Source organism: Undibacterium sp. Ji42W (genome assembly GCF_049340405.1).
In the GTDB taxonomy this organism is placed as follows: Bacteria; Pseudomonadota; Gammaproteobacteria; order Burkholderiales; family Burkholderiaceae_D; genus Undibacterium.
The window spans coordinates 56,994-397,556 of record NZ_JBMPOV010000007.1; the positions used below are offsets into that span (position 1 = coordinate 56,994).

General features: G+C 51.3%; 325 protein-coding genes, 4 pseudogenes and 1 riboswitch. Of the genes and pseudogenes, 182 read left to right on the forward strand and 147 right to left on the reverse strand.

What is annotated here, in order from left to right:
- Positions 1-160 precede the first annotated feature (160 nt).
- From ACO0LG_RS16170 to ACO0LG_RS16190, 5 genes are all read right to left on the reverse strand, one after another.
- On the reverse strand, positions 161-1,636 hold the full coding sequence (locus tag ACO0LG_RS16170) for a PAS domain-containing sensor histidine kinase (RefSeq protein WP_423028124.1): 1,476 nt from the start codon (positions 1,634-1,636) through the stop codon (positions 161-163).
- 4 nt (positions 1,637-1,640) lie between these two features.
- On the reverse strand, positions 1,641-3,896 hold the full coding sequence (locus tag ACO0LG_RS16175) for a PAS domain-containing sensor histidine kinase (protein WP_423028126.1): 2,256 nt from the start codon (positions 3,894-3,896) through the stop codon (positions 1,641-1,643).
- On the reverse strand, positions 3,865-5,649 hold the full coding sequence (locus tag ACO0LG_RS16180; protein ID WP_423028128.1) for a putative bifunctional diguanylate cyclase/phosphodiesterase: 1,785 nt from the start codon (positions 5,647-5,649) through the stop codon (positions 3,865-3,867). Before ACO0LG_RS16180 ends, ACO0LG_RS16175 begins: the two co-directional genes overlap by 32 nt.
- A 9-nt stretch (positions 5,650-5,658) precedes the next feature.
- A complete protein-coding gene (locus ACO0LG_RS16185) occupies positions 5,659-6,096 on the reverse strand; it encodes a response regulator (protein WP_423028130.1) in 438 nt (145 codons plus the stop codon).
- 470 nt (positions 6,097-6,566) lie between these two features.
- Complete coding sequence (locus tag ACO0LG_RS16190) at positions 6,567-7,367, reverse strand: M24 family metallopeptidase (protein WP_423028132.1); 801 nt, start codon at positions 7,365-7,367, stop codon at positions 6,567-6,569.
- A gap of 521 nt (positions 7,368-7,888) precedes the next feature.
- Between ACO0LG_RS16190 and ACO0LG_RS16195 the strand changes: the two genes are divergently transcribed.
- The 9 genes from ACO0LG_RS16195 (at position 7,889) to ACO0LG_RS16235 (ending at position 16,949) form a co-directional block, all read left to right on the forward strand.
- Entirely contained in the window at positions 7,889-8,746 is an 858-nt protein-coding gene (locus ACO0LG_RS16195; protein WP_423028134.1) for an STAS domain-containing protein, read from the forward strand.
- A gap of 10 nt (positions 8,747-8,756) precedes the next feature.
- On the forward strand, positions 8,757-9,113 hold the full coding sequence (locus ACO0LG_RS16200) for an STAS domain-containing protein (protein ID WP_423020917.1): 357 nt from the start codon (positions 8,757-8,759) through the stop codon (positions 9,111-9,113).
- Positions 9,113-9,586 carry an ATP-binding protein gene (locus ACO0LG_RS16205; protein ID WP_423028136.1) on the forward strand — a complete coding sequence of 158 codons (474 nt, stop codon included), beginning with the start codon at positions 9,113-9,115 and terminating at the stop codon, positions 9,584-9,586. Before ACO0LG_RS16200 ends, ACO0LG_RS16205 begins: the two co-directional genes overlap by 1 nt.
- Complete coding sequence (locus tag ACO0LG_RS16210; RefSeq protein WP_423028138.1) at positions 9,574-10,596, forward strand: SpoIIE family protein phosphatase; 1,023 nt, start codon at positions 9,574-9,576, stop codon at positions 10,594-10,596. Before ACO0LG_RS16205 ends, ACO0LG_RS16210 begins: the two co-directional genes overlap by 13 nt.
- Before the next feature lie 51 nt (positions 10,597-10,647).
- On the forward strand, positions 10,648-12,018 hold the full coding sequence (locus ACO0LG_RS16215) for a sensor histidine kinase (protein ID WP_423028140.1): 1,371 nt from the start codon (positions 10,648-10,650) through the stop codon (positions 12,016-12,018).
- 33 nt (positions 12,019-12,051) lie between these two features.
- Positions 12,052-13,953, forward strand: coding sequence for a response regulator (locus tag ACO0LG_RS16220; RefSeq protein ID WP_423028142.1), 1,902 nt, complete (start codon positions 12,052-12,054; stop codon positions 13,951-13,953).
- 465 nt (positions 13,954-14,418) lie between these two features.
- On the forward strand, positions 14,419-14,955 hold the full coding sequence (locus ACO0LG_RS16225) for a hypothetical protein (protein WP_423028144.1): 537 nt from the start codon (positions 14,419-14,421) through the stop codon (positions 14,953-14,955).
- A 277-nt stretch (positions 14,956-15,232) separates the two neighbouring features.
- Positions 15,233-15,706 carry a hemerythrin domain-containing protein gene (locus tag ACO0LG_RS16230; protein WP_423028146.1) on the forward strand — a complete coding sequence of 158 codons (474 nt, stop codon included), beginning with the start codon at positions 15,233-15,235 and terminating at the stop codon, positions 15,704-15,706.
- A 79-nt stretch (positions 15,707-15,785) separates the two neighbouring features.
- Positions 15,786-16,949, forward strand: coding sequence for a zinc-dependent alcohol dehydrogenase (locus ACO0LG_RS16235; protein ID WP_423028148.1), 1,164 nt, complete (start codon positions 15,786-15,788; stop codon positions 16,947-16,949).
- A 336-nt stretch (positions 16,950-17,285) separates the two neighbouring features.
- Here ACO0LG_RS16235 and ACO0LG_RS16240 read toward each other — a convergent pair whose 3' ends face one another.
- Both ACO0LG_RS16240 and ACO0LG_RS16245 read right to left on the reverse strand, forming a co-directional pair.
- A complete protein-coding gene (locus tag ACO0LG_RS16240; protein ID WP_423028150.1) occupies positions 17,286-17,975 on the reverse strand; it encodes an RNA polymerase sigma factor in 690 nt (229 codons plus the stop codon).
- A 254-nt stretch (positions 17,976-18,229) separates the two neighbouring features.
- Positions 18,230-18,727 (reverse strand): Csu type fimbrial protein, encoded by a 498-nt coding sequence (locus tag ACO0LG_RS16245; RefSeq protein WP_423028152.1) that lies wholly within the window; start codon positions 18,725-18,727, stop codon positions 18,230-18,232.
- A 605-nt stretch (positions 18,728-19,332) separates the two neighbouring features.
- On the opposite strand from ACO0LG_RS16245, the gene ACO0LG_RS16250 reads away from it, so the two are divergent.
- Complete coding sequence (locus tag ACO0LG_RS16250; protein ID WP_423028154.1) at positions 19,333-19,773, forward strand: group I truncated hemoglobin; 441 nt, start codon at positions 19,333-19,335, stop codon at positions 19,771-19,773.
- A gap of 227 nt (positions 19,774-20,000) precedes the next feature.
- On the opposite strand, the gene ACO0LG_RS16255 is transcribed toward ACO0LG_RS16250, so the two are convergent.
- The 3 genes from ACO0LG_RS16255 to ACO0LG_RS16265 all read right to left on the reverse strand — a co-directional run bounded on the left by ACO0LG_RS16255 (position 20,001) and on the right by ACO0LG_RS16265 (position 24,644).
- Positions 20,001-21,128, reverse strand: coding sequence for a sensor histidine kinase (locus ACO0LG_RS16255; protein ID WP_423028156.1), 1,128 nt, complete (start codon positions 21,126-21,128; stop codon positions 20,001-20,003).
- Between the two features lie 486 nt (positions 21,129-21,614).
- Positions 21,615-23,126, reverse strand: coding sequence for a hybrid sensor histidine kinase/response regulator (locus ACO0LG_RS16260; protein WP_423028158.1), 1,512 nt, complete (start codon positions 23,124-23,126; stop codon positions 21,615-21,617).
- A gap of 42 nt (positions 23,127-23,168) precedes the next feature.
- Positions 23,169-24,644, reverse strand: a complete 1,476-nt coding sequence (locus tag ACO0LG_RS16265; protein WP_423028160.1) for an ATPase domain-containing protein — start codon at positions 24,642-24,644, stop codon at positions 23,169-23,171.
- Between the two features lie 669 nt (positions 24,645-25,313).
- Here ACO0LG_RS16265 and trhA point away from each other — a divergent pair.
- On the forward strand, positions 25,314-25,931 hold the full coding sequence (trhA, locus tag ACO0LG_RS16270; protein ID WP_423028162.1) for a PAQR family membrane homeostasis protein TrhA: 618 nt from the start codon (positions 25,314-25,316) through the stop codon (positions 25,929-25,931).
- Between the two features lie 332 nt (positions 25,932-26,263).
- Here the strand turns inward: trhA and ACO0LG_RS16275 are convergent, their stop codons facing one another.
- Together ACO0LG_RS16275 and ACO0LG_RS16280 are read right to left on the reverse strand one after the other, a co-directional pair.
- Positions 26,264-27,253, reverse strand: a complete 990-nt coding sequence (locus tag ACO0LG_RS16275; protein WP_423028164.1) for an alpha/beta fold hydrolase — start codon at positions 27,251-27,253, stop codon at positions 26,264-26,266.
- Positions 27,254-27,381: 128 nt separating this feature from the next.
- Complete coding sequence (locus ACO0LG_RS16280; protein WP_423028166.1) at positions 27,382-28,593, reverse strand: C39 family peptidase; 1,212 nt, start codon at positions 28,591-28,593, stop codon at positions 27,382-27,384.
- Between the two features lie 282 nt (positions 28,594-28,875).
- Here ACO0LG_RS16280 and ACO0LG_RS16285 point away from each other — a divergent pair, with 282 nt between their 5' ends.
- Positions 28,876-31,542: a tetratricopeptide repeat protein gene (locus tag ACO0LG_RS16285; protein ID WP_423028168.1), complete on the forward strand. Its 2,667-nt coding sequence runs from the start codon at positions 28,876-28,878 to the stop codon at positions 31,540-31,542.
- Positions 31,543-31,563: 21 nt separating this feature from the next.
- On the opposite strand, the gene ACO0LG_RS16290 is transcribed toward ACO0LG_RS16285, so the two are convergent.
- The 10 genes from ACO0LG_RS16290 to ACO0LG_RS16335 form a co-directional block, all read right to left on the reverse strand.
- Positions 31,564-32,661, reverse strand: coding sequence for a class I SAM-dependent methyltransferase (locus ACO0LG_RS16290; RefSeq protein WP_423028170.1), 1,098 nt, complete (start codon positions 32,659-32,661; stop codon positions 31,564-31,566).
- A gap of 27 nt (positions 32,662-32,688) precedes the next feature.
- Positions 32,689-33,180 carry a GNAT family N-acetyltransferase gene (locus ACO0LG_RS16295; protein WP_423028172.1) on the reverse strand — a complete coding sequence of 164 codons (492 nt, stop codon included), beginning with the start codon at positions 33,178-33,180 and terminating at the stop codon, positions 32,689-32,691.
- A 31-nt stretch (positions 33,181-33,211) separates the two neighbouring features.
- Complete coding sequence (locus tag ACO0LG_RS16300; protein ID WP_423028174.1) at positions 33,212-34,171, reverse strand: hypothetical protein; 960 nt, start codon at positions 34,169-34,171, stop codon at positions 33,212-33,214.
- A gap of 11 nt (positions 34,172-34,182) precedes the next feature.
- Positions 34,183-34,962 carry a class I SAM-dependent methyltransferase gene (locus ACO0LG_RS16305; protein WP_423028176.1) on the reverse strand — a complete coding sequence of 260 codons (780 nt, stop codon included), beginning with the start codon at positions 34,960-34,962 and terminating at the stop codon, positions 34,183-34,185.
- A 68-nt stretch (positions 34,963-35,030) separates the two neighbouring features.
- Entirely contained in the window at positions 35,031-35,984 is a 954-nt protein-coding gene (locus ACO0LG_RS16310; RefSeq protein WP_423028178.1) for a hypothetical protein, read from the reverse strand.
- A gap of 47 nt (positions 35,985-36,031) precedes the next feature.
- On the reverse strand, positions 36,032-36,787 hold the full coding sequence (locus ACO0LG_RS16315) for a WbqC family protein (protein WP_423028180.1): 756 nt from the start codon (positions 36,785-36,787) through the stop codon (positions 36,032-36,034).
- A complete protein-coding gene (locus tag ACO0LG_RS16320) occupies positions 36,787-37,908 on the reverse strand; it encodes a DegT/DnrJ/EryC1/StrS family aminotransferase (protein ID WP_423028182.1) in 1,122 nt (373 codons plus the stop codon). The genes ACO0LG_RS16315 and ACO0LG_RS16320 overlap by 1 nt, the downstream gene beginning before the upstream one ends.
- Before the next feature lie 500 nt (positions 37,909-38,408).
- Positions 38,409-38,567, reverse strand: a complete 159-nt coding sequence (locus ACO0LG_RS16325; RefSeq protein ID WP_423028184.1) for a hypothetical protein — start codon at positions 38,565-38,567, stop codon at positions 38,409-38,411.
- Positions 38,568-38,621: 54 nt separating this feature from the next.
- Positions 38,622-39,026, reverse strand: coding sequence for a hypothetical protein (locus ACO0LG_RS16330; RefSeq protein WP_423028186.1), 405 nt, complete (start codon positions 39,024-39,026; stop codon positions 38,622-38,624).
- Positions 39,027-39,219: 193 nt separating this feature from the next.
- Entirely contained in the window at positions 39,220-39,681 is a 462-nt protein-coding gene (locus ACO0LG_RS16335) for a cupin domain-containing protein (RefSeq protein WP_423028188.1), read from the reverse strand.
- Between the two features lie 304 nt (positions 39,682-39,985).
- Between ACO0LG_RS16335 and ACO0LG_RS16340 the strand changes: the two genes are divergently transcribed.
- From ACO0LG_RS16340 to ACO0LG_RS16350, 3 genes are all read left to right on the forward strand, one after another.
- The gene (locus tag ACO0LG_RS16340) at positions 39,986-40,354 is read left to right on the forward strand and encodes a hypothetical protein (protein WP_423028190.1); all 369 of its coding nucleotides are present in this window, start codon (positions 39,986-39,988) and stop codon (positions 40,352-40,354) included.
- A gap of 153 nt (positions 40,355-40,507) precedes the next feature.
- The gene (locus ACO0LG_RS16345) at positions 40,508-41,212 is read left to right on the forward strand and encodes a hypothetical protein (RefSeq protein WP_423028192.1); all 705 of its coding nucleotides are present in this window, start codon (positions 40,508-40,510) and stop codon (positions 41,210-41,212) included.
- Between the two features lie 263 nt (positions 41,213-41,475).
- Positions 41,476-42,636, forward strand: coding sequence for an ABC transporter substrate-binding protein (locus tag ACO0LG_RS16350; protein ID WP_423028194.1), 1,161 nt, complete (start codon positions 41,476-41,478; stop codon positions 42,634-42,636).
- 46 nt (positions 42,637-42,682) lie between these two features.
- On the opposite strand, the gene ACO0LG_RS16355 is transcribed toward ACO0LG_RS16350, so the two are convergent.
- From ACO0LG_RS16355 to ACO0LG_RS16375, 5 genes are all read right to left on the reverse strand, one after another.
- Entirely contained in the window at positions 42,683-43,594 is a 912-nt protein-coding gene (locus ACO0LG_RS16355; RefSeq protein ID WP_423028196.1) for a LysR family transcriptional regulator, read from the reverse strand.
- Between the two features lie 66 nt (positions 43,595-43,660).
- Positions 43,661-44,113, reverse strand: a complete 453-nt coding sequence (locus ACO0LG_RS16360; RefSeq protein ID WP_423028198.1) for a cache domain-containing protein — start codon at positions 44,111-44,113, stop codon at positions 43,661-43,663.
- Between the two features lie 103 nt (positions 44,114-44,216).
- On the reverse strand, positions 44,217-45,230 hold the full coding sequence (locus tag ACO0LG_RS16365) for a porin (protein ID WP_423028200.1): 1,014 nt from the start codon (positions 45,228-45,230) through the stop codon (positions 44,217-44,219).
- 56 nt (positions 45,231-45,286) lie between these two features.
- Positions 45,287-46,306: a succinylglutamate desuccinylase gene (locus ACO0LG_RS16370; protein WP_423028202.1), complete on the reverse strand. Its 1,020-nt coding sequence runs from the start codon at positions 46,304-46,306 to the stop codon at positions 45,287-45,289.
- Between the two features lie 86 nt (positions 46,307-46,392).
- Complete coding sequence (locus ACO0LG_RS16375) at positions 46,393-47,706, reverse strand: MFS transporter (protein ID WP_423028204.1); 1,314 nt, start codon at positions 47,704-47,706, stop codon at positions 46,393-46,395.
- Positions 47,707-48,217: 511 nt separating this feature from the next.
- Between ACO0LG_RS16375 and ACO0LG_RS16380 the strand changes: the two genes are divergently transcribed.
- A complete protein-coding gene (locus ACO0LG_RS16380) occupies positions 48,218-48,817 on the forward strand; it encodes a phosphatase PAP2 family protein (RefSeq protein ID WP_423028206.1) in 600 nt (199 codons plus the stop codon).
- Positions 48,818-48,828: 11 nt separating this feature from the next.
- Here ACO0LG_RS16380 and ACO0LG_RS16385 read toward each other — a convergent pair whose 3' ends face one another.
- The gene (locus tag ACO0LG_RS16385) at positions 48,829-49,083 is read right to left on the reverse strand and encodes a hypothetical protein (RefSeq protein ID WP_423028208.1); all 255 of its coding nucleotides are present in this window, start codon (positions 49,081-49,083) and stop codon (positions 48,829-48,831) included.
- Between the two features lie 304 nt (positions 49,084-49,387).
- Entirely contained in the window at positions 49,388-49,831 is a 444-nt protein-coding gene (locus ACO0LG_RS16390) for a hotdog fold domain-containing protein (RefSeq protein ID WP_423028210.1), read from the reverse strand.
- Between the two features lie 194 nt (positions 49,832-50,025).
- Here ACO0LG_RS16390 and ACO0LG_RS16395 point away from each other — a divergent pair, with 194 nt between their 5' ends.
- Together ACO0LG_RS16395 and ACO0LG_RS16400 are read left to right on the forward strand one after the other, a co-directional pair.
- On the forward strand, positions 50,026-50,652 hold the full coding sequence (locus tag ACO0LG_RS16395; protein WP_423028212.1) for a TetR/AcrR family transcriptional regulator: 627 nt from the start codon (positions 50,026-50,028) through the stop codon (positions 50,650-50,652).
- A 201-nt stretch (positions 50,653-50,853) separates the two neighbouring features.
- Positions 50,854-51,099 (forward strand): hypothetical protein, encoded by a 246-nt coding sequence (locus ACO0LG_RS16400; protein WP_423028214.1) that lies wholly within the window; start codon positions 50,854-50,856, stop codon positions 51,097-51,099.
- 176 nt (positions 51,100-51,275) lie between these two features.
- Here the strand turns inward: ACO0LG_RS16400 and ACO0LG_RS16405 are convergent, their stop codons facing one another.
- Positions 51,276-52,079: a polysaccharide deacetylase family protein gene (locus tag ACO0LG_RS16405; protein WP_423028216.1), complete on the reverse strand. Its 804-nt coding sequence runs from the start codon at positions 52,077-52,079 to the stop codon at positions 51,276-51,278.
- Between the two features lie 513 nt (positions 52,080-52,592).
- On the opposite strand from ACO0LG_RS16405, the gene ACO0LG_RS16410 reads away from it, so the two are divergent.
- Positions 52,593-52,922, forward strand: coding sequence for a hypothetical protein (locus ACO0LG_RS16410; RefSeq protein ID WP_423028218.1), 330 nt, complete (start codon positions 52,593-52,595; stop codon positions 52,920-52,922).
- Positions 52,923-52,976: 54 nt separating this feature from the next.
- Here the strand turns inward: ACO0LG_RS16410 and ACO0LG_RS16415 are convergent, their stop codons facing one another.
- From ACO0LG_RS16415 to ACO0LG_RS16440, 6 genes are all read right to left on the reverse strand, one after another.
- A complete protein-coding gene (locus ACO0LG_RS16415) occupies positions 52,977-54,425 on the reverse strand; it encodes a hypothetical protein (protein ID WP_423028219.1) in 1,449 nt (482 codons plus the stop codon).
- Between the two features lie 129 nt (positions 54,426-54,554).
- Entirely contained in the window at positions 54,555-54,914 is a 360-nt protein-coding gene (locus ACO0LG_RS16420; protein WP_423028221.1) for a hypothetical protein, read from the reverse strand.
- Between the two features lie 295 nt (positions 54,915-55,209).
- On the reverse strand, positions 55,210-55,836 hold the full coding sequence (rsgA, locus tag ACO0LG_RS16425; protein ID WP_423028223.1) for a ribosome small subunit-dependent GTPase A: 627 nt from the start codon (positions 55,834-55,836) through the stop codon (positions 55,210-55,212).
- A complete protein-coding gene (locus ACO0LG_RS16430; protein ID WP_423028225.1) occupies positions 55,805-56,290 on the reverse strand; it encodes a hypothetical protein in 486 nt (161 codons plus the stop codon). The genes rsgA and ACO0LG_RS16430 overlap by 32 nt, the downstream gene beginning before the upstream one ends.
- A gap of 424 nt (positions 56,291-56,714) precedes the next feature.
- Entirely contained in the window at positions 56,715-58,895 is a 2,181-nt protein-coding gene (locus ACO0LG_RS16435; protein WP_423028227.1) for a DUF4214 domain-containing protein, read from the reverse strand.
- Between the two features lie 245 nt (positions 58,896-59,140).
- Complete coding sequence (locus tag ACO0LG_RS16440; RefSeq protein WP_423028229.1) at positions 59,141-59,905, reverse strand: SDR family oxidoreductase; 765 nt, start codon at positions 59,903-59,905, stop codon at positions 59,141-59,143.
- A gap of 389 nt (positions 59,906-60,294) precedes the next feature.
- On the opposite strand from ACO0LG_RS16440, the gene ACO0LG_RS16445 reads away from it, so the two are divergent.
- Positions 60,295-61,095 carry a hypothetical protein gene (locus tag ACO0LG_RS16445; protein ID WP_423028231.1) on the forward strand — a complete coding sequence of 267 codons (801 nt, stop codon included), beginning with the start codon at positions 60,295-60,297 and terminating at the stop codon, positions 61,093-61,095.
- A gap of 352 nt (positions 61,096-61,447) precedes the next feature.
- Here ACO0LG_RS16445 and eutC read toward each other — a convergent pair whose 3' ends face one another.
- From eutC to ACO0LG_RS16490, 9 genes are all read right to left on the reverse strand, one after another.
- Positions 61,448-62,248 carry an ethanolamine ammonia-lyase subunit EutC gene (gene eutC / locus ACO0LG_RS16450; RefSeq protein WP_423028233.1) on the reverse strand — a complete coding sequence of 267 codons (801 nt, stop codon included), beginning with the start codon at positions 62,246-62,248 and terminating at the stop codon, positions 61,448-61,450.
- Positions 62,245-63,654, reverse strand: coding sequence for an ethanolamine ammonia-lyase subunit EutB (locus tag ACO0LG_RS16455; RefSeq protein WP_423028235.1), 1,410 nt, complete (start codon positions 63,652-63,654; stop codon positions 62,245-62,247). Before ACO0LG_RS16455 ends, eutC begins: the two co-directional genes overlap by 4 nt.
- Before the next feature lie 2 nt (positions 63,655-63,656).
- On the reverse strand, positions 63,657-65,072 hold the full coding sequence (gene eat / locus ACO0LG_RS16460; protein ID WP_423028237.1) for an ethanolamine permease: 1,416 nt from the start codon (positions 65,070-65,072) through the stop codon (positions 63,657-63,659).
- Between the two features lie 246 nt (positions 65,073-65,318).
- On the reverse strand, positions 65,319-65,531 hold the full coding sequence (locus tag ACO0LG_RS16465; protein ID WP_423028238.1) for a hypothetical protein: 213 nt from the start codon (positions 65,529-65,531) through the stop codon (positions 65,319-65,321).
- Entirely contained in the window at positions 65,521-66,132 is a 612-nt protein-coding gene (locus ACO0LG_RS16470) for an RNA polymerase sigma factor (RefSeq protein WP_423028240.1), read from the reverse strand. The genes ACO0LG_RS16465 and ACO0LG_RS16470 overlap by 11 nt, the downstream gene beginning before the upstream one ends.
- Positions 66,133-66,293: 161 nt before the next feature.
- A complete protein-coding gene (locus ACO0LG_RS16475) occupies positions 66,294-66,503 on the reverse strand; it encodes a YgaP family membrane protein (RefSeq protein ID WP_423028242.1) in 210 nt (69 codons plus the stop codon).
- Between the two features lie 374 nt (positions 66,504-66,877).
- Positions 66,878-67,219, reverse strand: a complete 342-nt coding sequence (locus ACO0LG_RS16480; RefSeq protein ID WP_423028244.1) for a low molecular weight protein tyrosine phosphatase family protein — start codon at positions 67,217-67,219, stop codon at positions 66,878-66,880.
- 17 nt (positions 67,220-67,236) lie between these two features.
- A complete protein-coding gene (locus tag ACO0LG_RS16485) occupies positions 67,237-67,569 on the reverse strand; it encodes a DMT family transporter (RefSeq protein ID WP_423028246.1) in 333 nt (110 codons plus the stop codon).
- Between the two features lie 280 nt (positions 67,570-67,849).
- A complete protein-coding gene (locus ACO0LG_RS16490; RefSeq protein WP_423028248.1) occupies positions 67,850-68,602 on the reverse strand; it encodes an SIMPL domain-containing protein in 753 nt (250 codons plus the stop codon).
- Positions 68,603-69,162: 560 nt separating this feature from the next.
- Here ACO0LG_RS16490 and ACO0LG_RS16495 point away from each other — a divergent pair.
- Both ACO0LG_RS16495 and ACO0LG_RS16500 read left to right on the forward strand, forming a co-directional pair.
- Positions 69,163-69,495, forward strand: coding sequence for a hypothetical protein (locus tag ACO0LG_RS16495; protein WP_423028250.1), 333 nt, complete (start codon positions 69,163-69,165; stop codon positions 69,493-69,495).
- A 127-nt stretch (positions 69,496-69,622) separates the two neighbouring features.
- Positions 69,623-69,985: a DUF1801 domain-containing protein gene (locus tag ACO0LG_RS16500; RefSeq protein WP_423028252.1), complete on the forward strand. Its 363-nt coding sequence runs from the start codon at positions 69,623-69,625 to the stop codon at positions 69,983-69,985.
- A gap of 299 nt (positions 69,986-70,284) precedes the next feature.
- Here the strand turns inward: ACO0LG_RS16500 and ACO0LG_RS16505 are convergent, their stop codons facing one another.
- Positions 70,285-70,851 (reverse strand): GNAT family N-acetyltransferase, encoded by a 567-nt coding sequence (locus ACO0LG_RS16505; RefSeq protein ID WP_423028254.1) that lies wholly within the window; start codon positions 70,849-70,851, stop codon positions 70,285-70,287.
- Positions 70,852-70,960: 109 nt separating this feature from the next.
- On the opposite strand from ACO0LG_RS16505, the gene ACO0LG_RS16510 reads away from it, so the two are divergent.
- Positions 70,961-71,359, forward strand: a complete 399-nt coding sequence (locus tag ACO0LG_RS16510; protein ID WP_423028256.1) for a GFA family protein — start codon at positions 70,961-70,963, stop codon at positions 71,357-71,359.
- Positions 71,360-71,424: 65 nt separating this feature from the next.
- Here the strand turns inward: ACO0LG_RS16510 and ACO0LG_RS16515 are convergent, their stop codons facing one another.
- Together ACO0LG_RS16515 and ACO0LG_RS16520 are read right to left on the reverse strand one after the other, a co-directional pair.
- On the reverse strand, positions 71,425-72,099 hold the full coding sequence (locus tag ACO0LG_RS16515) for a GNAT family N-acetyltransferase (RefSeq protein WP_423028258.1): 675 nt from the start codon (positions 72,097-72,099) through the stop codon (positions 71,425-71,427).
- Positions 72,100-72,500: 401 nt separating this feature from the next.
- Positions 72,501-72,929 carry a MarR family winged helix-turn-helix transcriptional regulator gene (locus ACO0LG_RS16520; RefSeq protein ID WP_423028260.1) on the reverse strand — a complete coding sequence of 143 codons (429 nt, stop codon included), beginning with the start codon at positions 72,927-72,929 and terminating at the stop codon, positions 72,501-72,503.
- Between the two features lie 136 nt (positions 72,930-73,065).
- Between ACO0LG_RS16520 and ACO0LG_RS16525 the strand changes: the two genes are divergently transcribed.
- Positions 73,066-73,869, forward strand: coding sequence for an alpha/beta fold hydrolase (locus ACO0LG_RS16525; RefSeq protein ID WP_423028262.1), 804 nt, complete (start codon positions 73,066-73,068; stop codon positions 73,867-73,869).
- A 17-nt stretch (positions 73,870-73,886) separates the two neighbouring features.
- On the opposite strand, the gene ACO0LG_RS16530 is transcribed toward ACO0LG_RS16525, so the two are convergent.
- Entirely contained in the window at positions 73,887-75,020 is a 1,134-nt protein-coding gene (locus ACO0LG_RS16530) for a serine hydrolase domain-containing protein (protein WP_423028264.1), read from the reverse strand.
- 292 nt (positions 75,021-75,312) lie between these two features.
- On the opposite strand from ACO0LG_RS16530, the gene ACO0LG_RS16535 reads away from it, so the two are divergent.
- From ACO0LG_RS16535 to ACO0LG_RS16545, 3 genes and pseudogenes are all read left to right on the forward strand, one after another.
- The gene (locus tag ACO0LG_RS16535; protein ID WP_423028266.1) at positions 75,313-76,644 is read left to right on the forward strand and encodes a hypothetical protein; all 1,332 of its coding nucleotides are present in this window, start codon (positions 75,313-75,315) and stop codon (positions 76,642-76,644) included.
- A gap of 557 nt (positions 76,645-77,201) precedes the next feature.
- Positions 77,202-78,377: pseudogene (locus ACO0LG_RS16540) on the forward strand (oligopeptidase B); the annotation flags it as partial.
- 108 nt (positions 78,378-78,485) lie between these two features.
- Entirely contained in the window at positions 78,486-79,229 is a 744-nt protein-coding gene (locus ACO0LG_RS16545) for a prolyl oligopeptidase family serine peptidase (RefSeq protein ID WP_423028741.1), read from the forward strand.
- A gap of 159 nt (positions 79,230-79,388) precedes the next feature.
- Here ACO0LG_RS16545 and ACO0LG_RS16550 read toward each other — a convergent pair whose 3' ends face one another.
- The 7 genes from ACO0LG_RS16550 to ACO0LG_RS16580 all read right to left on the reverse strand — a co-directional run bounded on the left by ACO0LG_RS16550 (position 79,389) and on the right by ACO0LG_RS16580 (position 84,211).
- Entirely contained in the window at positions 79,389-79,943 is a 555-nt protein-coding gene (locus ACO0LG_RS16550) for a hypothetical protein (RefSeq protein ID WP_423028268.1), read from the reverse strand.
- 131 nt (positions 79,944-80,074) lie between these two features.
- Complete coding sequence (locus tag ACO0LG_RS16555; RefSeq protein WP_423028270.1) at positions 80,075-81,151, reverse strand: SMP-30/gluconolactonase/LRE family protein; 1,077 nt, start codon at positions 81,149-81,151, stop codon at positions 80,075-80,077.
- Positions 81,152-81,292: 141 nt separating this feature from the next.
- Positions 81,293-81,961, reverse strand: a complete 669-nt coding sequence (locus ACO0LG_RS16560; RefSeq protein ID WP_423028272.1) for an O-methyltransferase — start codon at positions 81,959-81,961, stop codon at positions 81,293-81,295.
- Positions 81,962-82,009: 48 nt separating this feature from the next.
- On the reverse strand, positions 82,010-82,564 hold the full coding sequence (locus ACO0LG_RS16565) for a hypothetical protein (RefSeq protein WP_423028274.1): 555 nt from the start codon (positions 82,562-82,564) through the stop codon (positions 82,010-82,012).
- Positions 82,527-82,997 (reverse strand): YbaK/prolyl-tRNA synthetase associated domain-containing protein, encoded by a 471-nt coding sequence (locus ACO0LG_RS16570; protein ID WP_423028276.1) that lies wholly within the window; start codon positions 82,995-82,997, stop codon positions 82,527-82,529. The genes ACO0LG_RS16565 and ACO0LG_RS16570 overlap by 38 nt, the downstream gene beginning before the upstream one ends.
- Before the next feature lie 54 nt (positions 82,998-83,051).
- Positions 83,052-83,498 (reverse strand): hypothetical protein, encoded by a 447-nt coding sequence (locus ACO0LG_RS16575; RefSeq protein WP_423028278.1) that lies wholly within the window; start codon positions 83,496-83,498, stop codon positions 83,052-83,054.
- Between the two features lie 35 nt (positions 83,499-83,533).
- Complete coding sequence (locus tag ACO0LG_RS16580; RefSeq protein WP_423028280.1) at positions 83,534-84,211, reverse strand: response regulator; 678 nt, start codon at positions 84,209-84,211, stop codon at positions 83,534-83,536.
- Positions 84,212-84,397: 186 nt separating this feature from the next.
- Between ACO0LG_RS16580 and ACO0LG_RS16585 the strand changes: the two genes are divergently transcribed.
- From ACO0LG_RS16585 to ACO0LG_RS16670, 18 genes are all read left to right on the forward strand, one after another.
- On the forward strand, positions 84,398-85,309 hold the full coding sequence (locus tag ACO0LG_RS16585) for a sensor histidine kinase (RefSeq protein ID WP_423028282.1): 912 nt from the start codon (positions 84,398-84,400) through the stop codon (positions 85,307-85,309).
- Positions 85,310-85,601: 292 nt separating this feature from the next.
- Complete coding sequence (locus ACO0LG_RS16590; RefSeq protein ID WP_423028743.1) at positions 85,602-86,426, forward strand: alpha/beta fold hydrolase; 825 nt, start codon at positions 85,602-85,604, stop codon at positions 86,424-86,426.
- Positions 86,427-86,475: 49 nt separating this feature from the next.
- Positions 86,476-86,868 (forward strand): hypothetical protein, encoded by a 393-nt coding sequence (locus ACO0LG_RS16595; protein ID WP_423028283.1) that lies wholly within the window; start codon positions 86,476-86,478, stop codon positions 86,866-86,868.
- A gap of 56 nt (positions 86,869-86,924) precedes the next feature.
- The gene (locus ACO0LG_RS16600) at positions 86,925-87,398 is read left to right on the forward strand and encodes a hypothetical protein (RefSeq protein ID WP_423028285.1); all 474 of its coding nucleotides are present in this window, start codon (positions 86,925-86,927) and stop codon (positions 87,396-87,398) included.
- A 42-nt stretch (positions 87,399-87,440) separates the two neighbouring features.
- The gene (locus tag ACO0LG_RS16605; protein WP_423028287.1) at positions 87,441-88,094 is read left to right on the forward strand and encodes a hydrolase; all 654 of its coding nucleotides are present in this window, start codon (positions 87,441-87,443) and stop codon (positions 88,092-88,094) included.
- A 70-nt stretch (positions 88,095-88,164) separates the two neighbouring features.
- Positions 88,165-90,015 (forward strand): amidohydrolase, encoded by a 1,851-nt coding sequence (locus ACO0LG_RS16610; RefSeq protein WP_423028289.1) that lies wholly within the window; start codon positions 88,165-88,167, stop codon positions 90,013-90,015.
- 10 nt (positions 90,016-90,025) lie between these two features.
- Positions 90,026-90,253 carry a DUF1427 family protein gene (locus ACO0LG_RS16615; RefSeq protein WP_423028291.1) on the forward strand — a complete coding sequence of 76 codons (228 nt, stop codon included), beginning with the start codon at positions 90,026-90,028 and terminating at the stop codon, positions 90,251-90,253.
- A gap of 1 nt (position 90,254) precedes the next feature.
- A complete protein-coding gene (locus ACO0LG_RS16620) occupies positions 90,255-90,407 on the forward strand; it encodes a DUF1427 family protein (RefSeq protein WP_162060251.1) in 153 nt (50 codons plus the stop codon).
- 10 nt (positions 90,408-90,417) lie between these two features.
- Complete coding sequence (locus tag ACO0LG_RS16625; RefSeq protein WP_423028293.1) at positions 90,418-90,834, forward strand: DoxX family protein; 417 nt, start codon at positions 90,418-90,420, stop codon at positions 90,832-90,834.
- The gene (locus ACO0LG_RS16630; RefSeq protein WP_423028295.1) at positions 90,831-91,487 is read left to right on the forward strand and encodes a YoaK family protein; all 657 of its coding nucleotides are present in this window, start codon (positions 90,831-90,833) and stop codon (positions 91,485-91,487) included. The genes ACO0LG_RS16625 and ACO0LG_RS16630 overlap by 4 nt, the downstream gene beginning before the upstream one ends.
- 342 nt (positions 91,488-91,829) lie before the next feature.
- Positions 91,830-97,190, forward strand: a complete 5,361-nt coding sequence (locus tag ACO0LG_RS16635; RefSeq protein ID WP_423028297.1) for a hypothetical protein — start codon at positions 91,830-91,832, stop codon at positions 97,188-97,190.
- Positions 97,190-99,115: a YncE family protein gene (locus ACO0LG_RS16640; RefSeq protein ID WP_423028299.1), complete on the forward strand. Its 1,926-nt coding sequence runs from the start codon at positions 97,190-97,192 to the stop codon at positions 99,113-99,115. Before ACO0LG_RS16635 ends, ACO0LG_RS16640 begins: the two co-directional genes overlap by 1 nt.
- A gap of 20 nt (positions 99,116-99,135) precedes the next feature.
- On the forward strand, positions 99,136-100,197 hold the full coding sequence (locus ACO0LG_RS16645) for an SCO family protein (RefSeq protein ID WP_423028301.1): 1,062 nt from the start codon (positions 99,136-99,138) through the stop codon (positions 100,195-100,197).
- Entirely contained in the window at positions 100,194-101,486 is a 1,293-nt protein-coding gene (locus ACO0LG_RS16650) for a c-type cytochrome (protein WP_423028303.1), read from the forward strand. Before ACO0LG_RS16645 ends, ACO0LG_RS16650 begins: the two co-directional genes overlap by 4 nt.
- 184 nt (positions 101,487-101,670) lie before the next feature.
- Positions 101,671-102,288: a hypothetical protein gene (locus ACO0LG_RS16655; protein WP_423028305.1), complete on the forward strand. Its 618-nt coding sequence runs from the start codon at positions 101,671-101,673 to the stop codon at positions 102,286-102,288.
- An 80-nt stretch (positions 102,289-102,368) separates the two neighbouring features.
- Positions 102,369-105,464, forward strand: a complete 3,096-nt coding sequence (locus ACO0LG_RS16660; RefSeq protein WP_423028307.1) for a sensor histidine kinase — start codon at positions 102,369-102,371, stop codon at positions 105,462-105,464.
- Between the two features lie 75 nt (positions 105,465-105,539).
- Positions 105,540-105,833 (forward strand): transposase, encoded by a 294-nt coding sequence (locus tag ACO0LG_RS16665; RefSeq protein WP_423028309.1) that lies wholly within the window; start codon positions 105,540-105,542, stop codon positions 105,831-105,833.
- A 47-nt stretch (positions 105,834-105,880) separates the two neighbouring features.
- Complete coding sequence (locus tag ACO0LG_RS16670; RefSeq protein WP_423028311.1) at positions 105,881-106,021, forward strand: hypothetical protein; 141 nt, start codon at positions 105,881-105,883, stop codon at positions 106,019-106,021.
- A gap of 99 nt (positions 106,022-106,120) precedes the next feature.
- On the opposite strand, the gene ACO0LG_RS16675 is transcribed toward ACO0LG_RS16670, so the two are convergent.
- From ACO0LG_RS16675 to ACO0LG_RS16695, 5 genes are all read right to left on the reverse strand, one after another.
- The gene (locus ACO0LG_RS16675; RefSeq protein ID WP_423028312.1) at positions 106,121-106,492 is read right to left on the reverse strand and encodes a VOC family protein; all 372 of its coding nucleotides are present in this window, start codon (positions 106,490-106,492) and stop codon (positions 106,121-106,123) included.
- Positions 106,493-106,681: 189 nt separating this feature from the next.
- Positions 106,682-107,113 (reverse strand): hypothetical protein, encoded by a 432-nt coding sequence (locus tag ACO0LG_RS16680; protein ID WP_423028314.1) that lies wholly within the window; start codon positions 107,111-107,113, stop codon positions 106,682-106,684.
- A gap of 26 nt (positions 107,114-107,139) precedes the next feature.
- Complete coding sequence (locus ACO0LG_RS16685; protein WP_423028316.1) at positions 107,140-108,672, reverse strand: ankyrin repeat domain-containing protein; 1,533 nt, start codon at positions 108,670-108,672, stop codon at positions 107,140-107,142.
- A gap of 136 nt (positions 108,673-108,808) precedes the next feature.
- A complete protein-coding gene (locus ACO0LG_RS16690; protein ID WP_423028318.1) occupies positions 108,809-109,252 on the reverse strand; it encodes an SMI1/KNR4 family protein in 444 nt (147 codons plus the stop codon).
- Positions 109,253-109,292: 40 nt separating this feature from the next.
- Positions 109,293-110,192, reverse strand: coding sequence for a LysR substrate-binding domain-containing protein (locus ACO0LG_RS16695; RefSeq protein WP_423028320.1), 900 nt, complete (start codon positions 110,190-110,192; stop codon positions 109,293-109,295).
- A gap of 129 nt (positions 110,193-110,321) precedes the next feature.
- Here ACO0LG_RS16695 and ACO0LG_RS16700 point away from each other — a divergent pair, with 129 nt between their 5' ends.
- The 3 genes from ACO0LG_RS16700 to ACO0LG_RS16710 all read left to right on the forward strand — a co-directional run bounded on the left by ACO0LG_RS16700 (position 110,322) and on the right by ACO0LG_RS16710 (position 111,885).
- The gene (locus ACO0LG_RS16700; protein ID WP_423028322.1) at positions 110,322-110,720 is read left to right on the forward strand and encodes a carboxymuconolactone decarboxylase family protein; all 399 of its coding nucleotides are present in this window, start codon (positions 110,322-110,324) and stop codon (positions 110,718-110,720) included.
- On the forward strand, positions 110,711-111,115 hold the full coding sequence (locus tag ACO0LG_RS16705) for a tautomerase family protein (protein ID WP_423028324.1): 405 nt from the start codon (positions 110,711-110,713) through the stop codon (positions 111,113-111,115). Before ACO0LG_RS16700 ends, ACO0LG_RS16705 begins: the two co-directional genes overlap by 10 nt.
- Positions 111,116-111,306: 191 nt before the next feature.
- On the forward strand, positions 111,307-111,885 hold the full coding sequence (locus tag ACO0LG_RS16710; RefSeq protein WP_423028326.1) for a DUF4865 family protein: 579 nt from the start codon (positions 111,307-111,309) through the stop codon (positions 111,883-111,885).
- Between the two features lie 137 nt (positions 111,886-112,022).
- Here the strand turns inward: ACO0LG_RS16710 and ACO0LG_RS16715 are convergent, their stop codons facing one another.
- Positions 112,023-115,541, reverse strand: coding sequence for a tetratricopeptide repeat protein (locus ACO0LG_RS16715; RefSeq protein ID WP_423028328.1), 3,519 nt, complete (start codon positions 115,539-115,541; stop codon positions 112,023-112,025).
- A gap of 704 nt (positions 115,542-116,245) precedes the next feature.
- Between ACO0LG_RS16715 and ACO0LG_RS16720 the strand changes: the two genes are divergently transcribed.
- The 7 genes from ACO0LG_RS16720 to ACO0LG_RS16750 all read left to right on the forward strand — a co-directional run bounded on the left by ACO0LG_RS16720 (position 116,246) and on the right by ACO0LG_RS16750 (position 121,388).
- Positions 116,246-117,091: a YdaU family protein gene (locus ACO0LG_RS16720; protein ID WP_423028330.1), complete on the forward strand. Its 846-nt coding sequence runs from the start codon at positions 116,246-116,248 to the stop codon at positions 117,089-117,091.
- 86 nt (positions 117,092-117,177) lie between these two features.
- Positions 117,178-117,840 (forward strand): hypothetical protein, encoded by a 663-nt coding sequence (locus ACO0LG_RS16725; protein ID WP_423028332.1) that lies wholly within the window; start codon positions 117,178-117,180, stop codon positions 117,838-117,840.
- A gap of 46 nt (positions 117,841-117,886) precedes the next feature.
- The gene (locus ACO0LG_RS16730; protein ID WP_423028333.1) at positions 117,887-118,402 is read left to right on the forward strand and encodes a hypothetical protein; all 516 of its coding nucleotides are present in this window, start codon (positions 117,887-117,889) and stop codon (positions 118,400-118,402) included.
- The gene (locus ACO0LG_RS16735; protein WP_423028335.1) at positions 118,402-119,226 is read left to right on the forward strand and encodes a hypothetical protein; all 825 of its coding nucleotides are present in this window, start codon (positions 118,402-118,404) and stop codon (positions 119,224-119,226) included. The genes ACO0LG_RS16730 and ACO0LG_RS16735 overlap by 1 nt, the downstream gene beginning before the upstream one ends.
- Before the next feature lie 39 nt (positions 119,227-119,265).
- Positions 119,266-119,502: a hypothetical protein gene (locus tag ACO0LG_RS16740; protein ID WP_423028337.1), complete on the forward strand. Its 237-nt coding sequence runs from the start codon at positions 119,266-119,268 to the stop codon at positions 119,500-119,502.
- A 127-nt stretch (positions 119,503-119,629) separates the two neighbouring features.
- Entirely contained in the window at positions 119,630-119,968 is a 339-nt protein-coding gene (locus ACO0LG_RS16745) for a hypothetical protein (RefSeq protein ID WP_423028339.1), read from the forward strand.
- 280 nt (positions 119,969-120,248) lie between these two features.
- Positions 120,249-121,388 (forward strand): hypothetical protein, encoded by a 1,140-nt coding sequence (locus ACO0LG_RS16750; protein WP_423028341.1) that lies wholly within the window; start codon positions 120,249-120,251, stop codon positions 121,386-121,388.
- A gap of 116 nt (positions 121,389-121,504) precedes the next feature.
- Here ACO0LG_RS16750 and ACO0LG_RS16755 read toward each other — a convergent pair whose 3' ends face one another.
- A complete protein-coding gene (locus ACO0LG_RS16755) occupies positions 121,505-121,957 on the reverse strand; it encodes a hypothetical protein (RefSeq protein WP_423028343.1) in 453 nt (150 codons plus the stop codon).
- 100 nt (positions 121,958-122,057) lie between these two features.
- Positions 122,058-122,435: a hypothetical protein gene (locus tag ACO0LG_RS16760; RefSeq protein WP_423028345.1), complete on the reverse strand. Its 378-nt coding sequence runs from the start codon at positions 122,433-122,435 to the stop codon at positions 122,058-122,060.
- 709 nt (positions 122,436-123,144) lie between these two features.
- Here ACO0LG_RS16760 and ACO0LG_RS16765 point away from each other — a divergent pair.
- The gene (locus ACO0LG_RS16765; RefSeq protein WP_423028347.1) at positions 123,145-123,822 is read left to right on the forward strand and encodes an SOS response-associated peptidase; all 678 of its coding nucleotides are present in this window, start codon (positions 123,145-123,147) and stop codon (positions 123,820-123,822) included.
- On the forward strand, positions 123,815-124,399 hold the full coding sequence (locus tag ACO0LG_RS16770; protein ID WP_423028349.1) for a hypothetical protein: 585 nt from the start codon (positions 123,815-123,817) through the stop codon (positions 124,397-124,399). The genes ACO0LG_RS16765 and ACO0LG_RS16770 overlap by 8 nt, the downstream gene beginning before the upstream one ends.
- A 126-nt stretch (positions 124,400-124,525) precedes the next feature.
- Here the strand turns inward: ACO0LG_RS16770 and ACO0LG_RS16775 are convergent, their stop codons facing one another.
- The gene (locus ACO0LG_RS16775; protein WP_423028351.1) at positions 124,526-124,984 is read right to left on the reverse strand and encodes a GNAT family N-acetyltransferase; all 459 of its coding nucleotides are present in this window, start codon (positions 124,982-124,984) and stop codon (positions 124,526-124,528) included.
- 4 nt (positions 124,985-124,988) lie between these two features.
- Positions 124,989-125,474, reverse strand: coding sequence for an arsinothricin resistance N-acetyltransferase ArsN1 family B (locus ACO0LG_RS16780; protein ID WP_423028745.1), 486 nt, complete (start codon positions 125,472-125,474; stop codon positions 124,989-124,991).
- Between the two features lie 403 nt (positions 125,475-125,877).
- On the opposite strand from ACO0LG_RS16780, the gene ACO0LG_RS16785 reads away from it, so the two are divergent.
- Genes ACO0LG_RS16785 through ACO0LG_RS16795 form a run of 3 tightly spaced genes read left to right on the forward strand, consistent with a single transcriptional unit; the run spans position 125,878 to position 127,398 of the window.
- Positions 125,878-126,207, forward strand: a complete 330-nt coding sequence (locus ACO0LG_RS16785; protein WP_423028353.1) for an ArsR/SmtB family transcription factor — start codon at positions 125,878-125,880, stop codon at positions 126,205-126,207.
- A 43-nt stretch (positions 126,208-126,250) separates the two neighbouring features.
- Entirely contained in the window at positions 126,251-126,730 is a 480-nt protein-coding gene (locus ACO0LG_RS16790) for an arsenate reductase ArsC (RefSeq protein ID WP_423028747.1), read from the forward strand.
- Complete coding sequence (locus ACO0LG_RS16795) at positions 126,727-127,398, forward strand: aquaporin (RefSeq protein WP_423028355.1); 672 nt, start codon at positions 126,727-126,729, stop codon at positions 127,396-127,398. The genes ACO0LG_RS16790 and ACO0LG_RS16795 overlap by 4 nt, the downstream gene beginning before the upstream one ends.
- Positions 127,399-127,434: 36 nt before the next feature.
- Here ACO0LG_RS16795 and ACO0LG_RS16800 read toward each other — a convergent pair whose 3' ends face one another.
- Positions 127,435-128,337: a LysR family transcriptional regulator gene (locus tag ACO0LG_RS16800; protein ID WP_423028357.1), complete on the reverse strand. Its 903-nt coding sequence runs from the start codon at positions 128,335-128,337 to the stop codon at positions 127,435-127,437.
- Between the two features lie 301 nt (positions 128,338-128,638).
- Between ACO0LG_RS16800 and ACO0LG_RS16805 the strand changes: the two genes are divergently transcribed.
- Positions 128,639-129,874: an MFS transporter gene (locus ACO0LG_RS16805; protein ID WP_423028359.1), complete on the forward strand. Its 1,236-nt coding sequence runs from the start codon at positions 128,639-128,641 to the stop codon at positions 129,872-129,874.
- Positions 129,875-129,963: 89 nt separating this feature from the next.
- Here the strand turns inward: ACO0LG_RS16805 and ACO0LG_RS16810 are convergent, their stop codons facing one another.
- Complete coding sequence (locus tag ACO0LG_RS16810; RefSeq protein WP_423028361.1) at positions 129,964-130,665, reverse strand: L-2-amino-thiazoline-4-carboxylic acid hydrolase; 702 nt, start codon at positions 130,663-130,665, stop codon at positions 129,964-129,966.
- Positions 130,666-130,926: 261 nt separating this feature from the next.
- Here ACO0LG_RS16810 and ACO0LG_RS16815 point away from each other — a divergent pair, with 261 nt between their 5' ends.
- Positions 130,927-131,574 carry an NAD(P)H-binding protein gene (locus ACO0LG_RS16815; protein WP_423028363.1) on the forward strand — a complete coding sequence of 216 codons (648 nt, stop codon included), beginning with the start codon at positions 130,927-130,929 and terminating at the stop codon, positions 131,572-131,574.
- An 87-nt stretch (positions 131,575-131,661) separates the two neighbouring features.
- Here the strand turns inward: ACO0LG_RS16815 and ACO0LG_RS16820 are convergent, their stop codons facing one another.
- Positions 131,662-131,859, reverse strand: coding sequence for a hypothetical protein (locus ACO0LG_RS16820; protein ID WP_423028364.1), 198 nt, complete (start codon positions 131,857-131,859; stop codon positions 131,662-131,664).
- A 108-nt stretch (positions 131,860-131,967) separates the two neighbouring features.
- Here ACO0LG_RS16820 and ACO0LG_RS16825 point away from each other — a divergent pair, with 108 nt between their 5' ends.
- The 3 genes from ACO0LG_RS16825 to ACO0LG_RS16835 all read left to right on the forward strand — a co-directional run bounded on the left by ACO0LG_RS16825 (position 131,968) and on the right by ACO0LG_RS16835 (position 133,403).
- Positions 131,968-132,201, forward strand: a complete 234-nt coding sequence (locus ACO0LG_RS16825) for a hypothetical protein (RefSeq protein ID WP_423028366.1) — start codon at positions 131,968-131,970, stop codon at positions 132,199-132,201.
- Between the two features lie 25 nt (positions 132,202-132,226).
- Positions 132,227-132,799, forward strand: a complete 573-nt coding sequence (locus ACO0LG_RS16830; RefSeq protein WP_423028368.1) for a DUF6882 domain-containing protein — start codon at positions 132,227-132,229, stop codon at positions 132,797-132,799.
- Between the two features lie 64 nt (positions 132,800-132,863).
- Positions 132,864-133,403 carry a hypothetical protein gene (locus ACO0LG_RS16835; RefSeq protein ID WP_423028370.1) on the forward strand — a complete coding sequence of 180 codons (540 nt, stop codon included), beginning with the start codon at positions 132,864-132,866 and terminating at the stop codon, positions 133,401-133,403.
- A 61-nt stretch (positions 133,404-133,464) separates the two neighbouring features.
- Here ACO0LG_RS16835 and ACO0LG_RS16840 read toward each other — a convergent pair whose 3' ends face one another.
- A complete protein-coding gene (locus ACO0LG_RS16840) occupies positions 133,465-134,397 on the reverse strand; it encodes a LysR substrate-binding domain-containing protein (RefSeq protein ID WP_423028372.1) in 933 nt (310 codons plus the stop codon).
- Positions 134,398-134,503: 106 nt separating this feature from the next.
- Here ACO0LG_RS16840 and ACO0LG_RS16845 point away from each other — a divergent pair, with 106 nt between their 5' ends.
- Genes ACO0LG_RS16845 through ACO0LG_RS16855 form a run of 3 tightly spaced genes read left to right on the forward strand, consistent with a single transcriptional unit; the run spans position 134,504 to position 135,937 of the window.
- A complete protein-coding gene (locus tag ACO0LG_RS16845; RefSeq protein ID WP_423028374.1) occupies positions 134,504-135,136 on the forward strand; it encodes a chromate transporter in 633 nt (210 codons plus the stop codon).
- Positions 135,129-135,662, forward strand: a complete 534-nt coding sequence (locus tag ACO0LG_RS16850; protein WP_423028376.1) for a chromate transporter — start codon at positions 135,129-135,131, stop codon at positions 135,660-135,662. The genes ACO0LG_RS16845 and ACO0LG_RS16850 overlap by 8 nt, the downstream gene beginning before the upstream one ends.
- Positions 135,663-135,685: 23 nt before the next feature.
- Positions 135,686-135,937, forward strand: a complete 252-nt coding sequence (locus ACO0LG_RS16855) for a hypothetical protein (protein WP_423028378.1) — start codon at positions 135,686-135,688, stop codon at positions 135,935-135,937.
- Positions 135,938-136,119: 182 nt separating this feature from the next.
- Here the strand turns inward: ACO0LG_RS16855 and ACO0LG_RS16860 are convergent, their stop codons facing one another.
- Together ACO0LG_RS16860 and ACO0LG_RS16865 are read right to left on the reverse strand one after the other, a co-directional pair.
- Complete coding sequence (locus ACO0LG_RS16860; RefSeq protein WP_423028380.1) at positions 136,120-136,251, reverse strand: hypothetical protein; 132 nt, start codon at positions 136,249-136,251, stop codon at positions 136,120-136,122.
- A 365-nt stretch (positions 136,252-136,616) separates the two neighbouring features.
- Positions 136,617-137,054, reverse strand: a complete 438-nt coding sequence (locus tag ACO0LG_RS16865) for a DMP19 family protein (protein WP_423028382.1) — start codon at positions 137,052-137,054, stop codon at positions 136,617-136,619.
- Between the two features lie 68 nt (positions 137,055-137,122).
- Between ACO0LG_RS16865 and ACO0LG_RS16870 the strand changes: the two genes are divergently transcribed.
- Entirely contained in the window at positions 137,123-138,019 is an 897-nt protein-coding gene (locus ACO0LG_RS16870) for an alpha/beta fold hydrolase (protein WP_423028384.1), read from the forward strand.
- A 61-nt stretch (positions 138,020-138,080) separates the two neighbouring features.
- Here the strand turns inward: ACO0LG_RS16870 and ACO0LG_RS16875 are convergent, their stop codons facing one another.
- Positions 138,081-138,725, reverse strand: a complete 645-nt coding sequence (locus ACO0LG_RS16875; RefSeq protein ID WP_423028386.1) for a class I SAM-dependent methyltransferase — start codon at positions 138,723-138,725, stop codon at positions 138,081-138,083.
- A gap of 210 nt (positions 138,726-138,935) precedes the next feature.
- Here ACO0LG_RS16875 and ACO0LG_RS16880 point away from each other — a divergent pair, with 210 nt between their 5' ends.
- The 6 genes from ACO0LG_RS16880 to ACO0LG_RS16905 all read left to right on the forward strand — a co-directional run bounded on the left by ACO0LG_RS16880 (position 138,936) and on the right by ACO0LG_RS16905 (position 148,811).
- The gene (locus tag ACO0LG_RS16880; RefSeq protein ID WP_423028388.1) at positions 138,936-140,054 is read left to right on the forward strand and encodes a DUF4214 domain-containing protein; all 1,119 of its coding nucleotides are present in this window, start codon (positions 138,936-138,938) and stop codon (positions 140,052-140,054) included.
- Between the two features lie 535 nt (positions 140,055-140,589).
- Positions 140,590-142,083, forward strand: a complete 1,494-nt coding sequence (locus tag ACO0LG_RS16885) for a DUF4214 domain-containing protein (RefSeq protein ID WP_423028389.1) — start codon at positions 140,590-140,592, stop codon at positions 142,081-142,083.
- A gap of 427 nt (positions 142,084-142,510) precedes the next feature.
- Positions 142,511-143,854 (forward strand): DUF4214 domain-containing protein, encoded by a 1,344-nt coding sequence (locus ACO0LG_RS16890; RefSeq protein ID WP_423028391.1) that lies wholly within the window; start codon positions 142,511-142,513, stop codon positions 143,852-143,854.
- 197 nt (positions 143,855-144,051) lie between these two features.
- A complete protein-coding gene (locus ACO0LG_RS16895; RefSeq protein ID WP_423028393.1) occupies positions 144,052-145,908 on the forward strand; it encodes a DUF4214 domain-containing protein in 1,857 nt (618 codons plus the stop codon).
- Positions 145,909-146,199: 291 nt separating this feature from the next.
- Positions 146,200-148,167, forward strand: a complete 1,968-nt coding sequence (locus tag ACO0LG_RS16900) for an ankyrin repeat domain-containing protein (RefSeq protein ID WP_423028395.1) — start codon at positions 146,200-146,202, stop codon at positions 148,165-148,167.
- Positions 148,164-148,811, forward strand: a complete 648-nt coding sequence (locus tag ACO0LG_RS16905) for a hypothetical protein (RefSeq protein WP_423028397.1) — start codon at positions 148,164-148,166, stop codon at positions 148,809-148,811. Before ACO0LG_RS16900 ends, ACO0LG_RS16905 begins: the two co-directional genes overlap by 4 nt.
- A gap of 310 nt (positions 148,812-149,121) precedes the next feature.
- On the opposite strand, the gene ACO0LG_RS16910 is transcribed toward ACO0LG_RS16905, so the two are convergent.
- Together ACO0LG_RS16910 and ACO0LG_RS16915 are read right to left on the reverse strand one after the other, a co-directional pair.
- Complete coding sequence (locus ACO0LG_RS16910; RefSeq protein WP_423028749.1) at positions 149,122-149,265, reverse strand: cyclic-phosphate processing receiver domain-containing protein; 144 nt, start codon at positions 149,263-149,265, stop codon at positions 149,122-149,124.
- Positions 149,266-149,279: 14 nt separating this feature from the next.
- Positions 149,280-149,507, reverse strand: coding sequence for a hypothetical protein (locus tag ACO0LG_RS16915; RefSeq protein WP_423028399.1), 228 nt, complete (start codon positions 149,505-149,507; stop codon positions 149,280-149,282).
- A 349-nt stretch (positions 149,508-149,856) separates the two neighbouring features.
- On the opposite strand from ACO0LG_RS16915, the gene ACO0LG_RS16920 reads away from it, so the two are divergent.
- The 9 genes and pseudogenes from ACO0LG_RS16920 to ACO0LG_RS16960 all read left to right on the forward strand — a co-directional run bounded on the left by ACO0LG_RS16920 (position 149,857) and on the right by ACO0LG_RS16960 (position 163,634).
- Positions 149,857-150,603 (forward strand): hypothetical protein, encoded by a 747-nt coding sequence (locus tag ACO0LG_RS16920; protein ID WP_423028401.1) that lies wholly within the window; start codon positions 149,857-149,859, stop codon positions 150,601-150,603.
- An 84-nt stretch (positions 150,604-150,687) separates the two neighbouring features.
- Entirely contained in the window at positions 150,688-152,523 is a 1,836-nt protein-coding gene (locus ACO0LG_RS16925; RefSeq protein WP_423028403.1) for a Wzy polymerase domain-containing protein, read from the forward strand.
- A 107-nt stretch (positions 152,524-152,630) separates the two neighbouring features.
- Complete coding sequence (locus ACO0LG_RS16930) at positions 152,631-154,181, forward strand: type I restriction-modification system subunit M (RefSeq protein ID WP_423028405.1); 1,551 nt, start codon at positions 152,631-152,633, stop codon at positions 154,179-154,181.
- Entirely contained in the window at positions 154,171-155,418 is a 1,248-nt protein-coding gene (locus ACO0LG_RS16935; protein WP_423028407.1) for a restriction endonuclease subunit S, read from the forward strand. Before ACO0LG_RS16930 ends, ACO0LG_RS16935 begins: the two co-directional genes overlap by 11 nt.
- Positions 155,419-155,505: 87 nt before the next feature.
- Complete coding sequence (locus ACO0LG_RS16940) at positions 155,506-156,603, forward strand: Fic family protein (protein WP_423028409.1); 1,098 nt, start codon at positions 155,506-155,508, stop codon at positions 156,601-156,603.
- Positions 156,600-158,729, forward strand: a pseudogene (locus ACO0LG_RS16945) (type I restriction endonuclease subunit R); the annotation flags it as partial. The gene ACO0LG_RS16940 and the pseudogene ACO0LG_RS16945, both read left to right, overlap by 4 nt.
- 66 nt (positions 158,730-158,795) lie before the next feature.
- Positions 158,796-159,767, forward strand: a pseudogene (locus ACO0LG_RS16950) (DUF3387 domain-containing protein); the annotation flags it as partial.
- 58 nt (positions 159,768-159,825) lie between these two features.
- Complete coding sequence (locus ACO0LG_RS16955) at positions 159,826-161,319, forward strand: hypothetical protein (protein ID WP_423028411.1); 1,494 nt, start codon at positions 159,826-159,828, stop codon at positions 161,317-161,319.
- A 398-nt stretch (positions 161,320-161,717) separates the two neighbouring features.
- The gene (locus ACO0LG_RS16960; RefSeq protein WP_423028413.1) at positions 161,718-163,634 is read left to right on the forward strand and encodes a glycoside hydrolase family 16 protein; all 1,917 of its coding nucleotides are present in this window, start codon (positions 161,718-161,720) and stop codon (positions 163,632-163,634) included.
- 1,300 nt (positions 163,635-164,934) lie between these two features.
- Here the strand turns inward: ACO0LG_RS16960 and ACO0LG_RS16965 are convergent.
- Both ACO0LG_RS16965 and ACO0LG_RS16970 read right to left on the reverse strand, forming a co-directional pair.
- Positions 164,935-165,486 carry an endonuclease V gene (locus ACO0LG_RS16965; RefSeq protein WP_423028415.1) on the reverse strand — a complete coding sequence of 184 codons (552 nt, stop codon included), beginning with the start codon at positions 165,484-165,486 and terminating at the stop codon, positions 164,935-164,937.
- Positions 165,483-165,689: a cyclic pyranopterin monophosphate synthase MoaC gene (locus ACO0LG_RS16970; protein ID WP_423028751.1), complete on the reverse strand. Its 207-nt coding sequence runs from the start codon at positions 165,687-165,689 to the stop codon at positions 165,483-165,485. The genes ACO0LG_RS16965 and ACO0LG_RS16970 overlap by 4 nt, the downstream gene beginning before the upstream one ends.
- 473 nt (positions 165,690-166,162) lie before the next feature.
- On the opposite strand from ACO0LG_RS16970, the gene ACO0LG_RS16975 reads away from it, so the two are divergent.
- The 4 genes from ACO0LG_RS16975 (at position 166,163) to ACO0LG_RS16990 (ending at position 172,943) form a co-directional block, all read left to right on the forward strand.
- Positions 166,163-169,618: a DEAD/DEAH box helicase gene (locus ACO0LG_RS16975; RefSeq protein WP_423028417.1), complete on the forward strand. Its 3,456-nt coding sequence runs from the start codon at positions 166,163-166,165 to the stop codon at positions 169,616-169,618.
- Between the two features lie 697 nt (positions 169,619-170,315).
- Entirely contained in the window at positions 170,316-170,549 is a 234-nt protein-coding gene (locus ACO0LG_RS16980; protein ID WP_423028419.1) for a hypothetical protein, read from the forward strand.
- Between the two features lie 206 nt (positions 170,550-170,755).
- A complete protein-coding gene (locus tag ACO0LG_RS16985) occupies positions 170,756-172,042 on the forward strand; it encodes an AAA family ATPase (RefSeq protein WP_423028421.1) in 1,287 nt (428 codons plus the stop codon).
- Positions 172,035-172,943 (forward strand): DUF4435 domain-containing protein, encoded by a 909-nt coding sequence (locus tag ACO0LG_RS16990; protein WP_423028423.1) that lies wholly within the window; start codon positions 172,035-172,037, stop codon positions 172,941-172,943. Before ACO0LG_RS16985 ends, ACO0LG_RS16990 begins: the two co-directional genes overlap by 8 nt.
- A gap of 475 nt (positions 172,944-173,418) precedes the next feature.
- On the opposite strand, the gene ACO0LG_RS16995 is transcribed toward ACO0LG_RS16990, so the two are convergent.
- The 5 genes from ACO0LG_RS16995 to ACO0LG_RS17015 all read right to left on the reverse strand — a co-directional run bounded on the left by ACO0LG_RS16995 (position 173,419) and on the right by ACO0LG_RS17015 (position 177,295).
- A complete protein-coding gene (locus ACO0LG_RS16995; RefSeq protein ID WP_423028425.1) occupies positions 173,419-174,318 on the reverse strand; it encodes a hydrolase or metal-binding protein in 900 nt (299 codons plus the stop codon).
- Positions 174,319-174,414: 96 nt separating this feature from the next.
- The gene (locus tag ACO0LG_RS17000; RefSeq protein ID WP_423028427.1) at positions 174,415-175,419 is read right to left on the reverse strand and encodes a YqaJ viral recombinase family protein; all 1,005 of its coding nucleotides are present in this window, start codon (positions 175,417-175,419) and stop codon (positions 174,415-174,417) included.
- Positions 175,420-175,536: 117 nt separating this feature from the next.
- A complete protein-coding gene (locus tag ACO0LG_RS17005; protein WP_423028429.1) occupies positions 175,537-176,496 on the reverse strand; it encodes a DUF932 domain-containing protein in 960 nt (319 codons plus the stop codon).
- Positions 176,497-176,638: 142 nt separating this feature from the next.
- Complete coding sequence (locus ACO0LG_RS17010) at positions 176,639-176,785, reverse strand: hypothetical protein (RefSeq protein WP_423028431.1); 147 nt, start codon at positions 176,783-176,785, stop codon at positions 176,639-176,641.
- 81 nt (positions 176,786-176,866) lie between these two features.
- Complete coding sequence (locus tag ACO0LG_RS17015; RefSeq protein WP_423028433.1) at positions 176,867-177,295, reverse strand: transcriptional regulator; 429 nt, start codon at positions 177,293-177,295, stop codon at positions 176,867-176,869.
- Between the two features lie 114 nt (positions 177,296-177,409).
- On the opposite strand from ACO0LG_RS17015, the gene ACO0LG_RS17020 reads away from it, so the two are divergent.
- Both ACO0LG_RS17020 and ACO0LG_RS17025 read left to right on the forward strand, forming a co-directional pair.
- Positions 177,410-177,922, forward strand: coding sequence for a hypothetical protein (locus ACO0LG_RS17020; protein ID WP_423028435.1), 513 nt, complete (start codon positions 177,410-177,412; stop codon positions 177,920-177,922).
- A gap of 72 nt (positions 177,923-177,994) precedes the next feature.
- Positions 177,995-178,480: a hypothetical protein gene (locus tag ACO0LG_RS17025; RefSeq protein WP_423028437.1), complete on the forward strand. Its 486-nt coding sequence runs from the start codon at positions 177,995-177,997 to the stop codon at positions 178,478-178,480.
- A 143-nt stretch (positions 178,481-178,623) separates the two neighbouring features.
- On the opposite strand, the gene ACO0LG_RS17030 is transcribed toward ACO0LG_RS17025, so the two are convergent.
- Positions 178,624-178,869 (reverse strand): hypothetical protein, encoded by a 246-nt coding sequence (locus ACO0LG_RS17030; RefSeq protein WP_423028439.1) that lies wholly within the window; start codon positions 178,867-178,869, stop codon positions 178,624-178,626.
- A 337-nt stretch (positions 178,870-179,206) separates the two neighbouring features.
- Here ACO0LG_RS17030 and ACO0LG_RS17035 point away from each other — a divergent pair, with 337 nt between their 5' ends.
- Positions 179,207-179,407 (forward strand): hypothetical protein, encoded by a 201-nt coding sequence (locus ACO0LG_RS17035; RefSeq protein ID WP_423028441.1) that lies wholly within the window; start codon positions 179,207-179,209, stop codon positions 179,405-179,407.
- Entirely contained in the window at positions 179,407-179,697 is a 291-nt protein-coding gene (locus ACO0LG_RS17040; RefSeq protein ID WP_423028443.1) for a hypothetical protein, read from the forward strand. Before ACO0LG_RS17035 ends, ACO0LG_RS17040 begins: the two co-directional genes overlap by 1 nt.
- Positions 179,698-179,765: 68 nt before the next feature.
- On the opposite strand, the gene ACO0LG_RS17045 is transcribed toward ACO0LG_RS17040, so the two are convergent.
- From ACO0LG_RS17045 to moaC, 3 genes are all read right to left on the reverse strand, one after another.
- Positions 179,766-181,007 (reverse strand): hypothetical protein, encoded by a 1,242-nt coding sequence (locus ACO0LG_RS17045; RefSeq protein WP_423028445.1) that lies wholly within the window; start codon positions 181,005-181,007, stop codon positions 179,766-179,768.
- 148 nt (positions 181,008-181,155) lie between these two features.
- Positions 181,156-182,139 carry a site-specific integrase gene (locus ACO0LG_RS17050; protein WP_423028447.1) on the reverse strand — a complete coding sequence of 328 codons (984 nt, stop codon included), beginning with the start codon at positions 182,137-182,139 and terminating at the stop codon, positions 181,156-181,158.
- Positions 182,140-182,276: 137 nt separating this feature from the next.
- On the reverse strand, positions 182,277-182,804 hold the full coding sequence (moaC, locus tag ACO0LG_RS17055; protein WP_423028449.1) for a cyclic pyranopterin monophosphate synthase MoaC: 528 nt from the start codon (positions 182,802-182,804) through the stop codon (positions 182,277-182,279).
- A gap of 84 nt (positions 182,805-182,888) precedes the next feature.
- Here moaC and ACO0LG_RS17060 point away from each other — a divergent pair, with 84 nt between their 5' ends.
- The 8 genes from ACO0LG_RS17060 to ACO0LG_RS17095 all read left to right on the forward strand — a co-directional run bounded on the left by ACO0LG_RS17060 (position 182,889) and on the right by ACO0LG_RS17095 (position 192,530).
- On the forward strand, positions 182,889-184,460 hold the full coding sequence (locus tag ACO0LG_RS17060; RefSeq protein ID WP_423028451.1) for a M48 family metallopeptidase: 1,572 nt from the start codon (positions 182,889-182,891) through the stop codon (positions 184,458-184,460).
- Between the two features lie 53 nt (positions 184,461-184,513).
- A complete protein-coding gene (locus ACO0LG_RS17065) occupies positions 184,514-185,200 on the forward strand; it encodes a hypothetical protein (RefSeq protein WP_423028453.1) in 687 nt (228 codons plus the stop codon).
- Between the two features lie 371 nt (positions 185,201-185,571).
- A complete protein-coding gene (locus ACO0LG_RS17070) occupies positions 185,572-188,238 on the forward strand; it encodes a hypothetical protein (RefSeq protein WP_423028455.1) in 2,667 nt (888 codons plus the stop codon).
- Positions 188,239-188,341: 103 nt separating this feature from the next.
- On the forward strand, positions 188,342-188,812 hold the full coding sequence (locus tag ACO0LG_RS17075; protein ID WP_423028457.1) for a DUF6794 domain-containing protein: 471 nt from the start codon (positions 188,342-188,344) through the stop codon (positions 188,810-188,812).
- A gap of 123 nt (positions 188,813-188,935) precedes the next feature.
- Positions 188,936-189,145: a hypothetical protein gene (locus ACO0LG_RS17080; RefSeq protein WP_423028459.1), complete on the forward strand. Its 210-nt coding sequence runs from the start codon at positions 188,936-188,938 to the stop codon at positions 189,143-189,145.
- Between the two features lie 132 nt (positions 189,146-189,277).
- Positions 189,278-189,598 (forward strand): hypothetical protein, encoded by a 321-nt coding sequence (locus tag ACO0LG_RS17085; RefSeq protein ID WP_423028461.1) that lies wholly within the window; start codon positions 189,278-189,280, stop codon positions 189,596-189,598.
- A 204-nt stretch (positions 189,599-189,802) separates the two neighbouring features.
- Positions 189,803-191,560 (forward strand): patatin-like phospholipase family protein, encoded by a 1,758-nt coding sequence (locus tag ACO0LG_RS17090; protein ID WP_423028463.1) that lies wholly within the window; start codon positions 189,803-189,805, stop codon positions 191,558-191,560.
- Between the two features lie 133 nt (positions 191,561-191,693).
- A complete protein-coding gene (locus ACO0LG_RS17095; protein ID WP_423028464.1) occupies positions 191,694-192,530 on the forward strand; it encodes a hypothetical protein in 837 nt (278 codons plus the stop codon).
- A gap of 14 nt (positions 192,531-192,544) precedes the next feature.
- On the opposite strand, the gene ACO0LG_RS17100 is transcribed toward ACO0LG_RS17095, so the two are convergent.
- From ACO0LG_RS17100 to ACO0LG_RS17115, 4 genes are read right to left on the reverse strand one after another with little or no spacing between them, the layout of a single operon-like run.
- Positions 192,545-193,159 (reverse strand): DUF2946 family protein, encoded by a 615-nt coding sequence (locus tag ACO0LG_RS17100; RefSeq protein ID WP_423028466.1) that lies wholly within the window; start codon positions 193,157-193,159, stop codon positions 192,545-192,547.
- Positions 193,159-194,115: a YheT family hydrolase gene (locus tag ACO0LG_RS17105; protein WP_423028468.1), complete on the reverse strand. Its 957-nt coding sequence runs from the start codon at positions 194,113-194,115 to the stop codon at positions 193,159-193,161. The genes ACO0LG_RS17100 and ACO0LG_RS17105 overlap by 1 nt, the downstream gene beginning before the upstream one ends.
- Before the next feature lie 10 nt (positions 194,116-194,125).
- Positions 194,126-194,557, reverse strand: a complete 432-nt coding sequence (locus tag ACO0LG_RS17110) for a YybH family protein (protein ID WP_423028470.1) — start codon at positions 194,555-194,557, stop codon at positions 194,126-194,128.
- A 15-nt stretch (positions 194,558-194,572) separates the two neighbouring features.
- Positions 194,573-194,782 (reverse strand): zinc-finger domain-containing protein, encoded by a 210-nt coding sequence (locus tag ACO0LG_RS17115; protein ID WP_423028472.1) that lies wholly within the window; start codon positions 194,780-194,782, stop codon positions 194,573-194,575.
- Between the two features lie 519 nt (positions 194,783-195,301).
- On the opposite strand from ACO0LG_RS17115, the gene ACO0LG_RS17120 reads away from it, so the two are divergent.
- The 16 genes from ACO0LG_RS17120 to ACO0LG_RS17195 all read left to right on the forward strand — a co-directional run bounded on the left by ACO0LG_RS17120 (position 195,302) and on the right by ACO0LG_RS17195 (position 210,279).
- The gene (locus ACO0LG_RS17120) at positions 195,302-196,039 is read left to right on the forward strand and encodes an AzlC family ABC transporter permease (protein ID WP_423028474.1); all 738 of its coding nucleotides are present in this window, start codon (positions 195,302-195,304) and stop codon (positions 196,037-196,039) included.
- Positions 196,036-196,359 (forward strand): AzlD domain-containing protein, encoded by a 324-nt coding sequence (locus ACO0LG_RS17125; protein ID WP_423028476.1) that lies wholly within the window; start codon positions 196,036-196,038, stop codon positions 196,357-196,359. Before ACO0LG_RS17120 ends, ACO0LG_RS17125 begins: the two co-directional genes overlap by 4 nt.
- 523 nt (positions 196,360-196,882) lie before the next feature.
- On the forward strand, positions 196,883-198,076 hold the full coding sequence (locus ACO0LG_RS17130) for a phosphoglycerate kinase (protein ID WP_423028478.1): 1,194 nt from the start codon (positions 196,883-196,885) through the stop codon (positions 198,074-198,076).
- 196 nt (positions 198,077-198,272) lie between these two features.
- Entirely contained in the window at positions 198,273-199,706 is a 1,434-nt protein-coding gene (gene pyk / locus ACO0LG_RS17135) for a pyruvate kinase (protein ID WP_423028480.1), read from the forward strand.
- A 27-nt stretch (positions 199,707-199,733) separates the two neighbouring features.
- Positions 199,734-200,798, forward strand: a complete 1,065-nt coding sequence (gene fba, locus ACO0LG_RS17140; RefSeq protein WP_423028482.1) for a class II fructose-bisphosphate aldolase — start codon at positions 199,734-199,736, stop codon at positions 200,796-200,798.
- 261 nt (positions 200,799-201,059) lie between these two features.
- Positions 201,060-201,956, forward strand: a complete 897-nt coding sequence (locus ACO0LG_RS17145; protein WP_423028484.1) for a phosphoribosylaminoimidazolesuccinocarboxamide synthase — start codon at positions 201,060-201,062, stop codon at positions 201,954-201,956.
- 2 nt (positions 201,957-201,958) lie between these two features.
- Positions 201,959-202,456, forward strand: a complete 498-nt coding sequence (purE, locus tag ACO0LG_RS17150) for a 5-(carboxyamino)imidazole ribonucleotide mutase (protein ID WP_423028486.1) — start codon at positions 201,959-201,961, stop codon at positions 202,454-202,456.
- 282 nt (positions 202,457-202,738) lie between these two features.
- Positions 202,739-203,959 carry a 5-(carboxyamino)imidazole ribonucleotide synthase gene (locus ACO0LG_RS17155; RefSeq protein ID WP_423028488.1) on the forward strand — a complete coding sequence of 407 codons (1,221 nt, stop codon included), beginning with the start codon at positions 202,739-202,741 and terminating at the stop codon, positions 203,957-203,959.
- On the forward strand, positions 203,956-204,990 hold the full coding sequence (locus ACO0LG_RS17160; RefSeq protein WP_423028490.1) for an L-threonylcarbamoyladenylate synthase: 1,035 nt from the start codon (positions 203,956-203,958) through the stop codon (positions 204,988-204,990). The genes ACO0LG_RS17155 and ACO0LG_RS17160 overlap by 4 nt, the downstream gene beginning before the upstream one ends.
- A gap of 75 nt (positions 204,991-205,065) precedes the next feature.
- Positions 205,066-205,554 carry a hypothetical protein gene (locus ACO0LG_RS17165; protein WP_423028492.1) on the forward strand — a complete coding sequence of 163 codons (489 nt, stop codon included), beginning with the start codon at positions 205,066-205,068 and terminating at the stop codon, positions 205,552-205,554.
- Between the two features lie 296 nt (positions 205,555-205,850).
- Positions 205,851-206,324: a hypothetical protein gene (locus tag ACO0LG_RS17170; RefSeq protein ID WP_423028494.1), complete on the forward strand. Its 474-nt coding sequence runs from the start codon at positions 205,851-205,853 to the stop codon at positions 206,322-206,324.
- Positions 206,325-206,415: 91 nt separating this feature from the next.
- Positions 206,416-206,904: a rod shape-determining protein gene (locus ACO0LG_RS17175; RefSeq protein WP_423028496.1), complete on the forward strand. Its 489-nt coding sequence runs from the start codon at positions 206,416-206,418 to the stop codon at positions 206,902-206,904.
- 301 nt (positions 206,905-207,205) lie between these two features.
- Positions 207,206-207,349, forward strand: a complete 144-nt coding sequence (locus ACO0LG_RS17180) for a hypothetical protein (RefSeq protein WP_423028498.1) — start codon at positions 207,206-207,208, stop codon at positions 207,347-207,349.
- Positions 207,350-207,425: 76 nt separating this feature from the next.
- Positions 207,426-207,713 (forward strand): barstar family protein, encoded by a 288-nt coding sequence (locus ACO0LG_RS17185; RefSeq protein ID WP_423028500.1) that lies wholly within the window; start codon positions 207,426-207,428, stop codon positions 207,711-207,713.
- 178 nt (positions 207,714-207,891) lie between these two features.
- The gene (locus tag ACO0LG_RS17190) at positions 207,892-208,197 is read left to right on the forward strand and encodes a hypothetical protein (RefSeq protein WP_423028502.1); all 306 of its coding nucleotides are present in this window, start codon (positions 207,892-207,894) and stop codon (positions 208,195-208,197) included.
- A gap of 294 nt (positions 208,198-208,491) precedes the next feature.
- Entirely contained in the window at positions 208,492-210,279 is a 1,788-nt protein-coding gene (locus tag ACO0LG_RS17195; RefSeq protein ID WP_423028504.1) for an RICIN domain-containing protein, read from the forward strand.
- 99 nt (positions 210,280-210,378) lie between these two features.
- Here ACO0LG_RS17195 and ACO0LG_RS17200 read toward each other — a convergent pair whose 3' ends face one another.
- Complete coding sequence (locus ACO0LG_RS17200; protein WP_423028506.1) at positions 210,379-211,017, reverse strand: hypothetical protein; 639 nt, start codon at positions 211,015-211,017, stop codon at positions 210,379-210,381.
- A 376-nt stretch (positions 211,018-211,393) separates the two neighbouring features.
- On the opposite strand from ACO0LG_RS17200, the gene ACO0LG_RS17205 reads away from it, so the two are divergent.
- Positions 211,394-212,320 (forward strand): hypothetical protein, encoded by a 927-nt coding sequence (locus tag ACO0LG_RS17205; RefSeq protein WP_423028508.1) that lies wholly within the window; start codon positions 211,394-211,396, stop codon positions 212,318-212,320.
- A 240-nt stretch (positions 212,321-212,560) separates the two neighbouring features.
- The gene (locus ACO0LG_RS17210; RefSeq protein ID WP_423028510.1) at positions 212,561-213,421 is read left to right on the forward strand and encodes a C13 family peptidase; all 861 of its coding nucleotides are present in this window, start codon (positions 212,561-212,563) and stop codon (positions 213,419-213,421) included.
- A 93-nt stretch (positions 213,422-213,514) separates the two neighbouring features.
- Here the strand turns inward: ACO0LG_RS17210 and ACO0LG_RS17215 are convergent, their stop codons facing one another.
- Positions 213,515-214,366, reverse strand: coding sequence for a rhodanese-like domain-containing protein (locus ACO0LG_RS17215; RefSeq protein ID WP_423028512.1), 852 nt, complete (start codon positions 214,364-214,366; stop codon positions 213,515-213,517).
- Positions 214,367-214,767: 401 nt separating this feature from the next.
- Here ACO0LG_RS17215 and ACO0LG_RS17220 point away from each other — a divergent pair, with 401 nt between their 5' ends.
- On the forward strand, positions 214,768-218,175 hold the full coding sequence (locus ACO0LG_RS17220; protein WP_423028514.1) for a TIM-barrel domain-containing protein: 3,408 nt from the start codon (positions 214,768-214,770) through the stop codon (positions 218,173-218,175).
- 650 nt (positions 218,176-218,825) lie between these two features.
- Positions 218,826-220,256, forward strand: a complete 1,431-nt coding sequence (locus tag ACO0LG_RS17225; RefSeq protein ID WP_423028516.1) for a hypothetical protein — start codon at positions 218,826-218,828, stop codon at positions 220,254-220,256.
- 389 nt (positions 220,257-220,645) lie between these two features.
- Here the strand turns inward: ACO0LG_RS17225 and ACO0LG_RS17230 are convergent, their stop codons facing one another.
- Entirely contained in the window at positions 220,646-221,323 is a 678-nt protein-coding gene (locus tag ACO0LG_RS17230) for a hypothetical protein (protein ID WP_423028518.1), read from the reverse strand.
- A 412-nt stretch (positions 221,324-221,735) separates the two neighbouring features.
- On the reverse strand, positions 221,736-222,131 hold the full coding sequence (locus ACO0LG_RS17235; protein ID WP_423028520.1) for a hypothetical protein: 396 nt from the start codon (positions 222,129-222,131) through the stop codon (positions 221,736-221,738).
- A gap of 275 nt (positions 222,132-222,406) precedes the next feature.
- Here ACO0LG_RS17235 and ACO0LG_RS17240 point away from each other — a divergent pair, with 275 nt between their 5' ends.
- Positions 222,407-222,970: a hypothetical protein gene (locus tag ACO0LG_RS17240; protein WP_423028522.1), complete on the forward strand. Its 564-nt coding sequence runs from the start codon at positions 222,407-222,409 to the stop codon at positions 222,968-222,970.
- Positions 222,971-223,322: 352 nt separating this feature from the next.
- On the opposite strand, the gene ACO0LG_RS17245 is transcribed toward ACO0LG_RS17240, so the two are convergent.
- Together ACO0LG_RS17245 and ACO0LG_RS17250 are read right to left on the reverse strand one after the other, a co-directional pair.
- Positions 223,323-225,488 (reverse strand): metallophosphoesterase, encoded by a 2,166-nt coding sequence (locus tag ACO0LG_RS17245; protein ID WP_423028524.1) that lies wholly within the window; start codon positions 225,486-225,488, stop codon positions 223,323-223,325.
- A 431-nt stretch (positions 225,489-225,919) separates the two neighbouring features.
- Positions 225,920-227,383, reverse strand: coding sequence for an MFS transporter (locus ACO0LG_RS17250; RefSeq protein ID WP_423028526.1), 1,464 nt, complete (start codon positions 227,381-227,383; stop codon positions 225,920-225,922).
- 138 nt (positions 227,384-227,521) lie between these two features.
- Here ACO0LG_RS17250 and ACO0LG_RS17255 point away from each other — a divergent pair, with 138 nt between their 5' ends.
- The 3 genes from ACO0LG_RS17255 to ACO0LG_RS17265 all read left to right on the forward strand — a co-directional run bounded on the left by ACO0LG_RS17255 (position 227,522) and on the right by ACO0LG_RS17265 (position 230,179).
- The gene (locus tag ACO0LG_RS17255; RefSeq protein WP_423028528.1) at positions 227,522-228,463 is read left to right on the forward strand and encodes a LysR family transcriptional regulator; all 942 of its coding nucleotides are present in this window, start codon (positions 227,522-227,524) and stop codon (positions 228,461-228,463) included.
- 320 nt (positions 228,464-228,783) lie between these two features.
- Positions 228,784-229,368 carry a hypothetical protein gene (locus ACO0LG_RS17260; RefSeq protein ID WP_423028530.1) on the forward strand — a complete coding sequence of 195 codons (585 nt, stop codon included), beginning with the start codon at positions 228,784-228,786 and terminating at the stop codon, positions 229,366-229,368.
- A gap of 1 nt (position 229,369) precedes the next feature.
- On the forward strand, positions 229,370-230,179 hold the full coding sequence (locus ACO0LG_RS17265) for a transglycosylase SLT domain-containing protein (protein ID WP_423028532.1): 810 nt from the start codon (positions 229,370-229,372) through the stop codon (positions 230,177-230,179).
- Positions 230,180-230,251: 72 nt separating this feature from the next.
- Here ACO0LG_RS17265 and ACO0LG_RS17270 read toward each other — a convergent pair whose 3' ends face one another.
- Positions 230,252-231,235, reverse strand: a complete 984-nt coding sequence (locus ACO0LG_RS17270) for a hypothetical protein (RefSeq protein WP_423028534.1) — start codon at positions 231,233-231,235, stop codon at positions 230,252-230,254.
- Positions 231,236-231,437: 202 nt separating this feature from the next.
- On the opposite strand from ACO0LG_RS17270, the gene ACO0LG_RS17275 reads away from it, so the two are divergent.
- The 6 genes from ACO0LG_RS17275 to ACO0LG_RS17300 all read left to right on the forward strand — a co-directional run bounded on the left by ACO0LG_RS17275 (position 231,438) and on the right by ACO0LG_RS17300 (position 234,137).
- A complete protein-coding gene (locus ACO0LG_RS17275) occupies positions 231,438-231,581 on the forward strand; it encodes a hypothetical protein (RefSeq protein WP_423028536.1) in 144 nt (47 codons plus the stop codon).
- A gap of 194 nt (positions 231,582-231,775) precedes the next feature.
- Entirely contained in the window at positions 231,776-232,093 is a 318-nt protein-coding gene (locus ACO0LG_RS17280) for an ArsR/SmtB family transcription factor (RefSeq protein ID WP_423028538.1), read from the forward strand.
- Positions 232,094-232,095: 2 nt separating this feature from the next.
- Complete coding sequence (locus ACO0LG_RS17285; protein ID WP_423028540.1) at positions 232,096-232,539, forward strand: SRPBCC domain-containing protein; 444 nt, start codon at positions 232,096-232,098, stop codon at positions 232,537-232,539.
- Between the two features lie 122 nt (positions 232,540-232,661).
- Positions 232,662-233,150 (forward strand): hypothetical protein, encoded by a 489-nt coding sequence (locus tag ACO0LG_RS17290; protein ID WP_423028542.1) that lies wholly within the window; start codon positions 232,662-232,664, stop codon positions 233,148-233,150.
- Positions 233,151-233,233: 83 nt separating this feature from the next.
- Positions 233,234-233,644, forward strand: a complete 411-nt coding sequence (locus ACO0LG_RS17295; protein WP_423028544.1) for a DUF4259 domain-containing protein — start codon at positions 233,234-233,236, stop codon at positions 233,642-233,644.
- A gap of 4 nt (positions 233,645-233,648) precedes the next feature.
- Positions 233,649-234,137, forward strand: coding sequence for a hypothetical protein (locus ACO0LG_RS17300; protein ID WP_423028546.1), 489 nt, complete (start codon positions 233,649-233,651; stop codon positions 234,135-234,137).
- A gap of 198 nt (positions 234,138-234,335) precedes the next feature.
- Here the strand turns inward: ACO0LG_RS17300 and ACO0LG_RS17305 are convergent, their stop codons facing one another.
- The 3 genes from ACO0LG_RS17305 to ACO0LG_RS17315 form a co-directional block, all read right to left on the reverse strand.
- Complete coding sequence (locus ACO0LG_RS17305) at positions 234,336-234,974, reverse strand: alanyl-tRNA editing protein (protein WP_423028548.1); 639 nt, start codon at positions 234,972-234,974, stop codon at positions 234,336-234,338.
- A complete protein-coding gene (locus ACO0LG_RS17310; protein WP_423028550.1) occupies positions 234,971-236,059 on the reverse strand; it encodes a threonine aldolase family protein in 1,089 nt (362 codons plus the stop codon). The genes ACO0LG_RS17305 and ACO0LG_RS17310 overlap by 4 nt, the downstream gene beginning before the upstream one ends.
- A gap of 338 nt (positions 236,060-236,397) precedes the next feature.
- The gene (locus ACO0LG_RS17315) at positions 236,398-237,207 is read right to left on the reverse strand and encodes an AraC family transcriptional regulator (RefSeq protein ID WP_423028552.1); all 810 of its coding nucleotides are present in this window, start codon (positions 237,205-237,207) and stop codon (positions 236,398-236,400) included.
- Positions 237,208-237,528: 321 nt separating this feature from the next.
- On the opposite strand from ACO0LG_RS17315, the gene ACO0LG_RS17320 reads away from it, so the two are divergent.
- Both ACO0LG_RS17320 and ACO0LG_RS17325 read left to right on the forward strand, forming a co-directional pair.
- Positions 237,529-238,197 (forward strand): hypothetical protein, encoded by a 669-nt coding sequence (locus ACO0LG_RS17320; protein WP_423028554.1) that lies wholly within the window; start codon positions 237,529-237,531, stop codon positions 238,195-238,197.
- Positions 238,187-238,477 (forward strand): hypothetical protein, encoded by a 291-nt coding sequence (locus ACO0LG_RS17325; RefSeq protein WP_423028556.1) that lies wholly within the window; start codon positions 238,187-238,189, stop codon positions 238,475-238,477. The genes ACO0LG_RS17320 and ACO0LG_RS17325 overlap by 11 nt, the downstream gene beginning before the upstream one ends.
- Before the next feature lie 88 nt (positions 238,478-238,565).
- On the opposite strand, the gene ACO0LG_RS17330 is transcribed toward ACO0LG_RS17325, so the two are convergent.
- From ACO0LG_RS17330 to ACO0LG_RS17345, 4 genes are all read right to left on the reverse strand, one after another.
- Entirely contained in the window at positions 238,566-238,931 is a 366-nt protein-coding gene (locus ACO0LG_RS17330) for a DUF4124 domain-containing protein (protein ID WP_423028558.1), read from the reverse strand.
- Positions 238,932-239,047: 116 nt separating this feature from the next.
- The gene (locus tag ACO0LG_RS17335) at positions 239,048-240,088 is read right to left on the reverse strand and encodes a hypothetical protein (protein WP_423028560.1); all 1,041 of its coding nucleotides are present in this window, start codon (positions 240,086-240,088) and stop codon (positions 239,048-239,050) included.
- 70 nt (positions 240,089-240,158) lie between these two features.
- Positions 240,159-240,422, reverse strand: coding sequence for a SemiSWEET transporter (locus ACO0LG_RS17340; protein WP_423028562.1), 264 nt, complete (start codon positions 240,420-240,422; stop codon positions 240,159-240,161).
- An 8-nt stretch (positions 240,423-240,430) separates the two neighbouring features.
- Positions 240,431-240,940: a flavin reductase family protein gene (locus ACO0LG_RS17345; protein WP_162042452.1), complete on the reverse strand. Its 510-nt coding sequence runs from the start codon at positions 240,938-240,940 to the stop codon at positions 240,431-240,433.
- A gap of 196 nt (positions 240,941-241,136) precedes the next feature.
- On the opposite strand from ACO0LG_RS17345, the gene ACO0LG_RS17350 reads away from it, so the two are divergent.
- The 4 genes from ACO0LG_RS17350 to ybeY all read left to right on the forward strand — a co-directional run bounded on the left by ACO0LG_RS17350 (position 241,137) and on the right by ybeY (position 244,511).
- On the forward strand, positions 241,137-241,526 hold the full coding sequence (locus ACO0LG_RS17350; RefSeq protein ID WP_423028564.1) for a hypothetical protein: 390 nt from the start codon (positions 241,137-241,139) through the stop codon (positions 241,524-241,526).
- Between the two features lie 81 nt (positions 241,527-241,607).
- On the forward strand, positions 241,608-242,948 hold the full coding sequence (gene miaB, locus ACO0LG_RS17355; RefSeq protein ID WP_423028566.1) for a tRNA (N6-isopentenyl adenosine(37)-C2)-methylthiotransferase MiaB: 1,341 nt from the start codon (positions 241,608-241,610) through the stop codon (positions 242,946-242,948).
- Complete coding sequence (locus ACO0LG_RS17360) at positions 242,945-244,057, forward strand: PhoH family protein (protein ID WP_423028753.1); 1,113 nt, start codon at positions 242,945-242,947, stop codon at positions 244,055-244,057. The genes miaB and ACO0LG_RS17360 overlap by 4 nt, the downstream gene beginning before the upstream one ends.
- Positions 244,041-244,511 (forward strand): rRNA maturation RNase YbeY, encoded by a 471-nt coding sequence (ybeY, locus tag ACO0LG_RS17365; RefSeq protein ID WP_423028568.1) that lies wholly within the window; start codon positions 244,041-244,043, stop codon positions 244,509-244,511. The genes ACO0LG_RS17360 and ybeY overlap by 17 nt, the downstream gene beginning before the upstream one ends.
- Positions 244,512-244,808: 297 nt before the next feature.
- On the opposite strand, the gene ACO0LG_RS17370 is transcribed toward ybeY, so the two are convergent.
- Complete coding sequence (locus ACO0LG_RS17370) at positions 244,809-245,561, reverse strand: tetratricopeptide repeat protein (RefSeq protein WP_423028570.1); 753 nt, start codon at positions 245,559-245,561, stop codon at positions 244,809-244,811.
- A 440-nt stretch (positions 245,562-246,001) separates the two neighbouring features.
- Between ACO0LG_RS17370 and ACO0LG_RS17375 the strand changes: the two genes are divergently transcribed.
- The gene (locus ACO0LG_RS17375; protein WP_423028572.1) at positions 246,002-246,898 is read left to right on the forward strand and encodes an ion channel; all 897 of its coding nucleotides are present in this window, start codon (positions 246,002-246,004) and stop codon (positions 246,896-246,898) included.
- Between the two features lies 1 nt (position 246,899).
- On the opposite strand, the gene ACO0LG_RS17380 is transcribed toward ACO0LG_RS17375, so the two are convergent.
- The 5 genes from ACO0LG_RS17380 to ACO0LG_RS17400 all read right to left on the reverse strand — a co-directional run bounded on the left by ACO0LG_RS17380 (position 246,900) and on the right by ACO0LG_RS17400 (position 253,162).
- The gene (locus ACO0LG_RS17380; RefSeq protein WP_422953991.1) at positions 246,900-247,256 is read right to left on the reverse strand and encodes a DUF1304 domain-containing protein; all 357 of its coding nucleotides are present in this window, start codon (positions 247,254-247,256) and stop codon (positions 246,900-246,902) included.
- Between the two features lie 111 nt (positions 247,257-247,367).
- Positions 247,368-248,438, reverse strand: coding sequence for an NAD(P)/FAD-dependent oxidoreductase (locus ACO0LG_RS17385; RefSeq protein ID WP_423028574.1), 1,071 nt, complete (start codon positions 248,436-248,438; stop codon positions 247,368-247,370).
- Positions 248,435-250,141, reverse strand: coding sequence for a ferritin-like domain-containing protein (locus ACO0LG_RS17390; protein ID WP_423028576.1), 1,707 nt, complete (start codon positions 250,139-250,141; stop codon positions 248,435-248,437). Before ACO0LG_RS17390 ends, ACO0LG_RS17385 begins: the two co-directional genes overlap by 4 nt.
- 10 nt (positions 250,142-250,151) lie before the next feature.
- On the reverse strand, positions 250,152-251,495 hold the full coding sequence (locus tag ACO0LG_RS17395; RefSeq protein WP_423028578.1) for a radical SAM protein: 1,344 nt from the start codon (positions 251,493-251,495) through the stop codon (positions 250,152-250,154).
- Positions 251,492-253,162: a hypothetical protein gene (locus tag ACO0LG_RS17400; protein WP_423028580.1), complete on the reverse strand. Its 1,671-nt coding sequence runs from the start codon at positions 253,160-253,162 to the stop codon at positions 251,492-251,494. The genes ACO0LG_RS17395 and ACO0LG_RS17400 overlap by 4 nt, the downstream gene beginning before the upstream one ends.
- A 486-nt stretch (positions 253,163-253,648) precedes the next feature.
- Here ACO0LG_RS17400 and ACO0LG_RS17405 point away from each other — a divergent pair, with 486 nt between their 5' ends.
- The 4 genes from ACO0LG_RS17405 to ACO0LG_RS17420 all read left to right on the forward strand — a co-directional run bounded on the left by ACO0LG_RS17405 (position 253,649) and on the right by ACO0LG_RS17420 (position 257,583).
- Positions 253,649-254,527: an HlyC/CorC family transporter gene (locus tag ACO0LG_RS17405; RefSeq protein WP_423028582.1), complete on the forward strand. Its 879-nt coding sequence runs from the start codon at positions 253,649-253,651 to the stop codon at positions 254,525-254,527.
- Between the two features lie 16 nt (positions 254,528-254,543).
- Positions 254,544-256,094, forward strand: coding sequence for an apolipoprotein N-acyltransferase (lnt, locus tag ACO0LG_RS17410; protein WP_423028584.1), 1,551 nt, complete (start codon positions 254,544-254,546; stop codon positions 256,092-256,094).
- 161 nt (positions 256,095-256,255) lie between these two features.
- On the forward strand, positions 256,256-256,996 hold the full coding sequence (locus ACO0LG_RS17415; protein WP_423028586.1) for an alpha/beta hydrolase: 741 nt from the start codon (positions 256,256-256,258) through the stop codon (positions 256,994-256,996).
- Between the two features lie 41 nt (positions 256,997-257,037).
- Positions 257,038-257,583, forward strand: coding sequence for a hypothetical protein (locus ACO0LG_RS17420; protein WP_423028588.1), 546 nt, complete (start codon positions 257,038-257,040; stop codon positions 257,581-257,583).
- 225 nt (positions 257,584-257,808) lie between these two features.
- Here the strand turns inward: ACO0LG_RS17420 and ACO0LG_RS17425 are convergent, their stop codons facing one another.
- The 6 genes from ACO0LG_RS17425 to ACO0LG_RS17450 all read right to left on the reverse strand — a co-directional run bounded on the left by ACO0LG_RS17425 (position 257,809) and on the right by ACO0LG_RS17450 (position 262,193).
- Entirely contained in the window at positions 257,809-258,426 is a 618-nt protein-coding gene (locus ACO0LG_RS17425; protein ID WP_423028590.1) for a hypothetical protein, read from the reverse strand.
- Positions 258,427-258,670: 244 nt separating this feature from the next.
- Complete coding sequence (locus tag ACO0LG_RS17430; RefSeq protein ID WP_423028592.1) at positions 258,671-259,048, reverse strand: hypothetical protein; 378 nt, start codon at positions 259,046-259,048, stop codon at positions 258,671-258,673.
- A 106-nt stretch (positions 259,049-259,154) separates the two neighbouring features.
- Positions 259,155-260,471: an amidohydrolase family protein gene (locus ACO0LG_RS17435; protein ID WP_423028594.1), complete on the reverse strand. Its 1,317-nt coding sequence runs from the start codon at positions 260,469-260,471 to the stop codon at positions 259,155-259,157.
- 105 nt (positions 260,472-260,576) lie between these two features.
- Complete coding sequence (locus ACO0LG_RS17440) at positions 260,577-260,906, reverse strand: DHCW motif cupin fold protein (protein WP_423028595.1); 330 nt, start codon at positions 260,904-260,906, stop codon at positions 260,577-260,579.
- Between the two features lie 24 nt (positions 260,907-260,930).
- Entirely contained in the window at positions 260,931-261,572 is a 642-nt protein-coding gene (locus ACO0LG_RS17445; RefSeq protein ID WP_423028597.1) for a Vat family streptogramin A O-acetyltransferase, read from the reverse strand.
- Between the two features lie 27 nt (positions 261,573-261,599).
- A complete protein-coding gene (locus ACO0LG_RS17450; protein WP_423028599.1) occupies positions 261,600-262,193 on the reverse strand; it encodes a hypothetical protein in 594 nt (197 codons plus the stop codon).
- Between the two features lie 359 nt (positions 262,194-262,552).
- Here ACO0LG_RS17450 and ACO0LG_RS17455 point away from each other — a divergent pair, with 359 nt between their 5' ends.
- A complete protein-coding gene (locus ACO0LG_RS17455) occupies positions 262,553-264,301 on the forward strand; it encodes a DUF4214 domain-containing protein (protein ID WP_423028601.1) in 1,749 nt (582 codons plus the stop codon).
- A 57-nt stretch (positions 264,302-264,358) separates the two neighbouring features.
- Here ACO0LG_RS17455 and ACO0LG_RS17460 read toward each other — a convergent pair whose 3' ends face one another.
- On the reverse strand, positions 264,359-264,940 hold the full coding sequence (locus ACO0LG_RS17460; protein ID WP_423028603.1) for an RDD family protein: 582 nt from the start codon (positions 264,938-264,940) through the stop codon (positions 264,359-264,361).
- 152 nt (positions 264,941-265,092) lie between these two features.
- Positions 265,093-265,290, reverse strand: a complete 198-nt coding sequence (locus tag ACO0LG_RS17465; protein ID WP_423028605.1) for a hypothetical protein — start codon at positions 265,288-265,290, stop codon at positions 265,093-265,095.
- Between the two features lie 305 nt (positions 265,291-265,595).
- Here ACO0LG_RS17465 and ACO0LG_RS17470 point away from each other — a divergent pair, with 305 nt between their 5' ends.
- Positions 265,596-267,557 (forward strand): methyl-accepting chemotaxis protein, encoded by a 1,962-nt coding sequence (locus tag ACO0LG_RS17470; RefSeq protein WP_423028607.1) that lies wholly within the window; start codon positions 265,596-265,598, stop codon positions 267,555-267,557.
- 104 nt (positions 267,558-267,661) lie between these two features.
- On the opposite strand, the gene ACO0LG_RS17475 is transcribed toward ACO0LG_RS17470, so the two are convergent.
- Positions 267,662-268,468 (reverse strand): alpha/beta fold hydrolase, encoded by an 807-nt coding sequence (locus ACO0LG_RS17475; RefSeq protein WP_423028609.1) that lies wholly within the window; start codon positions 268,466-268,468, stop codon positions 267,662-267,664.
- 460 nt (positions 268,469-268,928) lie between these two features.
- Here ACO0LG_RS17475 and ACO0LG_RS17480 point away from each other — a divergent pair, with 460 nt between their 5' ends.
- Positions 268,929-269,237 (forward strand): hypothetical protein, encoded by a 309-nt coding sequence (locus ACO0LG_RS17480; RefSeq protein WP_423028611.1) that lies wholly within the window; start codon positions 268,929-268,931, stop codon positions 269,235-269,237.
- Here the strand turns inward: ACO0LG_RS17480 and ACO0LG_RS17485 are convergent.
- The 3 genes from ACO0LG_RS17485 to ACO0LG_RS17495 are packed head-to-tail and all read right to left on the reverse strand — an operon-like array spanning position 269,221 to position 270,726.
- Positions 269,221-269,709 carry a hypothetical protein gene (locus ACO0LG_RS17485; RefSeq protein ID WP_423028613.1) on the reverse strand — a complete coding sequence of 163 codons (489 nt, stop codon included), beginning with the start codon at positions 269,707-269,709 and terminating at the stop codon, positions 269,221-269,223. The two genes, ACO0LG_RS17480 and ACO0LG_RS17485, sit on opposite strands and share 17 nt — an antisense overlap.
- A gap of 47 nt (positions 269,710-269,756) precedes the next feature.
- Positions 269,757-270,140 (reverse strand): lysozyme inhibitor LprI family protein, encoded by a 384-nt coding sequence (locus tag ACO0LG_RS17490; protein WP_423028615.1) that lies wholly within the window; start codon positions 270,138-270,140, stop codon positions 269,757-269,759.
- A gap of 34 nt (positions 270,141-270,174) precedes the next feature.
- Positions 270,175-270,726 (reverse strand): O-acetyl-ADP-ribose deacetylase, encoded by a 552-nt coding sequence (locus tag ACO0LG_RS17495; protein WP_423028617.1) that lies wholly within the window; start codon positions 270,724-270,726, stop codon positions 270,175-270,177.
- 296 nt (positions 270,727-271,022) lie between these two features.
- Between ACO0LG_RS17495 and ACO0LG_RS17500 the strand changes: the two genes are divergently transcribed.
- Together ACO0LG_RS17500 and ACO0LG_RS17505 are read left to right on the forward strand one after the other, a co-directional pair.
- The gene (locus tag ACO0LG_RS17500) at positions 271,023-272,630 is read left to right on the forward strand and encodes a methyl-accepting chemotaxis protein (RefSeq protein WP_423028619.1); all 1,608 of its coding nucleotides are present in this window, start codon (positions 271,023-271,025) and stop codon (positions 272,628-272,630) included.
- Complete coding sequence (locus ACO0LG_RS17505; protein ID WP_423028621.1) at positions 272,627-273,427, forward strand: substrate-binding periplasmic protein; 801 nt, start codon at positions 272,627-272,629, stop codon at positions 273,425-273,427. Before ACO0LG_RS17500 ends, ACO0LG_RS17505 begins: the two co-directional genes overlap by 4 nt.
- Before the next feature lie 33 nt (positions 273,428-273,460).
- On the opposite strand, the gene ACO0LG_RS17510 is transcribed toward ACO0LG_RS17505, so the two are convergent.
- The 3 genes from ACO0LG_RS17510 to ACO0LG_RS17520 all read right to left on the reverse strand — a co-directional run bounded on the left by ACO0LG_RS17510 (position 273,461) and on the right by ACO0LG_RS17520 (position 275,738).
- Complete coding sequence (locus tag ACO0LG_RS17510; protein ID WP_423028623.1) at positions 273,461-273,967, reverse strand: HAD family hydrolase; 507 nt, start codon at positions 273,965-273,967, stop codon at positions 273,461-273,463.
- A 231-nt stretch (positions 273,968-274,198) separates the two neighbouring features.
- The gene (locus ACO0LG_RS17515; RefSeq protein WP_423028625.1) at positions 274,199-275,341 is read right to left on the reverse strand and encodes an NADH:flavin oxidoreductase; all 1,143 of its coding nucleotides are present in this window, start codon (positions 275,339-275,341) and stop codon (positions 274,199-274,201) included.
- A 1-nt stretch (position 275,342) separates the two neighbouring features.
- Positions 275,343-275,738, reverse strand: a complete 396-nt coding sequence (locus ACO0LG_RS17520; protein ID WP_423028627.1) for a RidA family protein — start codon at positions 275,736-275,738, stop codon at positions 275,343-275,345.
- 161 nt (positions 275,739-275,899) lie between these two features.
- Here ACO0LG_RS17520 and ACO0LG_RS17525 point away from each other — a divergent pair, with 161 nt between their 5' ends.
- The gene (locus ACO0LG_RS17525; RefSeq protein ID WP_423028629.1) at positions 275,900-276,811 is read left to right on the forward strand and encodes a LysR substrate-binding domain-containing protein; all 912 of its coding nucleotides are present in this window, start codon (positions 275,900-275,902) and stop codon (positions 276,809-276,811) included.
- Between the two features lie 312 nt (positions 276,812-277,123).
- Here ACO0LG_RS17525 and ACO0LG_RS17530 read toward each other — a convergent pair whose 3' ends face one another.
- Positions 277,124-277,432: a hypothetical protein gene (locus ACO0LG_RS17530; protein ID WP_423028631.1), complete on the reverse strand. Its 309-nt coding sequence runs from the start codon at positions 277,430-277,432 to the stop codon at positions 277,124-277,126.
- Between the two features lie 367 nt (positions 277,433-277,799).
- On the opposite strand from ACO0LG_RS17530, the gene ACO0LG_RS17535 reads away from it, so the two are divergent.
- Complete coding sequence (locus ACO0LG_RS17535) at positions 277,800-279,299, forward strand: DUF4214 domain-containing protein (protein WP_423028633.1); 1,500 nt, start codon at positions 277,800-277,802, stop codon at positions 279,297-279,299.
- A gap of 75 nt (positions 279,300-279,374) precedes the next feature.
- On the opposite strand, the gene ACO0LG_RS17540 is transcribed toward ACO0LG_RS17535, so the two are convergent.
- Together ACO0LG_RS17540 and ACO0LG_RS17545 are read right to left on the reverse strand one after the other, a co-directional pair.
- Positions 279,375-279,599: a DUF6434 domain-containing protein gene (locus ACO0LG_RS17540; protein WP_423028635.1), complete on the reverse strand. Its 225-nt coding sequence runs from the start codon at positions 279,597-279,599 to the stop codon at positions 279,375-279,377.
- Positions 279,600-279,622: 23 nt separating this feature from the next.
- Entirely contained in the window at positions 279,623-280,402 is a 780-nt protein-coding gene (locus ACO0LG_RS17545) for a metallophosphoesterase (RefSeq protein ID WP_423028637.1), read from the reverse strand.
- 82 nt (positions 280,403-280,484) lie between these two features.
- Between ACO0LG_RS17545 and ACO0LG_RS17550 the strand changes: the two genes are divergently transcribed.
- The 3 genes from ACO0LG_RS17550 to ACO0LG_RS17560 all read left to right on the forward strand — a co-directional run bounded on the left by ACO0LG_RS17550 (position 280,485) and on the right by ACO0LG_RS17560 (position 285,170).
- On the forward strand, positions 280,485-281,426 hold the full coding sequence (locus ACO0LG_RS17550) for a hypothetical protein (protein WP_423028639.1): 942 nt from the start codon (positions 280,485-280,487) through the stop codon (positions 281,424-281,426).
- Complete coding sequence (locus ACO0LG_RS17555) at positions 281,419-282,297, forward strand: hypothetical protein (protein WP_423028641.1); 879 nt, start codon at positions 281,419-281,421, stop codon at positions 282,295-282,297. The genes ACO0LG_RS17550 and ACO0LG_RS17555 overlap by 8 nt, the downstream gene beginning before the upstream one ends.
- Positions 282,298-282,440: 143 nt before the next feature.
- Positions 282,441-285,170 carry a diguanylate cyclase domain-containing protein gene (locus ACO0LG_RS17560; RefSeq protein ID WP_423028643.1) on the forward strand — a complete coding sequence of 910 codons (2,730 nt, stop codon included), beginning with the start codon at positions 282,441-282,443 and terminating at the stop codon, positions 285,168-285,170.
- A gap of 80 nt (positions 285,171-285,250) precedes the next feature.
- Here the strand turns inward: ACO0LG_RS17560 and mmsB are convergent, their stop codons facing one another.
- From mmsB to ACO0LG_RS17585, 5 genes are all read right to left on the reverse strand, one after another.
- Positions 285,251-286,150 (reverse strand): 3-hydroxyisobutyrate dehydrogenase, encoded by a 900-nt coding sequence (mmsB, locus tag ACO0LG_RS17565; protein WP_423028645.1) that lies wholly within the window; start codon positions 286,148-286,150, stop codon positions 285,251-285,253.
- A gap of 201 nt (positions 286,151-286,351) precedes the next feature.
- A complete protein-coding gene (locus ACO0LG_RS17570; RefSeq protein WP_423028647.1) occupies positions 286,352-287,551 on the reverse strand; it encodes an enoyl-CoA hydratase/isomerase family protein in 1,200 nt (399 codons plus the stop codon).
- The gene (locus ACO0LG_RS17575; protein ID WP_423028649.1) at positions 287,548-288,348 is read right to left on the reverse strand and encodes an enoyl-CoA hydratase; all 801 of its coding nucleotides are present in this window, start codon (positions 288,346-288,348) and stop codon (positions 287,548-287,550) included. The genes ACO0LG_RS17570 and ACO0LG_RS17575 overlap by 4 nt, the downstream gene beginning before the upstream one ends.
- Positions 288,345-289,505, reverse strand: coding sequence for an acyl-CoA dehydrogenase family protein (locus ACO0LG_RS17580; protein ID WP_423028651.1), 1,161 nt, complete (start codon positions 289,503-289,505; stop codon positions 288,345-288,347). Before ACO0LG_RS17580 ends, ACO0LG_RS17575 begins: the two co-directional genes overlap by 4 nt.
- Before the next feature lie 246 nt (positions 289,506-289,751).
- On the reverse strand, positions 289,752-291,263 hold the full coding sequence (locus ACO0LG_RS17585) for a CoA-acylating methylmalonate-semialdehyde dehydrogenase (RefSeq protein WP_423028653.1): 1,512 nt from the start codon (positions 291,261-291,263) through the stop codon (positions 289,752-289,754).
- A 47-nt stretch (positions 291,264-291,310) separates the two neighbouring features.
- Between ACO0LG_RS17585 and ACO0LG_RS17590 the strand changes: the two genes are divergently transcribed.
- From ACO0LG_RS17590 to ACO0LG_RS17600, 3 genes are all read left to right on the forward strand, one after another.
- Positions 291,311-291,445, forward strand: coding sequence for a hypothetical protein (locus ACO0LG_RS17590; protein WP_423028655.1), 135 nt, complete (start codon positions 291,311-291,313; stop codon positions 291,443-291,445).
- Positions 291,446-291,548: 103 nt separating this feature from the next.
- Positions 291,549-291,731: riboswitch (cobalamin riboswitch) on the reverse strand.
- Positions 291,732-292,051: 320 nt separating this feature from the next.
- Positions 292,052-292,297, forward strand: coding sequence for a hypothetical protein (locus ACO0LG_RS17595; RefSeq protein WP_423028657.1), 246 nt, complete (start codon positions 292,052-292,054; stop codon positions 292,295-292,297).
- A 350-nt stretch (positions 292,298-292,647) separates the two neighbouring features.
- Entirely contained in the window at positions 292,648-293,505 is an 858-nt protein-coding gene (locus tag ACO0LG_RS17600; RefSeq protein WP_423028659.1) for a hypothetical protein, read from the forward strand.
- A 68-nt stretch (positions 293,506-293,573) separates the two neighbouring features.
- On the opposite strand, the gene metE is transcribed toward ACO0LG_RS17600, so the two are convergent.
- Complete coding sequence (metE, locus tag ACO0LG_RS17605) at positions 293,574-295,871, reverse strand: 5-methyltetrahydropteroyltriglutamate--homocysteine S-methyltransferase (protein WP_423028661.1); 2,298 nt, start codon at positions 295,869-295,871, stop codon at positions 293,574-293,576.
- A 90-nt stretch (positions 295,872-295,961) separates the two neighbouring features.
- Here metE and ACO0LG_RS17610 point away from each other — a divergent pair, with 90 nt between their 5' ends.
- Complete coding sequence (locus ACO0LG_RS17610; RefSeq protein WP_423028755.1) at positions 295,962-296,885, forward strand: LysR substrate-binding domain-containing protein; 924 nt, start codon at positions 295,962-295,964, stop codon at positions 296,883-296,885.
- A 144-nt stretch (positions 296,886-297,029) separates the two neighbouring features.
- Here the strand turns inward: ACO0LG_RS17610 and ACO0LG_RS17615 are convergent, their stop codons facing one another.
- Genes ACO0LG_RS17615 through ACO0LG_RS17650 form a run of 8 tightly spaced genes read right to left on the reverse strand, consistent with a single transcriptional unit; the run spans position 297,030 to position 305,680 of the window.
- A complete protein-coding gene (locus ACO0LG_RS17615) occupies positions 297,030-298,253 on the reverse strand; it encodes a DUF2325 domain-containing protein (RefSeq protein WP_423028663.1) in 1,224 nt (407 codons plus the stop codon).
- A gap of 60 nt (positions 298,254-298,313) precedes the next feature.
- Positions 298,314-298,586, reverse strand: coding sequence for a hypothetical protein (locus tag ACO0LG_RS17620; RefSeq protein ID WP_186956450.1), 273 nt, complete (start codon positions 298,584-298,586; stop codon positions 298,314-298,316).
- Between the two features lie 31 nt (positions 298,587-298,617).
- A complete protein-coding gene (locus ACO0LG_RS17625) occupies positions 298,618-299,478 on the reverse strand; it encodes a ChaN family lipoprotein (RefSeq protein ID WP_423028665.1) in 861 nt (286 codons plus the stop codon).
- A complete protein-coding gene (locus tag ACO0LG_RS17630) occupies positions 299,471-300,316 on the reverse strand; it encodes an ATP-binding cassette domain-containing protein (RefSeq protein ID WP_423028667.1) in 846 nt (281 codons plus the stop codon). The genes ACO0LG_RS17625 and ACO0LG_RS17630 overlap by 8 nt, the downstream gene beginning before the upstream one ends.
- A 23-nt stretch (positions 300,317-300,339) precedes the next feature.
- Positions 300,340-301,437 carry a FecCD family ABC transporter permease gene (locus ACO0LG_RS17635; RefSeq protein ID WP_423028669.1) on the reverse strand — a complete coding sequence of 366 codons (1,098 nt, stop codon included), beginning with the start codon at positions 301,435-301,437 and terminating at the stop codon, positions 300,340-300,342.
- Positions 301,434-302,369, reverse strand: a complete 936-nt coding sequence (locus tag ACO0LG_RS17640; RefSeq protein WP_423028672.1) for a heme/hemin ABC transporter substrate-binding protein — start codon at positions 302,367-302,369, stop codon at positions 301,434-301,436. Before ACO0LG_RS17640 ends, ACO0LG_RS17635 begins: the two co-directional genes overlap by 4 nt.
- On the reverse strand, positions 302,357-303,469 hold the full coding sequence (locus ACO0LG_RS17645) for a hemin-degrading factor (RefSeq protein ID WP_423028674.1): 1,113 nt from the start codon (positions 303,467-303,469) through the stop codon (positions 302,357-302,359). The genes ACO0LG_RS17640 and ACO0LG_RS17645 overlap by 13 nt, the downstream gene beginning before the upstream one ends.
- A gap of 12 nt (positions 303,470-303,481) precedes the next feature.
- A complete protein-coding gene (locus ACO0LG_RS17650) occupies positions 303,482-305,680 on the reverse strand; it encodes a TonB-dependent hemoglobin/transferrin/lactoferrin family receptor (protein WP_423028675.1) in 2,199 nt (732 codons plus the stop codon).
- A 372-nt stretch (positions 305,681-306,052) separates the two neighbouring features.
- Here ACO0LG_RS17650 and ACO0LG_RS17655 point away from each other — a divergent pair, with 372 nt between their 5' ends.
- Positions 306,053-306,250: a hypothetical protein gene (locus ACO0LG_RS17655; protein WP_423028677.1), complete on the forward strand. Its 198-nt coding sequence runs from the start codon at positions 306,053-306,055 to the stop codon at positions 306,248-306,250.
- A 404-nt stretch (positions 306,251-306,654) separates the two neighbouring features.
- Positions 306,655-306,822: pseudogene (locus ACO0LG_RS17660) on the forward strand (helix-turn-helix domain-containing protein); the annotation flags it as partial.
- On the opposite strand, the gene ACO0LG_RS17665 reads toward ACO0LG_RS17660, so the two are convergent.
- Entirely contained in the window at positions 306,813-310,331 is a 3,519-nt protein-coding gene (locus ACO0LG_RS17665; RefSeq protein WP_423028679.1) for a CHASE domain-containing protein, read from the reverse strand. The pseudogene ACO0LG_RS17660 and the gene ACO0LG_RS17665 sit on opposite strands and share 10 nt — an antisense overlap.
- Before the next feature lie 1,142 nt (positions 310,332-311,473).
- On the opposite strand from ACO0LG_RS17665, the gene ACO0LG_RS17670 reads away from it, so the two are divergent.
- The 25 genes from ACO0LG_RS17670 to trmB all read left to right on the forward strand — a co-directional run bounded on the left by ACO0LG_RS17670 (position 311,474) and on the right by trmB (position 331,523).
- Complete coding sequence (locus ACO0LG_RS17670) at positions 311,474-311,794, forward strand: hypothetical protein (protein WP_423028681.1); 321 nt, start codon at positions 311,474-311,476, stop codon at positions 311,792-311,794.
- Entirely contained in the window at positions 311,784-313,031 is a 1,248-nt protein-coding gene (locus tag ACO0LG_RS17675; protein WP_423028683.1) for a PBSX family phage terminase large subunit, read from the forward strand. Before ACO0LG_RS17670 ends, ACO0LG_RS17675 begins: the two co-directional genes overlap by 11 nt.
- Before the next feature lie 8 nt (positions 313,032-313,039).
- Complete coding sequence (locus ACO0LG_RS17680; protein ID WP_423028685.1) at positions 313,040-315,385, forward strand: portal protein; 2,346 nt, start codon at positions 313,040-313,042, stop codon at positions 315,383-315,385.
- Positions 315,372-315,653 carry a hypothetical protein gene (locus tag ACO0LG_RS17685; RefSeq protein WP_423028687.1) on the forward strand — a complete coding sequence of 94 codons (282 nt, stop codon included), beginning with the start codon at positions 315,372-315,374 and terminating at the stop codon, positions 315,651-315,653. Before ACO0LG_RS17680 ends, ACO0LG_RS17685 begins: the two co-directional genes overlap by 14 nt.
- Before the next feature lie 5 nt (positions 315,654-315,658).
- A complete protein-coding gene (locus tag ACO0LG_RS17690; protein ID WP_423028689.1) occupies positions 315,659-315,811 on the forward strand; it encodes a hypothetical protein in 153 nt (50 codons plus the stop codon).
- Positions 315,812-315,925: 114 nt separating this feature from the next.
- Entirely contained in the window at positions 315,926-316,906 is a 981-nt protein-coding gene (locus ACO0LG_RS17695) for a hypothetical protein (protein WP_423028691.1), read from the forward strand.
- Positions 316,907-316,930: 24 nt separating this feature from the next.
- Complete coding sequence (locus ACO0LG_RS17700; protein WP_423028693.1) at positions 316,931-317,854, forward strand: DUF5309 domain-containing protein; 924 nt, start codon at positions 316,931-316,933, stop codon at positions 317,852-317,854.
- Positions 317,855-317,969: 115 nt separating this feature from the next.
- On the forward strand, positions 317,970-318,275 hold the full coding sequence (locus tag ACO0LG_RS17705) for a hypothetical protein (protein ID WP_423028695.1): 306 nt from the start codon (positions 317,970-317,972) through the stop codon (positions 318,273-318,275).
- A complete protein-coding gene (locus ACO0LG_RS17710) occupies positions 318,275-318,559 on the forward strand; it encodes a hypothetical protein (protein WP_423028697.1) in 285 nt (94 codons plus the stop codon). Before ACO0LG_RS17705 ends, ACO0LG_RS17710 begins: the two co-directional genes overlap by 1 nt.
- Complete coding sequence (locus ACO0LG_RS17715) at positions 318,556-319,164, forward strand: phage adaptor protein (protein ID WP_423028699.1); 609 nt, start codon at positions 318,556-318,558, stop codon at positions 319,162-319,164. Before ACO0LG_RS17710 ends, ACO0LG_RS17715 begins: the two co-directional genes overlap by 4 nt.
- Positions 319,164-319,943 carry a hypothetical protein gene (locus ACO0LG_RS17720; RefSeq protein WP_423028701.1) on the forward strand — a complete coding sequence of 260 codons (780 nt, stop codon included), beginning with the start codon at positions 319,164-319,166 and terminating at the stop codon, positions 319,941-319,943. The genes ACO0LG_RS17715 and ACO0LG_RS17720 overlap by 1 nt, the downstream gene beginning before the upstream one ends.
- Positions 319,944-319,952: 9 nt before the next feature.
- Complete coding sequence (locus ACO0LG_RS17725; protein WP_423028703.1) at positions 319,953-320,372, forward strand: hypothetical protein; 420 nt, start codon at positions 319,953-319,955, stop codon at positions 320,370-320,372.
- Positions 320,373-320,374: 2 nt separating this feature from the next.
- Positions 320,375-321,226 (forward strand): glycine-rich domain-containing protein, encoded by an 852-nt coding sequence (locus ACO0LG_RS17730; protein WP_423028705.1) that lies wholly within the window; start codon positions 320,375-320,377, stop codon positions 321,224-321,226.
- Between the two features lie 148 nt (positions 321,227-321,374).
- A complete protein-coding gene (locus ACO0LG_RS17735) occupies positions 321,375-322,733 on the forward strand; it encodes a hypothetical protein (protein ID WP_423028707.1) in 1,359 nt (452 codons plus the stop codon).
- Entirely contained in the window at positions 322,720-324,270 is a 1,551-nt protein-coding gene (locus ACO0LG_RS17740; protein ID WP_423028709.1) for a hypothetical protein, read from the forward strand. The genes ACO0LG_RS17735 and ACO0LG_RS17740 overlap by 14 nt, the downstream gene beginning before the upstream one ends.
- Before the next feature lie 62 nt (positions 324,271-324,332).
- Positions 324,333-324,542, forward strand: a complete 210-nt coding sequence (locus ACO0LG_RS17745; RefSeq protein WP_423028711.1) for a hypothetical protein — start codon at positions 324,333-324,335, stop codon at positions 324,540-324,542.
- Between the two features lie 3 nt (positions 324,543-324,545).
- Positions 324,546-324,974: a hypothetical protein gene (locus tag ACO0LG_RS17750; protein ID WP_423028713.1), complete on the forward strand. Its 429-nt coding sequence runs from the start codon at positions 324,546-324,548 to the stop codon at positions 324,972-324,974.
- 2 nt (positions 324,975-324,976) lie between these two features.
- Positions 324,977-326,464, forward strand: a complete 1,488-nt coding sequence (locus ACO0LG_RS17755; protein ID WP_423028715.1) for a hypothetical protein — start codon at positions 324,977-324,979, stop codon at positions 326,462-326,464.
- A gap of 293 nt (positions 326,465-326,757) precedes the next feature.
- The gene (locus ACO0LG_RS17760; protein WP_423028717.1) at positions 326,758-327,039 is read left to right on the forward strand and encodes a hypothetical protein; all 282 of its coding nucleotides are present in this window, start codon (positions 326,758-326,760) and stop codon (positions 327,037-327,039) included.
- Complete coding sequence (locus ACO0LG_RS17765) at positions 327,026-327,508, forward strand: glycoside hydrolase family 108 protein (protein WP_423028719.1); 483 nt, start codon at positions 327,026-327,028, stop codon at positions 327,506-327,508. Before ACO0LG_RS17760 ends, ACO0LG_RS17765 begins: the two co-directional genes overlap by 14 nt.
- Positions 327,501-327,923, forward strand: coding sequence for a hypothetical protein (locus ACO0LG_RS17770; protein ID WP_423028721.1), 423 nt, complete (start codon positions 327,501-327,503; stop codon positions 327,921-327,923). The genes ACO0LG_RS17765 and ACO0LG_RS17770 overlap by 8 nt, the downstream gene beginning before the upstream one ends.
- 74 nt (positions 327,924-327,997) lie before the next feature.
- A complete protein-coding gene (locus ACO0LG_RS17775; RefSeq protein WP_423028723.1) occupies positions 327,998-328,243 on the forward strand; it encodes a hypothetical protein in 246 nt (81 codons plus the stop codon).
- Positions 328,244-328,391: 148 nt separating this feature from the next.
- Positions 328,392-329,393 (forward strand): hypothetical protein, encoded by a 1,002-nt coding sequence (locus ACO0LG_RS17780; protein ID WP_423028725.1) that lies wholly within the window; start codon positions 328,392-328,394, stop codon positions 329,391-329,393.
- Positions 329,394-329,419: 26 nt separating this feature from the next.
- Complete coding sequence (locus ACO0LG_RS17785; protein WP_423028727.1) at positions 329,420-329,854, forward strand: hypothetical protein; 435 nt, start codon at positions 329,420-329,422, stop codon at positions 329,852-329,854.
- Positions 329,855-330,806: 952 nt separating this feature from the next.
- Positions 330,807-331,523 (forward strand): tRNA (guanosine(46)-N7)-methyltransferase TrmB, encoded by a 717-nt coding sequence (gene trmB, locus ACO0LG_RS17790; protein ID WP_423028729.1) that lies wholly within the window; start codon positions 330,807-330,809, stop codon positions 331,521-331,523.
- Positions 331,524-331,547: 24 nt separating this feature from the next.
- On the opposite strand, the gene ACO0LG_RS17795 is transcribed toward trmB, so the two are convergent.
- From ACO0LG_RS17795 to ACO0LG_RS17810, 4 genes are all read right to left on the reverse strand, one after another.
- Positions 331,548-335,399 (reverse strand): EAL domain-containing protein, encoded by a 3,852-nt coding sequence (locus ACO0LG_RS17795; RefSeq protein ID WP_423028731.1) that lies wholly within the window; start codon positions 335,397-335,399, stop codon positions 331,548-331,550.
- Positions 335,400-335,719: 320 nt separating this feature from the next.
- The gene (locus ACO0LG_RS17800) at positions 335,720-338,227 is read right to left on the reverse strand and encodes a DEAD/DEAH box helicase (protein WP_423028733.1); all 2,508 of its coding nucleotides are present in this window, start codon (positions 338,225-338,227) and stop codon (positions 335,720-335,722) included.
- Positions 338,214-339,005 carry a fumarylacetoacetate hydrolase family protein gene (locus ACO0LG_RS17805; RefSeq protein ID WP_423028735.1) on the reverse strand — a complete coding sequence of 264 codons (792 nt, stop codon included), beginning with the start codon at positions 339,003-339,005 and terminating at the stop codon, positions 338,214-338,216. The genes ACO0LG_RS17800 and ACO0LG_RS17805 overlap by 14 nt, the downstream gene beginning before the upstream one ends.
- A 33-nt stretch (positions 339,006-339,038) precedes the next feature.
- Positions 339,039-340,088, reverse strand: coding sequence for a MerR family transcriptional regulator (locus tag ACO0LG_RS17810; RefSeq protein ID WP_423028737.1), 1,050 nt, complete (start codon positions 340,086-340,088; stop codon positions 339,039-339,041).
- Between the last annotated feature and the right edge of the window lie 475 nt (positions 340,089-340,563).

Below are 340,563 nucleotides of genomic sequence, written 5' to 3' on the forward strand. Positions count from 1 at the left end.
TCTGGATATCTTTCAATCGTCATTCCTGCTCAGGCAGGAATCCGTCGTATTTGTACTCCACGGATTTGAAATGCGATAAAAAATTTCAGACAGGTATCCTGGCCTAACCTTCTTGCAGTCTGCTATTCGCGGCTAAAGCCACTGCTACGTGAGACACCGTCTACCCCACCACCCGTGGCCAGCTAAACCTGAACACCGCCCCACTCGGCGCATTGGCAGTGAGGCTGATGCTGCCGCCCAGTGATTCTATGGTTTTCTTGATGACGGCCAGGCCCATGCCGCTGCCTTCTACCTCATCGCGTGGGCGCAGGGTCTGGAACATGGCGAATACGCGGTCGCGGTGTTCGGGGGCGATGCCGGGGCCGTCGTCGGCGACTTCGAAGAGGTAGGCTTGGTCAACAGGGGCTGGCAAGGCGCGTACGGTGATGTGGCCGCTGGCCTTGTCGTGATGTTTGATGGCGTTGTTGATGAGGTTGCGCAATACCAGTTCGAGGGCCACCTTGTGTGTGAAATCTTTCGGGAAAGTGCCCTGCAATTCGAGGGAAAACGAGGGGTTGTTGCAGCATAGTTCAAACACGTCGCGCGCCATCTCGGCAAAGTCTATGCATTCTATGCCGCCGCCAAGGTTGTCGGCGCGGAAGTAGAGCAGCAGGTCGTCGAGCAGTTTTTCCATGCGGCTGATGCGCACGCGCATGAGGTGCAGGTGTTCCTGGGTTTCTTCATTGATCTGGCCTGCCAGGTCTTCGGTGATCCAGGTGGCGAGTTGATTGACACCGCGCAGCGGGGCTTTCAGGTCATGCGAGGCGACATAGGCAAAGTCCTTGAGTTCCTGGTTGCGGCGCGAGAGTTCATCGGTGAAGCGCTGGCGTTCTGACATATCGACGATGGCTGACAATACCTTCATGCCATCTGCTGTCTCGATGGGGCTGAGGCCTACTTCCACCGGGAATTCTGTACCATCCTTGTGCAAGGCGTATAGTTCGCGGCCCTTGGCCATGACAGGTTCATCTGGATGGGCGAAATAAGCTGCACGCCATTCCGGATGTTGCTCTCGATATCGCTCAGGCACCAGCATGTCGAGGGTATTGCCTATGAGTTCTGCGCGTGTGTAGCCAAACATCTGTTCACAGCGCTCATTGATCAGCTCTATCTGGCCCTGGCTGTTAACGAGTATCATGGCATTTGGCGCAGCATTGACGACCTGGCGAAAATGCCTCTCACTCTGTGACAGTCGTGCCGCCATTTTGTAGCCACTGCTAAAGTCGCGTGCGCTCAGTGACAGGCCAAAGATATTGCCGCTGGCGTCACGTATGGAGGAGATGGTCAGTGATACAGGTATCTCACTGCCATCAGCACGCCTGCCCATGGTTTCAAACTGGCCTATGGCATTATTTTTTTGCAGCAGTTGGCCCAGCGTTTGATGGTCGGGCAATTGCCCGTCCGGGAACAATACTGCAAAGGGGCACCCCAGGATTGCAGCATGCGCATGCCCGAACAAGAGACTTGCGGCGTGGTTCCAGCTGATGATGTGACCGTTCAGGTCGCTACCTATGATGGCATCCTCCGATGAATTGACGATGGCGGCCAGCAAGGCCGCCGGGTCAGTGCATGTTTCTGTTTTGTGGGAAAGCGACATCATCTTATAAGGCCTCCGCTGTATTGCGTGGCCAGGTGAAGTTGAACACGGCGCCACGCGGTTGGTTGGCGCTGAGTTTGATATGACCGCCCAGTGACTCTATGGTCTTCTTGATGATGGCCAGGCCCATGCCGCTGCCTTCAACCTCATCGCGCGGGCGCAAGGTCTGGAACATGGCGAATACGCGTTCACTGTGCTCAGCGGAAATGCCGGGGCCGTCATCGCAGACCGCAAATTCCAGCCATTGTTCATTGGGGATGGCCTTTACGACGATGCAGCCTTTTTTTGTATCGTGATGTTTGACGGTATTGCTGATGAGATTGCGGAACACCAGTTCCAGCGGCACCTTGTGGGTATGGCAGCGCGGGAATTCGCCGTGCAGTTCCAGCCTGAAAGACTGGTCCGGGCAACACAGATCAAACACATCACGTACCAGCTCGGCAAAGTCGATGTGCTCCACCGAGCCGCCAAGCTGCCCGGCGCGGAAGTAGAGCAATAAATCGTCCAGCAGTCTCTCCATGCGTTTGATGCGCATGCGCATGAGGCGCAGGTGTTCATTGGTTTCATCATTAATCTTGCCGGCCAGGTCTTCGGTCAGCCAGGTGGCCAGTTGATCGACACCGCGCAAGGGGGACTTGAGGTCATGCGAGGCGACATAGGCAAAATTATTCAATTCCTGGTTGCGTCGCGACAGCTCATCGGTAAAGCGCTTGCGCTCCGAGATATCAACAATTGCTGACAGTACTTTGAGACCATCGGCAGTCTGTATAGGGTTGAGGCCTATCTCTATCTGGAATTCGCTACCATCCTTGCGCAGGCCAAACAGGTCGCGCCCACTACCCATGGCGCGGGTGCTGGGGCTGGCAAAATAATGGGCACGCAAATCCGGGTGCTGGCTGCGGAAGCGGGCTGGTATCAGCATCTCCATAGGCTGGCCCAGCAATTCTGTGCGCGGGTAACCAAACAGATGTTCGGTCTGGGCATTGACCATCTCTATCTTGCCATGGCCATCTATCATGACCATGGCGTTAGGCGCGGCTTCCACAACGAGGCGGAAGCGTTCTTCCAGACGCTTGCGCTCACTGATATCGACGATGGCCGACAAGACTTTCATGCCCTCGGCAGTTTCTATCGGGTTCAGGCCTATCTCTACCGGGAACTCGGTACCATCCTTGCGCAAACCAAACAGGTCGCGGCCCGTGCCCATGCTGCGGCTGCTGGGCTGAGAGAAAAAATGACTGCGCAGGCCGGGGTGATGCTGGCGAAAACGTTCAGGTATCAGCACTTCCATAGGCTGGCCCAGCAGCTCTTCACGCTCGTAACCAAAGATGGTTTCGGTCTGGGCATTGACCATTTCTATTTTGCCCTGGCTGTCTATCATGACCATGGCATTCGGTGCGGCTTCCACCACGAGACGGAAACGTTCTTCCTGGCGCTTGCGCTCGGTGATATCGACAATCGCTGACAAGACCTTGATGCCATCGGCAGTTTCTATCGGGTTCAGGCCTATCTCTACCGGGAACTCGGTGCCATCCTTGCGCAGGCCATACAGCTCGCGCCCACGCCCCATGACGCGGCTGATGGGGTTGGCAAAGTAACCGGTGCGCAGGCTAGGGTGGTGACGCTGGAAGCGCGAGGGGATCAGGATTTCCAGGGGTTTGCCCAGCAGCTCGGTGCGGGTGTAGCCAAAGATGGCCTCGGTCTGCGAATTCACCATTTCTATGAGGCCGCGGCGGTCTATCATGACCATGGCATTTGGCGCTGCATCCACCACCTGGCGGAAGTGCCGCTCGCTTTGCGTCAGGCGGGCAGCGATGCGGTAACCTACGCTAAAGTCACGCGCAATCAACGACAGGCCGATGATATTGTCACCCTCATCACGCATGGCAGAGATGGTCAGCGCTACTGGCAACTCGGTACCATCCTGGCAGCGCCGCATGGTTTCAAAATGGCCTATCGAAGCGCCTTGCTGCATGAGCTTGATCAGCGAGAGGTGGTCCGGCAATTGCCCGGCAGGGAAAAGACTGGCAAAAGGGCGCTGGTAGATTGCGGTCGCGGTATAACCAAACAGGATTTCAGCCGCATGGTTCCAGCTCAGTATATTGCCGCTGAGGTCGCTGCTGATGATGGCATCGTCTGATGAGTTGACAATGGCAGCCAGCAAGGCATGCTGCTCATTGACATAATCTGGCTGCTTTACTGGCTGTGGCTGTTGAGGGCTGGCCGACTCATTTTTTTGACTGTGGTCCAATTGGCTCATGGCGGAAACTTCCGGTCAGGTAGCGATCTTCAAATTCACTTGAGGGAATAGGGCGTGAATACATAAAGCCCTGCAAAAGTTCACAACCTCGTTCGGCGCAGAATGCAGCTTGTTGCTCAGTTTCTATACCCTCTGCCACCAGAGACAATTCCATGGTCTGGGCAAAGGCAATCATGGCAGCCAGCAGGCGTTCTTGCGACTCACCCTTGCCAACACCAGCGACAAAACTCTGGTCTATCTTCAACACATGGATGGGGAAGAGTTTCAAATGTCCGAAGGATGAATAACCGGTACCAAAATCATCCAGCGAAAGCTTGACCCCACGCCCGACCAGCTTGTGCAGGATGGCGGCCACATGCACGGGGTCACGGATCAGCGCATTCTCGGTGATTTCCAGCTCCAGGTAACGCGGGTCAAGGCCGCTGGTCAGCAGGGCTTCATCAACGGTGTAGATGAGATTATCACCCTGCAATTGTATAGCCGAGACATTCACCGCCATCGTCAGGTCCTGAGCATGCAGGAAAGGGAGTGAGCGCCACTCCTGCAACTGGGCGCAGGCCGTGCGCATGACCCACTGGTCGATATCGAACATCAGGCCCAGTTCTTCTGCCATCGGCAAAAAGATGCCCGGTGTCAGCACACCCTCTACCGGATGGTGCCAGCGCAGCAGGGCTTCCATGCCGCCTATGCTGCCATCAAAGGGGTTGATCTTCGCCTGGTAATACACCTGCAATTGTTCATTGCGCAAGGCATGGCGCAGGTCGCGCTCAAGGTACATGCGGTGGCGCACGGACTGGTGCAACTGGTCAGAATAAAAATGGCTCTGGTTACGGCCTTCCTGCTTGGCGCGGTACATCGCGATGTCAGCACATTTCATGAGTTCAGTCGCATCATTCGCGCAGGAGCCAAATACGGCGATGCCTATGCTCATCGTCACATCCCATTCCATGCCATCGAGCACGATGGGTTTCTTGAACGCTTCAACAATGCGGGTCGCCAGCAGGATGGCCTGATCGACCCTGTCCATATCCTGCACCAGCACCACAAATTCATCGCCACCGAGGCGCGCCAGCAAATCACTGCCGCGCGTGGTGGTGCCAAGGCGGCGCGCCACCTTGATGAGTAACTGGTCACCTATCGCATGACCATAGGTATCATTCACATTCTTGAAGCGGTCAAGATCAAGCAGCAGCACCGCCATCTTGCCATGCAGGTTCTCGCGCTTGGCGCGGCTGACAGCAAAGGCCAGCGCCCGCTCAAAATCATAACGGTTGGCGAGACCGGTCAGGGCATCATGCTCGGCCAGTTCGCGCAACTGGTTATAGCTGCGGCTGAGCTCAGATTCCAGCTTGTGGCGGTGGCGTGCCTGGTGCACCGCGCGCATCAGGCGGCGCGCATTGACTTCTTCTTTCAGTAAAAAGTCTTGTGCACCGGCTTCGATAGCTTGCTCTGCGAGGCTCACATCTTCCTGGTGCGTCAGCATGATGATGGCGGTGTGGTGGGTCTTGTCGAGGCGCAGGCTCTTTAATACCTCGATGCCATCACGGTCAGGCAGGCGGTAATCCAGCAGGATGACATCGAACAGGGTTTCCTTGGCCTTGAGCAGGCCATCGAGGGCATTATTGGCTTCGACGATGTTGACGCTGACCGATACCTGCTTCAACGCACGGATGACATTGCGCCTGTCGATTTCATCATCATCGATGATGAGAATATCGAGGGTAGAGGTTTGCGGTGGCGCGGTCAGCATCATGATTACACCTCAGGCAACAGGCAGTTCAACGACTCGCCAATAGTGGTCGAGCATTTCTGTCACACGCATGAAACCATCACCAACATGCTGTTTGACAATATAACCAGCCACATGTTTGGAGTAAGCCATGAGCTTGTCCTGGTCATCCTGTGAAGTGGTCAATACAAATACAACCGCAGACGATAAATTCTTGTCCTGCCGCAGTTCTGCCAGAAACTCCTGCCCATTCATGCGCGGCATATTAATGTCCAGCAAAATCAGGTAAGGACGAGGCAAACCTTCAGGCGAACGCAAAATCTCCAGTGCCTCTACCCCATCATGCGCCCGTACGATAGGGTTGGCGATCTTGAGTTTTTTCAGTGCGCGCTCTATACCCAGCACATCGACATCGTCATCATCGACAACGAGGATAGTCACTGGCCTGGTCTGCGGAATGCTGTCATTCATGTGACACCTTTCGCCTGCGCACAATAATTAATAATACTCCAAGGCAACTTTGTTGCAGCATGTAATTTGTAACGGCCTTTTACAATTGCCCCATGAATTACAAGTCTGCTCTCTCACCCGCCCATTGTCATACTGGCTCTGCTTAGCCATCCATGCGGCATAGACATGGCATTGACCTATATATGCATGCTAGTGCAAATACATCATGCTTACCAAATTTACATTTATATTATGCAATTGTCTATATCGCTGCAATATTGATATGACTAATTTGCATTGTTTTACGCTTTTGTGGTTTAGACAGGATTTGTCATCAAGGAATACTGCGCCGCCTGCATGCCTTTGTATGTAGGCGAATGGCTCGTCAAGCAGCGATGTGGGCGCAGGCAAATTGCAGAAAGGTGTGATGTTTTCTGCTTTACATTTTTGTATGCCTGGTCACTTAAGTCACTTAGATCGCTCAGTCACACTTAAGAGTGACTAAGCAAAGGATAAGATGCTGTCAGTACTTGCGGCACGTCCTCGGTGATCAGCAGCATATGGCTGTAGCAGGCAGATGGATAGTAGTTGCGTTCAATCACCGGCCAATGATCTGTCAATTGCCTGGCACTGGGCTTGGCAGGGTGGGCCAGCACCACCAGGTGCAGCATGCAGCCCGCACTCAAGACATGTTCAGACTCGAACATGCCACGGCGCGGCAAAACCTGCGGCAGCATATGCGCCTGCTCGCCCATGATATGACCAGCAAATAGCTCCGAGATAAACAAGCCAGTCTTGCTGCACGTCTGCTGCAAATGACCGCCTATCGCAGAGACCAGAACCCCAGGCCGGCACATCGATATGCTCTCCTGCAAAATCGCATGACTTGGCCCCAGCAAGTCACCAGCAATGGCCGTGCCTGCGCCTATCTGCACAGTCCAGTTCTGCATGCTGAACGCCCGCTGCTGATGGTGCAGACCAAACGCCAGCTTCACCACATCGCCATCCTTGAGCAGCTTATCGCTACGCGGCACTCCATTCATAATTTCCTGGTTCACACTAATGCTGATAGCAGCCGGAAAACCATTCATCAAAGGCAGCGAGCTATGCACCTCATGCTCCCGCGCGAGCTCGTCTGCCAGCACCGCCACGTCAGCCGTACTGACACCCGCCTGCAAGCGATCGATCAGCCTCGGAAAAATCTGGTTTTGCACAGACGCCAGCGTAGCAATCTGCTGATTGGTTTCAACAGTATTGGCAGGAACAGGCTTGGGTTTTCTGAGCAGGGACATGGCGTGCAGGAAAAATTGTGAGGGATGGCTTACCTTAGCAGAAATGGCATTTTCTGAAAACGATGTCCGACCAGTAGCACTATCACATATAGTCAATACCAGATCGTCGGGCGCATGATAATGCGCCGCATGTGGATATTATCCACAACGGCATTGATGAAGAATTGGGCGCTCGCGCAATCTAATTTGCACGAGCAGTGACCGAACGAATGTATTACTTGAGAATATTTTTACGAGAAATTCAAGGAGCTAAGGTCACAGCAAACAGCGCTTACCGATGAAAGTTTGAGCATGATGAAATTCATCCGCCTGTCATCAGGATATATTGGCATATCCGTAATCAATCATGGCGAGTTGAGTTTTTGCGAAACAAGAAAACCTACATCGCAGTCTCATTAAGATTTGTGCCTCAACTACAATTTTAGTGATATTCTGAGAGTTTCTTATTTATCATGACGGGCTGATGTGCCATGTCATGGACTTTTACCAAAGTTTTGAACCGGGACACTCTGAGGGCAATGATGACTACCAACGAAAACGCAAACCGCATTAGCGATCTGATCAAGCAAAATGAGGCAGCAATTCAATCCGACTGGCTGGCAAATTTGCAAAAGCAGGCCATTCGCACTGACGCCAAGACCATCGATCAGTTGCGTCGTCATTCCACACAGTTGCTGGCTTTGTTGCCAAAAGCGACCTTGAATGGTGGTGTTGATGATATTGATGGCGGTGCCTGGGATGAAGTGCGCAATATGCTGGCAGAAATCTCTGTTGAGCGAGCCAAACAGGGTTCTACGCCCAGTGATACAGCGACCTTTGTGTTTTCTCTCAAGCAGTCTTTATTTCCGGTATTGCGCGACAATCTTGTTGCTGACCCGCTGGCACTCTCAGATGCCTTGTGGCGTGTCAGTAGCCTGCTGGACAAGCTGGGTCTGTTCACGATAGAAATATTCCAGAAGACCCGCGACCAGATCATTGTAAGGCAACAGCAAGAGTTGCTGGAATTATCCACGCCAGTGGTCAAATTGTGGCAAGACGTGCTGGCCCTGCCACTGATAGGTACGCTGGACAGTGCCCGCACGCAAGTGGTCATGGAAAGCCTGTTGCAAAAAATCGTCGATACCGGCGCAGCAATCGCCATCATCGATATTACGGGCGTACCAACCGTAGATACCCTGGTGGCGCAACATTTGATGAAAACCATTGCTGCTGCACGCCTGATGGGTGCTGATTGCATTATCAGTGGCATACGCCCACAAATCGCACAGACTATCGTGCATCTGGGTGTCAATCTTGAAGATGTGGTTACCAAAGCGACGCTGGCTGATGCCTTTGTCGTCGCGCTCGCCCGTGTGGGCGCCTCTGTCGTACGCGCATAGTGAGAATCTGATGGAACGTATACCCATTCTTCGCATTGGTAACCTGCTGTTGGTCACCATACAGGTAGACATGCACGACAGGCTGGCGATGACACTGCAAGACGACCTGACTGAGCGTATCGTCAGCGATGGGGCCAAAGGTGTCCTGATCGATATCTCTGCGCTTGACCTGGTCGATTCATTCATCGGCAGGATGATCAGTAACACCGCTGCGATGGCGCGCGTGCTGGATGCCCAGACCGTGCTGGTAGGCATGCAGCCTGCGGTAGCGATTACCCTGGTAGAGCTAGGCCTGAACCTGCCCGGTGTGAAAACAGCCCTGAACGTTGAAAAGGGCATGGTTCTGTTAGGGAAGAGCTTTCAGTGATGAATAGTTTCGCTCAATCTGAAACAACTATTCAAAACCAGTCACCCTTATTAAGTGAAAAAGACACGCATGTCGTCAACAGCCAACGTCTGCCATTGTTTAGCGATGAGCATGTGGTTGGTGTGCGCAAGCTGGTCAGGGAATATTCGATAGAGATCAAATTGAGCCTGGTAGACCAGACCAAGGTGGTGACTGCGGCGAGTGAACTTGCCCGCAATACCATCAAGTATGGTGGTGGTGGCATCGTCATATGCATGAAATTGCATGATGGTGTGCGTGATGGGGTGAGGCTGGTATTTGGTGACGATGGGCCGGGGATCGTAGATTTGTCCCTTGCCCTTACGGACGGCTATACAACAGGAGGCGGTTTGGGTTTGGGACTAAGTGGTGCAAAGCGCCTGGTAGATGATTTTGAGATTGATACGCGTGTAGGAGAAGGCACGGCTGTGTCAATTACTAAATGGAAAAAATAACGCACTCTTTAGTGCCACATGAGTGGACCAGCATCCAGCATGCCAGCGATATCGCTGCAGCCCGCCGTAGCGGCCAGCGCCTGGCAGGAGATATTAAATTAAATGATGTGAAATGCGGCGAACTGGCCATCATCATTACCGAGCTTGCCACCAATATGCTCAAGCACGCAAATGGTGGGCGGCTGCTATTAACGCAAATTCATGCCGATAACAATGTCGGCATAGAAGCCTTGGCGATGGATGAAGGCCCAGGCATCAGCAACTTGGCAAATGCATTGCGCGATGGCGTTTCGAGTGCCGGAACAGCTGGCACGGGATTGGGTGCCATACGCAGGCTAACGACGGAATTCGATGCTTATACACCGCCAGGCAATGGATCGATTTTCTTTTGCCGCATATGGCGCGATGCCGTGTCCGTTGATTTGCCGCAGTTTGGCGCTGTCTGCGTGCCCTTGGCGAGTGAGACTGAATGTGGTGACGGATGGGCCTTGTCTTTCCAGCGCCGCCTGATTACTTTGATGATGGCAGATGGCCTTGGTCATGGGCCAGAAGCTGCTAAAGCCGCCAAAGAAGCCATTGACACAGTCGCACAGCAACCAGGCAGACGTGTTACTGACCAGATCAATGCCTGTCATCTGGCATTGCGTCCCACCCGTGGTGCGGCACTGGCAGTGGCCGTACTTGACCCCGTAGCACAAGAACTGGTCTTTGCCGGTGTTGGTAATATCAGTGCCTGTATCGTCAATGATGATCAGTCCAAACAACTGGTGTCCCACAATGGCATTGTTGGTCATAATGTGCGCAAGGTGCAGGAATTTACTATCCCCTGCCCGGCATACACACTGATCATCATGCATTCTGACGGCGTCAACACCCAGTGGGATCTTGATAAGCACCCCGGCTTGGCTCATTGTCACCCCGCCATCATTGCAGCACTGCTGCTCAGGGACTTTTCAAGGGGGCGGGATGACGCGACTGTTTTGGTGCTGCGCACACCGGCAATAGCATGATTAATAATTCATTGAGCTCATTGAGCTCAATAAGCACGATGAAATAGCACGATGACACAGACCCGCATACTCCAGGTTGGTATTGATACAGAGCAGGATGTCGTGCTGGTGCGCCAGCGTGCCCGGCAAATATCTGCCTCTCTTAAATTCAGCGCGCAAGACCAGGTCCGTATTGCGACAGCGGTCTCAGAAGTGGCACGTTGCGCTATCAGCAATTCTTCTGGTGGCAGAGCGGTGTTTTCTATTAGTGAAAGTGGTAAGACGCAGCAACTGAATGTGGCCTTGCGCATGTGGGAGGGGAGGGGGAGGCAGGCGCAAATTCAAGGGTTGCCGTCAGATTCATTTTCCCAGGTTGAGCAGTTTGACCACGCTATTATCACGGCTCATCGCCTGATGGACGAGTGTACCGTTGAAAAAGGCAAGGACCATGAAGTCATTGTCACTTTGTTGAAGTCAATGTCGACGCAGCAGCGGGTGGATACGTCAGGCTTGAACAGGATAAGCGAGCATCTGGCCAACACGCCAGTGCAAAATACTTATTCTGAAATGCAGCTGCAAAACCAGGAGCTGGTTGCCACCCTGGCAGAATTGCGCGCCCGCCAGGATGACTTAGTGGAATTGACACATGAGCTGGAAGATACCAATCGTGGCGTCGTAGCGCTGTATGCCGAGATTGAAGAAAAAGCAGAACGGCTGAGACGGGCCGACGAAATGAAGTCACGATTTTTGTCGAACACCAGCCATGAATTGCGCACGCCGCTAAGCTCTATCCGCGCTTTGGCTGCCATGCTGCTGGACCGCATGGACGGTGAACTGACAGAAGAGCAGGAACGACAGGTAGGTTTTATCGCCAAAGCCGCCAATGATTTGTCTGATCTCGTCAATGACCTGCTGGACCTGGCTAAAATTGAGGCTGGCAAGGTTGAGATGCAAATTGCCCCAGTTGATGTCAGTCATCTGTTTAGTGGCTTGAAAGGGGTCTTGCGCCCGCTCGCGCAAAGCCCTGAGGTTGAACTGAATTTCGTGCTGCCTGCCACTACGCAGATACTGATGTCGGATGAAGGAAAAATATCGCAAGTGTTGCGTAATTTCATTTCCAACGCCTTAAAATTTACTGAAGCAGGCAGTATTACCATCTCGCTGGCAGAAGCTGATGAGGCTACTGTGAAGTTTTTGGTAGAAGATACCGGCATAGGCATAAGCCAGGAAAACCTGCCTCTGATTTTTGAAGAATTCAGCCAGATTGAGCATCAACTGCAGCGTCGGGTAAAAGGCACAGGCCTGGGATTACCTTTGTGCCTTAAATTAGCCAAACTCCTGGGTGGAGCAGTAGATGTGACATCCGAGGTAGGTAAGGGGTCAGCGTTTTATCTGAGCATCCCCCGCCAGTACCAGGGTTCGCTTACCCAGACTGACTCATGATCAATTTTTGGCTATAGCAGAAAGTTTACTGCCATGAAAAACAATACCATCACGATCTTGAACGTTGACGACAACGATGGCGCACGTTATTTCAAGACGCGTATTTTAAAAAATGCCGGATTTGATGTTGTCGAGGCAGCCAACGGTACTGATGCACTGACACTGGTCAGCAAGGTAATGCCCGCCCTGGTATTACTCGACGTAAAACTGCCCGACATCAATGGCATCGAAGTATGCAGGCGCATCAAGGAAGAACTGCGTACCGCCAGTATTCTGGTGTTGCAGACTTCGGCCGCATTGACTGGCCGTGACGATAAAATTCGCGGGCTTGATGGTGGTGCCGACAATTATTTGGCAGCGCCTATTGAAGCTGACGAACTGATTTGCAACGTCAATGCCTTGCTGCGTCTCAGGCAGACTCAGGCAGATTTGCGTAATAGCGATGAACGCTTCCGCCAGCTTACCGACAATATCGATGATGTTTTCTGGATGTTTTCATTGGACAATTCAGAATTGCTGTATGTGAGCCAGGGCTATGAATCTTTCTGGGGGAGGCCAAATTTCGACTTGCAAGAAAACTCCAAAGACTGGATGAACAGCATCCATCCAGAAGACCGGGTCGAGGCTTTGGCAAGGTGGGACGGCTTATGGCATGGGCAAGCCTATGAATACGAGTACAGGCTGATCCAGCCAAAAGGAAGTATACGCTGGGTACGTGACCGCGCATTTCTGGTACCCGACTCAGATGATGTTCCTTATCGGATTGCCCGTATCACCAGCGACATATCTGTACGTAAGGAGATGGAAGGCTTGCTCCACAAGGCCGATGCCAATAAAAACAACTTCCTGGCGACGCTGGCGCATGAACTTCGCAATCCCTTAAGCCCTATCCGCAATGCCGTGTTGTTGATGTCGCAAACGGATGATCATGCAAAGCAGGAGAGTGCCCGTCACATCATTTCGCGTCAACTCGATCACTTGACCCATCTGGTCGATGACTTGCTGGACGTTGCGCGTATCTCTGAAGGTAAGTTAACCCTGAGAATGCAGGAAGTGGAGCTCAATGCCGTGCTGTCTGCCGCAGTGGAAACCATCACCCCGGCAATGGCAAAGCGCCAGCATACTTTTGTATTCCATCCCCCCACCCAGCCTATCTGGTTAAGTGGCGATCCGACCAGGTTGGCCCAGGCTGTAGGCAACCTGCTGCATAACGCTGCCAAATTCACCAATATCGGCGGGTTAATAGAACTGGCGGTGACGCTGTCTGACAAGCAGGTCAGTATCAGCGTACGCGATAACGGCATAGGGATTACCACCTATAATTTGCCGCGTATTTTTTCCATGTTTGCACAAGGTGAACATGCGCCGGACAGTTTGCATGAAGGGCTGGGTATCGGTCTTTCGCTGGTATCCAATCTGATCTGGATGCATGGTGGCAATCTGACTGCTGACAGTGCGGGCACCAACCAGGGCTCAGTCTTTACCATACACTTGCCTTTGCTGGAGAAGATATGTGAAGCCGGTGAGCAGGTAAGTCTTGCGGGTGAAGCGGTGGTACTGGAGAGTGCTTCAACTGAACATGCGCGCATACTGCTGGTGGACGATAATATCGATTCTGTCGAAATAATGGGTGCCTTGCTGGAAGCTCTTGGACATACCGTTTATACAGCGACCAATGCGCAGACCGCGATCAAGCTGGCGCTTGAACATTTGCCAGAAGTGATCGTTCTTGATATCGGTCTTCCTGACACTGATGGCTATGAACTGGCGCGCATCCTGAGAGCCAAACCTGAATTTGCAACTACCCGCCTGGTCGCCCATACCGGTTATGGTTCACCGCAAGACCGTCTCAAAACAAGCCAGGCGGGCTTTGATTATCACCTGGTGAAGCCGGCGGATTTTGACGCACTGAATGAAGCAGTACGCTTACACTGACAGGTATTCTCAGTTAGTGTAAGGGCAGATAAGCTGTCTGGGTTCAACGCTGTTTGCGGTATGTTGATATCGCAGGCGGCGATGACAGCGTTAGTTTATTTTGCAAGAGCTTCCTGAAAATCTTTTTCTCCTGTTTGCACGGTTCCCTATTTCTGCAAGCATGCATGTTTTTTCCTCCCCGTCACTGAAATGAACACTCTTGTTAATTGTCCGGTGTTCGTTAGCGCATCCCACCTGAACTTGTCACACCTAAATGATATCGAGGCTGTCACCAAGTGCATATCTTCATGACTAAAAATTACATTCTTGGCATGTACGCCTACGCTCTGCAAGCGCATCTACTGACTGTGCCCGTTTGTAACGCCATCTAAGATGACATCACTGGTTAAACAAACCAGCAATCAATACCTGCGCAATATGTGCGAAGGCTTTACCCATAAGCCGTGTCATTCATGGAGAAATACAATGTCAACAAATTCTACAAGCAAAGATGAAGGCTCTTCTGGCTCTTCAAAATCGTCTGACTCAATAAGAACTCAGGGCGGCACGCATGAACAGCATGTGAAAGCGGGACAGCAAAGTCATAAAAATGACGATAAAGATTCTGGTGACAGCAAATCTGCCAATAAGGCTGATAACAAATCCGGCAGTGCTTCTTCCGGTAGCGATTCAACATCCGCTTCATCCTCAGGCGCAAAATCAGATGCCTCGTCTAATTCAAAGACTGACGGTAAATCAGATTCTTCATCTGGTTCAAAATCAACCTCGTCCAACGGTGCCCATACGGGCACGCAAGGCGGTACACATGAGCAGCATGTAAAAGCTGGCCAGCAAAGTCACAAGAATGATGATAAAGGTGATGGCAGCAACTCAGATAGTAAGTCTGCCCGCTCTTCTGATCATGGTGATTCAAAACCTGGTTCTTCATCTAAGTCTCACCCGGGTTCTGGTTCAACAGCAGACTCTGGCTCGAAATCAGACAACAGTTCTAAAAGCCGTTAATTGGCCGCAGAATTTTTGGTAACAAAAAGTGATAGCGAAGGGCACCTGAACATGGTGCCTTTTTTTATGAATAGTCGATTTGTAGTTCAATCAAGCATGGTTAATATCAACAGGGCGCATAGAAAATCCCTCCTACATGACGCAGCGTCACCACCTACGCTTACTCATCAGCTTTACTGACTGTCATAAACAGGTTCACCGCCTATTCTCTTGTCTGGTCGCAATCAAATTACACGGCCATTTTAACCATACAGCCATCGCCCAACAGGAGAAAGCCATGTCAACACCCGCCCACCAGGACGCCATCAGTTTATTGGAAGCAGATCATCGTGAGGCTGAAGATTTATTCGCTCAGTATGAAAAAGCAAAAGACGCCGAAAAAACAGAAGAAAAATTTGAGATCGCGCGCAAGGTTTGCGCTGCCTTATTGATCCATATGCAGGTTGAAGAAACCATCTTTTATCCTGCCGCACGCGCTGCCCTGGATGAAGAGGGTGATGATCTGCTCAATGAAGCAGAAGTCGAACATAACGGTGCCAAAGACCTCATCAAGCAATTGGGTGAAACAAAGCCTGACGACCCGATGTTTGATGCCAAGGTCAAAGTGCTCAGCGAGCAGATTGAACACCATGTGGATGAAGAAGAAAACGAACTTTTCCCTAAACTCAAAAAAACCGATCTTGATCTCGATAGCCTCGGTGATGAAATGGCGCAGGCCAAAGAAGATCTGAAAGAACAACTAGGCGCTTGAGTTTTGTTGAACTGTAGTTGATTTTGAAGAGCTGCATCACCGTGCAGCTTTCTTTTTGTTATATCCACCGGAGATACCCATGAAAGCATTGAGTTACCACGGCAGCCATCACGTTCAAGTAGATACGGTTCCTGATCCAGTCTTGCAAGAAAGCGATGACCTTATTCTGCGTGTCACTGCCACTGCGATCTGCGGTTCTGACCTGCATCTGTATCGCGGCAAAGTACCGCAGTTGAAACATGGCGATATTTTGGGCCATGAGTTCATGGGCATTGTTGAAGAAACCGGCTCCGGTGTACAAAACATCAAAAAGGGTGACCGCGTTGTGATCCCTTTCGTCATCGCTTGCGGCAGTTGCTTCTTTTGCGCACAACAGCAATTTTCTGCGTGCGAAACGACCAATACAGGTGAAGGTGGACTCTTGAACAGCAAGCACATCAAGCCACCAGCGGCACTGTTTGGTTTTAGCCATATGTATGGTGGTATCCCTGGAGGACAGGCAGAATTCGTGCGTGTGCCTAAAGCCAATGTTGGCCCGCTAGTTGTTCCGTCATCGCTGGCTGACGAACAAGTCTTGTTCCTCAGCGATATTTTGCCGACTGGTTACCAGGCAGTATTGAATGCCGAAGTAAAACCAGGTTCTACGCTGGCCATTTTTGGTGCAGGCCCAGTCGGCCTGATGGCCGCAGCTTGCGCACGAATGAAAGGCGCATCAAAAATATACATGATAGACCACCACGCATACCGCTTGGAATTTGCCAGGGAAACCTATGGCATTGTGCCCATCAATTTTGATGATACTGATGCTGCCGAATTTATTATCAGTGATACGCAGGGTCGTGGTGTCGATGCCGTGATTGATGCTGTCGGTTTTGAAGCGAAAGGCAGCGCACTCGACACCGTACTGACGGGTTTGAAGATTGAATCCAGCAGCGGCAGTGCCTTGCGCCAGTGTATTGCTGCCGTGCGTCGGGGTGGTGTCGTCAGTGTCCCTGGTGTGTATAGCGGTTTTATCCATGGCTTCTTGTTTGGCGATGCCTTTGACAAGGGATTGACAATACGCATGGGCCAGACCCATGTACAAAAACTGATGCCAGAATTGTTGGGATTGATTGAAGAAGGCAAACTGCGGCCAGACGCCATCATTACGCACAGAATGAAATTAAGCGAAGCAGCAGAAGCTTACAAAATCTTCGATAAAAAAGAACAGGATTGCCGCAAGGTCGTGCTGACACCTGACTAATGTTCAAGAGATAGCAAAGTTTTTGTTGCGAAAGCTTTGAAGCTAGAGTGTTGGAGCAGAAGGTGATGCTTGCTTGTATATTGTTACAGTGCCCCTGCGTTGATGATTTTTGCTCAGCATCGTAGTCAGCTGCATCGTGATCACGCAGCTCCATATCCGTCGGCTCCACTCCAAAACTCTCGAATGTTCATATGTCTCAATTCCAAGCAGCCATCAATTCTTACCCATGAGCTGCTAAATTAAATTTGAATGACACAGTCTCTAACTGACGGGCTGCTGGCAGCGAATTATCTGCCAAACATCTTGATTCATATCTTCCTCTATTTAGCAATCTTGCTAGTCTTTGAAGTCATCAGTGCGTTGACTCGCTGTTACTGACTGACGTACAAGTCTTAGGCCGCCTACAAATTCACATGCGTCTTTACGCGGGCTTAGTTCGGCAAGCACGTTACCATTTGCCAACACGCGCATTTTTGCAAGGCCTCTACGGATTGCAGTTTTTACAGTGCCGATAGGACGGTCGAGCCGTGCAGCAACTTCATATTGCGTCAGGTCAGCAAAATAACTAAGAGAAATGGTTTGACGTTGCAGACTATCAAGTAAAGTTAGGCATTGCGCCAGGGTACGACTGTCGCTCAAGGCCTGAAGCCCACTATCCAGCGATGTGCTGTCTGCATAAGTTGGCGCAAATGTATTGTCGCTGATGTCATAGTTAATTTCGAGGATTGACCTGGTTTGTTTGCGATAGAGGTCGTAGGCTTTGTTACGCATGATTGTTGATAGCCAGGCCATGGGTGTGGACATATTGCAGCGGTAACTACTAGCATGCACCCAAATGGCGATAAAACCTTCTTGTACCACTTCTTCCGCCAGTTCACGACGGCGGATGATGTTCAACACTATTGCAAGCATATTGAAATAGATAGCGTCATGTAATTGCCGAAAAGAGACTTGATCGTTTTCTGCAATCTGAGATATCCAGACTTCAAGTTGTATCTGACAGGCTTCTTCATCATGTTTGCGCATGGGCAGCTTTCGACGTTGTCGAATCTTCGGAAGGCGTTGCTGCAAATAATTTTATGACGGGCAATTTGTCGTACAGGTACAGATTGAGATTTTCTCGCAGATTAAGGCACATCATTTTGTAAATGCGCTAAGCCTTACAATGTGCGTGCCTTGAAAGATACGCCGCCATTTGCAATGAATGCGCTTTAAAACCTTTCAAATAAGCATTAAATCAGATTTTTCTAAACTCAATCATTGCATCAATGAAAAAGTGGTCAATAAGTCAACGTAACGGTCACAGTATCGCTATACACACCAGCGGTCACACTTTGTCCGGCAGGCACCCTGCCATACACAGAAATGGATTGGGCTGCGCCAGTACCTGTACCAATAGAGGTATCGGTACCCACAGTGTTGCCCCAAACAGTGCTGCGGCCAGAATCCTTATAAAGGGAATAATTCAGGGTGCCGCTGACAGAGCCGGTCATTTTGCGGACTGCCATCGTTGCGCCCGAACCGCCGCCGGCATCCAACCCAACGTTATAAGATGTGCCATTGGTACAAGTCACGCTGACGGCAGCGCTATTGTCGATCTGGCTGCTGGCATAAGTGCCAAAAGCCAGGGAGGCACCCGTCACAGAACAAGCCGACAGGACGGTGGCAGACACTGACAGGCTGCCCGTAGAGGTCGCTGCAAAGCTGGTGGCAGAAACGCACAGGCAGATAGCAGCGAATAATGTTGTGATCAGACGATGACGGTTTACGTTGGGCATGATGTTTTCCTCAGACTACATTATCGAATTCGGGTTCTGTTGCAGGTCGGTTTTTCATATTTCTGGAGGACCGCGCTTTGATAGAACTTTATGCCAAACCAATTTTCTGCGGTATCAGGGTATGCCTGAGTTTTGCCTTATATCACTAAGGGTTTTCCTGATATAGATAAAATAATTATTGTCCTTTTAAAACCTATTGAGACCCCCTTCAGCCGAAAAGTAGTGTTTTAAGTTGATTGTTTTTTTTACCAAAAACTTTTTCACTTGCCAGTTTCAGTGGTTGTAAAGTGGCTGTGGTCATTGAGTTTGGATATCGGCGCACTACGGAATTGGCCGTTATTTTTAATAAGAGTAGGTGGTAGTGAACATGAGAATGTTGGTACCCAGCATGATGATTTTGATTTGCAAAAAAAGTTGTTATTTATTTAAATTTATATTAAATTAACAACAATTAACTGTCTTTTATGTTTTCCCCGGCTAACTTGAACCTTTCGGCACACCTTCTTGAGAAATCGCAATTCCTTCAGCATTGGTCTTCGTATGAGAAATACAACGGCTGTTGAATTGAAATTAAGAATCGAGGTGTTTTGATAAAAGGAACTGGTATGAACATGATCCACACATGCAAGTCGATTGTGCTTGCCACTATCTTGGCTTCGGGCTTGCAAACAGCAATTGCCCAGGCAGAGGAAGATACTCTCTACAAAAGTCTGGGTGGCAAGTCAGGAGTTAACAGAATTGTTAATGAATTTATAGCAATTATCGTTGCAGATCCTCGTATCGATAATTTCTTTAAAACGACTGATACAGAGCGTCTTTCTGCATTACTGATAGACCAATTTTGTCAATTGAGCGGTGGGCCATGTGTATATCAAGGTCGTGATATGGATAGTGCACACGAAGGGTTGAAAATTAGGTCTTCTGACTTCTATGCAGTCACCGAGGATCTACAAATCGCCATGGAGAACTGTCAGATACCATCTTATACGGCGAACAAATTGATCGCTAAGTTGGCATCAATGAAAAGGGTCATTGTAAAAAAATAGTTTTAAGAAAGGCTCATGGAAATGCTGCGCATTATTTTTGGCAACGATTCTTTTTCAGCCTGAGTGCACCGGTCTTAAGTGCGTACTAGAGCCTGGCTTTTTTTTGCACGTCCTTTGGCACGGCGATGGCGCATCCTTAGTTTGCCTCAATTTCGGCACGGCCGGCTACCAGCCCGGACCGGTGGCGGCCCACGAAGATGACTGCCGCGTGTGCTCTATCCATACCTTCAAGATTGTGGAACAAATGGACGGCAGTCCACAGGAATATCTATAAGAAAAGTTGTCCCCAGTTCTTCAGAGCTATCAACCAGAACACTTCCGCCATGACTTTCTGCGACGGTTTTTACGAAATGCAGTCCAATACCCCAACTGGGTGTGGTAGTAACATTATCTTCACGACGTAAATAATCAAAAATATTGTTGTGCATGTCTTTTGGAATGGGGTTGCCCATATTGTGGACGCTCAGCATTAATCTACCGTGTGCCTGATGGACTCTGGTACTGACTGTTTTATTGTCACCATATTTGATCGCATTGTTAATCAGGTTTTCCAAAGCTCTGCGTAATGAGTCCTTGCACCAATATCCAATGACTGCTTCATTCGTTTCACATCCAATATTACAATCAAAATTTTGATAATATTGGTCACATACTTCGCTAGCTAATTCACTGAGGTCGAATTGTGAGAGATCAAGCGTTAAACTGGTGTTGCCTTGTAGCGTAAGCGCGTCCACCAATTCACCCATCATGGCACCTAAGCGCTTGGCGTTAGAGGCGATTTTAGAGGAAAATTTCTTAGCTACTTCCATGTCAGTAGTCATACTGATCAGTTGAGCACCATTGGCGATGACTGCCAGGGGCGTGCGCATATCGTGCGAAAGAGCAGCTGCCAATTTACCGCGCAATATCTCGTGACTGGCTGTGAAAGCCCGAATCGCTTCGCGTGTGGCAGTGTTAATAGACTGATCGATAATTGTCCAGTGGTGTTCAGTGAGATCAACGCGTCCTTTCGTAACGATAGCAATTATCTCCCTGAAAATCTGGTATTCGTGAATTACCTGATCGGGACCATACAAGGTCATGCGTGCTCGTTCACCACCATGAACGGAAGCAGCATTGTTATTGCTGGTCGCATCTTTGCGAGGGTAGTCTGGACTTAAAGCTTCAGCAATATTGTCGTAGAACGCCGGAAGTGTATTGATTAATACTGGCCCAAGCAAGCTGCTGGCACCTGGCACCCGCGCTCTGATTTCCTGTTCCCAACGCGCCATCACTGCTTCGCGAATGGAGATAAATTGCAAGGAAATCGAGGAAAGGTCACCCGCTGCCGAGCTTTGATCTGTTGCCAATTTCATGCCTACTCCACAAAGAGCCGATTCAATAACAAAACTTTAAAGCAGATTCAGTTGCTATGAGCCGCTCCAATTGGGGAATCTGATGTAAATCAGGTAAACAGCTATGGCGTAGCCTTGCATTCTACCACTACCTGCCAGTAGCGCGATCACAGCATATTTTATCCATAAACACGTCAGTTCAATTGGTCAAGCAATGGGAAGTTTTTCAGTCATCAATATGCGCTCAAGAACTGTACATTGCATATAAAAGTGATTGCTCTTTGCGTGCCCCTGTCTACATCTTGCTTGCAGTACAAGCATAGCACTATGTCTAGCGAGGCGGAAATTATCACATTGGGAAGGCGGCACACGGCGCATCTGCAAGGCGACTAACACGGTGAAACAAGAAGAGCTCTCACTGCTTGCAAAGTAGAAGCAGCTACCTCTTTCTATGTTTTTACTGAGTGCTGCACGACTATCTGTATAGTGGGAGTTCTTAGGTTCCAATTAACTCAGTTGCGCTAACAGGCGCATTAACGCATCCATGTCAACAGGCTTTACCATATGGTGATCAAAGCCAGCTTCTGATGACCGCTGCCGGTCTATATCTTGGCCATATCCCGTGATTGCCACAAGCATCGTGTCTGCCATTGTAGGTAATCGACGCAGATTCTTGGCTAACTGTGTACCATCCATATCGGGCAAACCAATGTCCAGCAGGCAGGCATCTAAAGACGCTGTTTTTGCTACATCCAGGGCTGCTTTGCCACTATGCACTATTTTTACGCTACACCCAGCAAGTTCCAAATACATGCCCAGCATGGATGCCGCGTCTTCATTGTCATCCACGACAAGCACATTAATATTTCCCGTGGCCGGTTTCAGCTTTATGGCAGGTTCGTTCTCAATCGTTGGTACCGGATAAAATCGAGGAAGTGTTATAGTAAACTTACTGCCAAGGCCTAAGCCATCACTATTGGCTGTCACGGTACCACCGTGAAGTTGAACTAAATTCTGTACTAATGCCAGTCCTATTCCCAATCCGCCTTGCGTCCGGTCTGAAGATCGCTCTGCTTGCGCAAACATATCAAAAATACAATTTATAGTCTTTGGTTCAATCCCAATACCGTTATCGCGAATAATAAAGACAATCGAATCGGCGTCACTGTTCATACTCAGCGTAATCTCCCCGCCCTCCAGCGTGTATTTGGCCGCATTATTCAGCACGTTCGACAAGATCTGAATTAGCCGTTTAGGATCGCCTCTTATGTAAACAGGGTCGGAAGTTGTTTGCAGTGTAAGGTGGTGATGACGGGCTTCCAGCAATGGTCGCACTTGCTCTATCGCATTCGTGGCGATATGCCTTGCATCAAGGACCTCTTCCTTGAGTGTGACCAGGCCACGCGATACTCTGGACACATCCAAAAGATCATCGATTAATCCGGTCATGTGTTTCACTTGGCGAGAAATGATGTCGCTCGTGCGCTTGATTCTTTCTGGCGCTAAATTCGGGAAATTCAATAAATCGGAGGCGGCACTGATAGGGGCAAGTGGATTGCGCAGTTCATGCGCAAGCATCGCCAAAAATTCATCCTTGCGACGATCCACTTCACGCATCGCATATTGGCGCTGTCTCCCACGAAAGGCCGACATTGCAGCACTGATCAGCGTCACCCCTTGAAGTGGGCGTTCTAACAAAGTGATATTACCTAATTGAAAAAAATTAGATGCATGTCGAGATTCTACTTCCCTCTTAGTTAAAATTAAGATCGGAAAATCTGACCACGCTGGTTGGCTACTCAAAAATTGATTTAAAAATTTGAGAAGATATGCACTAAGCGCTTCGTCTGCGACGATCAAAGCTGCGGCACCCACGCGCAGCTCTGTTAGTACTTCTAGATCGCTTCTGCAAATAAAGGTGTCCATCTTGATGCGCTGAATCAATTGGTCTACCAGGCGTGCATCCTTTCCAATTGGTGCAAAAATTAATATTCTGCTTTCCACGGTGGCTTTTTCCATTGCGAAATTAAAATTGATACAAAGACAGCCTGCCTCAGAAGATCACGCTTCTTCTTTGTTTAATAAAATAGGTACACCAGTAAGTATTCCCTGGAAGCTGTCAAGAACCGGACCTACTTCGATACCAGATTTCGTAATGTTAAACCGACGTAAAGTGGTTTCATGTGCGCTACCTCGCTTTTTGAACACAGAGATGGCTTTAGCTATAGCTCCTCGCACCTCGAAATATCGCAAAATTAAGACATTGTCTGCCATGTAGCTAACATCAATGCCGGTTGTCATCGCGCCGACAATGCCTTGTTGCACCCCGATCAAAAAAGTTGCTACACCACGTTGTCCCAAATATCTGAGTACCTCGTGCAAATGCGTGGTTAAAAAACCTGCTTCAGGCATGGCATTCAGATAGCCATTAAGGCTGTCAATAACAATAATCTTCGCCCCGTTATCGGCCGCACTGCACACCGCGTGCGTGAATTCACCAGGACTCATTTCGGCGGGATCAATTTGATGAACCTCCAACAACCCTGCTTCATATGACGGACGCAGATCCATACCTATACCGACGCATCGGTTTAGCAGTGTATTGAACGATTCCTCGAATAAGAATATGGAGGCCCGCTGTCCAGCATCAGTAACGGATTTTACAAATTGTATCGCTAAAGTCGATTTTCCCGTCCCAGGAGGGCCAGAGATTAACGTACTCGACCCTTCTTCGATACCCCCTCCTAACAAGGAGTCGAACTCAGAAATTCCACTAGGAAACTGGGCGCGTCGTGCAAGTTCACGACTTTCAGCAGCGATGATTCGGGGATAAACTACGATCCCTCCAGTGATAATCGTATAGTCGTGTGGCCCGCGCCTGAATGCGACACCACGATACTTGATGACTCGAACGAGACGTCTTTCTGCGCCATACTCAGAGTCTGTCTGCTGTAAAGTAATCACGCCATGAGCGATACTGCGGACTTGTTGATCGCCCCGTACGGCTGTCTTGTCGTCCAGGAGAAGGGCTGTACATGCGCGCTTAGCAAAATATTGCTTGAGCGCTAGAACATGGCGACGATAGCGCAACGCGCTCCCCGACAGTAGTTGCAACTCTGATAGCGAATCCAGAACGATACGACTGGGATTTAACTTCTCGACCATTTCAAGAATTAAGAGATTTGTTTCTCCCAACTCAACTTCGGACGGGTGAAGAACAGTATATTGCTCACTTGGATCAAGGAGGCTTTCTTCCGGAATGACTTCATGGACATGCACACCTTCCATTGACAAACCGTGCGCATCTGCTACTGCTCGCAGTTCTACCTCATTTTCTGCCAAAGTAACATACAAAACCGTCTCACCGCGCTTCACCCCTTCGATTAGGAATTGAAGGGCTATCGTGGTCTTGCCTGAACCTGGATCACCTTCAAGCAAATATAAACGTTCTTTGGTCAACCCTCCGCCAAGAACATTGTCTAGTCCCGGGATTCCGATTGATACAAAAGCATTTGTCAAAGAATTCTGTGCAGTCATATCAACCTTCGTTTATGCGCCTAGTACAACATGCCTTGCCTCACGCGTGTTGCATGGGTTAAAGGAGAATCTACTATTATACAAGCAAGATCTTCCATAGCGCATAAACGCCTCTGCCACTCATTATTCGATCTGAAGCTGAGAAGCGGCGGTTGAAGGTGAGTTGGACCAGTTCACAATCCAGCAAACGAAAAAATGGAATGAGCGCACGTTAGACACGGTAATGGCTCATAGGTCCGGGATATCCTTCCGTTGTATAGCAGGATCATGCTTGGTCTTCAGCGATTTGCCAGGCTGCTGCGGCAGTAAACGATTAACCACAGTCACAGGGTTCGATTAATAGCGTTCATGTGCCCAGCCTGCGGGCGTCACTGCATGTCAGCGTGTTTTAATCGACCGACTGTTTCAGCTTTATCTAACCAGATGGAACGAAAAGTATCTTCAATATACCTTGTAAAATGTTATCCAGCGGCCACTTACCGATAAAAGGGAGCGAGTACTCAGTGACAGTATTGATCCATTAAATGGCGCCACTCGATTGGAAAGAACTGAAATTTGATAGGTTGCGTAACCGTGGTGGTCTTCGCCAGTACGTGTGCAACGCGCCCACGCAAAATACAATATCTGGGCCGTAGCTTTCAATAGTGAGAATTTTGTAGGGGAATACGCATGTATTATGGAGAGCGCTTTAACAGCATTACCCACGCGGTGGGTGCTGCACTGGCGGCAGTGGGCGGCGTATCGCTGATTACGATAGCAGCTCGCGGTGGTGACTATTGGAAGATTGTTAGTTTTAGCATTTACGCTGCCACGCTATTTGCCCTGTATTTTACATCTGCGCTGTATCACAGCTCCCAAGGGCCCGCCAAAGATGTATTGCGTCGGCTCGACCATTGCGCGATCTACTTGCTAATTGCTGGTACCTATACGCCATTCACACTGGTCAGCCTCAAGGGGACTTGGGGTTGGTCGCTGTTCGGCGTGGTGTGGGGGCTTGCTGTTGCTGGTGTCCTGCAAGAGTTGTGGTACGCCAAAGGAGCACGGTTAATGTCATTGCTGATCTACGTGGTGATGGGCTGGGTTGGCGTGATCGCTGCTAAGCCGCTCATCAATGCGCTCACCATAGACGGCTTCTGGTGGCTGGCAGCAGGCGGTGCACTTTACACTGGCGGCATCGCGTTTTATGCCACAGATCACAAATGGCGTCACGGACACGGGGTGTGGCACCTCTTCGTACTTGGCGGAAGCATGTGCCATTTTGGTGCTGTATTGCTGTATGTGGCTTAACCGAGGAACAAGCAGAGCGATGTGACGACTACAGCAGTGCCAATTGCTGATTTAGCATCGACAGAATGATTTCCAACTGGAGTTCTTCTGATTTAACTAATCAGCCAATAAGCTTTATTGAATGCCTTCAGCGATAGCTTATTGGCCCGCCACTCCAATCACGCTCTTGGCACGCATGTAGTCTTTTTCCAGGCTCGCACGATTTCAGCGTTTTTACCCTCATTGTTGACGAATAAGTGAAGAAAATAAAACCACTATGAATCTTGGTGGCCTTTGTCAGATCAGATCGAGGCGAGTACCGTCATGCATAGCCCCGCCTGTTGCGCAAGTTTTTATGGCGTAGTTGCCATCGCAGGCAAGGTGCTGATGATGGTCTGCTGAAATTTTTCTGCTTCGTCTTTATGAATCTGATGTCCGGAATGTTCAAATAAAAACAGCGCTTTCTTTGGTGCCTTCAATTGTGCGAAATAGTCTTTGGTAATTTGGGCAGATGTTTGTATATCGTTTTTCCCTACCAAAAAATACACCGGGCAATCGACTTCTTTCAAGGTCTTTGGTAAATCCATGCTCATGACGGCGTTCCATACAGGCGACCAGGTTTTTGACCATAGCAAGAAGCCATTCTTGAAGTCAGTGCTAGAGGCGAATTCTTTGCCTTCTTTGTAGAGCAGCCATTTTCTCAGGTAGAACAGGTCTTCGTCGATTTTAAATGGGATGTTGACGCTGGCCAGTTCCTGGCTGGCGGGCGCATTGTCCTTGAAATGGATCTTCAAGGCAGCCAGCAATTCTTTTTCACTTGCAAGCTGGCTGATGACGGGATTTACCGCAAAATAAGCATGCAATAACTCAGGGTGATTTTTGACGATGTAAAAGCCCAGGACATTGCCCCAGGAGCTGCCGAGTAAATATATTTTTTTCTGTTTTAATTCTTTTCTGATGAATTGTATGACTTCATAGGTATCCTTTTCCATGAGCTCAACCGTGGGTTGTACAGGTGAAGGATTGAGTTTGAGCGTTTTCCCGGCATCTCTCTGGTCCCATTGGACTATCGTAAACCTGTCTTTCAAAATAGTCGTGAAAGCAGCCGCATTGTTCATCATCGAGCTTCCGGGGCCGCCCGATAAAAATAACAGGACGGGTTTGTTGGCATCATCCGTCTTTATTTCTACAAACTGTTTTATTCCACCTATTTCCGGGCTCCGCATTTTGTCGATTTTTATGGGCATGGTTTGGGGCTGGGTCTGGTTCATGTCTTGCGCTATGCATGCAGAGAATGGGATCATGACGGCAAATAGTAAGACCCGCAGTTTTTTATTTATCATCGGTTAGTAGTCAGCTTAATTGATTTTGATTTGGAGTCGTAGCGGGGAACAGTGTCCCCGCATCTGTGCAGTTGATTCATGCAGTCATGACTGCATATATATCCAGAGTCCGGCTTCAAGGTATTTCTTCACCGCGCCGACGCAGGCACCGCGCGGAAGGCTGCAGTCTGGTTGGACATGATTTTTACTGGGGGCAGCACATAGGTGGAATCGGTGGCGGTGAAGCTAAAGGTTTGCGTGGCTGCGGCAGCATTGGCGTTGAAAGATGAATTGGGGATGGCTGCCAGTGAACTGTATTGATAGACATTGTATTTAATGCCAGTGCTCAGGCCATATACGGTGGCGGTCAGGGTCAGTGGGGCTGCCATGGGCGGAGTATTTGCGCCTTTGCTCATGGCCGGGTTTTCATAATTCAAGTCGGTTGCCAGCCGCACTGGCACCGTTTCTCTATTTATATCGATGACACCGGTAATGGCAACGGCTGCGTTAGGGTTGCTGCCGTTGCTATGCAGGGCTAGCGAGTATGGTGGTGCAGCCGGGGCATTGGCCTGGGTGCGTGTCATCTGGAATTTGTCGAAGGCATACTGGAACAAATAGGCAGCTGCCACTGGCGGAGCAGTAAACTGGTTGGGGTAGCTGGCATTGTTGGTGCCGTCGTTATCGCTGAACTGCAAAATATCGTCGGCGTAATAAGTCTGGTTCAATCCAGGTACCAGTGGGTGGCTGGAGGCGATGCCATTCACCGGGACGAGATGGTCATAGCTGGAAAAACCAGCCGCAGGGTTGCCGCCAGGCTGGTACTGATTCACATAGATACCCATGATGACCGGATAACCAGCCAGCACATGACCCTTGATCCATGCCAGGTACTGGTTGGTCGTAGTAGTGCTGGATTGCCCATTCCACTCAACTGCATTGAGGTGCATATTGGCTGCTGCGGTCAAATCATTGACCGAGACGAGCAACTGGCTATTGACATCGTTTTGACTTAAACCCGGTGTTGCGGCAGCGCGCGCTGTGTATTGCGATACATACTGACCGTAATACAAACCGGCGCTGATGAAAGCGGTTTCGCCGCAATAGCCGTAGTTGGCATTCCACTGATGACGTGGTGGAATCGCCAGTGACATCGCATAGCTGCCGCCAGTGGGTGGTGGCGGTGAATCTGTCGGAACCGGCCCTGGCAAGATAACGGGTACCAGGCTGGTACTGACCTGGGTTTGGCTGCTGGTGTCAGGTGCAGTGCTGGCACTGCCGCTGGTACCTGAGCCGCCACCGCATCCTGCCAATATCACTGCCAACAGACTCAATGCGTATGCACTGGCTATTTTCTTGTTCATGAAGTCTCCGTATGGGGCGTGAACTTGTCGTTCACTTTTTTGCTGGGATTGCCAGTGCTTGCAAGCAATTGCGTAGTGGCAATTATGCAATAATTTTGGTGTTGGGTGACAAATACTTCGATGCACAAGAAATCTGGAGAGAGTAATCCAGGCCGTTTCATGCTGCGGGCTTTAGAATCAGACGTAGCGATGTTATCCTGCGTTAATATGTGTGTTTTGCCACTCAGGCTGCCGCATTGCCTGAGAAATCGTGGCAAACGTTACTGAGCAAAGGATTTTTGCATGTTTTCTTGGTTTAAAAAGCGCCTGGGTTCAGGCAATGAGGCTGTTGCCCAGCCAGCGATACAGGCTGTACCGGCTGCGGCTGATAGGGCAACTGAGAGTCGTGGCAGCGCTCAACCCATTGCAGGGAAACCGGAAGGCAAGGGCAGTTTGCTGGAGCAGGGTAATCAGTTGTTTGCTGCTGGTAAACTCGACGAGGCAGAGGATTACTGCCAGCAGGCGCTTGCGCTTAATCCACAAGATGCGCAGGTACACAACAAGCTGGGCGATATTGCCTATGAGCGCGGACAACTGGCGGTGGCTGAAGCGGCTTATCGCCGCGCTCTGGAAATGGCGCCTGCCTTTAGCGACGCCGCGATCAATCTGGGTCTGACCCTTGATGGGCAAGGTCGCAGTGCAGAGGCCGAAGCCACTTACCAGCAATTGATCGCGCGTGAACCTGGTAATGCGGTGGCGCATTTCAACCTGGCCGCCAATCTGACGGTGCAAAACCGTTTGCCAGAGGCAGAGGCCAGTTATCGCCTGGCCATACAGATCAACCCGGCTTTTTCTTTTGCGCATTTCAACCTGGGGACTTTATTACAGGGGCAGAACAGACTGGCTGAGGCTGAGCCATGTTTCCGGCGCGTGCTGGAAATCAATCCCGACTCCATGAATACCTATGCCAATCTGGGCGGCCTATTGCTGACGCAGTCACGTCATGCCGAGGCTGAAGCATTGCTGAAACAAGCCAGCACTGCAGTCCCGGTATCTCCTCAATTATTGTGGATGTTGAGTAATGCGCTGCTGGCACAGGCCAAGGGCGTCGAAGCTGAAATCTGGTTGTGGCGCTTACTGGAAGTGCAGCCCACCCATGCAGAAGCGCGGGCCATTTTACTTGATACGCTCGGCGCGCAAAACCGCCTGGTGCAGGCCGACAGCCACTACCAGCGCCTGATTGCCAGTGTGAAGGATGATGCCAACTGGCATTTCCAGCTCGGAGAGAAGCAGACCCAGCTAAGGCATATGTCAGAAGCAGTGGCCTGCTACCAGGCAGCGATCAAAATCAAACCTGATTTTGTCGAGGCGTACTTTAATCTCGGTGGCATACAGATAGGACAAGGGTTGGTGGCTAGTGCCGAGCGCAGCTTCACGGCTGTGCTTGCGATCAACCCGCAGCATGCCTATGCGCATATCAATATCGCCCTGTTGCTGATGGGCCAGCATAAGCCTGAAGAAGCAGAAGTGAGCTGCCGCAATGCCATCCAGCATGCGCCGCAGGCAGGTGATTTTTATTGCATACTGGCGTCCATCCTCAAATTCCAGGGCGAGATGACGGATGCAGAACAGGCGCTTAAACAGGCACTGGAGATTGATCCCAGCCTGATCGACCAGCGCATAGAGCTGGCCAGCTGGAAATTATTCAACATGCTTGAAAATCAGGCGGCTGATCCGCAAGCCCTGTTTGCCGAACACTGCCGCATAGGCGATATCTATGAGGCTGGTTTGCGCGATGCATGGCCCAGACATCAAAACCATCGTGACCCGCAAAAGCAATTGAGGGTAGGCTTTGTCTCGGCAGATTTATGCAATCATGCGGTGGCATCTTTCATAGAACCTGTGCTTGAACACCTGGCCAATGCCAGTGATATCGCGGTATTCATTTACTATAATAATAGCGTGGATGACGAGATCACTTACCGCATCCGCTCCCGCTTCAGGCACTGGCGCAAGGTGGCTGAGTTGTCTGACGCAGATCTGGTGACGCAAATCATGCAGGATGGTATTGATATCCTCATTGATCTCTCCAGCCATACCAGCATGCACAGATTGCAGGCTTTTGCGCACAAGCCAGCACCCATACAGGCGAGCTGGATGGGTTACCCAGGCACTACTGGCTTTCGCTCTGTCGATTACTTCCTGTCTGACCGATTTATCCTGCCACCGGGTGAGTTTGAATCGCAGTTTGTCGAAAAGATAGTCCGTCTTCCAGCCAATGCGCCATTCAAATCAACGGTGAACCCGCCTGATCTGGTGGCTTTGCCTGCGCTGGCGAAAGGCTATGTTACCTTTGGCAGTTTTAACCGTGTCGGCAAGATTAATGCTAACGCCGTCGCGGTCTGGGCCAAGGTTTTACAGTCTGTACCCAACTCACGCATGCTGCTGGGTTCCATGCCTGCCGACGGTGAGCACCCGGCTATCCGTAGCTGGTTTGATCATGCCGGTATCAGTGCTGATCGTCTGGTTTTTGAGCCGCATTGTGACTTGCGCAAATACCTGATGCTGCATCAGCAGGTGGATATCTGCCTCGACACTTTCCCGTATTCAGGCGGCACCACCACCATGTATGCGGTCTGGATGGGCGTGCCCACCGTGACCCTGCATGGCCAGACCATACCCAGCCGCACTAGTACATCCATCATGGGGCATCTGGGCCTGGATAATTATATCGCTGGTGATGCCGATGAATTCGTGCGCAAGGCAGTGGCTGCGGCCACTGATCTGGCCAGCCTGGCCAGCCTGCGCATGAGCATGCGTACACGCATACAGCAATCAGTACCGGGCCGCCCCGAACTGATCGCCTGCGGCTTGCAGCGTGCCTTGCGCATCATGTGGCAAAACTGGTGTCAGGGTTTGCCTGCGCAGTCATTTGAGGTGCTTGAAAAGGATTTGAACGACGCGCAGTAATACATTGCGCGTCGCTGGTGTTCATGGGTGCTGCACTTTTTTCTGGATGAACAGTGCTCCACCCATGAAAAACGCCGTAGCTATTTCTGCCTGATGGCTGGTGAGATAAGCATCGGCAGCGCGGCGCGGTCCATCGCCAAAAGGCCATGAGTAATCGTCGATGACTATCCAGCCACCAGGTGCCACCAGCGGGCACCAGGCCGCCACATCAGCCCTGGCGCTGTCTTCGCTGTGGTTGCCATCGATATGCAGCAAGGCGATCTGGCCGCTGTAGCTCGTGTTGCCAAACACGGTGTTATTGACACTGTCGTGGCTGGCATAATAACTGGCACCATCAAGTGATGGCATGCGCAGGTAATTGAGCCTGCCGTGGCTGTAAGGCAGCAGGTTGACCAGGAATACGCCAAAGGCTTCTTCTGCGCTGAAATGGGTGAAGGCTGCTTCAACCAGGCTGTCGGCACCTTCTGAGACGATGCCGGTTTCTGACCATGGGTCTATGCACAGCACATTGCCCAGATCATAGCTTTGCGCCAGATGGCCGAGGATGAACGCAGACTTACCCCACCAGCTACCAATTTCAACGACATCACCAGTCGGGCAACTGCGGGCAATTTCATACAGGGCGCGCAGTTTTTCATGGTCGCACATGCCAGGAATATCCTGCACATGCCGGTACAGGGCGGCAATGCTCAACAAGGGCAGATCAGGTTTGACTGTTGTTTGCGCTGCTACGGCTATCGGTTGCTCAAGCACAGCTCTCGCCCATTGCGTCGCAACGCGAAAAGCATCCAGCTCGGCATTGGCGGGTGTGGTATTCAATAAACTGACCGCGGGAGCCAGGGCAGGCAGCAAACGGTTCAGGTAATCCCAGACTACCGCATGCGGTGTATAGATGTTGGTAATGCCTTGCTCTTGTATTGCAGTTAATAAGCTTTGGTCAAAATCGGCATGATTCACAAAGGGCAGTTGCAGCCAGTCGCTGTCACCATAGGCCTGACGTGCCGGGTCCAGTACCAGGGAAGAGGCACCGATCAGCCTGCCATCATCGTTTTTGCGGGACTGCATGAAGGCAACAGCCTGCGGCATGCCGGCAGGGAAAATCAGTATGGTTTTATTCATGATGGGCAAGGGAGAGTGGGGCAGGTTTCATGAGAAAATATGGCGCATCACCATATTGTCTGCTGTATTCATATTCGCTTTTGCATGCTGCACAAAGCCGATTTTTTCATACAGCGCAATGGCGGTGGGATTGTTGGTGTTGACTTCAAGTTCCACCTGCATGCAGCCACAGTGCTTAGCATAGTGCAGCGCCTGTTTCAACAAGGCCCGCGCGATGCCCTGCTGCTGCCAGGTGGGCAATACGCTGACATTGGTGATGAAGGCGCGGCCATGCTGGGTGTCTTTACAACCATCGTTGGAATCATCGTTACAATACATGGCGACCAGACCCGCCAGCTCATGTTCGGCGCTGGCGCTGGCTTCAAACCGCTGTGCACGGCTAATGATTTTGCTGGCGTAGTCGTCTATGTTCAAGCGGCTGCTCAACGATGGCACGAAGGCAGCATCACATTGCCGCAGATGTGCCGCTATCGCCTGGTGGCTGGCCTGGTTGTGCGAAAACTGGATGGCGGGATTCATTTGGAGGAATTTGTGGGGCTTATCGTGGGGCTTATTTTTCCAGCACTGCTGCACCAAAACCGTAACGTCCAAATTCACTGCCGTTATACAGCAGGTAAGTGCGGCCATCGCTATTGAATGCATGCGGGTAGCACTGCATGTCGGCATCCCATTCACCTGGCGTGCCTTCCAGCCGGGCTTGCAGATCATCCCTGGTCCAGTTCAGCAAGTCATCTGACCAGGCATGGCCTATGCGGTAGCCGCGCTCTGCATTGGTTCTGAAGTCATAGGCGTGGCGGTAGCAAAAAAACATATGGTAACGTCCATCAATGTCTACGACTGTCGGCAGAGCCTGGCATTCATGTTCGCCTATCTGGTCAGCAATGATCTGGCGCGCTTCTTCTTTTTCCCAGTGTATGCCATCGGCGGATGTGGCATGGCCTATCTTGTAGATGCGGTCCGGTACAGCATCTGCTGCAAACTGTGTCCAGCCTGTGCCAAAGATATACCACATGTGAAAAGTATTGCCGATGACTTTGACAAAGCCATCACCCACCAGACAGGGCTCATGCAGCGATGCTGACAATACCGGGCCTGGGCCCATGCGCTGAAAAGTCAGGCCATCATCATCGCTGGTTGCCAGCCCAACCGCCGTTTCCACAGACACTGATACACGTCTGCTCCAACCACAGGTATAGCCATAGATACGGCCCTCGTGGCGCAGCACATTCATGGGGAAAATACCATGCTCATCAAAACTACCCAAGTCACCCAGCGGTATCACGGTTTGCTGTGATACCCGCAAGGTGGTTTTTAATTCCTTGTCCATATCGACAAAGGCAATATGGCTCAGGTATTTGCCGGTTTTTTGTTCGAGTGCGCGGGTAGAAAAATAAATACGGATGAAATCATCAAACACCAGCGCCTGTGGTGACTGGGCAAATGCCACGCAGTCATTCGGCAACTGGTGCTGGGTAGGGTCAAATATCTTGCCCAGTTTTTTCCATCTCATGATGCTGCTCTTCATTCAGCGCCAGCCGTGGTTTTCTTGCGCACGACGGCATACACGTCTGCACACATGTCGGGATATTCATTGCCCAGGCTGAACAGACCTTCGAGTTGTGGTTCACCGAGTATGCCGGAATCGATCATTTTATCCATCTGGAAATCGGCCAGGTATTTGAAGAAAATACCGCCTTGCGCGACGATTTCAAAACCGGCAGTTTCCAGTTCACGATTCAGCGTGACGCGGTCATACACGCGGCGGTGGCCGCCACGCAAATCATTTGGTGTCAGTTCATACAGGCTGTCGAGCAGGCCCATGTGCCTGGCGAGTTGGCGTGACAAGGCACGCGCGTTCGGTACGGCGACAAACAACAGACCATCTTTGCTCAGTGACTTGTGCACCATCTTCAAGACTTCCTGCACATCCAGTAAATGCTCAAGCACATGGGAAGCGATGACGGCATCATATTGATAGGGGGCGTCATAATGCTCAAACAGTGAGCAAAAATAATTCGCGTTCGGCAGATTGCGTGACTTGGTCCTGTTCAAGAATTCTTGTGAAGCATCGACAATATCCAGCGTATCCACCAGCGGGCTCAACAGCTCGGACATATAGCCGATCTCGCAACCCAGCTCCAGCGCCTTGCCGCGCTTCATGAATTGTTTGAAGACACGGATCTCGAGTTCACGCATCAGCCTTTGCTGGCTGGAGTCGTCCGAGGTGATGTAGTTGGCCGCATAGGCTTCCAGCAAGCCTTTTTCTTTGTCGAGCAGAGGATTCACTGTCATCTTATTCATCTCATTTATCTCATTAATTCAGTTGCCCTTGCTAAACATCATCAGCAAGACGCAGGGATTTTATCAATTCAGGTTTCCAGCCTGGCCAGACCAAAACCATGCCTGCCCATCTGGTTACCCAGATAGAGCAGATAAACTGCGCCATCAACGGCAAATACATGGGGGAAGGATACCATTTCTGAATCCCAGCCTTCTTCAGAAATCTCCAGCCCCGCCTTGTCATCATCGCGTACCCAGTTGAACAAATCATCAGAACTGGCATAGCCCATGCGGTAACCGCCTTCCTTGCCATGGTAATTGGTACTGGCACGGTAGCTGAAGAGCATGTGGTATCTGCCGCCATATTCAAACACATCAGGGCAGGCCTGGCATTCATTCTCGCCTATCCTGCATTCGACCAGGTTGCGGCCATGCTTGACCCAGTTAATACCGTCATCCGAGGTCGCCATTCTGATCTGATATACGGGCTCTGCGCGGCTGGGTGTCTGCAACCAGCGTTGCCCTGCACTATAGAACAGATACCAGCGGCCATTGAAGCGACGGATTCTTGGTACGGTCAAAAAAAATGGTTCATCCAGTGTACAGGGCAAGACCGGGCCGGGGCCAAGCCGGGCAAAGCTGTCGCCACCGTCATGGCTGATGGCGGCACCGATATTGATCGTAAATGGCACAGACTCGCAACGCGAATAACCGACATAATAGGCCAGTACGTCTTCATCCTTACGTATCACTGAAGTGAAGTACGCCCCAAATTCATCAAAGCTACCAGGGCCACCCAGGGGTAGCAAAGGCGCTTCGCATACACTGATCAGCTGGCTGGGGTCATCCCGCCTGAAGTCGGCATAGGCCGACAGGCTGACATAATTGCCCTGGCTATCCGCCGGCGGGCGGCAGGCAAAATACACCCTGATTCTGTCTTCCAAGATCAGGGTGCTGGGTGCTTGTGCAAAGGCCGATATCCATGGCCGGTCTTTGATGAGTGCCGGATCAAATATCTTGCCCAATTTTTTCCATTTGAACATGGATGCTTCCTTCATGCTGTCATATAGGCATTTTACGCGAAGCGGGCTCAAATCAAGTCAAAACCATGGTCCAGAGTGCTTTGTATGGCTTCAGGCGGGTTGAACATTATCACATCAATGATTGATAACCAGGGTACAAAGCCTGCACCAGCCTGTGCATATTCAAACGGTTTCGAGCGTATGAATTTCAGTTCCAGCCCATGCTGGCTGAACTCTTGCGGCTCGTACAAGTCCATCCCACCTATCGCATTGACATAGGTATGCGCACCAACAGCCTGACACAGGGCCATGACTTTATGCTTGCCCTTAAGCTCATGGGCGATGGGGATGGTCGATGAGACCCTGAACTCAGTTGCGATACCCAGATGCGCGCAAGTCTTGCGCAAGGCATGCTCCAGAAAGCGGAACAGGTTCTTTTCATCATGCAGCAACACCGCCTCCAGCAAAGGCAGGGTTTGTGGAAAGTAAGGCGCACGGCGATAAGCGCCGCTGAGCTGCTGCAAGAGTTTGCGCGGGTTGAAGTCGGCGGCCAGTTCACGTTCAACAATATCCAGCTTATCCGAATCACTTTTTAGCGGCAGCGAAAACATGCAGTCCTGGCCGTTTTGCAAAAAGCGGTTACGGTTGATCCAGCCTTTTTTGGTGTATTTGATATTGTCGTACACGATGAACAAATCCACCGCATTGATAAGCTGGAAGTAGCCTATGTAGGGGAAAAAATAAGGCTGCATGATGGCGACCTTGAGGCCAGGCCCTGAGCCGATATTGGGGCCGGCATCTGCAACAGTATGAGCCGCTTCCATTATTGGCTGGCGATGTGCTCAACGATCATGCTGACCTGCGCATCGCTGAGCTCAGGATAAATCGGCAGGCATAACACCTGCTGTGCCGCCACACGGGCGACAGGCAGATTATCTTTCTGTGCCGATGGCAAGCCACGATACATGGGGAAGTCAGAAATCAGCGGGTAAAAATAGCGTCGCACCATGATCTTTTGCGCCCGCAATGATTCATACAGTGCATCGCGGCTGACGGGATAAGCCTCGTTGACGAGGATAGGGAAGTAGGCACAGTTCGCCACCGCATTGCCGCCACCCTGCACGCAACTCACACCTTTCACATCCTTGAGCAATTCACGGTAGAGCGCATCAATCTCACGGCGTCGCGCCAGCGCCTGGTCTATGTGCTTTAATTGCAGCAAGCCTAGTGCAGCATTGAATTCGCTCATCTTGCCATTGATACCCGGTGCAGTGACCGTGGTTTCATCGACAAAACCAAAGTTCTTCAAATGGTCTATATGGTTCTTGGTCTTGGCGTCAGGGCAGATAATCGCACCACCCTCAAAGGTATTGAATACCTTGGTTGCATGAAAACTCAGCACTGACAGATCACCATGACGCATGATGCTCGCGCCTCTGTCCTTGACCGCAAATGCATGGGCCGCATCGTAGATGATCTTCAGATTGTAACGGTCGGCAATCGACTGTATCGCCTCGACATCACAAGGGTGCCCATAGCAATGCACAGGCATGATGGCCGTTGTCTGCGGTGTGATAGCTGCTTCTATGCGCGATGGATCAAGATTGAGGGTATGCGGGTCTATATCTGCAAACACCGGCTTGATACCATTCCATAGCAGCGAATGCGCGGTTGCCACAAATGAATAGGGGGTAGTGATCACTTCGCCGGTAATGCGCAGCGCCTGCAAGGAAGTCACCAGCGCCAGGGTGCCATTGGTGAACAGGGCCAGATGCTCGACACCCAGGTATTCGCACAGCGCAGCCTCCAGTTGTTGATGGAAAGGCCCGCCATTGGTCAGTATCTTGTTATCCCAAATTTGCTCCAGATAAGGAATAAATTCCTCAAGCGGCGGCAAATGAGGTTGCGTCACGTAAATGGGCTTTTTATCGGGTGAATTTTCCATAAAGCCTTGGCAGTGGCAGGTGCATCATCAGAGGTGATGGCTTAAGGTGGGTATTGTATATTGTCTATTTGCAAGGATAGCACAAACAGTCTTGGTTTTAAGGGGAAGCAAGTGTACCTGCGACGTTGATAGGGCAAGCTTCTGGTAGGAGAATTAGCTATTTATTATGATTGAAGTACGCTAAGTCAAATAAGTAATTGTTCAGGTACCGTTTTTTTTTGCCGAGAATTCAAAAACGGCAGCAGCATGATCAAATGTGGTACCTAATTTTTCGGTAAATACATCCGCAGCACTCAGAAAAGGCAGGCCAGTTCCAGAAGGGCCAACCTAAAGGAACTGTGCAAGTTCGCATCCTGCCAATTTAATGATGCGTCGTTCATGGTAACGTCGACCAAACAATGCTCAAACATCCCCGTAACCTGCATTTTATAGAGTCTGCCATCGTAAAAGTAGGTATAGACTTCAGACATTGCAGAGTCAAGTCGTGGGACGGATGCTCTTTAGAGATAAGAATTGGTGACGTGGTCTATCACCCACTCGTGTTTTGTCATGGTCTCCACATACGTTCTGGCAAGTTCATGTAAATGGTTGCTTGCCTTGATGTCAGACCTGATACTGGCTGCATCCTGTTCTGTAATTGCTGCCTTTACATAATTCATGTTATTTCTCTTGCCGATAAATAGGCTGCAACTGGCTGACACTAAGGCTGAACATCAATTCTTTTCATCATACCGATGACGTCGCAGATATTGTATGAATCCCGGTAGCAGAATGATGAGCAGCAGTATGGATTCACCTGCCGATGCATAGTGCAGTGATTTGCGATCATTCCACGTATAGCTGGCAATCACGAGTACGACTGCCATCAGACTAAAGACGGCGGCATACTTTGCGAAAAAGCCAGGTTTTCTGAATTTACCTTTGCTGACCAGCACCAGGCTCGCCACCAGGCTGATGGCCGCAACCGGGAGTGAAAACAGCACGATAAGCAATCCCAGAAAACCGCTCCAGTCGTCCGCCATGGCAAGGCTGGGCAGGCAGCATGCCAGACCAAATAACACGATTGCTGGCATTGACTTGCGTGGGGTAACTCTGGTTTCAACATCGCATGAAGGCATGGTAGATTTCATTTAAAGTGAGGCGGCAGGTATCAATATAAATAGGTAAATACAGCAGTAGGGTGCGCCGTGCGCACCGTTCAAGTGTCAACTTAACTTGATCACGGAATCGATTTTGGCAAAAAAAACGGTGCGCATGGCGCAACCTACCAATTTTGACACGCTGCTATCAACGAACTACTGTCAGCAACCATCAATCCACAAACACCGTATCCGTCTTGCCCTGAGGCGGGATCTTGATGGCGATGGCTTTGACCGGGCCGTTGCTGACGATGCTGCCAGCATGGGCTGTGCCTTTGGGGATGACGATCAGGCTGCCGGGTTTGAAATCTCTGCGCTCTTTGCCGAGCCACATGCTGCCGCTGCCTTCGATGATGTACTGGATTTCGTCAGTCTGAGGGTGGATGTGCTTGGCAACATTGCCGGATTGTATGCCGACCGTGGCATTGTCCGTGACAACCAGGGCGCGAGCATTCAACTCTGGGTTGCCGGTCTTGGGCAAGTCATCATGTTTGATCGCCAGCAAATCTATGATGCTGGCAGACAGGCCAGGCGCATCGGCGTGGGCGTCGCTGACCGCATGTTGCAACAGGGGTGACGCAACCAGGCCAGCGAAAAAAGCCATTGCAATGGCAGACGTTTTGTTGATGCGCATGATGTCTCCAGATTGTTAATGTCGTGACAATAAGCAGGCGATAAGGGGCAGTTCAGAATGTAAAGTGTGCAATACAATGCTCTGCCGGGCAAGCAATTTTCGTTGTCATGACGGTATTGCCGCGTGTTTGGAGCAATGTCTGTGGTTTCATTTGCTTACCAGCGCAGCCTGCTTGTAATGGTCTGCTACAAATCATTACAAAACCCGGTCAACAGGGTCTTTACGATGGCCGTTATCGACACTACATAACAAGCATGCATTGTGCTTGTCCGCCACATGGTGCGGAATTGATCTGGAGAATAAAATGAAAAAAATTGTACTTGGCCTGACGGTCATTGCTGCCGCTGCCGCGATGACTGGCTGCGTGGTTGCGCCACGCCCTTACTATCATGCGCAACCCCAGCCTGTATATACGCAGCCCGCCTATGCGCCTGGGGTTGTCGTGGTGGAAACTGCACCGCCTGCGCCGTATGCTGAAGTAATTGGTGTCGCACCTAATCCCGACTATGTGTGGATAGGCGGTGCCTGGTTCTGGGAAGGTGGCCGCCATGTCTGGCATCGTGGTTACTGGTCGGCACCGCGCTCTGGTCATTACTGGGTCGGGCATCATTGGGAACAGGTAGGCAATTCCTGGCATTTCAGAGAAGGCTACTGGGCACCGCACCGCCGCTGATCCACGCCTCTCTGTCATTGTGTAAAGCCAATAAACCCATGGCGCCGACTATTGCGCCATGGCTGGTGCTTGTGCTTTAATCCTGCTGACAAAATCTGCATGTCAGCATGCATGTCACCATATTACTTAGCACATTCACTGCACCTGGATTCCATGCCATCCTTCAATATCAATCGCCGCCGCCGCACACTGCTGCTTGGCTCTACGCTGCTCTTGCTGGTCACGACCCCAACTACTGCATCCAGCACTTACCAAAAGCGGCAAATCGATGGCTGGACTCTGATGTTCGACCAAGGTTGGCAGGCGGCAGATGCGGCATCCAGATCTGCCTTTGCCAGCGTCTTGACTGATCAATTGAACAAACTCAGGAAATTGCCTGCCCATGCGCAGAGCAGTTTACGTAGCGTCAGCATCTATGTATCCAGCGGCACTTACCGCGCCTTTGGTGCGCAACATCATCCATCAGCACAGTGGCTGCGTGAGCATGCTTATCCTGTTGAATTTGCTGGCAATATAGAAATCTGTCACTGGAAAGAATTTACGACCATGGTGCGCAGCCAGCCCTATGCACTGTTACATGAAATGGCGCATGCCTACCACTTCCAGCATCCTGAACTGGATGCGTTTATCCTGGGCGCGTATGAAAAGGCCAAAGCCGCCGGACTTTACCGTCAGGTCACGCGTGACCACGGGCCAGAGCTGCAAGAAGCTTATGCCATGAGCAACCACCGCGAATACTTTGCGGAGCTCAGTGAAGCTTACTTTGGCGAGAATGATTTCTACCCCTACCAAAACGCAGACCTAAAACAATATGATGCGCCTGGCTATGCGATGCTGGAAAGAGTCTGGAGAATCTGAGTCGTTTTAGCGCCATAAAGTCAGGGTAACTGCAGTTATCCATGTCCATTCCTAATCAGCAAAAGTGTGTGCCGAATCAGCATGGGCATGCCCTAGTTGCCCCATATACTTTCCAGTAGCCAGAAGCAGCAATGATCTGGCAGGTAAAGAATGCTCTGGCCTGATGTGCAGCGAATTCTGTTTTTATTTCCAGACGGGGCATGCAGAAATCAGAGAAGCTTATTGCTGGTTCTTGCCATGCCATGACATTGCCGGAGTTTGCCGTGCGATCAAGATTCATACTCACGAAAGTCGTGCTGGCTTGCTCTCTACTATGCATCACGAATATTGCAGCACTGGCTGATAATCTGCCAGCAGCAGATATTGTCCTTGGTCAGTCGGCTCCTTTAACTGGCAGTTTCAGTGAACTGGGCAAGGCTTACCGTGACGGTGCTCTGCTGTATTTCGACAAGATAAACCGCCAGGGGGGTATCAACGGACATGCGATCAAACTGCTGACCTTTGATGATGCCTATGTGCCGAAACAGGCAGAAGACAATACCCGCAAACTGATCGCGCAATATCATGTGCTGGCGCTGTTTGGGCACATGTTTACCAATACAGTCAAACTGTCTTTGCCCATCGCCACAGCTGCGCAGGTGCCGTATATAGCACCGTATGCAGGCAATGATGAATTGTATGCGACGACCAACCCGTATCTGTTTATGACGCGTGCGAGTTTTTCTGCCGAGCTCGATACCCTGATAAGACAGTTTTCTGTCATGGGTTTGAAGCGGGTGGCCTTGATACGTTATGACAGTTCGTCTGGTGCTGCGTTGGAAAAGGAACTGGCGGGCAAGGTGCAGGCACTGCAACTGACGCCGTTGGTCAGCACGGTCATCAGCTTGCAATCGGGCGATTTTTCCAAAAACCTGGGTGTGCTGGCAAAGGCACGCCCGGATGCGGTCGTGCTGGGCGTGTCGGGAAAAGATGCGGTCCAGTTCATCCAGCAATTCAACAAGGCGGCGCTGGTCAAACCCATACAGTATTTTGCCCGCAGCCTCATCGCCGGGCACCAGCTGGTGGCCGAGCTGGGTGAAGAAAGCCGTGGCCTGGTCTTGTCGCAGGTCGTGCCGTCGCCCTTCAATGGCAAGACCCAGATTGCCCGCGAATACCAGGCCACGCTCAACACCACGGCCACGCCTGCATTGAAGACCACGCCCAGCCATATTGCGCTGGAGGGTTTTATTGCGGCCAAGGTCATGGCAGAAGCGCTGAAACGGACCAGCAACAAGCTGACGCGGCCTGCTCTGCTCAAGGCACTGGAATCAATGCATGACTGGAATGGCGGTGATTTTCCCATCAATTTCTCTGCTGGCAAACACAATGGCTCCAGTTTTGTGACTGTCACCGTGATTGGTGCGGGCGGACATTTTATTGAATGAAGTGCTGCGAGGAGCAATGTAGCGCAAGGCAGGCTCACAGCCGCGCTTATGCAAGCAAACCAGAATCAGACAACAGGCCTTTCCAGATTTTTTCTACGATGGGATTGGTGCTGCTACGCAAGCGGCACAGGCAAATATCGAAGCTGACACGCATGCTGGCGTCGCCAACGATCATTAAATTGCCTTGCTTCCAGTCATCCAGTATCAGGCGCTGGGGCAACCATGCAAGACCGGTACCGCGCTTGGCCATTTCCAATATCGATTCATAAGAGTCGGCCTGGAACACGGTTTGCAGGGCAAGCTTGCGCGACAATTCCGACAGGTGCCTGGCCAGCACGCCGCGCAAAGTGAGCGAGGTTGAATATGCCAGCCAGGGAGTTGGAGAATTTCCTGAAACAGAGATGCGGAATTTGGGTCGCCCCTGTGCATCTGGTGCGCAGACAGGTACCAGCACTTCGCGTTCCAGCGCCATGGTTTCAAATTGTCGCGGGTCCAGCAGCAGGCGTGTGGCCGGGCTGGAATAGCTGACCACCAGATCAACATCGCCGGCAGATAAATGCTTGATGGCTTCTTGCGCGCCGCTGGTGGTGATAGAGGCAGAAAATGGCCCATAACGCCGGTTCACCGATTCATACCAGTCAGGGAAAAAAGTATTGGCCAGCGTGCGGCCGGTGGCTATTCTGAGGGTGTCGTCCTGGCGGTAAGCGGTATCCTGCACCTGTGCCCTGGTGGCGTTCAGCACATCCAGCGTGTGGATGGCGGCATCGAGAAAAAGCAGGCCTGCCGGCGTCAGCGATACCGGTTGCTGGCGTTCTACCAGGCTGGCACCGACCCATTCTTCCAGCGCGCGTATGCGCCGCCCAAATGCAGGGTGGGTCACAAAACGGTTTTCAGCCGCCCGCGAAAAACTGCGCGTGCGCGCCAGCTCGACAAAATCTTCCAGCCATGTCAGTTGCATGTTGATGCCCCCTGGGTAGCAATCCGTTATGGCATGTTGATGGTGAACCCATTTAGCTTACTTAGCTTACTTGCCTTTGTAGATCCCCGCTTCCAATATCATATCGCCGCTGCGTACGAAATAGGTTGCTTTCTTTTCCAACTCCTTGGTTTCAGGATTATTGTAGCGATAATCCACCCAGCCCTTGCCCTTGCTTTTGGCGATATCGATGATTTCTTTTCTATAGAATTTGCCGTCTGCATCCGCAAAGACCACCATGTTCTTGCCCACGACTCGCGGGTTCATGGGATGCGCGATGGTGGTGCCATCCATGGCGCGCAGGGCAAGATAGACATTGCCTTTGATGAAAGCCGGGTTTTTGCTATTGACTTCCTTAATCAGGGCATCTTTGCCGTGCGCATCGATGTACGCCAGGCCTTTGTTAACAATGGCGATGGCATCTTCTGGTGCATCTGCTGCAATAGCAGGGATGAAGCAAACCATTAGCAAGGATAAGGTGAGTAATTTTAGCGTTTTCATGATCATATTCCTTGGAAATTTTATCGGACAGGGGGAGGGCTGGAACGCCAGGGATAACAGGAACACCAGGGCAGACTCATATCACTCTGCCCGGCAGGAATATTCAAAAGTAGTGACGGATGCCCATATTCAAAACCTTGTCCGTCGCGCCACCGATCAGCACCTTGTATTTGGCCGCACCGTCATTGCGGATCTGCCCATAACTGGTGTACAGCGCCGTGCGTTTTGACAAGTCATGGATATAGCCTATCGCCACTTGCGTTGCGTCCGCATTCGCCACCGCCTTGTCGGTCTTGCGGATGTAGGAAAACACCACAGTACCCGCTTCGCCCGCCTTAGCACGCACGCCCAGCAGCAAGTCGCGTTGATCAAGCGGGCTCGCGGTGCCCAGTATCACGCCTTTTTCCCAACCATAGGCGGCATACAGAGTAGCCCAGTCGATTTGCACATTGCCGCCCACCAGGGTCATTTTGGTGGCATTGGTGTCAGTTGCGTTCCTGATGTTCTGGTGCGTGATGACGACATCTACAGGCCCGGCCTGGTAACCGGCAAAGCCAGCAAGGGTGCGGTTGGCGCTGTTGTTGCCCGCCACTTCACCGGCGCCATATTGCAATTCACCACGCAGGCCATTGGCGGCGTAACTATAGGTCAGCAGGTTGTCGGTACGGCTGCCGTTAAAGCTGATCAGGCGCGAAGAATCACCCGCCATGCCGATGCGAAAAGGATCAAACGTCGCATTGTTGGCATACACAGGATTCACCTGGCGGCCCATGCGCACTGCACCAAACGCACCGGTGAGACCAACAAAGACCTGGCGGTTGAACAGCCTGGCCGCGTCTGACTGCGCACCGGTATCGACATTGAAGCCGCTTTCGAGCAGGAAGATGGCGTTCAGGCCATTGCCCAGGTCTTCTGTCCCTTTAAAACCAAGGCGGCTGCTGTTGAGGATGCCGCTGTCCATGCGGGTAACGGTGGTGCTGCCATTGTTTTCATAGACGATGCCAGCGTCAACGACGCCATACACGGTGACATTCGATTGTGCCTGCGCCAGGCCCGTAGTTGCCATGACTGACATGGCAGACAGTAAAGTGGCGATGCTCAAGAGTGGGGTTTTCATGATAAGTCCTTGCAAGGTTTTAATGGAAGAAGCGGGTAAATCAATCAGGTAAAAAATCAGGCATGTTCATCGCTGTCTGCATGGCTATACGCTATGTGCTTTGCCAGCCGCATGACGGTGACATTTGGCCCCAGATGTCGCAATGAAGGCTGGATGATGACGCAATCGTCATATGGCGTGACGATGTCGGTGCCATTGTCTGTGGCTATCGTGGTGCCGGCGGTTTTGATCAGTTCCAGCCCACGAAAATCGCGGCTGAATGCAAAGTCCATGGTCTTGGCGACGACCGGTTGCGTGACTTGCAAAAAACGCTGTGTAACCGGGTAAGCCAGTTTCAAAAAATGCGACAGACTCATGATGTCCGTGACACCGGTGGCTGCCAGAAAACGGCTGGCCGTGTCCAGCGCCACATCGCGGCTGCGTGCAGAAAAATGCTGGCCTGTTTCTACCAGCAAGGCATTCTTGGGGCTGTTGACATCGCCAAAGCCGCCATAGTCACGCATGCGCTTGCCGTTCGGGTGACCTGCATCCGCAATCACATTGGTCGGCACGCCAATTTGCGCGGCAAAGCGCAAGCCTTTGTCCAGCGGACCGCTCATCATCAGCGGTGGAGATTCTTCATGCATGGAATGGATGTCGAGCAGGTAGTCGACGCTGTCGATGAAGGGGCGCAGCGCGCGGGCGCGGCGCAATTCTGCACTGTCATCCTTGCCGCCCTTGCCATCGAGCCTGGCTGCTGACCAGACACGGTTCATGTCTTCATCAATGTAGCGGGTCGCATCGGGCTTGTTGATGTCAAACTTCAGGTAGGCATCGACATTGGCAAAGCCCAGCGTGATGCGACCCTGTAAAGGCTTGGGTCGCATCTGCAACAGGGCATCAACAGCAATCGCGCCGCTGACTTCATTGCCATGTGTGAGCGCCATCACCATCACATGCGGGCCAGCGATGCCGCTGTCAAAAGTGTGGATGTAATCAACGCCGGTATTGCTTTTCTGCCATCTGGAAATGTCAGGGAAATCGACCTCGATAGGATAAACAGGTAATCCGGCACGAATCTGATCCAGGGTTTTCATGTAAATAATTCCAAAAAAAGACAAAGAGTGACCCAGCCTGCCATGCAGGAGAGCGGTAAATTTGGGGGAGTTAGTAAGAGGGAGTGTTAGCTTTGCGGCCTGCGCTTCATGCGACGACCAAGCGCCAGCACGGCGATGACGCTAATGGCCGATGTCGCCATGACATAAAAACTGGGGGCCATCTTGTTGTCGGTGGCAGAGATCATCCAGGTCACCAGCAGTGGCGCAAAACCGCCAAAGATGGTGACAGAGAAGTTATAGCTCAAGGCCAGACCAGTACCGCGTGATGCGGTCGGGAAGATGTCCGACAGCATTGCCGGTATCGGGCCCAGACAGGCAGCGATCAATAAGCCGACCAGAAACTGCGCGGCGATCAGCGTCGTGACTGTTGGCCAGGTATTCAATATCAAAAACAGCGGATAAGACGTCAGGCCGATCAGCATCAGGGCAATTGACAACACCCGGAAGCGGCCAAAGCGGTCAGACATCGCACCAAAGATAGGGGCAGTAATCATCAGCACCACACCAGTGATCATCGCGCCTAAAAATGAAGACGTGGCGGGTATGTGCAATTGCTTCAAGGCGTAAGTGGGCATGTACAGCTTGTGCACATAGTTGAATGCCGTCGCACCCGACACCACGCCTATGCCCAGCAGCAGGTTGGTGGTTTCATGCAGCAGCACGGTGCGCAGGGGTGAGCGTTCTACCTTGACAGCTTTTACTTTTTTGAACTCTGGCGTTTCGTCAATCTGGTTGCGTATATACAGCCCCACTGGCCCGACCAATAAGCCAAAGGCAAAGGCCAGACGCCAGCCCCAGTCACTCAACTGCGCATCCGTCAGCGTGTAACTGAGCAGCGCACTGACGCCGGCAGCCAGCACCGTCGCCAGCCCTTGGGTAGATAACTGCCAGCTGGCGAAAAAGCCACGGCGTTTGCCATCCGCATGTTCCACCATATAGGCCGTGGCAGCACCAAATTCACCGCCGGTAGAAAACCCCTGCAACATGCGCGCCACGATAATGATGATGGGCGAGGCGATGCCTATCTGTGCATAGGTTGGTGCAAAGGCGATCATGCCTGTGCCTATCATCATGATGGTGATCGACAGGGTCAGCGAAGGCTTGCGGCCGGCACGGTCAGCATACGACCCCAACATGATGGCACCCAGCGGGCGCATGACAAATGAAATACCAAAGGTACCGACGCTGAGCAACAAAGATGTGGTTTCACTGTCTGCCGGAAAAAACAGTTTGCCGATGATGATGGCGAAATAGCCATAGATCAGCAGGTCATAGAATTCCAGCGCATTGCCAATGCTGGCGGCGCAGATTTCTTTCCACGGCTGGCGCGGTGCGGTGATGTTGGGTTCAACAGCAAGGGATTGCAGTTGTGCTGACATAGACAGACTCCAGTATTTTTATCAGGTTTCATCAGTATGGGGGATACCGCGAAACACATTTAATAAAGTCAAAAAAACTTGCTGGCTTATACATCCTGCATCGTAACAAGCAAATTTCTCTGGGCTTGACCGAGTATAGTTTTGCGCCAAATTCGCCTCTGTGCCGTTTCAGCACCACATCGTGCTTTCTTGTGCAATGCAGGATTTTTCATCAGTGTGAAGCAATGTAAAAACTGCTTAGTGACCCCCTAAGATCTAGAGTGAAAAAATGCCTTTGTAAAATCTGGGTGAAGAGATTTGTCCCTAAAAATCTGATCAACTTCACGTTGTATAAGTGATGACAAAATTAGCGAGGAATTGTGGTTTTTCATCCAAAGAAAAAATCTCGTTTTAGCCGCAACATAGTCTGCACTTTATTTCTTGCCTAATTATTCACATAGACTCCCCCACGTACTCCCCGCTTAATAATGTCATATACAATTCATGCATAAACCCGTATTGGAGGCAACTGATGAACGCACTGGAAGTATTGAACCGTAGCCTGTTTTTGCAATTGAATGCCGGTGTACAGACTGGCGCTGGTGTGATCAGCACCGCAACGTTTATAGCCGATGTGTTGATTTACCTGATTCCGCTGGCACTTGTAGTTGTCTGGTTATGGCAGCCTGAGCGCCGTCAACTGGCACTCAGGGCTTGTCTGGTCTGTTGTATTGCTCTTGGCATAGGCCAGTTGCTGGCTTTGTTCTGGCCGCATCCCCGTCCCTTCATGATAGGTCTGGGACACACCTGGATACCTCACGCGGCCGATGCCTCTTTCCCCAGCGAGCATGGCATTGTCTTTGCCAGCATGGCTTGCAGCCTGTTGCTAACGGGTGAGCTGGCCCTGGGTGTACTGACTGCTATCATGGGTATTGCTGTGGCATGGTCAAGAATCTTCCTGGGCGTGCATTTTCCGCTGGATATGCTGGGTGCACTTGGGGTATCGCTGTTGGCCTATTTGTTGCTGTCGCCCGTGTGGACAAGATGGGCGAGCCCGTTCATGCAGGCGGCGGAAAAACTTTACCGCTATCTGCTCGCCCGGCCTATTGCCAAAGGATGGATCAGGGCGTAGTCCCGTCTTGATCAGCGATTGAAATAGACCACAGATGCAACAGCAACACCTATCCAGAACAAAAGACCAATAAAAATGGTCAGATTGGTGCTCAAGATCAGGCCTTTGCTGTCGCGCCAGTAATAGGATTTCCCAGCCGGTGTTTCGCCCTTGAAACCTTCACCGCGCATCATGCCCAAAGTCAGGGCAGGAATCAGCACGCGACCTGTGCCATAAAGGATCACTTGAAACAGGATTTCGAAAAAGAATCCCAGTATGAAGTCCATGAGGAATGTCCAATAGAGGGAGTATGGCCAAACACAGGTCAAAGAGATCGTCTTGTGCAGATGACGTATCATAAGCCAGTTTAACAGAGTAAGCCTGAATGCCGGATACTGATGCGTGCATATGCTGTTATTAGCATAGCTGTACAGCTAATAGTGTGCAACATCCGCGGCACTCAATTTTCCTTCGACATTGACAAGCCATGCGGGCCCTACATCATGGCAATGATGTGTGGCTCCGGCGTTGTACAGGAGAGTCACGCGTGAGGCACGGCGGTTCGGGGGAAGCTCACTTCCCCCGCTCTGCTTACGCCGTCAGCTTCACATTCATGGTAATGCGCGCGGTGAATACCTTGACGCCGTCGACATCGATCACATCCACGGCAACGATCTTGTCGCCTGCGGTGCTCCAGTCCAGGTTGCTGCCATCTGCCACGGCGGTGACATCTGTCTTTGCCTTTGCCAGGTATTCCACTGTCATGCCTTTTGGTATCCAGCGTGCGCCTGCGGGAATGGATACATCCGTCATCGTGCCCGCCACCAGCTCAGCAGCATTGCACAAGGCGATGGCATGGATGGTGCCCAAGTGGTTGGTGATCTCAAGGCGGAAGGGAACGCTGGCGGATGCATAGCCGGGGCACAACTCAGTCAGCGTGGGATGGATGGTGCTGAAGTAAGGGGCCATCTGGCACACCATTTTGCTGAACTGCTCTGGGCCGCTTGACTTGAATATCTCTAATGCCTGACTCATTTTTGTCCCCTGACGTGAATATGAAAAATCTAAAAATAGAATAATATTCTGAAATAGAACTAAATTCTGTTTAAGAATACTATTCTAGAACATTTTTCTGTGTCAAGTGGTTTACTCGCGGGCGAGCTGCGGTATCATCGGCATCAAATGGTCACGTTGATTGGCCTTCATACTCATTTTCAGGCAGCATAGACTTGGCAACTGCAGACGTACTTGAACGCAATTACCCCGGCAGGCGCGCGCAGTTAAAGCGCGATATCCTGCTGGGTGCACTCGCCTGTTTTAATGAACACGGCCTGGACCTGACCACGATAGAAATCATCAAGCAGCATTGCGACACCAGTGTCGGCAATATCTATCATCACTTTGGCAGCAAAGAAGGCCTGGTGGCCGCACTGTTCTTTAGCGCACTTGAAGACCAGGCGCGTCTGCTGGCAGACTATCTGGGCAAGGCCCAGACCCCGCAAGAAGGCGTGGCTGCCATCGTGTGCGCCTACGTCGATTGGGTGACTGAGCAGCCAGAGTTGGCGCGCTTCCAGTACCAGGCACGCGCAGCGGTTGCCAAGGGGCCGCAGGCCGATGAACTGGCAAGTCGTAACCGCACTCGCAATAAAAACATGCACGTCTGGTGGGTCGCACCCGGCAGGCGTGATTTGATCAAGCACATACCAGATGATTTGCTGCCATCGCTATTGATAGGCCAGGCAGAAAACTATTGCCGCGCCTGGTTGTCTGGCCGGGTAAATACTTCACCCAAAAAATACCGTGAGCACCTGACGCAGGCGGCGTGGAATTCTTTGACGCCCTTGGCCTCTAATTGACTTGAAGAGAAGGCGTTTGACATCTTCTTTATTTGCTTTGGTTTTGGTATGTGCTGTATGTATACCAATTGTGTATTGCAAACACGGGCACAGGCGTCGTGCGAAATCTAGTGCAGTCCAGGTAGTTTGACGCCCTGCATGCGTGCGATCACGCAAGCTAATCGCACCTACGCACTATCGGTTTTAGGGAGTTCGATAGCGATGGAAATCAAAGAAGAAGTTCATCGCGACAGGTATTGTATGGTCATCTTCGATATTGGTCCTTCATTTGAGCGAGTGTTTTTTGAGATTCGGCAAATGACTGGAAAAAGTTTCAAGAAAGTCGCGGAACTGCTGAAACAGCCACGCCCAATAGTGGAAGTTGCCACGAAGCGAGAGCTTATGCGTCGATCAATGCCTTTGACGAAAGCAGGGGCGAAAGTCGTGTTTGAGCTTGCACCTGAATAGCCTGCGTAAAAACGATCAGCGTCGTAGGGTGCGTTGTAACGCACCATTTATTTAGCAATCTCTAAAGCGGAAAAGTTGGGCGATGTCCGTTTTACTTTGCGTAAAATCGGTGCGTTGAAACGCACCCTACAAAAACCTCTGATTCTCTGCCTCAGAAGACGAAGGCTGAAACCAACTCAATTCGCCAAAGCCAGACTGCGCTTCGTGTTCTGCTGTTTTTGCAAATCCACTCTCTGCAACTCCACCTGATCCAGCCGCACAAACACAAAGCCTTGTTTCAATGTCTCTTCCAGCGCTACTGCCAAACCTTCCGCAGAATCAGAGGCTGGCTTGTTCATGTGGGCGATGATGACATCACCAGCCTGCAGGCGTTTGAATTGTTTGATGATGGCGTGCTTGCGCAGGGTCGCGCCCTGGTCGGCGTTCAGGGAGAAACCAGCGATCTTGTAACCCATACGTTTGATTTCATCCATGGCTTGCGGGTCATATTTTGCGCTGGCACCGCGGTACCATTGAGGGGTGGTGCCCATGGCGCTGGTGATAGCTTTGGCACCTTCGGTGACTTCACGCTGCAGGCTGGCGATGTCGGGTTCACCTGCCATCCCATAGACTTTTTTGCCTGGGCCTATGATGGCGGGGATGTGTTTTTCGCCGTGGTCTTCAACATCAAACAAATCAAGATTGGTCTTGATGATGGCAACGCCTTGCGGGTTCTTGTCCAGCCATTTCTTGGTTACAAAAATGGTGGCGGGGATGCGCTTGCGTATCAGAAAATCGAGCAACTCAGCATCAAACTTGCCCGAACAGGCGTCTAGTGTCAGCGCTATTTTCTTGCCAGTGAAGGCAGGCGTAGCGATGCGGGTATGCACTTCGACAGGCATGGCTTGCAATGCTGGCGTCACCAGGGCGGTGCTGAGCAAGCTTGCCAGCAACGGAAGTTGGGGTAAATAGTAAGATAAATTAGCGCGGCAAAATTTCATGTCAAATAAGCTTAATTATTCTATAAGCCGCGAGTATAAGCAGTTACAGTGTGGATGCAGCTTTAATTACATTTGGTAAAACCCGGTGGAAATGAAAGTGTGTGTGTGCCAGCGTACAGACTTGCGTGCCTGAGGTATTTAGAATGTCTTTACGTTGCAAAGAACTGCATCACCTGGCAGATAGCCAGGGAGCAGTAATCAGCACGGCTTACATAACATGTCATCCTGGGATATAGATTCACTTTACAGATAGTAAGGGCGTTTATTCCGGCTAGGGTGACTTTAAAAGAACCTGCCACTGGCAGGTTTTTTTTCGTTCTGCATTCTTGCCTACATTCTTGCCTACATTCGTGCCTGCATTGATGCCAGTATACATGAAGACAGATAAGTAACGGCTTCCAGGCGGTTCAGCAGACATGCAAAGAACCTGGCTTTGCATTGCCTGTTTGACAAAGCAATTGATATGTCTTAGGGTAGTGCTTCTTTATTTCTTTGTGATGACGTGATCAAAAAATGAAATCCACATTTGTCTTGCTCAGTATGCTGGCAGCCTTGTCGGCAAATATTCCCGCCGTTGCAGCACCCGATACTAATAGCAGTAGCGTCAAGGTAGACGGTGATACCAAAGTCTCGACCATCGATGGCGTGGCAGGCATTGCCAATGAAAGCGGCAATATCCTTGAACTCAAGAATGGTGAACTCAGCCTCAATGGTACCGTTGTCTATAAAAAGAAGGGCGTGTTGAAAGTGCGGCTGGTGCATAAGGATGCGACATTCAGCCTGACTGTCGATGGAAAGAACGTGCCGCTGCCAAACATTAAACCTGCACCTGCATTGACTTGACAGCAGGTCAGCGCTGGCGGGCAGCAGGCAACTGATGGGCCTTTGTTACTGCTCTTACCTTGGCATGCCAGGGCAAGTCTCAGGCACCTTGCGCCTTTTAAAAAATGTGACGAGCGCCTGATTCTCGGCGCGGATGGCACGTACATACAGTTGATCGCCATTGTTGTCGTCACTGTCGTCGCCCTTGTTACTGGCCTCTGGGCAGATAAAATCGCGCAACTGCTGATCGTCAAGGCGGTCAAGCACGCCCAATACTGCAGGTGATGTTTGGGCATATACGTCGATGAGGCCCTGGCCGCCGCGGTTAAGCTCGCGTATATTGCTGCTGCTCTTGATCAGGTAGGCCAGCAATCCAGCACCGCCATCCCTGGCTGCTGACAGGCCGCCTTTAAGCGGCAGCCTCTCTGCCAGTGATGCTGCTTCCTTGCTATTCATTTCACGCAGGTGTGGCTGTATGCGTTTCTGGACTGCTTCGTTGTACGCTATTGGCCCCGCATCGGCATAGCCAAATCTTTGCAGGGTCCAGATTTGCTGCGGCGACAGCATGCTATCATTCTCAGGGATGGCGTAGGGGTCAACACCGGCATCCAAAGCAAACAGGATGACATCGACCTTGCCGCTTTCCATGGCGATAGTCAACAGCGAGCGGTCATTCGCGACGACTTTCATATCGACACCATGCGCCTGCAAATAGCGCAAAACAGTCAACAGGCGATCTGTGTCTTTGGTGTCTATGTTGCCTGTCGTGTCTGTGACTTGCCCGTCGTTCAGAATATCCCACCACGCTGGCGCAACTTTAGCTGCATCAGGGACATAAGCATATTTAGGTGAAGTGCAGGCGAGTGACAGCTTTTGCTCGACAAATACATCCAGCAAAATGGTATTCATGCTCTGCAAGACCAGGGGCAGGTAAGTGCAGTAGGTGCGCCCATCCTTGTCATTGCTCACTGCATCCTGCAACAGGATGCGCAATGCCTGTGCATCGGCTTGCGGCAGCACACATTCAGTCAAGGCGCGTAACTTGTTTTCTATTTGATGGCGGCCTGAGGCCAGTTCTGATTGCAGCAAGGCATGATTACCCTCACAAGCATTGATGCGCAAAAAATTATGCTGCCAGGCGTCTTCTTCTACACTGGCGATGTGTGCCGCATCCTGCTCTTGCTGGTAATGCTTGATTTCATGCGCAACATAACCCATGCCCATGCTGCCCGCCATGCACAGCGGGAAAACCAGCACAGGCGTCACCAGCATGGCGAGCAAACGCGGCAATAAACTGATCTTTAATTTGACCAGCACCACGACCATGGCAATCAGGCTGACCACCGCACTGCCAATGGCGGCATAGATCAGCTCCTCGAGATTGGATGTGGGTGAAAAAGCAAAGGCCGGGCTGGTAAACCAGAAACAGAATAGTGCGAAAAACAGGCGGGTCAGTTTTACAATGCCAGGCATGCCATGTACAGGATGCAAGTGAGAGGGGACGTGATCTTTTTTACTGGTCAAGGTAATGTCTGCTTTTTTTCTGAACTAATGTCAACAACTGATGCCATCAACAACCCAGGCGGATTGTTGATGGCTATAGTGACTATAGCACGATGCAGGCTGCACCTTAAAAAAGCCGTATCGCTCCCGTCAGGCAGTAAAGCTATGGATAAGCTCAATCTCGCCAACAATATTGGCATTCATGAGATCGACATCTTCTGCCGGTATCCACCACTCGGTATGTATGGCACCACCCACGGTCTGGACAGGGTAATTGTCCATGAAACTCTTGCTGACTTCAAAGCGTGTGACATAGCCAGCACCGCTTGCCGGCACATTCCATTCTTTGGCAATCTGTATCGCATACTCTGCATTTGTCACCGGGTAAAAGATAGGTTGCTCAGGCAGACGGGGCGGCCATTTCTTGTTACCGCTGTCGCGCACCAGTGCCAGCTCTTCAGGGCCGGTAGGGCGGTAGAGTGTGACGGTGGTGATGTTGTGTGTGGACATGATGCGCTCGATTTGGGTTGTAAGGTCCATACTATAAATTACTTATATTTAAATTGCAACTAACTTGGTTGTGGATTTTATTTAAGATGCGATCCCGGGATGGCAAAGCCATTCAAGCGTTGCAGACCGCATTCCACAATTTACCGGATGTGCGGGCTGCGGTACGCCGCTGGAGTGCCATTCCAGTGGCCCCCATCTTGCGTCATAACATGTTCATCACTCTTGTATGATGGACAGAACGTATCCAAAACGCATCCACACCGCATTCCAAACACATCTCAGGCCTATCCCAAAATTAGCCCCGCTTCATCCTGTTCTTCTCCTTCACTGAGCGCATCAAGACCTTCCATCTTGATCTTGCTGCTATCCGTTCCAGCGGGGTTTGCTGGTGGCGGCGGGTTTCGCGTTGCAGTTTCTGGAAGTTACTGAGCCTGTCTGCATCGACGCTATCGCGCACGGCGCAGCCGGGTTCGCTCTGGTGGCTGCAGTCACGGAACTGGCATGCTGCGGCGAGTGCATCAATGTCGGCAAAGCTGGCACTGAGTTCCTGCTCGTCGAGATTGAGTTGCAGGGTGCGTAGGCCGGGGGTGTCGATGATGCAGGCACCGCCGGGGCACAGGTGCAGCGAGCGCGCGGTGGTGGTGTGCTGGCCGCGGCCATCGCTGGTGCGCACCGCACCGGTATCTTGCGCGCTGCTTGCCAGGGTATTGGTCAGCGTCGATTTGCCCGCGCCGGATGAACCGAGCAAGATCAGAGTCTGGCCTGCCGCCATCCATGGTGCCAGCAAGTCTGCTGTCGTGCTGCTCTGGCCGTTGACGGCAAGCACAGGCACACTGGCAGACAGGCGTTGTTCCACCTCGGCCAGGCGTGCCTGCGCATCTTCGTGCACATCAGCCTTGGTCAGCACAATGACGGGAGCCACCCCGGCAGCCCTGCACCAGTGCCAGGTAACGTTCCAGCCTGCGCAGCTTGAAATCGCTGTCCAGGCCCATGACGAGCAGGGCGGTATCGACGTTGCTGGCCAGGGCTTGCAGGCGGCCTTCATTATTACGGCGCGCCAGATGCGTGAATGGCGGCATGCTGGCGATGAACCTGTAGCCAGCGCCGATATCGCCACTATTGCTCAGCAGGCCCCAGTCGCCAACGGCCAGGTTGCTGTCATCTGCCGCCAGCTCATGCAAGAGACGTGGCAAGGCGCGCACCTGCATGCTCTGGCTGCCATTGTGGACGACCAGGCTGTCGCGGTGTACTTCGGTAATACGTGCCATTTGCAAACTGGCATCGTCGTCATTTTCTGCTGCGAGTGCGTGCAGTTGGTTGGCGATAGCCGGTGTCAGGCCGATCAGGCGCAGGGATGCGAAATCAACATTGATCATGATAAGTGTGTCTGTCCATATTCATGGGCGTGCATCGTTTTGGATACACTAAACCATCCTGCAGGCAAGGCAAATGCGACAAATGGCCGGGACGTGCAGGAACGAAAAAAGAAAATGGAAGTCGGCGCGCGATCAGACGCGCATCAGCACACTAGCGATGAATTTTTGAGACGCCAGAAGACGATGTAGGCAGCGATGTGGACAGATCAGGCAGCCGACAAGAGGGCAATATCCGTGGTTCTCATGATGTTGTCTCCTGTGGTGGTTGATGGAAGCTGTAGTGTGCCAGTAGTGGGCCGGGGCGTCAAGGGGAAGTGATTGGACAGGATTCTGGAAACAGAAGGCAGGGAGAGTCATGTACCTGCATAGAAAATCACACCTTAATCACATCATAATCACACTCCAAACTTACTTCAGTCATACTTTACAACGCATAGTCGAGAATATCCGCGGCAGTAAATTGGCTCGCACCAACCAGCTTGACGATGATATCTGTGCGATCGACTGTGTTGGCCGTTGCTGACGTGTGTTGGTACAGGTAGGTACCAGCAGCCTCTCCATTACCAACGGTAATCAGATATGCCTGTCCTGCAGTTGCCGACAGCGACTGTCCCGCTCCCGCTGCACTGCTGGCAATATTGCTGGCAAGGCTGGAAAAGTCAGAATTGCCTATACTGATTTTACTTAGCGATGTCGCTTTCGTGCCTGTTGAAAACCGGTCGCTGCCAGCTACATTGAAATTGCTGATAGTGCACAGTGCAGTCTTGATGGTTTCCATCGTAGAGAACTTGATTTCCAGAATGTCGTTCCCGCCACCGGTTTGTGCAAGTTTGATGTTACTGGGGGTGTTACTGCCGGTCATGTAGTTGAATTTCCCAGTCTTGCCTTCGGCTTCTATCACATTTACCAATCCACCGTTACCAAATATCCATATGCTAGAGCCCGGCTGAATCATATTGACTGTGTTTGAACTATGCGATGAGTTGGCGCTGAAACTCAAGGTACCAGTACTGGCATGATTGATGGTGACTGCACCTGTTCCCATGACTTCGTAAAAGCCGACAAGATTGCTGCCAGCCGTAGTCAGGCTGATGTCGCCGGATGTACCCATTTCATAGAAAAAGGCGTTGGCCTTGTTGCCCGCACCCGTGATATCAAAACTACCGGCACCCGCGAATTTGATCGTGCCACCTGCACCATTGCTCATGTCAAGTTTGGTAGGAGCGGCGCTGTAGATCGAGTGATCCTCGGAATTGGTATCCTTGACCGTCAGCGTACTGCCCTTATCATACAGATCAATGCTGGAGAATTGGCTGTTCTCGACCGTAAATTTACTATTGCCTGACAGTGTCAGCCCATATGCCTTGACGCCACTGATACTCACGTTTTGCCCACCCTTGGCAGCGATAGTGACATTTTTACTGCTAGACAGGCTGATGGAGAGATCGCGCGAAGGCGTAATGTCCAGGTAAGTGTCATCGGTTCCGCGCAGGATGATTTTGTTGAGGCCTGTCATATTGACACGATCCAGTGTGAAGCCATTGCCATCTGCAAGATCCAGTACATGCTCACCTGTGCCAGTATTGCTGAAATTGAAGCTCGCGCCCTTGAGGTTGGCAATGCTGCTTTTGACGACAGAGCTAGCCTGCGCACTGGCCTGCTTCACAATCTGGTTGATGCCGCCCAGGGTGACCGTGGAAGTGCCACTCTGATTGTTCAGGTTCACAGTCTGGCCTGAGAGGTTGCCAAGCACGATATTGTCACCGCCGCTGATGCGATTGGCATTGATCGTCGTGAAGCTGCTCAGGAAAGCGTTGCCCGCATTGCTGGTATCTGCACCAGCTTGCAGGTTCAAGGTCTGCACGCCTGTTACAACCGCACTGCTGTGCGAGACTGGCGTAAAAAAGCTGTTGACGTTGAGCGCCACTGCCGCGCCGTTACCTGTCAGTTTGGTATTCGATGCCAGCAACTGGCTATCGTCTGCGGTGAAATAAAAATCCCCAGACTTGCTACCAATATTGTTCTGACCCGCCAGCACAGGTACCAGCACCGCGCCAGTCAGTTTGTCATTGCCATAAGCGGCACTGGCCGTTAATTTTTCCGTCATGCTGCCCAGGTTGTTGATGGCATCAATACCGCTGGGAATATCTATCACTGGGGCCAGCCAGCTCTTGGCCGTGTTGAATGCCGCGCCACCCAGGTTATAAGCGTAATCTGCCAGGGGATCAGCGACCAGTTTTTTGGTAAATGCAATTGCCGCCGCATTTTTGGACTGTACCGCCATCTGGTCTGCACCTGTGGCACCATTCAAAATCGCAATCGCTGCCGCACCGATGCTGATCTTGCCGGATTTGATCTGGCCACTCCAGTAAGTCAGACCATCAGCGTCAGCCTTATGGTTGAACAGATTGTTGTACAGGGCATTGATGGTTTGTTCTGCCGTGAACCCGGCAAAGGCAGTGGCATATTCTTTTTGTTCAGAAAAGCTTTGCGCAATTTGCAAGATACTCAGGTTCGCATCCTTCCAGTAAGCCAGCCCCGCCTTGTCGGCAGGACGGTTGAAATAAGCGATGTACAAATTCTGGATCTCGACTTCGGTAGCCATGTAAAAACCTTGTTGCTAAGCGGGAGTGGGGGCAATGCCTTGCCATAAGAGTCAGCATCATCGCAAAAAAACAGGAACTTGTATATATGCAAATGCAAGCAAGGTAAGTGGGATGAGTAGGAGGCACCGCGCGCACCGTTGCAGGTGTAAGCAAAGATAAAATGGTGTGCGCGGTGCACCCTACCTGTGGAATGTTAGCAGATGAGTTTTAGCACACGAATTTCAGAATGTTTAAGCTTCCAGACTCAAGTTCTGTTCACCGACACCCCGCCATCCACCAGCATCGCCGTTCCCGTCATGAATGAAGATGCATTTGAGGCCAGGAAAAGTGCTGCCTGCGCAATTTCTTCCGGCTGTGCCAGACGCTTTAGCGCATGCAGGCTGGCGACCTGGGCCATGGCCTCAGCAGTGTGGTTCATCTGGTGCGCCATCGGCGTTTCTGTACCGCCTGGCAAAATCGCATTGACGCGTATGCCTTGCGCACCAAATTCGGTTGCCAGTACCTGCGTCAAGCCATTCAACCCCGCCTTGCTGGCGGCATAGGCGACAACACCGGGAAAGCCAACCGTATGGCCGACAAAGGTGGATGTAAAAATCAGGCTGCCACCACCACGCTTGAGCATGGCAGGGATTTGATATTTCGCGCCAAAGAATGCGCTATTCAAATTGGTGTCCAGCGTATCTTGCCAGCCTGCGGCAGACACTTGTGGCGTCGCCCCCATTTCACCCATTGTCCCCGCATTGTTGAAAGCAATGTCCAGGCCACCAAATTCACTGATGGCAACATCAACCAGGGTTTGTGCATACGCTTCTTGCCTCACATCACCGGCGATGCCAGCCGCACGGCCACCTGCTTGCCGTATTTGCGCCACCAGGCTATCAAGCTCGGTCTGCCGCCGCGCACCGGCAATGACTGTTGCACCTTCGCTTGCGAACAGCAACGCTGCTGCGCGGCCTATGCCAGAACTGGCACCGGTGATGATGGCGACTTTATTGCTGAGAGCTTTCATGTTTTCCTCTTCATGGTGTTGTGGTGTTGTGGTGTTGGGGTATTGAATAAGAGACGGCAGTATTGATGTTGCGGCGATTACCGTCTCGCCAGAATCGGACGAGGGATTTTTAAAAAGACGATAGGTGTGTCAAGGAAATTGATGATCTGATCGCTCCTCTTCATGTAGGACTACGCCGACCTGATTTTGAGAAAACCGCCATTTAATTTGCTGTGCGGGATTGTTATCCTTCTCTTATTCGCGATGCGCAAAAAAAATAAAAGTGCGCGCACAATTTTTGAAAAACAATTGATCATCAGGGGCACTCCATGGCTGGATTTACACTAGAATTTATTCCACAATTCAAACAATTTAACTTAAGCAGGCAGCTTGCAAGACCTGCCAGCACCATGCTACTCATGAGTTGCATGGCAGCAGCCGCATTAACAGTATCTACGGCATCTGCGGCAGAGACAACGGTATCGCCTGCACTTGACCGTGCCAGTGTGTCGTTCGGCGCTATCAATGCCGATACCAGCTTTCAACTAGGCGTCAACACCACCTCTGGCCGGTATGAAACCCCATCTTATGATGGCGAAAGAGTAACCATACCCAGGATCAAGGCAGACTTTTTGCTGGGCCACAGCCAGGGCATTTCTTTTGATTATTATCGCTACGATAAATCTTATTCCTCCAGCCTCAACGGCAGCACGACCCTGAATGGGCAGCCGCTGAGTGGCACTGCGGCATTAGCGGCGGATGCGCGGCTGGAGATAGGCCAGGTGGCTTACCGTTGGTGGATGGGGCAGGGAGCTGATGTGGTGGGCTTGGGGCTGGGGGCCGCCTATTACCGGGCGACTGTGGGCGGCACCGTGACTGGCGCGGTAGGTGGTATAAGCAATAGTGGCGCAGATAGTTTTGAGCGCAGCACCTTCGCACCCTTGCTGGAGCTGGGCTGGCGTCATGCGTTCACACCAGCTACGCGCATGTTCGTCGAGGCTTCTGGTGTGAAGAAAAACGGTGGCAGCATCAATGGCCATATCTATACGGCGACGATAGGTGCAGAGTGGTTCCCGGTCGAGAATATCGGTATCGTGGCAGACTATGGCATATCCAGAATCAGCCTTACGCGTGACATTGGTCGTGATGACAGTGCACAATTGAACCTGCGCCTGAATGGGCCGTCGCTGTACGTCAAAGCAAGGTTTTAACAAAGCCTGGGTTTGTTAGTGTTGTGAGAGGTATAGCGCAATCCTGCTTTCACATGTGCAAAAGCAATGAGCGTATCCGGTCGCTTGAGTGTAGCAGGGTGCGTTGTAACGCACCCTGCTACACTCAAGCGTGGCCGTGCCCTAGGGTGCGCATCGCAATGCACCGTATGTATGCGTGGTCCACGGCCGTGTCAATTATCCGTGGGTGCGTAAATTACATGCGGCGTATTACAATCCGCCCTACGTCGCGGCAATTGCAATGGATGTTAAACAACGGGTAGGGTGCGCCGTGCGCACCGCTGTATTGTTACGTCAGTATTATATATGCGCGAAGCGGTGCGCATGGTACATCCTACTTTTCCAGCAAGAAATTCGACACGGCCTGGTTGCCAACCTGAACAGGTGCGTCTGTTTCATCCTTCAGTGCCACTCCGGTTAGTCCTCTCTTACGTGCTTCTGTCAGCAAATAATGCAGCTTGTAAGCGGCGGTATCGTAACTGAGGCCATCGGGCCGTATGTTGGAGATGCAATTGCGTGCAGCGTCAGTCAAACCTGGTTGCGGTGCCCAGCTCAGGTAGGCTCCCATGCTGTCGGGTGAACTTAAACCGGGGCGCTCGCCGATGAGCACCAGTACAGCGCTTGCATTCAGCAGCTCGCCTGTTTCATCTCCTATCGCAACTCTGGCCTGGGTGGCGATGACGATGGGTGTCAGGCTCCAGTTGTCCGGCGTGAGTCGGGCCTGCAAACTTGCTAGTAAGGGTAGGGCATTTTGCGCAACCGCAGGCGCAGATAAACCATCAGCAATGACGATGGCGAGATTGCTGGCTGGGGAGGACAATTGCCCCAGATGCTGCCGTGCCTCTTCATTCAGTCTGCGGCCAAGGTCTGGCCGTTGCAAATAGGTATTGCGGTCATGCGCTGCGCTGTTGACATGCAGGCTCGCATATCCAGCAGCTTGCAAAGCCTGCGCTAGTACTTCGATATCCAGCGCCTGATGCACGGCATCACGAGCCTGTGCATGGGCAAGCTGGAAAGCCAGTTGCGCACCCGTGGGTACGCTGACACCGGCGCGGCCCAGGGCAATGCGGGCCTGGGTGAACTTGCGCAAGGCTTGCCATGGGTTGGCATGGACAGGGGGCTTGGCTGCGCTCATGTCAGTCTTCTCAGCGCAGGTGCAAAACCCTGTGGCAAGGCATCATGTAATTGCAATTGCTCATCGTGCTGATCATCGTGTCTGTATATCTCCATTTGCTTCAACCAGGCTTCAAATTCAGGTGCTGCCTGCAGGCCCAGCACACGCCGCAAATACAGGGCATCATGAAAAGACGTGCTCTGGTAATTGAGCATGATATCGTCCGAACCTGGCACACCCATGATGAAATTGCAGCCTGCGGTGGCGAGTGAAGTCAGCAGGATGTCCATGTCATCCTGGTCAGCCTCGGCATGGTTGGTGTAGCAGACATCGCAACCCATGGGCAGGCCCAGCAGCTTGGCGCAGAAATGGTCTTCGAGGCCAGCGCGTATGATTTGCTTGCCATCGTAAAGATATTCAGGGCCGATAAAACCGACCACAGAATTCACCAGCAAAGGCTGGAATTTGCGCGCCACGGCATAGGCACGCGCCTCACAGGTTTGCTGGTCCATGCCATGATGTGCGTTCGCTGACAAGGCACTGCCCTGGCCTGTTTCAAAGTACATGACATTCTGGCCCACCGTGCCGCGCCCCAGTGACAGGGCGGCACTGCGTGCTTCTGCGAGTAATGCCAGGTTGATGCCAAAGCTGCTATTGGCCGCCTCGGTGCCTGCTATCGACTGGAACACCAGATCGACCGGTGCACCTCGCTCTATCGCCGCCATGGTATTGGTCACATGCGTGAGCACGCAAGACTGGGTCGGTATCGCATACTGTTCTATGATGGCGTCCAGCATATGCAGCAGCTTGATGACTTGCGGCACATTGTCGCTGGCGGGATTGATGCCTATCACGGCATCACCACTACCGTACAAGAGACCATCAAGTATGCTGGCAGCGATGCCTGTCGTATCGTCAGTAGGGTGGTTAGGTTGCAGGCGTGTTGCGATGCGGTTTTCCAGCCCCAGGGTATTGCGAAATGCCGTGACGACGCGGCACTTCTTTGCCACTAAAATCAAATCCTGCACGCGCATGAGCTTGCTAACGGCGGCCGCCATTTCTGGCGTGATGCCTGGTGCCAGTGCAGTCAGCGTTGCAGTATCTGCCGCATCTGACAACAACCAGTTACGAAAATCTCCCACGCTTAAATGACTGATCGTGGTAAAGGCAGTCGCATCATGTTCATCAATGATGAGCCGGGTGACTTCATCACTTTCATAAGGCACCAGTACATCATTGAGAAATGTTTTTAACGGTAGGTCTGCCAGGCACATTTGCGCCACCACGCGCTCTTCTGCCGTGCTTGCGGCTACACCCGCCAGCAAGTCGCCAGAGCGCAAGGGCGTGGCTTTGGCCAGCAAGTCTTTAAGGTCGCGGAACTGGTAAGTGCGCGTGCCGGCGATGTGGCTAAATTGTGCTGCCTTCATGATCATCTTGCTGCGGTTTCCGTCGTCAAGGGATTGCTGTCTTCTTCATTTTGCATGGGCGAACGCTTGCTCGCCGTCATTGTATGATAGACATAAGCCACTGCCATGAACAGACAAAAAATCCCGAAGATCAACAGATTATAATAAATCATGGTGACCATGCAGATGCAGGCGCTGATCAGCGCAAACGCTGGTGAATAAGGATAGAACGGTGCGCGGAATGGCCGCACGGTATCTGGTTCGCTACGGCGCAGTTTGAACAGGGCCAGCATGCTGACGATATACATCAACAGCGCGCCAAACACGCTCATCGTGAGTATATTCGCCGTCAGGCTTTGACCACCTATCTTGATCAGTTCATCGCTATAAATTGCAGCGATTCCAATGGCACCACCTGCCAGAATGGCGCGATGCGGCGTCTTGAAGCGTGGGTGGATTTTGGCAAAAAAATGCGGCAGGTAATTCTCACGCGCCAGTGCAAATATCTGGCGTGAATAACCAAGTATGATGCCGTGAAAAGAAGCGATCAAACCGAACAGACCCAGCCACACCAGCATGTGCAGCCAGTTGCTGTTATTGCCGACTACCAGCTTCATCGCCTGCGGCAGCGGGTCGTTGATATTCGACAGCTTGGTCCAGTCGCCCACGCCGCCAGCAAACACCATGACGCCTATCGCCAGCACCACCAGGGTGATGATGCCGCCTATGTAGGCGATGGGTATCGAACGTTGCGGGTTGCGCGATTCCTCTGCCGCCATCGCCACGCCCTCTATCGCCAAAAAGAACCAGATCGCAAATGGGATAGCCGCAAACATGCCGGGCAACGAGGCTGTGCTGAAATGATCCTGCCCGGCCCAGCCACCCTTGGTGAAATTGGACATGCTAAACCCTGGCGATACCACACCCATGAACACCAGCAATTCAAAGATCGCTAGCAAGGTGACAGCCAGCTCAAAATTGGCGGCGATTTGTATGCCTATGATATTCAGCGCCATGAAGACGATATACGCCCCCACCGCCGCCGTCTTGGGATTGATTTCTGGAAATTGCACATTCAGATAAGCACCTATCGCCAACGCAATGGCGGGCGGCGCAAACACAAATTCGATGAGGGTAGCCGCACCGGCAAAAAAACCACCGAGAGGCCCAAACGCCCGCCTGCTATATGCAAACGGCCCACCCGCATGCGGTATGGCCGTGGTCAGTTCAGTAAAACTGAAGATAAAGCTGGTGTACATCGTCGCTATGAACAGCGCCGTGACCGTAAAACCCAAAGTGCCTGCAGAAGCCCAGCCATAACTCCAGCCAAAATATTCACCCGAGATGACCAGCCCCACCGCAATACCCCACAATTGCAGGCTGCCCAGCGTAGGTTTCAACTGCGCAGTCGTGCCTGAGCTTGCCTGATCGGATGTCATGGATAGCCTCACTGTGGGGTAGGAGTGAGTCAAGTATCCATGATTCAGGGAGTTATCACAAGTGCCAGAATTGGGTTGGAGGGGAAGCTCTAGAGGCGGGCGTAAACGCGTAGGTTGGGCCGGGCCTCGCTAGGCTACGCTACGCTTCACCAGCACAACACTGGGCTTTTGATATACGTATACGTTATTTACGCGCCGAGTGTTGGGCTGGTAAAGCGTAGCCCAACCTACGAGGGGCGGCCCAACCTACGATAATTTTTTCTTCCGCCTCTCATACAAAGTCTCAATCAAACCCATCATCCAGCACATGGGGCAGCCGCGCATCAGCAAAAATGCAGCTATGAGTGCCAGGCCTGACCAGATCATGCCCAGAGGTTCAAGCAAGAAAGCGGCGATCACCAGGGCCAGCGCACCAAGACCGCGCAGCAAATGCACTGTCACAGACGAGCTACAAAACATGATCGCCTCCATCGCGTTCAGCCACTCCGGTAACCCCGGCGGCTTCGGCAACCTCGGGTGCACCATCCTTGAGCCAGTAACCGCTTTTGAGTAATTGCTCACGCACCTGTGCACGGGCGCGGTGCAGGCGGCTTTTGACAGCTTCAAGGCTCAGGCCTAACTGGACAGCGACTTCGCGGGCGGTCAGTTCATGCACGTCACGCAATATCAGCACTTCGCGGTAAGGAGGTGACAGCCTTTCCATCGCGCGTACCAGGTCCATGCGCAAGTCAGTCGGCACCATGTTGGCCATGGGCATGTCGTGTTCATTGAGCTCATCCAGGGCTTCGTGGTATTTCTTGATGCGGAACAGGCGGTAACACTCACGTTCAACGATGCGGAACATCCAGGTGGCAAAGGTCGCCGCACAGCGTAACGCGCCTACCTTGCGGTACAGCGACCACAAGGCCATTTGCACCGCGTCTTCAGCATCCTCGGCATTTGAGCAAGTGCGGCGGGCAAAGCGCTTGAGGTCGGGCTGGCAGACTTCCAGCAATGCGGCAATGGCTTTGCCATCACCTTGCCGGGCGGCTTCCAGTAATTGAGGGCGGGACAGGCTCATCTCAGTTATCCAGGTATTTGCGCCCTGGCGGACTGTAACAGTAGGAGATAGAAGTGAAAGACGCTTGCCCGGCGATCAGGACAAGGCGCAAAGCACAGTGATAGCAAGCTATCACGAGCATTTGCAACACAGTCATGGTCGTCGCGCAAGTGGAAGGCACTCTATTTCCTACTGTTGTAGTTAGCCAGTATGGCACAGGCAGGACAAAAGCCGACAAAAGCGGTCATGAGCATGGTGACAGCGCTGGCGATGACTGCCCAGTTCAGCATGCCGCCAACTTGACCACTGTATGCCAGCCAGAACAGCAAAAGGCCGCCGATGATGCGTAGGGCACGTTCCCAGACTGGCAGGTTTGTGTTGAAATGAAACATGATGTCCTCCTTGTTGGTCTTGACAATGACAAAGAGCATGCGTTCCTGCAAAAGGATTCGGCCTATTCAAAAATAATTGAAAATAATTGAAATAGGGCTTACGCAAAATTGGTCTTGACAGTTTTTGCGTCGGCCATGCATCGGATAGCAATGAGCATAATGAGCATAATGAGCATAATGAGCGCAATTCATACAATGCACCTCAAGCCGTCATTCCCGCGTGCTTTTAGCGGGAATCCATCGTTGATCAACCTCTTGCGTAATAATACAGATGGGGCCGATCAGACATGGATACCCGCCTGCGCGGGTATGACGAATCAGGAAGTACGGTAAGCTGCAAGCTTTGGGTCGGGGAGCGTAAATCCTATAAAAAATCAGTTCAAATCCAGAATATCGCCTATAGCTTGTTGTAATTGTTCTACCAGCTCTGCATCCATATACTTGTATTCATCCGGAATGTCGAGCACATGCACAGGCTTGTGACCGATGAGGTTGCGGTAGCTGGCCATCAGGCGTGACTTGTGTTTTTCTTCCATGACAAAGATGACTTCCGCCCACTCTATGTCAGCGGCAGAGACTGGGTGGCGGGCGTTAGGGCTGGTGCCGCCAGAGCGGGCGCGTACCATGGGGTGTTTGCGCCAAACCTGTTCGGCAGTTGGGCTGCGCCACTGGTTGCGGCTGCAGACGAAGAGGGCATTGATGGGGGTATTGGACATGATTGCGTGCTTCAATATTAATGTTGGGCAGAACTGGAAAACACATTCATCACAATAACGCCAGCAATGATCAGTGCCATTCCTATGAAAGCTGGCATATCCAGCTTTTGCCCGAACATGAACCAACCTGCAGCGGTAATCAGCACGATGCCTATGCCCGACCAGACAGCGTAAGCAATGCCTACCGGGATGACTTTCAGCGTCAGCGACAAGAAGTAGAATGCCAGCGCATATCCCGCTACGACAAGTACCGAAGGCGCAAGCCGCGAGAAACCTTCGCTGGACTTGAGGGCGGATGTGGCGATGGTTTCTGAAACAATGGCGATAGCCAGGAATAGCCAGTTCTTCATGATAGGTGTCCTTGGTGAGAGGGCATTATGCATGTTGATTGTTGGGCTGAACAGTCTTGTCAGATCACCGGATGTCTGCGCAAATCAGGTTTTTCAACTATGTCGCATACACGGAATTTGACAACAAAGACGGTGCGCACGGCGCACCCTGCCGATTGCTGTAACCCTTACGGTGCGCCGGGCGCACCATGTCCCGACATTCGAGATGCTAGTAATTAATCAGGAAAGACGATGCCTTACAACGCACCCTGCACATTATCATATCCGGTATGATTTTTGATCAACGCTCTATCCCATATTCTATCGTCACTACCACCCGCGCCACCTTGTCTATCGTGGTCTTGTCATAGGTACCGCCGTATTCTTCCGAGCTGGTTTCCGTGCCAACTGGCAGGATATAAAACGCCCCTTGCGAGGCAGAGCGCATACTGCCTACTTTGACTGAGCCATATCTGGCAAATTCGGAGGCGCGCTTGTTGGCGTTTTCGGTGGCCGCACCTATCAGTGACATCTTGATGTCTTCAAGCTTTGACACCAGGTATTGTGGCGCACTGTGGAATACTGGCTGGCCGTCAGCTTCAAGTTGCAGGGCTGCGCGGCTGACGTTCGTTACCTTGGTCAAGTCCTTGGATGTCACCAGTATGCTTTGCGTGGCCTTGTAGCCGCGCTGTACCTGGCGGCTGCGGCCTTCTGGCAATTCTTCAACGACCATGTTGGCTTCCACCGCTTCTTCTGATTCTTTCAGTGCAGTTTTTTCAAAGCCTTGCTTGCCCAGAAATTCATCAAGCACAGGGCGTGATTTGCGCAACTTGGCCAATGCTTCCGCAAAGCTGGGCGCAACTACCGTCACCCCTATGCGCCACTCGGCATAATCAGCTTGCACGGGTTTTTCTGCCAAACCCTTGACCGAGATACTCTGCTTGCCCGCACCTATGTGCCTGGTCTGCATGCCAAAAATAAAAGCCGCAGCCGACATGCCCAAGGCCAGCAAGACGCCGAGTATGATCAGGGCGCGGGATAAGTCTTTGTTCATTCAAATCTCCTGAGGACGGTGAAGCAGCGGGGCAAGGTATGCCATGCAAAAAACCCGGGTTTGCGTTCGCTGGTAAAATCCGGTGTTGCATCAGCCCATACTGCAATAAAGCTTTTACTTTCCCTATACACTTTGCACTTTGTTGCAAAATATAATAAATGCCCAAAGTAACGGGCAGGCTGGCATATACCGAAACTGAAGCGCAAGCACACACCAGACAGTGAAAAATTATACAAACACATGTTTGCCTTGCGCTAACTGCTGTACAGGGCTATCTCACTTGCCGACCTGGCCTGGTTTATTTCTGCGTATTCAAAAGGCTTGATCGATACCTCAAGGTGGCAATGGCGATTGACATTCAAGCATGCAACAATCAGTATTACATAACACTTAAGCTGCTTACACTGGTCGTGAAGATGTGGGGTAAGTAAAGTGTTGTCGCCATGGAGATACATAGGCAAACTACCAGCGGTACAAAACTGAATTTTGATTTTAATGTGCTTTCACTTTCCGTGATGACCAACACTTTACGCCATCTTATAAATGCCGGCCTGATAGCAATGCTCATATGCAGCGCTATTGCCCGGGCATCTGGCGGCACCGGGGAATACGCCCTTGATTGGCCGGTAAGCGGCGAATTGCTGGCCTATCATTCCAGCGGCTGCGCAGATGCCTGCTGGGTCGCCGAGGTGCGCAAAAAATCCACCCGCCAGGTCAGGGCGCGTTTGCGGTGTGATGGTGATCAACTGTATTTTTCAATTGCAGGCAAGAGCAGGGAGCAGCTATTGCCTGAGGGCTGTGCAAGCTACAATGATAGTAATGAAAAACCCAGGCTTATTTCTGACAAGCTGATGACGCTGCTGCGGGGCCAGTCTGGAAAAACTAAAAAATGAAGGAAGATGTCGTCAAGACAGTCCTGCACGCTGCAATTTTTTGTAGGGTGCGCCGTGCGCACCGTTTGCACCACGTACACCAATTGCAGCAATCATGACACTGCGCATGAAAAAAGGAGCAGACCCCATGAGTACAGAAAGAATCAACAAACTGCTGCAAGACATACGCATGCTTAATGAAGAAAATTATGCACTGGTGCAAAGCTTGCGGAAAATGATCTTGCAACTCGATGAAGGCGTGAGTGAAGACGTCAAATACGGCGGCTTGCTGTTTTCTGCGGCGAGGTCATTTTGCGGTGTTTTTTCTTATAAACACCATGTGACCCTGGAATTTGGCATGGGTGCGTCCCTGCCTGATAAATACAAGAAATTCGAGGGAGAGGGCAAGTATCGTCGCCATATCAAACTGACTTCTGAACTGGATATCAGCGACAAACATGTGCATCACTATTTGCTAATTGCCCTGAAGGCGGCGAGTGAGCATCCGTGAGTTGCACCGTGATGTTCGTAAAAGGATAAGCGTAGAGCGCTTTGCAATGTGCCGCATGTGTGCGTGGTGTACGGCGCAGATATTTCCCGCGGGATGTGATCGTCTCTTATCGCATCAATAGATGCGCAGACAATCGGCCATCCATGCGGTGGGTTGCAACGCACCGAGTCTGCGTGATGCACGGCACAGATATTTCTCCTGGCATGTGGTGATCTTATACGGTGCTTTACGCCGATGATTTGAGCATCCCGGTAATTTTGTATGGAGCAGTTGAGCAGATTTGAAACGCACCAGGTATTCTAGGATGCCTCACCCCGCTTTACCCAATCACTATGCAGCAAGCCATAAATCGCCGAATCCGACACCACGTCGTCGATGATCCAGCGTTCGCGCAGATAGCCTTCGCGGATGAAGCCCAGTCTTTCGAGCGAACGGGCAGAGTTGATATTGTCCGGGTGGATGTCGGCGTCGATGCGGTTGAGGTGTAATTCATTGAAGCCGTAATTGAGCAGGGTCACCAGCGCTTCATTCATGTAGCCCTGGCCCCAGTAAGTTTCGTCCATGTCGTAGCCGATCTCGGCGCGGCGGCAGCCTTGATCAAAATGGAACAGGATGCAACTACCCAGAAAGACCTTGTCTGTCTTGCGTATTAAGGCCAGGCGCAGCAGGTCTCCCCTGATCATGGCGGCCTGATCGCGCTCTACCATGCCAGTGGCCTGGGTAAGTTCTGTCCATGGTGCGGTGGTCATGTAGCGCATGACCTTGGCTTTGGAGCGCATGCGCAGGATAGCGGCGGCATCGTCTATGCACAGGGCGCGCAGCTGCAGGCGGGGGCTGTCTAAAGTGACCTGGTTAAAGGCTGGCATGATAAGAGTCTCCATGGTGGATAGCAGACAGATTATAACCGTGTACTAATGAACTGCACTTCAATAAAGTCTGTGTACAATAACAGGCCACCTACACAAATAAAACATCATGAAAACCTATCACGGCAGTTGCCATTGCAAGGCCATACGTTTTGAAGCGGACATCGATCTGGCCGATGGCAGCATGCGTTGTAATTGCAGTTTTTGCCTGAAGATACGTTGCTGGGCAACAGTAGTAAAACCTGAATCTTTTCGGCTGCTGGCAGGTGAATCTGAACTCAGTGAATATCAATTTGGCGCAAAGAACGAGCAACATTTTTTTTGCAAGCAGTGCGGCGTGCGTCCGTTTGGCATTGCCCATTCACCCCGGCGTGGCAAATTCTATGGCGTCAGCGTGAGCTGTCTTGATGATGCCAGCATTGCAGAACTGGCGGCGGCACCGATAAGCTATGTCGATGGCATCAACGATAACTGGGATACGCCGCCAGTAGTGGTCAGTTATCTTTAAGGCTTTGCATTGCGCGCCTGCATGTCATGTGCAGGCAAAGCCTTAAGTCCATTCTTATGCCCAATTTATTCCAACAGCACAGCCGCCGTCATTTCAGAAGCCAGCGTCCAGCCCATGGCGGTGTAGAGCGCACGGCCTTCATCGGTCGCCACCAGAATACCGGTTGATGCCGCTTTGCTGCACGCATGGTTGACCAGGCTTTGCATGATGGCAAAGGCCAGGCCACGGCGGCGGTGCGCGGGTTCGGTGACGATCTGGTCAAACACGGCGTATTGCTTGTAGATGGCCATGCGGCCGGTAGCGGCATGGTGGCCTTCGTTGCTGCAGGCGCGGGCGGTGACGGCATCGCCATCTTCAATGAGACTGATGTGATAAGCCGCAGGCATGGTGACCGCCGTCGGGGCGATGGACTTGCTCATCAAATATTCAAGTGGTTTGACCTTCCAGCGCGGGGGCAGGATACCAGCGACGCTGCTGTGCGGTGCGCACACCTTGAGCCAGGTGTCTGGCGTATCGAGCTCCTGCGCGAGTTTTTGTATGGCACTCAGGACATGCCCCTGCAAGACATAGCGCTCCAGATGACCGGGCAGACCCACCTGTATGCGGTAGCCAAAGTCAGCCAGCGGGATGGGGGCATCAGTGCCACGCGAAATCGTCCAGCCATGCGCCCAGGCACCGAGCAACTGGTCTGTATTGGAGACGTCTTTTGCTGCACCAACGGTAGGGATAAGGTTTTGCATAGTAGTCTCTGCTGGTATCAAGATAATGATATATCCAAAAAAGCAACTTTACTGCATTATGTTGCTTTTAAGTAAATATATCAACTATTTATCAAATAGTTAATTGAAATTGCTGATGAGCACGCTATTTTATTTGCCCCTTTTATCACTTTGCATGACCTTGTCTGGCTGCGGCAGGGTGCTTTGTCATAGGGAAAAGCTGATTTTTTCCTGTTCTGGGCATGTTCTCGCGGCATATAGCGGGGGCGGGCATGGTAGCAGCGGATGTGTTGCAAATATGCAATCATTATCATCAACCATCTGCTGGTTTTGATGCGCTTTTTGCCTGATCTGATACAGGCTGGTGGATGTTTTGCGGCTTGCTGTATCGCACTGCCGTTTTGCGATGAACTCGTTGCAAATTACTCCAGACCGGTATCTTCCGCCTCAACCAGCTTGTTCAACAGCTTTAGCAATTGTTTTTGCTCTGTCGCACTGAGTACGGCAAACTTGTCCGTCAGCACCTGCATGGCGATCTTGTTGGCGGTGGCGAGCATGCGTTCACCTTGTTCGTTGAGGTAGTGTTCTATCCGTCGTCCTTCGCCGGGCCGGCGCTCTATCAGACTCTGGGCGACGAGACGGTTGGCCAGGGTGCCAAAGGCCTGGTCAGTCTGGAAGGTGGCAAGGGCCAGGTCATGCGATGATGCGCCTGGCATGCGGCCTATGGCGCGCAGGGCATCCCATTGTGCCAGTGTGCTGCCTGCCGCAACGAGGGCAGTTTCGAGTGCGCGGTGTTGTCGGTATTGGGCTTGCTTGACGGCACGGCCCAGGTGTTGGAGGTGATTTAGCATGCGGCCAGTCTAGCATAAATGTAAATATACTGATATAAATCAATTTATATAATCATGTTTATATAAATATGTTTATAAATGTGTTTATAATTAAGTCGCTTCATACGATCATCATTTTGCTTTCGGAGTATTCACCATGTCATACGCACCAGAAACCCATATTGCAGAGCTGAGCTCCGGCCTTTCGATTACTTATGCACAGGCAGGCCAGGGGCGGCCAGTATTGATCTTGCACGGCGGCGGTGGCACCGTCACGGTGGCTGGCATAGCCCGTCATGTATCTGCAAGTGCACTGAGCATCCTGCCCACCCACCCGGGCTGGAATGGCACTGCCCGCCCAGACGATATACAGACTGTCGCTGATGTCGCCAAGGCCTATCTGGCCCTGCTGGATAAGCTGGACCTGCGCAACGTCGTCATCATCGGTTCATCGATAGGTGGCTGGATCGCGTCAGAAATGGCTTTGCATGATGCGGCTGATGGCGGCAAGCAGCGCATTGATCGTCTGGTGCTGCTGAATGCCGTCGGCATTCATGTTGATGGCGAGCCTATTGCTGATCCCTTTTTGCTTGGCCCGCGCGGCCTGGCTGAGCATGCCTTTCATGATCCTGACAAATTCTTTATTGACCCTGCCAGCCTGCCTGTGGAACAACAAGCCATGCAGCGTGCCAACATGGCGACCATGCGTGTAATTGCCGGTGCGCCCTTCATGCATGACCCGCATTTGCGCGCCCGCCTGCAGCAAATCAACATTCCGGCACTGGTGGTGTGGGGTCAGAGCGACAGGGTAGTCACCACTGCCTATGGACAAGCGTTTGCCGCTACCTTTGCCTACAGCCGCTTTGCCCCGGTGCCGTTGGCGGGCCACTTGCCACATCTGGAGCAGCCTGCAAAAACTTTTGCCATCATTGATGAGTTCATTGCGGCTGGCGATGCATAAGCTCCATCAGTGCATGGTCAGCAGATGCTAAGGGCCTGACATAAAAAACCAGGCTTCAGCCCCAGCATGGGGAACTGGAAAAGCTCAAGCTGGCCGGGGATGACATTTGCCGTCAATGCCTGCGCCAGCTTCAGGCCTTGGTCGCTGCCGGTTAACAATATCATGGCGTCGCCCGTTGCCGGGGCGACAATCACAAAGGCGCGGTAGCCATAGTTGTTACCCCAGTGCCAGAGCAGGCGCGCGCGGTCTGCTGTGCTGGTATGCCCCACACCCCAGCCCAGACCCCATTCCGTGTTGCTGCGCTGGTCTGCCATGACGGGGTGGTCGAATATTTGCTTTTGCAGATCAGTATCTTTTAATACCGCCTGCACAAAACGCGCATAGTCGCCAATGCTGGTGTGCAGACTGGCCGCAGCGACCGCTTTGCGCGCCGGGCGCAAGGGCAGTGGTTTGCCTTGCAGGCTGCCAGCGACGAGCTGGTTCTGCCATTCTTTAGGTGGTTCATAACTGCTGTGCTGCATGCCCAGTGGCGCAAATACGGCTTGTTGCATCCAGGCCTGCAATCCCATGCCGGTGATGGATTCAATAGCCGCCTGCAACAACAGATAGCCTTCGCCAGAATATTGCCATCGTGTGCCCGGTTCTGATTCAAATGCCAGCTTGCCGCTTGCCCAGTTGGGTAAGCCTGCCGTGTGCTGCAAGACCATGCGCGCCGTGACTTTTTGCAGGCGAGGGTCAGTGAATGGCTCACGCGGGCTGTTCACTTCTCCCGGTTTTGTCAGATGCTGGTAACCCTGCGGCAGGTATTGCATCAGCGGCTCATCCAGCGCCAGCTTGCCCTGCGCAGCCAGCTTCAGCACCGCATAGGCAAACAGCGGTTTGGAAAGGGATGCTGCCTGAAAAATGCTGCTGGCGTCAGGCATCACAGCATCTTCACAGCCCTTGGCAAACAGCGGCTCTTGTATCTGTTGATTGTGGATATACACCAGCGCTGCCGTGCAGACCTGGTGTTTGCTGGCGAGGTGCTGCAATTGCTGGCTTTGTGCGAACGGGGTTGCAACTGCATTGCCTGCCATGTCAGCAGCCTTGCCAGTCATAGCAAGCAAGAAACCGGCAGCAGCTAAAAAGACGCCTGGGTGTTTACTGAGCATGGAGGTAAAAAAGCATAGTGTTAAAAAGGAATAGAGGGTAAAAAAGAATAGGGGTGACAAAATTATACGACACCAAATATTTTATGCGTTTTTCATGGCAAAACAACACAAAAAACATTTCTTGATGTTGATAAAATTGTTATTATTGATAATAAATAAACCACCTTATTAATCTGCACTTTAATCTGCACTTGAATTGGCTTGATTATGGCAGATGGACATACTCGCCTGTTGTCGCTACAAAATACGCATTCCCGTTTTTCCCATATAGCGCTACATTCAGGAGAGCAGCATGGCAGAACTCACGCCAGTTTTTTTGCACAGTATAGACAAGCCGGTACGCTATTATTACGATACCAATGTAGCCAGTTACCCTGGCTGGTCTGAAGGCGAGATTTTCTTCCAAGCATATAAAGACCAGGCACCGGGCACCGTCCCGATCTACAGCCATTTTGCCAAAGACCCCGACCGGTTTTATTACGATACCCATAAAGAAAACAATGCAGGCTGGAGTGAAGGCACGGTCGCGTTTTACGCCTATACCAGCGAGCAGAAAGGCACGGTCGCCATTTATCGCCACAACGCCCCCGACCCCGACCGCTATTATTACGACACCAGCAAGGAAAACCACTCAGGCTGGAGCGAAGGTGCCATTGCCTTTTATGCCTACCCGCAAGGCTGGATGTCTGTCATCGACGACGAAGCCCTGCTATCCATGGTCAGCCTGCCAGGCACGCATGAATCGATGTCACGCTTTGGTTATGGCTGCGAATGCCAGCAATGGACACTGGCAGAACAATTGCGGCAAGGCCTGCGCGTGTTTGACATACGCCTGCGCTATTTGCCAGTTGCCAATAACGAAGTCAATTTCTCTATCCATCATGCCAGCTATTACCAGGAAGCCTTTTTTGATGCCAATACTCCCCACGACCAGGGAACCAAGTATTTTGTGCTCGACGATTGTCTGCAATTTTTAAAAGACAACCCTACAGAATGCGTGGTGTTATTGATCAAGCAGGAAAAAGATGCACAGGTACGTTCAGTCTTCTACGACGCCTTCTGGAAAATCATCAACAAGCGCAGTGGCTACAACGGCAAGACACTCGACCAATTATTCTACAAGGACCACACCGTTCCCACATTGAAAGATGCCAGGGGCAAGATCATCTTTGCCTTTGTCGATGGCGATGATGGTGCCAACTACCAACTATCAGCACCAGACCGCGGCCTGTACTGGGGCAATATCGATTACCAGGTTGACTGGCGGCACGTACAGTCAGGTCAGCAACCCGGCCTGGATGTAGAAAACCACTGGAAAGATATGAAGGACACCAAGTGGGACAAAATAGAAAAACACCTGGGCAAAGCGCTAAGTAGCGGCACCGCGTCTGTGATCTGGTTCGTCACTTATACCTCGGCCAGTCGCGTGCCTGATCTGGGCTATTTTCCTGGCGACTATGCCGCCTACCTGTTACCCAAGGTGCGGGACGATATCTATACCAATTTCATCACCCAGCCCCATGACCCCTGGGGCGCCTACTTCGGCACCGTGCTCATGGATTTTCCTGCCAGAGACATCATTAGCCTCATGGTGCGGGCGGCGATGAGTTATCAGTACGCTTGATCTTTGTAGGCTGCTATAGGCTGAAGCTCGTTCTGTAGGGTGCGCCGTGCGCACCATCTTTGCAATCCGCATAGACATAAATGCGGTGCGCGTGGCGCACCCTACGGGTTTTTATCCGCAGGCAAAAGGCGAACCGTTCACAACTCATGTTGCAAAAAAATTGCACTGAGACTTTAATGCATGGGCGTCTTGCTCTACGCACTCATGCAAATATCTTTGAGGTACACCCCTCTGTGCCCACTCTGTGTCCCAGTGCCTCTGTGTTGAGAGGTCATGAAGTTTTCAGGGATCATCTCATACAGACGGCGTACGACAATGCGCCTTGCGTCACTGTCCGCAGTTGATACTGCTGATTCTCACTTAAAATCATGTCATAATGAAAATACTTCCATTGCGTTCCCGCTGAACCAATGCGTATTTTTCTGCTCTCCACACAAACTGATTTGAACAGGTTTTGACATGCTGCGTCTGTTGTTATTGTTGGCGATTTTCCTTATTCATCCGTTGCCATTGGCAGCGCAAGATATTGATAGTGCGCCCATCGCCAAAAGACAGGCCAGCAAAAAAACCACCACGGCCAGGCCTACATCGATCACTATCACTGGCTCAGCAATAAACAAGACCCCCGGGTCGTGGCTTACCTGCAGCAAGAAAATGCCTATGCAGAAAAACAGATGCAGCCCTTGCAGCCTCTGGCAACGCGCCTGTTTGAAGCCAGCAAGGCCAGGGTCAAAGAAGTCGATATGAATCTGCCACAGCGCCATGGACAGTTTTATTACTACAAACGTATCGAGGCCGGACAGCAGCATCCCTTGCTGTGCCGCCGCGCTGCACAAGTGGTGGATGGTGTCATGAAATGGGATGAAGCGGCCGCAGAAGAAATCTTGCTTGATCTTAACCAACTAGCACGTCAGCATCGCTATGTGGCCCTTGGTGAATTCCAGGTCAGCCCTGACGGCAGCAAACTGGCCTATACACTGGATTTTTCTGGTGACCTCAGATTTGAGCTGTTTGTCAAAGACCTTGGCAGCGGCCAGCTCTTGCCTGACAGGGCGAAACGGGTGTCTTCACTCGCCTGGGCGGCAGATAATCAAACCCTGTTCTATGTCAGTGGCGATGCGGTGACCCTGCGCCCGGACCGCCTTTACCGCCAGCGACTCGGTGGCAAACCTGTGCTGCAATACCATGAAGCTGCGCAGGAATTCAATCTTGCCGTTTATCCCGCCAGTGATGAAAAGCTGATTTTCCTCGACGCTTCATCCTATGACAGCAATGAAACCCGGATGCTGCCCGCTGCCACGCCGCAAGTACCCTGGCAGATGATACAGACCAGGAAAAAAGGCTTGCGCTACAGCGTTGCCCATCGTGAAGGCAGGCTGTATATCACCACCAATCTGGACGCCATCAATTTTCGCATCGTCACCGCCAGCGTGACCCAGCCATCGGCACGGTACTGGAAAAATTTTACTGACTATGACCCTGATGTCCTGACCGAGAAACTGGATGTCTATCGTGATTTTATGGTCGTTACCGAAAAAAAACAGGCGGCCACGCGCATGCGGATTTATCACTTTGCCCAACAGCGCTGGCAAACGCTGGACTTTGATGAGGCAGTCTATTTTGTCGCTGGCATGGATGGCGATGGCTACGAGTCGTCTTCTTATCGCATTTCATATCAATCACCACTGACACCACCCGTGATCTATGGAGTTGATGTTGCCAGCGGCCAGCGCAAGGTATTAAAGCGCTATGAAATACTTGGCAACTATGATCCACAACACTATGAAAGCAAGCGCCTGTGGGCCACTGCCCAGGACGGTGCACAAATCCCTTTGTGGGCCGTGTATAAAAAAGGGATAGCCTTTGATGGCAGTGCGCCATTGCTGCTGTATGGCTATGGTGCCTATGGTGAAGCTTCAGACGCCCAGTTTGATGTAGGCCGCATCAATCTGCTGGATCGTGGCGTCATCTATGTAGAAGCTGGCATCCGTGGTGGTAATGATCTCGGTGAGCAATGGCGTGTTGATGGCATGCTCATGAAAAAGAAAAACAGCTTCAGCGACTTTATCGCAGCCTCTGAATATCTGATTGCACAAGGCTGGACCAGCTCTGGCAAACTCATCATCCATGGTGCCAGCGCCGGTGGTTTGCTGATCGGTGCAGTTCTCAACGAGCGCCCGCACTTATTTCACGCCGCCGTGCTTGAGGTACCTTTCGTCGATAGCCTCAACACCATGATGAACCCCAAACTGCCACTGACTACGGGCGAATACCTGGAATGGGGCAACCCCAACAACAAGACCGTGTATGACTACCTGCGCAGCTACGCGCCGTATGACAATCTACGGCAACAAGCCTATCCCGCCATGCTGGTACTGGCGGGCCTCAACGACAGCCCGGTACATTATTGGGAACCCGCCAAATACGTCGCCAGACTGCGCACCCTCAAAACCGACCAACGCCAGCTGTTATTCAAAACCAATATGCACGCAGGCCACTCAGGTGCATCAGGCCGCTACGACAGCCTGCGCGAACACGCATTTCAACAGGCATGGATGCTGGGGCAGTGGGGACTGGTGGATTAATTTGGGTGAGATTTTTGATTGTAGTATTCACCAAAATTTCAATCAGTAGGGTGCGTTGTAACGCACCGCTCTTATTGCCATTTCTTCGATCTCTTGCGCTATGGGATATGGTGCTGGGCATGTGGTGCGTCAAGACGCACCCTACTGGCTGGCTATTTTTTACTCTTCAACCCTGATGTCTTGGCCTGTTTCCAATGACAAAAGAGAGATATGTCCCATGACATCCAGTGAGATGACGTCGTTCTCTTTGCTGTAGTGCCAGGGTGGCTCTACGAAGCGAGTCCATTTTCTTTTGCCATCCAAGGTCCATGCGGAAAGCTCAAGCTCTGCAATCATTAAAACAGTATCACCGTATCTTGACCAGTACCAAAACCCGGCTTCTGCACTTTCTTTGCTGATGAGCTCAATCGGTGCCATTGAATAGGTATAGGCATCCTCGCCAATGCCGATAAAGACGGTGGCAGTCTCCGGGATGATCAGGACACCAGGGTGGCACCCGTGCAAGGGGCCTGGGAAGTACCAAGCTTCAAATAACAAATCTGCGCCATGCCCACAATCTGTCACGCCGATGGCGATGTAGGCTTGAACGTCCTTATCACGGTCGCTCTCAATGCGCTTGTGAACAACGAAATCCCCTCTGGCAAGTTTGTGAGAAATTTCGTTCGGGTCAGTGGTGATGCTAACGGTGTATTTGCCGACAGTGGAATAAAACATGGACGTTCAATACAAGAGAGTGAATGAATAGTAAGGTCGCAGGAGGATAGCGTCGACGCAATCAGATTTGATCGCCAATGAATTTTCTTTATCAGGATCATGATGCTGAACGCAACCTGTTTGCATATCTCTTACTTCCCCATCCACCCCAAACCCTTGCCACTGACATTATGAATATACAGCCGGTTCGCAGTTTCTGTCACGCCAGTGACGGTCGGTGAATTGCCGCTGGGGTCTTGCAGGTCGTTGATGACTTTGCCGTCTTCAGTAAAGGCAATGACGTGGCCATAGGCTGGTGGCATTTTCCAGAACAGGCGTGGGATGCGCAGCGCCATGCTGCGCAGGTAGGGGCGTTGTGCGGTTTGGTCGAGGAAGTTGCGTTGGCCTGCCAGGCCCAGCCATAACTTGTCGTCTTTGCCGCGCATGAGATTGTCCGGGTACCCTGGCAGGTTATCGAACAGGATTATTGCTTGTGGCGAGGGTTTGGCCAGGTCCAGTTGCTGGGCTGCACTCGCGATCTTCCATACTCTGAACTTGCCACTCTCGGCAACAAGCAGGCTGCTTTCATCACCGCTGAGGGCAATGCCATTGGCGAAACTCAGACCCTGGGCGATGACGCGCGCAGATTTTTTGACCGGATCATATTCCAGCACCCGGCCGGTCGATGACTGTTCAAAAATATCCAGCATGGCGGCTTCGTTGGTGCTGCCCCATTGCCTGGGTGTGAAGTGGGTTGATGAATCTGTCAGATAAATCTTGCCTGTCCTGGCGACGACCACAGCATCCGGGAAATGTAATGGCCCACCTTCGGCGATACCCAGCAAGACAGTGACATTACCGTCGGCAGCGATGGACAATAGACCCTTCCAGGCATCTGCCACGATAAGCTGGTCGTCCGCATCAAAGGCCATGCCCAGTGGCCTGCCGCCAGTAGTGCACAACACTTCCTGCGCGCTGCCATCTGGCTGGATGCGTAAAATCTTGCCGCTTTCTACCCCGGTGTAGAGTTTGCCATCTCGCCCTATCAACACATGCTCAGGCCCCACTTCGCCATGCAGGTCTATCATATGCAAGTCTTGCAGCCTGGTATTGACTGCATGCACCCCAGTGTAGCCCTGGCTGACAGGAGCTTGCCAGGCGACAGGTGTGATGGGAACAGGCTTCAGGCCCATATAGGCAGCAAAGGCGAGGATGAGTGGGATTGACATTGCGAAGATGCGTTTCATGGAAGATGATGTTGATAGCGTGCTGTAGGGTGCGCCATGCGCACCGCTTTTATCTTTACGTAAATTGCTAAAACGGTGCGCATGGCGCACCCTACAAACGATCGGGCAATGGCCAAGCGATGGTTAAGCAATCACCAGCGCCATCGAGAAGCCATCATAGCCTTTGCTGCCCACAGTCTGCAAAGCAGTGGCAGACAACCTTGGATTGTTCGCCATCAAATCAAAAAAACTTCGCACGCCCTGTACATTGGCGTCTGTGCTGGCAGGATCAGCCACCGCACCATTGCGCACGACATTATCACCGATGATGAGGGTGCCGGGGCGCGAGAGTTTGATCGACCAGTCGAGATAATGCGGGTTGTTCGGTTTGTCGGCATCGATAAAGATCAGGTCAAACGGGTGTATGCCTTCTGCCTCCAGCTGCGGCAGGGTGTCGAGTGCCTTGCCCACGCGTATATCCACCTTGTGCGAGAGGCCAGCACGTTCTATATTCTTTTGCGCAATCGCCGCATTGTGCGGGTTGAATTCAAGCGATACGACGCGCCCGTCTTCTGGCAGGGCCCGCGCCAGCCATATCGTGCTGTAGCCACCGAGCGTGCCAAATTCCAGTACCGTTTTTGCGCCTTGCAGTTTGGCCAGCAAGTGCAGGAACTTGCCCTGATTCGGTGCAACATGATGTTGCGGCAAATCGCCCGCATCGCTATCTTGTAGCGCTGCACTCAGCACTGCGTCGGCCGGGATCAGGCGTTCACAGAAATAATCATCAACTGCGGTCCAGGTGGTTTGTTGCATGGGGTGTCCTTGAGGAGAGTGGAAAATTTAAAAACTTGAAAATGATGTTCAGTCGTGTTGATAAAGCCATTGCTTTTTCTCAAAATCATAATTCCAGCCCAAAAAAGGCGCAAAGCTAGTTGCGTAGAATAAAAATGGCCCATTTTTTTCATTCATGTAAAAAAGCATGTGGAATGGCTTTCCTTGAGTCGCCAGTGCTGGAATGTCGTTCAGGCTGAGAGGCAGTTTCCCATGTAGTTTGTAATATTGCTCCAGTTCACCGACGATGTGATCTGCATACACCCTGGCTTCGTCATCTTTGTATTGATGTAAAACGGTAATGGTCGTAAAGGCCAACACGATCATGACAACACAGAGGATATATTTATTACGCAGTTCGCCCGTACGCCAGTTGAAGACACATTTGATGAAGGCGTATAGCACGCCAGGTAAAGCAAGCAAATATATGACAAAGCCAAAGTAATCCTGACAGCAAAACCAGGTGATCCCAGCCCATATCGCGATGAGGTAAACGTGGCGCTTGATCAGTAAAAAAAAAGATGCAAACCAGGAAAGCTGCATCGCATCAAGCCGCACAAATATCATGCAGTAGGGGCTTGGCAATGCGCAGATAATCTTCCGTATTCAAGATGATGGAGGTATCCAGTCGACCCGCGTTGAAAGCGATTTCGGCGTATCGTGCGACCAGTGAAGGATCAAGCACCAGCGCGATGTCATCAGAAAACACAAAAGGCGGTATCGCGCCGATGACGCAGCCGGTTTTTTCCATCGCAGCTTCTGGTGCAGCGAAGTTGGTCTTTTTCACTTGCACGGCAGTCGCCAGCTTTTTGAAATCGATCTTCTGGTCACCCGGCAAAATCGCCAATATCAGTTTCGGCACCTCATCCTTGCTCTGGCATAGCATGGCCTTGGCACCCTGGCCGACTTCTGTACCGCGTATGGCAGCGACTTTTTCTGACTGGCCTTCGGCTGGATGTTCCACTACGCGAAAGCGGGCGTTATTGGTTTGCAGCAGATTTTTTAGTTGATCGAACATATAGGCCTTGATGTGCTTGTTACCAGATCACTGTTGACTGATTTATGCGAGAGACTATATACGTTGAAGCGCTATGTTGGCAATGTTGGTCATACGCATGTCAATGCAGTCGGTGTTGCGGACAGCCGTAACAGGTCGCACGCAAGTTTCTGCCACATCATTTTCATACCAGACTGACAGTGCAATCGACAAACAAAAACTGACGACAATGAAAAGAAATGCGCGCCACAGGCCACGCCATTTGCTGACACCCGGCCAGGTGGCGAAGATGGCAGCACCCGAGAGCATCACCAGCCATTGATAGCCTGCTGAAAACAAACCAAGGTCGTCAGATTCTATGGTCCCGCCAACGCCGGGGTTTTGCGCGCAACCTGCCTGGTGCAATAAGTCGATGGCGCGCAGCAGGAAGTAGAGCATCAGGCAAAAGAATAGCGCCAGCCTGATCCAGGAGAACAGGTGTTTTTGTTGGGGATTTTTTTGAGCTTCAGCGGTGTTTGTCATCTGATCAGGCTAGTTTTTCTTATCCGATCGTCGTCTCAGGATTTCATCGCCTGATGTTGAACTTGCTGCTGACAATTCAAGTCAATGATACCGCGTTGCAGGGCCAGCACGGCGGCGTGGGTGCGGTCGTTAGCGGTCAGTTTTGCCAGGATATTTTTGACATGGGCCTTGACAGTGTCTTCCGAAATGGTCAGGGAGAGGGCGATACGCTTGTTGGATTTGCCGTCGGCCACCAGTTTAAGCACTTCTACCTCGCGTTTACTCAGGGCATCGCCGCTAGTGGGCGAGATCAGTTCCATGGCAATGTCGTTGGGGATGCAGCGACGACCACTATGCACCTGGCGCACGGTGTCGAGCAAATCCTTGCGTAACATGCTCTTGAGCAGGTAACCGGCAGCGCCAGCCTTGACGGCGCGCAGGGCGCGTACATCGCCTTCATAGGTGGTGAGGATAATGATCCTGGCTTGTGGGAATTCCTGCCGTATGGCGATGGTGGCATCGATGCCATTCATGTCCGGCATCTGGATATCCATGAGGGTAATGTCAGGGCGCAAGGCGCGGTAACTGGCCAGTGCTTCGTTGCCATTGGTGGCTTCACCAGCCAGGCGCATGTCTGGCTGGCTGTCGATGACGCTGGCGATACCCTGACGAAACAGGGGATGATCATCCACTGACAAGATAGTGATTGCTGTGGCCGATTCGCAATGTTCCATGATTCCTGTTTGCAAAATGGACCTGGGAGCGGGCTTCCACTGGCTGGTAAAGCTTCGCATCCGCAGTAGTTGTTAAAAAGTGCAATATAGCATTGTTTAGTAAAACTGGTATTAGCTGCCCTTGATCAATCGTCAGAGCAAACGCACTAATTGATCGTTATGGCTGTCAATTACCCTGAAGAGTAATTGCGGGTTTGCACCGGTGGCATGATATTGCTGACTTACCTCACACAAAACCAGGACAGCATGTTGATCGCAGCCTATCCGGTTTTTAGCATGCCTGATGCGGCGCATTTCTATCAGGCGATGTTGTCCTGGCAATCGACTCTGGTTTTGCTGGTGCTGAGTCTATGCATCTACTTTCTCTGTCAGGCGGGCATGTCGCGCGCTGCGGTCTTGAGTCGCGAGCGGTCGCGGGACAGCACCGGGCTTGAGGAAATGCACGATACCCTGATACAGGGCGTGCAAGGCTTGATGCTGAGCCTGCAAGCCACCGCCAGCCAATTGCCAGCCCAGGGACAAGGGCGCGCGCAAATCGAAACCCTGCTAGACAATGCAGACGGTTTGCTGGCGCAAGGACGGCAAGCGATGCAGGATGAGCAAGATGCCGCCGCGCCGGGCGGCGATCTTGAGCAGGCGCTGGCTGAATTGGCATGCATCCTTGCGGAAAAGAGCCAGACTTCATTTTGCCTGAGCATCAACGGACATGGCGTGCCCTTCACATTGGCCGCGCGTAATGTCACCTACCAACTGGCGCGTACGGCGATGATCAATGCTGCTGTTCATGCCCGCGCAAAAAGGGTGGAGGTCGAACTCTGCTATGCCCTTGGGATGTTTGGACTGCGCATTCGTGATGATGGCAAGGGCTATGCAAAACCTGGCTCAGCCTCAGGCGGCAAGCATGGGTATCCATGTTTGCAGCAAATACTGGCGCAGGTCTGCACACTACAAACCAGGCTGGACATCTGGAGCGCGCCAGGTTCAGGCACCGAATTGTCATTGACACTAAGTCACCCAGCATTGTCCAGCCAACAGTTTAAAAGATTCAGCATCGCCAGAGCATCGCGCTTCCTGCAAACGCAATTGTACCGGCAGTAGCGTCTCGTTGTATCCAAAAACTACCCGAAATGATGAGTGGCTTATCCCGCTTTAGAGCGATGTGCAATTTTCGCAAAACCCCTACACTGGGTCGCATCTTACTTTATTGATGCAATTGGAGAAATTCATGGAAACCAAAGACGACAGCGTGGCTGTTGACTATCAGCGGCGCAAGGTCTTGCTGGGCGGCGTTGCTACTGTTGGTGCCGTCAGCTTGTCTGGCCTGTCTTTTGGGGCAATGGCAATGTCCTCTACATCCGCAACACCGGCTCATTTCAACGGAGAGAAAAAAATGGCTTACTTCAAAACCAAAGATGGTACCGATATCTATTACAAGGACTGGGGCTCAGGTCAGCCCGTCGTTTTTTGCCATGGCTGGCCACTGAATTCTGATAGCTGGGAATCGCAAATGATCTTCCTGGCATCGCAAGGCTTTCGCTGTATCGCCCACGACCGCCGTGGCCATGGCCGCTCCAGCCAGCCTTGGGATGGCAATGATATGGATCACTATGCCGATGACCTGGCGCAACTGATTGAATTGCTGGACTTGAAAAACGTCGTCCTGTTCGGTTTCTCCACGGGTGGTGGCGAAGTGGCACGTTATATTGGCCGCCATGGCACCAAGCGTCTGGCCAAGGCTGGCCTGATCTCGGCCGTGCCACCATTGATGTTGAAGACGGATACCAATCCAGGTGGCTTGCCGATGTCCGTGTTTGATGGCTTGCGTGCCGGTTCACTGGCTAACCGTGCGCAACTGTATCTGGATGTGGCAGGTGGGCCTTTCTACGGGTTCAATCGTCCTGGTGCCAAAGTATCGCAAGGCCTGGTGTACTCATGGTGGGCGCAGGGTATGCAGGGCGGGCACAAGAATACCTATGATTCCATCAAGGCATTCTCGGAAACTGACTTCAGGGAAGACCTCAAGAAATTCGATATTCCTACCCTGGTCGTGCATGGTGATGACGACCAGATCGTGCCTATCGATGCGGCTGGCCGCGCATCTGCCAAGCTGGTCAAGAATTCCAAACTGTTGGTCTATGCAGGTGCACCACATGGCTTGACAGATACCCACAAGGAGCAGTTCAACAAGGACATGCTGAGCTTTATCAAGGCTTAGTCAAGGCTTAGTCAAGGCTCAAGCTCAGCTACGTCTGCCAAGGCCAGCGATGCAAAGACTCTATTCCATGTTCCCGGCTGGCCGCGCCGGGGCAGGTTTGCTGATACTACGCATCGTGGTGGCCTTGCAATTGCCTGCTGCCAGCGCCTGTTGTGGGGTGACGACACTGGCCTGGTGGGTGGACAAGCTAGTAGTGGGACTGGTGGTTTTGCTTTGCATCGGCATATTGACACCGCTGCTCGCCCTGCTGTGCGTGGTGGAAGCTGGCATATGCTTGTTGAGTCAGGATATGCAAGGCATGCAGTGGCAATTTGTGTTGCCGGTGATTGCCATCGTCATGGCAAATGCAATAGCACTGGCTTTGCTGGGACCAGGTGCCTATTCACTGGATGCAAAATTTTTCGGACGGCGTCTGATTGTCCTGAGCGATACCAGACCATGAGTTTCATGAATTTTCGCGACATCTGCAATAAGCACTATTAAAGAAAAGGCAAGACCATGTTGGGACTGACTACACTGGGTATTTTTCATACCGCCATCAGTCTGGTGGCCGTGATTGCCGGCCTGCACGCCTTCTGGCGCTGGCAAGCCATAGACACTCGCAAGACTGGTGGTAAAGTCTATCTGGTGACGACAGTGGTTTCCTGCCTGACTGGTCTGGGCATATTTGCCCACGGTGGTTTTGGCAAACCGCATGCACTAGCGCTGATCACGCTGGCGGTATTGGCCGTGGCAGTGCTGGCACAAACCAGGTCGGTGTTTGGCCGCTTTTCGCGCCGGGTAGAGGTCGTCAGCTATTCACTGAGTTTCTTTTTCCACCTGATACCCGGCATTACCGAGACCAGCACCCGCCTGCCGCTGGGCCATCCCTTGCTCGACAGCCCCGAGGCATCAGCGCTAAAAGCCTTGTTCGGTTTTCTATTCATTGTTTTCCTGGCTGGCGCCATCTGGCAAGCCAGGCGCACGAAGTAAACGTAGTCGCTCATTCATCCTCATTTTCAGAAAGAACACATCATGCCTATCGCCAAAGCAGAACCGGGTAAAGCCCTGTTGAACCCAATTAACCATACCCTGATCATGATCGATCACCAACCGCAAATGGCCTTTGCAACAAAGTCCATCGACCTGGTGGCACTGCGCAATAACGCGGCCATGGTCGCCAAGGCCGCTAAGGAATTTGCGGTTGCCACCATCCTGACCACGGTTGCCGAAAAATCTTTTTCCGGCCCTATCTTTGAAGAAATTAAAAACGTTTTCCCGGATGAAAAAATTGTTGACCGCACCAGCATGAACACCTGGGAAGACAGCCGCATTGCCGAGCTCGTCAATGCCAAGGGCAAGGACAGGATCGTGTTGGCAGGCCTGTGGACATCCGTCTGCATCGTCGGCCCGGCTATCTCGGCGCTGGAACAGGGATTTGAGGTGTATGTGATTGCGGACGCCTGTGGTGACGTTTCCGCAGAAGCCCACCAGCACGCCATGGAACGCATGATACAAATGGGTGCCCGCCCGATGACATCGCTGCAATACCTGCTTGAATTACAGCGTGACTGGGCGCGTGGCGAGACTTACAATCAAACCGTGGCGACAGCTGTTACCCACGGCGGCGGCTATGGCCTGGGCCTGATCTATGCGAAGAGCATGTTCAATGCCAGTGAAGCGCATTAAGATTAGTTCTTTATGATCCGGTGGCTAAAAAACCAGCGGATCAATGATGATTTTCCAAGAGGTAACCACGATGTACGCAGACCTGATATTACACAACGGCCAGTTCCACACGGTAGACCGCAGCCAGCCACTCGCTGGTGCAGTCGCCATCAAGGATGGCAAGTTCCTGGCGGTGGGTGATACTGAGAGCGTGATGCGCTTCAATGGCGACAGCACCAAGCTCATCGACCTGCAAAAACGCTGCGTCATCCCTGGTCTGAATGATTCCCACATCCATTTGATACGCGGTGGCCTCAACTACAATCTTGAATTGCGCTGGGAAGGCGTGCCATCGCTGGCAGATGCCCTGGGTATGTTGAAAGAGCAGGCGCTACGCACGCCGCAGCCACAATGGGTGAGGGTAGTGGGTGGGTGGACCGAGTTCCAGTTCGCAGAAAAGCGCATGCCTACGCTGGATGAAATCAATGCCGCTGCACCAGATACGCCAGTCTTTATCCTGCACCTGTACGACAGGGCGCTGCTCAACCGTGCCGCCTTGCGCGCAGTCGGTTATACCAAGGACACCCCCAATCCGCCGGGTGGTGAAATCCAGCGCGATGCCGCTGGCAACCCTACCGGCATGCTCATCGCCAAACCGAATGCGATGATACTGTACGCCACCCTGGCCAAAGGCCCCAAGCTGCCGCTGGACTTGCAAGTCAATTCTACCCGCCAGTTCATGCGCGAGCTGAATCGTTTGGGTTTGACCAGTGCGATTGATGCCGGTGGTGGCTTCCAGAATTATCCTGAGGACTACGCCATCATCGACCAGCTTGCCAAAGAACAGCAGTTGACCATACGCATAGCGTACAACCTGTTCACTCAGAACAAGGGGCAAGAGCTGCAAGACTTTGAGCGCTGGACTGACATGGTCAAACCCGGCGATGGCAGCGATTTTTACCGCCACAATGGCGCAGGTGAAATGCTGGTGTTTTCTGCTGCCGACTTTGAAGATTTCCTGGAACCACGCCCCGACCTGGCCGCAGGCATGGAAGATGAACTCGAAAAAGTCGTGCGCCATCTCGTCAGCCAGCGCTGGCCTTTCCGTTTGCATGCGACTTATGATGAATCCATCAGCCGCATGCTCGACGTGTTTGAAAAGGTCAACCGTGACATCCCCTTCGATGGCCTGCACTGGATGTTTGACCATGCCGAAACAATTACAGAACGCAATATAGAACGCGTGCGCGCACTTGGCGGCGGCATCGCCATCCAGCACAGGATGGCTTTCCAGGGTGAATATTTTGTAGAACGTTATGGCGCAGACGCTGCCCGCGCTACCCCACCTGTTGCCAAGATGCTAGAGATGGGCGTGCCCGTCGGCGCAGGCACTGACGCTACCCGCGTCGCCAGCTATAACCCCTGGACGGCGCTGTACTGGCTGGTCTCTGGCCGCACCGTTGGCGGCTTGCGCCTGTCCAGCGTCAATGCACAATTATCACGCGATGCCGCCTTGGAATTATGGACGCTTGGCAGCAGCTGGTTCTCGAATGAACAGGGAAAAAAAGGCCAGATCAAGGAAGGCCAACTGGCCGACCTGGCCGTGCTGTCTGCCGATTATTTCAGCGTGGCAGAAGAGAGTATCAAACACATAGAAGCGGTACTCACCATCGTCAATGGCAAGATCGTGTATGGCGCGGCAGAATTTGGCCCCTTGTCACCACCTGCGATACCGGTGTTGCCGGACTGGTCGCCCGTCACCAAAGTCAGCGGACATTATCGTGCAGTGGCAGGGGCGCAAAAAACGGCATTGCCACATCAATGTCGTGGCGCTTGTGGCGTGCATATGCACAGTCATGATGTGGCGCGTGGTGCGAATGTACCCGTCTCTGATTTTTCAGGTTTCTGGGGTGTACTGGGTTGTAGTTGTTTTGCTTTTTAAGGAATAAGCGATGCGCTATTCAAAAATTTTGCTGGGACTGGTCATCTCCTTTTTCACTGGTGCGGGCTGTAACTTGCTGCATATCCCCGTGCCTTCACCGCCGGTATTGAGTGGGGCTTTTTTGGTGTTTACCATGAGCCTGGGTTACTGGCTGGTGGACCGTTACACCCAGGCGCAGGAAGCAAAACACAAGGCCTTGTGTGGTGGTCATGCACTCGACGACAAGAAGGGGACTTGAGATGGATATCGCCATAGGAGCATTACTGGGCCTGGCCATTGGTGGCTTGTGCCGCTGGCTGGATATCCCTTCACCTGCGCCGCCTACACCCATAGGTGCTTTGCTGGTCGTCGCCATGACGGTGGGCTATCTCGCTGCTGGCCAGTTCGCCTGAAAGGCATGACATGAGTATGATGAATTTCTTCCAGCGTCTGTCGATGCCGGCCAAACCTGACCTGGGCTTGCTCTTCCTCAGGCTGACGGGTGCCTTCATGCTGCTGTATGTGCATGGCTTGCCCAAGCTCATGCATTACAGCACTGAGCTGGCACATATCGATGACCCTATGCATCTGGGTCGCGGCCTGACGCTGTGGCTGGCGCTGCTGGCAGAAATCGTCTGCCCGCTATTGATTGCAGCAGGCTTCTTGACAAGGCTGGCTTGCCTGCCCATCATCTTCTTGTTGCTGGTGTCGATGCTGGCAGTGCACCCGGACTGGAGCATCGCTGAAGGCCAGTTTGGCTGGCTGTTGTCGATTATCTTCAGCACCATTGCCCTGGCCGGGCCGGGCGCGTATTCACTGAGCAAGGGCAAAGCTGCATGACCAGCAAACACACATTGGGCATCGCCCTGGGTTTTACCGCAGGCTATGTTGATACAGTAGGCTTCGTCGCCCTGTTTGGTCTGTTCACCGCCCATGTGACGGGCAACTTTGTGCTCATAGGAAGTGAGCTGGCTCACCCCAGCCATGGCGTGCTGATCAAGTTCCTCGCTTTCCCCGCGTTTATCCTCGCAGTGGCCTTGGCGCGCATCGTCGCCGTCAAACTTGAGGCCAGCGGCAAATCTGCTGCGCGTGCGCTGACAGGTATGCAGTTGCTGTTCTTGCTGGTGTTCATGTTGCTGGGCTGGTTATCCACGCCCGTGCAAAGCACCGATGCAGTCTTGCCACTTGTCGCAGGCATCGCCGGTGCCGCCGCCATGGGTATCCAAAATGCCGCCAGCCGTTTGGTATGGACGGAGCTGGCACCTACCACCGTGATGACAGGCAACGTCACCCAGATAGTGATTGACCTTGTGGATATTCTCAGGGGCAGTGCAGTCACCGGTACCAAGGCCCGTCTGTGGAAATTCTTGTGGCCAGTGCTGGCCTTTGGCGTGGGTGCAGTGGGCGGGGCGTTTGCGTATAGGTATGCTGGTTTTTTTGCGCTGGGTTTGCCGGTGGTGATTTTGTGTTTGGTCTTTGGGCTTGCTGAGTGAGGCTGACGCATTGTAGGTTGGGCCGGGGCTCGCTAGGCTCCGTTTTATCAGCCCAGCACTGGGACCAAGCAAACGTATAGGTTATTTAAACGACGAGTGTTGGGCTGATACACCGTAGCCCAACCTGCATTTCTCCACGTACACGCACCCCAGCCTGTATTAAAAACACAACGCCATTCCCATCCTCACTAAAATATTTTCCCTGATTGTTAAAAACTCAAGAATCAGGAGTATAGTGATCTCGATATTGTAAAAAATACATTTAAAAATATAAACAGTCAGCAACTCTGCCTGGTTGAGCCTAGCTTGATCGCACCCCCAATTTCTTGAAATGGAACAGAGATGAAAATCCTTTCTATGATAGCCAGTAGCCTCGCTCCCATGCTATTTTTGCTCGCTGCTCAGGATCAGGCGCAAGCCCAGGCAGCGCCGGATAATTTAGCTGCTGCGCGATGTGAACGCGTTATTACTGCGGATGTGGTGGCGATAGACCAGGCCATGATGATTAACCGCCTGGGCACCTCGCAACCGGGTGGCATGGTGTATGCACTGCGGGGGGATGTGGTTGCCGTCAGCGGCAGCACGCCAGGGCCGGGCAATGCGCAATTGCGGCCAGGCAAACGCCCGCGGCCTATGGTTTTGCGGGCGAATGTGGGTGATTGCCTGATAGTGAATTTCCAGAACTGGCTCAAGCCGGTTAATCTCAATCCCAACCCGGCGACAAAAAATGCCTCGGTCCATGTCGCTGGCATGGAGCTGGTGTCATCCATCAGGGATGATGGCAGCTTTGTTGGCAATAACGCAGTTTCGCCCTCAGGCAATGACAGCGGCATTATCGCTCCCGGCAGGGCCATGACCTATCGCTTGTATGCCGCACAAGAAGGCAGCTTTTTGCTGTATAGCCTGGCAGGACAAGAGCAGCTGACGTATGGGCTGTTTGGTTCAGTCAATGTGCAGGCACGCGGATCGGAATGGTATCGCAGCCAGGTCACGCAAGCCGAGATGCAGCAGGCATCAGGCGTCGGCCCGACTGGCTATCCAGTGATCAATTATGATGCGCTGATACCTGGCAGTAGCAAGCCAGTGCTGAAGATGCTCGATGCCAGAAATAATATCGTCCATAGCGACCTCACAGCCGTTATCACGGGGCCGAATCATGGCCCGTTCACATTTAGCGGTACACGCAATCCGTCTTATCCCAATCCAGAATCACCTTATCGCGAAGTGACGGTGATGTACCACGAGTCGTTCACGCTGGTGCAGGCATTCCCGCAAATGAATAATCAAAATGATCCGTTGAACGGGGTCTTGAGTGGTGCCAGTGATGCGTTTTCCATCAACTACGGTTCCGCAGGCATTTCTGCTGAAATCCTGGCCAACCGGCTCAAGGTCGGGCCGACTGCTGATTGTCCTGAATGTAAGTTTGAAGAATTTTTCCTGAGTTCCTGGGCGGGTGGTGACCCGGCCATGGTGGTTGATAATCCCGCCAACCTGACCTGCTCGCCCCAGCCTTGCACCCCGCCCAAGGCTACCAAGGCCTTTTACCCGGATGATCCATCGAATGTGTATCACACTTACCAGGGGGACCGTGCCCGCTTCCGTGTCTTGCATGCGGGGCAGGGCATCTTCCATGTGCATCATCATCATGCACACCAATGGCTATATTCACCGGACAGTGATACCAGCAGTTATCTCGACAGCCAGACCATAGGTCCAGGTTCATCCTATACCATGGACCTGGTGTATGAGGGCAGCGGCAACCGCAACCTGACCCCGGGTGACTCTATCTTTCATTGCCATTTCTATCCGCATTTTGCCAGCGGCATGTGGGCCTTGTTCCGCGTGCATGATGTGCTGGAACTGGGTACGCCGCTTGGCACTGATGGCAAACCCAGGGTCGGTTCACGAGCGTTGCCTGATGCCGAGATTCTGGCGGGCACACCCATTCCTGGTGTCGTGCCCTTGCCAACCCGTGCCATGGCACCATTGCCAGCGCCAGTGCATATCGACAAAGGGCAGGTCAAAGTGACTGGCGCGGGCAACCCCGGTTATCCCTTCTTTGTGCCGGGTGTCGCCGGGCACCGTGCGCCGCATCCACCAAATGATTTTGCGGTCGAGAATGGTGTTGCACTGAATGGTGGATTGCCACGCCATCTGATTACCGGCGGCACGATTTCTGTCGATAAAGTCACGCCAACTGACTTTACCAAAGAAATGAGCCGCATCAATGCCATCGAGTTGCCAGAGCAGGGCACGCCTACAGAACAGGCGGCAATGTCCATGCATGAACAAAAATCCGTTGCCACCAGGTTGCCAGATGGCAGCCCCGCGCAGTTTTCCATGAATGGCTTGCAGCGTGCGCCCGGCGCACCGTTTGCCAATCCTGCCAGAGGTGCCACCGTCACGCCGCCAGTGCGCATTTACAAGGGTGCTGCCATGCAGACTGATGTGGTGCTCAATAAAAAAGGCTGGCACTTCCCGCAGCAACGCATACTGGCTTTGTGGCAGGATGTGAAACCGATATTGAACGGTGACAAACCACCAGAACCCTTGTTTTTCCGCGCCAATAGCAATGATGTGGTTGAATACTGGCATACCAATCTGGTGCCCAGTTATTATGAACTGGATGATTTCCAGGTGCGCACACCGACCGACATCATCGGCCAGCACATCCACCTCGTGAAGTTTGATGTGCTCGCCTCTGACGGTGCAGCCAATGGCTTCAACTATGAAGATGGCACCTTCAGCCCGGACGAAGTACGCGCCCGCATCAATGGCATCAACCAGGCTGGTGGTATTGCCGCGAATGGCAGGCAAGTCAGGCTGGCCCCCAAAGCCATTGCCACCTTTGGCAATGGCCCTACACCCGGCAGCATGCAGTGGGTGGGTGCGCAGGCCACAGTGCAGCGCTGGTGGGTTGACCCGGTAATGGACAAACAAAAAGCCGACCGTACTTTGCTAACCGTTTTCACCCACGACCATTTTGGGCCGTCCACCCATCAAATGGTGGGCCTGTATGCCGGGCTGGTGGTCGAGCCCACAGACTCGCGCTGGACTTCGACGGATGGTCGTCTCTTGTTTGGTAGCCGCAATGATGGTGGCCCCACCAGCTATGCCGCCAATATCGTGCCACGCCAGGGCAAGGCCTATCGTGAATTTGCGCTTGCGGTGGCAGACTCACAATTTGCCTACCTGCCAGCCAGCCGCACCAGCTTTGATTGCTATCCAGGCCAAGATCCCCTGTATAGCGGTTGTAAGCGCAGTGTGAATGGGACTTACACTGGCTGGGCTGACCCGCTTAACGGCATCAACTGCAATGGCTGTTTGCCCGTGGCGATCAGCAACCCAGTCAACCCACCGATTCCACCCACCACTACACCAAGTATCATAGGTGGTTTTGGTGTCGGTGTATCGGTACTCAATTACCGTAACGAGTCGCTGGCCTTGCGGGTCGCATCAAGCAATGGTGCAGTCAATTCAGGCACTGACCTCGCGCGTGCTTATTCATCCACCTTGCGCAATGATGCACAACTGAACGTGCAGCCCGTAGGTGGCGCTAACATCAATCCGCGTTGCGTCAAAACAGCCACGAATAATTGCTTTACCTTTCCAAGGCAGCCAGTCAGTGCACAGATGGGTGGCACCGATCCTTTTACGCCGATATTGCATGTCTATGAAAATGACCCCGTGCAATTGCGCGTCATTGATGGTGCACTGGTGGGTAATCATACCGTCACCGTGAATGGCAATAAATGGCTGTTCGAGCCCTTCAACACCAACTCGGGCTACCGCAACAGCCAGACCATGAGCTTGTCCGAGCATTTTGAAACCCTGTTCACCATCCCGCAAACTGGCAAGGCGCAGTCTCTGGATTATCTGGTCAACGCCAGCAATGCCTATGATGGCAATGTCAGTGGTGCCTGGAGCCTGATGCGCAGTTATAACAACCAGGTGTCGTGGCTCTCACCTTTGCCTGGCAATTCCAGCATCAGGCCGGTTGCCACCACCATGCCCAACCTGCCCACCGATTGCACCGCGCGCGGCCCTTGCGTGCGACAGTTCAAGGTATCGGCCACCACCATACAACAACTGCTGGGTGCCAATAACCCCCTGCTATACAACAGCCGCGGTGCCAAACTGACGAATGGCAAGTTCTCAAACCAAACCCTGAACGACCCCAATGCCATCGTGTATGTGCAAGACCAGGACCTGAACCCGAATGGCACCCTGAAAGCCGGGCTCAATATTGAGCCACTGGCTCTACGTGCTGCCGCTGGCGACGTCATCCGGTTGCAGTTGACCAATCGTGTCAATGCCAGGGCCGCGGTATTTACCACGCCTGAGTCTGCGGCACGGCCAACGCTGGGCTTTACTGATGCCTATGCCAACATCAATCTGCTGCCGTCCACCCAGGCAGGCTTGCACCCCCAATTGCTCGCGATGGATGTCAGCAATGCAGATGGCATGAACGTCGGCCTCAATCCCGTACAAACCGTGGCTGCCTGCAACCCTGCACCTTGCACCGGCACGCCGCCATCCATCATCTACACCTGGTATGCCGGCACCCTGCAAAACGACAACGGCATCACCCGCGCCACACCGATAGAATTTGGTGCACTCAACCTGTCACCGGCCGACCCGCTGATGCAGGCTTACCATGGCCTGTTTGGCGGCATGATCATCGAGCCGCTGGGCGCGAAATGGCAAGACGATCCAGGCACACATGTTTCCAGCACGGTGTCGCCTGCGGTGGGCAAGACTTTCCGTGATTTTGCGGTCTTCATGCAAACTGATATCGCCATGCAATATCAGGGCAAATCACTGTATAGCCTTAATTCGCCCTTGATGGCGGTCAACTATCGTACCGAGCCTTTCTTTTATCGCTATGGTACCCAGGTCAATCCTCATCTTCCCGCCATCGACACCACGGCTGAAGTTTCAAATACACAGGTCAATGGTGATCCGCAAACACCGGTCTTCCGCGCCAATGCAGGCACGCCAGTACGCTTCCGCCTCTTTGGGCCAATGGGGCTGGCGGATAACCAGAATGTGTTTGAGCTGACCGGGCATCAATGGCAGTTTGAACCCTATGCCGATAACTCTGCGAGGATAGGCAGTAATCCCGCATCCTTATCGACGGGTACGCAGTCAGGCTATGGCACAACATCACATTTTGATGTGGTCGTCGATCAGGCTGGTGGTGCATTCGCGGTACCGGGCGATTACCTGTACCGCAGTTGGCCTGCTGGTCAATATAGCACCGGTGGCTGGGGCGTGTTCCGCGTCAGCCCTGCTGTAGCTGGTGCAACTGCAAAAGCAGTAACGACAGTGCAGGAAGTGTTTGCCGATGTGGTCGTCATAGACAAGGCCGTGTCCATTGAGGGTATTTTGGAATTGACAGGCAGTGTCACCGTGCGCCCTGGTAGTGTGCAATGGGAGCAGGCTAATTCTGTGACCATCGTGGCGGACGGTAAAGAACTGGGCAAGGCCGCAGTTGACCAGACAGGCCGCTGGCAATTCAAGGTCAACGCTAATGCAGTAGCGCCGACCCTGCTGGAAGTGCGTTCTTCTTTTGGTGGCCTGGCACAGCACAGACCGGCAGCAGCTACCCTGACAGCGAGCAATAATGCGATAGAGACTGGAGACAAACAGGCCGTACCACCTGCAATACCGCTGCAAAAATTTGAACGACGGAAGCGTTGATGGCGTACGCGATACTTGACAAACCTGCCTGTGCACGCAATCGCTGGCATCAAGCCCTGTCAGGGCTGATGTTGGCGGCTGCGCTGGCAGCTATTTCTGTAAGCAGTGCCATTGCAGCATCGATACCAGAAATTGTCGCCACAGCAAATCAGATAGTCAAGGATGGTATTTCCTTACAACTGGACATGTCACAGTCCATGCAAGAAGGCGCAGAAGCACGCTTCAGCCTGAGCCTGCGCGATGCGGCCAGCGCCAGGCCCATCCGCAATGCACGGCCTATCGCCTGGGTAGATAGACTAGATGAACCAACCCGGGCACAAGAAAGCAGTGAGCAGGCTTGCCGCCGCAAGGTCGCCACCTTTATCGGTGGCGATTTGCTGCATGCGCCATCATTGAGTTTGAACGCTTATGATGTGCTGGCCCTGAATGAAGATAATTCCATCTCCGTCATCAATCCACAAACCGGCTTTGGTGGTTCCAAACTGCTGACCATGGTGATACTGCATGGGGTAGGGCAAGACTGGTTGCTGACGCCTGAGCAAAATCTCTGGGTTAGCCAGCCGCAAGTGCATGAAGTCGCGCTGGTGGATACCCGCAACTGGCAAGTCAACACCCATGTATCCGTTCCCGGTCATCCCGGACAGATGGCCTTGCGCCCCGGCGCGCAGCAAGTATGGGTATTGACTGACGATGGCGTGACAGTTTTATCTGCATCCACTGGTCAACTGCTGGCAAACATCAAGACAGGACAAGGCAGGCACACCATCGTCTTCAGTGACGATGGCAAGCGCGCATTTGTCAGCAATGGCGCAGACAACAGCATCAGCCTGATCGATGCAGGCAGCCTCAAAAAAATCGCAGAGCTTACTGGTGGCCTCAATCCTGTCGCCATGGCATGGTCATACAAGGCACAGCTGCTATATGTCGCGCATGAAGGTGATGGCCAGATTATCGCCTTTGATGAGGCAGGAAAACAGGCAGCAAGCATCAAGGCTTTGCCAGGTATTTCCACCATCCGTTTTGGACCTGATGGCCGCTATGGCTTTATCCTCAACCAGCAAAAAAACAAACTTGATTTGCTTGATGCTGCCACCAACCAGATCGTGCAAAGTGCTGAGATCACACATGGGCCAGACCAGGTCACGTTTTCTGACCGCATGGCCTACATCCGCCGCCGCCACAGTGAAATCATGCAACTGGTGCCGCTCGATGCAATAGCGCATAACATACAGGCCGGGCAGCCACTGGCATTGGCATCTGTCAGCAATGGACAAAAAGCCTTGGACCAGGGCCGCAGCGCAGGCAGTCTGGCAGATACGACCATCATGGTACCAAATGGTGCCGCCGCCTTGCTGGCCAACCCCGCTGACCGTACCATCTATTACTACCAGGAGGGCATGAGCGCACCCGCAGGTAGTTTCCGCAATTACGGCCACGAGCCGCGCGCCGTGTTGGTACTTGACCACAGCCTGCAAGAACACCAGCCTGGCTTGTACCAGGCCAGTGCCCGCTTGCCCATGGCGGGTAATTACCAGGTAGTGTTTTATCTTGACTCACCCAAGATGTTGCATTGTTTTCCGATCACAGTGCAGGCTGACCCAGCCAAGCCACCTGCAACACGCTATGCCGTGACACTGACTGGCACTGCGTCCAGCTTGAGCAAAGGTGAAAACCAGAACCTGCAATTCGTCATCCGCGATGCAGTCAGTGGTCAGCCAAAGACCGGCATTCATGACTTGCAGGTTTTGCTGTTTAATACAACAGGCAATCAACAACTTCAACTGGATGCACAGGAACAAAAAAACGGTGACTATGGCATCAGCTTTGCGCCATCCGTCAGTGGACATTACTATGTCTACTTCCAGGCAGCATCGCTGGGCATGAGCTGGAACCAGTCGGCAAGACTGGTGTTGACGGTGAAGTAAAGACTTACTGTGGGATTAATATGAAGCAAGTGATTAAAGACGTATCCGGTTTAATGAACAAAGTACTGGCACTTATGGTGTGCTGCATATTGCTTGTGGCAATGCCATCTGCACAGGCAGCCATGCGTGTAATACCAGAAGCGCAATTGATCAACCAGGATGGTAAGAACGTCGCCTTCTACCGTGAGCTGGTACAGGGCAAGACCGCCGTCGTCAATTTCATTTTCACTTCCTGCACCATGATCTGCCCCACCCAGACTGCCACCTTGCGCCAGGTGCAGCGTGAGCTGGGCACGCGGGTAGGTCGCGACGTGGTTTTTATTTCCATCAGTATAGATCCGAACACTGACAACCCCCCACGCCTCAAAGCCTTTGCGCAGCAGTTTGAAACTGGCCCCGGCTGGCAATTTTTGACGGGTAATAAAGCCGTCGTCGATAAATTATTGCGATCCCTTCATGCTGGTGTTGGCGATATCAGCAATCATAGTGGCCTGGTCCTTGTCATCAATGAAAAAAAACAGGTCTGGCAACAACTTGCCAGCATGCCCGAGGCCAAGCTTATCCAGAGTACTGTCGAACAAGTGGCCGGGCCTGACCCCGCCATGCAGGCAGCCAATGGCCGCTACTTTCCCAATTTGCCCTTGCAAACGCAAGATGGCAAGACCGTGCATTTTTTTGATGACGTGATGAAAGACAAAGTCGTACTCATCAATTTCATCTTCACCACCTGCCCCGGCATCTGTTCACCCATGACGGCCAACCTGGCCAGGGTACAACCCCTGCTGGACCCGCGCGTGCAAATGGTCAGCATTACGGTTGACCCTGACACTGATACCCCCAAGGTCTTGAAAGACTTTGCCAGTAAATTCAAGGTCCGCCCAGGCTGGTTATTTTTGACTGGCAGTACAGAAAACATCAGCGCTGTTGCAAAAAAACTCGGTGGCAGTGGCGAAGATAAAGATGCCCACAGCGGCATTTTATTGGCAGGCAATGTACAGACCGGCGATTGGAAAAAAATCCATGCGACAGCAAGGCCAGAAGATATTGCCCTGGCCGTAGGAAAGCTCTTGCCTGCACGATGATGGCAAGTTTGTGGACTGCACTGTTTGTTTTTCTCTGGCTGCTCTTCGCTGACGTTGCCAGCGCTGCTGATGACCAAGCCTGGCAACGCGGCCAAACCATCTACCACAAAGGCTGGAACGGCCAGGCCGCCTGCGTGCGCTGCCATGGCAACCAGGGGCAGGGCCGCGAAGAGGGCGGCTTGCGAGCCCCGCCCATCGCAGGCAAACCAGATCGCCAGTACCTGCAACGCGCCCTGCTTGACGGTGTGGGCAGCAATGGTCAGGCTCTGCATCCCCTTATGCCACGCTATCACATGGATGCCTCAAGCGTCGATGATTTGCTCGCTTACCTGAGTGTCATCGGCAGAGATACGCCAGGTCTCACTGACACCGTGCTGCGCGTAGGCGTTTCTGTACCTGCCAACGCCTACGGTGCAGCCATACAGGCAGGCTTGATCAAGGCTTTTGATCAGCAAGTATACGGTCGCAAGCTGGAACTGCTGCTCAATCCGTCGGCAGACCAGGTGTTTGTCGAAGTCGCCAGTTTGCAAACTCGCCAATCCACCACTGAGGCCAAGGTTTTGCCAGACATTGGACAGCTACCGTTACCAGGCGTTGCCAATTTTTCTGACACGCTTGCACCAGTCAGTTTCCAACTCTTGCCCACAATACGCGAGCAAGCCAGCGCTTTGCTGACCCAGGCTGCATTAGATGCGCGCGGCGCTGCTCCCAACAATAGAGCAACACAACAGCTGACCCTGATCTATGACCTCGGCAATGATCCCGCCTTGCATGCATTGCTCAAAGTGTTGCGACAACAAGCGCGGGACAATCACCAGTCACTGCGCGAACAAGTGTGGTCAGCCAAAGTGCGCAAGCCGGGCGAAGCAGTGATTTATCTTGGCAGCTCCGCCAACTTGCGAGAAGTACTTGCAGCCACTGGTGATGGCCTGTTATATGCCAGCGCCATCCACATCGGCGAGGCAAGCCTGCAACTGCCACCCGCACAAGCAGCCCGCCTGCGCTTGTTATTACCCTGGCACACCAGCAGCCCAGTGTTTGACCTGCCCGCCGCCTACAGTGACGCCGCCTATGCAGCAGGCATGGTACTCATCGAAGCACTCAAACGCAGTGGCCGCCAGCTAGGCCGCCCAGAACTGCTGCAACAACTGAGCCAGCTCAGAGATTTTACTGTTTCAGGATTTGGGGAAATAAGTTTTCGCCCCGATCAACACTACGGCAGTCACGGTGGGCAATTACTCGTTGTCGATGCTGCACATGGCGTATTCACGGTTTTCCGTACCTGGTAGCTGGTAGATGTTTGCGCCGCTAAATTTATGCCGCCGAAAATACCGACAATTAATCATTGATAAGCCTTCATTGTGTGAGTAGCACGAAGAAAACCCTGGGCGGAACTGTTTTTTCAACGGCGAGGTCAAAGAAGTCGTTTCCATTTTGAATACACCATTGATGCAAGCCCGCCAGCATATGCTGATGAATGAACGACGTTTGCAATCCCTCGTCTCCTTCATCATCGCCACATTGATCACTGCTTTGTTTTTATTCCAGCTCGTCAGACCCTGGTATAAAAAACCTGCGCCTGCCACCGCCTATATTGGTCTGGACTTGTCATCCCTGATCGTGAGCATTCCCAAATCTATAGTCAAAGACGACAAACCCGTCAGCAGTGCGACTACTGCCACCAAAAAATCTGAGCGGCAAGTAAGGCCAGCAAGCACTGCGCCGCAGCGCACTCAACAAATAATTGGGCAGCCAACACCACAAGTAGAACTGCAAGATGCCGCTAAAGACTTCCCTGTTGGACAGAAATCCGACGCCCCAGCCACGCTCAATATAGGCAGGGATGCCGTTGCAAAAGCCTACGCCGACAGCCAGAGCGATATGCAAAAAATGCCTGGACATGCTGGTAAAACGCTGGAAACGGCAGAGGTCAGCAAGAATAAAAAATTCGGCCGCGCAGTCAGCCAGGCCAAAATAGAAGATTGCATTAAACCCAATCCTGATGGCATTACCATAGGGATAACCAATTTCAAAGGGTATTTTGCTGCTGCGGCATTAGCCTATAATGCCGTGACGGGGCAATGCAAGTAAAACGTATTTCTTATCCTGTGCTGTAAACTTGGTTAGACTGTAGTCCATAGACCGTTTATTTACCGCCCAGGATCACCCAAGTGTTTTTTATCAAATGGCAGACCTTGCTTAAAACCGGCATGGCTGCGCTCATGTTCAGTTCCCTTTTTATTGCTCATATTCCATTCGCAGCGACTGTGGCTGGTTATTCTGACGTCACCAGCGCCATCAGTACTCAGCCCAGCCGACTGTTGGCGGACTACACCCACACCGCCTGGAATGGCCTCAACGGCGCGCCCAATGATGTACTCAAGTTCGCCCAGACCACCGATGGCTGGTTGTGGATCGCCACGCCCACTGGCTTATTCCGTTTTGATGGCGTCCGTTTTGAACGCATGGACAAAGTCCAGGGCCAGCCACTGCAATCCAGCAATGTGCTGGGTTTGCTCGGCTCGCCTGACGGCAGCCTGTGGGTAGGCTACCGCTTTGGTGGCATCAGCGTGTTCAAGAACAATACCGTGCGCACCTATACCGAGGCAGACGGCCTGCCCGGCGGCACAATCATGAGCATGACCATGGGGCCGGACGGCAGTATCTGGGCCGCTACCCGCGAAGGGTTGGCTGTATTGCTGCCAGCAGCACAGCGTTTCAGCCGCGTTGGCACTGAGATGGGCTTGCCGCAATTCATGGCAAGGCAAATCCTGTTTGACAAAGCCGGTGTGCAATGGGTATCGGTCAAAGGCGGCGTCTATTTTCGCCAGCCGGGTGAAACCCGCTATACCCAGGCCTGGCCAAAGCTCGATTTAATGGCCATGGCAGAAAGCCCAGACGGCACGCTCTGGGCATCTGACGGTGCGTATAAATTTTACCGCATGAGTACTAGCGAACCCGCAGGCAAGCCCGTGCCCAAGCCTGAGATAGAAGGCAATGGCATGTTCTTTGACCGCCAAGGCGTCATGTGGATTTTGCGCACCCACGCCCTCGAACGCCGCCGCGCTCCCTATACGGCAGACAATGGCTCAGACCAACTCCTGACCAAAGAGAACGGCATGAGCGGCCCCCTGCCGCAAACTTTTTTCCAGGACAGGGAAGGCAATATCTGGATAGGCACGTCCCATGGGCTAGACCGCCTGCGTCGCAACCGCCTGTACATCTTGCCGGTGGCGCTGCCGTTTGATCATCCCTCCATGGTCAGTGCAGGAAATGGTGAAGTCATCACCGCAGATTTTGTCGGGCCAGTACGCCGCTTCAAGAGCAACGGCGACCATCAGCAAGAACTGGATACGCATTTCAGCATGAGCTATCGTGCTGACGATGGCACGCTTTGGTTGGGTAACGATAACGCACTGTGGCGGCGCGATGCCAACAAGTTTGCCATCTTCCCCATGCCGCGCGATGTCACTGGCAACCAGGTGCAGGCCATGGTCATCGACCAGCAACAACAAAAATGGGTTTCCGTCTCGCGCAAAGGCCTGTTCAGTTTAGACGAGGGCAAATGGCAATTGCAAAGTGGCCTCAATGGCTTGCCCACTGAGACAGTAATGAGCCTGACCAAAGACGCCTCTGGCCGCATCTGGGCAGGTTATCTGAATAACTGCATCGCCCTTATTGACGGCAAACGCGTCCAGCTATTTGGCAAAGAACAAGGTCTGGAACTTGGTAATGTGCTGGCTCTGCAAGCAGATGGCGAACGTCTCTGGGCAAGTGGCGAATTTGGCCTGGCTCTCTACGATAGCAAGCGTGACGTTCAACATTTTGTACCAGTCAGAATCACTGGACAACTAGCTTTAAGAGGCATTTCAGGCATAGTCCGCACAGCCGCTGGTGATCTCTGGCTGCATGGAGCAGATGGCATTACCCACATCCCTGCCAGCGAAGTTGAGCAGCTATTGCGTGACTCTACACATATCGCAAACTATGAGCGTTTCAATGCACTTGATGGCTTGCTGGGTAGCCCATCGCAACTGCGCCAGCTGCCGACTCTGATCGCCGCCAGTGATGGCAAACTGTGGTTTTCTACTGCCAGCGAAATCGCCACCATAGACCCGCAAAATATCCCCCGCAATGCCCTGCAACCGTCAGTGCAAATTAGCGCCATCCACGCCGGTGGCAAAGATTATGCCGCGCAAGCATCACTGCAATTACCAAAAGAAAACCGCGATATCCAGATCAGTTTTACCGCACTCAGCCTCAGCATGCCAGAACGCATCAGCTTTCGCTATCAACTGCAAGGCTATGACAAAAGCTGGCAAGACCCACACGGACGACGCGAAGCCTTCTACACCAATCTTCCACCCGGCAATTATCGCTTCATGGTCAAGGCCGCCAATGAAGATGGTGTATGGAATGAGCAAGGCACGGCCATGCAAATCGGCATCACCCCCGTCTTCACAGAAACACCCTGGTTCATCGCCCTGTTAATCGCACTGGCCGCCGCATGCCTGTATGTCATCTACCTGCTGCGCATACGCTACCTGACCGCCCACATGCAAGACCTCATGCATGAGAGACTGGCAGAACGCGCCCGCATTGCCCGTGGTCTGCACGACACCCTGCTGCAAAGCGTGCAAGGCCTCATCATGTATTTTGACAGCCAGGCCCGCCGCCTGCCCAGCGACTCTGAAGAACGTGCCAGGCTAGAACAGACCCTGGACCTGGCCGACCAGCTCATGGTCGAAGGCCGCGAGCACATCATGGACCTGCGCAGCGAATCCGTGCCCGAAGAACTGGAAGAAGCCCTGCAACAATACGGTAGCATCCTGCTCAACGAGCGCTTCACCCTCACCCTACGCGGTAAGCCTCGCTGGCTGTGTGAAGCCATCCGCAATGAAATCCACGCCATCGCCCGCGAAGCCCTGCTCAACGCCGCCAGACATTCCAATGCCAGCAAGGTGACGCTTGAACTGGAATACCATCGCGACCACTTCACCCTGCGCATCGCCGACAACGGCCAAGGCCTGCCTGCCGCCATCGCCGACGCAGGCCAGCGCGAAGGCCACTGGGGCCTGGTCGGCATGAAAGAACGCGCCGAGGCCATGGGCGCAAGCTACCTCATGAAAACAGTAGAGGGTGAAGGTACGGCGATACAGGTCAGGCTGCCAGCGAATTTGGCATACACCATGCCAGTGGGGGCGGGGTTTGATGGTTGGACGGGGTTGTGGGTGGGGAGAGTGAGGAGCTTGTTTGGTAGGGCTTAGTTTGGAACTGAGCTTCCCCTGAAATTTAGTCTTCCATAGATGGCGTAAAATAACCTTACTTTGGAAGCACAAGAAATGAAGAAGATACCAAAACAGGCTTATACCGTCGAATACAAGGAACTCGCTATCAAACGGGTAGCAGAAGGGGATTCCATCCCGGCAACAGCCAAGGCACTTGGACTAAGTGATCAGACTTTACACAACTGGGTGAAGGAGGCTGCTTCTGGCAAACTTAACGGTGTTGGCAGCAGAGTAGTGACTGCGGAAGAAATGGAATTATCTCAACTGCGCACTGAAGTTGCTCGTCTAAAACGGGAGCACGACATCATAAAAAAGGCAGCGGCGTACTTCGCGAAGGATGTTCTGTAAAGTACGCCTGAATTAAGGCGCAGGGTAAGTCGTTTGCGCTATCCGACATGTGTGAGACTCTGGAAGTCAGCATCAGTGGTTATCGTGCGTGGAAGCGTGGCGGCATACCAGACCGTAAGCGTTTGACAGACAATCAGATGCTGGCGTTGATACGCGCCATTCTATCGAATCAATGTCATTGCATGTGAGACAAACCGGTGCGCATGGCGCTCCCTACCGAGTGCGGCCATGTGTGAGGTGCGCCGTGCGCACCGTTGGGAAATACGTGAAAACAAGGGTATTGCGCATCAGGTTTTCGGTGGTTCCCACAACTCTACCCGGTTACCCTCCGGGTCCATGACCCATCCAAACTTGCCATATTCTGAATCATCTACCTTGGCATCGACATCGCAGCCTTCTGCACGCAAAGCGGCAAGCAAGGCATGTAAATCATCGACGCGGTAATTGATCATGAAAGGCTGGGTACTTGGTGCGAAGTAAGTGGAATCGGCGGGGAATAATGACCAGGCGGTTTTTTCTGTCGTGCTGCCATTGACCTCGAATACTGCGCCACCCCAGGGGCTGAGTTCAAAGCCGAGATGATCCCGGTACCAGGCGCTTAATGCTTGCGGGTCTTTTGCCTTGAAAAACACACCACCTATGCCAACAACACGTTTCATATTGCCTCCTGAGGATGCCTATTGAAATAGAATTGAATGAATTAAACTTCCTTCCCCCAAAGATACTACATGAGCATCTAATCCTGCGCAAATCGGGCCACAAGAGATCGGTATAAAATGTACGATGGGACTTGCATGGAAAGGGATTCATGGTTATCGACCCAGCCAAAGCGTTTGATTAAACGGACGCTAGTAGTCTGGTATGTCAACTATGCGCTCAATGCAATTTTTTTCGGATATAAAATCTTTCCAATGCAAAATTGCAGCCATATATTTATCTAAACTTATCAGGCCCGTATAGATTTCTTCATCTGTTTTTTTACATTGAATAAAGAAAGTAACTCCAGTCGATTCGATATGTGCTTTGCGTATTTCATATTTGTCGGAAAGAATTTTTGATGCTAATTTTTCTTTTTTGATCAAATTAATAATGCTAATTGCGTTATCACAATCACTAATATTTTGAATGACATTGGTGATATGTATGGCAAACAAACCTCTTGGGTCCCAATACCCGTTGGAAGTGGGGTTTTCTAATTGAGCACTGGCATAGGGCTGGAGTTCTTCCATCAGTTCGTCGTTCTCATCCCATGCTTTTGCGCGTACAAAATGGAGTTTCACGATATTGTCTCGTTCGGCAGTCCCTATCACTGAAACTTGATCGTAAAACTGGCCGGGCGGAAGTAGTCTGCGCCCATGCCTGATCTGGGTACGGTGCCTATCATCATGGCTAGTTCCTTGCCTTTGTACTGTGCCAGGGGGACTGGGTTACGGTCGTTGATAAATTCGGTGATGTTGTAGCTGTATTCATTTCCGTTAGTGCCTTTTGTGCGTTGCGTACCGGTCTTTTCATCGGCTTTCTCGGCATAGCTCAGTTCTTTCGTTGCACCGTCGAATAGCCACTTGCCTCGTTCCTGAGCAATTTTTCCGCAGGACAGGTATTTGCTGTCGTCGGCTGACGCGCCAACCTTGAAAGGGCTGAGGGTGTCAGTCCTGAAGTGGATGTCTTTGGCATGTTCAAACAGGCTTTTGTCCTCGGCGCAAATCAACCTGAATGAATGCTCAGGATTGATATGCATGATAATCTTGAATGGTGTTGTTTTGAGCTTGATGACAGCATTGTCGGTGAGCTTGGTCCTCTGGCCGTTTTGCTCTATCCAGGCTGACCATGTGTATTTGCCTGACTTTTCCAGCGCCTGGTCTATTTTTGTTTGCAACCAACTGGTAAAGGCGGGGTTGTCTGCAGGTGCGTATTGCAGCAAGGCTTTTTCAATGTCACCGCCAAATATGACTTCTTTCTGGGGCAAGAGCGGGTTTGCACCTCTGTACAGCAAAAGATCAACAATGTCTTTATTGGCTAACAATGCAGCGACGGTCAGGGGGCGATAGACATCATTGCCACCGTTGGGATTGGCTCCCGCATCGAGTAGTTTTTTGATGATGGCGATATCCAGTGTTTGAATGGCGCTGTTCAAGGGGCACAGCGGCGTGCATACGTCTGCACGGGCACCGTTCTTGAGCAGCGTTTCGATCATTTCTGCTTCTTTGAAAATGGCGGCCCTGCGCAAAAGGGTAGAACCATTTGCCAGTTTGATGTTGATGTTACTACTGTTGACTATGCCAGCTTTTAACGCTGCATTCAAAGCTGCCGTGTCGTGGATACGGCTTAGTTCGCGCCGGGTAGTCAGGGCGCTGTCGGTTTTTAACATGTTCAAGTCGGGCAGGGCAGTCATCGCATACTGGTCAAGCCATTTTTGCGGGTTGATGTTTTTGGGGAAATCGCTGGGCCTGGTTGATACCCTGTATACCATGACCCATGTCTTGCTGGCTGGATCAAGCACAGGCCTGCTGATGGTAGCGTTGGGCTGGTTGTTGACGGTGTCTTTCAGGTAAAGCGGAACAGCAGGCAAAGGCAAGCGGAAACTTTGTTTGTTGATGGCTTTGTTACCAACGCAATCATAGGGATATTTGTCACAGGCAAGCGCTGCCGCTTCATGATCAAAACGCAGCAAGTCGTAGTCAAATTCAGTGCCATTGACATACGAAACGGCTTCTGCCCATAGCAGTTTTTTATCGTCCAGCGTGTAGGTGGCGGGCAACTGTGCCTCGCTGGCTGCAGCCAGCAAAAGGCCGGAGGCAAGTATCAAGGCAGAGACTGGGCGCAGTTTGAGAGTGGGCATGGGCAGATGGAAAAAGATGTAGAACGTACATCATATCTGAATTTGAAAATGGGATTTATCAATTTATCAATTGATTGATTTCTGGCTTTACCTGAATCGACAAACTGCACGTCCATAATCAAGAGATATTGAAAACTCATTCTTCATAAAAATGTGGATTTCGCAAAAGTGTGGCTACTAAATCTTCTGCATTGTTCGCAACCGGATTAATGTCACCATTATCTCTATAGATGAATTCTGGATTGGCAGAATTTGGTCGAAACACTAAAAATCTGAATGATCCACAGTCAAAAAAAGGAACATCCCCAGGCAAAAATTGTTCTGGTGGCCCAAACTCGGAAATACCCTTATACAGATCAACGATATCCAAAGGATGGATAAATAAATTTCTGATGTCAGGCCGATTATCTTCTGCAAGCCAGCCATAACCGACTGCTTGGTAAAATTTCCTTAAGCTACATGGCAATAGAAACCCGAGTTCCATTTCTGCCTGATCTAATTTATTACTATCGACGGGAGTAAACCGCCGAGTGCCAACTTTCAATCCAATGTAGCTTTGCAAGCTATTTAATATGCCCATTCAACGCCCTTTCAATACCTAATCTTGATTTTGCCAGCCATCACGCCGCCCTGAGCTGCTGCCCCATTTCTTCCTCCATCAGCGTCTCCACCATAATCGCACGCAAACGCTGCACGGCCATGTCCGGTTCAGCCTCAAGTCGGTGCAGGCTCAGGCCCAGCGTGGGTAGGGCGGGCAGGGCAGGGCTGTCGATAATACGCAAGTGTTTGGGCAGACCCGCGGCAGTGCGCACTGTCACGCCCAGGCCTGCGGCAACGGCGGCCCAGATGCCGGACAGGCTGGGGCTGGTGAAGGACAGGCGCCAGGGGATGTTGGCATGGTCAAGTGCTCTGGTGGCGCAACTGCGCATGAGACAGGGGGCTTCAAAGGCGACCAACGGCAGGGGTTCATCGCCGGGATAGCTGGCATGCAATTGCGGGTCTGCCGCGCCTATCCAGTGCATGGCAAAGTTACGCAGGTGTTCGCTGTGCGGGGTGCTGATGCCACCATCCCAGGTCAGCGCCAGATCGAGTTGGCCGCCAGTGATGAGGTCGAGCAGGGTGGCATTGCGGGCGATTTTGGCTTCTATCCTGACCCTCGGGTGGGCGCGGGCAAAGCGGCCCAGCACGTCGGTGAGTATGCGTTCGCCAAAGTCTTCAGGTATGCCCAGCCTGATCCAGCCTTCGAGATCAACGCCACGCACGGCAGCAGCAGCTTCGTCATTAAGTTCCAGCAGGCGGCGGCCATAGGCCAGCAGGGTTTCGCCCACAGCCGTGGGCAGCATGCCACGGCCAGATTTGCGCAGGATGGGGCTGCCGACCTGGTCTTCGAGTTTCTTGAGCTGGGCGCTGACCGCAGAGGTAGAGCGACCCAGCCTGTCTGCCGCCTTGGCAAAGCTGCCCAGCTCTATGCCAGTCACAAAGGTGCGCATGACATCAAGGTCAAAGGTGATCTTGCTCACTGGCTTGCTCCTTTTGTTTATTTTTTGTCCATCCCGATTTTTGGAATGATGGGTTTGAAATTATCTGATTTTATGGATGAAGATAGTCGGGTATCTTGTACTTGTCAATCACTCTTATGGAGTTCTCACATGCCAGCCAGCACCGCACTCAATATCAAATCGAATACCACGCCCAGCACCATCGCCCGCGAACTCATGGGTGACATCGCCCCCAAGTTTGCCGAGCTGACCGACACTGTTTTATTCGATGACATCTGGCAAAGGCCGGGCCTGGCCGCGCGTGAACGCAGCCTGATCACAGTTGCCACCCTGATCGCGCTGAATCGCAGCGAGCAATTGCCCTTTCACATGCAGCGCGCGTTGGACAACGGCATCACCCATGCAGAGCTGGTCGAGGTCATCACCCACCTGGCGTTTTATGCGGGTTGGCCAACGGCGGCATCGGCTGTCACCGCGCTGCGCCAATTGTCTGCTAATTGTCTGCCAATTAAACCACAGCAAAATCAAAGGAGTAAATCATGCCCATGAGCCGTGTATCCCTGTTAAAGGGTAAATCACCTGAATACCTGCAAGCGGTGTCGGATGCTTTGCATCAGGCACTGGTGGAAGCATATGAAGTGCCACTCAAGGACCGCTTCCAGGTCATCCATCAGCATGAAGTGAATGAACTGGTGTTTGACCGTGATTATCTCAGTCACCAGAACAAGCCAAGGTCGGATGATTTTGTGTTGATACAGATCACCGCTGGCCGCCAGCGCAGTGCTGCGACCAAGGCGACGTTTTACGGCAGGCTGGTGGAGTTGCTGGGAGTGTCGCCAGGTATCCGCGCTGAGGATGTGCTGGTCATTATCAATACTACCGCAGCGGAGGACTGGTCGTTTAGTGGCGGTGTGATGTATGACGGGGTGGCGCGGTATGAGTGAGGTAGTGCAATTGCGTAGGTTGGGCTACGGGGTATCAGCCCAACACTCGGCGCTTGAATAAAGTATACATTTTATTAAAGGCCCAGTGTTGGGCTGGTAAAGCGTAGCCCAACCTACAATCCGTCGCCTACAACAATTGCCAGCTACAAGAAAAATTTCCCCATCAACTCAAATAAAAAAGGACACCCAACATGATCGCCATGCAATACAACTTCACCCTCCCTGCCGACTACGACATGGACATCGTGCGTCAGCGCATTGCCAGCAAGGGGCATATGCTGGATAACTTCCCTGGCCTGGCTTTCAAGGCCTATCTGCATGCGAGCAAAGGCCAGGAACCCACGGCATCCAGCCATAATGCCTATGCGCCTTTTTACCTCTGGCATGACAATGAAGGTTTGAATAATTTCATCTGCGGCGATGGCTTCAAGGCGGTGTCGCAAGCTTTTGGCTGGCCTGCGGTCAGGCAGTGGTCGGTGTGGCATAGTTATGTGGATGCGCAGGTGCGCAGCGCGACATTTGCTACGCGCGAGATCAGTCAGATTGCGGCTTACACAGATCTTGGCGCTTTGCGCGAGCTTGAAACTGCCGCCGTAAAAAACATCAGCCAGCAAGCCGGTGCGCTGGCAATGCTGGTGGCTTTTGATCCGAATGCATGGACAGAGGTGCGCTTTACTTTATGGCGTGATGCATCTGCCGCGCAAGCTGCAGGTTTGCCTGATCATGTGCAGGCCTATGAAGTGGGGCATGTGTCGGCTCCAGGGCGCTGATGATGTGGGCCCTCATACGTCACTAATGAGTTTCAGCAGCAAGGCCCGGCATGGTTGCATGGTTGGTCAGGCCTTTGTCAGGCCAGCACACCCAGGCAGGCGTGCTATGAACCTGATTTTGGTACGAAGTAAAATCCCTATAAGCCCTTGGTATTTTTGATAAAGAGCTTGATTATATCGACGCGGGCCTGGGTTTTAGGTGGCAGCGACCCTGTGCGCTCAACAAGCTGTGTGATTTCTGCATAGACTTGCCTGACTTTGGGCAAATCCTTGTTGAGCATATGAATGCTGGAGAGCAGGGCAAGATCGTCGATCAGGTCTTGCTGCCCAGGTTCAGTGTCATTCTTTGCCAATTGCCTGCGGACAGCCAGCGCTGCATTGATATGGTCCTGTGCATCTTTGAGACGCTTTTCGGTAAACTCGACGGTCGCCAGGCTGTGGAGTATTTTGGCCAGTTCAGCTTGCAGGGCAGGACTTAACTGCTTTTGCTCTTGCAGCAGGGTGCTGGCTTCACTGAAAGCTTTGATTGCGCCTGAGGCTCTGTTATCTGCCTCGTTGAGCAAACCCAGGCCATACAGGGCCATCGCAAATTCATTGACAGTGTCGCTGCGTTGTGCGTAATCCAGTCGATAGATACTGATTGCTTCATTCAAAAAAATACGGCCCTGTATCAGGTCTTTGCCGATGATATTGAACGTGCCCAGTCTGGCAAGCACCCATGCTAGTTTGCGCTTTTCAGTAGCCGGGTTTTTGTCAATTTGCTGGCGGGAAAGTGCGAGTATTTCTGCATACATCTTGCGGGCATCATCGATGTGAAATTCTTTCAGATTGAGCTCACCCAGTTGTGACTGCGTAAAGATCAGTTCATCCGTCAATTCTGGTTTTTGCTGGACCAGTTTGCGATAATTGGCGATAGCGTCTTCCAACAGAGGTCGCGCCAGGACCGTCTTTCTCTGATTGTTGAAGGCCATGGCCAGCCTGACTTGTACCGACGCAAGATCATGCAGGTAAAGCGGTTCTCTGGCAGCAAGCGGGCGGTAAATAGCCAGGGCTTCAGTGTATATTGCTTCGGCCAGTGGTGGCTTGTTGTTCAGATTCAGGTAGCCAAACTGGCTCAAGACGCTGGCAAGCTTTTTCGCATACCGCTGCGCTGAGGCTGCATCCTTAGCCGAGAGCTTGCGGTAATTGGCTGCCGCTTCTTCCAGCGCCGGGTAAGCTTCTGTATTGCGTTTTTGCGTCAGGTCTATCTCTGCCATGTTGACCAGCAAGCTGGTCAGTGGTGGCAAATAAGTGTCACTATCTTTCTTGAGCAGTTTGCGGTAAAGGGCCAGGGCTTCGCCATAGGCGGTATAGGCTTTTTGGGTTTGCTTGTTGACGAGCGCAGCATCGCCGAGGTTTAAATAGCTGACTGCAAGATTGTGCGTCAGCTCAGGATATTTTTCTACCTGCGCGCCATACATACTGATGGCTTCTTCAAGCGCCTGCTGTGCCTCTTGATTTTTACGTTCATTGTAATAAATCAAACCGAGCGACAATTGCGTATCTGCCAGTCTCCTTTGATAATACGCTGGTGTTTTGACAGCAAGTTTGCGCCATTGAACGACGGCTTCTTCATAAATCACGCGCGCCTTATCGCTTTGCCCTGTCTGCTTGTAGATCTCTGCGAGCTCATTGAGTGTTGCTGCAAAGTTGGGCCTTGCCTGGTCGGCATAGCTGGCTGGTACCAGGCGATAGGTAGTGACGGCTTCTTCGTAGGTTGTTTGCGCTTGTGCCTGCTTTTTTTCTAAAAGGTTCAGGTCGCCCAGGTTTTTGAGCGTGTCGCCATAGGCATACAGGGTATGGGCGCTCTTCTGGCTTTCTGCACGGTAGATGGCGATGGCCTCATCAAGCGCCAGCCGCGCTTCGGTAAATTTTTTGTCATTCTTGTAGCTGATACCAAGATTGGAAATACTCAGGGCAAGTTCAGGCTTGAACCTGGGTTCTTTTCCTATCGCAATACGGTAAAAATTGACGGATTCCTGATATGCCTGTCTTGCCTCTGCATATTTGTCTTCGTTGACATGCAGTACTCCCAGATAAAAATAGGCGCTCGCCAGCCTGGGTGTATAGGTACTAGCATCTTTCTGGATTAACTGCCGGTAGTTGGCGACGACCTCACCGTAGGCAGCAATTGCCTTGTCAGACAGCCGCATTTGCCGGTACAAGTCACCCAGACTGATGAGCGCAGTTGTCAAGGCAGGCAAGGCAGGCAAGGCCTGTGCTGGCTCTGTCGCCAGCTCTTGCTTATAAACGCTGACGGCTTCTTCATAAGCCGCCTGTGCCAGCGCCAGCTTGCTCTCTTTCTTGTTGAGTTCAGCGTAGCTCTCCAGTGTCACGGCATAGCCATGCAGGGACGCCGGATTGTTTTTTATATCCTCCTTATAAAGGGCAATGGATTCATCAAAAGCCTGGCGCGCTTCAGGGTTTTTATTATCAAGTTTATCGATGAGTGCAATATTACTCAGGGCTAAGGCAAGCCCGGCATTGAACCTGGTTTCTTTTAATGCCGCAAGGCGGTAAAAACTGACGGATTCTTCATAAGTTTTTTTTGCTTCTGCATATTTTCTATCATTATGCAGGACAAAGCCCAGATTAAGCAGCGCATTGGCCAGCTTGGGTGTGTAGGTCAGCGCATCTATCTGGCTTAGCTGGCGATAATTGGCGATAGCCTCAGTAAATGTACTGATTGCTTGCGCTTGAAAATTATTCTGCTTGTAAATGTGCGCCAGTTCTATGAGGGCCGCTGCAAACGATGGACGGGCCTCGTCAGCGTAACTGGCAGGGATTTGCCTATAGATATTGGCTGCTTCTTCGTAGGATGCTTGCGCCTGGGCCCGTTTGTTTTCGATGGCATTCAAATCCCCCAGGCTTCTGACGGAGTTGGCATGGACATACTGGGTATGGGCGCTTTTTTGCTTTTCAGCCTGGTAGATGGCAATGGCTTCATCAAAAGTTGCTCGTGCTGCAGCGTATTTGTTGTCGGCTTTATTCGTGATGCCAAGATTGGACAGACTGAGGGCCAATTCCGGTTTGAATTTTTCTTCTTTTACTACCGCAAGACGGTAAGACGCAATTGATTCTTCAAACATCTGTCTTGCTTCAGGAAAGTTTTTCTCCTGATACTGAACCACGCCTGCATGAAAAAATGCGCTGGCCAGTCTTGGCGTGTAGGTATAGGCATCTTTCTGTATCAGCTCGCGATAGTCGGCGATGACCTCGTTATAGGCAGCCAGCGCTTGCGGGCGCAAAGTCTGTTCTTTGTAATCATCTGCCAGGTTATGCAGGACAGAAGTCAATTGTGGCAAGTAAGCATCATGGTTTTTTTCTACCTGCAGGCGGCTGACGGCAACTGCTTTTTCAAAATGAACCCTGGTCTGTGGCCAGTTTTTTTCTGCCTGATACAGCAACGCCAGATTATTGAGCAGCATATACAGGTGTGCCTGGTAGGTTTCTGCTTTGCCGGCCTCTACCTTGTTACAGAGCTCCAGCGCCTCTTCATAGGCTGAATGCGCTTCCTGATAGCGGTTTTCCTTATGATAAATAGCGCCCTGCCGGGTAATGGCCGTGATCAGCTGGGGCAGGTATTTGTCAGGGTTCTCTGCTGCCTGTTTGCGCAAGTTATTGGCCTCTGTTTCAGTGGCTGATAACTGCTTTTTTAGCTGAGGGCTGGTTACAGTCGCCTGTTTCTCGGTAGAAGCCAGAGCGCTTGGACTATATATGGCAGGCAGCGTCAGGGCCAGGCAGAAAAGGGGGTGAAATTTAACCGGCATTATATTGTGGATGAGGATAAAGGAAGCAGCTTGTATTGTACTGGGGTGACGGCAAAAAAGCTTGGTTACTGGCATCGCGCCATGTTTCCCCCTGGGTTTTCTGTCGACCTTTTCTGCGTTGTAGACTGACTTAAGAAAAATTTGGAGGATGTGCACAGTTTGTGTAATATGCATCTTTGCGGGGAAAGTGTATCTTCAGTTTATCTTTCTGCAGGCTGGTGTCAATACCCGGTTTTCTGAACAGCATTTTTACACAGCGTTTTTACATAGCATCACTGCGTGCAATCACGGCACGCATTCAAACTACGCATTACACGACGTTTTAACCTATCTCGCAACGCGCCGGACCGTACATCAACTCGCGTTGCTTTTCAGTTTACACATAGACTATTTTCCGCACGGGTTGTCCTGACCTGTGCATCACTATTTTTATTAATGAGGTTTTCATTGAATATCCTGATTCAAGTGTACAGTCACGCCCGGTCATTTGCGGGGCAGGCCATTTATCCTGCATTTCGCAATCACAATACCAGTGCTAGAGGGGGGTGTGTATGAATTTTTATCCCTTCCACCTGGGCGATTATGCGTCCCACACCCGTCACCTGAGCTTGCTGGAAGACCTGTCTTACCGCCGCATGCTGGACCTGTACTACACAACTGAAGCCGCCTTGCCAGCCGACCCTGAAAAAGTCGCACGCTTGATAGGCATGCGCGAATATATGCGTGAAGTGACTGATGTCTTGTCTGATTTCTTTGTGATTTCGGATGCAGGTCATACCCATAGCCGTTGTGAAGAAGAGCTGGCCTTATACTGGGCCAAAGCCGATCGTGCCAAGTCTGCCAACAAGGCACGCTGGGGTGGTGCCAGAGCAAACTTGGCGTCAGAGACAGATGAAGAGTTTGAGCAAAACAGCAAGGGGAGACCCGCTCATGCAAAGCTTGCGCCTCTGAAATCAGAAACAAGATCAGAGGCGACATTGCAAACTGCACAGATCGCAACCAATAACCATGAACCAGTAACGAGGAACGATAAACCAGTACACAATCTACCAATAAAAAAAATGAAACCAAAATCAAAATCAAAAGCTGCGGCTACGCCGCAGCAGTGCGAAGAATATTTTGAATTTGCCTGGGAAGATTATCCAAAGACCTCTGCATGCAATAAAAACGCCGCTTACCAGGCCTGGAATACCCGTCTTGCAGAAGGAGCCTGCCCCATCCACATGTTTCAGGGAGCCAGTTGTTATCGCTCTTTTGTTCAAGATAAGCAGGTGGAGTTGGATGCCGTGATGCATGTCAGCCTGTTCTTTAGTCCTGAACAACATTATCTGAGAGACTGGGAGGCGCGTCCCTTATGGAAACATGACGAAACTTATTTTGATGAAGAAGAATACTGACAGGTAAGTGCATCAGTGTAAGCACAAGGTGCAGTCAGAAAAACAGACACAGAAATCGCCGTGCCACCACCATAATCAAGGATGACATGATAAGAAGCACCTATACAGGCAGGGATGGCTTGCCCTATTTTTTTCCAGTTCTGGATGACGGTCTGGAAAATGAGCAAGCTGATTTTTTAGAATTACCAGGTGGTGACAGCAGCTCACAAGCTGGCATGGCTGCACTAGAGACAGCCGGACGTTCTGATGAGGCGCAGGCAGCTTCTTTGCCGCAGCAGGGCGCGCTGACACTGGCAGGCGGCATGAGTGACACTGATGATTCCTTGCTGTTGCGTACTCGACAGCAGGCAGATTTGCCCTTCAATAGCTGGCAACGCGGTGAAATGCGAGATGACGATCAAGGGCCAGCATCATGGGGCGAGTACGGTGTGCAGCCTATGGGGCCTGCCATGTATACCAATGAAGAGGGCCTGGCCAAGGCAGCAGGATACACAGGCGTGCTGGCCGATGCACTGCAAAAGCATAAGCGACTGGACATGCCGCCACCAGGACTGAGTCGTGCTCAGGAAGCTATCTGGGTGCAACGCCAGATGATAAAAAATGACTTTGGCCTGGACGAGACCCAATTCCCTAACGCAGACTATGCAGACTTTGCCAAAACGGGTAGCCCATATTATTCAAGATTAGCACCAGAGAATTTAAGAAAACTGCAGTGGTATGTTTCTCAGCATATAGCATATAGCCAATAGCCCTGAGCCTCCGCCAGACACCCTGCGTGAATGGAGTGGCCCACAGTTGCGCAATTTGCAAAACCTGAAAGTTGCTGATAATGTGCTCACTGGCAGCGCCGCAGTAGCATGTCGGGGTACTGTGCCTGATTGTGATCTGGCGATCAGGCAGGCGAATTTGCTGAACGGAAAAGAAGGTAATTATGGTATGAACATCGATTTCCATCTCGCAAAAAAAGAGGAACCTGTTGCTTTTACGATGGACATCATGGATGACGCTGCTTTTCAAAAAATAGCGGGTAAAGATACTGGTGGTGATTATTTAAATGGTGTACTGAGGCTACCACGAAATCACGACTATATAACGACCAAACATGAAGTTTTGCATGCCATGGGGCGTGGTCATGAAAAATTCAAGAACCTTGATCTTTCAAACAGACCAGGCATCATGTCATATGCATCGGATTTTATCCGCTCACCGGGGCCAGGCGAGAAAGACTACAAGATACTGGTCGATAATTATCGCAATTATCCAGCCAGGCAAGAAGAACCCCGCAGTATCTGGGATTTTTGGAGGAAATAATGGCCGTACCCATCACCTTGCATGAAGCGCCCGTCCATTTTTGTGACGTTGCTCCAGTAGATCAAGTCTTGAGCGCCAGGCTGATGGCGCAATCGAGCTTCAAACTGGACAATGGCATGACGCTGGTACGCTGTTTTTCCAGACGGGAAGCATTTGTGGTGAACAAGCCAGTGATAGCAAACACTGCAAAAACTGACAATACTGCAAACGGCAAAGCTTGCCTGTTTGATGAGGTGAGCATCGCATGGGAAAACCATGCATGGCATTTCCGTGACAGCAAAACCAGGAAATTTGCCGCACGCAGCAACGGCAAAGGACAGTGTCCGTTAGTAGATTATCGCGAGCAATTTTATCCAGGCCAGCAATGGACAGAAGTCTCTCCAGAAATACCTCTCGACACTGCCATGCAGATCAAGAATATGGCAGAACTGAGCGGGCTTGCGATGTTGCGCAAGGCGGGTTTTACATGGGGAGCTTATCGCGACATTCTGGAAGACAAGTCCAGGCTGCATGCGCTGGTGGTGGAAGATGGCGAGATGAAAGAGTGCCTGCCTGAACTTGATACGGCTGCCATGGACAGGGCAGCCGTGGCGACGTCCGTGATAGACAAGGCTGTCACTGCCAGTGCCAGCACTGCCAGGCTCACTCATTGTTACCGGGCAGTTCTGAGCAGGCGTCAGGAATGGATGACGTTTGGCAAATACCAGGATGGGAGCATACGTTTTACCGGCAAAAAAACCGGTGCTTTCTGTGAGTATCCCATCATTGCTATTCCCCCTGCGCCCCCTATGTCGCCTGTCCCTCCTGTTCTGCCAGAATCTTAAGCGGCGCTTGATTGTTTTTTATCATTGCTGGAGTAGATGATGTTACCCATCATCGTTTATGAAGTCCCCAATTTTTCTTCTGACATCGCAGCGGTTGAGCAAGTGCTGAGCGCCAGCGTCATGGCGCAATCGAGCCGCAAGCTGGACAATGGCAAGACGCTGGTGCGCTGTCTTTCCAAGCCAGAGGCGTTTGTGGGGTATGCGATAGAGGCGGTGTATGTGCCTTTTGACCCGCCATTATTGCCGTTTTGCGTCCGCGTCCAGGCACTTCGTTAGGTGAATCTGCGGCCCATATCAGCATTCCTAAAAGCAAGCAAAAAGTCAGAATGATGCAGACCGCTCTCACCCTATGTCCTGCTTTAATTTTTAAAGTAATTTATGATCGAAAACCCAAAGGCTAACGATGAGTGTAACAGCAACGGTGCAGATGCCGCTGAATGATCAAGAGCGATTATTCAATGTTCCTGTTTGTACCGAGTCATGGTTTCGTGAAGTGATTTTTCCGATTGCAAAAGCCCACAATTTGTCACTGATAGATGACTGGGGTATCTTTGTCGGTATTAAGCATAACAACATAGATTTGTTCGTTGACGAATTGAATGCGCTTTGTGATTGCATTGAACAATTGGATAATCTATCGGCTCAAGCAAAGCAACATACTCTCCAAAGATTGAACATCTTGTCAGTTGAGACGGCGAGAATGTTAAAGACAAGAAGTGATATCGTTGTCCTCATTGGATAAGCGGGCGAGGTCAGCCTGCAATCCCGGTAGAACCTGCGCGATGACCACTCCCTACATGTCCGTTTTCCACTTGCATCTCCCCACTTCGATTGATATCGTCTCATCCATGCGCTGATGCCATGAATGGTTTTTCCGGCATCAGGCAGACCCGCTTGCGCATAGCTGCAAGCTTTTATCAACGGTGGATAAAACAGGGGTGTGCAGGCGCCCACCAGATTGTGCTGTCTCTGCAGATGCACAATGCCGCTCCGGCCAATGGGCCGGACTTACACCAGACTTCATGAAAAAATCAAATCTTAAAAAATATCTTGGCGGTTTTAGCGCGCTGCTGGCCATGAGTGGTTCCTGCTTCGCTGCAGGCTGGCAATTGACTGATCTTGGTGCTTTTGAATCGGGTACCAGTGGCGGTTATGCTTTGACGGCAGATGGCCGGGTTGGTGGTGCATCTGCGCGGGCAAATGGCTTACCTTATCCCTTCCTGAGCCAGAATGGTCAGCTTGTCCCCGTAGGTAATACCACAGGGGTAGTGCAGGTTGTCAACCAGAATGGCCAGGCAGCAGGCGTAGTGACCAGCACAGACGGTTTGCGTATCGAGTTTGGCTACTTTACTGCCAACCGCACCATACCGCTGGGCGGCTTTGGCGGCACGTATGTGGCTGTCAACGGCATCAATAACAATGGTCAGGTCGTGGGTTACGGCGTCTTTCCTAATTATGATGAACATGCCTTTGTCGCGACTGCTGCCGGTATGCTTGATCTGGGCACACTGGGTGGGCGTTTCAGCCGGGCAGTAGGCATCAATAACGCCGGTGCTATTGTGGCCAGCGCCAGCAATACAAAGGGGCAAACGCGTTGTGCCCTGTCTTATGGCGGCGGCCTGGTTGAGATAGGCTCGTTGTCAGTGAAGGGAAGTTGTTTGCCAGCAGCAATTAACTCTTCTGGCATGGTCGTCGGTAGCGCATATAATGGTCAGGAGTACCATGCATTTTTATATGATGGCCGCCAGTTTTACGACCTTGGCACTTTGGGTGGCAATAGCAGTTCGGCTGAAGGCATTAATGACCTGGGCCAGATCGCAGGTACGGGCAGAGTCGCCAATGGTGATTATCGCGCCTTTTTATATTCTGCAGGCAGCATGCTCAATTTGGGTATGCCCGCAGGTGCCGCAGGTAATAGTTATGCGCGCGCCATCAATAACAAGGGGCAGGTGATCGGTTATTACACGCTCAATCGTGATCCCAATAAAGTAAGCCGGGCCTTCTTGTACAGCAATGGCTTGATTGCCGACGTCAGTGGCCTCGCAAGCGGCCTCTCCGACATCGACTACACCACCCTGCGCATCAACGACGCAGGCCAGCTGGCAGGCACAGGCAAGATCAATGGCGTGCAACGGGCATTTTTGTTGACGCCGCTGCCTTGAGTGGGGTCGTGGAGGGCGACAGGGAATGAATAAATTTTCTGATAGTAGATAGTTGCCAGTTTGCGTGCATGCGATTGAATTTCGGCCGCATCTACGCAAATCGCTGACGTTGATGCTTACCGGGAAAAAAATTGAGGAGGCGTGCTGTAATTAATGCGATCAAATGGCATAGGGAATGTAGAAAAATAATCTCTATGACGCTCGGGCAAGACAAGTTTACCTTCCTCTACAATGAAGCCTAAATCTCCTCGATCTTCTTTGGCCAGATAGTACCCACCGATATCGTCGTATAAATTGGAACACTGTTCCAAGGCGTAGATCATGCGAACATCATTCCATGACTTTTCGCAATGAAAAGAGATTGCCGTATTCCATCGCCCATCATCATCAGGATTTTCTGATTTCCACCAAGCTTGCCTGATCTTGACTTCTATGGGGCCAAAGGCAGCAAGACATATAATGCCTTGTGCATCAGATTCATCATTCCAGACAACGTCACCAAAGTGAGTCCAAATGCGCTCTAAAGGTAGCTTAGCAGAAATATGCAATTCGAGAATTGTATTAAGCATTTTTGTCAAATTAATTTAGTAACGAAAAACTGATACTTTAAGACCACAACCCCATACCACAACACTATTTGGCATGAGGAAAATGGCTTTACGTCATCGTTCAGGTATTAAAAGAGCGGGCGACAAAATCCCTATTGATGAAATTATGGGGAAACCAGTCATAGTAATTTCGGTCGGCTTCGTTAAGGAAAAAACCTACATCGCCAAGCCAAAAAACAATGGGCGAGTCATCGCGAGATACAAGATAATATCCTCCAAATTTTAGATAAAGGTCTTTGCATAATTGCATGACGAGTATTTCACGAGAGCGTACCCAGAATTTTTGGCAATCAAATGCGATTTTTAGGTTAAATGGCTGGTTATTGCTCATATTGCTTGATTCCCAGTGTGGCTCACCAAATCTCAGCATGATTTGCCCGACAGCCGCATTTGCACATTCATCCGAAAAGTAACCTACCGGCGCAGACTTGACGTGCAAGATATCTTCAATGTCAGAGATTTTACGTCTGCTGCTATATGAAGGTTTACTTCTTGAGGTGAGGACATCTTTTCTTTCAGATAAAAAAACGAGATTCAGGCTTGCCTTTGTGAAGCAAAGAATAAGGGATGTTGCAAGGCACCAGCCGTGATTATAAAACTAGATGCGGACAAGGTAGAAATCAGTTCCCGAGAATGCACTCTATGCAACCTATGCGTGTTGCACGAATACGCGTGTCTATTCACGCTGCGTGGATCAAAAATTATTTGCCATCATCGACTTCATCTTCATCTTCATTTTGATCTTCATCCACATCCTCATCTGCATCAAAACCATCAAATTCAAACAATGCAGGGGCGGCCATTGGCTTCTTCAGTTGCTTTCTGTAGTTGTCAGCTGACCTCAGGCAAGATTGTCTTTACCCATCACAAATGGCATGTTGAGAATTTCCGTGAATGCCACTGCGGAGGAAGCCAAGTTGATTGCCGTTATTTTGAAACATGGTGCCTTGGAAAATGCAGCAACTTCAGTGACCACAAAAAAGGGTCGCTGAGTGATTGGTGCATTCTGCTTTGGCATTAATCTGCAATCATCGGCCGCGGTTTTCACAAACTTGCAAGCTGTGAGAAAATGCGCACAAACCTTCAGGCAGCGACATCAACCACCAATCTCTATGTGCATCAATTTCACCTCAACGCCCCAAGAACGCATGGCATACTTCAAAGCCAATATCAAGGGCATAGGCCCATGGAGCGCAGAGGTCTGGCAAGACTACCACGCCCCCATCGTCGTGCATGATGCCGGGGGCAATCGCCAGGCCTTGCTGGGCGCGTACAGCATGATACCCAAGTCCAGAATGCAGCCCGGTGTCAAGCGATTCTCCACCATGAATGCCAGGGCAGAGACGCTGGGATCGTTGCGCAGTTATGCGCCATCCTGGCACAGCGGTAAGCTCTGCCTGGTGCCCATGCAACACTTTTTTGAGCCCAATTATGAGAGCGGCGAAGCAGAACGCTGGCGCATAGGCCTCATTGAAGAACCTGACTTTGCCGTAGCGGGCCTGTACAAGGAATGGCCACAGGAAGATGGCAGCGTCAGCTATTCCTTCACCCAGATCACCATCAATGCCGACGAGCACCCGCTGATGAAGCGCTTCCACAAACCCGGCGAAGAAAAACGCTCGCTCGTCATCGTGCCGCCAGAAGATTTTGATGACTGGCTATCCTGCCGCGACCCCGAATTCGCCCGCGCCTTCTTGCGGCCTTACCCCGCTGATCGCATGTTTGCCGACTTTGCGCCCAAGCCTGTAGTCGAGAAGGTAGCGAAGATCATCAAGCCCAAGAAGCCGCAGATTATTGTGCCGACTAATCTGGATTTGTTTGATTGATGCCAAAACCATGATGATTTGCGAAATGTGCGGGAAGTATTCGCCATCTGATTCCATCGTCTGTATAGCGTGCGCTTGTCCACTTTCTGCGAGTGAAGATTTATTGACGCATTGCGAAGATATCTCAGTAAATATCGTCAAGCTTGAGCCGCATTTGCAGGTGGGTTTAAATGATTTTTTGTGCGCGGCCAATTTCGGTGGTGTCAGAATTGGCATGAGCAAGACGGAAGTTTTGGCGCTGGCAGGGCCACCCGCAGTGTTCGGCGACGGGACTTGTCTTGAAGATGCTGCGTGCTGGATCAATGGAATTTGCACATTCTGGTTTTCTGAAGCAACACTGGAGCGGATAGGTATATATTTCACGCTCGACTATGCTTCCAATAATGCAATCCAGTACGATAGTGTTTTTCTGCGCCATCGTTGTCAATATAGGGAACTGACGCAATATATGGAAAGAGAAAAAATTCTATTTAACCACGATATCAAAAAACGCACGATCATCAGTCATGGTGGAGTGTATATTTATTATCGCAATGATGGTGAAATCAGTAGCATGGTATTTCCCGCTGTCAGATAGTGGATAGACTTAGGTCGTGACACTCCAAACTATTGAGTGCGTCAAACAAATTCCATCCGGGTGTCACAAATGCATCCACCCGTAACTCAAACTTACGTCCATGATCTTGAAGTGTGGGCGACTGTTTCAAAGTCCGGATTTTTTTGACTTATATATCATCTCCGTCAGATAAGAAACAAAGCCCAGGTCCTGGTACAGTGGCTGGCCTTCTTCTGATGCACTGAGATTGAAGGTGTTCAGGCCTTGCTCCTTGCCCAATTGAAGCACGCCTGCGACTAGTGCCCTGGCAATGCCCAGCCTGCGCCAGTCTGGTGCGGTATAGACATTGACTATCCTGCCGCGACGCGCTTGTGTATCGCCGCGTATTGGTCCCCAATCCAGTATGGACAGGCCTGCACCAGCGACCACTGTGTCTCCGGCCTGGGCCAGCAAGCCCAGGTAATTGCCGGCAGCCAGTGCGCCTGCCAGCCAGTTTGCATAAGCATCCAGGTCTTCTTGCCGTTCGTCTTCTCGGTGGAAGCGGTGGCGGGTGATGATGGTGATATCTGATGGTGTCGCCGGGCGTATGGTCCAGTTCGTCTTCATGTGTTCACCCCAGCCGCAGCTCCCAATATCCGACATCCACCCATTGTTCAAACTTGCGCCCCACGTCCTTGAAGTGGGCGACCTTCTCGAAACCCAGGCTTTCATGCAGGGCGACGCTGGCGGCGTTGGGTTGGGCGATGCCGCCTATGACGACGTGGATGCCGCGCTGGCGCAACTCGGCTATCAGGGTTTGATACAGGCGCTTGCCTATGCCCTTGCCTGCATGGCTGGCGGCGACATAGACCGTGCTTTCTACTGAAAACCGGTAGGCGCTGCGGGCCCGCCATGGGGTTGCATAGGCATAGCCGATGACTACGCCATCCTGTTCTGCTACATACCATGGCAGGCTGGCGCTGACGTCCTTGATGCGCTGGGCCATCTCCTGTTCTGTGACCGGGTTTTCTTCAAAGCTGATGGTGGTCGTGGCGATGTAGTGGTTGTAAATGTTGATGATGGCGGCGGCGTCTGCGGTGGTGGCTGTTCGTATCATGGTGCTGGCGGTGTATGGGGTTGGCATCAATGCCCTGTGGGATGGACTTTAACTGTGAAAAGCGGAGGCTGCAAGCTAAGCATGATCTTGGGTTTCTGTGCTTGTGTGTTCGCGGTTGAAGTCGCTTGATGATTTTGAGCTAAGCTTGGTTTTCTCTGTAGGAGCGGCTTTAGCCGCGAATAGCGGGAGCTACAATTTCTTCATCACCCGTGGGTCTGCTTGGCGCATTGTTCGCGGCTAAAGCCCCTCCTGCGAGTGGTGGCACCGCATGCCTGTAGTAGTAAGATTGGCAAGGGAGCAGCGGAGGCGGTATTTGCTCTTGCAAATTCTGCTTTACTTCAATTCTATATTTCAATTATTATTGAAATATAGAATTGATGATAAAACTTTTAGCACACACACCATGGAAACCAAACAAGCCCTGCTGGCCTTGGCGGCTCTTGCACAAGAGTCGCGTCTTGCGGTATTTCGCTTGCTGGTACAGACCGGCCCTCTGGGCATGGCCGCCAGCAAGATTGCTGAGGAGCTGGGCATTGCGGCGTCTTCGCTATCCTTTCATTTGAAGGAGTTGTCGCATGCAGATCTAGTGCAGTCGCGCCAGGCAGGGCGTTTTGTCATCTACTCGGCTAATATCACAACGATGAACCAGATGCTGGGCTTTTTGACTGAGAACTGCTGTGGCGGGAATCCGTGCACGCCGGTGTTGGTGCCGCAATGTGCTACCAGTGATTAAACAGCAGCAGTCTTGAATGCAAACCACCCTGGCAGGCCAACCCATGAACGTTTTATTTCTATGCACCGGCAATTCCTGCCGTTCCATCCTGGCTGAAGCCACCTTTAATCACCTGGCCCCAGCGGGTTGGTGCGCCATGAGTGCAGGTAGCAAACCAACGGGTGAAGCGCACCCGCGTTCGCTGGCATTGCTTGCGCGGGAAGGCATTTCGATCGCGGGCTACGCCAGCAAATCATGGGACCATCTGCCAGCCACACCGGACATCGTCATCACCGTCTGCGCCAGTGCCGCGGGTGAAACCTGTCCGGCCTATCTGGGGCCAGTCCTGCGTACCCACTGGGGTGTGGCAGACCCTGCCCATGCAACCGGGACAGATGAAGAAATCGACGCTGCCTTCATGACTGCCTACCGCATCCTACGCACCCGTATTGAGACCATGCTGGCACTGCCACTTGATACGCTGGCGCAGGACAGGCAAAGGTTCAAGACCGCGCTGGACCAGATAGGTGAGATCACTCCATGAGCATGGCAAGACGTTTGGTGGCAGAAGGCCTGGGCACCGCATTGCTGCTGGCCGTAGTAGTGGGGTCGGGCATCATGGCAGAACGGCTGGCGGACGGCAATAGTGCGGTTGCGCTGTTGGCCAATGCCATTGCCACAGGCGCGGGTCTGATCGCATTGATATTGATGTTTGGCCCGGTCTCGGGCGCACACTTCAACCCTGTCGTGACATTGTCTGAGGCTTATCAGAAAAACCTGCCAGCCAGAGATGTGCTGCCGTATATCCTGCTGCAAGTGCTGGGTGCATTTGCCGGGGTAGCAGCGGCGCATGCCATGTTTGACCTGCCGCTGTTCTTTGCCTCGGCACATGCACGCACTGGCATGGCACAGTGGTGGAGTGAGTTTGTCGCCAGCTTTGGCCTGATCGCAGTCATCATCAGCACCAGCCGCAGCCGCCCGGCGGTAACACCATTTGCGGTGGCAGCCTATATCACGGCGGCATACTGGTTCACCTCTTCAACCTCATTTGCCAATCCCGCAGTGACGCTGGCGCGGGCGGCGAGTAATAGCTTTGCAGGCATAAGGCCTGTCGATGCACCGGGTTTTATCATTGCGCAATTGCTGGGTGCGGCTGTGGCGACGCTGGTGTTTTGCTGGTTGTATCCCGCTCGCGCGGTTGCGCAGCAATAGGCTGGCGTCTCGATTTTCACCGAGACCGTTCGCTACTCACACCAGCCCGCCAGCCAGCTTCACAAAAGCTTCCACCAGCGGCGACACCTCGCCTTTGCGCTGCGCCAGTAGTAGCGAGGTAGTTGCCCCCGCATCAGCAATAGGCCGGTAGCAGATGCCATCAAAATGGATAGTGTAAAACGAACCTGGCAAGATGGAGATGCCGCAGCCTGCCGCCACCAGGCCGATGATGGTCGAGGCGTCATTCGCTTCTTGTGCGATTTTGGGGGCAAAGCCTGCGGCATGGCAGAGCCGCAAGATGTGCGGGTAAATGCCGGTGCCTGCACTGGGTGGATACATGATGAAGGGTTCTTGTGCCAGGTCTTTCATCGGCACTTTTTTCTTTTTTGCCAGCACATGCGTGCTCGGCAGCACTGCCACCAGCGGGTCTTCACGCAGCTTGCGAAAGCGTAATGGTGACGATACCCCGCGTGCCAGTTCACCGCCTTCTGGCGGGCGTATGAAGCCCACGTCAAGGTGATGCTGGCTCAGTGCTTCGAGCTGCTTGTTGGTCGCCATCTCGCGCAAAGTCAGGGTCACATCCGGGTATTGCTCGCGGTAGCTGTTGATGAGGGTGGCAAACAGCGGTGTGAATGGTGTCGAAAAAGTAAAGCCTATTCGCAACTCACCTGTCTCGCCACGCTGCGCACGGCGGGCGTTTTCGCTGGCCTGCTCGGACAGCGCCAGGATATGCCGTGCATCCTGCAAGAACAGCTTGCCCGCTTCCGTCAGACGTACCCAGCGTTTGCTACGCTCAAACAACTGCGCACCGACATCGGCTTCGAGCATTTGTATCGCATGACTTAAAGGTGGCTGGCCTATGTGCAGACGCTCCGCCGCACGGGTGAAGTGCAATTCTTCGGCGACGGCGATGAAGTATTTGAGGTGGCGGAGTTCCATGGTTTTATGGTTAAGGAAATTTCTTGTGAAAGGGATTTTCGTAGGGCTTGCAAATCCGTATACGTTTTAGTTGCGTAGGTTGGGCTACGCTTTACCAGCCCAACACTGGGCCTCAACAAACGTACACGCTATTCAGGTGCCGAGTGTTGGGCTGATACCCCGTAGCCCAACCTACGAGGAGCGATCTCTATTCGTTATCCAATCATCTAAAAAATGTATTACTAATGCTTTAAATATATATTGGACGCTATAAAAGCGCAACTATAAGATGGCTACTCCCTGATCGTCCAGCCACACCATCATGACCGTCGACAGCACCACCCCGTCGCAGCAAATAAGCCCGCCAGCCCGCATCGTCGCAGGCACGCCAGCATTCCGGCATATCACCCGCGCCATGATCTTTGGTGGCTTTTCTACCTTTTCACTGTTGTACAGCATGCAACCACTGATGCCTTCGTTGGCCGTTCAATTTGCACTTACACCGGCGCAAAGCAGCTGGGTCTTGTCTATATCGACTTTATCGCTGGCGTTTTCATTACTGATTTCCAGCGCCATCAGTGAACGCATAGGCCGCAAGCCCATGATGGTGGCAGCGCTGGCACTGGCGGCGATTGCCACGGTGTTGTGCGCGCTGACGCAGGACTTTAGCCAATTGTTGCTCTTGCGCGGCCTGCTGGGCTTTGCCCTTGGTGGCATGCCCGCAGTGGCAGTGGCGTATATGGGCGAAGAGATCGAGGCCGCAGCCATGGGCACGGCAGTGGGGCTGTATATCGCAGGCAGTGCCATGGGGGGCATGATAGGGCGCTTGCTGTCGGCCCTGTTGAGTGATCATTTTGGCTGGCGCACGGCGATGGCCGCGATTGGCATTGCTGGCATCTATGCTGCCTGGGAATTCTGGCGTAGTCTGCCGCACGCGCGCAACTTCAAACCGGCAGCGCGGGTCTGGGGCAGCCTGCACCAGGGCTTGCGCCTGCATTTGTCTGATGGTGGCCTGTGCATGCTGTTTTGCCTGGCCTTCATGCTGACAGGCTGTTTTGTCAGTGTGTATAACTACATAGGTTACCGCCTGCAGGGCACACCGTTTGGTTTTAGTCAGAGCACCGCAGGCACGATTGCCTTGCTGTATGTGCTGGGCATGGGCAGCTCGGTCTGGGTAGGGCGGCTGGTAGACCGCATAGGCCGCCGTGGTGTGCTGTGGATAGTCCTGCTAGTGATGATGGCGGGTTTGCTGCTGAGCCTGTCGAACTCGCTGTACATCATGATCCCTGGCGTGGCCCTGTTCACCTTTGGTTTCTTTGCCTCACATTCAGTCGCCAGCAGTTGGGTCGCGCGCCGTGCGCAGGCTTACAAGGCGGTCGCCTCTGCAATCTACCTGTGTTTTTATTACCTCGGTTCCAGTCTCATTGGTTCTTTCACGGGCGTGGTGTGGGCCAGCCACGGCTGGGCGGGCGTAGTCATGCTGCTGGGTGGCATACTCAGCGTGGGTTTGGCGATTACTCTGCGGCTGAGGACTCTGGTACCTGTGGTGGCTGTCTGAGGTAGGGTGCGTCTTGACGCACCACATCTCTCTCTAACATTGCCGGGTTGGTGCGTCAAGACGCACCCTGCCAGTGAGCTGTAATTGTCTCAGCCAACTGTCAGCTTTGAAAACCTGAAATCACAGTGGCTCGCACCGCCAGCCAGGGTTTGCGTTCTTTCGAGGCGTATCCCCCGCGCTGCATAGGCAACAAAATCCAGCCCGCAAATATTCGGCAAGATTTCTTTATCGCCATGGCAGGCCGCGAATTTGCAAAAGCCGCAGGCCTTGTAGTTGATGCCAAATTCAAACTTGTCACCCGGGCCTGGCTCGACAAACTCATACACAAAATCTTGCGGAAACTCTTGCTGATGGCTTGCTGTCGCACTTTGTGCAGCCTGCTCACGCAGTAAAGCCTGATTCTCTGCCGACATGAACTGATTGCCTGACGTGAGGCGTTCTGCTTCTGGCAAGCTCAGCAATTCTGCCTTGTAGGTTTCGCGCTCGATGTCGCCAATGACAGACAGCGCCACGCCATGTCGCCGCAGCACCCGGCTGATGGCAATAAAACCCAGCAGGCGCATGAAAAAATCGCTCATGCGGCTTGCTGCTCCACCGACATAGGGCATCTGGGTGAGCACGATGTCGAACTCGCCCATCACCTCTTGTCTGATCGCATCAATGTCCGGCAATTGCGCTTGCTCGCGCAACATCGTTTCTGCAAGCGCAAGGCGTTGGCGCATCGCTGCCTCCATTGCGCCACGATGCGACTCGTAATATGGGTGGATGATGGGATGAGTGATCTCAGCCATTGGATACCTTTCTCAGGCAACTGAAGTCTTACAAAAATGCCCGTCTGCTGATGCTGATACGGTGCCAATAGCGTGCCAATATTGTGCCGGTAGCGTGTATACACTACTAAGGCAGTACACCAGCAAATCCGGTAGTATTGCGTTTGATAATCCATGCGCGAGCCTGGTCTGGCTTTAATTAGCATAGCAGCATTCAAGCAGCTTTGACAAAAGCTGGGCATGAAATTAATTCACTGAGCATTTCACTAAGGAGTATCAGGCATGGTAAAGCGCACTGTCATTATCGCAGGGGCCAGCGGCATGGTAGGGAGGGAAATTCTTGCTGGCCTGCTGGCGGACGATCGCGTGGCAGAAGTGCATAGCCTTGGCCGCAAACCGCCCACGGTGCAGCATCCCAAGCTGCGTGCATATATCGTCGATTTCGCCAGCCTGCGTTTGCCGGTGTTACCACAGGCCGACGAAGTGTATCTGGCGCTGGGTACGACCATCAAGGTCGCCGGTAGCCAGGAGGCTTTTCGTGCCATAGACTACGATGCTAACCTGGCGGTTGCCAGGGCGGCGCAGGCAGCGGGCGTCAAGAAACTGGGCCTGGTCAGCGCGATGGGGGCAGATGCGAATTCCAGCGTCTTTTATAATCGCGTCAAAGGTGAACTCGAAGACGCGCTGGAAAAAATGGCGTTTGATGGCCTCGTCATCGCTCGCCCATCCCTGCTGGTTGGCGACAGGAAAGTGCTAGGCCAGTCTGAGCGGCGTGGCGAAAAAATCGGCCTGGCCGTTAGCAAGCTAATCGGCTTTTTGATACCCGCCAACTACCAGCCTATCGAAGCTACAGCGGTTGCCAGGGCTTTGCTGAAGACTGCCCCGCAGGCGCAAGGGAAAACTATCTTGCTTTCTGGCGCTATGCATTGAGTTAGATGGGACTGTATCAAACACAGCCTGTCTATCTGCACCCAGGTCTGAGCGGTCTTGCCATCCTTGACCCTGTCAGTCAAGGATTTATGGTAAACGCAAGTCACGCCCGATGATCTTGATTTGCTCACGCAACTGCTTCATCTGGACTGTCTGTCCCTGGCTAATCTTGATGACATTGCCGGTTTTGATGCGGTATAGCTTATCCCTAAACTGAACGCACTGACTTTGCTGAACAATGTCTGGCTTGATGGCATTAGCTTCAATGGAGCGCAGGCTGCACATTTGCGCAAGCGCCTAGCGCGGGTGAACATCACGGCGTAATGTTGAATGCCAGTTGTCTTTGATAGTTTCCGTGATACATTGAAGTATTAAAATAACATCAGGATAGTCATGCATAATCTTGGCGTTTGCACGCTGTTATCTGGAATGGCCATCGCTTTTCTTGCCCAGCTTTACCCTAGCTTGATGCTGTTTAAGTTTGATGCAGGCAAGGCTTTTGTAGCCTTGTTCATTCCGGGTTATGTTTTTTTACTGGCGAAGCGGCATGGCCTGTTTGGCGATTTTCTCAAATTTTATATTCTGGGCCTGGTCTTATTGGTGATTGGCGGTGTCATACTCAGTTAATGTATTTTGATCGGGAGGGAGAACGATGGGGTGTGGCCGTAAATCATCTGCAAGCGCATACAGCACGCCCGGCCCCACTTTGATATTCCTGCTCGGTCTTGTGTTAATGCTGTTGACTGGCAACGGCCAAGCACGCCAGCAAGGCTGGGAGCAAATTCTGAGTGCCAGCGCCGAGTATTCAACAGCCACCCAAAAAGCGCTTGATGACGATTATCAGATGTCCAGCTATGGACACTGGGACCTTGATCAGTTAACAGGTGAGCTGACATTTTCAGACGGGGGTGTGCAGAAGCGCAGTGCCAGAATCCAGTTTGTCGGTTCTTATTCTGATCGCAGCAAGACCTGGCTATGGAGCTGGGGTAATTCCACCATCACCCCAGCCCTGTACAAACGCATGGACGTACTCAGGAGCCTGGGTGCAAAATACCAGTTCAACAAGCTGACGCAACGCAGCTGGGCTGCGCAATTGTCTGATGGATGGGAAATGGCGAGCGTGGCCAATTACTTGCTCAAGACCAAGGGTATTTACCGCGTGCCGTTTGAGACGGGCTTTGTGTTTTTGCTTATTACTGATATCAGGAAAGTGCAGCCTGAATAAACGCTGTCTGCATGATACAGTCTGGTTTCTATATTAAATTTGTATGATTGCGAGTATTTGATTCATGCGTGCGCTTAATTTTTTGATGGCAGTGGCGTTTGTGCTGGCGGGTTTGCCAGGATTGTTTTTCAGCTTGTATCTTACCCTGGTGCCGAGTGAACAACACAAAGCCTTGAATGGAAGTTATGAAACTGAAATTGCTGATGCCAAAGAGTACGTACAGCGCTTTCGAGAGCAACATGCGCACATGCCGACTGCTCAAGACTTTGATGACTGGGCACATGTCAGGCCAGACCTGCAAGGCATAGGCTTTTCTTATAAGACAGCGCCGTTTTCCGATGAATTGATCAGCGAATTTGGCAAGCCACCTGTAGATGCTTATGTTTTTGAGTTTTTTCGTGGCGGTTCCCCTGTCTATTATCCATCCTGGTCAAGCAAGGGTAATTCTGTGTATATCGCTGACGAGACATGGTGGTCATATGGCAGTCGCTGGGCAGATCTGGCCCACGCGTCAGTCTGGTGGCTGCTGCCATTTTTTCTGGCGGGACTTTGCATGATGGGATACCAGGATGAAACTGAAGCTGTCTTGAAAAAATCAACCTGACGATGCACCCTGCATGCCTGTGACCATGCCACACTCCCTCGCTCCCTCGCTCCCTCGCTCCCTATTTGATCACCCGGCTATCCCTGATCATGTCATATAACAGCTGCGCTGCCGGTGACAGGCGGGCGGCCTTGCGGGCCACCAGCACCAGGGTTCGGGAAATCACAGGGTCTTGCAGCCTGATCACGCGCAGGCGTGGGTAGTTGGCTTTTTGCATGGCGAGATTGGGTACGATGGCGGCAGCAATACCTGCATCGACCAACCCCAGGGCGGTGGAATTGCGCTGCACTTCATAATGTATCTGCAAGCTTAAACCTGCTTGCCCATCTTGCGCACCCCGGCCACCATGCATATTCTCGGCCCCCAGGTAACCATCCAGCAGGGCGCGGTTGCCGCTCGCCTGCCCTGCAAAAATTAAAGGGTAGGGCTGCAATTGTGACCAGGACAGGCTCTTGCGTCTGGCCAGTGCATGATCATCACGGCAGACCAGCACAAAGCGGTCTTCCAGCAAAGGCGTGCTGGTCAGTTCGGGATGGTTGGGGCCAGCCAGGTTGATGCCAAATTCTGCCTCGCGCCGCAACACGGCCTCCGCCACACCGACCGATGCATGGTCGAGTATCTTGATGCGGTTGTCAGGGAATAGCGCTGAATATTCACGGATGATTTGCGGCAGGTAGCGCACCCCCGCTGTCGGTATGCAGGCGATCGACACATCACCGCGCAACGCCTTGCCGGTTTCGCGTATCCCAGTCAGAGCGGCTGACAGCTCTTGCAACAAACGTCTGGCTTGCGGCAAAAAGTCGTGCCCCGTTCTGGTCAGGGCGATGGAGCGGGTGGTTCTTTCGAGCAAGCTCACGCCCAAAAAAATCTCCAGATTGCGCAGCCTTTGCGTTACCGCTGTCTGCGTGACAAACAGCACATCAGCCGCCTTGTTAAAACTGCCATGATCGGCAATGGCCACAAACGCCTGTACACCGAGAATATCGATTTTCATAAGAAAAATGAATCAATCGTCTAAATAAATTCATTGTACTTTTAATTGCCTGAGTAGGAAGATGTTCTTGCAGTAAATATTTCTTACCGTTTCTGATGAGTGCCCCATGTTAAATCCACCATTGCCAGGCTTGGCTGTTAATGACACTGCCAGCATCACTTCCTGGCGCCTGTTCCTGGTGTTTTCAAAAATAGCGATGACAGGCTTTGGCGGCGTCATGCCCTTTGCTTACCGGGCGCTCGTCGAGCAATACCGCTGGCTCAGTGCAGAAGAATTTGGCCGCTACCTGGCCCTGAGCCAGGTCTTGCCCGGCCCCACCATCTGCAATGTGGCCTTGATGATAGGCAAGCGTTATGCCGGTATCATGGGTGCACTGGCCGCCATGGCAGGTTTGATCATCGCCCCTTTTTTGCTGGTGATAGCGCTTGGTGTTGCCTACCAGCGCTTTGGCAAGCTGGCCGTGGTGCAGGACGCCTTGACAGGCATGACAGCCGTGGCGGCGGGCCTGGTGTTATCAACAGCGATCAAGATGGCAATGTCCCTGTTTGGAAAAAATGCGCAGAGTGCAGGGCCAGACAAAAGCAGCTTGTTCAATAGCCGCACCAGCTTGCAGGCGGTGTTGATGGCGCTGGCCTTTGCCGGGCTGGCTCTGCTCAAGTTTCGCCTGATGATCGTTTTCGTGTTGCTGGCCTTGCCAGGCAGCGTGGCCGCTTATTTTCTGAAAGACAAGAATGAATGACGAATCCCCCATGCTGGACCTGTGCCTGCATCTGTCGATACTGTCGATGATGGCAGTTGGTGGCGGACTGGTCATGATGGCACCAGACATCAGCCATTTTGTCGTCACAGAAAAACACTGGGTCACCAGCGCCCAGTTCGCCTCTGCCTATGCCATCGCCCAGGCGGCACCCGGCCCCAATCTTTTGTTCATCTCTTTGGTAGGCTGGCTCATCGCTGGCTGGACAGGCGCGATACTGACAACACTCGCAGTGATCATCCCTTCGACAATATTGACGTTATCTGTCATCAGCCTGAATACCTCCAACTATAACCAGCGCCTGACCGCCGCCGTACGCGACACCTTCGCCCCCATTTCAATAGGCTTCTTGCTGGCCACCGCCTGCCTGTTCACACAACTCGACACCGCAAGCTGGCGCACGGGCGTCATTACCGTGCTGACAGCCCTCATCGTCGTGCGCAGCAAACTGAACCCGGTCATCCTGATCGCCGCCGGAGCTGCCGCAGGCATATTGCACCTTATCTAAGCTCAGCTCAGGAAGGACTCATCATGCCCGATACCCACACCAGCCTGACCCTTCAAATGCTGGAATGGATACAGCAGCGACCACATACTTATGCAGAAGTATTGGATGCATGGCATAGCACTTGCCCGCGACTATGCATCTGGGAAGATGCCTGTGCAGATGGATTGATCAGTTGCGAAAGCGGCATGAATGGGCTGGTGGCATTGTCGCAAAAGGACCGGGACATGCTGATCTCTGCAGCCAGAGAGATAGATGTGGCGAATAGGTGCGATTAGCGGAGCGTAATCGTATGCATGCCAGCTATCGGTTCAAATTTTTTTGGCTTGCTTTTTCTAGAAAAATTCATATTAAACGGGTCGTTTTTCATTGGATAAAGGCTTGGCGATTAAATGCTTTTTTGGTGCTGTCAGGTTCGGCGTGCGTAAGATTACGCTACGCTAATCATATCTACAGCAGCTTATTCATCAAAGTCATCTGCATCAGGATCGCCTGGCAAATTCTTCGCGCACAAGGCAAGAAATTCCACATAGTTTTTTGCGACTACTGAAACAGAATTGCTTTCCCAATTGACAGAGATAATCTTCCCCATTTCTCCTCCAACTTCAGGATCGAAATCAAAACAAGTGTTGGACCAGTCCGTTGCGTGAAATGGGATCCAGTCATCTGACCACAAATTACTTTTTTACGCTACCTGAAGTATTGAGTGGGCTATCGTCTCCATAGCCATTGCGGATATTGGCGTCGATCAAATCCTTGGCGATGTCTCTCATTTCATGCAGGGTGCTTAAGACTGACTTTGCGTCAAACAGGCATCCGTCACAAAATGAGGGACATAGAGTTTATGACGGAAACGACATGGTATGCTCAGAATTGAGCAACGCTATTCTTTTTTCCTGGGTATGAGTGTCTTGACTACAGTTCTCAGGTCACAGAGTCCCTGCACATACTGCGCATTCACACCGGCAAGCCACTCGCCAGAAAAGCATGGGCCTCGCTCTGGAAATCCACTTTCTTGCCAAGATAGGCAATGCTAAGCAGATGCAGCGCGTCTTTGAGCGTGTTGGCATCGGTATAGTTGCTGGCTAAAAATCGCTGATAGTCCGCTTTATTTTCCAGACACAGGCGGATGGCCTGTACATAAAAATCATGGGCGATGTGGGCATTGGCGGCGATCAGCATGTCTTCAATCTGCGCCAGTAAGTGCCCGTTCATATTGTAGAGAAACTGCGCAAAGCCGCCCTGGCGCACATCATAGTCAAAGCGCGCTGCCAGCAAGTGAGGTAGTTGCGGTGCATGGGTGGCGACAAGCTCTTTCCAGTCAGCATTGTTGGTCGTTGCCAGCCAGAGAGTGAGCTGGGTGTTGATGGTAGATTGCAGGGTGTTTTCTTGCACGGTTGAACTCTTGTGAAAGTCGCATTAGATTGTAGTATGCTAGCAGAATATCAACAGAAAGATTTTATATGAAACTCCGTCGTCACTTGCTTAACACCATCCTGGCATTCAGTTGTGCCGCATTGAGCCCTGTTGCTGCCTGGGCCGCCGCTTTCAGTTCTGACCGTATCAGTGTCAAGGTAGAAGGCGAGGGCAGTGATGTGATCCTGGTGCCTGGCCTGAGTTCTTCACCACGGGTGTGGGCTGAGATGGTCAAGGCGGTACCTGGCTATCGTTATCATCTGGTGCAGGTGTCTGGCTTTGCTGGTCAGCCTGCAGGCGGTAATACTGAAGGCGCTGTGGCAGCACCAGTGGCGGAAGAAATCGCCCGTTATATTGCCCAGCTTGTGCCGCATGGTTTGCAAAAACCGGTGCTGATCGGTCATTCTATGGGCGGCTCTATCGGCATGATGGTGGCGGCACGGCATCCACAGGCCATCAGCAAACTGATGATCGTCGATATGTTCCCTTTCCTGGGTGCGATGTTCGGCGCTCCCGGCACGACTGCGCAAAGCATTAAACCCATGGCAGATGATATGCTGGCGAAAATGCGTGCAGCCACACCTGAAGGCCGTGCGCAAAGAACCACGGCAACCATCAACAGCATGATCAATAACACCGCCATGCGCCCAGGTGCGCTGGACGATGCGCTAAAGAGTGATCCGGATGTCTCAGCCCGTGCTTATCATGAATTGATCACGACTGACCTGATGCCTGAGTTGAAAAACATCACTGTGCCGACGACGGTTTTGTATATCTTGCCAAATGGGGTGCCATTGACGCCAGAGCAAATGGATGGTTTTTACAAAATGGCCTACGCGAGCGTGAAAGATATCCAGCTCAAGCGTATTCCATCGAGCGCCCACTTCATCATGTGGGACCAGCCTGAGCAGTTCCAGGCAGAGGTTAAAGCGTTCTTGAAATAAATTGCAGTTGCGTTAACCTGGCAATTGCGGGGGCTAACGCGATGCAATGATCAGGCAGTTTTCAGGCAGTTTTCAGGCGGGCAAGGATAAATAAATCCATGCTCGCTATTCTGCTTTGCGCGGGCCCGGGTTTGCGTTTCATATCGATGATGTCAAAGCCATGCAGGCCCAATGCACTGCGCAAGTGTTGCTCGTCATGATAGTGGAGATAGACCTGGTCACCTGCGCCGGAAGTCTGCCAGCCTGATCGGGATTCTTCTGCTTCCATGGCGCTGAGATAGAGTAAGCCACCAGGGTTGAGTATGCTGACGGCATCAGCGATAAGATTGGCAGCTTCAGCCCGTGACAAATAGGGCAGGCCAAAGGCGCAGACCAGCGCATCAAAATTTTTACCCTGGCCACCGACATCACGGCAATCCATGACGGCGAAGTGCGCCGTAGGATTATTGGCGCGCGCCAGCTCCACCATTTGTGGTGCCAGATCGGTGGCTACGATCTGCAAATCAGGCAGGCGCGCCAGCAGGGCACGCGTCACATTGCCTGGCCCGCATGCCAGTTCCAGCACGCGCGCATTACGGGAAACCAAATGCTTGCAAAACAGCGCATAGGTATCATCGTAATCTGCCAGTTCCATGTACTTGTCCTGGTAGCGCTGTGCGAGTTTATTGAAAGTGGCGACAGTGACTTCTGTCGGGTTCTTATCCATGTTTAAACTTTTTTGACATTCATGTCATCCGATAATGCTGTTATTGCGTTAAAGCTGCAAGAGGTAAGCGCAGGTGTCATGAGTTTTACCTCTTTGCTTTGCAGGACGAGAGGAGTAATTTGCCGCGCGGCATGTCAATCGCAGGCTTGCTTCTTTCTCTGCTTAATATGCTGCATGGATTTTTTAGAGTAACAGTTTTAGGAGTGAAATATGGCATACGTCTATGGTGATAATAGTGTGTACGATGAGAGAACCAAGGGTTACGATTCCAGTTCCCTGAGCCCCAATTTCCAGGTCAATCTGGGCCAGGTGTCGTTTGGCAAGTTGTCAGCAACGGATTTGACTGACTGGTACCAGCTTAACCTGGATGGCCCCGGTACTTATACCCTGGTGGTCTCTACCGATGTCGTCAATAATTATAGCGCCACCAATGACTGGCGCGAAACCTATAGCGGCATTGAAGTCAAGATCACCGACAGTGCAGGCAACCCGCTGGCTGGTCTTGATACCAGCTATGCCAGCCTGACCACCGACGGCAGCATCGTATTCAATTACACAGGCGGCTTTTCGCACGGCGATTTTTTTGTGCGTATCAGTAACCTGTCGTACACTGCTACCGACTACATCCTTGGTTTGAATCTGGCTGTGCCGGGCAAGAATATCTATGGCACCAACGGCAATGACTATTTGCAAGGTACAGTGGGTGATGACAATATCTCAGCAGGTGCTGGCAATGACACCATCATCAGCAGTGCTGGTAATGATGTGATTGACGGTGGCAGCGGCCTCGACTTTTTGGTGTTGGCGGGCAAGCTCGGTGACTATGCCATCAACGGCACGACCACCAGTTTTACCGTTAAAGATATGGTAGGCAAAGATGGCACAGATTCAGTGTCACAGGTAGAGCGCCTGATCTTTACTGACGCTGCACTGGCCTTTGATATCAACGGCGCAGCAGGCCAGGCTTATCGCCTTTACCAGGCAGCCTTTGGTCGCAAGCCTGACATGGCAGGGTTGGGATACTGGATAGACAGGATGGATCACGGCGTCAGTCTGACGCAGGTTGCCGCAGGATTTTTTCAGTCACCAGAATTCCAGAATCTGTATGGCAGCTTCCCCAGCACGACAACGCTGATCAATAATTTTTACCAGAACGTGCTGCACCGCGCACCCGATCAGGCTGGGTTTGATTACTGGTCCAACCAGCTCAACAAGGGCATGATTTCACCCGCAGGCGCGCTCGCCAGTTTTTGCGAAAGCGCAGAAAATCAGGCGCAGGTGATAGGGCAGATACAGAACGGTGTGGTCTATACCGAATGGCTGGGATGAGCCGGGTAACAAGCATGTAAGACATCTTGTTGTTGATGAAGTGAGTATCAAACGTAAAGCCAGTGCTGTGAGATCAGCACTGGCTTTATGTTTTTATACGTCTTGCTTACTGGGCGCGTATATCTGATCAGTATGAATTTATTGCATCCGGCACCCGCTTGACAGGGGTGGAAGTGCTGCGCAATGAAGTTTCTGGCAATAATTAAATGTAATGCAATATCGTATGGTAATGCTGCGGACATATGAATCCACGTTGGCAGACTCATGAAACGCGCGTACAGGGTGTCTTTTTTTTCGTTCCCGCAATTTTTGCATGAGCCAGTTTTTCTTGGGCGCAACTTGGTATAGCTGAGTTACAACTCAGGTACATATGATGTACAACTTAACTACAATTTAGGCGTAACTTAAATGCAATAGTGATGCTCGCAGCACACATGAAGTTGGCGAGCGCAGGCAGGTCACTGATTTTAAGATGCGTTTGCACGTTGGACTTCAATCCGCCCTTTAATTGAAGCCTTTAATGAAGGTCAGCAAAATGGCTAACGTAGATAATCTTGATACCCTCGGTGTACGTCACGCATCCGGTCTGAATATCATCCAGGCAGCCGTCGATACCACGCCGCCCGTTCTGAATTCTCTCATCATCCCGGCCAGCATCAACCTGGCAAATGGCAATGCGCCGCTATTCATCAGGGCCGGCGCGACCGATGTGGGTTCGGGTGTTGCCAGCATCATGATAGAGCTCGATAATTTCATCGCCTATGATGTCAAGATCCATGGGGGTACCCTGAGTGCCCTTGTGATTGATGGGCAGGATGATAGCTGGTCAGACGGACTGTCCAGCCAGACCTATACCATCGCCAGCAACAACAAACCCGGCGACTATCATGTACTGCGTGTGCAGGTGATGGACAATGCGGGCAATAGCACTACCTATGAAGCCGCGCAACTCAAGGCCATGGGCGTGAACACCACCATCAGCGTGCTGGCGACAGCAGATACTGCGCCGCCCACCGTGCTCTCATTTACCCCGGCAGCCACAGGCAATGTGGTGCAGATGAATGGTGACCTGGTATTCACATTCAGTGAGACGATACAGGCGGGCAGCGGAAAAATTATTCTCAAGGATGGTGCAGGCAATGTTGCCACCAGCATTGATGCAGCTGGCCCTGGCATCAGCATTGCAGGCAACACCCTGAGCATACATCCCGGCGCGGCGCTGGCGTTTGACACCAACTACACCATCAGCCTGCCTGCTGGCAGTATCAAGGACCTGGCTGGCAATAGCTACGCGGGTACCAGTGCCTCCAGTGCGTATTCATTCTGGACTGTATCCAACCCGGCCCTGGTAGGGCTGACCATCTACGGCACTGATGGCGATGATGTACTGATGGGCAGCAATCTCAACGACAATATCTGGGCTGGTGCGGGGAATGATCGCATCATTGCCAGCCTCGGCAATGACAGCATTGTTGGTGACAGCGGGCTCGATACCCTGGTCTTGTCCGGCAAAATGGCTAACTACACAGTATCGGGCACGCCTGCCTACTTCATCCTCAAAGATAATACCGGTACTGATGGCACCGATTCAGTCGGCCTGGTCGAGCGCCTGCAATTCACCGACGTGACACTGGCCTTTGATCTCAACGGTGTAGCTGGCCAGGCTTATCGCCTGTACCAGGCCGCGTTTGGCCACAAACCTGACCAGGCAGGCCTGGGATACTGGATACAGGCCATGGATAAAGGCGCCAGCCTCAATGCTGTCGCGGCGGCCTTTGTGCAGTCAGCAGAATTCCAGCAACTGTATGGCGCCAACCCCAGCACCACGACCCTGGTCAACAACTTTTATCAAAACGTCCTGCACCGCGCACCAGACCAGGCAGGTTTTGATTACTGGTCCAGCCAGATTAACCTGGGTTTGGTTACACCTGCTGCCGCACTCGCGAGTTTTTGTGAAAGCGCAGAAAACCAGGCACAGGTCTTGGGGCAGATACAGCAGGGCATTGTGTATACGATGTGGGTGGGTTGATGTGATGAAAGTAGATGAAATCAGATAAGATGTGGGGCGGCATGAATTGCACCGCCCTCATTTCAACTTTTTCTGGCGACATACCTGCTCCTCTTTTTATCTGACTTTGCCAATACAAAGCTGAAAAAAACTGGCTGACTTTTGTTCAGCCACTTTGCTGGCAGCCCGTGCTTTGCACCCTGTATGCAAGCATTTCTTTTCCTTATCCCCCTCTTCATCTGTGATACCGCAGCCCTCCGTTGCAGGTGTCCTATTAAAATTTCCGCTCGCTTTCAAATTGTTGAGTAAGAAATATCTCAGTTCACCTCGAATGTAAAATTTGAAATAGAATATTACATTCACTTACATCTGTTCTTGCGGAAAGTAATAGTAATAAAACCTGGGCTACATATGCCTTTTCCAATTCTTCGCTCTGAAAGACTGTGGCATGGCCTATCTCGTTGGTGTTGATTCCTTCACAGATGAAAAAACTTATGGTTTTGATTCAAGTGGTGTGAACCAGATTTTCAGGGTGCAGCTGGGGAGGAATTCTTTCGGCAAACTGTCTTCTTTTGATATAACGGATTGGTATGAACTTGATCTGGATGGACCAGGCAGTTTTAATCTGATTGTATCGACCGATAGTAGCAATAACTATCTTTTCAATACCTGGACCAGCTCCAGTTTTGGTGTGAAGATAGAAATCACTGACCGCAATGGTCATGCGTTGTCTGGCACCCAGTCTGGTATCGCCATATCCAACGTGGATGGCAACATCAACTTTAGCTATACCGGCTCTTACAGCCATGGCGATTTTTATGTCAAAGTGAGCAACCTGGGTTTTAGCAATGCAGATTATGTGCTGAATTTAAGTACACGTACTACCTTGCTGGATGTCACACCACCAACGGTATTGTCTTTCATGCCCACACAGTCCGGCATGGCGGTACCAATCAACAGCGACATCATCCTTGGCTTTAGCGAAGCCATACAACGTGGCATTGGCACTATTGTGCTCAAGGATGCAGCGGGCAATATCGTTGCGAATGATGATGCTTCATCCAGTTCCAACCTGAGTATCTCAGGCAGCACCCTGATACTACATCCGAGTGCCGCACTGTCATACGGCACGACTTATAGTGTCAGCATAAGTGGCGGCAGTATCAAGGACCTGGCGGGTAACAGCCATGCGGGCACCACTGGCTATTCTTTTTCGACGGTTGCAAACCCTGCCACAGTTGGCGCCAATATCAATGGTACTGCTGGCAATGATTATTTAGTCGGCACCAGCGGCAACGATAATATTTCTGCCGGTGCAGGTAACGACACTATCATAGGCGGTGCTGGCAATGCCAATATTGCTGGCGGTAGTGGTCTCGATACCTTGGTACTTTCAGGAAAAGGCGCAAACTATACGCTGACTGGCTCGGTAGGTAATTTTATTGTCAAAGACAATATCGGCAATGATGGCACTGATAATGTGACTCAAGTTGAGCGCCTGCATTTTGCCGATGTCGCGCTTGCCTTTGATATTGATGGTGTCGCCGGGCAGGCATACCGCATTTATCAAGCCGCATTTGGCCGCCAGCCTGATTTGGCTGGACTGGGTTACTGGATCAAGGACATGGACAAGGGCTCTAGCCTGACCACAGTGGCTGCTGGTTTTTTCCAGTCAGCAGAATTCAAGCAACTGTATGGTAGCAATCCCAGCACCAATACCCTGATCACCAACTTTTATCAAAATGTTTTGCACCGCGCTCCGGATCAGGCAGGCTTTGATTACTGGAATTAGCAATTGAGCCAGGGCTTGATTACGCCCGCCGGTGCACTTGCCAGTTTTTGCGAAAGTGCAGAAAACCAGGCGCAAGTCATAGGGCAAATTCAAAAAGGGATAGCCTACGTGGTGAGGTCTTCTTGAGCATTTTTTTATTTTTTGTGATGGCTTGAATTAACGTGCCATCGCATTTTTTCTTCAAAAAGGGAAGTTTTATGTCTTATGTCTACGGCCTGAATTCAAATGCTGATGAAAGAACCATCACCATCGATTCATTCAACCGCACCAGCGTCTTCAAGCTCGGCAATGGCACGCGTTCGTTTGGCAAATTGTCTGCCTCGGACACGACAGACTGGTATCAAATGGATCTTGATGGCCCTGGCATTTATTCTATCGTGGTGTCCAATGATGCATTGAATAATTACCGTGGCAATACCTGGGCTTCCACCTACTCCGGCGTCAAGATAGAAATTACCGATAGCGCAGGCAATGTACTGTCGAATCTGACGCCCGCTATTGCCCAGACCTACAATGATGACGGTATCAAGTTCATCTATTCTGGTGGCTACAACCACGGCGGCTTTTTTGTCAAGGTCACCAATCTTGGCAGTACCAATGCTGACTATGTCATTGGCCTCAGTAATGCAGTCGTCAAGAATGATGTTACACCGCCAGTGTTGAACTCCTTGAACATCCCCTCTGTCATCAACGTGGTCAAGGGTGACGTGAGCATCGATATGAAAGCTGTCGCGACTGACTATGAGTCCGGCATACGCTATGTGTCCATCATCACCGACCCACCATTGACACATGATATAAAAACCGATGGCGGTACTTATGCTGGTATCGTACTCGGTGGTTTCAAGGATCCCTGGGTTGATGGCACGACTTACCAGACATTGATCATTGCGGGTAATAATCCCAACGGCTATTACAATGTCTCGCGGGTAGAAGTGGCTGACATGGCGGGCAATGTCACCGTCTACAACGTCGCCCAGTTACAAAAAATGGGCATCAACACCTCCATTCGCGTAGTAGGGCAGGGCGATACGACCGCACCAACAGCAGTGTCGTTCACACCCACGCAATCGGGCAAGTCTGTGCCCATCAATAGCGATATCGTCGTTAATTTTAGCGAAGAAATCGCCCGCGGGACAGGCCACATACTGCTCAAAGATGGCGCAGGCAATACCGTGGCTGACTTTGATTCGGCATTCAGCACCAACCTGACACTGTCCGGCAATAGCCTGACGATACATCCGAGTACTCCGCTGTCGTATGACACCACATACAGCCTCAGCATCCCCGGTGGCAGCATCAAAGATCTGGCCGGCTATAACTATGCGGGCACCAGTAGCTATACATTTTCTACCATCGGCAGTTTTGTTGCGCCTGGGCTGATCATCAACGGCACCGCAGGGCCAGATTACCTGACTGGCACGAGCAGTAGCGACACCATCTCTGGTGGCGCAGGTAATGACACTATCGTCGGTGGTGGCGGCAATGACAGCATCTCTGGCGGTAGTGGGCTTGATACGCTGCTGTTGTCCGGCAAGCTCGCCAACTATACCAGCACAGGCACGCTCAACAACCTGGTGTTGAAAGACAATGTCGGCAACGATGGCATCCTCAGCATCAACCAGGTAGAGCGCCTGCAATTCAGCGACGCTGCCGTGGCCTTTGATACTGACGGTGTCGCTGGCCAGGCCTACCGCATCTACCAGGCCGCATTTGGCCGCAAGCCTGACCTGGCCGGTTTGGGTTACTGGATCAAGGACATGGACAAAGGCTCCAGCCTGACCACGGTAGCCGCCGGTTTTTTCCAGTCAGCAGAATTCCAGCAACTGTATGGCAGCAACCCCAGCACCAACACCCTGATCACCAATTTCTACCAAAACGTCCTGCACCGCGCACCGGACCAGGCAGGGTTTGATTATTGGTCTAACCAGTTCAGCAAAGGCCTCATCACCCCCGCTGCGGCACTCGCCAGCTTTTGTGAAAGCACAGAAAACCAGGCGCAGGTTATAGGACAGATACAGAATGGTATTATTTATACGGTGTGGACGGGGTAGAGAGTCTTGCTGGCATGCCTGGTCACTGATCAGGCATGTTCTCGTTCAGGCAATGGCGACAGTCTTGACTTGTGTAGAAGTTGTTGACAGAAGAATATGTGGGGCAGGATATTGTGGCAAGAAAAATGGGGCAATAATCCTGCCTATTTTTTTATCACAAGCCTCCTATTAAATCAGGCGACTATGACATCTGGATGACATGCCATGTGATCCTGTATGCCTGTTGCAAGTAACCATCAGTATTGCATCGCAGATATTGCAGTGCGCAAAGCGGTTTGCTACATTGCATGCATGACAAAAACAAAAAGAATAAGTAGTAAATTAGGTGCCAGTTTGTTTGCTTTGGTGTTTTTAGTGGGTTTTGGTGTGGGTGGCTGGTACGGTGGGGTTTTGCCCATGGCCCAGCAACTGCAAGGTTGGTGGCGAGCCGGTAACATGGTCGTCGTGCAGGCCAAAATCGACAAGCTCGAACTGCGTGAAATTCGCTCTGAAGATGGCCCGACTTACTTAGTCGATGCTGAATTTGTCTACCAGTTTGACGGCAAGACTTATCGCAGCAAACGTATCAGCGTAGGCGGTGACACCAGTGATGGTTACAACGGCTACAATCGCAGTACCCATGCCAGCCTGCTGCAAGCCCGCAGCAATGATCAAAGCGTCACCCTCTGGATAGACCCGCAAGACCCTGCCTTTGCCGCGTATGACAGGCAATTGCACATCAATCGCCTGATTTTCCTCATCCCTTTTGCTACCTTGTTTCCGGCTGTCAGCCTGGGTGCCTTGTGGGCGCTGTGGGCGATCTGGTTCAGGCCTGATGAAGATGAAACGGCGGGGGCGTTCAGGGGGAGCGGGCAGCAAGCGTTTTCTGGTTCATCAGGCAAATTGGAACTACAGGCAGACCGCAGCGGTGCCGCTGCCCTGACCGTGTTTGCCGTGATCTGGAACCTGATCTGCATACCGGTAGCCTTGACGGTGTATATGCAAAAAAATGCGGGTGGCGTGGTGATCGCCTTTGTCACCATGTTTCCTGTGGCCGGCGTGGGTTTGTTGTGGGCAGCGTTACGTATGCGCTTCTTGCGCAAGCGGGTTGGTGATCCGGTGTTGAGTCTCGCACAGCAGCCCTATGCCGGTATTGAAAACTTGCCACTGCGCCTGCGCTTTGAGCCGGCTCTGGGACAGCGCATGCACATTGCGAGATCGCATTATCCGCTCAAGGCGGAAGTGCTGTGCGAGCATGTAGACAGTCGTGGTGACGATAGCACGACGAAAACCTTGTGGTCACAAGAGTTGGGCACAAAACAAGCCATGCATGGTGTGCAAAGCATAGACTTCAACATCAGCCTGCCTGCTGACATGCCTGCCAGCGGCACGCAAGGGCACAAAGATGTCGAGGTTATCTGGAAGCTCAAACTCAAAGTGCTGGATGCTGAGCTGATCTTCAAGTTGCCGGTGCGTCAGGGGGGGGGCGGGCCAGTCAATGCCAGTGATGTGCTTGCCCGGCAATATCCCCGTGAACGCATCACTCTCTTTGGCTTGCCGGGAGAACCAGGCGACACCAGCAAGCAAACCCGTAGCTGGTTCTGGGCTTATGGCATCTTCTTTATCCTGATTGCGATTGCAGTGTTTTTTATTTTCAGCAGTGCAGGTGATAGCCGCAGCCGCAGGGGTAGTACAAATAATGACCACGCAGAAGTACAAGCCGAAACCCTGGCACAACTGCAAGCCAGACTCGGTGCTGGTGGTGATATCAACGGCAGGGATGCAAGTGGGAGCAGCCTGCTCATGCAGGCGGCCGATGACAATGACATTGCCAAGGTGCGCTACCTGCTGCAAAAAGGCGCGCAAGTCGATCTGGTGACACCACGGGATGCCGATGGCAATGGTGAAAGCAGCGCCCTGTTTGCCGCCATCGCGAATGATGGCGTAGAGATAGTGCAACTGCTGGCCAATGCTGGTGCTGACCTGCGCCGCCCAAGTAACAAGGTATGGACGCCAGCCCACTACGCTGCCTACAAAGGCGCCCTGAAAAGCCTGCTCTACCTGCATGAACGCGGGGTCGCCATGAACCAGGCTTTCGACGGAGGGCGTGGTTCTACACCCCTGATGATTGCCGCCCAATACAATCAACTGGGCGTGATCAGTTTCCTGCAACTGGCAGGCGCAGACCGCAGCAAGAAAGACTTGTATGGTGAAGACGCCTGCGGCTATGCACGGTACTTTAAACAGGCACAGGCAGCCACGGCACTGGGGTGCCCATGAGCGCATTCTCAGCAGTCGCCAACCATAGCAGACAGGGCCAAACCGGTAAATACATACACGCTGAAAACGTAGATCACAAGATTGTCGCTGCCTCAATTGTCTTGCTGATTGTCAGTGCCGCTTTTGCCTGGCTAACCCACAGAGCATGTGGCAGTAGCTGCGGTACGGGAGAGTATCTGCTGATATTTTCTCCGGCGGTGGGGATCATGCTGCTGGTTTATGCATGCATGCGGATTTATTTGCGCAAGCGTCTGGGTGACCTGCTATTGCAATTGCCGCAGCCCTTGCATCCGGGTTGCAGCGATGTGCCCGCGACTTTGTATTTCATTGCAGGACTGGGGCAGGGCATGCGTCGTACGGTTGAGGCTTACCCTTTGGCATTGGAAGTCGTCTGCACCCACGAAGACCGTAGTGGTGAGAACTCGAGTACAAATATCTTGTGGTCGAAAAAGTTCAAGGACAGATATATCGCACACGGCACAGGCGTAGTGGATTTCACGCTCCGCCTGCCCGCAGACCTGCCAGTCAGTGGCAACCTGGGGCGCTCGGAGATCAAGATTATCTGGAAACTGCAGGTCAGGGTGCTGGGGGCCAAGGTGAGCTTTATCTTGCCAGTGAGGCCAGTGCAAGCTGCCAACCTTTAGGCCCTTTGCAGATGTCGATAGATACTCGGTATGCCCGCTTCCATTTTTTGCCGGACAGAAGAATTGACCGAATGCACGCGTATTTCCTGCCGCGGTATAACGCCCACCGTCAAGACGGCCTCTTCTATCCATAACACCACGTCGCAGCCTGTGCCGTGTTCGTCGTTGCTAGAGGACTATCGCAGTTAAAACAGAAGTGAAAGACCCTTGCCCGGCGATTAGGGCAAGGCGCAAAGCAGAGCGATAGTGGGGCTATCGCAAGCATTTGCAACGCAGCCCTGGTCGGTGCGCAAATGGAAGGCACTTTGTTTTAGCTGCTGCAGTTCACTGTATCATGATCGAGGCTCAGGTAAATGACCTCACCTGTTTTCAGCAAGGCGATTGTATCTCCCGGCCAGTAAGTACGAGTCCAGCCATTCGGGGTCACTCTCTCATCGTCGAGAGAAACTTTTATGTGTTCTCAGGTTCTCATTGTTGGAAAGTGTCATTCAGCATATTCAGCATATTCAGCATATTCAGCGTATATAGACTGGTATTGGTCTTCTGCATGTAATAGCACTGCATTTCTTCCTGTTCTTTATGGATGCCTTCTAACTGTTGATGCTGATTGAATTGCGTCACGGTGGCCTCGTCGTGGAAGGTCAATTGATCGCCTTGCAGGCTTCCTTTCTTTTTGTCGGCCGGCAGCATAAGCATATTTTAAGCTTCCTACATGGAATTATTTCAAACTGCCAGTTTGGCATAAGAGAGAAAGCCTGGACTAGATTGCCCATGATTGGATGTGGAAAAATTGTTTTAATGTTAATATTTATCGTGTGCCGACACCTCTTTCCCGCTTTTAACCGTCTGGCAGGCCCCGCCAGTCTTGATCAAGCGGAAAAAGCTCATTAGAATATACGTGCTTTTCTTTGATTTTGACCGATACCAGGTCCGTGATGTCAACTCCATGGAAATGCTTTGGTATTCAATCTGAGACCAAGATACCCTGATGTGACAGAACCTGACCCGGCTCTCCGGGATTTTTTTACGATTCATGTCAACTACTATGAAAACATCTATATCTCGCTATCGTGCCAGTGGCACGCATTTTTTCCTGAGCTGCATGGTTGGTCTTGGCCTGCTCATGATGTGTTGGTATATGTGGTACCCCACGCCCATGCTGAGGGCAATCGGCGGTTATGAAATCTTCTTTCTCATTGTTGGTATCGACGTGGTGCTGGGGCCAGCACTGACGTTGGTGGTGTTCAAACCGGGCAAGAAATGGCTGTTACTTGATCTGGCAGTCATTGCTGTTGTGCAGGTTTCTGCCTTTTTGTACGGTGTCAGCACCTTGCTGGAAGCACGCCCTGCCTACATCGCTGCGCTGGGTAAAGAATTCCAGGTAGTGCAGGCGTCCGAGATTACCGATGGTTCGCTGGCAAAAGGCAAGACAACTTTGCCAATATGGGGTCCTAAACTGGTCGGTACCAAAGAGCCGACTGATCCTGCCGATATCAGCAATGTCAACGCCATGCTGTCTTTTGGCGGTAACAAAGGCCATTTGACGCAGTTGCATATCCCTTATGCCGACATGAAGGACGAAATCCTTAAAAACGCCGAGGACTTTACGATACTGGAAAAAAACAATGAAGACAAAAAGGCAGATATACAGTCATGGCTAAAATCGAATGACTGCGATGAAAAAACCTGCAAATACCAACCCATCAAGATAAGAGCATCGGTTTTCCCTGCCGTGCTTGATGCAAAAACAGCGGCCTACAAAGGCATCATGCCACTCGCTCTCAAAATGTAGTTAACATGTGATTCTTACCCGGCCTGGCATGACTCATCGATACACAATGAGCCATGCCAGGCCAATTCTTGAAATGTATCCCGAATGACATCCGCAAAGGAAGGCAAGCTGGCATTGGTCATTTTTGCGTTGGCAATTTTTTTCAGCTACGCACATCCTTATCATATCCATCCGTACAGAACTTTTTATCACGACCTGATCATCTGCCTTGGTCTGCTTGGCGCCATGGCAATTTTCGTCATTCGCCCGTGGTCGGTATCTCTATCTCTACCTAAATCAACGTCCGCATCAGCATCTGCATCTGCATCCACGACAGCAGTGCGCCTGCGGTTTCCGGCTTTGCTCGCCTTGCCTTGCGGGATCATCCTGCTGATCCTATTGCAAGTGGCGCTGGGCATGATAACGCCAGTCAGCTTTGTTGTGCTGCCCATCCTGTATCTGCTGTTGTTTGCACTGTCCATGGTGTTTGGCAGCAGCCTCGCGCTTGAGCAAGTCAGACTGGATATGGCGGTGACAGCGATCTCGCTGGCCAGCCTGCTGGCGGCATCCTTGTCGCTGGTGTTCCAGCATATCCAGATACTCGGGCTGGATGCAACGCCGTTCGTCATGTATATCGCCAAAGACCCGCATATCGCCATGCGTCCTTACGCCAACGTGGCGCAACCCAACCAACTGGCCCTGTTGTATTTTTTTGCACTGGCAGGGCTCTGGCATTTTTACCGCACGCATAGATTTTCTGGCTTCAGCTCAGCAGCTATCGCCGCGCTCTTGCTCTGGGGGGCCGTGCTGACGCAATCGCGCATAGGCTGGATACTGGTGCCACTGTTTTTTGCCTATACCGCAGGCAAGCTGGGTGCCAGCAAACGCAAGGGTACACCCGTCATCATCGCCATGCTGGCTCTGGTCATCCTGTATGCCGTGCTGACCTTTTGCCTGCCGCAAATCAGCCAGGCCATCGGGTTTTCTGGCGGCTCTGTGGCCGACCATGTGGGTGGCCGCTCCGAGCGTACCGGCCTGTGGCAAACCGCCTGGCAACTCGCAGCACAACACCCCTGGCTGGGTGTAGGCTGGTTTGGCTTTGGCCCTGGCCAGGTCAGCGTCGGGGCAGACTTTACATCCAGCACCTATGCCGAGCATGCCCATAACCTGCCGCTGAACCTGGCTGCCGAACTGGGCTGGCCAGCCACCATCCTCATCATGAGCGGCTTGTGCTGGTGGTTTTACCAGACCTGCATCAGATCGAAAAAAGGCGCTGGTAAAATCGCTGAAAAAAACACGGCAAAAAACACGACAGAAAGCGCCGCATGGCAGTTATGTAGCCTCAGCCTGTTTGCCGTAGGCGTGCACAGCATGGTCGAGTTCCCGCTCTGGTATGCCTTTGTGCTGATACCTGTCGGCGTCCTCATGGGCATGGTCCATCAATTACGCTGGCCTGGTGGAGGTACCGTGATCAGGCCCGGCATCGTGCTGGCTGGGCTTGCCATCGGCTGCATACTGATGGCGGCCGTTACTCTTGACTATCAACGCGTCGTCACCGGCTTCAAGTCCATACGAGACACGAGCGCAGGTTTTGAATCGAAAGAAAAATTCCTGCAAAAACCTGCATTCACCCTATTCCCGCAGTTCTTTGAATACTTCAAACTGACCCGCATCAAACCGCGCGAAGGCATGTCAACAGAAGAGATCAACTACATAGAAACCTGGGCCCCGCGCTTCGGCTTTGTCCACATCCTCAACATCGAGGCCGAGGTTTATGCACTCAATGGCCAGCCAAAAAAAGCCGCCCGTTCCATGCTCACCCTGCAACGCCTGCACCCCATCCCTTATCCGGAATACTATGATTACTGGAAAGCCAAAGGCGCAGAAGACCCGCGTTACCAGGCAGTGTTTGAGACCATGCCAGCGCGGGATGCGCCTTAGATAACAGCCTGGATTTTGCTATTTTCAACGCCCGTCACTATCGATTTAGTCCATAATATGTCGGGCATTATTAAATGATGCGAAAAATGCAATAATTGGGCAATGTAATGATAGAAGATATAAGAAAAACCCTGTGGGCCACGGCAGACAAACTGCGTGCCAACATGGATGCGGCTGAGTACAAGCATCTGGTGCTTGGCTTGATTTTTGTGAAATATATTTCTGATACCTTCCAAAGTCGCCGCGAAGAACTCACGTTGCGCTTTGCCGATGAAAATGACGATTACTACCTGCCAGATGCCGATGCAGCACTGCTGGCAGAAGAACTCGAAGACCGAGACTACTATAAAGAAGTCAATGTATTCTGGGTGCCAGAAGCCGCCCGCTGGGAAAACCTGCGCGCCAGCGCCAAGCAAGCCGACATAGGCAAACGCATCGATGATGCACTGTCGCTGATAGAAGCAGAAAATCCCAAACTCAAAGGCATACTCGATAAACGCTATGGCCGCGCACAACTGCCCGATGGCAAACTGGGCGAACTGGTTGACCTGATCTCAAAAATCGGTTTTGGTGTCGATGCCAGCACCGCCCGCGATGTATTGGGGCAGGTCTACGAATATTTCCTCGGCATGTTCGCCAGTGCAGAGGGCAAGCGCGGCGGGCAGTTTTACACGCCCGCCAGCATCGTCAAAACCCTGGTCGCCGTGTTGGCACCACACCACGGCAAGGTGTATGACCCTTGTTGCGGGTCCGGCGGCATGTTCGTGCAGTCAGAACGTTTTATCGAAGCCCATGGCGGCAAGATTGGTGATGTCAGCATCTACGGGCAAGAAGCCAATCCCACCACCTGGCGTCTGGCAGCCATGAACCTGGCCATCCGCGGCATAGACTTTAATCTTGGCCGTGAGCCTGACGACACCTTCGTTAAAAACCAGCACAAAGACTTGCGCGCAGATTTCATCTTGGCTAACCCGCCATTCAATATCAGCGACTGGTGGCACGGTAGTCTCGAAGGTGACCCGCGCTGGGTTTATGGCACACCGCCACAAGGCAATGCCAACTACGCCTGGTTGCAGCACATGCTTTACCACCTCAAGCCAAATGGCCGCGCCGGTATCGTACTGGCAAATGGCAGTATGAGTTCCAGCCAAAACAGCGAAGGCGAAATCCGCCGTGCCATGGTGGAGGCTGATGTGGTTGAAGTCATGATTGCGCTGCCTGGGCAATTGTTTTTCAATACGCAGATACCGGCTTGTTTGTGGTTTTTGACCAAGCAAAAGAATAAGCGCAAAGGTGAAGTGCTATTCATTGATGCGCGTAAGCTGGGCAGCATGATTAGCCGTGTGCAGACTGAGTTTACGGATGAGGTGATTGACCGTATTGCAGGGACTGTAGCAGCATGGCGTGGCACTGGGGAAGATGCATATGCAGACATTGCAGGTTATTGCCGTAGCGTGTCGCAGGCTGAAATTGCCGAGCATGGCCATGTGCTTACTCCAGGCCGTTATGTAGGGGCTATAGAAGTTGAGGAGGATAAAGAAGTTTTTGCAGAAAAAATGCAAAAACTTACAGAAAAGCTGGGTGAGCAGATGACAAAGGGTAAGCAATTGGACGCTTTAATCCGCCTGAAATTAGGAGGGTTAGGTTATGAGTTCTGAGTGGCCGTTTGTAATGGTCGAAGATGTTTGTGAACTAATCGTTGATTGTGTTAATAAAACTGCCCCGATAGTTACGGAAGTTACACCTTACCGGATGATTCGAACTACCAATGTTCGAAACGGAAGAATTGATTTAAGTGGTTGCAAATTTGTTAAACAAGAAACGTATAAGACTTGGACTCGTCGCGCGCAGCTTAACTACGGTGATGTGGTTTTAACTCGGGAAGCGCCAATTGGTGAAGTTGGTATGGTCACCGAAGCAGAAGGTGTTTTTTTAGGGCAAAGATTGATGCAATACCGAGTGAATCCTCAGTCTCTGGATGCTCGGTTTTTGCTTTACTCATTTTTATCACCAAGCCTTCAACAGCAGTTCGGAAGCCATGAAGGTTCGGGATCGGTCGTTAGTCATATTCGGGTTGGAGATTGCTTTAAGTTTAAGTTGAAATTACCTCCGCTAGAAGTGCAGCAGGGGATTGCAACTATGCTCGGGGCTATAGATGATCGCATTGCCCTTTTGCGAGAAACTAATTGCACGCTTGAAGCTATTGCGCAGGTATTGTTCAAATCTTGGTTTGTCGACTTCGATCCAGTCCACGCAAAACAGCAGGGTGAATTGCCAATTGATTTGGAGAAGACGACCGCAGCTCTTTTCCCTAATAGTTTTGAAATATCTGAAATGGGTTTGATTCCAACGGGATGGAAAATTGAGCGCATAGATAATTTGTTAGAACTGGCGTATGGCAAGGCGCTTAAAGCAAGCGAGAGAATTAATGGACAAGTTCCTGTCTATGGCTCAGGTGGCGTCACTGGCTATCATAATGAAGCTCTGGTAGATGGCCCCTCAATCATTATTGGCAGGAAGGGGACTGTCGGGAGTTTATATTGGGAAGATCGTCCTTTTTTCCCAATAGATACAGTATTCTTTGTCAAAAGTAAGCTGCCGTTAACTTACTGTTATTATTTATTGAAAACGCTTGGCTTAAGTGAAATGAACACGGATGCTGCGGTCCCTGGCCTTAATCGAAACAACGTCTATCGTTTGCTGGTCCGTTGCCCAAGCCCGGAACTACTTACAGAGTTCGATAATATAGTGTCTGGCTTGCGTCATCGAATTTTCCTCAATATGGTACAAATTCAGACTCTCACAGCACTCCGCGACACTCTTCTCCCCCGCTTGATCTCAGGCCAATTACGCCTGCCAGACCTGGGATCCATTGCCGAGCTAAAAGCAGCATAAAGCGTATTTGCAAATGGATTAACATAAAAAATCTCGATTTCTATACAGGTCGGGGTTAATATGTATAGAAATTCTATATTTCTATACATGACAACCCGAAGGGCAGACCTGATGATCGGCATTTCTCCGCTAGAGCAATTGGATGTCAGGCGTTTTGATACACCTGCCATACTTAAAAAGCTGGCGAGCAGTAGCCGTCAACTGGCGGAATTGAAGGGGGTTGCCGCATCCATTCCCAATCAGGGCATACTCATCAATACCCTGGGTTTGCAAGAAGCCAAGGACAGTTCGGAAATTGAAAACATCGTCACTACCCATGACGAGTTATTCAAGGACGATGTCTTGCCAGAGGCCGTCGCCAACCCAGCAGCAAAAGAAGTTAACCGCTATCGCCAGGCACTGCGCCTGGGCTTTGAGCTGGTGCGCGATACTGGCCTGATCACGGCCAACCATATTATTCAGGTACAGGCTGAGTTGGAACGCAACAATGCTGGCTTCCGCAAATTGCCCGGCACCGCATTAAAAAACAATAGCGGCGAGACGGTCTATACTCCACCGCAAGATCCGGCTGAGATCGTCAGTTTGATGCGCGGTCTGGAGCATTTTATTAATGATGGCGAAGGCTATGCCGTTGACCCTTTGATCAAGATGGCGCTCATCCATCACCAGTTTGAAAGCATACATCCATTTTATGACGGCAATGGCCGTACAGGTCGTATTTTGAACGTGCTATATCTGGTCAAAGAAGGCTTGCTGGATGTGCCCGTGTTGTATTTGTCCAGCCATATCGTGCGTTCCAAGACGGATTATTACAGGCTGCTACAAACCGTGCGTGATGAAGATGCCTGGGAAGAATGGGTACTGTATATGCTGGAGGCAGTGGAGCTGACTGCTGGCAAGACCATCGCTACCATCCACGCCATCAAGGCGGCTTTGTTTGACTATAAGCACCGCATACGTGCCGGGTTTAAGTTTTATAGTCAGGACTTGATCAATAATCTGTTCAATCATCCCTATACCAAGATTGAATTCTTGCAGCAAGATCTTAAAATCTCGCGCCTGACTGCAACCAAATATATAGAGGCCCTGGCGGATGCCGGTTTTGTGCAAAAGCATAAGATAGGGCGCAGCAATTATTATGTGAATATTGCCTTGAACGAGATTTTACTGGGCACGCAACGATGACCGAAGACCAACTGGAAATTGAAGCGCTGTCCTGGCTGGTAGAGGCTGGTTATCAATGTGTGAGTGGCTATGCCATTGCGCCAGACGGAGATGCGCCGGAACGTAGTGATTATCGCCAGCCTTTGCTGATAGAGCGCTTGCGTACTGCTATTCAGCGTCTTAATCCGGCAATGCCACTGAGTGCACATGACGACGCACTTAAACAAGTCATGGATTTGGGTACGCCTGCCTTGTTCTCAGCCAATCGTCATTTTCATCACATGCTGGTGAATGGCGTACCAGTGGAGTATCAAAAAGATGGCGAAACCCGTGGTGACGTTGCTCGATTGATAGACTTCGCTGATGTACAGGCTAATGAATGGCTGGCGGTTAATCAATATACGCTGAAGGGCCCCAAGCATACCCGTCGCCCGGACATTATCCTGTTTGTGAATGGCTTGCCCTTGGTCTTGCTGGAGTTGAAGAACCCTGCTGATGAAAACGCTGATATCTGGAAAGCGTTTGAGCAAATCCAGACTTATAAAGAACAGATTCCTGATGTTTTTCAGTATAACGAAGTGTTGGTCATTTCAGATGGTAGCGAGGCGCGTTTGGGATCTTTGTCCAGTGACGCAGAACGCTTCATGCAATGGCGCACGATTGACGGTATCAAGCTAGACCCGCTGGGGCAGTTCAATGAGTTGGAGACGTTGATACAGGGTGTATTGGCACCAGTTTATTTGTTGGATTATCTGCGGTTCTTTGTATTGTTTGAAGATGATGGCGGGCTTATTAAGAAGATCGCTGGTTATCATCAGTTTCACGCTGTGCGCGCCGCTATTGAGCAGGTCGTTACTGCTTCCCGTCCTGGCGGTAGCCAAAAGGGCGGTGTGGTCTGGCATACACAAGGTAGTGGTAAAAGTATCACCATGACTTGCTTTGCTGCCCGTGTGATGCGCGAAACGGTGATGGAAAACCCAACCATAGTGGTTATCACCGACCGTAATGATTTGGATGGACAGTTGTTTGGCGTGTTTTCATTGGCACAAGACTTGTTGCGTGAGCAGCCTGTGCAGGCAAGTACGCGACAGGAATTGCGTGCCTTGCTAACAGGGCGGCCTTCTGGTGGCATTATCTTCACCACGATACAAAAGTTTAGCCCTGGTGAAGATGAAGACAGTTTTCCATTATTGTCTGACCGCCGCAATATCGTGGTCATTGCAGATGAGGCGCACCGTACTCAGTATGGCTTTGAAGCCAAGCTCAAGGTGCGAAAACAAGCGCGAGCCGCCAATTATGAATCAGGTGCCAATGATGCTGAATATGCGCCGTTGAAGGTGGCTGAAGCACCTGCCACTTATATGGAGCGTTATCAAGTCGGTTATGCACAAAACCTGCGCGATGCCTTGCCACATGCAACTTTTGTAGCGTTTACTGGCACGCCAGTTTCTGGTGAAGACCGTGACACTCGTGCGGTGTTTGGTGACTACATCCACGTCTATGACATGCAGCAAGCCAAGGATGACGGCGCGACTGTTGCCATTTACTATGAATCACGCCTGGCTAAACTGGGCTTGAAGGCGGCAGAGCTGGATGACCTGGATGCCGAAGTCGATGAGCTGGCTGAAGATGAGGACGACGATGAACAATCCAAACTCAAAAGCAAATGGACTGCGCTGGAGAAAGTGGTTGGTGCGGAGCCACGCATACGCCAGGTAGCGACAGATTTGGTCAGGCATTTTGAAGAACGCTCTACAGCGCAAAGCGGCAAGGCCATGGTAGTGGCCATGAGCCGTGATATCTGCGCCCATATGTATAACGAAATTATCAAGCTGCGGCCTGAATGGCATAGTGAAGACCCCGCCAAGGGTGCGATCAAGATCATCATGACAGGATCGGCCAGCGATAAAGCCTTGCTGCGGCCACATATCTATTCCAAGCAAATCAAAAAAGATCTGGAGAAGCGATTTAAAGACCCTGCTGACCCGCTACGCATGGTTATTGTGCGTGATATGTGGCTCACAGGTTTTGATGCCCCTTGCGTTCATACCTTGTATGTTGATAAACCGATGAAGGGCCATAACCTGATGCAGGCTATCGCCAGGGTGAATCGTGTCTTCAAGGATAAGCAGGGCGGCCTGGTGGTGGATTACATAGGCATTGCCAATGACTTGAAACAGGCGCTGAAAGAATATACCGCCAGCAATGGCCGTGGCAGGCCGACTGTTGATGCACGCGAAGCTTATGCCTTGCTTGAAGAAAAGCTGGAGCTGTTGCGTAGTATGTTGCGTGGTTTTGCCTACGACAGTTTTTTAACGGGTGGGCACAAGATGCTGGCGGGTGCTGCAAATCATGTACTGGGAGAAAAAGACGGCAAGAAACGCTGGGCAGACCATGCACTGGCTATGAGCAAGGCATTTTCTTTGTGTTGCACACTGGATGAAGCAAAAGTAGTAAGAGAAGAGGTAGCTTTTTTTCAGGCTATCAAAGTAATGCTGACCAAGCGTGACATCAGCATAAAGAAAAAGACGAACGAAGAGCGGGAGCTCGCCATCCGCCAGATCATTGGCTCAGCCGTTGTGTCGGAGCAGGTGGTAGACGTATTCGAAGCAGTTGGATTGGACAAGCCCAATATCGGGCTACTTGACGATGATTTTTTGGCCGAGGTGCGCAATCTACCTGAACGTAATCTTGCCGTAGAGTTGTTGGAACGTTTGTTGGAAGATGAAATCAAGAGCAAATTTGGTGGCAATGTCGTACAGAACAAGAAATTCTCTGATCTGCTTGCTGATGTCATTAAACGTTATCAAAACCGTTCCATAGAAACGGCTCAGGTTATTGAAGAGCTGATAGCGATGGCGAAGAAGTTTAAAGAAGCGGCCAGTCGCGGTGTCGCGCTTGGTCTGAGTGACGATGAGGTGCGCTTTTACGATGCTTTGGCCAATAATGAATCTGCCGTCCGTGAATTGAGTGACGAAACCTTGAAGCTGATCGCCCATGAATTGACAGAAAATCTGCGCAAGAATAACAGTGTAGATTGGGCGCAGCGTGAGAGCGTCAGGGCGAAACTTCGCCTGATGGTAAAACGCATATTACGAAAATATAAGTATCCGCCGGACAAGCAGGAAGAAGCCATTCAAACTGTGTTGCAACAGGCTGAAAGTCTAAGTGCTGAGTGGGCGTGATTTTTTGAATATGTTTTCGTAGCGCATCAAAGCTGCACACAACGCTAAAAGGTGAAGCATGGGCACTAGGGCGGTGAAGATTTATTTTTCTGATTTCTTCGAAGTTCAGCCGGAGGTGCTTGATGATTATGGCGCGTTTAACATTTCGCTGATAAATGATTTGCCATTGTTTATCGATCCATTTTTGCTCTTTGATAGTGAAAAGCTTGAATACAAAGCTTTGCATGCTGAGATAGTTCGCTACGTCAAATTTCTGCGTGACGTTTCTATCGACGATACAATTAATAGCGGTTTACTCGATGGTTGGTTTCGCTTCCCTGAGGTAAGTCAGAATTGGTTGGGATTCAGCAAAACAGGGAATAAAGGCAGTGGGTTGGGTAGGGATTTTGCCGAAAAGTTGCATCGCAACCTGCACAGAGTTTTTAAGGATTTTGGCAATGAGAGTATCAGTCGCGGAAGTCACTTGGAGAAGCTTTGTTTGATGGCAGATGGTGTTGGACGAGACCATCTTAGCGATTTTACTACCAATTTGATCAAGTGTTACCTGCTCGATTACACACAGACTTTTGCGAAAGCCAATCTTCCATCTTGCTTGAGACGTCCAATCGCGATCGATAAGGTATCTTTTGACTATGTAAGTCGGCGTTGGAAAGGTGCACGTTACGAGCTACCCATCTTAGGAAGTGATTTTATTCTACTTACGCCAAAGGATATGTTGACCAAAGATGAAGCCTGGATAAATCGACCAGATTTGCTGGACAATTTTCAGGAGATTTATCAAGCAATGCCCAACGAACAGTTGAGAGCACAGGTCAATGAATATTTTTTGCGTAGTTTGTCAGAAGACTCTTTGAAAGAGGAGATTCGCGAAGCTGCTGCAGATGCAATCGAAAAATTCCCCGAAGTACTGGATTATTATGTCAAACAAAAAGAAGATTCTGGTGCCGAGGCGCATAAAATCAGTGATTTGAAGGTTAGGCAGACTCAGGTCCAATTCGTTGACCAGATACGTACTATGGTTGAAGGTAATTTGGCCGGTACAGAATTCTACGAACTTGGTGATAGTTTTGACGAATCATTGCGGCGCTTGCATTTCCTTAAATCAGTGATTGAAAACGGCGATGGTTATCGAATCTTCTATCAAGATGGCAAGCCTATACAACGAGAAGCGGATTTGCAAATTATGTACAGGCTTACATGGTGTGCGACTAGCTACGACGTGAACCGTGAAGTTAACAACGGCCGTGGGCCAGTTGATTTCAAAATTTCTAAAGGAAATCGGGATAAGACCTTGGTTGAATTTAAGCTTGCGTCGAATTCCAAGCTTAAGAAGAACCTGAAACATCAGGTTAAGGTCTATGAGGTAGCAAATGGAACCGCGAAATCGATAAAAGCAATACTCTACTTTTCTCATGTTGAGTATGAGCGCGTTCAGACTATATTAACCGAGTTAGGCCTCAACGGTCGTAAGGATGTTGTATTGATTGATGCCGCTGCCAAGATATCTGCTTCAAATGTGGGTGATCCTGAGCAGGGGTGCTTCGATCTCTGACGATCCAAAAGATGGGGTCTTATATTCATACATTTTCATATTATTAGAAATGTTGCAATGTCAGACCTGACTCCGTTTTTGTTCTGCAGGTATTGCTTTGTGTTGGCAGCCCGTTCTCAGCACACACAATAAGCACCTTGCACCCGCATTGATAGTAATGTTGCTTTCGATGCAATAAAAATCCCAGGCATAAAATTCCCATTGACAAAAAATACAAATAATATCAATATTAAAACTCTCGAATGGAAACGTTTCCAAAAATGTGAGTTAAATGGAAGCAAGTTCGGGAATTGATATCAATGGTCTTTATACATAGCTCAGACAGACGTTGTTGACAGCGTTTTTCCATGTCAATCCGTCTAAACCCTGTTTTTAAAATTGAAAATAACGGAGGCATGATGAATCGGCAGGACTATCGTCTCAACAAACAAAAACGCAGCAGCACACTCACCGCCATCGCGGCCAATATCTTGCTGGCTTATGGCTCGCAAGCCCATGCCAGTGTCACTAATCCTGTGATAGGCAAACTGATCTGGTCAGAAGAATTTAATGGCACCAGCCTCAACACCGGCTTGTGGACTGCCTATGATGGCAATGGTTGCCAGATCAATTTGTGCGGCTACGGTAATCAGGAACTCGAATACTATAGCCCGAATAATGTCTCGATACAAAACGTGCCGTTTGAACCTGGTACACGCGCGTTGGCAATCCAGGCAAAAAACCAGGTCATAGGCAGCAATGTCTTCACGTCTGGAAAAATTTCTTCCGCAGGCAAGGTACAAGTCCAGTACGGCATGGTGGAGATGCGCATCAGCACGCCGCAAGTTGGAACTGGGCTGTGGCCTGCCGCCTGGATGCTGGGTACCAGCCCGCAAACCTGGCCGCGCAACGGCGAGATAGACATTATGGAGATGGGGCATAGCAATGCAGGCAGGGCGCTGGCTGGCTACCCGGCAATCAATAATTATGTAGGTTCAAATGTCATTACTTATCAGGACGCCGCCTGCGTGCCGGGCAACCCCAGTTGTGCCGCTTCGACCGCGTGGCAAACCAAGAACTGGTATATCGCTTCGACACCTTTGATTAACCGTTTCGTCACCTACCGTCTGTACTGGACTGATACCCAAATGCGCTTTACCGTCACCGATAACGGTGTGGAGCGCGATATGTATCAAAACCCTTTGCCTGTCAATTCAACTTCGCTGCAGGCACCGTATTACCTGCTGTTTAACCTCGCGGTAGGCGGCAATTTCACGGACGCGGCAACACCTGCACAAGTAACCACACCCTTGCCTGGTACCATGTATGTCGATTACGTGCGGGTCTATGAACTGGATGGCAAAGGCACGGTGAAAGTGGGTAACCCCAACGTGCCCGAGGTGGGTAAATTTGGCGTGTTCACCGATCTGACCGCAGTCAATAACAAACAGACGACTGGCGTCAGCTCTGACGTGTGGAACTGGAACCAGGCATCGATGTCGGCAGGCTCTACCGCACCGTATGAAGGCAGCAATGTCATCGCCTGGAACTACATCGCCGCCAACCAGTGGTTTGGCAGCAGTATACAATCGCGCCAAGTGCGTGACATGAGCAACTACAGAAATGGCACGCTGAAATTCAGGATAAAAATACCCGCCAACGTCGCCTTCAAAGTCGGCATTGGTGATACCTATACCAATCAGGGCTCGGTCACTTTTCCTGCAAGCGTGGCGAGCTATGGTTTGGTACGCGACGGCAATTGGGGCACGGCGACTATCCCCATTTCTGCACTCGCGGGTAACCTGATCGCCTTGCAATCGATGTCTGATCTGTTCCAGATTTTCAGCGTCGATGGCAGCCTGCCCGGCAGCACTTTCCAGTGGGCGGTTGATGATATTATTTGGGATACTGGTGTGCAGACTCCTACGCCTACCCCAACACCCACGCCAACACCGACTCCGACACCCACGCCAACACCGACTCCAACTCCGACACCAACTCCAACTCCAACTCCAACTCCGACTCCAACTCCGACTCCAACTCCGACTCCGACTCCGACTCCGACACCAACTCCAACTCAGGTTTCAGCCAGCGCCACGCAAATCAACGCAAGCACATTGCAGTTTGGTATCAACACGTCGTCGTGGGCAGACGTGCATTACACGGTCAACTCTGGTGGTCAGCAAAACTTCCGCATGACACAATCCAATGGTAACAACAGCTACGCAGCCAGCGGACTCAAAGCAGGGGACCTGGTGAAATACAGCTTCACTTATTGGGACGTCGCAAAAAATTATGCAGTCGATACCGGGCAGCAGAGTTTCACGATGAAGTGATATTGATGAGTTTATAAAGAACGGTCGTAAGAGATTTATGACCGTTTTTTACCTGGCGCGCGAACGCTCCCTAAGGCATCGCAGCGAATATAAAGAGTGTCCTGCATTTACGCATTTTCTTAATATCGGCTTGTCCTGATATAAGATCGGCCCCATTAAGCTCTGCACTATTTCGAAGGCTTTTTTATGCTCAGCCAATGTCAGGAAGTGATCCAAAAAAACTAAATACTGCTACGATTTTTCCGGCCTCATCGACTTCCACGACATCATACCCAGCAACGATGGCTTGGTTGCTATGCGCACTTCCCAGGCATAACGATGCAAATGGTGATGGGAATCAACTCCTGACGTCCAGACTATCTCTGCATCAGGCCGTTGAGTGCGGAACTCCGCAAGGCAAGCTGAAAATTCTTCCACGCCAGTGGCGACACGGTGCGGATCAAAATGCAGGGTCAGGAATTCAGCGAACCAGGAAAACCTTGGCAGAACGGTAGGATTGAGCGTTTGTTTTTAACGCCTAAAGAGAAGCTGAATTTGATTACTCTTGTTAATGGCCTGATGCTCGATTGTTTGCTACGTGATTTTTGCGACTTGGTATAACCTGGTCAGGCCGTATTAGCATTTGCACGGGTATACGCCTGCTGAGGTGTGGGCTGGTGTTGATCCTTATACGTCAGCGCCGAAAACTGTTCAGTATTTTAATGCCTGGGATGGTTTGCTGAATGGTTACTATTTGCAGCGTTAGCCCACTGTTCACAAAACAAAATACCTGTTGATCTTGAACATTTTTGGGTGTTCAGGGTGATGCTCGTCTCCAATAAATAATTTGTTTAAATTTTAATCAGGCAAACAATATTTCTTGTTCGCCTGATTAGAAATAATCAGTTCAGTGTTCAACTGAACCAAAATCTTCGCCAGATTTTACAAAAAATACTGATCTGGTGAAGGGATTTTGTTTAACTGAACGCTGAACAGGGCAGACGTCGCGAGGCGACAGGCGTGAGGATATTTATCTCGATGATGAAGACAGGCAGGAGTGGTTGACGGTGTTGGCGGAGATGCGTGACCGTTTAATTGGGTGGTGCATGCCTACTGCGAGATGAGTAACCACTGTCATCTTTTGGTAGAAACCGTGGATGGTAATTTGTCGCGTGGCATGCGTCAGTTCAACGGCCTTATCTATCCAGCGTTTTGATCGTTGCCACAGACAAATAAGGTATTTGTTCCAGGGCAGATATAAAGCCTTGCATTCATACGGTTCTGAGGTATCTCTGCCATGCCTTGATTCAAAACTTAGGTTTCAGGCATGGTCAGCAGGCTTATCCCCCGCTCCACGGCACAACTGATCGACCAGTTTTAACAAAGTTGGCAGCCGGTATTCGCCATGCATGGTGGCGATGCTGGCCTGGGTGGTCGCCAGGTCCATGCCCAGGCTGGTGATATACAGCGGCTTGATGCTCTCGCCCCGGCAGATACCGAACGATGCATCTATCGCCGAGAAAGAGGACTTGGCAACGCCGATGATGCTGACCTTGCCAGCCAGCGCCTCGTGCAGGTACCAGCCCAAGCCGGGTTTGCTGGTGCCATCGAGATATACATAACCGTCGATGATGATGCAGTCTGGCTGCAGATCATGTTCCTCCAGCAATTGCAGGATGCAGGGCAGCTCGCGTTTATAGAATTCACCAGGCACATAGTTGGCCACGCTGTTGATGTGGCTAATGCAGGTTTTTGTCGGTTTGTCGTCATCCCAGTTGTGGAAGACAACACCGGCAACGCAGGCGCTTTCACCAGCTTCGTCGCTGCTGTAATGCACATCCACCGCCAGCAAAGTGGCTGGTTTTGTTGTCATTTGTCGATATCCGCTACCCAGTCGCCAGATTTGCCGCCGTGCTTCTCCATGACGCGGATATCGGTCATCACCATGCCACGGTCAACGGCTTTGCACATATCGTAAATTGTTAATAGGCCAACTTGCACGGCGGTAAGGGCTTCCATTTCGACACCGGTTTTACCCACTGTTTCAACCTGGTTATTCCATTCAGTATTCAAGATTTCATTCTTCCGTCCAACGCCAAGTGGACAAAATGTGGACAAAAAATCTTGCCCGTGAAAAGCATAGCTTAGCCAGAGTGGTAACGCAATCAGGAATATTGCGGTAAGCTGGATGGCAGAGGTAGGTGATTCAAATAATTTTTAATACCCCCTTGAAAATTAAATTGAAGCGCATATCATATATAGCTGGTCGTCGTCAGTAGCAAGGCGGTGACCACATGTTGTAGTGGGTATTGTAGAGCCAGAACCGCCATTTGCTCTGCAGCCTGCCTTCTTCGTTTTACGAAGGGAAATAGCTTGGGTTACCAAGTGAGCTTGGTGAGATTGGCAAATCTCAGGTAAGCCTGCAGATAGACTCTGCGGTCAACCGTGCCAAGTCTTTTTTGAGACAATTTAATTGACTCATTAGGGGCTTGCACGTCTATACAAAAGATTTGTGGGTTCTTGGTGAGTCTTAACCAAGACATCAACAAATGAACACTGAAAACATAGTTTCACCCACAACCCAGGACGATTGCATCACAGTCCTGACAACTCTTGATCGTTCCAATTGTACTGTTAAACAGTTCATGCTCAATGACGAAGGCAATTTGACTTGCGCACCTTACGGGCAGGAAAGTTACTTTTATTCCAACAAGGTCAGAGTCAAAGATATAGCGACACTTGCCAACGAAGTGCATCGTCTAAGCACCCAGAAAAACGCAATGATTATCCGGGGCAGTCCGCAGAAAGTGACCGGAAAACCGATGCGGCGGACTAGTGAGAATTTTCCGGAGCCTGAATCCGGTTGCTCCTGGCTCATGATTGATTTTGACAATCTCCCCCTGCCAGAAGGAATGAGCCCACTTGGGCTGGAGGCAATCAATCATTGCATTTCAAAGTTGCCAGCAGAATTTCACAATGTCAGTTATTTTTACCAGTTCAGTGCAAGCGCAGGTATTTTGAAACCTGATGGCACGCCCTTGAAAACAGGTCTCAATGTACACTTGTTCTTTTGGTTGAACCGCAAAGAGACTGGTAAAAAACTTGCTGATTACCTGATTCTGCATTGTATTGAGACAGGTTTTTACGAGAAAACATTTGATCGCAGTGAGGCTCCTTTTATTCGCTGGGGAGTAGATCCAGCTGTATTGCGTTCGTCTGTTCAACCACATTATGTTGGTTTACCGGTTCTTGGACCAAGTGTTCGGTGCAACTTGCCTAGAGAGTTTAGACAGGGCCAAGTGAGAACCAGTCGTAATGAGGTTTCATTGCCAGAATTCTCCCCAGATATGGGAAAGATTGCAGCGTCAGAACGGAAGAGGGTACAGGATGCTTACAGGCGTGAATGTGGCATGGTCCAAACTAGGTCAGTAACTAGGGCGCAGCATGGCGGCATTTCAGTTTCCAGCTACTACACTAACAGGTCAGGTGCGTCACCAAGTACCAATCGAATTTTCACTGAGGCGAAACCCTATAATCAAGATGAGAGCTCTGTCATTTTGCATTTTGATGACGAAGGCAGTCCAGGTAGCTGGTTTGTGGCAAAGTCTAGCCCTCTTGTAGCCAGGCGCTTTGGCGACGGAAGCACGCTTTCGTTGAAAGAGTTGTCTGATGGGGCGTACATCTATGTGAAAGATGTACTCAAATGGTTTACTGAAGTCACTCAACACGACAACCTGCCATTGACGGAATCTGGCTACCTGCCAGATATAAGCTCATTTGCTTTCGGGCGGAATGTCCTGATTGAAGCTCCCACAGGTTCTGGTAAAACAACCGCATTCTGCCGCTTTGCCTTGCAAAATAAGGGGAAGGTAATCTTATACGCAGCCCAGACGATAGCATTGGTCAAGCAAATGCATGATGATCTGCGGGAGCAAGGTTTGCGTACTATACATTACAAAGATTTTTCCCGTGGCGATTCCCTCCAGCCCGCAGTTTACGTTACAACGAACGAATCGTTGTCAAAGTTGGTTAATGCAGCTATTGAACGTGGGGTGAACTTTATTCTCGTCATTGACGAGGCTCATATGGCGCTGGATGATTTTATGGTGACAGAGCATAAGAATGCGTTGATGGAGAAGGCGATTAGCAGGGCGGAGCGTACATTGTTCATGACAGCAACTATCACACCGTTGCAGGTCACGAAGTTGCTTGATTCGGTGTCTCGTGCATGTGGTGCATTGACGCCAGAGGTCTATGCTGGCTACAGGTTTATGCCCGCAAAGGAAAATCCACTGGTAGTAAAACCTGTGGGTGAATTCGGCGGGGACATAGTCGCACTTTTGCGGCATATGGCAAACTTGAAAGAACGCAATACTCCTTTGCCCCGTTTTGTTCTCATCGCTCCGAAAAATAAAATGAAAGTTTTTCGCCTTCTGTTGGCGCACTTTGGATTGTTGGATGATGCCGAAGTCGTGAGTCGCCAAGAAGCAACACCAGAGGAAGTCGAGCGTGCAAGGGTCAGTAAAAAACCGATATTGATCAGTAGTCCAATGTTCGCATTGGGGTTAAATTTTGAAAACCAACCAGCGCACTTTTGGACATACTTCACTTACTTGCAGGTTGACACGAGCCAGATAATCCAGACATTAAACAGGGCTAATCGGGGCAATACGCCATGTGAAGTACGTTTGTATTATGGAGCGCTGGATAGCTCACCGATTCAGATTCCAGCCCAAATTGAAACACGCATGAAAGTCGAAGGCTATCTCGCTGACGAGAGTTCTATTCAAGGTGTATTGGATGCGCATTTCCATATTGATCGCCCAACTTATAATTGTCTCAGGCAAGCCGAGAAACAAACCGGGAAGGCGATGGCAAGTTTAATTAACGGTGATCAATTTCAGAACTATAAAGTTGCTACCAATTGGCAAGAGACTTTGTATGCAAGCAAAGAAGATTTGAAGTTTTTCAAGCAATTGAACATGGACGCCAGGAACTCATATCTTGACGATGTCGAGGAGAAGGCAGAAGACCTCAGGAACGAGTCAGAAGCAACGCTTCTTTTGAAGCTAGACCAACTTCATCGTGAAAAAAGTGTCGTAGACATGATGCAAAATGGAAGGACGGCTGGGGATATTTTGGCTGACGAACAAGCGGTTCTCATGTGCCTGTGTGACTTGGATGATCCCTCTCTTACTACTTTTATTAAACCAATGAGGATACGGCGTCTTTTCGGCGAGTTGAAGCCTTATGCAACGGCACAGTTCAGTCAGGAGCGTACGGTTTTATGGCGTGACGTTGCGGCGGAAAAAACTGAAGCGTTGGTTCCACTTTTATCAGTATTGAAAAGAATGCGTGCTGGTGAATGCGATGGCAATGAGTTTGCCAGCCTTATGCGGCGCACTAATCTGCGTCGTGGAGTTTTGGCATTGGCAGACTCTGAGGCGAATCTGCTGCAAGTCTGGAATCGAAAGTTGGACGAGTTGGACAAACTAATGGAGCAGTCACGTCAACATTGCTCTACTGAGCAGCGTATCAAAAATAAGAACAAGTCCTTTCTCATAGCAAAACAGTTTCTTGAAACGATAGGTGTTTTTTTTGAAAAGACCGTTGTAGATGGCAAGGAGGTAATCGACCCAACAAAACCCATCGTTCCAAACTGGGACTTTGAAGGCATGGCACTTGTTTTAAGGCGCTGTGCTGAAAGTTGGCGTCGGATGCCTACTGTCCCTATCAACCTTTATGAGGTTGCTGCGGAGTGGAGCGATGCTGACGTTTCTGCGGAAAAATGCAAACACTGTGTCCATGCAAAACCTCAATGGGGCTGTGCTTTGGGACGGCCCGTCGAGTGGCCGTATGGAGACGTTCGCTCAGCCACCATTAATTGCGATGAATACAAACCTATATCGGCTTCACTTAGAAGGGCAACGGAAGCCGCAGAATTTGATATTTTTGTGGGTTTGAGGAACGCTACTTTGCCTGCATCTACTTGCTCTTTATCTTGATATCAGTTTCTTATAGTAGTAGGACATAGATAGATAAGTGACTGCCCTTCGTATTTAACACTGCTGCCTACGCCAATATTCTTGGTGTCGGCAGTATTGCTGTAGAAGGGAGGTTATTTATTCCTGAATTGGCTTTATTACCAGAGAAGGTATGACTCCTAAAAATATTGCGAGCCAGAATCAGTATTCCCATCCAGCACTAAATCCCCTTTAAGTTATTTTTCCTAAGGAATCCTTTGCTGAGTGCAACTAAGTCTTCGTTTTCCGATGCTACGCAAGCATCCCAAACCATGCTGTTCCTTGCCCTTCAGAAAAGGAATTTCTATATTTGACGATTTACGTTACGAGTCACAACATGATTATTTGAAAGGGGAATTGGTATGCTGGTGGTATAAATAAGCGGTGCATTTTTGGTTAGCATTGCAGAATACCGTGTTGCAATTGAAATTGCATGATGGCAATACTGATAAGTCCAGTCAATTCTAAAATAACAAGATTATTTTGTATTAAATACTATTTTTTAGTGCAGAATATCACCAATAATCCCTTAGAAAAATTATGAGTTTTTAGCAATATATGAGATTCTTTGGTTTGGTCAAACGCTTGCGAGTCCAAGTTATTCGAGCGCCAGAGATTTTGAGTGGTCGATTTAAGTAGATACGAATTACGAACCCAACTATTTTCCAGAGGTGACTTTATGGCTCTATACAAAGATGGTGCTAAACTAATAATTTCAAACGATGCGGCATTTGATTTTAAACATAAGCCTGGCACAGCCGCCCCCTATCCAGGTATTTATCGTTGCACATCTTGCGGAGATGAAATTGCAATTGCAGGCGGGCATATTTTTCCCCCACAAAATCACAAGCAGCACGATCCAATGCTTGGATTAGTTCAATGGCAACTTTTAGTGTTTCCTGTGCAAAAATAGTTACATACTTCTCTTACCTTAGTGGTAGTGAGAATTACATCAAATAGTCGATAAATGCGGCTAAACAATACGCAATTTTAAGTAACTACTTATAGATTGTGCTTTTCTAGTATTAAGTATTTTTTCCAATTGATAATAAATGGTCAAGGTTTCGATCTATTTATCGCAAATTTACTTGGATTTCCTTTAGATATTAAAGACGAAAAATGGTCCACCTTGAAAAATTTAAAATAATCGGATTTAAAGACCCTGCTCGCTATGCGGAAGTCGTTTTCTCAGAAGAAGCAGTTTCAGTAATATATGGAGAGAACGGGAGCGGAAAAACGTCATTGCTAAAAGCGATATCAGCGTTTTTATCTCAAGACCATACCGCTTTGGCAGCAATGTCAATTAAGGAAGTGATTTGCTCGTTTAAACATGAAGGCGTTTCAAGGGAAATCTCAGTAGCAAAAGAGGACACCGATATCAGCTATAACTGGACGTCCTTTATTGACTCTCCATTGAAAGAAACGAGATCGCTAGCATTGGGTGTAGACAGAGGGGTCAGTACACAATCTATTCGAATTGACCCTGATTTAATCTACGATTTTATAAGACAATCTAGCATGGCAAGACGATTCTTCGACAAATCAAACGCAGTTTCTGCAAAGCAATTTTCAGAAGAGTTTTCGCATTATTTACGCTTCCGACAACATCATCTGAGAGATAAGCGAGTTGAAGTTGATTTTCTAAGTGCTCATGAAAATCTTCAAAATATTAAACTTGAAAATATAGAAGAAATACTACTAAATCATTACAAAAAAGCAAAATATACAGCTAATTTGAAAATTCAAAGTGCTCTTTTTACCACATTAGCGGATGCCATTGATGACGATACGACAAAAAGCCAGCATTCCGTTAACGAGGATTTTTATTCAAAGATTGTAAATCACAAAACTCGAATGATCGAAGCACTAACTGACGATGATAGTAATCAAACCAACAGCGTCAAGAAAAGGATTCTTAAAACTCTGCAAGCTCTAACTGAAGATAACTATTTAACGGAGATAGAGCACAAACCCCTATTGCTGAAATTGTTCTTAAATATGATTGACGAGTTAGAGAGGGAGAGGTTGGCGCTAGGGTCTATATATCTTCTGATAGATACATTTAATAAGTATCTAATTGAAGATAAAAAGTTGGTCATTAATAATTCAGAGATATATGTTTCCGTAGGTAAGCAGTCACATTCAATCCACGATCTATCAAGTGGCGAGCGGCACATGTTAACTTTTCTATGCTTGGTGCTATTTCAAGGCAGGGACCGTGATTTCCTCATTATTGATGAACCAGAAATTTCCTTAAATATCCTTTGGCAACGTGAGTTGTTAGGGTTGTTTAATCAGTTGATACCGAATACTCAAATAATAGTGGCTTCGCACAGTCCAATATTGGCCAAAAGAAGTCCAAATTTCTTAACTCCGTTGCTCACAGGGACTGTGGCAAATGCATGAGCTAATGCACCTGACGATTGATGAGCTATTTAATTCAGCGATTATGAGCAGGACTCCAGCAATCATTGTTGAGGGTAAATATGATATAAAAATTTACGAAGATATCGCAAAATCTGTGCATAAAGAGGTGGAAGTCTACCCCATTGAAATCATTAACGGATATACAGAAGGTTGCGATCAGGTGATTAAAGCTGTGCAAGAGCTATATCAATTGACAAGTAACACTCCCATTGAAAATCATATCGTCGGAGTCATAGACAGAGACGTTCGTGAATTTAGAAACCAATTACCTACCGAACAAGCATTTCTTATTCTCGATCTGTATTCAATTGAGTCTCACTTCGTTACGAAAGAGATTCTTGAAAATGCAATTCTTGCATACACTTGGATAGGCCGTCCGGCATTGGGACGACGATTTTTGCAAGTGCATTATGACCAAATTGAAGTGAAAATGATGGATATCTATTATTTTTCTTTGGAATCACTGAAGCTATCACTTACTCCCGGATACGATGCTGACTTTCAATATTCTCACTCACTCAATAGAAGAAAAATTGAACCCACATTGACAAATGTCATGGCAAAAATTCCACAATTAGATCAGTTTGCATCGTCTGTGAATTTGACCAAAAGCTTTGGCAGCCTAGCGAAAATTACGCCTGGTAAGTGGTTGCTGCAATGTTTTTCTGAAGAGATTTTTTCTTTGCTGTCGAATTTTTCCGATCATTGCGGAACACATGACGCCGAGCAGTGTCAGTATTGCAAAAGATCGGCTATCGATAAATGCACTTATAAGTTACGGGATGGCATAAACAACAAAACAATTTATTCTTTGGCGTTCCAAAATATTGGTCTTAGCACTTTGGACTATATTAGAAATCGCTTTGCCACTTTACGGTAATTGCAGTAACTGTAGGAGATATAAGCAAAACTGGATACGGACGTTGAAACAAATTATCCTGTTTTTTAGGCAGCCAGTTGCAGGCAGCTAGAGACGGAATCACAGAAAATGAAATTTTGGTGGGTGCGTTGAAGGCGAATCAGCTTGTAACCAAAGGCGTTTTTTGTGGATTCGATTTCTTATATATAGTACACAGAGTCAATAAGCATAACCGCTGGCATACGCCGTCTAAGAGCGCTGCTACGACGATTCACTTTATTTCGCCGACCTTCTTTAAGCAGGTATTCACCAATACTGCGTAGTTAACTTTGATAGTCCTCTGCAGATACTTACTAAAAAAAAGCCCCATTCTGCCGGGGCAAAATTATTTATTACAGAGTGACATGGAAAAGGTGGAACAGTACCCATAACCAGCAAACACCCAGAACGATCAGTCCAATCGGAACGCCAAAGCAGATAAGAAATATCCGTACAATCATGCCGCCTCCTCTAGTCTTTCAGAGGTTTTTTTGTTCAGCTTGTCCAATAGACTGGGCTTAGTCGTTGACCTTGGCAATGGTTTTTCATCAGCCTGAGTCTCAGCAAAGAACTCATCAACGACATCAGCGACCTCGTCGTCGCTTTCTTCAAATGCCCCATTAGCAAACCCTTTTCTGGCTGCAATATCAAGAGCGTCCTGATCGTAGCCGACTGCTTTACGCATTTCATCGGTCTGCCTTGCTTCGCCAATTGCCGCTGCCAGTGTCAAGCCTTCCCGCACAGTGATATCAACATAGTAGATGGCTGACCTATGGCTTTGTGTCGTACTTTTCCCACGAAGACGCAATTCCAGCGGCAGGCAAGACAGCAGATTGCCTGATACTGCTTGGTAATAAGCCAGACGTGCAGCCAGACTGCGGATACTGTTATATCCTGTAGTGCGGAAAACAAAGCTGCCCAACTCATCTGAATCGCCGATAGAGACGTTGAGCCTTGCATAAGGCTTGCAACCGCCCTTGGCAAGCTCGCAGTTATCTGGGGATGGGCAAGTTGCTGTCTCAATGCCAGACGCCGTAAAGCGCTTGCAAACGTCTCCGTTGCCTGCGCACATTGGACGCCCGTTCTTTTTGTCAAACAGGCTGTATTCCGACCTTAGATTCAAATCAGGGTCATTGAACAGCACTTTGACCGGGATTGAGCGTAGTTTGTTATTGGCTGCTCCTTTGCGTAGCTCTTCATCCAAGGGATGCAATACCCAGCCATCCCTGTTTTGAACTTGTGAGGTGATCGTGAATTGATCATCTTTCTCTGGCAGCCGTTTGCCGTTTTTCTCAATCACACGACCAATTGAAATGCGCCCAAGTACAGGCGGTGTGATAGCTAAGCCTTTAATCATGGTGATTCTCCTTAAATAGTAATACCTGCCTTAGGTGATTCAAAGACAGGTGATCGTGAAAGCCCTATTCGTAGGCTATTGACTGGAATGCGTTGTTCAGGTGGTGATAAGAAAGCGGCGACTGCCTGACCTGGTGAGGGGGTACTGCTCCAGTAACTCTGGCTGTTCTTGCAAGAGCGAAGGAATGTCCAAGACCAGGCTATCCTTTGCCTTTCGCCACGTCACAGTGCCAGTTTCGAAGAGGGCTTTGCTTGCTTCTGCCATACGTTGCTGTATGCGCTGCTTTAGCTCAGCTTCGACTTTTTCATGAGCGGCGATTTGCTCACGGACTGACACCAGATCAGCGAAGGCAGAAGACATTGGTCTGTCACTGGTCAGATCAATCGTGTTCCCAGAATCCTTTGGATACAGGCAGCGCAATGCCAATTCAGCAGACTCTGAACCATCAGCAGGCGGTGGCGTATCAGTTTCGACGTAATGCCAGAACTGCCTTTCCAGCTCAATGAGTCTTGAGATCAATGCATCGTCCCTGTCAATTCTGTGTATGCGTATTTCCTGCCCACACACCAAGACACAGACATCGGCAGCAGCTTTACCAGTAACGGCCAATTGATGCTGCACTTGGCAGACTACGTATTCAGGCACACCATCCCGCCATAGCTTCGCACCAAACTCACCAGCAGTTTTGCATTCCAGTATCTGAACATCACTTGCACCCATGACCTCCCGGTCGATATTTGCAAGCATCCATGCCTTGTCTTTGTCCGGGTGCTGCAATACAGCGTTGATCTTGCGGACACGGTGGCCTGTGCGTCTGGTGTAGTGCGCAGCAACGATAGGCTCAAGCAATGTTCCCCAATACATAGGACTGGTTTCATCATTGGGGTCAATTTTTGGTAGATTGCTGTCACGGCCAGTTTTAATCATCCACAATTCCAGCGGTGACTGGTAAGGGTTCAAGCCTACGGCAGTGCCTGCATCACTACTGCCAATTCCTTTCTTGCGCACGTCCAGCCAATCATCCCGTGACAGGTCATTGGTTTTGACCAGGCGTAGCGCTGGCCGCTGTACATGACTGCCATCCACATTTGCGATAATCATGACTCATCCTTAAAATGAAAAACCCGACATGCCTAAGCGATGCCGGGTTAATTGGGTTTGCGTTATCAGTTTCTTGTGCCCATAACGCAGAAAGACACTTGTTATTTGTTGGACCTGCTAAGCCACCATCAACAAGGCTTGATCCAAGGCTTTTTGCTTCAAGTTTGCACCAGCGCCAAACCATGCCGATTCAAGGCGGTGATCGGTGCTACGTGCACGCCTTTCATGGTCAACATACTCGGTTACCGCATTCAGCAGGCCGAAGGCGGTTCCCTTCGCCGATGCCAGTTCAGCTCCCTTGCCATGCCCCTCAAATAAATCTTGCACCTTCTTCATCGCCCTTTCATTGCTGATATTGGTTGTGGACAGGTTTGGGTCATTGAATACCCGCAGAAAGTAATTCATGGATTCATGGGATTTCACTTTACGCTCAGACAGGACTTTCATCCGGTACATGAAGCCGTCCCAGGAAGATACAGAGACACCAAGTTGACGCTTTACTGCTTGTGGGTCAAAGCTGGTGCTGTGTGGCACCTTGACTGCGCCATTGCCATTGGCGAGTGCAACTGCGAGGGTGTTGTTGCATACAACCCGGATACTGGTGAATTGGGCAGTGGTTGCCAGCGTCCCATCACAGGCGGTTGCCAGCAACAGATAGCCGTTGACCTGGTCATTGCCTTTGAGCGTAGCAGACTGATTGGTTTTAGCCAGGGCCCATATCTTGCGACCACCTTTCAGCACACCGGCAGTTTCCAGCTCAAAACCGGATATTTCCGTAAGGTCTCTGTAGAACTCAAGAATTTCCATGGGCTGTACAACCTGGTATCGGTTTGAGACGACGGACAGCGCTGCCTTGGTATCAGAGCGATACAGGACCTTCTGATCTGGAAATGACATGATTGCGCCAAGGCTGCCGACGCTTTCAGTCATGAAACGAACAGGCGTTTCCTTGATGTCAAAATTCATACCTGCTTGTTTTGCCCAAACTTCTATGGGCTGATTACTAGTAAGTTGATTGCCAAGGCCATGCCAGGGCTTTTCGGCGACATAAACCATTGTTTCAATGAGGTGTGCCATAGGTTTCCTTTGCTTGTGTACAGACGTGCCAAAACGACTGCGTGCTATGCAGTGACGTGGCTAAATTGGATTATTCAGGGATATGTGCGATTGCTGGATGAATCGCTATGGTGGGGGTTATTGTTTGACGTGGCTGACTGACTTATGCGAAGTCACCATCATCGTTTTGCCTGAAACTACCTTCATTGCGTCTCATGTTCTGCATGAGAAAGTCTTTGAGGTAATTTGCAACGACTGTGATGGCTTCGACTGCCAGGACCAGCAAAAAACTGATTAAAGATGGGTGCATTTTTCGCTCCTTCAAAGTGGTTGGATTTTGTACTACATCCTACTTATACCAATTTGAAAGAGCGATATTGATTTGGGCTACCTATTTATGCCACATTGCTTGATCTATGCTGAATTGCTCCACGATATCAATAACAAGATTCTGGCGATGCTCAGGCATGTTGCGAATTTTCTCTATTAATAACAGTTCACTCTCGGTTGGAGGTGCAACGGGAACAGGCTTGCCTTTCTTGCTGCCCTGAGTATTTCTGACAGTAGGTGCAGTCGCACCAAATCTCAGCCATTCAAATGAGACATTTAGCCACTCTGCCAGTGTTGCAATCTTGTCGGCAGTAGGCAATGCCTGACCACTTAGCCATTTCTGTGCGGCTTGAGCAGTAATTGACGCATGGGGATGACGCAGATTGAAATTCAAGGCCAACTCAGTGGCTGTTTCAATCTTCTTGGGGCTTCGCTTGAGTGCCTGTTTGAGGCGCTGCGAAAAGGCGAGTTTGTCTTCTTGGGTTGGCATCCCAATAGTTTCAGGGATACAGATTCAATAATAACAACCATTAGTTTACGTTTAATACCATTGGTTTATAATGTCTTACGCCAGCAATACCAATCTTACTCGTCGGAGGAACTTTTGATTCCCGTAATTATTGCCACAGCCGTAGCAGCGGCAGCCTATAAAGCCAAGCCAGAATGTTCTGTTTGCCATTCTAAAATCACTTGGAACCAGCCCGATATGTTTTCGCATCAACCAGTGTGCGGTAAATGTGGGATAGACGTTGAGAGTGTTTATTACGAAGGCCATTTAGTTCTGCTGGCTGGTCGCCACATTAAAACAGAAAAAGACAAGTACGATCGTAGAATCGAAATTGAGAAAAGGGCGATTGATAAATTATTGTCAGATCTTGAAGCCGCAAAATCGGTCAAGGTTTGGCCCGAGACATATCAAGGCAAAGTACCTGCACCAACACTCAATAAGCGTATTCACACAAATTGGCATCGAAGCAAAAGCGCTGCAACTGACGAATTGGCATATTTAACCGCAAAAAATCGCTGCTCCCATGTTCAGAAAGCGGTCTATTTTTCTGAATCTCAGTTTGAAGGTAACTATGAATATACAGTCTGGCTGGCTGAGGGAGTTATCTAACTACCAGCGGAATAATTGAATTTGCTGGCAAACCAACCTATCAACCACCTCAAAAATCAAATCGAGATAAATATGCCGATCCGTAAAATTGTTCTGGTAGTTCTTGCTGTTGCTGCACTCGCAAGCTGTACAAAAAAAGCAGGACGGGACTGGGTAGAAATCGGTGAAGGGCCAGACTATGGCTCTATACCCTACCGCACTATAAATTTGGAGGCTAATGATAAAAGGCCAGCATTCCCTGTAACGAATCCTGATTTAACTTCTCTTACTCTTGGTCTGCAATCAGGAAAATATAGGGACACATGGGTATATATCCAATTGTTCGACTGCTACGCACCGAAGCTAAGAAGTGGATTGCCATCAGTTTTGTGCACTTCAATTAACGGCAGTGATGTGTTCATTGTGAGTAATGATACTGTTCGAGAATATTTGCTTTCTATTGAGAAAAAAGAAAAAATCGCAGCCATTATAGGTCGAGCTATCGGATTACATGCTGACACGCCTGTTGTAGTCATCAAGCAGGAAATTACAGAAAAAGACAAGGCAGCACTCAAATAACCCGACCATCAATCGGGTGGAACGCATTAAAGCAGAAACCACTGCTCTTGAAAGCCCAAGGACGATGATTTGATATCGTCACTGGTTCAGCGTGGAATGTTTTGCTCAGCCTTATATGGTCGCTTGTACGCAAGCGAGAAACATCAGCTTGGGTTAGCGGCCTTATATTCTACTAGCTGAACTATTTCACCATCGGGGAAATTCCATTCGCCGTCCTCCGTTCGCTGCAAACTAGCCTCCTTATGACCAGGATGATCATAAATGATCATAAAATTCCGAGCTATTTTTAGCGGATCTTTCTCATCTATCTTTATGGCGATTTTGCAACAAAAACTACCTGTCTTATCAATGACATTGAATTGATATGCGGGGCTTTTTGGGGCTTCCATAACTCACTCCATTTAAGCAATTTTTTTATAAATGCAAACAGCATCTTTAGATTTCGCACCTTTAGTGCATTTTGATTGAAACAACACCGGGAGAAATACTAGGCCTGAAAGCGAAACAGTTTTTGTCTTTTGAAAGCAACAAAGCATTACCACTGTGCACTATCAATCCGATGATTTTAAGGTAAAAATATTTTTATCAGGACTTGCCAATATTTAAAGGATCTATCATGAAAAGCACCCTTAAATTCCCGACACACATCATTTCGCAGGTTAACATAAGAATGACAGGCATCTGATAGTCAAATGCCAGCTCAGAACGAATTCTTAAAACATAATAATGGATATATTCAACCCTAATGCAGTAAAGGTAGCAATTGATCGCCTTGGTGGACCAACCAAAGCAGCTCACATAATGTCAGTATCAAACACAACTATTCATGCTTGGATAAAGCGTGGCAAGATTGTTGACATCGACAAGGCCATGCAGATGTCGAAAGTGTCGGGCATTGAATTGCAAAAATTAAGGAGCACCTACTGATGAATACTCGTCAAGAAAAACAGCGGTCAGTAGATGCAATTTGTGCAGCGCTTAAGGAGTACCGTCAGGAATCGTACATTGAACCACCAGTGGAAAGAATTGGCCATGGGGACTATTGTGAATTGTCACGTCATCAAATTGATCAAGGGGTAATCGCACTTGTGCATGCTTGTAATCTTACTGCAGGTTCTGTGGGCGATGTTGACCTATATAAGCTCATTAGGTTTTACCTTCAGGATGACGAGGCCAGAGATCAAATGAATTTGATAATCATGCAGACAAAAAAATAGTGTTGGTGTATTGGTGCTTGTCGATTGATGCAGCGACTCTATTCATGACGACTTAGCAGCATCAGACATCAATTTATTAACGCTAGTAATTCTGCAGAATTGAGCAGTTCATGTGCAAATTGCCGATTGAGAACAAAGTGAAAGTTATTAGGTGTGCCGACTTCGACCCCGCCAACTTTTACTGAACTAACTTGGGTCAAGCCTTTTCTCAACTCTTGGATGACCTTGGGGGCATTTTCCTGAACGTGAGCGCCGCCTTCTTTATTTGCCGTTTCTAGAATGATCTTGCGGCGAGTCAAAGTACTATCTTGCTTCCAGACTTCCTCGTTCCACCAATCATCGACTGTGAAAAGAATGGGAGGAGTCGGTAGTGTAAACGGAACAGCGATTCCACCGCCTTGGGAGCTTGCAAACAAAGGGATAATTGAGGTGGGAGAAAAATTCTTGGGCAATCTATTAGACAAACCAAATGATGTAACTAATTTCAAATTGGTTTTTACACCCATCTGATGCAATACAGACGCACTATTTGGAGTATCGTGTATGAGAACTCGTATCACGAGGGCTATCCTTATCGCTTCATCCAAATGCCCAGCATCGTATAGCTCACAGGATCGTCGAAGATAAGATAACTGACGGCGTAAATGATCAGTTAATGTGACAGTTGTACTTGGAAAATTAGGCTTCTTAGTTAATTTTATTTCTGGGCTGTCAGAACTAAACTCAAAATGAGTGCAAGTAGGAGTAGTATCTAATGACTCCATCTGAAAAAGGTAAGCAATTTTGCTATCCATTTCATGTACCAAATGAGCATTTAATAAGCGAACTATTTTTTTATACCAGCGTTGGTTTGCTGCTTTGCAGTGATCTAAATTTAACGGTATCGCACCAACTTTTCTAGGTTCAAGAATCAGATCACAATGCTCGAACAATGTGATGAAATCTTCAGAGGTTAAGTACTCGCTAGGATCGGGAAATTCCCATAACAATTCTTTACCTTGCTCTCTCGGCTGATTAATCGGAACTGGATAAAACTGATCACTTAGTTCATTCAAGTTGGAAATAAAATCATCAGCTTTTTTGTACTTCATGAAACTGGCATAGGCAGGTATTGCTTTTTCTCCGATGCTGAGCACAAAACCAAAGGCTAGGAGTTCAAGAATTTTTCTAAGTTGAAGCGTCGCAACCTCGATGGTTGAGTCTTCATAAATGGCGTTGACGGTGCCATTTGTAAAGGCAACAAAGACTTTGCCACGCTGTTTAATATTTTCCAGCTGTTCAATATACTTGTTTAAAGCCTGCTCTTGCATATGCACTCCATTTAAGCACGAATAATTAAACAGAGAGTGTAGCTATTTTTGCTTAAAAGGCAATGCAAAAGATTTTTTGTATTGCGTATTAACCCGAGTGAGACAGTTCTGTATGCACACGGGTTAATTATTCTAGATCAACTCTTGGTTACCCCAGTTTTTTTGCAAGTACTTCGGCTTTCGGATGGTAGTAACGCTTCAGCATTTGAATTGTCTGGTGACCCGTGACTGATGCGAGTTCTATGACATTGGGAAGCTTCTCAGCAATTCGACTCGTAGCGGTATGACGCAAATCATGGAAATGCAGATTCTTGATACCAGCCCTTTGGCATGCGTGCGTGAAGCAGTTGTGCAGCACCATATGAGACATTGAAAAGACAATTCCTTGAGTTTGTGGCCCCAAGTCCGTAAGTATTCGTATAGCATTGCTGGATAGCGGGACTATTCTAGCCGTACCATTTTTTGTAATGGGTAGAAGGGCTGTTTGATGCTCCAAATCTATATTCTCCCAGCGTAAAGCTAAAATCTCACCTCGTCGCATCGCTGTTTCCAAGGCAATCCTTATTATGGGAACCATTAAAGGACTACGCCTGTAGCGTGGCTGCAATTCTCTGATCAAGGCTTCTTCTTCACTGTCTGTCAGTAATCTGCTTCTACCTATAGGGATTGTAGGTTTTCTAATCCGTTGGCAAGGGTTTTCTATGGTTACGCCCCATTCTTTACGGGCATGATTGATGATGCTTGATAGTATGGATAACTCTCGAAGAATCGTACCTGCTGCAACTGTTTTTAGGCGTTGATCTCGATAATCAGCGATTACGGCTGGAGTCAACTTTGCCATGCTGTAATTCACCATTTTGAATTTATGCATGAATGTGATGCTTTCAAGTTCTCTTTGTGCACTTCTCTTAGTTGGTGTTACCTCTTTCAAATATCGCATCAGAATGTCCGTTAGTAACAGCTCATTTTGTGCGGTTTGGCTTAAATAGACTCCACGATACATTGCGGATTCAATTTCCCTGGCCCAGTGCTGTGCGTCGGCCTTCGTACCGAAAGACTTAGTTTCTTCGGGGAACCCTTTTATCTTGACCCTTGCTTGCCAAATACCTGCTCTCAATCTAAATGATGCCATGCTCGCCTCTCATGTGGACAGGCGGTGGACAGGAAGTGATTTCCTTAAATTTTGAATGTCAAACGAGTGCAGTTTTTAACGCAGATTTTAGTAACGAACTCAAGCGACTTGATTTATAAATATTCTATAAAGATCAATCACTTATCTATATCCGCTACCCAGTCCCCGGATTTGCCACCATGTTTTTCCATAACACGGATATCGGTCATCACCATGCCACGGTCAACGGCTTTGCACATATCGTAAATTGTTAATAGGCCAACTTGCACGGCGGTAAGGGCTTCCATTTCGACACCGGTTTTACCCACTGTTTCAACCTGCGCCTCGCAAGTAACAGTGTTGTTACTTGCATCAATGCTAAAATCAACAGTGACGCGGGTCAGTGCCAGCGGGTGGCATAGCGGGATGAGGTCGCTGGTGCGTTTGGCAGCCATGATGGCGGCGATGCGGGCTATGCCGATGACATCGCCTTTCTTGGCATTGCCTTGCTCGATGATGGACAGTGTGGCTGCCTGCATGCGGATATGACCACGGGCAACGGCGATGCGGTGGCTATTGTTTTTATTGCCAACATCCACCATATGAGCTTGACCACTTGCGTCAAAATGGGTCAGTTCGCGGGCCAATTCGTGGGTCTGCTCTGTTTTGCTTGTTTCTGTGCTCATTGTTGTGTAAAAAACCTGTAGGGCGGTATGATGAGATTACTCAATGACGCCTGGGTTAAGTCCTGATAAATAAGGAAGCTATTAGTGTCCAAGTATCATAGCATTGAGAATCCCTTGCGACGTGTTTTTCGCCTGCCCGCCGTGTCAGCATTGCGTCTGGCAGTCGTGCTGGCTGTCGGTCTGGGGAGTGCCACTCTGTCACCTGGTGTAGTCCAGGCGCAAAACCTGCCTACTCTGGGCGATACCTCGCGTGAAGACCTGTCGCCGCTGGCAGAGCGCAAGCTCGGCGAGCAAATCATGAGCGTGGTCAGGCGCGACCCTGACTACATGGACGATGCCCCGGTCAGTGAATACCTGAACCGCCTCGGCAACAAGATGCTGGAAGCGAGGCCAGATGCGCGTGGCGAAACCAATTTCAATTTTGAGTTTTTTGCCGTGCGTGATCCGGTGCTCAACGCCTTTGCCTTTCCTGGTGGCTTTATAGGTTTTCATTCCGGTCTGATACTGGCTGCACAATCTGAATCCGAGCTGGCCTCTGTCATGGGCCATGAGATAGGCCACGTCGCGCAGCGCCATATCGCCCGCATGCTGACCAGCCAGCGCGGTGATGCGCTGATCCCGCTGGCGGCACTGGCGCTGGCCGTGCTGGCAGCACGCTCTAGCCCTGATGCTGCAATGGCGATTGCTACTGGCGGGCAGGGTCTGGCGATACAGAAACAATTGAATTTTGGTCGCGATGCCGAGCGTGAAGCTGACCGTGTTGGTTTCCAGATATTGCGGGACTCTGGCTTTGACCCGTCTGGCATGGTCAGTTTTTTTGGCCGTCTGCAAACGTCCATGCGCAACTATAACGACAACCTGCCTCCGTATCTGCGCAGCCACCCCCTGACCAGTGACAGGATAGCCGACATACAATCGCGCCTGACAGACCAGGGTTACCGCCAGCATGCCGACAGCCTGGAGTTTTTGCTGACCAAGGCCAGGATCAGGGTATTGCAAGACAGCAGCACCCAGGGCTTGATGGATGCCAGCACTTTTTTTGACACCCAGGCCAAGACCGGTAAGCTTGAAGACCAGATCACTGCCAAATACGGGCTGGCCTTTGTCGCCTACAAACGTCTGGAATTCGCCACCGCCCGCAAATTGCTTGATCAGTCGCGCAAAATGCTGGAGCAGGTACCTGCCTATAAAAACATGCTCACTTACAGCAATATGTATGTCGATATGTCCATCGACATCCTGATCGGTGACAAGCAAGCTGCCGCCGCCGTCAAAGAGGCAGAAAAAGGCATGCGTGATCTGCCGCTCTCACGCGGTGTGGCCGTGCAATATGCCGAAGCCCTGCTGGCCGACAGCAAAGAAGAGCAGGCGGCGGTTTTCTTGCGTGACCAGATCGTACTGTACCGGCAAGAAGCGCAACTCTACAACCTGCTGGCCAAGGTCTATGCCGCTCAGGGCAAACAAGCCGCCCAGCATGTCGCCCTGGCCGAGGCCTATGGCATAGAAAATAACCTCGCCGCTGCCCTGCAACAACTCGACATCGCCCGCCGTGAAAAAGATGCGCAGTATTACGAGCTGTCCGTCATCGATGCCCGCGAGCGTGAATGGAAAGAAAAGCACAAGGAACAACTGGCGGAAGAGAAAAAGCGGCGCTGAGTAGCTAGGGGGCACGCGTCGTCGATGCAGTCCAGACCAGATAAATAAATCAAGTGCAAACAAACGAAACATCAACTGAACTGCTGAAAAAACAGCAGGCAGAAAAAATCCGTCTGCTGGAAGAGCGGGTAATCGCCGCTGGCAAAATTGCAGAAGAGAGACTGGCCCGTCCGCGTGAAGAATGGTCATTCAAGTTCATGGACAGAAAGCCTATGACCAGTAGGCAAAAGTACCTATTCGCACTGTCGTGCCTGGGCCTTGCCTGTTTGCTCTACGGGTTTAATTTGAGTGACAATTTTATTTTTGCAGGCGAGCATTTTTATGCGACGACCTTACCCTGGGTCGTTGCAGTGGTGGTGTTTCCCTTCGTGCTTTACGGATGTTATGACCGTACGCATCAGGCGAATATCGCTGATCGCTATCCATCGCCAGTGTTGCGTCAATTGGTCTTTATACCTCTCATGGCCTGTGTCCTGACTTTCATTATCTTGCGCAGCCCTATCGTCTTGTCGGCCCTGGCAGGCTGGGCATTCAATAGCGAGGTGATCGTTGTAGAGGCTACCGTAAGTTCTTTAGGGCGCCTGAAACCCAAGCTGGGCATGTGTGATCAAACCCTGCGGGTGGGGGCTCCAGAGTTTGCCGCCACCATCTGCATGGAGCAACCATCGTTGGCCGCCAGCCTGTTCCTGGTGACCGGGTTGTGGTCAAAGGGCGTCGCTCTGTACTCGGCATTTATATAGATGAGATCGCGGTGAGGTGAATGGTGCATGCATCTTGCCAGCATGACGATAGCTATGACGATCGCGCGTGAAAAAAAACGTAATAAAGACCTGGATTTGGGCGAGTATTAACTTTTAAAAAAGATGGTGCCAAGCTGTAATAGCTTCATTTATAATACGTGGCAAACGTGATAGCTACCTTGCCTGTCGGTCTATATTTTTTTAAACCATTCATTCCCCACATGTGAAATAAAAAATGAAAATCTGAAGCCACCCTTTGCAGGACTGGTTTCATCCCGGAAGTGCCTGAGCAGTCTGTTTGCGTGTGCGTTTGCACTGTGAATCCTGTTCGTGGGCGCACACCATTCCCTGGATTTTTATTTTGTGTTCACATGTCATCAAGCAAACCTGTCAAAGACAGGGCAGCCGTTCAGCCGCCTGCCCTGCAAACTGTCAAATCCATTTTAATCAGCCTGCTGCGTCAACCTCAGGGCATCGTTGCCTTGCTCAGTGATGAAGTCGATGGTGTGGTGCAGCCTGCTTTGCGGCAGGTGGAGCTCACTGCGCTGGATGCGCGCCTGTTTCCTCAGTCGGCCAGCTTGCTGGCGGACTGGCATAGTCTACAAACTGCCAGCGACTTGCGCAGTGTCTGGCCTGCTTTTTGGCGGGTGTTCTGGATGACAGTGCCTGATGCTGGCAATGTCAGCGTGGTGGCGCTACCGCAAACCGTGGTGCCCAGGAAGCCGGTGGCGACTGCTGCCCACCCGCGTGCTTTTCGCGGTACCAAATACCAGCCGCCAAAGCCAGCGCAGCCTGCGCTTGATTTGTGTCACTGGCTGGCAGATGCACGTTTGCTGGATGCTTTCATTGCGAGCCATGATTTTGCCACCTTGCCTGCGTTGAATGCGCAGGGACAGGTGATGTCGCTGCCTGCCGGGTTTATGCCCAGCAGTGCCACCCTGTATTGGCATCACTGGAACAGGCCAGCACAAGAATTGCCCGTTTTGCCAGAAGCGTTTCGCCGCTGCTTGCTGTGGCAATTGCGTGCATGCAGCGCAGACTTGCAACTGGCCTGGCTGCAAATATGGCATCAGTGCAGCAGCCAGCATACAGATGACATTGCACGTTCGCAAAAACTGGCCGCACTGGCCCGCCTGTGTGCCATGAATACGGATAATACGCACGCGGCACAACTCACTTTGCTCTTGCCAGAAAACCGGCAAACTATTTTCCTGGCTGTAGTGATGCGGGAAGTGCGGGGGAGTTTGTCGTCTCAACAGATGACGGCTGACCAGCTCATGCGCCTGCATGATTTGTCAGGGTACGATGCACGCTTTGAGTTATATTTGCGCAAAACTCTGTGCAACCTGAGCAGACAAGTGAATGTTGAATATAGCTTGACAGGTTGCCTGTTTTTTGAAATGAGTGGGGCGACTGATTTACGTTATTCTGGCCTGACAGTCTTCCATGGCTGTAAGGAAGAAGTCGCCGACATCATCAACCTGGCCTGTGAACGTGCAGGGGTACGCATGCATCTGTCGCTGTGGCGCTCATGCGGTGAGCTGCCAGGGCTGGCTTCACTGATGCGCAAAACCTGCTGGCATGAAATGACTGCACAGACTGCTGACACACTGATCAGTGTAATCTGTCTGTTCAAATGGATGGATGATGATGCTGATAAATTGCGTAAATGGCGCGAATACATGAAGGTGTATCCTCGCTTTCATGCGCTACTGATACAGCATCAGGCCGAGCCGCAGGAAAAGCTTGCCTCACTCTGGTACTTGTTGACTGAGCGCTTTGACACGCAGGCTGCAGGCAGCCTGAAAGCAGTTGTTGAGGATGCATTGCCGCTGATGGCAATGCTGAGCCAGGAGCCTTATTCCTGCCATATCACTTACGGCTGTGCGCTGACGAACCTGATCAATTATTTGCCCGCAGAAATGCGCATCGGCTTGCGCGATTTGAGTGGAGAATTCTGGTCTTTGTTTGAACGTGCCTGCTGCCGTGAAGACAACACCCGACTGCTTGCTTTTGGTATTTTCGCCATGGCTGAATGGGCTCCGGCCTTGATCTGGCAGGGTATGCAGTTGGCAGCGCCACGATTGTTTCATACCCTGTCTCTGCTTGGCAGTCTCCATTATGAGCGCAGGCTGCAATTCATGCGCGGGCAAATATTGGAAGAATATCTGGTCTGTGACTGGGCTGCACTGGCCCCGCTAGCAGCTTGTCAGAAAATCCTGAGTTTGAGTGAACAGTACGAACTGGATAGCCCTTTGCCACGTCGCTTGCGCCTTTACATCGAAAACGAGATAGTCCTGACTGACACGCAGGTGCAAAGACATTGTGCTCTCACGCTCAAGCGTTTGCCAGCATTTCGCCTCCGGGTAATGGAGCAGGCTATCTGGCAAGACATGGATAGGGCACTGCAATTACGCGGGCAAGTTCCGTCTGCTGCCCATGCGCTGCGCCTGCTGGCAGGGCTGGATAGAGATCCCAGGTATAACCGCAAGGGTTTGCAGAGTTTCCTGCGACAGGTAAAGGCTGGCAAGCCAGATTCATATAGCCATCATCCTCTCAATCTGGCCTGGCATGCTGCTCATCCACTTGTTGACAAAGCTTGCTGGGAAGCTGGTTTGCACAAAGACATCAAGGTGGATGGCAAAAGCTTGCGACTGGCTTTTGAGCAGGATCCGTTTGAAATTCTCAAACTGGGTACCTATGCCGGGTCTTGTTTGTCCATAGGTGGCTTTTGCAGTTACTCGGCGGTTGCTTGCCTGCTCGATGCCAACAAGCGGGTTATTTATGCCCGCAATGAAGAGGGCAGGGTGATTGCCAGACAGTTGGTGGCGATTGACGAAAAAGACAGGTTGTTTTGTTGTGAGATATATCCATCTCAATGCTCACCCTCGATGCAGGCAGCATTCAAATCCTATGATTACGAATTGGCAGCTATGTTGGGTATAGAAATATATCGAGAAGAAGAGGGTAGCAACTATGAGGTCATCACCATCCTTGCGCAGAACTGGTGGGACGATGGCCCTAGGCAAGAAGAATGATTGTCAAAACGCAAGTAATTTCCTTTATTTCATGTATGATGCCTGTTTAGTACTTTTAACATTTTTTAATACTTTTGAATTGGCATTTTTTGACGGGGACTATATGAGCATTACACGATCTGGCATTTGTTCTGGCTTTGCTGCTGTCATCATGATCTGCGCCAATGTGGCGTGGGCGCAGTCTGCACCTGTTCCGGCACCTACCGCGGCAACTGATCCAGCCAGCGCCAGCGGTCCTGCCGCTACTTGCGCCACGCCAGGCAAAAATGGTTACGACAAACAATGCAAGCGCTACCCGGATGCTGATACCTGGCCAACGACTTGTGAACAGGCGGCGACCAACATATTGGCCAGGCTGGATGAAGCCAGCAAGCAGCGTACGCGGGATTCAACGTATGAAAATCTGATTCAGTTCCACAACGGATGGGGCATGGGGATACGCAATACGACTGGCCTGTGGCGTGGCAATGTGGCCCTGACTGATTCTTGTATGGCACTCGATAATGACGGTGATCGCCACCCTGACCATATTTCCATGATCATCATCCAGCAAATCTGGAAGAAGCTGCATTAAGCACCAGTTTAAGCAGTCACGCGGTTGGCCAGGGAATGAGAATTGTAATTAAGGTGATGCAAGATTTGCTTTGATGATTGCCCTGCCAGCAGCTAGCATGGCGCTTGCACAAAAAAAATGTGCATGACAGCAGCCATCAAAGAACTTCCAGAAATTTTTATTGCCGTCGATGTTGAGGCAGATGGCCCTATACCTGGCCCCTACAGCATGATCTCTTTGGGCATGGCGGTGGCAGGGCATCCTGAACTAGCGTTTTATACTGAACTCAACCCTATTCCCACCGAGTTTGATCCCGCTGCACTGGCTGTCCTGGCCTCGACAGGCAGAACCTGATAGACAGTGCGCCAGAGGCCGCAGTGGTTATGCGCCGCTTACGACTGGGTGAATTCTTTGCGCGAGATAGGCAGGCCCGTGTTTCTCGCTGCACCAGCAGTATGGGATAGCATGTTTGTGCACTGATAGTTGATGCGCTTTGTCGGCGCCAGCCCTGTTGGCTCTACAGGCCCAGGCGTGGATTTGCGTAGCTACTGGATGGGGCTCACAGGTTGCGAATGGGTGGAAAGCCGCAAGGGCAAGATCAAATTTGCGCTCAAACGCGAAGGCTTGCCGCATACCCACCATGCTGGCGACGATGCGGCAGAGCTGGCCCAGGCGTTTAATGCGGTGCTGAAGAGACAGCCGTGCTGCGGCGTTCCAAGGCAGCCAGCAGTAAGCATGTGGCGATCAGTAGGGAATATGCATGTACCCAATTGTGAAGACATGCAACACCCATCTTTAATAAAGTGACTTTTACACAAGCAAATGCTATCTTGTATTTGTTTTGTTTGTAAAATGTCATCTCCCTGAAAAAACAGGCATTGACAGTCAAGCCTGTTGCTATGCCTGTATTTGCCCTTGAAGCTGGCTTGCTGTCTTTAGGGCGCGTCATGCCTGTTTCCAGATAGAGATACTTGTTAGCTGAACGCCGAGCTGATCTTCCAGGAGTGCAATTTGTCCGATACGACTTTTTCAATTTCCGGAGATCCGGAGGTAGCCAGGATATTCCCGCTGACGCAGCCTGCGCCTGCTCCGCATACCTTCGAGCTGGCCCTGGTGCTGGGTGGCACGGTGTCGGCAGGTTGTTATACAGCCGGCGTGCTGGATTTTCTGGTTGAGTCACTGGATGCCTGGGCGGCGGCGATAGCGCAGGATGATATCGATCACCCCGGTGCACCGACCGTGCCGCGCCATAAGGTGTTGATCAGGGTGGTCACTGGCACGTCTGGTGGCGGCGTTAATGCGGTGCTGTTGTCGCGTGCGCTGAGTTATCTCTATCCACCAGCCGGCATGCAGGCCTCGCCCGAGCTCAGGGCAAAAAACCCGTTCTACCAGATCTGGGTAAATGCCATTTCTATTGAAGGCTTGCTGGCAAACGATGATCTTGCCGGGGCGACGACGATTACTTCATTATTGTCTGGCAAGCCACTCGCTGCCGCGGCAGCCAGCGGTACTTCATTTGACAGCGGGCATACTGCCGCACGGCAGTATGTGGCCAACCCTTTGCCGGTGATACTGACATATACAAATGTCGCCGGTATCCCTTACAAGCAGATGTTTTCTGGCCAGACTGGCCGGGCCGAATATTTTGTCAACCATGCTGACTATGTGCGCTTTGGCATTGATATTCTAGGGGCCTTGCCAACGCCGCAATATCCTTTGTCGCCAGACACGTTTGAAGTTGGCAATGATGCAGAGGACATGCTGGCCTGGTCTGGCATGTCCAGTTTTGCGCTGGGTACGGCGGCGTTTCCTGTGGGTTTGCCTGCGGTACAGTTGGCAAGGCCAGCCGGGCATTATGCCTACCGCTATATCTTGCCCAATACTGGCCAGGGCACATACAGCCCGCAATGGCTAAGGCCTGAATGGTCGCTGTTTGTACAGCCGGATAGCGATCCGGGCAGCAAATATGCCTTTGTTTCGCTTGATGGTGGTTGTACCGACAATGCACCGATAGGTCTGGCACATGATGTCTTGTCTGGCATAGCGCCAACGCGCGTCACCAATGGTAGTGATGTCAACCGTGCCATCGTGCTGATAGACCCATTTACCGATGTGCCCAATTTTGCTGCCTTGCCCAAGGCAGATTTGATGAGTGTGCTGTTCCCCACGATTAATTGCCTGATCCAGAATAATCGCTTCAACTCGGCAGATCTGGCTGCTTTTACTGATGGCAGTGACTTTAGCCGCTTTTTGATCACACCCAGTCGCAAGAATGCGAAAGGTGATGCCTTGACAGGGGGCGATGCAATTGCCTCGTCTGGCCTGGCGGCTTTTTTGGGATTCTTTTCCAAACAATATCGCGAACATGACTACATGCTGGGCCGCAGGAATTGCCAGGCGTTTTTAAAATCCTGGTTTACGCTGGAGCCGGATAATGTCGTGTTCAATGCGCTTAAACCTTCGGCGGTAGAATCCCCGCCCAACAGTGGCAAATTTGAGATTCCCATCATTCCCCTGTATGGCTCAGCCTTACCCGAACAGTCGTCGCCCGAGATACCTGGCAAGTTTGATCCTGCCAGCCTGGAAGACCAGATAGAGGCGAGGGCAGACAATTTGATGCGGGTGGCTGCCAATGTTGATAGCGCTGGCTGGTTGGCGCGGCAGGCATACAAAGTGGTGATAGGCATAGCGAGCAGCAAGGCTACAGACAAGGTGATCAAACTGGTGCAAGCAGCGATACAGGCATCAAAACTGCTCAATCCCAAATGAATTGAGATCATACGACAAGGCGTGGTGCACCATGCGCCAGCGCTGTCAGCAATGGTCATTCACAGTTAACACCAGTCAGTACGAGTTAGCACCAGTCAGCAAAAGTCAGCAAAATCGAGAAAAGGAATTCATCATGTTTGGTAGCCAGGTATTGGAAACGGCCATCGGTATTGCCCTGTTTTTTCTTGCGGTATCGCTGTTCGTGACCGCATTGCAGGAGTTCATTGCCACTGTCTTGAAGCTCAGGGCAAATACGCTCTCTTCTGGCATTGATGAACTGCTGGAGCAAAAAAAGAATCTTGACCCCGTCATACAGGCGATCGTCAATCATCCGCGGGTATCACCGCTGGATGGCAAGCGCTCTTATATTTCATCGACCAGTTTTGCTGCAGCCACCATTCATGTACTGGGTGGTGCCGGGGACGCCAGCAAAGACGCTTTCAACCGTCTCGACATTGCTGTTGATAATCTGCCCGCCGGGAATTTTAAAAGCGTGCTGCAACTGGCTGTCAGCCGCGCACAAGGTGATGTCACCAAGGTAGAGCAGGACGTTGCCAACTGGTTTGATGAATCCATGGACCGTCTGTCTGGTCGCTACAAGCGCTATGCCAGTTATCTGAGCCTGGGCCTGGGAGCCTTGCTGGCCGTGGGCATGAAGCTCGACGCTTTTGCCGTGGGCAGAGCCTTGTGGGTCAGCCCTGTGCTGAGGGATCAGGCTGCCGCGGCTGCCGCAGCAGCCATAGAAAAAGGCGCAACGACGACACCGGCCATCACTGCTGATGTGCTCGCCATGTTTGGCTTTCAAAGTTTCTTCGCCGGTTTCCCTTGCGGCATGGCACTACTGGGTTGCCTGGTCACCGCATTTGCCGTCAGCCTCGGTGCACCGTTCTGGTTTGATTTCTTGCAAAGCGTCGTCAAGATCAATGTGCGCGGTACTGGCGATAAACCGGCAAAGGCGGATGGGAGCTAAGTGAGTGATCATTCTTAAGTTGATGAAGGAGCACGCGGCTTTTGCACAAAACCAAATTCCCGCATCAATTGCCCCTCTTCACAGCGCTGCACTTCCACGCGTAAGTCAGGCATGCCGGGTGGGCGTAATTGCAATTCGCCCGGTGTACTGGCATCTTCCAGCCACTGCAATAGCTCTTCATCACTGACTGACTGCGCGCCCAGTGTCAGCCAGGGCAGGCACAGTGCCAGGTCGCGGTCATCAAGCTGCGCCAGGATATTGCCGCTGCTGAGTTGCAGCCGGCCTTGCGGGTCGAGGAAGGCCAGTTCAGGTGTGAAGGCTTGTTCACCATGTTGCAGGGAAAAGTTGCCATCTGCCGTGGTGTTGGCGATATAAGGGGTGGCTTCCAGATCGACATACACGCGCTGCGGGCCATTCTGAAAATACCAGCAACCCTCTTCATTGCATAAATAATTGCGGGTGATGAAAGCCAGCAGGGCGGCATTGCGTATGGGGTCACCCGGCAGGTTAAAGGCCTGGCTGCGCTCGTCGCGCATGCGCCAGTTGCCGCGTGCATCGAGTGCCAGCCAGCCATAGCAATGCGGTACATTCGGCCACTTGGCCATGGCTGCCTTGACGATGTCATCCATCAGCTATTCGCCTCAAAAAATTGCAGTATCTTTTGCGGTAACCAGTTCAAATTGCCGGGTATGCTGCCCGCAGCAAAACCGACATGGCCGCCATGCTCGGGATAATCCAGCGTCACGCATCTGGCCGCTTGCATGGGCAAATGCTGTGCGGGCAGGAAAGGGTCATTTCTGGCATTGAGCACCAAAGTAGGCACAGTGATGTCATTCAGTATCAGCTTGGCGCTGGCCCTGTGCCAGTAATCATCGGTATCGAGATAGCCATGCAGGGGCGCGGTGACGACATTGTCGAACTCGTACAAGTCGCGCGCCTCAAGCATGGCAGTTTTATTGAACAGACCGGGAAATTGCTCCAGCTTTTTCAGGCACTTGGGTTTCAGTGTCTTTAAAAACATGCGGGTATAGATCATGTTGAAGCCGCTCGACAGCGAAGCGCCACCCTGGGCCAGATCCAGCGGGGCAGAAACGGCGCAGGCCGCATTGACGATTTCTGCATGATGCTGCGATTCACCCAGCCAGCGCAAGAGAGCATTGCCACCGAGGGAAACACCCGCCGCATAAAACTTGCCACCATCATGACGGTGATGGAATTGCTGGTACAGGCGTTCTATGATCCAGTCTATCTCTTGCGCATCGCCAGAATGATAAAAGCGCGGTGCCTGATTGAGCTCGCCCGAGCATCCCCGAAAATGCGGTATCGCGCCCGACCAGCCTTTGTCAGCAAGGGCCGCCATCATCGCGCGCGCATAATGGCTGTCGCTGGAGCCTTCCAGACCATGGAACATCACCACAAAGGGTTTGCCCGGCTCACCATCAAGAAAATCGATATCGACAAAGTCATTATCCGGCGCAATCCAGCGTTCACGCCGGAGGGCCGTGTGCGGCTTGTTGATAAACAGGGCCGGGTAAATCGTTTGCAGGTGGCCACCGGGTAACCAGCGAGGGGAGAGGTATTTCATGCAAAGTTCATCAATGCAGGATGCTGGCCTTGAACATGTCCAGAGGCGGCTTGCCAGACGCGACCGAGGCATGGTGCATGGTGATGCGCCAGCCACGCGGCGTCTTGACATACACATTGGTGGCCAGGATATGTACATCCTGGCTACCATCGCTGGGGCGCTGGAATTCTTCGACGATGCTATGGACCGCTGTCAGCATATTGTGGGTCGCATGCAACTGCAAAGGCCGTATCTGCACACTGCCGCGTTCGAAGATCGCTTCCCAGGAGCTGCGTATGGCCGCATGGCCTATCAGTCTGGCTGCACCGGGGTGGATGCAGACTATCTCTTCATCCTCAGCCCACAGGGCCATCATGCCATCCAGGTCGGCACGGCTGAGTGCATCATAAAAGGCTGCCTCAACTTCGTCGGCACTGCCATTCAACTGTTTTTTAGCGGCCATGATGGGGGCGGTGGTTTAGTGGGCTTTGAGCACGACGCCGGCTGCCAGCTTATATTGCGTGCCACAGTAAGAGCAAGTGGCGGCGCCGCCATGCGACAGATCGAGGTAAACACGCGGGTGCGAAGACCACAACGGCATGGCCGGATTAGGGCAATGCGCAGGCAAATCGGTGGCTTGCAGTTCGACGATGTTATTGGTTGTGGCTGTGCTGGCTGTGCTGGACATGGGGACTCCGTAAATAAAAATGGTGCTGGAAGCAGGTGCGCACAGGCTGGCGACGCTGGTTTGCTCCCGAATTAAACATTGCCAACAGGATTTTAACGGATTATGGGGTGGCTGGGGGTATTCGTGCTGGTGGCTGGTGATGGTGTGTAGCCGGTGATTTGGCACGACGTGGCAAAAATCGTAGGTTGGGCTACGCCTCATCAGCCCAACACGGGGCCGCTGCAAACGTGTACGGTATTTATCCGCCGAGTGTTGGGCTGATAAAACGTAGCCCAACCTGCGGAACTGAAACCCATCCCCACCCTGACCCGTCCACCGCGCAGCTTGCAAGCCGCTTAGATGTCGTCGGCGCAAAGCATGCTTTGCGAAACCCCGACAACATCCCCTTGAAGAGGAGGGGGCTTACACGGCATTTATGTTTGCATCTTATTTGCCAACTTGCTCACAAAATCAGCACTGTCGGCAAGCTTTTTGTTTCCAAGTTACAATAATGCACTTTCCCGCTCTATCTACACTCTCATGTCATTTGAATCAGACAAGGCCGCGATCAAGGAAGGTTTGAGAGTAGGAGCACCCACCTGGTTTGGCATAGGTGCCTGGGGAATGGTGGTTGGCATAGCCATGATCAAGGCTGGCCTGACGCTGCCACAAGCACTGGGCATGACCCTGCTGGTATTTGCCGGATCTGCCCAACTCGCTTCACTCCCCCTGATTGCCGCACATGCACCAGTCTGGGTGATTTTTGCCACGGCACTGGTCGTGAACCTGCGGTTTTTGATTTTTTCTGCCATTCTCGCTCCCCATTTTGCGCACCTGCCCTGGCGTACCCGCGCCTGGCTGGGTTTTATGACAGGCGACATTTCTGTCAGCCTGTTCATACAGCGTTATCCTGAATTTATTGAAGAAAAAGGCAAGCTGGCTTACCTCAAATCCCTGGTCTTTCCAAATTGGGGCGCCTGGCAAACGGGCTCTGTCATTGGCATCTTGCTAGGCAGCCAGGTGCCGAGCAGCTGGGGGCTGGGCTTTGCCGGCACGCTGGCGATCCTGTGTATCATGCTACCCCTGATCATCAACCGCGCTGCCTTTGCCGGTGTCGTTGTGGCTGGCATCGTCGCCTTGCTTGCGGTCAATCTGCCCTACAAACTCGGCCTCTTGCTGGCTGTGTTGCTCGGCATGGGCACGGCCATGATGCTGGAAGAATATCTGGATGGTAAAAAAGAACTGGCGACCGACAAGAACAAAGAGGAGCAAGCATGAGCGACTGGGAAATCTGGCTCGTCATCGGCCTGCTGACTCTGGCCACCTTCATTGCCCGCAGTGGCTTTTGGCTGGTGGGGCATCACATCAACCTGCCCAAGCGGGTGCAGGAAGCTCTGCGCTACGCCCCCGCCTGCGCTTTAGCAGCGATCATCGTGCCTGACCTGTTGCTGACCAATGGTCAGGTCGAAGTGGGTTTGCAAAACCCGCGTTTGCTGGCGGGCTTGTTGGCAACAGTCTTCTTTTTGGTGCGCAAGAATATGTTGCAGACGATATTTTTTGGGATGGCGGTGTTTACTTATATTCGGCTGGGCTTGTGATCTAGGGTCAGAGCCTGGTCGTGAGCTGGACATCACACGGATGGCACATATCGAAGCCTGAATTGATAATAAAACTGTTTTCTTAGCTACGTCATTTCAGCGTGTTTTAAGCTGGAATGACGTAACTATGGGCGGTAGCTGTGCTGGCGTGTAACAGCTTCGGCTGTGGCATTTGTTTGATGCATAAAAATCAAACAAACGTCTTTGGCACAGCAAATTGGCCGAAAAAGCAACAAAAGCACGAACGTACTGATTGCCCATCAAACCTCGTCCATGCACAATCAAACCCGCTCGCCATCCCCAAGCCCACGTAATTCCATCATATAAATACCAATTTATTATTAAATTTCACATTAAACGCGCAAAACCCGCGCAAAACCGTATGGTCTGCAAGCGGGCTTTGGTAAAATAGCGGGCTGAGAACTTATGCAGTAAATATGCATTAAATTTACTGGCGGAATTCATTTGCCCGGCTCTCGCAGGCAAATGCGCCAGCCTTCAACCTTGCCAACTCCATATCACGATGCAATTCAACCGACTCAGTGACCTGATCGCAGCAAAGCAGCTCCAGGGCAAACGTGTTTTCATCCGCGCCGATTTGAACGTTCCCCAGGACGATAACGGTAATATTACCGAAGATACCCGTATCCGAGCCTCGGTGCCTGCGATACAGCAGGCTTTGCAGGCAGGTGCTGCCGTGATGGTGACCTCGCATCTGGGTCGTCCGACTGAAGGTGAATTCAAGGCAGAAGATACACTGGCACCAGTTGCCAAACGCTTGTCTGAATTGCTGGGCGTGAATGTAGAACTCAAGCAAAACTGGGTGGATGGTGTGGATGTGGCGCCAGGGCAGGTCGTCTTGCTGGAAAACTGCCGCGTCAACAAAGGTGAAAAGAAAAACGACGACGCACTGGCACAAAAAATGGCAGCCCTGTGCGATGTGTATGTGAATGACGCCTTTGGCACTGCCCACCGTGCAGAAGCAACTACCCATGGCATCGCCAAGTTTGCTCCCATTGCCTGTGCTGGCCCCCTGTTGTCTGCCGAGCTCGATGCGCTGGGCAAGGCGCTGGGTCATCCTGCGCGCCCGCTGGTGGCGATTGTTGCCGGTTCCAAGGTGTCGAGCAAACTGACTATTTTGAAATCGCTGGCAGACAAGGTTGATAACCTCATTGTTGGTGGCGGTATTGCGAATACCTTCATGCTGGCATCTGGCCTCAAGATAGGCAAATCACTGGCAGAAGCTGATCTGGTGGAAGAGGCCAAGGCCATCATCGACATGATGGCCCAGCGCGGTGCATCCGTGCCTATCCCAACTGATGTGGTCTGCGCCAAGGAATTTTCGCCAACCGCCGTGGCAACTGTCAAGGCAGTGGCAGATGTGCAGGACGACGACATGATCCTCGACATCGGCCCGACGACAGCAGCACTGCTGGCAGAGCAAATCAAAAAAGCTGGCACAATAGTCTGGAACGGCCCGGTAGGCGTGTTTGAATTTGACCAGTTCGGCAACGGTACCAAGGTGCTGGCGCAGGCGATTGCCGATTCAGCAGGCTTCTCCATCGCTGGTGGTGGGGATACTTTGGCGGCGATTGCCAAGTACAACATCGCAGATAAGATTGGTTATATCTCCACAGGCGGCGGCGCCTTCCTCGAATTTTTGGAAGGCAAAACCCTGCCAGCAGTAGAAATTTTGTTGCAACGCGCGGTTAAATAATAAAAAACCACTAACCACAGAGACACCGAGACACAGAGAAAAACAAGAGAAAATCTTTGCAAGAATGAAGGTCTGTGATGACTGTTTTAATACTCGCCTTTCTCTGTGTTCCTCTGTGTTCCTCGGTGTCTCTGTGGTGAGTTTTTTGGTTTTTACTTAGCAAACATCTACATATAAATTATATTCAGGAGACCAGATGTCACGTGCCACCAAGATTGTTGCCACCATAGGCCCCGCTTCCAATGACCTGGCTACGCTCAAGCGTATGATAGAAGCCGGTGTCAGTGTGGTCAGGTTGAATTTTTCGCATGGCAAGGCGCAGGATCATATAGACCGGGCCACGATGGTGCGCCAGGCGGCAGCAGAGTGTGGCCGCGAAATCGCCATCATGGCTGATTTGCAGGGCCCTAAAATCCGTATCGGCAAGTTTGAAAATTCCCGTATCCAGCTGGAAAACGGCGACAAGTTCATCCTTGATGCAGACTGCACCATGGGTACGCAAGAGCGCGTCGGCCTGGATTACAAAGCGCTGCCGCGTGATGTCAGAAATGGTGACCTGTTGTTGCTCAATGATGGCCTGATCGTGCTTGTCGTTGAAAAAATCATCGGCAATGAAATTCATACCATTACCAAGATCGGTGGCGAGCTCTCCAATAACAAGGGCATCAACCGCCAGGGCGGTGGCCTGACTGCACCGGCACTGACGGGCAAGGACATGGAAGACATCAAGACAGCCATGTCTTTCCAGGCGGATTACATCGCGGTGTCTTTCCCAAAAAATGCCACTGACATGGAAATGGCAAGGCAGTTGTCTAATATCGCTGGTGAACCGTACAACCACAAGCCGATGATGATCGCCAAGATCGAACGTGCTGAAGCCATTCCGCTGTTGCAAGAAATTCTCGATGCCTCTGATGGCATCATGGTTGCCCGTGGTGACCTGGCGGTAGAAGTTGGCAATGCGGCCGTGCCAGCGCTGCAAAAACGCATGATCAAGATGGCCCGTGCTTCCAACAAGCTGGCCATTACTGCCACGCAGATGATGGAATCCATGATCGTCAACGCCGTGCCTACCCGCGCTGAAGTATCAGACGTCGCCAATGCCGTGCTGGATGGTACAGATGCCGTCATGACATCGGCAGAAACTGCTTCTGGCAAATACCCGGTAGAAACCGTGGAAGCCATGTCGGCGATTTGTTTTGAGGCAGAAAAGTTCCAGGAAAACAAACTCGACGCTGATTTCCTGAACCTGACCTTTACCCGCATAGACCAGTCCATCGCCTATGGTGCCTTGTTCACGGCCCATCACCTGGGCGTCAAGGCTATTGTTGCGCTGACTGAATCGGGTTCCACTGTTTTATGGATGAGCCGCCACAGTGTTGATGTGCCTTTGTTTGCACTGACACCGAGCATCGCCACCCAACGTAAAGCCGCCTTGTACCGCAATGTGCAAACCTTCAACCTGCCTGATGCTCCTGACCGTGATGCCGCCCTGAAGCTGGCAGAAACCGTCTTGCTGCAAAACGGCGTTGTCCATCATGGCGACATGATCGTCGTCACCTGGGGTGAACCTATGGGGCAGGTTGGCGGGACCAATGCAATGAAAATTGTCAAGGTCGGCGAGAACTGATTTTTAATAAGCAATCTGGAGTTAATTATGCCACTCGTATCCATGCGTCAATTGCTGGACCATGCAGCCGAAAACGGTTACGGTCTGCCAGCTTTCAACGTCAACAACCTGGAGCAAGTCACCGCCATCATGCAGGCCGCCGATGAAGTTGGCGCGCCTGTCATCATGCAGGCTTCTGCCGGTGCTCGCAAATATGCTGGCGAAGCATTCTTGCGCCACCTGATCGAAGCCGCGGTAGAAGCCTACCCGCACATCCCCGTTGTCATGCACCAGGACCATGGCCAGTCGCCAGCAGTTTGCATGGCTGCGATCAAATCCGGTTTCACCTCGGTGATGATGGACGGTTCGCTGGAAGAAGACGGTAAGAGCGTCGCCAGCTATGAATACAATGTCGAAGTATCGCGTGAAGTGGTCAAGTTTGCCCACTCCATCGGCGTCACGGTAGAAGCAGAACTGGGTGTGCTCGGTTCTCTCGAAACCATGATGGGCGACAAGGAAGACGGCCACGGTGCCGACGGTAAAATGACGCGCGAACAATTGCTGACCGACGTACAGCAAGCTGCCGACTTCGTTAAGCAGACCCAGTGCGATGCATTGGCAATTGCGATTGGTACCTCCCACGGCGCCTACAAATTCTCCCGTAAGCCTACTGGCGACATTTTGGCAATCGACCGTATCAAGGAAATCCATCAGCGCATTCCAAATACACACTTGGTGATGCACGGTTCCTCTTCTGTACCGCAAGAACTGCTGGACGAAATCCGCCAGTTCGGTGGCGACATGAAAGAAACCTATGGCGTACCGGTGGAAGAAATCGTCATTGGCATCCAGAACGGCGTGCGCAAGATCAACATCGACACTGATATCCGTCTGGCAATGACAGGTGCGATTCGCCGCTACATGGTTGAAAACCCATCCAAGTTTGATCCACGCGATTACCTGAAGCCAGCGCGTGAAGCAGCGAAACTAGTCTGCAAGGCACGTTATCTGTCTTTCGGCTGCGAAGGTCAGGCAGGCAAGATCAAGCCTATGGCGTTGGACAAAGTGGCAGAGCAGTACAAGAAAGGCGCTTTGGCGCAGATCGTCAATTAAGAAGTAAGTTTGTTTCCTCATTCCGGTGTGAGCCGGAGTGAGGGAGTTCAGGGTTTAGACAAAATTGCTTTTGGTGGTAGTAATCTCGTAGGTTGGGCTACGCTTCATCAGCCCAACACTTGGCGTTTAAATAACGTATATGTTTGCTGAGGCCCAGTGTTGGGCTGGTAAACCGTAGCCCAACCTACAACGAGCCCAACGCTACCAACCCACCAACAATTCTGTGTAAACCCTATCCAGATAGAAATAAAGAAATCCCTCATGACTACGCAAATCAATTCCACTCTTCATTCCCTGCCTTTGCTGGGCCGTGGCAAGGTACGTGATAATTACGCTGTCGGCGACGACAAGCTGCTCATCGTCACCAGTGACCGCCTGTCCGCATTCGATGTCATCATGAATGAGCCCATCCCCGACAAAGGCCGCGTGCTGAACCAGATGGCGAATTTCTGGTTTGAAAAGCTGGGCCACATCGTGCCTAATCACCTGACAGGTGTTGCGCCAGAATCCGTCGTGTCAGCCGATGAAGTGGCGCAAGTCAAAGGCCGTGCAGTCGTGGCAAAACGCCTGAAACCCATCATGGTAGAAGCCGTGGTACGTGGCTATATCATTGGCTCAGGCTGGAAAGATTACCAGGACACAGGCGCGATCTGCGGCATACAATTGCCAGCAGGCTTGCCACAGGCAGCCAAGTTGCCAGCACCGATATTCACCCCGGCTGCCAAGGCAGAAATGGGCGAGCATGATGAAAACATCAGCTATGCAGAAACCGAACAACGCATAGGTGCAGAGCTGGCCGCCAAGATTCGTGACATCAGCATACAGCTCTACACCGAAGCCGCAGAATACGCCGCCACCCGTGGCATCATCATCGCCGACACCAAGTTTGAATTTGGCCTTGATGATAATAATGTCTTGCACCTGATGGATGAAGTGCTGACTGCCGATTCTTCCCGCTTCTGGCCTGCTGATTCTTATGCTACCGGCATTTCACCACCGTCTTTTGACAAACAGTTCGTGCGTGATTATCTCGAAACCATCACCAGCTGGAAAAAGACAGCACCAGCACCAGCCCTGCCGGATGACGTCGTGCAAAAAACTGCCGCCAAATACCGCGAAGCACTGGAACGCCTGACTGGCGAAAGCCTGAAGGACTGATGATGACTATTAAAGACAAAGTGATTGTCGGCGTCGTCATGGGTTCCTCCTCGGATTGGGACGTGATGCAAAACGCCGTTGCCATCCTGAAGGAATTTGGTATAGGCTTTGAAGCCAAGGTCGTCTCTGCCCACCGCATGCCCGATGAAATGTTCACCTATGCAGAAACCGCCCGTGAACGCGGCCTGCGCGCCATCATCGCCGGTGCTGGCGGTGCAGCCCACCTGCCAGGCATGATCGCTGCCAAGACCATCGTGCCGGTATTGGGTGTGCCCGTGCCATCCAAATACCTGCGTGGCGAAGACTCCTTGCTGTCCATCGTGCAAATGCCAAAAGGCATACCGGTGGCGACCTTTGCGATAGGCGAGGCAGGTGCAGCAAACGCCGCCCTTGCAGCGATTGCGATATTGGCGACGACCGATGATGCATTGGCTGCGAGGTTGATCGAGTTCCGTGAAAAGCAAACGCAAGTTGCACGCGATATGGTGTTGCCGGTGTGAGTGTGAATGATCGTAGATTGAGTTAGCTTCGTAGGTTGGGCTACGCCTTATCAGCCCAACACTTGGCGTTTGAATAACGTATGCATTTGTTGAGGCTCAGTGTTGGGCTGGTGAAGCGTAGCCTAGCGAGGCCCGGCCCAACCTACGGCATGGCCCAAACTACGTACACGGCCAATTAACGAAACTTGATATCGCAACCCGGATTTCTATTCACCTAAATATCCGTACCTCATTTGATTTGTACTATTGTGTACAAACGATCCCTAGTTTGAAATCACGACCATGACCACTCATCCACAGCCCACACAGCCCCGCCAGCCATTGTTACCCAACACCCCCGCCAGTTGCCTCGGCATCATGGGTGGTGGCCAACTGGGCCGCATGTTTATCCAGGCGGCACAAGCCATGGGTTATCAGGTGGCCGTGCTGGAACCTGAAGCAGGCTGCCCTGCCGCACAAGTGACAGGCCAGCATATCCAGGCTGGCTATGAAAACCACCCTGGTCTGATGGCGCTGGCCAAACTCAGCAAAGCTGTCACCACCGAATTTGAAAACGTCCCGGCAGAAAGCCTGAATCTGCTAGCGCAAACCAGCTTCGTGGCACCTGCCGCTGCCTGCGTCTCCATCGCGCAAGACCGCATCGCAGAAAAAAACTTCTTCACCCGCTGTGGCACGACTACCGGCGTTTACCCTGCACCGCACCTGGCTATCAATAGCCAGGACGACGTTGCCAAAGTCAGTGATGATCTCTTGCCCGGCATCTTGAAAACCGTGCGCATGGGCTATGACGGCAAAGGTCAGGCCCGTGTACGTGACCGCGCCGAACTTGCCGCTGCCTTCGCTGGCATGAACGGCCAGGTCTGCGTGCTGGAAAAAATGCTGCCACTGGCCTACGAAGTGTCCGTCCTTGTCGCCCGTGGTGTTGATGGCGAAGCGGTGGTTTATCCAATCGCAGAAAACGTCCACCGAGATGGCATCCTGTTCACCACCATCGCCCCCAGCACCCATGTGTCGGCAGATGTCGCCCGCAAGGCGCAAGCCGCCGCGTTGCACATCATTGCGGAGATGGGCTACGTCGGCGTGTTGTGCATAGAATTTTTTGTGCTCAAGGATGGCAACCTGGCTGTCAATGAAATGGCACCACGCCCGCACAATAGCGGCCATTACACGATTGATGCCTGCACCACCAGCCAGTTCCAGCAACAGGTCAGGGCACTGGCACAATTGCCGCTGGGCGATGTGCGCCAGCATTCGCCAGCCGCCATGCTCAATATCCTCGGTGATGTCTGGTATGAAGGCGACACTGATAACATGCGCGAGCCTGCGTGGGATCAGGTGCTGGCTATCCCAGGTGCGCACCTGCATCTGTACGGCAAGGCAGAAGCCCGCCGCGCCCGCAAGATGGGCCACATCAGCTTCGTTGCACCGACGATGGCAGAAGCACAGGCCAACCTCGGCAAAGCCTGCACCATCCTTGGCATCGCAGCACCGGAGTGGGCATGAGGTCACAAGCCAGTACACCAGAGGCAATTGCAGCAGCAGCGCTAGCACTGGAAAGTGGCCAACTGGTCGCCTTCCCAACCGAGACCGTGTATGGACTCGGTGCTGATGCCGAAAACCCGGTCGCCGTTGCCAACATCTACACCGCCAAGGGCAGGCCATCGAATCATCCGGTGATTGTCCACGTTGCCCCCGGTGCTGACATCAGCTACTGGGCCAAGGACATCCCGGCAGAAGCGCATAAGCTCATCGCCGCCTTCTGGCCCGGCCCGCTGACCCTGATCTTGAAACGTGCTGACCATATCCCCGATGCCGTTTCAGGCGGGCAAGACACGGTAGGCATACGCTGCCCATCGCACCCCGTGGCACAAGAACTCTTGCGCGCCTTCAAGGGAGGCAAGGGCGGTGTCGCTGCACCGTCGGCCAATAAATTCGGCCACGTCAGCCCGACCATGGCTGCGCACGTAGAAGAAGAATTCGAGCAAGAGATACAGCCCGGCGGCCTCATCGCCAGCATACTCGACGGTGGCCAGAGTGATGTCGGCATAGAATCCACCATCGTCGATCTCAGCCGCCTCGCCACCCACGGCCCCGTGCTGCTACGCCCCGGCCATATTACGGTCGCCCAAATGGCCGCCGTGCTGGGTGTAATACCCGCAGCTCCAGACGCCGCCGCCCCCCGCGCATCCGGCACGCTGGACGCTCACTACGCACCACATACACCAGTGATCCTGGTCGAAGCCGCCGAACTCGACGACACCGTCAACCGCCTGCACGCCAAAAACAAAAAGCTCGCCCTCATGAGCTACCAGGCCCACCCTGCTATCCAGGCCGAAGCATGGCGCCACTTGCCCGCCGATCCGGTAGGCTATGCCCACGACCTGTACGCCGGCCTGCGCGAACTTGATCATGCCCATGCAGATCTGATTCTGGTAGAGGCCCTGCCACAGGACAAAGACTGGCAAGGCGTGAACGACCGTTTGCGCCGCGCGGCATTTGATTCGCGGGATGTGTTAAAGGGAATGCTGGGGTAGGGGGCGCTAGTTTACTTTGACAGACTTGCATCTCATTCCAACAATGATAAAACGGCCAAAGCACAAAAGTAAACCATGGGACTGGACGAAGCGCTACGATTGAAAAAATGGATGTCCTTTTCCAGGATTGGAGAAAGCGCGGAAGCAATTTCCGGCGGTTTTTTTAGTCGGGGGACAAACCTTTATGTCGGGACCCAAGCTTATAATAAAAATCTGGAAAGAGATGACCCGCTGGCCCCATTCATTACTGGCGTATATTGGGCTACATCCGTCGCAGCCATGAAATGGGCATATCTGGATAGTGATTTGCCAGCGACCTCAGATACTTCTCTGGCTACTCCCCCGCAAGAACTTCTGCTGGGGACTTCTGGCACCTATTCTGAACTGCAGCATCAGATTCCTAAAAGTGGAAATAGAATTTTTGAACGGGTCGAGTATTCGAATAAAGGTTTATTTTTATTTAAAGAGCTTAACATCGATGGTTTTAAGTACCTATTCTTTGAAAATAAAAATAAACCAAAAGAGCGAGTCTCAGTTATTAGTTTTTCCTTGCAAACTGGATAGGCGCAGGAAAATGATGCATCCCTACAGCGATGTGTAGATATGGCCCAGATTTATACTAATCCGTAGGGGCGGCTTTAGCCGCAAATTTTTGTGCTGCGAGTCCAAGTGTGCTTGCTCATACGGGTAATATATTCGAAATTCAAAGACTATTTGAGTTTCAACTTTTCAGTTGATAAGTTTCAGTTGATAAGTTTCAGTTGTTCAACATGTTCAGTGAGAAAGCAAAGTATTCCATAAATTGGGCATATTACAGCTTTGCAAAAATCATCTCCTGACAAATCAGTCTCTAACAAAACATGAACAATACTGCCCTCTTAAATGAAATTGCATCTTCATTCCAAGTAGTGCCTATGCCGTCCAAGGGGGCACTCTCGATTCACCAGCGTGATTGCCCGCAATGCGCTTACTTGAGGAGTTATCTGGAAGAACAACGAGACCGGAAGATTACTGGGGATGTTATCCGTTATCTGCATAATGAGTTGAGTTGCTTATCGACTGCCGGATTAAAATGGATACTTCCCCACTATCTTGAATTCTGTCTGACGCCGGAAGCAGAGTACAGCAAGCTGGAAACAGAGTTCTTGATTTACCATCTTGGGCCGGAGTTGAAATTCCAACATGAGGCGAAAGCGCAGCTTTCTTGTTTGCATCAAAAACAGATTGACTGTCTTGTGCACTTTCTGGAATGGTGTGAAATTCATCCCAGTTGGAGTGAATATTGTCCTGACGATATACAAAGAGCCTTGAATTTTATGCGCACATTGCTTTGACGCTTCGTCATTCAATGATCAAATGTCTCTACTCTGGAGTGCATTTACTTGCGCTCTGGTACGCTTCTCCAGTCCTGAAAGTAAATTTCCTATGTTCGACTCCTTCAAGCAATTTATCTATGTCCAGATTTCTCCTGATCGCTTAAGCGTGAAGAATATCAAATCGGGAGAGTGCATTTCAGAAGTGCCGGAACTGGCGATCAGTGCGTCACCTGATCAAAAGATACTGGGTGTTGGTGCTGCGGCGCGGTCTTCGATAGTGGGAAAAGCCGGTGCCGTTGTGCTTAAGCCCTTTGCTCATCCGCGCTCACTTGTATCTGATTTTACCGTGGCACAGCAACTCATCAAGGCCTTTGTTAAGCGTGTCAAGTCCAGCTCTGCCATGGCGATGAATCCCATCATCATCTTCCACCCACTCGGCAATCCTGATGGCGGTTTTACCCAGGTAGAGAGCCGCGCATTTCGTGAGTTGGCGTTCGGGGCTGGTGCATACAAAGTCATACTCTGGTACGGCGATGAACTGACTGATCAGGAAATATTGTCCGGCCAGTACCCCGCCCATGGGCGTGTTATTGAGTGATTTTGTTGGTGCAGCAGAGCCTGTGCTTGCCAATGAAGCTCAGTCGCTACATCCTGTTTTTATGTTTTAGTGTTTATCTAGCGCCTACTTGGCAGGAAATATTATGTAAATGAGCGACGGAAAACGTAAAAAAAAAGACCATGAAAAAATAATCGAATTAGCCAGACAACGTTTTATTACATTGGTAGTTGGTGATTATCCCGAGGATACCGCCAGTAGATTGTCGGTTGGCATTTAAATTCCTAGAGCACGAAGTAAACCTATTATTACAATCGTAAAAGTAAGCCTCTTGCCGCCACCCTTGCCTAAGCCTTTCACTGCGGATGGCTATATGATTGATTATTACAAGGGGACAATTGATTTGTGCCACCTGAATGTGAATGAAGTAACTGAAGAGGTCGAAGTGACGATATTGCATGAAGTGCCCTGGTTGAAACTCACGTAGATACACCAGGTAGCCCGCGCTGGTTTGATTTCATCAGGTCGCTAGATAGCAAACTAGATAGCAATAAGAGGAAAACATGATTATTGAACTGTATGGCGAGAGTCTTGGGAGTGAGGGTGATTTTCACGAGGCACTGGCAAATGCACTGGACCTGTCAGAATTTTACGGTAGAAATCTGGATGCCTTGTGGGATGTATTGAGTATAGATGTAGAGCGACCACTTCAGCTTGTTTGGATTAATTCGGAAAAATCCAAACAAGCAATGGGAGCACGCTTTGATCAAATTGTGAAGATTCTACGCAGGGTTGAACAATACGATCTTGAGGCCAAGTACAAGAATCGCTTTGAGTTGGCTCTCAAATAATCAACCTGCCTGCGCCTGTCAAGCGTGCTGAGCCGCGGTGTCGCGGCTAAACTGACAAGGCCCGCAGGTATCTGCGCTTACTCGCCTGTTAGCACTTCTATTGATGGAGATATGAGATTTGACAGCAGATGAGAATGAAAGTCACAACGCGTGCACTAAAAATCAAAAGGCGTACATCATGTTTGGCAATCCAGTCAGCGAGGAGTGGGATTGCGTCACTACATTTGAGATATGCCCCTATGTCATGCCGGACTTTACCAAGGTGACAGTTTTTGATTTGCAAAAGAAGAGAGGCCGTGAAGTAGCTTTGCCAAATGGCGAAACTATAGACATAGATATTATCTTCAATGCAGAGCGTAAGCATTTCACCCTCGAAATAATGCAGGGCAAGAAACAGTTTTTGCTTGTTCTTTGTGATGTCATGGTCACTGCAATTTTCTATACTCTGAGCAGGGCTGCCGTAAATATTCAAATTGCCGATTGAAAAAGGAATGGTCGAGCACGACAGAATTGATCAAGCCTTGCAAATGCCATTAATGAATTCAAGCAAGTTGAACCTGCCATCACTCTATGCTTGTACATGTAAAGGCTTACCAGGCAAGCCAGGAGCAAGGGCAAACGCGGCTATGCTGCCGTAATGATTGAAAAGAAAACATGATTGTGCATTTGATTATAAAATGCATGGTCTTGAACTGTCTTTTTATCCCGTCTTTTGATTCCCCCGGTCTGTTGTTTGTCGCCATGGTGGCGAATGCCGGTTTTTCCCCTGGAGTTTTGCATGGCCTTCAATTTTGAGAACGACAGACCTTATTTCATCATCCCCAAACATAGCAAGCAGCCACTAGGCGTGCAAAGGCAGGAAAAACAAAGAGGGCTGAAGATAGAGTCGCAAAACGCGATTCAGGGCAGCGCGGCCCAGCAAGTGCGTTTCGCCCGCCATGGCAAGGGGCACTTTTATGTGATCATGAGTCATTCCGGTTTGTACTGGGATATCAAGAACGCTTCGCAAGATGCGGGTGCAGAGCTGTTGCAATGGGATTGGGGTGATTCACACGGTAACTCGCCCAACCAGCGTTTCAGGCTGATGTCGAACGGTGAAGGCTATTACTACATCAAGGCTGCGCATAGTGGTCTGACGCTGGAAGTAAAAGATGCCGGGAAAGATGGCGCGCAAGTACAGCAAAATCAACTGAACACCAATACCGCCAACCGCGATTACCAGTTGTTCAGCATTATGCCGGCCAGTACTGGTTATCTGGTGAGAGAGCCAATGGCATTTAAGGTTCATACCGATTTTATACGTGAGGCAACGCTGTCACTGATAGACAAGATGCCCGAGCTTGGTGGTGCAGTGCAGGCCATTGTCGGCTTCTTCTGGCCTGACAATCACGATCAGAATTTTTGGGATCAGATCACCGCCTATGTTGAACAGCGTATGAAGGATTTGCTGAAACAGGCTGAAATCAAAACATTGACGCAGACCCTGGAAGGCATCAAAAAAAATCTTAAGGAATATCTGACCACCACTAACCTGACCAATAAACGCATCAAGCTGATTGCTGCCATTGCAGCGGCTACGCAGGTAGAACACCAATATCTCGATAATGATGGCGGCCTTGCCGTGCTGCCACTCATGGCATCCTGGGGCACGATGGTGCTGACTATGCGCATGGAAATGGTTAGTCACTATAATAAGGCGAACTTGCTCCTGGCCAGCACTGACGAGGTTGCGCTGAAGGCGGATGGTGATGAACTGCAATTTTTAAACGAAGCCATAGCACGCTTTGGCCTGGCCGCCAGTACCAGCCGCAAAAAGGCGATGGAATGGCGATTGTCATTTATCGTCAGCGATGTAAAAGTCACTTCCAGTGGGCAGGGGCGGCTGGAAGAATACTGGGTCGAAGATCGTTATGAAGGTTGGCGTGTTTCACATACTTCCGCGCCTTCATCACGCGTTCATGATCCCTATGCCAAGGCCAAGGTAGATAAAGCCAAGGAAATGCATGTGGCCAGGGTAAAGGCGAAATTCGATGTCGAACTTGACGTTATCCTGGCACAGGTGTACCTATGGCCTTATTTCAACAGAGAGCAAAAACCTGGGCCGGGCAAAAAGAAAGTCGCAGTAACGACCGCTTATGGGTATATGCCTTCTACCAACAGTTTTGCCGCAAAGCTTGATGATTTGGGCGAAGTCGTATTGTGGACGCATGCAAATAATCAGCCACATGCCTTTCTTTGTGGCCTGCAATTGTTACCTGTTAAAGGCGATGGTTTTTCCGCCGGCAAGACAGAAGGGAATAAACAGACACTGAAACTGGCAACAGGTGAATATATCTGTAATGTCCGCCTTCTTGAATGGGATAACATCATTTTGGGACTGATACTCGAAACCAATCTGGGACGATCGATCCAGGCAGGCAAGATTGGCGATCATATCAATGGCCGCTATTTTGACGCGGGCCTTGACGATATGGTTGCTGCCAAACTCGTCAATATTTCTGGCACCCATAGTGCGGATAAATTCAATTCACTGAATTTTCATTGGGAATATGAGCGGGCTGAATAAGTCGATCGCTGCCTATGGCATCTGTGGTGATGGAGATGAATGTGGTCATCAATGCGTTGATGACACTGCAAGGCATTCATTGCAGTTATGCTTTGCTGTCTAAGCTTCGGCAGCAAAGCATTGTTCCATGGCCCTCAATGCATGCAGATTCGATGGAATGAAAGCATGGCTTGCCGGTACAGGTATCGCCTGCGCCTGTGAAGATGGAATGGCCTCATCAGCAGCGACCATGCCATCATGTGGCATGCTAAATCCAAAGAAGATACAGAAGGCGCCTAGCCAGGGCCATGTACCATAGACGTGTGCGCAGGGAATGTTGAGTATGGGGACTTTGCTCATTCTTTCTTCATCAGCGGCAAACTGGCCACATTCGCCAGTCAGTATCTGATAGATTTTCCAGTGACGTAATCTGCGGGCGAGCCGCATGGCGCGCAATGGTGATGCCAGCAATACTGCGCGCTTTGGACGTAAACGCGGTTCCAGTTGCTCATTCAGACTTCTGAGAAGCACGCCACCAAAAGAATAGCCAACAGCATGGTAGTCGCCTTGGCTGCCGACTGCAGTTAATAATTCGTTGAGCTTCTTTTGGATTTCATCAAAGGATTGGGACGATACCTTGTAATCAAAGCATAGTACCTTGTAGCCGCGTTGTTCAAAGTAGCGTACAAACTTGCCGCGCATATAGCGCTTGCCGCCAACGCCATCGATAAACACAAGCTGACGGGTATTCTTGCTCATGCAAACTTTCCATTAAAACCTGAACACGCGACAAAGACCGGCTACACAATTCTCTGCAGCTACCCCTGGTATTGATGCAGAATAAAAAATTCCGTGATTTTTATGGTAGCGGTCGCTAAAGTGATTTTTCATTCAGAAAAATCTTGTAGTATTGTAGCCTGAACCAGAGTTTGACAGCGCCACAGGTACATGCGCATTTTCATGATCTGTACTTTTCCTGATTCATACGTATTCGTAATTGAATAGCTTACCGGCTCAGTGTTTCGTGCAGAGTATTTTCTGCTTCTAAATGTCGTCAGTTGTGCTTATTAACTGTTTTTATCAACTGTTTCTAATAACTGTTTCTATTAACTGTTTTCATCAACCCTTTAAGACCATGAAAATTTCCTCAACACTGTTAATCGCAGCAACCGTAACTTTGTCAAATTTTGCTGGCGCGAGCACGGCAACGCCTGCAAAACCAGCCGCGTCAAATGCCAAACAAGCGCAAGCTGGTAAATTCTCCATTGAGCTGCTGGCGAAGGACAAACTCCCAGTCAATTTCAAAGGTGCGAATTTAATTGAGACTATCAATGCACTTGAGAAAATGTCCCTCATCAAGAAAGGGGAGTTTGAAACCACGGCAGATTTCGATAACCGCAAAGCCAAGGCATATGCAGCTAAATTGCCCGGCGGGCTGGGCATAGATGATTATTTTGCTTTTACTTTCCCGGTCTCTGTTGCTGATTCTCTTCCAGTCGGTTTCAGGTACAAATACGATGCAGATGCTGGTGATGTGCTGTTTTTCATGCTGCCTACCAATGCGTCTCTTAATGGTATAGGCTCACCTAACCATGACATTAAAGGTGCAAGAGCCGATAGGCTGGATGCGCTTGATTTTGATCTTAATATTGACAAGACCAGGACATATCGTGCAAGTAACGCCTATGGCGCAACGGTCAATGTTGAAGAGACCTCTACGACAGTATTTGGTCTGGCGTCACCCACTATCCCATTTCTCGACTTTAAGCGTGAGGTAGGTTACTACAGAGACTTGATACCCGCTGCCCGCGTAAGCATGCCAAGTGCTCTTGCAGCAAAAGAGCTGCCTGCGATAAAGGCCCTGGTTGTCGCCAAGATCACCCAGCCTTATCTGATCTATGACTTTTATCACTCAGAGCCAACCAGGGATAATCCAAAAGAGAGCTATCGCCAGAAAAAATATTTAAGTACAACGATAGAAGGTGTGATTTTCTATTCCCTGGCGACAGGTCAGGTCATTGCCCGCCTGCCTGATGGTTTTGGTCTGCCAGCGAAACAGTGATTACAGTGATTATTGTCAGGCGATGAAGGAAATGCCCTGGTTGGGCCTGGGATGGTAGCGTTTCATGCGATTAGCCTGGCGTTCATTGATATGCTTAAAATGTCGATTGCGTCCGGCTAGCCAGTATGGGCGCAAGCTTCTCTGTTTTTTAAATCCTGCACTTGAGTATGAGAGTATGACACATTTTTTAACAAATGTTATGATAGCCAACTTTATCGCTTAAAAAGTGTGCAGAAATAAATGAAGAAACTTTCCTCTTCCCTTTGGATGGCTGGCCTGCTGGCGTTTTTGTCTGCTTGTGCGACCAAACCAGCAATTACTTATCTAAACCCCGGCCAGGACAAGGCGCGTGAGATGAGTGATCAATTGATGGCGCAGCAAAGTCTGGCCAATCATGAAAAAGCCAATGCCATCAGCCATCACCGTGTCTGGTATGCCGGCTTTGGCTTGCATTCAGGCTCCAGGGCTTTTCTGGGGGATGTGCAACTGGCCAAGAAGAGGCTGGAAGAAATCAATCCTGAACTCATCAGCTACAGTTTTGATAACGACCCGCATCAGGACAAACTTGATGCTCCCTTTGCCCATCTGGGCAGCCTCGACCAGACAGCCAGGGATATTGCCAGTCAGGCCAGGCAGGGTGACGTGGTGACCATTTTGCTGACCAGCCATGGCTATACAGACCTGGTGGCGGTTGAAATAGGTAATAAGCCCACTGCACCTATCTGGACGCGTTATCTCAAAACGGCACTGGCACCTCTGGAAAAATTCCCTACTGTATTGATCGTTTCTGCCTGCTATTCGGGTTCCCTGATCTCGCAGTTGAAAGCGCCGAACCGCATCATCGTGACTGCGTCGGCAGAAGACAAGGTGTCTTATGGCTGCCAGCCATTGGCGCACAATACCTTTTTTGTCGATGCCCTGTTCGGTAGCAAGCTAGACGCCGGGCAAAACCTGATGCAGGTGTTTGAACATACCAAAGAGCTGGTGACAGAGCGTGAGAAAGTTGCGAAATTTGATCCCTCGTCACCACAGATTTTTGTCGGTGAGAAAATGCAGGCCTATGCGCAGCAACCTTTGAAGTCCTGGTTGCAGGCTCAATAAGCCTGGCATTAGTTGGCAGCAACGCTAGCCAGCTTGACCAAAATAAATAGGGCCATCATCAAGATGGTCCTGGCTTTTTATGAGGCTGCAGGTCTAGCGCAATACCGTAAATAATGGCACCGCTTTCACCACTGGCAATTTTGCTGCCCGCCATGCAGAGATGCCGCCGCGATACCAGTACAGGTTGGAATAGCCCATGTCTTTGAGGCGCACCAGGGTATTGATACTCATCCAGCATTCTTCAGAAACACAAAACACCGCGATGGCAGCATCTTTTTGTGGAAAATTTTTCTTCATCAAAGCATGTAAATCTGCATCCAGGTTTTTATTGAAGGCAGCCTGTGGTTCATCAACAAGATTGGCCGCCCCATCAAGAGAGATGGCAAATGGCAGGGTCATGTCGGTATTGTCTATGCCCAAGGCATCAATTACGCTGATCTGTTTTTTAGCGAGCTTTTCTGCCAGCTCAGGTGTGCTGATGTTGCTGATGCCGTCTATGCGGGTGGGCGTGGCATAGTGAAAGCCTTCACTGCCGGGGCGCAGGTGTTTCACCGGCGGTAAAAACCAATCGGCATTTTCATAATCCTGATAACCGTCCTGGACTTTGAGTTTTTTGATAGCCTGCTCAGACTCTGACAGGAAAAGTGCATACTTGTCCTGAAAAGTCTGGTCATCAAGGTCATACAGATTGCAGTTAACTTTGCTACGGCGCTGGCAATTCGACAGGGCCGAGCGCACGGCCAGGATGTCGTTACTCATACCATAAGCTACACCCCAGGCACCGTCTGCCGCCACGGCAAAGGCTTTCTTGGTTTTATGTTCCTTGTATTTTTCAAATCCGGTCTGGGCGCTCTTGCCCAGTTCAATCGGCCCCTGCCAAAGAGCCTCAGCATGGACAGCGCCTAGTGCACAAAAATAAAACGTCAGGACAGCAGAAATTTTCATGGTTCGCAATAATGAGATGGTCACATGGTTTGATGCTCCTGCATGTACGGCTGTGCAGGGAAATTCAAATCCGGTTGCCATTTTACATTATTTAACTTTCGCGTGAGTCATGCTCTTGAGCAGAGTACTGGCTTAATTCATTTATGCTCTAAGTGCTGCGTTGTTACGTAATATGCTTTGCGTAGTGCGGTTTGCGCGATACTCGTTGCGTGATGCAAGTCCCGCGCCTGTGTTTCAAGCGGACGTTGATACAAGGCTTGAGTCCTGCCTGCCTCATGTGGGAAAATGCTGTAAATATATTAAGACAAGATTTACTGTGAGCCTGGTCTCAACAGACATTTACCTCATACCTCATACCTCATACCTCATACCTCATACCGCATTTACCCATTGACGCCACCATGCACCCACCATTGCGCAAGACCCTTATCGCAGGCCTGGTTTCCACATTCGTCTCCAGCATGCTGGTATCTTCACCGTCCACCAGCCATGCCGCACCCCTGGGCAATATGCGCAACTTGTCTGTCAGCGCGCAGCGCCAGATAGAGTTCACGACGGATGAAGGTAGCATCGTCCGTATCAGTTTGCTCAAGCCAGATATGTTCCGCGTCTGGGCGGGTAGCAAGGGACAATTGCTGGATGCGGGTGACAAGGCCGCACCTATCGTGCTCAAAAAAGACTACCCTGATTTTTCGGTCAGCGTTACTGCGCCAGACGGCTATCAACTGGTGCAGACATCCGCCATGGCTTTGCGCATCTACCGCTCTCCGGTGCGCCTGGCGCTTTACAAGGCCGACAACAAAACCCTGCTCTGGGAAGAAAAACAACCGCTGGAGCTTGGCGACAAGAGCAGCTTCCAGACTCTTTCCAGCACTGCTGACGAAGCCTTCTTTGGTGGTGGCCAGCAAAACGGCAGCTATGCCTTCAAGGGTAAGCAGCTAGAGGTATCTTATTCCGGCGGCTGGGAAGAGGGCGACAGGCCCAGCCCGGCACCGTTTTACATGAGTAGCAAAGGCTATGGTGTGCTGCGCAATACCTGGAGCAATGGCAGCTATGATTTCCGCTCGAATGATTACCTCAGCACCAGCCATCAGGAAAAACGCTTCGATGCCTATTATTTCGTCGGCGACAGCATCAAGGACGTGCTGGCCAGCTACACCGAACTCACAGGCCGCGCCAAACTCCTGCCACGCTGGGCCTATGAATATGGCGATGCTGATTGCTACAACGATGGCGACAATAGCAAAAAGCCCGGCACCGTGCCCGCAGCCTGGAGCGATGGCCCCACCGGCAAGACGCCAGACGTGATGGCAGCAGTGGCCGCCAAATACCGCGAGCACGACATGCCCGGCGGCTGGATACTGCCTAATGACGGCTATGGTTGCGGCTACAGCAATTTGCCCGAGGTCGTTGCTGGATTAAAAAAACATGGCTTCCGCACCGGCCTGTGGACAGAAAACGGCGTCGATAAAATCAAGTGGGAAGTTGGCACCGCAGGCACGCGCGCACAAAAACTTGACGTTGCGTGGACAGGCAAAGGCTACCAGTTCTCGCTCGATGCCAACATGGCCGCAGCACAAGGCATACTCGATAATTCAAACGCACGCCCCTTTGTCTGGACCGTCATGGGCTGGGCGGGCACACAACGCTATGCGGTCACATGGACAGGTGACCAGTCCGGCAGTTGGGACTATATACGCTGGCACATCCCCACGCTGATAGGCTCAGGTTTGTCCGGCCAGGCCTATGCCACTGGCGATGTCGATGGCATCTTTGGCGGCAGCCCCGAGACCTTCACGCGTGACCTGCAATGGAAGACCTTTACGCCCGTACTCATGGGCATGTCAGGCTGGTCAAAATCAGAACGCAAACACCCCTGGTGGTTTGATGAACCTTACCGCAGCATCAACCGCGACTACCTCAAACTCAAGATGCGGCTCATGCCCTATATGTACACCTATGCGCATGAAGCAGAGCAGAGCGGCGCACCCATCGTGCGCGGCCTGATGTGGGATTATCCGCAAGATACCAATGCCAATAACGAGAACTACAAATACCAGTTGATGCTCGGCAAAGACTTCCTCGTGGCACCGGTATACCGCAGCCAGGCCGCCAGCAAGGGCTGGCGCAAAGGCATCTATCTGCCGCAAGGCCAGTGGATAGATTACTGGGATGGCCGCGTCGTCGCAGCAGACACCAAAGGCAAAGTCATCGACCAGCAAGTCACGCTGGAAAAACTGCCTGTCATGGTACGCGCCGGCGCGATTTTGCCCATGTACCCAGTCGCCCTGTACGATGGTCAGGTGCCCAAGGACGTGCTGACGCTGGACATCTACCCGCACGGTAAATCCAGCTTCACCTTGTATGAAGACGATGGCGAAAGCCGCCAGTACCAGAACGGTAAGTCCAGCCTGCAAACCTTCACTGTAGATGCACCAGAAAACCGCGCAGGCGATATCAGCATCAGCATCAGCGCAATCAACGGCAGCTATGAAGGCATGGAACAACAACGCGCACTGCAACTGCAAGTACACCCCCGCGTGCAGCCAGATGTAGTGCACTTTGGTGAACAAAACCTGCGGGCATACAGCAGCCGCGCAGACTACGACAAAGCCAGTAGTGGCTGGTATTTTGAAGCCGCAGAAAAATACGGCACCGTCCACATCAAGACCGCCAAACTACCCGTCAACCAGGCTTACCAGTTCCGTCTGGGCATTGCCGCCAACAAGCAACTCGCGACAACAGCAGACTACCCACCAGCACCAGACCTGGGCAACACCATCGCCGCAGACAGCCTCATCGTGCTAAGCCGCCCCGCAGAAGAACCCGGTCACCCACTGGAAAACGCCTTCGACGGCAAACCCGGCACCTGGTTCCGTACCGTGCGAGACCAGTCGCAAAAAACAGGCGCCCATGAATTCAGCCTTGCCCTCGGCGAGCGCCGCATGATTAACAGGTTTGACATCGCCCCACGCAATGACAAGAACTGGCAATACGGCCAGGTCAAAGATTTTGAAATCTACCTGGCCGACACTAACGGCGAATGGGGCAAACCCATCTACACCGGCCAGCTCAAAAAACAAGAGGGCAAACAAAAGGTAGAATTCGCCGCCAAAGCAGGCCGCCTGTTCCGCTTCCGCGTCCTCAGCACCCACGACCAGAACGACGACGGCGACGCACAAGACCCCATGGTATTAACCAGCACAGGCGACGCCAAACCAGCCAAGGCCTACAACGCCTTCAACCCCGTCGTCATCAGCCCGATCACGATTTCAGAATTCAGCATCCTCGAAAAACCAGCACCAGACAAAGCCAGGCTGCAAACTTATTTGTCTGACGCTGTCGCAAATACTCGCAAAGGTGGCAAGGCCAGCTACGCCAAAGACCTGGCCTATAGTACTGGAAGTACCAAGCCAGTCAAAGGCGAGGTCAACACACAAAGCAGCATGCAAAGCAATATGAAAATGAATGGCCTGCTCTTCCGCAAAGGCCTGGGCGTTGCTGGCAACAGCGAAATCGACTACCAGCTCAAAGGCGACTGGCAAACCTTCCGCGCCGACGTCGGCATAGACGACAGCTGCCGCAACCACGGTGGCCTGCAATTCCAGGTATGGGGCGACGATAAACTGCTATTCGACAGCGGCCTCATCATCGCACCAGCAGTCGTCAAACCAGAACTGGACATACGGGGCATCAGCAAACTTAAATTAAAGACTACAGGTGTCAAAGCAACGAGCAAGGCAGAGGTTTGTGCTAACTGGGCGAATGCTTCGGTGATTGGGTTTGTGGGGGATGGGGTGGGGAGGTAGTTTGTGACTTACTTTGATGAACTGCCTGATGGGTCATCGAACGCCACTGGTGCACCAGCGCGGTAGTCTCCTGCCTATGCAGGAGGAAAGGGTTTTGAGGTTCCCGTAAATATCTATTGGTTGTAGTTTATCTGTTTCAGCAAAAAAAAACCACCATTTAACCTGGTTACGCACATGCATAACCATAATTTGCTTAATGTAAGCAAGTAGCAAAGTTCGCAAGGAGCTTGACCCCAAATCCGTCGTTTCTGCGTAGGCAGGAGCCTAGTGGCGTAGCTTGTAAAACTTGTGGCAGATTCAATGCGAAAGTCAATTTCAGAAAGTAAGTCGAATGCTTTTGAAGGAGGGGGATCGCAAATAATATGACTTCGGGGATGTAGTTAATTTGCTGCATATTATCCATACGATTGCATTGATCTAATCGTATCTGCGATTGCCAAGCGTTTTTTATCCTAGAAAGAGCCAATATTTTTTACAGACATGGTAATTAAGGCGTTATAGTTTGCTTAATTAATGAGCATTAAAAAATATTAACAATTATCCTTTTTCTGGGGGAATGAAAAATGTCTCGATGGATACAATACTTTCAGTTACATCCATTTCAAATCAGTTGGAAGAAACTGAAGTCTTCAATTCCGAAGCTAGAAAATTTGGATATAAACGAAATTGAAAAAATAACGGAAGTTTCAAGGCTTTCGAAAGTTATTTTATTTATTGATGAAATTTTGATCGCAAATGATCTTGAGCTAATTCCTGAGAATTTGTGGGACGCAATGAAAATTTATTCTGATGAGTGTTGCTCGCAAATTGAAGCGTTTAACAGCAATCAGGATATTGGATTCCTCAAAGGCGCAAATACTTGCGCAGATAAACTTTTGATTGCTATTCGACCGTATACGATAATTAATGACGACGTTGTGAAATCACTTCAGCATTCTCTGTTTAATTATCACGAAACAGTGGAATTATCCGTTGCGCTATTAAAGAAGAATTCTAACAAGGCAAATTTGCAAATCACTGCAAGCAACGAAAAAAGCATAGAGTTGCTTGCTTCGATATCTAAGGCGAAAGAAGATATTGATGAATTGCATGGTCAATTATTTGGTTTGAACGATCAGTCTCAGCAACCAAGCATAAAAGAAGATATTAATGCAGTACATCAGAAATTCCTTTCCGAATTTGAGCAAGTAAAAAACTACTCAATGGAACTGCTTATTGGAAATAATGATCGCGCATCGACCAAGAGATTAATATTGGAAGCTCAAGAAGATATAGAATCTGCGCAAGAAGAAATTCATGAATCGCTAGCAGATACAGAAAAGAAAATTGATGAATTAAATATTTTTCATACAAAAATTTTTGGAAAATCGATTGAAGGTCAAGATAGGCCTGAAGATGGATTAAAAAATGAAATAGAGATGCGGATGAAAATCTTAGCTGATTTCGAAAGTGAGCAAAACAAAAGGTACATTGCTTTAAATGAACAAATAGAGACTTTACTTCCTGGCGCAACAAGTGCAGGGCTAGCATCAGCCTATAAGGAAATGGCCGATTCATTTAAAAAGCCAATAGATGTTTCTACTAATTTGTTCTTGGCCTGCATTGTGTCGTTAGTTTTAATGACTTTTTTCTTCTCAATTGATTCTGTGCTTATGTGGCCAGAATTTTCCATTAGATATGTCAAACATACTGATTATCTTGATGTGATAAAAGGAATTTTATTTAAAATTCCTTTTTATGCACCCGTTATTTGGTTGGCGCTATATGCAACAAAAAGAAGAAGTGAAAGTCAACGGTTGCAACAAGAATACGCTCATAAAGAAGCCCTTGCTAAGTCATATAAAAGCTATCGCGATCAGTTGGCGGCTCTTGGTGATTTGGACAACGAAATGCAAAAAGACTTAATTAAAAAAACGATTGATGCCATTGCGTACAACGCATCCGATACGCTTGACAGTACTCATGGCGATAAAATGCCAATTCAGGAAGCTTTTGAAAAAGCTCTGGACGGTTTGCAAAAATCTAAATCCGTGATTGACAAACTAACAGAATTGGGTGGCAAGTCGCCTTTGCCTAAATAAACTATGTTTCTTTTTCAGCGATGTGTATTGAGATATCGTACTTATACTCGCTGAAGCAAAATAATAAATAAGAGTATTCAATATGAAATACGCAATTCCCTTTATTTTTATATGCGGCTGCGATCAGACAGGTAGGTATCAAATTGCTGCGACTAAAGGATCAACCCCTAATGATGATCGAGTTTGGGTACTGGATACGAAAACGGGGAAGGTGAGTCTTTGCTATGAACACGCTGCTCAAGTAAAGTGTCTTCAAAATAGTGGATTGCCTAGTCCTTAATGTTCCCTATGCTCATCAGTCTTAGTGAGGGTAACATTAACTATGATTGCTTGAAGTAGCTTGGATTTATCGCTCACCTGTGCGCTGCAACGCACCCTACAAATCTGTCTCAGGAAGTTTCATTTTCTTTTTTCAACGCAATGGCCAAATCCAGAATTTCTGATTGATACACATACGCTTGCATGCTGCGGCTCAGATAGATAACTGTGAAAGCCATCAGGGCCAGTAAGAATGCGACACAGAATAAAGATTCATAGAGAGGGGTGGATAACAAAGAAATTTCTGGAAATTTCACAGGAGGGGTTTTAGACGAAAACACTTTTAGCAAGGTCCATCCAATTGCTGCGAGTGAGAGTAGTGCTATTTTGTCTGGGGAGCCGATCAAGAGACTGACTTTGTTTTTGATGCGGGTGATCTTTAGCTGAATGATTCTTTGTGCATTTTCAAGATCTTTTTTGGAGTATGAATCCAATTCGCTTACATGCTTTTGATCGGTTTCGATGTCGATAATGAAGTTATCCAGCGACTTCACTTTCAGACTTTTGATATTCACAATGGTTGAATAAATATTGATAAGAAAAGCGCAGATTGGAAGGACTAATGCGGCCACACCCAGAGCAAGGGCAACTATTACAGCATATTTATTTAAAGAGCTGATGACGTGCCACAATACGAAGATAATGATGAGTGCCAGTAATACGAACCCTGCTTTCATCAGCCTGCGTGGGAGCTTTTCATGCCAACGCTCTTGTCTGGATTCCGGTTCTGTACCTTGTGTGTCACTCATATCATGTAATTTTCTGATGATGTCCAGGGTTTGCGGTTTTTGTATCTTGACTGCTTGATGTTTGAATGAGCGCGGCATAAGCGGTGGTATAAATAGATAGTTAAATAATAAATAACTATAATTGTATTATTTGCCACTTACCAGTGAAATTTATTTCTTAAGTGCACGCTCATTTGCTTGGGTGCTTTGCTGCATACAATCTTATGATCAGGGCAGGGTGTCAGTGAGCCTTTTATGCAAGCGCGCACTGGATATCATCATTACGGTGTGAAGTGCGACCGGGGATTTTGGATGCTTGTGGAGCGGTCGTGAATTTTTTTGGGGAGTCGTGCCAAGTCTGATATTGCCAGCTGAGATGGCACTGAGCTTCGTAAAGCCCAGTACCATTTGAATATGCGGTACAAATAAAGTCTTATTGCCCTGGCTTGACCGGCACAACCAGTTCACGCGAAATACCGCCACTTTGGGCGCTTCCGGACTGGGTGCCTTCACCGCGCATGCGTTGCAAGCAGTATTCACGGTCTGCTGGTGGGAGGGCGTTGCAGCGGAGTTCGCGGTTGCGCTGGAGTTGGTCTTCGCTTGCTGTGGTGAGGCTGTCTGATTTGGCTTGTTGCCTTGCCGCACCGGCTTCGCGCAGGCAGGTTTCTTTTGATTGATTGGATTGGCCGTTGAGGCAGAGACTTTTCTCATATTCGTAACGTGCGCTGGCGCTGGTATCCTGGCGATCTGCTGCCACGCTCATATTAATGAACAGGAAAGAGGAAATAATACCGGCAATCAAGCCTGCTGTTTTTTTTGCGGTGTGCATGCGTGATCCTTTATGCTGGCGATGGAGGGCGTTGATTTCTGTTTGACCGTGTTTCATGGCATGACCTCATTGAGATGGTAAAGATGCTGTACATGCAGGCATATAGCAGTTGGAATATCGCCCAAGCCAGCAGTTTATCTTGTCACTGACTTGAGTGTAGGCGAAACCAGTCTCTTTTTCTGCGTGCTACCGCACATTGGAAATGAAATCTTTGTATGCCGGGGCAAGGGGTCGCGAGTAACAAATCAAGTATCATATTCAGGTCTACCCTGTGCATGTCAACGGCACTGGCACTGCGTGATTTTGTGCCACCTGGCTGGACGGTGGAAAACCAGGTCAGTGGTGACCTCAATGGCGATGGCCTGGCCGATATTGCTGCCGTGGTGGTGGAGGGCAAGAGTACTACTGACGACAGACAACGTGGCTTGATCGTGCTGCAGGCAAGCGCGGGCAAGGGTTACAGTGTATTGGGCAGCAATAGCAAGCTGCTGCAATGCCAGGGTTGCGGCGGCGTCAAAGATGGCATCAATGTCACTATCAAAAACGGTGTGCTGGTCGTCAGCCAGTACAGTGGTTCGCGTGAATACTCAGTCTATACCTGGCGCTTCCGCCTCGATGCGGCCAGCCAGCGTTTGCAAATGATAGGTATAGATGAAGAAGAGGCAGATGGTATGGTGGGCAAGGGTTCTACGGTCAGTACCAATTTGCTGACTGGCCTGCAAATCAGCGAAAGCTATCAGTATGACGAGAAACGCGACCGTAAAGTCATACTCAGCTCTAAGAAAGGCAAGGTCGCAAAAAGCGTAACTTTGCTGGAGGATGCGGTTGGGAGTCAATAGGCGTGAAAAACAGGGTTGTTAGAGCATAGGTACGATTAGTGCTTACGTAATCTTACGCAAGCATGTTAATTTTCTCCATCAACTTCGATAATTGATGATGTTTGCTAAGGCAGAGTCAAATCAAAGGTAACAGCAATTGATGACGGAAAATTGCAACATGACTTTAATCCGAAGATGGGACGTGGATTTTATTTGACCGCAGACATGCGTACGATTACGTTAGCACTAATCGTATCTACACGATATTGAAACGACGATGCGGTGTGAACAGACTTGCCTGTGAAAATCATCACCACTCATTCTTAGAAATTATCCCCGTTTGCCATTGGCCAAACGGGGATGATCAAGCGCTTTAGTTAAAACTTGCAGAGCTGGTATTGGTATTTGTCAATGTCTGAGTTTTGAAGTTGACGGTGAAGCGGTCGCTGGGTTTGCCTGAGCCCAGTCCTTTGAGGATGCTGAATACTTGCTTGAACTGGTTTTGGAAAACCACATTGACCGCATTCTGGTCTGAAGGTTTTCCATCCAGCATACTGATGGCAGCCGGGTTGGCCGGGAACGCGTTCATCAGGACTTTGTATTGCTTGACCCGGTCTGTGCCCATGTCACGCAAGGCGAGTTCGCCGGCATAGACGGTGCGGTGGAAGTCGCCATAGAATTCATAGGCGCTGATTTTGGCGAAGTCATCCAGCTTATAACCGGCAGCAGTGGCGAGTTGTGTTGCCTTGTTGGTGGCTACTGTCCAGTCGGCGGTCAATTGGCTGGCGGAGACAGGCGTAGCGCTGCTGCTACCTTTTGACATGCAGGTGGCAGTCAGGGGCAAGACGCCGGGGATGTCTTTCAATTGCGCGAACGTGACCTGGGTCTGCAATTGCGACAGGATCAGCATCTGTTTGGCGTCGAGGCTGGTGGCGGCTTCTTTCATTTCACAAGGCCAGTATTCATCCATAAAGCGCAAGCGTGACAGTTCACCAAAATAAAAGCGGGTAAATTCGCCATAGGATTTGGTGGCGAGTATGTCTTTGCTCCAGCGCTTGCTCACATCAGCGGCGAGGCTGCTGTTTTGCAGGTAGTCGTACTCGGTCTGGTAATACTTGAAGAGTTCGTTATAACGGGCCACATTGTTGAGGGACACGGTTTCGATATCGACTGTGTCCTGGTCCTTGTATTTGACGATCTTGTAGGCAGCACCAAATACGGCCAATGAGGGCGACTGCACATTGACGAAGTAATTGCCGGATGCGTCCTTGTAATCATTTGTGCCATTGAAGTGCATGTGACCGCCCATGTGCAATTGCATGCCCGTGGCTGCGAGTGCAGTAGTGGTGGCCTGATCAGGCACGCGAGTAACCTGGAAGGCGCCCGACTTGAAGACTGCCTTCATGGTATCAGTCTGGTTGGCGTAAAAGTCCATGGTCGGATAATGCGAGAAGGCAATCAGGCGCTTGCCCTGAGACTTGGCGCGGGCAGTGACAGTCTTGATCCATGCCAGCAAATGTTTTTTATGCGTCAATACCTTGTTCCAGCCCGCATTGCCAGCGCCATCAAAGCCTTTGAATGCCTTGGCATTGACCGGGTCAAATGCGCTGTTGGGGATGTGGACATTGGCGTCAATCGAGAGCAGCCAGACACCCTTGACCGGTTCTACCAGATAGCTGGAGTCGATGATGCTGGTGCATTTGGTAAATGCCTTGCCCAGGGTTTTTTCACCTTCTGCCTTGTAGCTGCCGCCTTCACCCTCTGCGCAAATTTCAAACTGGCGATTTTTTACGTCGGCGCTACTGAGTGCTGCGTCATAGGTGTAGGTGGCATTGGCGTAGCTGGAAAACGGGGTCTCCCAATACACGTCGGCCTTGTTGGGCATATAGCCAAACTCGCCCAGTTGGGTGATCAGTTTTTCGTAACCGAGTTCCATGAGTTGGTTGGTACAGGCGACAGTGGCGTCCTGTGATTTGCAGCCGGAATAATTGACTGCATAGACCTTTTGTTCTTTGCCTTCTACCGTCAGGAAATCATTTTTGCCAGCTTCGTCATCGTCATAGGGCTCATTAGGATCATGATTGCCGGGCGCGATAAAGAAGCGCATGCCTTTGGCCTGATACTCTTTCAAGATGGCGGCAATGCCATCGATGTTGACGGGTTGTGCATCGTCGGAATAATCGCCGGACAAGGCCACCAGCCTGATGCCGCGTGCATAAGCGTCATCCAGTGCACCACGGAAGGCAAAGTAGTTTTCATTGAACAGGCGGGTTGAAGTCAGTTGCGCATACATGGTACGTATGGTGGCAAATTTACCGTCACCAGTCGGTATGCCAGAGAATTTGGCATTTTTCAGGTCACCATAGACGTTTTCAAAATGCACGTCAGACATGACGGCCACTGCGGGTGTTTCAGCGACGGGTTCTGGTGCGGGTGTTGCAGCATCTTTGCTGTTACCGCAAGCGATCAGCACCAGCGGCAAGCATAATGAAAGCAATTGATTTGCGGCCTTGCGCTCATTTAAAAAACGGACATTCATGGTCATTCCTGTCACAGGTTCGGAGACTCACCTGGCACATGGGTACAAGGCGAAGATGGATAGCGGGACTGTTGCAGGGACGTACAATGAGAGGCACTAGCCGCCTGCATGGGCTGACATTGTAAAGTTGCTTGATGACAAGGCGGTGACGATGCTTATCAGGTGTTGCGGCAAATGCTGTGTTGCCTGACATGAGTTCTGGAGTTGTTCGGCTTGTTCAAGCTTTAGAATTCAGCTTTGCGAGCAATCGCCCTATCCCTGTAATTCTTGGACAAGTAGGGTGCGTTATAACGCACCGGTCGTGATGGTAAAACGAGGGCGGTAGCAAAAAAACGGTGCGTTGCAACGCACCCTACAAATTGCCGTTTCGCTTAGGTTTCGCTTATGTTCATATATTGCGATGGCGTTTATTGTGAGCAAATCGATGGTGATCAATTTGCAGACTTAGCTGATTTTTTCATCTTCAAACGGCTTATTACCGCAATCCCCAATGCTGTTAGCAACATCACGCCTGCCACGATAAACGTCATCTGCATGCCAGTCGCTATCGCTGCTGGTGTAGCCGCTCTGATGTCACTACTGGCTGATGCATGGGCAAATACTGCGCCCATCAAAGTTGCGCCCGTGATGAGACCGAGGTTGCGGGACAGGTTGAGCATGCCGGAGATAAGGCCGCGCTGATTCGGGGCGATGTCTTGCATGACGGCTGTATTGTTGGCCGCCTGGAAAAGCTGGTAGCCGGGTGTGAGTATGGCGATGGCGATGACGTAGCCAGAGATGCCTGTGATGCACGGCAGCAGGGCGAGGGCGAATGCACCTGTGACCATGGCGACGAGCCCACTGGTGACGGTGGCTGGTGCGCCCATGCGATCAACGATACGGCCTGCGACAATGCCGCTGCAGGCAGAGATGACGGGTCCGATGGACATGAGCAGGCCAACCATGGCGTCGCTCAGTGCCAGTGAGCGTGACAGGTAGAAGGGGCCGACCACCAGCGTGGCCATCATGACGGTGGCGACCAGGGTGTTCATGGCCAGGCTGCTACTGAGGGTGATGTCGTGGAATAGGGTGGGGCGTATCAGTGGTGACGCGACTTTGGTCTCTAGCAGCATGAACAGGGCTGCGCCAAGGATGGCGGCAAGCAGCAATGCCAGGTTGAGTGCGCCAAAATGTCCGCGACCCAGCGTCATGGCGAGGGCATAGGCAGCCAGGGTCAATGCCAGCAACAATGTGCCTGTGTGGTCAAAGCGCGCGCTGGCTTTATTATTGGCTTTGTTGCTGGCTTGCTGGTCTTGTGGCAGATGACGTTGCGCGAGTATGAAGCTGAGGATGCCCAGCGGGACATTGATCAGGAAGATGGCGTGCCAGTTGATGCCTGCAATCAGTATGCCGCCCAGCGAAGGGCCCAAGGCAGTACCAATGGCAGACATGGTGCCCAGTAAACCCATGGCGCGGCCGGTTTTCTCTTTGCTGACGGTGTCACCGACAAAGGCCATGGTCAGCGCCATCATGATGGCGGCACCCAGGCCTTGCAGGGCGCGGGCAGCGATCAGCATATTCAATGTGAGCGCTGCGCCGCACAGGGCAGAGGCTACGGTGAACAGGGCAATACCTGTTAGCAACAGACGTTTGCGCCCCACCTTGTCGCCCAGGCGACCGGCGCTGACAATAAGGATAGTGATGGCGAGGAGGTAGGCAACCACTACCCATTGCACTTGCTGGAATGAGGCACTGAATACGTGGGTAAGGGTTGGTAATGCTACATTGGCGATACTGGTACCCAGTGAAGACAACAGCATGGACAGCGACAAGCTGGTGAGTATCCAGCGCACCTGTTGCAATGCCTTGGTGCCAGTGGACGATGCAACAGCCTCTGTGATGGATGTGGCTTTCATTTTTTTGCTGACTTGAGTAGTAATGTCTGATCATAGGTTTTTACGATATAAGGCGGAAGGCGCACGGTTTGCATTATATTGATGCGTTTAACGCTATGTTGTTGATCATGCCATGTCAAAGCGCGTTAGAATCAATGCATGTCCATCCCTGATCTTAACCTGTTGGTTACCCTCGATGCTGTGCTGGCTGAAGGCAGTGTGGCGCGTGCTGCTGCCAGGCTGCGGCTGAGCCCGTCTGCCATGAGCCGGGCGCTGGCACGCTTGCGCGAGACCACCGGCGACCCTTTGCTGGTCAGGGCAGGGCGCGGACTGGTGCCTACACCCAGGGCGCTGGAATTACGTGAGCAGGTCAGCCAACTGGTACAAGATGCGCAGGCGGTATTACGTCCCGCGGCGCAGCTTAATCTCGCACAGCTGGCACGAACCTTTACCCTGCGCACCAGTGATGGCTTTGTCGAGAATTTTGGACCGGCGCTGATTGCCCATATCAGCGCAGAAGCGCCAGATGTGCGCCTGACTTTCATGCCCAAGCTGAACAAGGACAGTGCGCTCTTGCGTGATGGTAGCGTGGATCTGGAAACCGGCGTGGTCGGCGATTCCATCAGCCCTGAAGTACGTACCCGCGCCTTGTTCCGCGACCGTTTCATCGGCGTCATGCGTATAGGGCATCCATTGAGTCAGCTTGTCATGACGCCAGCCGTGTATGCATCTGGCCAGCATGTGCTGGTGGCACGTCGTACCCAGAGCAAGGGACCGATGGCGGATGCGCTTAAACCCTATGGGCTGGAGCGCGATGTGGTGACGACCGTGGGTGGTTTTTCTGCGGCGCTGGCCCTGGCGCGGGCGTCTGATTTGATTGCTACTGTGCCTGAACGCCATACGGGCAATTTGCGGGCGGGCATGCATAGTTTTGAGCTGCCATTTCCTACGCTGGAAATTACTGTCTCCATGTTGTGGCATCCGCGCATGGATGCTGATCCTGGGCATCGGTGGTTGCGTAATTGCTTGTGGGAAGTCTGTGCCGGACAGACTAAGGGGCCTGGGCCAGGAACGAACCTATTCATAAAAGGCAGAGCCTAACGGCTTCCAGCGGTATTGCCCGTGCTTTGCGAGTGTAGGTGTGGAGGTGATTTTGTCAGCCTCGCTTCAACGTACATCACGGCTTAACGACACTGGATGCCAGATCCAGTCTGGCATGACGGTTGGGAGGCTAATGGCTGGTGATGGAGATTGCCGGGCATGGAGTAGTACTGCAGACGCTATGTTTACCTGGCGCGGTTAAAGCTATTCTCGCTGCCGTACCTAATTTTATATAAAAACCAAAGTAAAATATATTTTATTGTAGAATAGGTATTGTTGATGCTTTTTCTCTTGCCTCATACTTCAAGAAGTGGATGCCTATGAATAACTACTTTCCCGGCAGTTTTCGTTTGTTGAGCAGTCTTGTCCTGGGGGCGGCCTTGTTGCCTGCTATTGCCAGTGCGCAAGTGACGGCCAAATCAACTACCTATATCACTGAAGCCAGCCTGCATTGTGATGAGCTGGATGTCACTGTCGAAACCTATTGCGAACCGAATGAACGTCTGGATGGCGCATGCTTCCTGCAAAAAGTGAAGCTGCATCAGACTGGCACCGACAAGTTCTCAGAAAAACTGTATCTCTACGAAGATTACCTGAAAGACCGTTCAATGATTACGCAACTGGCTTGCGTCAAGGGTAAAGGGGACAAAGGCGATGGCAAGAGCAAGATTGTATTGAGCTCTACGAATCTCGGTAATTGCAAGTCTTGCGAGTGGGATGATTATTTTTCTGAGGTGGGTGTCTTTCTCGGTTCTACCCGTGAAAAATTTGGGGCAACGAATAGCAAACCCAAAGCTATACCAGGCAATTTTCTTCAGAAGCACGGTTTTGTGCTGGATGACAATGGACGTTTCACTGAAATTGAAAAAGTATCCGTAAAGCGCACGCAGCGCGAGGGGAAATAACATGACAGGCGGCAAACAAAAAACCAAGAACTATAGCCATAACGGTGATCCACTGACGGCAGACTCTCAGGGCGACAGCCGCACCTGGGGTGATGCGAATGATCATGTGAAGTTTGAAGTGCAAAAAGAAATTGTGCAGCAGGCGGGCAAGGCCAATCTGTCTCAAAAGGACACTGCCAACCTGCTGGCGTTGGCCGAGGTGGAGTCTGGCTTCAACCCAGACGCCGCAACGACTTCGCGCAAGTCGTCTGCATCTGGTGTATTTGCCATTACTGACAGCACGGCCAAAGATGCAACAGAAAGGCTGAGCGGCACCAAGCGCATAGGTGGCTATGAGGTGGCCGACAAATACGACAGGTTCAACACGGCATCGAATGTGTCTTTCGGTATTGCGGTTTATCTGGATAAAAAGAAGGTCGCTGGTTCTGATGATGTCGGTGATATCTACAAGGCCTGGAATACCAATCCGGCGGAATACAATAAATTGCTGACACGCCTCGACAAGCATGCGACGCAATATGACAAAGACCTGACCAACAAGGTTTGGGATGGCCCAGGCCCGGCAGCACCAGCCAAGCCGGCAGTGCCCGCCAAGCCTGGTGAAACAGCAGAGCCAGCCAAATCTGCCAAGCCAGCGGCGGAAGCACCAAAAGCGTCTGGTGATGTGTTGTCATCCATCCCGCTGTTGAACAAGACGGGGCAGGATGCCGACAAAAACTGGAATATGCTGACGGGCACCGATTCACCTTCCAGCCGCCTGATGATGCGTGTGCCTGAGCCGGTGAAGAAAGAAACTGTCAAGCCGCAATAGCGTGAAAATAGATACGGGTCGATGGCAGGGCTGTGAGGGCTTCCGTCATCAATTATCATTGTCTGCATAGCTCTACGTTTTCCGTAATTGGTTCCACGTAGTTCCAAACGCCCACTTCACGCTCAGTATGCCGCGTTGCATGGCATTGCCCAACATCAGCACTTGCTCGCCTTCTACATTTGTGCCACGTAAAGTTGGGTCGAGGATTTCAAATGCGCGGCCACCCTGGGCAGGGCGATACGGAAAAGCTATTTTCAACTGTAACGGCGATGTGCCGTAAGTATAAAGAATGACTATCACCGCATCGAAACGGCCCTCTTCAATATCAGCGTAACCATTATAAGAAAACACTTGCCATGTTGCACCGTCCGGGTTTTTTTCCAGGCAATCAACTCCATACTGCAAAGCCTGTTCAGGGCTTTCACCTGGCAGGCCAGACATCAGCGCGCACCAGGACATGGGCGCAGTTGAGCGTAGCATCAAGGGTAGCACTGCACCGCCGTCAGCCGCCATCATCATTTGCCATGAGGCAGTGCGCCCCAGGGCCTGCATGCCTGTCCACCAAATGACAGGTGCGTTACGTTCGAGTTGCTGTATCAGGCTAGCGACATAATCTGCCGCCTTTGATTGCTGGCTGTCAGCAAATATCTCTGCCTCTATCCAATCCAGAGGCATAAATGCGACGCCCTGGTCTGGCGCAAGGGCAATCAGCCGGGCAAACGGTTCGTTGGGTAATGGCATGTCAGCCGGTAATTCTTGAAGTGCCGATGCCTTGTCATGCCAATCGATATGTGCGCCAGTACGGCGACGCAGGACTTCAATCACATGATAGGCAATCAGGGCGCAAAAGTTGCGACCTTGTAGTGACCCTTGCATGTCTTCTCGGGATGGCTTTACACGTTCCCGCATGGCTGCAAATAATTGGTCCAGCCGGTGTAAACCCTTGTCTGAATAATCGAGCTGGGTTTGCTGCAAAGCTTTGGCAAATTTCCAGCCACCATCTATTTCGCCGCCGCTGGCATAGGCATCCAAAAAACTCTTGGCTATTTCATTCATGTCGCAATCTTTCTGTGTGTTACCGAGGTGCCCAAGGTAAAAGTATCTGCTGCCTTCGTTTTGGGAACGCCATTTTTTAGATAGATTGTAACGTATCAGTCAAACAGCAAAGATGTTGCCACCCATATTGACAGGATAAGATGAACTGATCAAAACTTAAAAGAATTGCTCTGACCGATGCCCCCAATTTATAATGTGGTCTATGACAATACCTGCTAAAGAATTGAATAAAAAAACACCACAGGCTGCAACCATCTGGCGTGTACTTGAGCAGGGCCTTATTGCTCTTGGTATCGCGATTTTCGTGATACTCAAGCCAGCATTGATGCTGGATATTTTCTTGTAAAAAATTTTACTGTTCGCGGATACCTTCCTATCATCAAGAAAGCCTTGCTTGACATGTAGGCATTTACCTGCATATAATGAATTTATGCAGGTATTTTCCTGCATTTTATTGCATTTCAGCTGCACATGCCTTGTATCCTTGTCCTGGCATCCTTGCATATGAGGCGCAATTAAAATTTCAGGTGCAATACATCAATGACAGAAATAGACAAAGTCTTCAAGGCACTGGCTGACCCCAGTCGTCGCAAATTGCTCGACAGTTTGCATGCCAAAAACGGGCAGACGCTGGGTGCGCTTTGCAATGAGCTGGAGATGGCACGGCAATCGGTGACCCAGCATCTGGGGTTGCTGGAAGAGGCCAATCTAATTTCTGTCGAGCGGCAGGGGAGGGAGAAGCTGCATTACTTCAACCCCGTACCTATCCATGAGATTTATGAGCGATGGATACGCAAGTTTGAACGACCCCATCTTGAGGCCATGCACGACCTCAAAACCAAACTGGAAAGGAAGTGATCATGAACCAAGAGAAGTTTGTCTATGTGACCTATATCGCCACGACAACCGAGAAAGTCTGGCAAGCCCTGATGGACGGTGAATTGACCCGGCAATTCTGGAAAAGCGAAATCGTCTCTGACTGGACACCAGGCTCAAGCTGGCAGCATATTGCCGACGATGGCAAGGCTACGGTAGAACATGTGGGCACGGTGCTCGAATGCATACCCGGCAAGCGGCTGGCTATGACCTGGGTGGGTCCTGCCAATGCGGCAGACCTGGCAAAGCATTCAAAGCTGGCGATCGACATTGACAAGGGTGATCCCAAGTCCGGTGAATTGGTACGCCTGACGGTGACGCATGAAGAGCTCACGCCTGAGGTGCATCGTGGCATCAGCTTTGGCTGGCCGCTGGTGTTATCCAGCCTCAAATCGCTGTTGGAAACCGGACGCGGCATCGACTACTGAACATGCTTTTGTATGTCTGCAGCATAACGCCAGGAATGACCTGATATTGTCTGGTTGACCATCATTCCTGGTCATCGTATGCTACTGCTTGATTGTCAGTTACGCGGGAGCATCCATCTGTCATGCCGGTTACCCCATTTCATTTTGGTCTAGGTGCTGCCCTCAAGGCGGCAGCGCCGCGCCATGTCAGTTTTTTGTCTTTCGCTGCTGTGAATGTATTCATTGATGTGGAGTCTTTGTATAACCTCATGCATGCACGTTTTCCAGTGCATGCTTTCTTCCATACCTATCTTGGTGCGCCTTTGATGGCGGCTTTTACGGTTTTGCTATTCCTGCTGGCACGCTGGTGTGCGCGGCGATGTTATCTCCCCAATTTTTATCACTGGCAGCAACTGACGCTGCTGCAGGTCGGCATTGGCGCCTTGCTTGGTGCCCTGTCTCATGTGGTGTTCGACAGCATCATGCATGCTGACATACGACCTATGCGTCCTTTCAGTAATGAGAATGTCTTGTATGAAATTATTCCTTTAATGCATTTGCATTTGCTGTGTGTTTTTGCTGGGGTGATCGGTTTGATAGGGGTGTATGTGCGGCGGGCGGATGAGGTGTGAATCACCTTGATGCAACTGCATAGTTTATTCAAGGGAGGACAGTGTTGTCCTCCAATTGGTAGTTCAAATTTAAGGGGGATTGTATGGGTGCCTGGGCTGCCGATTCTTTCGGAAACGATACTGCATGTGACTGGGCTTATGCTATTGAAGACTGTCATGACCTGTCACTGGTAGAAGAGACGCTGAACAAGATATTGCAGGAAGGCGATGGTTATATTGATGCTTCTGATGCAGAAGAGGCAATTGCCGCTATCGAAGTGATAGCCAGGTTGCAGGGCAACTGGGGTACGCGCAATGCGTATAGCGAAAGTGTCGATAAATGGGTCAGAAAAACAAAGCTGGTACCGGGCAAGGAGCTGGTCGAGAAGGCTCACAAGGTGGTTGCCAAAATCCTGGGGGATGAGTCTGAACTCAAGGAACTTTGGGCGGATTCAAACCTGTCGAATGAGTGGATAGTGTCGGTGCAGGAGCTGGCGGGGCGAGTGAAGCTCTGATTTTATGGATGAAGATAAAAATAAGAATTTTTTGCTGCTGATTTTTTCTCTCGTCGAGTCAAAGTATGCCTCTGTCGCAGAGATCAACAATCTCGCAAACGCGTTGAGTGAGCTTGAAGTGATGCCCAAATTTTGGCTTACAGAGCTTTCTGCGTGCGAAACTGCAGATGAGGCGCAGGATATTTTACGGGAACAAATGAAGAGGCAGCATGTCGTTTTTGACGAGCGCTATGCGTCGCTTTTACTGGGCTTTTTATATCTGGGTGTTCAGGAAGGAAAAATATCTATAGCAGAGTTTGACGCTGAGCTAGTCGATATCATTGATGGCTATAGTAATCACTTGATGTTGACTATAGAAGATTTTAGTCATGATTTCTCGCCGTTGAATTGCCTGCCAGATCAAAACACTGCGTTTGGTTGTTACCTGATTGATGCAGCAGAAAAATCCAAAACTGCATTTTGTGCGGCGATAAAACCATTGCTGAATACTTGATTTTATTGAGGGCAAGAAAAATATGGTACAGGGATATGCAGATGTCAATGCCAAAGACATCACCCAGAGAGTGAAGCGGCTGGCAAAGGTTGCCCGTGCGCTATAGTGCGCGGCAGGCATCATACGGCTACAGGGGGAGTCCCTGGTGGAGCCGCACAGCTGTTTGCAGTTCATTTTTATAAAAATCTTACCAGATGATCATGCCGGGCCGAGCGCATAGTGGACGGACAATTGCCCCTTTTTTTCCTTGATCCTGGTAATGTTGACATGGCCGATCTGGCCAGTGGACAGCGCGTGCGTGCCTCCGCAAGAGTGGGCTGGCAAGTGGCCAAAACCAATCTGTCGTTGCCCTGCTTGCAGGCTGGTGTGGCGAGGCAGGTCGGCTGTAATCCAGGACTGGATTTGTTGCGCCAGCTCGTCTGCGGGCAAGGCAGAGGTGGCGCCGCCGTTTTCAAAGACTACCCTGGCTTCACCTGGCCAGTGGTGTGCCTTAACGGGGCGCCATCCAGCCAGCTCTCCATAGCAGCCTATCAGATGGCCTGCTGAATGGAGCTGGGTATGCAGCCTGCGTGTTTCTGGACAAACTTCAATCAATGCGCTGCCGACGGTGACTGGGTGCCCGGTAAGATGGATGATCTGTTCGCCAGTTTGAAATACCCGCTTGACCTTGACGCCTGCAATGCAGCCCACATCAGACGGTTGCCCGCCACCTTGTGGATGAAACACGGTGGCTGCCAGAATGATCTCATATTCTCCTTCCTGCGTTGGCGTGCACAGTTGTACTTCCGTGTGCAGGCTGAGCTCATCGCTCTTGAAATAATGGCGCTCTGTCATCATGCAAATTCTCCTTGTTGTTGAGCATGGATATGCTGCATGCTGGTGATTAGTTGATCGACCTCGGCAATCGAGGTCGAAAAGCGGGTGACGAAGCGAGCGACTCCGGGTTCCCAGCGATCATGCAGGTAGGCATAGCCTTCCTTCAATAATGCGGCTGTCATGGCCTGCGGCAAGCGGCAGAAAATGATATTCGATGGCGACTCGCCCAGCAGTTCTACAGAGCTTATTTGTCGCAGACCTTGCGCCAGTCGCTGCCCCATTTGATTGGCATGACGGGCATTGTTGATCCATAAATTGTTCTGCCGATAGGCATTCATTTGGGCCGACAGAAAGCGCATTTTTGAGAAAAGGTGACCGGCACGCTTGCGTCGATATGCCATCTCCCTGGCAAGGTCCTGGTCAAACAGGATGATTGCCTCAGCACCCATGACGCCATTTTTGGTAGCGCCAAATGAGAGTGCACCTACGCCCGCTTTCCAGGTCATTTCTGCAGGTGTGCAAGCCAGCGACACCAGCGCATTGGCAAAACGGGAACCATCCATATGCAAGCGCATGTCGGCGTCCTTGCAAACTTTGCTGATAGCCTGGATTTCATCCACGGCATAGACGCTGCCCATTTCTGTGGCCTGGGTGATGCTGACTGCATGCGGCTGTGTTGCATGTACGTCGCCACGCTTTAGCCTGCTGGCCTTGGCGAGTTTTTCCACGTCGATCTTTGCTGCTAGACCATCTATTGCAAGCAATTTTGCGCCGTTGGTGAAAAACTTAGGTGCACCGCATTCGTCAGTATTGATATGGCTGGACGGATGGCAAAAAATACTCCCCCATGGCGGCGACATGACACTGAGGCACAGGGAGTTTGCTGCCGTGCCAGTTGGCACAAGAAAAACGCTGACGTCGCGCTCGAATAGCTCGCAAAACTGTTGTTCTACACTTGCAGTAAGAGCGTCAGCCCCATAAGGCGTGGTGGGGTCTGCATTGCAAGCGACGAGGGCGTCCAGTATGGCGGGCGAGACGCCGGCGATATTGTCACTGCCAAATGCCTTGCCTGGTGCGCTGGCATTGGCTACTTGTTTGTTTTGCACGATCTATTCTCCTGTCTTTGCCTGGCGTGTTCTCCAATGAAGGCATAATAAGAGCAGGACTGGTGCGGTGGATTGTAAAAAATTGACTATTAGAACTCATTTCATGAATAGGATGAGTGCGAACAAAACGATTTGGGATGCAGTGCAAGACCTCAGGTGCATACTCTGCGCTGCTGAGGCTCCTGCCTTAGCGAGGGGCGAAATGCTGCAATGCGCTCAAATCGTCAGTTTCCGAAGTTTGCCTCATAGCACGCGCTGGACTGCCTCGTCCATAGTTTTACCATTGGCCAGCCCACGTTGTGAGGCAAACGCATCTCACCCTATTGATGAAATGAGTTCTAGTACGAGGACGGTGCGACCCCGTAGGCCTGTCTGAAAGCGCGGTTAAAATGGCTTTGGTCATAAAAGCCCACCAGTTGTGCCACATCGGCGATGGTCTGCGGATTTTTTCCCAGTAATGAACAAGCGTACTCCAGTCGCAGCCTGACTAGCCAGGCGTGGGGTGTCATGCCTATGCTGTGCTTGAATTGACGCAAAAAATGGAATGGGCCGAGGCCACAAATGCCCGCCAACTCATCCAGGCTTATTTTTTGTGAGAGATGCGCCACGCAGTACTCCTTGATGCGCTGGTATTGCCAGGAGGCGAGGCCACCTTTGATGTTCTGCGGCCTTATGGTTTTGGATTGCGTGAAGATAAAATCCAGCAGTGACAGCCAGTCCGACTGTATCGCCAGAGGAGACGCGTCTTTATCCGCATACATGGTGTCATGCAGACGCAGCAGATGGGCGGCCCGTATGGGGTCTTCCAGCATCGTTCCCATCAGAGCCGGTTCACGGTTTGTTCCAGAGAGTTCTTCTGTGACCTGGTTCACGAGGTCAAATGGCAGGCGAAAGGTCTTGAGTGTATAGGCATCACCATCCTCGGCCATGCCATCATGGATTTCGCCCGGTGGCATCAGGACGATGCAACCGTGGCCCAGCAGCACCGAGTTCCCCCGGAATTCCTGGCGTTGCACACCTTCCGTCACCAGGCCGATGTGGTAGTCGAGATGATAATGGCGGTCGAAGTGAAATTCTGAAATCCGGCTAGCACTCAGGACCAGTCCCGGCACCTGTGGAACGCGTTGGTAATGTATCTGATCTTTCATTGTATTAATAAGGCATGCCAATACAGCAACGGCTGGATTGATTAATTGCGTGCTTCAATTTACTTGCACCACACGCAAAGAGAAAATGACGTTACGTGCCAGGTCAGCATACCTCAATTTCACCTTGATGGTTTGGCGGTAGTCGAGTCCTGCTTGAAGCAACAAAAACAAGAATCAAGGACCATGAAGCAAGGATTTCATGTCTGTAAGGCTGGGTGCGCCAGCGTACAGATGATTCTCCGGAATGCGTCTATCTTGTTAATAAGCACCCTCATAGGCTCCCAGACCAATGCGGGTTTTGCAACCAGGATGGAGAGCATCATGACACATATTATTGCCGGACGGCTGCAGCAGCAGGACCAGGTACAGCAGGCTATCCATCAACTGATGGTACTGGGCTTTGCCCCAGGACAAATCAGCTCTTTTTATCTTAACCCGCCGGGGCAGCATGATATGTATCCACTTGGCGGTGACCGGGATGAGTCTCCAGGTGCAACCAAGGCGGGCAATGGCGCTGTCAGTGGTGCTGCTGCTGGTGGGGCGGTTGGTGCTGCAGTGGGTTTGATCGGTGCGCCGGTGACAGGACCTGTGAGTACCGCATTGGGTGCGCTGGTTGGCGCGCATGTGGGTGCGCTGATAGGCAGCTTGTCGCAAATGAAGGACAAGGGTGAAACGACAGATGATGACGCTGAAAATGCTGCAACCGTCCGACGCTCCGGCATGATGGTTGCAGTGAGCGTCAACGAGCCCGAGACTGAACAGCGTGTCATCAGGCTCTTGACAGACCTGGGGGCAGACCAGATTGAGCTGGGCGAAGGCACCATCAGCAAAGGTGACTGGACAGATTTTGATCCGCGTGTACCACCGAATCTTATCCCTGGCGGTTTGCCATCGACGAATTCGGTGGCTGCTGCAGTTGCTGGCTCAGCCAGTACGCCTACTGTTGAGCAGCAGGCGGCTGATCAGGGAGTGGCTGGCCGTGAACTCTAAACAAGTGAATCTGGACAATAAAAATCGCAAGCAGAATAATGCTGATGAAGCTACCCATCAGATTGCTGATGGCTCTGATAAGGCCGCAAAGGTCAACAATAACGAAGCCCTGCTGCCACACGAGCGTGATCAAACGATCGATGACAGTACTAAGCCACGCAAAGTCATGAAGCAGGCATTAACTGACTTGCAGGATGGTAAGGTCGATACTGACATGCATGGTGCACGGGGTGTTGAATCGGTTGTAAAGCCAGCGACGACAACTGCTACCAAGACTTAGTCAGGGGCGCTAAAAAAGTCCCGCACTGTTAGCTGGGACTTTTTTAGCATAATTGATTTTGCAGGTTCTAGCCTCGTCACACCCTCGTCTATCTGTTGTCAAGTTTCGATGGACGGTCAGAATATGTGGTGAGTCTTTGGTACTTCACACCAGGTGGCAGTGGTGTCGTGATGAAGTTATGGATCAGTCTTTCATTGTCTGCCCGTCTTTCACGCTCGGCATGGCGCTTGTTAAAGGCTTCATTCTGTGCTGCCCAGTTGGTTTCCTGTACTTTTTCCGAGCCTACATATTTTTGATTGGTCTTGACCGATTTTTCCTTGACGCTGGACTTGGGACAGACATTGTCTGTAAAAGTCACACGGCCATCACTATCAACGCATCTTTGCACTTGTGCTGATGCGCTGTTTGCCAGTGCCATCACAATGGCGGCAGATAAAATAGGTGAGAGTTTCATGCAGGATGCCTCAGGTTCCGAGTCTTGATCAAGGCCCAAGCTTCTCACATCCTGGCTTTGGATTCAAGCAATCGCCAATATATCAATCAATCTGCTGTTTTTGCCAGATCTAACTGTTATTGCTGTTGCTGTTGCTGATGACGCTGCTCCGCACGGTTTTTCATGAGGCCGAGAATGGATTGATGAAAATCGTTGAGCACCATCTTGCCCCACAGGTCACCATAGGTCTTGAGTTGTGACTTGTTAATGAAGCGGGTGCTCAGGCGCAGTTCTGTACCGCCATCTTTTGCCTTCAGGTCGTAGCCGCCATCAATGACATCGAAATATTCACCTCCCATTTCCACATGCCTGTCGAGTACATACTTGGGGATGCCACCGGGCAGGATATCAAAGCGGTAATGCATGGTGCCGGGTTTTTTCCAGGTGGTGATGATTTCTTCAAAGCGCACATCTTTTTCCCAGCGCGAAGTTCTTACTGCACCGACACCAGTGCCCGTAAAGTCTGCAGCGATGGGTTTTGGCAAACCTATCAGGTGTACGAAGGAAAAGCCGAGTTCATCGGGCTGGATGTTTTGCACTGAGGCCAGTTGGTCAAACACTTCTTCTGGGCTGGCCTGTATCTGTATGACAGAGCTGACCAGTTGCTCGCTTTGCACTGGCGGCAAGCTGGCCTCTACCGGGCCTAGCAGGAGTGGCAGCAGAGCAAAAGAATACAGGCTGATTTTGGATGCGCGAAAGCGGTTGTGGATGGCACCTGCAATCAGGCCGCCTATCAGGGCCGCCACCACAAAGACCGGGAAGACCAGCACCAGGCAAACCATGCCCTCCAGCAGGAAAACGAACATGGCGAGCAAAAAGGCCATCATTGACATGAAGGACACCATGACTTGCATGCCCACATGAATATGGGATTTACCCGCCGCCAGCACGACCGCAATTGCGCCGACGCTGAAAGGAGCGAGGATCAAAAAGGCGGTAGAAACAATTTGCAACCACGCATGCAGGGACTTGTGTTCAAAGCCTACCCGCAGCAGCAAGCCATAGATGACACCTGCCGCAACGGCGGCAAACAGGCGCATTCTGGGCCTGGCAGCAGCCGGGATTTTATGGATCCTCGTTATCGTTGCTTTTAACGTCGCCTGTATTATTGTCATCATTGTTGCCATCAGACATGCTGTCCTCCTGGATGTGTATATGCGGCAGGGCGCGAAGCCAGGTGCTGGAAATCTATTGATAGACCAGCTTCATCACGAGGATAAACATAGCCAGCATGAGCGTGATCATATTGGCGATGATGATGGGCAGGGCGCTGAGCATGAGGCCATACACTAGCCATAGCGTGATGCCAAGGACGAGGATGATGTACATGCCCAGGGAGACACCTTCCGCCCGTTTGCGCCGCCAGGTCAGCCAGGCCTGGGGTACAAAGGTGGTCGTCGTCAGGCAGGCGGCAAAGTAGCCGACCAGGTCGGCAGGCAAAATGCTGATCATGGATGTATCTATTCTTTGGTGGGGCGCAGGAACTGGCCTGAATGAAACACCAGCGGTGCCTGTTTGGTGAATTCACAATGCTCGACTTCGCCGACGAAAATGACATGGTCACCCTCGGGGTAGCGGCTGCGGTTATGGCATTCAAACCAGGCCGAGGCACCAGTCAGGATAGGGTGACCAGTGCGTGACAGGGTGTAATCAACACCTGCAAAACGATCAGTCTTGCGGCTGGCAAATTGCTCGGCCAGCCATGCTTGTTCGGCAGACAGGATATTGACTACATAGTGAGAATTACCGCTAAACACGGGCAGGCTGTTGGCGGCTGTGCCCAGGCTCCAGAGTATCAGGGGCGGGTCCAGCGAGACAGAATTGAAGGAGGATGCGGTCAAACCCAGGAACTGGCCATCTGCCAGACGGGTGGTGATGACAGTGACGCCAGTGGCAAATTGCGACAGGGCATCCCGGAAATGGCGGGTATCAAATTCTCGCTTTTCAGAGCGGGGTGAGCGGGTGTGCATGGGTTTCCATCGTTCTTTTTTTGCCATTATCACAGATTTTGGGCCATTTTGGCTTGTTGCGGCTGCAAGTGCTGCTATGCTGCAATAGGAAGTGTGGCGCTGACTGTGTTAAACTTGCAGGCTTGCCGGTTTCCCGAGGTTTTGACCTAAGTAGTTGATTCCTTTGAATTTAATCCCCACCAAGAGGTGACGAGTTATGCCTATGCTGCTGGCTTTACGCCGTGTAATGATGATGTTCATGCTGGTCTTGCTGGCAATGACGAGTTTGCAAGGTTTTGCACAAATACCGGATGAACGTAATTTTCCGGAGAATACCAAGCGTGGCGTATTGAATATGTCGCAATATCCCGATGTGCTGATTGATGGCAAAGCCAGGAATACGGCACCGGGTTTGCGTATTTATGATGACCAGAACCTGTTTATCTCGCCTACGCAAATTACCGGCAATTATGTCATCATCAATTATCTGGAAGATAATTTTGGTGACGTTGCCAAAATCTGGGTATTGACCGAGATTGAACGTAAAAAGGTATTACCAGTTGCCAAGGAATGGGTGCCTCAAATTTTTAAAAATACGAACATGTGATGTAGCGCTGGCTCAGGGGGAGTAGTGCAAGGCAGCATGGACGATGTCAGTCCCTTGAGTAGGTAGAGCTTGTAGAAAATTATGCAAAAAAAAGTATTTATTAAAACCTTCGGTTGCCAGATGAACGAGTATGACTCGGACAAGATGGCCGATATTCTCAATGCCAATGACGGCATGGTGAAAACCGATAATCCCGACGATGCCGACGTGATCTTGCTCAACACTTGCAGTGTGCGTGAAAAAGCATCCGAGAAAGTATTTTCTGACCTCGGTCGCCTGCGTGAACTCAAACGCAAAAAACCTGAATTGCTGATTGGTGTCGGCGGTTGCGTGGCCTCGCAAGAAGGCGATGCCATCATCAAGCGCGCGCCTTATGTGGATGTGGTCTTTGGCCCGCAAACCCTGCACCGTTTGCCGCAGTTGATCGATGCGCGCCGTACTTCTGGCCGCTCGCAAGTCGATATCAGTTTCCCTGAAATTGAAAAGTTTGACCACATGCCGCCAGCCCGTGTTGAGGGTGCCAGTGCCTATGTGTCCATCATGGAAGGTTGCAGCAAGTATTGCAGTTATTGCGTCGTGCCCTATACCCGTGGCGAAGAAGTCTCGCGCCCGTTTGATGATGTGCTGGCAGAAGTTGCTGGCCTGGCTGAACAGGGCGTCAAGGAAATCTCTCTGCTGGGACAAAACGTGAATGCCTACCGTGGCGTTATGGAAGATGGCGAGATCGCCGACTTTGCTTTGCTGATCGAATACATCGCCGAGTTCCCGCAGATAGAACGCATACGCTTTGTCACCAGCCACCCCAAAGAATTCACCCAGCGCCTGATCGACTGTTATGCCAAGGTACCCAAGCTGGTCAATCATCTGTACCTGCCTGCCCAGCATGGCTCTGACCGTATTTTGTCGGCGATGAAGCGCGGCTACACCGCGATAGAATACAAATCCGTCCTGCGTCGTTTGCGACTGGTGCGCCCGGATATTTCTGTGTCGTCTGATTTTATCGTCGGCTTCCCCGGTGAGACTGATGACGATTTTGATGCACTGATGAAGCTTATCAATGACATTGGTTTTGATAACAGCTTCAGCTTTATCTTCAGCCCCCGCCCAGGTACGCCAGCGGCGAATCTGACTGACGATACCCCGGCAGAACTCAAATTGCGCCGTCTGCAGCATTTGCAGTCGGTGATTGATGCCAATACCAAGAAATACAGCAATGCCATGATAGGTACGGTGCAGCGCATCCTGGTAGAAGGCCCGTCGGTCAAGGACCCGAATGAATTGCAGGGCCGCACTGAGAATAACCGCGTTGTCAATTTCGCGGGCTCCAAAGACCTGGTCGGTACGCTGGTGAATACCCGCATTACCGAATCCTATAATTATTCCTTACGCGGCGAACTCGTCGAAGAGGCAGTGACAGCATAATGGCAAAAACACCCGTGCCGGTAGCACACTTCATCCCTCAACCCATTGACAACACCCGCCTTGCACATCTGTGCGGGCCACTGGATGAGAACCTGCGGCAGATTTCGTCGGCACTGGATGTGACTATATTCCGCCGTGGTGAAAAATTTATCGTCAGCGGCCACAATGCTGAAAAAGCGATAGAGATACTTGAGCATTTCTATGGTCTGGCGAAAAAAATCATCACCATCGATGAAGTGCAACTGGCCCTGGTAGAGCAACGCGCCAGCAAGAGCCTCAAAAAAGGCAAGGTCGGCAAAGATCAGGAAGATGTTATTCCTGCCGACGCCGTCGCGGTAGATGCACCCCTGCCGGAAGATGCCGACATAGAAAGCCCGATGCTCAAAACCCGCCGCAGTGATTTGCGCGGGCGCACGCCGCATCAGAATCATTACATCAAGACCATACTCGAGCACGACATCAGCTTTGGCATAGGCCCGGCTGGTACAGGTAAAACCTATCTGGCCGTAGCTTGCGCCGTGGATGCGCTGGAGCGTGATGCCGTCAAGCGTATCGTGCTGACCCGTCCGGCGGTAGAAGCGGGCGAACGCCTGGGTTTCTTGCCGGGTGACCTCGCTCAAAAGGTCGATCCGTATCTACGCCCGCTGTATGACGCGCTGTATGATTTGCTGGGTTTTGACCGCACGCAAAAAATGTTTGAAAAACAGGTCATCGAGATTGCCCCGCTGGCGTATATGCGTGGCCGCACCTTGAATCATGCTTTTGTCATTCTCGATGAAGCGCAAAACACCACGCCAGAACAGATGAAAATGTTCCTCACGCGCATAGGCTTTGGCAGCAAGGCGGTGATTACCGGTGACCCTACCCAGATAGATTTGCAGCGTAATGTCAAGAGCGGCCTCATTGATGCTGGTCAGGTGCTTGATGGTGTGCGCGGCATAGGTTTTACCCATTTTGGCAGCGTCGATGTGGTACGTCACCCGCTGGTGGCACGCATTGTCGATGCGTATGAAACCGCCAGTGCCAATACCACGGCCAATAATGCTGCCATCGGCATGTTAAAACCAGCAACACCCTTGAGTACTGCCCATCATGGTCGCAAAAAGTAAAAAAGAATCACAACATAAGCTGACGTTGTCGGTGCAATACGCCGACAAGCGCCTGCAAGACTTGCTAACCCGCCCACTGATACGCAAAACCGTGCAGGCGGCGCTGTTTTTTCCGGCAGAAATCACCTTGCGTTTTGTTGATGCTGAAGAGGGCAGGCTGCTCAACCATGACTATCGCGGCAAGGACTACGCCACCAATGTGCTGACCTTTGCCTATACCGAGGATGAAGATGCCGAGGTGACCCAGGCTGACATTATCCTGTGTACCGATGTGCTGGAGAAGGAAGCGGCCGAGCAAAAGAAAACCGTGCTTGAACATGCGCAGCATCTGATCGTCCACGGCGTCTTGCATGCCCAAGGGTATGATCATGAAGAGGATGATGAGGCTGAGGAGATGGAAGCGCTGGAGATAGAGATATTGGAGGGGATGGGGTTGGAGAATCCTTACCAATAGGACTTGCGCAAAATTGGCATTGACTGTTTTTGCGTCAGCTACGCTTGGATAGCAATGAGCGCAAGCCATGCAATGCACCCTAAGCCGTCATTCCCGCTTGCTGTTAGCGGGAATCCATCGTTGATCAACCACGCAGGCAGTAAAACGGGTAAGGCCGATAAGGTATGGATACCCGCCTGCGCGGGTATGATAGTTTTTAGAGTATCCCTTGCACCAAAATCATCGCCCCCTCAACCAATCCCACCGCAGGATGTTAGAATATGAGAGCCACCCCAGCTATGCAGCAACTCATTACGTTTAACGTTTAGACTCATTGATTGCGTCTGCAGGCTTGGCCACTTCGCGACGAACATTAGTTTTGACGGTAATTGTCGTAACAGTCGACCTTGCCTTATTTTCCATTTCAACTGCCTTTTCCTTCTGGCCGGTCTTGCGGTAGAGAAGGGCGCAGTAGGTGAACAGGTTCTGGTAATCAGTGCCTATCGTATTGGATGCAGATCGGCTTATTTTGATAGCGCGCTCCAACACTTGCGATGCCTGCTCCGTCTTGTTTTGTGCGAGTAAAGCTGCGCCCCATTCTCCGAGCGGCCCAATAAGTTCCGGTGTGTCAACGCCAAATTCACGCTCGACTAATTCGACCGCCTGTGCTGCTGATGTTTCTGCTTGCGCAGGGTCGCCTGCCAAGGTCAAAATTTCTGCAAGCTGCGTCAGGCTAAACGCCTTGAATTTCACATCAGCTGAGGGCGATACCATGGCAATATCGATGACTCGGCGGGCGTATTTTTGTGCCCCAGCCCACTGGTTCAAATGTTGATGCGCCATCGCCAACTGCGAGAGAATATGAGCAAGCCTTAGCTGCGGGAAATCCGGATCGTGTTCAGCCAGCGTTAATGCCCGCTGGGCGAGTTCCTTTGCTTTTACGTATTGCTTCGCTCCAGATGCCAAACTTGACTGGAAGCTAAGCTCATCAATTTTGGTGGTATCTGCTGCCGAGGCTTCATTGAAGGCGAGTAGCAGGGCAAAAAAGAAAGGGAGCGTTTTGTTCAACATGATGTGCCGCATTAATTTTAAAGTGGGAAATTTAACTCTTCATATGCATAACGATGTGCTGCCAACGTCAATTTTTATCGTAGTGCAGGTGCTGAGCTCTTCAGTACTCACATTCTAACATTGTCATTCATGCATTAGCACCTGTTCGGGATCTTTTGCGCGGGTATGAGGAATCGGGAAGCACGGTAAGCTGTAAGCTTTTGGGGCGGTTTTGCGTAAGTCCTAAGCAATAAGTCTGTACCTGGCAGGTTGAAAAATTTTCGCTAATTTATTGCATTACTCCTTCAGTGATCAGCAAATGCCACTGGCGTACCAGCAGCGTTCGTCGCGTAACAATAATTCGTCGCCATGCCGCCGAATTTCAACGACAATGTCAGCTTCACAAAAAAATATCCTTCCTGAACCTCTTCCGGTTCTGCAATTACCAGAAAGCCCCCAACATGACTTCACAAAAACCGCATGGCCGCAGTATCAGCATGGGTGGCCGTTCTGTCGTTGCCTATGGTTTGCGCACGCAGTTCTGGCAAGATATTTATTACTATGCAATGACCTCAAGCTGGCCGGTGTTTTTTGCTGGTGTGGGTGTGGTGTTCCTGGTATTGAACCTGTGCTTTGCCTCGTTGTTCATGCTGGGAGATAACCCCATAGGCAATCTGCATCCTAACAGTTTTCTGGGGGCGTTTTTCTTTAGTGTGGAAACGCTGGCGACTGTGGGTTATGGCGACATGCACCCGCAGACTATCTACGGGCACAGCATCGCCACGCTGGAGATTTTTATCGGCATGGCCAGTGTGGCCTTGATTACCGGCGTCATGTTTGCGCGTTTTTCGCGCCCGCGTTCCAGCATTATTTTTGCCCATCATCCTGTCAGTCACATCATGGATGGCAAACGGGTCTTGCTGATACGTCTGGCTAATGCGCGCATGAATATCATCAGCGAGGCGACCGCCAAACTACGCCTGATGCGGGATGAAAGCACGGCCAATATGGGCAGTTTTCGCAAGATCACCGACATGAAGCTGGAGCGTGAGCAGCACCCCATCTTCATTCTGGGCTGGACGGTCATCCATGTCATTGATGAAAGCAGCCCCTTGTTTGGGATGGATGCAGAAGCCCTGCATGCGTGCAGGGCTTCGCTGATACTGAGCATAGAAGGGGTCGATGACACCACCAACCAGCCGCAAAGGGCGCGTCACTATTACCCTTGCAGCCAAATACACTGGAACCATCGCTATGTCGATGTGTTTGAAAACAACCGCGATTCAGACAATGTCCAGCACATCCACTATACCCGCTTCCATGACTCGGAAGAGATCGTCGATGTGCTGCAAACCTGATTTAGAAGTGCAACAGCACTAAAGCCAGCAAGGCTGGTGCTGCCTGTATGTAGAGGATGCGGCGGCTGACAGAATATGCACCATAGGCACCGGCCACGATGACGCAGGTCAGGAAGAAAATCTTCACATGAAAACCTTCATGGCCGCCCATTAGCAAACCCCAGACCAGGCCAGCGGCCAGAAAGCCATTGTATAAACCCTGGTTGGCGGCTAGCACCTTGGTGATCTCTGCCTTCTCGGGCGTGTTCTTGAACGTACGCAAACCCATGGGCTTATCCCACAGGAACATTTCCAGCACCAGGAAGTAGATATGCAGGGCGGCGACGATGCCGGTCAGTATGTTGGCGATGAGGTACACGGTGACTCCTTTTTGTTGATGTTATCAATGTTGTAGAGATTGTTTTCCATGCCCTGATACTAGTTGATCCCCGGCTATTTAAACAGTGTTGAAACTGACAGTCTTGGCGGTTTATGTGCGTGCCCGCATAATAAATTGCGCATAGTCTTGCCAGGCAGCCTCCATGCCATACAGGCAGCTCCTGATCTGGATCAGCAATGCCGTGGCATGCAGTTGCCGTTGTTGTTTTTGCCTTTGCTGAAAATTTGCCCTGGCCTGTGGCGTGCCCAGGTCTGCTACACACAGTGCTTCTGACAAGCCGCAGGACAAACCCTGGGATGACAGGATGTCACGCGCCAACGCCGCATCACCGATCAGCACGCTGCGGGCAGACGCCGCCCATTGCAGCGACACAGGGCGGGCCATGCCGCTATGAAACTCTGTCAACTGAGGCAAGCCTTGCAGTACCCACTCAGCCTGTGTGTCCTGCAAGAGTTTCTGCAATTCTTTTGCGCTGCCTTTGACTGCCTTGCCGCGCCCGACAAAAACCACATTCTGTACCTCGGGGGTAGCCAGGCTATACACATAACCCTCGGGCAGCGCTGCCAGCTTGAAGTGAGGCTGGAAATGAGATCGGACGGGGTTTGGGTGCCGTGTGTTGTTAGCCAGTGTGTACAGGCGGGCTACCCAGGGTTGCTGTGATTTGTCTATGCTGCTGGCGGTCCTGGCGGCGCGGCCACTCGCATCAATCAACAGGTCGGCGTGCCAGTTGTTAGGATTGTCGCCATTGATACTATCGACACCGACATCATGCAATTGCAGGCTTTGCTCGCCCAGATGCAGGTGGATACGAGGCTCTTGTAATAACTTTTGCCACAGGGCTTGCTCCAGCGCCGGGCGGTGGATGTGTACGGTCCTGGGTGTGGGCACCGACATGCAGCTCTGGCTATCCCACTGTATCTGCCTGACAGCATGCGTCTGCCCGGCTCCGATCAGGTGGGGATGGATGCCATATTCCAGCAGCAATGCCAGCATGCTGACAGGGACAGCCTCAATGCGGTAGCCGCCACCTTCAGCATCAATACTGGCGGGTGGGTCTGCCGCCAGCAGCAATACCGGGCCATGCCCTTGCCTTGCTGCGTGCAAGGCAGCAAGTATGCCCACCGGGCCATTGCCCAGCACGGCAATGCGGTAACGCTTCATAAGCCGGGCGGCAGGGCAATAGGGGCAAAGCGGGCATCGTTGATGGTATCAAAAGACAGTAGGAAACCCGCGTTGATCACCGCCCTGGCGGCACTGCCAAAACCACTGGCGGCCACCATGTCGCCACGCGCAGCGTTGATATCCACTGCGCCCTGCGGCATGCCTGCCTGGTAACCGGCATACAGTTTTTCCAGCAGATTGCGGTAAGCTTTTTGCAGTGCCTGGTAGCTGCTGTTGCTGGCCGGTGCCTGTACCAAATTCTGGTGTAGATAATGGCGCGGCTGGAAACCTTGCAGCCATACCTGCATGTTCTCAAAGGTTTCAAAATGGTCCTGCCCCTCGGCCATGATGTAACGTATGCTTTGGCAGTTTGCATCGCTGCCAAAGCCAGGCTGGCGCAGGGTGGCATAGATGCGTGCATATAATTCGTCTGCACCTCTGTTGGCCTGCTCAAGCGCCAGGAAATCCAGAATGGCTTGCGGGTCGAGTATTCTCGCACGTACCTGGCGCTGATTGCCAGCGGCATCAGGGATCGTTTTGGCGACTTGCAGGGCTGGTGTGTAGGCCGGGCCGTTCAGCGATTGCAGCACATTATTGACAGCCCGCAGGTGGCGCATTTCTCCATAGGCGATGCGCATGAGTTCCGCAAAGCTGGCTGTGACCCGGTTGCGCAAGCTGCCTGCTGCCAGGCTGGCCGGGCTTCGCAGCGAATATGCCGCTGACAGGTATTCCTGTATTGCGGCCAGTTCCAGCCCGGCAGCATAGCGCAGGTATAGTTGTAATTCTTCCCGTGATGCCAGTGGAACGGCAGTGAACTTGCCGGGCTTGTAGGGGCGTATGGTTTCGCGGCCTTCCAGCACAAAGTTCAGGCTTTGCCACTGATGGTTGATCGCATAATGGCCCAGTTCTTCGGGGGTATTTGTAGTGGCGGGTGAGGGGGGTGTGCTGCCTATGCTGCGGTCCAGCCTTTCCCACGGTACTGGCGCCAGCCAGGGCACACCGGGCTCGCTGGCATCTGGGGTCGGCGGCTGGGCAATGTCGGGATGATTGCTGGCCCAGTAAAAGCAGCCACAATCGCGAAAATTATGGGTCCAGGGGCTGCACAGGGATTGCGTGAGTTCACCGGGTTCAAACATGGCGGCCAGGCTGCCTGTGCCACTCAGGTAGGCTGAGCGCCTGCCTTCCAGGCTGATGTTGCGGGTGCCTGACCGTATCGTCAGGCTGATGGCCGTATTTTCTGGCAGCAGACGTATTGCGGTCCAGGCATCCGGGGGCGCAATGCTCTCGCTGGCATTGCGTGGCGGGCTCAGCGTGGCGATGTTCAGGTCATGATGGCCAAACGGCCCAAAATTACCGCTGATCCTGCTAATGATGCAGGGCTTATTCTGGCTGATGCCCAAGGCCAGGTCGCGGTATTTTTGCGCGACTGCATCGGGTAGCGTGGCAGCCGCGACTCCCGTGCTATCGACAGCTACGATGCGTATTTCTGTGTCGGCAATATCGACTTCAAGGAAGGGGAAAAAACGTCTTTCGAGATTGCGTAAATCAGCTTCCAGGCCCGGGTAGCAATTGCCTACGCCGGACTCGAGCCGGGTAGAGACGGGATTGCCGGCAACCGGTGTAATGGCGCTGGCAGCTGTCTGCGCGCGGCGCAGGGCAGCAGCATTGCGGGGGACCAGTTTGATGATATCCGGAAGGCTCATTGTAGATTCCTTATGTTCCTGGTGATGCTGGCGTGCTGGCACGCGAAGTTGGCAGGCAATGGGTAAAATAATCCGGCCTGGCCTGGCTGAGTTCGCAATACGACTGCAAACAGAAAGTCAGCCAGTGACGGATGAAATCGCAAGAGGCCTGGCTGCGGCTGGCTTTTTCCTGGTGGCAGCCGCCTGAACACAGGTAACGTGCCCAGCAAGTGTGGCAATCGATCTGGGCATGGACGTGGCGGTCCTGTAAAAATTGCAGGCGTTTGGGCGCGTCCAGCGTGTGCCTGTCACCCAGCTTGTAATCATGATTGCCAATCGCACGGTGGGAGGCATACCAGTCACCATCGCTGGCAACAGAAAAATAACCACCGCCTGCACCGCATGGGTAAGGGCTGCTGGCACCCACATGCAATTGCTTCAATGCTGTGGCGAAATTACTCAGGCGTATCTGCTGCCCCTGCAAGGCACCTTGCAATTCGCGGCTGGTCAGGCTGACCATCGCTTGTTCATATACTGGCCAGTCGTGCTCCTGCAATGCCAATGCCGATCCGCTGCGCAAGGGTGAGAAACCAATGTCCTGAAAGCCTAGCGCAGCAATGGCATCAAACTGCTGGGCCAGGTCAAGCGAGAGGCTGTGGGCCGTTGCGCGAGCCGCGAGTTTACACATGCCGGGTTGGTCGAGCAAAGGCTGGCAATGTTCGATTACGGCAGCAAATGAATCGCGCTTGCCGTTGAGCATAGGGCGCTGGCGGTTCTGGACAACGCTGCCGCCATCAATGCTGACGGTGACTGCAAAGCGATGTTGCCGCAATAGCTCGTGGTCTTCTGGCCGCAACAAGGTGCCATTGGTGGTGACGGAATAGCGCAAGTCCAGGTGACGCTGTTGTGCCTGCGCAGCACTGTAGTGCACGCACTGACGTATCAGGGCGCGGTTGACAAAGGGTTCGCCACCTATGAAGCCCAGGGTCAGCGGCGCTTGTGGATTGGCGGCTGCCAGCAGGCGGTCTATGCTGTTGCGTGCCTGTTCCCAGTCCATGCCCTTGCTTTGCTTGCCCTCAAAATCACCCTGGCTGGCATAGCAATAGCTGCAACCGAGGTTGCAACTGGAACTGACATTCAGTGACAGGCTTTGTACAGTAGGCAGGCTCAGTGCGTCGAGGCTGACTTCATTGTCCAGAGTGCGCTCCAGCATCTGGCTGAGGGCGTGATCGAGATTGGCATCCAAATCAGCTACCTGTTCTGGCAGGTCATAGATCTGGCTGTGCTGTACCACCAGCAAATGCTGACCCAGGCTGGACCGGAAGCGATAACTGCCAGGAGCCTGCGCCGCAGACGGGAGCGGTAACAGACTCATGGCTGGCCACCGGGCGCAGAAGTGCCCATGCCAGCGAGGATTTCATCCAGCCTTTCATCCGCCCGCCTGGCGACGATGGCAGAACGACCCAGCGGCGAGGTAACGGGGGTCTGGACAATGTCATCTACCCAGCTCATCAACAGATCATATTGCCAGGTACTCAACGTCAGCGGCAGGGCATTGGAGTTGCGCATCAGTGGCGGCATTTGCATGCTGGTGGCATTGGCCGTTTCTGGTGATCTCAGGTGAAAACTCTGGCGTATCAGTTGTTTCAGCCGGGTGGGGTGCAACTGTACAAAATCATGCAGGGCCTGCAAGTCAGACAGGTAGCGGTGGCGCGAGCGTGCATGGCTGGTCAGTGGCAGGGGATCATCGGTATTGCCATTGGATAACGCAAAATCGGGATTACGCAAAGGGTCACTGGCACCAAATGCCCTGAGTGGCAGGCGCATGCTTTCACCGGGGATGGGCTGGGGACGCCGTGCACCGGCGGGCAAGCGCATGGCCCGTAGCTCGCGGTAGTAATCAATGTTGAGCAGGCTCAGGGTTTCATAGGCTCGTTCGAACAGGTCTTCTACCCAGCGCTCGCGCTCGGCTGTGCTCATGGCGGCATTACGCTGGGCGATGTCGGCACTGCGGTCATTGATTTCATCTGCCATGGACAGGAAAGGCCGGCGGTCCGGGGCAAAGTCAGGTGGGGCGACAAAGATATTGGCCGTGGCGCTGATGGTTCGCCCCGCCGCGCCAGGGAAGCGCAAAGTGGCTTTGACCCTGGCTTCGCAGGTATCATCGATCACACCTAATGACAGCTCATCATTGGCATCATTGTCGTTGCCATCATCTGCGCCATCATAGGTGTCCCAGGGGCTGACGATAGATGCCTGCGTACCCGTGGTACCGCGCCAGCCGGCATCAGGATTGAGGAAGTTGAACGGTTCCAGTACCGGTGGTGCCGGAGCACCCGTGGGTGGCTGGTGATCCTGGCTGGTATCTGGCGGGCCATACACGCGACCCCGCGCCGGGGTAAAGCGAAAGCGCAATATTTCTACATTGACTGCCGCCAGCCAGGGTTGGCCATTGCTGGGGCCAATGTTGGGCTGGGGTTTGCTGAGCAAGAACTGTATGCTGCCAAGCGGGATATTGCGCCCCGCCGGTATCATGGGGTTGGCGGCTGCGGGCGGGCTGACAGCCAGCAGAGGGATGTTGGCATGATTGTCTGCCTTTACTACTACAGATGGATAGGTGCCAAAGCGTAACAGCGGGTTGGAGGCGCGCCGGGCCGCCTTGTGGTTTTGCGCATTCACTTCCAGCGACAAGTTGGCAAGCGGTATCTTGAAGCGCTTCAACAGGGCTGGGGTCAGCGGCGCATCTGCCCAGCTGCTTTCTGCCGAGCCGGGTTCGCCCATTCTTGCCCAGATTTCAAAGAAGGGCGCAACGGGCCTGATCAGTTCTCCATCACGCAGGCTGATTTCAGTCGGCATATACGGCTCGACCGAACTGTCAGGCAAGATGCGCAGTGACCAGTCTGGGGTAATGACCGTTTCTGCATTGGCGCGCGGTGCTGGATTTTGTATCCACTGGAAAGCCTCTTGCGGCGTACTACTGCCACCCAGGCGGGCAATTGCCATGGGTGGATTGATAAAGATGGCCTGGATGATTGCTGACATGGATGCTCTCCATTGGTAATTTGCTGTTGCTGCATCTACTGCTTCTGCCGCTTCTATTACTGCTGTTATTTCAATGTCAGTGCAATTACCAGCGCCAGTGCTAGTGCCAATGTTTGCAGGATGGGCTGTTTTTTTGCAGGCGCGGATGGCGTTAGCACTTCTGCCTTAGGTCTGCGCTTTGTCAGCCATCAGCATAAGTTGTCGAAAAACCAAAGGCAATTGTTTTTTTAATCTTTTATTGTCATTGAATTAATTGATGTTTTTGTACCACGGCAACCAGTTGGTCAGCCGCCAGGTGTACGTAAAACGTGGCGGACAGCCATACCGCTAATATGACAGCGGGATGACAAATGGTGTTTTTTATGGGTTTTGGTCTGCGCTTGCGCATGTTTTGCTGTAGTTTTTGTAACTGCCCATGTCAAAATTTGGGAAACAGCCGCCATTTGTTGTATTCTGTAGGATTGAAACAACGGCGTTACGCCTATTATGCAAGAGCACTCTAGTAAGGTCAGACCATCTGACCTTAAACCCCACAGGTCATTGTTTGAACGATTGACCGCCCTGATTTCTCCTGAACCTGAAAACCGCGCAGAGTTGCTTGAAGTATTGCACGACGCGCAAGAACGCAACCTCATCGACGCTGATGCATTGGCAATGATAGAAGGCGTGTTCCAGGTATCCGACTTGTGCGCACGCGATATCATGGTGCCGCGCGCGCAAATGGACGTCATCGACATTTCCAACCCCATAGAAGAATGGATGCCAGAAGTGCTGGAGACAGCGCATTCCCGCTTTCCTGCTGTCGATGGTGACCGTGACAAGGTGGTTGGTATCCTGCTGGCCAAGGATTTGCTACGCTACTACGCCTCAGACGCCTTTGACGTGCGTGACATGCTGCGCCCTGTCATCTATATCCCTGAATCCAAGCGCCTGAACATTTTGCTGCGCGATTTTCGTGCCAACCGCAATCATATTGCCATGGTGGTCGATGAATACGGCGGTGTCTCCGGCCTGATTACTATTGAAGACGTGCTCGAACAAATCGTCGGCGATATCGAAGATGAATACGATTTCGAGGAAGAGGAAGACAATATCCTGGCGCTGGAAAGCAAGGGTAATGGCAAGCGCTGGCGCATCAAGGGTCTGACTGACCTTGAACAGTTCAATAACACCCTGGGTACGACGCTAGGTTCTGACCATGCCGAGACCATAGGCGCTTATGTGGCTGATTACATGGGCGAGTTGCCGCATATGGGCGATGAATTCTCCATAGGCAACCTCTACTTTGAAGTCTTGCGTGCCGATGCGCGTGAAGTGCAGATGCTGCTGGTAGAGCAGCGACCCACCGTGCGGCCCGATGATTAAGGCTGTGCGGTCTTTATTGTCTTCCCTTTCTGTACGTTCATCCTTCCTGCTGGCCCTGGTGGCAGGGGGGCTGAATGTATTGTCGTTTGCTCCCTTCCATTTCTGGCCTGTACAGATACTCAGCCTGGCACTCTTGTTCAGTCAGGTTTTGCGTGAAGGCGATGCCGCCATCAGCCGCAAGCGCGCAGGCTGGCTGGCCTGGGCCTATGGCCTTGGCTGGCTGACTGCCAGCACCAGCTGGCTGGTGTATGCGATGACGGTGTTTGGCGGTTTGCCCGGTGTCTTGTCTCTGCTGGCGTTGATGTTCTTGACCGGGGCGCTGTCCATTTACCTGGCGGCGGCTGCCTGGGGCACACGCTGGCTGCAACAACGCTGGAAGAATTCTGCCACCGTCGCTGGCCTGCTGGTCTTGCCTGCTTTGTTCACCGTGGCTGAATGGTTGCGTATCTGCTTTCTGACTGGCTTCCCCTGGACTATCTCAGGCTATGCCCATACTCATAGCCCGCTCGCTGGTTTTGCGCCTGTCATCGGCGTGCTTGGCCTGTGCTGGATCAATGCCCTGCTGGCCGGAGCGCTCGCCCTGTTACTGGTAAGCACTGGCGGACGCCAGCAAAAAATAGCGCTGCCTGCCTTGATCGTGCTGGTATTTGCCGCTGGCTTTGGCCTGCAGCAAATCAGCTGGACCAGGCCACAAGGCCAGCCCATACAGGTGCGCCTGTTACAGGGCAATGTCGCGCAAGACATGAAGTTCAGCCAGGAATACCTGAACGACTCGCTGGCGCTGTACCACGACATGATTACGCAAACCCCGGCTGATCTTATCGTCACACCAGAGACAGCCTTGCCTATGCTGACTTCGCAATTGCCGCCCGACTATCTGCCCATCCTTAATACCTTTGCCCAGGACAGTGCCAGTACCGTCATCCTCGGCGTTGGCGTGCATGATGGTGGCGACAAATATTCAAACAGCGTACTTGGCATGTCGCGCCAGTATGCCCAGCCCTACCGTTACGACAAACACCATCTCGTACCTTTTGGCGAATTCATCCCGTTGGGCTTTCGCTGGTTTGTGAGCATGATGTCCATCCCCATGGGCGAGTTCTCCACCTCCGGCCCGATACAACCCGCGATGAAAGTCGCAGGTCAGTGGGTCATGCCAAATATCTGCTATGAAGATTTGTTCGGTGAAGAAATTGCCGCGCAACTGTCAGCCCAGCACGCTGCAGGCCAGCCGGTTGCCAGCATCTTGCTGAACGCATCCAACCTGGCCTGGTATGGCAACTCCTTCGCCATCCCTCAGCATTTGCAGATATCCCAAATGCGCGTACTCGAAACCGGCCGCCCCATGCTGCGTGCAACCAACACCGGTGCCACCGCAGTTATCGTGCCCGGTGGCGTGGTAGAACAGTTATTGCCCGAGAATACCCGCGCCGTGCTGGCTGCAAATGTGCAGGGCTATACCGGCATGACGCCTTACATCCTCATCGGCAACCTCGGTGCTCTGGGTATTTGTGTGCTGGGAATCTTGCTGGCGTTTGTGTTGGGACGCAGGGCAAAAAATAGATAGCTTGTAGCATTCACGTAGGAGCGGCTTCAGTCGCGAACAAATGACGGATAGTGTCCATTGTTCGCGGCTGAAGCCGCTCCTACAGAGAATGACAGCCAGTGGCAGGTACAATGAGCGCACAACACATTTCCCGTTCTACGTAAATCATTGCAGGAACCACTATGACAGAAGATCTCTCCATCCTGACCCGCAAAGGCACTCCACCTGACCACAACCTGATCTATGGCAGTCATGCCGACCAGGTAGCCGACATACGTTATGGCAGTGACGGTGCGCGACGTCCATTGCTCATGCTGATACATGGCGGTTTCTGGAAACCAGAATATGACAGGCAGCATACCGAGGCCATGTCCAGCGCACTGGCCGCTGAAGGCTGGACGGTAGTCACACCAGAATATCGCCGCATCCCCGGCAATCCCGACGCCAGCCTCGAAGATATCGCCAGCGCGATAGAAATGCTGCCACACCAGGTGGCGCGACACAACGGCAAGATCCTATTGGCCGGGCATTCTGCCGGTGGACATCTCGTGCTGTGGGCCGCCATCAAATGTGCCACGCCCGCACTCGCCGGTGTACTTGCCCTGGCACCTGCCGCTGACCTGCGCATGGCCCATGATTTGAAACTGGGTGATGGTGCAGTGTTGAAGTTTCTAGGCAAGAATCCGGCTGAACGCCCGGATGCCGACCCCATGCAATTACCCGCACCCGCTGTGCCAGTGACCGTGCTACAAGGCAGCCTCGATAAAGTTGTGCCACCGGTTGTGCCTGAAGCTTATTGCAAGGTTTTCCCCAAAACGCAATTGGTATTGCTGCCTGACGCCGGGCATTTTGCTGTGATTGATCCACAAAGTAATGCCTGGCCTGCTGTGTTATCGGCTTTGCGTGGATTGTCGGAAGTGTAAAAAATCATAGTCGAATTCCGCGACTGTCAGGGTAATTGGGATTGTGGCGGCAATATTGGGTAACAAAAAAGAGAGAGGGAAATATTGGCAAACGCAATAAAAAGATATGTCTGGATGTGGCAGGATTCGGGTTTATATTTTATTCGCCGTTCTCTACAGAATTCATTCAGCATGGTGAAGACTATTTTGAAACAACTTTTTCTGATCCAGCCGTAGTTGAAAAACAAGCGACTGAAGGTCGAATTGTTGGTGTAAGCACTGGGACGCCTGGTCGCTTCTTTCTTGAGATATTCAAAGGTTACCCGGAACAAACTACTTTAGAGCGGCACATCTTTAAGCTAAGGCTGGGTGTAGAAGTGCGTGATCGTACTTTGTGCATCAGAGATCTTTTTGATTTATTGAACTGGGATGCAGAGTGTCCTCGTGAGCAGATGATCGATATTGATGATGGTTTCTATCATCTGACCTTGCTCAGTAACGAACCAGAATCAGGCGTGCTGGGAGATGATCAAGTTGTTCAACTCTATCTTCAGGAGTTACCAGAGATGCCAAGACTTAAATACTCGGGTGTTCCTACTTTATGTTAGCCAATTCAATAATCGAAAATGGCAGGAAAAGAGGTTCAGTCAGGTAGATACGATTAGCGCAAGCATAATGGTCTATTTATCTCAGATACTCTAAAAAGCGTGATACTTATTTTGTTGAATTCAGCAGGGCAATGCGCCGGATTTTTTTGTGAGAAATTAAATGGCAGTGGGTTTTTCCGGCGCGCAGCATGAGTCCGATTACTTGTGGCTACACCTACCTACTGGCTACTTGGTATTATAGGTAGCAATCGCTGTTCTAAAATGAACATTGGGCGTCTCAAAACACAGATTATCAGTATCGCTTGATCCGCCAATCATCGGACTGACTATTGGTGCGTAGTGCATTCCAGTTCGCAGAGGGCCAAGCCTATTGAGCGCGGCTGCAAATCGTTGCTCATCCAGAAGCGCATATTTATCGCTTAAAACACGGGAAAAAAGATCTGCCCCATTGTCTGTGATGGTAAAAGCTTCGAACGTATCTACACAAAAAAGTACATACAAAGCACGTTCACCATCCCACCTGAATCCTAATTGATCACCAAAGCAGGTTTCTGCAAAAAAAACAGGCCCGCCATTTTGAGGTGCCGGGTGCACAGCCTGCCAAAAATCTTTCTTATTCCATTCTTGGAATGAGTCTCTGGCCAGCAAATTTGTGCCATCCCCGTAAACATATAAAATCCTGTCTCCAAGATATCCAGCACCAACGCAATCCCAAAAGGCGACAACTTCTGCTGGCACGCTTACACCCAAGTTTTTTTCGACAAATTTAACTAGCACAGATACATCAATAATATTTTTTACGCCGCCTTCAGATGGAAATGTCAAAGAAAATTTTTCAAACATAATGGTCGGTAGGTGGAACGAAGTGATTTGATTTTCTAGAAATAGGCTGTGCAGATAAGATTAACGTAACGCAATCATACGCATGTCTATTCACATCAGATACATTGACTAAGTGTGATGTCCACTTCGCCGAATTCAATTTATGCTATTTATTGCGGCTAAGTATGCTTGGTGGGAGCGCCACGATTATGGTCATGTCCAACCAAGCCTATCTCGGCGACTTATTGTGTCACCTCGACATTTCTTACTTATTCCCCTGCACCATCTGCGCATCAATATCTGCCAGACATTCGATGCCACGCTGGGTAATCGTCATCTTGCCAGTCTCGGCATTAACTTCCACATGCGCCTTCTTGCCCAAGAAGGTGGCTACCGGGCCGGGCAGGGTGGTGTCCGGGTCATTGGCAATGGCGCGCAGGCCGTCTATGCATTGTTTGATGAACAGGGTTTGCCTGCCTGCATCGGTCAGTTCCAGCGTGCCGTCTTTGCGGTAAGTCATGAGCTTGATGCCGCACAGGCGCTTGGCGTTGCGGCTGATGCAGGCATTTGGTTTAGTGTTGCGCGGCAGCTTGCTTAATTGCTCCAGTGCGTCGTATTCATCTATGCTGAGTTTTTGATTCATTGCTGCTTTCTAAAAAAGAGATGCAAATTAAAATGAAGAATCACAGTTTGTGTTTTTCTTCTGATCTTTTCTGCATCTCTGTGCCTCGGTGTTGAGAGGTCTTGACTTAAAAAAATGACTTGTAAACCTTGCCGCTCTTCATGACGAAATTTACTTTCGTCAGGCTCGTGACATCCGCCAGCGGGTCTGCATCAACGGCGATGATGTCGGCAAACTTGCCGACCTTGATGCTGCCGATTTTTTCTTTCAAACCCAGCAAATCGGCGGCACTGATGGTGGCTGCCTGTATGGCCTGCATGGGTGTCATGCCGTACTTGACCATGTAATAAAATTGCTTGCCATTGTCACCATGCGGATAGACACCCGCGTCTGAACCAAAGGCCATGCGGGCACCGCCTTGCAGGGCTGCGCGGAAATTATCACGCTGTTTTTGGCCTATCTCTTTTTCCTTGGCGAGGGATTCTGGCAAAAAGCCTGCTTTTTCGCCTTCACCAAGAATATAGTCGTCATTATAAATGTCCATGACCAGCCATGTGCCATGTTCTTTGGCGAGTTTGATGCCTTCTTCATCAATCAGGCTGCTGTGCTCGACAGAATCGACCCCTGCGCGGATGGCGTCAGCAATACCGCTGGCACCATGGGCATGGGCAGCGACCTTGCGGCCCAGCTTGTGGGCTTCCTGCACGATGGCCTGCATTTCTTCGAGCGTATATTGCTGGGCTCCAGGGGAGTCGCCTTTGGAGAGTACGCCGCCAGTGGCACAGATTTTGATGACATCGGCACCATACTTGGCCATTTCACGCACCTTGGTGCGCGCAGCCCAGGGGCCGTCGGCCACGCCCTTGCCGGTGTCATTGTAGTCGGGCGGCAGCAGGTTATTGTCGCAATGGCCACCCTTGATGCCTATTGCATAACCAGCCGCCATGATGCGCGGACCGGGGAAGTCGCCATCATTGATGGCATCGCGCAGGGCAACGTCAGAAAAACCTTCAGAACCTACGTCGCGCACGGTGGTGAAACCGGCGCGCAGGGTATCGCGTGCGGCCCGTACGCCATACAGGGCGGAGCGTATCGTCGATGTTCCCAAGGAGCTGTAGCCATGCAGGTGCGGGTTGCTGGTCAGGTGGGTGTGCGCATCGATGAGGCCAGGCAAGACGGTCGATTTGGACAGGTCGATGAGTTTGGCAGAGGCAGGAACAGGTGTGCTCGCGATGGGGCTGATGGCAATAATGCGCTCGCCTTCGATGACGATGAGCTGGTCACGCAAGACCTTGCCACTTTCAACATCAAGCAGGCGGCCTGCCTTGATGGCGACAATCTCTTTGGCCTGCTCTGCTGTTGCTGCCTGTACTACCGGGCTGCTGGCGAGCATGAGGCTGCACAGCATGCTGCTGAACAAGGTGGGGGCGAGGTTTTTATTCATTATTGTTCCCTATGGTGTTTTTATAGATGGAATTTATCCTGCTGGCGACTATACCATGCGGGACATGCAGGGCAGGCTGGATAGCGCATCGCAAGGCCCCTGCGCTTAATCGACGATGAACAGCTTTGCCCCGCTTGCCGTCGATGAGCGATGTGCCTCTGCGCCGTCAGCCACCTGGTAACTCATGCCTGCCTTCAGTGTCAGCACGCGGCCATCGTCTAGCTCGGTGTGCATTTCACCTTCGAGGCAGAGCAGGATATGCCCCTTGCTGCACCAGTGGTCAGCAAGGTAACCAGCTGTGTATTCAACCATGCGTACACGGATATCGCCAAACTTGCAGGTACGCCAATAGGCTTTGCCAGTGATGCCGGGATGTTCGGTTTTTTCTATGGCAGACCAGTCTGTTCTGCCAAAGGGAATGTCAGTAATTTTCATAGATGGATAAAAAAATGGACGCGGCTATTCAGCCAGGGCGCTGGCTTTGAGTGCGCCTACATCGCCAGCAATGATCACGCTGATGTAGTGGCTGATTTTTTCTACCGGCCATTCCCACCAGGCGATCTGCTCCAGGGTATCGATGACATCATCGCTAAAGCGCTGGCGTATCGGTTTGGCTGGATTGCCACCGACGATGGTGTAGGCAGGCACATCGGCGACTACTACGGAGCGCGAAGAGATGATGGCGCCATTGCCTATCTTCACACCCGGCATGATGAGGGCTTCATACCCTATCCAGACATCGTTACCGATGATGGTGTCACCCTTGTAGGGCAGAGACTCAAGATCCATCGGTGTTTTCTCCCAGCCATTGCCAAAAATCTGGAAAGGGTAGGTGGAGATGCCTGTCATATGATGGTTTGCCCCGTTCATGATGAACTTGACACCCCGCGCCAGCGCACAGAATTTGCCGATGATGAGCTTGTCACCAATGAAGGGGAAATGGTAGAGCACATTGCGCTCGAAATTCTCTGCATCTTCCGGGTCATCATAATAGGTGAAGTCACCGATGATGATATGGGGATTGCTGACCGTATTCTGGATATAGCAAACCTGCGGGAAGCCCGGCATGGGCTGAGGGTTTTTGGGATCGGGTCCGTGCATAAAATTCAGTGTCGGTTCAGTGCTGTCTCAGTGTTGTATGTCATCCAGCAAGCGATGCAGGGCCGCAGTCATGGCCTTGATCGAGCCCTGCATATCCCATTCATCATTATCGACATTGACGAAGTTGGATATCGCCCGCAATTCCAGGAAAGGCTGGTCTTCCTGCAGGCAGGTATAGAAGAAGGCTGCACCTTCCATGTTTTCAAGGTCGACGAATTCTGTATCGACATAGTGGGCCATGGCAGCGTTCAGGGACATGCTGCGTGCCCGGGCGAACTCTGTGCCTGCCGGGATGAAAGGGCAACTGAGTGTATGGCGGCGCTCAAATTCCATGTCTATTGGCAGGTGGGCGAGGTGGGTAAAACCATCGGGCGTGAAAAAGCCGAGGTCGCCCTCGACTTCGCTTTCTACCAGTGCCACATCGCCGACCTTGAAGCTGGAATGGGGATAAGCTCCGGCGATGCCTGCCATGATGAGCATGTCGGGTTCGTATTCATAGATTGCCCGCAGTGTCGCATGGGCAGTCGCAGTGAGCCCTACGCCAGAGACGATGGTGATGATGCCTTCGCGCTGGAACAAGGCGGCTTCTGTCTGGGTAGGGAAGAGGACAGCTATTTTCATGATGACTTGCTTTCTGCTTTTTTGCTACCGGGCCTGGGCTGACTAGTGAATGACTTGCAGGATGTTTTGTATTTTATCAATTACACGCGCGGAAAATAGGAACTGGCGGGTTTTTTAATGCCTGTTGTATGAATTGCGTCGAAAATTTTTGGCATATACTGCATAAATAGGGGTTTTTCCGTCTGGCAAGAACCCTGAGTTTATCCGATTCGCATGATGGGATTGTGAACAACGCTGGATAGTTGGATAAAACACTGAAACTTTGAGAAAGTTTGCCGTAAAGTAGTGAACTACTAGTCCACCAGGGCATGTTTGCTGTTTCTCCATGATTATTTGCTGCAATAAGTGCAGGTGCAACGATGGCTAAAACCAATAAAGAATTCGTCACAGGCTTGTTCCAGATACTCTGGGACAAACAACCCGATCAACAGACGGTAGATTTGTATGCGTCCCGCCTTGATTCTGGTTTGCTCACCCGTGCCGGGGTGGAATACAGTTTTTTGATTGCGCCTGAGTATAGCCCGGTTGCCGAGCAGATCGTGCGGCTTTACCTCGCAGCCTTCAACCGCATACCGGATACCGATGGTTTTACCTTCTGGATGGGCGTGCACAGGAATGGCGGCAGCAATAGCCAGATTGCCCAGGTGTTTGCGCAATCAGAGGAGTTTGTCAGCAAATACGGCGCAAACTTGTCCAATAGCCAGTTTCTCGACCTGATTTACCAGAATGTGCTTGGCCGCGGCGCCGATGCCGCAGGCCGCGATTACTGGGTAGGGCAAATGACCAACGGCATGGCGCGTGGTGAAATCGTCAACCAGTTTGCCCAGTCGCAAGAATTCAAGATAGCCGCCTCGACCAAGGTGTATGCCAGCGTGGTGTATACCACCCTGATAGGACGCATGCCAACGGCGGCTGAGGCTGCTGCGGCCCCTACCAATGTTGAGCAACTGGTCTTGAAAGTGGCGCAGGCGTCTGAAGTGACTCCCACCATAGGCAGCATCAGTTATTCAGCCCCGGCATTTGTCGAGCAGCAGCTCAATGATGGCAGTATCACCAGCAGCATTATCCTCACCCTGGCTGGCGACACCTTCAAGGGTAATGTCGGCACATCCCTGGGCAAAATCACCAATATACCCACAGGCCTGACCGGCACCCTGGTCAAGACGACCGATACCACCGCGACTTTGACCCTGAGCGGCAAGGCCACGGCCAATGCCAGTATCAACAATGTCACGAACCTGACGGTGACGCTGGACAATACCTCTTTCACTGGTGGCAAAGTTGTCAATATCATCAATGCAGTCAAGTCTGATCTGCAGATCAATTACATCGATATCCCGCTCAATGAAACCAATCACCTGCTTAGCGGCAAGGGCGCGCTAACCACGCCGCTTGTCGTGGATCTGGGACAGGATCTGCTGACGCTGGACGGCAAGCCGCTGGCCTTGCTCAGTGGGGATATCAAGAAGGTCGATTATGTCGATCTGAGCCTGATTGCCGCGCCTGCCAGCAGCACTGGCACGACGACCGGCTCGTCCGCAGGCAAGGTGACGGTGACCACTACCATCAAGGGGGATGAAGCGAATAATTTGCTGATAGGCTCGAATTACGCGAATTTCTTCACTGGCGGTGGCGGTATCGACACCATGCAGGGTGGCATCGGGGTTGATACCTATGCTTTTGGCATTACCCCGGTTGCCAACGGTGTCGATACCATCACCAATTTCACCATAGGCAAGGGGGGGGATGTATTGAATTTCTCCGCCTTCCTGAACAAGACCGGCACCACCAAGATTGCCGCAGTCAATGCGGCAGCCACTACGCCAAAAGCCTGGGTAAACGGCGATGTGCTGACGGTACAGGGCAATGCGCTGGACACGACAAAGATTGCTGCTCTGTTTGGTGCAGGCAAGGCCTTCACTGGCCCCACTGTTGCCAGCAAGATGGTCATCATTACTGCCGACATCATAGGCGATGCCAGCATCTGGTATGTGATCAACCAGCTGGATGTCAACAACATCACGCCGGATGAAGTTGTGCTGGTAGGGATATTGAAGAATGTAAATAACCTGAGCCTGGTTGGCTTTGATGTGACGAATTTTTTGTGATGCGTAGAGAGATCTCACAGAGTGATGTGACCGGGAGGCGGCCAGTAAGGTAGCCGCTTATTCCTTGACTACCCTGGTACCCGCCAGCATATCACCGAGGCGCAGTCGCTTGCCGCCGAGCGCGAACAACCAGTCAACCACCGTCAATGCCAGGATATTGCGCACAAAGGATTGCGTCAGGTTGCAGGGCTGCTCAGTGTCACGCTGCAGCACACGTATGCCCATGATGCGCTTGCCCAGGCTTTGTCCGTCAAAGCCATCCTTGAACAAGAGGTAAAGCACCCACAATATCATGATCGCGCGGTTGGTCTGCTTGAACAGATTGGGCAGGGCGACGGTGATCAGCAAACCCACCATGGCCAGCAGCAGAGCGATGCCTATCACATCAATAAGCTGGGCGGCCAGGCGATGTGACATATAGGCCAGCTTGTCATCAGCAGGTTTTTGCTGCTCGGCACTTTTCAGGTATTGCTGGCGGTGTTCCCTGAAGGCATTGATATCTACACCGCGTACGGAGAGTATCGATTCCACCGCAGCATATTCATGCTCAGCCAGATCAGGCTTGATACCCAGGGCGAGCAAATCCCCCGTCTCTCTTGACGCATAGCTGTCATGCAATGGTGTGAGTAGTGCATTCATTCTTGCAATTCAAAACCCAGGATAGGGGATGCCATGACTAAGCATAGCGTATTCAACAGACAAGTTTTGCCAAAAATTGTTGCAACATATTACGGCGCGAGATGAAACTGCAATAGCTCGTCAATAAGTACACGTATTGGCGCACAAATAAGTCAAAAATAAGACAACAAATCAGGCATGTGCAAACGCAGCGTGCCCGCGAGAAGCTGAAGATACCAGTCACCGGGCCAGAAATCAAAACCTTGCAGATAGCCTGTCATGTGCAAAGTAATGGCAATATGATTACTTGTTGCTGTGCGGCAGCGATGCGACTCGCCAGAATACGCCTGCGCCCATAGGTAAAACAACATGCATGCAAATATTTAACAATTGCGTCCAGCCCATTGATATTAATCATATTAATTGTCGGCAACGTCGTCAATTTGCAACTAAATGGGGAGACTACTGCCCAGCCGTGCAGATGCAAGTGACCACCATGTTCTTCTCAATTCCATGGTCGTTGCAATTAGTTAACATGATTCCCGAAAAAATGATTTCCAGTCTGGCTATAACAGCAGGCCGGGTTTGCCAGATGACTGCATGACAAAATCAGTGCTATGCTGCAAGAGCTGTTGCCACTGAATATCCCGTCTTTTGTCATCACTGGAGAACCGGTATGTTTTTTTCGTCGCTACGCAGGAAGCTCATCAGCATCTGTGTGTCCATCGTTGTGATCGCCATGCTGGCCATGGTGGTGGCAAATTTCTTTACCACGCGTTCGCGCACCATGGATGCACTCAACAGCCAGTTACTGCAACTGTCTGAAAGCCATGCCACAGCCATTACCGAATGGGTCAAGTCCAAGCAGGCAGCAGTCGCCTCGCTGAAGCTGGCGGCAGAATTGCCCGAACCCCTGGGCGCACTCAAGGCGGGTGAGCAGGCCGGTGTGTTTGACATGGCCTATATAGGCTTTGCCGACAAGCATGCGGTATTCTCGCAAGACCGCAAACGCGCGGCCGACTATGACCCTACCGCACGCCCCTGGTATATCAAGGCCAGCGAAGCAGGTGGCCCCATCATTACCGCGCCCTATATCGGTGCCAGCACCGGCAAACTGGTGGTGACCTTTGCCGACCCCATAGGCGCTAAGGGCAGCATTACCGCCGTGGCCGCCGCCGATGTCATGCTTGACGTAGTGACCAGCAATGTAGGCTCGATCAAACCTACGCCTGCCAGCTTTGCGTTTTTGCTGGATGGCAGCGGCAAGATCATTGCCCACCCGAATGAGAAGCTGACACTGAAACCGCTCAGTGAGCTTGATGCCAGCCTGACCACCCAGGTCTTGAATGCGACCGAAGCATCCAAGACCAGCAGCACCGTGCACCTGAACGGGCGCGAGGGCATGCTGTTCGTGACCAAAATCGCTGGCACTGACTGGCTACTGGCAACCGTGTTGGACAGGGCAGAGGCCACCCAGGCACTGACCGCCATGCTGAGCGCCTCTGCCGTTACCGCCATCATCGTGGTGGCCCTCGCCGCTCTGGTATTGACAGCACTGGTAGCCCAGGCCCTGAAAAAACTGGAGCTGGTACGCGATGCCATGGCAGACATTGCAACTGGCGAAGGTGACCTGACCCGCCGCCTGGCTGCTGATGGCAAGGACGAACTGGCACAGATCAGCGAGGCCTTCAACCGCTTTGTCGATAAGATTGCGGCGGTGTTGATAGATATACGCGCCACCAGCGGCTCGGTCAGGCTGGCCTCCGGCGAGATTGCAGCGGGCAATGCTGACCTGTCTGCCCGCACTGAAAGCCAAGCCAGCTCACTTGAAGAAACCGCTTCTTCGATGGAAGAATTGACCTCTACCGTCAGGCAAAATGCGGACAATGCACGCCAGGCCAATCAACTGGCTGCGTCTGCTGCCAATGTGGCAGGCAAGGGAGGTGAAGTGGTCTCGCAAGTCGTGACGACCATGGTGTCGATCAAGGACAGTTCACGCAAGATAGTCGATATCATCAGCGTCATTGACGGCATCGCCTTCCAGACCAATATCCTGGCGTTGAATGCAGCAGTAGAAGCGGCGCGTGCTGGCGAGCAGGGGCGTGGTTTTGCGGTGGTCGCATCTGAGGTGCGCAACCTGGCGCAACGCTCAGCTACGGCTGCCAAAGAAATCAAAACGCTGATCGATGACTCGGTAGGCAAGGTTGATTCCGGCGCACGCCTGGTCGATGAAGCGGGCCAGACCATGGGCGAGATTGTCACCTCGGTCAAGCAGGTTGCCGACATCATGAGTGAGATTACTGCCGCCAGCCAGGAACAAAGCTCAGGCATAGAAGAAGTCAACCGCGCCGTGACCCAAATGGACGAAATGACGCAGCAAAACGCCGCACTGGTAGAAGAAGCCGCCGCTGCTGCTGAGAGCCTGCAAGAGCAGGCAGAACATCTGTCGAAAATCATCAGCATGTTCAAGCTCGACGATGCGCAGAAAGCCGCCAGCAAACCGCTGGCCAGTTCATCAAGAGTTGTCACTGGGGCAAAACCCGCCAACAGGTCTGTCACTGCTGTCACCAGGCCAGCGGCAAGGGTAGCTGTACCCAAGGCAGCGAGTAAGCCAGGTGAGGAGTGGGATGAGTTTTAGGCGACGGTGTCGAGTAATGGTTGCAGCAGGCACTCATGCATGAGTATTGCTGAGTACCTGCATGAGAATCTGCATAGCTGTGTGCTGCGGCCACGCTGCTGAATTTACCTTAAGCTGGCAAGGAACTGGCAGACTCTTTTTATCACCCAGTCTTCCTGTTCCCTGTGCGGCACATGTTGTGCACCAGCGATGATCTCCAGTTGTGCAGGGCCAGTTGTCAGCCCTGCAATCTGCTCAGGGTGCACGCTTGATCCATATTCGTCATGCTCACCGTGCAGTACCAGGGCAGGGCATGTTACCTGCGGCAGCACATCTCGCAGTGACCAGTTGACGAAGGCGGGCGACAGCCAGGTATTGATCCATGAGTTCAATACCCATGTGGCCTTGTCGCCGTGGTAACGGCGCAGCCGGTCTAATGCGCCTGGGGCCTGGAACTGTACTTGCGCTTCGATAAGGCCAGCCCGCGTTTTGTCTTCGACCAGGGCCTGTGCAGACTCGGTGATCAGGGCATCGCACATATCTGCGTAAAGGGCTGCAAAATGCACTGCCATACCTCCACCGACGCTATGCCCCATGACCACGAAGTGCTCAAAGCCAAAGCAGGTTTGCAGAAGAGGCAAGGACGTTGCGGCTTCTTGCGCAATAAAATCCAGGCTCAGCACTTCATCACGCGCATCCGATTGTCCAAAGCCCAGTCTGTCGTAAGCGATAACTTGTCTGCCGCTGTGCTCAGCCAGCAGGGCAGGGAATGTGCGCCATAAAGCTACGCAGCCCAGGGAATCATGCAGTAGCAAAATCGGCGGCTTGTTGTCATGGTCCTCAGTGTTTGTCGGTTGCCAGCTAAAGGCATACAGCTGGCCTGCTTCGGTGCTTATCCAGTGCTCAGTTGATCTTATTTTTTCATCTCTCATTATTGGTGATCTTTCATGCCTCAGACGTTGCCACACAATCGACCGGGCTAGTGATCAAATTGCTTAGTCTGCTGTCTGGATGATAGCAGCAAGGGCAGGCGGGCAAATTGGGAATGTATAATTGTAGCCATGCAGGCAAATTGATTTTGCCGGACCACGAACACATGCTACGCGCCATTTAGAACTCATTTCATCAATAGGGTAAGATGCGTTTGCCTCATAACGTGGGCTGGTAAGGCGGACGAGGCAGTCAATAGCTTTGCCTATTGACAACGAGTCCTGCGCTGTCCAGCACACGTTATGAGGCAAACCCTTCGGGAACTGACGATTTGGGCGCATTGCTGCGTTGCACCGCTTGCAAAGGCGGACGCCTTAGCTGCGGGTCACGCCTTGCACTGCATCCCAAATCGTCTTGTTCGCACTCATCCTATTGATGAAATGAGTTCTAGCTAATTCAAATATGCTCAAACGCCATATTTGCCCGCAATGCCGTGCTGATTTGCAGTTGACCTCGCCCATGTTGACCAGACATCGCTGGTATAAACTGGTCCGGCGGGTGAGCTATGACTGCCCGTCTTGTCAAGCTGTGCTTGAGCGACGCTTCAGTGACATTGATATGGGCTTTGCTTCAGCATTGTCCCTGGGCATGGCTGGTGCTCTGTGGGGGCCGGGCAAACCTTTATTGCTGGTGGTCGTCTTGGCTTTTGGCCTTAGGTTGATTGCAGGGCGCCTTTGCTCTGTGTACATACTCGCTAAAAAGCAGGGATAGGACATTCTGTTGTGCTGCTGTCGGCCGGTGGCAACCCGGCAGGCGTGCATAGCTCCCTGCGTATCTCCAGGGCCATCGCACCTGCACCCCTGCCCGTGCCGCGATTGTGTTCGTGAACATTGGTCTGTGCAATCACATCAAGCCAGACTTCTATGGAGTTGATTAGCTGGTGTTGCTGGCTAGTTTCAATTTCAAACTCGATGAATTTTTCTTGCTGGCTCAATATTGTGCCCATCAGCGTGTCCGGTATCCCCGGTACATCAAAATCGAGATCAATGATGATGCTATTATTGCCCCAGTCTATACCGTGGGCAAGCCCGGCATCATGCAAGGCCTCGGGAAGTGCATGTGCTCGCCAATAGGTGGCTGTGGTTTTCAAGCCATATTCGCTTAATCGGTTTTGCTCCTGGACATTGCGCTGTCTCTTTTTGCTTAAGTGAACAATGTCGGCGGGCGTGTCAATCTTGTTCATCACTGTATCATCACAGAGTTGCAGTGCGACACTGGCGCGCAGAGGTTTTAATTCTTTTCATACTCTTCCAGATCCTTGATACGCCGCTCAGTATGGGTTTGCATGCAGCTGATGGACATCACGCCGCGTATGGTGCCTGCAATGTGGTACTGATAGACGGCATTGCAATCCGCCTCACGGAATTTGATCCACGCGCGCTGGGCTTCTATGAGCGTGGTCTTGGATGCCTTGTCAAGATCACCGTCAGCAATCTGTTTGTCGAGGAACTTCATCACGCGCTGATAGACGGTATTGAGTTTTGCTTCCACTTTCTTTTGTTCTATGGATGCGCATTCATTGATTTCAAGCGTGTTGGATGCCTTGCTGCAATCCAGTGCCAGGGCCAACTGGCTGGCACAGGCCAGGGTAATCAAGCAGATGAGGTAACGCATGGGTTCAGCCTTATTGGTTGTGGTCAGTATATTTTCATGGTGCCGTGTTTGCTGGTTCAGCCGATTCAGCCGATTCAGCAGATTCAGTTAATACGGCCTCATAAATCTTGAGGTCACTGTCCGAGAAGCAACAGAAAATCACTTCCTGTAGCAAGGGGTAGTCTGTCAGCGCCGAGCGTACATAGCTTACCGCAATGCGGGCAGCCTGTTCTATGGGGTAGCCATAAATACCAGTGCTGATGCTGGGGAAAGCGATACTGGTCAGTTGTTTTTCTGCTGCGATGCGCATGGCGTTGTAATAGCACGAGGCTAGCAGACCAGCTTCACCGTTGGTGCCGTTGCGCCAGACCGGGCCCACGGTGTGGATGATGTGCTTGGCTTGCAGGTGATAGGCTTTGGTGATCTTGGCCTCGCCAGTCTTGCAACCACCGAGCAAACGGCATTCGTGCACCAGTTCAGGCCCGGCGGCACGGTGGATAGCCCCATCAACGCCGCCACCACCCAGCAGGGAAGAGTTGGCGGCATTGACGATGGCATCGACTTGCAGTTTGGTGATGTCGGCACGGATGGCGAGGATGTGTGGCATGGATGGAATGACTGAATCAAAAATAAGTGTCAAGATATCATGAAAACAGCTTGCTGTTATCAAGCTGTTTTTTCTATGTAAGAGGGCGGGGCTCTATCATTTTCATGGCATTTTGCAATCGTTGACTTGCAAAATAGCAATGGTCTAATATGCTTGAAAGAGGTAAAACAATGACATCTTGCTTCATCAGACACGAATGTGAAGGTGAAAAGCAAGTAAGGGGTTGGGATAGGTAGTTTTCCTGTATTAACCCCGGCTCTGCAGTGCCTATGACAAAAATATACAGGAGACAGGCAATGAAAATTCAGAATCTGAACATAGGGACGCGTCTCGCCATGGGCTTTGGGCTGGTCATGCTGCTGGCGACGATATCCTCAGGGATAGGCTTGTGGCGTTTGCATGAGGTTGCTGACAGCACCCGTGCCATGATGCAGGAACCGCTGAAAAAAGAGCGTATGACGGAAGAATGGTACCGGATCACAGTGGCCGGGCTCAAGCGTACCCTGGCGATTGTGAAGAGCAATGATGATGTACTGGCAGAATATTTTGCCAACGATGCCAAGGTATCGACAGTCAGGAATAATGAAATTCAAAAATACATGGAAGAGCATATCGCCTTTCCTGAAGAGAAAAAACTGCTTGATGACATCATCGCTGTGCGCAAGCAGTATATCGCCTTGCGCGACCAGATCACCAAGTTGAAAAAAGACGGTCAGGCAGATGAAGCAGCAAAGTTGTTTGAAAAATTCATGCCAGTGTCAGATGCTTATCAAAAGAGTGAACTGGATTTCCTGGAGTTCCAGAAAAGGGATGTTGATGACTTGAGCCAGGAGGTCGATGCCATCGCCAAAAACAGCCTGATGCTGATCAGTTCGCTGATCGTCATGTTTATTGTTCTCGGCAGTGTCTGCGCCTGGTTCCTGACTGTAGGCATCACCCGGCCCATGCACCATGCGCTGAGCCTGGCGCGCAGCGTGGCAGATGGTGACCTGACGACAAATATCGAAGTGAAATCCAGCGATGAGACTGGTCAGCTCATGCAAGCTTTGAAAGACATGAATCATGGACTGGTGAATATCGTCAGCGAGGTGCGCACTAGTACCGATACCATCGTAGGTGCATCGACCGATATTGCCAACGGCAATATGGATTTGTCAGCACGCACTGAGACGCAGGCTGGTTCGCTGGAAGAAACCGCGTCTTCCATGGAAGAACTGACCAGTACGATGAAGCAGAATTCACAAAACGCCCGCGATGCGAACCAGTTGGCACATGCGGCATCTGACGCTGCCGTCAAGGGTGGCACGGTAGTGTCGCAGGTCGTGACGACCATGGGTGCCATCAGTGATTCATCGAATAAAATCGTCGATATCATTGCCGTCATTGATGGCATTGCGTTTCAGACCAATATCCTCGCTTTGAATGCGGCTGTGGAAGCGGCGCGTGCAGGCGAGCAGGGCAGGGGCTTTGCCGTGGTTGCGTCCGAGGTACGCAACCTGGCGCAAAGATCGGCCAGCGCGGCGAAAGAAATCAAGGCCCTGATTTCTGATTCAGTTGATAAAGTGGGCGAAGGTGCGCGCCTCGTCGATCAGGCCGGTGCGACCATGTCCGAGATCGTCGATAGTGTCGCAAAAGTAACGAGCATCATGAATGAAATCAATAATGCCAGCAAAGAGCAGTCTGCCGGCATAGACCAGATCAACAATGCCATCATCCAAATGGATAGCGTGACCCAGCAAAACGCAGCCCTGGTTGAAGAAGCCGCTGCCGCCGCAAAAAGCTTGCAGGACCAGGCGGGCAATTTGTCGAATGTGGTCAGTATTTTCAAAGTGCAGCAACAGTTCACGCACGCCAGCCCCGGCAGGGCTGTGAAATCAGACAAGAGGCTGGCATATAGGCAATGAGCAAGCCCCTGCAATTTAGTCCTTTGCGGGTCTTGCAAGGCGCAGTGATATCTTTGTTGCTGACGCTCATGCTGCCCGCTGGTGCTGTCACAGAGATACATACGGCTGCCCAGGAGGCATCCGAGCCCAAGTATACTGCCATCGTTAATCAGCAAGGCAAGCTTGCGATAGGCGGGATGTGCGTGGATATTATGCGCGCCATGGAGAAAGCTGACCATGAGTTGCAATTTACCGGTGACCAGGTCTGGCAACCGCGCGCCCGCATTGATGCCGGTCTGAAGGCGGGCAATATCGATGTGATTTGTGGCGTGCAACGCATAGCGCGTAATACCTCGCAATACCAGTTCGCCGTGACGCCGCTGTTCTCTGTCAATTACCTGCTGGCCGTGCGGGCGGATGATGATGTTGCAGTTGAAGACTGGGGCGATATACGCAAGCTCGGCAATGAAGGCATCATCCTGGCCCTGCGCGGTTTTGGCATAGTCGATATCCTCACGCAAATGGGCGGCCTGAAAATAGACGACACCGCAACTTCTTCCATTTCCAATATGAAGAAATTGCTGGCAGGGCGCGGACGTTTTTATTGTCACCGTTCACCTGGCATAGGTCAGGCGATCAGGCAGGCGGGACTGAAAGATAAAATCCGGCTTTTAAACAAACCCCAACTGACAGAAAAATTCTATATGGGCATGGCAAAAACCATGTCCCCTGAGCTGGTCAGGAAGATAGGTGCAGCACTGTTCTTTTTGGAGAAAAACGGAGAATTAAAAAGAATATTTGAGCATTATCAGGAGTAATGTTTCGCTGCTCGACAAGCTGAAGTGCGTCATTTAATCTGTGGTTCCCGTTCTCAATTTGAATGTCTCGACGATGTCGATCAGGGCACGATCATTCTGGTCACCCAAATAAGGGATAATCACCACATGGTTTCTTGGCTGCCTGACGATTTTTTCTGGTGAATCATCCACTATGCTGACCTGGTCCAGCGTATATCCCTGCCCCTGAATTTTTCTTAAATCCTTGATGTAGACATAGCTATTGTTTTTGATGTCTACCCGTTGCACACAGCGCTCTACGGACCAGGCAAACTTGAGAGGGTAGCGAGCGCCAAAGACCTGTGCAACGATGGCATCAACATATTCTCTTGACGACGACCACACTGCCAGATCATCATTGGGTGCGAGTTGTTCCAGCATTTCTGCCAAAAAGGGTCGCTGATATACAAAATAGGGTGTCAATGTCAATGTGGCGGGATGGCCCAAATCTGCTGTGCTTGCGTGGACTAATGTTTCATCGAGATCGAAAACAATAAGTGGGCGTTGTTTATCTGAATTCATTTTTACTTTACGCAGCCTTCGGTAAATACGGCGAATGTTGCTTTGCCACGGACAGTGCCACACCATCATGGTTGGTGGCTTTGCTTTGGGCATTTCTCAATGCACAAACAGTGGATCAGTGTTGAAAATAAAGGTGGCTAACCCACTGTACTTTTTTAATGCAATAAATCTCAAGCCAGAGAAGACATGCAGGAATTGTAATCGCGTTTTCGTAACGAGGTAGTGTGCAAGTTATAGTAAGGAGTGCGTGCGCTCTTTGCGATAGCGATCTTCATTCCTCAGGTTAGCAACCGGCGATAATATCCCGGGGTCGAAATCATTGAGTGGTATGCCGTTCAGTACGCGCGTTGGCCAATCTGCATGGGTCAACGCGCCGCGTCCAAGCGACACTAGATCAGCCTGGCCGCTTGCTATCAAACCAGTCGCGCGCGTGGGATCATGTAGTGAGCCATTGGCGATCACAGGTACGCCTGCATGTTGCCTGGCCAGGCTAGCCAGGCTAGCGCCATTCCCGAAGGCACTCTGCCATGCTTCAAACTCGGTCGTGTGGAGATAGTCGATAGGCAGCTTTGCCAGCGTCCCGAAGATAAGTGCGGCCTTATTTTCTGCATTGCGCCATTTGTGCGTGCGATCGTTGACCTTTCCTTGGGATATGCGCAGACCGAGCGTGAACGCAGGGCCCACTGCAGTGCGTACTGCGTGTACGACCTCGAAGATCAGGCGCAGGCGCCGCTCGACGTCTCCGCCATAACTGTCGTTGCGCAGGTTCGTCTCTTCGGTAAGGAATTGGTCGAGCAGGTATCCGTTCGCACCATGGATTTCGACACCGTCGAAGCCAGCTTGTTGTGCCCGGACCGCCGCGTCAGCGAAACCGTGTATCGCCTCCGCGATCTCTTCGTGAACCATGGCACGCGGTATTGGATAGTCACCTTTGCCCCGGTAGAATGCCATCTGTTGTCCTTTGGGCCGCAATGCGGACGGGCCAACGGTGCCGCTGCGATAAAGGTTTCCCTGCGAAAGCGCGCCGGCGTGCATCAGTTGCGCAACCATACACGCCCCGCCTTTGTGGACGCGGCCAATCACCGTGGCCCAGGCATGGCGTTGGGTGTCGTCCGACAGACCGGGTTGGTTCCAGTAGCCTTGCGAGTAGGCCTTGTCCGTATAAATCCCTTCGCTGATGACCAGTCCGAAACCGCCCTCGGCGAAGGCGCTGTAATAGCCTGCCATCTGCCCTGTCGCGCAACCATCGTCCGTTGCGCTAATGCGTGTCATTGGCGCTACTGCCAGGCGATTTTTAAGCGACATGCTGCCAATGCACTGCGGCTTGAACAGGCAGTCGTGCAGGTGAGCGTCATGCTTTTCAGTGGCATTCATATCAGTTCCCGGTGTGAGGACGGACAGCGGCAATGGCCTCGATTTCTATCATGGCCGCCGGATCGTAGAGTGCTTTGATTTCGGCAATTGTGTCTGCCGGATAAGGTGCCGTGAAAAACTGACGCCGCAGCTCTACGACCTCTTTGAAGTTACTCATATCGGTCACGAAGATAGTGACCTTGATGACGTCTTCAAGACCAGACTCACCAGCTTCAAGCGCGCGCCTGAGGTTGGCGAACGCCTGCTCGCCCTGGGCGCGGAAACCTCCATCAACGATCTCGCCATCGTCGCCAGCACCGGCTTGGCCTGAGACAAACAGCAGGTTACCGAATTTGATCGCCTGAGAAAGCAGGTAAGGTTCGTAATTGTCTGGTTGGGTAATAATTCGTTCGAGCATGATTTGCTCCTTTCATAAAGGTAGTCGCAGGATTGTGGAATAGTGCCCTGCCTTCCAGGGCCGCAGCGAGAAGATAGGCGCATGCCCTTGCGTTGACAAACGCTATGTTGTCAGGCATAACATGAGTTATTCTCATCTGTTATTTTTCATCTATACATGCAATGCGGCGACTACCCTCACTCTCAGCACTACGGGCGTTTGAAGCGGCAGCCCGCCACGGCAGCTTCAAGCAGGCCGCCAATGAACTTGCTGTCACACCGACCGCGATCAGCCATCAGATTCGCCTTCTTGAGGAATACACGGGCCTGTGCCTGTTTGATCGGCAGGTGCGTAAAGTGGCGTTGACCGATGCCGGGGTGGTGCTGTATCCGGTGCTGCGCGACGGTTTCAATGCTGTCGAGAAGGCTTTGCAGAGCTTGGAAAAGACACATGAACGCCGCAGTGTCATCATTTCGACAACCAATGCGTTCATGGCGCGCTGGTTGGCACCCCGGTTGACGGGCTTCCAAAAGTTATACCCGGAAATCGACCTGGAGTTGCACGCATCCGATCAGGCAGTCGACCTTGGGACTGACGTTGCCGATATAGCGATACGCTATGGACGAGGACCATATCCAGGCATGGTGGCGGAGCCGCTGTTCACTGATCGCTTCGCGCCGGTGTGCAGCACTCAGCTAGGTTCTATAGGTCATGCGGACCTGGGTCAGCTCCCACTGATCGATTTTAAATGGACCCATGACCATCCGCTGAACCCTACTTGGAAAAACTGGTTTGCGGCGGTAGCTCTGCCTTGGAAGGCGCGTCGCGGCCGGCTGGTTTTTTCGGACGAAGGCCATGCAATCCAGGCGGCCCTGGCCGGCCAGGGTATTGCCCTGTTGAGCCTTGAGCTGGTGGCGGAAGACATTGCCGCTGGGCGTCTGACGCAGCCCTTTGGCCCGAGCATACCCGGGCATACCTATCATCTCGTGAGAAGTGCGGGCCATATACCAGGGCCGCATATTGAATCGGCATTAGCTTGGTTACGCAGCCAGCTACTACATGAAGGTGATCAATCAGGAGCCAGAGCCAAATAGATGCGGAGCAGGAAGTACCAAAAAACGAACCAGTGACACGCTGTGGCAAATGGTGCTCTACATGCTGCGTCTGGGTGCACTGGGCTCTGGTATCGCATGCTCCATGTCAGCCGGACAATGTCAGGACTGGTCAGTGCAATGGCAAAGACGAGGTATGGAAAAGTATCATGCCGTCAGATCAGGCTTAGTGGGTTAAATGGCGATAAATAGAGCTAAATGCCGCTAAATTGCGCTTAAACGGGCTTGGGTAACGGGCTGCAAACAAGCTACTCCTACCTGCCTGTCTTTGCAAATAGGGGGTTTTGTCTGCCACTATTTCACCTGGCTTGACGCCGGACTTTTTTCAAATTGTCCATTACCCAAATACTTCAGGTATTTGCTGTTGCCATCGGCGTCGGCCATCTGATAATACTCGCCTACATGCAGAGTCGGCAGGCCATCATTGAGAGCCTGCATTTTCTCAGCAGTAACATAGTGAACGGTGCCGGATTGCGAGTCGATTCTATAGACCTTGCCGTCGGATGCCGCCACCAGCTCGTAACGCTGGCTGGACCAGCCTCGGTCGCAGGCGGCCAGGTTCAACATCACCATTAAGATCGACAGTATGCGCAGTTGTTTCATGCCTACTCCAGGAAATTGTCATTCAGGGCTTCAAGAGCAAATGAAGATTGAAAATATATTTTCTAAATTGTTATTTTAAAAATATAAATGATCATTATTTAAATTGCAATTAATTTTAGTATGAATATCAGTGCGACAGCCATAAGAAAAATATATGCCCTGCGTGGCACGGGGTCATTGACTATGAGTAAGATGGAGAAAATAGCATTGTCATATGCAAACTGAGACAAAATGTTACAATTGCCGAGAAATTCTTTGCAATTTATTCATGCATTTAAGCAAGACATTCGTTTCATCTGCTGGCAGTCAGATGCATGCTGCAGCTTGAGGCGGTGGCTCATTTCCCACATTCAGATCAATTTCATTTATGGCAAACATCAATATCAAATTGTCTCAAACCGTAGTAACCACTAATTACCAGCAGCTTATCAAGGCACCTCCTGCCAACGGTACCCTGGGTACTTTATTCGATGTGTTCCCCAAGCTTGGCGCAAGCTGGGCTAGGGACCATCAATATTATTCCTCTTTTGATTTTACTGGCAGCAGGGTTGTTTTTGGTTTTCCTGACGGTGCAAGCACGACGTATAACGGTGTGATCCTGGCGAATCCCAATGCGCTTTCAGGTACCGGTACAGCAACGAATCTGCAAATATATAACAACGGCGTCATGTCGATTAACCAATCTGGCAGATTTGATTTTGATTACACAAATACGCCTGTCAGCGGTGGTTATTCTGTGAACATCAAGCCCACCACAACACTGCTCAATTCCATGTCGGTGTCTACGCTGATTCCTAGTTATAGTCCTAACTATGATCCGGTAACGGGGAATGTGACGATTGGTGTGCAGGGTGCTATCCATGGCGATACCAGTGGCAATAATATTGGTACGATCAGCAGAATCACGGCAAGTGCAGACAAGTTCATCAGCTCCGCCACATTGGACGGCAGTTTTAACCTGTCTTCCAATTCCACCACGGTGGCACAGGGCCTGACCAAGTCCATCGTTACTGGCACCATGACTTCTTCGGTCACTGAATACCGTGACGGCAGCTTCAACCGCATCACTGGTGTTTCCATGAATGTCGGTGCCAACCAGCAGATTGATGAAAAACTGCTGGCTGACGAGTCCCTGTTTGGCGGCGCAGATGTGATCAGCGTTGATTTGCCTGCCACCATGTATTCTGATTACCTGATCGCCTCAGGCGCAGGTGCCGACCTGATCACCATCAATGGAGGCGGTGGCCGTTTGCATGTGAATGCGGGCAGCGGCAATGATGCTATCAATGTTGGCACTGGCAATCATAATATCGATGGCGGCACAGGCTTGGATACCGTCATCATGGCTGGCAATGCCAGCAATTTTGCGATTACCCCTGTTGGCCCGGCTTTCCAGTTGCGCGTTAAATCCAGTGGAGACATCGACAGCCTGTTCAACGTCGAACGCCTGCAATTTTCTGACAAGAGCGTCGCGCTCGATATCAATGGCACGGCAGGCCAGGCTTACCGCCTGTACCAGGCAGCATTTGGTCGCAAGCCTGATCTTGAGGGCCTGGGTTACTGGATCAAGGACATGGATAAGGGTTCGAGCCTGACGACAGTGGCAGCTGGTTTTTTCCAGTCGGCTGAATTCCAGAAGCTGTATGGTGCCAACCCATCGACCACGACACTGATCACGAACTTCTACCAGAACGTCTTGCACCGTGCGCCAGACCAGGCTGGCTTTGATTACTGGAACAACCAGTTAAGCAAAGGCCAGATCACAGCGGCTGGTGCACTGGCGAGCTTCTGTGAAAGTACCGAGAACCAGGCCCAGGTCATAGGCACGATACAAAATGGCATAGAGTTCAAGTTGTGGCTGGGTTGAGCTGCTTGCTGTGAGATGATTGATTTTCCTGCCTGGCTTGCAACATAGTGCGCGGCAAGACAGGCTGGAAAATGATCAAACTGGCTTTACACTGCCAGCGTGAAGTCGTTGCCATTCATCTGCCACATCCCCCATGGTCTTGGGCTCACCATTGATGATCCAGGCCATGAAGTTGCGGTCAAGTTTGCAGTCAGCACCACATTCTGCACTTAAAAAGCGCCTGACGTTTTGGGTGCTCTTGTAGTCTTTATCGACGACGGTGGTACGTGAGATTTCCAGGCCGTGCCAGTCTGTTTTCATGGTTTATTCCTTTGTATTCCTGTTCAAAGTGTAATCACTAAATCCGGATCAAATTGCGCATTCTCCATTCTGCCATTGTGCAAGGGATAGCCGCAAGGGTTGCAGATGACGCGGCATTTTCCCAGGTGATAATCAAAGCTATCATGCATGTGGCCGTGTATCCAAAGATCGGCTTTTTGCGCCAGCGTGTCGAGTTCAGACGCAAACGCGGCGGATAGCAAATCATCCGCATAGCGCGGTGCTACCGACTGTATCGATGGTGCCATGTGGCTGACGACGACAGTGCGGCCTTCAAAGCGGGTATTGAGCCGTTTATTGAGCCAGGATTTTTGTCTCGCATGGATGAGTGCAGTATCAGCTGCTTCCAGTTTGCGGTAGCCTTGTTCGACCAGGGTGATGCGCTGATAATCGGGCATCAGGTCGGCAGCCTCCGTCATGGCGTAGGGGCGCTGCTCTTCGCCAAAAAGGCAAAAATCTGTCCATAGTGTTGCACCCAGAAAGCGTATGTCGCCGATCTGGTATTCACGGGCATTGAGGAAATGCACATTGTCACTAGCCTCGCAGGCACGGGCAACGTCGGCCTGCATGTCTTCAAGGTTTTTGCCATAGGCTTCATGGTTGCCATGTACATACAGTACCGGGATACCGGAGAACTGTCGCGCTGCCCAGCTAACTGCCTTGCTGCCGCTATGGATATCACCTGCCAGCACCACCACATCAGGCTGGCTGATGGCGGGGTCAATAAGAGGGGCAGTATCACCCCAGGCTTCAAGGTGCAGGTCAGACAGGATTTGTAGGCGCATGGGTGCCTGGCGTATAGTATTGGTTTTGCATTATAACAAGTGAGCTGTCATTGCATTTGCCAGGCGCATTTATTATTACATTATGTCTGAACTAGTCATCCTCACCACTTACTTCAACCCCTGCCGCTATGCCTCGCGCAGGCAGAATTATGATGTCTTCATGCAGGGTATGCGGGCAGCCGGGGTGACTTGTATTACGGTCGAATGTGCATTTGGTGATGCGGCCTTTGAATTGCCAGCGGCGGTCGATATCTTGCAACTGCGTTCAGCCACCTTGCTGTGGCAGAAGGAAAGGCTGTTGAACCTGGCGGCATCCTGGTTGCCTGTCACTTGCCGCTACGTGGCCTGGCTCGATTGCGATATCGTATTTGGGAATAAAAATTGGGCAAACGAGCTGGTGACGGTATTGCAGCAATATCCGGTGGCGCAAGTGTGGGAAAGCTGCCTGCGCCTGGAGCAGAATGGTGCGGCGGGGGCTGTGCCTGACCGTGTCCGCTCTTTTGCCGCGATCATGCAGGCCCAGCCAGAGACCTTGCATGCCGGGCGCTATGATACCCATGGGCACACTGGTTATGGCTGGGCAATGCGGCGCAATTTGTTTGACAGCGTGGGTTTGTATGAGGCGGCGATATCTGGCAGTGCCGACCATTTCATGGCACATGCGATTTATGGCGACTACAATTTTTGCATACAGAATGCATTGAAACATGACCATGCCCAGATCGCCCACTTGCAAGCCTGGGGGCAGCGCTTTTACGAGCGGGTACAAGGCAGGTTGGGTGTGGTGCAGGGGGAGATACGTCACCTGTGGCATGGAGAAGCACTGCACAGGCGTTATTTTTTGCGCATGCATGAAATCACTGATCTGGGCTTCAATCCCTGGACGGATTTAAGCATGCGCGCAGGGCAGGCACTGGAATGGCATGCAGACATGCATAAACCCGGTCTGCGCCAGTATTTTATTGATTATTTTCAATCCCGCCGTGAAGACGGCGAAACCCATCAAGAGGTAGCCAATGTCTGACGCGAAGATCAACAATGCCATGACCATAGACCCAACGCTGCCAGACATGCAACTGGCTTTGCAGGGTTTGCAGAATTCCTTGCATGCCATGCAGACAGAAATCTCCCGACAGACCATCGCACTGGATCAGTTGCAAGCAGGCAGACGGCAATTGCTAGAGGGCCAGGTAGCGCGTTTATTACCTGATTTTTCTGGTGCCACGCTGGATGCCCTGGTGCTGGCTTGCCCCGGTTTTGTCGATGACATGGTCCGTGCCAGCTTCAGCGAAAACCGCAAGATACTGGGCTTGTTTACACGTCCCGGCGCAGCGGCGGCGCTAACGACCCTGAAGATACGCCTGGCCTTTTTCCTGGATACGCAAAAAGCTGAAGACCTGCGCAATATAGACTTCCAAATAGCCAACGCGGCAGAAGAAAAACTCAAGCTGGAAAAGCTGCGCTATGAAACCCAGGCTGGTATCAGGATGCTGGAAAAATACCAGGCCAGCGGGCAGGCTGTACCAGCGGAAGTGCAAGTTTATATCCGTCAACTGGCAGAACGGGCACGCCAGATTGCAGCAAAACAGGTGGGCGGTCCAGTGGACAATACCACTACTGATTACGACAATTCTAACTATACCAGCTATGACAATAGCATTGCCTTCCCGTGGCTGTATTTCAGTCAGGACATCAATCACAATGTGGATTATGAGCCGGCATCAAACCCACACAAGCACACAAAAGACGTGCACCAACTCTTGGCGCCACTACAGCCGGTATCGCAAATTGAGTCAGCCGCACCTGCCAATTGTGTCGTTGATACATCAGTCACGCAAGATGGAACAGCACCCTTGTCCTGCCTCACGGACGATCGCCTGGGGGCTTATTCCTGAAGGTGGAATTGTTGAATTTGGTAAAAATGAAGGACGATTTTGAGCTACCGGTCTGGAATACCACGTTTTACCTGAATTATGATTGTCAACAAGTAAGTGAATGCTAATATTGTCACCGGGATTCATTCACATTGTCGAAAGATATGTCATCCAAAGGACTATTGCGCTTTCGGAATATCACCCTGAAAACCCGCCTGACGATGGCGGTGGCGATTTTCTTTGTCTTGTCCCTGGGTTTGCTCTATGCGCTGGCTTCATCGGTATTTGAAAGCGCTCTGGAAAAACTCATCATCGCCAGGCAATCAAGCCTGATTGCCAATGCTGCCAACGAAATCGACCAGAAAGTCGAACTCAGGAAGAATGCCCTGATACGTCTGGCGAGTGATCTGGGTTCCGACGATATCGGTACAGAAAAAATCCAGAGCTTTCTGGCGCAGCACCATAGCCTGGATGGCTTGTTTGATAACCTCACGGTATTTGACCTACAGGGTGAACTGCTGGCTAATCTGGATAATCCCGCGACACGCGGCAAACTCAATATCAGTAGCCGCGACTATTTTCAAAGAGTATTGAAACAGAAAAGGATCGTCATTTCTCCACCGTTGAAGAGTGGAATCTCAGGCCGGCCCCTGGTAGTTATTTGTGTACCCGTATTTGACCCAGGCGGTCACATGCTGCTGGTCTTGATCGGCACCATAGAATTGACGCAGGACAGTTTTCTGGCTGATCTGGCAACGGCCAAAATTGGTGACCGTGGTTATTTCTATGTGGTCACAACGGACGGCGTGTTCGTCACTCACCCTGACCAAAGGCGTGTGTTGAGAAGCATACGTGACATGCCAGATAAAAATCAAATATCCGACAATGCACTTGCCATGCTGGATGGCAGTCTCACCACCAATGACAATACCAAAGATGAATCCATCTTGTCTTACCGGCGGCTTAAATCGGTAGAGTGGTTGATTGCCGGTGTCTACCCTACCAATGAAGCCTTTAGCGTGGTCGCAAAAGTCAGGCGGGACGCCGTGCTGGCGGGAGCAGCCTTGCTCCTGGTTTTTCTTTTGCTGGTCTGGTGGTTCATGTACTGGCAACTGACGCCACTGCAAAGACTGCGTAACAAGGTCAACGGTGCAGAAGCAGTTTTGCCTGCGGCACAGGCCAATACACACTATCCCAAAGACGAGATTGGCGATCTTGCCAAGGCATTTGATGATGCCATGATCAAGCGCATGGATGCCGAGGCAGCCCTGAGCGCCAGCGAAAAGAAATTGCGCCTCATCGCTGACAATATGTCGGCTTTCATTGGTTATATCGACTATCAGGAAAAATATACCTTCGTCAACAAACGCATAGAACATCTGTTTGGCCTGACAGCCCAGCAAACCCTGGGCAAGACCATCAAGGAGATATCTACCCCTGATTTTTACCGACAGACCAAACCCTATGTGACACAAGTGCTGAACGGCGAGTGGACGTGTTTCGAACGCCGCGTTGAACGCTATGGCTATTGGGAGTGGGACAGGGTGACCTATGTGCCGGACGTTAATAAATCCGGCAAGGTAGATGGTTTTTTTGTTCTGGTGGAAGACATTACTGAATTCAAGCGCGTGCAAGATGACCTGACGCGCAGTGAAAAACGGGTACGCACCATTACCGATAACATGCCGGCAATGATTGCCTATGTGGATGCCAGTGAACGCTATCAATTCTGTAACCGCAGCTATGGTTTGATCCCTGGCCTGCAGCCAGCAGATTTGCTGGGGAAAACCATCACCGAAGTGTTTGGCGAAGAAACTTATCTGGAATTAAAAGACAAGATAGACCGCGCCTTGCACGGCGAAAAAGTGTCATTCGAACGCTATGCACCTGAACGTGACATCAAGCGGTTTTTGCAATACGAGTATGTACCTGACATTAATACCTCAGGCGAAACCCTGGGCTATTATTCCATGGTCATAGACATCACTGACCGCAAAGAAGCAGAGCTCAAGCTGGCCGCCAGCGAAGGTTTGCTGCGCACCATTGCCGACAATATCCCGGCCTTTGTCAGTCTCATCGATAGTGAAAACCGCTATCAATTCGTGAACCGCCCTTATGAAGCCTGGTTCGATCTGCCCCTGTCAAAGATACGTTGCCAGCCTGTATTGTCGCTCTTGTCGGGTGCCATGCAACAGGAACATCAGGTGCATTACAAACTCGCCATGGCCGGTGAAAAAACCGAATTTGAAACCGAAATTACTGTCGCAGGCCGGACCGGACATTATCATGCCACCTATGTACCACAATATGATGGCAATGGAAAAGTAGTCGGCGTGAACTCACTGGTCAATGACATCAGTGACGCCAAAGCAGTAGAGCAGCAATTGCTGGCCCTGGCCAGGTTCGATACCCTGACCGACCTGCCCAACCGCAACCAGATCAATGAAAGAATGGAGCAGGCCAGCGCCCGTTCACGACGCACAGGCCGCCTGATGGCGATGATGTTCCTGGATGTTGATAAATTCAAAAGCATCAACGATAGCCTGGGCCACCATGCCGGTGACCTGGTCTTGCAGGAATTTGCCAGCCGCCTCAAGCACTGCATACGCCAAACCGACCTTGCAGGCCGCCTGGCAGGCGATGAATTTGTTATTGTCCTCGAAGGCCTGAACATGCACAGCGAAGCCGACATGGTCGCCAGCAAAATCGTGCAAGCCATGACCACCCCTTTTGAGATAGAAGGCAAACCCCTGATGGTAACCACCAGCATAGGTGTCGCGATTTCGTCAGAACATAATTCCAATGCTGGCGAGATGTTGAAGAAGGCGGATGAAGCCTTGTACCTGGCCAAGAAGGCGGGGCGGAATAATTTCAAAGTCTTGCAACTGGAATGAGTACTGTATAAATCAGGAGATAGGTTTCGCTTGAGGATTCATGCGTTCGGCTTGCTGATGAAACCCATCCCCATCATTTTTTACTCTTTACTCTTCAGCAGCTCAAGTATGCTGGAAAAATCCTTGCCACCAGCCCCGGCCTTGCTATGGATGCCATACAGGTTGCGCACAGCTTCACCCAACGGGATGCTGGAATTGCTACCCAGCGCCGCCTCGGTTGCCAGACCCAGGTCCTTGAGCATCAGGTCTACACCAAAGCCACCGGTGTAGCCGCGTGATGCGGGGGCGTTTTCCATGACGCCGGGGTAGGGGTTGTACAGTTCCAGCGCCCAGTTGCGGCCTGAGCTTTTGCTCATGATGTCGGACAGGACTTTGGGGTCAAGCCCATTCGCTACACCCAGCGCCAGTGCTTCTGCCGTGCCTGCCATGAGTATACCGAGCAGCATATTGTTGCAGATTTTGGCGGTTTGTCCGGCACCGTGTTCGCCTGCGTGGAAGATGTTCTTGCCCAGGGCGCTCAGGACAGGGCGGGCACGTTCGAGATCGGCCGTGCTGCCACCGACGATGAAGGTCAGCGTGCCTGCGGCTGCGCCTGCAGTGCCGCCGGATACCGGGGCATCGACCATCGCCAGCCCGCGTGCGGCTGCGGCTTGCGCGACTTTCTTGGCAGATTGGGGGGCGATGGTGCTGCAGTCGATGATCAGTGCGCCATTGGCGATGTGGGCGAGTATGCCTTCACCGCCGAGGTAGAGGCTTTCTACATGGCGGCTGGCGGGCAGCATGCTGATGACGATGTCTGCGCCTTCTATGGCTTGCCTTGCGTTGCCTGCGGCCAGGGCACCGGCGTCTGCCAGTGTTTTCAGGGCGGCAGGGGAAAGGTCGAAGACGGTGAGCGGGTAGCCTGCCTTGAGCAGGTTAAGGGCCATGGGTGCGCCCATGTTGCCGAGGCCGATGAAGGCGATTTTGGATTGGTTTGCCATGTTTATCTCCTGGTTTTACGTGTTCTGTGTTCAGATTGGCGGGCGTTTTCCGCAGGTTGGTCCGATCGTAGGTTGGGCTACGCCTCATCAGCCCAACACTCGGCGTTTCAACAACGTATTCGTTTATTTAAGGCCCAGTGTTGGGCTGGTAAACCGTAGCCTAGCGAGGAACGGCCCAACCTACGGACCTCGGCTTGATACTTACGCAGCTCTCTTTTGGATATTTTCACCTGCACCCAAATCCCGCAAAGGATGCTGATCTGCCATCCAAAGACGCGCAAAATATCGCTCGTCATCTTGCGGCTGCAACGCATCCAAAGTACCCGGCAACCATTGCGGTTTCTGATCCTTATCGACAATCAAGGCCCGTATGCCTTCCGCAAAATCATGACCCTGCGCGCAGGCGAGTGCTGCCACCAGTTCCATACGGAAGATTTCTGCCAGCGACAAATGTTTGCCGCGTTCTTGCAAGGCATGTGCCAGCCAAGCGGAGGTTGGGCTACCTTTTTGCAGGCTGGCGATGGCTTTTTGCAGCCACACATCGTCGTTGACTACGCTTGCATCAAGCTGGCAGATATTGCTGATGATGGTGCTCAGGTCAGCGGCGCTGCACAGTTGATTGATGAGGTCAAAATGTTGGCGCAATGGACCTGTGCTGCTCAAGCTGCCAGCACTGCGCTGTTGCTCATGCAGGATATGGCTCAGGCGCAGGTGATTACTCAGCTCATTGTGTTCTGCCTGCTTGCTCCATTCACAGGCTTGCAGGCGGGCCAGTAGTTCTGCCTTGCTCTCGTGCGGCAATTGCAGGTCGGCCAGTTTCACAAATACGGCGTCGCTGGCAGTGATATTCGCACCCGTCAACGCCAGGAACAAACCCAGCTTGCCCGGCATGCGGTTGAGGAACCAGGTGCCGCCTACGTCCGGGAACAGGCCTATCGCAATTTCTGGCATGGCGAGGCGGGATTTTTCTGTGACAACGCGGTGGCTGGCGCCAGCCATCAAACCTATGCCGCCGCCCATGACGATGCCGTGGCCCCAGCATAAGATGGGTTTGCGGTAAGTATGGATTTGATAGTCGAGACGGTATTCCTGTTCAAAAAAGTCCAGGGCGTAGGCATTGCCCAGCAAGTCATCTTTTTTATCCGATGCATGATGCTCGCGCATGCTGGCGTACAGGTTTTGCAAGTCGCCGCCTGCGCAAAATGCTTTTTCGCCAGCGGCCTGCAAGACCACCATGGCGATGGTGTCATCTTCATCCCAGGCTTGCAATTGCTTGCCCAGTAATTGCACCATCTCTTTGGACAGGGCATTCAGGGTTTTTTCTGAATTGAGGGTGGCCACGCCCAGTTGCATGCCATTGGCGGCAGGCAGGGTGTGGAACAGGACAGGGGCGTCGTTCATGCATTCCTCCATACGGGAGGGCGTTTTTCCAGAAAGGCAGTGACGCCTTCTTTTTGATCGGCGGTATCAAACAAGGCCAGGAAGGCTTCGCGTTCTTGTGGCAACACGGTATTCATGGGTTGCTGGCGTGCGCCTTGTATCAGTTGCTTGCATGCCTTGACGCTACTCGGGCTTTGCTTGCCTACCTGTTTGGCCAGGGCCAGGGCATGTTCGAGTGCGCCGCCAGTGGCGACGACTTCTTCGACCAGGCCTATGCGCAGGGCAGTGGCAGCATCGACACGGTCACCGCACAAGATCAGGCGCTTGGCCCAGCCTTCACCGACCAGCCATGCAAGATTTTGCGTGCCGCCAGCGCAGGGCAGCAAGCCGACTGCGGCTTCTGGCAAGGCCATTTGCGCCTGGGTTTCGGCAATACGCAAATCGCAAGCCAGTGCGCACTCCAGACCACCGCCCATGGCGTAGCCATTGATGGCAGCGATGGAAACACCACGGAAGCGGCTCAGGGTTTCAAATGCTTCACCAAAACGGTGTGCCATGTCCAGTGCCACGGCCTTGTCGCCATCGGCAAACAGTTTCAAATCTGCGCCTGCTGAAAAGAATTTCTGGCCTGAGCCCGTGATGACGAGGCTATAGATATCTGCATCGGCATTGAGGTCATTGACGAGTTGCGTCAATGCCTGCAAACCCGCAGCCGTCCAGGTATTGGCGGGCGGGTTGACCAGGGTGACCAGGGCAGTGTGGCCTATGATTTCGCATTGCAGATTGGTGTAGTTACTATAATTTTTGTGGTGGCTCATAAAAATTCCTCGCTTGCGGGTTGGTTTAGCATGTGACGGGCGACGATGACGCGCATGATTTCATTCGTGCCTTCGAGTATCTGGTGCACCCTGACATCGCGCAGGAAACGCTCCAGGGGGTATTCGCGTATATAGCCGTAACCACCGTGGATTTGCAGAGCTTCATTGCAGACGGCAAAGCCGGTGTCGGTTGCCAGACGCTTGGCCATGGCGCAATACACCGAGGCATTGTCGGCCTTGCTGTCGAGCTTGCTAGCTGCCAGTCTGACCATCTGGCGGGCTGCGACCAGCTCGGTTTGCATGTCGGCCAGCTTAAATTGCAGTACCTGAAAATCAGATAGTTTTTTCTGAAACTGCATGCGTTCATTCATATACGCTTGCGCGCTATTGAGGGCCGATTGCGCTGCACCGATGGAGCAGGTGGCGATGTTGATGCGGCCACCATCCAGACCACGCATGGCAATACGAAAGCCTGCGCCTTCTTCACCCAGCAGGTGGCTGCGCGGTATGCGTACCTGGTCAAAATTGACAGTGCGGGTGGGCTGGCTGTTCCAACCCATCTTGTCTTCTTTCTTTCCATAGCTGATACCGGGCAAATCTGCAGGAACCGTAAAGGCAGAGATGCCGCCAGCACCATCGCCACCCGTGCGCGCCATGACGACCAGCATATTGGTGGCACCCGCGCCAGAGATAAAGGCTTTGCTGCCATTGAGGACATAGCTGTCACCATCGAGGCGGGCGCTGGTGCGTAGTGATGCTGCGTCAGAACCTGAGCCAGCTTCGGTCAGGCAATAGGAGGCCAGTTTCTTGCCTGCGGCCAGCCTGGGTACCCATTCCTGCTGCACTTCCGGCGTGCCCCAGGTGGCAATCATCCAGCTTGCCATGTTGTGTATCGTGATGTAAGCCGTGGTTGAAGGGCAGGCTCGTGCCAGCTCTTCAAAAATGATGGCTGCATCCAGCCGCGTCAGGCCCAGCCCGCCCAGTTCTTCTGGCACATATAGCCCGCAAAATCCCAGCTCCCCGGCATGGGCGATGACGTCCAGCGGGAAGTGGGAAGTGGCATCCCAATGCGCGGCTTGCGCCGCCATTTCATGGGCCGCGAAGCTGCGGGCAGATTGCTGGTAGGCGCGCTGGTCTTCACTAAGATCGAAGTCCATATTATCCTAGCCCCGGTAGTTGACCGCTATTGGCAGTCAATAGATGAAGTAGTGTATTAACCATTGTTCGCTTTCAATAAGGTGTGACATGCTGAGAGCGCTACAAGTGCAATTGCACACTTTTCCAGCTCCCTGCCGTTGTTGTTCCTCCTAGCAGACGCTAGTCTGCGTCGTCGTCACGCCTAGCCAGGAAACTGGAAAAATGCACACTTGCACTTGTCCAACCACCGTGACTAGGATGTCCGCTTACTTGAGCGAGATGGTCGTATTCACCTTGCCAGCGCTGACGCTGTCATCAAACCAGCGGGCCGTGATGGTCTTGGTCTGGGTGTAGAACTGGATGACCTGTTTGCCATACGGCCCCAGATCACCGAGCTTGGATGCCCGCGAACCGGTAAATGAAAACAGCGGCACAGGCACAGGGATAGGCACGTTGATGCCGATCTGGCCTACATCGATATCTTCTTCAAAAGTGCGTGCGGCAGCGCCAGACTGGGTGAACAGCGCTGTGCCGTTGCCATTAGGATTGGCGTTGATAATGGCGATGGCCTCTGCCAGGGTATCTGCCTGCATGATGCACAGCACAGGGCCAAAGATTTCTTCTTCATACACGCGCATGCCGGGCTTGACACCGGTGAATACCGTAGGGCCAACGAAGTTGCCATGCTCATAACCAGGCACTTGTGGCGCGCGGCCATCCAGCACCAGTGTCGCTCCTTCAGCAATACCCTGGGCGATCAGGCTTTCTACCCTTTCTTTGGCGGTGCAGGAAATGACCGGGCCTATATCGGTATTGGCTTCTGCGCCCGCATTGATCTTGAGACTGCGTGCGCGATCCAGCAAGTCTGGCACCCATTGATTGGCTTCACCAACCAGAATTACTACGGACAGTGCCATGCAGCGCTGGCCAGCCGCACCAAAGGCAGCGCCTGCGAGATTGTTCAGGGTTTGTTCTTTATTCGCATCTGGCAGGACGATGGCGTGGTTCTTGGCACCCATCATGCATTGCGCACGTTTGCCCGCCAGTGTCGCACGGTTATACACATGCGTGCCTACGCGGGTAGATCCTACGAAGGACACGGCCTTGATATCAGGGTGGTCGCAAATCGCATTGACGATGTCTTCACCACCATGCACCACATTCAGCACGCCAGGTGGTACACCAGCCTGCATGGCCAGCTCCGCCAGGCGCATGGTGACCATGGGATCTTGCTCGGATGGCTTCAGGATGAAAGTATTGCCGCAGGCAATCGCCATCGGGAACATCCACAGCGGTATCATGGCCGGGAAGTTGAAAGGGGTAATGCCAGCGCACACGCCCAGCGGCTGGTTCAGGGTATAGGTATCGACGCCGCTGGCAACGTTGTTGGCGATTTCGCCCATTTGCAGGTTGCCGATATTGGCCGCATGCTCAACCACTTCCAAACCACGGAAGATATCGCCTTCAGCATCGGCCAGGGTCTTGCCCTGTTCGGCTGTCAGCAATGCGGCCAGCTCGGCCATGTTTTCACGTATCAGTTGTTGATATTTCAAAAAGATGCGGGCGCGTGTGCCTATTGCCGTCTTGCGCCAGGTCTTGAAAGCGGCCTTGGCAGCATCGACTGCGGCCTGCATTTCATCTGGCGTGGTGAATGGTACATGGGCCAGCACCTGTTGCGTGGCCGGGTTGATCACATTGCGCCATTGCGTGGATTTGGAGTCTATCAGTTCGCCGTTGATGAGCAGTTTGACGTTGGGAACCTGGGTAAGAGTTGCCATGATGCTTTCCTGAACCTTCCTGATTGCGCACGGATTCACGGCGGGCTATGCCCGCAACAAGAGCCGCACTGATGCCTGAAAACAGGATGACCACCGCATGCAGAAAACCTGCCGCAGCAACCATCCTGACCATGGACATGCACCGTGTGGATGCACACCCGCCACGCACCTTCCGTACGTGACCAGACCTTGGGAAAAAACAGTGAAAGAACAGCATTGAAGACAAGCACCCGCTCGCCATCAGGCGTGCCATGCCATATCCCAAACACCGCCTTCCGCAATGTTTTTCTCAGCGATCAACAGGCCGGTATCCGGGCTTGCAAGTCTTGTTACATCGCCTTCCCAGTCATGCATGACCAGTGGCGTGGATGATGTAACCGCACTTGCTTACCGTTGCGGAGGCAGCAGGGGCTTGAAACCTGCTTACGATCTTACTGCGCGAGCGCAACTTGTAGCGATGCGGGGTTCATGCGCTGCTCAAAATGCTCATGTACTTAAGTACATTCCGCTTTTTGCGCTGCGTTTTTGTTACCCTTACTCCGCTGACGCCTGCTCGCTACAGATCGTAAACACGTTTTTAGGTCTTGATAGCTACTGTCACTTGCTAGTGACAGCGATCAGGACGACCACTTTCCCGTTTAACACAACCCAAGAGATTGGGCTATGCACCTGTTATTTTTAGAATAGCACAAGAATTGACGTTAACGTAAACGTTAATTGGTGAAAAAAATTCAAGGTGAAGTTAAAATGGGTTTTGTTATTTTGATATTGACCACTTGGAGGCCTCAATGAAGCTGTTTGTTATTTGTGCCTTGTTGTCATGGACGCTGGTATCTGAAGCTTGGGAAGCTTCAGGTGAAACGGTGTCTGAAAATGCTTCAGAAAATGACCTCATTTTTGTTGGTCAAATAAATGGAAAGTCCATTGATGATTTTCTTGAGAAGAACAAAGATACCCCGGCGAAAAGCATGATCATTTTTTCGACTGGTGGAGAAGTTTTTTTTTGCTTTGAAATTAGCGCACTGGGTTCGTGAGCATAGCCTGGATTTAAGAGTCCGGACCCTGTGCATGTCTGCATGTGCAAACTATGTCTTTCCCGCTACAAACAGAAAAATTATTGAGCGCGGAGCACTGGTAATCTGGCATGGAGGCATAATCGCATTGAAGCAGAGCATTTTACTGAGTACTTTAAATAAACAATCAATACAAACCACGAATTTTTAGATACAGCCAAGCTATGCTGCCTATCTGGCTGATGTTGAACTTTTGTTGTCTTGCCCGCCTCATGTGACAACGTTGACGCCGATGTGGGTGAAGTATCCTAGATTTTGATGAGAGTGTAAAACATAGCTCATAACTCATCATTTAAATCTGCCGCTTTAAGATGAAATATTTTTTATCCTGGGGTGACTTATTTAAATGCCAAACAAATTTATTCACGAAAAACTTATTTGAATTCATGTACTTAAAATTATATAAGCAGTTCGCAGTCTTGCTGACAATGACAGCATTATCAATGAGTGCAATGGCTGGTGAATCTAAACCTGAAAAAAACAGGACGCCTGCGAAATTCTATTTTTTAGGCAATGTTGGTCTTTATTTGGGTGTCATTGATGAAACGGTCAATGACTTTATTTCTGCTGCGGCGGACAAAAAAGTAGAACGTTTGGTCATTACTTCCCAGGGAGGAGATGCGCACTTCGGCATTGTTTTTGGCCATTGGGTATACGATAATCAGATTGAGGTCGAAGTGCCTAGTTTGTGTATGTCTTCATGCGCAAACTATGTATTTACAGCTGCAAAAAGAAAAACAATCCGGCCTTCTGCATTGGTTATCTGGCATGGTAGTGCTGAACAATGGAATATCCGGGAAATAAATAAAAAGTATGAGGACTATCTGGCACTTTATTTGACTGGGAAAGCGTCCGCGGACCAAATGACGTATTTGGACAGTGATAAATTACGCTATGAGGGTTCCAATCAATTATTGTCGGAACAGCGGCAGTTTTTTAAAAAAATAAATGTGAATGAGTATGTAACCAGACTCGGACACGAACCTGTTTTTTACGACCGGGTGTGGGTTGCAACAGTTGGTGTAATGAATAAAATGAATATTCAGAATATCACTGTACCAGAAGGATATGCGAATATTGATTACTTGCAAAAACATCACCCTGATCGAATGGACCGTCTGGTGTCATTTGGGTTGGACGCTCAGGGAGAAATAAAAAAACTGGATTAGCTGAAACTGAATTTCTTTTGTGAGTTCGAAGCGGTGTCAGGTAGTCACTGACTGACACCGCTTTAATTTTAACAGCAGTCCTGATGCTCCTCATCATCCACCGCCACAGTCGCCCGCAACAACTTGGCTGCTTGTACCATGTTTTCCAGCGCTGCAATTGTCTCTGGCCAGTCGCGGGTTTTGAGGCCGCAGTCTGGGTTGACCCAGAGACGGGCGTCGGGGAGTACGCTGCGGGCTTTTTGTAGCAGCCTTTGCATTTCGCTGACCTTGGGCACGCGTGGTGAATGGATGTCGTAGACGCCGGGGCCGATGTCATTGGGGTAGGCGAATTCGCCGAATCCATCCAGCAATTCCATGTCCGAGCGCGAGGTTTCTATGGTGATGACGTCAGCATCCATGGCGGCTATCCAGGGCAGGATGTCGTTGAATTCTGAATAGCACATGTGGGTATGGATTTGCGTGTCATCCCTGACGACGGCAGAACTCAGCTTGAACGCACGCACAGCCCAGTCGAGATAGGCGGACCAGTCTTGCTGTTTCAGCGGCAGGCCTTCGCGGAAGGCGGGTTCGTCTATCTGTATCATGCCTATGCCGGCTTTTTCGAGATCGGCAACTTCTTCACGCAGGGCCAGAGCGATTTGCAGGGCAGTGGTGGAGCGTGGCTGGTCGTCGCGCACGAAAGACCATTGCAGCATGGTGACGGGGCCGGTGAGCATGCCTTTCATGGGTTTGCTGGTGAGACTCTGGGCATATTCACTCCAGCTGACTGTCATGGCTTCTGGCCTGTATACATCGCCATAGATGAAGGGCGGTTTGACGCAGCGTGAACCATAGCTTTGTACCCAGCCGTTCAGGGTGAAGCCATAGCCCCAGAGTTGCTCGCCAAAGTATTCAACCATGTCATTGCGTTCTGGCTCACCGTGGACCAGTACGTCGATGTCGAGTTTTTCTTGTTGCTCAACGACGAGGCGGATTTCTGCGCGCATGGCTTCGAGGTATTCGAGGTGCGACAAGTCTCCACGCTTATAGGTGGCGCGGGCCTGGCGTATGGTTTTGGTTTGCGGGAAGGAGCCTATACTGGTCGTGGGAAACAGGGGCAGGGCAAAGCGTTGCTGTTGCTGGCCTATGCGCCGCTTGAATGCATTGTGGCGTGTCACATCCTGCTCGGTGATCGCAGCCAGGCGTTTTTGCACGATGGGGTTGTGGATGCGGACTGATTTGCGGCGGCTGGCGATGGACTGGTCAGCGGCCTTAAACTGATGTGCGACTTTATCTGCATTGCCATTCAGTGCTTGTTTCAGGGCGACGACTTCATCGAGTTTTTGTGTGGCAAAGGCGAGCCAGCTCAGGGTTTCTGCATCGAGTGCGGTTTCTGTTGCGAGGTCGACAGGGACGTGCAATAAGGAACAGCTTGGAGCCAGCCACAGGTTGTCGCCGAGTTGTGCGTGGACTGCATGCAAGTCGGCCAGCAAGCTGCTCAGGTCGGCACGCCAGATATTGCGGCCATCAATGACACCGGCAGACAAGACGCGGCCTTGCGGCCAGTTAACCAGCAGGGTGGTCAATTGTTGTGGTGCGCGTACCAGATCCAGGTGCAGGCCAGCGATGGGCAGGGCATGCAGCAGGGCAGCCCGCTCTTGTACTGATTCAAAAAAAGTGGACAACAAAACCTTGGGTGTGTTTTGCGCCAGGGCATTGTAGGACAATATAAAGGCATCAAGCCAGATGCTGTCGAGGTCCAGGGCCAGGATAGGCTCATCGATTTGCACCCATTCCACGCCTTGCTCTTGCAGGCGCGCCAGCAGGCGCTGGTAGGCGGGGATGATTTTGGGCAGCAAGTCCAGTTTATGTGTCAGGCCACTTTTGATTTTGCCGAGGTAGAGCAAAGTCAATGGACCAATCAGGGTGGCTTTGACTGCATGGGCAAGGGACTGGGCTTGTGCCAGTTCTTCAAACAGCCAGTCTGTGCCGCCATCAAAGCTGGTGTCTACTGTCCATTCTGGTACGAGATAGTGGTAATTGGTGTCAAACCACTTGGTCATTTCCATCGCAAAATGCTGGGGGTTGCCACGGGCGGCGACGTAATAGTCTGCCAGCGTCAATTGTTTGGCATCAAAGCCAAAGCGGCGGGGCAGGGCACCCAGCAGGGCCAGGGTGTTCAAGACCTGGTCATACCAGGCAAAGTCGCCAACGCTGACCAAATCCAGGCCTGCCTGCTTTTGCAAACCCCAATGGCGGGCGCGCAGGTCGCTACCGGTTTCGCGTAAGGTGGCTTCGGTGATGTCACCGCGCCAGAAGGATTCTTGGGCGAATTTCAATTCTCTTTGGGCGCCAATGCGGGGGAAACCTAAGCTGTGTGCAGTCATTTCTATTCTCCAATCATATTAATCTTATGATGGGTTAGAATTGATTATGATTCAAACGACATATTTTAAGAATTAACTTGAATTTCATTCATAATGCAATCGATACTAGAGCTCCGCCACCTGAAAACCCTGCATGCCCTGCGTGAATCCGGCAATTTATTGCGGGCTGCGGTCTTGCTGAATGTCACCCAGTCTGCCCTGTCGCACCAGATCAAGTTGCTCGAGGAGCATCATGGCGTGCCGCTATTTGAGCGCAAGACGACGCCCATACGCTTCACGCCTGCCGGTGAGCGCCTGCTGCAACTGGCGGACAGTGTCTTGCCGCAAGTCGCCAATTGTGAGCGCGACCTGGCGCGTCTGGCACAGGGTGTGGCGGGGCAATTGCGCATCGCTGTAGAATGCCACACCTGCTTTGACTGGCTCATGCCTGCCATGGATTTGTTCCGCCAGCGTTGGCCTGAGGTGGAACTGGATATCGTCTCCGGTTTCCAGGCTGACCCTGTGGGGCTGTTGTATAGCCACAAGGCAGACGTCGCCATCGTGTCCGAAATGGATGCCGATGAAAGTGTAGCCTACCATCCTCTGTTCCGTTTCGAGATTGTCGCTTTGATTGCCAAGGACCATACGCTGGCCAAGCGTGATTATTTGGTGGCGCAAGACTTTGCGACTGATACCCTGATCACCTATCCTGTACCTGATGAAATGCTGGACGTGGTGCGCCAAGTCTTGAAGCCCGCTGGTATAGACACCACACGCCGCACGACCGAGCTGACAGTCGCCATGCTGCAACTGGTCGCCAGCAAGCGCGGCATTGCTACCTTGCCGGTGTGGGCAGCACAAAATTATGTGAACCGCGATTATGTGCTGCCCAAACGTATTACTAAAGATGGGCTGACTGGCAGGCTGTATGCAGCCTGCCTGCCGGATTTGTCTTCCAAGGCGTATCTCAGTGATTTTGTGACGACGATACGGGAGAGTAGTTATTTGAATTTGCAGAGTATAGAGTTGATTTGAGTGCATTGCTGATAGGCAGGTCTAGCTATTCGTAGGAGTGGCTTTAGCCGCTAGCACTTTGCTGCATGGGACGTGTGTGGTGCTGGCCATTGCTGTATTTTCTGTTCACGGCTGAAGCCGCTCCTACAGAGGATTTTGCTGGTTTTATTGACTGGCCATTTCTGTACTTGCTGCTTCATCTTCCGAGAATTTTTCCAGCCCGCGTGCCAGTGATGAGACGCTGGGATTTTCTACGAAGACGCAGCGCTTGCCGGTGCGTTTGCAGAAATCCTTGACGCGCCAGTAGGCGGTGTGGCTGATGCAGCCGGTCTGGCAGATGACGAGGTCGGCGGCGGCCAGGCTGGCGTCAAGCAGGCTCTGGTTGTCTTCGAGGCCACCGTCATGGTGGGCGAAGCGGCCGCCTATGCGTTCTATGAGGTTGCGGTAAGTGGGCACATTGCCGCTGCGGCCGCCTACGCACAAGACTGTTTTTTGCTTCAGGTGCAGGGTGATGGGATAGATTTTTTCTTCTGGTTGTTGCCTGCTTTGTTCTGCTGCCTGCTCTTGTATGTCGGCGGCGGCTTTGCTGGCTTCTGCGAGTTTTTGTTTTAGCTCGCGTACCTGGTTTTCTGTTTCGGTTTGGCGTTCAGCCATTTGCTCGATTTTCTTGAGCAGGCGCTGGCGGGTTTCCAGTTCGGGGATTTCTACTTTTAGTGCGGCGATGTTGCAACTGAGGAAATGGATGCTGCTGTCCTTGCCTATGCTTTCTGCGCGCAGTTGTATCAACTGGGTATTTTGTTTTTCTATCTCGCGGGTTTTCTCTGCCAGGGCGCGGTTATGTCTTTCCTGAACACGACTGAGTTCGCGGGTCAGCAATTTGTTTTGTTCAACCAGGGCATTGAAGCGGGCGATATCTATGCGTACGCTGGCACCGGCCTGGTGCTGCAGCATGTGCATGTCACGGCATAAACCGTCTTGCAAATCGGCGTCGCAACGCGGGTGTGTCAGTGCGGCCCAAAAGGCACCCGCTACATCACCTTTGTCGATGGCGGCCAGCCACAGGCGGGTGACGGCTTCCACTGTCTTTGCCGCGCGGAATTCCTGTATGGTGCGGGCATAGCGCTGTTCCAATTCTTGCTGTATGGCTTCTGACAGGCGGTTGCGGCAGCCACACTCAGCAATCGCGCCAACATGGATTTCATAGTCTTCGGCTATGGCCTGACCATTCATGGCCTTATTGACGATGCGCCGCAAGGTTGTCAGTGGTATGCAGACACCGACGACGGGGCAATGGCATTCATGCGTCAAATCCCAAATGCGGCGACGGCGTGAACCTGCCGGTGTGGTTTCTGGTGTTAATGCAATACTATGTTTGTCATGTTCACACATACGGTACTCCTCTTGATACTTCTGACCAGTGATGTTGCATAAACTTACTTGATGATTTGCTTAGTGCATTTTTTTACCCGGTGCTATTTCAAAGCCGGTGACGTGAGGTGCTTCCGGGGTTTTTGGCAGGCGCGCATCATAGCTTTCTATGTTCAACTGCGCTTCTGCCAGCATGTAGGCGAGGACGCGGAAAGCCTCGACATCAAAGCGCAGGGACACATGGTTCAACGACAGGTGGACTACCCCGCATTCAGGGCAGATCATGACTTCGCCGACTTTGCTTGAGGCCAGACCGAGATGCTGGCAAGCGTTGGCTGATGGCTGATGTTTCATGTGTTCCTCTGCGCTAGGCTTAAGTTGGATCTTAGTTGGACTTTTTAGGTGCCTGAACACTCAGGCATGGATCGGGGCGGGTATGTGTCTTGACGACATGGCTGACGTCATAGATGGACGCAGTGGATGTAGTGGATACGCTTCCTGATTTACTGTCATCTGTTTCTACATAACCATGGATTTGCAGGCTGGCTTGCTTGCTGGCGGGCAGCCATACCGGCACACCGAGGTCGCGTCTGACGTGGCCATTGCCAGCCAGCAGGACGACGCCGCGGTCGGCGTTTTCAGTGACGATTTTGGCCATGACGACATCACGCGCAACTTGTGCCCTGACCATGCTGGGGACGATATTGTCTGGCATCTTGCCGCAATGACCGCTTTCCATGGCAGCACGCTGGCCATCGACTACCACACTCGGTAAAGGCTGGTCGAGCTTGTAGCTGGTAATGGTGTTCTTGTCGAGCACGGCAGCATAGCCTTCACGCATGACGCGGGCAGCATCGCTGCGGGACAGGTTGGCGGCCAACAGCGGCAGTTTGTAATCGATGGCGAGTTGTATGACGGGGCGATAATGCGGCCATTCCCAGCGCTTGTTGCCGACCTTGCTGATGATGCAGTCTGCATCGCTACAATTTGCATGTGCCTGGGTGAGTTCGGTCTGGTTTTCACGATCGAACTGTTCCATGGCGATGGCCGGGCGCCAGCCTGCAATGACCAGTTTTTGCAGATCGGCATAGCGGTGTGCATGTCCTTCAGGGTTGTCGTGGACTTCGCCCAATAACAATATCTTGCTGCCGCTGACGGGTTTGTCAACCTGGGTTGCGCATGCTGATAAAAGGCTGGCTGCGACCAAAGCAGCGAGTGCGGTTGTGAATAAGTTTAATTTACGCATTGCTACATTTATCCATTTTTTCGTATACGCTTTTCCTGGCGCGGGATGAGGCGCGCAAGGGAGTGACCAGCAAATCACCTTCTTCATTGTGCATGCAGGTCAGGGCGATATCGTATAAGTCTTCCAGCGCCGGTACTGCTTCGCGGTTGCTGGCAATGTCAGCGACGAGCTGGCCATTCTTGACGAATAGCAGACGTTCGAATGCCTGCATAGCATGGTTGATGTCATGCAGGATGGCGACGATGGCATGCTGGCGTTCTGTCGCATATTCTTCGAGGCTGGCGAGCAGGTCAAATTGCAGGCCGGGGTCGAGTGCAGCCAGAGGTTCGTCGACGAGTATCAGGCCATCGCGCTGGTCCCACAGTTGGGCAAAGATGCGCGCCAGTTGTATGCGCGCCTGTTCGCCGCCAGAGAGGCTGTCAAAGCGGCGGCCCAGCAAATGGGCTGCATGGGCCATGGCAGCTGCTTGCCTGACGATGTTGGACAGTTCAGGGTCATGCGCACGGCTGACGCGGCCCAGGCTGATGACGAGATCAGTTTCCAGGCCAAACGCCACGTCACTGTTTTGCGGCAGGACGGCACGCAGGCGGCTGAGTTCCTTCAAGGACCAGCTTGTCAGCGGGCGTGACTGGAAAGCGATGTTGCCGCTGCTGGTTTTCAATTCACGGGACAGCAGTTTCAGCAGCGTGGATTTGCCTGCGCCGCTGGGGCCGAGGATGGCGATTTTTTCTGCCTTGCCTATAGCCAGGTTAAAAGGCCCAAAGTCTTTCTTGCCCAGCCTGGCGCAGGCGGCGTCTAACTGGAGCAAACCCTGTTGTGGGGCGGTTTTCATTAACATGATGCGATTCTCAACCATGTGATTCAGGCTAAACGACCACGCGCGTTACGCAGCAGGATCAGGAAGAAAGGGCTGCCCAGCAGGGCAGTGAAAATGCCCACCGGTACTTCAGCCGGGATGGCGATGCAGCGTGCCACAGTGTCAGCTACGAGTAAGAGCAAACCACCCATGAGCATGGAGCGTGGTATCACCTGTCTTTGATCTGGCCCACCCATGGTGCGCACCAGATGCGGGGCGACCAGGCTGATGAAGCCGATCATGCCGCACCAGGCTACTGCAAACCCGGTCAGTACCGCGACCAGCACAATGACCTGGGTACGCAAACGGTGTACATCGATGCCGACATGGGCAGCCGCAGCTTCACCCAGGGCCAGGGCATTCATGGCACTGATCATGCGCCTGACCCACCACCAGGCTGGCAACAGTAGCATCAACAGCAAGCCAGTAGCCAGCCAGCTTGCGCCTGCCAGGGAACCCAGGGTCCAGAAACTCAGGTTGCGCAATTGTTCGTCTGTTGCCAGGTAAGTACACAGACCCAGCACGGCGGCACTCAGGGCATTGAGGGCAATGCCTGTCAGCAGCAGGCCGACGATGGAGCCAGGTGAAATCCAGCGGGCGACACGATCGAGTGCAAAACACACCAGTAGAGCACCGCTGAACGCAGTGACAGGCAAGATCCACATCCGCCAGGACATGGGAATAGGCAAATGCATGCCCGACAGGACAACGATACTCAAACCCGCAGCCGCAGCCGCACCGGCAGTAATGCCGAGCAAATTGGGATCTGCCAGTGGGTTGCGGAACAGGCCTTGTGTCAATGCACCTGACATGCCGAGTGCTGCACCCACCAGCAAGGCAAACAGGGCGCGTGGCAGGCGGATATTCCACAAGACATAGCTGCTACCTGTCAGCGTCTGGTCGTCGCTGAAATCAAGCAGGGTTAGCCAATCTTGCAATGTGACAGGCACGGCACCGAATTGCACACTCAGCAGCAAAGCGGCAAGCAGGGATGTACCCAGCACCAGCAGCAGGCCAGGCTTGCCGCCTTGAAAAAGCTTTGCCTGCAAACCTTGGTGTAAACCTTTTCGCAATTCACCAGACACGTCTACTGAGGCTTTCATGCCTGCATGGCCTTGATGATGGCGCTGTCCAGCTGGCTGATTGCAGATGGCAGACGTGGCCCAAAGCCCAGCATGAGCATGGCTTCTTGTGACAGCACGCGGCGCTTGCGGCCTGCCGGTGTTTGTTCCACACCCGGCAATTTCAACACAGACCCTATGCCGCCCGAGGCTTTCAGGCCTTGGTCAGTCACGAGAATGATGTCGGGCTGGGCAGCGATCATGGCTTCTGGCGTCAGAGGTTTGTAGCCGCTGAAACTATTGCCGCCATTAGCCGCAGCCAGGGCATTGCTGGCACCTGCATATTCGAGTACGGCATGCGCTGCGGTTTCACGACCTGCCACCATGATCTGGTTAGGTGCATGGGCGAGGATGAACACGGCTTTGGGGCCTTTGCCCTTGCGCTGTTCTATCGGTGAGCGTACCCTGGTCCATTCTTGCTGCAGGCTTTGCATCAGGGTAGCTGCCTGGGCTTGTGTGCCAGTCAGTTCACCAATCTGCTTGATGCGGTCGAGCACGCCTTCAAACTTGTGATGCGCTGGCAAGACAGCCAGTGGGATGCCGGACGATGTCAACTGGCGTATCACGGCAGGCGGGCCTGCATCTTCGCTGGCGATGATCTGGGTAGGGGCCAGGGCCAGTACACCTTCTGCCGATAGAGCGCGGGCATAACCGACGTTAGGCAGTTTTTGCACGCTCTCAGGGAAGTTGGAAGTGGTATCAACGGCGACCAGGTCATTGCTGGCATTGAGGGCGAAGATGATCTCGGTGATTGCTCCGCCTACGCTGATGATGCGTTGCTTGCCTTTGCTGTTTGCAGCACGGGCAAAGGGGGGTAGCAGGCTGGAGGAAGCCAAACCCGCTAACCCCGTCAGTTGTATCAAAACCTGCCTGCGCAGGCGATTGTGCTGAGTTTGCGGATTCAGGCTGCGCATGTCTGGCTTTCTGACAAGAGGTTGTCGATCAGCGCACGCCATTCGCACAATTCTGGCTTACCGGGTTTGCGTTCACCAAAGAACATGGCGATTGTTTCACCATCCGCGTCAAATAATTCCAGTGAAGTGACCAGGCCATCCGTAGTTGGTTTTTTGACGACCCAGGCGCTGGCAATATGGTCTTCACGCAGATGCAGGTTGAAGCGTGGGTCGAGTACATTTACCCATGGGCCCATTTTGGCAATCTTGCTGACCGGGCCGGAGTGGATTTGTATCATGCCGGCATTGCCGGTAAAGACCATGATGGGCACTGCTTCGGCAGCGGCTGCCTGCAACAGATCTTCGCAACTGCTTACATCAATCTGCTGGACGAACTGTGCATCAGCCAGGCGCAGGGCCTGGGTACGTGTTACGGCAAATTTTTTCATGAGGCCAAAGAACTCATGGGTATCACGCAACGAAGCCCAGGCCTGGCGGAAGCCGGTGACATCAATATCCTTGTCAGCCAGTTCCAGCAGTTTTTCTGCCACGTCTTTTGTTTGTATACCGGGTTGCTGTTCAACAGCAGCAAAGCTGGCGACCAGGGCTTCATACGCTTCTACATTGCTTTGTGGCTTGATGAAGATCTTGTGGATGGCAGTGCCGGTGGCATCATAGAATTGCAGGCTTTTTTGCTCGCTGCGCTCTTCGCCGCTTCCTGTTTGCTCAATGACGGCAAAGCCAAACGCCCATTGCTGATAAAAAATCCGCAAATCGATTTCACCTGCCAGCACCAGGCCGACATGGTGATTGTGGCTGATGTTGCTGTAGCTGCCCGTTTTTTCATGGACGCAGGAAGGATTGCGTGTCAGGGCCATGACTTCACCCAGGCTTTCTACCGCGGCGATAATTTCTGGCCACTCTGCGCGCAGGCAGGTGGCACGCAGCAGGCAGTTGCTTTCTATGGCTGCTATGCCTGCGTGAGCGGCGATCAGCTCGCCTTCGCTGATCTCCAGAATTTCGGCGATGTCACGATGTCTGGCTTTTTTCTCGCGGCGCATGCTGGCGAATTCTTCACGTACATTCGCATTTTGCTGCGGGTTCAAATGTTGGGCTGGCATGACGATTCCTTTTTAAAAGTCGTAACGAACTGATACCTGGGCATTCCTGCCAGGGGCGGTGTAAGCATCTTTGACGTTGGTGTTGTCAGCCAGACCGCGTACATCAGACCAGGCCCAGTATTTGGTATCAAAGACATTGTTGAGGTTGGCATTGACTGTCAGGTTTTGCGTGGGCTTCCAGTACACACCCAGATCAACGATGTGGTAAGAACCTGGTGCAAACTGTGTTGTCGCTGCTGGTGCGATTCTGTCGAGCTGCTTGCCTTGATGATGCTGGAATTGCGCACGCGCACCCCAGGCTGCGGTGTCATAGCGCACGCCTGCCAGGAATTTCATCGGGTTGATGGTATCGAGCGGTGTTTTGACTCCTGCAACTTCGCTGTCGCCCTTGGTGTAGGAGACGCCGGCAGTGGCTTGCCAGTTACTGTCGATTTGCCATTCTGCACGGGCTTCTGCACCACGGATTTGCGCCTTGGCCAGGTTGATGTACTGGAATACCAGTGGGTCAACTGCGGTGCCTGTGCCACGCACTACCTGCTGGCTGATGAAGTCTTTGTAACTATTGTCGAATGCGGCGAAGGAATAACGCAAACCCTGCACCTTGCCACGGAAGCCAATCTCAACACTGTCAGCACGTTCTGCTTTCAGTTGTGAATTGCCTATGCTGGTGTAGCCGGATGCCAGGTTGGTGAAACCATTATTGACCTGGTCTGGTGTCGGTGCGCGGAAGCCCTTGGCGAATTGTGCATAAGGTGCAAACGCAGCGTTGAGTTGCCATACCAGGCCCAGGCGTGGTGTAACTGCACTGTCAGAAAGGGTGGCGACTGCGCCGCCTGTGTAGCCTGCACTGGATGGAGCAAGTTTGTAATGGTCATAACGCAGGCTGGGGATGATGCTCAGTTTGCCTGCTTCAATTTCATCCTGGATGAAGGCGCCTGTGACTGTGTAAGTCGTATCCGGGAAAGGCTTGGCAGGGAAAGTTTCGCCAAACGGCGCTACCGTACCATCGCGCAGGCCAGTGACTTCTGTGCGGTTCCAGTCAAAGCCATAGCTGAGTTTTTGTTCAACAGCACCGGAGAAATTGCTTTCCATGATGTTGGACAGGCCGATGATCCTGGTGTTGTAGTGGTTGTCGCGGGTGCGGTCAGCAGCGGTGTTTCTGTCTTCAGCAGAGTATTGACTGACCTTGGCATCTTGCCAGTACAGGCGTGTCTCGGCATTGTGTAACCAGCTGGAATTCAGGTTTTTATAGCGGTGTGCCAGGCTGAGTTTATTGCGTTCTACCTTGTCGCGAGTATCAAGGTCCAGTGTGCTGGTCGAAACCAGTGGCGGGACGGCACGGGCAGAATAGACTTCAGTATCTTGCGTGCGTTTTTGTGCTTCTACGCTGGCTTCGATTTGCTGGTTACCATCGATGTTGAAGATTGCTTTACCCAGCAGGTATTGGGCATTGAAATCAACGGGATTTGGTTTGGTGCGGTTGACATTTTTTGCGTCATTGTCTGCACGGTTTTCTGTTTCATGACCACGGCGGTCGCTGACCAGCAGCAGGCCTTGCCAGCTACCATTGTCGCCAGCGATGGCGGCAGTATTGCGCCATGAGCGATCGACTGTGGCATAGCCAGAACGCACGAAGCCACCAAAAGACTGACCTTTTTTGAGCAAATCAGATGGGTCCAGCGTGCGGAAGCTGACTGCGCCAGCCAGACCATCGCTACCGAACTGTGTGGAGGTTGGGCCACGCAAAATTTCTACTGCCTTGATGCCATCAAGTTCAAGGAAATCACCACGGCCTGTTGCAAATGCGCCAAACGAAAAACTACCCGGTACACGCGTACCATCGACCAGCATCAAGACCTGGTTACCTTCCAGACCGCGGATATTGATGCCTTCATTGCCTGGGCGACCAGTGGAGCTGCCAGCCGCCGTAAAGCGGGTAGGGGCAGCACGCACGCTGATATCGAGTTCATTGCGGAACAGGTCCTTGATATCGCGGCCACCTTCTTGCTCTATCCTGGCAGCAGGGATGACGGTGACTGTATTTGGCACACTATCGACTGTCCTGGCGGTACGCGTAGAGGTGACAGTAATATCTTTGAGGGTAGTAGCTTCTGTTGGTGGGACCGGGCCTGGAGTTTGTGCAAAAGTAGTTGCCGGAGCCATGCCCCATGCCATACCCAGCGCCAAGGCGATTTGCGTCTTGCTTAGCATCGTGTTTCCTAATAATTAGAAAAATTGAACACTGGCTAGCGGCGACTGGCTTGTGCGTATCATGGTCAACTCCCTAGCCCGCACGTTCATTGCACCGTGCTTGAGGCTGGGAGCACCGTAAAAAGGGGAGTTTTTACGGCTAATATATTTTAATCGATTTTATTATAAATGAGAATCATTCTCAGTCGCAAGTGCATTTGAAGTTTTATTTGTTATTCTTTTTCCCAGATTCTGCTGCGTTCTTTTGCATCTGCCTGATACACCTCTCATACTGTGGTGACAGAGCGATATAGAATCTAAGCGTACTCAAGCTATTGAGTCTCCATGCAATGAATCTCTATTAACTGCACTTTATAAGCTCAGGACTCAATAATGTTTTGGTTCAAGTTCTGCAAGACGCCGATAGTGAGTGCATTAGTTTTATTTGATGGTTTTTATGCTTCTGGCGTTCGAGAATGGGAGGAGTGGCATGCTGGTGTGCGCATGCATGGTGTTCGTTTTCATTACATGCGCTACTACGCCAATGGCGATTGGATTAGCTGTTACCGCGATCACCCGTTTGATTTTTGAGCTTTCACAGAAACTGTTACCGACGATCTCTGGGGGCTTGCTAAGCGTGGTCGTGCGCCGCATGTTGGAGACTATGATCCAAGTTGCTCCGCTGGCACATTCACGGTAGACAAAGACACTTTGATTAACTCATTTTCTCCAGATATGTTTGATGGCCGCAGTCAAAGTTGGAACAGGAGGATTGCGGAACGGAAATTAACTAGCGTCAACGATGGGAAAAAAATTTCATACTCGAATTCTCACCGCGGCCTGATTAGGCAGGTGAGTATCAGCGATATCATGTCGAATCACTGTGTCGTTTTTGGCTGTCACTAAGTGCTGACACTTTTTAATTGATGACGGTGCTTGATAGTCGGTACGTGAGTAAACAATAAGCACGGTGTGCATATTTGTCCTGACCAGAAAGGTGGCGTCAGCAGGTGCAACTCTTGTGCGCGTTTGAACGCCTGGCTGCTGGCGATGCCATAACCACAGTTGCAGATGCCTTGGGTTATGCAACGCCTGATAATTTTATTGCGATGTTCAAGCGTTATTTGGGGCAGTCACCGGGTCGATATTTTAATCATGCTTGATTTTCTTTTTGTTGACTCGCGGTTTCAATATCTACAGGCAGAGTAAAGAAAAATTCACTACCCTGGCCGATAACACTGGTAAAACCGATTTGCCCGCCATGATGTTCTATGATGGCCTTGGAAATACTCAGACCCAGGCCGGTACCGCTTTTCTTGTTGAAGTCGGAAGAAATCGCTTGGGCAAATTTCTGGAAGATTCGCTCACGGAATTCATCCGCTATGCCTATGCCTTGGTCGATGATAGCGACACGCAATTGTCCGGTTTGTGAAGTCGCCAGCACATCGACAGTCGCACCCTGGGGCGAAAATTTGGCGGCATTGGAGAGCAGGTTGATGAGTACCTGGGTGATGCGGTCAGTATCTATCCTGACGATGTCGGCGTCTTCGCCTTCAATTTCTGTCTGCAGTCTGAAACTGACCTGGTGTTGTTCTGCATAAGCTGCTGTAGAAGCGATGGCTTGTTCTACTACGGGGACCAGATGCAGTCTGGCGAAATTGAATTCCATCTTGCCTGATTCTATTTTTTCGACATCGAGAATGTCATTGATCATCCTGACCAGGCGCTGGCAATTCTTGGTGGCGATGTCGAGGATTTTTTCTGCACTCTCTGGCATTTTACCGAGTGCGCCACCCATCAGCAAACCCAGTGCGCCGCGTATGGATGTCAGCGGGGTACGCAATTCATGCGAAACGGTGGAGATGAATTCATTTTTCATGACTTCGACTTTTTTGCGCTCGGTGATGTCGTAGGCAATATTGAGGAAGCCGGATATCTCTCCCTCGTTGTCTCTGAGAGTGGTGACTGAAAGCATGACAGGCAGATGGCTGCCATCTTTGCGTTTGTAAGTCCATTCGCTTTCGTCGGCGATGCCATGCAAGGCACGCAGGGCAAAGACAGCAAACCCGGCATCTACCTGGGTATCAAATTCCTGGCCGAGCCTGGCGGCGCGGTTGCTCAGCTCAGCAGGTTCATGCAGGCAGACAGGGGTTTGCTGGCCTATCATTTCTGCAGCATGGTAGCCGAGCATAAGTTCTGCGCCTTTGCTCCAGACTTGTATCAGGCCGATGGTGTCGGTGGCGATGATGGAGAAATTGGCGCTGTCGAGTATGGCGTTTTGCAGGGCAGTGGTGGCAGCTAGTTGCGCATTCAGGGCGAGTATGGCTTCTTCTGACTGCTTGCGTTGGCTAATATCGGTACCCACGGTGCATACACCATAAATTTCGCCTGACTCATTGCGCAAGGGTGTGAGCATGAGGATGTGCGTAGTGTTAATGCCACCGGCAGTTATTGCGATTTCCGTGCGCAGTGTATGGCCATCACGTATTACTTCGTCAGACATGCGCATGTATTGCTCTGCTTTTTCTCTGGAGAATAAATAGAAGACGCTGGTGCCTATCAGGCTGGGGATGTTGGCAGGTTTGAAGAGTCTGTCATATTCTTTGTTGGCATAGAGATAGTTGCCATTTTTGTCGCGCAGGCAGACCGCTGATGCTGTGCTGTCCATAACGGCTTGTAACAGCATGAGGTTTTCATATTGGGCAACTTCATCACGCTTGCGCTGGGTGATGTCGGTACCGACACCGCAGGCGCCGAAGACTTTGCCCTCAGAATTGATGAGTGGGGAGCGTACGACGAGATAAGTGTGCATGCCATCTTTTTGCTGCACCATGGCTTCAGTACGCAAGGCGGTCTTGGTGGCGATGACGGTTTGTTCGGCGCTGCGGTATTTTCTGGCGAGATCAGGTGGGAAAACGTCTTCTATGGTCTGGCCTATCAATTGCTCGCGCTTCATCTGGAAAACTGTTTCATATTCCTTGTTGATGTAGAGGTAGCGGCCATCAAGGTCGCGCACATGGATATAGGATTTGGTCCCTTCCATGACGGTTTGCAAGAGCAGGCCACTGCGTATCAACTCTTCTTTACTGGCTTGAAGTTCCAGCGTGCGTTGTGTGACCTTATGTTCGATATGATAGGCATTGCCGCTGACGACCAGTAGATACACGCTGACGAGGCTGGTAAAGAACAGGCCGCCTATCAGAGTGGCCCAGGCTGACCAGGAATGATGCAGTTGCCAATAGGCAGGAGACGGCTGGGCGCTGAATTCAAATTCATGGTCGCCGAACCGAATGATGCTGCGGAATGACGTGCTTGTCTGAATCTTTTCCAGAGTGTCATAGACATCGCCCTTGCCAGTGGCGCTGTTGAGGTCACGCAGACGGAACTGGATCTGTTTGCGTATATCTTCAGTAAATACATGCCGTATCAGGTCATCTACCTGCAACACGCTGAGCACAACGCCGCGAAATGCTGTACGTCTTTGTTCCATGGTGGAGATGGGGAGATGGCGCATATACACAGGTGCAAAAATCAGGCTGCCGGTGACATTTTTTGCCCTGTCTGTATTGATGATGCTGACGGTGGAGCTGGTGCTCATCTGGCCGGTGTCGCGTGCTCTTTCTATGGCGACCCGTCGGCCTGGTTCAGAAAACAGGTCAAAACCAAGGGCCGGTTTATTGGCCAGGTAAGGTTCGACAAATTCAACAGGCAGATAAAATTCACGCGCACTGGCAGGTGCGAATGGCCCTTGATCGCTGCGTTGTTTAATAATGAAGGAGGTATCGCTTTCTTTTCTCAGCCTGGTTTCAAAACTTGATCTGTCGCTGTGCATGACCATAGGGGCCCAATCGACTGCGATGATCGTGCTTTCTCTTTGCAGTGTGGAGCCAACAAAGCTCTGGAAATCTGTTCTGGAGACATGATCAGTGCTGGCAAAGAAGCGTTCCAGATTGCGCAGTAATTCACTCTGTAAATCGAAGCGTTGCTGTATGGCTTGTACCATACGGCTGGCCTCGGTTTCAAATTCCTGTTTTTGTCGGTCGGATTCTGATTCGCGTACATACAAAAAAATAGAAACGACAACCGACAGTGTCAGTAATAAAGGCACACCTACATTAAAACGGCGCGACTTCCAGATAGTGCGTGGATGGCCCGCCAGTATCATCACCAAGGGGGCGACAATGAGAACGCCAAGAATGTCGCCGACCCACCATGTAAGCCAGTTGCCAAACATGTCTGCTGCCGACAGCAGACCCAGGGTGAACAGGGAGAAGATGCCAACACTGGCATTGACGAGACAACCAACTGGCCCAGCCAGCAATAGGAAGAGGGCAACATGGCGTTCGTCATCAAGCGATGCCGGATAGCCGACGTAGCGTTTCAGCAGATAAGCGCTGTACATGGCTTGCAGCATGGCACCTGTGGCAACCAGCAAGGCCAAGCCGCTATTTGCGAGCGTCAATTGACTCTGGCTTTCCCAGCCTATCCACAGATTGAAGATACATGAACCCAGGGCTATGCCAGGCAGCAGACGGTACCCGCCTGTTAACACGGCGGTGACAGCAATGCCCGACGGTGGAAAGACGGCAATGGCATAGCCGGGAGGAATCGCCAGCAACAGGGCGATACGTCCAAATAGGATATAGACGAAGGCCAGTAGCAGATTCCTCACGAGCAGAGAGGAGACATTGTTCAAGGACGATGTGGGCAAAATACCTGGCTCCCCATGGTGAACACCTCACAGCGAAAAATTTGCTTTGAATAATTATATGACCGAAAGCAAGTCATTGTGATTTTATTCATCTGAACGAATTTGCGCTTTGTCTACATGCTTGCTTGTGTGCCAAATCAGGTTTAGTTCCTTGCGTCACCAGTTGTTTTTATAGAGAGAATAGGCATGAAAAATAAGCTTAAGAAAAATTTGTGCTGATTAAATAATCAGTGTATAGTGTTGTTCAGGGAGAGTTGCGCTCTATTGTCTTACTGTAGTATCCCTCAGATAAAAACCACGGACCCTGCTTTGTGAAAAGTGGGGTTTTTGTTTTTAAGACCTTGTTTTTATTGATTATTTTATTTTTGTTAATACGTGTGCGAGGCTGAATTCAGATGTTGTTTTCTTGCTGCATTTGCGTACTTTAACTTAATAAGAAAAATTTGCACTGATTAAATAATCAGTATATAGTGTTGTTCAGGGCGAGCTGCGTCCTGTTGCCATATTGTAGTATCCCTCAGATAAAAACCACGAACCCTGCTTTGGAAAAAGTGGGGTTTTTGGTTTTGAGGCTATGGATTATTCTTAAACTTTAGCACTGTGTTTTCAGAGAATTTTCCTGTGAATGCTGGAGCTTAAGAAATATTTGCACTGATTATATAATCAGTGTATAGTTCTGTTCAGGGCGATTTGCGTCCTGAAGAATTTGATTTGTTAGAGTTGATCTGGCCCCGCTACTGTAAAGCAGCGGGGCTTTTTGTTTTCTGCGTTTTGTTCACGAATTTTTGTTCGCAAATTTTGTTAATGAATCTTGTCGATGAATGCAGAAAATTGACAGAATTGCGCCGCACGACATGCTTGTGCTGGCGCTCAGGCTTTTACCTGTTTGTGATTGCAAGCGTATCACCCTATCACATAGTGCTGACCATACTGAACGCGAAACAGCAGACAGGTAAATCTTTTTGGGCGTTGACGGGAATCATGGGAATGTGCGCCTGCAATTGCGGTCTATGCAGCCCGTGCAGATGCGCTGCCCATGATTCCCGTACGGGGCTATGCTGATAACCTGGAGTAGGACAAGCCGCAAGGCGTCCTGAAAATAGATGAGTGAAAGCAAAATTGTGAAAGCTGCTGCTGTATCTGAGATGGCGGTCAAGCCAGCTGCCAAGACGCGCGGACGGCCTAAGAAAACAGTCAGTCAATCTACATTGACGGTCAGGGATGCGATTGCCAAAGCGGGTGAAGAACTAGGTGGCGCATTGCGCCTGGCGCAGTGGGCAAGAGAAGACCCGACCAATGAAAAAGCCTTCTGGACAGTGTTGTATCTGAAGATTTTACCCCTGCAAGTGAATGGTGCAGGTGAAAATGGCGAACATCTGATTAGCGATATCGCCATCAAACTGGTCAAGCCGAATGCAGATTGAATGCGAGTTTCCTGAAAAGCTGGAATTTTTATTCCAGCCAGCGCGTTACAAGGTGGCGCGTGGTGGGCGCGGCAGTGGCAAGTCCTGGGGCTTTGCCCGCGCCTTGTTGTTGTTGGGCGTGCAGAATGTGGAGCGGATTTTATGCGCACGCGAATTGCAGAAATCGATCAAGCAATCTGTGCATCAGTTATTGCGTGACCAGATTGCAGCGCTAGGCTTGAATCATTTCTACCAGGTGTATGAATCAGAAATTCGCGGCATGAATGGCACGCGTTTTTATTTCAGCGGTTTGTCGGACCAGACGGCTGACAGTATCAAGTCTTTTGAAGGTTGTACCAAAGTGTGGATAGAGAAAGGGCAAAGTGTATCGGACAGGTCATGGAGTATTTTAATACCGACGATACGTACAGCAGGCTCAGAAATCTGGGTGACTTATAACCCTGAACTGGAAACTGATCCTACCCATCAGCGTTTTGTCGCAAGACCACCGCATGATTGCGTCTCAATCTTGATGAACTGGCGTGATAACCCCTGGTTCCCTGAAGTGCTGGAAAGAGAAAGGCAAACCTGCATGCAGCGTGAGCCTGAAGCTTATAAAAATATCTGGGATGGCGAATGTAAACCTGCAGTCAGTGGCGCGATTTATTACCATGAAGTTGCTGGCGCACAGGGCAGGATTTGTCGTGTGCCATATGACCCCATACTGAAAGTGCATGTGGTGGTTGATCTGGGCTGGAATGATGCGATGGCGATCAGCCTGGTGCAAAGACAAAGTTCAGAATTGCGGGTAATTGAATATCTGGAAGACGCCCATCAGACTCTGGATTATTACTCGGCCTTGTTGAAGCAAAAGAATATGAACTGGGGAAAATTATTTTTACCTCACGATGGTCGCAACAAGGACTTCAAGACCGGCAAGAGTGCCGAAGAAATTATGACCGCTCTGGGCTGGGATGTGGCAATCACACCGAGTATGAGTGTGGAAGATGGCATACGCCTGACGCGCATGACATTTGGACGCTTGTGGTTTGATGCGGACAAAACTACGCGCCTGATTGAATGCGTCAAGCGTTATCGACGGGTGATCAACCAAAGCACGAATGAGGCGGGCGCGCCATTGCATGATGAGTTCAGCCATGGTGCAGATAACCTGCGCTATATCTGCATCAATGCAGAAACGATGTCAAACGAGGAATGGGGCGGCAAACTGACTTACCCTAAATTTACTTATGCATAGAGGATGGAATGGCTAAAGCTTTATCTCAAGACGAATTGAAAGCACTGGTGCAGACAGAAATGCGCCAGAGCCTGGGTTATTCATCTTCGCGTTTGTCGCAAGCCAGACAAAAGGCGGAATATTATTATCTGGGCCTGGCGGTGGGTGATTTGTCACCACCAGAGGTGGATGGCCGTTCATCGGTGGTTTCTACTGATGTGCGTGACACGATAGAGTCGATGTTGCCGCAATTGATGGTGACGTTTTGCGGTGGTGATTCCATTGTGGAGTTTGAACCGCAAAACCCGGACGATGAAGCCAGGGCGAAGGCGGCGACTGAGTATATCAATTACCTTTTCTTTAAAAAGAACAATGGTCACAAGATAGCTTATGTGTGGATGAAGGATGCCTTGCTGCAGAAAAATGGCATTGTAAAAGTGTGGTGGGACACTCGCTTTGAAGAGGCGAAAGAAGAATACAAAGGTTTGAGCCAGATAGAGTTGGCGCAAATCCTTGATGATTCTGAAATTGAAGTGATAGCCCAGCAGGCATATCCGGATGAGGATGATGCGAAGCAGCGCCAGCAGGTAGTAGAGCAAATTAACCAGCAAATGCAGCAGGCGCTGCAAGTGAATGCTCAGCAACCCGGCCAACCGCCTGGTCAGCCGGGTATGCCGTCAGCAAATTTGCAAGTTAATCCAGTTGTGCAACAGTTGCAAGCGCAGCTACAGCAAATCCAGTCACAGCCACCTGAAATGTTTTACGACATTACCTGCAAACGTGTGAAGACTGGTGGCAAGATACAGATAGACAATGTACCGCCTGAAGAATTTCTGATTGCTCGCAATGCCAAGGATATACAGACGGCCAAGTTTGTCGGGCACAGGGTGCAGAGGACAGTGTCTGAGCTGAAATCTATGGGCTACAAGAATGTGGACAATATCAGTGGCGAAGACCAGGGGCATGCGTTAAACCTGGAACGCATTGAGCGATTGAGCTGGAATGATGAAAATGCCTACCTGTCGGATGAAGTGACGACTGCCGATGACAGTCAGCGCAAGATATGGATCACGGAAGCGTATGTACGTTGTGATTTTGACGGTGATGGCATCAGTGAATTGCGCAAAGTGACGGTGGCGGGTAATGAGTTGCTTGATAATGAAGAGGTCGATTTCATCCCCTTTGTGGATATTACACCTGTGCCATTGCCACATACCTTCTTTGGTCTGTCGATTGCCGATCTGGCGATGGAGAGCCAGAAGACCAAGACCAGCATCTTGCGCAGCCAACTCGATAATCTTTATCTCAACGTCAATGGCCGCTATTACGCCGTGGAGGGCCAGGTTAATCTGGATGATTTGCTAACTTCACGGCCAGGTGGCGTGGTGCGTATCAAACAGTCTGGCGCGGTAGGCAGGTTGGACCAGGCGCAAGGCAATACGGGTGAAGCCATGGGTTTGCTCGAGTATATACAGCAAGACCTGGAAAACAAGACAGGCTGGACACGGTATAGCCAGGGTAATGACTCTGATGGCTTGAATCAGACTGCGCAGGGGATGAATATCATCACCAACAAGGCGGATATGCGCCTGGATTTGATCTCGCGTAATTTTGCTGAAGGTTTTACTGAATTGTTCAAGCTGGTGTTGAAACTGATATGCCAGCATCAGGACAAGAAAGCGCAGGTCAGGTTATCGAATGGCTGGGTGGATATTGATCCGCGTGAATGGCGCAATCAGTTTGATGTGAGTATCAATGTTGGCATAGGCCTGGGAAATAAAGACCAGAAAGTGAATCATCTGATGGCCTTGCTGGCGCAGCAGGAAAAGGTCTTTCCTTTGGGAATAGCGAATTCGCAAGGGATTTATCAATCCAGTTCTGAACTGGCGCGCTTGCTGGGATTTAAGAACGGCGACAAGTTTTTTAACGACCCAGCTAAAAATCCGCCGGCACCGCCGCCACCGCCTGATCCTGCGCAAATGCAGATGCAGGCCGAACAGCAAAAGACACAGATGCAAATGCAGGCGAGCAAAGAAAAGCACTTGATGGACATGCAAATGCGCGAACGCGAATTGCAGCAGGAAGCCATGCTGCGTGAGCGTGAACTGCAACTGGAAGCCCAAAAACAGCAGGCGCAATCACAGAATGATATGCAGGAACGCCAGCATAAAGCACAACTGGATGCACAACTTGCGCAGCAACGCATGGAGTTTGAACGCTGGAAAGCGCAACTGGAAGCAGAAACCAGGATGATGGTTGCCCGTATTGCTGCGGAAGCGAAGATGCAGCCACGACCGCAACTGGATGCTTGTATGAACGGTTTAACTGCAGGAATGACAGATGGATTGACTGGGGTAAATGATGAGCACATTTGAACAACGCGTACATGCAGCCAGCCGCGCCAGGGAAGTGCTGGAGAATGAAGCCTATCAGCAGGCATTTGCCGACATAGAAAACGAGGTCACGGAAAAATGGAAAAACTCACCAGCGCGCGACGCCGAGGGGCGGGAAAAACTCTGGATGTATCTGGCCATGCTGAAGAAACTCAAAAGCCAGCTGGATACGACACTGGAAACCGGCAAGCTGGCGCAACTGGAAGTGGAGCACAAGCAAGGCCTGATGCATCGTTTGAAGAGCTGGTAAAGGTCGTGCAGGATTTCAAGGGCTGGAAGAATTCGGTGGCAATGGCTTTTCATCCACGCCCTACGGTGGAGATGATACAGACAGGCAAGGGCTGGGTCAGGGTGGCATGTGGAGAGGCTGCTTATCAGCTCAATAGTGGTGAACTTATCAAAGTCTAGTGGCGGTCCGGCACACTGGATGTGCCGCAGTAGCGGCTTTTCTGCCGGATAAATCTTAACGCCGCGAGGCGTCGGGAATGGGTGGAAGTCCCATTCATTGATTGGAGATGGAATATGGATAATCAGGTAACTGAACCCACAAGTAGTGCTTTGAATGTAGATGGTGCAGCGCAAGCTTTAGGCGCTTTTTTGGAGCCGCTGGCACACGAAAAAAGCGCCCAGGCTTTGGAGAAGGAAATCCTGGATGACTTGAGTGGACGACGGGACAGGAGCGATACTTTGTCTGCAGAGCCAGTTATTGAGGACGAAGAGCAGGACTTGTATGCCGGGGATGATGAGGCTGTCACCATCGTAGTGGATGGCAAGACCGTTAATTTGTCCAAGGCAGAGTTGGCAGATGCCTATAAGAATGGCTTGCGTCAATCTGACTACACCAGAAAGACCATGGAAGTTGCCGAGCAGCGCAAAGCTGCCGATGCTGAAATCCATAGGGCCACCCAGGAGCGCCAGGAATATGCCAGCAATCTGCAAAAGATGGCGGCACAAATCGAAGGAGCCTTGAACCAGCAACAGCAGATAGACTGGGAACATCTGCTGGACAATAATCCCGCTGAATATCTGAAACAGCAGCACCTCTATCAAAGGAGACAAGCAGCCTACCAGAAAAATATTCAGCAACAACAACGCCTGGCACATATTGCCCAGGCAGAGCAGGCGCAGCATCTGGAATCTGTGCTCCATACGCAGCAAGAAGCACTTCTTGCCAAGCTACCGGACTGGAAAGACAGCAGAAAGGCTGAGGCCGAAAGTAACGCCATTCGCCGATATTTATTGGAACAAGGTTTTGAACATCAACTGGTAGACAGCATTGCCGACCACAAGGCAGTCTTATTGGGCCGTAAAGCCATGCTGTACGATGCAATGATGTCCAAGGCCAATGCGGCGGCCAAACGTGTGACGAGCATACCGCAAAAGGTAGTCAGGCCGGGTGTGGGTGAATCGCCCTGTGGTGATGGTCGTCAGGCTGCCATGCAGCGTCTTGCCAAATCCGGCAGAGTTGAAGACGCTGCTTCCCTTTTTGCAAAATTTATTTAAGGTCGCGAGACCCCGGAGAAATCTATGACAGCACCAAGCAATACCTATGTAACGACCAGTGCAATCGGTAACAAGGAAGATCTCAGCGATATCATCTATCGCATTTCCCCCACCACCACGCCTTTGATGAACATGGCAGCCAAGGCAAAGGCCAGCAATACTTTGCATGAATGGCAAACGCAGGACCTGGCCAGTGCCGTCACTACCAATGCGCAAGCAGAAGGTGACAATGCCACGGCCAAGAGTGTGACGCCGACTGTGCGGCTCAGTAATCGTACGCAAATCGCATCGAAGACAGTGATTGTCTCTGGTACCCAGCAAGCAATGAACCCGGCGGGGCGCAAGGATGAACTGGCTTACCAGTTGTCCATGGCTTCGCTGGAGTTGAAGCGTGATATGGAGTCGGCCCTGTGTCAACTCGACTTTGCTGCAACTTCGCCTCGTCAGGCGCGTGGTCTGGTCGGTTGGGTGGTTGATAACGTCGATAATAATGCAGGTACTTTGGCATCGTATACCGGCAATACCGGCCGCACTGTTGGTACGCCGCGCGCTTTTACTGAAGCACAGTTGAAGAACGTCTTGCAGAAATGCTATAGCGCTGGTGGCGAGCCTGATACCATCATGGTCGGCCCGGCGCAGAAACAGACCTTCTCGACATTTTCTGGCAATGCTACACGTTTCGATAAGTCGGAAGATGCCAAGCTGTATGCGGCGATTGATGTCTATGTGTCCGACTTTGGTTCTTTGAAAGTGGTACCGAACCGCTTCCAGGCGGCGCGTGATGTGTTTGTCTTGCAGGCTGACAAACTGGCACTGGCTTACCTGCGCCCGTTCAGCACTATCGAATTGGCAACGACAGGCGATGCAGTGCAACGTGAACTGGTGGTGGAATACACGCTGGAGTGCCGCGCACCGAAAGCGCATGGTGCGATTTACGACGTTTTGTAATTCTTGACGTCGCATTATGTAGTCAGCCTGATTTTGTGACTGCATAAAAAAGCTGGCGGGTGCAAGCCCCGCCTTTTTCAATTGAATTAAAACGCTGTGAAGCGCAGGAGGTTTTATGAATGGTGGATATATCACCGTTTCGAGTCAGACCACCGGGGTGGCAATTGCCACTTCGGGCACGTCTGCATCTGCAACTATTCCCACAATGTCCAGCGGTGAATTACCGCGCTTTATCCGTATTGCTGCGACCGCGCCAGCTTGTGTGCGCCTTGGCAAATCATCTGCGACTGCTTTGAGCACCGATTTGCAGGTGCAGCCTGGCGATGCGGTCATTCTGAGCGTGAACGGTAATGACAGGATAGCCGCGATACAGGTAGCTGCTGCGGGCGTGGTGCAGATTTCTCCGTTGGAGAATATGTAATGGCAGTCACGACGAATATCCATGTCGAAGGTGGTGATGTCACGTTTGAGCGCGTACAGGATTGCACGGCCATTGCTGAGCACACCCAAGCTTTGCATAAGGAAGGAAGGCATGGTTCGAATGACATGCGGCATGCAGCGTCTTTTCCCATGGTGATAGTAGAGAAATATCTGAACGATAAAGGCATCAGCTTCCAGGAGTTCATGGCGGAAGCCGTGCATGTAAAGAGCATGCTGGCAGATCCAGCCCTGTCTGCCTTTCGTGTATGGAGAGGCCAGGTATGAGCGCCATCACTGATTATGCAAGCTTGCAAAACGCAGTAAGTAGCTGGTTACATCGTACTGATCTGACGCCGTTTATTGCTGATTTTATTGCCCTGGCTGAAGCCAAAATGTCGTCGGACATCGTGGCTCGGCCCATGGATATACGCAGCAATTTACAGACAATAGCTGGTAATGCCTATGTGAATTTACCGCTTGATATGCTGGAAATGAGACGGCTGATCTTGCGTAGCGACCCCTTAACAGTATTGCGTTATGCCTCACCAGATCAACTCAGTGCTGATCACGCCGGTGCAGCGACTGGCAAGCCGGTGGCATTTTCTGTCATTGGCCAGCAACTGCAACTGGCGCCTATACCAGATACAGTTTATCAACTGGAATTGACTTATCAGCAGCGCATACCGGCGCTAACAACTATCAATACGACGAACTGGTTGCTGGCTGCTTTTCCTAATGTCTATCTGTACGCTGCTTTATGCGCAGCCCAGCCTTTCATCATGAATGATGCGCGTATTCCTACCTTTGAAAAACTGTATCTGCAAAGTGTGGATGCCATCAATTCCATAGACTGGTATTCAGGTTCAACCATGCAAGTGAGGGCTAAATAATGGCATTGGAAACTGCAAACTATATCAATGATCTGACGATCACAAATCCAACGGCATCTGACCCTAAATCCCAGGGCGATGACCATATCCGCATGTTAAAAACCGTATTGAAGGAATGCTTCGCTGGCTTTACTGGTGCGGTGATTGTAACCGCTGCAGATACAGGTACTGCTGCGGCACATGTATTGAATCCGGTTACGGCTTTGCTCGCTTATACGACTGGCTTGCTGCTCTTGTATAGGCCAGTCAATGCTGGCACAGGTGCTTTGACAGTGAATGTTTCAAGTCTAGGCGCGAAGCCGGTCAAGACCTTGCTGGGCGCTGACCCTACTGCTGGCGACATCGTCGCTAATCAGCCACTGTTGTTGATGTATGACGGTACAAATTTCGTCATCATTGCTGGATCGGAGACTTTGCTGAGGACTGGGAATCAGACTTTGACGGGGAATTTGACGTTGAGTGGTAATCAGATTGTGAGTGGTTCTTTGGACGTGGGTGGAGCTTTGTCTGGCGCAAGTATGAATTCCAAGGCGAATAAATCTGGTGAAAACTATGCTGGTGCGCATGATTTTTCATCTGCGGTGCTTAGCGTTGCGACCCCAATTTCTGCTGCTCATGCGGTTAGCAAAATGTATGCAGATGGATTGGTCTTTTCTGCCGTTTTACCTGGGCAAAGTGTAACGACTACAGGTCAGACTATTTTAAGTGATGGCAGTACCGCTTTTTGGGGGGATGCAGGCTCGGTCGGCAGTGATCTGTATTTATACAATAATTTTTAAAGAGGTCGGATGGCCGCGAATCAAAAACCTATATTTCCATTGACGCCAAAATTTCCGGCGACGATGCCACCTGTGATCACTGCAGCTAATACCGCAAAAGATGGCACTGGTACGGTGACACAAATTTCCGCGCCTGCAGGTCTCAATGGTGCGTTCGTTGAAAGCGTAGAGGCGCTTCCTATTGGTACGAATACAGCGTCAGTTTTACGCATATTTCTGAATAATGGTTCTACGACCACCGCAGCTACAAATAATATACTTTGGGAAGAAGTGAATTTACCGGCTACGACTTTAACTGAAATCTCAGCTCAGACGAAGGTCGCGATTCCTGTTAATCGCGCTATTCCAGCAGGATATATATTGTATGCCGCAATCGGAACGGCGGTAACCGCAGGTTGGCGTGTACGTGTGCACACGGGGGATTACTAATTATGACTGGGTTTACGGGTTTCGTTGGAGCAGCACCACGCGGTGCAGGTTTTCAAGTGTTTAAAGTATCTGGAAATTTTCAAGTGCCTCTGGCTAACTATTATTTAGTTGATGTATTTGGTGCCGGCGGTAGTGGCGCGAGTGTCGCAACTTATGCTTCTGGAGGCGGTGGTGGGGCAAGGCATAGGTCTATGATTCCGGCGCAATTGATGAAACCTGGGACTGTGGTGCCAGTGATTGTCGGTGCAGGGGGCGGAGCTGTAACAGGTGGCGTAGGTGTTGGAAGTACAGGAGGGAAATCTGCTTTTGGTTCATTAATATTGGGATTTTTAATCGAAGCATATGGGGGAGGTGCTGGTAGCTCCTCATATGGAGGAGGAGGAGGAGGTATAGCAGGGCCTGGCAATGCAAATGGTTTGGGTGGAGGACCAAATATTCGCAGTAGTAACGTTCCGATTTCAAATCTGAATGTTAATGCCTCAAGTGAATATGGTGGCGCTAACTCCGACGGAATGAGTGTAGGAGGAAGCGCAGTTTGGGGTGGTGCGGGAGGAGGCTTCGGAAATTATTATGGCAATGCTGGGGCAAGTTTATTCGCTGGTGGTGGCGGAGCGAGTGGGTGGTGTGGAGGAACGGGGGGTAAATCGGGTGTGTATTCGGGACAGGTGGTTGGTGCTGCAATTGATGGAATTCTGCATGCTCTTATGGGGGGCGCGGGATCAGGGGGTAAGTCGCCAGGGACTTCTGGTGGAAATGCTACCGACGGCGGCTTCCCATCCGGTGGCGGAGGTGGAACTGACTCCGGCACTTCTGGCAAAGGTGGCGATGGTTTGGTAGTTATTTACTGGTGGTGAACATGAAAAGCGCAGAAATTGAAAATAACATAGTGGTGAACATCGTTTTGGGCATGGTAGAAGGCTACATCCTCTGTGACGATACGGTATCAATAGGTGATCATTGGGATGGTCGGGTATTTACTAAATCGAAAGGATAAATACTGTCATGGCACAAAATAATATTGCTGAAATTGGTAGTGACCCCACTAAATCTGCCAATCAACTAAGCGTTAACAAATCATCTGATTGGTATAAACCATTTGGAAGAGTTGGTGACCAGGCTGGTATGGATTACTGGGATAAAGAAATTGCCAGTAAGGGGTATGACACTGCATATAGTAATTTTCTTACTGCGACGGCACAAAATATGGCAAGTGGTAAAGTTGTTGGCGCGGATAGTATTTCAGGTCAGAACTTTACTAATAAGTCAGCCGACTGGTATACCCCATTCGGCCGGATTGGTGATCAGGCAGGAATTGATTATTGGAATAACGAAATAAAAAACAAAGGCTATGATGTATCTCACAATGCATTTTTGGTCGCAGCTGCACAAAATCTTACTAATGGTAAGGGGGTGGGCTCTGGCAATATTCAAAGTACTGAAACTAGTGCATTGGCAGATACAAAGGCTGCGGGCACAGCTAATGGAATGCCAACGGCTGAATATCTGGCTGCCCAGAATGCGAGGATGGCGGCGCTAGGAAATGTTGGTGGTCCGTATCAGGCCGGCGAACTTGGCATGCCTGGTGCTAGTGCCAGGCCAGATTATGAACAAAAACTTGCCGCACTTCGTATGCAATCCGAATTGGCAACCGCTGCCGCAAACCGCCAAAAACAGATGGCGGCGAAACCATTCGATAGTGTTCAATCGTCTGGTATGTACTCCAGCGATCCTTTGATTGACATGCAACGGCGGATTGCTGAAGCGCAGTCCATGAATCCGGCCCAGCAAGATTACCTGAAACAGCAAATGTCTCAGCTGACACCCCAGCAATTGCAGCAATTGGGCGGGATTGACGAACAGCGTCAGACGTATGCAAAAGCGTACAATAATGGCGCATACAATAATGCCCAGCAGCAGTTGTTTAATCAGCGCCAGGCATATGGTATGGCCGGGTTTGATGCTCCCGTAAATCCGCCGCAAGTGCCAGTGGTACAACAACAGCAGCAGAATCCTTACATACAACCGTTTCAGCAAGCAAACGCCTATAGCAAGTCTGTTAACATGAATTGGGGCAGCCCTGATCAGCCGAGAGCACAGGCTTACTGGGGTAATGAAGGGCAAGCTGGCAACTGGCAAACCCAATCGGGGCAATCGAATCCCTATTTATATAGCGGCCAGAGTAATAATTTTCAAAGCCCATTTTCACAATATCAACAAAATCCCTACGGTATACAAAACCAGGGGTCGCAGAGCAATTTTCAGCAACCAATGGGATTGCTCAATCAGGGTTTTACACAGCAACAACCTACTAACAGCAATCAAAACCGTTACGGCTTATTAAGCGCATATGGCTCTCGTTAAAATACAAAATGTGGGGCAATTTGGTGTGAATAAGGATTTGTCCCAGCATGAGATCCCGGTCAATGCCTGGACAGATGTGCGCAATATTCGCTTTCTTGATGGCTATGCTTACCAGTTTTATGGCCATGGCGAAGTATATAACTCACCAACTGTCGTGCCGCAATATGTGCTGCCATTGACGATCTCTGGTAACCGCTACTGGTTGTACATGAGTGCAGCCAAGTCGCATGCAGTTACTTATTCTGGTGGCGTGGTTACACATACAGACATTACACATGCAGCACCCCGCACGGGTGTAGTGAATCAATGGACTCATGCTTTGCTTTCAGGTCTGCCAATATTAAATGTTGGCGACGTATCAAAAGTTCCGATGTCATGGGATTTGAATGTGGCAAATAAGTTTGTTGACTTGCCTAACTGGCCAGCAAACACTTATTGCAAATCATTGCGGGCGTATAAAAATTTTCTGGTCGCGATGAACCTGACTGTTGCCGGTACGAATAAACCGTTTCTGGTGAAATGGTCACATCCTGCTGATCCAGGTGCTTTCCCAGCGAGTTGGGATGCTGCAGATGCGACCAAGGATGCGGGCGAAGTTGATCTGGCAGAAGCAAACAGCCCTGTTGTCGATGGCTTGCCTTTACGCGATTCTTTTATTATCTATACGGAAAACTCTACTCATCGCATGGACTTTGTCGGCGCGCAATCAATGTTCCGTTTTTCCAAAATCTTGGGCATGTCGGGTATGCTTAACCGCAATTGTGCTGTGGAATTTGATGGCTGGCATTTTGTGGTGACTGGTTCTGACGTGATCGTCCATGACGGACAAACAGCGAGCTCGGTATTGGATAAACAAACGCGCAGATTTTTCTTTCAGAATATTGACGTCAATAGCCGCAGCAATGTATTCGTATTCAAGAATCCTTTTCTGAACGAAATATACCTGGCTTATCCCGCGATAGGTTCCGCAGTTTGTGATAAGGCCATGGTCTACAACTTTGTCGACAAGACGGTGTCATTCCGTGATTTACCTAATGTCAACCATGCAAACTACGGGGCCGTATCGAATGATCTTGGTGGCACCTGGGCACAGGATTCTGATTCCTGGGATTCTGATCTGACATTCTGGAGTGGCCCCGACTATACGCCGGATACTGCGCGCGTGGTCATGGCGTCGAACGATCAGAGACTGTATATGCTGGATGCCTCAGCTTCCTTCAATGGCAGTTTGCCCAGCGCTTATCTGGAGCGCCGGGGTTTGTCATTTGATACACCTGAAAGTATTAAACTGGTGAAGGGAGTGCGCCCCCGCATTGTTGGTAATGCGGGTGAAACAGTCAAGGTAAGCGTAGGGTATGCCGACACACCCTATGATGAGCCGGTGTGGGTTACTGGAACATATACGATAGGTTCTACCGTAGCCGTCGATCTGTTTGCCAGTGGCCGCTATATCTCGCATCGTTACGCATCGGGGTCTGCATTTCAATGGCGACTTGATTCGGTTGATATGGACGTGGATATTATGGGGGCATGGTGAGAGCAAGTAATTCAAACACGGTGGCCTACGCGCCATCGCAATTACCAGATGACGCTGCAGAAATGCAGCGTTTTTTTTCTTCTGAACTTCAAAAAATAGCCACAGCCATTGCTGGATTATCGGTAGGGCATTTAGACAAAACCACAGTCGCCCCGACCAAGCCAAGGGATGGCGACATTCGCTACGCTGATGGCAGTTTGTGGAATCCGGGAGCTGGCATCGGTGTGTATTACTACAAAGGTGCAAGCGCATCATGGGTTTTTTTAGGATAAATCATGGCGGAACTAATTAAACATGATGCTGTATCGAAACTGGAAGAATGCCTTAGGCATGGTCCACAAATTGATTTGAATACCGAACATTGCCTGTCTGGCGGCATGTATGCAAGAACCATACATATACCTGCTGGTACGGTGCTGGTTGGCACCACGCACAAAAAAGATCACTTGAATGTCGTGTGTGGCGATATTTCAGTATCAACTGACGATGGTATGCGGCGTATCACCGGATATTGCGTTTTACCCACTAAGGCTGGTATGAAGCGGGTCGGCTTTGCTCACGCAGATACGGTTTGGACAACGGTTTGTAGAACGGATTTACTTGTCATTGAAGAGATAGAAGATGAGCTGGTGGTACAGAGCGATCAACTTCAAACCAGGAAAAGCCGATTAGCAATGGAAGAAGTAAATAAATTGGAGAAATAATAATGTCTTTTGTAGCTGTAGCAGGTGGCGCGGCGAGCGCCCTGGTCGGTGGCATCATGAGTGGCGGAGGCGGTGGTGGTAGTGGGGGCGGTAGTTCGGGCTCGCAAACACAAGTCGTCAAACAAGAGCTTGATCCACGCATTGCTGCCATCTTATTTGGGTCGGGCGAAAAAACCTTAAAAAACGGTGCGATTCCAACAGGCACGGATGAAAATGGCAATCCCATTTACAAATCTGAAGATTATCAAACCAGCGGCGGCTTGCTTTCGCGTTATCAAGCAATGCTGGACAAACCGCAAAATGAAGGGCTGCGTTTGTATGGTCAGGCTGCTGATAATTATCTTGGTGCCAATTCGGCCTGGGATATGGGGGAAGCGAGGGACTCCGCCTTCAGGCTGATGAAGAACGCTTATGACCCTGTCAGCATGCAGGCCGCACAAAGTGCCTACACAATGCCGATGAACGCAGCTTTTAGCCAGATGCCGCAAGGCTATCAGGCCGCAACTTCTGCTTTGACGCAAGCAGGTCCGGCTGCCATGATTAGCGCTCCTGGTCAAAATAATCTCGGCCTGGGTAAGGCATTTCAAGATGTCATTTACGGCGATCTTGGAAATAATCCCTATCTGGCTGGCGCAATCCAGAAAGGCCTGAATCAAAGTTCTGCACAATTCCAGAATTTGCAAAGCGATGCCATGCAACAGTTCAAGGAAGATATTTTGCCTTCTTTGCGTGGAGATGCCATTGCCAACGGCCAGTATGGCGGATCACGTCAGGGTATCGCAGAAGGAAAAGCGGCAGATTCCCTGGCACGCAATATGAGCCGCGCCTTGTCACAAGTTGGGCAAAACATGACAGACGCCGCGGTTGCTGCGCAATCTGGCCAATATAACCAAGACAGACAAAATCAGCTTAATGCAGCGATGGGCCTGTCAGGCCAGCAATACAATGTGGCGGGGCAGGATGCAGGTGCAAAGAATCAGGTTAATCTCAGCAATGCGCAGATGGCAAACAATAATAATCAATTCAATGCGGCGGCACAAAATAATGTGTTGTCGCAATTGTTTGGTGGTGCCTTGCAAACCAATCTGGCCAATGCGGGTTTCTTGCAGCAAGCTAATCAAAACAATTATCAAGGCATGCAGGCTACCAATATGGCAAATCTGGGTAATCGTCAGCAAGCCAATATGCAAAATTCTGCATGGCAGTTGGCTAATAATCAGCTCAATAGCCAGAATAAACTGAATGGCATGAATGCAGTCACTTCATTGATCAATAACGCCTATGGAACTGCAAATAATCAAAATGATTATGCATTGAATCAAGCTACCAGAATCAACGGACTGTTGTCTCCATACATTGGTGTCAACGGTACATCAACCACTAATGGAACCTCTACCAAATCTGATCAAGGCGGTGGTGATAATAGTAATGCAAATTTGATAGGTGGCTTAGTCAAGGGAATAGGTAGTTATTTTATGGGAGCATCATAATTGATGCGACCAATAATCCCGAGCACTCTATGATGAACTAAGGGTTTTAATGGCAAAAAGATATAAAGGACACCCTATTGTAAAAACAGTTCGCGATGTCCAATTTTTCCAGTAATTACATATCACCCCGTTAAATGTATTGTTCGCGGTAATACCGCTGAGCAGAAAATTTATATCTATCCAATTCCACTGCATTATCCCCTTCTTGAACAAATAAAAATCGTCATGTCACTAATCTGCATGACGATTTTACCATCCTGATTTAGGCCGAAAAATTTGTAAGGACTGTATTCATGAATATTCCCGAACATGCCGAAACTGCCGCTAGCCAGGTAGTAGTGGCAATTAACAACAACCCGAAAACTGCCCTGGCAGTACCAGCGATCACGACAGCAATTGCACCCCTGACTTCTATAGCCGACATTCAGGGTTATTTATCAATTGCATCCATGCTCATAGGTATCGCCATATCACTCATCCTGCTACGCCAGCGCTGGGTCAGCTTGCAGACAGCAGAAATAGAAAGACAGGAAGCAGAACAACGATGGAAGGAGCAACAACATGAGCAACTTTGATATCTGCATTGCTCCGGTTCTGAAAAGCGAAGGAGGCACGAGTAATCACCCTCTGGACGCTGGCAAACTTACGCGGTTTGGTATCAGTCAGCGCAGTTACCCCAAACTTGATATTGCAGCACTCACTCTGGAGCAAGCCAAAGCGCTTTACAAGCGTGACTTTTGGGATGCCAATCATCTTGATCAATTGCCGTTCGCTGTCGCCTTCGAATTTTTTGACTGCGCCGTTAATTGTGGTGCAGGTACCGCCACGAGGCTGCTGCAACGCGCCCTTGGCGTCGCTGAAGATGGCATTGTCGGCCCGATCACCCTGGCAGCCATGGACAAGATCAGTGCCGACAAACTAGCCAGGCGCATGCAGGCTCACCGCATGCAGTTTTATACCAAATTGTCCAACTGGCCGAGTTTTGGCGCGGGTTGGATCAATCGCTTGGCAAACAATGCTTTATGGGAGGTAGATCATGTTTGAAAAAATAAGTGCCATCATTAATCTCTTTCGCAAAGGCAGTGAGGTCAGCAATGTTGAACTCTGGAAAAACGGCGGCATTTCAATCGCTGCCCTTGCTGCGGCAATGGGCGCAGCGCTTCAATTTGGTAACGAATTTGGCCTTCAAATCGCTATCACGCCTGAACAGCTCAATGGTCTTGCTATTGGCGTCGTCAGTCTTGTTGGCATCGTGCTCCCTGTCATCACCTCTAAAAGAGCCGGCTTACTGCCAGCAAAAGCAGATCAGCCTACTCCAATCGAAGATCACAGCTTCAGCGGCAACTTGCCAACAATACCAGCGCTGGTGGCAACAGCAACGCTGCAGCAACAGTCTGGCGCCACAATCAACGACAGTGACAACCCACTCGCCGGACTCGATACCACATTCTGCGCTTGACTACGCACGCGCTTACTTCAAATCGATCTACGGCATTCAACTTACACGTAATTGCCAATTTTAAGGACGATGTCATGCTGCAAATCGCCGCAACCATATTACAAATCATCAGCTTTCTCGCTGAACATAAAGAGCAAATCAAAAAATTGATACTCGATATAGAAAACCTGATACCCGCAACACCGGGCAGTAGCAAAGCCCTGATTGTACGCAACTTCATTGCTACCAGCCTGAGCATTGAAGCGCAGATGGAACCAGCCTGGCCATTCGTCAGCAGTTTGTTCAATGATCTGGTCGCGTTTACCAAACGACCTGGCTAAGTAAAAGTATTTAAAAAAGCACGCGAAGCATAAGGCTATCCAATATGGATAGCTTTTTTTGATCTTCAGATTACGGGCAGTTGCCGATGGCAATGCAGAAGTTCTTCTCAGAATTCGCATCGCAATATTTATATTGAAAGGAAAAATAATGGCAAATCTTCAAAGAATTTTTGGTGATGATGGGCTTCCATATCTTATTGATAGGCCAGACGAGGATTTTAATGCCGGATACTCGCCGTTGACAACTGGCATCGAGAATCTTGAGCTAAGTTCTGAACCATTATCATTTGTTCGCAGTCCTGACAGGGATATAAGCTACGAACAGGACATGGCAGGTTCCAGAGAGATTCAAATGAGACGTCCTGTATCCATGGGAGCGATAGAAAATTCTGGAGATCTGTCAAAGTTAACTTTTCTGAGCCCGGAAAAAATAAACTATCAAAATGTTGATATCGGCGATACCAATTTCAAACAGGCCAGTGATGGAATAAAAACTCAGTTCAAGCAAGAATATGGATATACACCAAGCTCAGGTGAGTTGGCTCAATACACCAAATTAAGCGGTAGCAGTAGTCCGCTTCGGTCTGTACTCGTTGGGCCCGAAAAAACTGAGAGTAATACAAAGCGAATAAGCGACAATTTTCTCGATAACATCAGAAATGGTAGTTTGAGTTCCGATTCAGTTCCGTTTTTATCTCTTTTGAAAAATACCCAAGAGAAAGGAAGGAGCAATAGTGAAGCAATGAATACGCGCCCAACAGTGCGTGTCTATTCCAGTAATGCTTTTGGAATACCTGGGTTAAATCATGCTTACGTTGCCAGCCCTGAAACCGAGCAGCAAAAAGGCCGAGACGGCCTTTTCGGTATTACGAAAGGAGCAGGAGGATATGGCTTTGAAAATCCTTATCATAGTGTTACTCTTCCAGATGGGATGACTGCCCGTGATTTTATGGACCGTATTCAACGTTATCCAGGCTGGAATAAGGGATTGTGGTTCCCTTGGGTGAATGACTGTCACAATGACCTTGAAGACGCTTTTAAATATACCGGAGTTCCCTATCCAGGCGCTCCAAATGGCCGTCTCGACATAGATGATGATGTTATCGGGACTGTCAAAAGAGTCGCAGATGAAGCGCAGCAATGGAGTTGAACTCAGCTTAATGGAGGCAAGCGTCAATGAAATTTGTTTTCTTGCGTAAATGTGTGTTGATTATATTGATTTTATTCGTCGCATCGTGCAGAGGCACACATTATGTGGGGCAGCACTTTTATTTTCCTACCGGTGCAAAACATGATACAGATTGGATTTATCATGGCTATGTTCATATGTCCCTGGTCGACCAATGGTTCGATCTGAATGAAAAGGAGGTAACAATTTTCCTTTCAAACAGAGATGGAAAAGAATTCAAATTGGATCAATTTACTATGGTGTCTCGGGGGCTGAGTGTTAGCGCCATATGGCACACGGAAGATTTTTTGGTCATTACTTTTACTGAAGAGGAAGGGCCTCCGATAGTTGATGGAAAGCCCGATTTTTCTCAGCCATCAAAACAAGGGAAAGTAATAAAGGAAATGACCTATCATCCAGCCGCCAGATTACAATTTAAATAGTTAATCCAAAGTATTCAATTATTATTACACCAGCCTGAATGCGCGAGCGCAAATGGCGACTACCAAACGGCTCGGCCAGAAGAATAATCTTTAAAGTAAGACAAAAAAAACTGCCCGATTTTGGGCAGTTTTTTTAATAAAAATTACTGCCTTATTGATTGTTATACATAAGATCATGCCGCGTGCTAAAAATTTTCTTAAATTTTTAGGAGGGGGAGTGATGTGTGCAACATAAAGAATAAATTTTTGATAACATCCATTCATAGGCTTCTATATAGCTAATCTTTGCCCAAAAACGTTTTTGGCGACATGCCTCTTTGTTCATACCCTTATGTTTATACTTTACGGTAGAGCTCGTGGCAAGATGTGGGATTTATACACCGTAGATGGCGATCATTTTTCAATTAACTGCGTCAAAGACTATCGTGGCAATGAGCAACTCCTTTTTTCGCATGAATGCGGCGGATCTGCATGCGTAAGGGAAACGGTATCATTGATCTCATGAATCTGAAATTCTTGTTAAGACCCCCTTGGGGAACAAAGAGAATTCCAGGGTTGCTAAAAAATATCAGGTGTTGAGATGCTGTCCAAGCGGGGATTTTTTTCTCTTTTTATACAGGGCTAGTGATAAAAATATGGATTAGTTCTGATTGACTTTGAGTTCCGCAAGCATGAATGTTGTTCAAGCAAAAACTTGATATTGTTTGTCTTAATTTATCTTGTCAGAATGGTTATGAGATAATATTTCCCAATGACGGCTTGCTTATAAGAACTTTTAAGAACTGTTTTAATTAATATTAAGCACTGCTTTCATCTGGTAAAATACTGGCTTCGCGAAACCTGGATCTAGCTTAGACATCAATCAGTCAAAGCTGGTCGTTACGCTTTGATGCTCTGACGGCGTTAGCCTTGATTTCGCAACTGCCATTATTCTTTCTTTCTGAATTCCCGTATGTCTGATTCTAAACCTGCTGACCCTGCCAAGCCGATGTTTTATGACCCTACCGAGCGCCGCATCCGTAGCTTTGTCACCCGCGCCGGTCGCTTGTCTGATGCCCAGGCCAGGGCTATAGAAAGCCTGAGCCCGCGCTTTTGCATCCCTTATCAAAAATCGCCGCTGGATGTGGATGCGGCATTTGGCCGCAATGCGCCAACAGTGTTTGAAATCGGTTTCGGCATGGGTGAAACCAGTGCCAAAATTTCTGCTGGTATGCCTGAGAAAAATTTCATTGGTGTGGAAGTGCACACGCCAGGCGTAGGTAGCCTGCTCAAGCTGACGGATGAACTGGGTTTGCAAAACCAGCGCGTTATCCAGCATGATGCTTTTGAAGTGCTGACTCATATGATCGCACCAGCATCCTTGCATGGCATACACGTATTTTTCCCTGACCCTTGGCATAAGGCACGCCACAACAAGCGTCGTCTGATACAGGCCCCATTGGTGACATTGTTGGCCTCGCGTCTGGCACCAGGCGGTTATTTGCATTGTGCAACTGACTGGGAAGAATACGCCGTGCAAATGCTGGAAGTGTTAAGCGCCGAGCCGATGCTGGAAAACACAGCTGACGGCTATGCACCACGCCCCGATTATCGCCCAGTGACAAAATTTGAAAATCGCGGCTTGCGCCTCGGTCACGGCGTATGGGATTTGGTATTCCGTAAAAAATAATCCTTATTTAAGATAAGTCCAGCGCTATTGCAAAGCCTGTAGCGCTGGCTTGGTACGGAGGTCGCGCCAGCGTGCTTCTGTTTTCCAGCGCGCTGACCAGTCAATAAATTGATCTGCGGGCATGGGGCGGGCGATGCCATAACCTTGCGCCAGGCGGCAACCCAGTTCCAGCAATTTGGCACCATGTGCCATGGTTTCCACACCTTCGGCAATCACTTGCCTGTCAAACGCGCCAGCCAGGCGTATCACGCCTTCGACGATGTCCATGTCTTCTACATCAGTCAGCATATCGCGTACAAAGCTTTGGTCTATCTTCAATGTATCTACGGGTAGCTTGCGCAGATAAGTCAGCGATGAGTAACCAGTACCAAAATCATCAAGTGAAAAATGTACCCCTAACTGGCGGCAGCGGTTCAAAATCGCCACGGCTTGTTCCATATCGGCGATAGCGGCAGTTTCCAGCACTTCCAGCTCAAAATTGCTGGCCTGGAAGTAGGGGTGAACGCGTAAGGCTGATTGCAGATAATCGCAAAATTCCGGTGCCAACAAATGATGGGCACTGATATTCGCGCTGACGCGGATGGCGATGCCGCGCAACTGCCAGTGATAGGCTTGCTGTATTGCGGCTTTGATGACCCATTCGCCCAAGGGCTTTTCCAGCTTACTGCCATAGATGTGCGGTAAAAATTCGCCTGGTGCGAGTGTGCCGCGATTGGGGTGTTGCCAGCGTATCAGGGCTTCTGCGCCGACAATTTCACCACTGATCAAATCGACCTTGGGTTGGTAATATAAGACGAATTCATCCTGGTCAAGCGCAATTTCCAGCCTCTCCAGTATCTGCCTGCGCTGCTGCGCTTTACGGTCACTTTCAGGATCAAAAAGATGATAGCGGTTCTTGCCCGCTTCCTTGGCCAGGTACATGGCGTGGTCTGCATGCCGCAGCAACGTGTCGGCGTCAACATTGTCGTCCGGGTACAGGCTTACACCGATACTGGCCGAGATGCTGATTGATTTCATATCTATCTGTATCGCCTTGCCGATACCCATCAAGACACGGTCTAGTATCATAGCGCTTTCTTCTGCGGAAGATATATCAGAAAGTAGCACGGCAAATTCGTCCCCTCCCAAGCGCGCCAGCGTATCGTCAGAGCGCAACACCTGTTTGAGATTTTCTGTGACGCCAATCAATAAACGGTCACCTATTGCGTGCCCGTATTTATCATTGATTTCCTTGAATCCATCCAGATCGATGAAGCACACAGCCAGTGACTTACTGGTGCGGTTGGCCCGGTTGACAGCCTGGTTCAACCGGTCTGCCAACAGGCGGCGGTTTGGCGCGCCTGTCAGTGGATCATAATGTGCTATGCGGTCAAGCTCGGCTTCGTGGGTCTTGAGTTCGCTGATGTCGGTGAAGATGCCGATATAGTGTTGAATCTCACCAGTCGCATCACGCACGGCTGAGATAGAGAGTAATTCGGGAAACACCTCGCCATTCTTGCGCTTGTTCCAGATTTCCCCACGCCAAAAATCGTCTTCTTTCACCGCTTTCCACATTTCGGCATAAAAGCTGGCAGCATGACGGCCAGATGCCAGTATCCTGGTTGATTTTCCATAGACTTCTTTGTCGCTGTACCCGGTGATGCGGGTAAACGCTGGATTGATCTTGGTGATGCAACCCATGGGATTGACTACCATGATGCCCTCGAAGCTGCTGGAAAACACGGTGGCAGCTTCACGTTGCGTCAATTCCAGCGTCTTCTGTGCCGTGATATCGGTATGGGTGCCTGACATGATAAGCGCTTGGCCATGCTTGTCCCACGCCACTACTGCACCCCTGGTCAATACCCAGCGCCATTCACCTGATTTGGTACGTAAACGCAGTTCAAGTTCATGGCTGGCAGAATGTCCTCTGATGTGCCTGTCCAGTGAGATGTGTGAGGCCTTTAAATCATCTGGGTGGATATGATCAGACCAGTGTTCGGGGCTGACATTCATTTCCCCAGGCTCATAGCCCAGCATTGTTTCCCAGCGCGCACTGACCTTGAAGGTATTGCTGAGTAAATCCCAGTCCCAATAGCCGAGATTCGAGCCTTGCATGACACGCTCCAGCCTCTGTTCTCTTTCCAATAACTCGGCCGCGATAAGTTTTTTTTCATTAATGTCAGCCAGTGTGCCGACAACACGCAAGGCCTTGCCATCAGCATCGCGGCTGACTATACGGCCGCGGCTATGCACCCATTTGACTTCACCTTGTTTGGTCAGCAGACGATATTCAAAATCCATATCACCGCAGTATGGTGTATTGTAGTCAGCGATATGTTGCAAGACCATCGGCAAGTCTTCAGGATGAATTTTACGTTTCAGAAATTCCGGCTCCTGGCTCTCCTCACTTTCCGTGTAGCCCGTCATGTCAAAATAACGCTGCGAACGATAAACCGTGTTGCTTGGCACATCCCAATCCCACAGCGCTTCACTGGTAGCAGCCATTGCCATTTGCAGACGTTCTTCGCTGGCTTGTAATTGCATGGCAGTGATCTTGCGGTCAGTGATATCTTGCACGCTGCCATGCAGCCTGATCAATTTGCCTTCTGCATCTTGCAAGGCTTCGCCGCGGGCGATGATCCAGCGATGGCTGCCGTCAGGCCTGACAACCTCCGCATCGCAGGCATATGGCGTAAATGTCTTGATCGCCAATTCCACAGCTTCTGCCAGCCTGGCCCAACTCACCGGGGTGAAGTATTGCTGTACCTCAGGGTAGACAGCGGGTGGCAGGGACGTATCGCGGCCATAAATCATGTACACCTCCTCCGACCAGATATGCACGTCAGTGCGTACATCCCAGTTCCAGCTACCTACTGCCGCCAGGCGCTGCGCCACTTTCATGGCGGCCTCACTTTCCTTTAGTGCGGCTTCAGCTTCCTTGCGTTCAGTGATGTTGCGGGCAATGCCAAACAAGCCCTGCACTTTGCCAAACTTGTCCAGCATCGGGCCCCTGGTTACCATGAACACCAAGGCTTTGCCATCAAGGGTATTGATAGATTCATCATGCGAACGTATGACTTTGCTGGCGATGACGGCCCGGTCTGTTTCGGCAATCATGCGCGCCGATTCTGACGGGAACAATGCATAGTCATCATGACCTATGACTTCATGTAAAGGTTTGCCGGCTAATTTGATGACTGACTCATTGGCGAGGACATAGCGGCCCTTGAGGTCCTTGACGAAAATTGCATCCGGGGTACCACTGATGATGGCTTCCAGTAAATTGCGGCTATTCTCTGCTTTCGATAGAGATTGCCGCAGCGCTTCACTGAGCAAGCTGACTGCAATGCCGTTAACAATAAGAAAGCCCAGTTGCAGCACGTCCTGTATGGTTTTGATCGCAAAACTATACAGTGGCGGAATGACAAAATAACAGAGCCCCAGGCTGGCAATCATGGTAGACAATAATCCCGGTCCCAGGCCACCCAGCATCGCACTCAGGATGATGGGCAAGACAAACATGATCAACATGGGTCTGTTTTCAAAATTGGGTGCCATGGCGACACGCAGTAACAATACAGACAAGGGCAGGGCTACCGCCATCAAATAGATGGGCCAGCGCACCTTGTATTGTGGATAAAATACTTCCAGCAAAGGGCTGCCAGAAGTTTGTTGTTCATGGAACGGAAATTGAGGCACCGCTCGCATGGCCAAAAAAAACAAGGATGTCGTGATGATGACAAAGAACACCCCCTTGACCGTCGAAAGCCAGGTCACTGCTGCGATATTGCTGAAGCTTGACAGCAAGCTGTCAGACAAGATGATCCACGCCAATGCAAATAGCAAATACAGTACCGTGACGATACTGATATAGCGATTGCGCGGTGTAGTCATCATAAAAACCTGCCGTTTCAACATCGGTAAAGAGGATGAAGCCTGGTGTTAGGTGAATATGGTCAGCAGCTAAGATTGCGCTGGATCTGGCGTGACGCTGCTCTTTGCTTATGTAAATATTGCCACATAGAATTATTTGCAAGCCTAACATGCCTTGATTCCACTTACTAACAAGATGTGCTAAGTGTGTTTTTTTGTCAATGTACAAAAAGGCAAAATTTGTAAAATTGACATAAAAGAGACTGCGAAGAGACTGGGAATATAAAATTCCCTATTGTTGAGTTGGATATGTGTCTTTACATCTCACATCACGCCAGTCATTACATCGCAGTGGTATTCAGCGGTGCCAGCAAGGCCTGCAAGTCTTCTGCACTGAATTTGCTGGCAAAGGCAGTATCGCTGCCCAGCACACCTTCGGCCAGCGCAGCCTTGCGTGCTTGCAGGCCCAATATACGCTCCTCTATACTGCCTTCTATCAGCAGTTTATAGATGAAGACGGCTTGCTCCTGGCCTATGCGGTGGGCACGGGCGTTGGCCTGCTCTTCCACCGCCGGGTTCCACCATGGGTCCATATGGATGATGGTGTCCGCAGCAGTCAGGTTCAGGCCCACGCCACCTGCCTTCAGGCTGATCAGCATGATCGGTACCTGTCTTTCCTGGAAACTGGCGACTACCGCGCCACGGTTTGCGGTAGCCGTTTTGCCAGTCAGCATCAGATACGGCAAATCCAGGTCGCCCAGGGCAGTGGCAATCAGTTCCAGCATTTCAGTAAATTGTGAAAACACCAGTATCCGGCGGCCCTCTGCCACCAGGGCGGGCAGCATGTCGCTGAGCATTTCCAGCTTGGCTCTTTCCATCTCTGGTGGCAGGTTCTGGCCTTTCAGCAAGGCCGGGTCGCAGCAGACCTGGCGCAACTTCAACAGCGCATCCAGTATCGTGATCTGTGCGCCATCAAAGCCCTTGCGCTGCAAAATGCGGCGCACCTGTTCATCGGCGGCAACGCGCACGCTTTCATACAATTCACGCTGCTTGCCCTGCAGACGCAGGCGCTTGATGACTTCCGTACGCGGTGGTAATTCTGTCGCCACTTCATCCTTGCGTCGTCTCAAGATGAACGGCCGCACCCTTTGCGCCAGCACTTGCGCGCGCAGGGTTTCGCCATTGACTTCGATGGGTTTGCGCCACAAGCGAGCAAAACTGCGCATGTCGCCCAGAAAGCCCGGCATCAAAAAATCAAACTGTGCCCATAGTTCGCCCAGATTATTTTCCAGCGGCGTGCCTGTCATGCACAGCCTGTGTCGCGCATTGATCTGGCGTACCGCATCAGCACTGCGGCTGGCGGCATTTTTCACCGTTTGTGCTTCATCAAGGATCAGTAAATGAAATTCCTGCGCCTTCAATACGTCGAGGTCGCGCCATAACAAGGGGTAAGTGGTCAGTACCACATCTGCCTGTTTGATATCGGCAAACAAGTTAGCCCGTTCTGGCCCTTGCAACGTCAATACGCGCAGGGCAGGGGCCATGCGTTTGGACTCCGACTGCCAGTTAAAAATCAGCGAAGTCGGCAGCACGATGAGGGCAGGGATATCCATCCGGCCCTGCTGCTTTTCTATCAGCAAGTGAGCTAGTACCTGAGCGGTTTTACCCAGGCCCATATCATCAGCCAGTATGCCCGCCAGATGCTGTTCGCGCAGGTATTGCAGCCATGCTACGCCATGTAATTGGTAAGGGCGCAGCGTTACTCCCAGGCCATCTGGGGGTTTCACTGCACGCGGGCTGCCAACTTTATTCAGGCGTTGCGCCAGGCTGCGCAAGCCCATATCTCCCTGCAATTGCCAGCCACCATATTCACCAGCACGCGCGGGCTGGCTATCGAGCAAGCTGATGCGCAAGGCTTCCAGCCTGTAACTGTCCCAGGCAGACAAGGGCATTGGCCCTTCTATCTGTGGCCCGTCGGTCAGCAATTCCAGCATGTGAATGACGATGGCTTTTAGCGGTGCGGCCATGGCGTCAATACGCTTGCCACCAGGGGCGCGCAATTGTATGACGGCCATATCATCGATCAGGCGTATCTGCCTCGCATTCAGCCAGCGTGCATCACGTTGCAAGAGGTGCGCCAGCATGGGCACGAGGTCCAGCACTTCTCCTTCAATTTCTATCCCCAGGCTCAGCATCCATGAACCTTCACGCGCAGGTAGCCCAAGCGGTGTGATGACTTCATCGCGATGTCGCATGCGCGATGCCACCTGCTTGCCAGTGATGGCACCCGTGCTTTCATCAATAATGAGATGCCATGCATCTACCGGCACGCTCTCATGGGCAAAGCCAGGGCGCACCACGACTTGCCAGCCCAGCGCCTGCATCTCTGGCAATTTCTCTGCCCAAAAGTCGGCGAAAAATCCTTCCTGCACCAGGCTCCAGAGTGGGCCAAAATTTTCAGCGACGCTGTCATTGCGCCATTGCAGGCTGGCAGCGGGCAGGGGTTGTAGCGCGATATCCCAGACCTTATCCAGTGCATCCGCTTCTGCACCCAGGTCGCGCAGCAGGCTCATTGCCTTGCCATCTTCATCATGTAGCAATTGGGTGGAGTGTGGACTGCGGTTCAGCAGGGCAGTGGGTGCAGGGGTTTGCCAGCGCAGGCCGTTATCGGTGTGGTATAACCAGTCGATTTCCACCACCGTGACGCTGCCGCCACGCGGCCCAAAGTCACCGCTGGGTTTCATACCCAGCAAGCCATCGCCTCTGTGCAGGGTTTGCAAAGTGATGCGCGGGCGAAAATGTCCTGTTACTTCAGGCAAGCCACGCGGTGCAGGTTTATTTTCCTTCAAAGCGCGCCCGTATCAAATCCAGTTCACCAAACCGTATCTGGATATCCGTACCAACCGGCACGGTCGGGCTGCCTGCATAGGATCCGGTAATGACAGCCTGGCCTGCTTGCAGACCTAGGCCTTTGCTGCGCAAGAATTCTGCCAGCCAATACAGGGGCAGGCGCGGCATGCCAGCAGGGTGTTGTCCATCCAGCGAGATATCTGGTTGGCCAGCAATACTTAGCGTTATGGATAGCTGGGTGGTTTGCTGTGCCAGTTGAGTATCAACTGCAGGGCCGAGCAACAAGCCCTGATTAAACACGCCATCCGCAAAATGGTCATAAAAAGTCAACTGCTCCGGGTGCGTATAACGGCTATCAATCAATTCCAGAGCCAGCCTGGTTCCCGCCACCGCAGCATCCACATCTGCTGGCGTGTAGGGTGCAGCCCTGGCGGGTAAATCATGCGCCAGGATGAAGGCCAGTTCTGGTTCTATTTTGATCTGACCCTCTCTGGCCCAGACCTTGTAAGTGTGCTCGCTGGCTTCGTGCACGTCACTGGCATAGATCGGTGCCAGCACCCATTTGTATGGCGCAGCAGACGTAGGCAGGCCGCATTTCCAAGCAGCGATAGGAACATCAATGAGCTCGCTGAGTGCACACTGTATTGCCAATGCTGTCTCCAGATTATCTGGGCGAATTGGCGCAGGCAGTGCATCACCTTGCGTGCCGTTTTGCCGCCGCTCAAGCAGAATGGTGGCGGCTTGCAGGTGATTCGCTTGTATGCTTGACTGACTCATGATGAGAATAAGCAAAAAACTAAAGCAGGCATTTTATCGCGCCATCGCCAGTTTGGTTTGATGGCTGCTCAGATTTTGCAAAGCCGACTGCAGATAGTTGAACAGACGCTGGTCTACACCCATGCGCAATGCCGGCTGCTCAGAAAAAGCCTGCTGGATTTTCTTTTGCAGGCTGATGCGATTGCCTGCTTTTTTCAGCGATAGGGATTGCCAGGCTTTTGGCAGTTCCTGCACTTTGGGGTGGTTGGTGCGCGTACCTGCCGCACATTCCAACTGCAAAGTTGCGATCAGTGCTGGCCATGCTGCGGCATCTGTCACACTATGCTGGCGCAAAATCTCCATTTCAACCACGTCGCAGTAAGCTGCATACAAGGGCAGGGTGGCACAGGCCAGGGCGCGCACCATGTAGTCAAGCGTAGGCTGATCCAGCCCGGAAAATAACTGCAGTGCTTTTTCTTCGCTTTGCATTTGATAAAACTTGATCAGTATTGCTGCATCACCACCGCTTTCATCCTGCATGCATCGCAGCCAGCGCTGACTCAATGATTGCGCCAGCGCATGCTGTGGTGACACCTGCTTTTCCATTAATTCATGCAAGGCGTGGATGAGGGCAGATTTATCTGCAGTATCTATCGTCCCCATGCTTGCACGTTGTCGTCGCAAAGCCGCAAGTTCGGTTGCTGTAAAATATTTTTCGCTGTGTACGGTCATTTCCAGTGCAGTCAGCCAGTCATCAACGACAGGTAGCTGCGCTCCATCCAGATGCGCAGACAGGTGGAGCAAATGATCACGCAAGGCCAAAGCCTCGCGCGCCTGTTTTTCCATCAGACTGATTTGCTGCCGGACAATGTCGCCCATGCTGACGCTTTGATCATCCAGTATCGCCCGTATTTCTTCCAGTGACAGTTGCAAACGGCGCAAAGCCTGTATGCGGTACAGTCGCAATACATCGTCATCGCCGTACAAACGGTAAGTGTTGTCAGCCCGCGTCGTTGGGCACAGCAGGCCTATCTTGTCATAGTGGTGCAGCGCACGCACGGTCAGGCCAGTGCGTTTTGCCAGTTCACCTATTTTCAGTTTCATTGTATGCGTGTGTCCCTGTTTGCTGCTGCTGATGATAATGATCACAGCCGATCATAAAGCCTGACCCTGGGTCAGGCTCAATCGCAAAATTTCACGAAAATCCGGGCATAATTTGTAAAAATTCAATCAAAATGGATAAATTTTGTGCATAAGTGATACAGAATTTAAATAATTGTTACATTTCAGAGTGAAACCGCAGTAAAACATTCCTCATGAAAGTAACGTTTCTATAATGGTGCAATAAATAATGCTAAATTAGCATTTAAATAACATTCTCTTGTTTGTAAATTTTGTCTGGAATTCTAAATGGCCAACACATCAGCTGATATCCAAAAGCTTTACATCGCCTACTTCAACCGTCCTGCAGACCCAAATGGTCTGGCCTACTGGATGGCACAAGGTTTCACCCTGAACCAAATCGCCGACAGCTTCTCCAAACAAGCAGAATACGCCACAGTGTATGCTGGTAAAACGA

Coding starts and splice junctions, on each gene's coding strand:
- ACO0LG_RS17025 (WP_423028437.1), top strand. CDS start 177,995: ATGCCGATCCGTAAAATTGTTCTGGTAGTTCTTGCTGTTGCTGCACTC.
- ACO0LG_RS16335 (WP_423028188.1), bottom strand. CDS start 39,681: ATGCGCATCAACAAAACGTCTGCCATTGCAATGGCTTTTTTCGCTGGC.
- ACO0LG_RS16800 (WP_423028357.1), bottom strand. CDS start 128,337: ATGGAACTCCGCCACCTCAAATACTTCATCGCCGTCGCCGAAGAATTG.
- ACO0LG_RS16470 (WP_423028240.1), bottom strand. CDS start 66,132: ATGAGCCTGTCCCGCCCTCAATTACTGGAAGCCGCCCGGCAAGGTGAT.
- ACO0LG_RS16895 (WP_423028393.1), top strand. CDS start 144,052: ATGTCTTATGTCTACGGCCTGAATTCAAATGCTGATGAAAGAACCATC.
- ACO0LG_RS16345 (WP_423028192.1), top strand. CDS start 40,508: ATGCCATCCTTCAATATCAATCGCCGCCGCCGCACACTGCTGCTTGGC.
- ACO0LG_RS17700 (WP_423028693.1), top strand. CDS start 316,931: ATGACAGCACCAAGCAATACCTATGTAACGACCAGTGCAATCGGTAAC.
- ACO0LG_RS16875 (WP_423028386.1), bottom strand. CDS start 138,725: ATGGATAAGAACCCGACAGAAGTCACTGTCGCCACTTTCAATAAACTC.
- ACO0LG_RS17105 (WP_423028468.1), bottom strand. CDS start 194,115: ATGAAATACCTCTCCCCTCGCTGGTTACCCGGTGGCCACCTGCAAACG.
- ACO0LG_RS17425 (WP_423028590.1), bottom strand. CDS start 258,426: ATGTTTGAAAAATTTTCTTTGACATTTCCATCTGAAGGCGGCGTAAAA.
- ACO0LG_RS16265 (WP_423028160.1), bottom strand. CDS start 24,644: ATGACTGCACAGAATTCTTTGACAAATGCTTTTGTATCAATCGGAATC.
- ACO0LG_RS16645 (WP_423028301.1), top strand. CDS start 99,136: ATGAAGCAAGTGATTAAAGACGTATCCGGTTTAATGAACAAAGTACTG.
- ACO0LG_RS17715 (WP_423028699.1), top strand. CDS start 318,556: ATGAGCGCCATCACTGATTATGCAAGCTTGCAAAACGCAGTAAGTAGC.
- ACO0LG_RS17705 (WP_423028695.1), top strand. CDS start 317,970: ATGAATGGTGGATATATCACCGTTTCGAGTCAGACCACCGGGGTGGCA.
- ACO0LG_RS17460 (WP_423028603.1), bottom strand. CDS start 264,940: ATGAATGCACTACTCACACCATTGCATGACAGCTATGCGTCAAGAGAG.
- ACO0LG_RS16480 (WP_423028244.1), bottom strand. CDS start 67,219: ATGTCCAATACCCCCATCAATGCCCTCTTCGTCTGCAGCCGCAACCAG.
- ACO0LG_RS17560 (WP_423028643.1), top strand. CDS start 282,441: ATGTCATCCAAAGGACTATTGCGCTTTCGGAATATCACCCTGAAAACC.
- ACO0LG_RS16870 (WP_423028384.1), top strand. CDS start 137,123: ATGAAACTCCGTCGTCACTTGCTTAACACCATCCTGGCATTCAGTTGT.
- ACO0LG_RS16965 (WP_423028415.1), bottom strand. CDS start 165,486: ATGACAACAAAACCAGCCACTTTGCTGGCGGTGGATGTGCATTACAGC.
- ACO0LG_RS16930 (WP_423028405.1), top strand. CDS start 152,631: ATGATAGAAGATATAAGAAAAACCCTGTGGGCCACGGCAGACAAACTG.
- ACO0LG_RS16630 (WP_423028295.1), top strand. CDS start 90,831: ATGACCAGCAAACACACATTGGGCATCGCCCTGGGTTTTACCGCAGGC.
- ACO0LG_RS16855 (WP_423028378.1), top strand. CDS start 135,686: ATGCCCGATACCCACACCAGCCTGACCCTTCAAATGCTGGAATGGATA.
- ACO0LG_RS17330 (WP_423028558.1), bottom strand. CDS start 238,931: ATGAAACTCTCACCTATTTTATCTGCCGCCATTGTGATGGCACTGGCA.
- ACO0LG_RS17625 (WP_423028665.1), bottom strand. CDS start 299,478: ATGCGTAAATTAAACTTATTCACAACCGCACTCGCTGCTTTGGTCGCA.
- ACO0LG_RS16825 (WP_423028366.1), top strand. CDS start 131,968: ATGCATAATCTTGGCGTTTGCACGCTGTTATCTGGAATGGCCATCGCT.
- ACO0LG_RS17200 (WP_423028506.1), bottom strand. CDS start 211,017: ATGAGCAAGAATACCCGTCAGCTTGTGTTTATCGATGGCGTTGGCGGC.
- ACO0LG_RS17265 (WP_423028532.1), top strand. CDS start 229,370: ATGACAGGCGGCAAACAAAAAACCAAGAACTATAGCCATAACGGTGAT.
- ACO0LG_RS16675 (WP_423028312.1), bottom strand. CDS start 106,492: ATGAAACGTGTTGTTGGCATAGGTGGTGTGTTTTTCAAGGCAAAAGAC.
- ACO0LG_RS17415 (WP_423028586.1), top strand. CDS start 256,256: ATGACAGAAGATCTCTCCATCCTGACCCGCAAAGGCACTCCACCTGAC.
- ACO0LG_RS16520 (WP_423028260.1), bottom strand. CDS start 72,929: ATGCTAAATCACCTCCAACACCTGGGCCGTGCCGTCAAGCAAGCCCAA.
- ACO0LG_RS16705 (WP_423028324.1), top strand. CDS start 110,711: ATGCCCATGAGCCGTGTATCCCTGTTAAAGGGTAAATCACCTGAATAC.
- ACO0LG_RS16370 (WP_423028202.1), bottom strand. CDS start 46,306: ATGAAAACCCTGGATCAGATTCGTGCCGGATTACCTGTTTATCCTATC.
- eutC (WP_423028233.1), bottom strand. CDS start 62,248: ATGAGCGCAGCCAAGCCCCCTGTCCATGCCAACCCATGGCAAGCCTTG.
- ACO0LG_RS16300 (WP_423028174.1), bottom strand. CDS start 34,171: ATGAGATGGAAAAAACTGGGCAAGATATTTGACCCTACCCAGCACCAG.
- ACO0LG_RS17005 (WP_423028429.1), bottom strand. CDS start 176,496: ATGGCACACCTCATTGAAACAATGGTTTATGTCGCCGAAAAGCCCTGG.
- ACO0LG_RS17540 (WP_423028635.1), bottom strand. CDS start 279,599: ATGAAAACAGACTGGCACGGCCTGGAAATCTCACGTACCACCGTCGTC.
- ACO0LG_RS16430 (WP_423028225.1), bottom strand. CDS start 56,290: ATGATCAATGTTGATTTCGCATCCCTGCGCCTGATCGGCCTGACACCG.
- ACO0LG_RS16575 (WP_423028278.1), bottom strand. CDS start 83,498: ATGACAAACACCGCTGAAGCTCAAAAAAATCCCCAACAAAAACACCTG.
- ACO0LG_RS16785 (WP_423028353.1), top strand. CDS start 125,878: ATGGAAACCAAACAAGCCCTGCTGGCCTTGGCGGCTCTTGCACAAGAG.
- ACO0LG_RS17280 (WP_423028538.1), top strand. CDS start 231,776: ATGACAGAAATAGACAAAGTCTTCAAGGCACTGGCTGACCCCAGTCGT.
- ACO0LG_RS16550 (WP_423028268.1), bottom strand. CDS start 79,943: ATGTTTTATTCCACTGTCGGCAAATACACCGTTAGCATCACCACTGAC.
- ACO0LG_RS16275 (WP_423028164.1), bottom strand. CDS start 27,253: ATGATAAATAAAAAACTGCGGGTCTTACTATTTGCCGTCATGATCCCA.
- ACO0LG_RS16920 (WP_423028401.1), top strand. CDS start 149,857: ATGAAAACATCTATATCTCGCTATCGTGCCAGTGGCACGCATTTTTTC.
- ACO0LG_RS17640 (WP_423028672.1), bottom strand. CDS start 302,369: ATGCGCAGCCTGAATCCGCAAACTCAGCACAATCGCCTGCGCAGGCAG.
- ACO0LG_RS16640 (WP_423028299.1), top strand. CDS start 97,190: ATGGCGTACGCGATACTTGACAAACCTGCCTGTGCACGCAATCGCTGG.
- ACO0LG_RS17440 (WP_423028595.1), bottom strand. CDS start 260,906: ATGAAAATTACTGACATTCCCTTTGGCAGAACAGACTGGTCTGCCATA.
- ACO0LG_RS17720 (WP_423028701.1), top strand. CDS start 319,164: ATGGCATTGGAAACTGCAAACTATATCAATGATCTGACGATCACAAAT.
- ACO0LG_RS17505 (WP_423028621.1), top strand. CDS start 272,627: ATGAGCAAGCCCCTGCAATTTAGTCCTTTGCGGGTCTTGCAAGGCGCA.
- ACO0LG_RS16280 (WP_423028166.1), bottom strand. CDS start 28,593: ATGAACAAGAAAATAGCCAGTGCATACGCATTGAGTCTGTTGGCAGTG.
- ACO0LG_RS17375 (WP_423028572.1), top strand. CDS start 246,002: ATGACTTCACAAAAACCGCATGGCCGCAGTATCAGCATGGGTGGCCGT.
- ACO0LG_RS16215 (WP_423028140.1), top strand. CDS start 10,648: ATGACACAGACCCGCATACTCCAGGTTGGTATTGATACAGAGCAGGAT.
- ACO0LG_RS16200 (WP_423020917.1), top strand. CDS start 8,757: ATGGAACGTATACCCATTCTTCGCATTGGTAACCTGCTGTTGGTCACC.
- ACO0LG_RS16690 (WP_423028318.1), bottom strand. CDS start 109,252: ATGGGCATATTAAATAGCTTGCAAAGCTACATTGGATTGAAAGTTGGC.
- ACO0LG_RS16305 (WP_423028176.1), bottom strand. CDS start 34,962: ATGAATAAGATGACAGTGAATCCTCTGCTCGACAAAGAAAAAGGCTTG.
- ACO0LG_RS16670 (WP_423028311.1), top strand. CDS start 105,881: ATGTGTGAGACTCTGGAAGTCAGCATCAGTGGTTATCGTGCGTGGAAG.
- ACO0LG_RS16170 (WP_423028124.1), bottom strand. CDS start 1,636: ATGTCGCTTTCCCACAAAACAGAAACATGCACTGACCCGGCGGCCTTG.
- ACO0LG_RS16235 (WP_423028148.1), top strand. CDS start 15,786: ATGAAAGCATTGAGTTACCACGGCAGCCATCACGTTCAAGTAGATACG.
- ACO0LG_RS17745 (WP_423028711.1), top strand. CDS start 324,333: ATGCAGCGTTTTTTTTCTTCTGAACTTCAAAAAATAGCCACAGCCATT.
- ACO0LG_RS17740 (WP_423028709.1), top strand. CDS start 322,720: ATGGCTCTCGTTAAAATACAAAATGTGGGGCAATTTGGTGTGAATAAG.
- purE (WP_423028486.1), top strand. CDS start 201,959: ATGACTATTAAAGACAAAGTGATTGTCGGCGTCGTCATGGGTTCCTCC.
- ACO0LG_RS16400 (WP_423028214.1), top strand. CDS start 50,854: ATGGAAATCAAAGAAGAAGTTCATCGCGACAGGTATTGTATGGTCATC.
- ACO0LG_RS17295 (WP_423028544.1), top strand. CDS start 233,234: ATGGGTGCCTGGGCTGCCGATTCTTTCGGAAACGATACTGCATGTGAC.
- ACO0LG_RS17110 (WP_423028470.1), bottom strand. CDS start 194,557: ATGGCCGCTAAAAAACAGTTGAATGGCAGTGCCGACGAAGTTGAGGCA.
- ACO0LG_RS17335 (WP_423028560.1), bottom strand. CDS start 240,088: ATGATGACAATAATACAGGCGACGTTAAAAGCAACGATAACGAGGATC.
- ACO0LG_RS17125 (WP_423028476.1), top strand. CDS start 196,036: ATGAGCGACTGGGAAATCTGGCTCGTCATCGGCCTGCTGACTCTGGCC.
- ACO0LG_RS17255 (WP_423028528.1), top strand. CDS start 227,522: ATGTCCATCCCTGATCTTAACCTGTTGGTTACCCTCGATGCTGTGCTG.
- ACO0LG_RS16260 (WP_423028158.1), bottom strand. CDS start 23,126: ATGGAAAAAGCCACCGTGGAAAGCAGAATATTAATTTTTGCACCAATT.
- ACO0LG_RS16935 (WP_423028407.1), top strand. CDS start 154,171: ATGAGTTCTGAGTGGCCGTTTGTAATGGTCGAAGATGTTTGTGAACTA.
- ACO0LG_RS16975 (WP_423028417.1), top strand. CDS start 166,163: ATGAACACTGAAAACATAGTTTCACCCACAACCCAGGACGATTGCATC.
- ACO0LG_RS16840 (WP_423028372.1), bottom strand. CDS start 134,397: ATGAAAATCGATATTCTCGGTGTACAGGCGTTTGTGGCCATTGCCGAT.
- ACO0LG_RS16485 (WP_423028246.1), bottom strand. CDS start 67,569: ATGAAGAACTGGCTATTCCTGGCTATCGCCATTGTTTCAGAAACCATC.
- ACO0LG_RS16225 (WP_423028144.1), top strand. CDS start 14,419: ATGTCAACAAATTCTACAAGCAAAGATGAAGGCTCTTCTGGCTCTTCA.
- ACO0LG_RS16580 (WP_423028280.1), bottom strand. CDS start 84,211: ATGGAACATTGCGAATCGGCCACAGCAATCACTATCTTGTCAGTGGAT.
- ACO0LG_RS16790 (WP_423028747.1), top strand. CDS start 126,251: ATGAACGTTTTATTTCTATGCACCGGCAATTCCTGCCGTTCCATCCTG.
- ACO0LG_RS16315 (WP_423028180.1), bottom strand. CDS start 36,787: ATGGAAGCGGCTCATACTGTTGCAGATGCCGGCCCCAATATCGGCTCA.
- ACO0LG_RS17810 (WP_423028737.1), bottom strand. CDS start 340,088: ATGAAACTGAAAATAGGTGAACTGGCAAAACGCACTGGCCTGACCGTG.
- ACO0LG_RS16405 (WP_423028216.1), bottom strand. CDS start 52,079: ATGAAATTTTGCCGCGCTAATTTATCTTACTATTTACCCCAACTTCCG.
- ACO0LG_RS17765 (WP_423028719.1), top strand. CDS start 327,026: ATGAGCAACTTTGATATCTGCATTGCTCCGGTTCTGAAAAGCGAAGGA.
- ACO0LG_RS17600 (WP_423028659.1), top strand. CDS start 292,648: ATGAAATATTTTTTATCCTGGGGTGACTTATTTAAATGCCAAACAAAT.
- ACO0LG_RS17465 (WP_423028605.1), bottom strand. CDS start 265,290: ATGTTGTTTTACCTATGGGCGCAGGCGTATTCTGGCGAGTCGCATCGC.
- ACO0LG_RS17725 (WP_423028703.1), top strand. CDS start 319,953: ATGGCCGCGAATCAAAAACCTATATTTCCATTGACGCCAAAATTTCCG.
- ACO0LG_RS16940 (WP_423028409.1), top strand. CDS start 155,506: ATGACAACCCGAAGGGCAGACCTGATGATCGGCATTTCTCCGCTAGAG.
- ACO0LG_RS17470 (WP_423028607.1), top strand. CDS start 265,596: ATGTTTTTTTCGTCGCTACGCAGGAAGCTCATCAGCATCTGTGTGTCC.
- ACO0LG_RS16245 (WP_423028152.1), bottom strand. CDS start 18,727: ATGCCCAACGTAAACCGTCATCGTCTGATCACAACATTATTCGCTGCT.
- ACO0LG_RS17155 (WP_423028488.1), top strand. CDS start 202,739: ATGACCACTCATCCACAGCCCACACAGCCCCGCCAGCCATTGTTACCC.
- pyk (WP_423028480.1), top strand. CDS start 198,273: ATGTCACGTGCCACCAAGATTGTTGCCACCATAGGCCCCGCTTCCAAT.
- ACO0LG_RS16515 (WP_423028258.1), bottom strand. CDS start 72,099: ATGCAAAACCTTATCCCTACCGTTGGTGCAGCAAAAGACGTCTCCAAT.
- ACO0LG_RS17555 (WP_423028641.1), top strand. CDS start 281,419: ATGTCTGACGCGAAGATCAACAATGCCATGACCATAGACCCAACGCTG.
- ACO0LG_RS16655 (WP_423028305.1), top strand. CDS start 101,671: ATGAATGAACGACGTTTGCAATCCCTCGTCTCCTTCATCATCGCCACA.
- ACO0LG_RS16740 (WP_423028337.1), top strand. CDS start 119,266: ATGTTACCCATCATCGTTTATGAAGTCCCCAATTTTTCTTCTGACATC.
- ACO0LG_RS17590 (WP_423028655.1), top strand. CDS start 291,311: ATGCCCGCAACAAGAGCCGCACTGATGCCTGAAAACAGGATGACCACC.
- ACO0LG_RS17050 (WP_423028447.1), bottom strand. CDS start 182,139: ATGGCATCATTTAGATTGAGAGCAGGTATTTGGCAAGCAAGGGTCAAG.
- ACO0LG_RS17760 (WP_423028717.1), top strand. CDS start 326,758: ATGAATATTCCCGAACATGCCGAAACTGCCGCTAGCCAGGTAGTAGTG.
- ACO0LG_RS17300 (WP_423028546.1), top strand. CDS start 233,649: ATGGATGAAGATAAAAATAAGAATTTTTTGCTGCTGATTTTTTCTCTC.
- ACO0LG_RS17525 (WP_423028629.1), top strand. CDS start 275,900: ATGCGGCGACTACCCTCACTCTCAGCACTACGGGCGTTTGAAGCGGCA.
- ACO0LG_RS16700 (WP_423028322.1), top strand. CDS start 110,322: ATGCCAGCCAGCACCGCACTCAATATCAAATCGAATACCACGCCCAGC.
- ACO0LG_RS16510 (WP_423028256.1), top strand. CDS start 70,961: ATGAAAACCTATCACGGCAGTTGCCATTGCAAGGCCATACGTTTTGAA.
- ACO0LG_RS17535 (WP_423028633.1), top strand. CDS start 277,800: ATGGCAAACATCAATATCAAATTGTCTCAAACCGTAGTAACCACTAAT.
- ACO0LG_RS16435 (WP_423028227.1), bottom strand. CDS start 58,895: ATGGCTACCGAAGTCGAGATCCAGAATTTGTACATCGCTTATTTCAAC.
- ACO0LG_RS16495 (WP_423028250.1), top strand. CDS start 69,163: ATGCTCATATGCAGCGCTATTGCCCGGGCATCTGGCGGCACCGGGGAA.
- ACO0LG_RS16500 (WP_423028252.1), top strand. CDS start 69,623: ATGAGTACAGAAAGAATCAACAAACTGCTGCAAGACATACGCATGCTT.
- ACO0LG_RS16325 (WP_423028184.1), bottom strand. CDS start 38,567: ATGAATTATGTAAAGGCAGCAATTACAGAACAGGATGCAGCCAGTATC.
- ACO0LG_RS16205 (WP_423028136.1), top strand. CDS start 9,113: ATGAATAGTTTCGCTCAATCTGAAACAACTATTCAAAACCAGTCACCC.
- ACO0LG_RS17685 (WP_423028687.1), top strand. CDS start 315,372: ATGAGCACATTTGAACAACGCGTACATGCAGCCAGCCGCGCCAGGGAA.
- ACO0LG_RS16590 (WP_423028743.1), top strand. CDS start 85,602: ATGGCTTACTTCAAAACCAAAGATGGTACCGATATCTATTACAAGGAC.
- ACO0LG_RS17120 (WP_423028474.1), top strand. CDS start 195,302: ATGTCATTTGAATCAGACAAGGCCGCGATCAAGGAAGGTTTGAGAGTA.
- ACO0LG_RS17000 (WP_423028427.1), bottom strand. CDS start 175,419: ATGATTATCGCAAATGTGGATGGCAGTCATGTACAGCGGCCAGCGCTA.
- ACO0LG_RS16735 (WP_423028335.1), top strand. CDS start 118,402: ATGGCCGTACCCATCACCTTGCATGAAGCGCCCGTCCATTTTTGTGAC.
- ACO0LG_RS17030 (WP_423028439.1), bottom strand. CDS start 178,869: ATGGAAGCCCCAAAAAGCCCCGCATATCAATTCAATGTCATTGATAAG.
- ACO0LG_RS16475 (WP_423028242.1), bottom strand. CDS start 66,503: ATGTTTCATTTCAACACAAACCTGCCAGTCTGGGAACGTGCCCTACGC.
- ACO0LG_RS17240 (WP_423028522.1), top strand. CDS start 222,407: ATGTCAACGGCACTGGCACTGCGTGATTTTGTGCCACCTGGCTGGACG.
- ACO0LG_RS16925 (WP_423028403.1), top strand. CDS start 150,688: ATGACATCCGCAAAGGAAGGCAAGCTGGCATTGGTCATTTTTGCGTTG.
- ACO0LG_RS16320 (WP_423028182.1), bottom strand. CDS start 37,908: ATGGAAAATTCACCCGATAAAAAGCCCATTTACGTGACGCAACCTCAT.
- ACO0LG_RS16745 (WP_423028339.1), top strand. CDS start 119,630: ATGAGTGTAACAGCAACGGTGCAGATGCCGCTGAATGATCAAGAGCGA.
- ACO0LG_RS17680 (WP_423028685.1), top strand. CDS start 313,040: ATGGCTAAAGCTTTATCTCAAGACGAATTGAAAGCACTGGTGCAGACA.
- ACO0LG_RS16340 (WP_423028190.1), top strand. CDS start 39,986: ATGAAAAAAATTGTACTTGGCCTGACGGTCATTGCTGCCGCTGCCGCG.
- ACO0LG_RS16230 (WP_423028146.1), top strand. CDS start 15,233: ATGTCAACACCCGCCCACCAGGACGCCATCAGTTTATTGGAAGCAGAT.
- ACO0LG_RS17345 (WP_162042452.1), bottom strand. CDS start 240,940: ATGCACACCCGCTCACCCCGCTCTGAAAAGCGAGAATTTGATACCCGC.
- ACO0LG_RS16990 (WP_423028423.1), top strand. CDS start 172,035: ATGCATGAGCTAATGCACCTGACGATTGATGAGCTATTTAATTCAGCG.
- ACO0LG_RS17675 (WP_423028683.1), top strand. CDS start 311,784: ATGCAGATTGAATGCGAGTTTCCTGAAAAGCTGGAATTTTTATTCCAG.
- ACO0LG_RS17400 (WP_423028580.1), bottom strand. CDS start 253,162: ATGTCAGCAATCATCCAGGCCATCTTTATCAATCCACCCATGGCAATT.
- ACO0LG_RS17205 (WP_423028508.1), top strand. CDS start 211,394: ATGAAAATTTCCTCAACACTGTTAATCGCAGCAACCGTAACTTTGTCA.
- ACO0LG_RS17195 (WP_423028504.1), top strand. CDS start 208,492: ATGGCCTTCAATTTTGAGAACGACAGACCTTATTTCATCATCCCCAAA.
- ACO0LG_RS17785 (WP_423028727.1), top strand. CDS start 329,420: ATGAAATTTGTTTTCTTGCGTAAATGTGTGTTGATTATATTGATTTTA.
- ACO0LG_RS17390 (WP_423028576.1), bottom strand. CDS start 250,141: ATGAGCCTTCCGGATATCATCAAACTGGTCCCCCGCAATGCTGCTGCC.
- ACO0LG_RS17175 (WP_423028496.1), top strand. CDS start 206,416: ATGTTCGACTCCTTCAAGCAATTTATCTATGTCCAGATTTCTCCTGAT.
- ACO0LG_RS16650 (WP_423028303.1), top strand. CDS start 100,194: ATGATGGCAAGTTTGTGGACTGCACTGTTTGTTTTTCTCTGGCTGCTC.
- ACO0LG_RS17795 (WP_423028731.1), bottom strand. CDS start 335,399: ATGACTACACCGCGCAATCGCTATATCAGTATCGTCACGGTACTGTAT.
- ACO0LG_RS16725 (WP_423028332.1), top strand. CDS start 117,178: ATGATAAGAAGCACCTATACAGGCAGGGATGGCTTGCCCTATTTTTTT.
- ACO0LG_RS16175 (WP_423028126.1), bottom strand. CDS start 3,896: ATGAGCCAATTGGACCACAGTCAAAAAAATGAGTCGGCCAGCCCTCAA.
- ACO0LG_RS16755 (WP_423028343.1), bottom strand. CDS start 121,957: ATGCTTAATACAATTCTCGAATTGCATATTTCTGCTAAGCTACCTTTA.
- ACO0LG_RS17430 (WP_423028592.1), bottom strand. CDS start 259,048: ATGAATCAAAAACTCAGCATAGATGAATACGACGCACTGGAGCAATTA.
- ACO0LG_RS17165 (WP_423028492.1), top strand. CDS start 205,066: ATGGGACTGGACGAAGCGCTACGATTGAAAAAATGGATGTCCTTTTCC.
- ACO0LG_RS16995 (WP_423028425.1), bottom strand. CDS start 174,318: ATGATTAAAGGCTTAGCTATCACACCGCCTGTACTTGGGCGCATTTCA.
- ACO0LG_RS16830 (WP_423028368.1), top strand. CDS start 132,227: ATGGGGTGTGGCCGTAAATCATCTGCAAGCGCATACAGCACGCCCGGC.
- ACO0LG_RS16860 (WP_423028380.1), bottom strand. CDS start 136,251: ATGGGGAAGATTATCTCTGTCAATTGGGAAAGCAATTCTGTTTCAGTA.
- ACO0LG_RS17500 (WP_423028619.1), top strand. CDS start 271,023: ATGAAAATTCAGAATCTGAACATAGGGACGCGTCTCGCCATGGGCTTT.
- ACO0LG_RS16220 (WP_423028142.1), top strand. CDS start 12,052: ATGAAAAACAATACCATCACGATCTTGAACGTTGACGACAACGATGGC.
- ACO0LG_RS16750 (WP_423028341.1), top strand. CDS start 120,249: ATGAAAAAATCAAATCTTAAAAAATATCTTGGCGGTTTTAGCGCGCTG.
- ACO0LG_RS16490 (WP_423028248.1), bottom strand. CDS start 68,602: ATGAACAAAGACTTATCCCGCGCCCTGATCATACTCGGCGTCTTGCTG.
- ACO0LG_RS17245 (WP_423028524.1), bottom strand. CDS start 225,488: ATGAATGTCCGTTTTTTAAATGAGCGCAAGGCCGCAAATCAATTGCTT.
- ACO0LG_RS16180 (WP_423028128.1), bottom strand. CDS start 5,649: ATGATGCTGACCGCGCCACCGCAAACCTCTACCCTCGATATTCTCATC.
- ACO0LG_RS17485 (WP_423028613.1), bottom strand. CDS start 269,709: ATGAACAAGATTGACACGCCCGCCGACATTGTTCACTTAAGCAAAAAG.
- ACO0LG_RS16410 (WP_423028218.1), top strand. CDS start 52,593: ATGAAATCCACATTTGTCTTGCTCAGTATGCTGGCAGCCTTGTCGGCA.
- miaB (WP_423028566.1), top strand. CDS start 241,608: ATGCAAAAAAAAGTATTTATTAAAACCTTCGGTTGCCAGATGAACGAG.
- ACO0LG_RS17495 (WP_423028617.1), bottom strand. CDS start 270,726: ATGCCACACATCCTCGCCATCCGTGCCGACATCACCAAACTGCAAGTC.
- ACO0LG_RS16805 (WP_423028359.1), top strand. CDS start 128,639: ATGACCGTCGACAGCACCACCCCGTCGCAGCAAATAAGCCCGCCAGCC.
- ACO0LG_RS17645 (WP_423028674.1), bottom strand. CDS start 303,469: ATGCCAGCCCAACATTTGAACCCGCAGCAAAATGCGAATGTACGTGAA.
- ACO0LG_RS16535 (WP_423028266.1), top strand. CDS start 75,313: ATGGCAGAACTCACGCCAGTTTTTTTGCACAGTATAGACAAGCCGGTA.
- ACO0LG_RS16985 (WP_423028421.1), top strand. CDS start 170,756: ATGGTCCACCTTGAAAAATTTAAAATAATCGGATTTAAAGACCCTGCT.
- ACO0LG_RS16555 (WP_423028270.1), bottom strand. CDS start 81,151: ATGTCAATCCCACTCATCCTCGCCTTTGCTGCCTATATGGGCCTGAAG.
- ACO0LG_RS17515 (WP_423028625.1), bottom strand. CDS start 275,341: ATGAATGCCACTGAAAAGCATGACGCTCACCTGCACGACTGCCTGTTC.
- ACO0LG_RS16610 (WP_423028289.1), top strand. CDS start 88,165: ATGTACGCAGACCTGATATTACACAACGGCCAGTTCCACACGGTAGAC.
- ACO0LG_RS17275 (WP_423028536.1), top strand. CDS start 231,438: ATGACAATACCTGCTAAAGAATTGAATAAAAAAACACCACAGGCTGCA.
- ACO0LG_RS17585 (WP_423028653.1), bottom strand. CDS start 291,263: ATGGCAACTCTTACCCAGGTTCCCAACGTCAAACTGCTCATCAACGGC.
- ACO0LG_RS16710 (WP_423028326.1), top strand. CDS start 111,307: ATGATCGCCATGCAATACAACTTCACCCTCCCTGCCGACTACGACATG.
- ACO0LG_RS17230 (WP_423028518.1), bottom strand. CDS start 221,323: ATGAGTGACACACAAGGTACAGAACCGGAATCCAGACAAGAGCGTTGG.
- ACO0LG_RS17710 (WP_423028697.1), top strand. CDS start 318,275: ATGGCAGTCACGACGAATATCCATGTCGAAGGTGGTGATGTCACGTTT.
- ACO0LG_RS16570 (WP_423028276.1), bottom strand. CDS start 82,997: ATGTTCGATCAACTAAAAAATCTGCTGCAAACCAATAACGCCCGCTTT.
- fba (WP_423028482.1), top strand. CDS start 199,734: ATGCCACTCGTATCCATGCGTCAATTGCTGGACCATGCAGCCGAAAAC.
- ACO0LG_RS17545 (WP_423028637.1), bottom strand. CDS start 280,402: ATGCGCCTACAAATCCTGTCTGACCTGCACCTTGAAGCCTGGGGTGAT.
- ACO0LG_RS17530 (WP_423028631.1), bottom strand. CDS start 277,432: ATGAAACAACTGCGCATACTGTCGATCTTAATGGTGATGTTGAACCTG.
- ACO0LG_RS17080 (WP_423028459.1), top strand. CDS start 188,936: ATGACAGCAGCCATCAAAGAACTTCCAGAAATTTTTATTGCCGTCGAT.
- ACO0LG_RS17520 (WP_423028627.1), bottom strand. CDS start 275,738: ATGCTCGAACGAATTATTACCCAACCAGACAATTACGAACCTTACCTG.
- ACO0LG_RS17260 (WP_423028530.1), top strand. CDS start 228,784: ATGAATAACTACTTTCCCGGCAGTTTTCGTTTGTTGAGCAGTCTTGTC.
- ACO0LG_RS17085 (WP_423028461.1), top strand. CDS start 189,278: ATGCGCTTTGTCGGCGCCAGCCCTGTTGGCTCTACAGGCCCAGGCGTG.
- ACO0LG_RS16845 (WP_423028374.1), top strand. CDS start 134,504: ATGTTAAATCCACCATTGCCAGGCTTGGCTGTTAATGACACTGCCAGC.
- ACO0LG_RS17805 (WP_423028735.1), bottom strand. CDS start 339,005: ATGAGTCAGTCAAGCATACAAGCGAATCACCTGCAAGCCGCCACCATT.
- mmsB (WP_423028645.1), bottom strand. CDS start 286,150: ATGGCAAACCAATCCAAAATCGCCTTCATCGGCCTCGGCAACATGGGC.
- ACO0LG_RS16635 (WP_423028297.1), top strand. CDS start 91,830: ATGAAAATCCTTTCTATGATAGCCAGTAGCCTCGCTCCCATGCTATTT.
- ACO0LG_RS16190 (WP_423028132.1), bottom strand. CDS start 7,367: ATGTCCCTGCTCAGAAAACCCAAGCCTGTTCCTGCCAATACTGTTGAA.
- ACO0LG_RS16820 (WP_423028364.1), bottom strand. CDS start 131,859: ATGTGCAGCCTGCGCTCCATTGAAGCTAATGCCATCAAGCCAGACATT.
- ACO0LG_RS17450 (WP_423028599.1), bottom strand. CDS start 262,193: ATGAAAATAGCTGTCCTCTTCCCTACCCAGACAGAAGCCGCCTTGTTC.
- ACO0LG_RS17170 (WP_423028494.1), top strand. CDS start 205,851: ATGAACAATACTGCCCTCTTAAATGAAATTGCATCTTCATTCCAAGTA.
- ACO0LG_RS17350 (WP_423028564.1), top strand. CDS start 241,137: ATGCCTATGCTGCTGGCTTTACGCCGTGTAATGATGATGTTCATGCTG.
- ACO0LG_RS17510 (WP_423028623.1), bottom strand. CDS start 273,967: ATGAATTCAGATAAACAACGCCCACTTATTGTTTTCGATCTCGATGAA.
- ACO0LG_RS17730 (WP_423028705.1), top strand. CDS start 320,375: ATGACTGGGTTTACGGGTTTCGTTGGAGCAGCACCACGCGGTGCAGGT.
- ACO0LG_RS16835 (WP_423028370.1), top strand. CDS start 132,864: ATGCGTGCGCTTAATTTTTTGATGGCAGTGGCGTTTGTGCTGGCGGGT.
- ACO0LG_RS17780 (WP_423028725.1), top strand. CDS start 328,392: ATGGCAAATCTTCAAAGAATTTTTGGTGATGATGGGCTTCCATATCTT.
- ACO0LG_RS17270 (WP_423028534.1), bottom strand. CDS start 231,235: ATGAATGAAATAGCCAAGAGTTTTTTGGATGCCTATGCCAGCGGCGGC.
- ACO0LG_RS17045 (WP_423028445.1), bottom strand. CDS start 181,007: ATGCAAGAGCAGGCTTTAAACAAGTATATTGAACAGCTGGAAAATATT.
- trmB (WP_423028729.1), top strand. CDS start 330,807: ATGTCTGATTCTAAACCTGCTGACCCTGCCAAGCCGATGTTTTATGAC.
- ACO0LG_RS17635 (WP_423028669.1), bottom strand. CDS start 301,437: ATGAAAGCCTCAGTAGACGTGTCTGGTGAATTGCGAAAAGGTTTACAC.
- ACO0LG_RS17220 (WP_423028514.1), top strand. CDS start 214,768: ATGCACCCACCATTGCGCAAGACCCTTATCGCAGGCCTGGTTTCCACA.
- ACO0LG_RS16815 (WP_423028363.1), top strand. CDS start 130,927: ATGGTAAAGCGCACTGTCATTATCGCAGGGGCCAGCGGCATGGTAGGG.
- ACO0LG_RS16795 (WP_423028355.1), top strand. CDS start 126,727: ATGAGCATGGCAAGACGTTTGGTGGCAGAAGGCCTGGGCACCGCATTG.
- ACO0LG_RS17650 (WP_423028675.1), bottom strand. CDS start 305,680: ATGCTAAGCAAGACGCAAATCGCCTTGGCGCTGGGTATGGCATGGGGC.
- ACO0LG_RS17130 (WP_423028478.1), top strand. CDS start 196,883: ATGCAATTCAACCGACTCAGTGACCTGATCGCAGCAAAGCAGCTCCAG.
- ACO0LG_RS17035 (WP_423028441.1), top strand. CDS start 179,207: ATGGATATATTCAACCCTAATGCAGTAAAGGTAGCAATTGATCGCCTT.
- ACO0LG_RS17305 (WP_423028548.1), bottom strand. CDS start 234,974: ATGATGACAGAGCGCCATTATTTCAAGAGCGATGAGCTCAGCCTGCAC.
- ACO0LG_RS17075 (WP_423028457.1), top strand. CDS start 188,342: ATGAGCATTACACGATCTGGCATTTGTTCTGGCTTTGCTGCTGTCATC.
- ACO0LG_RS16390 (WP_423028210.1), bottom strand. CDS start 49,831: ATGAGTCAGGCATTAGAGATATTCAAGTCAAGCGGCCCAGAGCAGTTC.
- ACO0LG_RS16980 (WP_423028419.1), top strand. CDS start 170,316: ATGGCTCTATACAAAGATGGTGCTAAACTAATAATTTCAAACGATGCG.
- ACO0LG_RS17010 (WP_423028431.1), bottom strand. CDS start 176,785: ATGCACCCATCTTTAATCAGTTTTTTGCTGGTCCTGGCAGTCGAAGCC.
- ACO0LG_RS17015 (WP_423028433.1), bottom strand. CDS start 177,295: ATGCCAACCCAAGAAGACAAACTCGCCTTTTCGCAGCGCCTCAAACAG.
- ACO0LG_RS17100 (WP_423028466.1), bottom strand. CDS start 193,159: ATGGATGACATCGTCAAGGCAGCCATGGCCAAGTGGCCGAATGTACCG.
- ACO0LG_RS16330 (WP_423028186.1), bottom strand. CDS start 39,026: ATGCCTTCATGCGATGTTGAAACCAGAGTTACCCCACGCAAGTCAATG.
- ACO0LG_RS17095 (WP_423028464.1), top strand. CDS start 191,694: ATGTTTGGTAGCCAGGTATTGGAAACGGCCATCGGTATTGCCCTGTTT.
- ACO0LG_RS16465 (WP_423028238.1), bottom strand. CDS start 65,531: ATGTTTTGTAGCTCGTCTGTGACAGTGCATTTGCTGCGCGGTCTTGGT.
- ACO0LG_RS16375 (WP_423028204.1), bottom strand. CDS start 47,706: ATGTCAGCACAACTGCAATCCCTTGCTGTTGAACCCAACATCACCGCA.
- ACO0LG_RS17315 (WP_423028552.1), bottom strand. CDS start 237,207: ATGAAAGATCAGATACATTACCAACGCGTTCCACAGGTGCCGGGACTG.
- ACO0LG_RS17145 (WP_423028484.1), top strand. CDS start 201,060: ATGACTACGCAAATCAATTCCACTCTTCATTCCCTGCCTTTGCTGGGC.
- ACO0LG_RS16915 (WP_423028399.1), bottom strand. CDS start 149,507: ATGCTTATGCTGCCGGCCGACAAAAAGAAAGGAAGCCTGCAAGGCGAT.
- ACO0LG_RS17550 (WP_423028639.1), top strand. CDS start 280,485: ATGTCTGAACTAGTCATCCTCACCACTTACTTCAACCCCTGCCGCTAT.
- ACO0LG_RS16560 (WP_423028272.1), bottom strand. CDS start 81,961: ATGCAACAAACCACCTGGACCGCAGTTGATGATTATTTCTGTGAACGC.
- ACO0LG_RS16295 (WP_423028172.1), bottom strand. CDS start 33,180: ATGAATCCCGCCATCCAGTTTTCGCACAACCAGGCCAGCCACCAGGCG.
- ACO0LG_RS17395 (WP_423028578.1), bottom strand. CDS start 251,495: ATGAGTCTGTTACCGCTCCCGTCTGCGGCGCAGGCTCCTGGCAGTTAT.
- ACO0LG_RS17385 (WP_423028574.1), bottom strand. CDS start 248,438: ATGAAGCGTTACCGCATTGCCGTGCTGGGCAATGGCCCGGTGGGCATA.
- ACO0LG_RS16605 (WP_423028287.1), top strand. CDS start 87,441: ATGCCTATCGCCAAAGCAGAACCGGGTAAAGCCCTGTTGAACCCAATT.
- ACO0LG_RS17285 (WP_423028540.1), top strand. CDS start 232,096: ATGAACCAAGAGAAGTTTGTCTATGTGACCTATATCGCCACGACAACC.
- eat (WP_423028237.1), bottom strand. CDS start 65,072: ATGACATCCGATCAGGCAAGCTCAGGCACGACTGCGCAGTTGAAACCT.
- ACO0LG_RS16530 (WP_423028264.1), bottom strand. CDS start 75,020: ATGCTCAGTAAACACCCAGGCGTCTTTTTAGCTGCTGCCGGTTTCTTG.
- ACO0LG_RS17250 (WP_423028526.1), bottom strand. CDS start 227,383: ATGAAAGCCACATCCATCACAGAGGCTGTTGCATCGTCCACTGGCACC.
- ACO0LG_RS16210 (WP_423028138.1), top strand. CDS start 9,574: ATGGAAAAAATAACGCACTCTTTAGTGCCACATGAGTGGACCAGCATC.
- ACO0LG_RS16955 (WP_423028411.1), top strand. CDS start 159,826: ATGGGCACTAGGGCGGTGAAGATTTATTTTTCTGATTTCTTCGAAGTT.
- ACO0LG_RS17670 (WP_423028681.1), top strand. CDS start 311,474: ATGAGTGAAAGCAAAATTGTGAAAGCTGCTGCTGTATCTGAGATGGCG.
- ACO0LG_RS16285 (WP_423028168.1), top strand. CDS start 28,876: ATGTTTTCTTGGTTTAAAAAGCGCCTGGGTTCAGGCAATGAGGCTGTT.
- ACO0LG_RS16255 (WP_423028156.1), bottom strand. CDS start 21,128: ATGAAATTGGCAACAGATCAAAGCTCGGCAGCGGGTGACCTTTCCTCG.
- ACO0LG_RS17185 (WP_423028500.1), top strand. CDS start 207,426: ATGATTATTGAACTGTATGGCGAGAGTCTTGGGAGTGAGGGTGATTTT.
- ACO0LG_RS16765 (WP_423028347.1), top strand. CDS start 123,145: ATGGCATACTTCAAAGCCAATATCAAGGGCATAGGCCCATGGAGCGCA.
- ACO0LG_RS17190 (WP_423028502.1), top strand. CDS start 207,892: ATGTTTGGCAATCCAGTCAGCGAGGAGTGGGATTGCGTCACTACATTT.
- ACO0LG_RS16900 (WP_423028395.1), top strand. CDS start 146,200: ATGACAAAAACAAAAAGAATAAGTAGTAAATTAGGTGCCAGTTTGTTT.
- ACO0LG_RS17570 (WP_423028647.1), bottom strand. CDS start 287,551: ATGAACGACGCCCCTGTCCTGTTCCACACCCTGCCTGCCGCCAATGGC.
- ACO0LG_RS16685 (WP_423028316.1), bottom strand. CDS start 108,672: ATGCCCACTCTCAAACTGCGCCCAGTCTCTGCCTTGATACTTGCCTCC.
- ACO0LG_RS16720 (WP_423028330.1), top strand. CDS start 116,246: ATGAATTTTTATCCCTTCCACCTGGGCGATTATGCGTCCCACACCCGT.
- ACO0LG_RS17215 (WP_423028512.1), bottom strand. CDS start 214,366: ATGAAAATTTCTGCTGTCCTGACGTTTTATTTTTGTGCACTAGGCGCT.
- ACO0LG_RS17320 (WP_423028554.1), top strand. CDS start 237,529: ATGACACATATTATTGCCGGACGGCTGCAGCAGCAGGACCAGGTACAG.
- ACO0LG_RS16625 (WP_423028293.1), top strand. CDS start 90,418: ATGAGTATGATGAATTTCTTCCAGCGTCTGTCGATGCCGGCCAAACCT.
- ACO0LG_RS17620 (WP_186956450.1), bottom strand. CDS start 298,586: ATGAAACATCAGCCATCAGCCAACGCTTGCCAGCATCTCGGTCTGGCC.
- ACO0LG_RS17480 (WP_423028611.1), top strand. CDS start 268,929: ATGCTCAAACGCCATATTTGCCCGCAATGCCGTGCTGATTTGCAGTTG.
- ACO0LG_RS16850 (WP_423028376.1), top strand. CDS start 135,129: ATGAATGACGAATCCCCCATGCTGGACCTGTGCCTGCATCTGTCGATA.
- ACO0LG_RS17655 (WP_423028677.1), top strand. CDS start 306,053: ATGTTTTGGTTCAAGTTCTGCAAGACGCCGATAGTGAGTGCATTAGTT.
- ACO0LG_RS16355 (WP_423028196.1), bottom strand. CDS start 43,594: ATGCAACTGACATGGCTGGAAGATTTTGTCGAGCTGGCGCGCACGCGC.
- ACO0LG_RS16880 (WP_423028388.1), top strand. CDS start 138,936: ATGGCATACGTCTATGGTGATAATAGTGTGTACGATGAGAGAACCAAG.
- ACO0LG_RS17070 (WP_423028455.1), top strand. CDS start 185,572: ATGTCATCAAGCAAACCTGTCAAAGACAGGGCAGCCGTTCAGCCGCCT.
- ACO0LG_RS16195 (WP_423028134.1), top strand. CDS start 7,889: ATGACTACCAACGAAAACGCAAACCGCATTAGCGATCTGATCAAGCAA.
- ybeY (WP_423028568.1), top strand. CDS start 244,041: ATGGTCGCAAAAAGTAAAAAAGAATCACAACATAAGCTGACGTTGTCG.
- ACO0LG_RS16890 (WP_423028391.1), top strand. CDS start 142,511: ATGGCCTATCTCGTTGGTGTTGATTCCTTCACAGATGAAAAAACTTAT.
- ACO0LG_RS17115 (WP_423028472.1), bottom strand. CDS start 194,782: ATGTCCAGCACAGCCAGCACAGCCACAACCAATAACATCGTCGAACTG.
- ACO0LG_RS16615 (WP_423028291.1), top strand. CDS start 90,026: ATGCGCTATTCAAAAATTTTGCTGGGACTGGTCATCTCCTTTTTCACT.
- ACO0LG_RS16595 (WP_423028283.1), top strand. CDS start 86,476: ATGCAAAGACTCTATTCCATGTTCCCGGCTGGCCGCGCCGGGGCAGGT.
- ACO0LG_RS17475 (WP_423028609.1), bottom strand. CDS start 268,468: ATGAGAGATGAAAAAATAAGATCAACTGAGCACTGGATAAGCACCGAA.
- ACO0LG_RS16525 (WP_423028262.1), top strand. CDS start 73,066: ATGTCATACGCACCAGAAACCCATATTGCAGAGCTGAGCTCCGGCCTT.
- ACO0LG_RS17735 (WP_423028707.1), top strand. CDS start 321,375: ATGGCACAAAATAATATTGCTGAAATTGGTAGTGACCCCACTAAATCT.
- ACO0LG_RS17580 (WP_423028651.1), bottom strand. CDS start 289,505: ATGGACTTCGATCTTAGTGAAGACCAGCGCGCCTACCAGCAATCTGCC.
- ACO0LG_RS16780 (WP_423028745.1), bottom strand. CDS start 125,474: ATGATACGAACAGCCACCACCGCAGACGCCGCCGCCATCATCAACATT.
- ACO0LG_RS17370 (WP_423028570.1), bottom strand. CDS start 245,561: ATGTTGAACAAAACGCTCCCTTTCTTTTTTGCCCTGCTACTCGCCTTC.
- ACO0LG_RS16600 (WP_423028285.1), top strand. CDS start 86,925: ATGTTGGGACTGACTACACTGGGTATTTTTCATACCGCCATCAGTCTG.
- ACO0LG_RS16310 (WP_423028178.1), bottom strand. CDS start 35,984: ATGTTCAAATGGAAAAAATTGGGCAAGATATTTGATCCGGCACTCATC.
- ACO0LG_RS17290 (WP_423028542.1), top strand. CDS start 232,662: ATGCCGGTTACCCCATTTCATTTTGGTCTAGGTGCTGCCCTCAAGGCG.
- ACO0LG_RS17405 (WP_423028582.1), top strand. CDS start 253,649: ATGCAAGAGCACTCTAGTAAGGTCAGACCATCTGACCTTAAACCCCAC.
- ACO0LG_RS16240 (WP_423028150.1), bottom strand. CDS start 17,975: ATGCGCAAACATGATGAAGAAGCCTGTCAGATACAACTTGAAGTCTGG.
- ACO0LG_RS16810 (WP_423028361.1), bottom strand. CDS start 130,665: ATGGCTGAGATCACTCATCCCATCATCCACCCATATTACGAGTCGCAT.
- ACO0LG_RS16905 (WP_423028397.1), top strand. CDS start 148,164: ATGAGCGCATTCTCAGCAGTCGCCAACCATAGCAGACAGGGCCAAACC.
- ACO0LG_RS16440 (WP_423028229.1), bottom strand. CDS start 59,905: ATGAAAGCTCTCAGCAATAAAGTCGCCATCATCACCGGTGCCAGTTCT.
- ACO0LG_RS16420 (WP_423028221.1), bottom strand. CDS start 54,914: ATGTCCACACACAACATCACCACCGTCACACTCTACCGCCCTACCGGC.
- moaC (WP_423028449.1), bottom strand. CDS start 182,804: ATGAGCACAGAAACAAGCAAAACAGAGCAGACCCACGAATTGGCCCGC.
- ACO0LG_RS16290 (WP_423028170.1), bottom strand. CDS start 32,661: ATGAATAAAACCATACTGATTTTCCCTGCCGGCATGCCGCAGGCTGTT.
- ACO0LG_RS16185 (WP_423028130.1), bottom strand. CDS start 6,096: ATGAATGACAGCATTCCGCAGACCAGGCCAGTGACTATCCTCGTTGTC.
- ACO0LG_RS17595 (WP_423028657.1), top strand. CDS start 292,052: ATGAAGCTGTTTGTTATTTGTGCCTTGTTGTCATGGACGCTGGTATCT.
- ACO0LG_RS17455 (WP_423028601.1), top strand. CDS start 262,553: ATGGCTAAAACCAATAAAGAATTCGTCACAGGCTTGTTCCAGATACTC.
- ACO0LG_RS17490 (WP_423028615.1), bottom strand. CDS start 270,140: ATGCGTTACCTCATCTGCTTGATTACCCTGGCCTGTGCCAGCCAGTTG.
- ACO0LG_RS17340 (WP_423028562.1), bottom strand. CDS start 240,422: ATGATCAGCATTTTGCCTGCCGACCTGGTCGGCTACTTTGCCGCCTGC.
- ACO0LG_RS16505 (WP_423028254.1), bottom strand. CDS start 70,851: ATGCCAGCCTTTAACCAGGTCACTTTAGACAGCCCCCGCCTGCAGCTG.
- ACO0LG_RS17695 (WP_423028691.1), top strand. CDS start 315,926: ATGGATAATCAGGTAACTGAACCCACAAGTAGTGCTTTGAATGTAGAT.
- ACO0LG_RS17750 (WP_423028713.1), top strand. CDS start 324,546: ATGGCGGAACTAATTAAACATGATGCTGTATCGAAACTGGAAGAATGC.
- ACO0LG_RS17770 (WP_423028721.1), top strand. CDS start 327,501: ATGTTTGAAAAAATAAGTGCCATCATTAATCTCTTTCGCAAAGGCAGT.
- ACO0LG_RS17775 (WP_423028723.1), top strand. CDS start 327,998: ATGCTGCAAATCGCCGCAACCATATTACAAATCATCAGCTTTCTCGCT.
- ACO0LG_RS17435 (WP_423028594.1), bottom strand. CDS start 260,471: ATGAATAAAAACCTCGCCCCCACCTTGTTCAGCAGCATGCTGTGCAGC.
- ACO0LG_RS16250 (WP_423028154.1), top strand. CDS start 19,333: ATGAACATGATCCACACATGCAAGTCGATTGTGCTTGCCACTATCTTG.
- ACO0LG_RS17755 (WP_423028715.1), top strand. CDS start 324,977: ATGTCTTTTGTAGCTGTAGCAGGTGGCGCGGCGAGCGCCCTGGTCGGT.
- ACO0LG_RS17615 (WP_423028663.1), bottom strand. CDS start 298,253: ATGTGTGAACATGACAAACATAGTATTGCATTAACACCAGAAACCACA.
- ACO0LG_RS17235 (WP_423028520.1), bottom strand. CDS start 222,131: ATGCACACCGCAAAAAAAACAGCAGGCTTGATTGCCGGTATTATTTCC.
- ACO0LG_RS16885 (WP_423028389.1), top strand. CDS start 140,590: ATGGCTAACGTAGATAATCTTGATACCCTCGGTGTACGTCACGCATCC.
- ACO0LG_RS17630 (WP_423028667.1), bottom strand. CDS start 300,316: ATGTTAATGAAAACCGCCCCACAACAGGGTTTGCTCCAGTTAGACGCC.
- ACO0LG_RS16360 (WP_423028198.1), bottom strand. CDS start 44,113: ATGAAAACGCTAAAATTACTCACCTTATCCTTGCTAATGGTTTGCTTC.
- ACO0LG_RS16665 (WP_423028309.1), top strand. CDS start 105,540: ATGAAGAAGATACCAAAACAGGCTTATACCGTCGAATACAAGGAACTC.
- ACO0LG_RS16775 (WP_423028351.1), bottom strand. CDS start 124,984: ATGAAGACGAACTGGACCATACGCCCGGCGACACCATCAGATATCACC.
- ACO0LG_RS17210 (WP_423028510.1), top strand. CDS start 212,561: ATGAAGAAACTTTCCTCTTCCCTTTGGATGGCTGGCCTGCTGGCGTTT.
- ACO0LG_RS17445 (WP_423028597.1), bottom strand. CDS start 261,572: ATGCACGGACCCGATCCCAAAAACCCTCAGCCCATGCCGGGCTTCCCG.
- metE (WP_423028661.1), bottom strand. CDS start 295,871: ATGACTGCACACAGCTTAGGTTTCCCCCGCATTGGCGCCCAAAGAGAA.
- ACO0LG_RS17575 (WP_423028649.1), bottom strand. CDS start 288,348: ATGAGCCACCACAAAAATTATAGTAACTACACCAATCTGCAATGCGAA.
- ACO0LG_RS17160 (WP_423028490.1), top strand. CDS start 203,956: ATGAGGTCACAAGCCAGTACACCAGAGGCAATTGCAGCAGCAGCGCTA.
- ACO0LG_RS16445 (WP_423028231.1), top strand. CDS start 60,295: ATGCTACTCATGAGTTGCATGGCAGCAGCCGCATTAACAGTATCTACG.
- ACO0LG_RS16365 (WP_423028200.1), bottom strand. CDS start 45,230: ATGAAAACCCCACTCTTGAGCATCGCCACTTTACTGTCTGCCATGTCA.
- ACO0LG_RS16455 (WP_423028235.1), bottom strand. CDS start 63,654: ATGAAGGCAGCACAATTTAGCCACATCGCCGGCACGCGCACTTACCAG.
- ACO0LG_RS16960 (WP_423028413.1), top strand. CDS start 161,718: ATGAATCGGCAGGACTATCGTCTCAACAAACAAAAACGCAGCAGCACA.
- ACO0LG_RS17040 (WP_423028443.1), top strand. CDS start 179,407: ATGAATACTCGTCAAGAAAAACAGCGGTCAGTAGATGCAATTTGTGCA.
- trhA (WP_423028162.1), top strand. CDS start 25,314: ATGTATTATGGAGAGCGCTTTAACAGCATTACCCACGCGGTGGGTGCT.
- ACO0LG_RS16620 (WP_162060251.1), top strand. CDS start 90,255: ATGGATATCGCCATAGGAGCATTACTGGGCCTGGCCATTGGTGGCTTG.
- ACO0LG_RS16385 (WP_423028208.1), bottom strand. CDS start 49,083: ATGGACTTCATACTGGGATTCTTTTTCGAAATCCTGTTTCAAGTGATC.
- ACO0LG_RS16380 (WP_423028206.1), top strand. CDS start 48,218: ATGAACGCACTGGAAGTATTGAACCGTAGCCTGTTTTTGCAATTGAAT.